The sequence below is a fragment of the Bradyrhizobium sp. CIR18 genome (assembly GCF_014198295.1).
Lineage (GTDB): Bacteria > Pseudomonadota > Alphaproteobacteria > Rhizobiales > Xanthobacteraceae > Bradyrhizobium.
Genome location: NZ_JACIHF010000005.1, coordinates 1 through 461,373 on the forward strand (window position 1 = coordinate 1; position 461,373 = coordinate 461,373).

Sequence of the window (461,373 nt, forward strand, 5' to 3'; positions counted from 1 at the left end):
ATCCGACCCCCTCCGTCTTCCGGGAGTCGTCTTCAGAATCCGTCTTGCCTTCCAATGCAATAGCTAGACAAAACCCATATGCGATTCCCCTGCGCGAGCGGGGGAGGGTTGGGGAGAGGGTATCTCCGCAACGGGACAATCCCCCAGAGGAGAAAGCCCTCACCCCAACCCTCTCCCGCAGGCGGGAGAGGGAGTTCACCGGTGAGCTTGGCAAGCAAGCGGGCACCCCCTTCGTCGGGCTGGCGATTCGTCAGTATCGTTGTTACATTGCGCGGGCGAGGCTGCGACGCGCGTCAGGAGCCATATATCCCCGGGGCCTTATCGATCCTTTAGGGAACTGTCCCTGGCCGGGCCCGTGGGCCCGGACATATGGTGCCCACCTACTTTCGTAGGGAACTCCGGGATCGAGTGCTTCAACGGCGTACGCGGCTTCGCACTTTTGTTTGCTTGGTTTGTGCTTGTTGAAACGACTGCGGCCCAGTTCAACAGGTGTCATGCCCTTCCCAGTGCGCAATTGTGCATGGGGACCGGGACATCCAGTACGCCGCGGCCTTTGTGTGAATCACCACCGCCTCTGAATACTGGATCACCCGCATTCGCGGTGATGACGTGGGGGACCAAAGCGCATGCCCAATTCGAAAGCCGAACTCCGTGCCAAGGCCCTGGCGGCACGCGACGCGCTCAGCGAGAAGAAGCGCAGCGCCGCCGCCGCAAAGCTCGCCAAACGCGGACTGCCATTCCAGCTTCTGCCCGGCAGCATCGTCTCCGGCTATTCGCCGATCCGCAGCGAGATCGATCCGATGCCGCTGCTGAAGAAGCTCGCCGAAGAGGGCGCAAAGCTGGCGCTGCCTTGCGTCACCGCGCGCGGCCAGTCGCTGATCTTCCGCATCTTCCACCCGAACGATCGCCTGATGCTCGGTCCGCTCGGCATTCCCGAGCCGTCGCCGGCAGCAAGCGAAGTCATCCCGGATATCATGCTGACGCCGCTGGCGGCGTTTGATCGTCTTGGCCATCGCATTGGCTATGGCGCGGGGCATTACGACTTCACCTTCGCGCATTTGCGCAAGGCCAAGAATATCGTCGGCATCGGGCTCGCTTTTGCAGCGCAGGAGATCAAGGCGGTTCCAGCACTATCCCACGACGTCGCGCTGGATTATGTGCTAACGGAATCGGACGTGTTCGATTTCCGGAGTTCTGAAGTTGCGCATTCTCTTCGTGGGTGACGTCGTCGGCCGTGCAGGACGCACGGCCATCGCCGACTATCTGCCCGGCATGGTCAAGGACTGGTCGCTCGATTTCGTCGTCGTCAACGGCGAGAATTCCGCCGGCGGCTTCGGCATCACGGAAGCGATCTATCAGGAGTTTCTCGATGCCGGTGCCGACGCGGTCACGCTCGGCAACCATTCCTGGGACCAGCGTGAAGCGCTTGTGTTCATCGAGCGTGCCGAGCGCCTGGTGCGTCCGGCGAACTATCCGCGCGGCACGCCGGGCCGCGGCGCCGCCCTGGTCGAGACCAAGAACGGCAAGCATGCGCTCGTCGTCAACGCTTTGGGCCGCGTCTTCATGACCCCGTTCGATGATCCCTTCGCAGCGCTGGAGCGCGAGTTAGGGGCCTGTCCGCTCGGCGTTGCCGCCGATGCCGTCGTCGTCGACTTCCATTGCGAGGCGAGCAGCGAGAAGCAGGGCATCGGCTTCTTCTGCGACGGCCGCGCCAGCCTCGTCGTCGGCACGCACACCCATGTGCCGACCGCCGACCACCAGATCCTCTCGGGCGGTACCGCCTACATGACCGATGCCGGCATGACCGGCGACTACGATTCCATCATCGGCATGCAGAAGGAAGAGCCGCTGCGCAGGTTCACCTCGGGGATTCCGTCGGGGAGATTCGAGCCGGCCGCGGGCGCTGCAACGCTGAGCGGTGTCGCCGTGGAGACGGATGATGCAACGGGCCTCGCGCTCAAGATCGCACCGGTGCGCGTCGGCGGAAGGCTGGAGCCGACGACGCCGAAGTTCTGGTTGAGTTAGCAGAGCCGCGTCAACCTCGGTGTCGTCCCCGCGAACGCGGGGACCCATAACCCCAGGGAGTAATATGGGGCAAAGCTCCCACTCCGAGTCATCGTCAAACTACTCCCTGTGGGTATGGGCCCCAGATCTGCGCTTCGCTTGTCCGGGACGACGGCCGAGATTGACGCGCGCGATTGCGCATCAATCTCGCCGCAAGTAACGCCGGTTGCCTACTCCGCCGTCTGCCCCCGCAGCTCCGCGACATCCTTTGCCGTCAGCTTCGAGCCCTTCGTCCCGAACCGCGCCGTGACGTAGTTCGCCACCGCCGCGATCTCGTCGTCGGTATACGCATTGCCGAACGCCGGCATCGAAAGTGCGCCATCCGGCGTATGCCGCTTCGTACCTGACAGCACGATTTGCGCGACGTTGGTGGCGGCGGGGTCGTTGACGGCCCAGGTGCCGGTGAGCGTTGCCATCGGGGACACCGGGCTCTCGCCGCTCCAGCCGTGACAGCTGGCGCAGGCGCTGGCGAACACCTTCTTGCCGCGTGCGTCCGCCGTGACGCCGTCCTTGTGCGAGCCGGGCGCGACCGGCGCCGTGGTCGCGGGCAGGTCAGGCGAGGGCTGCGGCGGCACGCTGCGCAGATAAGCAACGATGGAGCGGATGTCCTCCGGTGCGAACTGGCTGAAGCTGTGGTCGACGGCTTCACCCATCGGGCCCGAGGCCGAGCCGTGGCCAGGGGCGTGGCCGAGCGACAGATACGAGATCAGATCCGCATCGCTCCAGTTGCCGAGGCCTGTCGCCTTGTCGGAGGAGATGTTGAAGGCGCGCCAGCCCGCCGTGATCGCGCCGGCGAACTTCTTGCGGTTGTCCAGCGCAAAACCGAGATTGCGCGGGGTGTGGCATTCGCCGCAATGCGCCAGCGCTTCGACAAGATACGCGCCCCTGTTCCATTCCGGGCTCTTCGAAATATCGGGGGCAAAGCGCGTGTCCGGATTGAACACGGCCGACCAGGCAATCATCGCCCAGCGCTGGTTGAACGGGAACGACAGCGTATTGTCCGGCGCCTTCGCGCGCACCGGCGGCAGGCTGAACAGATAGGCCTTCACCGCCAGCACGTCCTCATCCGTCATGAACGTGTAGGACGTGTACGGCATCGCCGGATAGAGCCGGGCGCCGTCGCGACGCTGGCCGTGCTGGACCGCGTTCAGAAAATCCTGGTCGTTGTAATCGCCGATGCCGGTGTCCTTGTCCGGCGTGATGTTGGTGGAATAGAGCGTGCCGAACGGCAGCTTGAACGCGAGCCCGCCCGCATAGTCCTTCTCGCCCGGCTTGGTGTGGCAGACCATGCAGTCGGCCGCCTTGGCGAGATATTCGCCGCGCTCGACCAGGCTTGCCTTCTCCAGCTTGGCGGGCACGCCGGTCGGCTTGCCGGCGCGGTAATTCGCCAGCGCCACCTTCGTGCCGCCGGCGAAATCGAGCGGGCCGGGCCCGCGGATGATCCAGACGCCGAGCCCTGCTGCGACGATGGCGATCGCCGCGACGCTTGTGAGGATACGCATCTTGCCGCTCATGCCTTCTTCCCCGCAGCCAGCAGTTTCCGGTCAATGGGCAGGCGCCGCAGCGCCACGCCGGTTGCGGCAAGAATCGCGTTGCGCAGCGCCGGCGGTCCGGCGTTGACGCCGGCCTCGCCGATGCCGCCGGGCGCTTCGCCGCTCTTGACGACGATCACCTCGATCTTCGGCGTCTCGTTGATGCGCATCATGCGGTAGTCGTGGAAGTTCGATTGCTGCACGCGGCCCTTGTCGATGGTGATCTCGCCATAGAGCGCGGCGGTGAGGCCGAAGATCAGCCCGCCCTCGATCTGCGCCTTCACCGTGTCGGGGTTGACTGCAATGCCGGTGTCGACCACCGAGGTGATGCGGCGGAGCACGATCTCGCCGATATCGTCGATCTCGGCCTCCACCACGGTTGCGATGAAGCTCGCGAATGACGGCTGCACGCAGACGCCGCGGCCGACACGGGCGGGCAACGGCTGGCCCCAATCAGATTTCTCCGCGACCTGGTTGAGCACCGCGAGTATGCGCGGGTTCTTGGTCAGCATGGACTTTCGGAACTCGATCGGGTCCTTGCCCGCCTTGCGCGCGAGCTCGTCCATCGCGCATTCGACCGCGAACACGTTGTTGTTGGGGCCGACGCCGCGCCAGAAGCCTGTCGGCACCGACAGCGGTTCGGCGCGGACATATTCGACGTGGAAGTTGGCGAAGTCGTAGGGCGCGTCGACCGCGGCATCGATCGCGTCGATGTCGATGCCCTTCTGGAACGCCGGCGGCAACCAGCGCGCCAGCACCGCGGAGCCGGCGACCTTATACTTCCACCCCGCGACCTTGCCGTCGACTAGCGATGCCGTGATCTGGTCGCGAAAGACCGGACGGTAGACATCGTGCTGGATGTCCTCCTCGCGGGTCCACACCACCTTCACGGGGTAGTCGACCTGCTTTGCGATCTTCACCGCCGCGACTACCATGTCGGGCTCGAGCTTGCGGCCGAAACCGCCGCCGAGCAGATGATTGTTGACGATCACCTTGTCGACCGGAAGCCCGGCGGCCTTCGCCGCCTCCGACTGCACGCGTGTCATGATCTGCGTGCCGGTCCAGATCTCGCAGGAGTCGGGCTTGACGTGCACGGTGGCGTTGATCGGCTCCATCGAGGCATGCGCCAGGAACGGCAGCTCGTAAGTCGCCTCGAACTTGTCGCCGCTCGCCAGCGCCTTGGCGATGTCGCCGTCGGATTTGGCGACTGCGCCGTCCTTCTGGCTTGCCTTGCGCAGATCGTCCCAGACATCCTTCGTGGTGATCGCAGCGTTGGGTCCCTCGTTCCACTCGATCTTGAGCGCTTCGAGGCCCTTCTTGGCCGCCCACATGTGATCGCCGATCACGGCGACCATGTCGTCGAGCACCACGACCTTGCGCACGCCGGGGAGCTTCACCGCGGCGCTGTCGTCGACTTTGCCGACTTTGCCGCCGAACACGGGGCAGGCGGCGACGGTCGCGAACTTCATGCCGGGCAGGATCGCGTCGATGCCGTAGACGGCCTTGCCGTTGACCTTGTCGGGCGTGTCGAGCCGCTTCAGCGGCTGGCCGATGATGACGAAGTCCTTGGGGTCCTTCAGCGCGACATCCTTCGGCGGGGTCTGTCCCTGGGCAGCGAGCGCCAGCGCGCCGTAAGCGAGCTTGCGGCCGCTCGCTTCATGCGCGACCTCGCCCTTCGATGCCGTGCAGCTCGCGGGCTCGACGCCCCATTGGGCGGCCGCGACCTGCACCAGCATCGCGCGGGCGGTGGCACCGGCCTTGCGCAGCGGCAGCCACCAGGCCCGGATCGAGTTGGAGTTGCCGGTGACCTGCAGGCCGAAGGTCGGATTGCCGTAGAGCTTGTCGTTCGGCGGGGCGTGCTGGACCTCGACCCTGCTCCAATCGGCATCCAGCTCCTCGGCGAGCACGGCGGAGATCGAGGTGTAGGTGCCCTGGCCCATCTCGACCTGCGGCATCATCAGCACGGTGCGGCCGGTCTCGTCGATGCGGATGAAGGCATTGGGCGCGAACTTGCCCTCGGTCGCATCGCGCGGCTGCGCCGGTTCGTTGGCGGCGGCGCGCAGCGGCAGATGGAAGGCGAGCAGGAAACCGGTGGCGAGACCGCCGGTCAGCAGCGCGCGGCGGGAGACGCTGTCATGTGCATTCATGGCGGACCTCAGGACTGACGGCCGTTGGCGGCCTGCTTGACGGCCTCGCGGATGCGGACATAGGTGCCGCAGCGGCAGATGTTGCCGGCCATCGCGGCGTCGATGTCGGAATCGTCAGGGTTGGGCGTAGCGGCCAGCAATGCGGCGGCCGACATGATCTGGCCGGACTGGCAATAGCCGCACTGGATCACTTCGAGGTCGAGCCAGGCCTTCTGCACCTTCGCGCCCGCAGGCGTGCTGCCGACATGTTCGATCGTGGTGATGGCGCGGTTCTCGACCGCGCTGACCGGCAGGACGCAGGAGCGCACCGCCTTGCCGTCGACATGCACCGTGCAGGCGCCGCATTGCGCGATGCCGCAGCCGAACTTGGTGCCGGTCATTCCGAGGATGTCGCGCAGCACCCACAGCAGCGGCATTTCAGGCGGCGCATCGAACGATTTCGTTTCGCCGTTGATGGTGAGAACAGTTGCCATATGCATCCCCTTGCTCGCTCGATCGCTTGCGGCGATCTAGTCAGCGAATTCGCGCGCGACAATAATCATACCGATACGAAACGATGAAGCGTCGCAATCTCCGGCAATGCATATTTGCGCTGCAGACGCGTCAGCCCATGACGTTCACGAATTTGTGCGGCGCTCGCTGCGAGCATTTTGGGCTAATTGATATGATAATCGTCATGTTTTGACGCATTTTCGGCGCGCGCGTCGTCGATCGCCGCAGATTGTCGTGCGGATGTGCAAAATCATGCGATGACGAAAGTCGTGCGATTGGGAAAGTCGGGTGATTAGGAGAGCCGTGCGGCGGCGCGCACGGGATCAATCGCAACGGCTGGCGGCCGGAGAGTTGCGCGATGATTCTCCTGTTTTGCCCGACGGAGCGTCGGCGTCATCAGGCGTGTGGAGCAGAATGACTGTTTGTTGAATCGGTCGAGCCGCGGGCTCGCTTAACCTCTCCCGCTTGCGGGAGAGGTCGGCGCGAAGCGCCGGGTGAGGGCTTTCTCCACATTGGGGCTTTCTCCACATTGGGAGTGTTCGTTGCGAAGACACCCCCACCCCAGCCCTCCCCCGCAAGCGGGAGAGGGAGCGCACTTTTTCCATGGCAACCAGCCAGCTCAATTTCAGCCGACTGTAAGCCATTGATTTCGCACGCCCCGGCTACTGTGCATGGGGTTGTTTTCGAGTTTTTTGTTTTGGGAGCCCCGGAACGCCGTCGCGACGCGCGTCAGCTCTGCCGGAAACCCATCCGGAAGGCGCCCCAGTGCTTGCCGCGGATCACGATCGGCGAGGACAGGTCCTTCATCAGCACGAACTGTCCGCCGCCCATATCGCGGCGGTAGGTCTGGAGCAGGAACGGCTTGGTGTTCGCCGCGACCTTCTTCACTGCGCGATCGGTGAAGAGGCGGCGGTTGCGGCAATTGGCGTTGTTCCAGACCGAGTCCTTGCCCTGCGGCAGGCGGTAGTTGGGGTTGTGGGTCGGCAGATAGCCGCCCTTGGCCCAGGCGACGCAGAACACGATGCGGGGATCGGATTTCTGGATCGGATCCTGGATCGCCGGCAGCACGCGGTCGGTGAAGTCGACGTAGTTGGTGAGGTACTGCTTTGGATCGGTGCCGGGAATTTCGCGATACGTCTCGTCCATGAGCTGGTCGAGCGTGATGTCGCCGCGATCGATCGCGGCCTCGAACTCGGTCGAGATCCGTTTCGCGGTCTCGACGACGACCCGGATCAGCGGTGCGTCGGATGTCTCCACGCCGCTGTCGGCGATCAGCGCGATCAGGCCTTCGGAGGTGTCGAGCAGCTTGGTCACGCGCTGGTCGGCGCTCTTGAGATCGCGCGAGGAGAGGTCGACGCCCTTGGCGAGTTCGTTCAGCTCGCTGATGACGGTGTCGCAATGTCCGAGATTGGAGGTCGCCGCGCGCGTGACGCTGCCGATCTCCGCCTCCACGGAGGCGAAGCCCTGCTGGACCCGCGAGATGATGCCGGAGATCTGCTGGGCGCCTTCGCCTGCGGTCTTCGCGCGCTGCGAAGCGTCGCTGCTCTCGCCGATCAGGCCTTCGATCTGGCCGTCGAGATCGCGCACGGTGTCGGAGATCTGGTGCGTGGCCTGGCGGGTGGCTTCCGCGAGGTTCTTCACCTCGCTTGCGACCACCGCAAAGCCGCGGCCGGCGTTGCCGGCGCGGGCGGCTTCGATGGTTGCGTTCAGCGCCAGCAGATTGGTCTGCTTCGCGATCGCCTCGATCGAGCCGGAGACTTTCGCGACCTGCGCCAGCGCCGAGCCGACGGCACTGAGGCGCGCCTCGATGCGCTCCACCGCTGCGACGAGCTCTGAGATGTGGCTGACCGCGGTGTCGACGGCGCTGCGCGACTGCGCGATCTCGCCGACCGCCGCGGACGTGGTGGTTTGCACGGCCTGCGAGGCGTTGGCGATATCGTGGTTGGCCGAGACCATCGTCTCGGCGGTCTTCTGAAGATGGTGGAACCGTTCCGACTGGTTGGCGACGCGGTTTGCGACTTCCTGGACGTTGCCGGCGATATCGGCGAGTTCCACGCCGAGGCCGCCGATGCGATCGGCAAGCTGATCAATCAGCCGCTCGGCCAGCGTGCGATTGGAGCCGGTGTCCATGACTGCAAGTTGTACGACGGACATATTCGATGAGTCCTCCAGTCAGAGCCGCAACCCGGCTCACGGCGGCATTCCCATTTCAATTCAGTTTAAAAGGATGATTCGCGGCCGGCGTCTTGCCTGAGCGTGCACTCAGGCGCAATTCGCGCCCTGTTTCTCGATTCCGCTCGAAAAACTGCGGGACATTTTTTCGGGCCAGGCTCTAGAGCTTGTAAGCCGTGCGGAATCCACCCCAGTGCCGGCCCTGCACGCGGATCGGAACGTCGATCTCGCGCATCATCACCGTATTCCCGTTGCCCATGTCGCGCGCATAGCTCTGCACCAGGTACGAGCGCAGGTTGCGTGCGGCCGCCAACCCCGCCGGATCGTTGAATATCCTGCGGTTGCGACTATTGGCTGTGTTCCAGGCGACGTCGCCCGGTCGCTGCGGGTGCGAATAGATCTTGTTGTGCACCGGCAGGAAGCCGTTGCGGTCGACCATGGCGCAGAATGCCATGCGCTGGTCCTTGGCCAGAAAGACCTCCTGGAACGGCGGCAGCGCGCGGTCGGCCCAGTCGAGATATTTCGTGCGGTATTGCTGCGGATTGGTTCCGGCAATTTCGGCGTAGTCAGTGTCGAACAGGTCGTCGATCCCAACTTCGCCGCGGGCAAGGGCCTGCTCGAAGATCTTGGTCAGCGCGTTGCCCGCTTCCATGGCGCGGGTGACGAACTCCGTGTTCTCTTCGTGGATCGCCCAGAGCCTGTCCTCGATCTTTTCGCTGAGCTCGGCATTGGGACCGACGAATTGCGCGCGGGCCCCGGCCTTGGATTGCTCGATCACGCGCAGGCGGCAGGCGCCGACGGCTTCGAGGGTGCCTTCGATCATCGCTTGCGGTGCAAGCCGGCCCGCATCCGCGCCGCCGATCAGCACGCCGTCCATCGAGATTTCATAGACCGGCATCACGCCGCGCGCGGTTTCGAGCTTCAGATGGCAGGGCAGCCGTTCGGTCTTGCGGCGGTCGTCGTGCTCGCTCTGGCGGAGCAGCACGGCGCAGCGCGATTTCAGCTTCTGTGCGAAGGTGGTGACGGCTTTGCCGGCACTGGCGACGTTCTCGCCATGGCTCTCGGCCGCCTTGGTCGCGGCATCGATCTCGGCTGCGCTCTCGCCGACCGAGACGATGAACTCCGAGGCGCTGGCGGCGTTGCCGGAGACTTCGCTGGTCGTGGCGTTCTGTTCGGCGACCGCGCCGTTGACGGTCTCGAAGACCGGGCGGATCGCCTCGATCGCCTGCGAAATGCGGTGCACGGCGTCCGCGGAGCCGGCGGCGTCGCGCTGCAGCGCGTCGATCTTCTTCGTAATCTCTTCCGTCGCCCCTTGCGTCTGCACCGCGAGGGCCTTGACCTCGGTTGCGACGACCGCAAAGCCTTTTCCCGCAGCGCCCGCGCGTGCGGCCTCGATCGTCGAGTTGAGCGCGAGCAGCGTCGTCTGCCGCGCGATCTGTGCGATCAGATTGACGACATTGCCGATGGCCGCGGAGGATTCGCGCAAGCGATCGACATTGGCGCGGGCTTCCTGCGCCGCGGCGCTGGCCTCGTCGGCGAGCTTGCCGGCCTCGCGAACCTGCGCTCCGATCCCCAGCGCGGACTGGGTGAACTTGTCGGCGGCATGGGCGAAGGTGGAGGCGGTCGATTGCGCGGCATTGGTGCGGCCGGTCAGGGCGTCGGTGCGGTCGCGGATGGCCGCAAGCGTCGATGCGGTCGCTTCGGCGCCGCCCGCCACCGAATTGGCGGCGCGCTCGAGCTGGCGGATCATCGCGCCAAGCTCGAGTTCCAGCAATTCCAGGATCTCCCGGGCCGAATCACCTTCGGCCGGGGCGGGCTCGGATGGGGCCGCCGGCGGCGCGGCCTCTGCGGCTGCCACGGGCGCGGCCATATCCGGCAGACGCTTCCGAAATAGTCCGAATGCCATCAGGTCTCTCTTGTCGGGGGACGCTCGGAGGTTATTTTCGCAGGCTGGAATGAAGTCAGGGTTAACGATGCCTCACCTCTGGGCAGGGGCCCGTACGGTGTTACCTTAAAGTATCCGAGACCCTTTCATTCCGGTGGGTTGGCGGCCTATAAGGCCGCGTTTCCCACCCTCATTGGCGTACGATTCCAAGAGATCCCCGAGAGACCACGCATGGCCGGACATTCCCAATTCAAGAACATCATGCACCGCAAGGGGCGGCAGGATGCCCAGAAGTCGAAGCTGTTCGGCAAGCTGGCGCGGGAAATCACCGTCGCGGCCAAGCTGGGCACGCCCGACCCCAACATGAACCCCCGCCTCCGCGCCGCCGTAATCGCCGCGCGGCAGGAGAACATGCCGAAGGACAATATCGAGCGCGCCATCAAGAAGGCACTCGGCAGCGACGGCGAGAACTATGACGAGATCCGCTACGAGGGTTATGGCCCCGGCGGCGTTGCCGTCATCGTCGAGGCGCTGACCGACAACCGTAACCGCGCCGCCTCCGACATCCGCTCCTTCTTCACCAAATCGGGCGGCAATCTCGGCGAAACCGGTTCGGTGTCCTTCATGTTCGATCGCACCGGAATCATCGAATACGACCGCAGCGTCGCTTCCGACGACGCCGTGCTCGATGCCGCGATTGAGGCCGGCGCCGACGATGTCGTCTCCGGCGAAGCCGGTCACGAGATCTACGCCTCGACCGAAGGCTATCGCGACGTCGCCAAGGCGCTGGAAGCCAAGTTCGGCGAGCCGCGCAAGGCCGCGCTGATCTGGAAGCCGCAAAACACGGTCGCGGTCGACGACGAGACCGGCGAGAAGCTGCTCAAGCTGATGGACCTGCTCAACGAGCACGACGACGTCCAGCACGTCTACGCCAATTTCGAGGTGTCGGACGCGCTGGTGGCGAAGATGGGCGGGTGATCACCAGCTCCGCATTCCGCTGTCATCGCCCGGCTTGACCGGGCAACCCAGTATCCCAGAGACAGCAATGGGAATACGGAGAAGCCGCGGCGTACTGGATAGCCCGCCTTCGCGGGGTATGACGCCGGAGTCTGTGGTGGGCGGTGCGGCTCACTAACGCCCCCACTTCCCCTGTTACTTCCGTTCTGTTTCTGTTTCCCCCACGGCAGCCAGCCGCTATCACTGGCCCCATGACTTCGCTCCCGATTCGTGGCCCCGTTCGCATCATCGGCATCGACCCTGGCCTCCGCCGCACCGGCTGGGGCGTGATCGAGGCTGAGGGCAATCGCCTGATCTACGTCGCCTGCGGTTCGGTGGAACCGCCGGACGATTTGCCGCTGGCGCGCCGGCTGCTCGCGATCCATGAAGGGCTCGCGGCCGTGCTCTCGAACCATCAGCCGATGGAAGCCGCGGTCGAGCAGACCTTCGTCAATAAGGACGGCGTTGCGACGCTGAAGCTCGGCCAGGCCCGCGGCGTCGCCATGCTGGCGCCCGCAATGTTCGGCATCTCGGTCGCCGAATACGCGCCGAACCAGGTCAAGAAGACCGTGGTCGGCGCCGGCCATGCCGACAAGCAACAGATCGCGATGATGCTGAAGATATTGCTGCCCAAGGCCGAGCCGCCGTCCGCCGACGCCGCCGACGCGCTCGCCATTGCCATCACCCACGCCCATCACCGCCAGAGCACCGCGCTGCGGCTGAAGGTGGCGGGGCTATGATCGGCAAGCTCAAGGGCCTGATCGATTCCTACGGCGAGGATTTCGTCATCCTCGACGTCGGCGGCGTCGGCTATCAGGTGCACTGCTCGACGCGCACGTTGCAGCATCTGCCCTCGCCGGGAGAGGCTGCCGTGCTGTCGATCGAGACCTATGTCCGCGAGGACCAGATCAAACTGTTCGGCTTCCGCACCGACCAGGAGCGCGAATGGTTTCGCCTGCTCCAGACCGTGCAGGGCGTCGGCGCCAAGGTCGCGCTCGCCGTGCTCGGCACGCTGGCGCCGGCCGATCTCGCCAATGCTATTGCGCTGCGCGACAAGGCCGCGGTGGCGCGCACGCCCGGCGTTGGTCCCAAGGTCGCCGAACGCATCGTCACCGAATTGAAGGACAAGGCGCCGGCTTTCGCCAATGTCGATCCGGCTGTGGTGCATCTTGCCGGCGCTGTCGACGACCAGCGGGCGCCGCGGCCCGTCGCCGACGCGATCTCCGCGCTGGTCAATCTAGGCTACGGCCAGCCGCAGGCGGCCGCCGCGATTGCGTCGGCCTCGCGCAGTGCGGGTGAAGGCGCCGAGACGGCGCAGCTCATTCGCCTCGGCCTGAAGGAATTGGCGAAGTGAGCGCGGCAATGGTCAGTCTCGTAGGGTGGGCAAAGCGCAGCGTGCCCACCACTCTTAGGGCGATCGGAGAGATCTCGTGGGCACGGCGCGAAGAGCGCCTTTGCCCACTCTACGGGGAGTTCGCCAGGTGAGCGATCCCAAGGCCAACCGCATGGTCTCGCCCGAGCGCCGCAGCGACGATGTCGGCGACACCGCGCTGCGTCCGCAATCGCTGTCCGATTTCGTCGGCCAGCAGCAGGCGCGCAAGAACCTTTCGATCTTCATCGAAGCGGCGCGCAAGCGCGGCGAGGCGCTGGATCACGTGCTGTTCGTCGGCCCGCCCGGCCTCGGCAAGACCACGCTGGCGCAGATCGTGGCCAAGGAGCTGGGCGTCGGCTTTCGCGCGACGTCAGGGCCTGTGATCGCAAAGGCCGGTGATCTCGCAGCCCTCCTCACCAATCTCGAAGAGCGCGACGTGCTCTTCATCGACGAGATCCATCGTCTGAGCCCGGCGGTGGAAGAGGTGCTCTATCCCGCGATGGAGGACTTTCAGCTCGACCTCATCATCGGCGAAGGCCCGGCGGCGCGCTCGGTGAAGATCGAGCTGTCGAAATTCACCCTCGTCGGCGCCACCACGCGTGCCGGCCTGCTCACCAATCCATTGCGCGATCGTTTCGGCATTCCGGTGCGGCTCAATTTCTACACGATCGAGGAGCTCGAAAGCATCGTCAGCCGCGGCGCGCGCGTGCTCAATGTCGGCATGAGCGCGGATGGCGCCAACGAAATCGCCCGCCGCGCCCGCGGCACGCCGCGTATCGCCGGCCGCCTGCTCCGCCGCGTGCGCGATTTCGCCTCGGCGGCCGATGCCGACAAGATCGACCGCAAGATCGCCGACCACGCCCTGAGCGCGCTCGAGGTCGATGCCGCGGGCCTCGACGCGATGGACCGTCGCTACCTCACGACCATCGCGATGAACTATGGCGGCGGCCCGGTTGGCGTCGAGACCATGGCCGCCGCGTTGTCCGAGCCGCGCGATGCGATCGAGGACATCATCGAGCCCTATCTGATCCAGTGCGGCTATCTCCAGCGCACCCCGCGCGGCCGTCTGCTCACCTCGCACGCCTTCCGTCATCTCGGCATCGCCGAGCCCTCGCGCGATGCGGCGACACAATTCGGCCTGTTCGGCACGGACGAGAGCGACGACTGAGCTGCGCCAATGCAGTGCGCTCCTTCTATCATGAATTTCTGGTAATCTCGTGCAGACGGTCTGCACGAACGCACCCCAATTCCGCTCCAATCAGACCGCATCAACAAGGCGCATCTCGATCGGGCTTCCATGATCACGCGCCGTCATTTCATCCGTTCCATCGGCGGTCTGTCCGCCCTCGGCATCTCGACCGCCGCGTACGGCGTCGGCGTCGAGCCGGTGCTGCGGCTTCGCGTCACCCGCTATCATCCGAAGCCGCGGCAATGGCCGGCGGATTTTCCGTTGAAGATCGCGGCCATCGCCGACATCCACGCCTGCGATCCCTGGATGTCGCTGGAGCGGATCGAGGGCATCGTCGACCGTACCAATGCGCTGAAGCCTGATATCATCGTGCTGCTCGGCGACTATGTCGCCGGCCTTCACCACGTCACGCGCCTCATCCCGTCGCGCGAATGGGCGAGGGTGCTGGCCGGACTCAAGGCACCGCTCGGCGTCCATGCCGTCATGGGCAATCACGATTATTGGGACGACTTGACCGTGCAGCGGGCGGGGCATGGGCCGACCATCGCGCATCGGGCGCTGGAGGCGGCCGGCATTCCCGTCTACGAGAACGACGTCGTGCGTCTTTCCAAAGACGGTCGCCCGTTCTGGCTTGCCGGGCTCGGCGATCAGCTGGCCTATTATCCTTCGAAGCGCTTCGGCCGCGCGCACCGGCTTGGCGTCGATGATCTTGCGGGCACGCTGGCGAAGGTCACCGACGATGCGCCGGTCATCCTGCTCGCGCACGAGCCCAACATCGCGCCGCTCGTACCCGGGCGCGTCGCGCTGCAACTGTCCGGCCATACCCATGGCGGCCAGGTTCGTCTGCTCGGCTGGTCGCCGGCGGTTTCGCCCAAGGACGGCCTGCGCCTCGCTTATGGCCACTTCCGGCTGAAATGCGACCTCATTGTCTCCGGCGGCCTCGGTTGCAGCATCATGCCGGTCCGTGTCGGTGTGCCGCCCGAGATCGTCGAGGTGACGCTGGGAAGGACAGGGCTCGCTGTGTCCTAGCTACGCTTGCGCGTCCGGCCGTTTTTGCGCAAAACGGACCTATAGCGACAAGCGAAGAGGCTCGCGACGTGACAGCTCATCTCGACGGCGAGATCCGCGACGGCCGCCACCACATGCAGGTCCGCGTCTATTACGAGGACACGGATTTCTCCGGCATCGTCTATCACGCCAATTATCTGCGCTACATGGAGCGTGGCCGCACCAATCACCTCCGGCTGATGGGCGCCGAGCAGCAGGCGCTGTTCGATCAGGTGGAGACGGAAGGCGCGGGCTTCGCCTTCGTCGTGCGCTCGATGCATCTGGATTTCCTGAAACCCGCGCGGATGGACGACGTGCTCGATGTCGTGACCTGGCCGGTCGCGGTGAAGGGCGCCTCGATCATGCTGGCGCAGGAAGTGCGGCGCGGCGGGGAAGTTCTGGTGAAGGCCGAGGTCCGCGTCGCCTTCATCAGCGGCGGCCGCGCGCAGCCGATCCCGAAATCGATCCGCGCGTTGATGAAGGCCGATCTGATTTCGTGATCGCCCGATAAGTGATCGCCCGATAAGTGATGGTCTATCGACTCCAGCAGTTGGGGCGATAGATTGCGGCCCCGACCAACCGATGAGGCCATCATGTCGCGCCCGCCGCTTCCGCCCTTCACCCGTGAGACCGCCGCGCAGAAGGCCCGCATGGCCGAGGACGCCTGGAATTCACGCGACCCGGTGCGCGTCTCGCTCGCCTATACCGTGGATAGCCGCTGGCGCAATCGCTCTGAGGTCTTTCAGGGCCGCGAGGCCATCGTCGCCTTCCTCACCCGCAAATGGGAGAAGGAGCAGGACTACCGCCTGATCAAGGACCTCTGGGCCTTCGACGAGAACCGCATTGCCGTGCGCTTCCAGTACGAATGGCACGACGCGGGCGGACAGTGGTATCGCTCCTACGGCAACGAGCAGTGGGAGTTCGACGAGCACGGCTTGATGAAGCGGCGCGAGGCGTCGATCAACGATATCGCGATTGCGGAGAAGGATCGCCGGTTTCACTGGACCGCGCCCGGGCCGCGGCCCGCGGATGTGCCGGGATTGGGAACGGATCCGTTTTGATGTTAGCGAGATAGCGCGGCGGGCGCGCTGCACCCTCTCCCCTGTGGGAGAGGGTGGCTCGCCGCATGGCGGCGATACGGTGAGGGATCTCTCTCAGCGAGTCCGGAATCGTAGGGTGGGCAAAGGCGCACTTGCGCCGTGCCCACGTCGTCTCGCCAAACAGGCAGGACGTGGGCGCGCTTCGCTGTGCCCGCCCTACCGCACTGAGTTTATCGAAGCCGGTGCTGCTTCACCCTCTCCCACAAGGGGAGAAGGGAAGAATCTACGTGGCGACGATTGCGAACTACGTGCGCCTTGCCAAAAACCGCGTGATCGCCCCACCGAGCTTCGCATTGTCCATCGGCTCGGCTAGCGATGCGCGTGCCGTCGCCACCACGTCGTCCGGCGCCTTGCCGTCGCGGAGATCGCAGCACACTTGCGCGAACGCCACGTCGAACTCCGGATGCGGCTGCACGGTCAGCGTGGTGCCGTTGGCGTAGAGCAGGCCGGCATGCGGGGTGAAATCGGACGACAGGATCGTCAGCGCATCGTTCGGCGGCTCGATCACCTGGTCCTGATGCGAGGCGGCGATGGCAACCTCCTCGCCCTCGACGACGCCGTTCTCCGGCAGCACCTGATAGACGTGCCGGCCGATGCCCCAGCCCTTCTCGGATTTGCGCACGGTGCCGCCGAGCGCCTGCGCGATCAGCTGATGGCCGAAGCAGATGCCGACCATCGGCGTCTTGTTGGCGTAAGCGGTACGGACGAAATCCTCCAGCGGCGCGATCCAGTCGAGCCCGTCATAGACGCCGGCCGCCGCGCCGGTGATCAGCACGGCCTCGAGCTTGCCCGGATCAGGAAGCGCGTCGCCATTCGGGATGCTGACGACGTCCACCGTAGCCGTCGGGTCCTCGGTGCGGACCATGCGTTCGAACATGTCCGGGAACGAGCCGTGCTGCTCCCGATATTTTTGCGGGACCTGCCCGGTCTCGATGATCGTGATGCGTGCCATGTGCCCCCGGAAGGTTGCGAAGCTCAGTCGCTTTCTGCCCGATATTGCTGGTGTGACGCTGTACGCTCCAGCAGTGCGCTTTCCTTGCGGACCTCGTTGAGAAAGGCCTTGGCGAGGCGCGACAGCGGCTCGGCCTCCGACCATAGCATATAGGCGACCGCGTGCGTCGTCGGCGTGAACGGGCGGACGACGAGGCCGCTGCCGCCGTTCTGTCGCGGCGAGTAGGGATCGACCACGGCGGCGCCGACGCCGGCGGCAGCCAGCACGCAGGCCGTGTTGCAGTAGCGCACCTCGACGGTCGGCCGAAACGGCGCGCCGGCGCGGGCAAAACTGTCGCGCACGGCTTCACCCAGCCGCGTGCCGCGTTCGAGCCCAATGAAAGGCAGGCCGGACAGATCCGAAGCCGAGATCACGGGCCTTTCTGCGAGCGGGTGCTGCGGCGGCAATACGCATACCATCTCGCCGGTATGCACCACCTCGTGCGCGATGCCGGGATGATGCGTCAGGCCGAGCGCGAAGCCGAGCTCGGCGACGCGGCTGAGCACACCTTCGATGATCCCCTCGTAGCGCCGCACGTCGAAGAACACGCGCGTCTCCGGGCGGCGCCGCAGGAATCCTGAGAGCGCGGAGGGAATGATGCTGTAGGCGAGCGGCGGCGTCGCCACGATGGCAAGATGCCCGGAGCGGTTCTCGCGCAGATCGCGCACGCGGTTCTCGAGTTTCGCGTGCAGCGCGAAGATCGCCTCGCTCTCCTTGTACAGCGCCATCGCTTCCGCGGTCGGAAACAACCGGTTGTTGACGCGCTCGAACAGCGCGAAGCCCGCCTGCGCCTCCATCGTCTTCAGCGCATTGCTGACCGCGGGTTGCGAGAGGGCCAGCTCGTCCGCGGCGGCGACCGTGGTGCGATGGCGGATGACGGCGCGCAGGATTTCGAGCTGACGCAGGTTCATATCACTGCCGATTATACTCAGGGCCAAAACATCATAGCAGAACGAATTGATTTTGCAGCCCCGCTCGCCCGTAATGGCAGCGGATTTGCACGTCGCATCAAAGGGTTCATTCGCCCATTGAGGCAGCACTGCGCACAGATTGGAGGCAAACTTGGTTCGTGTCCTTCGCGCCGCCGCAGCTCAAATGGGGCCGACGCAAAAAGCCGATACGCGCGAGCATACGCTGTCGCGGATGCTCGCATTGCTGGAGGAGGCGGCCGGCCGCGGCGCCAGCCTCGTGGTGTTCCCCGAGCTTGCCTTCACCACCTTCTTCCCGCGCTGGCTGCTCGAAGGCGAGGCGCTCGACCGCTATTTCGAGCGCGGAATGCCGAACCCTGCGGTGGCAAAATTGTTCGATCGTGCGAGGGCGCTGCGCGTCGGCTTCTATGTCGGTTATGCCGAGCAGACCGCGGACGGCCGCCGCTACAATTGCGCGATCCTGGTCGATCGCGACGGCGAGATCTTGGGCCGCTATCGCAAGGTTCACCTGCCGGGTTCGGTGGAGCCGCGGCCGGGCGCACGCTACCAGCAGCTCGAGAAACGTTATTTCGAATATGGCGATCTCGGCTTTCCCGCCTTCCGCGCCGGCTCGGCCTGGGCCCACGCCATCATGGGCATGATGATCTGCAACGATCGGCGCTGGCCGGAATCCTGGCGCGTGCTCGGTCTGCAGGGCGTCGAGCTCGTCTGCATCGGCTACAATTCGGCGGCCTACGATCCCAATGGCGGCACCACCGAAGACGGCGCCCTGCGCACCTTCCACTCGACGCTGGTGACGCAGGCCAACGCCTACATGAACGCGACCTGGGCAATCTCGGTGGCGAAGGCGGGCGAGGAGGACGGCTCCGGGCTGATCGGCGGCTCCTGCATCGTCGATCCCAATGGGCGTATCGTCGCGCAGGCGCAGACGCTCGCCGATGAAGTGATTGTCGCCGACATCGATCTCGATCTCTGCCGCCAGGGCAAGGACAAGATGTTCAACTTCGCCGCCCACCGGCGGCCGGAGCAATACAGGGTGATCACTGAACGTGCCGGGGTCATCGAGCCGGCCGTTCTCGACGCGGATTGATTTCAAACGGCCGGTCGCGGCGCCAGCCAAAGGAGCTGACATGACACGCCTTTCGCATTTCCTCGCCCTTGCAACCCTGGCTGCCGCGACATCGGCACAGGCGGCCGAGCTTCCGGCGGAGATCAAGCAGGCGGGCACGCTGAAGCTCACGGTCAACTCCACCTACGCGCCGATGGAATATCGCGATCCCGCGACCAATGAGCTCGTCGGGCTCGACATCGATCTGGCCAACGAGCTCGCCAAGCGGCTCGGCGGCCTCAAGATCGTCTGGAGCGAGACGCCGTTCGCCGAGCTGATCCCCTCGCTTCAGACCAAGCGAGCAGATTTCATCATCTCCGGCATCTCGGACCGCGCCTCGCGGCGCGAGACCGCCGATTTCGTCGATTACCTCGCCACCGGCCCGCAGTTCTTCGTGATGGCGGACAATGCGGCCAAGGACGCGACCGATCTCTGCGGCAAGAAGGTCGGCACCACCCGGAGCACCAGCTTCCCGGTCGAGATCGAGAAGTGGAGCAAGCAGAATTGCGAGCCGGCCGGCAAACCTGCCATCCAGTATGTCCCCGGCGAGAACTCGATCGACGTCCGCAACCAGCTCAAGCAAGGCCGCATCGACGCCGCCGTGCAGGGCAGCGAGACGCTGCCTTACGCGCAAACGCAGGAGCCCGGAAAATACCGCGTCGTCGGCGAGCCCTTCGCCAAAGGTTACCAAGGCATCATGTTCCGCAAGGACGATGCTGCCTTGCGCGAAGTCGTGACGGAGAAGCTCGCCGCCATGATCGCCGACGGTGCCTACAAGGCGGTTCTCGACAAATGGGGCTTAGGTGCGAACGCTGTGGCCCAGCCCATGCTCAACGCGGCGCCGCAATGAAGCCGGCGCCGGCACTCGCGGAAGGTTTCCCCGATCTGTCGGGGCTGAGCATCGCGCGCGAGCCGCATTGGTTTCGCTGGCTCAGCGCCGCGCTGATCATTCTCGTGCTTGCGGCCATTGCGCGCGCGTTTGCGAACGGGCAGATCGAATGGTCCTATGTCAGCCGCTTCCTGACCGCAAAAGTCATCCTCGAAGGCATCGTCAACACCATGGTGATGGCGGTGCTGGCGATGGCGCTCGGCATCGTGCTCGGAATCGTCGTGGCGATCATGCGGCTGTCGCCCAATCCGGTGCTGAAGACGGTCGCCGCCGGCTACACCTGGCTGTTCCGCGGCACGCCGCTGATCCTGCAACTCTTGCTGTGGTTCAACCTCGCGCTGGTGTTTCCAACCATCGGCATTCCCGGCCTGTGGAGCGCGCGCGCCGTCGACGTCATGACGCCCTTCCTTGCCGCGCTGCTCGGGCTCGGCATCAACCAGGGCGCCTACACCTCCGAGGTGATGCGCGCGGGGATGTTGTCGGTCGACATCGGGCAGTATGAGGCGGCGCAGGCGATCGGCATGGGACGGCTGCGCGCGCTGCGCCGCATCGTGCTGCCGCAGGCGATGCGGGTGGTGATCCCGCCGCTCGGCAACGAGTTCATCGGCATGGTAAAGGCGACGTCGCTGGCGAGCGTGATCCAGTATCCGGAACTGCTGCATAACGCCGAAAACATCTATTACGCCAATTCCCGCGTGATCGAGCTCTTGATTGTCGCCGGGCTCTGGTACCTGCTCGTGGTCTCGATCCTGACCCCGCTCCAGATGCTGCTCGAACGCCGTTTTGCGCGCGGCACATTGCGGCTCGCGCGATGACAAAGCCTCTCGTCGCGATCCGCTCCGTCGCCAAGAATTTTGGCGAATTCCAGGCTCTCAAAAGCGTCTCGCTCGACGTCTGGCCCGGCGAGGTGATGTGCCTGATCGGCGCCTCCGGCTCGGGCAAGACCACGCTGCTCCGCTGCATCAACCAGCTGGCCACGATCGATGCCGGCGGCATCTGGCTCGACGACGAATTGCTCGGGGTGCGCGAGCAAAGCGGACGGCTGCATCGCCTCAGCGAGCGCGAGATCGGGCGGCAGAGGCTGAAGACCGGCATGGTGTTCCAGCGCTTCAATTTGTTTCCGCACAAGACCGCGCTGGAGAACATCACCGAAGGTCCGCTCCAGGTGCAGGGCCGCAAGCCCGATGAGGTACGCACTGAAGCGCTCGAGCTGCTGCGCCGCGTCGGATTGTCCGCGAAGGCGGACTGGTATCCCGCCCAGCTCTCCGGCGGCCAGCAGCAGCGTGTCGCGATCGCGCGGGCGCTGGCGATGAAGCCGATGCTGATGCTCTTTGATGAACCGACCAGCGCGCTCGATCCCGAGCTTGTCGGCGAGGTGCTTGCCGTCATGAAGGAGCTGGCGCGGAGCGGCATGACCATGATGGTGGTGACGCACGAGCTCGGCTTCGCGCGCGAGGTCGCCGACCGCGTCGTCTACATGGACCAGGGCGCGATCGTCGAACAGGGCCGCGCATCGGACGTGTTGGGCGCCCCGCGCGAGGAGCGTACCAGGGCATTTCTTTCGGCTGTGATCTGAACGGGAGCGTGTTGATGAAAAGATTTTTGGTTGCGGCGGTGTTCCTCGGCGCCATCAGTGTGCCCGCGATGGCGATCGATCTGCCCGCGGAGATCGCCAAGCGGGGCAGCATCAAGGTGGCGTTGGTGCCGAACTATCCGCCGATGGAGTTCCGCGATCCCGCGACCAACGCGCTGTCCGGCTTCGACATCGATCTCGGCGAAGCCATCGGCCGCAAGCTCGGCGTCAAGATCGAATGGCAGGAGACGAGCTTTGCCGAGTTCATGCCGTCGATCTCGACCGGGCGCGTGGACGCCATCCTGTCCGGCTTCACCGATTATGCCAGCCGGCACGAGATCGCGTCCTTCGTCGATTATCTGCGCAGCGGTCCGCAGTTCTTCGTGCAGCAGTCGCGCAAGGCGGAGTTCAAGGACGCCGCATCACTCTGCGGCAAGAAGGTTGGCGCCAGTCGCCGCACCATGTTCCCGGCGCAGATTGCGGTGTGGAGCGAAAAGAATTGCGGCAGCAGTCCGATTCAGTTCGTCGGCACCGACGGCTCGGCCGACGCCCGCACCCAGCTGAGGCAAGGCCGCATCGATGCCGCCGCCCAGGGCAACGAGACGCTGCCCTACATCATGGACCTCGAGCCCGGCACTTATGCAACGGTGGGCGAGCCCATCGCACAGCAATTCACCGGCATCGCCCTGCCGGTCAAGGAAAAGGCCTTGCAGCAGGCCATGCTGGAGGCGGTCGACGCGCTGATCGCCGACGGCACCTACAAGACCCTGCTTGCCAAGTGGAAACTCACCGACAACGGATTAGAGAAGGCGACCATCAATGCTGGACAGTAAAGCACTCCAGAGCATCCCGCTCGTCCCGGCCAACACCGCAGATCCCGCGCCGGACTATCCGTGGCCGAAGCCGTACACCTCGGCGATGTTCCTGTCGTTCGACGTGGACGCCGAGAGCGCGTGGACCAGCAAGGACGCAGTGCACGCCCAGCGGCTCATCACCATGAGCTATGGCGGCTATGAGGCCCGCGTCGGCACGCCAAAACTGCTGGAGCTGCTCGACCAGCTCGATCTGAAAGCGACCTTCTTTGTCACGGGATGGTCGGTCGATGCGCATCCCGCGATGGCCGAGTCCATCCTCAAGGCCGGTCACGAGATCGGACATCACGGCTATCATCATCTGCTGCCCGATCCCGGCGATCCCTGGATCGAGGAGGAGCTTGAGCGCGGTTTCGAGGCGCTGAAGCGCCGGCTTGGCGTCAAGCCGACCGGCTATCGCGCGCCGTACGGCGAGTTCACCGAGGAGCTGCGCGTCGCGCTGGTGCGCCACGGCATCGTCTACACCTCCTCGTTCCGCGACGACGTCAGGCCCTATCGCCATCGTCTCGCCGACGGCAAGCCCGGCACGATCGAGCTGCCGGTCACCGCGAGCTATGACGATTGGATGCACGGTCTCTCCGCGCGCTTCAGCCCGCGCTCGATCTTCCCCAAGGAACATGTGCTCTCGATCTGGAAGGACGAGCTCGACGAGGTCCGCGACTGGGGCGCGATGGTGACGACGGTGCTGCATCCGCAGTGCAGCGGCCGCCCGATGCGGCTGCGGCTGCTGCGCGAATTCCTGACTTACGCAAAGTCGTGCCCGGATGTCTGGATCACCACCGGCGAGAAGATCGCGGAGAATTTTTTGCGCCACGAGGCCGGTAACCGCTAGGGAGCGCCATGACCCGTATCCTCGTCATCAACCCGAACTCCTCGGCCTCGGTAACGGCGGCGATCGACGAGGCGGTCGCGCCGCTGCGGATCGCCGGCGGGCCTGAGATCGAAGTGGTCGGCCTCGCCGAGGGGCCGCCGGGCATCAGCTCGCAGCGCGATGCCGACAGCGTCGTCATGCCGCTGGTGAATCGCGTCGCGCGCGAGGATGCCGATGCCTTCGTGCTCGCCTGCTTCAGCGATCCCGGCCTGCATGCGGTGCGCGAGGCGGCCGGCGGTCGTCCCGTGATGGGCATCGCCGAATGCGGCATCTTTCGCGCGCTGATGCTGGGTGAACGTTTTGGCATCATCGCGCTGTCGCCCTCGAGCATCCGGCGCCAGCAACGGATGGTGCGGCTGATGGGCGTCGACGGCCGCTATGCCGGAAGCTGGTCGGTCGGCGCGAGCGCAGCCGAGACCGCAGCTGCAGATATCCGGGGACGGTTGATCGACGCCGGCCGCGCGCTGGTCACGCAATGCCGCGCCGATGTCGTGGTGATGGGCTGCGCCGGCATGGCCTCGCACCGCGCGGCAATTGCGGAGGCGATTGGCGTGCCCGTGGTCGAGCCGGCGCAGCAGGCGATCGCCGCTGCGATCGGTGCGGTCTTGTTGAACATATGAAGCACAAATGATGAAGCCCCGTTTTTCTGACACAGCTCAGGCTACGCGCTCGCTGCAACCTCTCCCGCTTGCGGGGGAGGTCGACGCGCGAAGCGCGGCGGGTGGGGGCTCTTTCCTCTCGGGGTCATCGCCTGCGGAGACACCCCCACCCCAGCCCTTCCCCGCAAGCGGGAGAGGGAGCACACCGCGGCCGCGGCTGCATGTCACCGCACTCAGGAGCCTCTCGTAATGTCTATCTCCCGCCGTTCGCTCCTTAGGGCTGCCGCAGCCATGCCGGCGCTTTCGCTGCCGGGCATCGTGCGTGCCGAATCCCAATCCACGCTGCGCTTCATCCCCGTGATCGACCTCGCTTTCGTCGATCCCATCTACTCGACCGCGCAGGTGTCGCGGAACCACGGCTTCATGGTCTACGACACGCTCTATGGCATGAGCGCCTCGCTCCAGGTCTCGCCGCAGATGCTGTCGGGTCATGTCATTTCCGGTGACGGGCTGCAGTGGGACCTCAGCTTGCGCGACGGCCTGTTCTGGCACGATGGCGAGCGCGTGCTCGCGCGCGACTGCGTGGCGAGCATCCGCCGCTGGGCCGCACGCGACGGTTTTGGCGGTGAGCTGATGGAGGCGACCGACGAGCTGTCCGCCGCCGACGACCGCATCATCCGCTTTCGTCTCAAGCGTCCGTTCCCGCTGTTGCCGCAGGCACTCGGCAAGGCCGCAATCAATGCCTGCTTCATGATGCCGGAGCGGCTGGCGAGCCAGGATCCGTTCAAGCCGCTGACCGAGGTGATCGGCAGCGGCCCGTTCCACTACCTCGCCGACGAGCGCGTGCAGGGTGCGCGCAACGCCTATGCGAAGTTCGAGCGCTATCAGCCGCGCACGGACGGCAAGCCGGATTGGACCGCGGGTCCGAAGATCGTGCACTATGATCGCGTGGTCTGGACCACCACGCCCGATGCCGGCACCGGCGTTGCCGCGCTGCAGACAGGCGAGCAGGACTGGCAGGAGACCACGCCGCATGATTTGTTGCCGGTGATCAAGGCCGCCGGTGACATCGAGACGCGCATCCTCGATCCCAGAGGTTACGCCTGCATGCTGCGCCTCAATCACCTGCAGCCGCCGTTCGACAATCCCGCCATCCGCCGCGCACTGCTCGGCGCGATCGACCAGTCCGCGTTCATGACGGCCGTGGCCGGCGTCGATCCCGCCTTCCAGGTCTCGCCGATCGGCTACTTCGCGCCCGGCACGCCGATGGCGAGCGAGGTCGGGCTCGACGTGTTCCGCGGGCCCCGCGACTACGCCAAGGTCAAGGCCGATCTGAAGGCGGCCGGTTATAATGGCGAGAAGATCGTGGTGCTTGTGCCCACCAATTCGCTGGCGCAGAAGCCGCTCGGCGAGATCGCGGTCGATAGCTTGCGCAAGGCCGGCATGAACGTCGAATATGCCGGGCTCGACTTCGCCGTCGTGTTGCAGCGCCAGCTCAAGAAGGACCCGATCGGGCAGGGCGGCTGGAGTGCGGCGGTCGGCAATTGGCAGGGCATCGACTGGCTCAACCCGGCCGGCAACACCAACATCCGCGGCGAAGGCAAGGTCGCCGGCTGGTATGCGAGCGAGAAGATGGGGCCCTTGCGCAGCCAGTGGCTGGCGGCGTCCGAGCTCGCCGAGCAGCAGCGCATCTGCCGTCAGGTCCAGGCAGTGGCGTTCGAGGAGATTCCCTACATCCCGATCGGCCTGTACAAGCAGCCGACCGCCTATCGCAAAGCCATCACCGGCATTCTCGACGGCACCGCCGTCTTCTGGAACGTACGCCCAGCATGAGCACCACAGCAATCTTCGGCAGCTATGTGCTGTCACGGAAAGACGGCGCGCAGGATGTGCTGCGCGACCATTGGGTCCTGATCGAAGGCAAGAAGATCGCCGCGGTCACGGGCGACAAGCCGCGCGCGGATGAGGTCTACGACCGCCCGGGCCGCTTCGTGCTGCCGGGCCTCCTCAACCTGCACAATCACTGTTTCAGCGAGGCGGTAGCGCGCAGCCACACCGAGGACGGCAACGGCCGCAAGAACAACCAGAGCATCGTCTACACGGTGCTGTTGCCGCTGACCAAGCGTGGCGCCGATCTGCTGTCGGCGGAAGAACGTATGGCGGTGGCGCGGCTCGGCATCCTCCAGCTGCTCAAGGGCGGCGCCACCACGGTGATGGAGCCGTTCCGGAATTCGATTCCGGAGATGTTCGACGCCGCCGAGGAGATGGGCATCCGGTTCTATGGTGCGCCCTATCTGTTCTCGACGTCCGACGCCAAGGCGGGCCTTGACGGCGTGGTGCGCTATTCCGGCGATGACGGCGCCGCTGACATGGCGACCTGGGATGCGCTCTACCAGCGCTGGAACAAGCGCGGCCATGGCCGCATCGGCCTCGCCATGAGCCCGCACGCCACCGACACCTGCGGCCCCGATCTGCTCAAAGCCTGCGCCGCGCGAGCGCGCGAGCTCGGCGTGCCCATCACGACGCATATGGCGCAGAGCCGCGCCGAGGTCGAGACCATCGGCAAGCGTTATGGCGGCCGCACGCCGGCGGAGTATCTGGACTGGCTCGGCCTGCTCGCGCCCGACCTGATGGCCGCGCATTGCATGTTCAGCACCGACGACGATCTCAAGCTGATGGCCGCGCGCGGCATGACCGTGCTGAACTGCCCGCGCGTGTTCGCGCGCGCCGGCGTCACCGCGGCCTTCAGCCGGTTCGCCGAGCATGGCGTGCGCACCGTGGTCGGCACCGACGGCTACAACATGGATCTGCTCGGCGAGCTCAATGCGGCGTCGATGATCTCCAAGATCACCTCGGCGCGTCCCGACGTCGCCAATTCGCCGCAGCTGATCGAGGCGAACACGGCGGTCGCCGCCAACGTCATCAAGCGGCCGGACCTCGGTCGGATCGAGCCGGGTGCAACCGCCGATCTGACCGTGGTCGATCTCACCCACCCGCATCTCCAGCCGCTGTTCGATCCCCGCCGCGCGCTGATCGCGCTCGCCAACCGTGCCAATATCGATCAGGTCGTGGTCGATGGCCGCGTGCTGATCGATGCCGGCCGCTATCTCGGCGCCGACGAAGCGGCGATCACCGCAGCAGGCAGCGCCGCGATCGGCAAGATCTGGGATTTGCCGGAGGCGCAGGCGGCGTTCAACGGCTGAGACCAGCGCCGCCCTCGAACTCCATCAGCGCCTTGCGCATGGTCTCCACCAGATCCAGCGCCACCGGCGACGGACTGCGCTGTGCCGGAAATACCGCCGAGAATTCGAAGTCGATGCGCGGCAGGAAGCGCCGCACGACGACGCCGCGGGTGGCAAATTCCTGCGCGGTGAAGGGATCGCAGATCGAGACCCCGAGCCCGGATGACACCATCCCGCACATGATCTCCGACAGCGTGGTCTCCACCCGCAACACGCGGCGGACGTCGCTGCGGTGAAAGACCTGGTCGACGAGGTGGCGGCTCGACGATCCCGCCGACAGCGAGATGAACGTCTCACCCTCGAAATCGCGTGGCTCCAGCACTTCTTTCTCCGCGAGGCGATGTCCGGTCGGCAGCACCGCGACGCGCGCCAGCGCCGGCAGCCGCAGGCTCGGCAGGCCGGAATGGGCAATCGGCACCTCGGCGAAGCCGATGTCGCATTGATTGTTCAAAACCCAGTCGACCACAATCGGCGAGATCACTCCGAAGAAGGCCAGGTTGAGGTTGGGCCGTTCCATCAGGAAGTGCCCGGCAAGCCGCGGCAGATAGCCGTTCGCCAGCGCCGGCAGCGCGGCGATGCGCAGCGAGCCGGTCCGGCGTCCCCGGATTTCTTCGGCCGCAGCCGTGATGCGTTCGAGACCGACGAAGGACCGTTCGACCTCGGTGTAGAGCGCCATTGCCGCGGCGGTCGGCACGAGGCCGGTGCCGCGCCGCTCGAACAGCTCCATCTTCAACAGCGCCTGGAAGTCGCGCAGCAACCGGCTGACAGCCGGCTGCGTCACCACCATCAGCTTCGCGGCCTCGGTGACGCTGCCGGTCAGCATGGTCGCGCGGAAGGCCTCCACCTGCCGCGAATTGATCCGCGCCATTCCAAACATCCATAACATTTAGGCATACAGAGGTTGCCATTATTCATTGGACGATGGAAGTATAGGTTGCGATCTTTTTCATCAGGACTGGAGACAGCCCGCTTTTTCGGCAGATTGGAGGGGTTCAAGCCTCCAGATCGCGCCAAAACCCGCCGAATGGGCGCCGGAGCCCTGTTTGGAGACGGGATTGCGCGGAAGGAAATGCGGAAGAGGCTTCAGCCAGCGAGACTCGTCGGCACGTCACCTCATTCCGGTATGGAGATCGGTCCACATGAAGACTCTTCGCCTTCTGACCGCGGTCAGCATCGCAGCGCTCATTGCCGCCCCCTCAGTCGCTTCGGCCCAGCAAAAGACGCTCTACGTCGCCGGCTATGGCGGCTCGTTCGAGAAGACGATCCGCGATGAGGTGATCCCTGCCTTCGAGAAGGAGAACGGCGTCAAGGTCGAATACGTTGCCGGCAACTCCACCGACACGCTGGCAAAACTCCAGGCGCAGAAGGGCAACCAGCAGATCGACGTTGCCATCGTCGATGACGGCCCGATGTACCAGGCGATTCAGCTCGGCTTCTGCGGCAAGCTCGATAGCCTGCCCGCCGATCTCTACGACACCGCGCGCTTCAAGGACGATCGTGCCGTCGCGATCGGCATCGTCGCGACCGGGCTGATGTACAACACCAAGGTGTTCAAGGAGAAAGGCTGGGCGCCGCCGACCTCCTGGAACGACCTGAAGGACACGAAATACGCCAAGCAACTCGTGATCCCGCCGATCAACAACACCTACGGTCTCGAAGCGCTGGTGATGCTGTCGAAGATGAACGGCGGCGGCGAGACCAATGTCGATTCCGGTTTCAAGATATTCAAGGAACAGATCAATCCGAACGTGCTCGCTTACGAGCCGTCGCCGGGCAAGATGACCGAGCTGTTCCAGTCCGGCCAGGCCGTGATCGCGGTGTGGGGCACCGGCCGCGTGCAGAGCTTTGCCAACACCGGCTTCCCTGTCGACTTCGTCTACCCGAAGGAAGGCGCCGCGACGCTGCTGACGACGGCCTGTCCGATCACCAAGCCCAACGCCTCGCCGCTGGCAGCAAGCTTCGTCAAGATGCTGCTCGACCCAAAAATCCAGCTCGTGATGCTGAAGGATTACGGCTACGGCCCGGTGCTGAAATCGCTGGTGATCCCGCCCGAGCTCGGCAAGATGGCGCCGATCGGCGAGCGTGCGGCCAAGCTCTATAATCCGGACTGGACCGTCATCAACGAGAAGCGCGAGGAGTGGACCAAGCGCTGGAATCGCGAGGTCGAGCGTTGACCTGATCGTCGCAGCGGAGACAGCGTATGGCCTATCTCGAGCTCGATCGGGTCGCCAAGCAGTTCGGGGCGCAGACTGTAGTCGACGACTTCAGTCTCGCCGTGAGGAAGGGGGAGTTCATCTCCTTCCTCGGCCCTTCCGGCTGCGGGAAGACCACGACGTTGCAGATGATCGCGGGTTTCCTCGATCCCACGCGCGGCGCCATCCGCCTCGAGGGCAAGGACTTGACCGCGATCCATCCGGCCAAGCGCGGGCTCGGCATCGTGTTCCAAAGCTACGCGCTGTTTCCGCACATGACGGCGGCAGAGAATGTCGCCTTCGGTCTCGAGATGCGCAATGTGCCGCGCACTGAACGAGCCGAGCGCGTCCGTGCCGCGCTCGCGATGGTCGGCCTCGCCGGCTTTGAGGACCGTCATCCCCGCCGCATGTCCGGCGGCCAGCAGCAGCGCGTGGCACTCGCCCGCGCGCTGGTGATCAAGCCGAGCGTGCTCTTGCTCGACGAGCCGCTGTCCAATCTCGACGCAAAACTGCGCGAGGAGATGCAGATCGAGCTGCGCCAGATCCAGCGCACCATCGGCACCACCACGATCCTCGTGACCCATGACCAGAACGAGGCGATGTCGTTGTCCGACCGCATCGTGGTGATGAGCCAGGGCAAGATCGAGCAGATCGGCACGCCGCAGGAGACCTATGAGAAGCCGGCCTCGGCCTTCGTCTCGCAGTTCCTGGGCAAGACCAACGATTTTGCCGCGGCGGTCGATCGGACCGCCACGCCAGCGCGGGTGACAGCGGGCTCCTGGAGTGCGCCGGCCCCGGCGGGCCTCAGCGGCCCCGTCACTGTCAGCATCCGCCCTGAAAGAATCGGCTTCGGCGATGCCGGCCTCAGCGCAAAGATCGTCACGCGCATCTTCCAGGGCAATCACTGGCTGTTCCAGTGCGACAGCGAATGCGGCCCCGCGATCGTGATCCGCCAGAATGACGGCAAGGCGCAGCCGGCCGAGGGCGAGGCGGTTCACCTCGCCTGGCGACCCGAAGACATGAGCGTCCGCGCGAGGGCCGGCGCATGAGCGCGGTCGCCGAGGAGCGCAGCCCGCGTGCGCCATGGGCGCTGACGGCGCCCGCCCTGATGCTGTTCGTCGGTGTGCTGCTGATTCCGCTGGCAATGACCGTGATGCTGTCGTTCCACGATTGGGGCCAATACAAGGGCATCGAGCCGGTCTTCATCCTCAAGAACTGGCACGAGATCGCGACCGATCCCTATTACGCCGAAATGTTCTGGCGGACCTTTCGGATCGCGATCCTGACCACGCTGCTCACCGCGCTGCTCGGGGCACCCGAAGCCTACATCCTCAACCGCATGAGCGGGCGCTGGAAGAGTTTTTTCCTGCTGGTCATTCTCGGGCCGCTCTTGATCTCCGTGGTGGCGCGCACGCTGGGCTGGGCGCTGCTGTTTGGCGGCAACAACGGCCTCGTCAACAAGCTCCTGATGTCGCTCGGGGTGATGCGTTCCCCCATTCCCTTCATGTTTACCGAGACGGGCATGATCATCGCGCTCGCACATGTGATGATGCCGTTCATGGTGCTCTCGGTGTGGGCGGCGCTGCAGCGGCTTGATCCGCAGATCGAGAATGCCGCGATGTCGCTCGGTGCGGGTCCCGCCACCATCATCCGGCGCATCATCATGCCGCAGATCATGCCGGGTGTGCTGTCGGGTGCGATCATCGTGTTTTCGCTCTCGGCCAGCGCGTTTGCGACGCCCGCGATCATCGGCGGCCGCCGGCTCAAGGTCGCGGCGACGCTGGCCTATGACGAATTTCTCAACACGCTGAACTGGCCGCTGGGTGCGGCGGTCGCCACGCTCCTGCTGGTCGCGCTGGTGCTGATCGTCGTCGGCAGCAACACGCTGATTGAGCGGCGATACGCCGAGGTGTTCCGATGAGACGGAACGGCCCGCTGGCGCTGATCTTTCATACCTTCTTCGTTATCGTCATGGTGGCGCCGATCCTGGTGGTCTGTCTCGTCGCCTTCACGCCCGAAGGCTTCCTGTCGCTGCCGACCAACGGCTTCTCGCTGCGCTGGTTCAAGACGATCGCGAACTATCCCGAATTCATCCACGCCTTCTGGGTCAGCCTTGGCCTCGGTGCGCTATCATCATTCGTCGCGCTGCTGTTCGCGGTGCCGGCGGCAATGGCGATCGCGCGCTATCGATTCCGCGGCCGTGATGCGCTGGCCGCGCTGTTCCTCTCGCCGCTGATGATCCCGCATGTCGTGCTCGGCATCGCTTTCCTGCGCTTCTTCACCTCGGCTGGCCTCGGCGGCAGTTTTGCCGCGCTGATCATCGCGCATGTCATCATCGTGTTTCCGTTCGCGCTGCGGCTGACGCTTGCGGCCGCGACGGGCATGGACCGCACGGTCGAGATAGCCGCGGTCTCGCTCGGCGCCGGCGGCTGGACGCTGTTTCGCCGCGTGACCCTGCCGCTGATCCTGCCCGGCGTCATCAGCGGCTGGGCGCTCGCCTTCATCCAGTCCTTCGACGATCTGACCATGACCGTCTTCCTCGCGGCACCCGGCACCGAGACGTTGCCGGTGCGCATGTTCCTTTATATCCAGGACAACATCGATCCGCTGGTGACGTCGGTCTCGGCCTGCGTGATCGCTGTTACCATGACCGCTCTCATTCTGCTCGACCGCTTCTACGGGCTCGACCGTGTGCTCGCCGGCAAGGGCGGCGATACGGGGCGATAGGAGAACTTATGCGAACGGATTACGACGTCGCCGTGGTCGGCGGCGGATTGCTCGGCTCCGCCATTGCCTGGGGCCTCGGCCGGCTCGGCAAGTCCGTTGCCGTGCTCGACGAGGGCGACATCACCAAGCGCGCCTCGCGCGCGAATTTCGCGCTGGTGTGGGTGCAGAGCAAGGGGCTCGGCATGCCAGCCTATACGGTGTGGACCGTGCAGGCGTCGCAGGCGTGGGCTCGGCTTGCTTCCGAGCTGAAACAGCAGACTGGCCTTGATGTCTCGCTTCAGCAGAATGGCGGCTTTCACCTCACCCTCGGCGAGGACGAGTTCGGCCAGCGAACCGAGCTGGTCAAGCGGATGCACAACCAGGCCGGTGCCGCCGACTACAAGATGGAGATGCTCTCCGCATCCGAGGTGAAGAAGTCGCTGCCGCTGATCGGACCGGAGGTTTCCGGTGGCAGCTATTGCCCGCTCGACGGCCACGTCAATTCGCTGCGCACGTTCCGCGCCTTTCACACCGGCTTCAGGGCATTCGGCATCGACTATTTCCCGGAGCGTCCGGTCTCGGCGATCAGCAAGAGCGGCGGCGAATTCCACCTGACCACGCCGAAGGGCGAGCTGCGCGCGGCCAAGATCGTGCTCGCTGCCGGCAATGCCAACCAGACGCTGGCGCCGATGGTCGGCCTCTACGCGCCGATGGGCCCGACCCGCGGCCAGATCGTGGTGACCGAGCGCACCATGCCGTTCCTGCCGCATCCCCTGACCACGATCCGCCAGACCGACGAGGGCACCGTGATGATCGGCGACAGCAAGGAGGACGAGCTCGACGATCGCGCGCTGAAGCATTCGATCAGCGCCGTGATGACCGATCGCGCGCAGCGCATGTTCCCGCATCTCTCGCGGCTCAACGTGGTCAGGAGCTGGGCCGGCATCCGCGTCATGCCGCAGGACGGGTTTCCGATCTACGACCAGTCGGAGACGCATCCCGGCGCATTCGTCGCCTGCTGCCATTCCGGCGTGACGCTGGCCTCCAACCATGCCTTCGAGATCGCGCGCATGGTCGCACAAGGCGCGCTCGAGCCGGAGCTGGTCGGTGCGTTCTCCGCCAGCCGCTTCGGCGACGCGGGTGCTGCGAACAACAGCGGCTATTAGAGAATTTTAAGGAGCCACGAGGCATCCCATGTTTAAGAGATCCGAACAGGACAAACGTCCGCAGGTGCAGATCCTCGTCGACGGCGTTGCCGTCGCCGCGCGCCAGGGCGACACCGTCTCTGCCGCGCTGCTTGCCTCCGGCTTGGACGCGCGGCGTTCGACTGCGGTGAGCGGCGCGCCGCGTCTGCCCTATTGCATGATGGGCGTCTGCTTCGACTGCCTCGTCACCATCGACGGTGTCGGCAACCGCCAGGGCTGCCTCGTGCCTGTCGCCGAGGGTATGCAGATCGAGATTCAGAAGGGCAAGCGGGAGATCGGAAAATGACTGTGGCTCCCAAACGCGAAGCCTATGATGTCGTGGTGATCGGCGCCGGGCCAGCGGGCCTTGCTGCCGCTGCGACCTCCGCCGAAGCCGGCCTCTCGACGTTGCTGCTCGACGAGAACATCGGCCCGGGCGGCCAGGTGTTCCGCGCAATTTCGTCCACACCGGTGACCGATCGCAATCAACTCGGCGCCGATTATTGGGTCGGTGCCGATCTCGTGCAGGCGCTGCGTACGACCAGCGCCGAGGTCATCCACCGTGCCACGGTCTGGAGCCTGGACCGCAACCTCGAGATCGCCGTCTCGGTCGGCGGCGCGTCCGCCTTCGTCAAGGCGCAGCGTGTGATCCTCGCGACCGGCGCACTGGAGCGGCCGTTTCCGATTCCCGGCTGGACGCTGCCGGGCGTGATGACCGGGGGTGCGGCGCAGACCATGCTGAAATCATCGGCGCTGGTGCCTGATGGCCGCACGGTGATCGCAGGGCAGGGGCCGCTGCTGTGGCTGCTCGCCGCGCAGATCCTGCGCCTCGGCGGCCGCATCGACCGCATCCTCGACACCACCGAGCGCGGCAATTACTTCGCGGCGCTTCCGCACGCCTTCGCATTCCTGACCTCACCCTATTTCACCAAGGGCCTCGCGATGATGCGCGAGGTGAAGGCGAAGGTGCAGGTCGTCTCCGGCGTCACGGAGCTCTCGGCGGCTGGCGAGGGCCAGCTCGCCAGCGTGAGCTATGTCGCCGGCGGCAAGCGCGACACCATTCCCGCGGATTTGCTGCTGCTGCATCAGGGCGTCGTGCCCAACGTCAACCTCGCGATGGCAGCCGGTGTCGAGCATCGCTGGGACGATCTGCAACTGTGCTGGTCGCCGGTGCTGGATGCCAGCGGCAGTTCATCGGTCGCCGGCATTGCGATCGCGGGCGACGGCGCCGGCATCGGTGGTGCCAATGCGGCTGTGGTGCGCGGCCGTATCGCGGCGCGCGCGGCCGTGGAGGCTCTGGCTCCTGCGGCTGCCGCAAAACTCGCAGCGATGGCGACGCTCCGTTCCGATCTCGCCAGGGCCGAGCGCGGCCGCGTCTTCCTCGACACGCTGTTCCGCCCGGCGCCGCAGTTCCGGATTCCCTCGGGCGACACCATCGTCTGTCGCTGCGAAGAGGTGACCGCAAAGGACGTCCTCGATTCCGTCGCGATCGGCGCGACCGGGCCGAACCAGCTCAAGGCCTATCGCCGCACCGGCATGGGCCCGTGCCAGGGCCGGCTCTGCGGCCTCACCGTCACCGAGCTGATGGCGCAGGCGCGCGGCAAGACTCCGCAGGAGATCGGCTATTACCGGCTGCGCGCGCCGGTGAAGCCGATCACGCTCGCCGAGCTCGCGGCCGTTCCGAAGAGCGAGGCTGACGTCAAGGCGGTGGTGCGCGGATGACAAGATGCGTGGATGCGATCGTCGTCGGCGGCGGCATCCACGGATGCTCCACCGCGCTGCATTTGTGCCTTGCCGGCCTCAAGCCGGTGCTGATCGAGAAGGATTATGCCGGACGCCACGCCTCCGGCGTCAATGCTGGCGGCGTCCGCCAGCTCGCGCGACACATCCCGGAGATTCCGCTTTCGATCCGCTCGATGGGAATCTGGGAGAAGATCAGGGATCTGCTCGACGACGATTGCAGCTTCGAGAGCCACGGCCAGGTGCTGGTCGCCGAGAACGAGGAGGAGCTCAGCGTTTGCCGCGCGCGCGTGGCCGAACTCAATGCGCTCGGCTTCACCCACGAAGAGCTGATCGACGCGACTGAATTGCGCCGGCTGGTGCCGGCGGTGGCTGAAAGCTGTCCCGGCGGCGTGGTCTCACGCCGCGACGGTGCCGCCAATCCGGCGCAGACGACGACGGCGTTCCGCCGCAGGGCCGGACAGCTGGGTGCGACCGTGCGCGAGGGCGTCGCCGCCAGCAACATCCGCTACAGCGATGGGCTCTGGCATGTCGATGTCGGCACTGAAACCTTTGCTGCGCCGGTGCTGGTGAACGCCGCCGGCGCCTGGGCCGGCAAGATCGCGGCTGCGCTCGGCGAGCCCGTGCCGGTCGAGACCGTGGCGCCGATGCTGATGATCACCTCGCGCGTGCCGCACTTCATCGACCCCGTCGTGATCCTGCGTGGGCGAAAGTTGTCCTTCAAGCAGTTCTCCAACGGCACGGTGCTGATCGGCGGCGGCCATCTGGCAACGCCTGATCAGGATCGCAACGAGACGGTGCTGGACTGGAAGAGCCTCGCCATCAGCGCCCGCACCGTGTTCGAGCTGTTCCCGGTGATGCGCAGCGCCACGATCGTCCGCGCCTGGGCCGGGATCGAAGCGAAGATGAAGGACGATATTCCCGTGTTCGGGCCGAGCAGCCGCCACAGGGGGCTCTATCACCAGTTCGGCTTCTCGCTGCACGGCTTTCAGCTCGGCCCCGGCGCCGGTGCCGTGATGGCCGAGCTGATCGTCAACGGCGGCACCCAGACCCGCATCGGTGATCTCGGCATCGACCGCTTCCATCCCACTACGCTCGGAGCATGAGGCCAATTTGTCGGATCAATCCCACAACGGGCTCGTTCTAACCTCTCCCGCTTGCGGGGGAGGTCGGCGCGTAGCGCCGGGTGGGGGCTCTCTCCACACTGGGAGTGTTCATTGTGGAGACACCCCCACCCCAGCCCTCCCCCGCAAGCGGGAGAGGGAGCGCACCGTCTTCGCGATCTCGACCTAATCTCGTCACGCTCTAACAACAAGAGGACATCATGAGCATCACCCGCAGCATCCGCACGCCCATCATGCACCGCGCCGTCGAGGCCAACGGCTTCGTCTTCCTCGGCGGCACCATCGCCGACGACACCTCGGTCTCGATGGGTGACCAGACCCGCAACATCCTCGGCAAGATCGCCGGCTATCTGAAGGAAGCCGGCACCGACAAGAGCCGCGTCGTCAGCGCCTCGATCTTCGTCACGGATCTCTCCAAGAAGAAGGAGATGGACGCGGCCTGGACCGAGTTCTTCGGCGACAATCTGCCGACCCGCGCCACGGTCGGCGTTGCCGATCTTGGCGGCAGCGCGCTGATCGAGGTGGTGGTCACCGCACTGAAGGGCTGAACGCGACAGGGACGTCGGCGCTCTCCGCGCCGTCGTCCCTCGCGCGGTGCCTTGATCTCGCCTTTGGAAGGTAATACTTAGAGGCTCCCTCAATCAGGACATTCGAGAGCCATGGATTTTACCCCGACCGCAAAGCCCATCCGCCTTGCTCACGGGGAATTCCATGCCTGCTTCAATCATCCTGTCGAATCTGTCGCTGTGCACGCCTGACGGCCGTTCTCTCTTTTCCAACCTCAATCTGACGTTCGGCGCCGAGCGGACCGGCCTCGTCGGCCGCAATGGCGTCGGGAAGACCACGCTGCTTGCATCGATCTCCGGGGAGCACCGTCCCCCCGCGGGACATGTCGCCGTCACCGGATCCGTTGGCTTGCTGCGCCAGGATGTCCAGCTCTCAGCGGGCGCGACGGTGGCCGATCTGTTCGGAGCGCGGGATCAACTCGCGTTGCTTCGCCAGGCTGAGCGCGGCGAAGCTTCGGCCGACGACCTCGCCGAGGTCGATTGGACTCTCGAAGCGCGCTTGCAAGTCGCCCTTGCACGTCTCGGGTTCGATCTCGCTCCCGAGACCGAACTGGAGCGGTTGTCCGGCGGCCAGATCACGCGGGTCCGTCTCGCCGCATTGGTCTTTGCCGAGCCTGACTTCCTGCTGCTGGACGAGCCCACCAACAACCTCGACCGGGACGGCCGCAAGGCCGTGATCGATCTGCTCGCGGCCTGGCGCGGTGGCGCGATCATCGTCAGCCACGACCGCAACCTACTCGAAGCGATGGATGCGATCGTCGAGCTGACGTCGCTCGGAGCCACGCGATACGGCGGCAATTGGAGCCGTTACCGCGAACAGAAAGCCGTCGAGCTCGCTGCCGTCAGGCACGACCTCGCGCATGCCGAGAGGCGGCTATGCGAGATCGACGGCAAGGCGCAGGAGGCCGCGGAGAAGAAAGCGCGCAAGGACAGCGGCGGCAGGAAGAAGCGCGCCAAGGGCGACATGCCGCGCATCCTGGCCGGGGCGCGCAAGGATCGCAGCGAGGATACCGGCGGCAAGACCGCACAAATCGCCGAGCGGCAGCGCGCGGAGGCGCTTCAAGCCGTCGACGAGGCGCGCCGGCGCGTCGAAATTCTTCAGCCGCTCTCCGTCAAGCTGCCCGTGACCGGCCTGCCGGCCGGCAGGGAGGTGCTTTGGCTCGACGGCGTCAGCGCCGGCTACCGGCCGGAGCAACCGGTCCTGCGCGATCTCTCATTCGCCGTCGTCGGTCCGGAGCGCGTCGCGCTGGTCGGGCCCAACGGCTCCGGCAAGACGACACTGCTGAAGCTGATCGCGGGCGAGCTGCGTCCGCTCTCGGGCACCCTGCGGGTCAGGCCGGATTTCGCGCTGTTCGATCAGAAGGTCAGCCTGCTCGATCCCGCGTTCTCCATCCTGGACAATTTTCGGCGCCTCAATCCGAAGGCGGGCGCGAACGAATGCCATGCCGCGCTGGCGCGGTTCATGTTTCGCGCCGACGCCGCCTTACAGGCAGCCGGAAGCCTCAGTGGCGGGCAAATGTTTCGCGCGGGCCTCGCTTGCGTGCTGGGCGGGTCATCGCCTCCGTCGCTGCTGATCCTGGATGAGCCGACCAATCATCTCGACATCGAGTCCATCGAAGCGGTCGAAGCAGGCTTGAGCGCCTATGACGGCGCGCTGCTCGTCGTCAGTCATGATGAAGCGTTCTTGCAGGCGATCGGGGTCACGCGACGGCTCGATCTCGCCGCCAAGGTCCTGCGCACTCATGGCGGGATCGTCTGATCCCGCCCGGCGGTCCTGATATGGCAGTGATTTTCAAAAACCCGACGCCCTGCCCCCAGCGCGTCGGGTGGAAAAAATGAGTATCAATCCGTGATCCCAACGCAACTGTTGTGACGCTTCCCGCAGCAATTGACCACTCCGGGAAACTACCGCGTCGGAATCGCGCTGAGCCGGCCGGTTTGCAACCTACGATGCTGCACTCCCGCCCGGCTCGAGCGCTTCGCCGATCTCGAGCGGATGGGCCATGGTCTCATGCAGCGCCTCGCGATCGAGCTCGCCTTCGGAGATGCTGATGACGATGCAGGCGACGCCGTTGCCGATCAGATTGGTCAGCGCGCGGCATTCGCTCATGAACTTGTCGATGCCGACCAGGATCGCGATCGACTGGATCGGGATGTCAGGCACGATTGACAGCGTCGCGGCGAGCGTGATGAAGCCTGCTCCGGTCACGCCCGAGGCGCCCTTCGAGGTGATCATGGCGATGCCGAGGATGCCGAGCTCCTGCCAGATGGTCAGATGCGTGTTGGTCGCCTGCGCCAGAAACAGCGTCGCCAGCGTCATGTAGATGTTGGTGCCGTCGAGGTTGAAGCTGTAGCCGGTCGGAATCACGAGGCCGACCACGGAGCGCGAGGCGCCGAGATGCTCCATCTTCTGGATCATCTGCGGCAGCACCGTCTCGGAGGACGAGGTGCCGAGCACGATCAGCAGCTCGTCCTTGATGTAGGCGATGAAGCGGAGGATCGAGAAGCCGGCGAGCCGCGCGATCGCCCCTAACACCACGAGCACGAACAGCATGCTGGTGAGATAGAACGTGCCGATCAGGGCGGCGAGGTTGATCAGCGAGCCGAGGCCGTAGGCGCCGACCGTGAAGGCCATCGCGCCGAACGCGCCGATCGGGGCGACGCGCACGATGATGCGGATGATGCCGAAGAACATCTTTGCGGCCTTGTCGATCGCGTCCGCAATGGGCTCGCCGGCTTTGCCGAGGAAGGCGATGGCGAAGCCGGACAGAATCGAGATCAGCAGCACCTGCAAAAGGTCGCCGCGCGCGATCGCGCCCAAATAGCTGTCGGGGATGATCGCCATCAGATGGGCGACGATGCCCTCTTCCTTGGCTTTGGTGACGTAGGTGGCCACCGAGTTCGGATCGATCGTGGCGGGATCGATGTTGAAGCCGTGCCCGGGCTGGAGAATCTCGCCGACCAGGAGGCCGACCGCGAGCGCGACGGTCGAGACCGTCTCGAAATAGATCAGCGACTTCAGCCCGACCCGGCCGACGCGCTTGAGGTCGCCCATCGAGGAGATGCCGTGCACGACAGTGCAGAAGATCACCGGCGCGATCATCATCTTGATCAGCGCGATGAAGCCGTCGCCGAGCGGCTTCAAGGCCTTGCCGAGATCGGGGTAGAAATAGCCGATCAGCACGCCGAGCACGATTGCGATCAGCACCTGGACGTAGAGGATCTTGTACCAGGGCTGATGCCGGCGATGGATGGCTGGCTGGATCGCGACTTGTGTCATAGAGTGGCCCCGGAACGCATTGATTTTGCGTGATTTCGATCTTGCATGGCTTGCATCATGTGATGGTCGCCGCAGAAGCGACAATCACATTTTTGTCTGTTCGCACGAAGATCGGTCGCTGCACCGCAACTGGGGGGAACATGTCGACTTCATCAGGCTCCGGCCGGCAACAGCAAGGCTATTTCCCGCGTTGGACGTTGAAGACCTCGGGCGTGATCATGCCGGAGGAGCGGCTGTCATGGGGCCAGACCATCGTCTCCGGTCTCCAGCACTGCGTCGCGATGTCGGGCTCGACGATCATCGCGCCGCTGCTGATGGGCTTCGATCCCAATGTCGCCGTCCTCTTCTCCGGCATCGGCACGCTGATCTTCTTCGTCATCGTCGCCGGTCGCGTTCCGAGCTATCTCGGCTCGAGCTTCGCCTTCATCGCCGTCGTCATCGCGGCCACAGGCTATGCCGGACAGGGGGCGAATCCCAATATTTCGGTCGCGCTCGGCGGCATCGTCGGAGCCGGAGTGCTCTATGGTGTGATCGCGCTGATCGTGATGTGGTCGGGGGTCGGCTGGATCGAGCGGCTGCTCCCGCCGGCCGTCACCGGTGCCGTGGTCGCCGCGATCGGCCTCAACCTCGCGCCCGTGGCGGTCAAGGCGGTGAGCGCGAATGCGTTCGACACCGGAATCGGTCTCGCGACCGTCCTGATCATCGGCGTGGTTGCCGTTGCAGCTCCAGGCTTGTGGCGCCGCCTGCCGATCATCCTCGGTGCGATCGGCGGATATCTTCTGTACCTGCTGTTCGCCAACGGCCTCGGCTTCGGCAAGCCGATCGACTTCGCGCAACTCTCGGCCGCGGCATGGCTCGGCATGCCGAGCTTCACCACGCCGACATTCCAGGCCGATGCGATCTTCCTGATCGCGCCGGTTGCGATCATTCTCGTCGCCGAGAATCTCGGTCACATCAAGGCCGTCGGCGCCATGACGGGCCGGAGTCTCGACGCCTATCTCGGCCGCGCGCTGTTCGCCGACAGCTTGGCTACCATCGTGGCGGCCTGCGGCGGCGGCACCGGCGTCACCACCTATGCCGAAAACATCGGCGTGATGGCGGCGACGAAGGTCTATTCGACATTGCTGTTTGCCTTCGCCGCCATCGTGTCGATCCTGCTCGGCTTCTCGCCGAAATTCGGCGCGCTGATCCTGTCGATCCCGGGGCCCGTCATTGGCGGCCTCTCGATCGTGCTGTTCGGGCTGATTGCGGCGATGGCCGGCCGGATCTGGGTCGAGAACAAGGTCGACTTCGCCAATCCTGCAAACCTGATCACTGTCGCCGTGGCGCTGACCGCCGGGGCGGGCGACCTCACGCTCAAATTCGGCGCGTTCACGATCGGCGGGATCGGCACCGCAACTTTTGGCGCCATCATCCTCTATCAGGTTCTGACGTCGCCACTCGCGCGCCGCGCGGAATGAATCCCAGCGATGCACGAAAGGGGATGGAACAAAACGCGCCGTCCGTCGATGATGAGCATCCCCGGAGAAAACCCATGCCGCAAACCGATCGCTCGACCTCCTTTCCCTCGCGCCTCGTCGGCCAATACGCCCTGGTGACCGGCGCCTCGCAAGGCATCGGTCGCGCCGTCGCCATCCGGCTCGCCCAGGAAGGCGCAACCGTCGCCATCAATTATTTCGAGCACGATGAGCGGGCGGAGGAGACGCTCGCGCTCGCGCGGGCCGCTTCGAGTGATCGCGGCCACGGCGCGCCCGATCACTGCATCGTCAAGGCCAATGTCGCCGACGGGCAAGAGATTGCTGCGATGTTCGAGGCAATCCTTTCGCGCTGGAAACGTCTCGATTGTCTCGTCAATAACGCCGGCTTCCAGAAGGAATCGCCGAGCGAGGCGCTCGACGTCGAGACCTATCGCCGGATCATCGACGTCAATCTCAACGGTGCCGTGCTCTGCGCGCAGAAGGCGCTCGCGCATTTCGTGGCGCGCGGGGGAGGGGGCTCCATCATCAACTGCTCGAGCGTCCACCAGATCATCCCGAAGCCCGGCTATCTCGCTTATTCGATCAGCAAGGGCGGCATGGCCAATCTGACACGCACGCTGGCGCTGGAATTCGCCGGCCGCGGCATTCGCGTCAACGCGGTCGGGCCTGGCGCGATCGACACGCCGATCAACGCGGCCTGGACCGGCGATCCCGAAAAGCGCGGCGTCGTCACCAGCCACATTCCCATGGGACGCGTTGGCACGCCGGAGGAGATCGCCGCCGTGTTCGCCTTCCTCGCGTCCGATGATGCGAGCTACATCACCGGGCAGACCCTGTACGCTTGCGGAGGCCTGACGCTATTCCCCGAGTTTCGCGAGAACTGGGCGAGTTGATCTCGGTTTGGGACTGCGAGGATGGCGGTTGGTCCGGGTAGGGGTCTGCGGCGCCGTGTGCTATCGACCGTGGACGACGCTGCCGCTATTGGCAAGCGTCGACACATGAAGGGCTCGTGACCACAAGCATCAACATCAATGCCTACAGCGACGCGCTGGTGGTCCTCGGCACGGCCGGTGTCGTGGTGCCGATCGTCCGCCATTGGGGCATCAATCCCGTGCTGGGCTATCTCGGCGCCGGCGCCATTCTCGGCCCGCTCGGGCTCGGCTCGCTCGTCAAGGACCTTCCGTTCCTGTACTGGTTCACCGTCGCGGACGCGCAGAACGTCGAGGGGATCGCCAATCTCGGCATCGTATTCCTGCTGTTCCTGATCGGGCTCGAGCTGTCTTTCAGGCGGCTCGTCACGATGCGACGCCTGGTGTTCGGGCTTGGCGGCCTGCAGGTGCTGGCGACGTCCGCCATGATCTTTGGCGCGGCGCTTCTCACCGGGCAGAGCTCGGATACGGCCGTCATCCTGGGCGCGAGCCTTGCGCTGTCCTCGACGGCGATCGTGCTCGAGCTTTTGTCCACTGAGAAACGACTTGCGACCACTGCCGGCCGCGCGACCTTCTCGGTGCTGCTGGCCCAGGACCTCGCAGTCGTTCCCATTCTGGTTTTCGTCTCGGTGCTCGGCGCCGGCAGCGGCGACTCGGTGTTGACGCACATCTCCAGCGCAATGCTGAAGGCCGCGCTGGCCGTCGCTGTCCTCACTCTGCTCGGGCGGCTGCTGATGCGGCCGCTGTTCCAGATGGTTGCTGGCACCCATTCGACGGAGCTGTTTGTCGCCGCGACCTTGTTCGTCATCGTCGGCGCAGGGATTGCCGCGCACCAGGCAGGCCTGTCGATGGCGCTCGGAGCATTCGTTGCGGGACTGATGCTGGCGGAGACCGAATATGGCAAGGCCATCGAGGCCACCGTCGAGCCGTTCAAGGGTCTGCTGCTGGGCATCTTCTTCTTCACGGTCGGCATGGCCATCGACTTCCGCGTGTTCATGCGCGAGCCTGGTTGGCTGCTGGCCGCGGTCATCGGCATTCTCGTCGGCAAGGCGATCGTGCTCATCCTCCTCGGCCGGCTCTTCAAGCTGTCCTGGGCGACGGCGATCGAGATCGGCTTCCTGCTGGGCCCCGTCGGTGAATTCGCGTTCGTCAGCATCGGGATGGCGGTGGCCGGCGGTCTGATCGAGCCTCGCGTGTCGAGCTTTGCCGTCGCCGTCACCGCGGTGACGATGGCCTTGACGCCGCTCTTGAGCATGCTCGGACGCCGACTGGCCGCGAAGCTGGGTCCTGAGCGCTCGCCCGATCCCGAACTGGCGGTTCGGCCGCCCGGCGATCGGGCGCAGGCCATCGTGGTCGGCTACGGCCGCGTTGGGAAAGTCGTCTGTTCGCTGCTCACCAGCCACGGCCTGAACTACATCGCGGTCGATCACGAGGCAGTCGCCGTGGCGCGCGACCGCCGCGACGGCCACAAGGTCTATTTTGGTGACGCGACGGAACCGGGTTTCCTCGAAGCTTGCGGCCTGATGCAGACGACCGGTGTGATCATTACCATCCAGTCGCGGCCGGCGATCGATGCTGTCGTCGAGCGGATCCGGGCGGTGCGGCCGGATGTGCTGATCGTTTCACGTGCGCGGGACGCCGACCATGCCCGCCACCTCTATGCGATCGGCGCAACCGATGCGGTGCCGGAAACCATCGAGGCAAGCCTGCAGCTTTCCGAAGCCGCACTGGTCGGCCTCGGAGTTGCGGTCGGGCATGCGATAGCCTCGGTGCACGAGAAGCGGGATGAATTCCGGCTGACGCTGCAGCAAGCCGCCCGCGTTGCCGGACAAGAGAAAGCGCGTCCGCTCGATCTCACCGGCCGCCAATCCCCGCGATAGCCGCCCATCCGGGGTCGCTATGCGCCGCGGACTGCGATGATCTGGCAAAACCGGCCCGCGCAGACTACATCTGCGCCATGGCAAACGCTCCACGGGCAAGCTCCCCGCTCCAGGATTTCGTCGGCCGGCACGAAAAGCTGTTCGTGCTGACCGGCGCCGGCTGCAGCACCAATTCGGGCATTCCCGATTATCGCGACAGCAACGGCGACTGGAAGCGGACCCAGCCGGTCAACTTCCAGTCCTTCATGTCGGACGAGCATACGCGGCGGCGCTATTGGGCGCGCAGTCTGATCGGCTGGCGGCGGTTCGGCCAGGCTCGCCCGAACGATGCGCATCACGCGCTGGCCCGGCTCGAGGCCAACGGCCGGTGCGGGATGCTGCTGACCCAGAATGTCGACCGGCTGCATCAGTCCGCCGGCCATAGGCAGGTGATCGACCTGCATGGCCGGCTCGACCTGGTCCGCTGCATGGGCTGCGGCCGCAAGACGCCGCGCGATGAGTTTCAGCACGCGCTTGGTCGCGCGAACGCGGCATGGCTGACGCTCGATGCGGCCGATGCACCCGATGGCGACGCTGATCTGGAGCACGAGGATTTTTCGTCCTTCCAGGTGCCTCCTTGCGAAGCCTGCGGCGGCATCCTCAAGCCCGACGTCGTGTTCTTCGGCGAGAACGTGCCCCGCGACATCGTCGCCACCGCGAAGGATCATCTGGCGCAGGCTGATGCCATGCTCGTCGTCGGATCCTCACTGATGGTCTATTCCGGATTCCGCTTCGTGCAGGCTGCCGCGCAGCGCAATATTCCGATCGCGGCGGTCAATCTCGGACGCACCCGCGCCGACGATCTCCTGACGCTGAAGGTCGAGGAGCGCTGCGAGGCGGCGCTTGCATTCCTGCTCTGATCGCGCCAGCGCCGAACACGTCTTGCCTATTGCATAGGTGCCAAGCAGAATGGCCGGGCGCGGCGTTGTCCTCGTCGTCCATGGCATGGAAATTGCTGCGCTTTCGACCCCAGTCTTGACGATCAGCGCGGAGAATTTGGAATGCTTGAGGGAGCCGAGGTGCGGCTTGCCGTTGATATCGGTGGCACGTTCACCGACATCGTGCTGGACGTGGGTCAGGATCGCAAGACGCGCAAGGTGCTGACGACGCCGCAGCGTCCCGAACAGGCCGTGCTGGACGGGATGCGTCTCATTCTCGCCGATGCGCGCGCGCATATCAGCGACATCGACGTCTTCATTCACGGCACCACGCTGGCGACCAACGCCATCATCGAGCGCCGCGGTGCCAAGACGGCCCTGATCGCTACCGAAGGCTTTCGCGACGTGCTCGATATCGGCACCGAAAGCCGCTACGACCAATATGATCTCGGAATCGACAAGCCGAGGCCGCTGGCGCCGCGCAGTTTGCGTTTCACCGTGCCCGAGCGCGTCGACGCCCACGGCGCGGTCCGTCTCCCGCTCGACGAAGCGTCGGTGCGTGCACTCGCGCCGAAATTGCGTGAGCTGGGCGTCGCGAGCGTTGCGATCGCTTTCCTGCACTCCTATGCCAATCCCGAGCACGAGCGACGTGCGGCCGCGATCCTGGCCGAGGAGATGCCAGGCATCTCCGTGACGGTGTCCTCGGCCGTTTGCCCGGAGATCCGCGAGTATGAGCGCACATCGACAGCGGTCGCGAACGCCTATGTGCAACCCCTGATCGACGGATATCTCGCCCGCATGGCCGACGCCTTGCAGGTCGAGCAGTTCCGCGGCGCCATCTATCTCGTCACGTCAGGTGGCGGCGTCACCTCGATCGAGACGGCACGGCGCTTTCCGGTGCGCCTCGTCGAGTCCGGGCCTGCCGGCGGCGCAATCTTCGCGGCGCAGATCGCGGCGCGTCTTGGCGAGAGCAAGGTCCTGTCCTTCGATATGGGCGGCACCACGGCAAAGATCTGCCTGATCGAAAAGTACCAGCCCGAGACCTCGCGCGTATTCGAGGTCGATCGCGCTGCGCGTTTCCTCAAAGGCTCCGGCTTGCCGGTGCGTATTCCCGTGATCGAGATGGTCGAGATCGGCGCCGGCGGCGGCTCGATCGCGCATGTCGATGCGATGAAGCGCGTCACCGTCGGGCCCGAGAGTGCCTCGTCCGAGCCGGGCCCGGCCTGCTATGGCCGCGGCGGCCAGCGTCCGGCCGTGACCGATGCGGACGTTGCGCTGGGCATGATCGATCCCGATGCGTTCGCGGCCGGGACGATCAAGCTCGACCCGGAACTTTCGAAGCAGGCGTTGCTGCGCGATGTCGGCGAGCCGCTCGGCCTGTCGGCGGAAACCGCGGCCTATGCCGTGCACGAGGTCGTCTGCGAGAACATGGCGAGCGCGGCGCGCGTCCATGCGGTCGAGCGCGGCGAGATCGTCGGCCAGCACACGCTGATCGCCTTTGGCGGTGCCGCGCCGTTGCACGCGGCGCGCGTTGCCGAGAAGATCGGCGCCTCCCGGGTGATCGTGCCGTCGAATGCCGGTGTCGGCTCGGCCGTCGGTTTCCTTGCGGCACCGATCGCTTATGAGCTGGTGCGCAGCCGACATGTCCGGCTCGATGATTTCGACACCGAAGCGGTGTCGGATCTCCTGCAGGAGATGGTGACGGAAGCGCGCGCGCTGGTCGAGCCTGGCGCCGCCGGTGCGCCGGTGCGCGAGCGCCGTGCCGCCTTCATGCGCTATGTCGGCCAAGGCCATGAGATCTCGGTCGAGCTGCCGAACCGGCGGCTGACGACGGCTGATCTCGCCGGCCTTCGCCAGAAGTTCGAGGCGGACTATTCCGCGATGTTCGAGCGGCCGATTCCGGGCGCCGCCATCGAAGTGCTGAGCTGGTCGGTGCTAGCGACCACCGAGGCGCGCAATCCGTCCACCGTTGCCGCCGTCACGCGCAAGCCTGCCGGCAAGGCTATCGGCAGCCGCAAATTCTTCGACGGCCGCGCCGGCGAGGTGATCGAGATCCCGCTCTATCGCCGCGAGGACATGGCGCCTGGGGCGACCATCGCAGGCCCGGCCGTGATCGCGGAGGACGAGACTTCCACCTTCGTCTCCAACAGTTTTGACGCGCATATCGACGGTGCCGGCAGCATCGTCATGGAACGGAAGGCAGCCTGATCATGAGCAAGACGAATGGCGCGAGCCTGATCGACCTGCAGATCATGTGGCACCGGCTGATCGCCGTGGTCGAGGAGCAGGCGCAGGTGCTGCTCCGCACCGCCTTCAGCCCGATCGTGCGCGAATGCGGCGACCTCTCGGCCGGCGTGTTCGACCTCAAGGGGCGGATGCTGGCGCAGGCGGTGACCGGCACGCCCGGTCACGTCAATTCGATGGCGGAGTCGGTCAAGCACTTCATCAACCATTTCCCGATCGAGACGATGAAGGAGGGCGATGCCTACATCACCAACGATCCCTGGATGGGCACCGGTCATCTCAACGACTTCGTCGTCACGACGCCGTGTTTCAAGGACGGCAAGCCGGTCGCGCTGTTCTCCTGCACCAGCCACCTGATGGACATCGGCGGCATCGGCTTCGGCCCCGACGCCACCGACGTGTTCATGGAGGGGCTCTACATCCCCATGCTGAAGTTGATCGACCAGGGCGTCGTCAACGAGACGCTGATGGCGATGATCCGTACCAACACGCGGCTGCCGATTGATACCGAGGGCGACACCTATTCGCTGGCCGGCTGCAACGACGTCGGCTGCGAGCGCCTGGTCGAGATGATGACCGAGTTCGGTATCGACACGCTCGACGAGCTCGGCGACTACATCTGCGACCGTTCGCGCGAGGCCGTGCTGGCCGAGATCGCAAAGCTGCCGAAGGGCAGCTGGCGCAACACCATGGTGGTCGACGGCTATGATGCCCCGGTGACGCTGGCGGCGACGCTGACGATCTCGGATGCGGGCATCCATGTCGATTTCGACGGCACCTCCGCAGCCTCGAAGTTCGGCATCAACGTGCCCTTGTCCTACACCACCGCCTACACCGTGTTCGGGCTCGGCTGCGTGGTGGCGTCGCAGATTCCCAACAATGCCGGCTCGCTGTCGCCGTTGACGGTGTCGGCACCCGCAGGCGCGATCCTCAATGCGCCCAAGCCCGCGCCGGTCGCCTCGCGCCACATCATCGGCCAGATGTTGCCCGACGTCGTGTTCGGCTGCCTGCGTCAGATCATTCCCGAGCGCGTTCCGGCAGAAGGCACCTCCTGCCTGTGGAATCTCAACGTGCGCGGCCAGACCCGCTCCGGCGTCGGCGGCAATTACGGGTTCTCGATGGCGGTGACCTCCAATGGCGGCACCGGTGCGCGCTTCGGCAAGGACGGGCTGTCGGCCACCGCCTATCCCAGCGGTGTGCGCGGCACACCGGTCGAGATCGCCGAGACGCAGACGCCGCTGATCTTCTGGCGCAAGGAGCTGCGTCCGGATTCCGGCGGGGCAGGGCGCACCCGCGGCGGCCTTGGGCAGATCATCGAGGTCGGCAGCGGCGTCGATGCGCCGTTCGACATCCTGGCGGCGTTTGACCGCATCGATCATCCGCCGCGCGGACGCGATGGCGGCCAGAACGGCGAGGCCGGCTATGTCGGCCTCAAGTCCGGAAAAAAGCTGCGTGGTAAAGGCTTTCAGCAGGTGCCGCCGGACGACCGGTTGGTGGTGCTGACGCCCGGCGGCGCCGGCATCGGTGCTCCCACGACGCGCGATCGTGCGGCGGTCAAGGACGATATCGAAAGCGGGCTCGTGTCCGCCGACAATGCGGCTGCAGTTTATGGGTACGCGCGCTGACATGTCAGTGCGCTTGGGTCAACGGAGGGTGCAATGATCACGCGACGGAACTTCAGCGCGGGCGCAGCGACGCTGCTCGCCGCCGGCCACATCTCGACCCGCGCCCGCGCGGCGACGACGAGCTGGGACATGTCGACGGTCTGGCCCGACGGCAATTTCCACACTCAGAACGCGATGGCCTTCGCCGAGGAGGTGAAGAAGCAGACGGGCGGCTCGGTCGCGATCACCGTGAAGGCCGGTGGCCAGCTCGGCTTCAAGGGACCCGAGCATTTGCGCGCCGTGCGCGACGGCCTGGTGCCGCTCGCCGACGTCCTCAATATCCAGCAGGTCGGCGACGAGCCCTTCATGGGCGTCGAGAGCATCCCGTTCCTCTGCGGCTCCGTGGACGAGCTGAAGGTGCTGCACAAATATGTGCGGCCCGAATACGAGAAGATCGCGGCGCGCAACAACCAGAAGATCCTCTACATCGTGCCGTGGCCGACGCAGTATCTGCACCTCAAGGCGAAGGTCGCCGACGTCGAGGGCCTGAAGAACATCAAGATCCGCGTGCCCGACAAGAATGCGGTCGACATGCTGAATGCGATCGGCATGGCCGCCGTGATGATCCCCTGGGGCGAAACGATTCCCGCGCTCGCCTCGGGCGCCGTGTCGGGCGTTTCCACCTCGTCGGTATCAGGTGTTGACGGCAAGTTCTGGGAATTCCTGAAATATGTCTACCCGACCAACCACGTCTGGTCGTCGCAGATGCTCACCGTCAATCTGGATTCCTGGAAGGCGCTTCCCGCCGATCAGCAGAAGCTCGTGGGCGATATCGCTGCAAAGATGGAGCCGGGCTTCTGGGCGAACTCGCTCAAGGCCGACGTCGACAGCCTCAACCGCCTCAAGGAGGGCGGCATGGAGGTGGTGCCGGTCTCGGACGCGATGATGACGGATATCCGCGCCAAGACCGCACCGCAGCTGGATGCCTTCCTCAAGCGCGTGCCGGCGGCCGACAAGCCGGTGCGGTCCTATCTCGCCGAAATGAAGCGCGGCTGAGGGCGGGATCGTGGTGAGCGTTTCGCCCGAAGCACCGCAAAGCCTCAATGCAGCGGCACCAGTGCCGCTGCGCATCCTGCTCGACGGCATCGACCGTCTCGGCCGGCTCGACGGCTGGATCGGCGGCGGTTGCCTGTTGATGCTGACGTTGCTGATGCTGTGCGAGGTCGCAACGCGCTTCCTCTCGAACTTCCTGCCGTTCTTCCCGCCGACGATCTCGATTGCCTGGGAGTACTCGTCTTATCTGATGGCGGCGTCCTTCACCTTCGGCGCCGCCATGACCTTGCGCGTCGGCGGCCACATCCGCGTCGTGCTGCTGCTCAAGAATGCACCAGTGCCGGTGCAGCGCGGGCTCGAGATCCTCTCGGCGGCGGCCGGCTTCGCCTTCATGGCGTTCCTGACGTCAGCGATGGCGAAGTTTGCCTTTGCCGCGTATACGCGCGGCCAGGTCTCGACCTCCAGCGATACGCCGCTGTGGTTTCCGGAAGCCGTCGTCACTTTCGGTATGCTGCTGCTCACGCTCCAGTTCCTGGCGCGCGCGATCCAGGCCGTGCTCGGCCTGCCGCTGGAGGATCACCGCATGAAGGCCTCGCCCGTCGAATGACCACCGCGCCCGCACCCGGATTCAAGATCGCATGACCATCGAAGTCGTCGCCCTGTTTGCGATTCTGTTTGCGCTGCTTGCTTGCGGCGTGTGGATCGGCCTGACGCTTGCGCTCACCGCGACGCTGCTACTCGCGATGTTCCGCTCGATCCCGCTCGACAAGCTGTTGCCGCAATACGCCTGGAACATCCTGACCACGCAGGAGCTGCTGGCGCTGCCGCTGTTCATCCTGATGGGCGAATTGCTGTTCCGCACCCGCCTGTCGCGCTCGCTGTTTCAGGGGCTGGCGCCCTGGGCGGGGTTGCTGCCGGGCCGCCTTCTGCATGTGAACGTGATCGGCTGCACCATCTTCGCGGCGATCTCCGGCTCATCGGCCGCGACCACGCAGGTGATCGGCCGCATGTCGCTCAACGAGCTGCTGCGCCGGGGCTATTCCCGCGACATCGCGATCGGCTCGCTCGCCGGCGCCGGCACGCTCGGCTTCCTGATTCCGCCGTCCAACATCATGATCATCTACGGCGTGCTCGGCGACGTCTCGATCCTGAAGCTGTTCACCGCCGGCGTGCTGCCCGGACTTCTGCTCGCCGCAACCTTCATGGGCTGGGTGATGCTGCATACGAGCCTCAAGCCCGCAATGGTGCCGGAGACCGAAGCAAAACTCTCGCAGGTGCCGTGGAGCGAGCGCTTCGCCGCGCTGAAGGATCTCGCGCCGGCATTGTTCCTGATCGCCTGCGTGCTCGGCTCGATGTATGGCGGGCTCGCGACGCCGTCTGAAGCCGCCGCCGTCGGCGTGCTCGGCGCGGCGCTGGTGGCCTGGGCGCAGGGCGCGATGTCGCAGCAGGTGATGCGCGACGTGCTGATCGGCTCGGTCGTGACCTGCTCGATGATCGCGCTGATCGTGTTAGGGGCCTCGATCCTCGGTAATGCCGCGGCCTTCCTCGGCATCCCGCAGGCCGTCGCCGCCTTCGTCAAGGGGCTCGGCCTGTCGCCCTTCATGCTGATCGTGGTGTTGATCGTCTTCTACCTGATCCTCGGCTGCTTCCTCGACGGCTTCTCGATGATCGTGATGACCTTGCCGATCGTGCTGCCCATCGTGAAGGGAGCAGGATTCGACGAGATCTGGTTCGGCATCTTCCTCGTGCTTGCGGTCGAGATGGCGCAGATCACCCCGCCCGTCGGCTTCAACCTGTTCGTGATCCAGGGCCTGACGGAAGATGGCCTCGGCTACATCGCGCGCGTTACGATGCCTTATCTCATGATCATGATCGGCTTCGTGCTGCTGCTGACGCTCTGGCCCGGCATCGTCACGATTTTACCGCGGGTGCTGTACGGGTAATCGACGTCTCGTCGCCGACTTTCGATAGCTCCCCGGCCAGGCCGCCCGGCTCGTCCCACCTACCATCCGTTGTGTTGCCCGACGGGCAAAACACGCCAGCACTGGGTCGATAGCTGCTTGCAAAATATTCGAATTTACAGAAGTTCGGTTTTGCCGTACAACCGCGCCATCCCGCCTGCCACAAGGGGCGTTTCGCGATCGTCACGAAGCGCGGGCCGGGATGCGGTGGCCGCGACGGCGTCGGCGCGAATGGTGGCTGCAGGGCGGGCAACCGTGAGCAGCGACAGGCGCGATACGACACGGCGCTGACAGCGTCTTCGAATGGCCTCGACGGCGAGCGCACGCCAGCCGTGGAGAGCCCAGCGAAGATGTGCGCGGACGGAGAAGTCGTGTGGTCCTGACGCCCGGGGTCTGTGCGTCAAGTCCTGCGGAGATGTCGCGCCAACCGGCGCGCATCGATCATCCGCAAGGCGACGGGGGCAATAGTGCATCGCTCCCCGGGGAGAGCACGAAGGACACCGTGAAAACCATCCGCGCAGGGAAGGCCGGGATGTCCCGGCGTCACCTGTCGTCCACCCCGTGCGCGCTTCTTTAGCACACGCGGGACTTCGGGTGCCAGCCGGCGCCCGGCCTTCCCTGCGCCCTTGCTTTCAAAGGGCGGAAGAGATCAGCAAAGCTCGGGCGAACAAGCCGCGAGAACGCGAAGGTGTGTGCAGATGGAACGATGCTGTGGGATGGGTAGAGCCCTTGCTAAACCCATCATGTTTCAACGTGGAAAAGGCGTTGATGGTTTTCGCTTCGCTCTACCCATCCTGCGAACCATCGCCAACAACGGTCTCGTGCCCCGGATGCAGCGCAGCAGCGTAAGAACGCTGCCGCGTGTCCGGGACACGAGAGAGGCGCGCCAAATGTCGTCCCGGCTTGTCGACCGGGACGACTTGCGCGAGCAAGAGCGAAGGGGTGCTCAGCTCGGCTTACGCCGCCGCCTTCTTGCGCGCGAGCTCGGCCTTGTACAGCTCGAACTCTTCCGCGACCGCCTTCGCGACTGACGGCCGCTGGCGCAGGCGCTCGTAATAGGCCTTCACGTTCGGCCATTTCGCGAGCTCGATCGGCGGCGTCGCCATGGTCCAGTTGATGACCGTGACCAGATAGGCGTCGGCGACGCTGAAATGGTCGAGCAGGAAGTCGCGCCCCTTCAGGTAGTTGTCGAGATAGTCGAGTCGCGACAGGTTCTTCTCGAGGGCATAGGCCTTGGCCTCCTGCGGCGCCTTGCGGTCGAGCAGCGGGATGAAGAGGCCCTTATGAAGCTCGGTGCCGACGAAGCAGAGCCATTGATGCAGGCGGGTGCGATCGATGCCTACCGCGGCGCCGAGCCCGGATTGCGGGAAGCGGTCGGCGACGTATTGCAGGATTGCCGCGTTCTCGGTCAGAACCACGCCCTCGTCGGTGCGCAGCGTCGGCACCAGGCCGATCGGATTGACGGCGCGGAAATCGGAGCCGTCGCTCAGCACCGTCTTGGTCGGCGGGTCGACCTCGAGATAGTTCGCCTCGGCACCGGCTTCATACAGCGCGACGCGGGTTGCCATCGAACAGGCGAGCGGCGAGAAATAGAGATCCATCTGTAGCCTCCTTGGGCAATTCCTGGGATTTCGCTCAACCTGGCCAGATTGATTTTTGTACCATCTTGCATAATATGAGGTCGGTCAAGGATTAATTTGCGAAATGGTACAAAAATCGAAGCCGCCAACTGCTGCCAGTGAGCCCGAGGGCCGCGGCCAACCCGAGCGCCGCGGCCAACCTAAGCGCCGCGGCCGTCCGCGCGCCTACGAGCCTGACGTTGCACTCGGCAAGGCGCTCGACCTGTTCCGCAAGCAGGGTTTTGCCGCGACCTCGCTCGATGATTTGAGCGAAGCGACCGGGATGAACCGACCGAGTCTCTACGGCGCCTTCGGCGACAAGCGCGAGCTCTACATCAAGAGCTATCAACGCTACCGCGAGGACGCGCGGGCTTCCATGGCCGCGATCTTCCGCGAGGAGATGCCGGTGCGTCAGCGGCTGGAGCGCATCTTCGCCTCCGCGCTGAGCATCTATCTCTCGGGCGAGACCGGCCCGCGCGGCTGCTTCACGGTGGTGACCGCGGCGTCAGAAGCCGTTGGCGATCCCGAGATTCGCGCCATGGTGCTCGACGGTCTCACCGAGCTCGACAAGGCCTTTGCGAGCTGCTTCCGCCGCGCCAAGGAGAAGGGCGAGCTGCCGGAGAGCGCCGACCCGGTCGTGCTGGCACAGATCGCATCAGCCACCGTCCACACCATCGCCATCCGCTCGCGCGCGCGCGTGTCGCGCAAGGAGCTGGAGGCGATCGTGAAGGGCGCAATCGACGTGATGGTGGGAGGCAAGGAGTAGGCTGTCGTCCCGGACAAGCGCAGCGAAGCGGAGCGCAGATCCGGGATCCATAACCACGGGGAGGAGTTTGGCGAAGACTCGGAGTTACCAGCTCGCCTAACAACTTCTCCCTGGGGTTATGGGTCCCCGCCTTCGCGGGGACGACAGTGAGTATGCTGCGCGATCCTGCGTCCCAACTACGCCGCGCGAATCTGCGCGAGGAAGCGATCCACCTCGTCCCGCAGTCGCTGCGACTGCTTCGACAGCTCGATCGCCGAACCCAGCACTTCCTCGGCCGCCGTGCCCGTCGCGGCGATGCCCGCGGTGACACCGGAGATGTTCTGCGAGACCTCGCCGGTGCGGGCAGCCGCCTGCTGGACGTTCTGTGCGATCTCCTGCGTCGCCGTGCCCTGCTGGCCGACGGCTGCGGCGATCGCGGCGGAGATTTCGTCGACTTGCTGGATCGTCGCGCAGATCGACTGGATGCCGTCCACAGCGCCTGATGTCTCGCCCTGCACCGCGTGGACCTGGGCGCCGATTTCCTCGGTCGCCTTCGCCGTCTGCGTCGCCAGGGCCTTGACCTCGGAAGCGACCACGGCAAAGCCGCGGCCGGCTTCGCCCGCGCGCGCCGCTTCGATCGTCGCGTTCAGCGCCAGCAGGTTGGTCTGGCCCGCGATGCCGTTGATGAAGGAGACCACGTCGCCGATCTTCTGCGCCGCGTCCGCCAGGCTCTGCACGCGCTCGTTCGAGCGCCGTCCGTCGCTCGCGGCCTTGCCCACCACTTCGGTGGCGTGGGCGAGGCGCCGGCTGATCTCGGTCATCGACGAGGACAGCTCTTCCGCCGCCGCCGCGACGGTCTGCACATTCTCCGAGGCCAGTGTCGAGGCCGACGACACCGCGCGGGTCTGCTGTCGGGACTGTTCGACGATGGCCGACATCGACCGCGCCGTATGCTCCATCTCGACCGCAGCTGAGGACACCGTGGTGACGACGTCGCGGATGCTGGCCTCGAAATTGTCGGCAAGCGCGGCGAAGGCGCGCCGCTTCTCCGCTTCGGACTGCGCCTTGGCTTCCAGCTGCTCGGCCTGAAGCTTGCCAAAGTTGACGGCGTTGTCGCGGAACACCGCGACCGCCTTCACCATCGCCCCGACTTCGTCGTTCGCCTTGCTGGCGGGGATGGTGACGTCGGTCCGGCCGTCTGCGAGCTCGCGCATGACGGACGTGATGGAGAGGATCGGACGCGAGATGCTGCGGGCGATGAGATAGCCGACGATGGCGGCAAGCACGAGCCCGATCGCGGCGATCGCGATCGCGAGCATCCAGGCGCGGTCGGCCGAGGCCTCGTAATCGGCATTGTCCATCACCAGCTCGACGGCGCCGAGCGGCTTTCCGGAAAAATCCTTGATCGGGCCGAGCAGCGCTGCCACCGGCGTGTCGTCGAGCTTGGCCCGCTTCACCGTGAAGCTGCCTGTGGTAGCGCGGCCGTAATCGGCCGCGTCGAAGAAGCTCTTGCCCTTCAGCGTGCCGCCGAACAGCTTGAAGCCCGAGCCGTCGGCGAGGTGGAAGGCGACGTCGACATGGCGGTTGGTCTTGAAGTCGTCGAGGAAGGACTGGCCGAAGGTCAGGCCGAATTCGACCGAGCCGAGATGCTTAGCCCCTTGCGCGATCGGCACCACGCCGCGAATGCCGAGCCCGGCAACGCCGCCCTCGAGGCCGACCACGACCTTGCGATCCTGGTTGGCGACGACGACGGTCTTGCGGAAGCCGGAGAGATCGTCGCCGAATTTCGCGGGCTGGTGCACACGCAGGAACGAGGTCGCCGGCGCCACATGAAACTGGAACTGCTCGACACCGTATTCCGATTTGGTCGCGGCAAAGACCGGCCCGAACAGGGCTATCAGGGCGTTGCGGTCCTGCCTGGCCATCGCATCCTGCGTTGCCGGCATCGCGGCCACGACCGTGCTCATGGCGGCGGCCCGGTGCGATTCCTCGGCGATGCGCGACTGAAGGGCATCATAATGGCTGTGCAGCTCGCGCTGGTCGGCGCGGTCGATGATCCCCGCGATGATCCACATCGCCCCGAGCACCGCAAACAGGGCGGTTGCCGCCGCCGTCACCGCGAGGGCAACCGTGATCCGCATCCTGAGGCCGAGGCTCGCGCGCATGTCCGACTCGTTGTTTGAGCGTTGGTTAACACCGCTTATCAACTTCTCGCTAAGAGAGAGTGAACGGGATACCTGCGGAACGCGGTGGTTGTGGGGGGAGGCTGTCTGCCCGACAAGCGGTGTCGTCCCCGCGCCCGTGCGCAATTGCGCACTAGGCGGGGACGACACTGAATATGAGGTGACGGTGCTCGCGAAAATCCCGGCGCCTAATACCCTCTGGCCCGGTCCACCACGTTCTCCAACGCGCCGCCGGCCTCGAACCGTGCGATCTGCTCGGCGACATAGGCCGAGATCGCATCCGCATCGGTGTCGGCTGCGTTGTGCGGCGTCAGCACCACCTTGGGATGGGTCCAGAACCGGCTGTCCGCCGGCTGCGGCTCCTGCACGAAGACGTCAAGCGAGGCGGCGCCCAGCGTGCCGTCGTCGAGGCAGGCGAGGATGTCGGCCTCGTTCTGCAAGCCCCCGCGGCCGGCATTGATCAGCACCGGCGCGCCGAGCGGGCTGTTGCGGTTGAGCTTGGTGAAGACGTCGCGGTTGAGGATGCCGTGCGTCTCCGGCGTCAGCGGCAGCAGGCAGACCAGGATATCGGTCGCGCGCAGGAACGCATCGATCTGGGCCGAGCCATGGAAGCATTCGACACCGTCGATCGCGCGCGGGCTGCGGCTCCAGCCGGCGACGCGGAAGCCGAGCCGGCGCAGCACGTCGGCCGCATCCGCTCCTAACGTGCCAAGCCCCATGACGCCAACCGTGACCGCGCTGGCAGGCCATTGATATTTCGGCTCCCAGCGTTTTGCGCGCTGCGAGTCCCGCAAGTAGAGCTCCTGGCGGTGGTGCATCAGTACGTGCAGCACGACATATTCGGTCATGCGGCCGGTCAGGTCGGGTACGGCGACCCGGACCAGCGGCACATCGGGCAGGCTCTTGTCCGCCATCAGCGCATCGACGCCGGCGCCGAGATTGAAGATCGCCCGCAGATTAGGGAAGGCGCCGAGATCGCCGGGTACCGGCTTCCACACCGTGGCATAGTGCACCTCGGCCGGATCGAGCGTGGAATCCGGCAGCAGCACCACACGGCGGCCGCCGCAGACAGCATCAAACCGGGCCTTCCAGCGCTCCGGCAACCAGTTCTGCTGCGTGCTGTTGATCAGGACGGCCAGTGTGCCCTTGGTCATTCGAATTGCCTCGTCGGGTTCCGCTTACGAAGGCCCTCCTTGGCACGATCTGCCGGATTTTTCTCGCAAATTTTTTCCGCAGTCCTGTCGGGGCGGGGCATATTGGCGCGTCTTTAGAACAGACGAGGAAAGTGTCGCCTATGCTTTATGCCATCCTTTGCTATCACGATGAGGACTTCGTCGGCTCCTGGAGCAAGGAGCAGGACGAGGCCGTGATGAAGAAGCTCGCCGTGGTGCAGGAGAAGCTCATGAGCCAAGGCCGGCTCGGGCCGGTGGCGCGGCTGCTGCCGACTACGGCCGCTGCTACCTTGCGCAAGGAGGACCCGCCGCTGGTGCTCGACGGCCCCTATGCCGAGACCAAGGAGCAGCTGCTCGGCTTCTACATCGTCGACTGCAAGAATCTCGATGAGGCGCTCGACGTCGCCCGCGACCTTGGCGCTGCCAATCCCGGCGGCGCCTATGAGGTGCGTCCCGTCGGCGTGTTCCGGCCCGGAGGAAACCTGACGTGAGCGAGACCGACACCGGCTGGATCGAGACCGCGCTGACCTCGGCGCGACCCCAGGCGGTCGGCGCGCTGCTGCGTTATTTCCGCGATCTCGACACCGCCGAGGAGGCGTTCCAGAACGCCTCGCTGCGCGCGCTCAAGTCCTGGCCGCAGAACGGGCCGCCGCGCGATCCTGCGGCCTGGCTGATCATGGTCGGCCGCAACGCCGCCATCGACGAGGTGCGCCGGACCCGCAAGCAGCAGCCGCTGCCTGAGGACGACCAGGCGATCTCCGATCTCGACGACGCCGAAGGCGCGCTGGCCGAACGGCTCGACGGTTCGCACTACCGCGACGACATCCTGCGGTTGATGTTCATCTGCTGCCATCCGCAATTGCCGGCGACGCAGCAGATCGCGCTGGCGCTGCGCATCGTCTCGGGGCTTACCGTGAAGCAGATCGCGCGCGCCTTCCTGGTGTCGGACGCGGCGATGGAGCAGCGCATCACCCGCGCCAAGGCGAAGGTCGCCGAAGCCGGGACGCCGTTCGAAGCGCCCGGCGCAATCGAGCGCTCCGAGCGGCTCGCCGGCGTCGCGGCGATGATCTACCTGATCTTCAACGAGGGCTATTCGGCGAGCGGTGACACCGCGGAGATTCGCAAGCCGCTTTGCGAGGAGGCGATTCGGCTGGGGCGCCTGCTGCTCAGGCTGTTTCCGAGTGAGCCGGAGATCATGGGGCTCACGGCGCTCATCTTGCTGCAGCATGCTCGCAGTGCCGCGCGCTTTGCCGCCGACGGCTCGCTGATCCTGCTGGACGACCAGGACCGTTCGCTGTGGAATGGCACCATGATCGCGGAGGGGCTGGCGCTGATCGACAAGGCGATGCGCCACCGCCGCAGTGGGCCCTATCAGATCCAGGCCGCGATTGCTGCATTGCATGCCCGCGCGGCGACGCCGGAGGAGACCGACTGGGCGCAGATCGACCTGCTCTACGGCGCGCTCGAGGTCGTGCAGCCGTCTCCCGTGGTGACGCTCAACCGCGCGGTCGCGGTCTCCAAGGTGCGGGGGCCGCAAGCCGCGCTCGATCTGATCGAGCCGCTTGCGCCGAAGCTCGCCAACTACTTCCATTTCTACGGCGTGCGCGGCGCCTTCCTGATGCAGCTCGGCCGCAACGACGAGGCACGTGTCGCCTTCGACCGCGCCATCGCGCTTGCCAACACGTCCGCAGAAGCGGCCCACATTCGCATGCACATCGATCGCCTGATCCGGGATAGCCAGCCGAAGGCGGGCGCGCGGCAGGGCGCGAAAGTGAAGTAGACCCGTCTGTCTCCACATCATCATGTCGGGACAAGCCCGGCCATGACGTGGGGTGGGTAGCGTGCAAAATTTCATTCCGGCAATTGTCGGCTCCTGCCGTTCCCGTTCGTCCTAAGCCCGTACCCATGGAGCCCCTTCATGCTGAAAGCCATTGCCGTCATCGCCGTCGTGCTCGCCATTGGAATCGCGGGCGTCCTCGCCTTTGCCCTGACAAAATCTGACACCTTCCGCGTCGAGCGGAGCCTCGCGGTGAAGGCGCCAGCCGGAGCGATCTATCCACAGGTCGCCGATTTCCGCCGTTGGACCAACTGGTCCCCCTATGAGACCCGCGATCCCGCCATGAAGCGCACCTTCGGTGGATCTGAGGGAGGCAAGGGCGCGACCTATGCTTGGGATGGCAACAACAATGTCGGCGCCGGCCGCATGGAGATCCTCGAGGCGACCGGGCCGTCCAAGCTTCGCATCAAGCTCGATTTCGAGCGGCCGTTCGAAGGTCACAACACCGCCGAGTTCACCTTTGTGCCGCAAGGCGATGCTACTCTGGTCACATGGGCGATGTACGGTCCGGCTCCGTTCATGTCCAAGATCATGCAGGTGTTCATCAACATGGACAACATGATCGGCAAGGATTTCGATGCCGGCCTCGCCAGCCTGAAGAAGCTGGCCGAGAAGCAATAATAAGCCTCACTGCAAACGAAGAGGAGAGAAACGATGCTCAACGCTTATCTGTTCTATCAGGACACCTGCGAAGCTGCGTTCAACTTCTACGCCAAGGTCCTGGGCGGCAAGATCGACGCCATGATGCGGTCATCGGACGCGCCGCCGGAGATGCCCGCCGCGCCCGGCCGCGAAAAGATGATCATGCATGCGCGGATGTCGCTGCCCGACGGCAGCGTGCTGATGGCTTCCGACGCGCCGCCGGAGCATTTCGCCAAGCCGCAAGGCTTTTCGATCTCGCTCACCGTCAAGGACCCTGCGGACGGCGAGCGTAAGTTCAATGCACTCGCCGATGGCGGCACCGTCACCATGCCGTTCAGCAAGACGTTCTGGGCCAAGGGCTTTGGCATGTGCGTCGACAAGTTCGGCATTCCCTGGATGGTGAACTGCCCGGCCGAAGGAATGTGACAGGCGCGAGCCTGCACGATCTGTGGAATTGCGATCCCCTCTCTCCACTGTCGCGGGAGAGGGGATGCCTGGATTTATCGCGTCATACCCGGATCGGTCGTGAGCTCGCTCAACGGATCGATCCGGTCACGTCCTCGCTTTGCTGCGGCGACTGAACGCAGCGAGGGCAGATCACGAGCTTGGTGCCGAGCTGCTTGTCGTTCTCGGCTTCGATCTCGTCATGGATCGCCCACCACGCCTCCGAATATGGCCGCAAGGTGCCGAGCACTCGTTCCCGTTCCTGATTGGGATCAGCTGCCGCGGGCGCGGGGTTCGTCGCGCGCCGCTTCGCGACATGCGGGCGATGCGAGGCTTTGTTGGGGTCCTGGCCGAGGCCATCCCATGCGATCGGACGACGCTCCTGCGCCGATGCGACTGCACATCCAAGCAGCGCTGTGCAGAAAGTAAGCAAGATGAAGCCGCGTCGTATCATGCCGGACCCAAAGTTCGATGCGCAATGCGCAAACTTCCACACGGGAAACTTGCATGGCATCGGTCAAATGGAACTTAAGGCAAACGATTGGCGGGCGTGGCCGAGGAATGAACTCACGATTCGCATCACTTTGCGGGAGCAGTGAGGCCGCTTCGTGAAACCATGCGGACTGCATCGCACAACAATTGACGCAATATTGGGCTGTAATCTGCACGTCAGAATCGCTATTGGTGAATCACAAAATCTAAAAAGCTGGGGTGGACGTCACTTGGAAGGGGAGCGACCGATGGCGGCGGCGCTACAGATCAATTTTGCCCTGTGGGGGATGCTTATCTGCGTCAGCATGAAGCTGGGGCCGGTGATCCAGACTCTTTATTGACGGCAGCCAAAGTGTGATGGCGTGGAGACCCCGGTGCGCACATTGGGTGCGACACAGGGAACCTGCCGTGTGGCCTCGGGCCGGCCAAGCCAATGCCTTTGATGTGACGCGGTTCACAGAACTCATTCACGTCACATCCGTGGCGGCTGCCACATTCGTCAGCGGCAGCGGGGATAGATCGCGGCGAGATCGCGCCCCTTGAGCAAGAGCAGCCGCGAGGTGAGGCCGCCACGGCGGCTGATCCAGTCGCGCACTGGGCCGGGATAGGCGGCAAGCACTGCGACCGATGCTTCCGGCTCGGCATAAAAGCGCCCGCGCCGGTCGACCGAACGTGCCGCATGGAAGCCGAGCACGGCGCGCTTGGTGACGCAGATGCGCTCGCCCGGCACGATGCTCAGCACCAGGGTACAAGCCGATAGGCAGGGACCATCGATCACCACGCGCTCGCCGCTCTCGCGCACCTTCTCGAACAAATCGAGGAACGGCCCCACCTGTCCGCCCGGAGACTGGATGATGCGGATTTCGGCGGACGCGGGCGCGGTGGCGAGCAGCGCGAATGCAAGCATCAGGGCGTTGAGCAAAGAGATGCGTCGCATGAAGTCTCCACCTAAATCGGTTCCGTAGGGTGGGTTACGCCCAGCGGCCCGCGCAGCGGCAGTGCTAACCCACCCTACAATTTCCGGACCTATCCGTTGCGGCGCTGGCCGCGCAGCGTGGGCAGGCCGATACCTGCCGCATCGAAGCCGCCATCAACGGCCAAAATTTGGCCGGTGATGTAGCTCGCATTTGCCGAGCACAGGAAGTAGATCGCTTCCGCAAGCTCCTCCTCCAGGCCGTAGCGATTGAGCGGAATGGCGTCGTGATAGTCGGCGCGGATCTCCTTGGTATGCACCTGCTTCGCCATCGCCGTGTCGACCGGCCCCGGCGCGACCGCGTTGACGCGGATGTTGAGCGAGGCGAGCTCGACCGCGAGCTGCTTGGTCAGGTGCGCGAGCCCGGCCTTGCTGGTGCCGTAGGCCGAGCGCAGCGTCGAGGCGCGCACCGCCGAGATCGAGGTGATGTTGACGATGGCGCCGCCATGGCCCTCGCGCATCAAGGGAACCGCGGCCTTGGTGCAGAGGAACGGGCCGGTGAGATTGACCTCGAGCACGCGGCGCCAATCGGTCTCGGACGTCTCCATCAGCGGTGCGAACACCGCGATGCCGGCATTGTTGACCAGTGCATCCAGTCGGCCGAACCGGCGCTCGACCGCCTCCATTGCATCGCTCACCGCGGCGGCATCCGAGACGTCGCAGGTCAGCGCCAGCGTCGCCTCGCCTTGGTCGATTTCGGCGACCGCCCGGCCGAGCAACTCGCCCTCGATGTCGAGCAGCGCCACGCGCCAACCCTCGGCCAGGAACTTCTTCGCGGTCGCAAGCCCGATGCCGCGGGCGGCTCCGGTGACGAGAGCGATTTTTTGCGGGGCTTGCGGCATGGGAGATTTGTCCTCGAGTAGCATATGGGCGCAGGAGTGCAGGCTCCTTTTACTGCGCTTTTGTGCTGACGAGGAAGGGGCAGGCGAGGGCTGGAGGGGAAGTCGTCCTTACGCCAGCTCCGCCGAGGCACGCTGCATGTTGGCCGACATGTCCGCGGTCACGATGCTCTGCTCCTCGACCGCGGCTGCGGTGGAGGCGATGAACTCGTTGACGCCTGCGATCGCGGCCTTGATCGCGGTGAGGGAGCTCGCGACGTCGCCGGAGATGGTGTTCAGCGCGTCGATTTCGGACGTGATCGTGTCGGTCGCCTGCTTGGCCTGGCTCGCGAGATTCTTCACCTCGGAGGCGACCACCGCAAAGCCGCGTCCCGCTTCGCCGGCGCGGGCCGATTCAATCGTGGCGTTGAGCGCGAGCAGATTGATCTGGCTGGTGATGCCCGAGATCATCTCGACGATGCCGCTCATGGCCTGTGCGGCGGCCGTCAGCTTCTGGGCCTGGAGGTCGGCGGACTCGACCCTTGTGGTCGCGACCTTGGACGTCTCGCGCGACTTCGTCATGGTCTCGGAGATCTCGCGGATCGAGGCGCTCATCTCTTCGCTGCCGGCCGCGACCGCATCGATCAGCCCGCGCGCGTTGTCGGCCTTCTTGCGGCCGATCGCCTGCGCGGTGATGTCGGTGGCGTATTTCACCACCTTGTACGGCTTGCCGTTGAGATCGAAGATCGGGTTGTAGGACGCCTGGATCCAGATCTCGCGGCCGCCCTTGGCGATGCGCTTGTATTCGGCGGCCTGGTATTCGCCGCGATTGAGTGCTTCCCAGAACTGGCGGTAGGCGGCCGAATTCTTCTCGTTCGGCTCGACGAACATGGAATGGTGCTGGCCCTTGATCTCGGCCAGCGCATAGCCCATCGCCTTCAGGAAGTTCTCGTTGGCAGTGCGGATCGTGCCGTCCATGTTGAACTCGATCACCGCTTGCGACTTCTGGATCGCGGCGAGCTGACCGTCATTGTCGGCCGCCTTCATCTTCTGCGCGGTGACGTCGGTGGCGAACTTCACCACCTTGAACGGCTTGCCGTTCTCATCGAGAATCGGATTGTAGGTGGCCAGAATCCAGATTTCCTTAGCCCCCTTGCCGAGCCGCTTGTATTCGGCAGCCTCGAACTCGCCACGGTTCAGCTTGGCCCAGAACGCGGCATAGGCCGGGCTCGCACGGTCCTCTGGTGTCACGAACATGGAGTGGTGCTTGCCCTTGATCTCATCGAGCGAATAGCCCATCGCGCCAAGGAAATTCTCGTTGGCGGTGACGATGGTACCGTCCATGTTGAACTCGATCACGGCCTGCGCGCGGTTGATCGCGGCGATCTTGCCGGACTCTTCCATGGCCTTGATCTTATAGGCCGTGATGTCGGTGGCGAACTTGATGAAGCTGACCACCTTGCCGTTTTCGTCGCGTAGCGGGGCGTAGGACGCGTGGACCCAGACTTCCCTGCCGCCCTTGCCGAAACGCTTGTATTGCGTGGTCTGGAATTCCCCGCGGTTCAGGCTGGCCCAAAAATCGCGGTAGCGAGTGCTCTCGCGCTCGGCCGGGTTGACGAAGATGCTGTGATGCTTTCCCTTGATCTCGGCAAGCGTATAGCCGCTCATTTTGAGAAGGTTTTCGTTGGCGTCGAGGATGGTGCCGTCGAGACCGAATTCGATCACGGCTTGCGACCGGTCGAGCGCCTCGACCTCCGCGATGGCGTGCCTGACCTTCTTGCTCAGGAAATTGAACACGTAAGCTCCGCAATGCTCGGAAGCGATCCGACAGGATCGCCATACCGTTTCCCCTGAGCTGAAAGTTGCATGCTATCCTTGAGCATCGGTAAATTCCGGAACAAGCCGCGACGAGCTCCGCGACTCCACGTGCGACGGCCAACTACTTCAACTAACAGCTGCTCTTGGTTTATATGCACGGTGGAGTTCACAATGCAGAGCCGTACTTGTACGGGGGCGCAGCCGAGATATTTTTTCGCGTCGCCTTCGCATGGCGGTGTCGGCGCGGTCGAGGGCGAACCGTCTTCAACAAGATGCTCGCTGCGGAGACCATTGATGCCCGACGACCGCGAACGCCTGATCCGCGACCTCTTCGCCGCCTATCTCGCCAACGACCGGCAGCGGGTCGCCGCCGCACTGGCCGACGATTTCCGCTTCACCAGCCCGTTCGACGACGACCTCGACAAGGCGACCTATTTCGAACGCTGCTGGAGCGACAGCGGCTGGATCGCACGGCATGACATCGAGCGTATCTTCGTCCGGGGCGAGGAAGCCTTCGTCACTTATCTCTGCCTTGCGACAGATGGCAGGAGTTTTCGCAACACGGAGTTCTTCACCTTCGCAGGCGGCAAGGTCCGGCGCATCGATGTCTATTTCGGCGCTGCCCGGCGGGATGGTCGTTTCCTGCCGCAGCCGCGCTAGGGCCGGGGCCCTCCAGATTATTTCCGCCGGCGTGTCGGTTCCGTGAGAGTTCGTTCGTCTTGAAGGCGAGCGGGCCTGCGCCTCACGGCGCATCCCGGAACCACCGCAGAAGCCAGGATACGACCCATGCGATTCATGATGTTGATGATCCCGCTCGGCTACGAGGCCGCGCCGCCGGACGTCCAGCTCGATCCCGAACGCGTCGCGGCGATGATGCGCTATAACGAGGCGCTGAAGGACGCGGGCGTGCTGATCACGCTCGATGGCCTGCATCCGCCGTCGGTGGGCGCGCGAGTTTCATTTGCGACCGGCGAGCCTGTCGTGACCGACGGCCCATTCGCTGAAGCCAAGGAAGTCCTTGGCGGCTATTGGATGATCGAGGTCGCCTCGCGCGCAGAGGCGATCGCCTGGGCGAAGAAATGTCCGGCTTCGGCCAACGAGATCATCGAGATCCGGCAAGTCCAGGAGATGAGCGACTTTCCGCCCGACGTGCAGGAGGCCGCGGCCGGTTTCGGCGACCTGAAGAGGTAGCCACAGCGATCGCGATGAAATCGCGTCTGTCGTCAGTCAATCAACAAGGAGAGAACCGATGAGCACCGAACATAAATTCCTCGCCGTCTATCTCGGCAGCATGAGCGGCGAAAAGATGAAGGCCTGGCATGCGATGCCCGAGGCGGAACGGAAGGCAAAAGAGCGCGAGGGCATGGCCGCTTGGCACGGCTGGGTCGAGAAGCATAAGGACGTCATCGTCGAGATGGGCGGCCCGCTCGGCAAGACCCGCCGGATCGACGGACGCGGCATTACCGAGATCAGCAATGCGCTGACCGGCTTTACGGTGGTGCGGGCTGCCTCGCAGGAGGAAGCTGCAAAATTGTTCGAGAACCATCCGCATTTTGCGATCTTCCCGGGCGAGGCGATCGAGGTCATGCCCGTGCTGCCGATTCCGCAGATGTAGCTGCGGACGAGGCCAATTCCGGGTGCGATGCCGTCGCTCAGGCCCGGCATCGCCCGTGAAAGTACGGGGTTAATCACGCCCGATTCCTGCTAGTGACCTTCACCGCCGGCTCATGTAAAGATCGTTCACATGAGCTGGCGCAAGGAGCAGCGCCGCGCCGAGCGCGGCTATCACCACGGCAATCTGAAGGAAGCCCTGTTGCAGGCCGCCCTGGGGCTGATCGCCGAGAAGGGCGCGGCCGGCTTCACCTTCGCCGATGCCGCACGCATGGCCGGCGTCAGCGCAGCGGCGCCCTATCGGCATTTCCGCGACCGTGACGAGCTGTTGTCCTCGATCGCCCAGCGCGGCTTCGAGCAGTTCGAGCAGCGCCTGGCCGCGGCCTGGGACGACGGACGCCCCGACACGGTCACCGCGTTCGAGCGCGTCGGCAAAGCCTATCTTGCCTTCGCCCGTGAGGAGCCCGCGTTCTACAACGCGATGTTCGAATCGGGCGTGCCGGTCGATGCCAATCCCGAACTTCAGGCCGCCAGCGAACGCGCCTTCAACATCATTCGCGCGGCAGCCGAGCGGCTCGCGGCGCTGACGCCGCCGGGTACGCCACGGCCGCCGGCGATGATGATGGCGCTGCACATCTGGTCGATGGCGCACGGCGTGGCTTCGCTGTTCTCCCGTGGCGACGCCGCGCGACGAAAACTGCCGATGTCGCCGGACGAGCTGCTCGAGGCCGAGGTGCTGATCTATCTGCGCGGCCTCGGCTTCCCGACCGACCGTCGTCCTGCGGGCAAGGGCGCCGAGCCGCCGCCGGTGCCCCCGGAGGTGCCCTCCGGTTCAGGCGTGCCGCCCGGCGGCACTCCAGGTGGTCCTTGGGGCAAGCCGAAATAAAATTACCCAAATGATCACGCGGGCGTGTCTGGCGGCCAGCTTGACAAAATCGCGGGATGGTCTAGCTATGTAAATGTTATTTACATTCACAACGGCGCTGTGCCGTGATGGAGATGGGAAATGGCCTACACCGCTGACGTTAATCGCTGGCGCGGCCCTTCGGACCAATACCAACAGTACGAACGTCCCCGCATGCTCGATACGCCCTGGCATCCCGGCTGGATCGCCGTGACCATCCTCGGCTTCATCATCTGGTGGCCGATCGGACTTGCCCTTCTCTTTTTCACACTCGGGAGCAGAAGAATGTCGTGCTGGAGCCACCAAGATCGCTGGCAGAACAAGATGGAAAAGATGCAGTACAAGATGGACCGCATGCGCGGCCGCATGGAGCGCCGCGGCTTCGGCTTCGGCTTCGGCCCCCCGTCCTCCGGCAACCGCGCCTTCGACGAGTACCGCACCGAGACGCTGCAGCGGCTCGAGGAGGAGCAGGTCGAGTTCAAGAACTTCCTCGACCGTCTGCGTCACGCCAAGGACAAGGAAGAGTTCGACCAGTTCATGGCGCAGCACAAGACGCGTCCGACCCCGCCGCCGACCGACCAGCAGCAGGGCTGACATTCAAGGCTGACTGACACCTCTCAAAGCCTTCAGGCGCATGCCCCCAAAGTCCTGATGGCCCCGAGCCGCCCGTCTGCGCAACCCGCAGGCGGGCGGTTTGGTTTTTGGGTTCAATCTCTCTCGCGCGCGCGAGAGAGAGCAGGCGTTGGCCGGTTTCGGCCGCCATCATTGTTCGCATTGCTCGTCGTGCCGGGCCTAGCCCTGTCGCGAGATGCGGGTTGCAATTGATGGCAGCGGCAACTGGCAGTCACTAAACCGGACGTTGCTGCAAAATGCCGCCCGACTGGGGCAATGCGGCCTGTCCCGAAATCGAATCTCCTCTTGCAACCAAAGGGTGCTGTGCATAGTCTAAGTACGTTTTCACTCGATGATATTTGGCTGAATATTTATTAGGGAGTATTTTCGTGCGGATCGTAACGATCGTTCGGAAGGTAGCCCCTCGCTGCTATCCCAATTACCTCAAGGCTTTTGAAGACGGCGACGAAATCTTCGACCGCTTCAAGATCAACACGCCGCTTCGCATCGCGCACTTCCTCGCTCAGGCGCTATATGAAACCGGCCGCGGTACCGTTCTGTTCGAGAGCCTCAAGTACAAAACCACGGCGCGCCTTCTCGAGATTTTCGGCATCGGCCATCATAGCGCGGCCATCCGGCCCGACGAGGTCGATCAATATCTCAACAATGATCGTGCCTTGGCCGAGCGCGTCTATGGATTGGGTAATCCGAAGAAGGCGAAGGAGCTCGGCAATACCAAGCAAGGAGACGGATACAAATATCGCGGCGGCGGCCTGTTGCAGACGACGGGCGGCGCCAACTACCTGCGCATGGGCAAGCTCGCAGGCGTGGACTTCTACAATAATCCGGATCTGATTGTCTCACCCGAAGCGGCTCTGCTTCCCGCCCTGCACGAATGGAATGAGGGAGGCCTGAACGCGTATGCGGATCGGAACGACATCCGTACGATCACGCGGCTCATCAACGGTGGCTACAACGGCCTGAGCGGACGCACGGAGCTCTTCGATATCGTGTGGAGCGCAGTAGGCAAGAGCGGCGCGAACCAGGTGGCCTGGAAAGCCGCAACCACGTCGGATGAAACGCGCGAGCTTCAGGAGGCCCTGAACGATCTCGGGGCTGAGCCGGCGCTTGTCGTGGATGGACGATATGGTCCCGCCACGGCGCAGGCGGTCGAGTGGTTTCAAAACCACGCCAAGATCCCGGTCGATGGAAATGCAGGCGTGGTGACGCAGGCGGCGTTGAATCTCCGCCTGAATTCCCGGACGGCTTCAGAGCGCCCCTAAGAGCGTGCCGCCTTTTGCCGCGCGAAGTTCGCCGGAGCTTCGCGAATAGATGTCTCGATTATTGAGGGCCGAATTTTAGCAAGTTCATTGCGCAGAAGGAATTGAGCATGACCGACGGCGAAAAGATGCTGAAGCTGGCCGAGTCCCGCATCGGCGAGAAATACGTCAATGTCTGCGTTCCCAAGAACAACAAGAACTGGCACGGTCCATGGGACTGCGCGGAGTTCATGTCCTGGCTAGTGTATCAGGTCGGTGGAATCCTGTACGGATGCGTCGACGACAACGGCAATCCTGCGACGGTCGAAGCCTATACGGGCGCCTGGAAGAGCGATTCACAAAAACTCGGAAAGCGCGTGCCGTGGCGGCAGGCAGCTTCAACGGTGGGCGGCATTCTTCTCCGCTATCCGCCCGGACCGGGCATGATGGGGCACATCGTCGTTTGTGACGGCGAGGGCGGCACCGTGGAGGCGATGGGCACCGCTTATGGCGTTCGTCGCGGCAAGGTGTCGGGCCGGAATTGGGATACCGGCGTCTTGCTGCCGAACTTTACGTATGGGGCGGCGGGTGGAGCACTCGACCTGGCTGAGCCGAGCCAGCTGTATGCGCTTGGGCAGCCGAACATGAAGGCGTCCGTCATTCGAGACATTCAACGCGCTTTGAAAGAGCTGGGATTCAATCCGGGGCCGATCGACGGTGAATACAATGACCTGACGGTGGCGGCGGTCGCAGCGTTTCAGGCGACCAAAGGACTCATTGTCGACGGACAGGTAGGACCGCAGACGGCAAAACGGTTGAAGATCGAACTCTAGGGATCGGCGGGATTCTCTCACCTGCCGCGCGCGCGACGGAAGCGTCCCGGCGCCATGACGCGCGCCGGGCTGCATCGCATGACCGCCGGCTTCAGCGCGCGGTGGCGAGCTGCGCGTGAACCGAAGCCAGGAAGTGTTCGTAGGCGTGATCCACGATCTCGTTGAGCGATCGCGTTCGTGCGAACATCGCCTTGGCCTCGGCGAGAAACTCCTCGCGGGTCGGTATCTTCGGTAGATGCAGGTGTGTCAGCGCATCGACGCCGTCATGCGCACGATTGAGGATGTCGTGCAGCGTCGGCAGCTGCAGCTGGGTCGGGTCGGCGCGGTGCAGCGCCGAAGAGATCGCATGGGCAAGCTTCGGCGCGTCGAACCGCCCGGCAAGCTCGCGGGCGGCCCGATTGATGACGCGGGCGCCGAGCGGCTGCTCGTTGCGCAGCACCTGTTCGGGCGGCGCCTTCATGTTCCAGACGATTCCGAACCAGGACAACACCTTCAGCACGTAATAGGTGACGTCGATCTCCCACCAGCGAAAACCCTGCCGCACGCTGCTCTGATAGGCGTGGTGATTGTTGTGCCAGCCCTCGCCCATAGTGAGCAGCGCCAGCAGCCAGTTGTTGCGGGAATCATCGCCCGTCACGTAGCGCTTGCGTCCGTGCACATGGGCCAGCGAGTTGATGCAGAAGGTCGCGTGATAGACCAGCACCGTGCTCCACAGGAAACCGACGATCAGACCCGACCACCCCGCCGCCATGAAGCAGAGCGCTGCAAGCACGAAGGCCGGCAGCAGCTCCAGCCGATGCAGCCACATCAGCTCGGGAAAGACCGTGAGATCGCCGACTTTCACGAGATCAGTCCCATCGTGCTCCCGGTAAAAGATCCAGCCGAGATGGCTGTACAGGAAACCGCGCTGCCGCGGCGAATGCACATCCAGTTCGGTGTCGGAATGCAGATGATGATGCCGGTGCTTGGCCGCCCACCACAACACGCTCTTCTGCGCGGTGCTTTGCGCAAGGCAGGCCAGGATGAACTGAAACACGCGGCCGGTGGCGAAAGCCCGATGCGAGAAATAGCGGTGATACCCCGCCCCGATCGCAAACATCCGCACGACATACAGCGCCCCACAGATCGCGACGGCCTGCCACGTGACGCCTGACCAGATCGCCGCAAAGCAACCGAGATGGACCAGCACGAACGGTATGGCGGAGGGGTACATGACGTCGTCGTGGTGGTCGTCGGCGGGCGCGTTGGGCAACATGTTTCAGCGTGACCTCAGGTAACGGGGATCCGGGATTTTGCATCGGCAGCATTGAGGGCTGCCGGGTACGAAAAACCCGCGGGTGGCGGACCACCGCGGGGCTTGAGCGAGCTGCTTTGCGTGATCATCCCGGCCAAAGCAGCGTCGGCCGAAAATTCGACTGACTATATGGTCGCGGATGGCTGGCATGCAAGCTCGTAGCCCCACGGGGAGCTGCGGCATGGTGCTCAGGTAGTCATTGCGGCCGCCGCGTGGCGCGCGGGTTGCCCGCAGCCTATATTCGACACGTGAAGGAAGCACCAAAGCACCGGAGGCGGCCTTGATGGCAGCTGCGACCGCAACGAATGATCGCCTCTGGCAGAATATACGCGCGGAGGCGCAGCGTGCGTGCGCATCCGATCCCGTCTTCGGCAAGTCGCTTGCCGATGCGGTGCTGGCGCATGATAGTCTTGGCTCTGGCCGATCTGATCGGGCGCAGGCTTGGCGGCAACGCCGCCGAACAGGCACGCTTCACGGCCTTTTCTATCGACGCCTTTCGTGGCGCGCCGGAATTGATCGAAGCGGCCGGCCGCGACTTGCAGGCGATCGTGCTCCGCGATCCCGCCGTCGCCGGCCTGTTGCCGCCGCTGCTGCATTTCAAGGGCTATTTGGCGCTCCAAGCCTGGCGCGTCTCGCACCGGCTCTGGCGTCATGACCAGCGCGACGCGGCGCTGCTGTTGCAGAACGAGGCCTCGAACGTCCTGCAGGTCAGCATTCATCCCGCCGCGACCCTTGGATCGTCGGTGTATCTCGACCACGCCACCGGGATCGTGATCGGCGCCAATGTGGTGATCGGCGACGAGGTCACCATCCTTCAGAACGTCAGCATCGGGCGCCATGGCGACTTGCCGATGCGCTCGCCGCGTATCGGCCGCGGCGTCTTCATCGGCTCCGGCGCGACCATCCTCGGCGACATCGAGGTCGGCGATTTCGCCAAGATCGGCGCCGGGACGGTCGTGATCAGTGACGTGCCCGCCGGCTGCACGGCAATCGGCAATCCCGCGCGTCTGACCAACTGCCCCGAACCCGCTTCCGCGGCCTGACTCACCGAGAGCGCGACGTTCCAATCCATGCGCCCGCGCAAAAAGACAGGCGCCTTAGAACCGAATCGCGATGAGGCCCGACCAAGCCCCGACGGCGCCTTTTCGCCTGCGCCGACGGGTACGACCATGACCACTATTGTATGCAAGGAGACCAGGCAGCGCATCGCGCTGCTTGCGCGTGCCTCGGACCTGTTCGAACGGTTCGGATGCTTGCTGCCGGTCGCGATCGCGTTCCTCAATGGTTGGCCGACCGAGGTCAAGACCTATCAGGAGTTCGTGGAAAGCGGTGCGTGGCACGTCTTTCTCAGCGGCGCCCTCTATCAGCTTGCCGCCTTCGCGCTTGGGCGCGCTGTTTCGTTTGCGGAAGCGGGGCTGGACCCATGATCCTGCTCCGCGACTTTGCGCTCTTTGTTCTGCCCGTGCTGATCGCGGCAGGCGGCTGGCTCTATGTGCTCAGCCTGCGCCGGCGAGCTCGCCCGTAACGCGATCGCTGGTTTCAGGCGGCGCGACGATGGCTCTCGCCGCCATGCTGGGGCGTGATCGGCTCCGAGCTGGTCTGGCCCGGCGCATCCAGCACCGCGACGTGATGACGGTAGACCATCTCCCAGCCCTTCCATCCCGTGAACAGCAGGATGCCGACCACGATCAGGGAGAGCACCACGCCCCACGGCTTGATCGCAGCCTCGGCGCCTTGGGCGTAGCGCAGGTAGAAATTGATCAGGGCCAGCACGACCGCCCCGAGATTGCCGACCATGTGGTACCAGGCATCGTTGAGGCGGCGGATGCGGGGCTCGCTGAAGAAGTCCGTAAAGCCGGCCACGGCCGCGACGAGCGCCATGACGATGCCAGCCCCGATCAGCCACATCGCGGCTCTGGCCCAGAAATTGTCGCCGGTTCCGATGAAGGCGAGATCGGCGATGGGCGCGCCGACCAGACATGCGACCGGGAACGGGATGAGCATGGGGTGGAGCGGGTGATCGCCGATCGCGGCGGTCGTCTTGGGGTTGATGGTCATGGCAGGACCTCGCGGAAAGTGATTTTTGGGACAATTTTTCGGGCGAGGGCTGGTTCCTCCGGACCAGGTGTCCGGACCCAAGCCGATCCAACTGCCTGCGCGGCCTACCTTTCCGGCAGCCAAATTTGCCTGCGGTAACCTCGCATTAACCAACGCCGGGCTCTGGTAAGGGCGGACAGTCGCGCCCAAAGCCCGAAGCCGAGACCCGTCAAGGCCCGGGGCCAAAGGCCCATAGTTTTGACATCTTGGCAGGGAATGCAGACGGCCGGCTTTGGACGAGCCCCTGCACCCAGAAAGACAAGGCTTTGAGCGGGCTTGCCGGCCGCGCCGGTTCTAGCGCGGCCATTGGGGAACCGGCAGCCATTTGCTGGCCGGCACATCGGGTAACGATCGCCTTGAGAGGATACTGCTTATGAATCCGGCCGACGTGGCTCAGTCAGCCCTTCCGGTTGCCGCTTCCGCGGACGTGTCGCTGATCGCGCTGTTCTGGCAGGCTCACTGGATCGTGAAAGCGGTGATGCTGGGACTTCTGTCCTGCTCGGTCTGGGTCTGGGCGATCGCCATCGACAAGATCTTCCTGTTTGCCCGTACCCGCCGCTCGATGGACCGTTTCGAGCAGGCCTTCTGGTCCGGCGAATCGATCGAGGAGCTCTATCGCACCCTCTCGGCCAAGCCGACGCATTCCATGGCGGCCTGTTTCGTCGCCGCGATGCGCGAGTGGAAGCGCTCGTTCGAGAACCAGGCCCGCTCGGTCGCGGGATTGCAGATGCGCATCGACAAGGTGATGAACGTCTCGATCGCGCGCGAGGTCGAACGGCTGGAACGCCGGCTGCTGGTGCTCGCGACCGTCGGCTCCGCCGGCCCCTTCGTCGGCCTGTTCGGCACCGTCTGGGGCATCATGTCGAGCTTCCAGTCGATCGCGGCGTCGAAAAATACCTCTCTGGCGGTCGTCGCCCCCGGTATTGCGGAAGCGCTGTTTGCGACCGCGGTCGGCCTTATCGCCGCCATTCCTGCCACTATTTTCTACAATAAGTTCACCTCCGAGGTGAACCGGCAGGCCCAGCGGCTCGAGGGCTTCGCTGATGAATTTTCCGCCATCCTGTCGCGTCAGATCGACGAGCGGGGCTGACGGACGGCATGTATAGTGTGAAGGGCAATTTGGGCACGCGATCATGGCGATGAACGTTGCGAGTTCGTCCGGAGGCGGCGGGCGCCGTGGCCGACGCAAGCCCGTCGTGGCCGAGATCAACGTCACGCCGATGGTCGACGTGATGCTGGTGCTGCTCATCATTTTCATGGTGTCGGCGCCGATGCTGACGGTCGGCGTGCCGCTCGACCTGCCGCAGACCCAGGCCAAGAGCCTCGAAAACAACGACCAGAAGCCGATCCAGATGTCGATCGACATCAAGGGCAAGGTGTTCATCAACGACGCCGAGATCGCGATCAACGAGCTGGTGCCCAAGCTGAAGGCGATCACCGACGCGCGCGGCGGGCTCGAGGAGCGCATCTATCTGCGTGCCGACAAGAAGGCGGATTACGGCACGGTGGCCAGGGTGATGGGCCAGTTGTCCGGCGCCGGATTCAAGAAGCTCGCCCTCGTCACGGAAGCGGATCAGGGATAGGCCGGTGAAGGTGAACGTCGACAAGACACTTGTTGCGTCGATTGCCCTGCATGTCCTCGTGCTGGGATGGGGCCTCGTCACCTTTAGCAGCAAGGCCTACGTCGCGCCGGAAGAGTCGCTCCCGATCGACATCATCTCCACCGATCAGCTCGCGAAGATGATGGCCGGGCAGAAGACCGGCAAGAAGGAAGAGCCCAAGCCCAAGGTCGAGAAGATCGCCGAGCCCAAGCCGGAGGAAGACGCCGTCGGCAAGGTCACCGAGAAGAAAGAGCTGATCAAGACCAATTCGCAGCCAGAGCCGCCGCCGAAGCCGGTCGAGAAGCCGGTGGAAAAGAAGCCCGAGCCGCCGAAGCCCGTCGCCGAGGCGAAGCCGAAGGAAGAGCCGAAGCCGCAGGAAAAGAAGCCTGATCCGGCCAAGGAAGATCCGATCGCCGAGCTGCAGAAGAAGCTGGAGACCAAGAAGCCGCCGCCCAAGCCCGTGGAGCAGAAGGTCGCGGCGGTGCAGCCGCAGCAGCAGCCGAAGCCCAAGGAGCGCAGCTTCGATCCCGCGCAGATCCAGCGCGACCTCGACAAGCGCGCCGCGACCCGGCACGAGCTCACGGGAACGGCGCTGAACGCGTCGGCCTCGCTGGGATCGGCGACCGGGACTGCTGCCAACAACGTTGCGACATGGCGCGGTGCGTTCCAGGGCGCGGTCAAGCGCTGCTTCACGCCGACCTATAACGGGCAGGATGCCGACCAGTACGAAGCCGACATCGACATTCCCATGAAGATCGACGGATCGCTGGCGTCCGAGCCCATCGTGGTCGCGGTGAGGGGACCGTCGCGGTCGATCGCCCAGGCGGTGGCGGAGAGCGCCAAGCGCGCCATCGTGCAGTGCCAGGTCTACTCGTTCATGCCGAAGCAGCAGTACGAGAGCTGGAAGCTCATTCCGATGACTTTCGGCCTGAAAGATATGTTGTGACATCCGAACAAAAGAATTTTGCAATGAATGACGTCCGATCGATGAACCGCCGCCGCTTCATGACCCTGACCGGATCGACGCTCGCGATGCTCGGGGGCGGACGTGCCTTCGCTCAAGGCCAGGACGGCCGCATCCGCATCGACCCCAATGCATTTCAGCCGATTCCGATCGCGATCACCGGCTTCGTGCCGGGCTCGCCGTCCGACGGCGACGTCGGCAACGGCGTCACGCAGGTCATCACCAACAATCTCAAGCGTTCGGGCCTGTTCGCGCCGATCGACCAGGCCGCCTTCATCGAGCGCATCAGCAACATCGACGTCGCGCCGCAATTCCAGAACTGGAAGACCCTCAACGCGCAGGCCCTCGTCACCGGCCGCATGACGCGGCAGTCAGACGGACGGCTGAAGGCCGAATTCCGTTTGTGGGACGTGGTCTCCGGCCAGCAGCTTGCCGGGCAGCAATATTTCACCTCGCCGGAATATTGGCGCCGCATCGCCCACATCATCTCCGACCAGATCTACGAGCGGATGACCGGCGAGAAAGGCTATTTCGACAGCCGCGTAGTGTTCGTGGACGAAAGCGGTCCGAAGGAGCGCCGCGTCAAGCGGCTCGCGATGATGGACCAGGACGGTGCCAATGTGCGCTACCTGACCCGCGGCTCCGACCTCGTGCTGACGCCGCGCTTCTCGCCGAACTCGCAAGAGATCACCTATATGGAGTTCGGCCAGGGCGATCCGAAGGTCTATCTGTTCAACATCGAGACCGGCCAGCGCGAGATCGTCGGCAACTTCCCGGGCATGACCTTTGCGCCGCGCTTCTCGCCGGACGGCCAGCGCGTCATCATGAGCTTGCAGCAGGGCGGCAATTCCAATTTGTTCGTGATGGATCTGCGCTCGCGCTCGACCACGCGCCTCACCGACACGCCGGCGATCGACACGTCTCCGTCTTACTCGCCGGATGGCACCCGCATCTGCTTCGAGTCCGATCGCGGCGGCAGGTCGCAGATCTACGTGATGGCGGCGGGCGGAGGACAGGCGCAGCGCATCTCCTTCTCCAAGGACGATACCAACGCCAGCTACTCGACCCCGGTGTGGTCGCCGAAGGGCGATTACATCGCCTTCACCAGGCAGGGCGGCGGACAGTTCTCGATCGGCGTCATGAAGCCGGACGGCTCCGGCGAGCGGCTGCTCACCTCGGGCTTCCACAACGAAGGGCCGACCTTCTCGCCGAACGGCCGGGTGCTGATGTTCTTCCGCGATCCCGGCGGTAGTGGCGGGCCGTCGCTGTACAGCGTCGACATCTCTGGCCGCAACGAGCTCAAGGTGCCGACGCCGGGCTTCGCCTCCGACCCCGCATGGTCGCCGCTGCTGTCCTCGACGGCGGGCTGACAAGAGAACGCTAAAACATCGCGCGTTCAGACGCGCGATGTTGTCGAAAAACGCGCCGATTTTTTCGACTTCTCGGCGCCAAGCAAACTTTCCTTCACCTTGTGCCCGGCAAGGCTTGCCTAGTTGCTTGATATTTAAGCGGAAATCGGTTCGCTGATACCGAAAAACAACTCGACTTTAACGATGTTCCCTCAGAAAGACTTCATCTGGGCTGGGTAAGACTACGCGCCAAACAGGACGCGTAACAAGCCAATGCAACTGGCCGACCAGAAGCAGAGTGATCGAGACGAGCTGGAGCCGATACTCTACGCCGCTCTCATCAACTCCATGGTGCAGAATTTCTGGGCGATCTTCTTCGGCTCGGCCTCCGCGGCCGTGGCCGCGGTGATGACTGCGTTGAAGACGGGCGATGTCTGGCTGTGGCCGCTCGCGTTTCTGCTGATCGCTATCGGCACCGCGCGCGCGTTCCAGATGCGCGGATATGAAAACCGCACCCAGGTGCTGTCATTCGAAGAGGCCAAGCACCTGGAGCCGCGTTACTGGATCGGCGCGCTGAGTTATGCAGCGGTGCTCGGTGTGTGGGCCTTCGTCGTCATCTACAACAACAACGATCCGGTCGCCGACATGCTCTGTGTCGCCATCGGCATCGGCTACACCGCGGGCGGCGCCGCCCGCAATTACGGGCAGCCCCGGGTGATCCAGTGGCACGTCGCACTGGCCTGCGGTCCGATGTCGCTCGCCCTGCTGCTGCACGGCGGCTTCTACCACATCGGTCTTGCCATCCTGCTGGTGTTCTTCTTCATCGGGCTGAAGAACATCAACCTCAGCCTGCATGCGATCTTCGTCAAGGCGCTGACCTCGAGCTTCCGCGAATCCGCGCTGGCGAGCCAGTTCGACACCGCGCTCAACAACATGCCGCACGGCCTGTGCATGTTCCGCGCCGACGGCCGCCTTGCGGTGATGAACCATCGTTTCGGCGAGCTGATGGCCTTGCCCGAGGACCTCGTCAAGCGCGGCGCCACCGCCGCCGATATCGCGGCGGCCTGCGTTTCCGCCGGGTCGATCTCGGCGGAGAGCGGCGATCAGATCCTGGCCGAGATCGAGCATGCGCGGATCTGCGAGATCGTCACCGCGGATCCGGATTCCTCGCGCGGCCGCACCCTGGCCTGGACGTTCCAGCCGATGACCGGCGGCGGCACGGTGCTGCTGCTGGAAGACATCACCGAACGCACCAATGCGGAAGCCCGCATCAGCCATCTCGCCCGTTATGACGAGCTCACCGCGCTGCCCAACCGTGTCAGCTTCCACGACGAGATCGAGCGGCTGCTGAAGAATTCGCATCATGCCGAGCGGCTGTCCGCGCTGCTCTTCGTCGACCTCGACCAGTTCAAGCAGGTCAACGACACGCTCGGTCATCCCTGCGGCGACCAGCTGCTGTGCGCCGTCGCCAACCGTCTGCGCGAGATGCTGCGCCCCGAAGATTTCGTCGCCCGTTTCGGCGGCGACGAATTCGTCGTGTTCCAGCAGAACATCTCCTCGCCCGAGGACGCCGCCGCGCTGGCCCGCCGCATCGTCGAGCGGCTGAGCGAGCGCTACCGCATCGACAATCATTTGGTCGAGATCGGCGCCAGCGTCGGCATCGCGCTGACCTCGCCGGGCGATGCCAGTGCCGATACGCTGCTCAAGAATGCCGACATGGCGCTGTACCGCGCCAAGGCCGACGGCCGCGGCACCTTCTGCTTCTTCCGCGACGAGATGGCGGCGACCGTCGAGGCCCGCCGCATCCTCGAGCTCGACCTGCGCAAGGCGCTCGCCAACGAGGAATTCGAGCTGTTCTACCAGCCGCTGGTCAATCTGAAGTCCGGCAAGATCACCACCTGCGAGGCGCTGCTGCGCTGGAATCATCCGGTGCGCGGCACGGTCTCGCCGATCGACATCATCCCGGTCGCCGAGGACATGGGCCTGATCGTCGATCTCGGCCGCTGGATCCTGCGCCGCGCCTGCATGGAATGCATGAAGTGGCCGGAGGGCGTCAGCGTCGCCGTCAACTTCTCGCCGCAGCAATTCCACCAGCGCGACGTGCTGAGCGAAATCCGTTACGCACTGGAGGTGTCGGGCCTGCCGGCGCATCGGCTGGAGATCGAGATCACCGAGTCCTCCCTGCTGCGCAACACCCAGCTGACCCACGACATCCTGTCGCAATTGCATGCGCTCGGCGTGCGCATTTCGCTCGACGATTTCGGCACCGGCTATTCCAGCCTCAGCTATCTGCACAATTTCCCGATGCAGAAGGTGAAGATCGACCGATCCTTCCTCGAAGGCATCGACACCGACCGCCCGCTGACGCTGCTGCGCGGCGTGGCGCGGCTGTCCGCCGATCTCGGCATGGCCGTCGTGGTCGAAGGCATCGAGACCAATGAGCAGCTCGATCTGATCAGCGCCGACGGCACCGTCTCCGAGGCGCAAGGCTATTTGTTCAGCCGTCCGGTGCCCGCCGTGCGGATGCGCCAGCTGCTCAACGCCTCGCATGGACGGCGCGGCGAAGGCCAGCTCCACGTCGCCAGCTCGCGCTCCTTCGCTTAAGTCCGTTTCTCAAAACGTCCCAACATTTCAGGCTGTTGCAGGGTACCGTAGTGCTACGGTGGTTAACCCTAACCGTTCGATTGCTTTGCATACTTGTTAAGAAGGTGTTAATAAATCATGGCGCGCGCGCAAGTTGTCTTGCGGGAATTGCCTTTGAATGTCGCGACGTGAGTGTGGGTAAGGAGTTGGAATGCAGTCCTCAGCCAGATCTGTCATTTCGGCTGTTGGACGGGGAGCGGAGCTTCTGACCGACGTCGATTATCATCTTGCGGAAACCGTCGCTGAGAAGGAGGAGATCTACAATCTCCGCTACCGCGCCTATCTGCGGGAGGGCGCGGTCAAGCCCTCCGCCGATGCGCGGGTGACCGACCGCTACGACGAGCTGCCGAACGCGTGGACCTTCGGCGTCTATCTCCATGGCGAGCTCTGCAGCTCGGTGCGCATCAGCGTGCTGACATCGGAATGGCGCGAGTCCACCTCGGCCGATGTCTTCCCCGACATCCTGCTGCCGCGGCTCGACCGCGGCGAGGTCATGATCGACCCGACCCGCTTCGTCGCCGATCCCGACCAGGTCAAGCGGGTTCCGGAATTGCCCTATCTGACGACGCGTCTCGCGTACATGGCCTGCGAGCATTTCAATGCCGATCTCGGTCTCGCCATCGTGCGTCCCGAGCATCAGGCTTTCTACCGGCGGGTGTTCCTGCACGAGACCATCGCCGAGCCCCGCCTGGTTCCCGGCCTCACCAAGCCGTTCGGACTGATGGCCGCGGACTTCCCGACCTTCCGCAAGAAGGTGTTCGAGCGTTATCCGATCATGCGGTCGACCGCGTTCGAGCGGCGGATGCTGTTCGGGCGCGGCGGCCAGCGCCAGGTGCCGCAGCGACCGGTGCTCGTGGCGGACGCCGCGCACGCCTGAAGTCGGCGGTGGCGCGGATGCGGCGCCAGGTTTGAGCCTGGGCTCGGCCTTTTGCCCGTCGCCCTTTACCCGTCGCGCGTCGCCACCATCACGTCCTGGGCCCAAAATTCAGGCGAAAGCCGGCGTTTTTGCCGGCCGGTGCGACTTGCCTTCACCCTCGCGCCACATTTACAACCCATTAACCATGACGGGTGCTTTTCGCTGGTTGGGGGCATTTGATCGGCTGAGGCAAGGTTCCGTCAAGGTTGACGGAACGTTCGCTTAACCAACCCCCTGTAGACCGGACAGCAGTGGACTAACGTGAGCGTGGAGGCTCCGGAATGAAACATCCTATGCGTATCCTCCAGGGATTGAAGCTGGTCGCGGTGCTCGCCGTCGCGCTGTCGATGGGCGCCTGCGCCAACAAGAATGCTGCGACGGATGCGATGGCCAATGCGGCAACGCCTGGCAGTCAGCAGGATTTCGTCGTCAACGTGGGTGACCGCGTGTTCTTCGAAAGCGACCAGACCGATCTGACCCCGCAGGCGATCGTGACCCTGGAGAAGCAGGCGCAGTGGCTGCAGACCTATCCGCGCTACAGCTTCACCGTCGAAGGCCACGCCGACGAGCGCGGCACCCGCGAATACAACATCGCGCTCGGCGCCCGCCGTGCCCAGTCGGTGCGTTCGTTCCTGGCCTCGCGCGGCATCGATCCGAACCGCATGCGCACGATCTCCTACGGCAAGGAGCGGCCGGTCGCCGTCTGTAACGACATTTCCTGCTGGTCGCAGAACCGTCGTGCCGTCACCGTGCTGAACGCGAGCTCCTGACGCCGAGATACTGGCTCTCAGTCAGGCGCCGTTCATCTTCAAAGCCGATTATGCCGGCGCCCTCTCGGGCGCCGGTTTCGTTTCAGCAATCCGTGACAGAATCCCCGTGGTGCCAGACACATTTTTGGCGTACTCCCCTTCAATGTGTGGCGCGTCGCATGTTCCGTCGCAGGCCATTTCGCTTTCGTCGTCAGGGCAAGATGTCATCCAGATTTAAGGTCTTTACAGGCGCCGTGGCCATCGCCGCGCTGCTCCCCTTGTGCACGCCCGTCTTCGCCCAGACCGATGATGATCCCGAGATGCGGATCGAGCGGCTGGAGAACCAGCTGCGCCAGCTCACCGGCCAGAACGAAGAGCTGCAATACCGCAACCGCCAGCTCGAAGAGCGGTTGCGGGCGCTCGAGGGCGGCGCCCAGGGCGCGCCCGGACAGGCGCCCAACGTCACGGCGATGCCGCCCGCCCAGGTCGGACCAGGTCAGGTCGCGCCCGGCTATCGCCAGCAGCCGCAGCAGCAGGCCGTGCAGCCGAATTACGAGCAGCCGCAGAGCGCCGCTCCGGCGCCGATCATTCAGGAGCAGCCGGCGCCCGGCGCTCCCGGCACGCGTCGCCGCGGCGATGCCTTCGATCCGAGCCAGAACCCGAACGCGCCCGGTGCGCCGCGCGCGCTCGGCGGCGGCCCGCAGCCGATGCCGTCGGGAGCACCAGGCGGCCGCGGCGCCGGCGAGCCGCTCGATCTCGCCAACACCGGCCCCCGTTATCAGCAGCAGGCCGCTCCCCCGGCCGCGCAGCCCGGCTATCCGCCGGCCCAATCCGGCTATCCGCCGCCGGCTGGCGGCGCCGGCCTGACCACCCTGCCGCCCTCGGCGACGCCGCGCGACGAGTTCGACCTCGGCATCGGCTACATGCAGCGCAAGGACTACGCGCTCGCCGAGCAGACCATGAAGAACTTCACGCAGAAATATCCGAGCGACCCGCTGCTCGGGGACGCGCAATACTGGCTCGGCGAGAGCTACTTCCAGCGCCAGCAATATCGGGACTCCGCGGAAGCCTTCCTCGCCGTCACCACCAAATACGAAAAATCGGCCAAGGCTCCGGATGCGCTGCTGCGGCTCGGCCAGTCGCTCGCCGCGCTGAAGGAGAAGGAGGCCGCCTGCGCCGCCTTCGGCGAGGTCGGCCGCAAATATCCGCGCGCCTCCGCCGGCGTCAAAGCCGCCGTCGACCGCGAGCAGAAACGGGTGAAGTGCTGACGTCGGGGTCCTGACAATGCGGATGGTGCTGCGCTAGACATCGTAACCATCCGCCTGCGGCAGTCAGGGCCCGCGTCATGTCAGACGATGACAATTCTCCGATCTCGGCACGCGAGGCGAGGCGGCTCTTCGCCGGCCTGAAGCGCGCGCCGGCGCTGGTGCTCGCCGTGTCGGGCGGGCCGGACTCGGTCGCGCTGATGTGGCTCGCGGCGCGCTGGCAGCGCAGTCTTGCGCGCGGCCCGCGTCTCACCGTCGTCACGATCGATCACGGCCTGCGGCGAGAGGCGGCGCGTGAGGCGCGCGAGGTCAAGCGGCTCGCCACTGAGCTCGGATTGCCGCACCGGACCCTGCGCTGGCGCGGCGCAAAGCCGAAGACCGGACTGCCGGCGGCGGCGCGCGAGGCGCGCTACCGCCTGCTCGCGCAGGCCGCGCGTGCCGTCGGCGCGAGCCATGTGCTGACCGCTCACACCCGCGACGACCAGGCCGAGACCCTCTTGATGCGCCTGTTGCGCGGCAGCGGACTTGCCGGGCTGTCGGCAATGGCCTCCCTCAGCGAGCGCGACGGAATCGTGCTGGCGCGTCCGCTGCTCGAGGTCCCGAAGTCGCAGCTGATCGCGACCTTGAGGCGGGCCAGGATCGGCTTTGCCGACGATCCCACCAACCGCGACACCGCCTTCACCCGGCCGCGGCTGCGCGCGCTGCTGCCGCTGCTTGCGGCCGAGGGTGGCGATGCCCGCACGCTGGTGCGGCTCGCGGCCCGGTTGGCGCGGGCCAATGCGGCGGTCGAGGTGCTGGCCGACGGCGCCGAGCGCTTCCTCCGTTTGCGGGATCGCGGCGATGCGCCGCAGGCTGGCGTTCGAAGCTTCGAGGCCGCGACCTTTGCCGGCCTGCCGGAGGAGGTCCGGCTGCGGCTGCTGCTGCGGGCCATCAACGCGCTCGGGCATGAAGGGCCGGCGGAACTCGGCAAGATTGAATCTCTCCTGGCCATGCTCGACCAGGCCATCGCCGCAAGCCCTCGCGCAGGCGCAAATGGCCGTCCGGCCATGAGGCAGACCCTTGCGGGAGCCTTGATCAGCCTTGCCGGCGGGCGTATCCACATCGCACCGGCGCCGGCCCGGCGTCGCAAGGGCGGATAGGCGCGGGCGTGGGCGGATCATGACACCGGCCAATTCGGCCCCGTGCCGTCAGGACACCTTAACCAGGCAGGAAAAACCCCGGTCAGGTCGCCATTATTTCAGCGGGAATCGCTCTAAGATGGGATAAATAGTCCCATCTCGTTCCCTTGGCAGCGACCGGGGCGGCACCTAAATTGTATGCGTCTAACGATGAGGATTCCTTGGGGATTTCCTCGTAGAGCCCAAGGATGAGGCCGCGATCCGCGCGACCACGAAGGAAGATCGATGAACGCCAATCTGCGCAATTTCGCCCTCTGGGTCATTATTGTCTTGCTGCTTTTGGCGTTGTTCACGCTCTTCCAGAATCCAGGTCAGCGGGCCTCCTCGCAGGACATCGCCTTCTCGCAGCTCCTGAGCGAGGTCGACCGCGGCAATGTGCGCGACGTCGTGATCCAGGGGCCGGACATTCACGGCACCTTCACCAACGGCTCCAGCTTCCAGACCTATGCGCCCAGCGACCCGACGCTGGTGAAGCGTCTCTATGACAGCAAGGTCCAGATCACCGCGAAGCCGCCGGGCGACAACGTGCCGTGGTTCGTCTCGCTGCTGGTCTCCTGGCTGCCGTTCATCGCCCTGATCGGCGTGTGGATCTTCCTGTCGCGGCAGATGCAGGGCGGCGCCGGCAAGGCGATGGGCTTTGGCAAGTCGCGCGCCAAGATGCTGACCGAAGCGCATGGCCGCGTCACCTTCGAGGACGTCGCCGGCGTCGACGAGGCCAAGCAGGACCTTCAGGAAATCGTCGAATTCCTCCGCGACCCCGGCAAATTCCAGCGCCTCGGCGGCCGCATTCCGCGCGGCGTGCTGCTGGTCGGCCCTCCCGGCACCGGTAAGACGCTGATCGCGCGTGCGGTCGCGGGCGAAGCCAACGTGCCGTTCTTCACCATCTCCGGTTCTGACTTCGTCGAGATGTTCGTCGGCGTCGGCGCGAGCCGCGTCCGCGACATGTTCGAGCAGGCCAAGAAGAACGCGCCCTGCATCATCTTCATCGACGAAATCGATGCCGTCGGTCGTCACCGTGGCGCCGGCCTCGGCGGCGGCAATGACGAGCGCGAGCAGACGCTGAACCAGCTGCTGGTCGAGATGGACGGCTTCGAGGCCAACGAGGGCGTGATCCTGATCGCCGCGACCAACCGTCCCGACGTGCTCGATCCTGCGCTGCTGCGTCCCGGCCGCTTCGACCGCCAGGTCGTGGTGCCCAATCCGGATGTCGTCGGCCGCGAGCAGATCCTCAAGGTTCACGTTCGCAAGGTGCCGCTGGCCCCCGATATCAACCTCAAGACCATCGCGCGCGGCACCCCGGGCTTCTCCGGCGCCGACCTGATGAACCTCGTCAACGAGGCTGCGCTGACCGCCGCCCGCCGCAACAAGCGGATGGTGACGCAGGCCGAGTTCGAAGAGGCCAAGGACAAGGTGATGATGGGCGCCGAGCGCAAGTCGCTCGTCATGACCGAGGAAGAGAAGTTGCTGACGGCCTATCACGAGGGCGGCCACGCCATCGTCGGCCTCAACGTCGTCGCGACCGACCCGATCCACAAGGCGACCATCATTCCGCGCGGTCGTGCGCTCGGCATGGTCATGCAGCTCCCCGAGCGCGACAAGCTGTCGATGTCTCTGGAGCAGATGACCTCGCGGCTCGCGATCATGATGGGCGGCCGTGTCGCCGAAGAGCTGATCTTCGGCCGCGAGAAGGTGACCTCGGGTGCGTCCTCCGACATCGAGCAGGCGACACGCCTGGCCCGGATGATGGTGACGCGCTGGGGCCTGTCCGAGGCGCTCGGCACCGTGTCCTATGGCGAAAACCAGGACGAGGTTTTCCTGGGCATGTCGGTGTCGCGCACCCAGAACGCATCGGAGGCGACGGTCCAGAAGATCGACACCGAGATCCGGCGTTTCGTGGAAGAGGGCTACAACGAAGCGACGCGTATTCTCACCGAGAAGCGCGCCGATCTCGAAGCTCTCGCCAAGGGCCTGCTCGAGTTCGAGACGCTGAGCGGCGACGAGATCGTCGATCTGCTCAAGGGCAAGAAGCCGAACCGCGAGTCCGTGCTCGAGCCGAGCACGCCGCGCGCCTCGGCGGTGCCCCCGGCCGGCAAGTCGCCGCGCCCGCGGCCCGATGCGGATCCCGGCCTGGAGCCGCAGCCGCAGGCGTAATCGCGAGCGGCAGATGAGATTGCAAAACGCGGCGGAAACGCCGCGTTTTTTGTTGGCCGGCGGTTCGTGGATGCAGGGCGTCCCCGGCGCGAGCGAGGCGCGCGGCTTCCGGGGCAAACGCGGGAATCACTAAAGAAGAACTTAACGCTTGCGGCCTATTTTGGCCCGCCATGACTGACCAGGTCGTCCACAGCGCGGTTCAACCGTTTTCGGCACGTGCAGCGCTCCCTTGGGCCGTGGGCCTCGGCGTCTATGCCCTGCTGCTGATCGTTGGGCCGTGGCTGCTCGGTGATCCCGACAGCTATTCTCATATCGAGGTCGGGCGTTGGATCATCGCCCATGGCACCCTGCCGGAGAGCGATCCCTTTTCGTTTTCGAAGCATGGCGCGCCCTGGATCACGTTCGAATGGCTCTCGGAAATCGTCTACGCCGGAGCCTACGCATTGTCCGGCTGGCCCGGCGTCGTCGTCGTCGCAGCAGCGGCGATAGCGCTCGCCTTTGGCCTGTTCACCTTCTTCCTGCTGCGCGAGCTCTCGCCGGCCCTGACGCTGCTGATGGTGATCGCGGCCGTCATCCTGCTGGCGCCGCATATGCTGGCGCGGCCACATGTCCTCGTGCTGCCGGTGATGGTGATCTGGGCGGCCGCCCTGGTGCGCTGCATGGATCGCGGCGGGCCTCCGCCATACTGGGCGCTGCCGCTGCTGGTGCTGTGGACCAATCTGCATGGCAGCGTCGTGCTCGCGCTCGGGCTGATCGGTCCGGCGGTGCTCGAGGCGCTGCTGCGTGAGGAGCGAAGCGAATGGCCGCGCGTGCTGCTGCGATGGCTGCCCTTCTCGGCCCTTGCCCTCGCAGCGTCCTGTCTGACGCCGCACGGGCCGGAACCGCTGCTGATGCCGCTGACGACGCTCGGCCTCGGCTCTGCGCTCGCCTGGATCGGGGAATGGCGGCCGCAGGATTTCAGCCATGTCGGTGGCTTCGAGTTGCTGCTGCTGGCCGGCATCTTTGCGCTTGCGCGCGGCGTGACGCTGCCGGCCGTGCGGGCCCTGGTGGTGATCGGCCTGCTCCATTTCGCACTGGCGCAGGTCCGCAACGCGGATCTGCTGGCCATGCTGGCGCCGCTCTATCTGGCGGCTCCCTTGGCCAGGAAGTTCGGCGGGCGGGTCACGGACGATGCGGAGGGGGCGTCGCGTGGCCTGAATCTGGCCGCGTTCGGTGTTCTGATCGCGATGAGCGGGGCGGCGCTGGCGCGCGACATACGGCCGGCTCCCGTCATCACCCCTCAGGCTGCCATCGCTCAAGCCGACCTCGCCAAGGCGGGGCGTGTGCTCAACGATTATTCCTTCGGCGGCTATTTGATCTTTGCCGGCATTCCCACCTTTATCGATGGTCGCGGCGAACTGTATGGCGGGCCGTTCATCGACCGCTACAATCGTGCCCTGGCGCTGGTCGACCTCGCAGATTTTCTCAAGCTGCTCGACGAATACGACATCGGCGCGACGCTGCTCGCGCCGCGGACACCGGCGGTCGCGATGCTCGATCGGCTGCCGCAGTGGCAACGCGTCTACAGCGACGACGTGGCGGTCGTGCACAAGCGGCGGGATACGCCGCAAAGATAAAGTCAGACGGTCCCGAAGGCCGCGTATTGGCCGCCGAGCGACACGCCGCTCAGGGCATCTTCGAGGCGACGCGCCGGTTTGGTATCCCAGGGGAGCAGCAGGAAATGGCGGGCGCCGATCTCGCGCAAGCCGCCCGCAGCCATCAGCTTTCGGACTTTGCCGGCACTGAGCAGGACGGCGTCCCGGTCGAACTCACAGCGGGCAACGGCAAGACGTGTCAGCGGGTTGTAGGGATTGTGCTCGATCACGCAGACGAGCCCCCCGGGGCGCACCACCCGCCGCATCTCGGTGATGAAATGCGTCCATTCGGCCGGCACGATATGGTGCATCACGCAGATGGCCGTCACGAGATCGAAGCTGGCGTCCTCGAAGGGAAAACTGCGGCCGTCGAACTCGCGGTAGTCGACCCCGCTATTGGCCGCGCGGGCCTGCGCCAGGCTGGCCGACGAAACGTCGATACCGCTCAAGCAGCCGACCATGCCGTGCAGCAGCGGATGAAGGCTGCCCACGCCGCAGCCGACGTCCAGCATGTCGGGCCTCTCGGTGTTCAGCCGCTGCGCGATCAGACTGCGCAGCAGATCGGCCTTCGCGCGCATGAAGAAATCATGCGGCAAGCCGGAGAAGTCGATCGAGGACTGGACAACGTCACGGTAGTTGGCGTGATAGCCGTCGAAGAGCTCGCTCATGCGCCGGGTCACTCGTTGACGGCGTGGATGGCAGGTGCTGCCGCCGCCTCGTTGCGATCGAAGCCGGCGCGCGTCTGCACCACATAGAGCGGGCGGCGTTTCACCTCGGCATGGATGCGGCCGACATAGAGCCCCACGATGCCGGTCATTAGCATGTTGATTCCGCACAGCAGGGAGACGACGACGATCGTCGACGACCAGCCGGTGACGAGATGGCTGTCCTTGCTGAGCCACAGCAGGATCACCCAGCCGCCGTAGAGCAGGGCCAGTCCCGAAACCGTCAAGCCGCACCAGATCGCAAGCCGCAGGGGCAGATCGGAAAAGCCGAGCGCGGCGTTCACCGCGAGCCGCACCATCTTGAACAGCGGGTATTTGGTTTCGCCCGCGGCGCGCTCGAGGCGGTGGAAGGCGACCTCGGCCTGCCGGAAACCGAGCCAGGCGATCATGCCGCGCACGAATCGATCCTGCTCCGGCATCTGCCTGAGTGCGTCGAGCACCTTGCGATCGATCAGGCGGAAGTCGCCGACATCGGCGGGGATGCCGACCGAGGACATCCTGCCGAGGAGCCGGTAGAACAGATGCGCCGTCGCACGCTTGAACCGGCTTTCGCCTTCGCGTGACAGGCGGCGGGCGTGGACGACGTCGTTGCCTTCCTGCCATTTTGTGATCAATTGCTCGATCACTTCGGGCGGATCCTGCAAATCGGCATCCATCACGATGATCGCGTCACCTTCCGCGGCGTCCATTCCGGCGGTGATGGCGACCTGATGGCCGAAATTTCGCGACAGACCGATATAGCGAAAGCGCGGATCGCGCTTAGCGAGCGCCTGGAGCACGATCGAGCTGGAATCGCTGCTGCCGTCATCGACGAAGATCGCTTCGGCCGGGCCGTCGAGCCGGGACAAGACCAGGTCGAGCCGCCGCAGCAGGACCGGCAGCACGGCTTCCTCGTTGAACACGGGGATGACGAGGCTGTAGCGGATCGATCTGGAATTGGCCGCCATGCGAGAGATTCCGGCTGGGTTGCAGGGGCGGGAGTCTAGTTCGGCGGTGGTTAAGGTCGCCTTGCCGCAACTGTTAAGGATCTAGGGCCCTCGGGCGATTGAGGGCGGAGGCGGAACGGAATGGCGATGCCCGATTAACCATGCTTGTGCAGCTGCGGCGTCGGTCTAGGACCTGCGGCGGATCTTGTAGAGAACAAATCGCTGCGAGCTATCCAGCACGTCCAGCAGATCCGGCAGCGGGTTCGCGGCCGGCGGTCCGAGCACATAGAGATAGTCGTAGTCCCGGTACCAGGTGCGGATGAACGGCGGAACGTCCGCCGGCGGCTGTCTCGTTGCGATCACCGCAAGCAGCTCCGACGGCACCGGTCCTCCGTAGGGAATGGCAAGGCGGCGCACGGCCTCGCGTGGCCGCACCGGCTGCTTGCCCGCTTCCGTGAAGAGGTTGGGCACGAACGCGTTGGCATAATGCACGGCCAGCGTCGGCGCATAGTACATCGGATACGAGGTGAGGTCGGCGAAGGGCGGATCACCATTGTCGCCCGTGCTGCCAACGAGAACGCGTGAGCCGCGCTCGATCTTCTGGAACGAGGCGATGATCGCCGCATAATCGGCGCGGTAAGGCAGCCACACCGCGAAAACGACCGCGAGATTGATCAGTATGATGCCGCTGATCGCGGCGAGCGCAGCCGTTCTCCAGGCCCGGCTGGGCAGCGACAGCGAGCAGAAGGCCGGCAGGATCAGAGCTGCAGCGGGAATCACGCGAAGGTCGACGAACGAGGTTCCGAACAGCTTCGAGGGAATGACGAGGTAAAGCAGCGCAAAGCCGATCGCGAGCCAGAGGCCGGCCGGCTCGAGCTCGAGGACGCCGCGCCTTGCGGCGAACAGCAACGAGATCATCAGCGCCAGCCCGGTCACTGCCGATGCCGTCAGGCTGTAGCCGTTCAGGATGCGCAGCGGCCAGATCGGCTTGAATCCGAAGAACCAGCTCGTCCCTTCGCTTCCGATCGAGCCCGCGGTCAATTGCATGATCCCGAACAACACAAGCGCCGGCAGGGCCAGCGCGCCGAGCCGCGCGGCCGCCACCCGGTACGATATTCGCTGCTGACGAATGCGCGAGAGCTCGTAGAGGCCAAGCGTCGCACCGTAGATGCCGAGCGAGAAGAAATGCGCTGCGTAGAGCGCAGCGACGAACAGCACGTTGGCGACGAAGCGCAGCGGCCATGGGCCTTCGGCCAGCATCAGATAGATTGCGATGCCCCAGAGAGCGAGGCCGAGGCCAAACTCGAAATTCACGAAGCCCCAGCTGAACGGCAGACAGTAGAGGAAAGCGAGTGCAGCGAAGCCGGCAAGATGGACCCGTCCCTTCCGGGTCCATTCCAGCAGCAGCGCGCCCCCGATGATCAGCAATTGGCTCAGCAGCAGAAACAGCCGCGTGGCGTTCTCGACGCTCATCAGCCGCGCCAGCTGCGGCACCAGCAGATCCATTCCAAGGTTGGGATAGAAGGCCCAGGCCACCTCGTAATACGGATTGGCGTCGGGGGTGCCGTTCCGGCTCAGAATGTACATGCGGGCGAGGTGATTGGGATAATCCACCATCGCAGGAATGGGGGTCAGCAGCACCGGAAGAAAGGAGACCGCCGCCAGCACCGCAAGAACGGCGATCGCCAGGGACCGCTCCGAGCCGAGCCGAGCCGGGATTGTCAAAATCGGCCTGTCAAAAGAAGACATGTCGCGGGATCGCCGGGGGTTGAGCGCAGTGGTCGCGTCCACGCCGCCTTTGGAAGGACGTCTCACGATTACGCGTACGCGCCCTTAAGTAGGTTCTCACTTCGAAGGCGCCGCGGTCGCGCCGTCCGCATGGTCTCGCACATGGATCACGGCGATGTCGTCCGTATAGATCCGCTTCCAGCCCTTGATCTGGTCGAGGATCTGCGGGCCCGGCGCATCGGCAACCAGCAGCGTCGCGTCGATCTTGTACTCGTCGAGCAGGCGCGGCAGCAATTCGGGCTTCTTGCCCTCCGTCGCCTTGAAGAAGTCCATGACGAATTTCTCGCCATAGAGCTCGGCACGACCGTCAACGAAGACCGGAATATCGCGCGAGATCAGATAGCCGCCGAACTGGTAGGCATTGAAGATGCGCTGCACCTTGCGTTGCTCGAGCACGTCGACGGCCGCAACCGGCGTGTGCGTCGTCGTGAAGGTGAAGCGGTGGTGCGCCATGTAGAGCGACGTCGAAGTCCAGCTCGCCGCCACGATCATCAGCGCGCCAAGCGCGGTGACATAGCGGGCGGGCCAGCGCCCGGCCCCGGCGGCGTCAGGCGCCGCGCGCGGGAACATCTTGCCGAGCGGCTTTGCCAGCACCAGCGGCACCAGGAAGGCAAATGCCTCGATGCTCCTGACATGAGTCAGCGCGCTCCAGGTCAGGAACAGGATCAGGAGGATCCGGGGCGCCGACAGCACCAGGCCGCGATAATAGCCGAATGCGATCAAGCCGAGCAGGGCGCCTTCGAATGGGGTGAACGTGGAGAAGTTCGCGGGCATCCATTCGAAGATCAGCGACAGCAGTTCGCCGAGGCCGAGAATATTGGTCGCGCCCAGCAGCGTCCGCCAGCCATACGGCGTGCAGCAGCTCGCGATCAGAGCGCCGATTCCGAACAACACCCAGCGCATGAACAGCTGGAGCCGTCGTCCCTTCTCGGCGTGCTCGACAGCCTCGAGCGCGATCGGGCCGATCAGCACGAGGCCCAGCACGAAGCCGCCATGCAAATTCGCCCAGAGCGCCATCAGCGGCAGCCAATACCAGGACGGCGCGCTCTTGCGGTCGGCAGCTGCCATCAGCAGGCCGACCCACGCCACCATGACGGGCAGCGCCAGGATATGCGGCCGCGCCAGCACGTGATGGGCCGACAGCAGCAGCGCCAGCATCGCGAACAGCACTGCGCGTGGTGCCTCGATCTGAGCATCGAGCAGATAGACGAAGATCGCGACCGTGACCGCGACCGCGACCGCGGTGAGGATGACGGGGCCTGCCCAGTCCCATTGCGCATGGGAATAGGCGAACAGCACCTGCGACAGCCACGACGTCGAGATCCATGGCGCGCCCGTTCGCGTGAACGAATAGAAGTCGGTGGTGGGCATGGCGCGGTGATCGAGGATCCACTGCCCGATCTTCACCTGCCAGAACGAGTCGGAGTCCTGCAGCCGGGTGTCGCCGAGGTAGAGGAAGAACAGATAGACGCCGGCACCGACACACAGCGGCACCAGGGCCCTCGCGCGGCTCTGCGCCGCGATGCTGTTGGCAAAGGAAAGTGACATGCCGCCTCGTCGTCCTGTTGTTCTTGTCGGTCGGGCATGATCCGGACCCGGCGGGCCGCGTTGGCGCAAAGTGAGGTGCGGTTTCCGAGAAGATCATGCTCGAGCAATCACCTGAAGCGCGATGAACGATTTATCTCATCGCGCGCCAGTCCGAGCGGGCGGCATTGGACCACGGGCGGTCATAACTTCGGGTAAACCGGCAGGCCACGCCGGTTTCAGGTCCCGACAAATTTAACAGATTGTTTTAGATTTCAATTTACCATCGGCGAATACACGCGAAGCGCTCGGTGTTTACGCAGTCGAATTAACTGCGGCGCAATTCTTTGCCTCTACGTTCGGTTCCATGGTCGGGCGGCGCTGGGAAGCCGAAAAGACCAGATCAGTTGTAGCCTCGTGTACTCATTTGGAGCACTCTATGAAGAACCTCGTTGCGCGTTTCCTCAAGGATGAATCCGGCGCCACCGCCATTGAATACGGCCTGATCGCTGCCGGCATCGCGCTGGCGATCATCACCGTCGTCAACAATCTCGGCACCACGCTGAACACCAAGTTCACCGCGATCTCGACCGGCCTCAAGTAAGACCGGACGAACTGCGAATTTCTGAGAGCCTCGTCGCTGACGGGGCTCTTTTCTTTTGGGCGAGGCCGGCAAGGCCCCTAACGAAGCCGGCGCTGCGGACCCACACGCCGTAACTCCGGTCGAGATAGAATTTCGCGGCCCAGATCGAGGCTGCGGCGAGCGCGGCGCCGGCAGCGACGTCGATCATAAAATGCGCGCCGATCACCGGCGTCGCCGCGATCATCAACAGACTGAGCACGGCCACGATGCCGCCGATGCCACGCACCGGCCACAGCGCCCACATATAGAGCACGGCCGACGCCGCGTGAAAGCTCGGAAACGAGACGATGCCGGACAGAGAAAACAGCCGGCAAGCTCGCCTTTGACGAGCCGGTGGCCATAGGCGGCCGCGAGTAGCGCGGCGGCGATCGCCAGGGTCACACCTTAGGCGACCGGCTCGAGACTCAGTCCGGTCGAGGGGAGGCCGAGCGCCGGCAGGGCGGCCATCCCGAGAATCGGAAACCAGTTGAGGTGGAAGAGCTGCCAGGCGGTCCGGGAGTCCGTGTCGAGCATGGTGCGCCGAGGTGCAATTGCATTACCACCGTACAGTCACGGACCGTCTTTAAGATCGTGGTAAGAACTGTGGTTATCGGTCTTACAACCAGCGCGCAGTACTTTTAGCGTTTGCGGCGCGGCCTCTCCGGTGGCGCTCCCACGCATTTGCATCTTGTCATCCCGCCTGAATAGTTGTTCAGTCCTTGCGGGGCGATTTGCATCTTTTGCGTGACGAAGCGTTTAGCCGCAGGGCGTGCGGCAGGCGTGTGGGACAGGAAGCGCGCCATGGTTTATCGGCGGACGCATCAAGTGGTGAAGCGCCTTGCGGCGCGGCGCAGTGCGATCTTGACGGCGGCGCGGGAGACTGCGGCGGAAGGCGGGATGGCGGCGGTGCAGATCGCGCCCGTCGCGGTCCGGGCCAATGTCGCGGCCGGCACGGTCTACCGCTACTTCCCCTCCAAGGCCGAGCTGATCTCCGAGCTGATTGCCGAGGTCTCCCGCGATGAGCTCGCGGCGATCCGCCGGGCGGCCGATGCCGCGCCGGGGCCGTCCTCGGCGCTGGCGGCCGCCGTTACCACCGTGGCGGTCCATACCCTGTCGCAGCGGCGGCTGGCCTGGGGCATTCTGGCCGAGCCTGTCGACGTCGATGTCAGCGCCTCCCGCCTTGCCAGCCGGCGGGAGATTGCCGGCGAGATTGCCGCCCGGATCGACGCCGCCGTGCGTGCCGGTCACCTGCCGGCGCAGGACACCGCACTCGCCGCGACCGCCTTGCTCGGCGCGCTGCATGAGGCCCTGGTCGGGCCGCTCGCGCCTGACAATCTCGAGGATCCCGTCAAGATGCGCGATGCGGTGCAGACCGTGACGCTGCTGGCGCTGCGTGCGGTCGGCGTCATGGACGCCCGCGCCCGGGGTCTGGTGGTGCAGCAGACGCTGCTGCCGACCGCGAAGGCGCTCGTTGGGGCGTAAAATCGCCCTGTGCACGAAGCGGCCGGCCTGCCGGCGCTCAGGTGGTTGACTGAGCGAGCCTTTTCGCAATACCGCAGCAGGCTCGCCGGCCCCTCCCGCTACTGTGCATGGGGTTGTTTTTCGACTTTTTGTTTGGCGTGCCCTGGCGGGCCTACATGATCGCGTCGCCCTCGGGGCCGACCGAGGCGATGCGCACCATGTTGGTGGTGCCGGGGATGCCGAGCGGCACGCCGGCGACGATGATCACGCGCTGGCCGGCGCGGACGAAACCGTCCCGGAACGCGATCTGGCCGGCGCGGCCGACCATGTCGTCCTGGTCGCGCGCGTCTTCCGCCACGACGCAATGCACGCCCCAGACCACCGCGAGCCGTCGGCCGGCGGTGATGTTCGGCGTGATCGCCACGATCGGCGGCTTCGGCCGCTCGCGCGCCACCCGCACCGCGGTCGAGCCCGATGAGGTCCAGCAGATCAGGGCGGGCAGGTCGAGCGTCTCGGCGATCTGCCGCGCGGCGTCGGCGATGGCATCGCCCGCGGTGGATTCCGGCGCGGGGCGCTGCGCGGTGAGCACGGAACGATAAATCGGGTCGCGCTCGACCTCCTCGCCGATGCGGTTCATGGTCGAGACCGCCTCGACCGGGAATTTGCCGGCCGCCGATTCCGCCGACAGCATGATGGCGTCGGCGCCCTCATAGACGGCAGTGGCGACGTCGGAGACTTCGGCGCGGGTCGGCACCGGCGACTGGATCATCGATTCCAGCATCTGGGTTGCGATCACCACCGGCTTGCCGGCGCGGCGCGCCATCCGCGTCATCTGCTTCTGCAGACTCGGCACGCGCTCGAGCGGCAATTCGACGCCGAGGTCGCCGCGCGCCACCATCAGCGCGTCGGAGGCCTCGATGATGTCGGCGAGACGGTCGATCGCCTGCGGCTTCTCGATCTTGGCCATGACCGCGGCGCGGCCACGGATCATCTTCTTGGCCTCGATCACGTCGTCGGCGCGCTGCACGAAGGACAGCGCGATCCAGTCGATGCCGGTGACGAGCGCCGCCTCGAGGTCGGCGCGGTCCTTCGAGGTCATGGCGGAGACCGGCAGGTCGGTGTCGGGCAGGCTGACGCCCTTGCGGTCGCTCATCTTGCCGCCGACCACGACCCGCGTCACCGCGTGCTCTTTCGAGGTCTCCTCCGCGATCAGGCGCACCTTGCCGTCGTCGAGCAGCAGCGCGTGGCCGGGCCGCAGCGCCGCCAGGATCTCCGGATGCGGCAGGTGGACGCGCGTGGTGTCGCCGGGGGCCTTGTCGGAATCCAGCGTGAAGGTCTGGCCGTTCTGCAGCTGCACCGAGCCTTCGGCGAAGGAGCCGAGCCTGAGCTTCGGGCCCTGCAGGTCGACCAGGATGCCGATCGGCCGGCCATAGCTGCTCTCGACGTTGCGGATCGTCGCCACCAGCTCCCGCATCTTGTCATGCGGGGTGTGGCTCATGTTGATGCGAAACAGGTCGGCGCCGGCCTCGAACAGGCGGCGGATCATCGCGAGGTCTGAAGAGGCTGGGCCCAGGGTCGCGAGAATCTTGATACGGCGAAGACGCCTCATGGCTTATTTCCAGACGGGGGCGAGGGAGCTGGCGGGAGGCCAGGCGGGGCGGGGGGCGTACCACCGGGCGGGCTATTGGGCAAACCCGGAACCCCGCCCGGGCCAACCGGCCCGGGGAGGCCGGGTACGCGTTGCTGCGCCGGCTGTTCGTTGGCATCGGTAAGCTGCACCGTCCACGCCCGCTGCTCACCGGTGTCGACCTCGAAATAGCCGGTCCGGTCATAGCCGCGCGCGAGGCAATCCTCGGTGCCGCGGATGGTGAACTCCTTGTCGCGCGAGCACATGAAGGCCTGCCCCGACCACTCGCCGCCGCGGTCATAGTCGATGGCGTAGATGTAATAGTAACGGGCGACCAACGTTCCCCGCAGCAGGGTCTCGCAGGAGCGGGACGAGATGTTCCACCAGCCCTCGGTGGTCCAGCCCTCGGCGTCCTTGTAGCCGAGCGCAATGCCGACCCGGCTCGACGTGTTGTTGCAGAGACGGAAATCGGCGGAGGCCGGGCTGCTCCACAAGCACAGCAGGCCAATCGCCAGCACCGGGACCAACCGGACGAGCATGCAAAGGGGGGAGCGGGGAGATTCGGCGATCATTGTCGCGGAAGCTATATCAGATCATTGACGATTTGGCGTAGGGGCCGGGGAACTGCCTCAAGGCCGGGTTCGGGTCGGTTTGCGCCGGGATATGGCAAAATCTGTGACAGGACCCACCTGATCCCGTAAGGGTGACCTCCATCGGGTCAGGCCCAAGGGGATACCAGGGATACAGCCATGGCAATCGACGACAAAACCAGAACGGAGCTCGAGGCGGCCGCTTTCCGCCGTCTGGTCGATCATCTGAAGTCGCGGACGGATGTCCAGAACATCGACATGATGAATCTGGCTGGCTTCTGCCGCAACTGCCTGTCCAACTGGCTCAAGGAAGCCGCCGACGCCCAAGGCGTCGCCTTAAGCAAGGACGAGAGCCGGGAAGCCGTCTACGGCATGCCCTACGAGACCTGGAAGTCGAAATACCAGGGCACGGCCACGCCAGAACAGCTCGAGACGATGAAGAAGGTCCATCCCCACGGGCACTGAACGGCCCAAGCGCGCGCCTCGCCTGAGTCGCACCACACAACAGCTTTCTTGGCCTCGCCGCAGGAAGGTGTGGGCGCGCTGTGGACGAGCGCGATGCTGCCTTGAACGCAGTCGGTACCAACCCTAAGGGTCTACCAGCACGCGCGGTGAGGGATGCCGGCGTCACCTCGTTTTGCCAGTTCCATTGGGAGTACCTAGATGGCCACCTCCGCCGCCGTCCGCGACGACGAGCCCGCGACGAAATTTGCCAAGGACCAGCTCAAATCCATCATCGAGCGCATCGAGCGGCTGGAGGAAGAGAAGAAGGCGATCTCCGACGATATCCGCGACGTCTATGCCGAAAGCAAAGGCAATGGCTACGACGTCAAGGCGCTGCGCACCATCGTGCGCATGCGCAAGCAGGACCCCAACGAGCGCGCCGAGGCCGAGACCATCCTCGAGACCTACATGCAGGCGCTGGGCATGCTCTGAGGCGTTGACGCCTCAAGCACGACTGCCGTAGCCCGGATGGAGCGACAGCGAAATCCGGGCTCTCGCAGTGTGAAAGCAATCCCCGGATTGCGCCGCGCTCCATCCGGGCTACAAATTGCGCGTGTTTCGTTTGCGAACGGAGTCGCGAATGACTGCGCCATCGCCGCCGCGCGAGGTGAGCCGTGCCTTCGGCGCTCTTCCGGCGCCGATCGGCAAGCGGCTGCTTCAGGTGCGTGCGCTGATCTTCGCGACCGCCGCGGCGCATGAAGAGGTCGGCCGGCTCACCGAGACGCTGAAATGGGGCGAGCCGGCTTATCTAACCGATCAGACCGGCAGCGGCTCGACGATCCGGCTTGGCCGCGTCAAAGACTCCGCGCATGCCGCCATCCTGTTCAATTGCAAGACGACGCTGATCGATAGCTTCCGCGAACGCTTTCCCGATCAATTCGAGTACCGGCAGACACGGGCGTTGCTGTTGCCGGTGGTGGGCAGGCTGCCGAAACGGGAATTATCCGTCTGCCTGTCGCTGGCGTTGACGTATCATCTGGACCGGCGGGCGAGGAAAGCGCGGTAGGGCGCCCTTGTAGCCTGGATGGAGCGAAGCGTAATCCGGGGCCGTCGTTGCTCGTGGCGCGATTCCCGGATTGCGCTGCGCTCCGTCCGGGCGACGAGACTGAATTCGTGGAGGTGGCTCGGCGCCTCAGCGCAGCGCGGCGGTGCGCATGACGAACGACGTCGTCTGGAGCTTCGCGGTCGCGCTGCCCGAAAAACTGTCGCAGGACAGGCCGTGCATCGGGTCGTCGACAAAGCCCATCGCGATCACGGCCTGCGGCTTGACGAAATAGCCGCGCAGCGCCGCCGTATCGAGCTCGCCCATCAGCGTGACCGACATCGCGCGGCTGGCGCTCGGCGACAGCATCACGATCTTGAGCCAGATGCTCTCGCTCTTGGCGGCGGAGAGGCGGGTCGCGGTCGCGACCGCGCCGTCGACGCTCTTGCCGACCACCGTGTTGATTTCGGTCGCCTGAGCGATGTTGCGCGACGCGGGACGGGCCGAGCGCGGAATCGGCGCGGAGGCGGCGACGACATTGGCGCGATCGACCGGGGAGGCGGCCGGCGCAAAAGCCAGCGCCTGAAGGGCGGCGTTGGACACGCTCGCGGTCGGTTGCGGATCGGCGGCGGCGGCAAGGGCCTGGCGGGCCTTCAGCGCAGCGATTTGCGCCGGCGTCGCCTGCTGCGGCGCGGCCGGGACATCATCCCAGAAGCCGCGGGCATTGATGATGTCGGCCGGGGTCTCCGGCTTGCCGGCAGCGGGCTTGTCGGCCACCGGCGCGGGCTTCGGCTTGGGCGGTGCAACGAGCTGCGCATCGGCCGAGGCGAGCTGGATCGCGGTGGGGATCTGCGGCTTGGCACGCGGCGTCGGCACCGGTTCGGCGGGCTTGGCGGCGGCTGCGACCACGGTCGGTGTCGCCGGCTTGGCGGCCGGGGCGGGCGCGCCCTCGTCGTCCTCGTCGCTGCTGGCGGCCGGAGCGGCGGACTTGCTCTTGAACAAGGCGGCGAAGAAGTTCGGCTTGCTGCTGCTGGAGTCGTCGCCATTGCCGCGGCGCTCGATCTCGGCCTTGGCGAGCTCATAGTTCTTCAGCGGCACGCCGTCGGTCGGCAGATGCACCGTCTTTCCGTCCGGGAAGACGCGGGCGAGCTGGTCATGCGTCATCCGCGGCCAGTGCCGGACGCTGCCGGTATCCAGATGCACGAAGGGGGAGCCGGAGGTCGGATAGAAGCCGACTCCGCCGCGCTGGAGGCGCAGGCCGGCGAAGCGGATCTGCTCCAGCGCCACGCCCGGAATGTAGAAGTCCATCGCATGGCCCAGCATGTGCTGGCTGGCGCGCGCCACACCCGAGGAGCGGCGGCGGAGCATGGCGTTGGTGGCGGGGGAGCGGTAGGAGGAGATGATCTGGATCGGCTGCTTGCCGTCGACGTCGCGGTAGACTTCCCAGAGGATATCGAAGAGGCGGCGGTCCATGACCGTCTCGTCCTGGGTGCGCCAGTCGCGCAGGAAGTGGTTGAGCTGCTTCAGCGCCGCTTCGTCATAGCGGCCATCGCGCTTGAAGGTGACGGTCAGGTCTTCGCCGGAATGGGTGTGGTGGAAGGAGAGCGTCTTGGTCTCGTTCAGCGCGGCGGCGTTGTGAACCGAGCCTGCGCCCGCAAGCAGCAATACGGCAGCGAGGCCGATCCGCGAACCGGTCTTCACTCCCGCATGGGACAACGACAGCACAGTTAATTGGCGTGCGAGACCAGTCAGCACGTATGAGCCCACCCAGTCGACGAGCGTTCAAATGGACTCTCCCGCCAACCCCGTAGCAGCGCGAAAGAGGATGAACGCTTTCTTAAAGCGAGAAGGTTAATTCGAGGTTGACCTTCCCGCCCCCAAACCAAGTCAGACTACAATCCTAACCCGTTGAGTGTGGCAAAAAAACGCCCGGTGCCGGGAGCCAGGTGGACAATGGTTAACGTTAAACGGCCCCATCCATGGGATGGGGCCGTTGATATCGTTGTGAAATTCGAAAAGCTGGGGTCCCGCAGCCTTACCGGGTGAACACCCGCTGCTGCTGGGGCCGGCGGCCGACCGGAGCCGGCGGGGGCGTCGGCGCCCCGCCTCCGAACAGCCGCTCGAAGAAGTTCGGGCCGGAGGACCCGAAGCCGCCGCCATTGTTGGCCACCGCCACGCCCGAGGGCAGGGTCGTCGCCGGGCGCGAATAGCTCGGCTGCGAGTGCGCAACGACGGCCTCGAGATCCTTGCCGCGGTTGTTCTTCAGGATGTTGATCATGGTCGCGTCGCGGCCATAGACGTCCTTGCGGAACTGCAGTTTGCCGGCATCGTCCACAAAGGCGGTCTGATAGGTGATGTTGACCGGGACCGGGGTCGGGAATTTCAGGTCGATCTCGCTCTTGCCGTACATGCTGCGTACGCGCTCGGGCGTGTACTTCTCGTTCGGCATGGTGATGTTGAGCAGCACGGACGCGTACTGATCCGGGTTCTGCACGCGCATGCAGCCATGGCTGAAGGCGCGATCTTCCCTGGCGAACAGGTTCTTGTCCGGCGTGTCGTGCTGATAGACCAGGAACTTGTTCGGGAAGTTGAAGCGGATGCGGCCGAGCGCGTTGGCTTCACCTGGCGGCTGCGAGATGTGCACCGAGCCGTCGCGGTTCTGTTCGAGCTTGAGGCCCATGCGCTGGAGCACGGTCGGGTCCTGCTGCAACGCCGGCAGGTACTCGTTGTAGACGATCGACGGCGGCACGTTCCAGGTCGGATTGACCGTGATGTACTTCATCGTCTCCGTGAGCAGCGGGGTCGCGTGCGTGCCTGGCTTGCCGGTGACGACGCGGGTGGTCCAGACCTGCTGGCCGCGCTGCATCACCTTCAGCGTGTAGTCGGGAATGTTGAGGATCACATAGGCATCGCCCAGCGCGGGCGCGCCGAGATCGCGCGGCAGCCAGCGCCAGCGCTCCATGTTCACCAGCACCACGTCGATCTGCTTGTCGCGCTTCGGGGTGTTGAGCGCCTTCACCGTCTTGTCGTCGAGGATGCCGGTCGCCTTCATCTCGGCGCCGCTCTGGAATTTTCGCACGGCGTCGGCGACCGCTGCGTCATAGCGGGTGTCGCTGGCGTTCTCGGCAAGGCCGAGCTTGGCGCGCAGCTGCGGCACGCGCGGATCTTCCACGACGATCTCAACCTGCTTCTTGCTGGCCGGGGTGTATTTCAGCGCCGGACCATCGGCGATCTCGATCACCGGGCCGCTGCCCTGACCGCGAAGCTCCGCGAGCTTGGCCTTCAGCTCCTTGTAGAGCTTGTGGGGCGGATTGTAGCTGTCGAGCGCAGCGGAGGCGTCCGTCGCGGTCGTGACCTTGGCGAGCACCTCGTTCGGGTCGACCGGATGCTCGGGATAGAGGATGTCGCCGCTGACCTGCGACCAATGCATGCGGCCGCTCTGGGCCTGGCGCGCATAGTCGAACATGCTGGCGGTGAGCTTGAGCTCGGCATCGGCCAGCGCATCGGGCGTGCTGGCGCTGGCGAAGTCCGGCACCGGATAGTCGGCGGGATTGAGGCCGTCGGACGCCGCGTCCTTCAGCCGCGCGATGACGCCCTTGGCCGCGGTGGTCAGGCTGCCGCTTTGCGTCCAGACCGGCGCGAAGTCCCGTGCGCCATAAAACTTCTCGATCGCCGCGCGCTCGTTCTTGCGATCGAAATGGCGCGAGGTCTTGGCGCCGATGATGTCCCTGAGCTTGTCGGCGACCGGCTGGTCGGCGGCGGCAACGTTGCTCGCGGCCTTCACGGGCTCAGCGACAGGGGCCGCAGCCGTGGCGGGTGCCGCAGGCGCGGCGGTTGCGGGCTCGGACTTCGCGGTGTCGCTCTTCGGCGCCTCGGGCGCGGGCGTGGTGGCGACGTCCGACGGCTTGGTTTCCACCTTCTCGGGGGCCGGGGCCGGTGCGACATCAGCCTTCACGGGCGCCTGTGCCGGCTCCTTGGCGGAGTCCTGAACCGTGGCGGTGGTGTCGAGCTTGATATCGGAGGCGGTCGGGGGAGGGACGTTGGCCGGCTCGGGGCGCGGGATCGCGGCTTCGATCGCGAGCTCGGCGGCGCTGCTGCGCGCCTGATCCTGCGCCAGGGCCGAGCTGGCCGACACCGTGAGGAAGGTTGCCGCGACCGTCATCAAGACACGGTCGAAGCCCGCACGGTGGTTCAAACAGTCACGCATTGTGTCGCACCCCTCGGGTGAACTGTCCCTCGTGGAACAGCTTTGTTATCGCCTATTGAGCTTCGGCTAAATCGCGCCGGCCTCTCGAAAGTTGCACGCCTGCACGCAACGATTCATACGCAGACGATATACAGGCCCCAGTTTTGCAGCCAGCGCTAACCGGGACAACTCACGCCAAACTGACTTCAAGGGAGCCTCTTGGCAACGGATTGTGCGCCTGCCCAGCGCGCTTTTCCCTGTGTCTGTCACTTCCAAGTCACGGTTCAAGAAGCAGTCGAATTCTGTCGTCATGCGAACGGCTTACAGCCGGTCTCGCATCGCCGCACGAACCCTCGTTCGCATGAGGCTCAGTGCGTCTCCTCGCCGCTTTTCCCGCCATGTCCGGGAACCCCGGCCTCGTCGAGTTTGCGGTAGAGGGTGGACCGGCCGATTTTGAGGCGGCGGGCCACCTCGGACATCTGGCCGCGGTAGTGCGAGATCGCGAAGCGGATGATCTCGTTCTCCATGTCCTCGAGCGCGCGGACGTCGCCGGTGGGGGTCAGCATGGCCAGATTTCCCACAGCCGGGAGCGGCGCGATTGGTATTTCATTGCCCGATACCACCGAAGGGGTCGCCGCCGGCTCGAGCATCAGCGGAGCGGTCGGAATCTCGGTTACGGGATGCGGCTGCGAAGCGAGCAGAGGGAAGTCGCCGAGGCCGAGCTGGTCGCCGTCGCTCATCACCACAGCACGGTAGACCGCGTTCTCGAGCTGGCGGATGTTGCCGGGCCAGTCGAGCTGGGCAAGATGGGCCATGGCCTCGCCGCTGATGCCGGTGATCGCGCGGTTCTCCTCGGCGGCAAACCGCGCCAGGAAATGCCGGAGCAGATGCGGGATGTCCTCGCGCCGGGCCCGGAGCGAGGGGATCGTCAGCGGCAGCACGTGCAGGCGATAGAACAGGTCTTCCCGGAAGTGTCCCTGTTTCACCCGCTCCAGCAGCCGACGATTGGTGGCCGAGACGATGCGGACGTCGACCTTGACGGGCTTGCGGCCGCCGACCGCCTCGACCGCGCCTTCCTGAAGCGCGCGCAGCAGCTTGACCTGCGCGGTCAGCGGCAGCTCGCTGACCTCGTCCAGAAACAGCGTGCCGCCATGGGCCTCGACAAACTTGCCCATGTGCCGCTCGGTCGCGCCGGTGAAAGCGCCCTTCTCGTGGCCGAACAGAATGGACTCGACGAGGTTGTCGGGGATCGCGCCGCAATTGACGGCGACGAAGGGCTTGGCCTTGCGCTCGCCACTGCCATGGATGGCGCGCGCGAACATCTCCTTGCCGACGCCGGACTCGCCTTCGATCAGAACGGGAATCGCGGAGTTCGCCGCCTTCTGCGCGGCGCGCATCACGCCTGCCATCGCCTCGGCGCGGGTGATGATGTCGGAGAAGGTCAGCCGGCCCTCGCGGCTGTGCCGGATGCGCTGCAATTCGCCCTTGAGCGCGGAGGCGTTGAGCGCGTTGCGCAGCGAGACCTGGAGCCGCTCCACACCAACCGGCTTGACCACGAAATCGGCCGCGCCGGCGCGCATCGCCGAGATCACGTTGTCGATGCCGCCATGGGCGGTCTGCACGATGACGGGGACGCTGAGACCTGCTTCGCGGATTTTCGCCAGTACGCCCATGCCGTCGAGGCCGGGCATCACGAGATCGAGGATGACGGCGTCGATGGCCGGAGCATCGGGCGCGGTGAGGGCTGCGATCGCGGCGTCACCGGAGTCCACGACGACCGTCTCATAGCCGCATTTCTGCACCATGTTCTCGACCAGCCGGCGGGCTACGGCGTCGTCGTCGGCGATCAAAATACTGGCAGCCATGGTGTTCCCCGCACGCTACTACTATCTGTCTCGAATCGGGGCACTCTGGCCGAAGCCGATTAACGCACTCTTAAACCTTGATGCCCCCGCCCGCCGTCGCGCTTGTTGAACACAGGTTTCCCACACAATGAATTCGCGCTCCAAGCCTGCTCTTAAAAAGTCCGCCCTCCACAAGCCAGCTGCCAAGACATCCGCCGCCAAGAAATCTACCGTCAAGACGAAGTCCTCCGGGTCTTCACGCGCAAAGCCTGCGAGCAAGACCGGCAAGCTTCCGGAGTGGAACCTTGCCGATCTCTATTCCGGAATCGATGCGCCGGAAGTGGCGCGCGATCTCGAAAAGATGGATGCCGACTGCGTCGCGTTCGAGACGGACTACAAGGGCAAGCTGGCGACAGGGACAGCAAACGAAGATGGCGGAAAATGGCTCGCGGAAGCCGTGCGACGCTATGAGGCGATCGACGATCTTGCCGGCCGGCTCGGTTCCTATGCCGGGCTCATTCACGCCGGCGACAGCGTCGACCCTGCGATTTCAAAGTTTTACGGCGATGTGTCGGAGCGGCTGACGGCGGCGTCCACGCATTTGCTGTTCTTCGCGCTCGAGCTCAACCGTGTCGATGACGATATTTTGAACCGGGCCATGCATGCGCCCGGGCTCGCGCACTACCGTCCCTGGATCGAGGATCTGCGCAAGGAGAAGCCGTATCAGCTCGACGACAAGCTCGAGCAGCTTTTCCTGGAGAAGGCGCAGACCGGCTATTCCGCCTTCAACCGGCTGTTCGACCAGACCATCTCCGGACTGCGCTTCAAGGTCGGGGCCAAGGAGCTGGCGATCGAGCCGACGCTCAATCTGCTGCAGGACCGCGACGGCGCCAAGCGCAAGAGCGCGGCCGAGGCACTGGCAAAAACCTTCAAGGCCAATGAGCGCACCTTTGCGCTGATCACCAACACACTCGCCAAGGACAAGGACATCTCCGACCGCTGGCGCGGCTTCCAGGACGTCGCGGATTCCCGCCATCTCAACAACCGCGTCGAGCGCGAAGTGGTGGATGCGCTGGTCGCCTCGGTGCAGGCTGCCTATCCAAAGTTGTCGCATCGCTATTACGCGTTGAAGGCGAAGTGGTTCGGCAAGAAGCGGCTGGCTTATTGGGATCGCAACGCGCCGCTGCCGTTTGCCGCGACGGACGTCATCGGCTGGCCCGATGCGCGCAACATGGTGCTGACGGCCTATCGCGGCTTCTCGCCCAAAATGGCTGATATCGCCGAGCGCTTCTTCACCGATCGCTGGATCGACGCGCCGGTGCGTCCGGGCAAGGCGCCCGGCGCATTCTCGCATCCGACCACGCCCTCGGCGCACCCTTATGTGCTGATGAACTACCAGGGCAAGCCGCGCGACGTGATGACGCTCGCGCACGAGCTCGGCCATGGCGTGCATCAGGTGCTGGCGGCGAAGAACGGCGCGCTGATGGCGCCGACGCCGCTGACGCTGGCGGAGACCGCAAGCGTGTTCGGCGAGATGCTGACCTTCCGGCGGCTGCTGGCGCAGACCAAGAGCGCCAAGCAGCGCCAGGCGCTGCTGGCCGGCAAGGTCGAGGACATGATCAACACCGTGGTGCGGCAGATCGCGTTCTACTCGTTCGAGCGCGCGGTCCACACCGAGCGCAAGAACGGCGAGCTCACCGCGACGCGGCTCGGCGAGATCTGGCTGTCGGTGCAGGGCGACAGCCTCGGGCCGGCGATCGAGATCAAGGCGGGTTACGAGAACTACTGGATGTACATCCCGCACTTCATCCATTCACCGTTCTATGTCTACGCCTACGCGTTCGGCGATTGCCTCGTGAACTCGCTGTATGCTGTCTACGAGAACGCGACCGAGGGCTTTGCCGAGCGCTATCTCGACATGCTCGCCGCCGGCGGCACCAAGCACTATTCCGAGTTGCTACGGCCGTTCGGACTGGATGCCAAGGACCCGAAATTCTGGGACGGCGGTCTGTCGGTCATCGCCGGGATGATCGACGAGCTGGAGGCGATGGGCTGAGGCGGGTAGCTGCTCCAGACGCCAAACAGGGCGTAAAACATCTGTTGAACGGCCTGACTAGAAGTGTTATACATATGTATAACGTCCTCGAGGCAACCCATGAAGATCGAGATCAAGAAAATCGGCAATTCCGACGGTCTGCTGCTGCCGCGCGAGCTGATGCGGCGGCTCGATCTCAAGCGCGGACAGCAATTGCACATCGTGGAATTACCCGGCGGTGGCTTTCAGTTGTTGCCCTACGACCCCGATTTCGAGCGGACGATGGAAATCGCCGACGAGGTGATGGACAAGTATCGCGACACGCTCGCTGCGCTCGCAAAATAGCTTGCTACGCAGATGGGCGATCTCCAGGAGCCGCTCTGGATCACCTACGAGCAGGTCGTCGCAATTCACAGTAGACAACTCCGCCGCTTCGGCGGTGCGCCGGGATTGCGCGACGAGGGCATGTTGCGCTCGGCGCTGGACCGTCCGATCAATAAATGGCGGTACGAGCAGGTGCCGATCGATGAACTCGCCGCAGCATATGCATTTGGCCTCGCGAAAAACCATGCATTTGTCGATGGAAACAAGCGCATCGCCTTCATGGCGATGATGGTCTTCCTCCACAAGAACGGCGTGGCCTTCACTCCCGATCCTGCGGAAGCGACAACCATCATCCTCTCGCTCGCCGCCGGTGAAGTCAGCGAACAGAGCCTCGTCCGCTGGATCCGCGACAATTGGGATTCCAAATGACCTGATTTGCAGGAAAACCGCGTCCCGGTGCCGTTGCCCTGCCCGAAACTTTGCGGTATCCCAGCCCAAGAATTCGACTTTCGACTGGGGACAATCCATGGCTGATCATAGCGAAGTGGCGTACAGCACCGCCGACGGCAACGACTACGTTGCCCACGAGCAGACCTACGAGGGCTTCATCAAGCTGGTGAAGTACGGCACGGCCTCGGTCGCGCTCATCGTGATCCTGATGGCGATCTTCCTGACCTGATCTGTCGGCGGCTGCACACGCCAGCGGCAGCAGCTGCCCAGAATATTTGCATCCAAGCCGGTGCCAAAACCGGTATCGAACGCCGCGGGAGTAACGCTTAGTTTGCGCGCGCGCTGTCCCGCGCCGCCGGAGGACCTATGAAGATCGCCGTTGCCAAGGAAATCGATCCGCTCGAGCCGCGAGTCGCCGCTTCGCCCGATACGGTGAAGAAGTTCAAGGCGCTGGGCGCCGAGATCGCCGTCGAGCCGGGCGCCGGCATCAAATCGGGCCTGCCTGATTCCGAATTCACCGCCGTGGGTGCCACCGTCAGCGCAGATGCGCTGAAGGATGCCGACATCATCATCAAGGTGAAGCGCCCTGAAGCCTCCGAGCTCGCGCAGTACAAGCGCGGTGCGCTCGTCATCGCCATCATGGACCCCTACGGGAACGAGGCTGCGCTGAAGACGATCGCCGATGCCGGCGTCTCCGCCTTCGCGATGGAATTGATGCCGCGCATCACGCGCGCGCAGGTGATGGACGTGCTGTCCTCGCAGGCGAACCTTGCCGGCTACCGCGCCGTGATCGAGGGCGCCGAGGCGTTCGGCCGCGCCTTCCCGATGATGATGACCGCCGCCGGCACCGTGCCCGCGGCCAAGGTGTTCGTGATGGGCGTCGGCGTCGCCGGCCTTCAGGCGATCGCGACCGCGCGCCGTCTTGGCGCCGTTGTCACCGCGACCGACGTGCGGCCCGCGACCAAAGAGCAGGTCGAATCGCTCGGCGCGAAATTCCTCGCCGTCGAGGACGAGGAGTTCAAGAACGCGCAGACCGCCGGCGGCTACGCCAAGGAAATGTCCAAAGAATACCAGGCCAAGCAGGCCGCGCTCACCGCCGAGCACATCAAGAAGCAGGACATCGTGATCACCACGGCGCTGATTCCGGGTCGGCCCGCGCCGAAGCTCGTCTCCGGCGAGATGGTCAAGTCGATGAAGCCGGGCTCGGTGCTGGTCGATCTCGCCGTCGAGCGCGGCGGCAATGTCGAGGGCGCCAAGGCCGGCGAGGTCGTCGACCTCGATGGCATCAAGATCGTCGGCTACACCAACGTCGCCGGCCGCGTTGCCGCCTCGGCCTCCAGCCTCTACGCGCGCAATCTGTTCTCCTTCATCGAGACCATGGTCGACAAGAAAGAGAAGAAGCTCGCCGTGAACTGGGATGACGAACTGGTCAAGGCGACCGCGCTCACGAAAGACGGCGCCGTCATCCACCCGAACTTCCAGCCGAAGGTTTAAGGAGACCCGCCATGGAGCATGCTGCACAGGTCGTCGACCCCTTCATCTTCCGGCTGTCGATCTTCGTCCTCGCCGTTTTCGTCGGCTATTTCGTGGTGTGGTCGGTGACACCGGCCCTGCACACGCCGCTGATGAGCGTGACCAACGCGATCTCCTCGGTGATCGTGGTCGGCGCGTTGCTTGCCGGCGGCGTCGCGAACGTCTCGAGTGGCTCGGGCTGGGCTCGCGCCTTCGGCTTTGTCGCGCTCATTTTCGCCTGCGTGAACATTTTTGGCGGCTTCCTTGTCACCCAGCGCATGCTGGCGATGTACAAGAAGAAGTCGAAGTAAGCGGCCACCTCGGGCTGAAGGATTAATGGGGACCTGAGATGAGCGCCAACCTCTCTGCATTTTTGTATCTCGTGGCGGGAGTGCTGTTCATCCTGTCGCTGCGCGGGCTGTCCAGCCCGGCTTCGTCGCGCCAGGGCAATCTGTTCGGCATGATCGGCATGGCGATTGCGGTCGCCACCACGCTGGCCAACCATCCGCCGGCAGACGGCCTCGCCTGGGTGCTCGTCATCGTCGGCATCGCCATCGGCGGCGCGATCGGCGCGGTGATCGCCCGCCGCGTGCCGATGACCTCGATGCCGGAACTGGTCGCCGCCTTCCACTCGCTGGTCGGCATGGCCGCGGTGCTGGTCGCCGCCGGCGCGTTCTACGCGCCCGAAGCCTTCGACATCGGCACCCCCGGCAACATCCATCCGCAGAGCCTGGTCGAGATGTCGCTCGGCGTCGCCATCGGCGCGCTGACCTTCACCGGCTCGGTGATCGCGTTCCTGAAGCTGTCCGCGCGCATGAGCGGCGCGCCGATCATCCTGCCCGCCCGTCACATCATCAACATCGCGATTGCGGTGGCGCTGGTGTTCTTCATCGTCCGCCTCGTCCTCACCGGCGGCGCGCTCGACTTCTGGCTGATCGTCATCCTGGCGCTGGCGCTCGGCGTGCTCATGATCATCCCGATCGGCGGCGCCGACATGCCGGTCGTGATCTCGATGCTGAACTCGTACTCGGGTTGGGCTGCGGCCGGCATCGGCTTCACGCTCGGCAATTCCGCGCTGATCATCACCGGCGCGCTGGTCGGCTCCTCGGGCGCGATCCTGTCCTACATCATGTGCCACGCGATGAACCGGTCCTTCATCTCGGTCATCCTCGGCGGCTTCGGCGGCGAGACCGCGGCCGCCGGCGGTGGCGGCGGTGAGCAGAAGCCCGCCAAGCTCGGCTCGGCCGACGACGCGGCCTTCATCATGAAGAATGCCCAGAAGGTCATCATCGTGCCCGGCTATGGCATGGCGGTGGCGCAGGCGCAGCACGCGCTGCGCGAGATGGGCGACATCCTGAAGAAGGAAGGCGTCGAGGTGAAGTACGCCATTCACCCGGTCGCCGGCCGCATGCCCGGCCACATGAACGTGCTGCTCGCCGAAGCCAACGTCCCCTACGACGAGGTGTTCGAGCTCGAGGACATCAACTCCGAGTTCGCGCAGGCCGACATCGCCTTCGTGATCGGCGCCAACGACGTCACCAACCCGGCGGCCGAGGAGGACAAGACCTCGCCGATCTACGGCATGCCCGTGCTGCAGGTCTGGAAGGCCGGCACCGTGATGTTCATCAAGCGCTCGCTCGCCTCCGGCTATGCCGGCATCGACAATCCGCTGTTCTATCGCGACAACACCATGATGCTGCTCGGCGACGCCAAGAAGGTCACCGAGAACATCGTCAAGGCGATGTAGCACGCGAAAGAAACGGACCGTGGCCATCAACAAGGAATGGCACCGGTCTCATCGCATGCCTCTCAAGGCGACGCGCGAGCAGCGCGTCGCATGGCATGCCGCCCACAAGGCGGCATGCGGCTGCCGGGACGTGCCGGCGAGCCTCCGGCCCGACGTCATGAAATTGCTGCGGAGCCGTCGCAAGCCCTGAGCTGAACCTGGGGCCGGCCGCGCAATGATCACCATCGCCAAATGGACCGTCATCCTGCTTGCGACCGTCTATCTCGCCGGGCTCCTCGTGCTCTATGCCCGGCAGCGCGAGATGCTGTTTCCGATACCGACCGCCAAGCGGACCCCGCCTGAGGCGGCAGATTGTCCCGAGGCGGAGGAGCATGTCCTGACGACCTCGGATGGCGAGAAGATCATCGTCTGGCACGTGCCGGCGAGGCCCGGTCGTCCCGTGATCCTGTATTTTCCGGGCAATGGCGACTTTCTTGCCGGCCGTGTCAGCCGCTTCAAGGCCATGACGGCAGATGGCACCGGCCTCGTCGCGCTGTCCTACCGCGGCTATGCCGGCTCGAGCGGCGCGCCGAGCGAGGAGGGTCTGCTGCGCGATGCCGCCGCCGCCTACGCCTTCACCACGGCGCGCTACACGGCGGAACGAATCGTCGCCTGGGGCTTCTCGCTCGGGACCGGCGTGGCGGTCGCGCTCGCCGCAGAACAGCGTGTTGGAAAGCTGGTCCTGGAGGCGCCCTATACGTCGACGGCCGACATTGCATCTTCGTCATTCTGGTTCGTGCCGGTGCGCCTCTTGATGCGCGATCCGTTCCCTTCCGACCAGCGGATCGCGCGCGTCACGGTGCCGCTCCTGGTGATGCATGGCACCAATGACCTTGTCATTTCGATCGTGTTCGGAGAACGTCTGTTCGCGCTCGCGCATGAACCGAAGCAGTTCGTTCGCTTTGCGGGCGGCGGACATGACAATCTCGATGCATTCGGTGCGATCGAAACGGCAAGGCGCTTCATTGGAGAATAAACGACTCGTCACGCGAATCCCGGCCGTATCGCTCGTTGCCATCCTCACCTTGTTGCCGCAGCCGGCCTGGGCCGCAGCCGGGCTCGATGGTGCGGCGATGCGCTGGCCCTATGCGCTGCCCTTTGCCGGCCTGTTGCTGTCGATCGCGCTCGGACCGCTGTTGTTTCCGAAAGTCTGGCACCATCATTACGGCAAGATCGCCGCTGCTTGGTCGCTGGCGGCGCTCGTCTCACTCGTGATTTTTGCCGGAAGCGCGGTCACGCTGGCTGTGCTCGTGCACGCTCTGCTCGCCGAATATCTTGGCTTCATCGTGCTGCTGTTCGCGCTCTATGTCGTGGCCGGCGGCATTCTCATTACCGGCGACATCAAGGCCACGCCAGCGATCAATGCTGGCATCCTCGCGCTCGGCACGCTGGGTGCAAGCATTGTCGGCACCACGGGTGCCGCGATGATCCTGATCCGTCCGCTGATCCGCGCCAACCGGCCGCGGCGCTACAATGCCCATGTCATCATCTTCTTCATCATCCTGGTCGCCAATGTCGGCGGCGCGCTGAGCCCGCTCGGCGATCCCCCGCTGTTCGTCGGTTTCCTGCACGGCGTCGACTTCTTCTGGACCACGCGGAGCATCTGGCTGCAGACCGCGATCGTCGCCGGATTGCTGCTCGCGATCTTCACCGCCATCGATTTCTGGCGCTTCCGCAGCGAGCCTCGGCTCAGCGACGCCGGTCCCGCGGATCCGGTCCGCATTCGCGGTCTCGTCAACCTCGTGCTGATCGCAGCCATCGTCGCGAGCCTGCTGGCCTCGGCGATGTGGAAGCCCGCTGTTGCTTTCGACATTCTCGGAACGAAGCTGGGGCTGGAAGACATCGCGCGCAATGTGGCGCTGCTTTCCATTGCGGCGCTGTCGGTGTGGTTGACACCGGACGAGCACAGGGAGGCCAACGGCTTCACCTGGGAGCCGATCCGCGAGGTCGCGAAACTGTTCGCGGGCATCTTCGTCGCCATCATTCCGGTCATTGCCATGCTCAATGCCGGCCACCACGGCGCCTTCGCCTGGCTGTTGTCGGCCGTGACAGCACCGGACGGTGCGCCGCGCGAGGTCGCCTATTTCTGGTTCACCGGCCTGATGTCAGCGTTTCTCGACAATGCGCCGACCTATCTGTTGTTCTTCCAGCTTGCCGGCGGCGATCCGCAAACGCTGATGCACGAGCTGTCGGGCACGCTCGCGTCGATCTCGATGGGCGCCGTCTACATGGGAGCGCTCACCTATATCGGCAATGCGCCGAACTTCATGGTCAGCAGCATCGCGAGCGAGAACGGCATCGAGATGCCGAGCTTCTTCGGCTATCTCTTGCGCGCCGGCGCCGTGCTGATCCCGCTGTTCATGCTGCTGACGCTGCTGCCGGTCGCCCCGATCCTGCGCTGGCATTGAATCTGCCGGCCGATTTGCTACTGCTCGTCTTCAGTGATTGGAGCCGGTAGATGAGCGCGCATAATCCGATGCCCCGGTCGGCCTGGATCTTTCCGGCGCTGGCCGTGCTGTTGTTCGCAGCCGTCAGCGCGACGGGCTACGTCTTCACGCTGTCGTTGGGCGGGCTCGTCTTCGCCATCGTCCTTCTGGTTATCCTGTTCGGCACCGTGTTCGCCGCGGTTCATCATGCCGAAGTGATCGCCGAGCGGGTCGGCGAGCCCTATGGCACGCTGGTGCTGACGCTCTCCGTGACCGTCATCGAGGTGGCGCTGATCACCACGATCATGCTGGGCGACAAGCCCGCCCCGGAACTGGCGCGCGACACCGTGTTCGCCGTGGTCATGATCGTCTGCAACGGCCTCGTCGGGCTCTGCATCTTCATCGGCGGCCTGCGCTATCGCGAGCAGGGCTTTCAGCTCTCGGGGGCCAACGTCTATCTCAGCGTCCTGTTCGCGCTCGCGACCATCACGCTGATCATGCCGAACTACACGACCACCGCGCCGGGGCCGGTCTATTCGGCGGTTCAGCTCGGTTTCGTCGACGTGGTCACGCTCGCGCTGTACGGAGTGTTCCTCTACACCCAGACCGTCCTGCACAAGGATTACTTCGTCCATGAACGGGCTGACGGCGGCAGCGGCGAGGCGCATCTGCCGGGCCGGATGTTGGTGGTCAGCGTCGTGCTGCTGCTGATTGCGCTGCTGGCCGTGGTGCTGCTCGCCAAGAAGTTCTCGCTGGTGGTGGACGCCGTCGCGGCCAAGATCGGCGCGCCGCCGGCCTTTGCCGGCCTTCTGGTCGCGCTCCTGATCCTGATGCCGGAAGGCGTCGCGGCCGTATCGGCGGCCCGCAAGAACGACCTCCAGAAGAGCATCAACCTCGCGCTCGGCTCGTCCCTCGCCACCATCGGGCTGACCATCCCGGCGGTGGGGGTCGCCACCTACGCGCTCGACAAGGAGCTCACGCTCGGCCTCAGCGCCCAGGGCAGTGTGCTTTTGCTCCTGACCTTCTTCCTGAGCATGCTGACCTTCGGCACCGGCAGGACCAATGTCCTGTTCGGGCTGGTCCATATGGTGGTATTTGCCGTCTACGCCTTCATGGTTTTCGTGCCCTGAAGCGCTGCGTCCCAAGAGAGGTTCCAATGCTTGCCGCCAAGTCCGAGGTTCAGGTCGACAACGAGGAGGTCCGGGTGACCGAATGGCGGCTTCCGCCCGGTAGCGCCACCGGGCATCACACCCACGGCATGGACTATGTGATTGTTCCCGTCGTCGCGGGGGAGATGACCATCGTGGCGCCGGGCGGCGAGCGGTCCAAGGCGCAACTGGCAGCCGGGAAATCCTATTTCCGCAAGGCGGGCGTCCAACATGACGTACTTAACGAAACCTCAACCGAGATCGTGTTCCTTGAGATCGAGCTAAAGCCGTAGATCCGGCCTTAACACTTGCCATCGATCCGTCGCAGTTGATCCCTTACAATGCCCTAAAGTTCCCGCATCAGATCGCGCGGGGAGTGGCCGGAATGCTGAAATACCTCGCTAAAATCTCGATGGATATTTTCCCCTCGGTGCTCGCGACGATCATCGGGGCGTACATCGTTAACCACTACATCAACGCCAAGCCGGCGGCTGATGCCCCTGCGGCCGTCGTGGCCCCTGCCGAGGCCGGCAAGAACGGCAAACCCGCCGATGTCGCCAATCTCCCTGCGCCCGGCGTCAAGGCCAAAGGCATCCCCGAGAAGAGCGTGACGGACAAGCCGGCGGTCGAAAAGGCTGCCGATCAGCCGTCCGCCGAGCACAAGGCTGCCGATGTGGCCCCGGCCGAGGCCAGCCCGCGTGGCAAGCCGTCGGCGCGCGAGAAGGCGGTCGCCAAGTCGACCCCGGCCACCAGCACACCCGCCCCCGCCGCTCCGGTGGTCGAGGCCAATTCGGCGCCGGCTGCTGCGGCTCCGGCCCCCGACGCCAACGACCTCGTGCGTGCCGCGATCGAGCGCCTGCGCAAGACTCCTGAGGGCAAATCTTCCGAGGGCAAGTCTTCCGAAGGAAAGTCGTCTGCCGAAACCAAACCTGCCGAGGTCAGGCCGTCCGAGACCAGGTCAGCCGAGAGGCCGACTGAGCCTGCCGTGCGGGAAGCAGCCCGCACGCCCGAGGCCCCGCGGGTCGTCAGCATGGAGCCGGCTGCGGTCCGTCCGCTGCCGCCGCCGATCACGGTATCGACGCCCTCACCGGAGGCCTATGGCAAGGATGGCTTCTCGCCGGCCAGTCCGCCCTACACGGCCTCGGTCGGCAACGATGATCCGAATCGGATGACGCCGCCGGCTGACATTCCCGTGCCGATGATCGCGCCACCGCTCGATCTGCGCGCCGACGCCGGTGGTTCCATGCCGCGGCCGAAGAAGACCAATGTCGCCGACGAGATGCTGTCGGGCATGAAGTCGATGTTCCACTCGGTTCTGCCGAAGAGCGCCACCCCCGATTAAGACGGCGCCTGCGCCGTCAAAACCGTCAGCCGCCGACGCGGGTAAGACCGCTGCGCGCGGCGTCGTCGCGTGGGCGAAGCGAGACAGCCCTGGTGTAGGACGCCGCCGCCTTGGCCCTGTCGCCCAGCCGCTCATAGGCCTGTCCGCGCGTGGTCCAGACCTGGGCGTTGTGCGGATCGGCCTCGGAGGCCTCATCCAGATCGGCCGTGGCCTCCTTGACCTTGCCGAGCGCGAGATAGCTGGTGGCGCGGCCGAGCAGCGGCTCGACCTTCTGGGGATTGAGTCCGCTCGCAGCGCTGAAATCTGCGATGGCGAAGGCGTGCTGATTGTTGCCCTGGTAGATCAGGGCACGGCCATACAGCGCCTGCGCATTGTAGGGATCGAGTCCGACCGCGCGATTGAACTCGTCGAGCGCTGCCGCGACCTCGCCTGACTTGGCCAGGGATTGGGCTTTTGCAGTGTGGGCCTGAGCTTCGGTGACGTTGCCGGAACTCACCGCGCTTTCGGCGGGCGCAGCCGCCTGGGGGGCCTCCTGCGGCTTGTCCTTCTCCGGCATCAACGATCCCAGATCGAAGGAGCAGCCGCACAGCGCAATCCCCATCAAGGCCAGCGCGCACGGCTGCCGCCAGATCCGGCGTCGCCGCGCCAAGCCGCGCTGGAGGAAGGGGGAGGCCATCTGCGGTTCGCTCGCGCTAGAGCATGATCCGGACCCGAAGGGCCGCGTTGACGAAAAGTATGAAGCGGTTTTCCCTCGCGACAAAGGCGGAACGCGCTTGCGTAGAGATCAAGGTCAAACAACAAACTAAAGCGCGACGACGTTCAATCCAAATCTCATCGCGTTTGCGTGCCGCATCCGTGGTGCCTAGCCCAAAGAGCAGCGCGCACAAACAATGACGCGGGCCAGAGGCCCGCGTCATCGAAACTGAAATCTTGCAAAATTCGGTAAATCAGCGCGGTCCGCGCGGACCTGCACCCGGGCCGCCGCGACCGCCGCGATCACCGCCGGGACCTGCGCCGAACACCGGCTTCGGCTTCATCGGCAGCAGGCCTTCGCGCTGCAGCTTCTTGCGGGCCAGCTTGCGCGCGCGGCGCACGGCTTCGGCCTTTTCGCGGGCCTTCTTCTCGGAGGGCTTCTCGTAATGACCGCGGAGCTTCATCTCGCGGAAAATTCCCTCGCGCTGCATCTTCTTCTTCAGCGCCTTGAGGGCTTGGTCGACATTGTTATCGCGAACGAGAACCTGCACGCGGCATCCTCTTCAGTGGATCGGATTTGAATTCTGGTAAGACGAAGGGGATGGCGAAAACGCGCAAGCCCTTAACCTTGAGGGCGCGGATGTATCAGACAAATCCCGGGATGTCCACCGGACAAGCGGGTTTTCGGGCCAAGTTCAGCCATTAAATGAGGCAAAAATACCTCTGTGCGGCCCTGATTTGGGCGATTCGACGCCAGGGATGGGGCCGTTTCCGGAGCTTTGTTCCGGAATCTTGAAAGCAGGGGACTACACATGGATATCAAGAAATACGCTGTTGAAGCCATCGGCACCTTCTGGCTCACATTCGCAGGCTGCGGAAGCGCGGTGATCGCTGCCGGCTTTCCGCAGGTCGGAATCGGTCTGGTCGGTGTCTCCCTCGCATTCGGACTGAGCGTGGTCACCATGGCCTATGCGATCGGCCATATCTCCGGCTGCCATCTCAACCCGGCCGTCACGGTCGGTCTTGCCGCCGGCGGGCGTTTTCCGGCCGGGCAGATCCTGCCCTATGTGATCGCGCAGGTGGCCGGCGCGATCGTGGCCGCCTGGCTCCTCTACGTCATCGCGAGCGGAGCTCCCGGATTCGATGTCAGCAAGGGCTTCGCATCCAACGGCTATGATGCGCATTCGCCCGGCCAGTACAGCATGATCGTGTGCTTCCTCACCGAGGTGGTGATGACCATGATGTTCCTGTTCATCATCATGGGCGCGACCCATGGCCGCGCGCCCGCAGGCTTCGCGCCGCTCGCGATCGGGCTCGCGCTGGTGATGATCCATCTCGTCAGCATCCCCGTCACCAACACCTCGGTGAACCCGGCGCGCAGCACGGGCCCCGCGCTGTTCGTCGGCGGCTGGGCGACGGCGCAGCTCTGGCTGTTCTGGGTCGCACCGCTGATCGGCGGCGCGCTGGGCGGGGTGATCTATCGCTGGCTCAGCGAGGAGCCCACGGGCGTCGTCGCAGGCGCGAAGACGGCCTAATCGCGGAGCGGGATCGCAGCTCGAAGCTGCGGTCCCGCTACTTGCCTTTCGTCGGCCTGACTTCGGTGACGTGGCCCATCTTTCGGCCGGGACGCGGCGCACCCTTGCCGTAGATGTGCACGGTCGCGCCCGGCACGCTCAGCCACTTTTCGTAATCATTGATCTCGTCGCCGATCAGATTGGTCATGGTGACGATTTCGCCGTGGCGCACGGGCTTGCCGAGCGGCCAGCCGGCGATGGCGCGGATGTGCTGCTCGAACTGCGAGACCGAGGCGCCGTCGAGCGTCCAGTGCCCTGAATTGTGCACGCGCGGGGCGATCTCATTGACCAGCACCTTCGGGCCGGTGCCGTTGGCGAGCACGAACATCTCGACAGCGAGCACGCCGACATAGTCGAGCGCGCTTGCGATCTTGCCGGCGATGCTGCGTGCTTCCTCGGCAAGCGCAGGCGGGATCGGCGCGGGCGCGCGCGATATCTTCAGGATGTGGTCGCGGTGCTCGTTCTCGGTGACGTCGAAACACTCGACCTGGCCTGTGACCGAGCGTGCGGCGATCACGGAGATCTCGCGCTCGTAGGGCACGAAGGCTTCCAGGATCGCCGATTTGGTGGCGAGGCTGGTCCACACCTTGGCGATGTCGTCGCCCTCGCGGATGATGGCCTGGCCCTTGCCGTCATAACCGAAGCGGCGGGTCTTGAGCACGGCCGGAAGGCCGATCCTGGCGATCGCCTCGCGCAGCGAGGACACGGAGGTGACGTCGGCATAGGCTGCGGTGCCGATGCCGAGCCGCGTCACGAAATCCTTCTCGGCGAGCCGGTCCTGGGTGGTCTCGAGAATCTTGCGGTTGGGCAGCACGGGTCGGCGCGCGTCCAGCACTATCGCGGCGGCCGATGGCACGTTCTCGAATTCGTAGGTGATGACGTCGACGTCGTTGGCGAACAGTTCGAGCGCCTCGACGTCGGCATATTCGGCGCAGGTCGCGTTCAATACGACGTCGAAGGCCGGCGAGTCCGGATCGGGCGAGAAAACCTGGCAGCGCAGGCCGAGCCGCGCCGCAGCCATGGCCAGCATCCGGCCCAATTGTCCGCCGCCGAGAATTCCGATGGTGTCACCGGGCTTCAGCTTCACCTGCCTGGTGTCGGTCACGCCTTGTCCTCCGGGCGCTCGGCGACCGCCTCGGTCTGCGCCTTGCGCCAGGCCGCGAGGCGATCGGACAAGGCCGGGTCGGACAACGCCAGGACGGCCGCCGCCAGCAGCGCGGCGTTGGTCGCGCCAGCCTTGCCGATGGCGAGGGTGCCGACCGGGATGCCGGCGGGCATCTGGACGATCGAATAGAGCGAATCGAGGCCCTTGAGCGTCTTGGATTCGACGGGAACGCCGAACACCGGGAGTTCGGTCAGCGCCGCCGCCATGCCGGGCAGGTGTGCAGCGCCACCTGCGCCGGCGATGATGACCTTGTAACCCGCGGCCTTGGCGCCCTTGGCGAAAGCAAAGAGACGGTCGGGGGTGCGGTGGGCCGAGACGATGCGGGTGTCGGCGGCGACGCCGAGCGCGGCAAGCGTGTCGGCGGCATGCCGCATCGTGTCCCAGTCCGACTGGCTTCCCATGATGATGGCGATCGGCGCGGTCATGACGTTAATTGTGCCCGAAAAACAGAAAGATAGGCCAGATTAACGGTTCCGGCCGGCGGCTCGCAAGGCGGTGGCAAGGAGAAGGGAATCCACTATCCTGTCTTGGTGAATCCCCGCAAGCCTTCATTGAGCAGGATGCCCATGAAGAAACCAAAAAGGGCAGGCGCTGCGAAGGCCAAAAAGGGCCGGAAGTCCAGTGCCGGCCGATCCAAAACCGCCCCAAAACGGCTGACCAGGCGGCCGGCGAAGCCGCCGGGGCGTGACGCGTCGGGCGATGATGGGGCCAAGGATACCGTCAGGGCGACGATCCGCGGCTTGCGGACCAAGCTCAAGGAGGCGCAGCGCCGGGTCGCGGAACTGGAAGCTGCGGCCGACACCGATTTCCTGCTCGAGATTCCTAACCGGCGCGGCTTCGAGCGCGAGCTGGCGCGCGCCATCGCCTACATGAAGCGCTACCGCGCCAGCGGGGCACTGATCGTGCTCGACGTTGACAGGTTGAAGCCGATCAACGATTCGTTCGGTCATGGCGCCGGTGACGAGGTGCTCAAGGCGATTGCCGCCACGCTGACGCGGCAGGTCCGCGCCTCCGACGTGGTCGGGCGGCTGGGGGGCGACGAGTTCGCGCTGCTGCTGTGGAATCTCAGCGAGACCGACGCCAAGGCGAAGGCGGCCATCTTCGAGCAGGCGGTCGACGAATTGTCCTTTGTCTTTCGCGGCGAGCACGTGACTGCGGGCGCCTCCGCCGGTGTCGCGCTGCTGGGAGCGCAGTCCGACGCGGGTCGTGCCCTGGAGGAGGCCGATGCCGCCATGTATGTGCGCAAGGCGCACCGGCGGCACGAGCCGCGGATCGGGCTGGTCGGCAGCTAAAGCGCGCTGAGATCCGGCGGTACGTTACCGAATGTCCGCAGCAATTTGGCGTCGCCAAACTCGCCGGTCAGGGGATCGCCGCTGCGGCTGAAGGCGACGGCGCCGATATGGCCGGCGCCGTGCGCCAGCATTTCCGCACGACGCAGGGCGGCAGCCGATGTCTGGCATTCCTCGGCCGCACCTGCCACCGGCGATCCGTCCTCGTCGATCAGGAAGGGCAATGCAACGTAGTAGGTGACGTCGGGCATGGTCGGCTCCGATAGCTGACGGTTCAGGCGGCGCTGCTCTTGCTCCGCATCTTGCTGCGCGAGGTCTCCGGAATGCAGCCGGCGGAAATCGCCGCCTGCAATTCCTCAAGCTCGGCCTCCAGATATTCGTTGGCCATGATCAGCGCCTTGATGGTGCTGCGCAGATTGCCGTCGCACATCGCGATCGCCTGATCGCAGGCCTGTTCATAATGGCTGTTGTCGAGAAGGGCGGCGGTCGACATCTGCATTGTCCTTGTCAGTTGTGCTGGACGTTTCCTGGGGGCGCTGGGGTGCTCAAATGTTCCTATTTTGTTCTATTCGAGTCAAGCGGATTCATCCGCACGAGGGAAGCCGGCTCGCAGGTCAGGCGATGATGTCGGGGGTGATCTGGTCTTCGATGAACGCGATGCGGTCTCGTAACAACAGCTTGCGCTTCTTCAAGCGCTGTAACCGCAATAGGTCGGGGGCGGGCGATTGATGCAGTGCATCGATCGCCGCATCGAGATCTCGGTGTTCCTGCTGCAACCGGGTGAGCTCGGCTTCGAGCTCACGCTCGTCTTCATTGGTCATGTCTGCGGTGGCCGAAAACCGATAGGCGTGGGATTAAGGCTGTGGATGCCCTGTGGAAATTATCGTCCTTGCGCGGCGTGATCGCAAGCGATCTGCGACCACCGTTCGCCGATCTCCAGCGACATATTTCCGCTGATCGCCGCGGCGCTGCGCAAGCGCATTGATATCATGGATTTTTCCCGCGCGGTTCCTTTACTCACGCTTCGTTACATATGAATTTTCAAAAATGAAGCTGCGGCGACGGTTACCCATCGACAGAACGAATCGCTGATGTACACTTCCTTGTCCGGATCGAATCCTGAGGTTCAACCCTACCGAGGAGGTTTCGAATGACAATTCAGGCACATCTCGTTGAATTGGAGCGGAAGCACAAACTTCTCGAAAACGAATTGCACGAAGCTCTCGTGCACCTTTCAACAGACGACCTGCAAATTGTTGAGTTGAAGCGCCGGAAGTTGATGGTCAAGGACCAGATCGAGCGTCTGAGGCACGGCGACACGCTCCACTAGTGACCCCCGTAACAGCGTAGAGTTGATCGTACCCTTATCCCGCAGGGGTGAGAGCTTTTGCGCTCATCCCTGCAGCAAAGTGCGCACCGTGCAAAGAAGTTTGCGCGGTGTTTCGTTTTTGTCTGAACGCGTTGTCTTGCCGCGAACCGGTACCCGCTTCGCTCGAAAACGCTTTCAGATGTCTGCGAGCTCGGCGACGTGATCTGCGATCGCGAGCGATGACGTCAGTCCCGGCGATTCGATGCCGAACAGATTGATCAGGCCAGCGACGCCGTGATCGCGCGGGCCCTGCATCAGGAAGTCCTGCGTGGCCACCGCGGGCGGTACGATCTTCGGCCGGATACCCGAATAGCTCGGCATCAACGCGCCGTCAGGCAGCGTCGGCCAGTATTTGCGGATCGCCGGGTAGAACCGCTCGGCGCGTGACGGGTCGACCTCGTAATCGATCGTCTCGATCCACTCGACGTCAGGGCCGAAGCGCGCCTGGCCTGCCATGTCCAGCGTCAGATGCACTCCCAACCCGCCGGGCTCGGGCACCGGGTAGATCAGGCGCGAGAATGGCGCCTTGGCATTGCAGCTGAAGTAATTTCCCTTGGCGAGATAGGCCCGTGGAATTCGGTCCAGCGGCATGCCGTCGATGTTGCGCGCCACATTCGTCGCCGAGAGCCCCGCGGCGTTGACGAGGAGGCTGCATTGCAGCGTCATTGGCGCCTCGCCGCCGGCGTCGATCTCGATCAGGCCGTTCGCCGCCTTGGCGCGGATCAGCGGGGTGTGAAACGCGAAGGCCGCGCCGGCTTCCTCGGCTTCGCCGCGCAGCGAGAGCATGTAGGCGTGGCTGTCGATGATGCCCGTCGAGGGCGACAGCAGTGCGGCGTCGCAGGCCAGCGCCGGCTCCAGCGCGCGTGCCGCCTCGCCTGTGAGCAGCTGCATGTCGAGCACGCCATTGGCCTCGGCATGCGCCTTGATCGATTGCAGCTTCGCGGTCTCCTGCGGGCTGGTCGCAACGATCAGCTTGCCGCAATTCCTGTGCGGGATGCCGCGCTCGGCGCAGTAGCGGTAGAGCGCGTGCTTGCCGTCGACGCACATGCGCGCCATCCAGCTCCCGGCGCGGTAGTAGATGCCGGCATGGATCACCTCGCTGTTGCGCGAGGAGGTGATGGTGCCGATCGCCTCGGCCTCCTCGAGCACGATGACCTCGCGCCCGGCCTGCGCAAGCTTTCGAGCCACCGCGAGCCCGATCACGCCGGCTCCGATGACGACGCAATCGACCCTATCCATGGTTGTGCAGGATGTCCGCTGGAAGCGCCGGTGGCGTCAGGACTGGAGAGAATGCCGCGGGGCCATTCTCCGTTAAGGAAGAATTTATCATGTCAGGGCAATTGCCGTATTTCACGTCACATTTTTCTGTTGCGCGTACAGGCGTTTACCCGATCCAAACGCGTGAAGCCAGACAATCCGACGTTGAAATCGCGGGTGGCTGATGGCTGAGAAGAACTGGCACGAGGGCAGCACGCTTCCGATTGCTGTGCAGGCCGTTGTGTGCCTGGCCGGCACGGTTGCGCCTGCGCGCGCCTTTGCGCTGTCGGACAGCTTCGCCGCGCCGAGCTATCTCGGCCAGCTCGATCCCAACGTGGTCTGGGAGGTCCTGATCGCGGGCATCGTCGTCTGCGCGTTCCTCGCCGCGATCGTGCTGTGGATCCATTCCTCGCTGCGCCGGACCAGGCGCTTGCAGTTGCGGCGCAACGCCTTCGTCTCCTCCGCCATGAACAATCTCAATCAGGGCGTGGTGATGACGGATGCGCAGCGCCGCATCATCTTCTGCAACGACCGCTATCTCGAGATCTACGGCCTGACGCGGTCGGAACTCTGGGCCAATATGGACGGCCATGAGCTTCTCGAGCTCAGGCGCAAGCGCGGGGTGCTTGGCGGCATCTCCGACGAGGAGTTCTACGAGAAGGCGGCAAGCCACAACGGCCTGATCACCGAGCTGCCCGACGGCCGGGCCATCCTGGTGAAGTTTTTCGTGCTGCCGAACGGCGGCTCGGTGGCGACGCATCTGGACGTCAGCGAGCAGCGCAAGCTGTCGCGACAGCTCGCTTCCACCAAGCAATTCCTGGAATCGGTGCTGGACCATGTGCCGGCCTGCGTGGCCGCGAAGAACATCGAGGATGGTTGCTACATCTTCGCCAACAGCGCCTATGAGCGATTCTGGGGGTTCTCGCGGGATCACGCCGTCGGCAAGAACGCAGGTGAGCTGTTTGCGCCGGTCTCGGCAGCCATTATCGAGGCGACCGACCGGGCGGCGCTCAACTCCCCGGACGGCCAGTTCCGCAACGAATTCGAGGTCGACCGCGGCGGCGAGCGGCGCATGGTCGCCTCGATCCGGATCGTGGTCCGCAACGAGAGCAACAAGCCCGAGTTTCTGCTGCTGGTGTTCGAGGACATCACCGACCGCCGGTCGCTGTCGCAGGAATTGGAGAGCACCAAGAAGTTCCTCGAGCTCGTGGTCGACAACATCCCGGTGGCGCTGATCGTCGAGCAGGTGAAGGACGGCCGCTATCTGCTCGCCAATCGCAGCGCGGAGACGATCCTCAACCGCCGGCGCGAGGAGGCCACGGGCCTGACCGCGTCCGACATCTTCAACCCCAAGGAAGCCAAGCTGATCATCGCGCGCGACGAGGCCGCGATCAAGAAACGCGGGATGATCACCGAGGAGCATCCGATCTCCACCAAGGACGGCCTGCGGCTGTTCCTGACCCGGCGTGCCACGGTGCTCGGCGATACCGGCGAGCCGCAATATCTGATCAAGACCCACGAGGACGTCACCGACCGCCGGCAGACCGAGTCGCGCATGGCGCACATGGCCTATCACGACGGCCTCACCGATCTGCCGAACCGCGCCGCCTTCCTCCAGGCGCTGACCCAGATGATCGAGGCCTGCGAAGGCACCGGCGAGGAGTTCGCGGTCCTCTGCGTCGACCTCGACGGCCTCAAGGAGGTCAACGACGTCTTCGGTCATGCGCTCGGCGACAAGCTCCTGATCGAGGTGGCCCAGCGGCTCCAGGACTCCGCCCGTGGCGGCGTGGTGGCGCGCCTGTCCGGCGACGAATTCGGCCTGATCATCGACGGCAAGCAGCCGGACGCGGGTCTTGCACTGGCGCAGCAGATTGGCGACGCCGTCGCGAAGGACTTCCAGATCGACGGCCGTGCAGTCCGCGCCGGCGTTACCACCGGCATGTCGATCTTCCCGCACAACGGCGCCGATGGCGCCTCGCTGCTCGCCAATGCCGGTGCGGCGCTGTTCCGCGCCAAGCAGAAGTCGCGCGGCACGATCAGCCTCTACCAGCCCGAGATGGACCATCAGATCCGCGACCGCCGCGTGCTGCACCAGGACCTGTCGGTGGCGATCAAGAACGGCGAGCTTTCGCTTGCCTTCCAGCCGCAGGGCGTCGCCGGCCACAGCGTTGCCGAGAGCGAGATCATCGGTTTCGAGGCGCTGGCGCGCTGGCAGCATCCGGTGCGCGGCCAGGTCTCGCCGGCTGAATTCATCCCGATCGCCGAGGAGAGCGGTCTGATCGTCGAGATGGGCGAGTGGATCCTGCGCCAGGCCTGCCGCGAGGCGGCGTCCTGGCCGAAGCCGCTTCAGGTCGCGGTCAATCTGTCGCCGGCGCAGTTCATGCACGGCGACGTGGTCGGCCTCGTCCATTCGATCCTGATCGAGACCGGCCTTGCACCCGGCCGGCTCGAGCTGGAGATCACCGAGGGTGTGCTGATCGAGGATTTCGACCGGGGCCTTGCGCTGCTGCGCCGCCTGAAGGCGCTCGGCGTGCGCATCTCCATGGACGATTTCGGCAGCGGTTACTCCTCGCTGAGCTACCTCCAGGCGTTCCCGTTCGACAAGATCAAGATCGACCGGGCCTTCATCATCAATCTCGGCCGCAACCCGCAATCGGCTGCGATCGTTCGCGCGGTGATCGATCTCGGCCACGGCCTCGAAATGTCGATCATTGCCGAGGGCGTCGAGACGGTCGAGCAACTCGCCTTCCTCGCCAAGGAGGGCTGTGACGGCGTGCAGGGCTATCTGCTCGGCAAGCCCCTGCCGATCGGGAAATATGCCGGGCTGGTCGGCCGCGCTGAACTCATGGAGCTTGCGCTCAAGACCGGTTAGAGCATTTTCGAGCGAAGTGGACACCGGTTCGCGTCAAGAAAAAGCGTCAGAATAAGAATCTAGAGCCCCGTTCCGATTTCATCGGAACGGAAATGGCTCTAGTGATGATGGGGCGCTTTGCTCCCATTCGACGGCTTCATGGCGGATTACGATCTCGCGATCATCGGCGGCGGGCTGAACGGTGTCAGCCTCGCGCGCGATGCGGCCGGCCGCGGCTTGCGGGTCATCCTGTTCGAGCAGGGCGATCTCGGCGGCGCGGCCTCCTCGGCAACACCGCGGCTGATCCACGGCGATCTGTCGGTGCTGGAGCGGCGCCGGTTCCGGCGGGTGCGCCGGGCCCTGGCCGAGCGCCGGACCTGGCTCCGGATCGCGCCGCATCTGGTCCGGCCGATGCGCTTCGTGATCCCCGCGCATGCCGACGAGCGTCCACCATGGCTGCTGCGGGTCGGCCTTTATGTCTATGACGGTCTCACGAACCGGGGCGGTCTGCCACCCTCGGCGACCATCGACATCACGCATCATCCGGTCGGCAACGCGCTGAAACGCCCGTTCGGTACAGCGTTCGAATATTCGGACTGCGTTGTCGACGACTCCCGCCTGGTGGCGCTGACGGCACTGGATGCCGCTGAACATGGCGCGGCGATCCGGACCGGCGCGCGTTGCGTCCGTGCCGACAGAACCGACATTTGGCGGCTCGCGGTGGTCGATCGTGGCCACCGCCGCACGGTCACGGCGCGAGCGCTGGCCAACGCCACCGGCGGCTGGACGCCAATGGTCGCTGAGACCGTGCTGCGGCAGCCGCAGCCCGCGATGGCGGCCACGCAGATGAGCCAGATTATCGTGCCCAAGCTGTTCGACTCCGAGAACGTCTACGTCTTTCAGAACAATGATGGGCGGCTGATCTTTGCCCGGCCCTTCGAGCGCGACTTCACGCTGATCGGCACGGTCACGCACGCCTTCACCGGCGATCCCGCAATTGTGGCGATGCCGGGGGCCGACGTCGGCTATCTCTGCGAAGCGGCGAGCCGCTATTTTCGTGAGCGCGTCGCCCCGACCGACGTGGTCCGGACGGTCTCCGGCGTCAACCTGACGCTGGCGTCCGTGCGCGGACGCGACGGCACGATGCTGTTCCATGCACGCCGGCGCAAGGCGCCGCTGCTCACGATGTTCGGCGGCGACGTCACCACCTCGCGCCTGCGCGCGGAGTGGGCGGTGACGAAGCTGACGCCGTTCTATCCGATGTCGCCGCCCTGGACTGCTGGAGCTGCGCTGCCCGGCGGAGATTTCGCCTGGGACCGTTTCGACATCGAAGTCGACCTCGCGCGCGACCGCTGGCGCTTTCTGTCGGAGCCAGAAGCCCACCGTCTGGTCGGAGCCTATGGCTCGCGGTTGTCCGCGGTGCTAGGCGAGGCAAAGACCCGCGACGAACTTGGCCCGGCGTTCGGCCCCGAGCTGACCGGTGCCGAGGTGCGTTATCTGATGGCCAGCGAATGGGCGCGCTTTCCGGACGATATCCTCTGGCGCCGCTCCAAGCTCGGCTTGACCATGCCCGCGGCGGATCGTGACGCTCTGGCGGCGTTCATGGCGGGTGTGAAAGATGCACCGCTAATTGGTTGAGCAAAAGCCGATCGGCCGCTAGCGTGCGGCGGAATCGGGGTTGGCAGGGAACATGACGGACGAATTGCCCAAAACGCACGCCGCGACAGGTGCGGCCGATGGAGACGCATCCGCGGCGGGCCGGCCGCTGCTGCGCATCGAGGGCGTCGTCAAAACCTTTGGCACTTTCCGCGCGGTGGATGGCGTCTCGCTCGACATCAAGGCCGGCGAATTCTTCGCGCTGCTCGGGCCCAGCGGCTGCGGCAAGACCACGCTGCTGCGCATGCTCGCCGGCTTTGAGGCGCCGGACGAGGGGCGCATCCTGCTTGGTGATAAGGACATCGCGCAGGCGCTGCCGCATGAGCGCCCGATCAATATGATGTTCCAGAATTATGCGTTGTTTCCGCATCTGTCGGTGCGCGACAACATTGCCTTCGGCCTGAAGCGCGCCGGCATGGCACGCGCCGACATCGCCACCCGTGTGGCCGAGATGGTCGCCCTGGTGAAGCTCGAAGGGCTCGAGAAGCGCAAGCCGGATCAGCTCTCCGGCGGCCAGCGCCAGCGCGTGGCGCTTGCCCGCGCACTGGCGCGCCGGCCGCAACTGCTGCTGCTCGACGAGCCGCTCGCAGCGCTCGACAAGAAGCTGCGCGAGAATACGCAAGGCGAGCTGATGGAGCTGCAGCGCCGGCTCGGCATGACCTTCATCGTCGTCACGCACGACCAGGAGGAAGCCATGACGATGGCGAGCCGGATCGGCGTGATGAAATCAGGCAAGCTCGCTCAGGTCGCGAGGCCCCGCGAGCTCTACGAAGCGCCGCGCTCGCGCTGGATCGCGGAGTTTGTCGGCGACGTCAACCTGTTCGACGGCGAGACGAAATTGCGCGACGGTCATCGTCTGGTCATTGGCACGCGTGATGCGGGTACGTTGGTGGTGGCGGAGCCGCGCGAACCGGTCGGTGCGGGAAGATTCTCGATCGCGATTCGTCCCGAGAAGATCAAGTTGTCGCGCCGCGCCCCGGTGAGCGAAGCCGGTCGTGAAACCACGATCAACAGCCTGGACGGCGTGGTCGCGGACATCTGCTATCTCGGCGGCACCACGACCTATAAAGTGAAGCTCGATACCGGCGGAATCGTACGGGCCTCGGTCGCCAACAGCGCCCGCCTGGATGTCGACGCCTATAGCGTGGGCCAGCAAATCGTCGCCTGGTTCACGCCGGATGATTGCGTGGTGCTGCCGTCATGAGCTCCCGCCGCATCTTTGCGCGCCCGGCGCGCTTTGCCGCGATCGCGCCCTATGTCTGGATGGCGCTGTTCTTCCTGGTGCCATTCGCCTTCGTGCTCAAGATCAGCCTGTCGCAGACGGCGATCGCGCAGCCGCCTTACGAGCCGGTATTTGACCCGACGGCGGGGTGGGACGCGCTCAAGGCGGCCTTTGCCGCACTGTCGATCGACAATTTCAGGCTGCTCGTCTCCGACGACATCTATGTGTTCGCCTATGTGCGCAGCCTCACCGTCGCTCTGACCGCGACTGCGCTGCTGCTGCTGATCGGCTATCCCATCGCCTACGGCATGGCGCGGCTGCCGAAGAGTTGGCAGGCGGTGGCGATGGTGCTGGTGATCGTGCCGTTCTGGACCTCGTTCCTGATCCGCATCTATGCCTGGATCAACATCCTCCAGCACGACGGTCTGCTGAACCAGATCCTGCTGGCGCTACATCTGGTCAGCCAGCCCGTGGTCTGGCTCTCCACCGACAGCGCGATGTATATCGGCATCGTCTATTCTTATTTGCCATTCATGATCCTGCCGCTCTACGCCACGCTCGCCAAGATGGAGCCGGTGCTGGAGGAGGCGGCCTCCGATCTCGGCGCGCCGCCGTGGCAGGTGTTCTGGCTCGTCACCTTCCCGCTGTCGCTGCCCGGCGTCGGTGCCGGCGTGCTGCTGTGCTTCATTCCCATCGTCGGCGAATTCGTCATCCCGGACCTTCTGGCCGGCTCCAATTCGCTGATGATCGGCCAGACCCTGTGGCTCGAATTCTTCACCAACAAGGACTGGCCGGTCGCCTCTGCAGCGGCCATCGTGCTGCTGGTGGTGCTGCTTGTACCGCTGCTGCTGTATGAGCGGCTCCAGAAGCGGCAGCTGGAACAGGGCCGCTGACGCGATGCGCAAGGTCTCGCGCCTGTCCCGTTTCAACGTCGCCTCGCTCGCGCTGGGGCTGGCGTTCCTTTACTTGCCGATCCTCATCCTCGTCATCTATTCCTTCAATGCCTCGCGGCTGGTGACGGTGTGGGGCGGCTGGTCGCTGCGCTGGTATCACGAGTTCTTCAACGACCGCGCCATGATCGAGGCGGCCTGGATGAGTTTTCGCGTGGCGGTCTCCTCCGCGACCATCGCCACGCTGCTCGGCACGCTCGCCGCGGTCGCCTTGTCGCGCGGCGAGCGCTTCCGAGGCCGTACGCTGTTCTCCGGCATGCTCTACGCGCCGCTGGTGATGCCCGAGGTGATCACGGGGCTGTCGCTGCTATTGCTGTTCGTGGCGCTGAACGCCGAGCGCGGCTTCTGGACCGTGACGATCGCCCATACCACGCTGACGATGTGTTTCGTCGCCGTGGTCGTGCAGTCCCGCCTCGGCTCGCTCGATCGTTCGCTGGAGGAGGCGGCGATGGACCTTGGCTGCGACCCGGTGCGCGCCTTTCTTTCGGTGACGCTGCCGCTGATCGCCCCCGCGATCGTCGCAGGCTGGATGCTGGCCTTCACGCTGTCGCTGGACGATCTCGTGATCGCGAGCTTCACCACCGGCCCCGGCTCGGCGACATTGCCGATCCGGATCTATTCCGAGGTGAGGCTGGGCGTGAAACCCGAGATCAACGCGATCTGCACGCTGGTGATCGCCCTGATCGCGGTGGTGATCGTGATCGCTTCGCTTGCCTCAAAACTGTCGAGCTCGCAGGGCGAGAGCGCCGCGCCGCTGTAAGCGGGGCCCGCTTCTCAAAAAGCAGCCAACACCCACTTGGCTCCGTCCGCGCGTAAGATGTATAGCTTGCCGCGCGCCAACACGGTCTGGAAGTCGGTATTTCCCGTTCCGATGATGGCCTTGAGCTCGCTGCCGGCTGCATCGGCTTGTACGGTCAAGATCTGCCGTGGCGCCAGCTCGATCTTTTGTGAAACTCCCCCGACAACGAACTGGAAGCCGAGTGGCTGACCGGCGTCGTTGTAAAAGCCGACGCTGTTTGCTGCGACCACCGGCTCGGCGAGCGAGCGGACGGGAACGGTGAGACCTTGATTGCCATTCGGAGCCAGCCCTGTGGCTGTTGGAACGTGGCCCGGCGCAAGTCCGGGGACTTGGAGCGGCATCTGGGTCACATAGGGAGTCATCGGGGCCAGATCAGGCCTTATCGCGTTTCTCTCGATCGCGGTCTGCGGATTTGGGGCTCGCAAACCAAGATTTCCAGGCGAGGCTGATTGAGCCGATGCCAACTGGGGCGCCGAAATCAGAATAAGGCCGGCGGTCGCTACTGCGGTGCGTAAGCAGTCCATGACGATGCCCTCTTGTCTAACGTTAACCTCTAGGTGCGGTCGCGGTGCCCGGCGGTGCCGCTTGATTGGGAGGAGCCGCGTTGGCAGCATTGAGGGCTGGCGGTTGGCCCTGAGGTTCTTCGGCCGCCCCGGCCGCCGACTTGCCGAAAATATACCCGACGATCGTGCCGAGGAGACTGAATACGGGTGCGGTCTGCGTGTCGGTGTAGCCGGCTACGATCAAGAACAACGCGGCAAAAACCACGACGAGAAGTAGGAAGGCCTTATAGAACTCCTGTGTGAGTTTGCCGATCGCCGCCATTACACACAGCAGGATTGCCATTGTGACCACCAATGCGATGGCGAGGCCGGTCAACCAGAATTCATAAGGCGTCTTGTAGGTGATGTAACCCTGTTGCTGCGTCGGCTTGCCGGTCCCCACGCTTGCGGGCGATTGTCCCGTCGGCGGCGGATTGGTAATCCGTTGATCTTGACTGACGTCTGAGGGCGTCGCGGTGGCGCTGGGGCTCGGATTGTCGGGAAGCTGTTGCGCACAAGCCAGGCCGCCGCAGAGAAGCATCAGCACGATGAGGGCAAATCTCGTCAGTCGGTGTAGCAGCATTTTGCTATCCGTCGGGCAATTGAATTGAAAAATACGCGGCACAGGCAATAAGTAGAGAATATCCTGCGCGCACACTTAGGTTGTCAATCCGATTCTTGCCTTTCTCGGCCCGGTCGGCAGGACTGGAGGTCTCATGAAGAGCTGGCTCGCTATCGCCGCCCATACCCCGCCATGGGTCTGGATCTTGTTCGCCTATCTGGTCTGGCAAGGTATCCAGTCGATGCAGCCACGCACGACGCCGATCTGGCGCGCGCTGATCCTGCCGGTCGTGTTCATCGTCTGGGGGATGTCTCGGATCGGCTTCGGGCCTCAGGGCAACGCGTGGCCGCTGATCGCGTGGATCGCGGCCGCGCTGGCACTGCTGCCGCTGGGCGTGCTGACGCCGCGTCCTTTCGAGGTCGATCACACGACAGGTGAGATCATCCGCCAGGGCAGCGCGTTTGCCCTGATCCGCAACCTTGTCGTGTTCTCACTGCAATATGCGGTCGGCGTGATCTCGGTGATCGATGCGAGCGACCGCGCACTGGCAATCATCATCGGCCGCGCCATCTCGGGCGCGACCGCCGGCTACTTCATCGGCTCGACGATCGCGCTGGTGATGACCTATCGACGAAAACGCACCCTCGGATGCTCAGCGCGACCGGGGCGGACGTTTCGAGCCTCTGGTGCCTGTGGGACGCGGCCGCGTTGCGGTGGCTGCGACGGGGGCGGCATACCGCGCGCGCAATGCGCCCTGCGCCGCCGCCCCGAGCTGCCGCAGCGCCAGGGCGTCGAGCGGAAATTCCAGCAGGATATGGATCAGGCTCAGCGCCAGCAGGAAGGTGAAACCGAACGCGTAGTCGTAGAAATAGAGCGCGGTGGAAGCTGCGCTGGCGGCGGCCATCGCCGCCAGCCGCGCCTTCGGGACCGCGGTCCAGCGGATCACGTCGGCTTTGATGAACCAGTTGAGGTAATGATAGGTATAGACGAAGGCGAGCAGGCTCGTCAGCCTGGTGTCGAGGACGAGGCCGGGCACGCCGAACAGCCGGCTGAGGGCCGGGCCGACATTGCCGAAATAGTCCTGTCCGACCCGGGCAAAGCTCGCGATCCGGATTTCAGCAGTTGGCGGCAGCAGCAGAATCGTAGCGATCGCGACGAGGTAGACAGCCACCAGCGCAGCCTGGACGCGGCTGCCGGATCGGTGCGCGCCGAGCACCATGAAGATCAGCGTGAACAGCGAGACGTGGATCAAGGTCGGAATCAGGATGCCGATCACGGCGAGCGAGGATCCGCTCGAATACATGAGCGCGGACAGTGCGATCGCCGTCATGAACAGCAACATGCTCTCGATCGCCGAGGTGGTGGCCGCAAGCATGGCGCAGACGATCAGCGCGCCCCACATCGCAAAGCCGAACCAGGAGGCGTTGTCGATCAGGGCCGCGACCACGGCGATGATTGCGAGGGCTGCCGCAATCCCGCGATGGGGCAGGTAGTAGCTGCGGTCGTGCAGCCATGAAATCTCGGTGAAGTAGTGCGCCGGGCCGAGCACGACATAAGCCAGCAGCAACAGCTCGAACGGCATCAGATAGGCCGCCGCGAGCGCCAGCAGCATCAGGCCGAGATGGATCGCGTCGTTGCTGCGCATGATGCCGTGCCCTGCATTGGGGCACGGAGGTTAGAGCAGGCGTGGACAACCCGCAATTGTCCACCTTGTCGCTCGAACGTCCTGCTTGCGGCGACCCGATGCGTCCTGTCGCGTCAGGACTTCACCGCACCTGCCGTGAGCCCGCCCACCATGTAGCGGCGGAAGGCATAGTAGATCGCGGCCGGCGGCAGTGCGTAGATGAAGCCGGTCGTCATCAACAGCTCCCACGGCGAGTCGTCGGCGGCGAGGAAGTTGCCGAGCGCGACGGGCAGGGTGATCTCGCGGTCGTTCGAGAGCAGCAGGAACGCGTAGAGATATTCGTTCCAGGCCAGCAGCACCGCATAGGTGCCGATCGCGACCAGCGAGGGCATCATCAGCGGCAGGTAGACCAGGCGGAAGATCTGAAGCGTCGTCGCACCGTCCATCACGGCGGCTTCGTCCAATTCGACCGGCAGCTTGTCGGAGGCCTGCTTGAGCACCCAGATCGCGTAGGGGCTGGCGATGGTCACCATCGCCAGGATCAGCGACCAGTGATTGTTGAGCAGGCCGTAATTGCCCATGGTGCGGTACATTGGCACAGCAAGGAATGCCGCCGGGATGAAATAGGTGAACAGCGCGAGATTCATCACGACCCGCCCGCCGGGCACCTTCAGCCGCGAGATCGAGAACGCCGCGGCGGTGGCGATGAACAGCGTCAGCACGCCGACGGATGCCGCGATCACCAGCGAGTTCCAGAACTGTATGTAGAAGTCGCGCAGGAAGTAGTGCTGCTGCTTGAACACGATTTCGAAGTTGTGCAGCGTGGGATGGTCCGGCCACAGCTTGCCGGAGAATGCGTCCTCCTTCGGCGAGATCGCGAACAGGAACATGTGGTAGATCGGAATCATCGTCCAGAGGAAGACGGGAATGCCGATCAGCAGCAACCGCGCTTCGGTTGCGACTTCGCGCAGGGTAGGGAGCTTCATCGCGACAACCGTTTCATCATGAAGTACACGAGCGGCAGGACGAACGGCATTGCGCAGACGATCGATGCCATGGCCAGCGAGAGCTGGTCGAGCCGGAGATAGCGGATGCCGAGGGTCGACAGCACATGCGTGAGGTCGGCCGGGCCACCGCCGGTGAGCAGATAGACGCTGTTGAAGTCGCCGAGCGTCCAGATCATCGAGAGCAGCGTGCAGGTGACGTAGAGCGTCTGCATCGACGGCCAGGTGATGTAGCGGAATTTCTGCCACCAACTCGCACCGTCGACCTCGGCGGCCTCGAACAGATCATGCGAGATCGCAAGGCGGCCGGTGATCAGGATCAGCGTCCAGAACGGCAGCGACTTCCAGATATGCACCGCGATCGCCATGGTCAGTGCCACGGTCGGATCGTTCAGCCAGTTCGGGCCGTCATCGCCGGTCAGGGAGAAGATGAAATGGTTGACCATGCCCCATTCGGGATTGAGCATGAACCGGACCGACAGGATGGTCGGGATCGACGGCACCGCCCAGGGCAGGATGAAGATCACCGAGAGCCATTTGATCCAGGGGCGCTGCACGGCGAAGAAGCCGGAGAGGAACAGCGCGATCAGCATCTTGATGTTGATGCCGATGACCAGGAAGATCAGCGTATTGACCGCGGCACGCGCGAAGATCGGATCGTTGTAAAGCGCGACATAATTCGACGGGGCTCGCGCCAGCCACAGCCCGTAGCCGACGGGATAGACGACGAAGGCAAGGAAAACGAGCAGATAGGGCGCAAGCAGCACGATGCCCCAGACCTGCGCCGGGGTCAGCCGCGACGACAGGGGCGGGGCGGGGATTGCCTGGTCGCCAGAGAGCGTGATCGCCATTCTTTTCGGACTCTTCAAAGAGATGCCGGCCGCGAAACGCGGCCGGTGTTGTTCTTATACCTCTCCCCGCACAGCGGGGAGAGGGAACGGATGATTCAGCCCGCGACCTGCTTGATGCGGGCGATCAGTTCGTCGACGGCCTTGTCGACCGGAACCTTCTCACTGACGACGCGATTCATCGCCTTCGCCCACACGTTCTCGTTGTTGAGGATCGTGAACTTCCAGTTCTTGGTGAAGTCGAACGCCGCGGTGCCGCCCTTGAACTGGGTGTAGACGGCCTTGCGGTGCTTGTCAGCCTGCCAGAACGGGCTTTCCTGGCTTTCCTTCGTCACCGGGAACCAGCGGCCGAGCGCACCCTCGATGTAGGGACGGACGTTCTCTTCCTGGAGCAGGAAGCTGATGAACTGCTTGGCCTCGGCCTTGTTCTTGGCCGCGGTGAAGATCAGTCCGGTCTTGACGTCGGAGCGGTAGCGGATGGTCGAACCATCCGGCGCCTTCGGGAAGGACGCCGTCACGATGTCCTGCTCATAGGCCTTCTTGCCGGCTTCGCGCTGTTCCGGCGTGAGCGCCTGGTTCTGGGAATCCTCGAACCACTTCGCGGCGATCGAGATCGTGAAATTGTGGGTCATCACGATGGTTTTGTTGTGGAAGGCGACGTTGTTGTCGGGATCCTTCCAGGTCGTGGAGGACGGCGGCGTGCAACCCTTGATGTAGGTGTCGGTGTAATCCTTCATCGCCTTGATCAGGTTCTCGCGAACCTTGGGATCGTCGACCGTGAGCTTGCCGTCGTCGTCGACCAGCTTGACGTGGTAGGCGTCCATGAAGGTGTAGAACGACTGGAAGGCGTCGGTGGATTCCACGCCCATCGGCTGGCCGACGGCATAGATGCGCTGGCCGGTAGCTTTGCGGATCGCCGGCTGCACCTTGTCGCACCAGAACGTCCAGTAGCCGGTCCAGTCGTTCGGGATATCGGTGAGCTTGAAACCAGACTTCTCCAGCATGTCGTTCCAGATCTGGACGTGCATGCTCTGCTGCTTCAGCGGGAAACCGTAATAGGCCTTCTTCTTGGTGACGTCGTTATAGAGGATCGACGCATCCAGCGTGTTCTGCACGAACCGGCCCTTGATCGGCTCCATCACGTCGGAGAGATCCTCGAGCTTGCCTTCATAGGCCCACTTGCCCTGCGCCTGCACGTCATAAGAGTCGGAATAGGCGACATCGGGCACGGTGCCGGCATCGAGCGCGGCGACCGTCTTCGGAATCATGTCCTGGATCGCGTATTGCGACAATTCGACCTTGATGCCGGTCTTGGCTTCGAACTTCTTGATCGTCTCGATCAGCGCGTCGTCTTCGGAGCGATAGAAGCCCTTGCCCCACCACACCGTGATCGTCTTCTGCTGCGCAAATGCGGGTGCAGCGGCTGCAAACAGCCCGGCCGCAGCGACCGCCAGTGATACTGCGCCAATAACCTTGGATTTCACGTTTTTCTCCCTCAAACGGCCGGTGTTTTTAACCGGTCGTATAAAACACTAGCGCATGGCGTTAACCCGATCTAGCGGCATGTTGTCAGACATAGGTCGTGGGGACGGGCCTTGCGGAGATGCTTAACGCGTGCATCGATCCAATCGCCGCATCAATTCGCGGCAATCAATTCGCCTTGTGCGTTCTGGCTTCGCCGGGCCATCCGCGACGTCAAACGCCGGATCGCCGAAAGACCGGCTGTTGTAAGCGGTGCGAGCACCGGGTGCAACGTGGCAGGCACCCGCGCCACCGCCGCGGCGGTGGATCCAACATGCCTTTGAAGACATTACAGGGGCGATCCGAGGGGTTCCGGTTTGGCTCGGGAACAGTGTGGCGCCGTTCTGCGGGTGAATTGTCAGCGTCTGCGCTTTGGCCCCGTCGAAGTGGCATTCGAACTTGCCTCGGTTGATCGGGGCCGCGACCTGCCTTGCCCGCTCGTCCGCAATGGAGAGCGCCATGCTTCGAGCAGCATCTTGAGAAACTGGCTGGCATGCGGCGATAGCGTCGCCCCGCGCCTGCGCACGATTCCGATCGTCCGCGACACTTCCGGCTCGACCAGCCGAACGGTGTGAATGATCGGATGACCGGCGGCCGGCGTCGCGAGCCTCGGCAGCACGGCGATGCCCAATCCCTCCTCGACCAGACCAAGCGAGCCGGAGAGGTGGGCGACTTCATAGGACCAGTTCAGCTGCAGGCCCTGCCGCGCCAGCGCATTGTCGATCAGCGCGCGGTTGCCGCTGTTGCGACCGACAGTGATGACCCGGTGCGACACGATCTCCGACCAGCTCACCTGCTTGCGCGATGCTAGCGGATGGTCATGGCGGCAGGCCAGCACGAACGGGTCCTCAACCAATTTCTCGAATTCGATTTCGGCATGCGAAGCGCCGATGAAATTGATGCCGAAGTCGACTTCTCCGCGCGCCACCGCTTCCAACCCCTCATTGGCGCCGATGTCCAGAATGCGGATGCGAATTCGCGGATAGGCTTCGGCGAACCGACCGATCGCTCGCGGAAGAAAATAGAACACCGCCGTCGGCACCGCAGCCACGGAGACCAAACCCGAACTTCGCGCGCCGATATCATGGATGGCGAGCACCGAGGTCTCGAACTCGTCGATGAGGCGGCGGACCTTCGGCAGGAAGTCGCGTCCCGTCATGGTGAGATTGACGTGGCGCGTGGACCGTTCGAGCAACGGCGCACCAAGGCTTTCCTCCAGCTTCTGAATGCGTCGGCTGAGCGCCGGCTGGGACAAGTTCAGCGCCTTCGCGGTCCGGACGAAGCTGCCCATCTCCGCGACGGTGATGAACGCCTTGAGGTCGAGCAGTTCTGCGTTCATGCCAGGGCTCCATTATGTCGAACAGCGAAATAATACCTCAGATATTTGCATTTCACAAAATAGTTCGGACGGAGGATGCTCTGGTTCAGACGAGCATGTCGCCGAACGGAAGAACATCATGAACGATCAGATTGCCATTCCCTGTGTGGTCATGCGCGGTGGGACCTCGCGCGGACCGTTTTTCCTGGCCCGCGACCTTCCGGCCGACCCCAGCTCGCGCGACGCGGTGCTGTTGTCGGTAATGGGAGGTGGGCACGATCTCGGAATCGATGGAATCGGCGGCGACAATGCCGTGATCAACAAGGTCGCGATCATCGGACCGGCAACGGTGCCCGGTGCCGATGTCGACTACCTGTTTGCCCAGGTGAGGGTCCGTGAAGGGATCGTCGATACCTCGCCGAACTGCGGAAACATGCTTGCGGCGGTCGGGCCATTCGCAATCGAAGCCGGCCTGGTCGCCGCTACCGCAGATCGCACCCATGTGCGTATTCATAATGTCAACACCGGCAAGCTGATCGACGCGACGGTCGCCACTCCGGGAGGACGGGTGACCTATGAGGGAGAAGCGCGGATCGACGGCGTGCCGGGAACGGCCGCGCCCATCGAACTGTCGTTCCCCAACGCCGCCGGCGCACGCACCGGCCGTCTGTTGCCGACAGGACGTCCGGTCGATCGCATCGGAGGGATCGACGTGACCTGCATCGACGCAGCCATGCCCGTCATGCTGGTCCGCGCGGCAGATCTCGGATGGACCGGCCGCGAGGCCCCTCCGGCCTTCGCCGACGGCGCCTTCCGCGGGCGGCTCGAACATTTGCGCATCGAGGCTGGACGCCGGATGGGCTTTCCGGATTCCGCGTCAATGGTGATTCCGAAGCCGGTTCTGATCGCGCCCGCAAGCGGGGCGACGTTGAACGTCAGGTACTTCATGCCGCACGACTGCCATAGCGCGCTGGCGGTGACCGGTGCCGTCGCGATCGCGACCGCCTGTGTGACGCCCGGGACGATCGCCGCAGAGATGGTTGGATCGCTGGCGCCGCCGGTACCGATCACCCTCGCTCATCCCTCCGGCCGGCTCGTGGTTCGGCTCGAGCCCGGCCCGGTTGCCCGGGTGCAGCGGACAGCCCGGCGAATTCTCGAGGGCCATGTCTTCGCCCGTCGATCGCACGTCCCTCATTCGGTCCTGGCGGCCTGAAGCCGGACCGCTGTCAAAGCCTTCAAAAATCAGAGCCATGAAAAATCGAGCCATGGGAGAAACGAGAATGCAGAAGCAAACGCTGGTCGGGCCCGCGAACGGTGAGACGCGAAAACCATTCTACCGGATCCTTTACGTCCAGGTGCTGATCGGTCTCATGTTGGGCGTCCTCACCGGCCATCTCTGGCCTGAGTTCGGTGCCGCGCTGAAGCCCTTCGGCGACGGCTTCGTCAAGCTGGTCAAGATGATGATCGCACCGATCGTGTTCTGCACCATCGTCAGCGGTATCAACAGCATCAGCGATTCGCGCGAGGTCGGCCGCACGCTGGTGAAATCCATGGCGCTGTTCTACCTGCTGACCGTGTTTGCATTGCTGGCCGGATTGGTCGCCGTGTCGCTGATCCAGCCGGGCGTCGGCATGCATGTGTCCGTCAGCACGCTGGATCCGTCGGTGGCCGCGAAGTTCACCAAGCAGGCGAGTGCGACCGGATTTGCGGACTTCATGCTGCACATCATTCCGCATTCCTTCTTTGGCGCGTTTGCCGACGGCGAAGTGCTGCCGGTCCTGCTGGTTTCCATCCTGGTCGCCTTTGGCCTGAGCCGTGCCGGCGATGGGGGTGCGGTGGTGACGAAGGCCGTCGATTCCTTCTCTCAGGTCCTGTTTGTGTCCTTTGGCTTCGTCATGAAGCTCGCGCCGCTCGGCGCCTTTGGCGCCATGGCGTTCACGGTGGGCCGCTACGGCATTCGATCGATTGGCTCGCTCGGACTGCTGATCCTGACATTCTATATCGCCTGCTCATTCTTCGTGGTCGTCGTGCTCGGCACGCTGGCGCGGCTGAATGGCTTCAGCCTGTGGAAGACCATCCGCTACTTCAAGGAAGAGCTGCTGATCGTGCTCGGCACGTCATCGTCGGAACCGGCGCTACCCGGGGCGCTGCGCAAGCTGGAGCAGCTCGGATGCCGCAAAGGCGTGTCGGGACTCGTGTTGCCGATGGGCTATTCCTTCAATCTGGACGGCAGCGCCATCTATCTCACCCTGGCCTCCATCTTCATCGCGCAGGCCTGCGACATCCACCTGTCGTGGGGGCAGATCGCGGCGATGCTCGGACTGATGCTGCTGACGTCCAAAGGCGCGGCCGGCGTCACCGGCAGCGGCTTCGTCGCGCTTGTCGCGACCCTCTCCGTCATGCCGGATCTGCCCGTGACCGGCGTTGCGCTGCTCGTCGGCATCGACCGTTTCATGTCGGAAGCGCGGGCGCTGACCAGTATGATCAGCAACTGCGTCGCAGCCATCACCGTTTCGCTGTGGGAGGACGCTTGTGACCGAGAGGTGTTGGCTCGCGAACTGGGAGGGAGTGGCTCTCTCAAGGTCGCGGCCGGATCGAAGATCGGCGGAGGAGCCGTGCTGCAGGGGGACAAGGCCTGGATTTCGACGACGCAATCGGCCGCTTGACGCCACCTCCGGGATGAAATCGGCCGCACTGCTCGATTCGGGTTTGCCAAGTCGCCGGCATGTCGAGCTTGTTGAGCTCGGGGAAATCCGCGAAGGCTGCGTTGATCAGCCTAGTTGGATTTGGCGTTCTCCTTCACGTTCTCTTTGGCGTTCTCCGCCGTCGGCGCTTCCGCCGGTGGAGGACGCTTTCCGCTGCCGGTGATGCGCTCGATCGCAGAGCGCACGGCGTCGCCCCCCTTGCGATCCTTCAGCATGTCGAGCAGCGGCGCGGAGGCCGGCGAGCGGCGGATCAGGCTTTCCGGATCGGGGAAGATCAGGGGATCGTCCCAGGGACCCTGCACCACGAATGGCAACTCGAATCCCGACGTGCTGTTGAGGCTCGCCACGCCCTTCATGTCGTATTCGCGCGTCGGCACCGAGGCGGTGCCGGTGAGCGTAATCTTGGCCGCCGGCCCTTCGACACGGATGTCCTCGGCGGTGGCGACCCCATCGGAGAATTTCACGGCGATGGTGAGATTGTTGTAAGGCGTCGAACCGTTGCGGAAATTGCCGCCGCCCGACAGCGGTCGCCGCTCCAGGCGTTTCAGCAGCTGCTCGGCATTGAAGCCCGAGATCGCGCCGTCATGACCGGTGACGGTGGCGCTGCCGTCGAGCGACTGCACGAGGCCGAACGGGCTCGAGCCCGAGGCGAAGAGCGACACGTTGATGTTGCCGCGACCGGATAGCTTGCTGAGGCCGAACAGTTCGGTGGCGCAGGCCTGGAGGTCGACGTCGGTGAACTGGAATTGCGCCTTGATGTCGGCGACGGTGTCGGAGCGCGCGATGCCGAACGAGCCCTTGGCGATGCCGCCATAGACCTGGGCTTCGCCGACCGAGAGTGCGAGCGTGCCGTTGCGCAGATTGGCGCCGATCGCGGTGCGGCCGAGCCTGGTCGGCCCGACCGTCAGCTTTGCTGCCGACAGCCGCATGTCGAGATCGGTCGTCGACAATCCGTTGAGATCGAACAGCTGCCTGTTCCAGTCCCGCGCGCCGCTCGCGAGCAGTCGGAAGGTGGAAATATAAGGCGTGAAGTCGAGCGCGTCGGCGGCGAGCGTCGCCTGCAGCGTCTGCCGGCCGTTATTGGCGTAGGTCATGACGCCCTCGGCGGCATTGCCGTCGAGCTCGACATTGACGTTGGTGAGCGCGATCGAGGCGCCGACGACGTTGGCGCGCGCCTTCAGCACGAAGCGGCCGAAGCCGCCGCTGGCGGGTTGCGGCTGCCCGGTCCAGCGCAGCGCGTTGCGCAAGGAGGGGCTGTCGATCGTCAGCGTGCCTTCCATCATCGGGCTGGTGCGGTTGGCGACGCTGCCGTCGAAAGCGAGCTTGAGCGGTGCGCTGGCGATCCGCGCCTTCAAGCCCGAGCGCTCGCCGGAGAGGGCGGCGACGAAGTCGGAAAAGCTGATCGAGCCGTCGACACGCTCGCCGCGCCAGTCGAACTGTCCGGTCGCGGCGAAGGAGCGCGAGATCGAAGGCCAGGCCAGCGACAGGTCGATGTCCTCGAACTTCTCGGTGCCGTGCGTGGCGGCGTCCTGGTAGTCGAGCACGCCGTCCTGGATCCGGATTTCGGAGAACGAGAGCTGGTTTTCAGCCCCGGGCTTCATGGTGCGCGCGATGGTTTGGATGAAGGGCGTCCAGTTGCTCTGGCCGTCCGGCTTCAGGCTGACATGGATGCGCGGCCGCAGCAGCGTCAGGTCGGCGATCTCGAACCGTTGCAGCAATAGCGGCAGCAGCCGCAGATTGGCGGTGAGCACGTCGACCTGGAGCGCGGGATCGCTGGTGCCGCCGCCCTTGAGGCCGACATCACGGAAGGAGATGTAGCTCGCCGGCAGCACCGAGATGTCGATTGCGCCTGCGACAGTGAGCTCGAGCCCGGTGACGTCGCGGATCTGCGCTTCGACCGCCTTGCGCAGCGCGTCGCGGTTGATGAGCCATGAGGTCGCGATCAGGGCGATCAGCGCGACGCCGAGCAGCGCCGCGATCGGCGTCCCGAGGCGCTTCATTCCTTGGGCCATGGTCAATGGCATGTCCTGATCGGGTTGGTCGTTGGAGCCAGGAGGGCGGGTCGGGAAACCTGCGTGCCCACGCCCAACCCCCGCAACTTGATGGGTTTTCTTGTCGCTTTCAAGGCCGCGGACGGTTCTGCCCACGGTGTGGGCAGCTTCTATCACCCGGCCGCCGTGCGGAGAACCCCGTATCATTGACGGCTTTGGAGGATTTCGCCTAATAATCGCCGCCAATAGGGCGCGCCGCCTCCAAGCCGAAGGTTCAGTCGAAGGTTATTTGCATGAACAAGGTCTATCCCGACGCCAAGTCGGCTCTGTCAGGCATTTTGAAAGACAACATGATGATCATGTCGGGAGGCTTCGGCCTCTGCGGCATCGCCGAGGAGCTCTCGGATGCGATCCGCGAGTCCGGCGTCAAGGGCCTGACGGTGGTCTCCAACAATGCCGGCGTCGACGGCATCGGGCTCAGCCGCCTCTTGGAAACCCGGCAGATCAAGAAGATGATCTCGTCCTATGTCGGCGAGAACAAGCTGTTCGCCCAGCAATTCCTCGCCGGCGAGCTGGAACTCGAATTCAATCCGCAGGGCACGCTCGCCGAGCGCATCCGCGCCGGCGGCGCCGGCATTCCAGCCTTCTACACCAAGACCGGCGTCGGCACGCTGATCGCCGAAGGCAAGGAAGTGAAGGAGTTCGACGGCGAGAAATATCTGATGGAACGCGGCCTGTTCGCCGACCTCGCCATTGTCCACGCCTGGAAGGGCGACACCGCCGGCAACCTCATCTACCGCAAGACCGCGCGCAATTTTAATCCGATGATGGCGACCGCCGCCAAGATCACCGTTGCCGAGGTCGAGCATCTGGTTCCGGCGGGTGAACTCAATCCCGACCACATCCACACGCCCGGCATTTTCGTGAAGCGCATCGTCGAGGTCGGCACGGCCAAGAAGCGCATCGAATTCCGCAACACCCGCCCGCGTACCGCCGCTTAAGCGTATCAGGAGACACACATGGCCTGGACCCGTGAACAGATGGCCGCGCGCGCCGCGAAGGAACTGCGTGACGGCTACTACGTCAATCTCGGCATCGGCATCCCGACGCTGGTTTCGAACTTCATCCCCGACGGGGTTGATGTCAGCCTGCAGAGCGAGAACGGCATGCTCGGCATGGGCCCGTTCCCCTATGAAGACGAGGTGGACGCGGACCTGATCAACGCCGGCAAGCAGACGGTGAGCGAGCTGCCCTCGACCTCGTATTTCTCGAGCGCGGATTCCTTCGGGATGATCCGCGGCGGCCATATGGACCTGTCGATCCTCGGCGCCATGCAGGTGGCCCAGAACGGCGATCTCGCCAATTGGATGATCCCCGGCAAGATGGTCAAGGGCATGGGCGGCGCGATGGACCTCGTCGCCGGCGTCAAGCGCGTCGTCGTGGTGATGGAGCATTCGGCCAAGGACGGCTCCAAGCTCCTGAAGAAGTGCAATCTGCCGCTGACCGGCGAGCGCGTGGTCGACATGGTCGTCACGGATCTGGCGGTCTTCACCATCGACAAGCACGGTGACGGCGGCATGGCCCTGATCGAGCTCGCCGACGGCGTCTCGCTCGACGAGGTCAAGGCGAAGACCGAAGCCGAGTTTCGCGTGGCGCTGAAGAACACGTAAGGTCTTCGAGAATGGGGCGCGTATGACGATAAGGTCAGCGCGTCCCGAGGACGCTGCTTTCATCGCACGAACCATCCTGCACTCGATGCGCGGCTACCGGCCGCGGGGCTGGTTCGACGTGTCGCTCGGCTGGCCGGAAGCAGAGTGCCTCGATTTCATCGCACGCGTCGCCGTCGCACGCGCGGTGTCGATGTGGCATGTGTCGCAGTTCCTGGTCACCGAAATCGATGGCAGGCCTGCTGCTGCACTTTGCGCCGTGCCCGCGGCCGGCACCGGACCTGCGGCCTGGCGCGCGCTCGAAGAGGTCGGTCTCTCAACTGGGCTCACGGCGTCAGAGCTGGACGCCATCCGCCGGCGCGGCGCCTATTCGCGGACTTGCTGGGTCCAGGGCGGCGAGGGCGACTGGATGATCGAGCATGTCGCGACCGACCCTGCCTATCGTGGCCGCGGCCTGATGCAGGCGCTGATCGCGCACGCGCTGGACAAGGGGCGGGCGGCCGGGTTTGCCCGGACGACGATATCGTTCCTGATCGGCAACGAGCCCGCCGAGCGCGCCTACGCCAAGGCCGGATTTGTCTTTGCGGAGGAGAAACGCGATCCCGCGTTCGAGATGATCATCGGAGCTCCAGGCTTTCGCATGTTCGCGCGCGCGATTTGACGTGTCCGTAGCCCGCATGAGCGAAGCGATATGCGGGACCTTCCCGGGTGTCGCTTCGCTCACCCGGGCTACGCGGCGATAATCTTGGCTATGACCTCACCGCCCACACCTTGCTCCACCGCGCCGACACGCTCGCGACCCAGGAGGTCTCCTCGCGCACCAGGCGGAAGCCGAGATTGGCGGGCGGCACGCCCTGGGCGCAACCGCCGGCGCGGGCGTCGCGGATGAAATCGGTGACGTAGGCGCGGTGGGCGCCCTCGGCGACACGCACGCCGCAGTTCACCGTGGGTCGGCCGGCATTGCCGGCGGCGTCGACGCGCGACCGCACGAAGCAGGTCGAGGTCCATTCCCAGACGTTGCCGGCGAGATCCTCGACGCCGTGCTCGTTCGGGCCGAACTTGCCGAACGGATAGGCCGTGGTGTCGGAAAGGTCGCGTTCGGACTCGCGCTCATAGCGGCTGATCCAGCGCTTTGAAGGATCGTCGGCATCGACAGCGACGCCGTCGTCCTTGAATCTGGAGCCTGCTGCAAAGGCCCATTCCGCATCGCTCGGCAGGCGGTAATGGTGGCCTGTCTTGCGCGACAGCCAGCCTGCATAAGCCTCGGCATCGTGCCAGTTCACCTGCACCGCGGGACGATCGGCAGCGACCGTGACGTCGCGATCGAGCGCGCGGCAGGCGCCCTCCTGCACACAGAGCTGATAGTCGGATGAGGAGACCTGATTTCGCATGATGTGCAGCGGTCGGTCGACGCGCATCGCGCGCAGCGGCGCCTCCGCCTGCTGCCCGCCGCGCGTGAAATCGCCGGCCTCGCGATAGGACAGACTGCCCGGCGCGACCCTGACGATCGCAGGCTCCGTCGCGGTGCCGCGGACCGTCATGTTCGAAACCAGCGGCGCCATCGCGATCGGTCCGGCGAGCCCGGCGGCGCAGGCGAGGGCCAGTTTGAGCTTGAATGCGATCAGCATGGTCATTCCCCGAAGAAAGAAGGGGCCGGTGATGACCGGCCCCTTGTCGCGTTTAGTTGGTGTTGGCAGCCGGTATTTCGGCGGGCGCCTTCACCTGCATCATCAGATCATCGTTCCACTTGCCTTCGACCTTGAAGTGCGCGGTGGCGCCGAGGTCGGCGGCTTCGATCAGGTTATGCGTGACGTAGGCGTAGATGCCGGGCTGCTGGAATTTGTACAGCGCGGCTCCCGCCGATCCGCCGCGGATGAACCAGGTCTCGAGCCCGACTTCCGGCGCATTGCCGAACTTGCCGGTCTCCCAGACGTAGTCGCCATGGCCGCCGATCAGGTGCGGACGGCTGTCGCGGTTGGCTTGCGAATGCACGATCAGCACGTTCTCGCCGACATTGGCCGTCAGCGCGTTCTTGCCGGTCAGCGCACCGGCCTTGCCGTTGAACACGACATGGGTCGGGATCAGCTTCTTCATCACCTCTTCGGTCTCGGTGAAGGCCTCGCCAGGCGATTCGTAGGACTTGAAGTTGCCTTTCTCGTCGCGGGGCACATACATGTCCTGCTCGCCGATGTAGTAGACCTTGTCGTATTTCAGCGCGCGGCCCTTGCCGTCGTTGAGGCCGTCACGCGGCAGTACCATCACGGCGCCGTTCATGCCGGAGACGACGTGCCAGGGGATCATCGGGCCGCCCGGGGCGCAATGGTAGACGAACACGCCGGTCTTGGTTGCCTTCCAGCGCAGCACGACCTGCTCGCCGGGATTGACCAGAGTGAGCGCGCCGCCACCGAGCGCGCCGGTCGCGGAATGGAAGTCGATGTTGTGCGGCATGGAGTTGGTCGCAGGATTGACCAGCGTCGTTTCGACGTAGTCGCCCTCGTGCACGACCATCAGCGGACCCGGCATAGAACCGTTGAAGGTCATGGCCTGGAAGGTAGTGCCCTTCTCGTCGATGACGACCTTCTTCTCCTCGATCGTGAGTTTGAACTCGATGATCTTGGGGCCTTGCTTGGTCGCCTGCTCGTGCGCATGCACGAACGGCGGAGCGACCAGCTCTACCTTTTGACGCGGCAGTTTGAGATCGTCGCCAGCCAAAGCGGGGGTCGCCAGCATCAGAGCTGTCGCGGCGGCGCCGATCAATGCGACTCTGCGGGTGAACATCGGAAGCATCCTTCATCTGGAAAGGTTTTGATGACGGATGCAGTGTGCGCCTATCTCGGCAAGAGTGTTTGCGCTGCGACAAGGTTTTGCCGGATTCGGCTCCGCTACAGTACTTAGGTGCCTTAGCGGAGCAGAATCGGCGACACGACGTTGACGGCATCCTTTGGCGTGATGCGGATGTCGAGGCCGAGCGACCAGCGGCCTGACAGCGGTGCCGACATTCTGACGCGCCACTGATCGTTACCGACGCGTTCGGCGTTTGCGGTGATCGGCGCCACGCCATGCTCGGGATTGCCGAGCGTGACCGCGACTGCATCGGCACTCAGTGGCAACTCGTTCGCATCTTCGAGCTGGATCGCGATCTCGACCGGACCGGCGCGCCCGGGCGAGACCGTGACGTTGGCCATGGCTTTTTCTGCATGGAGATGCGTGAAGAAGCTCTCGTCCGCGTCGGATGTCGCGGCGGCAGGGACCGCCGCCTGCTCCGCGCGATGCGCAGGCTCTGCGGCCGCCGTGGTCGCCATGCTTTCGGGAGCCTGTGCGCCGATGGCCTGCACGTCCAGCGTCACTTTCACCGCGCCGGCGTGCTCGAACGACAGCGTCACGGGCATCTGGTCGCCGGCATGAAGCGGCACATCGAGACCGATGAACATCAGATGTCCGCCGCCGGGCGCAAGCGTCACGATCTGTCCGGGAGCGATGACAAGTCCCCTGTCGAGCGCGCGCATGGTCATGACACCGTCGTTGACGGTCATCTCGTGGATCTCTGTTCGAAGCGCATGCGCGGCCGATGCGGCCTGCAGTCGCTCCGGCGCGCGGCCCCGGTTCTCGATCGTCAGATAGCCGCCGGCGACCTTGGCTCCGCCGGGCGTCGCCCGGCTCCAGGCCCTGGTGATGACGAGGTCGCCGCTGGTCGTGTCGGCCGCGAAGGCCGGCACCCCGGCAAGGCATGTCAGGACGACCGCGCCGGCGAATGCACGCTTGGATGAGATCATGGTCGAGGCCTTCGCGAAGACGCCACTAGAAGAGAGATGTGGCAAGCCAGACCGTTGCCCAGATCGCCAGTGACAGCACGACGAAGATGGCGATGGCTGCGGCCAGAGCGCGCACGGTGCCGGCCGGGGCCGCTGCGAGCGGGGCCGGCCGGAAGTCGTCGAAACGCGGGATATGGCCGCGGACGTCGAGCAAGGAAAGAAGCAGTTCGAGTGCGAGAAGCCTCATGGGCAAACGCTCCGGATGGTGTGCGAATTGGCATGATCATGGCCCCGAAATGGCCGCTGCGCTTTGCGCGAGCGCAAGGTCTGCGGCACCCCCGGCCGACTTTGCGCAAGCGCAAGGTCACCCCCTCGGATCCGAGGTAGTGGGGTGTATTCCGTGATTTGCCGTGGTCTGCACACGGCGGAAATTTACGAATGGGTAAGACATGAGAGCTGATCTTGCGGCGAGCTACGGCGAAGAACGATTACCACGCTACACGAGCTATCCGACCGCGCCGCATTTTTCCACGGCGGTCGGATCGGACGCCTACGCCAGTTGGTTGGCGGAGCTGCCGGCGGGCGCCAGCGCCTCACTCTATCTCCACGTGCCGTTCTGCCGCGAGATGTGCTGGTATTGCGGCTGCCATACCCAGATCGTGCGCCGCGACGAGCTCATCGCCGGCTATCAGCGCACGCTGCGCAACGAGATCGAGCAGGTCGCCGAAACCATCGGTCGCCGCATCAAGGTGGAGCACATCCATTTCGGCGGCGGCACGCCGACGATCATGCAGCCGGAAGCTTTCGCCGAGTTGATGGCGACGATGCGCCAGAAGTTCTTCGTGCTGCCCTCGGCCGAGATCGCGGTCGAGATCGATCCCCGCACATTGACCGCCGACATGGTCGATGCCATGCGGCTCTCCGGCGTCAACCGCGCGAGCCTTGGCGTGCAGAGCTTCGATCCCGTGGTGCAGCGGGCGATCAACCGCGTGCAGAGCTTCGAGCAGACGGCTTCCGTGGTCGACATGCTCCGGCGCGCCGGCATCGAGGGACTCAATTTCGACCTGATCTACGGGTTGCCGCACCAGACCGTCGCGTCGTGTCTGGATACCGTCCGGCGCAGCCTCACGCTCGCGCCCGACCGCTTCTCCGTGTTCGGCTATGCTCATGTGCCAAGCTTCAAGAAGCACCAGCAGATGATCAACGAGGCTGTGTTGCCGGACGGCCTCGCGCGCCACGACCAGGCCTGCGCGATCGCGAATGCACTGAAGGAGGCCGGTTACGTGCAGATCGGGCTCGATCATTTCGCGCGGCCCGGTGACTCCATGGCCGTGGCCTTCGAGGAACGGACGCTGCGGCGCAATTTTCAGGGCTACACCACTGACAAGAGCGAAGTCCTGCTCGGTTTCGGCGCCAGTGCGATTGGGCATTTGCCGCAGGGTTACGTCCAGAACGAGGTGCAGATCGGCGCCTATGCGCAGAGCATTGCCGCCGGCCGTCTCGCCACCGCCAAGGGCTATGGGCTCACCGACGACGACCGGCTGCGCGCCGACATCATCGAACGCATCATGTGCGAGTTCAGCGCCGATCTCGGCGACATCTGCGCGCGCCATGGCGCGGAGGCGGCGGCGATGCTGAACTCGGCGGCACGTCTGAAGCCACTGATCTCCGACGGCATCGTGAGGTTGGACGGCAACCGCCTCGCGGTTGCAAAGGATTCCCGCTTCCTGGTCCGCAGCGTCGCGGCCGCGTTCGACGCGCATCTCAATCCGGCGAAGCAGCTGCACAGCCGGGCTGTGTAGCTGGTCATTCCGGGCCGCGCGAAGCGCGAGCCCGGAATCCATTCCTCCATGTCATCCGCTGCACGATGGATTCCGGGCTCGCGCCAAAAGGCGCGCCCCGGAATGACGGCGGAGGAACGGGCAACAGCTTGCGCTCCAACAAAGAAACTCAGGTCACCTCCGTTATCGTCGTGTCGGAACGGAGTTGCCCATGTCTTTCGGATCCGACGATCTGGTCGATGACATCATGCGTACCGCGCCGCACACGATCCGCGTGTTTCTGGCCTTCAGGATGGCTTGTGTCGGTTGCCCTATCGCAACCTTCCACACGGTGGATGATGCCTGCCGCGAGCATGGCATCGACCGCGACAAATTCCTCGCCGCGTTGTGCGATTGCGTGCCGGCGTGAAGCAGTCTCGAATTCGCGCGGGCGCGCGCGGATTCCCGGGTGAGGGACGGCTTTCGCCGTAAGCGGAAGCGCCCCTCACCCCTATCTCGATCCCTATCCTGGTCCCTATCTTGGGCGGAGACGCCCCGGTGCGGCTGTGTCACGCCGCGCCGCTGTCGGCGCTCCGCTCTGCCAACACGACGATCCTGTGCGGATCGCGCAGGATGATGCGCTGACGGCCGCTCTCGACGAGCCCTTGGCTCTCCCAGCCGCTCAGGATGCGGCTGACGGTGTGCAGCGTGGTGCCGGTCATCTGCGCGATGTCCTGGCGGCTGATCGGGAAGTCGATCTCGATGCCGTGGTCGAGCTTCTTGCCGGACTGTTTGGCGAGACGCAGCAGCGCATGGGCGACGCGCTGCTCGACCTGCTGGGTCGACATTTCCAGGATGCGGGTGTGGCTCTCCTGGAGGCGCGCGCCGACGGTCTGGAGCGTGTTCGCGGCCAGCGAGGGAAATCGCTCGACCAGCCGCGGCCAGGCCGAGGTTGGCCATATCAGCACCACGCTGTCATCGACCGCGATCGCGGTCGCGGGATATTGCACGGCTCCGATCGCCATGGCGAGCCCGAACGTTTCGCCGGGCGCGACGTAGCGGACCACGATCTGCTCGCCGGTCGGCGTGGTCTTGGCCGCGCGGACATGGCCGTGCAGCAGCAGGAAGAAGGACTGCGCATCCGCCCCCTGCTCGAAAATGGCGCTGTTCTTGGGATAGCGCGCCGAACGGGCCTCACGCAGGATCTCATCCAGAGCTTCCGGCGTGACCCCGGCAAACAGCGGCAAATGCGCAACCAGCGATGTGTCGACCTTGGCCATTCTGCCTCCTTGGCATCAGGGAGTGTGATGGCACCTGCAATCGTCCGATAGTTTGCGATAGCGCAAAACGGGACGGCTGAGTGGCAGTATTTTTCCAGACAACGGACTGAATTTTATTGGAGTTGACCCCATGGCTGGCGCCCGATCCCGCAACTTTGAGGGCTGGCCGCTGTTTGCGAACAGTTTTCGGCCCTTTTTCCTGCTCGCCGCGATCCAGGCGGGGCTGTCGATCTTGGCCTGGCTGCCGATGTTCTACGGTGAATTGTCGGTGAGTTCCGCATTCGCGCCGCGCGACTGGCACGTCCACGAGATGCTCTATGGCTTCCTGCCGGCTGTCATCACCGGGTTCCTGTTCACGGCCATCCCGAACTGGACCGGGCGGCTGCCGATCCAGGGCACCTCGCTGGGGGCGTTAGTGATGGTCTGGCTTGCCGGGCGTATCGCGGTGACGTTGTCGGCCGATACCGGCTGGGCGTTTGCGCTTCTCGTCGATGCCGCCTTCCTGGCGCTGGTCGTCGCCGCCGCGGCGCGCGAGATCATCGCAGGCGGCAACTGGCGCAACCTGCCCGTGGTGGCGCTGGTGTCCGTTCTGCTTGCCGGCAACGTCGCTTTTCATCTCGAGGCGCACTACCAGGGCGCGGCCGATGTCAGCATCCGCGTCGGCGTCGGTGTGGTCATGCTGCTGATCTCGCTGATCGGAGGCCGCATCATTCCGAGTTTTACCCGCAACTGGCTGGTCAAGTTCAATCCCGGCCGCCTGCCGGTGCCGTTCGGACGCTTCGACGGCGCAGTGATCGGATGCAGCGCGCTCGCGCTCGTCTTCTGGATTGTGGCGCCGCTGAATGTCGTCACTGGTGTCCTGATGGCGCTGGTCGGCGGGCTGCATCTGGTGCGGCTTGCGCGCTGGGCCGGTGATCGCACGTTTGGCGAGCGACTGCTGGTGATCCTGCATATTGGCTACGTCTTCGTGCCTCTCGGCTTCATCCTACACGCCGTCGCTGTTTTCGGAGCGCTGCCGCCAAGCGCCGGCATCCACGCCTGGATGGCGGGCGCGGCGGGAACCATGACACTGGCGGTGATGACCCGTGCGAGCCTCGGCCATACGGGACAGGCGTTGACCGCTTCGCCGGCGACGCAGGCAATCTATGCTGCGATCATCATCGCGGCCCTGGCCCGGGTCGCCGCCGTGGTGTTGCCCGCACATAGCGATGTGTTGTTGCACATCGCCGCCTGCGGTTGGCTCGTCGCGTTCCTCGGATTTGCCGTCGCGTTCGGCCCGCTGCTCGCCGGCAGCCGGCGGCGTGCCCTCGCCACGATGGGCGTGCCTGCTCCGGCGCGCTGAACTCAAGCTGCGGTTGCCGATGGCGCATCGGGCGGCGGCGTCGGAGGCCGAACGCCCTTGCGCCAGTCGGTTATGGTGCAGCCGAACCGGCCGCGGAACCAGCGCGCCATGGCGCTCTGCGCGGAGAAGCCGAGCTGCATCGCGATGTCAGCCAACGGCCGGCCGGGGTCCTCAATCAGCTGGATCACGAGATCGGCACGTTGCGCATCCAGGATGGCCGAGAAGCTGGTGCCAGAGGCAGCGAGGTGGCGGTGGATGGTGCGGCGGGTGCAGGCAAGATGCTCGGCCACGCGCTCGACCGTGCAGTCGCCGCTGGCGAGCAGGGTCCGCACGACCTCGTCGACCTTCCCCTCCCAGCTTGCGGGCCGGGTTTCGATCGCCTCGATCCGCTTGCGCAGATAGCTTGCGATCAGCGGATGCGCGCTCGGGATCCGGCGCTCCATGTCGCGCGCCGAGAGCAGGATCGCATCGTGCTCGGCGTTGAAGGTCACGCGGCAGCCGTAAAATTCGCGGTAGCGCTTGCGATCGCGCGGCGGCGGGTAATGCAGCTGGACCTCCTGCGGCCGCCAGTTTTGGCCATGCAGCGATTGGATGATGCGGTGGATGCTGCCGAGCGCCATGTCGATCGCCTGGCGCGGCGCGCTCGGCCGCCTGCCGCGCAGGTGCAGCGTGACCGTCACGATCTGCCGGTCGCGCGCAACATCCAGCCGCATGCCGTCATGATGGATGTGGATGAAGCGCGAAAATGCGTCGATCGCCTCGCCGACAGTCGCCTGTTCGCGCACGATCAGGCCGACCGCACCGAAATTGGTCAGGCCGCCACGCTCGGCGAGACGCAAGCCGAAATCTTCGGCGCCGGAGGCCTCCGCCGACAATTCGAGCAGACGGCGCAGGCCGGCGACGGCAATGGGCGTATCGGGCTTGTCGAGGCAGGCCAGCGGCAGCCTGGCCTTGCGCATCATCTGTTTGGGATCGAGCCCGACCGACCGGGCGATCTCCGGGTAATAGCTCAAGCCTGCGCTGCGAACGAGGTCGGTCATGCGAACCGTTCCTGCCAGCCATTCCCGCAGATGTCCCGAAATGTAAAATTTCTGTCTCGATCCGTCAAATCCAGGAACCGGCCGGAACATACATAGGGGAAACCGAAGCACTGGCGTGAATGCTGTGCTCACGACGACGCGGCAGGGCGATGCGGCCCGCTTTCCGTCTCGGACCCATTTGACCAAGACATTGCTGGATCGGGATTATGCCGGGGAACATGCTTTCCAAGGGCGAGGTATTCGTCATCGACACCGACGCTGCCTCCCGCGAACAACTTTCGACCGCGCTCCAACAGAGCGCCTATGACGTGATCTGCTTCGCTGACGGTGCCTCACTCCTGTCCGAAGCAAAGGCACGCATGCCGGCCTGCGTGCTGATGGAGCTGCCACCCGATCGCTCCGGCTTCGACATGCTCAGGCGCCTGCGCGAGGAAAATTGCATGGCGCCTGTGCTGGTGACCTCGGCGAATGGCAGCATCGCCATGGCGGTCGACGCCATCAAGAGCGGCGCGACCGACTTCATCGAAAAGCCTTTCCGCACCCACGATATCATCGGCCGGATCGATGCCGCCATCGACGAGTTCGCGCAGCCCGGCACGAGCCGGCAGCGCTGGCTGCCCGGCTGCGAGCCCTTGACCGAGCGTGAGGGCGACGTGCTCGAGCACCTCGCCGCCGGCCTGACCAACAAGGAGATCGCCCGGCGCATGCATCTGAGCGCACGGACCGTCGAGGGCTATCGCGCCGGCGTCCTGAAGAAGGCCGGGGCCAAGAACGTGACCGATCTGCTCCGCCGCATCTTCGGCCAGGGGTAGCCCACCCAGGCCTGAGGCCTGCCGCGGGCGATACGTTCCGCAGCCTTGGTGCCGCCGCCGCGGCGCCCCACGGAAACCCCAATCGAACCAGTTCCTTCCCTGCCGCGTCCAACCATGTTGGCGAGGCATTTGATCGCGCGCGTCCGGCTGGCGGCGCGGCGATACGGCAGGAGGGACTTCATGCGCATCACCGCAAGATATTTGGCAACGACAAGCCTGGTTCTGGTCACCATGGCGGCGGCCTCGCCATCATGGGCCGCCGATTTGGACGCTACATCGGCGATCGATACGGTCACGGTTTACCCCGATGGCGCCACCGTCACCCGCGTCATCACGGTCGATTTGCCGTCCGGGGATTCGACGCTGGTCGCCAAGGATTTCCCGCTTGGTCTCGATGCCTCCTCCATCCGGGTCGAGGGTGAGGGCGGCGCAAAGCTCACCATCGGCACGATCGATGCGCGGTCGCCTCGCGCCGCGCCGGTCAATCTGCCCGAGCTGGAAAAGCGCATCGAGGCCTTGAACGATCAGCGCGCCGATTTGCAGGGCGCGATCGACTCGGCGAATGCGCGGCGCAAGTTTGCGGAGCACTTTGCGGAAACCTCTCCCGCGGGGATCGGCGACAAGGGTGAGGCGCGGCCGATCGCCGAATGGCGCGCGGCCTTTGCTGCGGTCGGCGAAGAAATTGCGAGCGCCGACACCGTCATCCGCGATGCCACGCGCAAGACGCGGGAAATCGACCGGCAGATCGCCCAACTCGAGGTCGAGCGCAAGGCCAAGCCGCCGAGCAAGCTCGAGGTTCGCATGGACGTTGCCGCGACTGCTGCGACGAAGGCGACGCTGCGCGTGACTTACGCCGTGCGCAATGCGCGCTGGATGCCGCTCTATGACGCTCGGCTCGACACCGGCGCCAAGGATCGCAAGCCGCAGCTCGAGCTGATCCGCCGCGCCGAGATCACGCAATCGACCGGCGAGGATTGGTCCAACGTGACGCTCGGCGTCTCCACGACCCGCATCAGCCGCGGCGGAAGTGCGCCGGAGCTGCATTCGCTGGTCGCGCAATATCCACAGGTGCCGAAGCCGCTGGCAGCAGGTTCGGTCTCCGATCTGGCGCGGCCCGCGCCGGTTCTGCGACAGATGCAATCGCCAGCGATGGCCAAGATTGCGGAAGCGGCCGAGCCGCGCGAACGTGCCGACGAGCCGCAGGCAATTGCCGAGATCGGGGATTTCCAGGCGACGTTCAAAATTCCCGGCCGCGTCAGCCTCGGCGCCGCCGAGGGCGCCAAGAGCCTGCGGATTGCAGCGATGACGGTGCCCGCCGACCTCGCGGTCCGCGCCGCACCGGTGCTGGACCCGACCGCCTTCCTCGAAGCCAGCTTCAAGCAGACCGATGACACGACGCTGCTGTCGGGCAAGGTCGCGATCTACCGCGACGGCGTCTTTGTCGGTCGCGGCAAGCTCTCCGCTTCCGCCAAGGACGACATCGTGCGGCTGGGCTTCGGCGCCGACGACAAGGTGAGAATCGAGCGCGCGGTGCTCAAGCGCAATGAGGGCTCGGCCGGTCTCCTGGTCACGACGTCCAAGACCGACGAGCGTACGTTCAAGACCACCATCCGCAACGGTCATGATTTCCCGATCAAGGTTGCGATCGAGGATCAGTTGCCGGTCAGCGAGAGCGAGGACATCGTCGTCGAAATGCTGCCCGCGACCACGCCGCCGACCGCCAGCAACATCCGTGACCGCCGCGGCGTGCTGGAATGGTCGTTCGACGCCAAGCCGGGCGAAGTCAAGGATATCAACTTCGCCTGGCGCATCCGCTGGCCGAAGGACAAGAGCATGGTGATCGTCCCGGCGGGGTAGGCTGTTCGCCCCAAACGAGGTGCGCTCACTCCCCCGCTTGCGGGGGAGGGAGCTCATCTTCATCGTGGCGGCGCCGCCGCCCGCATCGACTGCGGAAGCACGTAAGGCATGCCGTCGTCGCCTTGATGGACAACGGCATCGATCTCGAAGATCTCGCGGATGGTTTCGCAAGTGACGACATCGGCGCGCGAGCCATCTGCGGCGAGCTTGCCGCCGGCCAGCACGACCAGCCGGTCGGCGAAGCGGATCGCGAGATTGAGGTCGTGCAGGATCGCGATCACGGCCGTGCCGCCGGCCGCACGGCGGCGGGCGGCTTCGACGAGGTCGATCTGGTGGCGCAGATCCAGGCTCGAGGTCGGCTCGTCCAGCAGCAGAAGTCCCGGGCCGTGCTCGGCTTCGCCGCAGGCGAGCTGCACCAGCACGCGGGCGAAATGGGCGCGCTGCTGTTCGCCGCCTGATAGAGTCGGCAGTTGCCGTTCGCGGAAATGGGCGAGCCCAACCTCGTCGAGGGCCGCGTCGACGAGCGCGCCTGCTTCACGCGCGCTGCGCTCGCCCGCGCCCATCAGCACGATCTCCTCGACGGTGAAGGGGAAGGTGACGTTGATGTGCTGGGACAGCATTGCGCGCCGTGCGGCGAGCTCGCACGGCGGATAGCTGCTGATATCGCGCTGTTTCAGGCGCACCGCACCCTCGTTCGGGCGGAGATCGCCGGAGAGCAACCGCAGCAGCGTCGACTTGCCGGCGCCGTTCGGGCCGATGATCGCGACCATCTCGCCGGCCGCAACCGTCAGGTCGACGCCATCGAGCAGCGTCGCGCGGCCGGCGCGCTTGCTCAAGCCGCGCGCCTCGATCACGGCGCTCATAGCGAGGCCAGCCCGCGCTGCCGCAGCAGGATGAAGAGGAAGACCGGCGCGCCGACCGCTGCGGTCAGGATGCCGATCGGCATCTCCGCCGGCGCCACGATGGTGCGCGCCAGCGTGTCGGCGCCGACCATCAGGATCGCGCCTGATAGCACCGAGGCCGGCAGCAGCAGTCGATGCGCAGGTCCAATGACGAGTCGGAGCAGATGCGGCACGACGATGCCGACGAAGCCGATGACGCCGCTGATCGACACCGCGACGCCGGTCATGGCGGAGACCATGACGATCGAGATTCGCTTGAGACGCTCGACGTCGACGCCGCCGTGAAAGGCGTCGGCCTCGCCGAGCACCAGAAGATCGAGGCCGCGCGCGATGAAGGCACAGGCGCCAAGCCCGATGATGAGGATGGGCGCCAGCATGGCGGCCTTGGTCCAGGTCGCCCCGCTCATCGAGCCCAGCAGCCAGAACGTGATGTCGCGGAGCTGGCGGTCGTCGGCGACGAACACCAGCAGCCCGATGCCGGCATTGGCGATGGCGGTGATGGCGACGCCGGCGAGCAGGAAGACCGCGATCGAGGTGCGCCCCGAGCGGCTCGATATGCCGTAGAGGATCGCAGTCGTGGCCAGCGATCCCGCGAATGCCGCGAGCGGCAGGAGCTCGGTCTGGAGGAAGCGCAGCGTCTCGCCGAAGCGCGAATCGGTGAAGACGATCGCGCTTGCGGCTGCGAGCGCGCCGCCGCTGGAGACACCGACCAGCGCGGGATCAGCGAGCGGATTGCGAAACAGTCCTTGCATGATCGCGCCGGCGGCCGCGAGCAGGCCGCCGACCATCGCCGCCGCCGCGAGCCGGGGGACGCGGATCGACCACAGCACGAGCTGGTCGCGGGCCGTCATGGCCGTGCTTTCGCCTGATAGCCCCAGTGCAGCAGGCAGGCGGGAGAGGGGAATGCCGGCGGCGCCGAAGCTCAGCGCCACGATCGCGGCGACCGCGAGCACCGCGATCAGGAGAGGGATTGCGAGCGATGCGGACCGCCGCCGCGCGTTGGCGCGTCGTTCCGTGCCGCGCGCTTCCATGCCGATCGCCACGCTCATTGCCGGCAATTCGCCGCCGACAGCGCCGAGGTGAAGGCAGCGCCCGGTTCGGCCAATCCCGGATAGAGTTTCACCGAAAGGTCGCGCGCCGCCGCCGCCGTCCGTGGCCCGAAGCCGAGCAAATAGAGCCCGTCCATGGTGATGAGGCCCTTGTTGGCCACGACCGGCGTCAGGGCGAAGCCGGGATGGGCATAGATCGCGTCGGCCTGCAGCGAGTCCTTGCCGCGCTCGATCGACAGCACCACGTCGGGTCCTGCCGCCGCGATCGCCTCGTCACCGATGATCTTGTAGCCCTCGAAATCGTCGACGGCATTCGCGGCGCCGGCGAGCTGGATGATCTCGTTGGCCGCGGTCTTGTGGCCGGCGACCATGGCGCGCCCGTTCTGGAGCGACATCACGAATATCACACGCACCGGCTTGGTCACCTTGGCGCGCAGGGCGCGCAGCTGGGCAAAATCGGCGCCGACCGCGGCGCTCAGGCACGCGGCGCGTGCGTCGACACCCATGGCGTGGCCGACCAGTCTTATCTTCTCGATCAGTCCGTCCTCGGAGAAGGTGTCGGGCACCAGCACCAACGGCACTTTCGCCGTTTCCAGGATCTCCATGGTCGCGTGCGGGCCCGAGCCCTGAATCGCCAGGATCAGCGTCGGGTTGAGGCCGAGCACGCCTTCGGCGGAGATCTGGCGCATGTAGCCGACATTGGGTTTGTCTTGCAGCGCCGCCGCTGGATAAAGGCTGGTGGTGTCGACGCCGACCAGCCGGTTCTCGAGCCCGAGCGCATAGATGATCTCGGTGATGGCGCCGCCGATCGAGACCGTGCGCGCGAAGTCGGTCACGGCGACGTCGCGATTGCGCGCGTCATGCACGGTGATGCCGGCGGCGTGCGCGGCAGAGGCGAGCGCGATCGTGCTGGAGAGCAGGAGGCTTGCGAGGGTGCGACAAAATGTCATTACAGGTTACTTCGTCAGGATCAGCTTGTTCTGCGAGGTCAGGCGAAGCCGATAGCTGTCCTCGCCGTGCGCGATGATGATCTCGCGCTCGAACGCAAACAGCTCGCGACTGTCGATCCGGCTCCCATGCATGGTGAGGGTTCGCGTTGTCGCAGAAGGGCTTCCTGCCGACCCCGCCGCGTCGCCGCTGCTGTCTCCTGATGTTGCCGACATGTTGGGTGTGATGCGCTTTCGAAACTCTGGAGTGCTGCTTGTTTGTATAAGCGGCACGAAGCGCATTCCAACGGCCGCAATTTACAATCGATATAAACTGCAAGCTGATGTCATTGACCGTCAGAGTGTTGCCACGTAACCAATTATGGCGGCCGGGTGACTTGCCCGCGTCTCGAGAAAATCAGCCAGCCAGTCGTTCGCGTTGCGAACGCACGCCAGCCAAACGACCTGAAAAAATAGAGTGAAGTGCAGGCTGGGGCTGATATGGCTGACGGGGCTAGGTATTCGCGCGCCTTGATTTTGGGCGCGTCGGTGGTTTCATTTGCGGCAATGACGACGGAGAGCGGTCTTGCGCAGACCGCCGCGCCGCAGGCCGAAAGTGCGTCGACGGAACGGCCGAGGCAGGCCAGGCGCAAGCCGACCAAGCCGCTGGTCGCGCAGCAGGCAGCGCCCGAGGTCCTCAACGCCCGAGCCCAGGCCGGCGGCACCGCGCCGGTTCAGACGCTCGACACCATCACGGTCGCTGCAACGAAAACCAAGGAGCGCGCGATCGATGCGCTCGCGCCGGTCAGCTCCATTTCGCTCGACCAGATCCAGGGTCTTCAGCCGAACCGGCTGTCGGGCATCTTCTATGCTGTACCCGGCGTGTCGTTCCAGGAACGCGGCGACGATCCCGCGACCGTCATCAACATCCGCGGCCTGCAGGATTTCGGCCGCGTCGCCGTGGTCGTCGACGGCGCGCGGCAGAATTACCAGCGCACCGGCCACAACGCCAACGGCTCCTTCTTCCTCGATCCCGAATTGATCGGCGGTGTCGACGTCGTGCGCGGTCCGACCGCCAACATCTACGGCTCCGGCGCAATCGGCGGCCTGGTCTCGTTCCGCACCAAGGACATCGACGACGTGCTACGTCCTGGCGAGCGCTGGGGCGTCGATCTCTCCGGCTCCTACGGCTCCAACAACAATCGCGGCCTCGGCTCGGTCTTCGGCGGCGTGCGCGCCACGCCCGACGTCGATATCTTCGGCGGCGCGGTCTATCGCACCCAAGGCAATTACAAGGACGGCAACGGCACCGAGATCGGCAACACCGGCAACCAGGTCGAGGCCGGGCTGATGAAGCTCACGGTGCGGCCCGCGATCGGCCACGAGGTCAAGTTCGGCGCCGTCTTTCAGGACTACCAGTACGATGTCGGCCAGTTCAACCGCGGCCCGGTCGCGACGGCGGCGCAGCGCGCGCTGTATCAGGGCTCGTCGGTCTATGCGTCCGACACCAAGAACTACACCGGAACGGTGACCTGGAACTATTCGCTGCCGAGCGACAATCTGTTCGACTCGCACATTTCGGTCTACGGCAATCGCACCGACAACGACCAGACCAAGACCTATCACTACTCGACATCCGGCGCGGCCTATTGCGGCGCCGGCAATGTCGGCAACAACATCTCCGGCTGTGTCGGCGACAAGCGCGGCTACGTCCTCGATACGTTTGGCTTCGACGCCAACAACACCACGCGCTTCAACGTCGGCGACTGGCGTAATGCCGTGACCTACGGCGTCGACGCATTCCAGGATGACGTCATCACGACCGACAGCCGCGGCAATTCCAACATCACCACGCCGGGCGGTATCCGCACCGTGTCGGGCGGCTTCATTCAACTGAAACAGAACTACAACACCTGGTTCGAGGCGGTGAGCGCGATCCGCTATGACCGTTACAATCTGCAGTCCGGTGGTACCAATGCGAGTGGTGACCGCTTCTCGCCCAAGATCACCCTCGGCGTGACGCCGGTGCCGGGCTTCCAGCCTTATGTCAGCTACGCCGAAGGGTATCGTGCCCCATCGATCACCGAGACGGTGATCTCCGGCGCGCATGCAACCGGTGGCGGACCGGCCTTCTTCCCCTGTCCTGACGGCACTGTTGGCCTGTTCTGCTTCCTGCCCAACCCGAACCTCCGTCCTGAGGTCGGCAAGAACAAGGAGGTCGGCTTCAATCTGAAGTATGACAACATCTTCAGCGCCAATGACTCGTTCCGCGGCAAGATCAATCTGTTCCGCAACGATGTCAGCGATTACATCGACCTCGTCGCCTCGGCGCGGGTCGCGGTGCCACCGTTCGGCTCTTTCAGCCAGTACTACCAGTACCAGAACATCGCCAATGCCCGCATCCAGGGTTTCGAGGCGGAGACGATGTACGATGCCGGCAGCTGGTTCATCGGTGTCGCCGGTCATTACATCCAGGGCAAGAACGCTGTCACCAATGTCGGGCTCGCGACCATCACCCCGCGCAAGGTCGTCACGACCGGTGGCGTCCGCCTGCTCGATCGCACCCTGATCCTGTCGGCGCAATGGGCCTCGTTTGGTGCCAACAACGATGTACCCGTCGGCTATCTGCCTGCGACCGGCTACGAGCTGGTCAATTTGTACATGACCTACAATGCGACCAGGGACATCGTGTTCACGGCTTCGATCGACAATCTCTTGAACCAGTACTACCGGCCTTACGCCATTCCCGGCAGCTCGACCGACGGCACGTCGCAGAACGACGTGCTTTGGTCAGCCCCGGGACCGGGCAGGGTCTACAAGGCCGGCATGAAGATTCACTTTGGAGGTGCGTAGCCGCCAGCTTCGCAGCACCACATCTCCGCCGGGCCGCGCTGATGCTCCAGCGCGGCTTCGGCGTGTTTCGTTTTGATCAGAAGGAGAGACTTTGATGTTCATCGCCATGAATCGTTTCCAGGTGAAGAAGGGCGCGGAGACCGCGTTCGAAACCGTCTGGGCCACCCGTGAATCCTATCTTGGCAGCATGCCGGGCTTCGTCGAGTTTCACCTGCTGAAGGGCCCTGAGGCCGAGGACCACACCCTCTATTCGTCGCACACCACCTGGGTCGACAAGGCGGCGTTCGAGACCTGGACGCGCTCGGACCAGTTTCGTCGTGCCCATGCCCGCGCCGACAACTCGACCGGCGAGAGCCTGTATCTCGGCCATCCCAAGTTCGAAGGCTTTGAGGTGATCCAGAGCGAGCGCAAGGCCGCGGCCGCCTAGATCGCAATAGCAGAGGAGCCGGACATGTTGAGCACCGATCTTGCCGATCTCAGGGCCCATATGGCCGACAATCCGGGCGCGGTGATCGAGGACGTTGCGCGCCAGCGCAAGGTCACCCCGCGCAGCGTGGTCGAGGCGTTGCCATCTTCCATGGTGCATATTGGCGGCGGCGAGCATTTTGCCGCCGCCATGCAGGACATCGCGGAGTGGGGCGAGGTCACGCTGATCGTGCACACCGATGACGCGATATTCGAGTTCACGGGCGCCATTCCCGCGGGCGAGGTCGGCCGCGGCTACTTCAACCTGATGCAGCCGAAGGGTCTGCACGGCCATCTTCGCCACGAGCGCTGCGCGGGCGTCGCCTTCGTCGAGCGCCCGTTCATGGGCAAGTCGTCGGCCTTCGTCGCGTTCGTGAACGCCGACGGCGGCATCATGTTCAAGGTCTTCGTCGGTCGCGACGAGACAAGGGCGCTGCGGGCTGATCAGCTGGCGCGGTTCCGGCAGCTCGCGGCCCGGATCGCGGCGCAGCCGGCTGCGTAGCTTTCTTTTGTTGTCGGGAGATCAGGATGCAAGGCAAGTCCAGGCTTCGGCAAATGGTCGTTGCAATCGCGCTGGCGCTGGCGCCGACACCGGCCTTCGCGATCGACGAAGCCCTGTTACCGCGCAATCTGTCGCCCTGGGGCATGTTCGTCAGCGCCGACATCATCGTGAAGACGGTGATGATCGGGCTCGCCGTCGCCTCGCTGGTGACATGGACGGTGTGGCTCGCCAAGACCATCGAGCTGCGTCGCAAGGGTGCACTCGCCTTGCGGCAGACGCGCGCACTCGAAGGCAACATGACGCTGGCCGAGGCATCGTCACGGGCCGGTGACGCGCGCGACGCCGTCGCCCAGCTGATCCAGTCCTGCGCCAGGGAAGCCGAGCTCTCCGGCGGCATCCTCGACGACGGCCTCCAGGAGCGGGTGGCGCTGCGGCTCGAGCGGGTGGAGGCGGCAATGTCCAGACAGATCGCGCGCGGCACCGGCGTGCTCGCGACCATCGGCGCCACCGCGCCCTTCGTCGGCCTGTTCGGTACCGTCTGGGGTATCATGAACGCCTTCATCGGCATCTCCGAGAGCCACACCACCAGCCTCGCGGTGGTCGCGCCGGGCATCGCGGAGGCGCTGCTCGCCACCGCGCTCGGCCTCGTCGCGGCGATCCCGGCGGTGGTGATCTACAATCATCTGGTCCGCGGTATCGCCAATTACCGCGCGCTGCTCGGCGATGCCTCGGCGCAGCTGATGCTGCTGGTCAGCCGTCAGCGCGACCACAGGGAGTTCCGCCTGGCGCGGGCGGCGGAGTAAGCTCATGGCTGCGAAGCTCGGCGCGCGCGGGGGATCTCCGCTCAAGCGCGGTGACCCGGATGATCTCGACGTCGTCAACGAGATCAACGTCACGCCGTTCATCGACGTGATGCTGGTGCTGCTGATCATCTTCATGGTGGCAGCCCCACTCGCCACCGTCGATATCGGTGTCGAGCTGCCCGCGACCGCAGCCGAGCCGGCGCCGCGGCCGGACAAGCCGACCTTCGTGACGGTGAAGCCGGATCTCACAATTGCCGTTGGCGAGGACACGATGGCCCGCGACGGTCTCGCCGCCGCCCTCGATGCCGTCATTAAAGGCCGTAAGGACGAGCGCATTTACCTGCGCGCCGACAAGGCCGTCTCCTACGGCGACCTGATGGAGGTGATGAACACCCTGCGTAACGCCGGCTACCTCAAGGTCGCCCTCGTCGGCCTCGACGGACGCAACTGATGGCCGCGAACGCCTTTGCCCTGCATGAGCCGCTTCGAGAGCGCGAGACCGCGCGCTGGGGCGCATCGGCGGCGGTGATCGTGGCGTTGCACATCGCCGCCGCACTGCTGGCGATGAATTGGATCAGGTCGCAGCCCGAGCAAGGTGTCAACATGCCGGCGATCCTCATCGACATGACGCCGGAGACATCGGCGCCGCCGTCGACACCGCTCGATATCGCGCCGGGCCCCGTGATGGAGCAGGCGGATGCGTCGCCGCCGGAGCCGATGCAGCAGCAGGCCGTCGAAGAGACGATCGCGCCGACGCCGCCGCAGGAAAAGCCGAACGTGGTTGCGCCGCCGGAGCAGAAGCTGGAGCCGGCTCCGCCGAAGCCCGAGCCAGTGCAAGTCGCGCCCGTGGAGAAGCCGGCACCGGCAAAGCCTCGGGTGGTACGTCCCGACGCTCGGAAGCCGTCGGATGCGCCGCCCGCGCCGCGCACCAGCGCGCCGCCACGTGCCGAGCGTCAGGCTCCGCTGGCATCCGCCGTGAGTGCCGGCTCAGTTGCTTCGGCGATGGCAACCTATTATCAGCGCGTGCGCGCGCACCTCATGCGCTTCCACCAGTATCCGACGAGTGCGAATGGTCAGAGGGGCGTGGTCAAGCTGAGCTTCACGCTCGGCCGTGGCGGTCAGGTGCTGTCCAGCCGCCTCGGGGGCTCTTCGGGTGTGGCGGTGCTCGATGCCCAGGCCATGGCCATGGTGCGTCAGGCCCAGCCATTCCCACCGGTGCCGTCCGAAATCACTTATGCGACGATTCCCATCAACGTGGGCGTCGCGTTTGGTAATTGATTTGCGACGAACTCCTCCCCCGCGCGAAGCGGGAGAGGAGCATAGCGTCAGCCTATTTCGCCTTCAGGAAGTCCGCGACTTCGAGCAGCATGAACTCGTCGTCGTCGGCCTTGTTGGGATCGCGGCTGGAGGAGAACGGCAGATTGTTGTCGTTGCCGACGATGATGTGGGTGTCGTCGACGCGATCGACGTTCTCGATGGTGAAGAACGGGAAGGTGTAGACGCCGTCGTTGAGCGGCTTCCTCGCCTTCTTGTCGGGATCCCTGATCTTCATGAGGTCGATATAGCCGATCTTGCGCACGGGCTTGCCGACATTGGCTTCGGTGAGCTCGATCTTGTAGATGCGCTTGAACTTGGCAAGATCCGGAAAACAGGTCTCGCCGCGGGTGCCTTGCGGGCAGGCCTTGTCGGCGGTGCCTTCGCCGTTGTCACGCTCGATGATGAGGCCGGAGGCCTGATCGATCATGTTGAAATCGCCGATGGCGTTGCCGTTCTGCTCGAACACATACTGCCAGTAGCGGCCGGTGAATTTTTCCGCGGCGACGTCGAATTCGAGGATGCGGGAGGCTTCCTTGCCGTCGACCTTCTCCCAGTCCTTTTTCTCGGCATCCCACAGCGGTCCCTCGAGCAGGCCGTAGAGGAATTTGCCGTCCTTGGAGGACGCAAAGCCCTCATAGCCCTTGGAGCGGCGGAGGTTGACGTTGGTGTAGGTTGCGCCCGGCGCGCCCGGCGTCGCCACGGCCCAATTGTCCGGCGACCGCACCGGCTTGCCGTCGGCAACCGTGTCGAACACGGCCAGGATCTTGCCTGACTTGTCGGCCTTCAGGATGTAGGGGCCGAACTCGTCGCCGATCCAGAAGGTGTCGCCGATGATCTGGAAGCCTTCGGTGTCGAAGTCGGAGCCGGTGAGATAGCGCCTCTCGGTGTCCTCGTGCACGATGCGGAACGGGACCTTTTTGTCGGGGTCGTGCAGGAAGATCGTCTCCTGACGATCGATCTTGCCGCTCGCCCAATCCATCTTGTAGCGGTTCAAATACAGCATCGAATCCGGCGAGTTGGCGCGCGCGCCCATGCCGTTGTCGGTGATGACCCAGAAGCTGCCATCGGGCATGGTCTTGATGCCGGAATGGCCCTGCAGCGGCTGGCCCTTGAACGGCAGCGACACGCCGGTCGCGCGCTCATAGGACTTGCCCATCACGGTGCCGAGCGCGTCGACCCGCTTGCCGGTGGTGTATTTGCCCGAAGTCTTGAGATCGGCGGGGGCGTCGGCGGGGGCGTCGATGAAGGTGGTGGCCGGCATCACCACGTGGCCGGCGAGCTTGGCGGGGAATTCACCTTCGCTCTGCGCGAGCGCTGGGCTCGCGGCGAGAATGATCGTTGCGACGGTGCTGAGAAAAGTCGCGCGCATGTGCGTCTCCTGTTGGCGGACGCTCGCCTTATGCTGTCAGCGTGTTGCAGTTTTGTGAAACCGGGCCAAACGCCGCAGCCGCGGTCTACTCCTTTACCGCGCCGGTCAGCGAGGACACGTAGTAGTCCACGAACAGCGAGTAGAAGATCGCGACCGGCAGCGATCCCAGCAGCGAGCCAGCCATCAGCGCACCCCACTGATAGACGTCGCCGGTGACGAGTTCGGTCAGGATCGCAACCGGCACGGTCTTGTTGGCGCCGCTCTGGATGAAGGCGAGCGCGTAGATGAACTCGTTCCAGGACAGCGTGAAGGAGAAGATGCCGGCCGAGATCAGCCCGGGCACCGCCAGCGGCAGCGTGATCCGCCGCAGGATCTGGAGGCGTGTTGCGCCGTCCACCAGCGCGCATTCCTCGAGCTCATAGGGGATCGACTTGAAGTAGCCGATCAGCAGCCAGGTGCAGAACGGCACCAGGAAGGTCGGATAGACCAGGATCAGCGCCAGCGGTGAGTCGAATAGGCCGAACTGCACCACGACGGTGGCGAGCGGAATGAACAGGATCGACGGCGGCACGAGATAGGCGAGATAAATGCCAAGGCCCACATAAGGACTGCCGCGGAAGCGCAAGCGCTCGATTGCATAGGCGGCAAGCGTGCTCGCGATCAGGGACAGCGTGGTCGAGCCGATCGCCACCAGCATCGTCGTCTTGAGCCAGCGCGGATAGGCAGTGTCGAACAGCAGATGCTTGATGTGGGCAAGCGTCGGCGAGGAGATCCAGAACGGATTGTGATCCTTGTAGTTCATCAGCTCCGCGTTCGGCTTGAACGAGGTGATCGCCATCCAGTAAAATGGGAACAGCAGGATCAGCACGAAGCAGCCGAGCGGCAGATAGATCATCATCAGCCGCCGCAGCCCGGAATCCCAGGCCATGGTGTCGGGTGCCGCTTTCGCGTCGGCGACGGCGGAGCTTTGCGCGACGGTGTCAGTCATTGGCCTCTCCCTGCTGCCATTTGCGGCGCGCCAGGCCGAAATAGGAGAACAGCGTCGCGAATATCAGGAACGGGATCATCGACACCGCGATCGCCGCACCTTCGCCGAGCTCGCCGCCGGCGATGCCGCGCTGAAACGCCAGCGTCGCCAGCAGATGGGTCGAGTTGACGGGTCCGCCGCGGGTGATGGCGTAGACCAGCTGGAAGTCGGTGAAGGTGAAGATGATCGAGAACGTCATGACGATGGCGAGGATCGGCATCATCATCGGGAAGGTGATGTAGCGGAAACGCTGCCAGGCGCTGGCGCCGTCGAGCATCGCGGCCTCATAGAGCGAGGGTGAGATGGTCTGCAGACCGGCCAGCAACGAGATCGCGACGAAGGGAATGCCGCGCCAGATGTTGGCGGCGATCAGCGAGAAGCGCGCTGGCCAGGGCGAGCCGAGGAAGTCGACATTGCCCGACCGCCAGTGCAGCACGTCGACCAGCAAATAGGAGATGATCGAGAATTGCGGATCGTAGATCCACCAGAACGCCAGCGCCGAGAGCACGGTCGGCACGATCCAGGGCAAGAGGATGATCGCACGCAGGATGCTCTTGAATGGAAAATGGTTGTTGAGCAGCAGCGCGAGCCAGAAGCCGAGCGCGAACTTCCCGAAGGTGGCGATGCCCGTATAGACCACGCTGTAGAACACTGCGTTCCACCACAAGGGATCGGTGAGCAGATACTGGAAATTCTCCAGGCCCACGAAGACGCCGCGACGTCCGATCGTGGTGTCGGTGAAGGCGAGCCAGATGCCGAGGCCGAGCGGGTAGGTCAGGAACACCGAGAGCAGCCCGATCGCGGGCGCCAGGCACATCACGATCAGGAACGGCTTGTAGTCGAACAGCCGCACCAGCCAGTTCGGTTGCCGCTGGGCAAGTACGGGAGAGGAGAGTGTCGTCACGGACATTAATGTGTTGTCCTATCGTTGAACGTCACCACACCGTCATTGCGAGCGAAGCGAAGCAATCCAGTCTGTCGCCGTGGCTGCAGTCTGGATTGCTTCGTCGCAAATGCTCCTCGCAATGACGACGGTTCTATCGTCGCGCGTTACCGCTGCCGCCGGAAGTACCGCTTGCAGCGCTGCTCGGCTTCCGCGGCGGCGGCCTCTGGCGTGGCCGCACCGGTCGCAACGGACGCGCACATCTGAATGAGCACGTAGTCGGCGCTGACGGCTCCGGTCGCCGTCGAGATCGGGCCCTTGTAGCCGTCATAGTAAGTGCTGTTCATCGTGTCCTTGAACAGCTTCACCTTGGGATCCTGCGACCACACCGCGGCCTCGGCATAGGCGGCGAGCGGCTGCGACCAGTAGCCGGAATTGGCGTTGAGCCAGGGCTCGTACTGGTCCTTTTCCAGCATGTATTGCAGGAAGGCCTTTGCGGCGTTGGGGTACGGGCTGTGCTTGAACACCATGGCATTGAGGGTCAGGCCCGCCATCGGAGAGACCTTGGCCAGGCCCTTGGGCAGCAGCTGATGCTCGCTGTCCTCGGCGATCGCCTTGGTCGCCGGGTCGTTCTTGAGCGAGAAGTACAGCGAGACGCCGTTGGCGGTCAGGGAGATCTCCTGCGAGGAATAGGCGCGGTTGTTGCTGACGTCGTTCCACGACGGCGTGCCGGCGATGAAGGTCGGGTAGACCTGCTTGACCCAGTTCAGCGCCGCGATGGTCTCCTTGCTGTTGATGACGACATTACCTTCCTCGTCGAGCAGGGAAGCATTGTGCGACCACAGCGCCCAATTGGCGAAGCCGTTGCCGTCGCCCTTGGCGTTGCCGAGCGCGAAACCGGCCGGCTTGCCGGCCTTGTGCAGCTTCTGGCACAGGTCGAGGATTCCGGCATGGTCTTCCGGCACCTTGTCGAAGCCGACCGATTGCAGGATCGACTTGCGGTAGATCAGGGGCCCCGCGGTGGCACCGAACGGCAGGCCGATCCAGGTGTCGCTCTTGTTCTTCTTGCCGTAGCGCTGCGCAAGCGGCAGCCAGCCGCCATAGCGCTTGCCGACATAATCGGCGACGTCGGTCAGCTCGATCAGCTTGTCGACGTAGATGTGGGGGGCGTCGGAGAAGCCGATGATAATGTCGGGGCCGGCGCCGGAGTTCGAGGTCACCGCGGTCTGCTGGTTGATGTCCTCCCAGCCGACGAAGTCGACCTTGACCTCGACGCCGGTCTCCTTGGTGAACTTTGCTGCATTGGCACGGAACACGTCCTCGTCGGCCTGGACGAAGCGCACCGGGCGCAGCATGCGCAGCGATGCGCCCTTCTCGATCTCGAGCTTGGGTGCCGCCACGTCGGCGGCCTTGATTGTCGATGATGTTGTTTGCGCTGCAGCACCGGTGGCCGCGAGCGTTGCAGCGGATAGGCCCAGCGCCAAGGCATCACGACGTGTGATGTCGTTCCTCATCAGTACCTCCCTATGATGTTCCCTTCCCGGCGTTGATCGCCGGTGAAGGGCCGTTCGGTCGTTGGCGCCTCGGGCGCCGGCCGCCTAGCTGTTCGGCCCGCGATCCATGCTGACGGGTTGCCAGCGGCGGAGCGTGGTGTCTTGCAGCACCGACGGATTGACGCAGCTTACCGGCCACATGCCCTGAAGCACCAGTGACAATTCGTAGCCCACGCGGCGCTTGCGTGCCTCGTCAAACCGTGCCGAGGCCGACGCCACGTGGGCGGTCAGCGTCACGTTCTCCATGCCGAGCAGGGGATTGTTGTGCGAGGGCGGTTCCTTCTCCAGCACGTCGAGCGCGGCGTGCGCGATCCAGCCCTCCTGCAGCGCCTTGATCAGGCTCTCCTCGTCCACGGTGGCGCCGCGCCCGGTGTTGATGAAGATCGAACCCTTCTTCATCTGCCGAAAGTGCTTCTCGGTCAGCATGTGATGCACCTCGGGCCTTGCCGGAGCATGCATCGAGACGAAGTCGGATTGCGACAGCACCTCGTTCAGCGTCGCCGGGATCACGCCGTGGTCGTACATCAGCGTTTCCTGGATGAAGGGATCGTAGGCCATCATGCGCAGGCCGAACGGCGCCGCGCGTTTCGCAACTGCACGCGCGACGCGGCCGAACGAGACGAAGCCGAGCGTCTGGCCCATCAGCCTCGGGACCTTGAGCAGCGCTGGCCGGCCCTCCGCCCAGCGGCCGTCACGCACCATGCGGTCCTGCTCGACCAGGCGGCGGAAGCCGGCGAGCAGCAGCATCATGGCGTGATCGGCGACCTCTTCGATGAAGGTGTCCGGAATGTTGGTGACGGGAATGCCGCGCGCGGTGGCCGCCTTGACGTCGACGCTGTCGACGCCGACCGAGCCGAGCGTGATGACCATGCAGGTCTGCAAGCTGTCGATGATGGTCTTGGTGATCGGGATGCCCTTGGCATAGATGGCGTCCGCGGTTTTTGCTGCGGCGATGAACCCGGCCTCGTCGGCGGGGGCCTCGATGATCTCGGCGTCGATCGGATCGAGCGCCTCGCGCTCAAAGGAATAGTCGCTGCCCGCGACCGTGAAGCTCGCGCCCTTCGGCGTCACCACCCTGTATTTCGGCATTTTCTCGCTCCCGATTTGGTTTGTCGGTTCTTGTTGTGACCCGCCTCCGCGGGCGGGCCTTTGCGTCTTTTACGCGAAATCGGGGCGACCGCGTACAATCGTCGGTTGCCGGTGTGGGGATAAATTGCCGCTTTTTGCGGCTGCGTCCGGGCTTCTACGGAGGCACGTAAGTAACTTGCTAAGGCTCTCTCCCTAAAAGTTGTTTCGATTTCGATCGATCTGTCGCGCGCCCATATCCCATTATTGCCGGAGCTAATCGTGAAGTTGAGCAATCTGAAGATCGCCCCGAAGCTCGGCATCCTTGTCGGCGTCACCTTGTTCGGCCTGTGCATCTCCGGCGTCCTCGCCGGCTATCTGATGAAGCGCGAGATGGTGAATGCGCGCATCGATCAGGCCAAAGCGATCGTCGAGCTGGCACGCAACTATGCGGGCGCTCTGAAGAAGCGCGTCGACGCCGGCGAGCTGACGAAGGACGCGGCCATGGCCGAGCTTCGACGCTACGGCAATTCGATGACCTACGACAACGGCGCGGGCTATCTGTTCGGTACGTCGTACGAAGGCATCACGCAGCTCGCGCCGGATCCCAAGCAGATCGGCACCAATCGCATGGATGTCGTGACCAACGGCCGCAAGCTGTCCGTCGAGCTGATGGACGGCGTCAAGGCCAACGGTTCGATCCTGCTGCATTATGAATATATGAAGCCCGGTCAGCCGACGCCAATCCGCAAGATCGGCTACGCGGTGGCGGTGCCCGGCTTCGACATGTATCTCGGCACCGGCGCTTATCTCGACGACATCGACGCCAAGATGGGCCCGGTCTATTGGCTGCTCTGCTTTGCCATGCTCGGCATTTTCGTTGTCGCCGGCAGCGTCGCCTGGCTGATCGGCCGCAGCATCAGCCGCCCGCTGGCGCTGCTCGGCGCCCGCATGAAGGATCTCGCCGACGGCAAGCTCGAGGGCGACATACCCGGCGTTGGCCGCGGCGACGAGGTCGGCGCGATGGCTTCCACCGTCCAGATCTTCAAGGACAACGCGGTCCGCATCCGCGACCTCGAAAGGACCGAAGCAGATGCCAAGGAGCGCGTCGCGGCCGAACGTCGCAGCGCGATGGAGGGCATCGCCAGCGACTTCGAACGCAGCGTCAACGGCATCGTCCGCTCGGTCTCCTCGGCCGCGGCCGGCATGCAGACGACGGCGCAGTCGATGACCGCGACCGCCAGCGACGCCTCCTCGCGCGCGGCGACGGTCGGCGCGGCCTCGCAAAAGGCCTCCGGCAATGTCGGCACGGTCGCGGCGGCCGCCGAAGAGCTGTCGAGCTCGGTTGCGGAAATCTCCCGCCAGGTGACCCGCTCGACCGAAGTCGCCAGCCGCGCCGTCAGCGACGCCGAGCGTACCAACGCCACCGTGCAGGTGCTTTCGACCGGCGCCGAGAAGATCGGCGAAGTCGTCAAGCTGATCCATTCGATCGCCGCGCAGACCAATCTGCTCGCGCTCAACGCCACCATCGAGGCGGCACGCGCCGGTGAATCCGGCCGCGGTTTCGCGGTCGTCGCCTCCGAGGTCAAGGCGCTCGCCAACCAGACCGCCAAGGCGACCGAGGAGATCTCCGCGCAGGTCGCGGCGATGCAGACCTCGACCAGCGACGCGGTCACGGCCATCTCCGGCATCACCCAGACCATCGCCGAGATGAGCGAGATCACCGCCGGCATTTCCGCCTCGATCGAGCAGCAGGGCGAGGCGACCCGCGAGATCGCCCGCAACATCCAATCCGTCGCGGCCGGCTCCAGCGAGATCAACGCCCATATCGGCAGCGTCACCTCCGCTGCGGAAGCGACCGGCACCGCGGCCACCGACGTGCTCTCCAACGCCCGCGAGCTGGACAACCAGTCCGGCGCGCTGCGCAGCGCCGTCGACGGCTTCCTCGCCAAGGTGCGCGCGGCGTAGATTCTTGCACTGAATTCGTAGGGTGGGCAAAGCGAAGCGTGCCCACGACTTGTCGCTATTTCGGACCGATGGTGGGCACGGCGCAAGTGCGCCTTTGCCCACCCTACAAGAGCAGTGCCCCGGGCACAGCGTCACGACGTTCCGCCGCGTCCGGGACACGAGACCGTCCTACTGCTTCTCGATCTTCGCGTTCGTGATCAGCTTCTCCCACAGCACGAGCTGTTCGTTCACGAACGTGCCGAGCTGCTCCGGCGTGCCCGAGAACGCGTCCATGCCGAGCGTGGCGAGCTGGGCCTTGATCTCCGGCTTCTCGACGATCTTCCGGATCTCGGCGTTGAGTCGGGTCACGATCTCCTTCGGCATGCCGGCGGGGCCGAAATAGCCCTGCCAGGACGAGATGTCGAAATCAGGCACGCCGGCCTCCTGCATCGAGGGCAGGTTCGGCACCAGCGGCGAGCGGTCCTTGGTGGTGACGGCGAGCGCGCGCAGCGCGTTGCCGTTGACGTGGGGCAGGCCGGTCAGGATGTCGACGAACATCATCGAGACACGGCCGCCCATGACGTCGTTGAGCGCCGGCGGCGAGCTCTTGTAGGGCACGTGCAGCAAGTCGAGCCCGGCATTGTGCGCAAAGGTCGCACCCGAGACGATCGCGGAGGACGATCCCGAGGCGTAGCTCAGCTTGCCCGGATTGGCCTTGCCGTAGGCGACCAGCTCGCCGACGGTCTTGGCCGGCACTTCCGGATTGACGACCAGCATGAAGGGCAGGTCGCCGGTGCGCGCGATCGGCGTGAAGTCCTTGACCGGATCGTAAGTGAGGTTCTTGAGCAAATAGGGATTGGCGGAATGCGTGGTGTTGGTCGTCACCAGCAGCGTGTAGCCGTCGGGGGCGGCCTTCGCGACATAGCTCGCGGCGAGCATGCCGTTGGCGCCCGCCTTGTTCTCGATCACGATGCCGACGCCGAGCGCCTGCGACAGATGCTGCGAGATCAGCCGTGTCGTCGTGTCAGTGCCGCTGCCGGCCGCGAACGGCAAAACCAGCGTGATGTTGCGGCTCGGATAATTGTCGGCCTGGGCCGTGGATGCGGCGGCGAGGCACAATGCGGCCGCTCCGGCGGCACGCAGGTTTCGAATCAGCCCTGAAAGCATGTTTGAACGTTCCCTCTTTTTGGTTGGCGGGGAACCTAGCGCCTCCTCATCGAAATCGGAAGGCGCGAGTTTGTCGCCTTGTCTCCGCGTCGCGGAATTACTTCACCGCGGAGCCCTGGCGTGAGGCGATCACGACGCCGGCGAGCACCAGCGCGTAGCCGATCAGGTGGAACGGCTGCAGCTTTTCGCCGAGCAGCAGGATCGCCATCGCCGAGCCGAACACCGGCACCAGGTGGAAGAACGGCGCGGCCCGATTCGGGCCGATCAGCGCGACGCCGCGGTTGAAGAAGAGATAGGCCAGCGTCGAGGGAAAGATCAGGATGTAGCCCAGCGTCGCCAGCGTCGTTCCGTCGAATTGCAGCACGCGGCCGCTTGCCGCCTCCCAGATCGCGGTCGGAAGCAGCATCGTCGCGCCGCAGCAGGTGGTGAAGGACAGGAAGGACAGCTGGTGGATCTTGGGCCGGCGCGGGATGAAGGCCGAGTAGATCCCGAACGCCACCAGCGAGGAGGCGAACATGATGTCGCCCCTGTTGAAGCTGATGCTCGCGAGCGCGGCGAGATCGCCGCGCAGGATGATGATCAGCACGCCGAGAAGCGAGATCGCGATGCCGGCGAACTGCCCGCCCGTCAGCCGCACGCCGAACAGCACCAGCGACCACAGCGCCACGAACAGGGGACCTGCCGACTGGATCAGCAGCGCGTTCAGCGCCTCCGTGTATTGCATCGCCCAGTACGAGATCGCGTTGTTGAAGGCGAAGCCCACCAGCGACAGGAACAGCATCAGCGGCAGACTGTTGCGCAAGGCGGGCCAGTCGCGCTTCAGATGCGGCCAGGCGAACGGCAACAGGATCAGGAAAACGCCGAACCAGCGGATCGTGGTCACCGTCAACGGCGGCACATGCGCGCCGACATGACGCGCCAGCACGATATTGCCGGCCCAGAACAGCGAGCTCAGGCTGAGCAACAGATAAGGCTGGTTGTTGAGCCAACTGGCCGGATTGGCGGTCTTTGGCGCGGGCGGAGCAATCGTCATTGGCGTTGGACGAAAGCTTGCGCCGGATTGCCGTCGCCGCACAAGCCACGTGGCCGCAATGCTACAATGCAGGCAAACCCTGAGGAGCGCCTTTGGCGGTTAATATGTTGAACATCGCTGGCGCGCGTCTCCCCCTCTCCCCCTGTGGGGGAGGGTGGCTCGCCGCGAAGCGGCGAGACGGGTGAGGGGTCTCTTTCCGCGAGTCCAATTCTCATTTGAGTGCGCGGATGCAACCCCTCATCCGGCGCTTCGCGCCACCTTCTCCCGCAAGCAAGGGGAGAAGGAAGAAATTACGTCGCCTGCTTCCGCGACGCCACGAACACGCCCGACAGCACCAGCGCGAAGCCGATGAAGTGGAATGCCTGCGGGTGTTCGCCCAGGAACGCCATCGCCATGATCGAGCCGAACACCGGCACGACGTGGAAGAACGGCGCGGCACGGTTGGCGCCGATCAGGCGGACGCCGCGATTGAAGCAGAGATAGGCCAGCGTCGAGGGAAACACCGCGACGTAGAACAGCGTCAAGAGGTTCGGCCCGTCGAGCTTCATGACTGGGCGCGCGGACAATTCCCAGATCTCCAGCGGAATGAGGCAGGCCGCGCCGGCCCCGAAGGTGAAGGCGAGGAACGACAGGCCGTGCATCGGCGGCCGTTTCAAGGTCAGCACCGAATACAGCGCGAAGATGACGAGCGCGACGATGAAGATGAGGTCGCCTTTGTTGAACTCGATGTTCGACAGCGTGGTGAAATCGCCGTGCAGCAGAATGGTCAGCACGCCGCACATCGACAGGAGCACGCCGAACGCCTGCGCGGCGGTGAGGCGGATGCCGAGGATGGCCAGCGACCACAGCGCCACGATCAGCGGCGCGGCCGACTGCAGCAGCAGCGTATTGAGTGCCTGGGTATGCTCCAGCGCCCAGTATTGCAGCGTGTTGAAGGCGCCGATGCCGGTGACCGAGAGCGTGATCATCAGGCCAAGTCTGCCGCGGATCGCGGGCCAGTCCTGGGCAAGATGTTTCCAGGCGAACGGCAGCACCAGCAGGAAGGCGAAGAACCAGCGCAGGAACGATAGCGTGACCGGCGGGATGTGGCCGGCGGCGAGCCGCCCGACGATGGCGTTGCCGGCCCAGCACAGCGCGGTGATGCTGAGCAGCAGGTAGGGCTGGTTGGCGATCCAGCTGTGGCCGGATGTCTCCGCGCTGGTGGTCTGGCCGGTGGCGGACATTGGGATTGGCGTGCCCCGCATGCGCCGAGGCTTCCAGCCCGGCGGGATCCGGGCCGGCTGATCGCCCGGCGCTGTCCAAAGACACGGAAATCGGGGCTGCATCAACGGGGGGCGGACGCATCGCGACCATGCAGCGGCGGATTGCGCCTCTCACGCTTTGGTCGAAGCCCCGCGCGCCGCCGCGAAGGTTTCTGGATTTTCCGGGGATATCAAAGGCTTGGAGTAGCCTCGAAGCCCTGAAAATGCCCCGTTCTTGCTTGCCTAGAGAGGCTGCTTCCTTTATCCGGTTGGGCTGCCTCGCGTGCGAACGGCCTCTGGCCGGGAATTGGGCTGGGCGCAGGCATGATTCCGGAAAAGTGGGTACCAATTTTCCGTTCGGATCATGCCACCTACAGAGAAATCTTCGAAGGATTACCCGCGAATGGCCAATGTTGTCGTCGTCGGCGCCCAGTGGGGCGACGAAGGAAAGGGCAAGATCGTCGACTGGTTGTCGGAGCAGGCGGACATCGTCGTCCGCTTCCAGGGCGGTCATAACGCCGGCCACACGCTGGTGATCAATGGCAAGACCTACAAGCTCGCGCTGCTGCCCTCGGGCGTGCTGCGCGAGCAGAAGCTGTCGGTGATCGGCAACGGCGTGGTGTTCGATCCCGCCGCCTTCCTCGACGAGGTCTCCAAGCTGCGGGCGCAGGGCGTTGCGGTCTCGCCGGAGAACCTGCGTATCGCCGAGAACGTCACGCTGATCCTGCCGCTGCACCGCGAGCTCGATGCGCACCGCGAATCGGCCAGCGCCGCGACCGCGATCGGCACCACCCGCCGCGGCATCGGGCCGGCCTATGAGGACAAGGTCGGCCGCCGCGCCATCCGCCTGATGGACCTCGCCGACCTCGACACGCTCCCGCACAAGATCGACCGGCTGCTTGCCCACCACAACGCGCTGCGCCGCGGCCTCGGCCTTCCCGAATTCGACGGCAAGGTGATCCTGAAGGAGTTGAGCGCGCTGGCGCCGGAGCTGCTGCCCTACGCCGAGACGGTGTGGCGGCTGCTCGATATCAAGCGGCGTGAAGGCAAGCGCATGCTGTTCGAAGGCGCGCAAGGCGCACTGCTCGACGTCGACCACGGCACCTATCCCTACGTCACCTCGTCCAACACGGTGGCGGCACAGGCCGCGACCGGCGCCGGCCTCGGACCGGGCGCGGTCGGCTATGTGCTCGGCCTGTGCAAGGCCTACACCACCCGCGTCGGCCAGGGCCCGTTCCCGACCGAGCAGGACAACGAGACCGGCCGCCGGATCGGCGAGCGCGGCCGCGAGTTCGGCACCAACACCGGCCGTCCGCGCCGCTGCGGCTGGTTCGACGCCGTGCTGGTCCGCCAGGCGGTCCGGACCTGCGGCATCAACGGCCTGGCGCTGACCAAGCTCGACATCCTCGACGGCTTCGACACGATCGAGGTCTGCACCGGCTACAAGCTCGACGGCAAGGAGATCGACCACTTCCCGGCCGGCGAGGGTGCCCAGGCCCGGGTCGAGCCGATCTACGAGACCATCGAGGGCTGGAAGGAGCCGACCGCCAATGCGCGGTCCTGGGCCGACCTGCCGGCCCAGGCCATCAAATATGTCCGGCGGATCGAGGAATTGGTGGGGTGCCCGGTTGCGCTGCTTTCCACCAGCCCCGAACGCGAAGATACTATCCTGGTGCAAAATCCGTTTGAGGCTTAACGATATCTTACCGGGACGCGCGTATAGTTGAGTTGAAATGGCTGATTACTATCCGCTGATCGCCCGCGCTATTGCCGCCCTGGACCCGAACGCTCCCGGCGAAAGCCGTCGCGCGCTCTATGAGCGGGCGCGCACGGCATTGATCGCGCAGCTGCGCAGCGTGCAGCCGCCGCTCTCCGAATCCGAGATCACCCGCGAAAGGTTGTCGCTGGAGGAGGCGGTCCGCAAGGTCGAATCGGAGGCTGCCCAGCGCGCCCGCGAGGCCTCCCGCCCCGGTGGCGGCGCCCGCGGCGGCAGCAGCGGCGATGCCTTTCGCCGCGCCAGCACCCGAGCGGCCGAAGGCGGCCCGGCTGCGCCGGCCCCGCCGCGGACGCGTCCGGCGCCGCCGCCGCCGCGCGCCGACCGTCCATCCATCAATGTCGATGACCAAGGCGAGGCCCCGCGTCCGCCGCGCGCGCCCCGTTTCGACGCCCCGCGCCAACCGGGACCGTCCGCCCCGCCACCGATGCCGGAGCCGGCGGCCGGACGCGATCGCGCCGGTGCGCGCCGTCCTCCCGATGTCGGACCTCCGCCGCCGCTGCCGCCGGCACCCGGCGTGCGCGGCTTCCGCGACATCACCGCCGACGCCAACGATCTCGGCGGCGCTGCCGCGCAGGCCAGCCGCGCCGCGCGCCGCACCTATGCCAATGTGCCCTCGCCCTCGCCGGAATTCGACCGGCTCGAGCCGAGCCTGGAAAACCGCGCCGGCGAGCAGGACGCGCCTTATTCCTACGACGAGTCGGTCGAGGAGGCCGAGCGCTACGCGCCGCAGCCGCAGCCGCCGTCGCCGCGTCCGCGCATCGCGCCCGAGCGCGACGCCAAGAAACGCGCCCGCACGCGCTCCACCTTCCCGTTCAAGAGTGCGATCGCCGTCGGCATCGTGCTGATCCTGGTCGGTGCCGGCATCCTCTGGGGCAAGCAGCTGGTCCAGATCGCGACCAATTTGCTGAAGTCCTCGCCGACCCAGGTGGTGGAGGCGCCGAAGGATCCGTCCCAGCCGCAGAGCAAGCCCAAGATTCCGGATCGCGTCGGCCAGCCCTCGGCCAGCGACCAGCCGGTCGCGCCGGTGGCGCAGAAGGTCGTGCTCTATGACGAGGATCCGTCCGATCCGAAGGGCAAGCAATATGTCGGCTCGGTGGTGTGGCGGCTCGAGCCGATCAAGGCGTCCGGCAACCAGAAGGCCGACGTCGCCGTGCGCGCGGACATTGAGATCCCCGACCGCAAGTTCAAGATGACGATGTCGTTCCGCCGCAACACCGATTCCTCGCTGCCGGCGAGCCACACCGCGGAGCTGACCTTCATCCTGCCGCCGGATTTTCCGGGCGGCAGCGTCTCCAACGTGCCGGGCATCCTGATGAAGTCGAACGAGCAGGCGCGCGGCACGCCGCTCGCCGGCCTCGCGGTCAAGGTCACCGACGGCTTCTTCCTGGTGGGCCTGTCCAATGTCGACGCCGACCGCTCCCGCAACGTCCAGCTCCTGAAGGAGCGCTCGTGGTTCGACGTGCCGCTGGTCTATGCCAACCAGCGCCGCGCCATCATTGCCATCGAGAAGGGCGCCCCCGGTGAGCGCGCCTTCAACGACGCCTTCGCCCAGTGGGGCGATTAGGGGCTCAAGCTGCGACTGAGTCGATGCGAGCCGAGGGGATACCTCCCCCGCTTGCGGAAGGGCTATCGCGTTTGAGAGCTTTTCCCTGCAGCCATCCTTCGAGACGCCCGCTTAGGCGGGCTCCTCAGGATGAGGGCGGAGTGTGAGGCAGCAGTTTCAAGGGCACTGACGCCAATTAGCCTCATCCTGAGGAGGCGCGTAGGCGCCGTCTCGAAGGAGAGGCGCGCGCGCCGGCCGCCGCCAAGAGTCACATGCGAGAACCTTGTCCGGCGGGAAGAGGCGAACCGGGCCTCAACGATCCAGCCGAACTCGACCCGACTACTGCGCCGCCGCTTCCCGCTTGCGCGATGCTGATGCCGCGGCTTCGCGGTCCATCACGGCGCGGCAGCCGGGGCTGACCTGGGCCTTGTTCCGCACCATGCAGGCCCTGACCCTGGGAATGTCGGGGATCTCACTGGAGCACAGACGCATCGCGTCACCCGTGCACATCTGCTGCGCTTCGGATGAGAAGGCGAGGCCGGGTGAAGTCTGGAGTGCGATGGCCGTGGTTGCGACGGCGAAGAGCGAAGCGGTGGTCTTAAGCAGCGAAGCGATGGTTTGATAGCGTGTCATGCAGAATGCGTCCCCGAGTTCCGTGGGCTTGAGCCACTTGGTTTTTGGGGCGCCGCACGTGGCTTGATCTGCCGCATGTCACAGCCTTCACGTCGGGAACTTTGGTCCCGCATGTGGTCGCTCGATTTCTTGAAGTTCGAATCGAAAGGTGCTGCGCCGCCCGAGCGAAGTATGCGCCATTGTCACGCGGCTGCAATGGCAGGCGCAAAGGAATTTGCAATTGTTGCGTGGACGTCACGCACAAAGCTTGCGCGCGCGATCAGATCATCCGATCAAAGGATGCGCTCGCTTGTTCCACGTCGCTCGCGCCGAGCGCGGCGGCGTGTTCCTCGACGGCGGTGACGCCCTTGGCGGTCAGCTCGAACAGATCGCCGTCCTTCATCACGTAGCCGTCGGCGATGAGCTCGTCGATCTTGCCGTGGCGGTCGTCGGCGAAGGCAACGGACTGGCTGATGTCCCGCAGGATCGAGAGCTGTTCGTCGCGCAACATGGCTTCACTCTCCGTTCGCTGGGGATGGTCGCGGTCCTCACATGCCGTGGCTCTGAAACACCTTGCTGCAAGAGCGCGACAGCTTGGCCCGGTTGGCCTGCAAGCAACCCTGCACGGCGCCGTCATTGCCGAGGTCCTTGCGACAGAAGCGCGAGGCGTCGCGTGAGCACGCCTGCTGTTCCTGCGGCGAGCCCATGTGGCCCTGCGCAAGAGCGGGTGCGTTCGACAGGCCACTCAGGGCTGCCAGCGTGATCGTCGCCAGGAGAAATTTGCGGGCCATCGGCGGCTCCAATCTGACAGGGATAATTCAGGTCCTGTCTGAACTCGTCGCCTTGCCACTTGTTCCCCCAATGGCCGAGCCCGCCCCGCTATTCAAGGTTCCCGCGGCGCTGCTATAAACATCGGCGAAGTGAAAGGGTGTTTGATGAAACGCTATCTGGTGTTTGCCCTGGTTGGCCCGTTCGTCGGCGGGTTCCTGCTGCTGCTGACGACGACCTATCAGTCCGGCTATTGGGCCCAGACCAGTCTCGGCGAGGTCGGCAAGCTGTTCGCTGTGTTCTTCAAGACCCTGCAGTATAGCTACCTGTTCGGCTTCCTGCCCTCGCTGATGATCGGCGCGGTCGATGACATCCTGACCCATGTCAGGCGGATCGGCCCGGGCTTGCGGATGCTCCTGGTCGGCCTGTTCGCCTTCGTGCTGGCCTCGCTCACCTACAGCTCGCGCGGGCCGGATTCGGGTGCGGTGCAGTTCATCCTGTATGGCCTCGTCGGGTTCGTGCCGGCGGTGATTTCGTCCTGGCTCGTGCATAAATACATCAAGGAGCCGCAAGCAGTGGCGGCGCCGACCTGAGCGCGCGACGTTCGGGCGCGGCGCAGCAACCTCTGCCGCCCCAGCGCGTTCCCTGAAGGCCATGACCATGTCCGACGACGATATCCTTGCTCCACGCAGATCCCGTACGGGGAGCTCGCGCGCGACCGCTTCCGGACCGGAGGCACGCGGGCCGATCATCGATCAGGATGGTCGGGAAATCCGCCCTGAAACGCTGGAGCAGGGCTTTCGCGAGTTCGGTTTCGAACTGGGCAAGGATCATCCGTTCGCCGGGAGCCCGTTCGGCAATCTGACGCGCGAGCAGCGGATCGCGCGGATCGAGGCGATCGCAAAGCTGCTCGACGTCGCCTTCATCCTGCCCGGCACCAACATACGCTACGGCATCGACGGGTTGATCGGCCTGATCCCCGTCGTCGGCGACATCATCACCACGGCGATCTCGCTGTGGCTGGTGCGCGAGGCCAGGGCGCTGGGGGCGCCCTGGTACATCACCACCCGCATGCTCGGCAATGTCGCGCTCGACGGCGTGGTCGGCCTGGTCCCGTTCGCGGGCGACGCTTTCGATGTCATGTTCCGCGCCAACATGCGCAACGTGCGCCTCTTGCGCCGCTGGCTCGACAAGCAGCCACGGATCTGAAGCCTCCCTTCTTCGCCTCTCCCCGTAAGAACGGGGAGAGGGAGTAGAAACGCAAAAAGCGCGACGGCCTTTTGGCCATCGCGCTTTACGCGCACATCGTAAGGCTCAGCGAAAACTTATGCCGCGTCGGCGGCGTCGGTCTCGGCCGGCGCCGGCTTGGGACGGCGGGGCAACGGGAAGGCTTCGCTCTCATAGAGCGAGCGGATGCCGTTCTGGTCGAAACGCGCTTCCTCGACCTGGAGATAGGCGCCGTTCAGCGAATCCGTCGGCAATTGCTCCATCGCGAACTGCACGGCTTCGGCCGCGGTGCCGAACCGGCGATAGGTGAAGCCTGCGCGCTTCTTCTTGCGGATCGCGGCGGGGAAGAGTTCGGCAGACGTGTTGAAGTTGAACGGACGCAGTGGACGCATGGTCAAAGACCTCGTGATCTCTCTGGGGCTTTAAGCGCGTGGGGTTTGGGAGGGCAGGGGCCGCAATCGAGCGGGCCCGCCGCACATGCCATTTTCGTCCACTAATATAGGCCGTTTTGACAAAAATGCGACCCCTGCGATGGGAGATGATGAATCCGCGCATGGCAGCTCCGCGGATGAAATTAACTGAATTACTTCAATGGCTTATATGGTTTACAATTTGCCAAGAAGCAGCAGGACGACGAGCACGACCAAGACGACGCCTCCGATGCCCATGCCGGAATGGCCCATGCCATAGCCGTAGCCGCCGACGCGGCCGGACAGGCCGCCGAGCAGATAGATGATCACCAGGATGATCAGGACGGTCCCGACTGACATGGCATCCTCCCCTGGCGGCCGCCAAATGCGATGATCGGCCGCACCGCCAGACAAGAAAAGCACATCGCGCGATCGGGTTCCATGAAGGAACCCGACCGCGGGAACGTTATTTGGGCTCCAGCTTCAGCGCGGCCGAGTTGATGCAGTAGCGTAGGCCGGTCGGCCCGGGGCCATCGGGGAAGACGTGGCCGAGATGGCCGCTGCATTTGGAGCAGAGCACCTCGGTGCGGATCATGCCGTGGCTGACGTCGCGCTCCTCGTCGACATGGCTCTCGACGGCCGGCTGGGTGAAGCTCGGCCAGCCGCAGCCCGAATCGAACTTCGCGTCGGATTCGAACAGCACATTGCCGCAGCCGGCGCAGACATAGGTGCCGGCGCGGTGGTCGTGCTCATACTCGCCCGAGAAGGGACGCTCGGTCGCCTTCTCGCGCAGCACCGCGTACTGCATCGGCGACAATTCGCGCCGCCACTGCTCTTCGCTCTTGATGACCTTGTCGTCCGTGGTTTTCATTTTGGTGTCGGGCATGGGTCTCCCGTTCTTGAGATGATCTCGCGATCAGTTGGTGGCCTTGCTGGTGCTCACCAGCGTCGGCTTTTCAATGTAGTTATCCGCGAACAGCTTTTTCAGGTTCTCGACCTTGGGCAGGTCGTTATAGGCGATGTAGGGCTGGTTCGGGTGCAGCGTCAGATAGTCCTGGTGGTAGGCCTCCGCCGGGTAGAACGCCTCCAGCGCGCCGACCTTGGTCACGATCGGCTTGCTGAAGACCTTGGCGCCGTTGAGCTGGGCGATATAGGCCTCCACCACCTTCTTCTGCTCGTCGGAGGTGGTGAAGACGGCCGAGCGATATTGCGTGCCGACGTCGGGGCCCTGGCGGTTGAGCTGGGTCGGGTCGTGCGCCACCGAGAAGTAGATCTGGAGGATCTTTCCGTAGGAGATCTTCTTCGGGTCGTACTTGATCTCGACCGCCTCGGCATGGCCGGTCCGGCCGCTCGAGACCGTCTGGTAGTCGGCGGTCGCCTTGGTGCCGCCGGCATAGCCGGAGACCGCGTTGACGACGCCCGCGGTGTGCTGGAAGACGCCTTGGACCCCCCAGAAGCAGCCGCCGGCGATCACGGCGGTCTGGATCCCGCTTGCAGGTGCTGCATCCATGGCAGGGGCGGGGATCACGACCGCGTCCTCCGCGGCCTGAGACGGCGCGGCAAAGGCCAGCGCGAAGGTTAGCGAAAGGGCGGTGGTTGCGGCGAGCAGGGAGGCGAGGGCAGGTCGGCGCATGGCGGATCCTCTTTCGAAAGGTCTGACAGTCTAGGGCGGTCGGGGCCGGACGAACAGTTGCCCGGCTGCGTTTTCGCACCATCCGAGGTACGGACGCGGCCGCCGGTTGTTACGGCGGGACGGACACGAGTCTGTGAAATGAGCCGCGCGGGATAGAAGGGCGCCGGCGGCTTGGCGAGACCGGGAACTCCGCGCTAGATGAACCGGTGCGATCGATGATCGACTTAAGAAGAATCCGGCTGGAGCAGGCCTGACCCATGCTGCGCGTCGTTTCCCTGAGCCTTGTCATCCTGACCGCCGGCCTGTTCAGCGCGGCGGCCGACCCGCAGGCCGACGATCTCACCCTCTGCCGCGACCGCCAGGCGGAGGTCCAGGCCCGCGCGAGCGCCTGCGACAATCTGCTGAAGGCCGACAAGCTCACCGGCAAGGACAAGGCCATCGCGCTCTCCGTGCGCGGCAACACGCTGATCAGCAAGCGCGACTACGACCGCGCGATCGAGACCCTGTCCATCGCGATCGATCTCGATCCTGATTACGTCATCGCCCTCAACCTGCGCGGCCTCGCCTATGAGCGCAAGGGCCAGGACGACCTCGCCATGGCGGACTACAACCTCGCCCTCCGGAAGCGCCCCACCTACGGTGTCCCCTACAACAATCGGGGCGTCATCCACGCGCGCCGCGGCGCGTTGCAGAGCGCGCTCGACGATTTCAGCCTGTCGATCAAATACACGCCCAAATTCCTGCTCGGCTGGACCAATCGCGCCCGCGCGCGGACGCTGATGAAGGATTTCGACGGCGCGATCGCCGATTTCGCGGAGGCCGAGAAGATCGACCCGACCGCGCCGCAGATCGCCAGCAACCGCTGCATCACTTACGGCATGATGGGCAAGTACGCGCAGGCCCTTGCCGACTGCAACGGCCTGATCGAGCGGCAGCCGAAAAACGTGTTCGCGATCAACAACCGCGCTGATGTCAGCATGATGAAGGGCGACCTCGACGCCGCGCTGAAGGATTACAACACCGCCATCCAGATCAATCCGAACAACATCCGCGCGCATTCCGGCCGCGGCCAGATCTACGAGCGGAAGAAAGATCTCGCGCAGGCGCGCGCCGATTACCGCGCGGCCGCCTATTCGCTGACGAAGTTCGACGAGCCCGACGTCGCCCGCGCCCGTGCCGTCGCGCAGGAGCGGCTCGCCGCGCTGACGCTGCAGGCGCCGGCCGGAGCAACCGGGCGCCGCGTGGCGCTGGTGATCGGCAACGGCTCCTACAAGAACGTCCATGCGTTGCCCAATCCGCCGCGCGATTCCAAACTGATCGCGAGCGTGCTGCGCGACGTCGGCTTCCAGAGCGTGATTTCCGTCAATGACCTCACCCGCGACAAGTTCTTTGACGCGCTGAAGGCCTTTGCGGAGGAAGCGGAGAAGGCCGACTGGGCCGTGGTCTATTACGCCGGCCACGGCTTCGAGATCGGCGGGGTGAACTATCTCGTTCCCGTCGACGCCAAGCTCGCCGCCGACAAGGACGCCGAGACCCAGGCGGTCGCCCTCGAGCAGGTGATCGCCGCGGTCGGTGCCGCGCGGAAAATGCGCCTCGTGGTCCTGGATGCCTGCCGCGACAATCCGTTCGCGCCGAGCATGCAGCGCACGCTGTCGCTGAAGCTGGTCGACAAGGGCTTTTCCAACATCGAGCCCGGCGCCGGCTTCATGGTGGTCTACGCCGCCAAGCACGGCGAGACCGCGATGGACGGCGACGGCAGCGCCAACAGCCCGTTCGCCACCGCGCTGGCCCGCGAGATCAGGCAGCCGCGCATCGAGATCCGAAAACTGTTCGACATCATCCGCGACGACGTCTGGGCTGCGACGAAGCACGAGCAGCAGCCCTTCACGTATGGGTCACCGCCGGGACGGGAGGATTTTTACTTTGTGGCGGGGAAGTAAGGGGCGCGATTCCGGCGCCCCATTCTCCGTGCCGTAGGGTGGGCAAAGCGACTTTGTCCGCCGTAGCTCGAAGAGCGAAGGCGGAAGCGTGCCCACGCCTTGTTGCTTATGGAGGGAGATCGTGGGCACGGCGCTACGCGCCTTTGCCCACCCTACGGGACCGGAGTTTCAGACGACGATGCTGAGCCGCTTCGCCGCGCGCGTAATCCCCGTATACAGCCACCGCGCCCTTGAGTCCTGGAACGCAAAGCTCTCGTCGAACAGCACGACGTCGTCCCATTGCGAGCCCTGCGACTTGTGCACGGTGAGCACGTAGCCGTAATCGAACTCGTCATAGGGCTTGCGCTGCTCCCAGGCGATCTGCTCGACGCCGCCCTCGAAGCAATCGGCGCGCACCGAGACCTTGGTCACCTTGTGGCCGAAATCCTCGTCCGGTGACAGCCGCATCGAAAGGATGCGCGATTTCGAGCGCGAGGTGTTGCGCGACTTCACGCGCCACAGCCCGCCGTTGAACAGGCCCTTCTTGCGGTTGTTGCGCAGGCACACCAGCTTGTCGCCCGCGACCGGGAAGACGTCCTCGATGTTCTGGCGCTGGCGCACCCGCATATTGTAGGCGCGCCGCGTGTTGTTGCGGCCGACCAGGACCTGGTCGGCGCCCATCACGCGGTCGGGATCGAGCTCCTTGCGCGAGACCACCTCGCTCTCGCCGTAGCGGCCGATGTCGAGCTCGCGTCCCTCGCGCACGTCCATCGACATCCGCACGATCGGATCGTCCTGCGCCTGGCGGTGCACCTCGGTCAGCATCGCGTCGGGCTCGGTGTTGGTGAAGAAGCCGCCGCCCTGGATCGGCGGCAGCTGCGCGGGATCCCCGAGCACGAGCAGTGGGCAGTCGAACGACATCAGGTCGCGGCCCAATTCGGCGTCGACCATCGAGCACTCGTCGATCACGATCAGCTTCGCCTTCGAGGCCGGCGCGTCGTCCCACAATTCGAAGCTCGGCTGCTCCTCGCCGGATTCGCGGGCGCGGTAGATCAGGGAGTGGATGGTGGAGGCGTCGTCGCAACCCTTGTTGCGCATGACGAGGGCGGCCTTGCCGGTGAAGGCCGCGAATTTCACCTCGCCGTCGACGCCTTCGGCGATGTGCCGGGCCAGGGTGGTCTTGCCGGTCCCGGCAAAGCCGAACAGGCGGAAGATCGGCGGCGTGCCGTTGCGGCCCGGCCTGGCCTTCAGCCAGTCGCCGACGGCCTTGAGAGCGGCATCCTGATGCGGTGTGAAACTGGCCATATCTGTCTTGAGGAAGGGCGAAACGAGGCGATTCGCCATCCCCCAAAACTAACCATTCGCCCCGCCGGTTCAAGCGGGGCGAAGCCGGTTGCCTTTTGGTCCTACTGCCAGCCGGGAACGCCGCGCATGTCGGGCAGCTGGTGGGCGATGCCCTTGTGGCAGTCGATGCAGGTCTTTTCCTTGGTGAACAGGAAGCGCTGGTGCGCCACCGAGGCCCGCGGCGACTGCTTGGTGATGTCCATGGAATCGGCACTGTGGCAGTTGCGGCATTCCAGGGAATCGTTGGCCTTGAAACGCGCCCATTCGTGCGCGGCGAGCTCGAGGCGATGATCCTGGAATTTCTCGCGGGTGCCGATCGTGCCGAAGATCTTGCCCCAGACCTCCTTGGAGGCCTGCATCTTGCGGGCGATCTTGTCGGTCCAGTTGTGCGGGACGTGGCAATCCGGGCAGGTCGCGCGCACGCCGGAGCGGTTGCTGAAGTGGATGGTGGATTTCAGCTCGGCGTAGACGTTGTCCTTCATCTCGTGGCAGCCGGTGCAGAATTTTTCGGTGTTGGTCAATTCCAGCGCGGTGTTGAAGCCGCCCCAGAAGATAACGCCGGCGACGAAGCCCGCGAGCACCAGCGTGCCGAGCGCGAACACCGAGCTCGGCCGGGTCAGCACACGCCAGAGCTCCAGCGCAAAGTCCCAGCTTCGCGCGACGAAGCCGCGCTTGGTTTTCAGCTCTGCATTGGGCTCGTCAGCAGTCGTCGTCATCGGCGGCCACCCGGGCTTGCACGCGAGAGCAGCGTGTCGATGTCGACGAAGTCGTTGCTCACGGGCGGATTGGCGGTGTTCTGCGGCACGTGGCATTCCGTGCAGAAGAAGCGCCGCGGCGAGATCGAGGCCAGGAACTGGCCGTCGCGGTCCATGAAATGCGTGATCGAGACCATCGGCGCCTGCGATTCCGCCGTGCGTGCCCGCGCATGGCAGGACAGGCATTTGTTGCCGTTGAGGTCGATCTGATAGCCGTCGATCGTGTGCGGGATGACCGGCGGCTGCTCCGGATAATTGCGCACCTCCTTCTCGGACGTGTTGCGGTTCGGCAGCATCGGCGGCGCCGGGCCCTCGTCATTGAGCGGGGCCGGACCGCGCAGGCCCGAGGTGACGGTCTGTGCGGTCAGCGAGCTCGAGGCCGCGGCGATCGCGAAGGCGAGCAAGGCGATTGCAGATCGTTTCATCATGACAGGCTCACCCGCTCGATGCGCACGGCGCATTTCTTGAAGTCGGTCTGCAGCGAAATCGGATCGGTCGCGTCCAGAGTCACCTTGTTGATCAGCTTGGACTCGTCGAACCACGGCACGAAGACGAGGCCCTTCGGCGGCCGGTCGCGACCGCGCGTTTCGATCCGGGCGCGGATGAAGCCGCGGCGGGAGACCACCTTCACCTCGTCCCCGCGACGGAGCTTGGCATCCGCCGCGTCGTCCGGATGCATGAAGCACACGGCTTCGGGGAAGGCCTTGTACAGCTCGGGCACGCGGCGCGTCATGGTGCCGGAATGCCAGTGCTCCAGCACGCGGCCGGTCGAGAGCCAGTAGGGATATTCGTTGTCGGGCGATTCCGCCGGCGGCTCGTAGGGTAGCGCGAAGATGCGCGCCTTGCCGTCGGGATAGCCGTAGAACTGCACGTCGGTGCCCTGCTTGACGTAGGGATCACTGCCCTCGCGGAAACGCCACTTCGTCTCCTGGCCGTTAACGACGGGCCAGCGCAGGCCGCGCTCGCGGTGATAGGTGTCGAACGGCGCGAGGTCATGGCCATGTCCGCGGCCGAACTGGGCGTATTCCTCGAACAGGCCCTTGTGCACATAGAAGCCGAAGGCCTTGGACTCGTCGTTGAGATAGCCCGGCTCGATGTCGGTCACGGGGAATTTGTCGACCTGGCCGTTCTTGTAGAGCACGTCGAACAGCGTCTTGCCGCGAACCTCGGGCTTCTTGGCGATCAGCTCCTCGGGCCACACCTCCTCGATCTTGAAGCGCTTGGAGAACTCCATGAGCTGCCAGAGATCGGATTTCGACTCGCCGGGCGCGGGGACGAGCTGGTGCCAGAACTGGGTGCGCCGCTCGGCATTGCCGTAGGCGCCTTCCTTCTCCACCCACATCGCGGTCGGCAGGATCAGATCGGCGGCCAGTGCCGTCACCGACGGATAGGCATCCGAGACCACGATGAAATTGTCGGGGTTGCGGAAGCCGGGATAGGTCTCCTCGTTGGCATTGGGGCCGGCCTGGAGGTTGTTGTTGACCTGCACCCAATAGGCGTTGATCAGGCCGTCCTTCAGCATCCGGCTTTGCAGCACGGCGTGCGCGCCGTTCTTGTCGGGAATGGTGCCTTCGGGCAGCTGCCAGATGTGCTCGGCGTGGTCGCGATGCGCCTTGTTGGTCACGACCATGTCGGCCGGCAGCCGGTGCGAGAAGGTGCCGACCTCGCGCGCGGTGCCGCAGGCCGAGGGCTGGCCGGTCAGCGAGAACGGGCTGTTGCCGGGCGAGGAGATCTTTCCGGTCAGAAGATGGATGTTGTAGACGAGGTTGTTGCACCAGACGCCGCGGGTGTGCTGGTTGAAGCCCATGGTCCAGAACGAGACCACTTTGGTCTTGGGATCGGCGTAGAGCTCGGCGAGCGCCTCCAGCCGGTTCAGCGGCACGCCGGACATCTCGGCTGCCTTTTCCAGCGTGTATTCCGACACGAACTTGACGTACTCGTCATAGCTCATGTCGGTGGAGTCGTTGGCCTTCGCTGCACCCGTTGCCTTTTTCTGAAGCGGATGCTCCGGCCTCAAACCGTAGCCGATATCGGTCTGCCCTCGCCTGAAAATCGTATGCGCGGCGACGAAGTCCTTGTTGACCCGGCCGGTCTTGATGATGTGGTTGGCGATGGCGTTAAGGATGTAGAGGTCGGTCTGCGGCTTGAACACCATGCCGATGTCGGCGAGGTCGAACGAGCGGTGCTCGAAGGTCGAGAGCACGGCGACGCGAACATGCGGCGCGGACAGCCGGCGGTCGGCGAGGCGCGTCCACAGGATCGGGTGCATCTCCGCCATGTTGGAGCCCCACAGCACGAAGGCGTCGGTCGCCTCGATGTCGTCGTAGCAGCCGGGCGGCTCGTCGATGCCGAAAGTGCGCATCATGCCGGCGACGGCGGAAGCCATGCAGTGCCGCGCATTGGGATCGATGTTGTTGGTGCGGAAGCCGGCCTTGAACAGCTTCGAGGCTGCATAACCTTCCCAGATCGTCCACTGGCCGGAGCCGAACATGGCGACGCCGTTGGGGCCGCGCTTCTTGAACGCCTCCTTCCACTTCACCTCCATGATGTCGAAGGCTTCGGTCCAGGATACGGGCGTGAACTCGCCGTTCTTGTCGTATTTGCCGCCCGTCTTGCGCAGCATCGGCTGGGTCAGGCGGTCATGGCCGTACATGATCTTGGAGAGGAAGTAGCCCTTGACGCAGTTGAGGCCGCGGTTGACCTCGGCCTTGATGTCGCCGTGGGTGGCGACGACGCGATTGTCCTTGGTCGCGACCATCACCGAGCAGCCGGTGCCGCAGAAGCGGCAGGCGGCCTTGTCCCATTTCATTTCGCTGTTGTCGCGCTCGGTGATGAGATTGGCGGCGAGCGCCGGAGCCGGCATGCCTGCTGCGGCGGCCGCAATCGCGGCGGCCTCGAGCTTCAGCATCTGGCGGCGGTCGAGCTTTGGCGATGTCATGATGGCTCTTCCTGACTCAGGCGGTTTCGATGGCGTGGAAGACCAGCGCCGCGGAATAGACGTGTTGCAGCGACTGGATGGTGTTGAGCAGGGTGCCGAGGCTGCCGGCATCGGGCGCTTCGGTCACGACGACGAGTTTGCCGCGTGGGTCGCGGCCATGGATCTCGCAGCCGGGCAGGGCGGTGATCTCAGCTTCGAGTTCGGCGAGGCGCTCGGGGCGCGCCTGCACGATGATGCTGGCGATTTCGGCGCCCGGTGGCGGCACGATGCGGTCGGTGCTGAGCACGCGGCCGGTGATCAATGCGCGGCGGTTGAGTGAAGCTTGGGCCATGATGCCGGTCTTTCGCTTGGAGGAGATCAATGCGGGGAGGGCGGCGGGCCGGGAGGGCCAGCAAACATCTGGTAGATCCAGACGCCGAGCCCATAGGAGCCGACTGTTCCGACCGCGAGGACGGGCATCACGATCGCGGTCAGGAATAGGAAAGCGAAAATCTCCATGCGCTTGCGGCGCACGCGCGAAGTCGTGTCGTCAGGGGCCGACATATTCGGTCTCTTCGGGATGGTATGGGAAGCGGGACGGCATCCGGGCCGTTGCCTTGCAGCCCTTTTGCTGCAATCGGGCCGTGGTGGCGTTGATCTGGATCAACCTGTCGACTTGCGCGGATGTCGCAGCGGCGGCCCCGAGGCGGGTATGGGGCGCCATGCCAGGCTCGGGATCAGTCTCCCGCGCGGCGGAATTGCTGCTCCGTAGACAGCTCCGCCTCACACCTTAAGATGAGCTTAACAACAATAGAGCGGGAGAGCGACGCCATGAAGTTCGGCATCTTCTACGAGCTGCAACTGCCGCGGCCCTGGGTGGCCGGCGACGAGCTCCGGCTCTACCAGAATGCCCTCTCGCAGATGGAACTCGCCGACAAGCTCGGTTACGACCATGCCTGGGTGGTCGAGCATCACTTCCTCGAGGAATATTCGCACTCGCCCTCGCCGGAATCCTTTCTCGCCGCGGCCAGCCAGCGCACGAAAAACATCCGGCTTGGCCACGGCATCCTGCAGCTCACCACCAATCACCCGGCGCGCGTGGCCGAGCGTGTCGCGGTGCTCGATCTGCTCTCGAACGGGCGCTGCGAGTTCGGTATGGGCGAGAGCGCGTCCATCACCGAGCTCACGCCGTTCGGCCGCGACATGGAGACCAAGAAGGAGGTCTTTGAAGAAGCCGTGCAGGCGATCTTCCCGATGTTCAAGGACGCGGGCAGCGAACATCACGGCAAGTATTTCGACATTCCCCTGCGCAATGTCGTGCCAAAACCGGTGCAGAAGCCGCATCCGCCGCTGTGGATGGCGTGCTCGCAGCTGCCGACCATCGAGCGTGCCGGCCGTCACGGTTTTGGTGCGCTCGGTTTTCAGTTCGTCAGTGCGGATGCCGCGCATGCCTGGGTGCACGCCTATTACAACGCGATGACCAAGCGTCTCGCAAAGCTGGCGGACTACCAGATCAACCCGAACATGGCGCTGGTCTCGTTCTTCATGTGCGCCAAAACGGATGAGGAGGCGCGCGCCCGCGCCGACGGCGCCACCTTCTTCCAGTTCGCGCTGCGCTTCTACGGTGCCTCGCAGAACCGCCAGCGGCCCGCGCCCTACACCGTCAACATGTGGGACGAGTACAACAAGTGGAAGCGCGACAATCCGGAGGCGCAGGAGGCGGCGTTGCGCGGCGGCCTGATCGGCTCGCCGGAGACGATCCGCAGGAAGCTGAAGCGATTCCAGTCCTCGCATATCGACCAGGTCATCCTGCTCAACCAGGCCGGCAAGAACAGCCACGAGCACATCTGCGAATCGCTGGAGCTGTTCGGCCGCGAGGTGATGCCGGAGTTCCAGAACGATCCGGCGCAGGCGGCCTGGAAGCAGGGCGTCATGAGCGGCGAGATCAAGCTGGAGGAGATCGACACCGAGGCGTTCACGGACCGCTACGGCAAGCTCGCGGTCAACGTGGCGCCAGCGAAGGCGGCGGGGTAGGGGATCTGCATCCGGCATGGGCCCCGGCTCTGCAGCGCATCACACGCGTTGCCGGCTTTCGGCGCCCGATCGTTGCTGCTATCCTTCCGCAAAACAGCGTCAGACGGAGGAAGCCAATGCGGCCCGACGGAACGGCCACAACTCCAGCGGCTGGCGACATCACGCCCGCGGTGCTCGCCATCGGCCGCTCCGATTTCCCCAAAGTCCTCATCGACACGCTGCGCCGCCAGGCCGATGTCGGTCATTGCATGGTGTTTGCGCTGAGCCGTGCAGGTGCCGCGACCTGCCTGCTCGATGCCGGCAATATCCCGATCGGCGGCGATCTCGGCGCCGCCTATGCCGGCCAGTTCCACGAATCCGATCCCAACCGCGATGCGCTGTTCGAAGGCGAGGGCACTGCGCCGATCATGCTGCCGAGCTTCGCGCCCCGCATGTACGGCGCGCGCTACCGCAAGATCTTCTTCCACGATTCCGGCATCGTCGACAAATGCGCGACCGCGATCTGGACCGGCGACACCTGCTTCTACGTCAACTTCTACCGCATCACGTCCCAGGGCCGCTTCAGCGCCGCGCAACGCGAACGGCTGCAGACGATCGCGCCCGCGATCGGCGCCAGCGTCGCGCGTCATTTTCAGCAGGCCGCGACCGCGACGCCTGATCAGAACCTCGCCACATTGTTCGCGACGCGCGCGCCACTCTCGAACCTGACACCGCGCGAGCAGGAGGTCTGCCGCCGCATCCTGCTTGGCTTCAGCTCCGAAGCGATCTCGCAAGGACTCGGCATCAGCCTGCATTCGACCCTGACCTACCGCAAGCGCGCCTATCAGCGGCTCGGCATCTCCTCGCAGAACGAATTGTTCGGAATCGTGCTGGGCCTGCTGGCAGGGCCACACGGCCTGAACTGAGGGGACCGGGAGTCCGCGATACCTGCTTCCGAAAGCAAAGCGGACACGCGGTCCACCTACGGGGATCGTCGCCTTTTGACCCGAAGCCGACGCCACTCCTCGCCTCCAATGTGCTAGACTGAGACCCGGTCAAATGCTCCCGGGATCCACATGAAGCGGCGCGAGTTCGTCACGCTGATTGCTGGCGCTGCGGCATTGCCGCTCAAAGCCCGCGCACAGCGGGCTGGCCAGCGGTACCGCGTTGCGGCATTGGGGCCGGTACCGCTCAGCTTCTTCGATGAACTGGGCAGAGCCGGCTTTGTCAGAGGCAAAAACCTTGAGATCGACAGCCGTGGCGAAAGGGTGGCTGCCGCGTCTTATGCCAGTGTGGCCATTGAACTGGTCGAGGCAAGTCCACATGTGCTGATGGCAGTCGGGGCCGAAGCAGGGCACGCAGCACAGAAAGCAACGCAGCGTATTCCAATCGTGGTGATCGCGGACGACTTGCTTGGCAGCAAGCTTGTCGCCTCGATGCCGCATCCCGAAGGTAACACCACTGGTGTTGCCATCTTTGCGTTTCAGCTCGACGCCAAGCGATTGGAGTTGCTGCATGAAGCACTGCCAGCTATCCGGCGAATAGCAGCTCTGGCAGACCGCCTGCCGATACCAAACATGAGTACTCTCGAAAGCGCCGCCAAGAGGCTCGGCGTCGAGATCGTTCCGTTTGCCGCACGATCCGAGGAAGATCTCATCCGTGTGATTGACGCTTTGAAGGTCGAAGAGATCGGGGCCGTCAACCTGCTGGCCTCGCCGATCTTGGCATCGAAATTCCAGTACCTGATCCGCGATCGGCTGGCCCTCCGCCGCCTGCCCGCCATTCTGCAGTGGCCCGAGCAGGCGGAAGAAGGCGGACTGATGGGATACGGTCCCCGCCTCAGCGCGGTTTTCCACCAATGCGCGCGTCAGGTCGCAAGACTATTGCGAGGCGCAAAGGTAGCCGAGGTGCCTGTTGAGCAGCCGACAAAGTTCGAACTGGTCATCAATCTCAAGACAGCCAAAATGCTAGGTGTCGAAATGCCGCCGATGCTACTCTCTCGTGCCGACAGGACGGTCGAGTGAGTTCTCGGCTTCCGTTTCTGGCGCCTTAGCTGCCTTCTGTTTCTGGCCTCAGAATGTCGGCTGTCGGGCTGGGAGCAGTCAAGGTCGCAGCGTGTCCGCTCCGCCGGGCTATTCAGAGAAGCGCGTTGTCCGCATCGCCAGCTCACTATCAAGCGGTGCTCCCAATTTTGATATCGTCGAACAAGAGCCCGTCGTTAACCATCCCCGACGGTTCCCGCCTGAGCGGCATCGCTTCGAAGTTTCTTAAATTTTGCTGGGTACCTCTTCAGGGCACAGTGACCTGGGGAAAGAGTATGGGTAAGCGGGCGAAACGTGGAAAGGCGGAGACGCTCGCAATACCCATGGCCGCGAGAGTTGCAATTGGCGCCGTGGCCGTCGCCGCGTTGGGGTACGGTTTGCTGTCCGGCCCGGCGAGCGTGCAGGCGATCCGGAAGCCGTCCGCACAGGAAGCCAAGGCATCGTCAAGTCCGGTTTACGTGGCGCCCCCGGTTCATGCATCCGCGCCGGCGGTAGCTCCGGCTCCGATTCCGACCCCGGCACCTTTGGTCGAACCACCAAAAGCCGACGCTGATGGTCCCGGAGCATTGGTCCGGCAGGTGGTTGACTACGCCAGCCGCCAGACGCCGGGCACCGTGATCATCGATACCAAGAACACATTCCTCTATTTGGTTCTGAACGACACCCAGGCGTTGCGCTACGGCATCGGTGTCGGCCGCGAAGGTTTCACCTGGTCGGGCGAGCAGACTGTGGCCCGCAAGGCGGAATGGCCGGATTGGCATCCGCCTGCGGAGATGGTCTCGCGTCAGCCTTATCTGCCGCGGTTCATGGCAGGCGGTCCCGGCAATCCGCTCGGCGCCCGGGCGATGTATCTCGGCGAGACCGAATATCGCATTCACGGCACCAACAAGCCCGATACGATCGGCAAGCGCGTGTCGTCCGGCTGCATCCGGCTGACCAATGACGACGTCACGGATCTCTATGAGCGGGTGAAGGTCGGCGCGAAAGTGATCGTGCTTCCGGCAACCGTTCGTCGTCCATCCCAGGGCGCGCCGGCCGACGCCGCGTTCCGGTTGCCGGACCCTGCATCGCCATCGAAGCGGCCCTTGGCAGCCAACGCGCAGATGCTGCCATTTGGAGCGAAGATCGCCGAGGCGCGGTAGCTCCAAGGATCTAGCTCCAAAGGTCTGGGCTCCAACGGTGAGCAGAGCGCCGCGCAGCATCGTCCGGCACGCGCTGCTGTGCAGAGCCGGGACCCGCGGTGTCAGCTGCCGCCCTCTGCCAGTTGCCCCGCTCCAATGACGTGCTTTCCTGGTTCGCCGGCAACAGCCGCCTCGATGAGCTGCCGGGCCACGTTGGTCACCGGGCTTACACGCGCAACCCGCGGCAACAGGGGGGACGCGAAGTTTAGGACGTTCCGCACTGCTCGCTGTACCGGCCTGCTTTCGGCACGCTCGCCATCCAGGAAGCCTGGCCGCAGGATCGTCAGGGACGGGAAAGCGAGCGCCCCGATCGCCTCTTCCACCTCGCCCTTCGTCCGCGTGTAGAGAAACAGGGATCGCGGGTCGGCGCCCAAGGACGATACCAACGCGAAACGGCCGACTCGAGCGTCGCGCAGCCGCCGCGCGATCAGCAGCACAAGTTCGTAATCGACCGCACGAAATGCTGCTGCCGACCCTGCCGCCGCTCGCGTCGTTCCGAGCGCGCAGATTGCGCCGTCGGCTCGCCATTCCTCACCGCCGGCACCAGCAATCAGATCATCGAGCCGAGGATTGGTTACCCGCTCCTCGGCTGGCAGCGCACGCCGCGTCGGCGCGATGATGCGCGTGATGCGAGGGTCCGCACGAGCAAGCGTCATCGCGCGGCCGCCAACCAGCCCCGTCGCGCCTACGATGAGCAATGTGGTCATGACCATCCCGTCTTGGCTTTGCAGGCCAAGTGTACAGGAACCGGCTGCCACGGCAAATTCGATGCCTGCGTCGCGACAATCTCCAAGTCCGGCACATATCGAAGTTGTGAGCCACGGGGAATTCCTTGCCGTTTTGTCCCGTCAACCGGACTTACACGTAAATGCTCTCCTGCCGTGTGTCCCCATCGCTAGGGACAGACGCCGGCCGCGGAGTTCGCTAGTCTGTCCTCTAGGATACGACATCCGGAGAGGCCGCATTGAGCACCGCGCCGCGCATCGACATCGACCCGGCCGCATTCTGGGCCGATCCCTATCCGATGCTCGCGAAGATGCGGAAAGAAGCTCCCATCGCATTCGTGCCGCAGCTCGGCTCGACGCTGCTGACCAGCCGCGACGACATCTCGATCTCCGAGAAGCAGATCGACGTGTTTTCCTCGCACCAGCCTGCGGGCCTGATGAACCGGCTAATGGGCCACAACATGATGCGCAAGGACGGCGAGGCGCACCAGGTCGAGCGCCGCGCGATGTTTCCGACGGTGTCGCCAAAGACGGTGAAGGCGCACTGGACCGCGCTGTTCCAGGCCCATGCCGACCGCATCCTCGACGCGATCGCGCCGGGACGGATCGACTTCATGCGCGATTTCGCGCTGCCGTTCTCCGGCGAATGCCTGAAGTCGATCACTGGCCTCACCAATATCGGCTTTGGCGACATGGACGCGTGGTCGCAGGGCATGATCGAGGGCATCGCCAACTATGCCGGCGACCCTGAGGTCGAGGCGCGCTGCCACGCCGCGACCTCGGGCATCGATGCTGCGATCGACGACATCCTGCCGGCGATGCGCAAGCATCCCGACCAGAGCATTTTGGGCGTGCTGCTCGCCTCCGGCATGCCGATGGAGAGCGTGCGCGCGAACGTCAAGCTCGCGATCTCGGGCGGCCAGAACGAGCCGCGCAAGGCCATCGCCGGCACGGTGTGGGCGCTGCTGACCCATCCCGAGCAGCTCGATCTGGTGCGCAAGGGCGAGGTGACCTGGCTCGAGGCGTTCGAGGAATATGCCCGCTGGATCTCGCCGATCGGCATGTCGCCGCGCCGCATCGCCAAGCCCTGGAGCATCCGCGACGTCGCCTTCGAGACGGACGAGCGCGTGTTCCTGATGTTCGGCTCGGCCAACCGCGACGAGAGGCATTTCGAGCGCGCCGATCAGTTCGACGTGCGGCGCGATACGACCAAGAGCGTCGCCTTCGGCGCCGGCCCGCATTTCTGCGCCGGCGCGTGGGCCTCCCGCGCCATGATCGCCGACGTCGCGCTGCCGACCGTGTTCGCGCGGGCGAAGCAGCTCGAGATCGCCGACGACGAGAAGGTGCGGATCGGCGGCTGGGCGTTTCGCGGGCTGCAGAATTTGCCGGTGCGGTGGCATTAGCTTGCAAGCGTCCTGCGCGAGGCACGCGCCCACCACGGTTTCAGTGTCCTCGCCCGGCTTGACCGGGCGATCCAGTACGCCGCGGCCGTCGTGTGAAGCACTGACGCCTCTGGAATACTGGATTCCCCGCCTTCGCGGGGAATGACAGCGGAAGTGGTGGAGGCGGCTTCGCGCCTCAGCAGCCCCACTGCCTGCGCTTCTCACATTCGCGTGCAGAAAAAATCCCTCTGCATCATCGCGGCCGCTTGAAAGATTAATCATGCGCGCTGCCGCGCGCGCAGTGCGCGCATCGCTATTTTTCCGGCCGTCTCGACACCTCCGACAACCCGCACCATCATTCCCGAACTGGAATGAATGACGGCCGCGCTCGGCCGGGAGTGTGGAATGCAGCGTCGTGACTTTCTCAAGCTCTCCATCGGAACTGCGGCGGCCGCTGCGTTCGCCTCGCCTGTAATCGCGCAAGGCGCGGTGAAGGAAATTCGTATCGGCTATCAGAAGAACGGCGTGCTGGTCATCGCGCGCCAGCAGGCGGCGCTGGAAAAACATTTCGTTCCCTCGGGCATCGAGGTGAAATGGGTCGAGTTCTCCTCGGGCCCGCCGATGATGGAGGCGATGAATGTCGGCAGTGTCGATTACGGCGCGGTCGGCGATTCCCCGCCGGTGTTCGCGCAGGCAGCTGGTGCCGCGATCGTCTATGCCGCGGGCCAGCCGATCACCAACGGCCAGGGCATTCTGGTGCCGAAGGATTCGCCGATCCGCGCCATCGCCGAGCTGAAAGGCAAGCGCATCGGTTTCACCAAGGGCTCGAGCGCGCACAACATCGTGGTGCAGACGCTGGAGAAGGCGGGCCTGACCTATGCCGACATCACGCCGGTCTATCTGGCGCCGCCGGACGCCGGCCCCGCCTTTGCCAATGGCAGCATCGAGGCCTGGGCGATCTGGGATCCGTATTTCGCGATCGGCGAGACCAGGCAGAACGGCCGCATCCTGATCAACGCGCGCGAGGTCACCAAGACCAATTCCTTCTACATCGCCAACCGCGACTTCGCGAAGAACCACGGCGCGATCCTGCAGCAGATCGTCGACGTCACCACCGCGACCGCCGGATGGGCCGAGCAGCACCGCGACGAGGTCGCGAAGTCTCTCGCCGCGGTGACCGGCATTCCGCTGGAGATCCAGACCATCGCGGCGAACCGCTCGTCCTTCGTCGTCGGCCCTGTCACCGACGATATCGTCACGACCCAGCAGGGCGTCGCCGATCGCTTCTACAAGCTCGGCCTGATCCCGAAGCCGATCGCGATCCGCGACATCGTCTGGCGCAATCCGGCAGCCTGATCGTGCCGACCAGCCTTCCCACACACAGGGGTTTGAACATGAGGCGTATCATCCAGCGTCTGATCGCGGCCGTGGTGCTGTCGATCGGCATCGTCGCCGCCGCCGTCGGAACGTCTTACGGCCAGGACAAGGTGGTTCGCATCGGCTACCAGAAATACGGCAAGCTGGTGCTGCTCAAGAGCAAGGGCACGCTGGAGCCGAAGCTGGCTGCCGACGGCTACAAGGTGGTGTGGACCGAATTCCCCTCCGGACCGCCGCTGCTCGAAGCACTCAATGTCGGCGCGATCGATTTCGGCAACACCGGTGAGGCCCCGCCGATCTTCGCGCAGGCCGCTGGCGCGCCGATCCAGTATGTCGCCTATGAGCCGCCGGCGCCGAAGGGCGAGGCGATTCTGGTGCCGAAGGACAGCCCGCTGAAGTCCGTCGCTGACCTCAAGGGCAAGAAGGTCGCGCTCAACAAGGGCTCCAACGTCCACTATCTCCTGGTCAAGGCGCTGGAGAAGGCCGGCGTGAAATATTCTGAAGTTGAGCCCGTGTTCCTGGCGCCGGCCGATGCGCGCGCCGCCTTCGAGCGCGGCGCGGTCGATGCCTGGGTGATCTGGGATCCGTTCCAGGCCGCCGCGGAAGCGGCCACAGGCGCGCGCACGCTCGCAGACGGCTCCGGCATCGTCGCCAACTACCAGTTCTACTTTGCCTCGAAGAAATTCCTCGACGCCAATCCTGAGATCGTCGACGCCGTGCTCGCCGAGCTCAGCACGGTCGACGATTGGGCCAGGGGCGACATCCATGCGGTGGCTGAGCAGCTTGCTCCGGCAATCGGTCTGTCCGTCCCGGTCGTCGAGGTGGCATTGAAGCGGCAGTCCTACGGCATCAAACCGATCACGGATGCCGTCATCGCCGACCAGCAGCAGGTGGCCGACGCGTTCTTCGCGCTGGGCCTGATCCCCAAATCCATCAAGATTTCTGACGTCGCGCGGAAATCCGGTTCGTGAGCGCAAGTCATGACAAAGCAACCCAACGCCAACATCCTCTGGTTCCTGCCGACCCACGGTGACGGCCGCTATCTCGGCACCGGCATCGGCGGCCGCGAGGTCAATTTCAACTATCTGCGCCAGATCGCGCAGGCCGCCGACCAGCTCGGCTATTTCGGCGTGCTGCTGCCGACCGGGCGATCTTGTGAGGATTCCTGGATCGTCGCCTCGTCAGTTGCGCCGTTCACCGAACGGCTGCGCTATCTCGTCGCCGTCCGGCCCGGCCTGCAATCGCCTGGTGTCGCCGCGCGCATGACGGCGACGCTCGATCGCGTCACGGGCGGCCGGCTGCTCGTCAACGTCGTCACCGGCGGCGATCCCGTCGAGAACAAGGGCGACGGCATCTTCCTCGGCCATGACGAGCGCTACGAGGTCACCCGCGAGTTCCTCAACGTCTATAGCGACCTGCTCGCCGGCAAGACCGTGAATGTCGAGGGCAAGCACATCCACATCGAGGGCGGCAAACTCTTGTTTCCGCCGGCGCAGTCGCCGCGTCCGCCGATCTATTTCGGCGGCTCGTCCGATGCCGGCATCGATGTCGCCGTCGATGCCGTCGACAAATATCTCACCTGGGGCGAGCCGCCGGCGCCGGTGGCCGAAAAGATCGCGAAGGTGCGGGAGGTCGCTAGCGCGCGCGGCCGCAAGCTGTCCTTCGGCATCCGCCTTCATGTCATTGTTCGCGAGACCAACGAGGAAGCCTGGCGTGCCGCGAACGAGCTGATCCAGCATGTCAGCGACGACACCATCGCGCTGGCGCAGAAGAATTTTGCCCGCATGGACTCCGTCGGCCAGCAGCGCATGGCGCAGCTTCACGGCGGCAAGCGCGACAAGCTCGAGATCGCACCGAACCTCTGGGCCGGCGTAGGCCTCGTGCGCGGCGGTGCCGGGACGGCGCTGGTCGGCGATGCCGAGACCGTCGCGGCCCGCATCAGGGAGTATCAGGACATCGGCATCGATACCTTCATCATGTCGGGCTACCCGCATCTGGAGGAGGCCTATCGCTTTGCCGAGCTGGTATTCCCGCTGCTCTCGCTCGAGCAGCCCTCCAACGTGACCAGGCTGCATTTCAACGGCGGTCCGTTCGGCGAGACGGTCGGCAGCGATTTCCGTCCGCAGCACAGGGTGTCGCAGTCGTGAGCGTGATCGACAGCGTTTCACTCCCGCGCAGCCTTCGTTTGCCGCGGATCGACGGCCTGATCCAGTGGATCGTGCCGCTCGCCATCATCGCGCTCTGGCAGGTCGCCAGCGTCACCGGCTTCGTGCCGACCCGGGTGCTGCCGGCCCCGAGCGACGTCCTGCTCGCCGGCTGGAAGCTGCTGCTCTCCGGCGAGCTCGTTCGCAACATCTGGGTTTCGTTCTGGCGCGCTTCGATCGGCTTTTTGATCGGCGGCAGCATCGGCTTCGCGTTCGGGCTCGCCAACGGCCTGTCGCAGCTCTCGGCAAAGCTCACCGACACCACGTTGCAGATGGTGCGCAACGTGCCGCACCTGGCGCTGATCCCGCTCGTCATCCTCTGGTTCGGCATCGACGAGAGCGCAAAACTGTTCCTGGTGGCGCTCGGCGTATTCTTCCCGATCTACCTCAACACGCTGCACGGCATCCGCACCGTCGATCCGCAGCTGATCGAGATGGGCCGCATCTACGGCATGACCGACGGCGAACTGTTCCGCCGCGTGATCTTCCCGGGTGCGCTGCCGTCGATCTTCGTCGGCATCCGCTTCGCGCTCGGCATCATGTGGCTGACGCTGATCGTCGCCGAGACCATCGCGGCCTCGTCGGGCCTCGGCTACATGGCGATGCAGGCGCGCGAGTTCATGCTGATCGACGTCGTCGTGCTCTCGATCCTGATCTACGCCCTGCTCGGCAAGCTCGCCGACAGCGCATCCCGCGTGCTGGAGCGTTTGACGCTCTCCTGGCACCCCGCCTTCCAGAAACGTTGAGACATACTGGGAATCACATGCAGACAGCCGTTCGTACGTCCCTTCCCGAAACCGAGCTCGCCAGCCGCGCCAATTTTGCGCCTCACGCCCGCATAGTGCGCGAGGTGCAGAGCAGCGGCCTGCCGCTCAGCATCCGGGGCTTGCGCAAATCCTTCGGCAGCAACGAGGTGCTGCGCGGTATCGATTTGCACATCCCCGCCGGCCAGTTCGTCGCCATCGTGGGAAAAAGCGGTTGCGGCAAGAGCACGCTGCTGCGCTTGATCGCGGGCCTCGACAAGATCGATGCCGGCAGCATCAGCTTCGGCCAGGACATTCAGCCAAAAGGCATCCAGCCTGAGGACGTCCGCGTGATGTTCCAGGAGCCGCGGCTGTTACCCTGGGCCCGCGTGCTGGCCAATGTCGAGGTCGGCCTCGGCCGCGATCGCGCTTCAGGCGATGCGCATGCGCGCGCCGAGAAGGCCTTGACCGAGGTTGGTCTCGCCGACAAGCGCGACCAGTGGCCCTCGGTGCTGTCGGGCGGACAGAAGCAGCGCGTCGCGCTCGGCCGCGCGCTGGTCTCTCGTCCCCGCGTGCTGGCCTTCGACGAGCCGCTCGGCGCGCTGGATGCTCTGACCCGGATCTCGATGCAGCGCCTTTTGGAGCGCGTCTGGCGCGATCAGGGCTTTACCGCGATTTTGGTGACCCATGACGTCGCCGAAGCCGTGGCGCTGGCGGACCGGGTGCTGGTGATCGAAGAGGGCCGCATCGCTCATGATGAAGTGGTTCACGCGGGCCGGCCGCGCCAGCGCGGCTCGGCCGAGCTTGCGGGTCTGGAAGGCTCGATCCTGAGCCACCTGTTGTCGGCGGACGATCGTACCTAAATACAAGGGAACCCCACCTCGGGGACCATGCCATGAATGTAGTGCCCCGCGATCTCATGACTGAAATCCCCGTCTCGTCCGCCGATTTCCGCGGCGCCATGCGCCATCTCACCGGCGGCGTGAGCGTCATCACGGCTGGGCGAGGCAAGGACGTCACCGGCATGACGGTGACCTCGGTCACCTCGCTGTCGGTCGAGCCGCCGACGCTGCTGGTCAGCATCAACCGCGATGCCTCCTCGTTCCCGCTGATCCGGCGGCACAGCGCCTTCGGGGTGAATATCCTCAATGCCGACCAGCTCGATGTCGCCGAACGCTTTGCCGGCAAGGGCGGGCTGAAGGGCGCCGATCGTTTCAAAGGTGCCAAATGGATGACGGCGGTCTCGGGTGTTCCGCTGCTCGTCGGCGCGCTGTCGGCCTTCGATTGCGAGGTTGAGGAGATCGTGGAGCGGCATTCGCACGGCATCGTCATCGGCCGTGTCAGGGACATCAGGAGCTCGGCGCGGACTGCGGCGCTGGCCTATTGGCACGGCCAGTACGTGGCGGTCGACCAGGAGGAGGACGCCGCGAGGCTTGCCGAAGTGAGCGTTCCCGCGCACGGTCGGCGCGGCCTTTGATCGCGCGGGCCGGGGGGCCGGAAGGCTGGCCTTTTCCCCGTCATCGCTCTAGAAGCGCCCGAGCCTCCCGCCGGGACGGCAATGGAGCGGATCGATGAAGCGCGTCGCGACCTGGGCGTTCTATGCCATCGGCGCGCTGGCGATTGCCTATCTCGCGCTCTACGCCTACGCGATGTTCTCGGGCCAGCCCGTGATCATCCCCGGCGATCCCATCCACATCTTCCGCAAGCCGGACGCGCCGAGTTATTCGTAGGCGAACGCGCGCGGTCCCGTAGGGTGGGCAAAGCGAAGCGTGCCCACGACTTCCATCCAGCGCAGGCAAATCGCGGGCACGGCGCAAGTGCGCCTTTGCCCACCCTAAGGCACCTGCCTTCACCCCCGCAAAATCGCCAGCGCCAGCGCCTGCGCGCGCGGCACGATGCTGTCGATATCGAGATATTCCTCCGGCGTGTGCGCGAGCCCGCCGACCGGGCCCAGGCCGCAGATCGTCGGCGTACCGACCGCGGCGGTGAAGCCGGAATCGGCGCAGCCGCCGGAGAACTCCCCCTGCAGCGTGGTGAGGCCGACCTCTCTTGCAGCGGCCTGATAGTTTTCGAACAGCGCCCTTGAATCCGCGCTCTGCACCACCGGCACGAACTCGCCCTTGATGGTCAGCGTCGCACTCGTGCCCGGCACGTAAGATTTCGCGACGATGGTCTGGATCGCGTCCATCACCCGGGCACGATCGGCCGGATCGACGTAGCGCAGGTCGATCTGGCCCTCGGCGTAAGGCGCCGTGGTGTTGACGGACTGCCCGCCCGAGACCAGGCCGACATTGAGCGTGATGCCCTTGTCGAGATCGGTCAGCGCGTGAATCTGCACGATCTTGTGCGCGAGCTCGCCGATCGCGCTGACGCCGGCGGCGAAATTGGCGCCGGAATGCGCGGCTTTGCCGGTGATGCCGAGATGCATGAAGATGCCGCCCTTGCGCCCCGTCACGACGTTGCCGGTGGGGCGGCCCGGCTCGGAATTGAACACGGCGCGGGCGGAGCGGCCTTCGCGCTCGATCACGGGCCGGGAGGAGGGCGAGCCGATCTCCTCGTCCGAGGTGATCAGCAGCTTGATCGGATGCGGATTGCCGCCGAATTTGTGGAAGGCGGTCGCGACGAAGATGTTCATCACGACGCCGGACTTCATGTCGGCGACGCCAGGGCCATAGGCGCGGCCGTCCCTGATCGTGAAGGGGCGCCGCTCGGCCTCACCCTTGCCGAACACGGTGTCGCGATGGCCCATCAACAGCACCGGCTTCTCGTTGCTGCCGGGTTTTGCGACGTCGGCATGGATGGCGTCGCCGAAGGTGTCGTGGCTCTCGCGCCGGAACGGAATGCCGTGCTCGGCAAAATGCCGCTCGAACCGCGCACCGACCGCATCGACGCCTTCCTTGTCATAGGACCCGGAATCGATGTTCACGACATCGCGCAGCAGATCGATCATCGCCTGCTTCTGCGATGCCAGCCAATCCGTGATTTGAGCTTGAGACATGGAGTTCTCCGCGTTGGTTTTCATGCGGGTTATAGGGCGTTGCGCCGGCGCGACCTAGTCGGAGAATGCGATGCCGCCATGTCCACCGCCGTCGTCCCTGCGAACGCAGGGACGATAGCGGGAGCGCGGTGGGTTCGGTGCACAAACAAGAATGCCCGTGACCAGCCCGGGCATTCGCGATTATCTCAACCAGAGTGAGCGCCGCCCTACGCCCCTATCATCGGCATCCGCGGATACTCGCCCGGCGTTCCCGCAGGGGTGATCGGGATGCCGCCGTCGGAATATTCGTTGAGTTTGTTGCGCAGCGTGCGGATCGAGATGCCCAGGATGTTGGCGGCATGGGTCCGGTTGCCGAGGCAATGCTTCAGCGTCTCCAGGATCAGGTCGCGCTCGACATCCGCAACCGTGCGGCCGACCAGCGCGCGTGTCACCTGCTCGGCGGCCATCGTGGCGTGCGCCACCGCCGGCGCGGTTTTGGCGAGGTCGAGGCGGTCGCCGTCCGGGGTGATGATGGCGTCGGGGCCGATCTCGTCGCCCTGCGCCATCAGCACCGCGCGGTGCATGGTGTTCTCGAGCTCGCGGACGTTGCCCTGCCAGCGGTTGGCCGAGAGCACGCGGCGCGCCTCCGCCGAGATCGGGCGCATCGGCACGCCGTTGGCCTCGGCATATTTCTTCACGAAATGCTGGGCGAGCTCCAGAATGTCGGCGGGGCGCTCGCGCAGCGGCGGGATCTTCAGGTTCACGACGTTGAGGCGGAACAGGAGGTCCTCGCGGAACGTGCCTTCACGCACCGCTTCCGCGAGGTTGCGGTTCGAGGTCGCGATGATGCGGATGTCGACCGGCACGGGCTTGGTGCCGCCGACGCGGTCGATCACGCGCTCCTGGATGGCGCGCAAGAGCTTGGATTGCAGGCGGACGTCCATCTCCGAGATTTCGTCGAGCAGCAGCGTGCCGCCGGTTGCCTCCTCGAACTTGCCGATGCGGCGCGCGACCGCGCCGGTGAAGGCGCCCTTCTCGTGGCCGAACAGCTCGGATTCCAGCAGATGCTCGGGGATCGCGGCGCAGTTGATCGAGATGAAGGGGCGCTTGGCGCGGGCTGAGCGGGTATGGACGTAGCGGGCCAGCACTTCCTTGCCCGTTCCGGACTCGCCGGTGACCATTACCGAAGCGTCCGAGCCGGCGATCTGCTGTGCCAGCTTGATCACCTTCGCCATCGCCTCGTCGCGATAGACCAGCTCGCGGGAATCGTTGGCGACCGCGGCCAGCACCGCGGCGATCAGCTCCGGCTCCGGCGGCAGCGGGATGTATTCCTTGGCGCCGGCGTGGATCGCGGCGACCGCGGCGCGGGCGTCGTTGGTGATGCCGCAGGCGACGATCGGGGCGTGGATGTGCTCGGCCTCGAGCCGCATCACGAGGTCGCGGATGTCGAGGGCGACGTCGACCAGCAGGAGGTCGGCGCCCTTGCCGCCGCGCAGCACGCGCATGGCCTGCTCGTGGTCCTCGGCATGGGTCACGGTGGCGCCGTTGTCCATCGCGATCTTGGTGGCGGTGGTGAGCTGGCCCTTCAATGTGCCAACGATGAGAAGCCGCATGTCAGTCTCCTGTCCGTCTGGTCGCGCGCGCTATCAGCTGCGTTCGGTCTTGATGATTTCGGTCATGGTCACGCCGAGCTTGTCCTCGACCAGGACGACCTCGCCACGGGCGACCAGCTTGTTGTTGACGTAGATGTCGATGGCCTCGCCGACGCGGCGGTCGAGCTCGAGCACGGTGCCGGGTCCGAGCTTCAACAGCTCACTGACGTCCATCTTCGAGCGGCCGAGCACAGCCGAGACCTGCACGGGAACGTCGAACACCGCCTCGAGGTCGGCGGCGGCGCGCGCCGCATATTCGTCCTCGTTGTAGCCGACGTCCGTGCCGGTGGGCGGCATCGGGCCGTTGAGATCGGGCAGCGGGACCTGTCCGTCGGTGTCGCTCATGGCTTAGCTCCCCCTGCGGGACGCGACATAGCGTCCAACCATTTCGTCGATCTTGGCCGCGATGGCGCCGCGCTCCAGCACGACGCCGCCATCGGCCCATTCGATCCGGCAGTCGCCGGTCGCAATCTCCGGCTCGGCCAGGATCACCAGCCGTCCTTCGAAGCCGCTCTGCTTGGCGAGCCGCTCGATCTTCTCGCGTGCGCTGTCGTAGAGCGCGTCGTTGATGCGGACCACCAGATGCGGCGTCGCGACCAGATGCGAGAAGCAGTCCTTGACCAGTGCGACGATCTCGCCGAGCGGCTCGGCAGCGACCAGGTCGGCGCACAGCTTGCGCGCGACTGCCACCGCGACGTCGACCGCCTCGGTTTCCATCTTGGATTCGATGTTGCCGATGCCGGATGCGATGCCGCGGATGCCGATATTGATCTCTTCCATGGCAAGCGCGACACGGCGGTCGCTCTCGGCCTTGGCCTCCTGCTGGCCGGCGGCAAAGCCGTCCTGATAGGCGCGCGCCTCGGCTTCCGCGACCTTCTGGGCGATCTCCGCGGCGGTCGCGGCCTTCTCGCGCGTCGTCCGCTCGGGCGCCGCGAAGTCGGTATCGAACAGGAATTTTGCCGGAGCGGCCATCAGTACACCAGCTCGTCGTCGGCGCGGTTCTTGGTCAGCATGATCTCGCCCTTGGCGGCGAGATCCTTGGCGAGGTTGACCAGCAGCGCCTGCGCCTCGTCGACGTCGCGCAGCCGCACCGGGCCCATCGCCGCCATGTCGTCCTGGAGCATCTTGGCCGCGCGCGAGGACATGTTGCCGAAGAAGAAGTTGCGGACGTCCTCGTTGGCGCTCTTGAGCGCGACACCGAGCTTGTCCTTGTCGACGTTGCGCATCAACGTCTGGGCCGAGCCGGAATCCAGCTTCACGAGGTCGTCGAAGGTGAACATCAGCGCCTTGATGCGCTCGGCCGATTCGCGGTTGTCCTCTTCCAGCGAGGTGATGAAGCGGGTCTCGGTCTGCCGGTCGAAATTGTTGAAGATTTCCGCCATCACCTCGTGGGCGTCGCGGCGGCGGGTCTGCGACAGGTTGGACATGAATTCGGTGCGCAGGGTCTTCTCCACGCTCTCGATCACCTCCTTCTGCACCGCTTCCATCTTCAGCATGCGATTGACGACGTCGAGCGCAAGCTCCTCGGGGAAGATGCCGAGCACACGCGCGGCATGCTCCGGCTTCAGCTTCGACAGCACCACTGCGATGGTCTGCGGATATTCGTTCTTGAGATAGTTGGCGAGCACCTCTTCCTGCACGTTGGAGAGCTTCTCCCACATGTTGCGCCCCGCGGGGCCGCGGATCTCGTCCATGATGCCGTTGACGCGCTCCGGCGGCAGGTATTGCTGCAGCAGCCGTTCGGTGGCGTCGAAATTGCCCATCAGCGCGCCCGAGGCTGACATGCGCGAGACGAATTCGAGCAGCATGTCCTCGACCGTGTCGACCTCGACGGTGCCGAGCGTCGACATCTCCAGCGAAAGCTGGCGCACCTCGTCGTCGTCGAGCATCGACCAGATCTTGCCGCCATACTGCTCGCCCAGCGCGAGCATCAGGATCGCGGCGCGCTTGGGTCCCGTCACCGCCTCGGTCTGGGCGCCCGCGCGGTTGCCGGCACGCTGGCCGAGCGTGGAGATCACGCTGGTGATGTCGTTCGAGTTGGCGTTTTGTAGACTGGCGGCCATGTCAGATCACTTCTTGATTCACTTGGCTAGGATTACTTGGCTGGGATTACTTGACTGGGATTACTTGGCTGGTTCGGTCAGCCACTGGCGGATGATGGCGACGGTTTCGTTGGGGTTGCGCTCGGCGAGCTCGCCGACGCGATGAACGGACTGGGCGTGGACCTGGCCCTGGATGGTGGCGACGTCGATCGCGCTGGCGGTACCGCTCGGCAGCAGTGCCTGGCCGGCCGGCGCGCTCTCTTCCGAGGCCGCCGGGCCGGCAAGAACGCCGGAGATGGCGGCGGCGACTTCGTCGGAGGCCAGGATGCGCTTGACCAGCGGGCGGATCACCAGAAACAGCACGATCAGGCCGAGCAGCATCATCACGCCGAGCTCGACGAAGTACATGACGTCGTCCTTGGTGAACTGGAGCATGCCGAGGAGGCCGCCGGGCTCGCCGATCGGGGCAGTGGAGGGCGCATCCGCAAAGCGCAGATTGACGACCTCGACCTGGTCGCCGCGCTTCTGGTCGAAGCCGATCGCCGAGCGCACCAGCGTGGCGATGCGGTCGAGCTGCTCCTTGGTGCGGTCCTGGTAAGCCAGCTCGCCCTTGTCGTTCTTGGAATAGATGCCGTCGACCAGCACCGCGACCGAGATGCGGTTGACCCGGCCGGCCTCGGTCACTTCGGTCTTGGTGGTGCGGGAAATCTCGTAATTGTTGGTCTCTTCGGACTTCTTGCTCTGGTCCTTGGCCGCGACGCCGTTGTTCTGCTGGTTGCCGGGCAGCTCGTTGTTGACGGTGACCTGGCCGTTGTTGTCGGCGGTCATGCTCTGCTCTTCGCGGGTCTGGCTCGAGCGCAGCACGCGGCCCTCGGGGTCGAACTTGTCCGAGGTCTGGGTGATCTTGTTGAAGTCGAAATCGGCGGAGAGCTGGACGCGGGCGCGGCCCGAGCCGACCACGGAGGAGACGATGTCCTCGACCTGCTTGCGCATCCGCTTCTCGAAGGAGATGCGGCGCTCGTCGCCGACCGCCTGCTCCGGATCGGTGGCGGCGCCGTCGGCGAGCAGCTGGCCGGCCTCGTCGACGATCGAGACGCGCTGCGGCTTCAGCCCGTTGACGGCGGAGGCGACGAGGTGGCGGATGGCGCGGATCTGCTGGGCTTCCAGCGAGCCGCGGACGCGGACCACGATCGAGGCCGACGGCTCCGGCGCCTCGCGCGCAAACAGCGGGCGCTCGGGCAGCACCAGATGGACGCGGGCGGCCTGGATGCGGTCGATGGCGCGGATGGTGCGGGCGAGCTCGCCTTCCAGCGCGCGGAGGTGATTGATGTTCTGGACGAAGGAGGTGGTGCCGAGCGCGTCCGACTTGTCGAACACCTCGTAGCCGACGCCGCCGCCCTTGGGCAGGCCGCCCTCGGCGAGCTTCATCCGCAGGCGGGTGACCTTGTCCTTGGGCACCATGATGATGCTGCCCTCGTTGCGGATCTCGAACTGGATGCCCTGGCGCTCCAGGTCCTTGATAATGCCGGAGGAATCCTCGACGCTGAGGTCGGTGAACAGGGTCGTCATCTGCGGCGTGGTGACGCGCATGATGACGAACGCGAAAAAGCCGATGAGCGCGGCGGTGACCGCGATCATCGCCCCGAACCGGGCGGCGCCGATACTCTTCAAAAAGTCCGCAAGACCTTGCAAGCAACCGCCCCAACAGATTCGGCCGCTTTCACCGGAAAGGCCGACTGGGCAATTATTGCCTAGGTGATGGTTTCGATATGGTTAACGAAGGTTAAGAGGTCGGACAAAAGTCGCGCAAAGGGCGGATATGAAAAAAATCGGCCTCGCAGGGCGAGGCCGATTTTCGTCAAAAGCCGCAGATTTCCGGATCGCCTACTGGCGATATTGCTGGATGCGGGTGGTGCGAAGACCCGCCAGACCATGCTGGTCGATGGAAAACTGCCAGGAGAGGAATTCGTCGACCGTCAGGGTATAACGGCTACAGGCCTCCTCGAGCGAGAGAAGTCCACCACGGACGGCGGCGACGACTTCGGCCTTGCGGCGGATGACCCAGCGTTTGGTGCCGGGTGCAGGCAGATCCGCGATCGTCAACGGACTGCCGTCCGGCCCGATGACGTATTTTACCCTCGGGCGATGGGGTTCTGTCATGGCGTACTCACAAACTCTCAACCACTGAACTCACGCCCGTAACCCTACGCCCGGCGGCTTAAAAATCCGCTAAGCCTAAGGCTTCAATACAATTCTCGTTGAAAATGGCTGGAACGGCGCCGTGTCGGCCGGCGGAACGGCGGAATCCGGGCCGGTCGAGGGGGTCTTCGTAAATACTTTACTAACGAATGGAGCCGCAGCGCGGTGTTGCGGAGGCCCTCAATGTCGTCCCTGCGAAAGCAGGGACCCATACCGCGTGATCTATCGATGAGACGCGGGCAGCAGTACCAAGAATGACTTCCTAACCCCTGGTCTTCGCCAAACTTCTCCCTGGGGCCATGGATCCCCGCGTTCGCGGGGATGACGTTTGGCGCGCGGCGCGTACCTTAATTGCTGCTGGTGGCGATGATGCTCTTCACCTGGCTCAGGGTGTAGCTGGCGCCGTCGATGGTGAGCAGGGGCGGCGACTGGGTCAGGTCGACAGACGATACGACGCCCTGCACCTGGGCGGCGATGCCGACAGTGTTGTTGGCGACGTCCTTACCCGTCGCCGTGATCGTGTACTTGCCGTCGGGCCATTGCGTGCCGTCATTGCCCATGCCGTTCCAGGTGAAGGGAATGTCGGTGCCGGCGGCGGCGGTATATTTGCCGGTGAACACGGTCTGGCCGCTGGCATTGGCGACGGTGATGTCGACGGTGGAGTCGGTCGGCACGTTGAGATGCCAGGTGGCGGTCGACTTGGTCATGCTCGCGGTCGAGCCGTCGACCAGGGCGGTCTTGCCGACGAAGCCCAGCGCCTGGGTCGCCTGCGTGGTCTGCTGCAGGGTGACGAGCTGCGACAGCGCATCGTTGGTCTTGAGCTGCTGCTCGACGCCGGCGAACTGCACCAGCTGCTGGGTGAACTGGTTGGTGTCGAGCGGATCCAGCGGGTTCTGGTTCTGCAGCTGCGTCGTCAGCAGCGTCAGGAAGGTCTGGAAATTGCCGGCGAGCGTCGATCCCGTGGTCGAGCTCAGCGAGTTCGACGAGGAGGATTTCGGCAGGTCGGTCGTCCCGGAGACGACAGCAGGAGCGGTAGCGCCAGTCGTGGTGGTCATGTCGATACTCCTTTACACTCTGATGTCGACGCCGCTGCTCGGCCCGTACATGCGGCCATAGCCGCGTCCGACGGGTGCGGCGGCAACAGTGTCGTCCTCGCTGATGATCAGCCGGCGGGCATTGCCGCCATTGTCGTTGTTCTGGCCGGAGTTCTGGCCCGATGAGTTCTGGTCGCGCAGGCTGAAGGACAGCCCGTTGCTGCCGGACTTGAGGCCGGCATCGTCGAGCGCGCGCTGCAATTGCGGCGCGTCCTGGCGCAGCATCTGCAGGGTCTCCGGCTTCTCCACGGTGAGATGCGAGGTGACGTTGCCGTTGCGGTCGACATTGATGCGGACGTCGATGCGGCCGAGCTCGGCCGGGTCGAGGCTGATGTCGAAGCGGGACTTGCCGGAGCGGATGGCGGCCGCGATCTCGATCGGCACGCCGTTGATCGGCACCGCCGTCGCACTGGCCGCGGTCGCGGTCAGCGTCGCCGTCGAAGCGGACGCGGTCGAGGTCGTGTTGGTCAGCGGCGCCTGCATCGCGGAGGCGGCCTGCGCGCTGGTGTCGGCGGTGTTGAAGGCGGCGTGCGCATTGGCATGGGCCTGGGCGGCCGGTGCGGCCGGGATCGCGTCGGGCGTAAGGTCCGCTGCGCCGGGCTTCGCCTCGGTCGCTGCGCCATCTGCCTGCGGCTTGGCGCTTTGCGCATGCGCGGCGGCGTCGGCGGTCGCAGTGCCCGGCGCTTGCGTCACCGCGGGGTTCGCCGTGCCGGCGTCCTGGCCGATATTGGAGACGTCGGACTGTCCTTGCGCGGTGGCGACGGCGGCCTGGAACGAGGTCTTCGGCGTGCCCTGGTTGACGGGGATCAGCCCGCCGGTCGCCTTGGCGTCGGTCGTGGCCGCGTCGGTTGCTCCGGTCGCGGCATCGGCCAGCGTCGCGGTGGTGTCGGCATCGACCTTGGCGCCGGCGGTCTTGGCGCTCTTGTCGGCGGGCGTGGCGGTGTCGGTCTTGGTGCCCGCGATCTGCGCCGCGGTCGAAGCGCTGGCGGCGATGCCGGCGGCGGCGATTGTCAGCGGCGAGGCGGTGGCGGCCTGGTTCGCCGCCGCGTTGGGATCGGCCGGGACGACCGGCGCGGCAACCACGATCGCGTTCGGATCGGGCACGGCCTGCGCCGCGTCGGCCGGTGCCGTTGTCGCGGCATCGATTGCGGCGGTGAGCGTGTCGGTGCCCTCGGTCTGGTCGTCCTTGGTTTTCTCGGATGCATCAGCCGATTTGGCGTCTGACGCCTCGGACTTGTCCTTGACCTTGTCCTTGGCCGTGCCGGCGTCCTTGGCCGCATCGGTGGTCGTGTCGTTCGCCTTGTCGTTCGTCTTGTCGTTCCTGGCGGGCGCGGAGGTGTCGGTGTCGTCGCTCGCCCTGCTCTGCGAGGATTGATCGGTGGAGGAGGTGTCGCGCGGGCCCTTGTCCGCGGAGGACGAATCGTTCCGCCGCGGCGCGCTATCCTGGGCCTGCGAGGCTGCATTGGTGTTGATCGCCTGGGTGTTGCTGTCGACCAGCGACCTGAAGGAGTCGTTCGCGGACGGCTCCCTGGTGCTCTGCGACCGCGCAGGCTTTTGCTGCGCGCTCGACACTTGCACGCTGGCCACGACATCTGACGTACGACTGACCACAGGCGACCCCTTGGAAACATCTTCGGCCTCAGGGGAGCAAGGAGCGGGCCACTGCCCTTCCAAGTATATTTGTATAGCAAAATCAATATCTTAATTATTAAAGCCCGTCGCCGCAGGGCCCGTCGCCACCCCGCCATTTCTGCCTCCCCGGCAAGAATTGCCCTAAGCTGGCCGCCCCCGTGATTGCTTCACCGGAATGCCGCCTATATTAAAGAGGTTACTCTCGGCCGCTTTCGACCGGGCAGTCGTGCCTTGCGGGAACTATAGTTCCCGGGGATCGCCGACGTCCCGCGAGAAGCATGAAATCGCGGATCGCCGCACGCCGTCACAACCCTTAAGGCCCATGCTCAACAGTCTGGATCTCGAAGGCCGTCCTGAGGACACCAGGGTCGTTGTCGCCATGTCGGGCGGCGTCGATTCCTCGACGACGGCTGCGCTTCTGAAGGCGGAAGGCTACGACGTCGTCGGCATCACGCTGCAGCTCTACGACCACGGCGCGGCGACCCACCGCAAGGGCGCCTGCTGCGCCGGCCAGGATATCCACGACGCCCGCGACGTCGCGGCAAAACTCGGCATTCCCCATTACGTGCTCGACTACGAGGATCGCTTCCGCGAGTCCGTCATCGACAATTTCGCCGACAGCTACGCGCTCGGCGAGACGCCGGTGCCGTGCATCGAGTGCAACCGCAGCGTCAAATTCCGCGACCTCCTGAAGACCGCGCGCGAGCTCGGCGCGCAGGCGCTCGCCACCGGCCATTACGTCGCCTCGCGCCGCCGCGAAGACGGCTCGCGCGCGCTGGTCTGCGCGGCCGACGCCGACCGCGACCAGAGCTATTTCCTGTTTGCGACCACGCAAGAACAGCTCGACTTCCTGCGCTTCCCGCTCGGCGACATGACCAAGCCCGAGACGCGCGAGCTCGCGCGCCGCTTTGGCCTGTCCGTCGCCGACAAGCACGACAGCCAGGACATCTGCTTCGTGCCGACGGGACGCTACACCGACATCATCACGCGCCTGCGCCCCAATGCGATGGACCCCGGCGACATCGTCGATCTCGATGGACGCGTGCTCGGCCGGCACAACGGCATCGCCAATTTCACCGTCGGCCAGCGCCGCGGCCTCGGCATCGCCGCCCACGCGCCGCTGTTCGTGGTGCGGCTGGAGGCCGCCACCCGCCGCGTCGTCGTCGGCCCGCGCGATGCCTTGAAGATGCACCGCATCGCACTTCGCGACGTCAACTGGATCGGCGGCGGCGACATCGACCGCGCCATCGGCGCCGGCCTCGAATTGTTCGTGCGCGTGCGCTCGACCCGCAGCCCCCAGCCGGCATGGCTGCGCGGCAGCGATGGTCATTACGAGGTCGAGCTCGTCGCCGGCGAGGAGGGTGTCTCGCCCGGCCAGGCCTGCGTGTTCTACGACGCGCCCTCAGGGCAGGCGCGCGTGCTCGGCGGCGGCTTTATTCAGAGCGCCGCCGCGAAGGTCGCAAGCAACGCAGCGAGGCCGCTCGCTGAAGCGGTGCGCGGCTAAGGATAATGAATCGCATCCTCGCGGCACCAGCGGTGCGCCCCCTCTCCCGCTTGCGGGGGAGGGTTGGGGAGGGGGCTCTCTCCACACGCGATATCTCGCGAGAGGAAAAAACCCTCACCCGCCACGCTCTTGCGAGCGTGTCGACCTCTCCCGCAAGCGGGAGAGGCGCTAGACCGCGCGCGGGGCTGGATTTGATCTCACCAACAGCTATTACTCTCCAGAGTTTTTGTTAGGGCAGGGGCATGGCAGCAGACATCTCGCGGGCCGGGGTCGAGAAGGCCTATGGCCGCTGGGCGCCGGTCTATGATCTCGTGTTCGGCAAGGTGTTCGACGCCGGACGGCAGTCGACCATCGCAGAGGCGGACCGCATCGGCGGCCGCATCCTCGATGTCGGCGTCGGCACCGGGCTTTCGCTCTCCGACTATTCGCGCACCACGAAGATCTGCGGCGTCGACATCTCCGAGCCGATGCTGCGCAAGGCGCAGGCGCGCGTGCGTGCGCTTCGGCTCTCCAATGTCGAAGTGCTCTCGGTGATGGATGCGAAGAACCTCGCCTTCCCCGAAAACTTCTTCGACGCGGTGGTGGCGCAATATGTCATCACCGCCGTGCCCGATCCCGAAGGCACGCTCGACGAGTTCGTGCGCGTGCTCAAGCCCGGCGGCGAGCTGATCCTGGTCAACCACATCGGCGCCGAGACCGGCCCGCGCAAGCTGTTCGAGCTCGCCTTCGCCCCCGTCGCCCGCCGCCTCGGCTGGCGCCCGGAATTCCCGTGGGCCCGCCTCGAGGGCTGGGCCGCCAGGCACGGCGGCGTCACGCTGGCCGAGCGGAGGCCGATGCCGCCGATGGGGCACTTTTCGCTGATCCGCTACCACAAAGCCTGATCGCGGTTTGTCTCGATAACAGCCAAGCCGGCAGTGCGCTTCCTTCCCCGCAAGCGGGAGAGGTGCATCGAGAACGCGGCGAATAGCCCGATCACATCGCATTCCCGCCGGGAACAGGCCGCACGCCCTGCGCGTTTCCCTCCCATGCGCACGACATCAAACATCATCCTGGCCAGCCTGCTGATCGCCGCCTCCGGCAGCGCGATCGCGCAGGCGCCGCCCGCCCCGGCGACGCCGCCGCAAGCGACCGCGCCGCCATCCCCGCAACATGCGGCCAATTGCACCCCGCAGGACCGCCCGAACCGCCAGGCCGACGGCACCACCACCGGCCAGTCCCGGGAACCGCTCGGCGACAGATTGGCAAAGTCCGACGGCGTGCTGTGCCCGCCCGCGGGTGTCGACCCCGAGATGCACGCCCCGGCCCCCGAAACCGGCGGCAATACCCCGGTGATCCCGCCCCCGGGCAGCCCCGGCGGCGACCCGAACGTGCGGCCGAAATAAGCGATTTCGCGCTTCTCGCGCCCTTCGCCTCTCCCCGCCTGCGGGGAGAGGCCGGAGCGCGTCGCAGATGCGATCCGGGTAAAGGGGATTCTCCACGAGTCCGGTCTTCAAACGGGCAAATCCGGCGCCCAAATCGGCCTTTTCTCGCCGACTTGTCCCGCCGAAGCCTTGGCCAAGAAAGCCTTGGCGAAGAAAGCCTTGGCGAAGGTGGAAGCTTTTAGCGAAGGCGGATTGACTTACGCCCGCCCCCTTCTTTATATGCCGCGCGTTCGCGAGATCGGCCATAGCAGCCGTTCGCGAGCCCTGTGGCGGGGTAGCTCAGCTGGTTAGAGCACGGGAATCATAATCCTGGGGTCGGGGGTTCGAGTCCCTCTCCCGCTACCACCTTTCCCCACACTCCTTTAACGTGGTTGGGATAGGCCTTTTCCCCGAGCAGGGCATTTAGCCGGCCTGCTATCTCCACGGCTATACCACCTGGGCGAGCTGGATCGCGGAACACAGTCACCGTCTCGACCAGGTCTCTGATGGCTTCTGCGGCCTCTCCGTCGCCCCCACTGGCACCTTCTGCTAGTGCTTCTTCAAGCCGACCGAGTTGATCCTCGTATCGTTTGAGGATGGCCGGATGCAGCGCGACTTCCTTCGGGGCGAGCGGTTCACTCTGCAACTCCTCGGATATCCGCTTTCGTTTGGCATCCAGTGCGGTTGATCGCGGTCCGAGAACAGACGGATCGCCATGCCCTTTTGCGATCGCATCCACCAGTCGTTCGATTTCCCGGTTCAATTGCCCAAGCTGCTGCTCAAGGCGCTGCCGTTTTGCGTTTGATGTAGCTGCGAGGCGCTTCCGCTCCTCTAGATATGTGCGCACGTACTCCGAAAGAACGTTCGGCGCACGCAATTCGGCCTTTAGCCCGCTGAGGACTGCGCTCTCGACCGTGTCTAAATAGAACGTCTTGGCGTCAGGACACGTGCCACTTTCGGTGGCCGCCGAGCAGCGAATCCGAACGCGCCCCGATTTGTCCCGTCCATTCGTTGCCATACCCGAGCCGCATGAACCGCAATGGAGTAAGCCAGATAGCATCCGACGGGGCCGACGTTGATGGCTGGGGTGGCCGTGGCTGCGCTCCCCTTTGCGTTGCTGGGCAGCTGTGAACAACTCTGGACCGACAATTGCAAGATGCGGCACTTCAGCAATCTGCCAATCACTCCTCGGATTCGGTCGTGACAGGCGCTTTCCCGAGTCGGGATCTTTCACCATCCTGACCTTGTTCCAAACGAGGCGCCCTACATAAAGCTCGTTCTGCAGAATTCCGGCGCCACGCTGAACGTTGCCATTAATAGTTGAAGCATTCCATGCGCGCCCCCGCGGAGGTGATACCCTTTCCTTGTTGAGATCGTGTGCGATCTCGCGAGGCGTTCGACCGTCCACGTATTCCTGAAAGATGCGCCGGATCACTTGTGCCTCGGTCTCGAGGACGACCCGCTCGCCGCTTTTTCCGGCAACCGCGGCGTATCCGTATGTCAGGCCACCTCCAGCCAAACCTTGCTTGACCCGCCCTGCCTGGCCACGACGCACCTTGTGAGCGTTGTCTTCACGATAGAGTTGTCCGACCAAGCCGCGAAGGCCGACCAGCACGGTGTTGACAACACCTTCGTGAACTGCCCGGATCTCGATTCCGAGAAAAGACAGCCGCTTATGGATGCCTGCGAGATCTTCCATATCGCGAGAAAGACGATCGAGCGCTTCGACGATTACCACGTCAAAGGATTTCTCCCGCGCTTGGTCCAACATCCGAAGAAGGCCTTCGCGTCCCATGACTGAGCCACCCGAACGGGCCCGATCCTCATAGGTGCTGACCACAGTTAAGCATTCGCGCTCGGCATAGCTCTGACAAAGTGAAAGCTGATCATCAATCGATCTCTCGTTCTGTAGATCGGTTGAGAATCGAGCATAGATCGTCGCTCTTTTCCTTATCGTTTCGCTCGATGAGCTGTCTTTCATGATCTTCCCTCGCGGCCACACGGGCTAGTACTCGCGCGAGACGTAAGATCGCCTTGTCTGGATTTGTCTGCAAGGGAAAGTTGCGATCGGCTTCCCGCACGACCGAACCTTTAGGCCATCGCGCAGCTCAACGAGGTGCACGCACCTGCGCTGGGGCCAGTCGACAAGACGTGGGGGGAACTGATCATTTCGAGCATCCTGCTCGGATGAAAACTAGGTGCAACGGCCGCTATGAGCTCGTCGTGCAATCGGATGCCCAGGCGAAGAAAAAGAGAGGAGCCAATGGCTTTGCTTAGGCGGAATTGATGCCGCTGGGAAGCGCACGCCCTCTCCAGCCAGGACCAAAGTCTTGCGTGATGACGAAATTTCCAGTTCCCTGAAAACGAGTTCGCGAGTTTGGGCGCGAATCATTGTCTTCCGCGAAGACCGAACAATCGGAGCCGCCACACGCGGCGCTTGGCGAGGGTTACGACCGTGAGCTAACCGCCTACTTTCACGAGCGCGATCTCGTCGGCTGCAACGCGACCAGATAGACGCGCCGCATACGCGGGTCAGCTTTGACTGTGGCAGACAAGGTATGGGTCGAAACCCGCGCGCGAAATGTCCGGCTTCCGCCAAATGCCTGAAACGCTCGATGGCGTCGTCAAGATCAAGACGAACGATCGCGGCTACTATGGCTTCCTGCACGCCGATGGCAAGACGCGCGATTATTATTTCACCGCTGATCGCAAGCGCGCCGAATGGCTATTGTCCGAGGCGTAAACGTCGATATTGCTGCCGATGGCAAGCGGGCCACAGGGCCTTTCATTTTGTAAACTGCTGCGCAGCTCTGTCAGCTTTCGGTAAGCCAGCCCTGATAAGAAATCGTTGGTTAACGGGGGCGTGGCAGGGACAGCGCATGAGCTGAAGGACCACCATGTGCCGAGTCACGCTTCCGTTAAGCTCATTGCACTGCGGATGCGGCAGGATAGTGCCTCATGATGCCCCCAGACCGTCAGGCGCCGGGCCGCGTCCGCACTGCTTCCAACTCACGGATTAGTTCTCGTTCCGTCGATTTTGCTCGTTTTGCGAGCGATAAGCTCCCGATCAGCTTCTTGCCGTCACTTCAAGCTGAGTTTGGAGCAGTTAGCTGGGTGACAGGTACAGCGCTGCCCCTGTGTATGCGTGGGGGACAAGCGCTGAGTCAAGTTCTGCTAAGTTCAGCTGGCAGTGCGGGCGGGGTAGGGACAGCGTCTGCTCCAGCGCAACCAAATGACGCCGAGTCGCGTCCGCACTGCTTCCGATAATCATCAGCAACGCTCAGGAGGGAAAGGAGATTGCCTGAATTCCGTCCGCTGTTGTCTTGATGCAATTGTCTCCGCCATGTGTGGCCGATGACGGCACCGACAGCCTCTCCGATTCTTCAAGGCGGTTCTCCCTGTCGCGGCTTTCGAGGTCTCGGATATCTTTCCAACGGACTGCTCCTATCGCGCTTCGTCTGGATTTACTCCGCCAACATTCTTGGGTCTCTCATGTGCGTTTGGCCTATCATTCTTGTTTATGCAACGCGCACGTGTCTGGAAATGCTGGTGTCTCCAGTTTCTTCGAGGCAAAGACCGAGCTTAGAGAGTCGCCGATGAGGACGGGACCGACCGGTTTTGGTAGGTGCCCTTCGTTACTTCTCGAAGATACAGCTTGGTAGCCCTTGAGAATTTGAGCCTCTTGGGAGCAAAGGTGGCCGACCCCAGTCTGTGCGACCGGGTTGCCAACAGCGCTTGCGACAACATGCCCAGGGCAGCTACAGGCCAATAAATGCATACATTCGAGCGGCATATCGCGTCCCTGCGGTCGCAAGCGCTTGCGGTACTTGTAGCCAATCAGGTCCGTGCTGCCGATCAGTCGCTGGGACTATCAGATCGCAAGGTCGCGACATTAAACATCGACGAAGTTCGGGCGATGCTAGCCATACTCGATTGTATGAAGCCTAACCTGCGGCCCAAGGAAGCACGGCAGATCGCTGCGCGCATACGCGCGCTTTTAGAGGAGCCGCCTGGGTGTCAGCCGGTTCGGGTAGGATGTCTGTGAGACCACTAGTATGAGCTTTCGGTAGGTTGTCCAACCGGTCCTGAACGAGGGAGCAAAGTTGTCAAAGCTTTAGCCCACTCCCGGAGGATCGATGGGCACCTATAAGGATGCGCCTCTGACGCCGAAAGGCTGAGAGGCTATGGCGGGGAGCGTCATCGTAGATGGCCTGACAAAGGCTGCAGCCGCGCTGCACTTTGTTATTTCGGCGAAGACCGTCGCCAAGTGGGTCAAGCGTTCCGCGAGGCAGGCGTCGATGGACCGTGATCGCTCCACAAGACCTCTTTCATGCCAAGCCAAACCCTGCCTACCACATGCGCCGAAGGTGTGAGACGACAGCGCCACACAAGCAAATAGATCGCAACCGAGGTCGGCTTGTCGCCGGCGACCGCCAGCCCTGTCCCGCGGCCGCTAGGATTGAGCCGATTGCGCACCTTGACACGGCCGTGCCGGTGCGGCGCTATGAACGTGAATATCCCGGCGAGCTGATCCAACGAAATCAAAACAAGCTCTGCAAGTTCAACCGTGTAGGCCGTCGATCTACATGTGGCGGGACTCGACAGAGCAGCCTGCGGCTCGCCGCGAAGAGCCTGGCGGAGATTATATCAAGTGTGTCTCGACGATGCGTCCCGAAATTATTTCAGAAAGGTGATGAAGAGCGAGCGACAGGGCTGCGCCGTGGTCCTCCTCAAGGCTGCGTTAGCCACAAGCCTCCGCGTCAAGGTCCTGGAAAAGCTCGAGTCGGCTCGGATTCTTCCGTTTCCTGATGGGGGATACGGATGGGACGCTTCGTTGAAGGCGCGGACAGATCCCAGCTGACGCTCTTGCCGGAATGTCTGGAGGATTAGGTAAGCGCGGACAACGCGGTCAATGTAATCGATGTTTGTCGAGGCGCTCGATCAGGGCGGCGGCAAGAGAATCGAGATGGTACGTGGCCTCGTGGATTGCGAGATTCCTGTGATGGGTCATCTCGGTCTAATGCCCCAGAGCGTCAATGTCATGGGGGGTCAAAGTGCAGGGTCGAAAAGCGGATGAGGCGCTGCGTTTGCTCGTGATGCTCACCGCCTGCAGGAGGCCGGCTGTTTCGCTTTGGTATTTGGAGGGCATTCCGGCCGATCTTGCTGCTCGAGTAATCAATTCCTTGACAATACCGACGATCGAAATCGGCGCGGGCCCGTACTGTTCAGGCCAGGTGCTCGTGTTTCACGACGTGCTGGGCCTAACTGAAGGTCATCGCCCCAAATTCGTTCGCGCCTATGCAGAAGGCTTTCAGCAGTTGCCTGATGCGCTTTCGCGCTGGGCCGCGGACGCCCGCGGTGGTGCATTCCCGGGGCCGCAAGAGTCCTATAGGCTTCCCGAAGGCGTCGGCGAGGCAATTACCAACTGGGCGCCGTCCAACCCAGTTTGATGTAGAGCTCGTCATGCAAACGATCACAAGGGTCGCTGGCCGTACTCTCGCAAAATCCCGCGGTGCCGATCAACGGGTCGGATTGGTGCCGACAATGGGTTATCTCCACGATGGCCACATGGTGCTGATCGCGGCGAGCCGGGCGCAGTGCGGCGTCACGGTCGTCAGCATCTCCGTCAACCCCATTCAGTTCGGACCAACGAGGATCACAACACCTATCCGCGCGACTTCTTACGTGATGAGGGACTGTGCCGCGATGGCGGTGTTGCGATCCTCTTCTCGCCGGATGCACAGGAAGTCAATCGGGGCCATTTCGAAACCTTCGTTGAACTGGGCGACTCGCGAATCCTCTGTGCGAAGCCTTCAGGCCTGGATATTTTCGCGGTGTCGCGACTGATGTATGCAAGTTGTTCAACACGGTACAGCCTGACGTCGCGTTTTTGGGCAGCAGGACTTTCAGCAATGCGCGCTCGTGCGTCGGATGGTAATTGATCTCAATCTCCCGATCGAGATCGTCACTACCAACCGTTCGCGAACAGGATGCGCTCGCAATGAGCAGTCGCAACCGCTATCTCAGCTAAGAAGAGCGTCAGCGGGCCCTTGCGATCAATCGTGGACTATCCGCAGCGCTCGACGAATTTCGCTCGGGAGAGTGCAGCGTAGAAAAAGCTGATTGCGGTCGCCAAGGGCATTTAGAGGCAGTTGACTGCCTGCAGTATCTTGAACTTGTCGACGGTCACACGCTCAAACCCACCGACAGTCCACTGCGGCGCCCGCGGCGCTTTATGCGGCAGCCTACGTCGGCTCAACGCGGCTGGTCGACAACGTAATATTGGGGTTGCGAACTCGGTAGCGCTATGCGGGGCTAAACCGCGCGCAGCATATTGAGCGGCAAGAAATGCTCAAGGCACTGCTCGGAAAAGGGACGTCGAGCTCGTAGCCAAGGGCCAACTCCGAGGCGACTTTGTTTAGCGGCTTAGCGAAGCGATAACGCGTGCGTACGGAATATTGTGGGACCGAGAACTTTGCGGCTGGTAACGTTAGAAGTTTCGCGCGGCTGCGACCAGCGCCCATTTCGACAAACCTTGGTATAGGGTTTTGCAGCCCATGCTATATTACCGACTTACCTTTGTAGAGTTGAGCACCAGTTTGGTCGTTTGTACTTTCGATGTCGAACCTGGATCCTTCGATCGACGGGACGGCGCGAAACCTGAAACTGTTACCTTGATAGAAATCGTTGCGTTCGAATCGGGTGCGAAGACGAGAGGCAGGGGGGCTTTATCTTTAGAAGGTGCCGACTATTCGAGATCGTGATCGACATCAGAACAGCGGAGTCAACGTTCATTCGAGCGACGAAGATGGAGAAGCGGACGATTGGGCGCGTTATGCTCAGGAACGCGCGAGCCATTAGAGTAGCCGATAACGCTTCCCTCATATCACGGGCTTAGCGCAGTCGCCGCATTGATGATCGTTGCCGTGCGCGAGTTGCTGGCGAATTTGCATCCCCCTTGAAATGCGAGTCGAGATGGCATTTACTGAGCTTTTCATCAGACGTCCGGTATTGTCTATTGTTATCAGTTCCTTGATTTTGCTGATCGGCTTGCGCGCGGCCACCGTACTGCCGATCCGGCAATATCCCAAGCTATCCAATACGGTCGTCACTATCACGACTTCCTATCCTGGCGCCTCCGCCGACCTGATCCAGGGGTTCATCACCACTCCCCTGGAGCAGGCAGTCGCCTCCGCCGAGGGCGTCGACTACATCAGTTCCTCATCGGTGCTCGGTACCTCCACGATCCAAGTCTACATCAAGCTCAATTTCGATCCCAACGACGCACTCACCGAGGTGCTCTCCAAAGTTAATTCGGTCAAATACTTAATCCCGAAGGAATCAAACGATCCGGTCGTCACTAAGTCGACCGGTCAGACCACCGCTGTCATGTATATCGCCTTCTCCAGCGAGGAACTGGCGGCCAGTGCGATCTCCGACTACCTCACGCGCGTCGTGCAACCCGTTATGTCAACCGTCGACGGCGTCGCAGCGGCAGACATCCTGGGGGGCCAGAGTTTTGCGATGCGGCTATGGCTCGATCCTGGGAAAATGGCAGGGTACGGCGTGTCGCCAGCCGAAGTTTCGGCTGCAATCGCGGCTAACAACTTCCAGGCCGCGGCCGGTCAGACTAAGAGCTATTTCACAATCTCTGATGTCACGGCAAACACGGATCTGCGGAGTGTCGATGATTTCAAGCGCATGATCGTCAAAGCCAATGACGGTGGCTTTGTGCGCATGGAGGACATTGCGGTAATCGAGCTTGCCGCACAGACCGCAGACACTAGCGTCGCAATGAACGGCGAGCACGCGGTCTTTATCGGCGTTCAGGCGAGCCCGCAAGGCAATCCGCTAAACATAGTGCGAGGCGTTCGGGCGCTGTTTCCAGAAATAGAGCGTAACCTGCCGCCGTCACTGAAGATGAAAGTGGCATACGACTCCACCAAATTCATTCAATCGTCGATCGATGAAGTGGAGAAGACGCTCATCGAAGCCGTCGTACTCGTGGTGGTGGTAATCTTCCTATTCCTGGCCTCGCTGCGGTCGGTCATTATTCCTGTGGTCACTATTCCGTTGTCGCTCGTTGGTGTCTGCAGCATGATGCTGGCGCTGGGGTTCTCATTCAATCTCCTGACTCTCCTTGCGATGGTTCTCGCGATCGGTCTCGTGGTCGATGACGCGATCGTGGTGGTGGAGAACATTCATCGCCATTTAGACGAAGGTGCGCCGCCCCTACAGGCCGCTATAAGGGGCGCGCGCGAGATCGTCGGCCCCGTTGTATCCATGACGATTACCTTGGCTGCGGTGTATGCCCCAATCGGATTTCTCGGCGGCCTCACTGGTGCGCTGTTCCGCGAGTTCTCGTTTACGCTAGCGGGAGCGGTGATTGTGTCGGGCGTGATCGCTTTGACGCTGTCGCCGATGATGTGCTCCCTCTTCCTGAGGCGCGCTGACGGGGGGCGGTTTGCAAGATTTGTGAACCGCGGGCTCAGTGCCATGACACGATGGTACGGCCACAAGCTCGACCGCTCGCTCGACTATCGTCCGATTACCGCCCTGTTTGCGCTGACTATGCTGGGCCTCGTCGGCTTTCTCTATATGCATACTTCCAAGGAACTCGCACCCGAGGAGGATCAAGGTATCGTATTCGCTCTAACCAAGGCGCCGAAATACGCCAATATCGACTACCTCGACTATTACGGGGCCAAGCTCGAACACGCGTTCCAGAAATTTCCAGAGACTGACTTGAGCTTTGTGATCAATGGCGTTAGCGGCCAGCAGACTGGCATGGCCGGCATGCTGCTCAAGCCCTGGGACGAGGGCAAGCGATCATCGATTGCGCTAAAGTCCCTTGTCCAGGCTGAGCTGTCCAAAATCGAAGGCATTAACGCGTTTGCCTTTAGCTTGCCGCCGCTTCCTGGCGGTTCGGGTGGCCTACCAGTGCAGATGGTGATCAATTCGACGCTTGGCTTCCAATCCGTCTACGAGGAGATGTCGAAGCTGAAGGCTGCCGCGCGGAACAGCGGTCTGTTCATGGTGAGCGACTCCGACCTCGAGTTCAACCAGCCGGTGGTACGAATCAAGGTTGATCGATCTAAGGCCAACGAGCTTGGCATCACCATGCAGACAGTCGGTAACGCGCTCGCCACCTTACTTGGCGGAAACTACGTCAACCGCTTCAATTTACAGGGCCGCTCCTACCAGGTGATCCCGCAGGTGCCACGCGAGGTACGCCTGGCGCCGCAAGCAATCGGGAGCTATTATGTGAAGGCTGCGACGGGCTCGATGGTCCCGTTGTCTACCGTAGTCTCCATTGAGGCTGCGACCGATCCGAACGCGCTCACCCACTACAACCAGCTCAACTGCGCGACCTTTCAGGCCGTCCCGATGCCCGGCGTCACGATCGGGCAGGCCGTGGACTTCCTGGAAGCCGAGGCGAAGAAACTGCCCGTAGGCTTCAGCCACGACTTCCTCGCCGACGCCCGCCAATATGTGCACGAGGGTAACCAACTGGCCATTACCTTTGCATTTGCACTCATAATCATATTCTTGGTGCTTGCGGCACAGTTCGAAAGTCTGCGGGATCCCCTCATCATCCTGATCAGCGTGCCGATGGCAATCGCCGGCGCGTTGATCCCGCTATTCTTTGGCTGGGCGACGATGAACATCTACACCCAGGTGGGACTGTTGACCCTGGTCGGGTTGATTTCCAAGCACGGCATCCTGATGGTTGCGTTCGCCAATGAGCTGCAGCTCAAGGAGAGACTTGACCGTCGCTCGGCTATAGAGATGGCGGCGCGCGTCCGACTGCGTCCAATCTTGATGACAACTGCGGCAATGGTCACGGGCTTCATACCCTTGATGACCGTAACGGGAGCTGGCGCTGCGAGCCGCTTCTCGATCGGGCTCGTGCTCGTCGCGGGCATGTCCGTAGGCACGCTGTTCACGCTCTTCGTGCTGCCGGCGGTGTATGTCGCGATCGCGTCCGATCATCGTGCCGATGCGAGCTCCGGCCGCGCGAAGATCGCCGCCGAGCTCGACCTCACCGGCGCTGCTGATGCCCAGATGGTCAAGCGATAAAATCAATCAAGGACGCTCAGTGTAGTGAGCGAAGCAGCCTGTGACCGCTTCACGCTCCCTTACGCATCGAGATCTTCACGCCCGTGGTGCCGAGCTTGGCGACCATCAGGTGCTCGGTGAAGAACACTTGGGTGATCCGCGCCTGCTCCGCTAAGGTGAATTGCACCGGACTTAACGGCAGCGGGATGCTAAAACTCGACCTCGCCGGGGAGAAGAGAATTCATGCTCTCCTGTAAAAGATGGCGTTGCCACTTATGCCAAGGGCTCTTGAACGACAACTACTTGCTTCCGTCTGATCGCGTTGCGTTGCTGGCTGAAAAAGATGACGCTGGTTTGAACGTCCTTTAGGACTAATTGACACGAGTTCAATTCCCTGGACGAACGGGTCAAGAACGGTCGTCGTCAGGAGCCCCGTATACATGACCGACGCAGGTCATCATTGAGGTCTTCGTCAACGTCTACGTCCTTCTCGTCGATCTGAAGGGCGTGCCGGCGTTTGAGACGAGTGTTTCCCATCTTGCTTCTCTTGCCGGGCGTTGCGCTCGGCGGCCATGCCTTGACCTCGCTCCAGCCGGGCTGGATGAAATTCGCCTACACGATCATTTTTTCCCTGATCGTGCTGCAAGCTGCGGGTTGACGCCGCCCCATCGAGCCAAGCTGCCGGATCGGCCTGCCATTCGGGTCGATGCTGGGTATCCTCTCGTTCGGTGACGACTATCTCCTGCCCTCCCTTAGCGATGTTGTTTAACAATCAGGGCTGGCTAAACACGAATTTCGCGGCGGCCTAGCCCTGGGTTCGCGTGGTGGAATCGAGCGTGTCCCCCTTCGTCTACTATCACCTCGGCTCGTTCCCGAGAGCGGCAGCTTGCGCTATGTTTTTATACCCAGTGTCATGCTTGACATCCTGCTGGGCTCCTACCTCATGCGCCGGCTTGATCCGGAGATATTTCGACGCATCTGCATGAGCTTTGATGCGGGCGTCGGTTTGTCACTGGTGATGATCGAGCTCGATCTAGTGCAGAGCGCCTGGGCTTATAACGTGAGGGGCGGCGATACTGATGGATCTGTGCCTGCTACACTTGCTCCTTACTACCCACAGTCCAATTTGGTCGGAGCGAGGCGAACTGCGGATATCAGCGCTTGAACGATGCCGGCTGGCACCTCGGTATCGAATGCGCGCGCGTCGTGGACCTGAGCGACGCCTCTTCCGCGGCGCGAATGATGTCATGGAAATTACCTGGCCGCCTGAAACCAGGAGTAATCGAATTTCAAAAGTACGGGGCCGACATTGACGGCTTCCGCGTGATAGCGGTCTTGTATTGGTCCCCCGAGTCAGCGCCGTTACTCGTGATGAGAGCTCCCGATTTGCAAGAGCTGTCGGAAAACCTACGGCGGTGTTCGCGCCAAGTACACAGTGGCGTCCGGCACCGTTGGCTTTGCGGGGTTTGTAGCATTTGCGACAAAGCTCAGTGAGCGTTGCGCCTCCGGCCGTTGTCGCAGATCAGCAAAAACTGTCACCCTCTTATGGCCAGCTTAACCGGAAGGGATAGCCGAAACACCGTATCCACGGGCTCGACGATCACCGCCCGCTCGCCTAGTGACGTAGTCCCAGTTGTTTTTGTGACGGCATTGCATTTGCAGGGATAAAGAATGCCGGCTTGAGGCCATCATTGTCGATAGCGTCGCATTAGGCGATGCGCGCAGGGTGAGGGGCGTCGCGCTCGCGAGCCCGTTCTCTCAGGAGCGCCCGTGATACTTCCTGGTAATTGGTCAGCCGGCCTGCTTGGGACACGGCTCGCATTTTTTGTGGCCGGAGTCGGCCTCGCGGCTTGGGCGCCTTTGGTGCCACTCGCCAAGGAGCGGCTCGCGGTCGATGACCGCATGCTTGGTCTTCTGCTGCTCTGTCTCGGAACAGGATCCGTCATCGCGATGCTTTCGACCAGCGTATTGAATGCGCGGTACGGCAGCAAGCCCATTATCCTCGCGGGTGGACTTGGACTCGCGATCATGTTGCCGTGCCTTGCAATTGCCGACACACCTGTCAGGCTCGGTGCTACGCTGTTTGCTTTCGGCGTTTCACTCGGCTCGATCGATGTAGCAATGAACATTCATGCGATTGAACTGGAGCGCGACACGGGCCGTCCATTGATGTCTGGCTTCCACGCTCAGTATAGCATTGGGGAATTCACCGGCTCTGCCGCCGTGACCTCGTTAATGTCGCTGCAGCTTGGCCCGCTTTTCTCGACGTTGGTCTGTTCGGCGTTAATGACGACCGCGATTGTATCGGCCTGGCCGGGGTTGCTCGCGGTGGGGTCGGGGCAGCAGGGGCCATCGTTTGTTTTGCCCCATCGCAGTGTGTTGCTAATAGCTGTGCTCGCGGCTATCACCTTTCTTGTCGAAGGTGCAATGCTCGATTGGAGCGCTTTGCTTCTCGTCGAACGAGAACTTCTCGCGGAAGCGCACGGGGGCATTGGTTGTATGCTCTTCTCAATCGCAATGGCCGGAGGGCGTCTCAGCGGAGATGCCGTGGTGGCGCGAATCGGAGACCGTGCCACATTGATGCTCGGGACTCTGCCGATCGTAACAGGCTTCTTGGCTGTGGTGGCGGCGCCCGTTGCGTTGATTGCTATGGCGGGGTTCCTGTTTATTGGATTGGGTATTTCAAATGTTGTACCTGTGCTTTGTCGACGCGCCGGCAAACAGAAAATGATGCCAGCGGGCGTTGCGATCGCGGTCATCACGACAGTCGGCTATGCGGGTATACTCGTTGGGCCCGCCGGCGTTGGGCTCGTCGCACACATGTTTGGCTTGCGCTTGGCGTTTGGGGTGTTAGGCGCGCTCATGTCCATCGTTACGCTGTCGGCGAGGATGATGATGACAGACCATCGCTAAGGCGTTGGCCGAGAGGAAAGGGACACCAGTACGCTTCCGGCTAATGACCGTCCAGCGGTCGGCGCTTAGCGGCTTAGAGACGATGAGCTCTCAACCTCATGGCAGCAGGTCTCGGTCATGGCCATTCTCCTTTTCCTGCAAGTCGTCGGCTGCGTCGTAGGTAGGATACACCGCGTCACTTGGGTTTTGGCGTCCGACCGAGGCCGGTCGTTGACAATGAACACTTGTCAACTGCGAAGCAAAGTTCGTCGTTACGTGGGCGGCAAGTCCGCTAGGTTAGACATTGACCGCCGATTGCTACCTAGGATTGTCCCGTTATTCCGGAACAGGCAGATCACTCTGGTGCCGTCCATCGCTGTCGGCGCGATATGCCCGGTATGCCAGCTGAATGCCGTCCTCAAGCGAGGTCGTGGCGCGCCAGCCGAGTCCGGACAGCCGCCCGACGTCGAGCAGTTTGCGCGGCGTGCCGTCAGGGCGCGACATATCAAAGCTGATCTCACCGCGAAAACCGATAGCGGCCGCGACCATGAGTGCTAACGCGGCGATGCTGATGTCCTCGCCGGTACCGATATTGACAAGTTCCGGTGAGGAATAGGTCTTCATCAGGTGAATGCAGGCGTCGGCGAGATCGTCAACGTAGAGCAATTCGCGGCGCGGCGTGCCAGTGCCCCAGACCACCACGCTTCTCGAGCCTGCGAGCTTCGCCTCGTGGAAGCGGCGGACCAGGGCGGCAACTACGTGGCTGTACTCGGGATGATAATTGTCGCCGGGACCGTAGAGATTGGTCGGCATCACGCTAATGAAGTCGCTGCCATACTGCCTGCGATAAGCCTCCGCCATCTTGATGCCGGCGATCTTGGCGATCGCGTAGGGCTCGTTGGTCGGCTCCAGCGGGCCTGTCAGCACCGAGTCCTCGCGCAAGGGCTGCGGCGCGAGCTTCGGATAGATGCAGGACGAGCCGAGGAACATCAGCTTCTCGGCGCCAGCTTGCTGCGCGGCCTGAATCACGTTCGCCGCGATCGCGATGTTGTCGTAGATAAACTCGGCGCGCAGCGTGTCGTTGGCGACGATGCCACCCACCTTCGCGGCGGCGAGGAATACGACCTGCGGCCGAACCCGCGCGAACCAGTCGAACACGGCGGCCTGGTTGCAGAGGTCGACCTCACGCCGGTCCACCGTGACGATCTTGACGTCCTCGCGCGCCAGCCGGCGCACTAGCGCGCTGCCAACCATGCCACGATGGCCGGCGACATAGACGCTCTTGCCGGTCAGCTCAAACGCTGCGCTTGCCATGGACCGCGTCCCGTTTCGCCTCGGCAAGGTCGCTCGCCATCATCTCCTCGACGAGCTGGGCAAAGGTCCGCTTCGGCTTCCAGCCGAGCTTCTCGCGCGCCTTGCTGGCATCGCCGACCAGGAGATCGACCTCGGTCGGCCGGAAATAGGTCGGATCGATCTTCACCACGGTCTTGCCGCTCCTGGCGTCGACCCCGGTCTCATCGACGCCCGTGCCGCGCCATTCAACGCGGCGGCCGACCTGCGCGAAGGCAAGCTCGGCCATCTCGCGCACCGATCGGGTCTCGCCGGTGGCGAGCACGAAATCGTCCGGCTTGTCAGCCTGGAGGATCATATGCATGCCCTCGACATAGTCCTTCGCGTGGCCCCAGTCGCGCTTGGCCTCAAGATTGCCGAGATAGAGCGTCTGTTCGAGACCCGCCTCGATGCGGGCGACACCACGGGTGATCTTGCGGGTCACGAAGGTCTCGCCGCGAATCGGACTCTCGTGATTGAACAGGATGCCGTTGGACGCGAACATGCCATAGGCTTCGCGGTAGTTCACCGTGATCCAATAACCGTAGAGCTTGGCGACGGCGTAAGGCGAGCGCGGATAGAACGGCGTCGTCTCCTTCTGCGGGATCTCCTGCACGAGGCCGTAGAGCTCTGAGGTCGAGGCCTGGTAGAACAGCGTCTCCTTCTCCAGGCCCAGGATGCGGATCGCTTCCAGGAGGCGCAGCACGCCTATCGCGTCGGCATTGGCGGTGTATTCGGGGCTCTCGAAGCTGACGGCGACGTGGCTTTGAGCTGCGAGATTGTAGATCTCGGTGGGGCGGATCTGCTGCATCAGGCGGATCAAATTGGTCGAATCCGTCATGTCGCCGTAGTGCATCAGGAACCGCACGTTGCCGGCATGCGGATCCTGGTAAAGATGATCGACGCGCGCGGTGTTGAACGAGGACGACCGGCGCTTGATCCCATGCACGGTGTAGCCGAGACCGAGCAAATATTCGGCGAGATATGCGCCGTCCTGCCCGGTGACGCCCGTAATTAGCGCAACGCGCCGCTTTGAGTCCTGAGCCGCCATGGTCTCTCTTAGTTGCGCCGCAAAGAGCCTCGCTGTGAAACACCATTGCGAAGCCGTTTCTCGAAAAATCTAGATGTGCACGCGCGCTCCACCCGCAATTAAAGGAAAGCGATCGTTAGCTCCAGTCATACACGGCATGCAGGAATGCACACCATATACATTGATTTATATTTGGCCTGAAGGATGCCAATACATTGAGCGTCAAAAATGAAGCCCAGTAACCCTAGCAGCGCGATAGTCCTAAGGCGAGATGGATGGCAAAACGCCCTTAAGCGCGCCCGGGGCGCGCTTGCCCCTGGGCGATATTTCAATGAGATTGAAGCGTTGGTCTGTGCTCCTTATCATCCTCAGGCGCATGTGTGCATTCGCGTGGGCTCATCATGGCGTGGGAAAGCGACGAGCTGAGGTCGTAGTCGTCAATGCATTTGTCGGAATGACGGCATGCAAGCCAGCACGCAGCCAGCCTACTCATAGAGCCGCAGTCTACAAAGTGCTATTAGCGTCGGAACAGAACACGCAGTCTTGTAGGTCGACTCATCAACCACGATCAGCGCCGTTGCCAATATTCAACTCGCGGCAGGCAGTGGACGGTTGACGCGAGACAAAGTGAGAAAGAGTAGCAAACGTTGGTATAGATCGTCGAACGTTTCGATATCGAGAGCTTACTTTCGTACAATGGAGCTTCGACGGCAATCCTTTAACCTTGACCGAGCGTAAGTTGCCTCGGTTCGTGTATGATAAGTCTCTTTAACCCGCGCCGGAAAATGTCTCCAGTAAGACAGGACAATTCAAGCTAGAGCTGCTGTGCCGTTTGTACTCGATCGGCAGCCAAAAGCGGACTGTAGCCGACGAAGCGATGATGGCTGAAAGAGATCTAACTCACGCTTGTGAATGCGGCGGCGATACAGGCGGCCGCGAAAACCGAACTAGACACCCGTTACCATCAGGCAAGCGGACTTCATGACCGGGTTCCTGTAGGGGGACGTCGGACTCCTTAAACTTGGGCTGCATTGATCGATATGTGTGGAATTGTAGGCATTTTGGGGCGTGGTCCGGTCGTTGGGCAGTTGGTCGCGTCGCTCAAGAGATTGGAATATCGTGGCTACGACTCCGCAGGCCTCGCGACTCTCGAAGGTCTCCGTATCGAGCGCCGCCGCGCTGAAGGTAAGCTGAGAAACCTTGAGGAGCAGCTGCGCTGCTATCCGCCGTCGGGTCATACCGGCATCGGTCATACCCGCTGGGCGACTCATGGAAAGCCGACCGAGAGCAATGCTCACCCGCACGCGACGGAAAATGTCGCGGTCGTTCATAACGGGATCATTGAGAATTTCCGCGAGCTGCGAGCTGAACTGGAGCGGAATGGAGCCCATTTTAGCTCGGAGACAGACACGGAGGTGGTGGCGCATCTCGTCGAATCTTATCTCAAGAAGGGTTACTCGCCGCAGGATGCGGTACAAGCGTCGCTGCCGCGGCTGCGCGGTGCCTTCGCGCTGGCATTCCTTTTCAAGGCCCACGATGATCTTTTGATCGGTGCGCGTAAGGGGTCGCCCCTTGCGATCGGACATGGCAAGGGCGAAGTGTATCTAGGATCGGACGCGATCGCGCTCGCGCCGTTGACCGACACCATCACCTATCTTGAAGACGGCGACTGGGCCGTGCTTACGCGCACGACGTGCGTGATTTATAGCGCAGACGGATCTGTCGTCGAGCGGGAAACATCAAAGTCTGGCGTATCGTCACTCCTTGTGGACAAAGCGAATTATCGCCACTTCATGGCCAAGGAAATCCACGAACAGCCGACAGTGGCCGGCAAGACATTGGCGCATTATCTCGACATGGCGGCCAAGCGCGTCGTCCTGCCCCTCACATTGCCGTTCGACTTTAAATCCATTCAGCGCATCTCAATTACCGCGTGCGGCACTGCAAGCTATGCCGGGCACATCGCCAAATACTGGTTCGAGCGGCTGGCGCGCTTGCCTGTCGAGATCGATGTAGCCTCCGAGTTCCGCTACAGAGAGGCGCCTTTGCGCCGGGGCGATCTCGCGATCGTCATCTCGCAGTCGGGCGAAACCGCTGACACGCTAGCTGCGTTGCGATACGCCAAGGACCAAGGCATGCACACGATATCTGTAGTCAATGTCCCGACGTCGACGATTGCGCGGGAGAGCGAATCCGTTCTGCCGACGCTGGCGGGGCCAGAAATCGGCGTCGCCTCGACCAAGGCATTCATCTGCCAGCTGATGGTATTGGCGGCGCTTGCCGTCGCAGCAGGCAAAGAGCGCGATAAACTGTCTGAAATCGATGAATCGAAGCTTGTGCGTGAGCTTATCGAAGTGCCGCGGTTGATTGCTGCGGCACTGTTGATTGAGCCGCAGATCGAGAAGCTCGCGCGTTATATCGCCGACACAAGGGACGTGCTCTATCTCGGTCGTGGCACATCGGCTCCCCTGGCGCTGGAGGGCGCACTCAAGCTGAAGGAAATTGCCTATATCCACTCAGAAGGTTATGCGGCCGGCGAGCTCAAGCACGGACCGATCGCATTGATAGATGAGGCTGTGCCTGTGGTGGTGATCGCCCCTTATGACAGGGTCTTCGAGAAGACCGTCTCGAATATGCAAGAAGTTGCGGCTCGGGGCGGCAAGATCATCCTGATCACCGATTCGAAGGGTGCTTTAGAAGCGACGATGGACACACTCATGACCATTGTGCTGCCGGAGATGGTCGCAACCTTTACGCCGATGGTCTATGCCATTCCGGTTCAGCTCTTGGCTTACCATACCGCGCTCGTAAGGGGCGCGGACGTGGATCAGCCGCGTAATCTAGCAAAATCGGTGACTGTGGAATGAGGCGGCAGTGTTATATTGAAGCATTGAGGCCACTAATGGAGTGGGCGAGCTCAAGGAGAGCGATCCCAGTAACGATAGGTCAATCATAGACCGGTCCAGCTCGATGAGCAGAGTCCTGCTTGCGTCATCAGCGTCAACCGACTAACGCCAATGGAGGCGAGCGTTACCTTCCTGTCGCTCGAGAGGAACGGTCGATAACAAGTGGGAATTACTGACCATTGGGAGATCCAAGTCGGCTCTCGTTTACCCAGCCTGCCATCTGCTTTGCAGGGCCAAATCACCTGAAGCTCGGTACACAAAAGATACCCTCTAACTTATCCTCCCACCTTGGCGAAGCCGACGACAAGTCGGTGCACACACCATCTTCGGGCCGTTCCGTCGCGGCTTATTCACTGGCAGCGCATACGCGCGACAACTTACGTTCATCTGCCCTATGTCGGGCACGTTGAGCATGCACTTCCATCGCGTTGACGATTCCTTAGGATGCAGTGCAGTTTGTCGCTTAGATCGCGCTTAGCAGCGGCTCACGCAATCCGGTTGGACCATACGCGCCGCGGCGGCCCTCGCAGCTGCTACGTGTCATCAAATGGATTGTTAGAAACCGGACATTCCCGCGCAAGGTTGAGGGCCTAAAACCAAGTGCAGGGGCGCCGCACCGGAAGGACGCGGCACCCCGGCTGTAGCGGCGGGAGAGTACTACTAGCCATTATATAATCCAGCGACGGCCGACCCGCTCGTATAGCAAGAGCCACCCTGCCTTGCAGCGACGCGGGATTTAGCACGACTAGATGCGGAAATGTATGTCCGACGGGAGCACCAATCGCGATATATAATCGGATCAATGGCTCGTCCTACTTCCAATCCTCTCACTTTGCAGAAACTGATGAGCAAATGGACGCAGCCAACGTTGCGGATGCGTTCGCCAATATGCACTTAGCCGAATCCGGCTCGAGTGGCAGTTCATCTTCGGCAACAAGACCGTATTCGCTCGTTTCAACCCCTCCCATCATAGAGTTCAAGGATCGTCACTCATTCCGAGAAGCCGCGAAGGCCTATCACGGCGACGAAATCCAGTACATCGCCGACAACCCCCATGAGTACTCCGACTTCGTCTCCGCCAAGGCGAGGCGAACTGCAGAAGTTGCCAAAGACTACGGGACGACCCGAGATTCCGAGAATGCGCGGTACTTCAACTACCAATTGGGCAACAAGAGCGTCCGACTTCTAAGAATGGAAGGCGGCGACAGCATGACCGAGTTCGACGTCAAAAGGTAGAAGAAGCTATTTCCTGGACGCCACGGGACTACCTCTACTGTGGATCTTCAAGTCGCTCATCCACTTGTCGAGAACGCTGGCGATATCCTGCTCGAGCACCAGCTTCGACTAGACGGCGAACAGCCCTGCTCAATTCGCGACTGGCTAATCCGGAAGCAAGAGCCCGTGCGGCAAAGATGGGCTTCATCGAGGTTGACGCCGACAACATGGTTCTCGACCCAGAGAAGTCAGACAAGTGGGTAAGAAATAGCGACGGCGAATGGCAGCGAAAAGCCACTGCTACGCGGTATCTTTCCAAAGCGGACGACAGTGAAGGTAGTGATACCGAGATCCCAGCGAGCCCAACATACGATTATGAGGATGATTTTATGTGACCATGAGATCACCGGTGATTGGGCCCGATGGAGTAGGCTAATCTAGCCTGCTCCGGCTCCTCTCTGTTTATAGCGTTTGCGGCTGAGAGTTCCTCTGAGTTGGCTCAGAAGACTGCCCCCAGAGTGCTCCTTGGCCTAGCGGTTGCTGAGTTGTGTGAGCGTTGGAAGTAGGAGCTCACTGCGCAAGGCAATTGCGGCAATGCTCGCCGCGGCGAGGACCTGCATGGGGTGCCGCCAGAGTGCGTCCGGCCGCCGAGGGGCCGGGCGTGTTGCGCCGAGCACGTTGGACGGCTTGGAGGCAGAAGTCTTCTACAGATCGCGGCCTACGAAGTAGTAACGGCGTGGGCGCCTGCCGTGTGTTGGTGGGCAAAGAAATGTACAGCGAAGCGGCGCTCGATGGACAAGACGGCCGGCATTCGTCAACCGATATAACGACGCCGTGAGCACGAGGATCGTGCAGAGCTCTTTCACCAGAAAAGCCTCAACACACACGCGAGGCGGTTGTCCTGGGCGAAGCTCCGTTATCATCGTCACTGCAGTCGGGCTGCGAACAGCCAATCCCTTGCTTTGTCGAGCGCTCTCGCGCCAGCTCCGCTCTGCAATGGAGTATATAACCTCGATCTAGACGAGTTAAGAAGTGCTTAGGGTCGTCGATTGCTTTGGGTCAGTTCTGCACCAATGTAGCCGCCCGGCGATAGTCGGTGAAGCATGGACAAGGCAACAATTGGCCTCTCGCTCGCGTTTTAAAGCAAGTAGCATGTTTGACTGCGAAGGGGTTGATCGGTGGCGAGATCGACCTGTGGACCGTTTAGATCGGACATCATTTCAAGCCGCAGGTTGATTGCATCAGATGCCGCCTCGGCCGTCATACGCGTTCAGTGCGTTGTCGAGGCACTCGATTAACGATTGTCCGGTAAAGGGTTTGGCGAGGAAGCCAATCGCTCCGGCGCCCAGCGCTGACGCGCGCACGCGGTCGTCGGGGAAAGCCGTAATGAAAATGAATGGTGCGTCGTAACCGCGTGTCCGCATCTCTGCCAATAGCTCCAGGCCGCTCATAGCCGACATCTGTACATCGGTAATCACACAGGATGTCTCGTCCAATTGCGGGGACCTCAGGAGTTCCTCGGCCGACGCAAATATTTGGGCGATGTAGCCACGCGATTTCAAAAGATTCTCTGTCGCCGCACGGACTGAGGCGTCGTCGTCAACGACGGAAATCAAAGGCGTGGACAAGACGAGCACTCCTGAACGGGGAATAGCGGCTGCAAGCATCAGCCACCTTCGGCGAAAAGTGGGCTCGACTGATAAAATTGTAAAATCATACTTGGGTTTGTTCAGGACGATTGGCGCGAATTCCCAACGTCTCAGTCATTCTAATCAAGTCGGCCAGCGACCGTGCACGCATCTTCTTCATTACGTGTCCCCGGTAGATCTTGACCGTAATCTCGGCCAGCCCAAGCTCGGCGGCTACCTGCTTGTTCATCAGGCCGGCAGCGACCAGTTTCATCACCCCCTGCTCGCGCGGACTTAAGGTCTCAAATCGAGACTGCAGGTTCGCGACGATCTGCTGAGCGTCCCGTCTTTTGCGATCGCGTTCGGTCGCCGCAACCACGGCATCAAGCAGTTCCTGATCGCGAAACGGTTTGCTGAGAAAATCGACCGCTCCTTCCTTCATGGCCCTGACGGTCATGGGAATGTCGCCATGGCCGGTAATGAAAATGATCGGAATATGTATGTTCAACCTTGCTAGCTCGGTCTGGTAGTCAAGGCCGCTCAAGCCTGGCAGCCGGACATCAAGAACTAGACAGCTAATAGCGTCCGGAATTGTGCTCTGCAGCATTTCGCGAGCCGATCCGAATGCAATGACATCCATCCCTACCGATAGAAAAAGGTTCGTAAGCGAGCGACGCATGGAGATGTCATCCTCGACGAGGAAGACGATCGCCTTTGTCGAGGCCTTGGCGTTGCTGACTTCACGTGGCGAGTCAAATCGTCCTGTCACGAGACGGCCTCCTTATGCAGCGGCAGAGCAAACTGGAACGTCGCGCCCGGTCCATTTTTGTGGGCCATTGACAGTCGTCCTCCATGAGCTTCCACGATCGACCGGCAGATCGAAAGACCCATTCCAAGGCCAGTCGATTTGGTGGTGAAGAAGGGATCCAAGACGCGGTCGGCGTCGTTCTCGGCGATGCCGACGCCGCAATCGGTCACGGCAAGTCGGACGTGCCCCACATCGTCCTTCGATGATTGAATCAGCAGTTCGCGCGTCCGGTCTGTAACTGCGTCCATGGCTTCGATTCCGTTCATCACCAGATTGATGATCACTTGTTGCAGCTGAATCCGATCGCCGAGGATCGTAGGCAGCCCTGCCGTCAACTCGGTTCGTAACATCACTCGGTGGCTCACCAGCTCTCGTGTTACCAGTGCAATGACGTCCTTGACGACCTCATTGATATCGAGCGGCACCATCTCAATCTCGCCTTTCTTCGCGAGCGCGCGAACACGACGGATCACCTCGCTTGCCCGGATTGCGTCTTCGATAATCCACTCCACCGAAGAGCGCGCGGCGGGAAGATTAGGAGCTTCTCGCCCCATCCAACCCAGGCACGCATCGGCGTTGCTGATAATAGCGGCGAGGGGCTGGTTTATTTCGTGGGCGATGGAAGTTGTCAGCTCTCCTAACGTCGTTACACGCGTCACGTGCGCAAGCTCCGCCTGTGCCTTTCGTAGTTCTTGTTCGGCTTGATCGGCGCGAATGGTAGCGGTGATGTCAGTGCTGACGCCACGGTAGCCGAGAAAATTGCCCTTTCCATCGAAAAAAGGCTTGCCACTCGTGCGGACGTAGATCGGAGAACCTGTCCGATTCACGGTGCGGTAGACGAGATCCCGAAATGGAAGATGGGCCTCCAACGTCGCCCGATGCCGCGCCCACTTCTCGGGTTCGTCTTCGACGTCGCACGCAATCTCCCAGCGAGGCAGGCCCATCAATCCTGTCGCCAAAATTCCCGCAGCGCTGGTGTGCTCGGATAAGTGAGTGACCTGATGATCCGGCCCGGTCTCCCAGAGCCAGTCGGAAGCTGTTTCGGCGTAGTCGCGAAAGCGCTGTTCGCTTTCGCGCAGCGCGGCAAGTGTGTTTTCCAGGCGTTCCCTAGCTGCGTGTTGCTCGGTCACATCCATATGTGTTCCGATCAGCTCGCTGACATTACCATCGCTGCCGACCACCACGTGCGCAACGGAGTGTATGCGTCTTATCCCGCCATCTGGTAGAAGGATACGAAAATCATATTCGAACCGCCCCTCCTCGTGTTCAATCGCCTGACGCTGCACCTCCTGTAGCCCCGGCAAGTCGTCCGGATGGATGCGCGATCGAATGGTCTCGATCGATACCGGCTCTTGGGGGCTAAAGCCAAACAGACGATCGACCTCGGCGGAGCGATACACGAAATCTAGACCGTAGACGTCCCAGGACCAGCTGCCCGTGTGACTGAGATGCTGGGCTTCGGCCAGATAGGCCTCGCTGCGGCGCAGCTGCTGTTCTGCTCGCCTCGCCGCCGTAATATCCGTAGCTGCCCCAACAAACTCGATGTCACCAGAGGCTGTCCTCGTCGCTCGTGCCTGCGCATGAATGTGCTTTACCGAGCCGTCCGGTAGCAGAAGCCGGTATTCGTGCTCGAAATCGCTCGGGTCTCGCATCGCGCGATCGATAATTTCTCTAACCGAAGCCCTATCATCTGGATGCGTGCGCTGAACGACGAGCTTCGGCCCCGGTGGCACTGTCTGAGGGTCTAATTGGAAGATTCGAAATGTTTCCTTTGACCAGAAGGCCTCGCCCGTAGTGACGTTCCAGCTGAAGCTGCCTGTGTGACTCAACTCCTGCGCCTGGGCCAGATGTGCTTCGCTCCGCTGCAGGGCAAGTTCGGTCCGCCTCCGCTCCGTGATATCTTCGCAGGCGATAAGGACAATGGGCTGCTCATCGGCCCAGAGCATGGCTTTGGCGTTTTCACGTACCCACAACACCGAGCCGTCCTTCTTGACTTTTTGGACGTCCCACGTGCGCGTTTGTCCGACATCTTCAAGGCATGTCCGAACGCATTCGCAAACGAACGCGCGATCCTCCTCAAGAAATACGTCCAGCACGGATTGACCGATCAGTTCAGCACGAGCATAGCCAAGTTGTGTCGCGCCCAATGTATTCACGTTGAGCACAGTGCCGGCTTCATCGACCATGAAGTACATGGCCGGATTGTGCTCGAAGATGGCGCCCCACCGTTTTTCGCGATCCTCCAAATCGGCCGCGCTCCGCTGAAGCTTGGCCGCAACCACACGCGCAGCCTCTCTTTCCTGGCGGAGCTTTGCGATCAGGTGCGCTCCGACAATCGAGGCAATAAAGAATGCAACAACCACCGGCAGGTCTTGGGGGTCATCGATTCGCAGGCTGAATGCCGGCGGCGCAAAGTAGTAAGCGAGAGCAGCGATGGCTACGATGCAAAGCGCGGACGACGCGATGAAGCTGCCTAGCAGGGAAAACAGCAATACCACTAACAAATATGCGAAGGCCGTCGCGGCGAAATGCGCGTGAAGGTACAAGCAAGCCAGTGTTACCACGGCCAGCATTATGCTGCCGAAGGTAAACTGAAGGGCTGAACGTTCTAAACAGTTGATCGGCCTACGCATTTTGACACCGTCCGGCCTGTTCTCCGGCGGGAGAGTTATAACATTTTAGGCAAAAATAGGGCAATACTCGGCACCAGCACCCGCTGGCGAGCGCTTCCGAGATCAATTGCTTGTTTCTGAACTGAGCACGCGCCGGGAAAAATTGCATCACAGACGTACGTATAGTTGCCCTAAACCTTTCAATATGGCCGCTGACACGCCTGCAATCGACGCTCAGATGTCTGCTTTCCTCCGCTGCCGATATCCCCGGGCAGGCGCTCGAGGCTGCAGCCGAGGACAACTCCACGCCAGCCGCACGAGGACAGCGGCTGCAGTTCAGTCAAGACGTTGTGCCGGAACAATCAGGCGCGCCTCGCCCAACCGGGAAGAACAAAGACAAGCTGCCGGACCACTCATCTCGCCGGTGCGATCGGTCATGCGGAAGAAAGCGCGATGGTCATATGCCGAGATACGAAGGCGAAGTTACGCGACTGCTTTGTATGCCCTAGGCCATCACGCCTAGGTGCGGAGGACTTGTCTCCGAGTGGTTGGCCGGAATCGAGCGCGCGCAGCGACGCCGAGCCGACACTAGCCGTGTGCGAGCCGCCACGGCTCTGTCGAGGTGCCATCTAATCCGTGCTGACCACACCCATCATGATCTAATGCGCCAGCGCGGACCGTAACAAGGGATGATGAGTTGCGTCAGCAAGTTCGCTACTCGTTGGTCGGACGAGGCAAGCGCAGCGACCGCGCACACGGGCAATTGTAGGCGGAGCAACACCTAGGTCCGTCAACCGGACACGTTCTGTCGCAGTCCTGTTATCTGGCACGGCAAGATGTCGCAGAAGCGTTCAGATGGCCGGGAGCTTGACGGCGAAAGACGCGCTCGAAAATGACTGTTAGAATAGCCCCGACTCTTTTGCTCGGCTGGCATCTTTTCAGAGCGGCTGCCGGGGGGCGGCGCGGTGCAAGGGCTGCGCACTGAGATGGCGCGTGAAAGGGTTCGGCTCGCGTTAAGTCGGCTGTGTCGATTCGAACTACGAGAAAGGTGGCTGCGCTTGCATTCGACGCGTCTTCGAATGGCGGCGGTTAAGATCCGGAACCTATCTCATCGTGGGTCGATAGTGGTGGAAACGTTGGGCTGGTTGAGCCGAGCTTGCAGCGTCGCGTGCTCGAGCTCGTCCTCCCACCAGGATACGAACACGGCGGCGACGCCATTGCCGGTGATGTTAGTAAGGGCGCGCACCTCGCTCATGAATTTGTCGATCGAGAATACGATTGCCATGCCCGGCACCAGCGCTGGGTTGACTACTGACAACGTCGCAGCGAGCGTGATGAAGCCCGCGCCGGTGACCCCGCTTGCTCCCTTCGACGTTAGCATCGCCACGAGCAGGATCGTGAGCTGCTGGCCAAAGGTGAGATCGACCCCAAGTGCCTGGGCAATGAACAATGTCGCAAGTGTCATATAGATATTGGTGCCGTCGAGGTTGAAGGAGTAGCCAGTTGGCACCACCAGGCCGACCACAGGCTTGGAGCAGCCCAGCCGTTCGAGCTTCTCCATTAATTGCGGCAGCGCGCTTTCAGAGGACGATGTGCCGAGCACAATCAGAATCTCGTCCTTGATATAGACAATGAACTTGAAGATTGAAAAGCCCACGAGGCGCGCGATCAAACCGAGCACCACCACGACAAATAACGCCGCCGTCGCGTAAAACAGCGCGATCAGACCGATCAAATTGCCGAGTGCTGCCGGCCCGAACTTGCCGATAGTGAAGGCCATCGCGCCGAAGGCGCCGATCGGGGCCGCTTTCATAATGATAGCGATCACGCCGAACACCGCGTGCGCGACGTCGTCAATCATGCCTCGCAGCCGCTCCCCACGGCTTCCCAACGCCATCAGCGAAAAGCCGAATAGGATCGCGAACAGGAGAACCTGCAGAACATCGCCGCGGGCGAAGGCGCCGACCACGGTATCGGGAATGATGTTGAGAAAGAAATCGACGGTCTTCGAGGCTTCCGCCTGCTTGACGTAATTGGCGACCGCCGCAGCATCCGGCTTGACCGCAAGACCATGACCGATTTGGACCAGATTGCCCATAAGAAGGCCCAACACCAAGGCAAAGCTGGAGACGATCTCGAAATAGACCAGCGCCTTGACGCCGACTCGCCCGACTTTCTTCGCATCCTGAATATGCGCAATACCAGATGTGACGGTGCAGAAAATAATCGGCGCGATCACCATCTTGATGAGCTTGATAAACCCGTCACCGAGCGCCTTGACCCAGTCATTGGTCGCGACAGACGGCCATAGGCAACCGACCACGGCGCCAAGCAAGATCGCGATCAGCACCTGCACGTAGAGAATCTTATACCAAGCTTGCGACGCGCGTGCGGGCGCCGCTGTTGCCATGGTGGTCATGACGCTTCCTTCCCGAATATACTCGAATGTGAGCCGCCGCGTCGTTGAGAGACGACGGCGTCATACGAGACTCATCATTTTAGCCGTGTCCGATTGAAGGACGGTTCCGAGAGCGGGCGCGTCGTTCCAAAGGCAGGCGTTTAGTTGCGTTATCCCTTCTCGTTAAGCAAGATATGCACCAGATGCCCAAAGTGCGCCCGATTGGGCAGTCTCGGACAAACCGTCTGTCTCCTGGCGGCATCGGCTTGAGTGCTCGGCCCGCGTTCGCAAGGTCGAACAAAAAGTTGCAACGAGACGCGTATCTTGATCGGCTGGGCGCATTAGCGGAGTCCCGTCTCGGGATGGAAGCCCGAGCGTGATCGATATGCGCCGACTGCTGAGATGGATGCAAGAGTAGATGACATTGGTAAAATTGATAGTTTGGATAGCACTCATCCACGCGATGGAAGCCTGTTTAGGAGCTCGATTGCGCGCCAATAATCTTGAATCGATGCACTGCGTTGTCGCGAGCGGCAAGGCTCGTTCGTGCACGGGGCATTTATCTCCAGGCCTGTGCTAGCGATTCGCATTAGGCAGGATACCTTCGCTCTCGGCCCCTCGCGCCTTTTGCCGCGTCGCAGAAGCAGCGTTAAGATGATTACTCAGCTAGATCGTTCGCGAGCTGCCAAAGGGCAGGCTTCCTGCGATTCGTTCCATTACCGGCGCGGCGAGTGCGGCGTTTGAGCTACCGACAGAACCAAATAGGCATCTCTGGCGGCATCAAATTCTGCCGTTTCGTTGCGCGGCTGTCGCTGTCTGCTCGGCAACAAAGCTGCCAGAAATCTGACATAGCGTTAGGTCCACGCCACAGCGACGTCGACGTCTATGCGAATTGCTCCCACGTTGCGCATAGAGCGCTCCACAGTTCGCCCGCGGCACAGGAATTGCTGATTTCGAACGAGGAGGTGCCGCCGTCAGATGGATGGAAGCGGCCCTGTCACAGGAGTTGCCGATGAAACTTGCGATGCTGCTCTTGCTCGTAGAAACGACGCGCGTGAATGTGGCGGCCGCCACGAAGTGCTGCGCGACTAGAGGGCGATCCGCGCCACATACCTGCGCGAGCCGGACGTGCAGGCGGTTACTGGGCCCATAAGACGATCCGCTTTCACTTTTGGGCTGACGCACATGGATGTCTTTTCGGCAGAGATTGCGCAATCCGTTGCGCTCACGATCGAGCTCGCCAGCGTAACGACCGTGATCCTCCTCGTGATTGGTGTGCCCCTCGCTTGGTGGCAAGCGCGCTCAAAGACCCTTTTGAGCGAGGCGGTGGCGACGCTGATCGCCCTGCCGCTAGTGCTACCGCCGACGGCTCTCGGTTTTTGCGTACTCGTGTTGCTCGGCCCCAACGGACCGGGTGGCGTTCTCGCCTCTTTGTGGGGCGAGCGCACGCTCGCTTTTACATTCGCAGGAATCGTGATCGGATCGGTCCTCTCGGCACTGCCGTTGGTGGTGCAGCCGATCCGTAACGCCTTTGTCGGGATAGGGGATCGCTCGTTGGAAACTACGGGGCGCGTTTCGTCGCTGTATGCCTTCATTACCATCAGAGGGCCACTGGCGCGATTGGAGTTTGTTAAGGCCGCCATCGTTGGCTTTTGTCATACGATCGGCACATTCGGCGTCGTGATGATGATCGGCGGTAACATTCCTGGGCGCACCAAGGTGTTGTCAGCCTACGTCGTAGACTACGTCCAAGCATCGCGCTGGCGCGAGGCGAGTGTGCTTGCCGGCGGTATGGTGATGTTCGCCTTTGCGGCCATCTTCACCTTATCCCTCATCGACAGACACCGTGCCAGGAGAGGCACCGAACCGTCTTAGGCTTGCCGGCCGGACATATCCGATCTCGACCGAGCAGCAGTATTGCAAGCCGGATCCATCAATCCTTGCGAGGCTACAATGAACAAGCTTGTTATGACCGCGGCGGCTGCTGTAATTGGCTTCAATTCAGTGCACTCAGTGCACTCCGCGCCTCTGCCCGAAGCGACGGCCGATGACGTCGGCGTTTCTCAGCGTCGCCTCGCTAGGCTAGACGAGTTCTTCGCTCGCGAAATCGCAAGTCAACGCGTGCCGGGTGCAGTGATTGCAATCGCCAGAGACGGCAAGCTGATTCACTACAAGGCGTACGGGCAACTCGATCCTGCAAAAGGAAGGTCGATGCGGCTCGACGCGATGTTCGCGCTTGCGTCTATGACCAAGCCGATGGTGGCCGTTGCCGGGCTTATCCTCATGGAGCAGGGTCGGCTGCCTCTACAGGCCAGGCTCACGGATTACTACCCGGGATTCGCAAACATGAAGGTGGGAGTGCCACAGCATGACGGTTCATTAGAATTTCAAGCGCAGAGTTCTCCGATCTACATCCACGATCTATATCGCCACACATCCGGGCTCACCTATGGTGTGCCCCTCGACAGCTCAGACCAAGTTTCGCGTCTCTATCCCCATTTCGCCGCTCCGCCACTGAGGGGCGATAAGCAGGAGTTCATCGAAGCCATCACCAAGCTGCCGCTAGCGCACCAACCGGGGACGGAATTCGAATACGGCTTCTCGACCGATGTGCTGGGAGCTGTCCTGGAACAGGTCAGCCAACAGCGATTGGGCGACTATCTTGCCAGCAATCTGTGGAAGCCCATCGAAATGCAGGATGCCACTTTCCATTTGTCGGAATCGCAACGCGAGCGCCTCGCGCATCCATTTCCAGGCGACCCGCTGACGGGAAAGCCACAGGATATCGAGCTCCTCGAAAGTCCGACGAAGTTTGACTGTGGGGGAGCCTGCGCATTTGCGACAGTCGGTGACTACGTGCGCTTCGGACAAATGCTGCTCAACGGTGGGGAGCTCGATGGGCAGCGCATTCTCGGTCCTAAGACGGTGCGCCACATGATTTCCGACCACCTCGGGGCAGAGATCAAAAATAAGGTCGCCAACGTGGAGGCGCACCGTGCCGGCTTCGGCTTCGGGCTCGGAGTAGCTGTACGCATAAACGAGGGTCTCTCGGCGGTTCCGGGCAATCCAGGTGAGTTTAGCTGGACTGGCGCCTACGGCACACAATTTTTCTGCGACCCAAAGGAGCGTCTCGTCGTGGTGGTCGGAACGGCAGCGCCCGGAGAAATCCGGAAGTATTACCGCGAACAAGTCCAATATATCGTCTATGCTGCAATAATTCGATAGTCCGCTTTCCGCCGAAAGGCTCGGCCAACCGTTTTGGGTAGTCGACAGACAGTGCTGCTACTACGGATCGATGTCGACTGAAAGTCGGGGCCGCTACCTGCTAGCCGCGTTGGCGCGGATCGCGCTAGTGCTTCAACAACGAGATCGCCTCCGCTATCGCGAAGAAACTCTTGGAAGCGGGTTTGGTGTCGCGATGCGCCAAGACGATCGCACATGGCTATCGGTCGGCTTGCGCGATGAACGCTCCTGTGATGGCTGTGAACGTCCAGGCTCTCGCCCACGATCTTGCAGCGATGCCGTAGAGAGAGGCGCTTTGAATCAAAGGTAGATCGGATTGACCAGACCTGAAAAGCGAAGGCAGTGTGCGCATCCCGGCTCACATTGCGGCTTCTCTTCGTCGCTCGACAGCCGCTTTCGTGCGGGCTGCTTGCGCAGTTGCGACTATGACCGGCTTTAACGCCCCATTGGACAGCAATCGGCAATTCTGATTAAGACTGGAGGGCAGTCCGGTGCCCGTCAACTGCACCAATTCTATTCAACAACCGGCATGACACGTGAGTGTCGCGGTCGTGCAAGAGCGAGCATGACGTAGCCGCCATGCAGTGGTGAACCATCGTGCTGCTCTGTCGAAGTGCTCACATGAACGTCCAAAACCGGACACCATTAGCATGACAGATCAATGGCGCAGCTTGTGGCTCGTTGGCTCGTTTCGCCAGTCCGCAACTCCGAAGCGCTTGCTTGGTATCTGTTAAGTGTTTCGCTTCGGTGGCTTGTTTCTTGCTGAACGTCAGTAATTCGTTACGGCCGACGACAACTCACGTGGAAGGCGTCATGGGTGGTGCAACGGAAACGTTCTACAGCGTGATCAGACGTCAGGGTATGACGCGTCGTAGTTTCCACAAATTCTGTAGTTTGACTGCCGCGAGCTTGGGGCTTGGTCCACTCGCCGCAAGCAGTATTGCCAACGCCCTGGAGACCAAACCGCGTGTGCCTGTCATCTGGCTGCACGGGCTCGAGTGTACCTGCTGCTCGGAAAGCTTTATCCGCTCGGCCCATCCCTTGATCAAGGACGCGCTGCTGTCGATGATTTCGCTCGACTATGACGATACGATCATGGCGGCGGCAGGACATCAGGCCGAAGCCATCCTGGAGGAAACTCGCGCCAAGTACAAAGGTATGTATGTGCTCGCCGTCGAAGGCAATCCACCGCTGAACGAGGGTGGCATGTTCTGCATTGACGGCGGCAAGCCGTTCGTCGAAAAGCTAAGGTCCATGGCGGAAGAGTCCATGGCGATCATCGCGTGGGGCACGTGTGCGTCATGGGGATGCGTGCAATCGGCCAAGCCCAATCCGACTGGCGCGGTACCGATCGATAAGGTGATCACCAACAAGCTGATCATCAAGGTGCCCGGGTGCCCGCCTATCGCAGAGGTCATGAGCGGCCTTGTGACTTTCATCACCACGTTCGGAAAGCTTCCGGAGCTCGATAGCCAAGGGCGTCCAAGTATGTTCTATTCCGAGCGCATTCACGACAAGTGCTATCGGCGTTCCCATTTCGACGCTGGTCAATTCGTCGAAGAGTGGGACGATAAGTACGCACGCAAGGGCTATTGCCTGTACAAGATGGGCTGCAAGGGGCCAACCACCTACAATGCCTGTTCGGCCCTGCGGTGGAACGGCGGCGTTTCATTTCCGATTCAATCCGGCCACGGCTGCTTCGGTTGCTCGGAAGACGGCTTCTGGGATAAGGGGTCATTTTACGACCGACTCACAACCATCAGGCAATTCGGCATCGAGGAGAACGCCGACCAGATCGGCATGGCCGCTGCCGGCGTAGTTGGGCTAACCGTCGCTGCCCATGCGGCGGTCACCGCCGTGAAGCGGTTGACCCACAAGCCGGATCGCCCAGCCCAAGAAAGCAAGCCGAGTTGAGGAGGGGCGACGGTGGCCGTCCAGACACCGAACGGGTTCAATCTCGATCGTTCAGGCAGGCGAATCGTCATCGATCCGCTGACGCGGGTCGAAGGCCACCTGCGTGTCGAAGCCAATCTCGATTCCGGCAATGTGATCCGCAATGCGGTCTCAAGCGGGACGATGTGGCGTGGCATCGAAGTCATCTTGCGCGGGCGCGATCCGCGCGACGCCTGGGCGTTCACCGAGCGGATTTGCGGGGTCTGCACCGGCACGCATGCGCTCACCTCCGTGCGCGCGGTTGAAAATGCACTAGGAATTGCCATTCCGGAGAATGCCAATTCGATCCGCAACATCATGCAGCTGTGCCTGCTCGTGCATGATCACCTCGTACATTTCTATCACCTGCACGCGCTGGATTGGGTCGACGTGGTCTCCGCGCTCAAGGCCGATCCCAAGTCGACCTCTGCGCTCGCGCAGTCTATCTCGCCCTGGCCGCTGTCGTCCCCTGGCTATTTTAAGGATTTGCAGATCCGGCTCACCAAATTCTTCGGATCAGGACAACTCGGTCCGTTCAAGAATGGCTATTGGGGGCATCCGGCCTACAAGCTGCCACCGGAAGCGAACCTGATGGCTGTAGCGCATTATCTGGAAGCGCTGGACTTCCAGAAGGAGATCGTCAAGATCCAAGCTATCTATGGTGGTAAGAACCCGCATCCGAACTGGCTGGTCGGCGGCGTGCCCTGTGCGATCAACATCGAGGGAACTGGTGCGGTGGGTGCGATCAATATGGAGCGTCTGAACATCGTGTCCTCGATCATCGACCGTTCGATCGAATTTGTCGAGCAGGTCTACCTGCCCGACATTGCCGCGATCTGCTCGTTCTATAAGGACTGGCTTCATGGCGGCGGACTTTCGAGCAAGAGCGTGATGTCCTATGGCGACATCCCCGAAATCGCAAATGACTGTTCCGCCAAAAGTTTGAAGCTGCCGCGTGGGGTCATTCTCGGTGGCAATCTCAAGGAGATACTGCCGATCGACCATGGTGATCCCGAGCAGATCCAGGAATTCGTCACGCATTCATGGTATAAATACCCAAGCGATTGCTGTGGACTGCATCCCTGGGACGGTATCACCGAGCCGCGTTTTGAACTTGGGCCAAAACTCAAAGGCAACAAGACAGATATCAAGGAACTCGACGAAGGCGGCAAGTATTCCTGGATCAAAGCGCCGCGCTGGCGCGGCCACGCCGTGGAGGTCGGGCCATTGGCGCGATACATCATCGGTTATGCACAAGGCAAAGCCGAGTTCAAGGAGCCGGCCGAGAGACTGCTCAACGGGCTCAATCTTCCCCTGACTGCGCTGTTCTCGACGCTTGGCCGTACTGCAGCTCGGGCGCTCGAATGCCAGTGGGCGGCGCATCAGATGCGTTATTTCCAAGATAAGCTGGTAATCCACATCAAGGCAGGCAATACGGCAACTGCCGATGTCAGTAGGTGGAAGCCGGAAAGCTGGCACAAGGAGGCCAAGGGCTTCGGGTTCAGTGAGGCCCCGCGCGGTGCACTTGGGCACTGGATCAAGATCAAGGGCGCCAAGATCGACAATTATCAATGTGTCGTGCCGACGACGTGGAACGGATCTCCTCGCGATCACAAGGGCAATATTGGCGCTTTTGAAGCCTCCCTGATCGGTACCCCGATGGCCGATCCGCAGCGGCCCCTGGAGATCTTGCGCACGATCCATTCCTTTGATCCGTGCTTGGCTTGCTCGACCCACGTGATGAGTCCTGACGGCCAGGAAATGGCCTCAATCAGGGTTCGTTAACGACATGCTGGACAGAGCTCGAAAGCTCCTTGCCGCCGTCGATGCGGAACCCACTGAACGGAGCATCGGCGCTGGTATCGCTTACGCGCCGGTGCGACTGTGGCATTGGGTTAATGCGGCGGCCATTCTGATGCTGAGTTTAACCGGCTATGTCATTGGATCCGGGACACCGGCGATGTCGGGAGAGGAAAGCGGCAATTTCCTGTTCGGCTATATCCGCTTTGCTCATTTCTCGGCGGGATATGTGCTCAGTATCGGCTTTCTTCTGCGGATCTACTGGGCGTTAATCGGAAACGCGCATGCCATGCAGATCTTTTGGGTGCCGCTCTGGCGCAGGTGCTTTTGGCGCGAGGTGTACCACGAGATTCGCTTGTATGCGTTCCTTACAGTTGAGCCCGAGAGGCGCGTCGGGCACAACCGTCTTGCTCAGCTCGCGATGTTCTTCATGTTTACGCAGACGATCACGTTCATGGTCGTCACAGGCTTTGCACTTTATGGGCAAGGTACTGGTACTGACAGCTGGCAGCACAAGCTGTTCGGCTGGGTGTTTTCAATTTGGCCGAACAGTCAGGACGTCCATACTTGGCATCATCTCGGCCTCTGGGTGATCGTGACCTTCGCGCTGGTCCACATCTACGCGGTGGTCCGGGAAGACTCATGTCGCGCCGGAGCATCTCTTCTGTGATATCGGGTCAGCGCGGGCTCCGCGATTGGCTGGCAAGCGAATGCTGAATCATAAGAAAAGGATCCTGGTGCTCGGCATCGGCAATATCCTGTGGGCCGATGAGGGATTCGGCGTGCGGGTGGTCGAGGAGTTTCATCGCCGCTACGCCATCGATGACAACGTAACCGTCCTCGATGGCGGCACACAGGGTCTCTACCTCGTCAGTTTTCTTGAGCAGGCCGATTGCCTGATCGTGTTCGATGCCATCGACTATGGATTGCTGCCCGGGCAGTTGAAGCTTGTGCGAGATGAGGAAGTGCCAAAGTTTACCGCCGCCAAGAAGGTGAGCCTGCATCAGACCGGCTTTCAGGAGGTCTTGAGTGCGGCCGACCTGCTTGGCCGCCGCCCGCGAGAGCTCGCTCTCATCGGTTGTCAGCCGCTGGACCTGGAGCATTGGGGCGGTCCGCTGACCGCCCCGGTACGCCTTCAGATTGCGCCTGCGATTGAGCTGGCTTGCAAACTCCTGGCGCAATGGGACTCGCCGGCAAAGCCGCGGACCGCGCCGCTGCCTGCTTCAGAACGGCTGTTGGCGAACAATATCGACCATGCAAACTATGAGATGGGGGCGCAGCCGATCTAGCGGCCTGCGATTGACCATGTGCCTTGGCTTGCCAATGACGATTGTCGAGACCGACGGCATCACGGCGCTGTGCGAGTATGGCAATGAACAGCGCCGCGTCTCGGTCATGCTGCTCTCCGACGCCTCGGCTGGCGCCAAGGTGCTCGTTCATATCGACAGCGCGGTGCGGCTTTTGGACGAAAATGAAGCAAGGCTGATCTCGGAAGCACTTGCCGGGCTTGAGGCAAGCCTCAACGGCCAGGACTGCGATCGCTTCTTTGCGGATTTGATCGGTCATGAGCCGCAATTGCCGGAGCACCTACGCTAGCAGTTCCGCTCGCCGGTTGCGCCGACCAGGCTTGCTCACAAATCGTATCGCAGTCGGACGTAACCTTGCATCGAAGTGTCATGCTTTTCGAGCCCGTTGGTTCGAGCGCGAGTCGCGGCCAGGCGGTGATTGGCATGCGCCTTGCTAATGCCCTGCTAGCAGCACCGAACATGATCAGGAAGGCGTGTGATGAAGTTGCAGCCGACGCGGCATGGTCTGACGCGGCCCGCTCCGTCCGACGTGGAGGGCGTCAGCGTCGATGCGCGCCTGGTCGCGCACGCTCCCTTGAGGGCGGCCGTGATGCCGCTGCCGGCGGTCGATCCCCTATATTCGCTCCGGATCATCCACGTCGCATTCTTACTTCGTGAGATCGTCAAGGCGTTTCGGCGGCGCATGAAAGGTACAGTGCCTGAGCACGGCGTAGGTGGCGTACTGGTTGAGTGGCTCGGCCTGCGAGGCCCGTCGACGCCGATCCTGTGCCATCGGCACGATACACTCAGCCTGATCGGCAGGAGACCGGTCCGTTTGGTCACGATCGATCGCATCTCGGTACCGATTGTTTGGCCACACGCCGGCAGCGCTTGTGTCGGCACGTGCACTGCCTCTCGATATAGCCAACGGAACATCGCATCATGAAAACAGCGATCCGCCTTGTATCCGACGGCGCCGACGGGGCGCCGAGTAACCTTGCCACGGGCTCTGGACGTCTCGATGTATTCTATAGCGGGTTGACGAGTGCGACTGCGCTCGCCAAGCGCGCTTGGCGCGAAGGCGACGAGCTTGCAAGGAATTATCCGAATGCCATGGCGCTATTATCGAATACCGCTGCTGCCGTTGGCAGTCAGAGAAGCAGCGCTCGAACACAACTGTACGGACTCGCGAATCTCACCGATCCCGAGCGCAAGCTGATAGGCGAATTGCTCGGAGAAGGTGAGGTCGCTGGCGTGGTTGCGCTGCCAGACGGCTCCTTGGCGCAAATCCGGGAGTCGGTGCTTGCGGGAATCTGGCGCGTGCGCATCGGGAGCGAGCCGGCGGACGACTATATTGAGGTCGGAGCGATCCCGCAGATTGTCCGGCGCGCTGCAACTGACCTGACGTCCGCCGATCTTGCGATCGGCGCGGCGCCGGACGGCGCAATGAACGTGCAACCGGTGCTCGCCGAGATACGCGAGCGGGCGCGCGTCTGGCGCTTTGGCATGCGCGCGCATGTCATCAATCTCACCTTGCTGCCGATGAGCGTTATCGACCTAACATTCCTGCAGCAAAGCGTGGGCAATGGCCCGGTCCAACTCATCTTCCGTGGCTACAGCACGTGCCGAGTGCAGGCGACCGGGATCAGGAACGTCTGGTCGGTGCAGTTCTTCAGTTCTACGGACAATATCATCCTTGATACGCTGGAGGTCGGCGGCGTACCGATTGTTGCGTTGGCTGCCGACGAGGATTTCCAGGACTCTGCTGAGCGCATGCAGGAAATTATCAAGGCGTACTTCACATGAAGAGCTTGGAGAACGTTCGGCGTCGGGTGGGATCCCGCAGACGGCGGGGGCGCAGCGACCGCCGGCATAACTCGCGCAGGATGTTGGCGGAGCGGTGCGCATGAGCCTCGCTGCCCAGAACAAAATCGATGTAACCGTATCGGTAGCTGCCGACGTAGTCGCCGCGATCGAGATCCTGCCGCGAGTCCGGCCGCCGCTGGCGCGGTTGTTCGCTGGCAAACAAACCTCGTTGCTGCTCAAGGTGCTGCCGCGGCTCTTCGCGTTGTGTGCCGCTGCGCAGCAAACTGCACTGCTGTCCGCGGTCGAGACGGCGCGCGACGAAGTGATCACCCGCACGACAAAACAGCATCGTATTGCGCTTATCGTTATCGAGCGCATCGCGGAGTTGCTACGGGGCGTGTTTGTCGGACATCTTGCGCAAGACATTGCCAGTGCGGCGGCAATCCGCTCTCTTATGCGGGGAATGTCAGCGCTTGTCGGCAGCGCACAGCCGGCCTGGGGCTCAGCTCAATGCGAAGCAACAGCGCGGATCGTGGCTGCGCTGAACGCGCTCGGCATGTCGAATGAGGGGGGCGCAGTGAGGTCCGGTAGCCCATTGGCGCTTCGCATTGCAAGGCTTGATGAGATCGGCCTGAAGTCAATTCCGGCGGAGCACTCGTTCCTGTCCGTTGCTGACGACCTCAACATCATTAAACGGCTGCTCGTGGATGGCACGACATTTTGCTATTGTCCAGATCTTGACGGACAGGTGCCCGAGACGGGCCCATGGGCGCGCCAAATGACGAGTGATCGGCTCTCGCCGAGCCCCTCCGGTGCGGCCGAGCGGCTGAGGGCCAGAATTGCCGAAGCCCTCCGGTTATGTGCCTGGCTAAGGGCCGGTGCTCAGATTGACTCGGCGGAGCATGGGATTATCGAAAGATATAAGTTAGGGCCCGGCCGTGCGGCGGCCGCGGTCGAATGCGCCAGGGGGCGTCTCTACCACGCGGTTGAGCTTGATCCTCAGGGCCGGATATCCCTCTTCGAATTCCTTGCGCCGACGGAGTGGAATTTCCACCCGCGCGGACCGCTTGTCCGCAGCCTGCAGGGCGCGGTGCTGACGGATAGGCGACGTCGGGATGCAGTCGATGCGGTGATTGCATCGCTCGATCCGTGCGTCGGGTTCACACTCAATTTTCGCGAAGTTGGCGATGCATGAAATGGCGATTTGTCTTGGCATCATTCAAATCGTCGAGGAGGAGGTACGTCACCGATCGCTTTCGCGGGTGCGGAGCGTCTGTCTAGAGATGGGAGCGCTGAGCCATGCCGCGCCTGAAGCGATCAGGTTCTGCTTTGCGGTCGTTGCGACGCGGACCGTTGCCGAGGGTGCAGTCCTTAATATCGTCGAACTGCCAGGCGTTGCCTGGTGCATGAGCTGTTCAAAGAGCGTCGAGATTGCGCGACGAGGTGAATGCTGTCCTTTCTGCGGCAGCTATCAGTTGCAGGTAACCGCGGGCGAACAGATGCGCGTGAAAGAGCTGGAGATCGATTGATGTGTACCGTTTGCGGCTGCACCGAAGAGACGCCCTCGAGCAAACGCGCCAAAGCGCATGATGCGAAGAGCCATGAGCGACCCGATGCCCATGTGCAGAACGATTGCGATCGCTATTGTGCCCATCCGCATGAGGACCAAGGTCCGCAGCGTTCAAACCATGCTGGCGATAGTCATAGTCGCCATCGTCGCTCTGCCCATCACCAGGCTCACGGTGGGCACGCGTTTCTGAGCGGCGGCGCCGGGCCGGCTGGCTTGGAGGTCGCGGTCATAGGCAGAAAGCGGGTCATCCAAATTGGGCGCGATATTCTTGGCAAGAATAATGGGATTGCGGCGGACAACCGCGCGCTCTTCGTCGCCGATGATCTGCTTGTATTTAATCTTTTGTCCAGTCCCGGCGCAGGTAAAACGACGCTGCTCGTCCGCGGGGTGTCTGAGCTCAAGCGTAGCCGGCCGGTCGGGGTCATCGAAGGCGACCAGCAGACCTCGAACGATGCCGAACGCATTCGGGCCGCCGGCGTGCCAGCCATTCAAGTCAACACCGGCAAGGGTTGCCATCTCGACGCTGCGATGATTGGCGAGGCTTATCGCCGCTTGCCGCTGCTCACGGGCGGTATTCTCTTCATCGAGAACGTCGGTAATCTGATCTGTCCCGCAGCCTTCGATCTTGGCGAGGCCTGCAAGATCGTAGTGCTGTCGATTACCGAAGGTGAAGACAAGCCGCTCAAATATCCTGACATATTTACCGCTTCTTCGCTCATGGTGATCAACAAGATTGATCTGGCCCCGCTGCTTGAGTTCGATTTGGGCAAGACGATCGAATACGCTAGACGAGTCAATCCAAAGATCGACGTGCTTGTAGTGTCGGCTCGTACGGGTGAGGGTTTTGACGCGCTCTACGCCTGGATCGATAGACAGGCGGGGCATCAGAGTCGCGCCCTAGAGGACATAAGGCGATGAGCGCGCCAACCACCTGCGACCGAACGCGGCTGCGCGTGCGCGTGAGTGGGGCCGTGCAAGGGGTCGGCTTTCGTCCTTACGTCTATGGACTCGCCATGCGCTACGGATTGGCGGGATTTGTCATCAATGGCCCCGAAGGCGTTACGATCGAGGTCGAGGGCCAACGTGCGTTGGAGTTTGTCGCCACGTTGCCGCTCGAGGCGCCTCCATTGGCACGCATCGACGATATCTGCGTTCGGGAGACCGCGGCGCTCGCGGCGAAAGACTTTTCGATCGGCACGAGCGAAGGCGGCAAATTGTCAACGCAGATCGTCGCTGATGCTGCTGCCTGCCAGCAATGCCTCAGCGAGCTGTTCGATCCAGAAAATCGGCATTACCTTTACCCCTTCATCAGTTGCTGCCATTGCGGCCCACGCTACACCATCGCCAAACGGCTGCCGTACGACCGGCGCAACACCGTGATGAGGGCTTTTAGGCTGTGCGCCGCCTGCGCGGCCGAATACGCCGATCCGGCGAGCCGCAGGTTTCATGCGGAGGCGATCGCGTGTCCGACATGCGGGCCTCGGCTCAGCCATGGGATCAGCACCATCGTCGCGGCAATCGCGGGGGGACAAATCGTGGCGATCAAGGGGCTCGGGGGATACCAGCTTCTTTGCGATGCGCGTAACCAGGACGCGGTGCAGCGTTTGCGCAGGAGAAAGCAGCGCCTTCAGAAGCCGTTCGCGGTTATGGTAGATTCCATAGAGCGCGTCAGCGACATCGCGGAGGCGAACGCGCCCGAGCTTGCGCTGCTCGAATCCGTAGCACGCCCCATCGTCCTTCTGCCTTCGCGCAACAATTTGGCGCCCGCCATAGCTCCTGGCTTATCGCGCGTGGGTGTTATGCTGCCCGCAGCGCCGCTGCATCACCTCATCCTTCATGCGCTTCGCTCAGCAGGAGCATGTGAGCGGACCGGCCCGGTCATCGTCGCCACCAGCGCCAATTGTTGCGGCGAACCGCTCCTGATCGACAACGCGCAGGCGCTGGGGCGGCTCAAGGGGATCTCCGACCTTATCGTGACCCATGATCGCGATATAGTGACGCGTGCTGATGACTCCGTGGTGTCGGTCGTGGCTGGCCGGCCGCAATTCATTCGTCGTGCCCGTGGCTATGTTCCCGAACCGATCAGGCTCGTGATGTCTGTGCCGCCCGTACTCGCCGTCGGCGGCGCACTGAAATCGACCGTCACCATCACGCGGGACAACCAAGCGTTCGTCTCTCAGCATATTGGCGATCTGGATACGGCCGAAGGCATCCGTGCGTTCGAGGAGACGGTCCGACACCTCACATCGAGCCTCGATGTGGAGCCTGTCGCCATCGCCCACGATCTGCATCCCGATATGGCTTCTACCCGGTTTGCGGAAGCAAATGGCCGCGCGCTGGTCGCTGTCCAGCATCACCACGCACACGCTGCCGCAGTGATCGCGGAGCATGGCCATACGGGACCTGCGCTTGCCCTCGTGCTCGATGGCCATGGCCTTGGCTCCGAGGGCGGTAATTGGGGTGGCGAGCTATTGTTGTGCGAAGGGACGAGGTGCCGACGCATCGGGCACTTAGCGCCCCTGCAAATGCCTGGTGGAGATCGTGCAGCCCGCGAGCCGTGGCGCATGGCCAGCGCAGTATTACATGAGCTCGGCCGGGGTAACGAAATCGGGCCGCGCTTTGCGGCGCAACGGCAGGCTGGATGTGTGTCGGCCTTGCTCGAACAGCCGGGCGGGGCCACCACGACCAGTGCGGGCCGGTTGTTCGACGCGGCAGCGGCGCTGCTGGGGATTGCGAGTTTGCAGAGCTATGAGGGCGAAGCGGCGATGAAGCTCGAGGCGCTGGCGCGGCGGACCGCGATTCTCGAAGCCGGCTGGACGATCGATGGCGGCGAGCTGTCGCTTCGTCCGCTGTTTGCGCGCTTGATTGCAGATGACATTGACGCGGTGGGAGGAGCCGGGCTGTTTCAGGGCACCTTCGCCGCCGCCTGCGTCGACTGGGTCACGCGGTCCGCGCGGACAACGGGCGTTAATACCGTCGTTCTGAGCGGCGGCTGCTTCCTGAACGCGGTGCTGGCGGATGAAATCCCGCGCGGTTGCAGCGCTGCCGGCCTTACCCCGCTCGTGCCACGGCGGGTGCCGCCCAATGATGGCGGTTTGAGCCTTGGCCAGGCCTGGATTGCCGCCCTGCAGATAGCTCAACACTCGTCCGCCAGGGTAGGAACAGCCTGATATGTGTCTTTCGGTTCCGGCAAAGATTGCGAAAATTCTTCCCAACGACGTGGCCATAGTGTCCATCGATGGCATCAGCCTGGAGATATCGATCGCTCTCGTCGACGAGCTCGAGGTCGGCGATTTCGTCCTTGTCCATGTCGGCTATGCGCTGGCCAAGATCGATCCGATGGAAGCCAAGCGCACGCTGGAGCTGCTGCAGGAGCTAGGCGGCGCAGGGGAACGCCGATCATGAAATATGCCGACGAGTTTCGCGACAAGGCCATCGCGCAGGGAATTGCGCGTGCGATTGGCGCCGAGGTTAATTCGCAAAGAGCTTATCGGTTCATGGAATTCTGCGGCGGGCACACTCATGCGATCTCCCGTTATGGCCTGGAGGATCTGCTGCCCGCGAACGTCCGCATGATCCACGGGCCCGGTTGTCCCGTCTGCGTTCTGCCCGCCAGTCGAATCGACATGGCGGTCCGGCTTGTCGATCGACCAGAGGTCACTCTGTGCGTCTACGGTGACCTGATGCGCGCGCCTGGGTCGCAAGGACAGTCCCTGTTACGAGCTAAAGCGCTCGGCGCCGACATTCGGATGGTCTACTCGACGCTCGACGCTATCCGGCTCGCAGAACAGGCGCCGAGCCGCGAGGTGGTCTTCTTTGCCATCGGATTTGAGACCACGACGCCCCCGACCGCGGTGATGATCCGAATTGCCGAGAAGAAGCGGCTGAAGGGCCTCAGTGTGTTCTGCAACCACGTGCTTACACCCTCTGCGATGCACAGCATTCTCGAGAACCCCAAAATTCGCGACACCGGCGGGGTTCCAATTGACGGCTTCATCGGGCCTGCACATGTTAGCACCATTATCGGTACGCAGCCTTACGAGCCCCTGGCAGAACAATTTGGCAAGCCGATCGTGATCGCGGGATTTGAACCGCTCGATGTGATGCAGGCGATTCTGATGCTGGTGCGGCAGGTGAACGAAGACCGCTACGAGGTGGAGAACCAATACAGTCGGGCGGTGACGCGTGACGGCAATCGCCGCGCCAAGGACGAGGTATCGCAGATATTCGAACTGCGCGAGCAGTTTGAATGGCGCGGGCTCGGACTCGTACCCAACAGCGGACTGAAGCTGAAACGGGCTTACGCGCAATTCGACGCTGAGACGCGTTTTGCGATCCACGACCTGCGTGTCGCAGACAATCCGGCGTGCGAGTGCTGCGCGATCCTGCGTGGCGCCAAGCGGCCGGTCGATTGTAAGCTGTTTGGAACCGTCTGCACCCCAGAAACTCCCATAGGGTCCTGCATGGTATCATCGGAAGGCGCTTGTGCGGCGTATTGGACCTATGGCCGAGTTCGCGATGAACCGTTGAGGCGGACGTCATGAGCGTAAAGGGTTATCAACGCAAGCTCGACGTCGAGAACGGACGCGTTGATCTTTCCCACGGATCAGGGGGCCGTGCCATGGCACAGCTGATCTCCGGCCTTTTTCACCAAGCCTTTGGTAATGAATGGCTCGCCCGCTGCAATGATCAGTCGGCGTTTGACGTTGCGGCAGGCAGGATGGTGATGACGACCGACGGCTATGTGGTCTCGCCGCTGTTCTTTCCCGGCGGCAATATCGGGTCACTGGCTGTGCACGGCACGATCAATGATGTCGCCATGTCCGGCGCGCGTCCCCTCTATCTGTCGGCCAGTTTTATCATCGAGGAGGGCTTCCCGTTTTCTGATCTGAAGGTGATCGCGGATTCCATGGGCGCGGCAGCGCGCAGTGCCGGCGTTTACATCATTGCCGGAGACACCAAGGTCGTCGAGCGCGGCAAGGCGGATGGTCTGTTCATCTCTACGACAGGGATCGGGATTGTGGCCGATGGGCTCGATCTCTCGGCCGACAAGGCTAGGGTCGGTGACCGTGTGCTGGTCTCCGGTAGCGTCGGCGATCATGGGGTGGCGATCATGTCAAAACGCCAGAACGTCGTTTTTCAAACCGAGGTCGTCTCGGATTCCGCAGCGTTGCATAACCTCGTAGAGGTCATGGTTGCCGCCGGCGGTAGCTGCATCCGGGTGATGCGCGACCCCACGCGCGGTGGGCTTGCCGCGACGCTGAACGAGATTGCGCATCAATCCGAGCTCGGGTTCCGTCTGCAGGAAGCATCCATTCCGGTGAAGCCGGCGGTTGCGGCTACCTGCGAACTCCTTGGACTCGATCCGATCCATGTCGCCAACGAAGGCAAGCTCGTTGCGATCGTCGCGCCTGATTTGGCCGATGCCGTGCTTGCAGCCATGAAGGCGCACCCGCTCGGGTCCGACGCAGCTGATATCGGCGAAGCAGTGGCTGACAATCGGAAATTTGTGCAGATGGCGACCAGTTTCGGCGGTCGACGAGTCGTCGACTGGTTGTGGGGCGAACAATTGCCTCGCATCTGTTAACACGCTGCGTATCATCCAGTTTTTGCAAACCAAGTTTATGATCAATCGTCATGAGCCATCACCCATCACCCATTAGCTCTGAAAGCGATCCCTTCTATGGACAATCTGCCCAACCGGCAGACTGCGGTTTCGCTCTTTAGGCGTGCTCAATTTCGGTTGATAGCTTTTCCACGAGCCGAGAACGCAATTCGAGACAATTCATCGCCATCGCGCAGTTCCGACGGTTAAGCTCAGCGAGCATGGTCACACGATCGCTCGGCACCCCCTTGGGTTTGAAATCCTGCGAAGCTTGTCAAATATCGTTGAATTTCTGCGCCATTTCGACGGCTGCGTCGCAATATCGCTGCTCGCTTCCGATTAGAAAGGCGCTCCAGGCAGGGAGTTTTCAAATGAAGGTCGGAGTCCCCAAGGAAATCAAGGCGCACGAATATCGCGTGGGCCTTACCCCGGGAGCTGTCCGCGAGTACGTGGCAGCGGGCCACCGCGTGATGATCGAGACAAATGCGGGCGCTGGTATTGGTGCAACCGATGACGATTATCGCAATGTTGGCGGAACGATTCTAACCTCCGCAGCCGAGGTATTCGCATCGAGCGAGATGATCGTAAAGGTTAAGGAACCTCAGCCATCCGAATGGTGTCAGCTGCGGGAAGATCAGATCCTGTTCACTTATCTGCATCTGGCCCCCGACCCGGATCAGGCCAAGGGCCTCCTGAAATCTGGATGCACTGCGATCGCCTACGAGACCGTAACTGATCCGCATGGTGGTCTTCCGCTGCTGGCGCCGATGAGCGAGGTCGCGGGTAGGCTTGCGATCGAAGCGGCGGGCAGCGCCCTGAAGCGGAGTGCAGGCGGACGAGGGCTGTTGATCGGTGGGGTGCCCGGTGTTCAGCCTGCCAGAATCGTGGTGATCGGAGGTGGCGTCGTTGGTACGCACGCGGCACGCATGGCGGTTGGTCTGGGCGCAGAGGTGACCATCATCGACCGTTCGATACTCCGGCTCCGCGAGCTGGACGAGCTATTCGAAGGACGCGCTCGCACCAGGTTTTCGACTATCGGCTCTGTCGAGGAAGAGGTATTTGCGGCGGATGTGGTGATTGGTGCGGTGCTCGTTCCAGGTGCGAGCGCGCCGAAGCTGGTCCGCCGGAGCATGCTGAGCTCGATGCGCAAGAGGGCGGTGCTCGTGGACGTCGCTATCGATCAGGGCGGCTGCTTTGAGACATCGCACCCAACCACTCACGCTGATCCTACTTACGAAGTGGATGGCATCATTCATTATTGCGTGGCCAATATGCCCGGTGCCGTGCCGCTGACCTCGAGCCAGGCACTGAACAACGCGACGCTGCCGTTTGGTTTGGCTCTGGCCGACAAGGGCTTTTCTGCCGTGCTCGAAAATCCGCATTTGCGCGCAGGCCTCAACGTCCATCGGGGCCGGCTAACTTACGAAGCGGTGGCCGAAAGCCTTGGGCTGCCCTTCTCACCGATCGAACAGGCTGCGGCCTGATCCCAGAGGCCCTTATGGGCGTTTCCTCCCTGACTTAGGCCACCCTTCGGGGTGGCTTTTTTTCGACTCCATCGATCTGCTGACCGGCGCCGGTATGCATTTCGAACTTGGAGCGAAGCGGAGGATCACCAGACGAACGCCCGGCTTTAGTCCCCGCACGATGCGAGACAATGTACTTTCGGTCCATACAGCGCATATGAATGCCGGTTTTGCCGGGTAATCCAGGGCAATTGAGAATGCGTCCTGCGGGTCCGGTGGGGGCCCGCGATCACCGGAACGACTTTGTCTGGCCCGATCGCCGCGATTCTGACTGTCTTGGCGACGCCAACCAGGCCGGTGATGACTGGGCGGGTTACCGTGGTGCTGTCGCTGAAGGCGCCTCTGCCCGGTGAGTGGAACCATCAAGATGCGGCTCGGGTCGACCTGATACACCGGCGGAGAACTTTTTGAAGTCGCGCGGCGCATCCATCGCCGCGGCACGGCGGCCTTAGCAAGGATCGGAGATCGTTCCCTGAGGCTGGCGAACGCGGTTCACCTGATCACTGACTGCCGTGAGATCAACCATGCGCAAACCACGGCATCGAGCTCAAGCTACTGTCATGCGCGGTGTAGGATTTGCGACACCGTGTCGAGACGGCGACTTGCGTTCTCGAAAATGGCCCAGACAAAATCAAGTTAAACTGTCTGGCACAAGACTTGAAAGCAAGAAGCTGTCCCGCAACTTTCGCTCATGGAATCGCAGTGATGGCCTACAAGATAATCGCATCCCAGTGCACCGTCTGCGGTGCATGCGAGTTCGAATGTCCCAATGCCGCGATCAACCTGAAGAACGACATATATGTGATCAATCCGACCCAGTGTACCCAATGTGAGGGGCACTTTGACGCGCCGCAATGCGCCGTCGTTTGTCCGGTGCCCGATACCTGCGTGCCGGCGTAGGTTGAGTAGCCGATGAGAGGAGCTCCGGCACGAAACATGATGAAAACGCGATCGACCGCCGCCGCCTTTTGGATCCGTCTTCTATTTCTCTCACTCGCTGACCCCGAGTCGGCGGCAACTTGCGCGATCCGCTCAGATAGATTGTGGCGGAATCCTCTCCAACGGGACTTGTCGTTGCGCGAGTGGAGCGGGCAATGGTAGCCGTACAAGAGACGGTCGAGCGCGTGAAGCGCATCGACGTCGACCAGTATCGTTATGGGTTTGAGACCCTGATCGACTCCGAGAAGGCGCCCAAGGGGCTCTCGGAAGAGATCGTAAAATTCATCTCGCAGAAAAAGAATGAACCGGACTGGATGCTCCAGTGGCGGCTCGAGGCCTATCGGCGCTGGCTGACCATGACCGAGCCGACCTGGGCGCGCGTCGATTATCCCAAGATCGACTTCCAGGACCTCTACTACTACGCGGCGCCGAAGCCGAAGAAGACGGTCACCTCGCTGGACGAGATCGATCCGGAGATCCTGAAGACCTACGAGAAACTCGGCATTCCCCTGCGGGAAGTCGCCATGCTCGAAGGCGTCGAGCCCAAGCCCGGCGAAGAAGATCCCGCCAGGCGCAAGATCGCGGTCGACGCGGTCTTCGATTCGGTCTCGGTTGCGACCACGTTCAAGGCGGAGCTGAAGAAGGCCGGCGTGATATTCATGCCGATCTCGGAAGCGATCCGCGAGCACCCTGAATTGGTGCAGAAATATCTCGGCTCCGTGGTTCCGACCTCGGACAATTTCTACGCGACACTGAACTCGGCGGTGTTCTCCGACGGCTCGTTCGTCTACGTGCCGCCGGGCGTGCGCTGCCCGATGGAGCTGTCGACCTATTTCCGCATCAACGAGCGCAACACCGGCCAGTTCGAGCGCACGCTGATCATCGCCGACAAGGGCTCCTACGTTTCCTATCTCGAAGGCTGCACCGCGCCGCAGCGCGACGAGAACCAGCTGCATGCCGCCGTGGTCGAGCTGGTCGCGCATGACGACGCCGAGATCAAATATTCGACGGTGCAGAACTGGTATCCGGGCAATTCAGAAGGCAAGGGCGGCATCTACAATTTCGTCACCAAGCGTGGCGACTGCCGCGGCAACCGTTCGAAGATCTCCTGGACCCAGGTCGAAACGGGTTCGGCGATCACCTGGAAATATCCGAGCTGCATTCTCCGCGGTGACAATTCGAGCGGCGAGTTCTACTCGATCGCGATCTCGAACGGCTTCCAGCAGGTCGATTCGGGCACCAAGATGATTCATCTCGGCAAGAACACGTCGAGCCGCATCATCTCCAAGGGCATCGCGGCCGGCAAGTCGCAGAACACCTATCGCGGCCTTGTCACCGCGCACCGGAAAGCGACCGGCGCGCGCAACTTCACCGCCTGCGACTCGCTGCTGATTGGCGATAAATGCGGCGCGCACACCGTGCCGTACATCGAGGCGAAGAATTCTTCGGCGACCTTCGAGCACGAAGCGACGACCTCAAAAATTTCCGAGGACGTGCTGTTCTACTGCATCCAGCGCGGTCTTTCGCAGGAGGAGGCGGTCGGCCTCGTCGTCAACGGCTTCGTCAAGCAAGTTCTGCAAAAACTGCCGATGGAGTTCACAGTGGAGGCGCAGAAGCTAATCTCGATCTCGCTCGACGGATCTGTCGGATAACCAAACCTCCCGCGAGCCCCCTCGAATGCGGCTCGCCAGATGACATTTCAGGGATCGATCAGAATGGCGCTACTCGAAATCCGAGATTTGCATGTTGGTGTCGAAGACCGAGAAGTTATTCGCGGCCTCGATCTTAATGTCGATGCGGGCGAGGTCCACGCGATCATGGGGCCGAACGGCTCCGGCAAATCGACGCTCTCGCATGTTATCGCCGGCAAGTCCGGTTATGAGATCACCGGCGGACAAATCCTGTTCAGGGGCGAGAACCTATTGCGGATGGAGCCAAATGAACGCGCCGCCAAGGGCGTGTTCCTGGCATTCCAGTATCCGGTCGAGATCCCCGGCGTGACCACCATGAACTTCCTGCGGGCGGCACTGAACGCCCAGCGCAAGGCGCGCGGCCAACAGGAATTCTCCACCCCCGCATTTCTGAAAAGAGTCCGCGAGGTGGCCGGTTCGCTCAACATTCCACAGGACATGCTCAAGCGCGGCGTCAATGTCGGCTTCTCCGGCGGCGAGAAGAAGCGCAACGAAATTTTGCAGATGGCGTTGGTCGAGCCGAGTCTGTGTATCCTTGACGAGATCGATTCCGGCCTCGACATCGACGCGCTGCGTATCGTCGCCAGCGGCATCAACGCCTTGCGTTCGCCGGAACGAGCGATGATCGTAATCACGCACTATCGGCGGCTGCTCGACCATATCGTGCCGGACGTTGTGCACGTGATGTGGAAAGGGCGGATCACGAAGAGCGGCGGCAAGGAACTCGCGCTGGAGCTCGAGGCTTCTGGCTACGCACAATTCGAAGACGCGGCCTGACGGCTCTAGGGATTCCCCGATGAAGCAGGTTTTGCCCAAAGCCGACGCCGAACGAGCAATTGGCAATGTTTTCGCTGCGGCCCGTGGACGGCTGCCTGGTGCAGGCCTTGTCCCCCAAATCCGGGCGATCGCATTCGAGGTCTACGAGCGTACCGGCCTTCCGCATCGCGGCATGGAGGACTGGAAATACACAGATCTGCGCGCCCTAATCGGCGAGGTGTTGCCACTCGCTCCGCGACCGGATGCCGAGGCGCTGGTGCGCGCAAAGGTGTCGGCCGAGCAAGTGTCTGCCGATCAGGCGGTCAAGCTGGTCTTGGTGGATGGCATATTCGCGCCGGAGCTATCCGATCTCGGCAGGTTGGAGAATGAAGTTGTTGTGCGGTCGCTGCGAGAGGTTCTGGAGAATTCGACGCCTGGCGACATGGCAGGTCTGGTGCTGTCCACGACGAGCGACTCCGCTATCTCACTCAACGCCGCAATGGCGACAGATGGCCTGGTGATTACGGTCGCCGACGGCAAGGCGGTGAAGCGTCCAATTCAAATCGTTCACGTCGCAACCGGAGTGTCGGTGTCCACCTTTACACGCTCGTATCTACAGCTTGGTAAAGGAGCGCATGCGGCCATCGTGGAAAGTTTCGTCCCGGCTGAAGGCGCGAGCGGCTATCAAGCCAATGATGCGATAATCATCCTGGTTGGTGAGGAGGCGAGCCTTTCGCATATCCGCGTGGCAGCCGACGCCTCTGACGCCGTAAACATCTCGTCGGCGATCATCGCAGTGGGCGCCAGGGCTAAGCTCGACCTCTTCAGCATGACCTGCAGCGGCTCCATCAGCCGCTATCAGGGATTCATCACGCTGGCCGGCGAAGGAACCAAGGTCTCGGCGAATGGGGTTAATCTCATCAGGGACAAGCTGCACGCCGACACAAGGATCGTGGTCGACCACGCCGTGCCACATTGCACCAGTCGGAAGAAGTTCCGCGCGGTCGTCGACGATTGCGGCCGCTCGGTGTTTCAGGGCCGGATCGTCGTTCGTCGCGCCGCCCGGAAGACGAACGCCACCCTGACGACGCGAGCGTTGCTTCTATCCGACCAGGCCGAGGCCGACAATAAGCCCGAACTTGAAATCTTGGCTGACGACGTGACCTGCGGCCACGGAGCGACATCGGGCGCGCTGGACGACACTCTGGTATTCTATCTGCGCGCTCGGGGGCTATCCGAGAAGGACGCGCAGATGTTGCTGATTAAAGCGTTTTTTGGCGAATCGATTGAGGAGATCACTTCCGAGAAACTGCGCGATTTTGTGACAGGGCAAGCTGAACACTGGCTGCAGGCGGGGCGATGAGCGCACATCCCGCCGTGAGCAACGGTAGTTACGAGGTCAACCGTCTGCGTACGGACTTTCCTGCGCTCGCCATGACGGTGTACGGCAAGCCGCTTGTTTACCTCGATAACGCTGCATCCGCGCAAAAGCCCAACGCGGTGCTTGACCGTATGATGCAGGTGTACTCAAGCGAATACGCCAACGTTCATCGCGGCTTGCACTACCTCGCTAACGCGGCGACCGAGGCGTATGAAGGCGCCCGTACCAAAGTGGCGCGGTTCGTGAACGCGCGTTTAAACGAAGAGATCATCTTCACTCGGAGCGCCACGGAGGCAATCAATCTGGTCGCCCAGACTTTTGGCCGGGAACGCATTACCCCGGGTGATGAGATCGTTCTCTCGATTATGGAACACCACTCCAACATTGTGCCATGGCACCTTCTCAGGGAACGATTCGGTGCAGTGATCAAATGGGCGCCAGTGGATGATGACGGAAACTTCTTACTCGATGATTTTGAGCGACTGCTGACCCCGCGCACCAAGATGGTTGCAATTACACAAATGTCGAACGTGCTCGGCACGGTGTTGCCGGCGAAAGACGTGGTGAGGATCGCGCATGCTCGTGGTATCCCGGTGCTGGTCGACGGCTCGCAAGCTTGCGTCCATCTGAGCGCGGACGTCTGCGATATTGATTGCGATTTCTACGTCATGACGGGCCACAAACTCTATGGTCCGACTGGCATCGGTGTGCTTTACGGCAAGTCTGAGCATCTGGGATCGATGCCGCCCTTCAATGGCGGCGGGGAGATGATCCGCGAGGTCTCGCGTTCCGGCGTCATTTATGGTGATCCGCCACATCGGTTCGAAGCGGGTACGCCGCCGATCGTCGAAGCCATCGGTTTAGGGGCGGCTATCGATTACATCAATTCGATAGGCAAGGTGCAGATCCGCAGGCACGAGAGCGTACTGCTCGCTTACGCGCAGGAGAAGCTGGCAGACATCAACTTCGTGCGCTTGATCGGGACCCCGGCCGAGAAGGGTCCGATCATTTCCTTTGATATGGAGGGTGCACATGCGCATGATATTGCCACCGTCCTCGACCGCGCCGGTGTAGCGATGCGGGCGGGGGCCCACTGTGCGATGCCGCTGCTCAAGCGATTTGGCATGCTGACGACGTGCCGTGCGTCCCTTGGACTTTACAATACGCATGAAGAAATTGATGTGCTCGTGCGGGCGCTTATCAAGGCGCGGCAGCTGTTCTCGTAATTCGGCGGGCCTACGACGTCCAGGTGGCGAGATAGCTCGAATTGAGGTCTGGAGGATGAGGTCATGCACCTCATCGACATCACAGCAGGTAAGCACCTGTAGATCCAGCAAGCATAAATAGCATTGGCAAGCCTGTGTCGGCGAGCCGGCCTTCCTGTACGGCCGCCTTCGGCGAGCGCAGAGTACTGCGATCGGACGCCCTCGAGAACTGGGCGGTGGATTTTACAGGTAGCCAGCCCTTGTTCCATTTCGAACAGGGCCAAACCAAGCGTTCTCTGCTCAAAGCCTGATGTCGGGTTCGCAACAACACCTCCTGTCACCGCACCAGGCGCGCTAAGCGATTTTGATTGCTGTGTTTTTTTGTGCTCGCCAGGCGCTGGCATGCCGGTTGCAAAAGTCTTGCTCAAGACGCCGCCCTCGCAACAGCTAACCTTTGAAGGACATCAGATGAGTCTCGCCACGACCCAGAGCATCGCAGAAATCAGGGCTCGCAACAAAGAGCTGATCGAGGAGGTGCTGAAGGTCTATCCGGAGAAAACCGCGAAACGGCGTGCCAAGCACCTCAACGTTCACCAAGCCGGCAAGTCAGATTGCGGGGTGAAGTCCAACATCAAATCCATACCTGGCGTGATGACGATCAGAGGCTGCGCTTATGCAGGGTCAAAGGGGGTGGTCTGGGGACCGATCAAGGACATGGTCCATATCAGCCATGGCCCGGTAGGCTGCGGTCAGTATTCGTGGGGCTCGCGACGCAATTATTACGTTGGCACGACGGGCATCGATAGCTTCGTGACCCTGCAGTTCACTTCCGACTTCCAGGAAAAGGATATCGTATTCGGTGGCGACAAAAAGCTGGTCAAAATTCTTGACGAAATCCAAGAGCTGTTTCCGCTCAACAACGGCATCACGATCCAATCGGAATGCCCGATCGGATTGATCGGCGACGACATCGAGGCCGTGTCGAGAGCGAAATCCAAGGAATATGGCGGCAAGACCATCGTGCCGGTCCGTTGTGAGGGGTTTCGGGGCGTGTCGCAGTCACTAGGCCATCACATTGCCAACGACGCGGTGCGCGATTGGATTTTCGATCAGCTCGAGCCCGATGGTAAACCAAAGTTTGAGCCGACGCCGTACGATGTGGCGATCATCGGAGACTACAATATCGGCGGCGACGCCTGGTCATCACGAATTCTACTGGAGGAGATGGGCCTGCGGGTGATCGCGCAGTGGTCCGGCGACGGTTCCCTGGCTGAACTCGAGGCAACGCCGAAAGCAAAGCTCAACATTCTGCATTGCTACCGTTCCATGAACTACATCTCACGCCACATGGAAGAGAAGTTCGGTATCCCCTGGTGCGAGTACAACTTCTTCGGACCTTCAAAGATCGCAGAGTCGCTGCGCAAGATTGCGGGCTATTTCGACGACAAGATCAAGGAAGGCGCCGAGCGGGTGATTGAAAAGTACCAACCGCTGGTGAACGCCGTGATCGCGAAATATCGCCCGCGCCTGGAGGGCAAGACGGTGATGCTGTACGTCGGCGGGCTCCGTCCGCGTCATGTGATTGGCGCATACGAGGACCTCGGGATGGAAGTCATTGGCACTGGATACGAGTTCGGTCACAACGACGACTATCAGCGCACAGCTCAGCACTACGTAAAGGACAGCACGCTCATCTACGATGACGTCAATGGCTATGAGTTCGAGCGCTTCGTCGAGCAGCTCCAGCCTGACCTTGTCGGCTCGGGAATCAAGGAAAAATACGTTTTCCAAAAGATGGGTGTGCCGTTCCGGCAGATGCACTCCTGGGACTATTCGGGTCCATATCACGGCTATGACGGCTTTGCGATCTTTGCGCGCGACATGGACATGGCCGTCAACTCGCCGATCTGGAAGAAAACGAAGGCCCCCTGGAAGGAAGCTTCAAGGGCCAAACTTCTGGCTGCAGAATAAAGCAACTCATCTCGCTCTCTGGGAAAGCCGGGGCGATACCAATCTCGATAGTGAAGGATTTCAACAATGGCGCAGAGTGCCGAACACGTGCTCGATCATCTCGAACTTTTCCGCGGTCCAGAATACCAGCAGATGCTGGCCAAGAAGAAGATATTCGAGAATCCTCGCGATCCCGCCGAGGTCGAACGTATCAAGGAATGGACGAAAACGGCCGAATATCGGGAAAAGAACTTTGCGCGGGAGGCGCTAGCGGTAAATCCGGCGAAGGCCTGCCAGCCGCTTGGCGCCGTGTTCGCCTCTGTTGGCTTTGAGGGTACGCTGCCCTTCGTCCACGGCTCGCAAGGCTGCGTGGCTTATTACCGCAGCCATCTGTCGCGGCACTTCAAGGAACCTTCTTCCTGCGTCTCTTCGTCGATGACGGAAGACGCTGCCGTATTCGGCGGGCTGAACAACATGATCGACGGGCTCGCGAACAGCTATAACATGTACAAGCCCAAGATGATTGCGGTCTCTACGACCTGCATGGCCGAGGTGATCGGCGATGACCTCAACGCCTTCATCAAGACGTCGAAAGAAAAAGGCTCGGTTCCGGCGAACTTCGATGTGCCATTCGCCCATACCCCGGCGTTCGTCGGCAGCCACGTCACCGGTTATGACAATGCGCTCAAGGGCATTCTGGAGCATTTTTGGGACGGTAAAGCCGGAACAGCGCCGAAGCTGAAGCGCAAGCAGAACGGGGCGATCAACATCATCGGTGGGTTCGATGGCTATACCGTCGGAAACCTTCGCGAGATCAAGCGCATCTTGGCGTTGATGGGCATCCAGCACACGATTCTCGCGGATAATTCTGAAGTCTTCGATACTCCGACCGACGGCGAATTCCGGATGTATGACGGCGGCACGACGCTGGAAGATGCGGCCAACGCGGTTCACGCCAAGGCGACAATCTCCATGCAGCAGTGGTGCACCGAAAAAACGCTGCCATTCGTGGCTGGGCATGGGCAGGAGGTCGTCTCCTTCAACTACCCGGTGGGCTTATCCGCAACGGATGACTTTATCGTGGCGCTGTCACGCGTCAGCGGCAAGGAGATTCCCGAGCAACTCGCGCGAGAACGTGGCCGCCTAGTCGACGCCATCGCTGACTCCAGTGCGCATATCCATGGCAAGAAGTTCGCGATCTATGGCGATCCGGATCTTTGCTATGGGTTGGCTGCGTTTCTGCTCGAACTCGGCGCCGAACCGACACATGTGCTGTCCACCAACGGCAACAAGGCCTGGCACGAAAAAATGCAGATGCTGCTTGCAAGCTCGCCATTTGGGCAAGGGTGCCAAGCCTATCCCGGCCGAGACCTCTGGCACATGCGCTCACTCCTGTTCACCGAGCCAGTCGATTTTCTGATTGGCAACACCTATGGCAAGTATCTGGAGCGCGATACAGGAACGCCACTGATCCGCATCGGCTTTCCGGTTTTTGATCGGCATCACCATCACCGCTCCCCTCTATGGGGCTATCAGGGTGGCCTGAATGTGCTGGTGAAGATCCTGGACAAGATCTTCGATGAGATCGACAAGAAGACAAACGTTCTTGGCAAAACTGATTACAGCTTCGACATCATTCGTTGATGAGCGACCGTGCGCGTGCCATCGCCCGAACACCCGAGGATGGCACAAGCACACGACGGTTGACCATGCAATTAATTTACGCTGAGAGGAAAAAGGGATGAGTTCACTAGCGGCCACGGTCCAGAATGTTTTCGACGAGCCGGGCTGCGCCAAGAACGGCAGTAAGCCGGAGGCTGAACGCAAGAGGGGCTGCACAAAACAACTGCAGCCGGGTAGCGCTGCCGGGGGCTGTGCTTTCGATGGCGCGAAGGTTGCGCTGCAGCCGTTCACCGATGTCGCTCACTTGGTGCATGGTCCGATCGCGTGCGAAGGTAATTCCTGGGACAATCGCGGCGCGGCGTCGTCAGGCTCGAATCTGTGGCGCACCGCGTTCACAACCGATTTGAGCGAAACCGATATTGTATTCGGAGGCGAGAAGCGGCTCTGCAAAGCGATCAAGGAGATCATCGACAAGTGCGACCCGCCCGCCATCTTCGTCTATCAAACCTGCATCCCGGCGATGATCGGCGACGACATCCACGCAGTCTGTAAGGCAGCATCTCAAAGGTTCGCAAAGCCGGTGATCCCGATCAATTCCCCGGGCTTCGTCGGCTCGAAGAACCTCGGTAACAAGCTCGCCGGCGAGGCGTTGCTCGATTATGTGATCGGGACGCAAGAGCCGGACCACACCACCCCGTACGATATCAACCTGATCGGCGAATACAACCTTTCGGGAGAGCTCTGGCAAGTGAAGCCATTGCTGGACGAGCTTGGAGTACGGATTCTTTCCTGTATCTCCGGCGATGGCAAGTATTGCGAAGTGGCTTCATCTCATCGCGCGCGGGCGGCGATGTTGGTGTGCTCAAAGTCCATGATGAACGTCGCACGCAAGATGGAGCAGCGCTACGGGATCCCGTTCTTCGAGGGGTCGTTCTACGGTATTCAAGATTCGAGCGAATCACTGCGTCAGCTTGCCCGCTTATTGGTTGAACGCGGCGCGCCGACAGATCTGCTCGGACGCACCGAAGCGGTGATCGCGCGCGAGGAAGCGTGGGCCTGGGCTGCTATCAAGCCGTACAAGCCCCGATTTGAAGGCAAGAAGGCCTTGTTGATTACCGGCGGCGTCAAGTCATGGTCGGTCGTTGCGGCACTCCAGGAAGCCGGGCTTGAGTTAGTCGGAACCAGCATCAAGAAATCAACCAGGAAAGACAAGGAGCGCATCAAGGAGCTGATGGGGCAGGATGCCCACATGATTGAGGACATGACGCCGCGCGAAATGTATAAGATGTTGAAGGACGCAAAAGCGGACATCATGCTATCGGGCGGCAAGTCGCAGTTCGTCGCGCTGAAAGCGGCGATGCCCTGGCTCGATATCAACCAGGAGCGTTGCCACGCCTATATGGGCTATGTCGGAATGGTCAAGCTGGTGGAGGAAATCGATAAGTCGCTCTCCAGTCCGATGTGGGAGCAGCTACGTCGACCGGCACCCTGGCAGGCATTGGCCAAGGCGCTGGAGCAGATGCAATCGCCGGTGGCGGCGATCGCCTGCGATCCGGCGCTTGCCGAAACCGCGCGCCGCGCGAGGAAGATCTGCGTGTGTAACACGGTCGATCTGGGCACGATTGAGGATGCAATATACGCGCACGGCCTGAGGAGCGTCGCAGCGGTGAGAGAGCATACCAATGCGGTCGGTGGCTGCTGCCAGAGTCGCATCGAAGGTATCTTGGTGTCCGAGCCGTCTGCCATGCGACAGGCCGCAGAGTAGGGAGGCGTCATGGCCATCGTCACGGCGCCGACGAAAGCCTGCGCTGTCAACCCGCTGAAGATGAGTCAGCCGATCGGCGGCGCATTCGCCTTCATGGGGCTGCGTGGGGCGATGCCGCTTCTGCACGGCTCCCAGGGATGCACGTCCTTCGGGCTCACGCTTTTCGTCCGGCATTTCAAAGAGGCAGTTCCGCTGCAGACCACCGCGATGAGCGAGGTCGCGACCGTACTTGGCGGTTATGAGAATCTCGAGCAGGCGATACTGAACATCTCCAACCGGACCAAGCCAAAGATCATCGGGATCTGCTCAACTGGTGTCACCGAGACCAACGGTGACGATGTGGATGCCTACCTCAAGCTAATCCGGAGCAAGCATCCGCAACTCGCAAAGTTGCCACTGGTGTATGTCTCGACGCCTGATTTCAAGGGCGCCTTCCAGGACGGCTGGGAGAAGGCTGTGGCGCGCATTGTGGAGGTGCTGGTGGAAGGGCCCAGCGCCAATGGCCTGCGGGACCCGTCGAAAGTGAATGTTCTGCCGGGATGTCACCTCACGCCCGGCGACCTTGATGAAATCCGTGTCATAGTGGAGGATTTCGGCTTGTGCCCGTCCTTCCTCCCTGACCTGGCGGGATCGCTCGATGGGCATATCCCCGATGAGTTTACGCCCACGACCATCGGCGGCATCGGCGTCGACGAAATCGCGAGCATGGGCCGCGCCGGATGGACGATTGCAATCGGGGCGCAGATGCAGCGTGCGGCAGAGGTCATGCAAGGCAAGACCGGCGTGCCTTTTCGTGTCTTCGAGCGGATGTGTGGTCTCTGTCCGAACGACGAATTCATGACGTTCTTGAGCGAGATCAGCGGCCGCCCCATACCCTTGAAATATCGGCGCCAGCGCGGTCAGCTCGCCGATGCAATGCTGGACGCGCACTTCCATATTGGCGGTCGCAAAGTTGCTATCGGCGCTGAGCCAGACCTTCTGTTCGATCTGTCCGGCATGCTGCACGACATGGGCGCGCAGGTGACAGCGGCCGTGACGACCACCCAGTCGGAGGTGATCGAGCGGATCAAGACCAAGGAGGTACTCATTGGCGATCTCGAGGATCTGGAAGGGCTTGCCAAAACACTCCATTGCGACCTGCTGATCACGCATTCGCATGGCAGGCAAGCGGCGGCTCGGCTGAAATTGCCGTTCTATCGTACGGGTTTTCCGATGTTCGATCGACTTGGTGCGGGACACCAACTATCCGTGGGCTATCGTGGTACCCGCAATCTGATCTTCGAAATCGCCAACCTTGTGATCGCGCACCGCGAGGAAAACGATCAGCCTACGCCCGATAGATGGCGGACTGCGTCCGGACCGCCAGGTTGCTCAGGCTATCGCAGCTCCACCGGCGCGGCTGGGGGGGCGATTGGATGAAAGTCGCGTTTGCCACTCAGGACTTGAGACGAGTCGATGCCCATTTTGGTTGGGCAAAGAATATCGCAATCTACGATGTCACGCCTGGAGGGCACGTATTTCTCAAAGCGATTGAGTTTGAGGGCGATCTTAAGGAAGACGGCAACGACGACAAGTTGGTGCCGAAGATCGAGGCGATCAAGGATTGCGCAATCCTTTACGTCGCCGCCATTGGTGGTGCCGGGGCTGCGCGAGTGGTGGCCAACAGGATCCATCCTATCAAGGTGGACAAGCCAGAAAGCATTCTGGTTTTGCTCGAAAAACTCGAGCGCGTACTGAAGGGCACGCCACCTCCCTGGCTACGCAAGGCCATGGCAAAGGGCCGAGGGCGTACGTTCGAGTTCGACGAATGAGGTGATATGACCGCAAATATAGAGCAACAGGGCGGCGCAGTCGACGCGCCGTTCCTCAAGGAGTTGATCAAGATTTGGCGTGCTCAGGATACCAACGGAGCTTGGGAGGCGAAGAGCGATCTTGAACTGCTCGGACCCTATATCCTGGACAAGCAGAAAAGGCGCGCATTGCCGATTATCGGTGATCCCGCTCCCGATACACTGTGGCGGCTTAAGCTGTTCTTCGATGCCGTCGCGCTCTCGATCGAGAGGGAGACCGGCGGGATGATCCAGCCGATTCTGGATCTGCATCATGAAGGCTTCGGCCGCATGGTGCTCATCTCAGGCCGGCTGATCGCCGTGAACAAGCAGCTGCGCGACGTGCATCGCTTCGGATTCGATAATTTCGTAAAGCTTGCGCAGGAGGGCGACAAATATGTCAGCGACGGAATCGACCTTATTCGGAAATTTCCGGACGTGGCTAACTATTGGGGATACTCATGAGCGATCGTGAAACACTGAAGGCCGAACTAAAGAAAGTATCCGCCAAGGCGATACAGGCCAAGATGGATCTGCACGACCTTTCGGAAGAATTACCGATCAATTGGACCTCGATCATGGTGGTGGCGCAGAAGGCGCACGATGCCTATGCCGAATTCGAGCGCAAGAGTCATGACTTGAAGACGCTCGAAAATAGTTGAAGGAGCCATGCATTGTCATTTGCAACGCGCGACGGCCGCGACTGGACGCCACAATACCTGATCTCGATCGATGCCAAGAAGTGCATCGGCTGTGGTCGCTGTTTCAAGGTGTGCGGTCGAGATGTCATGACGTTGAAAGGAATCAGCGATCAGGGCGAACTTGTCGAGCTCGACGACGACGAGGACGATGAGATCGAAAAGAAGATTATGGTTCTGAATGATCAAGGCGCCTGCATCGGGTGCGGTGCATGCGCCAGGGTTTGTCCGGCCAACTGCCAGACTCACACTTCAGCCGTTTCTGAAGCGGCGTGAGCGAGCACACCTCGTCCTGTCGCGGCCTCATGGTGAGGACGGCGCGCCAGAAGGATCTCAATCAAACATTGAATGGCTAGATCGAGCGAGCTAAGGCGCAAGCATTGCCCGGTGGTGGTTGGGCGACGGCTAGGTTATGCCGATGCAATCGCCGTTGCTCACAAACTACTCGTCTCCAAGGTCCGCCTATTCGTCAAAGGCGAGCCGTGCCTCCCGCGGCGCTAAGTAGATCGATGTGCCCGTCATGATGAAGTCCGAAGAGCACAGTTCAAGGCAGGTAGCCAATTTTGTTTGGAGGGGGTGCTGTGCATGTCTGCTTACAATCAGGAGAAGCTTACTTGTCCGCCGCGCTGCCGATCGTGGATAATGATGTCTGCCTAGTGGTCGATTCTAGAACCTGATGTACTGGGAACACCTTAGTTGGTCTTTTTGCGCACGACCGGTTGCGGAGGACATTTCGCTGCCCAGCACACGGTGGTTGCAATTGAGCAGGTGGACATCGATAGCACATCGCAAACCAGGACACGAAGCACTTGGCACGCAGGTCTCTAACTGTCGTTGGCGGGTACCTGGTCGGGCCGCGTACCCATCTGCTGATAGGAACCTGCGAGTCATTATCATTAGACGTCGGTCTTTTTGACGGATCGGCAGCAGGCGATCTTACGTCCGATTCTACCCACAGGATCGCGGCTTGTCGCAGCGACTATCTGTAACTCACGCGCAGAGTGCGTCGGGTAGTCGCGCCGAAGCGCGCCGAGTTGCTTTGGTCAGGTTGTGGTCAGCTAGGAATTATATCCTAGCCGGCAGAGCTTGCACGGCACGAGCTCAATTGCGTGCAACTTTGCCGATAGGAGAGCGCTCTCATGTATGGCAGAAGCGTTGGCTCATCCAGCCAGTTCACAACCGGTAACCAAACTGACGATTCATCAGAAGCGGGAGATAGTCCCCGGTTTGCGGAAACAGTTGCAAGAATGGAGCGAGGTGGCTCGTCATCCGAACCAGCGGCGTCATACTCTCTCGTTTCCAAAGCGCCCATTAGAGAGATCGACCGAGATTCCTTCTTGCGCGGAGCTGAGAGATTCTTGCGCAGTGATATCAGGCACATCGCCGAGAACCCAGAAGAGTACTCGGACTTCGTCTCCCAGAAGGCTGAGCGCGCAGCGACGGTTGCTGGAAGTTACGTTAACACCTACGACGATCCAAATAAGCCGGCACGATTTTACAGCTACCGGTTGGGCGACGAAGTTGTCGGGCTTCTAAGAGCAGGAGGCCCGGCTCGGATTAAAGGAGACCATTTTCAGCAGCAGTTTGGGCGCAACGATATCACATCCGTCGTAGATCTTAGGGTGACTCATCCGCTTGTCGAGAACGCTGGCGATATCTTGCTAGAACATCAGCTGCGAGAGGACGGGGACCATCCGCTGATCTTGTCGCGGCCGGCCCTAGCGGGCATGGAACCTCGTCTAGCGGACATGGGTTTTGTTCAGGTGGGTCGTAACCACTGGGTGCTTGATCCTCACCAGCGCCCCGATGTGTGGGCGAAGAACGAGAACGACGAGTGGCAGCGGGTAGGCAAGCCTACGAAGTATCTTTCCAAAGATGGGGGCAGTGATGTCGGTCCTCAGAGAAGCTACGAAACGGATTCGTCGGACGATGACCCTTCATTTTACTTGGAGCGCGCTCTTAGTGGGATGCACATGGAGTAAATTGGCTGCGATAGCAGCAGTGGGCCTGAAATGACGGACATTTGACCGTTCTATCCCGGGCTCAACGGTCTTGCTTTAAAGGGGGCGCACGCTCGCTGCGTCGCCCCCGGCTGAAACGTCCGTTCAACCTTTCTCCGAAGGTGCTTACGAAGCTGCGGTGGGATGCGGATCCCGAGGGGGCGTAACGGGGGCTCCCTACGGAGTAGCCATCAACGAGCAGCAACGACTAGCCACCGCAGGCAGCTATCCGGCAAATGGTGCAGAGGGCTTGGACCCGAAAGCTGCACCTGCACGGCCTTCATGGAAACGGCAGCAAGGCCCAAATTGTCGAACTGATTGCTCTGAATTATGCGTCGGGTAATTGGGTGAGCCAGCAATGGCTGGCTTGCGCGTTGGATGACCACAGACACTATCAGCCCGACACTTGTATGGTTCTTGCAGGTTGATTGCAAAGCGACAATGAAAAGCGTCTTGCAATAAATGGGCGATAAATGAAACCAAATCCCATCTACGCGATCTGCAGCTTTAACGACATTCCGAGCCGCCAGGCCGTGGGATTCCACCTTATGGTCGTCGATGAGCACGGCAATCACCGGCCATGGTCCATCATTGTGGTGCGCTGGGGCAAAAAGGTGCTTGGCTACGCCAATAAATGCCCGCACAACGGCGTCAACTTGGACTGGGAGCGGAACGAATTCCTCGACCCATACGGTATCCGGCTGATGTGCGGCAAGCACGGTTCGACCTTCGAACTCGGCACCGGCCGGTGCGTCGAAGGTCCATGTCAAGGTGGAGCGCTCACGCCGATCGCGTTGGCAGTTCTGGATGATGATATCTGCGTCGTTGGTGTGCATCTTGTCGAAGAAGTTGCATCGGCCCACACCTGAAGACCGCGCTCAGACGGGCCGGTTCTCGTTGCGGTTTTTCACGGGCTCCATCCTCTTTAGCCCGTCGTCGTACGAGATCTCCTCATAGGACAGGTCGAGATCCTTTGCGGCATCGAGGAGGTAATCAAGCTTGCCGCCCGGATCGAGCTTCTTGATTTCGTCCTTGTTGAGCCCCACCAGGTCCATCATCTCCTTCCAAACCGTGGATTCATCGCACGGTAGGATGTGGAACCTAATATCGCTTAACTTCACTCGGTACTTCGCCAGCAAGTCAATGTTGTTGCAGAACATGAAGTAGCTGCCGGTTGGGCTTAAGGCGCCGTCAAGCACGGTCGCGACGTCAGCAAGATAGGCGAAGGAATGCAGGTAGCCGGCCAGCACCGGAATAGTGCGTTCGCCGTCCTGCGCGATCGTCAACACCTGCTCAATCGAATATTCTGGCGGCCGTTTCTCGTCCGCGACCTGAGTCTGGAATTTTAGTGCGACGTCGCCGCGAAAGCCGAACCGGCCCGGCTTGGTAGTCCCGCCTTTGAGTACGGCATTGAGCAAGCGGCCCTCCTTCTCAAGTCCGCCGAGTGCGGTGTTCTCGATTGCAGTCATTAAATTCGTCCTCGATCTTAGCTCTTCACCGACGCCTTTGCCGGTCCCAGATGCGATGCAAATTGCTTGCCGTCGCATGAGTAGGGGCCTTCGCCGTAGCTTAGAAAGAAAATGCCTCAGTGGCTGCGATCGCATCAAGGAGCCTTGTCGGGAACGCGACACCGGTTCCAAAGCAAACAGGCGCGATCCGAAAAAGTGAGCATCATGAAGCGCCTGCGCGCTGGCACGTGGCTTGCCCTTAGCAGCTATATCCAAGCTGATGAGGGAAAGCCGTGATCAACCTGACGGATAGCGCAGTGAATGCAATCAAGAGCGCGGTTTCATCCTCGACGCACCCGACTGGCGGTCTGCGCGTCATGATCGAAGCAGGCGGCTGCAATGGATTCAGATACAAGATGGGTCTGGTCGAAGAGCCGAAGCCTGACGACACCGTGATCGAATGCGACGGGCTGAAGGTGTTCGTCGATAATAAGAGCTGTGAGCATCTGATGGGCACGACCATCGATTTCGTAATGGCGCTGGACAGTTCTGGCTTTACCTTTCACAACCCGAACGCCACCGCGAACTGCTCTTGCGGAAAATCGTTCAGCTGATGAGACAAATCGTTCAGCTGCTGAGAAGGTCATCGGAGCATGCCGGCGAAACCGGGACAACTGAGGCAGTCGTCGTCCACTGCGACAGACCGAGAGCGTTGCATTCGCGGCGCAATCGAAGAGATCCGACCCAATCTGCAACGCGACGATAGCGACCGTCACCTGTTGGGGATCGATGGCAGCAGGGTCATGGTCAGGCTCACCGGTGCCTGCACGTTGTGTAAGCTTTCGATCGTGACGCTGAAAGGCATTCAGGCGCGGCTGGTCGGTAAACTCGGCGAATTGGTTCGCCTGATCCCCGTCGCTGCTGCAGGCGAGGCAGTGGATTGAGCGAAAATCGAGTGCCGATTTACCTCGATAACAATGCAACGACGCGGACGGATCCATCCGTTGTGCAAGCCATGTTGCCGTTCTTCACGGAGCAATTCGGCAATGCTTCGTCCACGCATGCCTTTGGCAGCGAGGTCGCAGTCGCTGTGAGGCAGGCCCGGCGTAGCTTGCGCATTCTGCTAGGGAGCGCATACGACCATGAAATTGTCTTCACCTCGGGAGGGACCGAGGCCAATAATGCCGCGGTCCTCTCTGCGCTTGCGATGCAGGAAGGCCGCGACGAGATCGTCACCACCTCAGTTGAGCACTCCGCCGTTCTTGCGCTAACCGAGCAATTGGCGGCAAGAGGAATCAAGACGCGCATCGTACCCGTAGATGCCCACGGCCGGCTCGACATCGAGGCGTTTCGCAGCGCACTCGGGCCACGTACAGCGATTGCCTCGGTTATGTGGGCCAACAACGAGACCGGAACGATGTTTCCCGTGGAGCTTCTGGCCGGGTTGACCCGTGAGGCGGGCGCGCTGTTTCACACCGATGCGGTCCAGGCCGTCGGCAAGGTGCGCGTGAACCTAAAGGACAGTGCGATCGACATGCTGTCGCTATCTGGGCACAAACTGCACGGGCCCAAGGGCATCGGCGCGCTATATTTGCGCACAGGCACAAAATTCCGGCCGCTGATCTGCGGCGGATCACAGGAACGAGGACGCCGCGGCGGAACTGAGAATATTCCTGGCATTGTCGGCCTGGGAAGGGCCGCCGAGCTTGCGGCGGAGCGGCTCGAATCGGAGCGCGTTCGCATTGGCGCGTTGCGCGATCGCCTTGAGCAGGGAATTTTGCACAATGGCGAGTGCGTCGTGCTCGGCGATATCAGCAATCGATTAGCGAACACGGCCAATATTGCTTTCGATCATCTCGAAGGCGAAGCCATCGCGCACCATCTCAATAGGGAGGGCATTGCCGTGTCGCTCGGATCAGCCTGCAACGCCGGCTCAATGCAGCCATCCCATGTTCTGCGTGCCATGCAGGTGCCGGCGTGGCGGATGCGTGGGGCGGTGCGCTTTTCTCTGTCGCATGAAACCTCTTTCGCGGAGGTCGACGAGGTCGTGTGCGCAGTGTCCGACATCGCGGATCGCCTGCGCGCCACCTCGCCCGTCGCAGTCAGGGAGTAGAGCTCGTGAAAATCATGATCCGCCGGTCTCCGGACGCGGGCCTGTCGATCTACGTGCCAAAAAAGGATCTAGAAGAGCCAATAGTGGAATCCGAGTACGAGACGCTATGGGGCGGCTGGATCAAAGTAGCTAATGGCTGGGTGCTTGATTTGCCGGAGATGGCGAGCGACACACGGTTACCGATCACAATCAACGCAAAAAAACGGAGCGAGAACGGGGACGATCCGTGAAGGCGCCCCCGCAGAGCGACTTTGTCGATGCCGCCGATGCAAGGGCGATGCTCGTGGACATCGCTGCCGGCCTGAGGGCCGCGAGCATCATTCCCTATCTCGGTCCTGGCCTCGCCGAATTGTGCAGATCCGGTATGCCGACCACGCCAGAGGCGTTGGCCAGCTTATTCGCTAGCAAAGTTGCGCTGCCACGGCGGGCTTGGGGTAATGCGTGGGCGTCGGCGCAGCATACCGAGATCAGCAAACACCGGTCCGCCGTGACGGCATTGATGATGCAGGCCTTCGCTCGGCCAGTCGAGCCGACGCGGTTGCACCATCATCTTGCGTCCCTGTCGCTGCCCGTCATAGTCGACGCGTGGTATGATGCCGCCATGCGCGCGGCGCTGGGTAGGCCCGATGGATGGGGCGAAGTGCAGGGTATCCCCCGCATCGGCATTGGCGAGAATCGCTGGTATCGCTTTACGATTCACTTGGCCAAGCGGCCGACTGTGCCTTGGCCGGCAGCTGGGCGACGGTGTTGTACAAGCCGCATGGAAGCGTGGAGCCGGCCAACAACTTCCTTATCTCCGACTCTGACTATGTCGAGGCGTTGACCGAAATCGACATTCAGACGCCGATTCCGGACATCATCAAGGAACGGCGAATCGGACAGACCTTTCTCTTCATCGGCTGTCGCTTCAACGACCAGCTGTTGCGTAGCTATGCCCGGCAGATCATCAAGCGCTCGGCCGACACCCACTATGCGATCGTTGATCCGGACGCGCTCTCTCGCAACGAGCTCCGCATTTTACTCGAGCAAGGCCTTACACCGCTTGCCATTGGGCTCCCTGCCGCGGTTGAGATACTGATCACCCATTAGCGTCCTTGTGAAGCTGAATCCCCAGCTCCTATCGACATATTTGCGAGAGCCGCAACGCGAGAAGACCCGTTCAGATGGAGCCGGGTTCCGGCACTCAGCGCCAGAATGAATACGCAAGCCATGGAGCGCTGCGTGAGAATGACGACGTGGCTGTTGCATTGTCAACAAGCGCATCATTGCATGCTCTTACATGCCCCAGCGCCGATCGTTTCGGCCAACTCGTTGACGTATGGCTCCAATTTCATCGTCTCCGCCATGGCATGCAAGTTGCTACCCAGCTTCTTGAGGCTCGCTCACGGATGGTCGTGGGGGGGCCGATGATGCCTGCAGGGAAAAATGAAAATGAACGCGGTCGTCGGACGCGGAAAATGTGTCAAAGCTGTAGTGGATAGCGGCAAGATGAAGCCGGCCGCCGAGCATAAGGGCTGCCGCGCTTCGGCCAAGACCGGGCAGGCGAGCTGCGGCTCGCAGGCAGGTCAAGGCGATCTGCCGATCGAAATCTGGGAAAAGGTCAAGAACCATCCTTGCTACAGCGAAGAAGCGCATCATCATTACGCCCGCATGCATGTCGCGGTCGCGCCTGCCTGCAACATCCAGTGCAATTACTGCAACCGAAAATACGACTGCGCCAATGAATCGCGTCCGGGTGTGGTGAGCGAGAAGCTCACGCCTGAGCAGGCGGTAAGAAAAGTGCTCGCGGTCGCGACCACTATTCCGCAGATGACGGTCCTTGGCATCGCTGGCCCCGGCGACCCCCTGGCCAATCCAGCAAAGACGTTCAAGACGTTCGAGTTGGTCGCCAAGGCGGCTCCGGACATCAAGCTGTGCCTGTCAACCAATGGACTGGCTCTGCCGGACCATATTGATGCCATCGCCAGGTCGAAAATAGACCACGTCACCATCACTATCAATATGGTCGATCCCGAAATCGGCGCCAAGATCTACCCGTGGATCTTCTTCAACCACAAGCGCTACACCGGCATCGACGCGGCAAGGATACTCACCGACCGCCAGCTGCAAGGCCTCGAGATGCTTAGCGAACGCGGTATCCTATGCAAGGTCAACTCGGTGATGATCCCAAACATCAACGACGACCACCTGATCGAGGTCAACAAGGCGGTGAGGTCGCGCGGTGCCTTCCTTCACAATATCATGCCGCTGATCTCCGCGCCCGAGCACGGCACAGCATTTGGCCTCAACGGTCAGCGCGGACCGACGGCGCAGGAGTTGAAGGCGCTGCAAGATGCTTGCGAAGGAGAGATAAAAATGATGCGGCATTGCCGCCAGTGCCGCGCCGATGCGGTCGGTCTACTCGGGGAGAATCGCAGCGCAGAGTTCACCACCGATCAGGTCATGAGGATGGACGTCCAATATGACTTAGAGATGCGCAAGGCATATCAGGGCAGGGTAGAGGATGAGCGTGCCGCCAAAGTCGCGGCCGCCCAAAAGGAGCTTGCGGAATTTGCCGGAGAGACGAGCGCGATCACTCTTCTAGTGGCCGTCGCAACCAAGGGCTCGGGGTTGATCAACGAGCACTTTGGGCATGCAAAGGAATTCCAGGTGTACGAACTTTCCACATCCGGCGCCAAATTCGTCGGCCACCGCCGCGTGGACGTTTACTGCCAGGGCGGTTATGGCGAGGAGGACAGCCTTTCTGCCATCATGCGTGGCATCCATGACTGCCATGCGGTCTTCGTGTCCAAGATCGGCGGCTGCCCGAAAAGCAATCTGATCAAGGCGGGGATCGAGCCGGTCGATCAATACGCCCATGAGTTCATTGAGAAGTCGGCGATCGCCTGGTTCAAATCCTATCTGGACAAGGTGAAACGCGGGCAGATCCAGCACGTGCAGCGCGGCGACGCTGTGATCCGGCAAGGATCTCTGATCTCTGCAGCGTAAGGGGGAATATGTGCCATTCAAGATCATCGCCTCGCAGTGTACGAGCTGCTCAGCCTGCGAACCGTTATGTCCGAACGGTGCCATCTCGGAGAAGGGGGCGAGCTTTGTCATTGAAGCGGCGAAATGCACTGAATGTGTTGGCCATTTCGACGAGCCGCAATGTGTCGCCGCCTGTCCGGTCGACAACACCTGCGTGGTTGCCACATCCTTGCCTCGCTACCAGGCGCCAGCCTAAAGCGTGAGGCGCATGAGTGGTATGCCAAGAGCTGGTTCTGAAAGCGTCATAAGCGTCGGGCTGCGCGTTGGCGGCGGCCCAGGCGCCGGCGTTCGGTCCTCCATCACGCTTGCCCTGCGATCGAGGTCGGTGGCACGGGCCTGGCGGTATTTCATTCCGCGCGGTGGTCCAAAGGCGCTTCGCGATGCTGAGAGCGGCCTTCTCGGCAGCGCTGCCATCGTCGATGTGACTGACGATGCCGCGCGAGGATGAAGTGATGCAGGATCTCGCCTGCGGTGGGCGAGGCTGCTCCCCGCATCTCTAAAGAAGCGATCCATGAGGAGCGATACATGAACAGCATCGTTCGCGACAGCGACGTCGTCGAGCTCAGCGAGCCGCCTGTCTTCAGCTTTGGCCAAAAGGTGCGAGCCAAACGCACCATCCGCAATGATGGCACTTATCGCGGCAAGGAGATTGGCGACGTTTTAGCCAAGAAGGGAGAGGTGGGTTACGTCGTATCGATCGGCACGTTCCTGCAGCAGTTCTACATCTACGGCGTCGAATATCTGGAAAGCGGCTACCGAGTTGGCATGAGGCGCAAGGAACTGGATCCGGTGGACGCCTGCGAGGAGGTCGATGATCTGCCGTTGCCGGAGGAGTCATGACCCAGCCCGGCTTTCCGAAATATCGACGTGGCCAGCGGGTCAAGACCGCAATCGACCTCATCAACGACAACTCATTTCGCGATACGGAGCCCGAAGGAGTGTTGCTCTCCGCCGGAGCGACCGGTGAGATCATCAACGTCGGGATCCATAACGAAGCAGTGCCGATCTACACTTTGGCGAGCAGCTGCTCATCGGCTGTCTTGAAGAAGAAATCACAGTGTTTTGAATGGAGGCTTTCGCATGAATGCTGCGCTGATGAGAAAGGTAAAGGCCGGGCTGGTGCCCCACCCCAACGAGCTCGATCGCAAGCGGATACAGCGCGGCTTGAGCTCGCGCAAGCGCTATCTCTACGTCTCTCCGAACGTGACGCCGGTGAGGGGCGGCTACCTCGTCGAGAGCCCCTGTTGCTCGCGCAACATCGACAAGGATGGCGCACTCATCGATGTCGCGCTGATTCTTTATGATGCCGTGAGCGGGATCTGGAAGCTATTTCGCAAGAATCACGCGCGAGAAATCTGGGAATTTTACAGCCTTTACCATCGGTTGACTGCGGCAATCGACGAATTGAATGCGGATCCGGAGCGTCTGTTTTGGCAATGACGTCCCGCCTTTCACCAGTCATAAAGGAGCCACGATGGCGCTCACCGCGGAGGAAGTGATCGAAATCGAGCGGCTGCTTGCAGCCGATGGCGCTGAGATGGGCCCGTTTGTCGAGCTGCGGCGCCGCTTTCCGCAGCTTGCTTGGGTGCGTTGTGATGCGTCGGATGTGGCGGATCATCCGTTCCGGCAGTTTCCGCGTTTCGACCTTCATCTGATCGATGGATCGGATCACTGCGTGCAGATTACGGCCGATCCGACGCGGGCGACCGGCATCGTATTGGCCAAAAGGAATGTTGGGCTGTGAGCACTGAACTAGCAGAGCATCGGCTTGATGGCGTGCACACTGTGGACGAGAATACATCATTCATTCCACTGTCCGATCCCGATATCACCTTCGCCGAGCTCTCTGCCGTGGAAACGCTGCTATGTTCGCCGCAGATCTCCAACGGGCGGATCACCGAGGCGTTTGAGCGCGCTTTCGCCGCCTATCTTGGGCGCAAATATGCTGTTGCGGTCTCGAGTGGTACCATCGGGCTCCTCCTTGCGCTGAGGGCGCTCGGCATTGGCCCGGGGCAGGAGGTTATCGCCTCGCCCTACTCCTTTCGTGAGACCGCGCATGCCATCAGTCTCGCAGGCGCACGAGCGGTATTTGCAGATGTCGACTATTGGTCGGGAGCATTAGTCCCAGCGAAGGCCGAAGAGCGCATCACGGCCAACACGCGGGCGATTGTCGCCGGCAATCCCAACGGTCATCCAGCACCATGGTCGGAGCTGCGCGCGGTCGCACAGCGCCATCAGCTACTGCTTTTGGAGGATTCCACCGAGGCGATCGGATCGAGCTACGAGGGTGAGCTCGTCGGCCGGTTTGGCGACCTCGCGGTGTTCGACTTTGCTCAGCCGGTGGCCCTAACCTGTGGCGAAGGCGCAATGGTGGTGACCGACGATATCGACATCGCGCTCGGATTGCGTCGCCATCGCGCCCATCGTCTGGACGAGCGCTCTTCCGTTGTTGTCGGTAGCACGGCGCCTTATCAGGCCGGCATGAGCGATCTCACGGCTGCCTTGGGCCTAGCGCAGCTCAAGCGTCTCGATGAAATCCTGGAGCGGCGTCGGTTCGTCGAGCAGCTTTATCGCGCGCATATGCAATCATTTGAGGGCATCAAGCCGCCTTATGTTAGCCCCGATGTGACCGAGGTGAACTGGTTGCTTTATCTCGTTCATCTGGGGACACGCTTCACGCGATCGGGGCGCGACGCCATTATCGATGATCTGGGCGTCGCGCAGGTTGGATCCGCCGCCTATAGCCAACCGCTGCACTTGCAACGCCACTACTTAGACTTAGGCTATCGGCGTGGCGATTTCCTGGTTGCGGAAAGAATAGCAGATCGCGCTCTTGCGCTTCCGTTTCACACCCATCTCACGAACAAGCAGATCGAGTTCATCGTCGAGACCATGAAAGATGCGTCGATCAACGTGGGAGCGGGTGCCGCGATTTACTGAGATGCCCGTCGTCCACGACACAGAAGAACGAGGATTGAATTGCGATAAGCGTGGTTGTTTCTCATCGCGAGAGATGAGCAAACGAACCGGGATACGTTGTCGCAGCGTTGTCGGACACATCGTGATCCACATGGCGGGAGCGCGCCGGATGCCGCTGGAGGGCATGCACTCGTCGTAAGGCCGCAAGAGAAATGCTTCCCAGCGAGCGCGAAGAAGATCTACTCGATAGCGGAGAAGGCGGCGCGTCCGAGGCGCGGCTTGAGAGCTGCGCGTCAAGGTGCCCCAAACCAAGCACATCACAGTCGAGAGTCTCGGTGTCCGCTCAGGATCTTTAGAGTTACCAAAACAGGGGATCGGTATGAACTCGCAACAAGTCATCATCCACGTCCGCTTCGCACCGAACGGAAGAGTGATCCAAATCACCGAACGTCCGGCGAAACTCACGCCGAACCAGTGGTTTGACGTCCTCAACACCCGTGCCAGCTCAGCTTATCGGCCGCTCGCTCGTGGCCGTGGGATTTTTCAGCTGAGCCGGACTGCGATCCAAGCCTTCAAGCAGGAAACTGCGAGGCCGGGATGAGTGAACTTATAATCGGCAGCCTGATGAGCGGTCACATCGAGGTTTTTGCCATCTGTCCGGCCGATGCCATCGAGCGGGGTGAGGCCGTGGGCTTTAGCCTCTCGCGGATTGATGATAAGGGCGAGAGCCGGCCGTTTCCAATTATTGTGGCGCGCACCTTCGGCAATGACTACCTCGGTTACGTCAATCGTTGTCCGCATGAGAGCGCGTGGCTCAACATCGGCTCCGGTGCGTTTTTCTCGGCGGACCGCGCCTTTCTCAGATGCGGCCGGCACGGTGCAAGATTCGAGATCGACACTGGAATGTGCATCGACGGCCCCTGCGATGGACAATCGCTTGAGCCGGTAGCGCTCGCCGTGATCGAAGGTGACGTCTGCCTGTGCGGCGTCAAGCTGCTCGAGGACGATCGGTTTGCCGACTCCTTCGGGGACAGCGACGAAACCATGGATATCACGATCCATCCGGACTGACGGGTCTATAGCTTTGTTGTGCTCAAGCTGCCTGAGGCGATTTGCCTCTCGGATGAGGCCATTGTACTCATGAGCGTTGGCAGATGCGTGTCACAGCTTTTGATTTGTGAGACAAAACGGACGCCTCGTCGGATTCGGGCCTTGCACTCCGCGACCTCCGCTGCACCAACAAGCTGCTCTTGCGCTGGCTCGTCAAATCGAGCCGGCAGGCGGGATATGCTTCCTGTTGCCGGCGATATGTTTGAGCGGGAAATGCCCCCGGCGGCTGGAAGTTCGCCGAGGGCATCGTCTGGGCTTGGAGAACGGCGGGACCCAGACTGACAGGACCGTTTGGCCAGGAGGAATGACGATCCTGTGTCAGACGGCCAGCCGGCGCAGGCCAGCATTATTCCCTGCGCTGCAACTGCCATGCCAAACCTCGGTTCGTGCGACGCTCTCAGCGAATGGCGCCACCATCGTCAGTTAGGGCCGGTTAGGAGCAAATGCATTCATGGGCACGTGTTCGTTGTTCCGCATTTGCAGCTGCAAGCGTGTCTTGATGCGTATCGTGCGAAGCGTGGTCCCAATTTGGGACAGCTGTGTTGCGGCTTAACGTTGCTGCCGACGGGGATTGCGATCGGCTTGGTCTGCAGCCTCAAAGGTGGCTCGGCGATCAGTCCTGCCTCGTTGGGCTCTCGCGACAGGCGCTATCTGTTGAGCAAACGATAGATGGGCAGCGGCGGAACGCAGCGTCCAGCTTCAGGGCGAAAAAGATGCTGTGGGCTCGTGCTGGTCAATGCGGCCAGCCGATCGCCCATGGAAGAACAACGGCGTGCGATTCACCGCACGATCTTTGAGCTCCTCGCTAGGCGGCTCGAGGGTCATGAAGATCACTGCTCATTCCAAGATATGATAGCGCAAGAGCTCGGTAAAATAACCGAGAGTCGTGGTTGTTCTGCGTACGAACTGCAGAAGGTTGAAGGGTCAAACACTATGCGAGATTTGTCGTGTCCGAAACAGAAGCGAACGACATTGTCGCAACCGTCGCAATAATTGTTAGTCGCGCAAAGCAAGGGATCGATGCAGAAACGAACGTTACGCATGTGGTGTGTAATTTGCTTTGGAGAAGTTGGATGGTGAGCAAGGATCGCGATGAGGGCAGAAGAGGTTAGGAATTGATCAAGGAGGCTGCTCTGGACGCGAAGACGTCTATCGCTGATCTTCAGCGACGACAATCACTATGGCGCCCGCTCATTTTGCCTGCTTTGGCAAGCGCGAGTGGGAATCATTAGCATCAATTGGTGGATGCGGCGTTTATTCGTAAGAGATTGTGGGGGGATGTGCTCGCATCTTGTCTCTTCTCAGATGAACCCCATTGATCACAGGATAGGCGCATGAACTCAGAAACCGAATTCGAGCTTCCTCAACTTTATAGGCATCATGTCTTTGCCTGCAACACGCAGCGTCCGCCAACTCATCCGCACGGCAGCTGTGGCGCCTCCGGCGCGCAAGCCCTCTGGGATCGAATGGTCAAGACGATCGAAGCGGAAGGCCTCAACGATATTGGATTCACGATGGCAGGCTGCCTTGGCTTTTGTAACTCTGGTCCCTTGATGGTCGTCTATCCCGATGGAGTGTGGTATCGCGCGACCACGCCTGAGGATGTCGACGAAATCGTAAACTCCCACCTCAAGCGGGGCAAACGTGTCGACCGTCTTGTGATGGTGTTAAAGCGAAGCTAGAGGCCGATTAGCGGCCACTGGCCCGGGCTAGCAAGCATCGACGGCTTGTCCGCGATGAGCTGGCCGCTCGGAGGTCAGAGCGTCTGAGATTGAGCGTAGCATCACGCCCCGGATTTGAGAACACCAAGTCATTGACGTTTCCGCGGCGTGCCGCCTTTCTTCTCCGGCCTAATCGGCAAATGGCGCCTTTCCCGCGCATGCTGGGCGATCTGTTTGTGTGCTGTCACTCCATGCCGCGCGATAATGGCTCTCCGCGTCTCGCGAGATGAGGCGTCCTTGACGCGTCATCTCGCTCTGCTTGCACTGAGGGTGAGATTAGGGGACGCGCTCGATGAACTCGCCGCGTCCGGGTTGATCAAACGGACTCCCTTTCTGATCCTGTTCCAGCCTCAGAACTTGTAAGTGACGCCGCCGCTGACGAGCCACGGGTCGATGTTGGCGCGCCCGGTGACGGCAATCGTATTGTTTACGGTCGCGGAGTACTCCGGCCGCAGCCATAGCTTCTTCACGTCAAAGTTGAGGCCCCAGTTACGATCAAGCATGTAATCGAAGCCGAATTGGACCGCCGCGCCGAATTGGTTGCTGATGCGCAAATCCGTAACGGCAAGACCGACGAGCGACGTATTGGCTGCCGATTGGTTGAAGAATGCGGTGTAATTGACGCCCGCGCCGATATAGGGCTTGAGCGCGCCGAAATCGGTGAAGTGATATTGCAGGGTCAGTGTTGGCGGCAACAGCCAGGCTTTGCCGATATCGAGGCCAGTGAGCGCGCCATTGCCGCTGATGTGATGGCTGGTCATGCCGAGAATGAGTTCAGCGGCAACGTTTTTTGTGAAGAAATAGGTGATGTCGAGCTCGGGTATGGCTTGATCGCTGATCGAAAGCCCAGACCTTGGTGAGGACAGCGAGGGCGCCCCGGCGACGCTGACTGAGCTGCCTGCGGTATCCGGCAAAACGCCAAGCACGCGGAGGCGGATCATCCATGGATTGAAGGGTTCGATGGGGGGCGCTTTATAGTAGATCGACGCCCGGCCCAGATCTGCAGCCTGTACCGGAATGTTGGCCAACGAGGCCGTTAGCGCGAGGAGTGATGCCCTCGTCAGAACTGTCCTTGTTCTCATCGAATTCTCCATTCCAAAATTCGCGCGAAGAGCCGCGCGAGATCTCTGTCACACACGGGGAATGGCGGAGGATTTGATGCCGATCAAAATGGGAGCGGGCAGAGCGCAATTATGCCGCTAAGTTGCATAAGGATCACGGCCGCGAAGCCTGGAGATCTGTTCTGATTGTTATTCAATTCAAGAGAGCCGAGTCTCTTCAAGAAACCACCTTTCGGCTTGGTGCTCTGATCCAATCCACGCCGCGGACGTCATGCGCGATAAGCGGCAACTGTCGCGGCCTCTCACAAGGTCGGGCGGCATTCTAGTTAGGCGATGCCCCTTACGGAACAGCCACTCGCGCGGGCCGTCTCAGCGAAGGTCCCGTGGCCTCTTGCCCGTGAAGGAAGCCGGAAGTGGGAAACGTCACCTTTAGCTTGTTGATGGGCTGGGGGACGCTCCGTTTTCCTCAGGTCTGCGGACAACGCGTGGGGTTTGCTTCGTGCAAGCATCCCTCGAGATCGTCTTGCGTCTTGCGGCCAAGCAGCGACAGCACGGGCTCATGATCAAGTCCGGCACATCGTGCCCCGTCAACGTCGATCAGCGGTCGTCGTATAAGGAGCGGATCGCCGACCATCAATGCGAGTGCGCTTGCCGCGTCGGTAGTATCGGGATTGACTTCGCCTGACTTGGTACGTGCCGCAGCTCGGTTGAACCAGGAGGCGACGGGCATATTGCCGAAGAAGCCGCGTAATTCCTCCGCATCCCATGGCTCCTTCAAGATGTCTTGGGCGATCACGTCGTGGCCGGCGGACTTCAGCGCTTGGATCTGACGCGCGTTAGTGGCGCAGCCGGGCTTATGATAAAAGATGATTGTCGCCACGATATACCTATGCAGGCGCGCTGAGCTGAACGATTGGCACGGCGCCGCTGCTTCGGGAGCCTGTTCAGTTTCTTGCCGATCATCTCCAAAGTCAGCGCACCAAGCGCCGTACCATTGTATGCAACCTCGCGGCTGATGCGCCAGGCTTCGGGCCCGACCGGCATATTCACTGTCGTCAAATCGGAGCAAGTTCCGTTCCACACCTGATGGCATCGGAACAGGTCGCCTCAAATCGGCTTTTCGCGTTGATGGTTGTGGTCGTTGTTAGTTTTCTGACAGCCGCGCAGGTCCTGTTAGATCCGAAACAGCCAGGACCTTGCTCACCGGCTAGTTGGTTTTCAGAAACGTAATCAGAAGCTTAAGGAGCGCGGTCAAGCGTTGGCACGGCGGTTGCTAATAAGCGGCAGCAACACTGAGTGAGGGCTGAGTGCACGCCGACGCGTAACACGAGCGATGCGCTCCTTCCCTTGAACCCGTGTGCCCCCGTTTCTGCGAGAGAAACAAGCTCGCGCGCAAGAAGCGCGCAACTTTTGGCAAATCGGTTGATGGAGAGCAACATGTCTTCACTGAGACAAATCGCGTTTTACGGGAAGGGCGGCATCGGCAAGTCGACCACTTCGCAGAACACGCTGGCGGCGCTGGCTGAGATGGGTCAGAAAATCCTGATTGTAGGGTGCGACCCGAAAGCGGACTCGACCCGCCTGATTCTGCACGCCAAGGCGCAAGACACGATTTTGAGCCTTGCAGCGAGCGCCGGCAGCGTGGAGGACCTCGAGCTCGAGGACGTAATGAAGGTCGGCTACAAGGACATTCGCTGCGTGGAGTCCGGTGGTCCTGAGCCGGGTGTCGGCTGCGCCGGCCGCGGCGTCATTACCTCGATCAATTTCCTGGAGGAGAACGGCGCCTACGAAAACATTGACTATGTCTCATACGACGTGCTCGGCGACGTCGTTTGCGGTGGCTTTGCGATGCCGATCCGGGAGAACAAGGCGCAGGAAATCTATATCGTGATGTCCGGTGAAATGATGGCGATGTATGCCGCAAACAACATTTCCAAGGGAATCTTGAAATACGCAAACTCTGGCGGCGTGCGGCTGGGCGGTCTGATCTGCAATGAGCGGCAGACCGACAAGGAGCTGGAACTGGCGGAAGCGTTGGCCAAGAAGCTAGGCACTCAACTGATCTACTTCGTGCCGCGCGACAACGTGGTGCAGCATGCCGAGTTACGTCGCATGACGGTGCTCGAATATGCACCCGATTCCAAGCAGGCCGATCACTATCGCAATCTTGCGACCAAGGTTCACAAAAATGGCGGCAAGGGCATCATCCCGACTCCAATCTCCATGGACGAGCTCGAGGACATGCTGATGGAGCATGGCATTATGAAGCCCGTGGACGAATCCGTCGTCGGCAAGACCGCCGCCGAACTCGCGGCCTCGTAAAGGTCGCGAGTCGCGGTCTTGCGAAGGCGCGCGACGAATGCCGGTCTCCCTCACCGCCCATCCCGGGAGGCCGGCATTCTGACGATCGACCCTGATCAAAACCAGGATGCGGCAGCGCAAGACTGACCACTGTGGAAACCCGCAAAATTATGTCCGAAGCGCACCTCCTTCCGTTGATGGCTGCTTGTGCCGTTGATGCCAACAGCCAGATGCAGAGGGGAATTGCAACCTACAGCCTGCTCATCGGTGTGCCTCCTGCAGATGCCGATATTGCCGTTGACAGCAATTTCGATCACCATGTCCTGGCGTCCATCCTGGCGGCTGCCACAATGGATGGTGGTTCCCTTCCCGAGAAGGCCGGCCTGTCCGGCCTTGAACTGGTGGCCTTGCTGGAGCAGTACTTTCCCTCCCTTGAGATCCAGCTCGCGGAGCAGTTCTCGGCTTTCGAGTGCGAAGAGGACGACGAGATCGCAATGCTGCGCGATTTCTTGCTCAAGCAACGCTCGACTGAAGGGGATATCGGCCGATGGCTGGCTGCGATGATCGCGCGCCGCGCCATTGAGCCAGACCATCTGTGGGAAGCTCTCGGCTTGCGCAATCGTGGCGAACTCTCTCGGCTGCTGAGCCGCCATTTCGCGCCGCTCGCCTTGCGTAATGTCAACAATATGCGCTGGAAGCGCTTCTTCTACCGCATGCTTTGCGAGGATGAAGGCCTCGTGATGTGCACGACACCCGTGTGCACGCAATGTGTCGACTCCAACCTCTGCTTCGGCGAAGAAAGCGGTGAGAGCCGGGTGGCCGAGCGCCGGCGCGATTTTCTGTTGCAGGCGGCTCGGCCGGTCGTTGCCGGCGACTGGCCATCTGAACTGCCACAAGGGTCCGCGATCGCACCATCGTCGGAGAAAGCCTCGCAAGATTTGGTAAGCCGCCGGAAGGTTGAGGGCGCGTCTGACGCCGTTTCGAGCGAGTGACCATGTGTCCAAGGCGGCGGCGGGCTCAAGTGCTCCGCAACAATTCTCACATCCTGGCGCGCCGCAACTGCATTAAAGTTCGAACTCGGCGGGGCAATAGGCAAGGCGTCCGCTTCATGAGCCTGTCGCATTTACGACAATCCATTTGCTGGAGCTTAGGTAGGTCAAACAATGAGGGGCTCTCGCGTGATTGCCGCTAGCACCGCCGCAAAATCGTCTTGGTCCGACCAGGTGCGCGCCAAGCCCACCGTGCTCAACGACACGACATTACGCGACGGCGAGCAGGCACCTGGCGTTGCATTCACCACAGAGGAAAAGCTGGCGATCGCGCGGGCGCTGGCGCGGGCCGGAGTCACGGAGATCGAGGCGGGAACGCCAGCGATGGGCAACGAGGAGATCGCCGCCATCCGCGCCATTGTCGAAGCAGATCTTCCGCTGACCACCATAGGCTGGTGTCGGATGCGGGAATCGGATGTCGACGCGGCGATCGAAGCAAAGGTATCCATGATAAATATGTCGATCCCGACCTCCGATGTCCAGATCGGGGCCAAGCTAGGTGGTCATCGCGACCTGGCACTGGAACGGGTGAAGCGAGTGGTAGGCTATGCCTGTGCGCGCGGACTTGAGGTCGCCGTCGGTGGTGAGGACTCCTCCCGCGCCGACATCGATTTTCTCATCAGACTGATGGCAACTGCAAAAGCCGCGGGCGCGCGTCGCTTTCGTATTGCAGATACGCTCAGTGTGCTCGATCCCGACGCAACCTACGCGCTGGTCATGAATTTGCGTGCGACCACCGATCTCGAACTCGAGTTTCACGGTCACGATGATCTCGGACTCGCAACCGCCAACACGCTCTCCGCTATCAAGGCTGGCGTGAGCCACGCCTCGGTGACGGTCATCGGGCTGGGCGAGCGGGCCGGAAATGCCCCGCTCGAGGAAATCGCGGTCGCACTCAAGCAGCTCTACGGGCGCGAGACCGGCATCATACTCCCGGAGCTCGAGAACGTCGCCGCGGTGGTAGCAGCTGCGGCCGCACGTGCCATTCCTAAGAACAAGGCCATCGTCGGGGAGCATGTATTTACGCACGAGTCCGGCATCCATGTCGATGGCCTTTTGAAGGATCAACGCACCTATCAATCGCTTGATCCCGTTTTGCTTGGCCGCTGCAACCGCTTTGTGATCGGCAAGCATTCCGGACTTGGGGCGATCACCGCGTTACTCGATGAACTGCAGCTCGTCGCCAGCCCCGATCAAGCCAGACAGATTCTGTCGCAAGTCCGCAAATATGCCATCGAGCACAAGCGGCCGGTCGAGCGCGAAACCGTGGCGGCGATCTGGCGCGACGTGTGCGGATTCTTGGCAAGCCACCCCGCGTGAAAAGCCGTGTCGAACAGCATTTGCGTCGACCATTCGCAAACCGACGCGCCGCAAGGACGGTGTTCGATATCGCTGATGGGCGTGAACGTCGTCCAGCTTTCGCGCGTCAGACCCCCTGGCGCGATCTCACCTCCAGATCTTACTTGCCGTTCCGCCATACATGCTGTGATCTCTTACCCAAGGGCGAGCCGTCCCCGGACCGCCAATCGGCGTCTTCTCACGGGGCTGATTTCCGGTCCGGCGACCGGCCTGACGAGCGTCAACCTCGATCGTGGTCTGGCCATTGATCCCAAATCTTTATCGGGACCGACGTCGTCACCGGCGTACCTGCTGATCTGGGCAGCGAAGTTGAGGGCTCGTTTTGCGGAGTCAGGCTTTGGCGATGTGCACCAGTTGTGCGAAGCAGGACAGCAGCAGTCAACAGGGACAACCCCATCTCATTTACCGTCGAGAGCTAATCCGAAGGAGAATTTTCCATGATCAACTCGTCCCCGGCAGCCCGTATCCTGGATCGGCTCAGCAAGGCCTCGTCGGCGGAGGATTTTTTTTTGCTACTTGGCGTCGATTACGACCCTAAAATCGTGAATGTCGCGCGCCTTCACATCTTAAAGCGCATGGGACAATATTTTGCAAAAGAGCAATTTGCTGGTGTCGCAGAGCTGGAGATCAGAGCTCGGTGCAAGGCGATGCTGGAGCAGGCCTATGCCGATTTTGTGGCATCGTCACCGATCGACCAGCGAGTGTTCAAGGTTTTGAAGGATGCCGTCGCAGACCCTAAGAAGGCCACGGCCTTTGTCCCGCTGAGCGAGCTGAAGTGATCTCGCGCTCCACTGCAAGCAAGGTGTGCCCGACGGGGCGCCGTGGCAACCCGATGTCCGGCCTTCGTCTTTATCCGGGTCAACTCTCTGCAGCCGTCACCCGAGCGGCGGCTGTCGTATTCCCGACCCATGTCTGGACTGGTCCTGTCCACGGTATCAGCGGCTGTTTCAAGTGTCTGCCAAACCATTACTTTCGACTGACTTTCAATTGTTTTTGTAACTGGTACGACAATTGCTGTTGTCCTGCCGATCCGATCATCGATGCCGACAGATGGTAGTCGTCCGAGATGAGGTTGAAGGGAGACCCGTGATGCTGCGTTTAGTGCCTGCCGAGCCCTGCGCCATCATCTCGTGGCCTACGATCGCGCAAGGTCCGTTCGAAACGGTCTTAGGCGATCAAGGCTCCGTATGAACCTTGAGATGGTGGTCAATGGATAAGTCGCCCGTTCGCGCTACACCTGGAGAGGGTATGCACAGCGTCGTCCGCATCAAATCGGTCCCCGATTCCGCTCAGATTTGTATCCATCTCATGGCGGATAGCAACATGCGTCAGGAAGAGGGCCAACGTCGCCCCATACGGGCTGTCCGCACTGGAGGCTCGGCATGGATGGCGTGACAGGTGCGTTGCCAGGATCGCCGTCGTCGTCACAGTCGATGTGGAGCCGCTGGGCCGAAAGTGAGGCGCAGGTATTGCGGAGCGAACGGACTCGTCAACTCAGGCATGGAAGCGAGCGGTCAGAATCACCGCGACGCCCTGGTCGCCGCGGTGGCGCTCGTCAAACGCGGCGCGCAAGCGTTCAGTGTGGAAGACCTCGCCAAATCCGGCCGGACCGGTACGTCTATCGCGACGGCGCGTCTTGTTGTGAGGCCGGTCGGACCAAGCAGACGGGGCAGAGCAGCCGGCCACTTGCTGACCAAAAGTGATCTTCAGTTAAGGAAGCTAAAAAGCAACCTGTGGCGCGGGCGCGCCTATCTTTGAGGGGAATTTAGAGTATGAGCAATGTCACCAGAACGGCCATGCCGGCGCCGGCCGGGCGCGCAGCAGCCAAAAAAGAACTGCCGGAGCACTTCAAGGCGTACAAGCACGTCTGGGTCTTCGTCGAGCTGGAGCGTGGCCAGGTGAATCCGGTTTCATGGGAGCTCATGGGTGCGGGACGCAGGCTTGCCGACAGGCTAAAGGTAAATCTTGCCGCTGTCGTTATCGGTCCGGAGGGGCAGCACACACGTAACGCCGCGCTTGACGCCTTTTGCTACGGCGCCGATCTGGCCTATCTCGTGAGCGACAATGTTTTGTCGGATTACCGCAACGAATCCTACACCAAAGCGCTAACCGAACTCGTTAACACCTACAAACCCGAAATCCTACTGTTGGGGGCGACGACCCTCGGTCGCGATCTCGCAGGTTCCGTGGCGACGGCCCTGTCGACGGGGCTCACTGCCGACTGCACCGCGCTGGAGGTCGACGCCGATGGTTCTCTTGCGGCGACGCGTCCGACCTTTGGTGGCTCGCTGCTCTGCACGATCTATACCTTGAATTATCGTCCGCAGATGGCAACCGTACGCCCGCGGGTCATGCCGATGCCTGAGCGCGTCGTACGCGATGCCGCTCGTATCATCGTCCATCCGCTCGGCCTTGTCGAAGATGATATTGTCACAAAAGTATTGTCGTTCCTTCCCGACCGCGATGCAGAAACGTCCAATCTGGCCTATGCCGATGTCGTGGTTGCGGGCGGCCTGGGATTGGGATCGCCTGAGAACTTTCGGTTGGTGCGCGAGCTCGCAACTCTGCTTGGCGCTGAATATGGCTGCTCGCGTCCTCTCGTGCAAAAAGGGTGGGTTACGTCTGACCGGCAAATCGGCCAGACGGGCAAAACCATCCGGCCGAAGCTCTATATTGCCGCCGGCATTTCCGGCGCGATCCAGCACCGGGTTGGCGTGGAGGGCGCGGATCTGATCGTCGCCGTCAATACTGACAAGAACGCTCCGATCTTCGACTTCGCCCATCTCGCGATCGTCAGTGACGCCATGCAATTGCTGCCGGCGCTGACGGCCGCATTTCGTGCCCGGCTTTTGCCGAATTCGCGCGCCCGTATCGCAGTCTAGAGGAGATGATGATGATTGAAGAGAGATTCGATGCGATCGTGGTGGGAGCCGGTATGGCCGGCAACGCGGCGGCATTGACCATGGCTAAACGCGGCATGAAGGTGCTGCAGCTCGAGCGGGGCGAATATCCCGGATCAAAGAATGTGCAGGGCGCTATCCTCTACGCCGACATGATGGAAAAGCTGGTCCCCGAGTTTCGAGAAGAGGCGCCGCTCGAACGTCACCTGATCGAGCAGCGGTTCTGGATGATGGACGATCGCTCCCATGTCGGCATGCATTACCGCTCGGAGGACTTCAACGAGGAACGGCCGAACCGCTACACGATTATACGCGCCCAATTTGACAAATGGTTCTCTTCCAAGGTGCGGGAGGCTGGCGCGACCGTGCTGTGCGAGACGACCGTCACCGAGCTCGCACGGGACGAGCGTGAAAGGATCGTCGGTGTTCGTACAGATCGCCGAGACGGCGAAATACACGCCGATGTCGTCGTGCTGGCCGAAGGGGTCAATGGCCTGCTCGGGACGCGCGCGGGCCTGCGCGCGCGCCCGACACCCGATAATGTTGCGCTTGCGGTGAAGGAAATGCACTTCTTACCTCGCGAGACCATCGAGGCACGCTTCAATCTCAAGGGCGATGAAGGCGTCGTGATTGAGGCGGCCGGTACCATTTCCCGCGGCATGACCGGAATGGGTTTCATCTATGCCAACAAAGAGTGCATTTCGCTCGGCATAGGTTGTCTCGTCGCCGACTTCCAGCGCACGGGCCAGACGCCCTACGGCCTGCTCGATCAATTCAAGAGGCATCCCTCTGTGGCGCCCCTGATAGCAGGGTCCGAAGTCAAGGAATATTCGGCCCATCTCATTCCTGAAGGCGGTTATAAGTCGATCCCGCAGCTTTATGGGGAAGGGTGGTTGGTCGTGGGCGACGCGGCCCAACTCAACAATGCCGTCCATCGTGAGGGCTCCAATCTCGCGATGACTTCCGGCCGCATCGCCGCCGAAGCGATAGGTCTGGTGAAATCGCGCGGCGAGCCAATGAGTGCAACAAATCTGTCGATCTACAAGAAGATGCTGGACGATTCCTTCGTCGTCAAAGATCTAAAGAAGTACAAGGATTTGCCGCCCCTGATGCATACTCACTCACAAAACTTCTTTCTCACCTATCCGCAGCTCATCTCCAAGGCGATGCAAAACTTTGTGCGCGTCGATGGTACGCCGAAGGCTGAGAAGGAGAAGGCGACCCTGAAATCCTTTGTCAAGGCGCGGTCATGGACAGGTCTGTTCGGCGATGCTTGTCGTTTTGCCCGGGCCTGGCGCTGACCGCAACAGTGTGTGAAGTCCAACAATGGAAGGTCAAAGCATGAATGTCGAACCCTCAGTGCGCGTCGAAGACAAGCTGTATTACAACCGCTATCTTGTTGACGTCGGTTACCCTCACGTCAAGGTCCGGGCGCACACGACGCCATCGCCGCAGCTACTTGCACTTTTGAAAGCCTGCCCCGCGCGGTGCTACGAGCTCAACGATGACGGCCAGGTCGAGATAACAGTTGACGGCTGCATCGAGTGCGGTACCTGCCGCGTGATCGCCGAGCCCACCGGCGACATCCAATGGAGCCATCCGCGCGGCGGATATGGAGTGCTGTTCAAGTTTGGGTGATGGTGGAACGAAGGGCCATGGTGCGACCGAGTTGGGCGACCGGATCTCACCGTATCTTTGGCGCATTCCGCGTCACATGCACGGCGCCTGGGATTCGAGCAAGACACTCTTCGTGGGGACGCCAGGCAAGACATGACTTGCCGATGTCCGGCTCTTTCGGGAGCCACGAAGGACTGGTTGTGGCGTCACCGAGTGGCGCCACAACGCGGTCGATCTGATGGGAGAGGAAGGATCAGTCTCCCGCTTGAGAGGGGGTGGGCCCAGCGGCCTCGATTGCGATCGCCACTGACTGCATGATCGCGGCAAAGCGCACGGCGGTCTGGATCGCTTCGAAATTGACGCCCGCAGCTCTCAGTGTTTTCTCATGTGCGTCGATGCAGGCACCGCAGCCGTTTATGGCGGAGACCGCAAGCGACCACAGCTCGAAATCGGACTTGTCGACGCCGGGATTGCCGATCACGTTCATACGAAGCCGTGGAGGCATCACCTTGTATTCCGGGTTGGAAACGAGGTGAGCAAAGCGGTAGTAGACGTTGTTCATCGCCATCACGGAGGCTGCGGCTTTCGCTGAAGCGATCGCCACAGATGTCATCACGGCGGACGCAGCCGATTCCATCGTGGCAATCAGGGCTGCATTGCGGGTGGCAATCGCGCTCGCCAGCAGCAGCCCGTATTTTCGTTGCGGTGAAAGCGTCTCATCGGCCACCAAGGAGGTCAAGTTAAGCCTGACGTCCTTCGCGAAATCGGGAATCCTGTCGCTTATTTGTTCGATCGACAACATGCCTCAAGCAACCTTCAATGTTTCGCCGCCGATTTCGCGGTTGCAGGGACAGAGCTCGTCGGTTTGCAGCGCGTCCAGAACGCGGAGCGTGTCCTTAGGGCTGCGCCCGACACTGAGGTTGGTCGCATAGACGTGCTGGATCGTGTTTTGGGGGTCAACAATAAAGGTGTAACGATAGGCAACCCCTTCGGGTGAACGCACCCCAAGACCATCGACGAGCGTTCCCTTTGTGTCGGCAAACTGCCATATGGGTAGATTGTGCAGATCGACATGTGAGCGCCGCCAAGCGAGCTTGCAGAACTCGTTGTCAGTCGAACCACCCAGTACAACTGCATCGCGGTCGGCGAAATCCTTGGAAAGCCGGGCAAACTCAGCGATCTCTGTCGGGCAGACGAAGGTAAAATCCTTCGGGTAGAAGAAGATGATCTTCCATTTTTCTGGAAAGCTCGCTTCGGTCAGCGTCTCGAATGCACTCTGTCCTCGTTCCTCCTGCGCTTGAAAACCGGGCTTCACTCCTGTGATTTCGAACGGCGGCAACTGACTTCCAATTCCGAGCATGCTGTCCTCACAAATTTGCTTATCTGTAGAAGGTGACTTCACTGTTGAAGCAAGCTATATGCCATCCGTTCTCAGGAGTGGATTCCAGCGGCTTTGATACAGGCAAGCCCGCGCGCTTAGAGCGCCGATCAGCGAAAAATCTGTAGCCAAGCGATTCCTTGGCAGAACTCATGAAAACAGTCTTGCTTTGGGCGACCGCCTGAGATGTTCGCTTGCAAGCGTCTGGTCAGAGCCCGTTCTGCGTCCCTCAGAGCAAACTGCCTCATCTCGCCATCAACGTGCCAAATGACTGTGGGCCTGCCGAGATCTAATGGAAATACTGAACCTGACGAAGCGCGACGTGCGTAGCATCTGGCGTAAACAAGATTGGCTGTATCGCCGCGACAACAGATTGCGCTAGTAAGGCCAGACGCTCGCCGTTGCCAAATAAGGTGCGAGTAATCATAGGCTACGGCGCCTCCCGCATTGAGGCGCTTGAAGCGGCGGTAGATCACCAGGCTCGCCGTTGGCGGCGATTGGGGCTTGGACTCTACATAGCGTCAGGTTGTACAGTCCGGATCATACCTGCGGCGATCACTCTGAAAGCTTCATGGTCAAATGAGAGACCTCAATGTCTCAAGATCTTAGGTGCATTGGGTATGTGGCTGTGCAGGCTTGACGCGGTTTGTCGCGGATGTGAGGGCATTGGCGTGAAGAATCGAATGCGAAGCAGAACGTTCCGTTGCAAGTATCAAATCCCGGTAGCTCTTCCAACGGCGATGGATCAGCCCAATTTCGATCCCAATGTGCCTCGTGCGACCTTGCCCGGAAACAGTACGCGAACGCCGTTGCTCTTCGGGTGAGGCAAGTTGGCTTTCGTTTCTCTTGGACTGTTTCAGTTTTAGCGATGCCGCTCAGGGGCGGGCGCTCTGCTGCAGCAGGCAAGGTTGGGCAAGTGTGTGTAATGCGCGAGCTCGGTGCGATGGGGGTCTCTTTTGCTCAGGCATCCATCTCGTCGGCCGGCGTTTTTGCGCTGGAGGCTCTGTGGACGGTGCACCGGCGTGTGGCTCTGGGCGGCTATGAAGAGTTATGTCATCAAGGGGGAATGGTATTGAACGGGCCGAGGCGGATGCGCTCCGCGCATTCCATCGCATTGACGATGATCGGAATGGGAATGATACAGCCGACTTCCTCTTCATGCCCTTGAACGATGCCAGCGCTACGGACTTCAATCACCACGGCTCCCGTTGGTCGCTGCTGCTGGTGGACCGCCGCGATCGCAACAATCCCGTAGCCCACCACTACGACTCCGCCAGGGGGCACAATGATAGCCCTGGAGCCATGCTCGCACAACGTGTGGGGGCCAACCTGCAAAACGCCTCCATACGCCAGCAGAGGAACGGCTACGATTTCGGTGTCTTTGTGCTCGACGGTGTGCGGGCGCTGGCCAGGCGGTTGGCGGGGAGACGACAGCCAGACCTAGACCTTAGCAATCTCGTAGTCGACCGGCAGGCACTGCAGAACCGACTGAGGGGTTGATGTCGGCTTGAACTGGTTAGCGCGTGCGGCTGGTTGAACTGCGACGTCTGGCCATTGAAAGTCCGCAATCGGCCGTTCGCGGGGCAACACGTGGCACAGAGCGTGGGAGCGGACGCCAGAGCTAAGGCTGTTTTCGGAGGTGGTGGAAGAGTTTGATTGGCGATGTCGGAGACGACGTGCTCGGCAGTCTCATTGTCGTCATCAAGCGGTCCGGTATCGTCGTGCCCATTATCCGCGGCTGGGGCTGAAGGCCCCGCTGCGCGCGACGCGCGTTGAAATATCGCACCACCACTGCTCCAAGGATTGACGATCGCAAGGCAGCAGCGTGCCAACGCCCGCGGTGAAGGTTCGCCACTCGGCAAGGCATTTTTTCGGAACGGCTGTCAGGACTGGTACGCCTCGGGTGATCGCGTCAACGAATTCGGCGCGCAGGCCGCGGCCAGCGGCTTCTTGTTTGGCGAATTTGTTGATCACGAGAAGATCGATCTCGTCGCGAAGTGCCTGGGAAACGACAGCTGCGGCCTCGGCAAGCCCATTTGTATCGAGATTACAGGACATAGCTCCGCTGCCGAGTGGCTGAGAAATCGAGATCTCTTGTCCCGTCGCAACGTCAATTGCGAGCATGACATGCGTGCCATTTGCGCACCTCGAGTGTCGCTGCACGATGCCGCCGATGCGTACGCCTTGCTGCGCGATATCCTGAGCGAAATCGGCCAGTAGCCTATCGACATCGTCTTTTGGACGGTAGAGAACAGCCCCCACACTATTCGGATCTATCTCATCCAGATTATCGATCACGGCGGGGTTCCTGTTGATGTGTTTCTCGTATCGGGGCATAGCTGTCGAACGCTCTCATGCGGATCGTGGCACGCGTTGCAAGCCCCGCTCGGCAGCCCCGAGCGGAACGGCGCGCGCGACCTCCGCAAAAACGTCCGCTCCATTGCTGAGCCGTAGCGCATCAAAGGAGCGGCGCGTGATGCGCGCCAAAAGCGGCACGCCAGAACGGCCAGTTTCAAGAGCCAGAACCAAGGTGACCTCCGCGTCGTCGAACGGCAGAGAGGCTTTGATGCGTGCCGGAAATACATTGAGGATAGAGCTTGCCCGTGGGGGCTCGCACGCGATGCTGACATCGCTGGCTGCGATGCGCAGCCGCAGCTGCGCGCCCGGTCTAAGCGGCACTCCAGGTATCAGAAGGCGCGCCCCGTTGAGGCGGAGCGTGATCAGCCCATAGCGTCCGTCATAGCCGCCGACCAAGGTATCAAGACAGACTGCCGCTTCGCTGCGCCTGGCAAGCGCCGGATCGCTCTGAACGACATTGAGCGGCCCGGCCGCAATCACGAAGCCATCTTTCATCATGACAAGATGATCGGCAAAACGCTCGATATCAGCGATATCATGACTGATGTAGATCATCGGCAATGGGAGCTTTTCCCGCATGCGCTCGAGAAATGGCAGGATCTCGCATTTGGCGGAGCGGTCGAGCACAATGAGTGGATCGTCCAGCAGAAGTAGCCGAGGCTGGCCTAACAGCGCGCTGCCAAGGGCAAGTCGCTGTCGCTCGGCCACGGAAAGATGTGATGGGGAGCGCTCGAGCAGTGGCGCCAAGGCGAGCAATTCGACCACACCATCAAAATCGATCAGTGTCGGTGTCGATTTCGACGCCTTATATAGGAGGGCGCGCCGTACAGACCAATGAGAAGGAAGAATTGATAGCTGGAATACATATGCGACGGGACGCAGATGAGGCGGTCGAAACGTCGTCTCATCCTGCCAAATCTCTCCATCGACCGCACAAAATCCACTGGGCAGACGCTGCACGCCAGCGATGCAGCGCGCGAGTGTGGTCTTGCCGCACCCGGGCGGACCAAAAATCGCTGTGACGCCTTTGGCTGGTAGGCTGAATTGCGCATCAAGCGGGATATTTGCGAGAGGGTCGTTGAAGGCAACCTCAATATAGCCCGTTTTTGCTTCTCTCATGAACCTGGGCCTGTGCTGTATCGTCCTATCCAAGTTACGAACACAATCGCTGCAATGCAGATGATGGCCATGCCTCCGACAATCCAGTCTGTGCCGCTCCAGAACGGCGTCTCTGCTCGCGTGAGGGCATAAGGTGCGGCGGCGGACTGCAGATCGGTGTTAAGACCAGAGGCTTGTTGAGTATCCCCGCGCCGCGAGGATCTTGACAATCGGACGCTGCCCAGTGCGCTTGCCAATGAGGGGCAAAGCGCCTGTCCAGCAGCGCGAGGTTCTGAGCCTGCTCCTCCGGGCGGAGGGCTTGTGCTGAATGTCCAAATGGCGCGGCTTGAGAGGTTTGGCGGTAAACATGTCGGCTCACGCCAGAGCTGAATACTGGCTCGGAGCCGGAAATTCGCATCAAGGATCCCACAGCTTTGGTAGCCGATTTGAAGTTTGCGCCGGTTGCCATGGTCATGGCCTCTGCATTCTCGGGTGCGAGCAGCATCAAAGCCAGATCGATCAGGATGAATCGGATAAGCCTCATTGGAACTCCGGCTCCGCCGCGGCCGCTTCCTTCGCGGCATGGGACATCGTTACCCAGCAATCCGCGTGCCGTTTCAAGGAATATCTGTGCGTCTAGCGGCAAGGGGGCTTTGTATCGGTTTCCACCGGACGTCTTAAATCGACGCATCTTATTGTAAGGGTTTGAACGCTCGCGACACCAACCGCACATGCAGGAACTAGGAGATGGAAACTGAGGATGATTCATCGCCTCTTGCATTTGAGATGGCGCTTTGGCGAACACGCGGCCGTAAAACTCGTTAATGATGCATTGCAATGCGAGGTGACCCAGGATTGATCTGCCCGAGATGGATAATTTGACAGGCGCCTAAGGAATTCTTGCGTCCGCGACGAACGGGTTGGGGCTCGAGGCTCGCAATGTGGGTCTGCTGAATGCTCCAGCTTGGACCGCGGCATCGCCTGATTTCGCTGTGGCAGCGCTATCTTCATCGCTAATCACAACAAGCGTGTCCGCTATCGTGAAGGCCTTTTTGTCTAAGGAGCGCTTTGGGGCTGCACCCGGTCCGGGTGGGCAGTATTGGGGTAATCGATCTTTGGCAGCTGGCCGGTGAGCGAACTCAGAAAGACGACAATCTCGTCAGCTTCTTCATCGCTGAGCTTTGCGCCAGGCTGAACCTCACTCATCACGTCAACCGCTTGCTTAAGACTCCAAACCTGACCAGAATGGAAGTAGGGGAGACGCAATGCGACGTTGCGCAACGGCGCCGAGCGGAAAACATACTCGTCGCCAAGATCCTTGGTTACGGTAAAACTACCCTTGTCTTCCCTCGGAAGCAAAGCTTTCGGCTGGCCTTTCGCTCATGCCGAACGGGAAGTAGTCCTGTCGACCGACGTGGATCCCGTTGTGGCAAGAGGAGCATCCCTTTTCGTAGCTTCAGTCCGGCTTTTTGCTGATCAGTGAGAGCATATCCGTCGCCATCGCCGATAGCCTCGGATCGAAAAACAAGGACTTGCGAAGTGTGAACTTTTCATGGGTTATAGGATTGTCCTTCACCGCTGGAACGATTGAGGGAATCGACTTGAAAATCCGCTTGGCGGCGCTCATCAAATCCTCATCGGCGCCTGCTGCTGGCGAAACCAGAATGGCTGCTGCCACAACACTTGAGCTGCGGACCAAGGAAAGCTCGCGTACCGACAATTTCCTCATGTGAAGTCTCGCTTTTGTCCTAGTGGAATCGCGAACATAGGCGCGGTTCGCGTCCGTCCGCAGAAAGACCTGCAGCAGTCAACGACGCATGGTGTCTTCCGAGTTCCGGCTAGGCTGCGCGCTGCCGGCGTTAGTAGCAACCGGCGTGCCAGCGCGGCTCAAGGCCGAAGCCGCTGAGCTGGTTTGAAGCAATTGCGTACCGTGAACAGCAGCAAGCGGTTTGAGGCTGTCGAATCGACGGTACGTGACGGTTGCCACAATCACCATCCAGCCACAAAGCGAGCTGCGTCGACGCAGCTTGTCGCCGATCGTCTCGATGCGTGCCCTTTTCGCCTTCAAACCCTACACTAGGCCAAGCGTCATCCACCAACACCGGTGACCTTCCTACCCGGGGCAGCCGGTCAGGCCTGCAGTTGTCGGCAGTTCGTCTTACTGCCGTACTGGGTATGCCCGTCTCAGAACGTATTCACACATGCGGGACGCTCAAAGTGCTTGAATCGACCGTAGCGTCAGGTTGTAGGCATTGCGTAGCAGAACACCATATTGGGAGCCAGTCGCCACACAAGCGCTAAACGGCCGATCTTCGTTGTATCTCGCTCTTCGCAATGAGCGTGTTGCGCTTGGCGGGACGATGATTCGAGAGGCCGTCATCATTGCGGCTACCCCGCAACAGCGACAGTGGCTGCCGAGGCGCCCATCCGGTAAACAGATTACGCTCGCGGGGCGAAGAATAATAGTGAAGGATATGCGGCTTAAGACAGGTTTGGTGAATCAAGAGCGGGGAATGAGCTGGATTTGCAATGCGCATCGCTGTGCAGCCGCCCTAGCTGCGATCGTGATCGCAGCCACGTGGTGCACAGGACACGCTCGTGCGCGGGATCGGCGGGCCGAGGAAGTCTTCACGTCGTGCAGACCAGACGTGAAGCGCTTCTGTGACCACTTTACAGGGCGTAGCGATGTGGACGTAGCCATATTTTGTCTTAGGGACAACTTCAAGAACTTGCGCGGCGAATGCCGCCGCATGATGCCAACCGCGGCGGAGAGAAACGACGGACCGAGACGACGTCTCAACAGACTTCCGATCGTCCTCCATCGAGAGTGAAGCGTCCGAGCAGCAGTTGCAGAAATCGAGCGACAGTGAGGCGTTCAGACTGACGGGCGCCGGAATTTGGCCGGCTTGGTGGCCGAAGGTCGATCGCGCTGGAAGCTGCCGAGCGCAGTTCATCTATCAGGGGGACTGAGCTCCGTGAATCGACTGGCCTCGATCACCGATCAATAGTGCGCCGACGCGTGTTACGAGGTTGTAATGCGCTCTGAACTTCTATTTCGTACTGCAGCAGTTGCGCTTTATTCAGCGCTGCAGTCATTCGCCGACTTTGAGGCCGTCGTGAGATTGCCATCGGCTCACCGTAACTGGTCGGAAGGACGATCTGCGCAAACTGTGGTGGTTACGGCCGGACATCTGCAGGAATCCGTGCTGCCCATCAATCTAGGGCGTTATGGTCGGCAACCAGGTATCTTCCGTCAGGCGGCTAAATCGCTATAACTGGCAAAAGATCGCCGGAATGTTAGCGTTGGAGGTTTGTTCCGTCGCGGTCTTCCTCAGATTTCTCAGCTGGGGATTAGCTTGGTCTCGAGTGCCGGCCTCAAGGTACAGATTGAGCTAGGAAACCTCTTTTTTTTAGCTGCCCATCGGCTTCTCGAAGGAACCGCTTGATGCCATTGCGGCGTTCTCGATGGGCGCTTCAGGGGAGTCGCTTCGCCCGATCGTGGTGCTCTTGGCCGAATACACTTTAGGGCTCAAGGTCAAAGGAAACGCCGTCGACAAGAGCCGTTCAAAGGCAGAAAGCTGTTCAAGCAGACGCTTCTCGACGGCCTTGGGCTCCGAGCCAGGTAGGTCCCTTTTAAGGAATCGACGGCAGCGCCAGATTTCGTTCCGCAGCCATCTGATCTCACTCAATGTATCATCAATTGATGTCATCACAGATATAGTTCACTTCGTCCCTGGAGTATCAATTATGGCGATCGTCATCGAGCGGCCATTCCTTGGCTCCGCATTCCTGCCGAACAACCGCATCCGAGGACTTGCGACTTCACGTCCGTCTTTCGGCGAGCAGTTCGATGTATGCCACTCTTATCATCGATATCACCCTACACCGCGCGCGCGACGAGAAATCGAGGCAGATCCTCGCGTTTTCACGGCCCTGCGATCGTGTGCCTTTGCACAATTCCTGCGCTCCACAGGATTGATTGGTGCGCGAAGAAAAACCGAGAACCGGAGCAGTTAAATTCATGTCCGACACGCACGCGGCTCAAGCAGGAACTATTAACGCATAACGCATGTCCCCATGGTCGATGGCGGCGGAGCTTGCAAGAGCTCGACGGCTTTGTTGCCTGTTGAGTCGCTGGGCGCGACCTGACTTGGGCCACAGCTCGCGAGTCGCACCGTAGCGATGTCGAGCTCTAGCGGCCCAAGCGGCGTAAAGCGGCGGCGGCTTCTTGCGAACGCCTCCTCTCTGATGCTGGTCAGTCCCGTGGTGGTACCCGGCATTCGCAATCGCTTACCCGATAAATAATTTATGGGCGAGGTGGACCACATCAATAACATGAGAAAGCAATGGGGACGATTGTTCTAGGAAGGCGAGCCAGCCTGACTGCGATCCCCGGCACGCGCCATCCAATGAAAGAGACGCATGCGCCGGGATTGGGATCTTGGCAATCTGACGCAAATGTCGGCTAGACGCAGTGTCGAGCCAAATGAGCATTCCATGGACAATCTTGCTATCGACATCCGCTGTGCACAGTCCGCCTCAGAAGACCAATTTGATAGCTTGAATCTCACGCTGCGACAGGTTGTAGGCTTGCTGATGCGTAAAAGATAAAGGCCCGCTTGGCAGGCGTTGATGGCGCATCGCAAGTGGAGACGATGGGGACGGCGTGCCGATTGCCAGTTTTCGCGCTTGCGGGCGATGGCCAGGGAGCCATTTGCATCGTCTGCACGGGGCGTCGGGCTAAGGTACACCGACCAGTTGGAGTCGCGAGATGGCCTGGATGGTGGAACGATACAGGCAGCAGAATATGGCTGACCCCAGCCGTAATCGCGTTTTTAGCGGTCCAGCGAAAGCACGCCGGGTGAACAGCCCGCGCTCGCAAGCAAATACTCCAACGGAATAGACTGTTCATCCGGCCAGAGGCGATGACCGGCAGGACTGATGGCCGCACAGAGCGCTGCGGTGAAAGCTCGGAAGGTCGTTATGTCCATTCAAACCAGCCTCACGGGGGCACTAGGCAAAATCGATCGCGCCAGCGACATCGTTGCATTCTCAATAGTGGTGGTCACGCGCGACAAGAAACTGCGCAACGTCGACCCTTCGAACAAAAAATCAGAAGGACAAGATCTTGAGCCAGGCGGAGAATGACGTCGTCGAGCACATGCTCTCGTCATTGACGACCAGCTTGTTGCAGAACCGTATCGCGCCCTCTGACGAGCAGGTGATGCATCATTTTGGGCTAGCCTGCGAGAGAGCGGGACTGATCGCGACGGAGGAGATGGCAATACGGATTTCACGCGAGATCAATGAGGCGCAGTCGATGCTCGAGTTCATTGATCGCGGCGCGGATCGACTAAATTGAGCTCGGCATACAGAAAGTCTTCGCACCAGTGCAGATGCAGCTGTTCGATCATTCAGTCGAACGCGTACGGGTCAAGTGCCGTCTCATCAGCGCTTGCCCGTCGAGATCTGCGACGGTGAGCCGAGGGGGGGAGGTCCGGTCTTTCTGGCCGATGTCAATGGCTGGGAACTCGTCATCGGAGAAACTGAGCGAGCCCGTGTTGTTAACATCGGATGCGCGCCGCGTCTCGTGGAAGGCCGAGCGGCATGAGGCGCGATGGGCTGCAAGCTTTTTAGCTCAGCTATTTAGCATAAGCGTTGAACGCAGGGGGAAGTGGGGCCGCCTCCGCAAGCGACAGCAAAGTTGCGAGCCTAAGCGTCCCGCTGCCAGGGTGCCGGCGCCCGGCACCAGTCGGCCCAGCTCGAAGTAATTCACTGCGTCGCGCTGAGCCTAAGGTTGTGTAATTGATGGGAGCCGTCCAGTTTCGTCGCTCCGCGGTCTGTCAGCTTATCGACAGCTGGCTCTCGTATCATGAACATCGCTACTCGCTGGCAGAGCCGGCTAAGGGCTAGATCTGGCAGGGGGCACCGGGATAGACTCCAATATCAACTGATCCACGAGCGAGACTTCGCCTGGGTTCGCTGCCCCGTCTGAAGTTACTCGGTAGCACTCGCCAGCGTATTCGCGCCAGCGGTGCGTGACGGCCCCGCTGTGTGATCGCACTTCATTGCAGTTAGCCGGTGGAGCGTTCTCCATGGCCGGTAACCAGTTCTAAGATGCGCCCCGGCGCGTTTGCTTCATTTTGCTACCGAAGAGACGACATCGATGAATGCAGAACAGCTCGGCGCTGGTACTCCTTCCGCAACGTCCGATTCGGAAAGCTCCGAACCGGGCTCTCCGGCCGCATCGCAGTGGGGAGAGGCCTTAACGGACGTTCAGGCGTCCGCTGCCGAGGCGGCTGCCTCGCAGGACGAGATGTTGACGGACTGGGCTGCCGAAAACGGGCAGGGGCAACATGAGGATCGGCAACAGGCGGTAACGAGGGCTTGGCGGGGCGCGGGCGATCTCAATGAGCCGTTAGATCTGTCGTCTCTGTCCCTGACCGCCTTGTCGGCGTCCATTCCGGCCGGGTTGCGCCGCCTGAATGTCGACGATAATCAGCTTAACAGCTTGCCCGAGACCCTTCCGGCGAGCCTCCAACGGCTCTACGCCAGCAATAATCGGCTGACCAGCCTACCCGAGCTTCCACCTGGGCTGCGGCGGCTCTATGCCATCAGCAATGGGCTGACGCGCCTGCCCGCAGAGCTGCCGCCGGGATTGCGGCGGCTGAATGTCGACAACAATCAGCTGACCAGCTTGCCCGAACGCCTTCCAGCAACGCTTCAGGAGTTGGACGTCAGCGGCAACCGCCTGACCCACCTGCCCGGGCTTCCAGCCGGGCTCCAGCGTCTGAACGTCGACTACAATCAGCTGACGGACCTGCCCGAGCCTCTTCCGGCCGAGCTCGAATGGCTCAGCGCCAGCCACAACTGGCTGACCAGCCTGCCTGAGACGGTCCCGCCCGAGCTGCTGTGGCTCGGCGCCAGCAACAACCAGCTGACCAGTGTGCCCGAGACCCTGCTGACGCAGCTAAGTCGTGACTCGAGCATTGATCTGGAGAATAATCCGCTCGCCGATTGGGTGCAGGCCGGCCTTGCAACAGCGATGCATGCCGGACACTATGCCGGCCCGCAGGTTTTCTTCTCGACGGCGGACGGAGCGGTGGAAATTCAGCCGCGGTCCCTGCAAGAGGTTGCCGCGGACTGGCTCGAGGACGAGCCCATGGCAATGGCCACTTGGCAGCACTTCGGCCATGAAGCGGGGGCCGCGGACTATGCACGCTTCCTCGACAGGCTCCGTGGCACCGTGAACTATGGCAACGAGGCGTTCCGCCAGGCGGTCGCCGAAGATTTGCGGCAGGCAGCCGTTAGGCCGCGTTTGCGCGAGCAATATTTCGAGTTGGCTTCGGAAGCGAGCGCGAGCTGCGAGGATCGCGTTACTTTGGCCTGGAACGGAATGCAGACCGCACGCCTGAACGCTGATGTCGAGGACGGCGTCTATGACGGGCGACTGGGCGAACTGCTCCAGCACGGCCGCGTCATGTTTCGCTTGGAAGCGCTAGACGAAATCGCGCGCGAAAGGGTCAACTCGCTTCGTCGTGCCGATCCGGACGCGGACGTCGATGAAATCGAGGTCTACCTTGCCTACCAGACCCAGCTGCGCGACCCGCTCGAGCTGCGGCACATCGCTCCCGACATGCGCTTCATGAACGTCTCTCACGTGACCGAGGACGATGTGGCCAGCGCTGGGGCATCGGTGCGGAATCAGGAAGCGGCGGAATTTGCCGATTATCTGGCAACGCGCTGGCAACCGTGGGAAAGCGTGACGAGGCGCATCGCGCCCGAAGATTATGCTGCCATGCAGGAGCGGCTCGTCGACGCTATGGGCGAAGAGTTTCAAACCCGTCTGAGTCTCCAACTGGCCGAGGAAGGTTTGACAGGCAATGCCGATGCCGAGCGGGTGCTCGGCGCCCAGATCCGAAACGAGATCGCCCGCGAGATCAAAAGCGCGGTCATGCACCAGGTGCTCGGGAAACTCGGCCTTGATCTATGAGCGTCCTCTGATGGAAGGGCCTGTCGATCCGCCTAGCCGCTCACAAGGTGAAGACAGTTATCGATCCTTTCGCGGACGTGTCTGCATGAGCTATTCGGCGAATGAGCTGCCGTCACTGCCGGTCGCGTGATCGGTGCGGACGTCACGGTAAAGATTGGGCAATCCACTGCAGATTCGTACACCGCAATTCATGCGTTCGCGTCCCGTTGAGAACGCTATTGAAGACTGCTCATAGCCGCACGAATAGCTGGCAAGCAGATCGGAATCTCAGGTGGCCCTTGTGGAACGTAGGCTGTCGATATCCGTGCCCCGAGATCGATAGGCCTTTCGCAGCATCACACTCGAATCCAGATCGCGAAACATGCTGTAGTTCCGTCGGATCCATTGATGCAGCTCGGTGGACCAGTCCTTCTCGTTGCGCAGATATCCAGTGAAGGAAAAGCTAAGCCGGTCTATATATCTTTTGAGGAACAGAGGAAGCGCGGGAATCCGAAGCACCCGCTCGCCATCCATCGCTTCAGGTAATTCGCCACGCAGCACGAATTCATTGTGGACGGTGACCAGCGACGCCGGTGGAATTCGCCGCTGCAGCATTTCATAACCGCGAAACGAGATGCGGTCAGCGCCCGCGACGAAGAGGATGATAGGGGCGACATAGCAGCGCGCCGTCTCCTTCATGAAGCCGATCTCATCGCACATTTTAAAGAATTCGTCGAAGGCGTGAAAGCCGAGATCGATTACCTTGGGTACCCGATCGTGGATGACAAGGGGGTCCATCAGCTGCATCTTGCCGTAAGTGTCGATCACATCCGCGGTCTCCGTGATATTGGGGAGGTAGTCGAGCAATGACGGCTCTTTCAAGTTGACATCAAACGACAGCGCTGTGCCGTTTTTCAGCAACAAGAACTCGCTCATGGCCCGAGCGATGAGAGTTTTACCGACCTGCGGGCTAGGAGAGCAGATGATGTAGATGGGGGTCGCTAACATAGCCAGCAGATCAATTGTGTTTCGTACGTGGGCCCGACCTGAGCTCGCCGAATATGCGACTACTTCTCGCCGGCCCGGGTTGCGGACTTGGCGCCGGCCAATTCCGTCAAGTTGATGCGATCAAACTCGCTCCAGACGTTTGCCAGCCAGTGCCGGACATAGCCGCGCAGCACGAAGGAGTTGTTCGCGGGTTCATCGTTCCGCCCCTTGTTTGCGACGAAGTCTATGAACGGGACGGATGCGACTTCCACCTGCTCATAAGCCATCTCGTTAAGTTTCGGTATGACCAACTCAGTCGCATGTTTGATGCGGTGAAAATAGGAATTATAGGTCGCTTGATCCCACTGGAAGAATTGAGTGTCGTTGATGAAGTTCTTGACCAGATAGTACTTTGCGCCGCTCATGAAGGTCGCGGTTTCCGCGATCTCGTCTAGCGAAGCGATGGATGATCCCAGGATATGGAACACCGCAAACGTGATCTGGCCAGACCGCGCCGAGTCCAGAAATCCGATGTCGCGCAAGGAAGCCAACGCAGAGGACAGTAATCCTGCGCGAGCATCGATGACAGTAACGGACAGCCCTGAGTTCAGAGTATCGAAGATCTTCATCTGGTCAGCCGTCGTCGTCATGTCGACGATCTCGGTGATCTCGGGATAAAATCGCTTCAGCGTTCCCCGCGGCGACTCCGTGTCGAATGCGCGTATTTGCACGTTGTTGACGCTGAAGTAGTCCAGTAGCGTTCGTGATACGGTCGTCTTGCCGACTCCTCCCTTGTCCGCGCCGACCACAATTACAACTGGCTTCACCATGGAAATCTCCTGAGATACTCGCTATTGCCGCGCGCAAAGTGCGCAACCGGCGCGTCTCTGCTTTGGGTGCGAACATGGCAGAAAGAAGGGGCAATGAACCTTCGATGCGAGAGCTCTGCACCCGATGTACTTTTTCAACATCAAGCAAGTGACGTCGTTGGATCGCAACGACGATGCAGGCTGAGAATCGGGAGTAAATCACTTGTGCTGGTGATCTACGTGAGGTTTGTGGGCAGCTGGAAATGCACCACCAAGAATCAACTGCCTGCCTGTGGTGGTCGTTGCGATTACCATAGGTTATCTGTCGCTGCCGCCATCTAGATTGGCATGAAGCGACCGAATCTTGCGTAGCGTCAGACTGCGAGCTCGGTGGAAGCGCAATCGAGGCGGTGCTTCGCGGTTCAGCTATGGCTTGGCAGATCATCAAAGGTCTGCTGGATCAGATCGTCTTTTCGGCAGATAGCGAAGTGGCTCGTCATTACCGAGAGATGCCCCGAACGACGAGCTCTCACTCTGCTGAAGAATATCGAGATATACGGGCGCTGAAGCGGGCTGGTGACGCAAATAGCAAGCATGCATCTGCTCGCGCCGAGGCGAAATTAATGTGTCATGGAGAACAAGATCGAAGGGTGAGCGGGGGGTCGGCTGACGGCTCAACATCGGTGGCGAAGCGATATCGAGGACGCTCCGTCAAAAGAAGCCGGCGTCGAGCGACCGGAACCGGTGATCTTCGTCTTGGCGCAGATTTCGCTGATGACGCTGCGTGGTGCGGCTTCAGAAGAACCTTTAGGGAATGAACGATTGGCTGGCGCATGTGCGCTCTCGCTCAGCGGATGAGTGACGCTGAGATCTATCGTCGAGGTGCTTTCATCTCATCCAGCAAACTTAAGACTTTGAGATATCAACCACTGGCGGCTTGGAAATGAGCGAGTACGGCGGGGTTGCCATCGAAGATCGACCCGGAGGAAGAATTCGATGGCGCCGAATTCTTAGTAGAGACTAAGTCCTGGAAACGTTTGACTATCAGTTCAGTAAGATCCATTGTTCGCGGGGCGTCTCATTCATCCGTCGCGGATACACTTGGCGTGTGGTTGGGTTACTGATCCTGGTTATACATGTCGGTTTCGTTGTACGAACGATGTCGCTTCGCACGGAATTTAAGTCTTGAGCCTCCACGGCGGCTAATGATCGGCTAGCTGTCGGTAAGCTGACAGACAGGCACCGAGCAACTGCGATCCGCTCTTATTCGTTGACTACCTCTAACGGTACGGTGCGTGCCGGCCATCCGCTTGCAGTTGTGGGTCGGGATTGCCGTTCTGCCTCTTCCCTTCAAGGGCGAGCGACAGCTTGAGATTGTTGCTCAACATCGGATTTTCTGGGTCAGTTGCCAGGGCTTGGCGGTATAGCGTTTGCGCCTCGTGATGGCGGCCCTCGTGATCGAGCACAACACCTTTGGCGTTCAGTGCGCGCACGTCGCCGGGTGCTGCAAGCAAGATGTTGTCGAGCACCTCAAGCGCCTCATCAGGGCTTTCACGCATCAGCAGGCCCCGCGCAAGAGGAATCGCCGCATCGACATTGTCCGGTCGTTGCTTCAGCGCATCGCGCAAAGCCTTCTCGTCAGCATCGCGACCGAGGGCGTGAGAAATGCGCTCGCGCATAGCTGGATCGACCTCCTTGGCCCTAACCAGCTCTGCCGTAGACGTCGGTTGCTGTGAAAGACCCGACGTGTGCGAGTTAGCGCAACCCGCGAGCAGCACAATGGCAAGCATGGGGAGAAAGGCCGAGCACGAATGGCGACGAAAGTTACGCCAGCGCCGCAGAACAGTAATCTTACATGAATTCATAAGCGACCTCACGACCCCACACCTGCTCGTCAGTCGACCGCAGGGAGGAGGTCACGATGCCTGCCTGTAGGTGTCTTGTCCTTGCCAAGCGCAAGTTTGACGGAGCCTATCGGCTGGACGGTGAAATCCGAGGCGAGATCCTGATACGAGAGAACAGGTAGGTCTATTCCATTGCGGGTGAGAAAGCCGCGGACGAAGCGCCGGATATCCATCGAGCCCAGGATAACTGGCTGATTCTGACTGCGCGCGATGCTCGAATGGATCTGGCGAAATTGTGCAAGTAGCATCTCGCTTTGCCGATCCTCCAAAACGAGGTAGGGACCGACAGCGGTCTCGCGCACCGCACCTCGCACGATATCCTCGGTCTCACGCTCGACGATAAAGGCCGCCACAACACGATGGGCGTTGGCATAGCGGTGACATATCTGCCGCTTCAGAACGGAGCGCACATATTCGGTGAGCAGTACGGCACTTTGCTCCCGTTCGCTCCATTCTGCAAGCGCCTCCAGAACCAAACGGGTGTTCCGGACCGGGATGCCCTCGTCCAGCAAGCGACGTAGCACATCCGCGATGCGAGGGATCGGTGTCGTGCGCAGCACCTCCTTCACCAGATCGGCATATTCCTGCTCCATCCGGCTAAGCAGCTGACGCGTTTCCTGAATGCCCACCAGGCGCTGTGCATAGCGTGTCAACGTCGACTGGACGCGCAAGGCGATGATTTCGCTCGGACGGTGGTGCCCTATTCCGGCAGCCTTGAGAGCGGGCGCATGGCCTTGTTCGATCCAGATCCGATTCGTGTCTGGGTCTTGCCAAAAGGGAATCCCGCTCAGTTCAATGTTCGCCACGTCGTCGTTAAGTAAGAGTTGTGTCGGGTCAATGGCGCCCTCTTCCACCGGCACTCCTTCGACATCCACCCTGAATTGCGATTGGGCCAGGTGCTGTGCGCTTTGGGCGGGAATGCGTGGAATTGTGATGCCAAGATCAGCTGAAACCAGTGCCGAAACCCGTGCGACGCACTGCTCGAGTTCCCCTACGTCGATTGCTTGCATCAGGCTCGACGCCAGCGACAGCGTAATCGGAAGTGCCTCCGCGGGCACGGTCTGCTTCTGACCTTGTGCGGAAGCGGGAGCCGAGCCGGTGGCACCGGCGCCGGCCTTGAGAGCGGTCTTGCCCTCTTGCACGCCAACCTTGAGAAAGCTGGCGGCGGAGAACAGCGCGGCCAGTATGACAAAGGGCGGCAAAGGGAAGCCAGGAACGAACCCCATCACAAGCAAGACACAGGAGGCCAAGCGTAGCGCTTGTGTGCTGGCCGTAAGTTGGTTGACGATATCGGCGCCGAGATTGAGTCTGGAAGGACCGTTGACACGAGTGACAATGGTTGCAGCTGTAATTGACAGCAGCAGGGCCGGAATCTGCGAAATGAGCGCATCACCGATCGTCAGGATGGTATAATGATGCATCGCCTCCTCGAGGGACATGCCCTTGGAGAGCGATCCGATCGTGATGCCACCCAGCATGTTTATGCAGATGACTATTAGTCCGGCTATGGCATCGCCCTTCACGAATTTCATAGCGCCGTCCATAGCGCCGTGCAGTTGGCTTTCTCGCTCCAGCGCGCCGCGCCGGCTACGGGCTTCGTGCTGATCGATATGGCCGTTGCGCAGCTCCGCGTCGATCGCCATCTGCTTGCCCGGCAGCGCATCGAGCGTGAAGCGCGCCGATACCTCCGCCACCCGTTCGGCGCCCTTGGCGAGAACCATGAACTGCACCATGGTCACGATCAGGAATATGACAATGCCGACGGCGATGTTGCCGGATATGACGAAATCGCCGAACGTATGAATGATGCTGCCGGCATCGCCCTCGGCTAGGATCAGTCGCGTCGTTGCAACGGTAAGAGCGAGACGAAAGACGGTGGAGATCAGGATGACGCCCGGCAGGGACGAAAAGTCGAGCGGCGTGTTGAGATACAGGGCTACCATCAACAGCAATATGGCAAACCCCAGATTGAAGCCGATCAGCATATCGATCACGACGATCGGGATCGGCATGATCATCATTCCGATCGCCAGAAGAAGCATCAACGCGACCATCAAATCCGGGTGAGCCGGCGCGCGCGTGAGGAGATTTCGTAGAAGGTTGGCCATGAGAAGCCTTATTGTTGTTCGATTGCAGCTGTGCTGCCCCGCAACAAAACATAGCGTTTGAAGACGGCTTGCGCTTCGGTCATGCGGCCGGCGTGGCGCAGGGCGTGGCTGCGCATCAGCATCAAGGGCGGACACGAAGACGGCTCGTCATCCAGTTTGTCAAGCCTGTCCAATACCGACAGTGCTTCGTCACCGCGACGCTCCGAGATGAGAGCGTAGGCCAGGATGCGGAGCAGGCCGATGTCTTGAGACTGTTCGTGAGCGACCAGCCGCAACAGAGCCAGGCTCTTGGCGCTCTGTCCGCACGCGAGGTAGACATAAGAAAGCACGCAGAGCAAATCTCGCTCCGGCCCGGAGATCAGCTCGATAGCGCCGGCTTCGGCAACGATCGGCGGCTGTGTAGATGTGAAGTGTTGCACTTTGTCTGGCCCGACCATTGCTAGCCTTTGATCAGGCCGTTGTGACTCTGCCGGAGCAGGATTAAACGTTGCAGCTCCAGTTGCAGAAGGGCGGCCCCTTCACGCGGCACCAAATCCTCTGGCGCGGCTGATAGCGTATCAGCTAAACGCTCCAGAAGAAGGCCGTGTTGCTCTGGACGCAGAACATGCGAATGACGTAAGCGCGGCGTCACGAAGGAGAGCAGACTGTGCGCGAGATTGGGCTCATTAAGCCAAGCGAGTTCCGAGCTTGGATCGATCTGACCTGGCGGGGCGCGCGCCTCGTCTAGATTGATGCGCGAAACTGCATCGATCGAACTGAGCTCGAGCGCGCTCTCGATCGTGGCGTCCACCAGCCGATCCGGCACGTCACTATGACGAGAAAGTGAGGTGTGGCTCTTGGGATCATTGCCGCGCGTCCGGTCAATCCCGATGGATTTGGCTCGAGAATTGACCGGCGTGATGGCAGATGCATGATGATCAACGTTTGGCTCCTGAAAAGAGGTGCCGGGCTCGACGGGATTGGGGGGCAGCCTAGTCATGGCACTTTGCTTCCTTACCTGCGGCCTAAAACGCTAATAGGGTAGAGTGGCAAGCCGGCCATCCCGGCTCAGCAGAACACGCCCTTCCTCAATCCCGTAGACGGTCCATCCATTGCTTAAGAGCGCGCCGACGAAATACTTTTGACCAGCAATGACAATATAGGGGTCGCTCCCGCGCCAAACAGCTTGGACCCCAATTGCGGGAGGCGTCTTCTCATCCTTGATAGCCACCGCATTGACGAGCGTATAAGCGCCATTGCTATTGTGATCAAACCGCTGCTGGACGTCTCGCCATGTGGCGAGCGAGGCGGGCGTAACGGTGCCATCGGCGGTGACAACGCCCGCCCCAGAGCCGACCTTGATGCCGACAAGGCCCGCTCTGTCAACTTCCTCTTGCAACCGTTCGGCAGCTGCATCGGTGGCCAGAGCATCAGGAGCGCTGAGCGCCAGCTTGGGCGCAATGTCCGGAGCAGGGGACGACGGACTTGACGCCACGGCGGTGACGGTCTGGACAAAACTGGGTGAGACTGCGCCAACCGCGGCAGAGCTGATCAGGACCAAAGCAAGAAAGGCGAGCGATATATGCCGGCGGTCGATGGAGCCAGCTTGTTTGTAGTCCTCGGTCGTCCAGCGAATGGACATCGCCCCGGCATGCAAAACGACAGGAAGAGGGACAACAATGGATTCGTTCGGTAAAACAGTCTCTTGCCCCTCGATCCTAACGTCCCTGGCAAGGGCCTCGATCTCAATTGAATTGGAACGGGGGGTGACACGAAGATGGTGCGGTTCGAGGCCTTGTTCGACGAAGATCAAGTCAGCATCGAGGCTGCTGCCAATCAGACACGATCCGACCCCCACTTTACTTGTCAGCCCGGAGTAACACCCCGACAACACTTCGAAATGCGGGCAATTTGGATCATTCACGGTCGGTTTCCTGAACAGCGAACGGAACCGTACGGCAAAACCGTACGGCCCGTGCGACTTCACAGACTAAGCAGCCGGGGAAGGTGGGGCGGCGACGTCGCCCCATCTCATCCCTTACTGCACCCGCTCATCGGCCGCTTTCTTGACGGTCGAGAGCTCGGTCGAGACGACGCGAAGTTCCACATCCCTCTCAGCAGCCTTTGTGCTGGTCAAAGTCAGAGCGGCGATTTGCCGTTGGAATGCCGCCTCTCCAGCAGCTTCAGCAGCCGTGGAAGCGGCTGCAGCAGTAGCGGTACCGGCTGCCCCACCTGCAGTCGAGGTATGAGACGCACCAACATTCTTAGTCATACTATTCTCCTGTGTGCTCGAATTTCGCCGCGACGTGCGGCTCCTATTTCCTAACGTCGCAACATGCGACGTCAGGAATCCTCCTCTGTCTCGGCCATGACATCGTCGAAATGGCTCATTGCACTATTCGCAACTTGGAGAGCAGCGGCTCCCAAAGCGGCGCTGAACGCTTGCTGCATAGCGGCTTCGTGCGAGTTGCCGCCCGGAGTGGACGCGCCGCCGTTTACGGGAATGTTTGCATCAGGCGATCGGGCATGATCGTCGCCCTCGCCAGGCTTGTGAGATCCTTTTTTGCCGCCGCTTTTGCCGCCAGCCGCATGGAGGTCAGCATCAACGTGCCCAGCGGCGCTAGAGCTCGTAACGCGCATCGGGTTCTCCTATGTCAATTCGATCGTGCCAATGGAGGCAGTTTCCATCCTCCACTATGCAAGTATTAGCTTTCGACAAGCTGACGAGTCGTAGAAAATGCAACGAGCCGATGGTCGATCATCATTATACATCTTCACCAGCCGACCGTATTTGAACAAGTTGCCCGCGAAAGCTGGAGATCAGTGTTAAGACAAACAATCGTTTGTGGAGCTTGGTCGGGTGAGCACGTTGCTCATCGTTTCCAAAGCTTCAATAGCGAAATATCAAAGCCACCACTAACAAAAGCGTTTTGAGGCCGACGTGCTGCAATCTCGGGCTCACGTCCCTTGCGATGCCTCCGAGCTCTTTCGACAATTTGCTTGCAGGTGGAGCTTGACCTGGTCGGAGCGAGGCGGAAAGCCAGAGTGACGGCCGATTCAGCGGCCAAGAGCGGTCCCTCGGTCCTGGCGGGCCCATAGCAGATCCGTCAATCGCGACCTACTTTCAGGGAGACCGAGCAGAAGCCCGCCACTCGAGAAAGAGCCCTTCGGACTTCTACCGCTCTGGACCAATGTGCTCTCGATCCTTGCGCAACCGGAAGGCTCCGCGGCTGCGGCCGGTCTGTCGCGCAGTATTAATGCATCGCGGTCTTGACAGGCGGACGTATACAATCGATGTGAACTTCACAGCGGCAGACTGGGTTTGAGGTCGGATTCGAACGATCGAGTGCGGCCAACATAGTTTGTACGCAGTGAAGAGCCGAAATAAGTTCTTCGGATTCGGGGGCGGTCTCAAATATGCTGGTAGAGCTTGCGCGACCTACTGCTCGGCAGAGAGGCCCAACCGCGCGCAGGCCGCGCAAGCTCGATTAGCGTTCCAGCGTGATCCTGAGAAGATAGTGTCGCTCCGCCTAGGCGTTAGCGCCTGCAGCTTGCAAGCGCTCAGATTCGATGCGAGCCTTTAGGTTATTCAGATAATCCTCCGCATAGGACTGGGCCACCGAAACCGGCAGGTTGATGCCGGCCGTCGCGGCTTCTTGAATTGCCTGCTTCACCAAGCCTTCTCGCATTGCTAATTTGACCTCAGGTCCGGCGATGCAGCCCACCGCCTGTGCCGCAAGGCTAAGCCCGGCTTCTTCCAGCGCTTGCTTCATGTTGCCGCCACTGATGGCAGTGTGAAGAAGATTTGCAGCTTGCGCCTCGGCTTCGAGCACCATTGACGCCAGATCGGCCAATTCACCCAAGCCTGGAATGAAGCCAAGAACGCCGACTGCTGTCGCGGCCCAGTCGAATATTTTAGAGCCAACTTTGAGCACGTCATTAAGTGCGTGCATGAAGGCGCCACCGTTCTTTTTGGGAGACTTGATGTCGGGCTGGTCTGCCGCGCCCATCGTCATGTCCGCGACCGCGTCCTGCTCGGCAGGCGTTCGGACGGCATGCGTCTTCACTTGGTGAGCGGTGCGGTTCGCACCCGACATGTTGTTGAAGAACTGATTGAAATCGGTCTTGCTGATGTTGCCGGAATCGACCGTATGACCTCCGCCGAAGTCGAAGAACTTATGGTGGGTTTTGTAGCCCGTAATCGCGTTGTTCATCAACCCGAACAACACAGGATCGGAGAGCAGCTGGGAGGCCGCCTTTCGCACCTCGGGCGCGAGGCTCTTATCATCGACCATGCTCGCCAGTTTTTCTCGGGTCAGATCACCCTTTCCGAAGAATGCGTTTTGGTTCTTGCTGATCGTATTGAGCGTATCGAGCTCGGCTTGCGAGAGATTCATCGATGATGAAGCAACCTGCAGGAAGTCCTCTTTGTGGACCTTGTCTATCGAGCCACCGTACAAGTGCTTCCATTCATCCGGGTGGTCGAGGAAGTATTGAGCGGCCGCGAGGACCTGTGGCGGGCATTTGCCGGTTTTAGCTTCGCCGTCGACGATCCGCTTGAAATCCGCTAGACTCAGGTTCTTAGGCAGGTTGTCAGAATAGCGATAGAGCTCGCGCAATGCATCGGTCTGGGTCATAACCGATGGCTCGCCATTCCGGGTGCCGTCGGAAGGGATGTAGTTTTGCGTATAGCTCTTTGCCCGCTGCTCCTGGAAAGCAGCAACCTGAGGGTGGTGATCGGAGAAGCCGGAGAGATCGCCTGCTTTGATCTTCCCGCCACAGCGGCCGTCACCTTGCGAGCCTATCGCATAGAAGAGCTCTGGGTCCAGTTGCAGAGCCTCGATCGCCGCCTTTAGATCCGGCGGTGTGGAGGGATCGTTGGCCAAATCTCCAAGAGATTTCCAATCCAGCGGGCATTTGTCTTTGTGTCGGTTCAGCACCGACACAATCTGCAGCTCGGCATCAGTCAGCGTGCCGCTGTTCCACGTGATCCTGGAGCTTTGTACGGGTGCCTCTGCAATCTTCGGGGCGCTCGCAGCGGAGGAGGACTCCGCGGAGGATGGCTCTGGGGCCTGCTGACATGCGTCCAGTGCGGCCTTGATCTCCGGCGGGAGGATGTTCCGCACCTCCTGCGTCAGTTCCTCCGTCAGCTGCTTGGCCGAGTCTGCAGCCGGCGGATCCTGTGGAGTGGAGCGGTCATCGGCATTGTCTTTCAATGAGAAACTAGCCAGCATCGCCTCGAAATTTGAAAGATCCCGCGCCGATGAGGGCCCGGGGGCCAGCCCGGACAAACTCGAGCTGGCGGTTAGCGATAGGTTGTTGACTGACATTATACGTCCTCTGATTTGAGATCGCACCACAAGCCGGTGATGTGGCGCAGCCCGAGAATCGCGACGAACAACGAGCAAGAAATGTCGATAGGCTTCGATGGCTCCTACCACTCGCTTCCGATTGCTCAGTGCGCCCCCCGCGCTCAGTTCCGCTACAATCTATAGGCACATCGCCGTCTAGATATTCACGCCACATGGTAGGTTCGATTAGCTTTCCAAAAGCTGACGGCGCTCAGAGGTTTCACAACGAGACGCGCAATGATGGTGTGAGAGGCGGTGATGGGTTCTCGATATCGGAATCGGCTTGCTTGTTATGCTCGATCGCTCGCCTCCCGGCCAACTAGGTCGAATTAGCGAGGCCGAGTCTGCCGCTCTGCGGATGGTCACGTGCGCCGATTCGTGAAACAACGTCGCAGGTCTCCGCAGCATCTTTATGGTGAAATCACCCACGCGTAGCGACCTCGCGCCTGCGCCCGAGGAGAGTGTTGGCGCTTGCGTAGATGCTTGAAAAAGCCGACGGTATTGTGCGGGGCCTATTGCCCCGAGCGGATCGAAGCTCAGCTGCACTCGGCATTCTTCATGTCATCATGCTTAGCCGCTTGGCGAGTGTTCGCTCGAACCTGCAGGCCAAAGGGAAGGGTCCAGCGACGGCTTGAGACGAATAAGACCTTCTTCTCGCCATTCCGCCGTGTGAGGCACACCCAGGATGGTGAACGTTGTTGTCCGGACATCCCTGGTAGGTTTGAGATCGCGGCTTGTTAGCATTTCGATCTGAGCGGGCGTAGCGGTTTGGCCAGTGAAACCCAGTCGTCCTTGGCGCGACGACCGTTCGCCATGGCGAAATCTCCAATTTCCGGCGGAGCAATCCGTGCGTGCAACGAGGGCCCAGCTTGAGACGGTCCAGCGTGAGGTGACCCGGCCCGCATGAGCCAAGGCTCAAGATCTTGCCAAGCTCCGAAATCGGAGGCGTCCGCGCGATGTTGAGCGATCGGCTGTTGGGAATTGGACCGCTCGCCGCCGCTCAACGATGGCTCGACACGCGATGATCTGCCTCCGAGTTCCTGCCAAATTAGGTCCTGGCTGTATTCGGGTATTTCATGCAATGCCATTAGTTCACGCTCAAACTCCCTTGGACCGGCGGGCGATGAGGACGAGTGGGACGCTGGGCTGTTGTCCGCCCGGCTTAGCGCGTTCAAGTCCATCCTGTTCGTCCTTTTGGACACGGAGTGGCTTTCATTCTTATGCGACGAAGCTCATTTGCATGACGGACTTCGTGGAGTTGTTCAAAAGATCGCATGAGGCGCTAAAGTGCCAAAGCACGCTCACCGATGCTGCTGGCTAGAATTCTGGTTCGCATCCGTGGCTCCGGTTTGGACGTTTATTACGCCACCCTGCGGCAATCGGCCATCTACACATCCGCGCTCTGACAGTGGCAGCAGTAGCTTTCGAAAAGCTGACAGAGGGCATAAGCAGGCGCATTGCATCTCTTCCAGGCCATCTGTTGTCATCAAGTCATTTCTTACCTGCATCGGGTGTTTGGACCACGCCGTCTTGATGTGGTGCCTCCGGCGAAGGAGCGTCATTCGGTCGTCCTTCGCGAATGACCACGCTGGAGGATCCCCGAAACAGCATCAAAACCGACTCGTGCGGCGGCTTTTCGGCGCCGCTCGGGTTTCGCCGTGCCTGTGCCTCCGCCGCAAGTCCTTTCACTGTTTGCTCCACAAGCGCGACAAAGCGCGGTGGACCAGAGGTGAAGACGAGGCCATCTCCCGGTACGGGTTTCACGATGTAACGCTCGTCGGAGATGTTGAGCGCATCGAGTGCCGCCTTGAACGCATCAAAGCTGATTGGACTCAAGACCAAAAGGCGGCTTTGCGCCTCATGCGCATCGGATACGTAGAGCACCAGCCCATCGTAGTACCATTGAAGATTGTAGAGATTAATCAACCGTTCGAGGAACTCTCGCGGTGGGAGATCCGGCATCCGCCCGCGAATCCGCCCCTTTACCCCGGTGCTGACATTGACCCTGATATTTAGGTTGTTGCCGAATTCCTGCAGTGCGGCCGCGAGGTCCTGATCCAGAACTGTGTAACTGTAAGGCGTCGCTGGCAGCGCCAGGGGAGCGCCGAGCGCCTCGACGACGCCAAAGCAAATGAAAACACCAGCATAGAGAGCTTTCTTCAAGATGTGCAGCCTTGTGGGTGGGATGAGCATTCCTGATATTTTTACACTTGAGAACAAGCACAGGAATTTGTCCCAAAATTTGGAAGCCGATGCTTCGTCCCAAATTGGAAGCTAACCGTGATCATTAGATGACAGATGCTCGTCAGTTTTTGGTCAGCTTGCTTTTCTAAGGTGCGGCCCATTCGTGTGAACGAACGGCTCATCTCACCACGTGACAGAAATGATTTCCTCCATGTTGTTTGGCGTTACGTCGATCTCTGCCAACTCCGTCGAGTGTGCCTCCAACGGCTGTTCGCTGGCACACGCTCAGTTTGGCGAGAGTCTTGCGCAGGCGGCCTCGAACCAAGGGGTCGCCTCTTCTGTGACCGAGCACGCGCCAGCTCCATCGCTGCCGGAAGTGCAGCGCGCAGTAGCGCCGGCGAGCCCGCTAGGCGATCGCGTCCTTCAGAGCATTTCTGCTATCCACCAGGGCAAACCATTTCCGTCGGGTGCAGCTTCGCCGACGCTCGTCGGCGAGCCTGATCCTACTAAGAGTCTGCAGCTTGGGCCGGCCGCGCAACCGGTGTTGCGTGTGCAGCAAGTGGAGGTACATCCAGTGGCCAAACCGGAGGGTGTGGATCATTTCGACTCGGCGCTGGCGAATCTGCGGGATGTTTACAACGGCGTCATCCAGGTTTCGCTCATCTCCAAGGGGACAGGTGCTGTCAGTTCATCTCTGAATAAGCTTCTATCGGCGGGCTGAGTGGGCCGTTGGCTGTCTTGACGAAGGACAAGATCGGTAAGGGACGGCCCGCAAGAAAGCGGCTTGATGCTCTCGTCCTGTTGCTGCTTTTGCTGACCCTCGCCGGTTGCAAAGCTGATCTGTATACCAAAGTTCAGGAGCGTGAAGCCAACGAGATGCTTGGGCTGCTCCTGAGCAAGGGCGTCGATGCCATCCGTGTCGTCGGTAAGGATGGGACCAGCACAATTCAGGTGGAAGAAAGGCAGCTCGCCTACTCAATCGAGCTGCTGAATGACCATGGCTTGCCGCGCCAATCCTTCAAAAGCCTTGGTGAGGTGTTCAAGGGGGCGGGCCTCGTTGCTTCTCCGGTTGAGGAGCGAGCCCGCTACGTCTATGCACTCAGTGAAGAATTGTCGCGCACGATCAACGATATCGATGGGGTTCTCTCCGCCCGTGTTCATGTCGTTCTGCCGAAGAATGATCTTTTGCGACAGGATGCAACCCCGTCCTCGGCGTCGGTTTTCATTCGACACGCCTCCAACGCGAAGCTCTCAGCCTTGCTGCCGCAGATTAAGATGCTCGTCGCCAACAGCATCGAAGGTCTATCGTACGACAAGGTGGCGGTCGTGTTCGTGCCGGTTGAGCGAGCTCAGCATGAGGTCTCCGTTGTCCCAGCGGCAGCTTCCGCCGAACCAACCAAATTCATCGCAACTCACATCGCGATCAGTGCAGGAGGTGCGCTCGCCGCGTTGGCCATTCTATCTTACGTGCTGCTGAGCACACGTGGGCGACAGCTTCGTCAATCCTGGCGCAAAGTGACAAATTTCGGCAGAGGTGCCAGCAAGCCAGCGGTCCAGTCCGCCGGCAAAAAACTGTCCTCCGATCCGAAATAGGCGGCAAGCAGGTCCGTATCGATGGCATCCACTGACACAAATCATTCACTCAACGCGCATTCCGATCGCCTGCGCGAGCTTGCCGCTTTGATTCATCCCGGCAGGTTTGCCGGCCATCTTGATGGGCTCCTGTCGGCCGCCACAGTGCTGCAGCTGCAGAAGACTCCGAGACTGCAGCAAAGACTGGTCGAATTGCTAATGGGCAGTGAGCTGGTCTCGAACGGAACCGACTGGGGTAGAGACGTTCTGCTCGGGCATGATCCGCGTCGGGCGGCCCTGCTCGCCGGCAGTATCTGGCATGCCCGTTCGGTGCTCAAGCTTGTGTCAAAGCACGATGTAGCGATTCTGATCGAAAATATTGGTGCGGAAGCTCATGCTTTCGCAATCCGACACTTATCCAGCGCCGTCGCAACCACATCGATTGACGATCCGCAGAAGCTCGCGAGCCAGATTGAACATGACGGATGTGCCTGCCTTGGTGCTTGGCTCAAGGACGTACCAGAGCTTGACCGTGTGCGCGTTCTTTTTCGCTTACCTGTGGGGACCACCGCCGAATCCCCAGCAGCCGAACACCACAATTCAGCGGGTCAGTTACTGTCTTTGGTGGTGGCCCACTTGGCCACGGAGAAGCCAGCGGCATGACGGCCAACGAAACAGTCTTGCCAGATAGCCCGCGGATACGGCCGCTTGGTCCGCTCATACCAGCCGCGGAACTTGGTATCTGGTACGATGCGGTGCAGACGCGCGCGCTAGCCGAGCGATATCTGCGGCAGGTTCGCAGTTGGGCAAGGAAAGCCTATCAGCAGGAGCGGGAGCGCGGCCATTGCGAAGGTCTTAGGTCAGGCTCGGACGAAATGGCACAGCTGATCGCCCGAGCTGCTTCCGATGTGGCCCGGCGAAAAGCCGTTCTGCAACGGGAGTTGCCACAGCTCGTGATTGAGATATTGAGCGATTTGTTGGGCTCCTTTGATCCGGGTGAGATGTTGGTAAGGACCGTTCGTCACGCCATCGAGCAAAGATATGGCAGCGCAGAAGTATGCCTTCACGTGTCTCCTGTGAATGCTGATGCACTAAGGCATGAATTCGTGGCGTTCGATGGAACGGATAGTCGGCCGAAAGTCAGAATTGATCCGGACCCGGCCGTGGGGCCTGACCAGTGCGTTCTGTGGAGTGAGTTCGGCAGTGTCGATTTAGGACTTGCCGCGCAGCTCCGCACATTGCGTCTCAGCCTTAATCCATCTTCTCAGGAAAGCGCTCCGTGACGACGCAACGATCAGACCATGATCAATCCGCCGGAGAAGGAGATGTGCATGCGGCGATAGCATCTCTAAGATTCGCGGCAAAGGATGTCGATACGCGTGCCGTGCGGGGACGGATCACGCGTGCGATCGGCACCTTGCTCCATGCCGTATTGCCGGGAGCCCGTGTTGGAGAACTTTGCCTCTTGCAGGATCATGCTTCCGGATGGTCACTTGAAGCGGAAGTCATCGGTTTGCTGCCGGACGGGGTGTTGCTGACGCCCATTGGCGATCTGGTGGGCTTGTCCCACCGGGCGGAAGTGCTCCCGACCGGGCGCATGCAGGAGGTGTCAGTCGGGCCCGACCTTCTCGGCCGCGTGATCGATAGCTTCGGCCGTCCACTCGATGGCAAGGGGCCGATAAAGACGGTCCACACCTGTCCGCTCCGCGGCAAGGCGCCCAACCCGATGAGGCGGCGTGGCATCGAGCAGCCGTTTCCGCTCGGCGTTCGCGTGCTGGATGGACTTCTGACGTGTGGCGAAGGTCAGCGGATCGGAATCTATGGAGATGCCGGTTGCGGTAAGTCGACGCTGATGTCGCAAATTGTAAAGGGCGCGGCCGCAGATGTCACCGTGGTTGCGCTCATAGGAGAGCGTGGACGCGAGGTGCGTGAATTCATCGAACGTCATATTGGAGATGCCCTCGCTCGCACGATCGTTGTCGTTGAGACATCCGATCGATCGGCAATGGAGCGGGCGCAATGCGCTCATGTGGCGACCGCACTCGCCGAGTATTTTCGTGATCAAGGGTTGCAGGTCGTTCTGATGATGGATTCGCTGACGCGCTTTAGCCGTGCGATGCGCGAAATCGGCCTTGCCGCAGGAGAACCTCCTACCCGGCGCGGCTTTCCTCCTTCCGTCTTTGCGCTGCTGCCTGGTCTGTTGGAGCGTGCCGGTATGGGCGAGCGGGGCTCGATCACGGCATTCTATACCGTGCTTGTCGAAGGTGACGGCACGGGCGATCCGATCGCCGAGGAGTCGCGCGGCATTCTCGATGGTCATATCATTCTTTCGCGCGCGCTGGCCTCGCGGGAGCATTTTCCCGCCATCGACGTGCTGTCGAGCCGAAGTCGTGTCATGGATGCGGTCGCCTCTGGTCCACATCGCAAAGCGGCATCCGTCTTCCGCGATCTGCTCTCGCGCCACAATGAGGCTGAGTTCCTGATCAAGGTCGGTGAATACAAGCCGGGCAGCGATCCACTGACTGATCGGGCAATCGATTCAATCGAGGAACTGCGCGCATTCTTGCGCCAGGGACAGGACGAGCCGTCTAGCTTTGAGGAGACCCTTTCATGGATGTCGCGTCTGACGGCCTGAATCTCGTGCAAGCGTCGAAATTGCGGCTGGTGAAAGACATGAGAGAGCGAAGCGCGCTTCGTGAATTGTCGAACATGGAAGCCAGGCGCCGAATTGCGGTCGAAGCGCTGCAGCGAGCGTCTGAGAATCTTGAAGGCGCGGAGAATCGTCGCGCCAAGGTCGAAGCTGAACTTTATCAGGAGCTGGCGTCGCTCAAGACGATGTCCGTGACCGAGCTCGATCGTCGCTTTCAACTCATCCTTGGGGGGCTGGCAGCACAAATCGAATCGGCACGCCAGGCGCGTGAGCAGGCGCGCGTCGCGCATGAGCAGGCTCAGCGGTCAGTGAATGAGGTGCGGACCATATGGGCCAAGCGCTCGGCGGCGAGCCAGAAATGGGAGGAGATTGAGGGCGATGTCCAGCGCACGACCGCTGTCCGTTCGGAGTGTGCAGCCGAAATCGATGCCGACGACGAGGTTTTGCTCCGATATCAGGGTGGTTCGCGCAGCCAAGCGGTCGGCGGCTCGAACTGATGGCTCGTTTATGACGTCGCGAGCTGCGCCCGTGGAACCTGTCGGTAAATGCCGTGGGTGAACCCGCACTATTTCAGCCAGCGGTAAAGTTGTCGCATGGCGTGGTCTCGTGGCTCAACGAGGTCGCAGCACCACGCACGGTTCTGCAGACCCGCCTTGGCGATAAGCCGCTATCGATCCGTATAAGCCGGCTTGTTTGGCAGGCCGAGCCATATGCCATGTCGATGCTCGACTGCGTATTTTGCGCCGGAGGCGAGACCGCTGTCTTGTCCTTGCCCCGCCCTCTCGTCGAGGCGCTGATTTCAATGGTCCAGTATGGCCTTTCTTTACCTTCCGACCCAACCCGCTCGCTGCTTCTCGAACTTGCTCTGGAACCTTGGCTCGCTCGTTTAGAGATCATGCTCGAGCGGAATTTGCAGCTGATCCGCATCGAAGACGCGACGGCCAAAGACCCCTATTTGGAGCTCGACATTACTTTCGGACCGCTGGCGGCCGAGGCCCGCCTGTTCTTGTTCGCGCCACTTGACGGTCTGGTTCCGTCTGCGTTTCGTGTGTTAGGCGAGTTGATCGGCCAACTACCGCGAAACTTAGGCATGATTTCTTCGGAATTGCCGGTCGTGATTGCGAGAGAGATCGGCTCGCTGCGGGCGCCCGTCAGGCTTCTTCGTCAAGCACAGCCCGGCGACGCACTGCTGCCCGACGTCATTCCATTTGCCCATGGCCAGCTCATCCTCGCTGCGGACAAGTTGTGGGCGCCGGCGCAGGTCGCGGGCGACAGACTTATCCTTCGGGGACCATTCCGCCTGCAGTCCCATCCTCTAAGGTATGCAAATATGACGATACGATCCCAAGCGGAGCAAGCAATCCCGCCCTCGGAAGCCGACATCGACAGTGTTGAGATCACGCTTGTGTTCGAATGCGGCCGCTGGCCCATCCCGCTGGGTACGTTGAGAAGCATCAACGAGGGGCACGTGTTCGAGCTTGGCCGGCACCTGGACGGTCCGGTCGACATTGTCGCCAACGGTCGATTGATCGGCCGCGGCGACATCGTACATGTCGGTGAAGCGTTGGGCATCCGGTTACGTAGCAGGTTGGCGGTCAATGGCTGACATTCAACCGAGCATCCTTGCGCTTGTTGCGGCGACCGTCGGCCTTGGCCTGTTGACGTTCGCAGTCGTCACAACGACGGCGTTCATCAAGGTTTCCGTCGTTCTCTTCCTGATCCGCAACGCGCTCGGCACTCAGTCGATACCACCGAACATCGTTCTGTATGGCGCTGCATTGATCCTTACCGTGTTCATAGACGCCCCGGTATTCGAGCAAACATACAACCGCGTGACCGATATGCAACTTCGTTACCAAACCACCGACGACTGGTTGACCGCCGCCAAGGAGGGCAGCGAGCCGCTACGCGCCCACCTCAAGAAGTTCACCACTGAGGAGCAGCGCACGTTCTTCCTGTCGTCGACAGAACATATCTGGTCGGAGGAGATGCGCGGCAACGCAACAGCCGATGATTTTGCGATCCTGGTGCCGTCCTTTTTGATCTCCGAGCTTAAGCGTGCGTTTGAAATCGGTTTCCTTCTCTACCTTCCGTTCGTCACAATTGACCTGATTGTGACGACAATTCTGATGGCCATGGGCATGTCAATGGTGTCACCAACAATGATATCCGTTCCTTTCAAGCTTTTTCTGTTCGTCACAATCGACGGCTGGTCACGGCTCATGCACGGACTGGTCTTAAGCTACGCATCTCCGGGGAGTTGAGATGGACGAGGCCAGCATCCTCACCCACGTGAGCCGATCACTGGTCCTGTTCATGATCTGGGTTCTACCGCCGCTCCTGGCAGCCCTCGTGGCCGGATTGGGTATCGGCATCGTGCAGGCAGCAACCCAGCTCCAGGATCAAACCTTGCCGCTTACCGTGAAGCTCCTCGTCGTCGTCGCCGTGCTCGTTCTGTTTGCTCCGGTGCTGAGCGCGCCGCTGATCGAGCAAGCCCAGCATATATTCACTGAGTTCCCCGCGCTCACAGCGAGGTATTAGTGCGCGGAACGCACGGCTGTCTAAGTTTTAGCTATAGCGCGCGTTTGGCGGCCTTGATTGTGAACCACAAAAGGGCGAGTTCGTCAGCTTATCGAAAGGTCGCCCCACTAGCATGCGACGGATAAATATCCGAACTGTCCTGTTCGGCTCCGTGAGCCTGCCGTATTCGGAGGGAGAATGACCCCATTTGGAAGTTCTATCCATTCGATTTAGGTTTTGCTTCGACGTGAGGGAATTACCTGCTGAGACCTGGTCCTCGATGCATTGCCTGGCGAGTTGTCGACGCAGTGAACGGGCGAAGCGCCTTGATTGCAAGCGGCCCCACGATTCTGGCGTTCTGGTGAATGAGCCTGCGAATGAAGGTGCCGCTCGAGACCGATGTCCATTGACTGCGAAATTGATGGAAGCTTTGAGGCCCTCAGATCTCCAAACCGCGCTGCGGCCGGTGAGAGCGGAAGAAGCGTGGCTTGTAGGCCGCGCAGCGGCGCGATTTCGCCCGTGCTTTCATCGAATGGTCATACCTCTGCGCCGGATGGCTGTAGTCATATGGATGGTTGAAGCCGAAGTCATCTGCCTTGTGGGAGGCCTGTCGCTCTGCAACCGCTGGGACACGAGATCTGCAGAGTTCTTGACGTCTCACATCACGGCGACGTGAGTGCGACGGTTGCATTGGCTGAAGGAACGACGAGCTGAGCTCAAATGGATGCCTTGTCACCCACCGAAACGCAAACTCTGATTCAGACTGCTGTCGAGTTCGTCGTTGCGGCCGGACTTGGCGCGGCCCGGGCCCTCGGCATTATGCTGGTTCTCCCGGTATTCACGCGACCGCACATTGGCGGGATTATCCGCGCAAGCGCGACGGTTGTGATTGGATTGCCTTGCTTGATGCAGATCAGGAACGGCTTGCAGACACTAGATCCGGGCACCCGTATGGTTGCGGTCTCGCTCCTCGGTTTGAAGGAGATATTTATCGGCCTGCTGTTCGGTTTTCTGCTTAGTATACCACTTTGGAGCATCCAGGCCGTTGGTGACATCATTGATACCCAGCGCGGCATCTCCAGCCAGGTGGACGATCCTGCCACACGCAGTCAAACCGCCCCGATGGGGCTCTTTCTCGGGACTGCCGCGGTTACGATCTTCGTTGTATCAGGAGGTCTGCAGACCATGGTCAGATGCCTCTATGGAAGTTATCTGATCTGGCCCGTGTATCGGCTGCTACCGCCCCTGACCCACCAAGGGGCAATGGAGTTTATCGGGCTTCTCGACCATGTCATGCATACGACCCTCGTGGTCGCCGGGCCCGTGCTGGCTCTGCTGCTTCTGATCGACGTGTCCGTCATGCTGCTCGGGCGCTTTGCGCCGCAAATCAAGCTGAGCGATCTCTCTCCGACCATCAAGAATGCCGCCTTTGGCATCATTATGGTCAGCTACGCCGTCTTCCTGATCGAATATATGCAAGCAGAGATCATTCGGTTCAACGGCGTGCTGGAGTGGCTCGAGAAGTTCTTGAAATGAACGACACGAGCGAAGAGAAAAACCTTCCACCAAGTCACAAGAAGCTGAGGGACGCGCGTAAGAAAGGGCAGAGCCCGCGCAGCGCCGACTTTGTGACCGCGGCAAGCCTTTGCGCTGGTTTCGGCTGCCTGTGCTTCAGGGCGGGCCCGATCGAAGACGGATGGCGCGAAGCCGTGCGGCTCACCGACAAGCTGCAGGAACAGCCCTTCAACAGTGCGGCCCGGCAGGCGTTGGTCGGATTGATGGACCTTTCTATAACAGCCGCGGCTCCCATCCTAGGTGCGGCGGTTGTTGCGGCGATTCTGGCCGGTGTCTTGGCCGGCGGCGGGCTGACTATTTCGGTTGAGCCGCTTAAACCCAGCTTTGAAAAATTGGACCCCGTCAAAGGGCTGAAGCGGATTTTCTCCCAGCGGTCGGTTGTCGAGCTTGGAAAGTCTATCGTCAAAGTGTTGGTTCTTGGCGCTACGTTCGTTTTCACTGTGCTCGCAAGTTGGAGGGCACTGGTATACTTGCCCGTGTGCGATTTGAGCTGCTTTGGTTTTGTCTTTAAAGAGCTCAAAGTGCTGATCGCGATTGCTGCCGGCGCTCTTCTGATTGGCGGCTTGGCCGATCTGCTCATTCAGCGTTGGTTGTTCTTGCGCGACATGCGCATGACGCAGAGCGAAGCCAAGCGCGAGTCCAAGGAACAGGATGGTAATCCGCAGATCAAGGGTGAACACCGCAGGCTCCGCCGGGAGTCGGCGAACGAGTCTCCGCTCGGCATCCATCGGGCGACAGTGATACTGACGGGGCGAGCGACATTGATTGGGCTGCGCTACGTTCGGGGCGAGACCGGCGTCCCGGTACTGGTGTGCCGCGGCGAGGGCGAAACGGCTTCACAGTTACTGGCGGAGGCGCGCGCCCAACGTCTGAGCATTGTCGAGGATCATGTGTTGGCGCGTCAGCTGATCCGAAAAGGTGCGATGGGCAAGGCCGTTCCGATGGAGTGTTTCGAGAGGGTTGCGAAGGCAGTCTTTGCCGCCGGCCTAGTTTAGCGTCGCGCAAAACAGCGATGCGCTCAAATCTCTAGTCAACGACCTAACTGTCCCAGAACCTGATCTGCAAGCTGCACGATCCCAAGAAAAGGACGAGCAAAGATTGGATTCCAGGAGGCTCGTCGCCGATTCCAAGACTGATATGGACAAGAATGGCCAACCGACGTTCATGCTGCTCGGGTCTTACGAGCCGCCTATTGGGTTTCTGGCGCAACCCTGTTATGCGTTTCATCCGCCAAATTGCTCCTGTTGCCCGCCGACGTGGCCCCACGTGCGATGATGGGAAGCACTGCACGATCACCACTGGTCGGCATGACAGCGCCATTGCCTAACAAGTCGCCAGGTTCATTGACCATGACCGCAAGATTATGCCGGACTGAGCAGCCAAGGGTTGGATTGAACGAATTGTCGTTCACTGTAGGACCGACGATGGAGAGCGAGGGGCAGAGCGGAGGATGGGCTTCGAAAGTGATCGCTTCGATCCTCACCCCGGAACGAGCCGGAAAATCCACACGAGAAGCGGACAGGCGGATGTTGTAGGTGGCAACGCCCATTGCGCGAGCCTCGTGGGCCACCTGTGCAATGAGTCTAGGTGGGCCGATGACGCCCACATGGAGGGCATCCAGCCGGCCGCGACTGGTCGCTGCAATGAAGCTTCGCAGCCGATGCCGTTCGGGGCCACGAAGGCCCTGCAGGAACAGCACGCTACTCTTCTGCTCGACCTGGATCTCTTGGTCAGCCGGCGCGGGCTGGATCGAAGCAGTAATTGCGCAGCCCCCCAATGTTGCTCCAATAACGATCGGGTAGCACAGATGTCGCAAAGTCATTTGGCGAACCTCATTCGATAATAAAGCCGGCGCTGCCGGTCAATCCTGGTGCGCTGGCGCGAGGCGCATCGCGCTCTCGCGGCGGCCGGGCCACCGTGTTCGTCAAAATCCGCCCCGCGTCTGAGGGCGGTGAGATGCGGTCGCTCGGCGCACTCATCCGGTTCGGATTCGGTCCGGGCCGCACGATGTAGGGCGTGACAATAATGACCAGCTCGGTTTCACGTTTTTGAAACGATGAGGAGCGAAAAAGCGCGCCCAGGATCGGCACATCGCCGAGCCAGGGAAACTCGCCGATATCAGTGTTGAAGTTGCGCCTGATGAGGCCGCCGATCGCAAAGCTCTGACCGCTGGCGAGCTCGACCACGGTGCTCGCCCGCCGAGTCGAGAGGGCAGGGACCGCCATGCCATTTATTTTGACTTCGCCTTCGCTCGACAATTCGCTGACTTCGGGCTTCACACGGACATTGATCTGATTATTGTTGAGAACCGTCGGAACGAACTCGAGGCTCACGCCGAACTGGCGAAATTGGACGGAAACCTGCCGGTTGTCCTGCATCACCGGAATGGGGAATTCGCCGCCGGCGAGGAAGCTTGCGGCTTCGCCGGACATGGCCGTTAGATTCGGCTCAGCCAGGATTGAGGCGAGGTGCTCGCTCGCGAGAGCGTCGAGAACAGCGCTTAGGTTGGTATTGCCGGCGCTAAACCCAATCCCGATCGTGCCGCCGCCGCCGGCCGCGCCGGACCCGCCCCCTTTGCCGGTCACAAGGAAAGCGCCGTTTGGGCTCGAGGCCGTGAAGTTGATGTTGAGATCCTTGACGGCGCTGCGGGAGACTTCTGCCACCCGTACGCTGAGATTTACCTGCAATGAGCCGGCGACCTGGATCTTGTTGACCACCAGCGCGCCCGCGCCAAGAAACTGCTCAGTGACCTTCCTGGCGGTCTCGACCACATCGGCATTAGGCGCAGTACCGCTAAGGATCGCGCCGCGCGGGGTATAGCTGACCTGAATTGGATAGTCCCCGACCTCGGCCTTGAGCGCGGCCCGCAGATCCTCGATCGGTTGAGTGACGACAACACGCAGCTCGGCGAGAGCCTCTCCGTTGTCGTTCAGGGCAAACAGGCTCGTCCGTCCGGCCTTTTTGCCAAACACGAAAATCGTGGTGTTCGATGGCGCCTGATAATCCGCAATCGCCGGGTCGGCTATAAAAATGCTCGCAGCCGGCCCGGTCAGATGAACTGTCTTGCCCTGTGAGGAGGTAAGGTTGATCGTGCCCGTGGTGCTGCCAGGCGCCGCACGTGGCGGTTCCCCTTTGCCATCCCGCTTTGTCTGAGCTGTGACAGCAAGCGGAAATAGCACAGCGAGTGCGCACAGGACGTAGCAGAGGCGGGAAAAAGCGGCATAGTGCGAGCCGCTGGCGACCATCGGCGGCTCGCCGGCGTCATTGTTAACCACGTTCAAGGGAGTGCTGCTTTCGAGTTCGATCGGCTAGGCAGCCGATGCTACGCCGATGAGTTCGAGGGTGTAACCGACACCGCGCGCGGTCTTGATCCTCAGCGTTGCACCCGCTTGGCTCAAGTGCGTGCGTAAGCGATAAATCCCGACTTCCAGCGCATTGGTCGAGACCTCATCGTCAAATGCATACAAGCTATCTTCGAGGGATGCGCGCGGCACGGTACGGCCCGCGCGGTTGAGCAGATGTTCAAGAATGCACACTTCGCGGCGCGCAATTCTCAGCATTCGACCACCGATCGAGACTTGTCTCGCGATCGGATCGAAATGCAGATTCCCGAATGTCACAACAGGCGCCATCATTTGCGTTGACCGTCGCAAAATAGCTCGCATGCGGGCAATGAGTTCGTCGATAGACACGGGCTTGGGCAGAAAATCATCCGCGCCCGCATTGAAGATCGCAATCCGCCGGCTAAGATCATTGAGACTGCTCATCATCATAGCCGGCATTGATCGTCCCTCGCGCCGCAACTGCTTCAGCCAGTCCAATCCGTCTCCATCGGGCAAAGCTGATTCGAGTAGGACCATGTGGTAGTTCGCGCAATCGAGCGCGACCGCCGCCTCATCCAGCGTGCGTGTCACGTCGAGGGCGAAGCCACATTTTAAGAGCGCTTCCTTCACGTCGCGGGCAAAGTCCGCATGATGATCAACCAGGAGAATTCGCATTCATTGCCTCTCGTCCATCCTCGGCAGGACTTGAGCGTGCCACGCTGACCATGAGATTCGGCGGAACCCAGAGGCTGCCGCTTTGGCGTGAATTCGAAAAGGCCTAAACGACACGCAAGACGTGGTTGGCAGGCGACCCATGTCTGCGCATCCATCGTCATCGGATAGGTGGCGGCCTGCGGCGGATCGCCTGCGCGGGGGGACGCGGCTCAAAATCTCCCTTACGCAGGCAAGAGCTCTGCAATCTCTCACGAAGCTGAGAGTCCTGGCCGCGCGCTTATGCATCTGTAGGCCGAGCATAGCCGTGCCTGCATGCACTACACGAGCGCCTGCAGTAGCGATCGTGCCAAACCGCCCGAACGAAACGAAAGCGCAGGCGAGAGCGGCTGTATTTGCCTCCGAACAGACTTGCGAAACCGACATTGGAAACTCCCCAAGTTCGCCTTGACCGCGGTCAGTCCTGCAAGGCTGTTGAGCCCGTAGTGTCGTCAAGTCACGACAACGCAAGTTTTCCGCGTTTGAAGACACTTCACGCGTTATGCATCGACCTATGGCTGGAAAAGGCCGAGATGCGCGACGAAACGCGACATCGGCGGGGATAGACATCCTCTCGATAGCCGGTGATAGCCGAGCAAGATGTCAACTGTCCCGAAGTTCGGTCGCTCCGGAGACGTTCTCCGCCGCAGTCGAGCGAATGCTGCCAACGAACGACAAATTGAGTCCGGTGTTGCTGTCGCGCATTGTCTAAGGTGGTTACGCCGCCTCCCTTTCGTCAGACAGGGGGAACGGCGCAAGAATGATCTAATCTCGAGCTTGGACTCGGCCTGTGGTCGGCACAGGCGAAATAGCGATTGCCCGCGTTGTTCTCGTGCGCTGGATCCTGGTCTGGCTGCGAGGAGGGCGCTGCGTCCTGCGCTTACAGAGCAGATAAACGACGCAAACTCTGAAGGGGAGCAGTCGAATAGTGCGACGAGGCCGATCGGCTGAGCATTGAGGTTTTGAGACGTTCGCAATTGTTGCTACCTGTCAGGAAGAGTTCACGCGAGCGGATTCTGTCGCGACACTGTCGGAAATCCTACAATCTGACGCTGGGTGCGATACAAGTGCCTTTAAAGGCTCCTTGTAGCAGTGCCCTCAAACTCGGAATCGTTGTGAGGCAACGACGACACAGTTCGGCCACGCCGTCGACCTGCGCGTGGCGGTCGGTCTCGCTCTGTCCAACGTCGTGAGCATTTGTCCGTCCAATTGAACGTGGCGCCAGAAACCCTTTGAAATGTCCGAAAAGGCAGTCGTTCTTACCAAGCTTTGGGTAAGCCATGACTCCACGATCGGGCGATCCGATCCGCCTCATACGTGGCAATTTAGCGGGAAGACCGTGGCAAGGCGCGGGATGCGTCCAAGTGACGACAGGAGCTAAGGTCCGAGATGCAGACGGCCGATCGCGCGAGCCAAGTTGTTCAGCAAGGGACCGAGGAGCGAATCGATTGCCAGACGTCATCTTGAATGCGGCCTCCATACATTGCGATCGACTATGGGGCTTTTAGGCGTGCTCGGCAAAATCGATTGTTTTGATGGAACGCATCCAGGTGGCGGATCGGCCGTACTGCAACAACGCCGCTTGCTGCGGACGAGTGAATACCTGATACGATTGCGGCCAAAAGACCCGTTGGTTGACCGCGCGGTTAATGTCAGGCCGAGCTAGCTAAGGCGGGGAGCGTTCAGCGGCTTACCTCACCAAAGCCGCCGGCCAACCGTGGGGGCGGCTAACAAATTGATGCCGGGCGATGTCACAACGCATCCAAGATGCCAGAATGCTTTAACGAGCGGGCAGGGGAGAGAGGATGGTCCGGCGTCCTCCCAACCGTCGGGGGTGTATCTTCCGTCGCTGCCCTCAACCGCTGTAACGCTCGATCGGCGAATTGATCGGGCCATCGATCACGCGGCTAAATATGCTCAAGCTGTTGTGCGTGAGGCGGAGCTGGTGCGCCGTTTTGCAATTCTTCGTTGGGGGGTGTTTTGGTGCTTGAACGCCAACGAACCTGTCAAATGGTGCAGTCGACAGACCATCTACTCATTACTCTCGCGCTTGTAGGGAGTTGCTTCGCTAGCGGTCCGGTAGCTTTCCAAATTGCCGCTCAGGAACAGGCGCTCGGTTTCTCCGGTTGGCGTTCTGCCCAGTGAGCACATCGAATCGACGTCCCCATCGATGTTGTCCTGATCGGCATTCATTCCAAGCCCAATGCTACTCAGCACGTCGTCGGGGGTCCAGACAGTTGGCTTCGGTAGGGGTGTGCAGCGCGTCCGCATTGTTGGCGATCGCTCTCGCCCAAGATCGCGAGAAACGGCGAGTGTTGCCGGATCCCCGACCAACGATACGAAGGGTGATGCTGTTGTCTTGCCGCGCATATGCCGGCCAGCTTGGCGCGCTCGGTTCATAGGATACTGCTCCAGAGGATCTCCAAGGGAAGATGATCCCGAGCCGTGTTGCGGACATGCGATATCGCGTTCGTGTTTTCTTCCATGCGCGGCTTGCAATCATTGTCCTGATTCTGAAAACGCCGCAGTGTGACATATGACGACCTCACCACCTCGTCGAATAGGCGGTCCCGATCGACGGGAGCTGCGGTCGCTGATGACCAATGTGCTGCTTGCTGCTCGGCAAGGTCGATCTCGTTCCGAAGCGCTTCTAGAGTGGCACCTGTCAGTGTTGTGGCAAGCTGACCTCGCGCGCTGACAAATGATGAGGCTGGATAGCGACTGGTTTCCGGGCCACCTCGTTTGGCGCAGACGAGGACGTGGCAGTCGCGGAATTTTCCGCTAAGGAGACTGAATCCGACGTCGGGGAAGACCGAATGTAAGTCGTCTAGATCCAAGTCATTCAGCTGCTGCTCAAAGCTTTCTTACTGGTGCGCCGGTCTGGGCGCTAAGCTCGTCCGGTTGCCAGTCGACGCCGTGCGCGTGCTGCAGCGCGCCGTGAACCTGAAAGGGAGTGTCTGCCGCATTCCGTGGATCAACATTCATATCTCTCTCCCTTCGAGTGCCGGCTGCCGGCGTAGATTGTTGCAGGTGCAGCTTTCGAGAAGCTGACGGACCAGGAAGGAAGCCATTTAGCTTTAGCCTTTCAGGGATGCCGAATGGATTCAGTCATGTGGCGAGCGGTCAGCTGGACGGAAGCCGCGCAAAGCGACGGATCAACAGTCGGTGCCGCGTTGTGCCTTTTGGTATTGCTGTTTCGACTAGGCCGGGATCGGGTGCCTTGACTGAGCTTGATCCGACCACCGCGTCAGGTTCGCTCCACCACCTCATTGCGGACACGTCGTCTATGGCAGACAGTCCTTGCACAGCTATCAAGATGGACAAGCTGGCGCATGCGGCCGATCGAAGTGTTCTTTCGTAGATCGTCTACTTTATGCAGATGTGAGAATTGCATGCTTTCGGTCGTTGGGACTGCAATGGAGGAGCGACCGGTTGCCGTTTTGTGTTTTCCAAGCGGCCCACGCTCGATCAGATAGTTCTAGTCGACGTCGCGCGAGGCTAAGCCACTTCCGCAAACCTGACATACGAGGTTGTGATGTCGGAATAGCCATCACAACTACTTGCGCTTGGTTGCGACAGGATGTTTTTGTCGCGGGCGAGAGCGCGCTTGATGTGTGGAATCAGCCAAGCGGTTTGCAAGCACGACGTCTTGAAAAACGAGATCTGTGGTACTTAATCGAGGGAGAAGAGCATATGAAGTTTACTGGCATAGGACTGACGATCCTGTTGTCCTTGCTTTCGGCCGCGAGCGCGAGCGCGCTGGCGAGAGCCGACGAGGCCTCGCCGAAATACATCGAGGTGCTCAATGCCCTGCAGGCCGGCAAGAATGTGAAGCTCATACTGGACATGAGCCGCTGTAACACCGCGGAGGCTGGCAAGCCTGCGTCGGCGACGCAGGCCGGTTTGGTCATCAATGCCTTCAGGGTGACCGCCCAGAACGGCATCAGCTTCGCCAATGCGCACCAAACGGTCGACAGCTCCGGACATGCCGTGACCGAGTACATCCGCCATAGCCTCAGCCGCGAAGGTAGGCTGACGGTGCGAGCCTCGAAGCTCGTCGTCGGGACCACCGACCTCGTGAACCAGGGCGAATTCATCTGCGAACTGCCGGATGGCGCAAAGTTCATCTGGTAACGAAGAGCACAGGGCAGGGGGATGCCCTTCGAAGACTTGATCCTTTAATCGTGTGGACATCTTCCCAAGCCATGACACGGATCGTTTCGATCGTCAGGAACGGCCAGAGTGTTTCTGGCCGTCTTTTCGTCGGGGAGGCATCGAGTGGTACGAACTTGCCGCAGTTCGATCAAGGTAACTTATGAGGGCCGTCGATCTCGGTTCGATCTCAGTGATTGGAAGATCGGCGGTTCAGGCTATCGTGTATGGGTTGGAGCCAAGGCCTCTCAGTTGAGCGCTCCAGATTGGCTCGCCAAGGTACGTCCGCACGCTGTCCGCGGTCCTTGTGAGGGCATTGTTTCCAATCCGATCAAGCGGCGCCCGCGATGATGACGCGCGACCCTTGCCCACCCCACGATGCGCTCGTATCTTGCATCCCGCGTCTTTTGGGGCCCTTTCACCGGAACTTCCGTGCTGCCGAATGCGGCCACAACGTGATTGAACCATCCCGCTTTAGATGATGCTGGGCCTCGCCGCTGTGGGGTTTGCTCGCCGCTTAAACTGTCTTTCGGACGCAATTCTAATTTCTCTGAAAGCAAACGATCCGACGTGGTTTCGGGAGCTTGATCAGCTGCCCGAGGTGCCGACGAGCACCTCGTTCAGCCAAATTGCGGCCGATGGAAGAGAAGAACGCGGCCACCGGGTAGGCTTTCGGCCGTGTAGGGCTGACTGTGGATCAGAAAACGGGTCATTGGGACCTCCTGGCTTGGCAGAAGGCCCAGGTTTTGGAGCATGTCGATCACGACAGGCGAAGCCTCTTGGGGGCCGTGCCTCCAGTCGTCGCCGAACAACTCTCCGAGTTCCGGCACTTGCGGGGACTTCTGATGGCCCGATCCCGGTGCGGCAGACGGCAGTGGAATGTTTGGCGCCAGCGCCAATGAAGCGTCCTTTCGCAATTCGAACGAGGAGAGCGGACTAAACCCAGGTGCAAGGCCGCCGTAGGCATGCGGGGGAGCCGTCGGCGTTACCAGCGCAGATTCACCCGGCAAAGCGAGCCTTGGGTGATGAATGAGTTGAACGTCGTTGGATCCTCTCGGTCCCAACACGGCCGTGTAGCGATCGCCGCCAATCTCATAGTTCATGACCGGACTTTCTCCATTAGGCAAGAAGTCCCACTTGCCCAACGTGGAAAGCAACATTTCGGGGGCCAACTGGGTGCCATGCGAAAAATCCTTGGGCACGGCGAACGAAACATCAAACGTATCGCCGATAGCAGGAGACCGCAGATGGATGAGCTGGACATCATTGCGCCCACGCGGTCCTAGCACGGCCGCATAGCGTTCACCGTGAATATCGTAGGTCTTTACCCGCTGTGCTGCATCCGGCAACAGACCCCAGCGGCTGAGCCTGGAGCGCATCATATCCGGCGCGGCCTGGGTGCCATGGGAGAAATCTTCGGGAACGGCCAAAGAGGCATCAAAGCTCTCGCCGGCTGCGGCGGACATCGTATCATTTGTTGCCGGGGTCGCCCCATCTTGATGCATCATCCTCCCAAAGTCTTCTTCAGAGGCGGGATTCTGCGACCGTGAGCCGGGCTGCCAGATCACGGCATCGAAAGGATCCGCTCGGCCGACGCTTTGGAGGGGCGACCCCATTGCCTTCCATAACTTGGATGCATCCAGATCGACAGCAGGCGCAGACCCGTCTCGATCCGCGGCATCGAAAAGCTCTTCCTGAACGACACTTTGCACGGGCGAGTGGGTCACTGAACTCGTTGTTGGCCAAAGCACCGGTGCATTAAAGGGCACAGCTGGCAGTAGGCGCTCGCGATCCGCGGCATCGAAAAGCTCTTCCTGGGCGACACTTTGCACGGGCGAGTGGGTGACTGAACGCGTGGTTGGCCAAAGCACTGGTGCATCGAAGGATGTCGCTGGCAGCAGGCCCTCCCGATCCGCGGCATCGAAAAGCGCTTCCTGAGCAAAACTCTGCACGGGCGAGGGGGCGGCACTCATTCCCCGCCAAAGTATCGGCGCATCGAAGCTGGCACGTGGAGGCACTTCGCTTCGGTGCACAGCGTCGAAAAGCACATCCTGGGCGACACGTTGCACGGGAGAATGAAGGGTTAAACCTGTTCCCTCCCAAACCTGCGTAGCATTGAAACCGTGGGCCGGCATTGAGCCACCTTGGCCCGCAGCGTTCCCCAAAGGCTGCTCATGATCGAAAAGCCGCACGGGCAAATCGGCGTCCGGCTGTATTGGCTGGCGCGAGTTGCCTCCGTCAGCCCCCGAATTGTCCTGCCCGGCGATCCGGCGGTAGTCACTCAGCCTGTTCAACGAGTAGATGAGTTTCTTGTCCTTCGGAAACAAAGCGTCAGCATGGCCGAGCAGCGCTTTGTGACTGAGCTTAGCAATTGACAAAGGTCGCAGTGCTGCCGCTAGCTTCCGAAGACAGCTAGCATAATTTGCGGCGGTTTTTGCATCGAGTGCTCGACCAAAGCCCGCCTCGGTGGCCTTTCTGATGAGGCTCGCGTCTTCCTTGGACGGACGATAATGTGTTGTGGGGGCCGGAGCGGTATCGCTGGGCTCGCGGTACCTACTAACCATTGACAATGCAGGGGCGATGACCTTGTCTTTTGGCAGTAGCTTCTTGGAGCGGTCGAGCAACGTATCGTCATCGAGCTCAGCAATCGACTGACCAGACTGCTTCAGCGCCTCAGCCAATTTGCGAAGCCGACGGTCGTAAATTTCGATGGTGGTCGCATTCGGCGGTGGCCCTCGGTCAAGGGCAGCACCAGACGCTGCTTGGATGAGGCGATCGTCTTCTTCAGTGATGTCATAAAGATCGCTATGGGAATATATCGGGCCGAGCTGACGCACCTCTCCCAAGTGTTTCTCAAACACCGCTTGCGGTTGTTGCGGCTGCTCCACGGTGGTATCTGACGCAGCGGAATCTTTATCGGCCGGGTTGATCGCGTTGTATCGGTCCATGGTGCAGTCCACTGTCATCGCTTCCTCGTTCTTTCGCTACTCACGTTAGCTTTCCAAAACCTGACGTGGCCGGGCGGAAAGATAGAATGATGATGGCCGGCAAGTGCCTTTCCAACCCGACAACAAGTGCGGCGAATTTAAAGACGGTACAGCTTTCGGCTGAAACTCTGATTGTCCAAGTGCAGTACGCGGCCAGCCCCCGCTGGCCAGTCGGGCCGGAGTGTTATAGATGGCGCGAACGCTGCTTTCGAGCTTCCGAGCATCGGAAAAGACAAATGCGGAGCCTCTACCCTCAGCCTTTTGTCCCTGACTTTCTGTATGGATTCGATGCGCTAGCGGTCCGATAGTCAGCTAGATTCCCGCCCAGAAACAGTACCTCGCGCTCCTCAGTTGGGGTATCGCTCACCCATGCCAGATTGGATTCATCATTCTCAGTCCCGTCCTCAAATGGGCCATCGCGCTTTGACGGTCCAACCCATGTGTTGCAATGGCTGGCGTGGTCTTGAAAGCGCTGCAGCTCCGCGTGCGAAGATGCCGTCGTCGTAGAGGCGGCCACTATCTACGCGTCGGCTACGGCCCAGTCGCTCTTGACCATTATGCTGATCTTTGCGCAGCGAGTTCGATTTCTCTTCTGAGTTACGCAATATTTCGCGCAGGTCAGCGTCGCGGCAAGCTGAGCGCGCGTTCTCACAAAGGATGCAGCTGCGCACCGTTCGTTCTCCTGGATAGCCTGCGCTCTCTTATTGCCATCCGTTGCAGTCCGGGTCGATCCAGCCCCGGTGAAGCTGATGTTGGGAGGATTGGCTTTGGTTCTCTAAGCCGCTGCTCAAAGTCTGCTTGCGCTGTCTCTTCCTGTCGCGGCTCGACGTAATTCATCTGAGCTTTTCATGGGTTGACGTTGTCAAATGGGTCCATTCGTGTCCCCTTTGGTAGCCTCCGACGATATCATTCGGACAAAGTTGATCCGATAAGGATCAGCAACTGAGGCGCGCAAATGTGTATAAACTGGATTGGATCTGGTTCTCGAACGGGTCGGTATGATGAGGGCATACGTGGGACTGACCCGGATGCAGCTCCTTCTTCTCTTCCAGATTTTGAGCCAGAGCTGCGTGAGGAAGTCTGCCGAGGCCAGCTTGCATCGGCTGGGAGTCGATGTCCTTGAAACGTTACTCGAGACGCTAGCTCTGGTCCGAACAGCCGATATGGTAGCGGCCATCGGGCTCGTGACCGCGCCGGCGTGCTCATTGTGCTCTGTTGGGATTGCTGATGGGCGCGAGGATTCGCGTGGGCCCGCCGGGCGCTGGTCGCCAAACGGCGCACGGGCGCCTCAGCTCGGATAGACAAAATGGGGAGTTGACGCTTGCAGCCGATGCTCCACACGTGCACCACAAGGTTGGTCGCGCCTAACAACCATATCGCGGCGAAAGCCTTGTGGTGTGGCCTGCAGGCGCAGCCGAGCAAAAGGACCTAGAGCGATCTGCGCAGTCGGTCGTATCGCCTCCTCCTTCCCCTCCTCCGGGCCCGACGCGATTCCAGTCAAAGCAGCGATAGATCCCACACCAGTGATGGACGGGGTTCCCGCAACGCGTACAGCTAAAAAGGCCTGAGCTATTCAAAGCGGCGGAGGCCTGCTCCTAAACCACTGAGTAAGTGGTGCCGCACCCAATTCCTGGGTTGATCCAAAGCGGCCAGTTGGCCGCTGCGATGCCCGAAGGAAGCGGCTCTTGGCGCTCGCGGGTTGCACCCCGGTTGCTAGTGGCAGGACGGCAGCAGGACGGTGATGGCTTAGGTCAGAACGCCGGGGGGGCGGTCGGCCACCAAGCTGGCGCGGAGCGTGTCATCCGTGATCTCCCTCGCCGATGATGGCCGCAGACCTCGACGCTAGGCAGGCGATTCGATCTGGCATTGTTGAAGCTGATAGCCCGCGATTCATCGCGAGAGGCGCCCCACCTCATGTGCCGGTAAGTGACGCGCTTCAATATCCAACTGCGTGATTTCGTGAACGTTGATGCGGGCGATTTTTGACGCTCTGAGGTGGCCTATGTCCAAAGGTAACTGAATCCGTGCACGTATCGGTGCGCTCACGAGAAGGAGCTGTGACGACGGGCATTCTTGCAAAGTCGCGCTCGGTCGTCATACCGATAAACGCGAGGACGATGCGGCGCCTGCAAGATAATCAACCGAAGGTCCGTAGCATCCTCGAATGCAGTAGAAGGCACGGGTGGTGCAGAAGAGAATTCAGCTTCCAAGCGTTGCTTTAACGAGGCATCGAGAATCTGGAATGTTTCACCGCATTATTAGATGGTTGGCTTGGCGCGGCCTTATTGATCGGATGTCGCTTTCAAACGGGGCAGCAAGCGGTTGATCAACAATGTCGCGCCAAATCTGTCGTGTGTTCTCGAACGCATCAATTGATGTCGTTCGCTTCAAGCCGGCGCTGCCAATTGAAGCCGCTGCAATCAGGCAGCGCGTTTTCGGTGAGCCTGATCAGAGACCATTTGGGTTAAGCGACGAAAAGATAGGCATCGAAATAGAAGAGGATGCCAACAGACGATAGTAGATTGAAATACTCAACTATTGCGTTTGCGGGGTCTGGACCTCTAAAGATCCTCTAGCTTGATCATTGCTAGCCCGGTCGGGAGTCCAAACGTTTCGATCGCGAATGCCATCCAAAACATCTTCCTGAAAAGGAGTTGGCTTCTTGATGAATTCTGGAGAGCCGATGTGAGTGTACTCGTGTGGAAACAACCAGCCGCTGGAAACAAGCTGTCACGTCGGCGCCAATCGGCAACCAGCGCGATTGAAGCTCTTCTCGGCCGCGCCCGCTCGGAGAAGATCGCTAGACCTAACAAAAGCTTCTTTAGTGACATTCTTCTCACATCAACCGACCGTTTGTTGTCCATCACTCAAGTTGAATGCCTGGAGCACATGCAGGGTGAGCTTGCGAGAAAGCGCAGGCTGGCTGCCGAGATCGACTTGTCCACAAGGCCCACCAAGCAGCTCAGAGGCCGCCACGAGGGGCTGCGATGTCTTCGGGTAACTCCATGCTTCATCTTGGCTTAAATCTTCATGGTGCCGGTGGTCATTTCGCGGCGTGGCGCTGGCCGGGCACAAATCCAAGCGCCTTTTTCGACATCGAGCACTACGTCCGCGCTGCGAAGATTGCGGAGCGTGGTCTGCTGGATGCTGTATTTCTGGCCGATACCCCTGCGATAAGTTCCGACATTACGCACCAGCCGCCGCTTAATGGGCTCGAACCGACGCTGGTTCTCGCTGTGATTGCACGTGAAACGGAGCGAATTGGCCTGATTGCGACAGCGTCGACAACCTACAATGAACCATACAATCTCGCTCGGCGCTTCCAATCGCTTGATGTCATCAGCGGTGGCCGCGTTGCGTGGAACGCGGTCACGACGTCGAGCCCGGCGACGGTAGCAAACTTTGGCGGTCGAGAGCTCGGACGAGCGGATCGATACAGACGCGCCGAGGACTTCGTTGAAACCGTCCGTGCTCTCTGGCTGAGCTGGAGCGGCGAGATGGTCATCGCCGATCAGGCTGCGGGAGTTTACGCAGATGCGAGTCAATTCCGCCTGCTCGACCCCAGTACGAATAGTTTCGGCATCCGAGGCCCACTCACGCATCCCGCTTCGCCCCAAGGCCAGCCAGTCATCGTTCAGGCGGGTGGTTCGGATCCCGGACTACGGCTTGGTGCCCGCAGTGCAGATGTCGTGTTTGCGGCAGCTGGAGACTTGACAACGGCTTTGCAGGAGGCAGGGCGCCTTCGCGCGCTCTCTCGGCAATTCGGCCGCCCTGCGGCTCCGCTCATCCTGCCAGGCCTTGTCACCTGTATCGGGGGCACCGAGGAAGAAGCGGCTCGTCGCAAAGAAAAACTGGACGGACTGCTCGATCTGGAGCGCGCCGTTGCCGCTCTTGCACGAAGCATGGGCGTGGCGATCGAGAAGCTTAGTCTCGAAAGGCCGATCCCGGAGGAGATTTTGCCTACTGCAGATGATGTTCCGTTTTCTGTCGGTCACCATCGCACGATTGAAACTCTGGCGCGTCAAGGTCGGACGGTTCGCGAGATCATCAGCAGCGTTCAAGCTTTTGGCCATCGCTTGCTCGTGGGTGCACCCGAGCAGATCGCGGATTCGATTGAGGCATGGTTCCGCGCTGGCGCGGTCGATGGTTTCAACATCATTCCCGACGTGCTGACAGATGGCACTCAAGCGTTTGTCGACAATGTGGTGCCCATCCTGCAGAAGCGCGGGCTGTTTCGCAAAGAATATCGGGGACAGACTCTGCGAGAGCATTTCGGGATTTCCATTCCTTTCGAGCTGGCAAGAGCCACACCTAGCTCACCGCTCTGACGCTTCCTCAACACCAAATGCTCTGGAGCCTGAATATGCCTTTATCGAATTCGCGGTCAACGAGGCGCTTCACTGGCAAGTCGAACTATCCAGCAAGAAAAGTGGCGGCTACCCTTGTCGTGCTCTTGGGCCTGTCGCAATTGGTGCCCAGCATTCACGCTCAAGAATGGTTAGCCGGCAGTGTAAAGCCAGGAGGCGTTATTCGTTACGGGCATTTTCAAGAGCCTGCTTGCCTGTTCGGGGGCTGGGTGCAGCAATGGTATCTGCAACGTCAGTACAGCGATAATCTGGTTGCGCGCACCGAGGGCGGCAACATTGTGCCATGGCTGGCCGAGTCTTGGAGCATCTCCGATGACAAAAAGGTGTACACATTCGAGATAAAGCCGAAAGTAAAGTTCACCGACGGGACTGCGCTCGATGCGCAGGCTATCGCTGACAATATCAACGGATGGCTTAGCAACGACCCCGACCTTCGCAATCCGACTGCCGCTCCCTATCTTGGCGATAGCTTCGAATCGGCAATTGCAATTGCTCCTCTGAGGTTGCAGGTAAAATTAAAGGTGCCGTTCCAGCCCTTGCTGAACGTGTTCGCCCAATCCTCACAAGGCATTCTCTCGCCATCGGCGCTCAAACGTGGACTTGCGGTCAATTGCGAGAACCCTGTCGGTTCCGGCCCATTCATTGTCGACAAGTGGCGCCATGGGCGAGAAGTCACCTTCCGCCGCAATCCCGACTACAATTCGGCCCCGGCCACCGCAAAACATCAAGGGCCGGCTTACGTTGACGGGATCACCTGGAAGTTTCTGCCAGATCAGACTGTCCGATACGGCTCGCTGATCACGGGCGAGACCGATGCCATATACGATATCCCGGCGGTCGCATGGAAGGACGCCAACTCCCGCTTTTCAGTATTGCGGCACCTTACCGGCGGCACCCCCCTGCGCTTGGCGTTGTATACGGCCCGGCCCCCATTTGACGACGTGCTCGTCCGCAAGGCCTTTGCCTATTCTACTGACCGAAGGGCCGCGGTCGACACATCCTTCCTTGGCTCTTTGCCGTTTGAGGGCAACGGGGCGCTAAGTCGGAGCTCGCCGGAATACCTGCCTGAGCTCGGCCATTCCTATGGATACGATGTTCGGAAGGCCAATCAGCTGCTTGATCAGGCGGGTTGGACTGAGCGCAATCGTAACGGCGTTCGTGTCAAGAACGGCAATCCGCTCACCGTGCGCATTTCCTATTCGAACGCTTTTCTGAAGCCGGATGGCGAGCAAGCCTTGCAAGTTATCCAGCAGCAGGCAAGGGAGGCCGGTTTTGACGTACGTCTTCAACCCACCAATCCGGCTGATTTCTTCGCCGGAAAAAACCTCGGACCCGATGATTATGAGGTCGTTCTCCTCTATTGGGTTGCCCCCGGCGCTGAGATATTCCGGATCTCGTGGAAGCCCGATCGGAACGGCGAGACCAATCGCTTCAATCCCTCACGCTATCAAGATCTGACGCTTTGGGACGTCATTCAAAAGGCGGAGCAGGAACTCAATGGGGCGCAACGTACCGCCCTCTATCAGCAGGCGGAACGGAAGATCGTGGATGAGGCTCCTGTGATTGGCCTCACGGTGCTGGACGTAACGTTGGCGACCAAGCCGAACCTCAAAGACGTTTGGCTGGATCGCGGCTCGGTTGGCGAACCCGTTTTCTATGACGCTCATTTCGATGACGGGAAGTGACGCCGTGATAATAGTAGTCCATCGTCCCATCGTTTGGTTCGCGCGCCGGATATTCTCCGGCGTGGTCGTGGTGTGGGCTGCCGCAACCTTTGCGTTCTTGATTCAATGTGTGCTTCCTGGCGACCGCGCCCAGATCATCATCAATGTGACGAGTGGCAACGTCGGGCCGGCGTCGTCGGCGGAGCTTGCAGCGATCAATGCGAAATATGGTTTTGATCAACCGCTCGCGGTTCAATACGGCAAATACATATTGCAGATCCTGCATGGAGATCTTGGCGAGTCGTACCAGCAACATCGGCCTGTCGCAGCGATTATTGCGGAACAGATTGGCCCCACGATTGTTCTGGCCATCGCTGCGCTGCTGACCGCATGGCTTATCGCAATTCTGACAACCTTGTTCATCGCTGGCAGAGACAACATATGGTCGAAGCTGCTCAATGACACACAAGTCTTTTTGGCAACGGTGCCGCCTTACTGGCTAGCCACAATTCTGCTTGTGCTCTTTGCGGTAAAGCTAGGCATTTTTCCGGTGATCGGGGGAAATTCGCCGATTGGGCTCGTTCTGCCGACACTTGCGTTGGCTCTTGAACTATCGGGCTTTTTCGGACAAGTCGTTCAGAACGAATTCACGCGCGTGCTCGAGCAGCCGTTCGTTACGTCCGCAAGGGCGCGGGGTATGAGTGATTTCGGCGTCAGGCTTCGCCATGTCCTCCGCCATGCCGCATTGCCCGGCATTACTTTATCAGGTTGGGCGCTCGGCAAACTTTTTTCGGGCGCGATTTTGATCGAGGTGGTTTTCGCCCGTCAAGGCCTAGGTGGCGTCCTTGTCGCTGCGACGTCCTCGCGAGACGTTCCGATTGTCTCTGGAGCTGTTTTGATCTCCGCGGCCCTATTCGTCCTTGCCAGTATCATTGTCGATCTGACTTACCGGGTAGTCGATCCGAGGATCAAGTTGACATGAGCATGTTCGCCGAAGTCACCTTGTCTCGGCCGCTCAGAGAAGTCCTAGCGATCGTGCGTCATGTCCCCTTTCGAATTGCGGTCTGTCTTATCATCTTTGGCGTCTTTGTCCTCGCAGCCATGGCGCCAAAGGTGCTGCAGACGCACGATCCGCTTGCTATTGATTTGAGATCGGCATTGCAGTCTCCGTCGATCGCTCACTGGTTTGGAACTGATCAACTGGGTCGAGATCTTTACTCTCGCGTGGTCGAGGGCGCAGGCCAATCCTTGGCTATCGGACTTGGCGCGACGGCGCTGAGCATGTCCGTTGCAATGGCCATCGGCGGCGCCGCTGCACTTTCTGGCGGTTTATTAGACAGCATTCTCAGCAGAATTATTGACGTGCTCTTCGCAATTCCAACGCTCTTGCTCGCCCTTGTGTTCGTGACAGTTTTTGGGCCGTCAGTATTGACTGAAGTCGTAGCTGTCGGAATCGGAACAGCGCCAGGCTATGCGCGCATGATCAGGGGCCAGATGCTTTCCATCAAAGAGGCAGGCTATGTGGAGGCCGCTAAGGTGCTGGGCCATCCATTTCCCCGTATTGTCTGGAGGCATATTCTTCCCAACGCCATGAACCCGCTGACGGCAATGATGACGATCGGCGTAGGACAGGCGATTATATGGGCCTCCGGTCTTGCTTTTCTAGGACTCGGCGTCGCTCCCCCGGCGCCTGAATGGGGCGCGCTGCTCAATGCCGGGCGCAATTATGTAATCTACGCCTGGTGGCTGGAGATCATACCCGGTTTGGCAGTTACGGCGTTTGCCCTCAGCCTCACCATCATCGGGCGCCATCTACAGGACCGTCTGGAAGGACAAAGATGAATGTCGCAGGATCGCCGCCAGCCTGTCCCGCAGCAGCCAGACCTCCTCAGGGTCGAATCGCTGCGTGTTTCCTTCGGGCCCGGCATCGCCCAGAACACGGTCGTGCGCAGCATATCCTTCTCCCTCCGACCGGGACAGTGTCTTGCGATTGTCGGTGAATCGGGCTCGGGCAAGAGCGTGACTGCGCGGTCTCTCATAGGCCTTGCTGGTCGCTACGCCAATGTTCATGCACGAAAGCTAAGCTTCGACGGGATGGACCTAATCGGCCTTAGCGATCGTGCCTGGCGGCGCATCCGCGGCACCGAGATTGGTTTTGTATTACAGGATGCACTCGTCTCGCTTGACCCGCTTCGCCGGATCGGCAAAGAGGTTGGTGAAGGCTTGCTCCTCCACGGTGCGGTATCATCACGCGAGGAGCTCGCGCAGCGCGTCATTGCTCTCCTTAAGCTCGTCGGTGTCCCTGAGCCCGAGACCAAGGCCGAGCAGCTGCCGCATCAGTTATCCGGCGGCCAGCGTCAACGGGCTCTCATCGCTTCGGCACTTGCACTCGATCCGCGCATCCTGATCGCAGACGAACCGACGACCGCGCTCGATGTGATGGCGCAAGCTCATGTGCTGGCACTGCTCAAGGAGACCAAAACGAGGGGCAAGGCTCTGATCCTGATCAGTCACGATCTGGCAGTGGTCTCCCGCGTGGCGGATGAGATCCTCGTCATGCGAGGAGGCGAGGTCATCGAACGCGGCACCGCTGCCCAGATATTCAGAGATCCGCGACACCCCTATACTCGTCAACTGCTGGACGCCGTGCCATCAGGCCGGCCGCGCGGCTCACGCCTCTCACCATCAACTATTGTGCGTTCGCCTCTGCAGCAAATGCAGCTACCCCTACAATCGCTGCCGAAATCTCGTCCCATCCTGCTCGAAGCGACAAGTCTAGTGAAGCGCTTCAAGGGCCCGGATGGCACTTTACGGGCGGCTGTGGACGGCGTCTCCTTCGAACTGCGATCCGGCGAGACTTTGGGCATCGTGGGTGAGTCCGGATCAGGAAAGTCAACGATGGCGCGCATGGTCCTGGCGCTCGACGAGCCTGACGAGGGAGCCGTTCAGTTTGCAGGCCGGCCTTGGACCACGCTCGCCGAACGCGAACGGCGGGCTCGGCGGCGGTCTATATCGATCATTTACCAGGATCCCCTTGGCTCGTTTGATCCGCGTTGGACGGTCGGACGCATCATATCCGACAGCCTTTCGAGCGATGTTGAGACACCGCGCAAGCGGCAGGAGCGCGTTATCGAGCTGCTCGATATGGTCGGACTATCCCAGGCGTTGCTGGACCGACGACCGCTCGAGCTCTCGGGCGGTCAGCGCCAGCGCGTTGCGATCGCCCGCGCGATCGCACCAAATCCTGCCGTAATCGTCTGCGATGAGCCGGTTTCGGCGCTCGACGTCTCGATCCAGGCCCAGGTCTTGGACCTGCTCGGCTATCTGAAGGACCACCTCGGCGTAAGTTATCTCTTCATCTCGCATGATCTCAGTGTTGTTCGTCATATCAGCGATCGCGTCATAGTTATGCGTCGGGGGAGAATTGTCGATAGTGGCGTCACTGACGAGATATTTCGTAATCCACAGTCTGAATATACCAAGAGCCTTATCGCCGCCATGCCGCGTCTTGTGCGGCACCAACAGATAGGTCATTCAGCTACGATCCTCGAAGAAGGCATCGCGTGAATGCCTTCGAATTCGATCCCTTATCATAAAATTGTCTATCTCCGATCGCGGGAGCATTCGCCTTTGCACCCGCCGATTTGGTCACGATCGCGCGCTCGTTCATCGCTCGACCAGGACAGTCTGTGGCACGGGTTCCCACTAGATGACGGACCGGCGCGCCGAGCAGGGCTAGCCGAGCTCGAACACTCGCCAACCGTGAGGTCGGCGTTCCGCAAATGTCGAGTTGCAAGTCATCGATTGAGTGCCCGCAAGGAGACTGGCGGCTTGCTTCCTGCTAACGAGCTCGGAATTTGCGCTTTCGCGATAGCCTTGCGATCATGGTGCAGTCCGCGACAACGAGACCGTGTTTGTCAGGTTCAAAACATTCGGAGTCAATATCGATTTCATGACGCCTATTCGGCCCCTTGCTTGCGACTGATGCGCGGCTGGCACGGTCGTTGCTATCGGATAATGAGGTAACGCCGCGTAAGGGCTGAGTGCGGCCCTAGACGAACGATCACTTTTCCGCCCGGAAGCCATGGGTCCATTGAGAAAGAAGCAAGACCTTGAATTTTTCGCATTCTGTTTGATGGAGGGCGATTTGGATGTGCCTATAAGAGCTGACGAGCCAAACCGCGACTTCTGGACATATCGGCACTGTCAAACGACCGTTGCGTTGTCAGCGTTGCCTGGCCCGGTGAACAATTTCAGCGAGCGAGCGGCAGTTGGGGGGGCGCATGACTAGAATTCGGCTGACGTGCTCAAGCGTCCCGGCTGCGGAGGTCACCGACACAATAGGCGCCTCATCGACGCATCGCGTCGCCATTTCGCCGACGAGTTCGCCACAGATCGCATAGCGTACCTCCAAGGCAGAGCAAAAAGAGGTCAATACCAGGCCCCCCGTAATCCGGGCAATACGGAATCGTCGTCATGTCGCAAACGATCGGCACAGATAGCGAGTGCACCGCGAATGAAGGGGCAGAGCACTGGTCGGATCCGAAACACAAGCTTTCATCAGATGGCGACTTTGTTCGGTACTGGAGCCGAGCTGCCGATCGGTTGCGCGCAGTGGCCGCCGTCGGGAGGCGAACCGAAGAGGCGATCAGACGGACCGGGACTGGCTTGCAGCTATCCTCCGAGAACTTTAACGGTCACGACCTGTCAGATTTCCCGTTGCGACGTTGTACCCTCAATCGTGCGCAGCTCTACGGAGCAAAGTTGGATCGGGCAGACCTTTCTGGGGCGAATCTTATCTGTCCGGGGCTAGAAAGGGCAAGTTTCCTCGGGGCCAAGCTCGATTTTGCGTATATGCATGCGATTGCAGCGCAGGTCTGTAACTTCGATGATGCCAGTCTGCGCAATGTAATTGATGCAACAGGCAGCCTGTTTCACGGTTGCAGCATGAAAAGAACACGCTTTGACAACGCCATGCTCAGCGGGCTTCTCGCTTACCAATGCGATGCGAGTGATGCTGTATTTGATGGCGCGGAATTACAGGGTTCGACCATCAACGAATGCTTCCTGCCTTCCGCTTCCTTCCGCTTTGCCAAGCTGAGCCAAGTCACGATCACGAAGGCGTATCTGGCGGATTGCTCGTTCTTCCAGTCAAAGGGGGACTGTTTATCGATCGTGCGTCCCACCTCGGTCGACGGTCTTGTCCTGGAAGGCGCTCATCTTCCGTATCTGAGACTCTCAAAGGTGAGCGGCCGCATTGCGGCGAGAGCCCTGAACGCTCCATTCGCTGATCTTCACCTGTCAAATCTTTCAAGTGCGGAGCTTGAGCAGGCAGACTTGAGCCAGGCGCGGCTTCTGTCCGTAAGCTTGTCCAACGCGAACCTCGTCGGGGCTGTGTTGAACGGTGCCTCTATTCACTCCTGTCAGTTCGATGGAGCGGACCTGTCTCGGGTATCAGGCGAAAGCATTTCGATAACAGAGAGTACAATGCGAGCCGCCAAATTGACGGGCTTTCGTGGCCGCTGCGCCTTTGTGCGCGACTGCGATCTTGAACATGCAGACTTGTCCCAGGCTTACCTCTACCGGTCGATGATTACCGGTGATCCTCCTCAATCGATGGCATTGGATCACGCAAATCTCGAAGGGTCCAATCTCGTTCAGGCATATCTCGCCGCGGGAATGACCCACAGCAACCTAGAGGCAGCGCGCGTCGCATACGTTCGCATGAACCAATCGTCCTTGCGTGACGCGAACCTGAGTGGGATATCGCCGTTCCAGGCCAGCTTCGTAAAGGTCGACTTTTCGGGCGCGAAGATAACCACATTCGAGCCACCGTTTTTTGCAGACCGATGTCGGGGACTGCAGGCCGCTTTGAAGGCGGATCAGCCGCCTGAGCCATCAAGCTATCTGGCTGAATTCTCATCGCTGATCAGACGTGGTCGAGAAGGGTCAACCTGACTGCTTTGGAAACCGCAAAAGGGAAGGGACTACAGTGTCCGTGAGCTTAGAACGTGTTGGTGCGGTGGCCGAGCTGTGAGCGAGCGCTATAGCTCTTTGGCGCTCGTTGGCATTCGCGACCGATACGAGACGCAGGGCAGACCTTCTGTAAGCCGACTGATCAGATCGCTCTTTTGGCGTTCAAAGAGACTGGAGTAGGAAAATGCATTTGACATGTCTTTCCGCAGGTAAAGCGTTCATCCGGGAGGTGGCGAGAACAGGGCAGACTATCGGCACGGTACATACTCTCGGCGCCCTGCATCTCGGGCATGCAGAACTGATCAGAAGGGCGGCATCGGAGAATGACGTCGCGATCGTCACAGTCTATCCGAACAAGATCCAGCTTAGACCAGGTGGGAGCTACGATTTCAATTTGGACGAGGATATTGGACTTGCATTGCGTTCGGGAGCAACTGCCGTGATTTCCTCGAACGACACCGAAATGTTCCCACCTGGCTATCGAACGTTTGTATCGCAAGGCGAATGTCATTTGCGTTTAGGGGGGCCTGAGGCGTATCTGAAGGAAGCCGTAACCGGGGCAGTCCGCTGGATCTGCTATGCAAGGCCAACTCGCAGCTACTTCGGCCTGAAAGATATCGGTCAGGCGATCCTGGTGAAGCGCGCCGTCGCAGACCTCCTTCTGGATTGCGAGATTAGGTTTGTGCCGACCGTGAGATACAAGAACGGAGTGCCCATTTCGTCGCGTTTGAGGCGATTTAGCCGTTCCCAGCTTGATGAGCTGTCTTGTCTTTTCACGGCACTCAACCATTCGAGGAAAGCGATCGCCCAAGGGGTATCTAGGGTGAAGGATCTGGTCGCGTCGGCCACATCTCAGATCAAGTTCCGACACTTTAAACTCGATTTTGTTCGAATCGTCGGCGCTGACAACTTCGAAGACCTAGAGCAAGTCAAGCTCCCTTTCATAATTGTTGGAGCGGCAACGGCTCATGGTCTCAGGATCTTCGATAATATCTACGTTCCAGATCAGGATACTCTCATGAAGGGTCCTTCGGATATCTGGGTCGATCTGCCTGAACAGTCCTAGCCAGACGATTATTCATCCATGACCTTGGAAAGCTATCCGCTCCGGCCGTATCCCAAGGCGAGGGGCAACTTATGAAGGCGTACTCGGCTTGATGTTGCCTCCAGCGCATAGCCATCTCTAACCAGCGCTGAGAGCTCTCGCTGATCCATTGAGTAGATCGAGTTGGAAAGTCAATGCGATCGTTACTGCCCGACATGGTAGGGCGAGGCTAGCTGCACTGTGAGGTAGCCTGGTCGAGCGGCCCGTCGCAGCCAAGCGCTGCGGCAGCTCGAAGCGATGAATCGCGCCACACCGTAAACTCTCGAGAGCAGAATCTGCAGAGATGATCATGCCAAGGCGATCGGAAGATTATAGGGCTGAGGATTCGTGTGTTATCCCGCTGAGCAAGCTGGATGTAAGCGAGGGCAAGCGCTTTCAAGACGACAGCATGTGGGCTTGCTTTGAGCGGTTGCGAAAGGAAGATCCCGTTCACTACTGTCAAGACAGCGCTCATGGTCCATATTGGTCCGTAACGAAATACCGGGATATCGTAGCCGTAGACACAAACCACAAAGCGTTCTCGTCAAAAGAAGGTGTCACTATTGCCGACGTGCCTGGCGAGCACTGGACCCCGAGTTTCATCAAGATGGGGCCTCCCAAGCACGCCGAGCAGCGCAATACCGTGAGCCCGATCGTCGGACCGGAAAGCTTGACGAAGCTCGAAAGCTTGATCCGGTCTCGGGTGAGGGCGATTCTCGCGGGCCTGCCGCGCAATGAGGCCTTCAACTGGGTGGACATGGTCTCCATAGAGTTGACGACGCAAATGCTCGCCACGCTGTTCGACTTTCCATTTGAGGATCGGCGACTGCTGACCTATTGGTCAGACGTCGCGGTTACAGCTCCGAAAGCAGACCATGCAATCGACAGCTGGGACAAGCGAAGCAACATCTTGTCCGAGTGCCTGGACTATTTCACCCGGCTTTGGAACGAGCGCATTAATGCCGAGCCGCGCCTCGACCTGATTTCCCTGATGGCGCATTCGCCCGCCACACGGCAGATGGAGCCGAGCGAGTTTCTCGGAAATCTGATTCTGCTGATCGTTGGGGGAAACGACACCACGCGCAACTCAATTACCGGCGGCCTCCTGTTCATGAGTCAGTACCCCTCCGAGCTGCGAAAGCTAATTGACAATCCCAAGCTGATCTCAAGCGCCGTGTCCGAGATTATTCGCTACCAGACGCCAATCGCACATATGCGCCGTACCGCGGCGATCGACAGCATCGTAGGCGTAAAACAGATCAGGAAAGGCGACAAGGTCGTCATGTGGTACATCTCCGGTAACAGGGACGAAGAGATCATTGAGAACGCCGACAATTTCATGATCGACCGCAAAAATGTGAGGCAGCATCTCTCGTTTGGATTCGGCATCCATCGCTGTCTTGGTCGACATCTTGCGGAGCTGCAGCTGAGGGTCCTCTGGGAGGAGATTTTGGATGCGGAAATGTGGTTCGAGGTTGTCGGCGAACCCGAGCGGATCGCGTCCAACTTCGTGCACGGCTATTCCGCTCTCCCCGTGCGGATTGCAGCCTAGCCCTGATTACTCCGCTCGCGCAGAGGGCAGGCGGCGGGGCGGGCTTGTACTGAACCATCTTTGGTTTCTGCTAGCAGCGCAGCTGGGGTAATCGATGGGAAACAATGCTGCATGTCGGAAGCTAATTACCGACGTGGCAGACGCTGTAAGGACGTGCGAGGAGCGATAGGTGAGGCGCGCGTTTCGACTCGCAAGCGCTTGGCATGCCGAAAATTGAACCTCAATTGCTATTCCGATGCAGGTCTCTGGGCTGCCTTGAATAGCCGGAACCATAGAGGCCGATGACCTTGATATTGAAAATTGCAGCTATGGCAGCCATTTTCCCTGCAGAAGCGGCTTTTCGATATGCGCCGAGTTGATTGCTCAAGGCAATTCGCAAAAGACCGGTGGCGATCTGGCGATGCTTTGGCCGATGTTTCTCCTGGTGAGCTTGGGTGGCATCCTCCTCGTTTTCGGATACGCGCTGGGCTACATGTATCTGAAGAATATCTGGATCATTGTCGCGATATCGGTGGGAGCGATCCTAGTCGTGGAACCGATACTCGCCGTTCTGCTCTTTAGAGACGTGCCGACAGCCGGTTCGCTGATTGGGCTGATTCTCGGTGGGTTTGGTGCGCTCGCTGCCATATTTCTATGAAGGTGATCTCACCAGGCCCGGATGGGCGCCGCACATTTGCGAAATGCAGGCTGAGGATCTGCGGAAGGTCGGTTCAGCCGGTTCGGACGAGGAAAAATATCGATGCTGATCGACCTTCAGCATCTCGTCATCGGTGTACGGCCCTTAGATTGTCAAGCTCTTATGACAAAGTCCCCTTACCGTTAGCAGGGACGCGTGTGGCGAGCGTAGGTCTGCCAATCATAAGCTGGCCATTGCTGCTTGACCATAAGTCGCCGATTAGGCCGCGAGTGTTCTCTCGGCTACCTACTAACGTTTGGGGACGACTTGACTCGGTCGGCGTGGACGGAGCCATCGGCAGACGGGCAAGACTCGTACCGGATCGCGTCGAGGCCAGGGCACCTCAGCCGCGGTCACGTCTCGGCTGCTTACACCGACGCAGTTACCCGCATCGCTCTCTTCAGCAACATTGGAGCTCCGACCGAAATGAAACTTGGTGACATCGGCTTTCTTGTGCATCCGCAAGAACGCTTTTAGTCAGCTAGTCGTCAGGCACGCGGTCTATCCAGACGGGCTGCACATTCGCGACTTTTATCGGAGACGAAGCATGACGGGGATTGGCCGAGCTGGCACATCGGACGGGTGGGCCGCAGGAGGCGACAGCACCGGGGACGTAAGCCGTTCGAGCCTGGAGCCCAGGCCTTTACCGGGAGGACGCAATCAATCCTTCGATGCCGTGATGGAGCGGATGCGCTCTGGGCCTCAAGACAGAACCGCGGCGCTTGGCAACCCAACGTCGGATGGGGCGCCGCCAACGCGGGACGAGATCAAGGCAGCAAGGCAAAAAATGACCAGCCTGCTTGAGGAGCTTGAAACCAGCCGCCGAGCGGCCACGCGCGCCCAGAACTTGGAAGAGGCGCAAGAGCTGATCGATCAAGTCGTTAAAGCAGGCTCAACTGTTCTGGAGTACTACGCGGATCTGCCTGCCAATTTGGCGCGTCGCATTCTGCCCGACGATCGGGCTCGCCGGCTCCGCGATGACACGGTGGACGCGGCCGATGAATGTAACATAGTGGCCACCAAGATTGTCTACGAGCTGGAGAAGAAAAGAAAGGAAGCATTAGGCTGGCTCGAGAGGATCAAAAGCACCGGTACGCCCGCCCAGGTGAGCGGCGCGTTTAAAAGCGTGGCGAACCACTATGCAGCCTGCATGGAATGGTGGGGAAAGAAGGTGTTGCGCTTCGAGCGGATACAGTCTGTCTGTGCGGCTACTGCCAGCTTGCCAAGCAGCACGCCCGAGATGCGCAAGGCCGAAGAGGCCGCACTAAGACTGCATACCGGCTGGGCTCTCAATACGAAGTGCATGTATCTGCAAGCGCGGCTTGCTCTCGCGGAGCTCTTGATTGACTCGCGAGCAAGCACGCTCGACCCAGACGTGCGCGATGCCCTGATGGACGAGACCGGGCGGGTGCGTCTGCTCGGGACTTTCATCGGGGATGTTTTTCCGGCATTCGTCTCCACGTCCGACGCCGTTCTGAACCGCAATGGAGCAGTGCTCGACGCGGAGCATCGCTCCGTTCTGGAAGGAGTCATGGAGCGGCTTTCGGAATTTGCATCCGGGCTGAGCGGCATCGTTACCAGCCTGAGGCAGGTCGGAACGGGAGCTGAAGTTCCCCTGCAGTTGCTGGACGAGATCGTGGAAGGGGCGTGGCTGACCGCAAACGAGGTCATGCGGCTGCTGGCATTGCAGCCAACTACGCCAGCCACGATTGAACCGCCGGCTTGGGCTGAGCTGCCGGAAAATACTGCCGGGGTGAGCCACGGCAATTCAGGTCGCAGAAAAGGAAAAGGAAAAGGAAAAGCAAAAGGAAGGCGCGCAGCGGCTGCAGGCGAGGGGAGTTCAACGGCCAGCTCATCCGAGCCGCAAGTCGCGAGGCCCGATACCGCTACGGCTCCGACGCGCAAGGTTATCGTGCGCTCAGATCTCGGTACCAAGAAGCTCGCCACCACGGAGGAAGCACGTTCCTCATCCGCTGCAACCGAGCACCTCCAGATGTGGCAGGCGCCGCCGTCCAAGGAAGCCCTGGCGGGATTACTTGAGCGATTGGATAAGCTGCTGCAGTTCGATCTGCCGGCTCAGCAGAGGGCGGTCTCGCAGGCGCGCCAGATGAAGCCCGAGGACGCCGAACACGTCTTGGATCGGGTTATTACGCGCTTGCAGACGCAGGCCGACGAAATTGATGCCTGTGTAATCGCGCTGCAGGAGCCTCGCCGACGTGGCCTGCTCACGCCTTCGCAAGTTCCCGAAGTGCACGACAAAATAGTCCGGCTCAACGGGATATTGTCCGAGCTGCAGGGACAGGCAAAATCATTGAAAGCGCAGAAGGCAGCGATCACGAGCGATTGCATGAAGACCTACCCGTTTCCATCGCAAAAGTACCTTGAACAGTTGCGCGCGGCGCGGGAGCTGGACTCAGTGGGTCCGCCGCAAGCGTTGAAGGGAGAGCCAGGTAAGCTATTCGAGATCAAGCTGCAGCCCAAGGCGCTGCGCACCGGCGCGATGCCAAGGCCGATGTGGGTGCACATCCATACCGAGCAGCCGGTTCATGCCCGGCAATTGGCAACGCTGGGCGATCGCGAATTCGCCGCCTGCCACGTGAAGTCCGACGAGCAGCGCGGATACAATCAGCATTGGCAGAACGCTCGAGCCGCCAAGGGTCACGAGAATGTCGTGATCCACCGCGGCAAGCTCACTCCTGGGTTCTGTAGGTCCTTGTTGAGCACCGCCGCTGGCCGGCCGTGGCAGCCGCTTCCCGATCCGGAGCACGTTTCAGCGCAGATGGCTCGACTGGGGATCTAGTGAGCTGGTTGCCTTGCGGCGGTGAGCCGTTCGGTGGCAGCGTTCATGCCTCCAGACCGGCGCGGCGGATTGCCTGAGCAGCGCCGAGCCCATCTTACAAAAGGCACGTGGCGAACATCGGCACCCATGCGAGAAGTTAGGCCGCTGAGTATTGCAGATGGAAAACATGTACCTGATGCTGGCGGCAATCCGCCCGGATGTAACAGTGCTTTCGCCTGTTTGCCCGCGGCAAACTGGGCGCGCAAACCCTCGGCGGAGCTTCAACGGATTACGGATGGTTCGGTGGCACGGGAGCTGAGCATCATGGCCGCTTTGACGAATCAAGCCGGGCGGTGCACAACAACGCCGCCTGTTTGCTACTTTTGCATAAGGCTACCACGGTCCCAGCATCAAGCCTCCTTGCCCCCAAAGATGCTGGGGCTCGTCGTTCTTCCTTGAGCGTCTCTGCAGCCCAGGCGATCAAGACAATGGGTAAGCGATCTTCGCAGTCTTCTCACTCGCTGATGAACATCGCGCGCAAGTGTGACGCAGGCGCGTTCGGGAGGCGCATGTGCGGGACCATGCAAACCGATTGTCGCGTTGCTCGGACGATACAAGCCGGATTCAAGAAAACGCTGTACTCGAGTGCTCCCAGACATGCATCGACCACTCCGCGGCTCGTGCAGCGTTCGATCATGAAGCAGATTGCAGTCCGAGCGGGCTAACATTGAGCCGTACGGTGATGTCCGGACTTATCCATTCCCTAGATAGATCTGATCAAGAAAATCAATTTTACCGCTTACAGCATCGTCATATAGACCCGAGGACGGTTGGGGCCAACCTAGGGAAGCGATTTCTCGGATGAAAAAGTCTGTGTTAGTGACGGCGAGCGCCCTCGCGCTTGCAACTGCGGCGGTGCCTCCTTTTGCCGCAAAAGTTGCCGCGCAACCGGTTGCCGGCAGGGTGGAGGTAGCCGATACATCATATCCTCAGTGCGCGGACGACCCGTTGGATGGTATCTGCGACCTGTTCTTTTGTTTGACCGATCCCTCGTGCGTGCGACACTGAGGACCGAAAACAAGTCAAGCAGAGAACGAGGATTGAGCCTCGTGCGGCCGCTTGCTTCGACGGCGGCCGCGTCCTCATGGCGTACGGTTAAACTGGCAGATGGTGCAAGCGGCGCCATCTCAATTCTCTTAAGATGATCAAAGCGATTGCTCACTTTCAGCCAGTCTGTGACTACCGCCGCGCGCAGCCGCCGCATCGGCGTAGGTTGGGTAAACGGGAAAAGTCGTTTTAGATCGCGACGCTGTGTTCCGATGCGAGCCACAGCTCGATCTAAAACTGGTCGAATTTCTATTGCTTTTCCCTGCCACGCCCATAGCGCCCCTTCGGTTCGATGGTTCGCATTGATTTCGGACGTCATGGATGTCCATTGTTCCAGCTACACCTAGGGTAGCCGTCGTGGCGTTACGAAGGTTCGTTTATGGTTAGGTGTAAAATTGAGTGGCGCCGTCTCCGGCATCATGAGCATGGCAAAGAGCCCGGCCGTGCTAGCGAAAAGCATGTACCAGGCGGGCACGAGTGCGCTCCCGGTAAGGTGGATCAGCCAGGTGACGATCGGTTGAGCTGTGCCTCCGAAAATCGCTATCGCAAAAGCGTAAATCGTCGCGAAGGCGCCACCACGAATGTTCCTGGGCAAACCTTCGGCCATGCTCACGTAGAAGGCGCTATAAGGAATCGTTCCGATCAGGGTGAGGGCGCCGAGACCTCCTAGAAGTGCGAAGGCACTGCGGCTCTCTGCGATCCACAAGAATACCGGATAGGTCATCAGCAATGCAGTGACCTGCGGCCATATCATGATGCGACGACGACCTACGCGGTCGGCGAGTAGGCCGCCCAGCAGTGCTGCAGCAATTCCGACCACATTGCTGATGAGCGTGGTACCAAAGGCGAGCGGCGCGGAAACGTGGAGGGTGTTCATCGCGTAGGTGGTCATATATCCCGTCACATAAGTAGTGATCGTACAGCTGGCCAAGATGACAAATCCCAAGCTCATGATGCGGCGATCTGCACGCGATTGGCCTGCAGGCTGAGTGACCAGAACGTGCGCCTCGGACCGGTGCAACGTTTCGGGTAAGCCGCTCCGCAACCAAAGTCCAAACGGCAACGTAGCGGCGCCGAGCAACAGCGCGATCCGCCATCCATACGCATTCAGCGCTTCGCTTGTCATGGTGAGCGAGAGTATTTCTCCAACCAGCGCTCCGGCCGTCGCAGCTATCTGTTGGCTCGCGGGCTGAAAGGAGACAGTAAGACCGCGCGCGTCAGCGGGGGCCGCTTCCACCAAGTAGGCGGTCGTCGGACCCACTTCACCTCCGAGAGCAAAGCCTTGCAGCAAGCGTGCGAAGACGACCAGTAACGGAGCGGCAAGTCCTATTATCTCATACGATGGCGTGATAGCCAACAATAGGACCGCGGCACTCATCATGGTAAAGCTGGCAGTCATCGCGGGCCGTCGGCCGGCCCGATCCGAATACGAGCCGAGTACGATGGCCCCGATCGGTCTGGTCACAAAACCTGCGCCGAAGGTTGCGAGTGACAGCATGAGGCTAGCGAACGAGTCGGTTGCCGGGAAGAACGCTTGGCCGATCTGTATCGCGAAAAAGCTGTAGGTCCCGAAGTCGTAGAATTCGAGGATATTGCCGATGGTTGCGCCCAACACGGCGCGGCTCGTCAAGCGTTCGTCTGCGGGATCGAGGACCGGCTCCAGCCTCTCTCGAGTAGATTGCCTCGACATCCTCGGCCCAATCTGAAGCGCGATCCCTGACCCAAACATTTTGGCCAGCTAGGTCGCACTGTTGCATTCCATTTGCCCGAACTCGTCCCTCACGGCCATTGCGCCAGTCAACAGTAGGCTGAAGCGTGTCACGACGAGGCTCACCGTAACGTCTGCAATAAAGATGCCTGTCTCTGAGTCACCGTTTAGCCCTTGATCTGATCGCTGCCTTAGCCGGTAAAGACAAATATGAGAACCTGCTGAGTTCGTCGGATGGCTGCAGAATTTTGCGCTGCTGTGGCGAGTGTGTGACAAAATTGACGGGCGCCGCACACGACTGACGACGACTCGAGCCATTCCGCCTCGGCCAGGTCGCGTCCGCCCCCTAAGGAGCCAATGGGCTAGGCTCTTTATCGCCAAGGCGCTTGCCGCCGCTCAGCGCGCCTGCGGCGGTTTCTCGCGCGCGTGCAAGATCACCATGTATAGGTGCTCCGCCTACGGCCGCGGCCGGGTCGCCAGGGAGCGGGCGGCCCGTCTGCTCAGGGGCCTCCCGCATGTGGCGACAATCAAGACCCAGACCGTCCGTCATCCGTGCGTTCGGCGCCCCTCGCCATGCATCTCGGCTATCTCCGGCGCGAGGGCGTCCCCGGGACGGGGACAAGGCGAGGCGTATTCGGCCCCGAGGCCGACGATGCCGATCTCAAGTTGTTCGGTGAACGCCGCCAAAGTTTCGGGGGCGTACATCTTGGTCAACCACTTGGGGAGCCGTTAACGCAAATCAGTGACGCCACACGTAGGAGCTACCGTTCGATGCCCGGACGGGCGAGCACGAATGCGGGTTACGTTTCTTCTCGCCAACTGACCGTTGGAAGAGAATTCACTCGTGTCCTGAATAAAGGAAAATCGTCGTAATTTATGCGCGCGGTGTCGAAGTCGCCGCTGAAATGTCCGCTTTCTCTAAGCGCACCCTGACACGAGCGCCATCTGCATGACGCTGAGCGTCAATAGCAGCCGGGACAAAGTTAGCCGTTCGTTTCTACTTGACCGGCGTAGCTCCGGCTGTCAGTCCGCGGTTGCATCATGGCGCGCAGGATCGGAGGCACTGGGGAGGTCGCGGAGTGCCCGTTACACGCAGTGGCAGCCGTAGTCCCGGGATTACCGGCACCGTCGCACCTCGTACGCGGAATAATCGGCTCGGCTGCTTTGCGTCTGAGCGATTGCGTTCTTCATCTAATTAGGTGAACAGTTTGCTCCGCGGTTGCCGGACTCACGTAGGTCGCGCTCTCGTCTGTTCTCGCGCTGGCGCGGCTACGGCTTGCGGCCCCAGCATAGGCTCGAAGTGTAAGCCAGAACGACTGGTCGCGAGCAGAGATCGAACACGCTCGATGCAAGGCTGGATCTGGCCACGATCCGCATCGCCTGGACCTCCTAACCAGCTTTACTGCCGGGTGAATGCGATGCACGACGCAGACCTGCACGCCGACTGGGAGGTCAGGCGGAAAGATATTTGGCTCGGAGATGATCGCATCAGACGTGGCAGATGCGGCCGCGGGTTTGTCTCCCTTCTTCGACCTTTGTCAGCTTCTCGAAAGCCAGCCTCTTTAACTCTCAAACTTGGCCTCTCGATGACGAAGCCGCCCATGTCTGAATTCGTCACTCCCTAGGGAGATCTTCAAGAGGCCTTTGTTCTCATAGAAAGGAGAGCTTTTTGGATCCGAACCCGATCGACAATGCCCGTTCACCAGAATCACCAACGGCGCACGTCTGGACACAAGAGGATCATGATTTGTTCAGTCAAATCATGAATGAAGCGGGACCATCATCATCTGCCGCACCTGACGAAGCGGTAGATGTTTCATTCGCCGCTCCCCAGAGATTCTCACACGGTTCGCAGATCGCGCCTGACTTCATGGTCGAGAGGCTGTTCCACCAGGGTCTCTTGCCTGACTCGGACCAGCCGGCGATGACCTATGAAATTCGAGGTCACCGCTACACGGCCGGTTTGGATGGGTCCAATCGCGTTCTTCTTGTTCATAACCCTGCGGAGGACCAAGTGGTTGGCGTCGGCCGGGCAGGGGTACCGGACTTCGGAGCATTCTTCACGGAGCACCGGCGCTTCGGAACGCCGCTACCACAGCAATGGGCCACACCTGCCCTGATGGACAAGCTGCGCGAAGAAGGTTTCATGCCGACCGCAAATAGCTCCAGAACAATCCAGCTTAACGGACGGGCCTACAAAGCCGAATTAGCCGAAGGAGGGTTCGTCAAGCTTACGCGGGTATGAGACGCAACCCGACGGTGAAGCGATCGCGCGGGACTGGAGCCCTGCGGTCACTTCGGGTCTCCTTACCTGGATAGACGACTCCAGTGGATTGCTCGCGCCGCCAGTGGGTACGCATCATCGGACCCGCTGGCGGCCCACGAGATGCACGGTCATCCTGGCCATTTCGTCTGGGTGGTGCCGGACCCGGCATCCGGGCTGCAATATCACCCCGTATTGCCTCATCTGAGGATGTTACTTTCGCTTGACCGATGTAGCTCCGGCTCTCGGCTAGTCGGAGGTTGCACCATAGCACGCAGGATCGGAGGACTGGAGTACGTCGCGGAATGCCCATTGCAGGCGGCCAGCGTCGCACCTTTAGCCGTGCGCGGGATGACCGTCTCGGCTGCTTTGCGTCTGATCGATCGCAACAAGCGCTGCACGATGGTGTGCTGCGGCGGGCCGACTGTCCGAGGTGTTGTTCAGCGAGGCGGAGACTTGCCAGCGCGCTCAGACGGGGTTTGGCCGCCAAACCAGCAGTGGGATTGCGCGAGCGTATTTATCGGATGGGAGTCCTGTCAATTGGCCCTACCAGATCTGGGCGTTTTGCAAGCAGCACCTCCACCGTAGGGTCACGGTAGATCGCACGCACATAGGCGTGTGCAGCCAGCTTCGAAACGCGGAAAAGAGCGCATGACGAACATCAAGCTTAGCTACCAGTCCATTGCGGATGCACGCGCACAGCGAACCATCGCCTATCAAAACACGAGAGGGAGAACGCTAGCCCCGAGTCGTCGAGGTTTCCAGATGATACGAGGAATGAAGCCGATGCCGCGGATGGTCGTAGCAATAAGGCGCGCGCTCGCCATGTACGATCTCGACCGGTGCTGCGCAATCTGGTGGCTCTATCGTCTCCATTTCGGATTCACCCGCGACGTGATGTTGGGGCTCGCCGCGGTCACGGTTGCTCAGGAGAGATCCCGCTGCGGAATTTACGAATCGTGGCGTCGAGCGCCTTCCATACGGTCGGCTCGGACGTTGACCGACTAACGGTGACATCGCCGCCACCTGCTATCAATCGAAAGACCGTCAGCTCAAAGCAGTTGTGAGCGACGATCATGAAGGCGTCCTTTGTCATTCGAAACAACAGCACTGCTGATGTTAAGGACGTCGTCGTAACGTGTAAACATTCCGGCAACAGCGGAACGTATATCGATAGCAACACGCACATCATCTACGAAGTCGTGCCTCACAGCTCCTATCACGCGGTGATCGATCTAAACATGGGCTTCATTCACAGTGCAGCTACTCAGTCGGCATGCACGGTGCAAGGCTATTCTTCGACCTAGGAGCGGGCTGGTGGTCGCGCGCGATTATATAGATCTTCCGCCGTGCCGCCCGCACAGTCTGCTCATCTCCGGCGTCCTGCGTCCGCCGCTGCTTGTCGAGCAATCTCGCCAACTCACGCGCAGGTTGGGCGTTGGCCAGCTTCTTACTTACTCGAAGCTGGGCTCGACGCCCGTCGCGGGGGCTAGGAGTATATTCGCATTGGTAAGCGGACCGTCGCCACTACGTTTTGGGCGAGCGCTGGCGGCTCGCCGGTTTGATTGGGCGTGCGACAGGTATACCAGCGACCAGCTAACCCCAGCCCAGTACGTCTCCGGTTAACCACTGAGACTGATGGCAGGCGACCGTCCTGAGCGCCTATTTTTCTGCCAGAGTCCCTTGCTCCCGCAAAAATCCTATCCTATGTCAGCTCAGCCCGTGACTAGCACTCACGGGCATCGATTGCTAACATTCCAAAATCTCTAACTCGTGCAAATGCTTAGGAGGGCTGCATGAAATTCCGTCCGCTTCACGACCGCGTCGTGGTCAAGCGCATCGACGCAGAAGAGAAGACCGCTGGCGGCATCATCATTCCGGATAGTGCCAAGGAAAAGCCCTCGCAGGGCGAAGTCATCGCCGTTGGCCCCGGTGGCCGCGACGAGAGCGGCAAACTGACCCCGATCGACGTCCAGGTCGGCGACCGTGTCCTGTTCGGCAAGTGGTCGGGCACTGAGGTCAAGATCGACAACGTCGACCTGCTGATCATGAAGGAAAGCGACATCATGGGCGTGCTCGAAGCTCCCGCTTCGAAGAAGAAGGCCGCCTAACCAACCGCTCGCACCGCTCACCCCTGAGGAGCGCCTGCCGGGCGCCTCGTCAAGGGGGAGATGAGACCAAGACAACTCAGGGAAACCAATATGTCAGCCAAAGAAGTGAAATTCGGCGTCGACGCCCGCGACCGCATGCTGCGCGGCGTCGATATCCTCGCCAACGCCGTGAAGGTCACGCTCGGCCCGAAGGGCCGCAACGTGGTGCTCGAGAAGTCGTTCGGCGCGCCGCGCATCACCAAGGACGGCGTCACCGTCGCCAAGGAGATCGAGCTCGACGACAAGTTCGAGAACATGGGCGCGCAGATGGTGCGCGAAGTGGCCTCCAAGTCCGCTGACGCGGCCGGCGACGGCACCACCACCGCGACCGTGCTCGCCGCTGCCATCGTGCGCGAAGGCGCCAAGTCGGTCGCCGCCGGCATGAACCCGATGGACCTGAAGCGCGGTATCGACCTCGCGGTCGAAGCCGTCGTTGCGGATCTCCAGAAGAACTCCAAGAAGGTCACCTCGAACGAGGAGATCGCCCAAGTCGGCACCATTTCCGCCAACGGCGATGCCGAGATCGGCAAGTTCCTCTCCGACGCCATGAAGAAGGTCGGCAACGAGGGCGTGATCACGGTCGAGGAAGCCAAGTCGCTCGAGACCGAGCTCGACGTCGTCGAGGGCATGCAGTTCGACCGCGGCTACATCTCGCCCTACTTCGTCACCAACGCCGACAAGATGCGCGTTGAGATGGACGACGCCTACATCCTCATCAACGAGAAGAAGCTCTCCTCGCTGAACGAGCTGCTGCCGCTGCTCGAGGCCGTGGTGCAGAGTGGCAAGCCGCTGGTGATCGTCGCCGAGGACGTCGAAGGCGAAGCCCTCGCGACCCTGGTCGTGAACCGCTTGCGCGGCGGCCTGAAGGTCGCGGCCGTCAAGGCTCCGGGCTTCGGTGATCGCCGCAAGGCCATGCTGCAGGACATCGCGATCCTGACCGGCGGCCAGGCGATCTCGGAAGATCTCGGCATCAAGCTCGAGAACGTCACGCTCAACATGCTCGGTCGCGCCAAGAAGGTAATGATCGACAAGGAGAACACCACGATCGTCAACGGCGCCGGCAAGAAGGCCGACATCGAGGCGCGCGTGGCCCAGATCAAGGCGCAGATCGAGGAGACCACCTCGGACTACGACCGTGAGAAGCTCCAGGAGCGTCTTGCCAAGCTCGCGGGCGGCGTCGCGGTGATCCGCGTCGGCGGCGCGACCGAGGTTGAGGTGAAGGAGCGCAAGGATCGCGTTGATGACGCGATGCATGCGACCCGCGCGGCTGTGGAAGAAGGCATCGTCCCCGGCGGCGGCGTCGCCCTGCTCCGTGCCTCCGAGCAGCTCAAGGGCCTGCGCACCAAGAACGACGACCAGAAGACCGGCGTCGAGATCGTGCGCAAGGCACTGTCCTGGCCGGCCCGCCAGATCGCGATCAACGCCGGCGAAGACGGTTCGGTCATCGTCGGCAAGATCCTCGAGAAGGATCAGTACGCCTACGGCTTCGACTCGCAGACCGGCGAGTACGGCAACCTCGTCTCCAAGGGCATCATTGACCCGACCAAGGTCGTGCGCACCGCTATCCAGAATGCCTCCTCCGTGGCGGCGCTGCTGATCACGACGGAAGCGATGGTCGCCGAGCTGCCGAAGAAGGCCGCAGCCGGCCCGGCCATGCCTCCTGGCGGCGGCATGGGAGGCATGGACTTCTGATCCAGCCGCGAAGAAACGAGAATTACAGAACCCCGGCACCAATGCCGGGGTTTTTCTTTCACGCCCTATTATGTCCCCTTGTTTTCCGGTGCGCTTAGCCCAAGCCCCAACTTCATACGGAAGTTGAAAAGCCGGTGTAGATATGCCGATCACGGCAACAGCAGCAAATATCGCGAATGGCCAGAAGCGTACGTTCAGAAGGTCTCAGCAAAATTCGGTCCTTGACGTTCTTCCTACAGAAGTGCGAAAGCGGCCTTCTCCGCATCGGAAATATCCAGGCGGCGGCCGACATCCATTCCCGCATCCTCTCCTCCAGTTCCAGAGGATCCCCGGCCGCGGATCGGGTAGAACTTGCCGGCCAGGCGCGAGGCGGCTTACACGCGGCTGGTCCGCTCTAATCTCAGCTCCTGATAAGCCTTCAGACGCGCTGGGATCTTGTCGCGCTTGGCGTGCTCCAGCAGAACGGCGAGCGCGAAGCCATCCTCGATGGCTTGCCCGGCGCCTTGCCCGAAATGCGGTACCATTGGGTGGGCGGCGTCACCGAGCAGCGTCACATGCCCGCGCTACCAATACCGCAATGGCGGCCGATCGTAGATGCCCTACGCTGGCGCTGCTGGGAGACCCGAAGGAGGCACGCGCCGCTGCCGCGGCTGGCCTTGACCGTCCTTCTTGCCGAGGATCCCGAGCGGTTGCTGCGGAAGGTGGCGCATGAAGCCCGTGAGCGGTTCATCTGCTGCACCAACAAGGTCGGCGCCACCATGGTGCCTGGCCTCCTCAACTCCCCGCCGAAATCGCGGGTCGCCGGTCTGGAAGATGTAGTTAATGGATCGCCTGCCCGATTTTCGCATCCGCCAGGTCCAGGAGGACGCAAAGGAGGATCGTTATGGTCGTAAGGCGCTGCTGGCCGTCGACCACGTCGGTTTGTGAGCGCTCCATTACCCCGATACATAGGTCGCCACGACACTGTCGGAGCTATCCCGAAGCTCACTCAAAGCGAGCCGTGGAGCTCGATATTGGTCCAAAAGCGAACATTGCATGCGAAGATCGGGTCTGGTGTGCAGCAAGTTGTGCGGCACTGATCAGTCCTCGAGCTGATCCTCGAATTTTTCCAAAAGGCATGTGGCGAGACTGAGCCCTTCCAGATGCAGTCCAAGCTCGTCGAGAGGATCATCGGACGAGCCGGTTTGAGAACCCCAGTTCATGCTGCTCACGACCGCGTCATCGGTATCCCATAGAAGGCATTTGCGTGGACTTGCGGACCCTGGACTCCAATTGGATCAACAACGCCGTCGAGCCTTTCGCGATGGGCCGCGACATGCCGTCGTTTAACTGGTCCGGACCGGCGCGAGTAGTAAACGCGGAATTCTCCGAGCCGGCGATCCGATCATGGAAACCGCCGACGTCTTTCGCTTAACACCCAGGGAGCGCGATGCTGAGTTCTTCCGCTCGACGATCCAGATCGCATCGCAAAACGCGGAGCCTGCCCGATCCCCGGCTGCTTGTGAGGGGCACATCCTGGCTGAACCATTATCGATGCGTCGGCTTTACGTGCTTCGAACGAAAGCTGATGTCGTGGAAAGTCATACCCCGCGCACAGTCGGTCTGGATCAAGCGCGTGGTTTGACAGCGGACGGCATGGATTGTCGCCGCAGCAATGGCGACGTCAGTTGAGAGAAGCCGCAGGCGGTCATTCCGAAACAGAACTGCAATTTGTGCCGGCCGTCATGGATAGCGGGGGGCCGGCGCCCCCGCTTTCGATGCCGGCACACTCGCCAGCCGACACGCAGCCGCCTATCCGCCGCAGTTTGGCCCCCGACGCCGCGACAGCCGGCCGACGCATCCGCGCCTTCACAGAAGGCGTCAATCGCCACCAGCCTGAAGGCCCAACTCACTGCATCCTTTGCGTCGTGATTGTCGATAAATGCTGCCCGTTGGGATTCCTGTAACGATTGGCGAGGCTTTGTAACAATGAAGCCATCTGGTCCGGATCTGATCGAACAGTAAACTCTCCATAGTTAGGGTCGAAGACCGTGGTCCTTCCATTCGAGGCCGACGTCGCCACTGTGTGTGCGCCGCCTTCGGCGAAATACAAGCTGAGCAAATGGTTCGATCCATCTTCGTTGATTTCGTTCACCATGCGCTTGACGTTCGAAGACTTGCCGAATGCGAATCTCTTCTCTTCTCCAGCCGGTTCCAAGCCTGCGTCCTCCAAAATGGTATTTTGTGCCTGAAGGTCGGCCTGAGAAGATCCCGCTCCCCTGCTCCGCAACTGATCCTTGAGATTTTGATATTGCTGCTGCCGTTCAGCCGCTGAGGCGTGCGTTTGCGATCCGGGTGTGAGCGCACTCATTCGGGTTGATGGGCTGTTGTTAAGATTGCGGAACCACTCCGCAGTCAGCCCAACGCAGATGCCGTCCACATTCGCATCACGCAGGTCTGCCGTTCTGTATTCAAACAAGGAGGTGGCCGGACTCTCTGGAGAGGATGTACTGGGGTCGGAGGCGCTAGAAGTTTGAACGTTTGCATCCGAGGTATGTGGCTTGCTGCAGCAGGCCCCCATCTTGTCAGGCAACTCCCCCGGTTGTGAGCTCCACTGAGGCGCGAGACCTGCAAGTGTTTCCGTAAAGCTGCCGCTATCCACCGACTGACTCGGTTCGTCAGCTTGCCTAGTGCATGTGGATGAGCCACTGATTCGATCATACATGACGATTCACCTTTCTGTGCTGCGCTAGTCTCTACGCATCGATCCGGGCTGCTTAGGCCCTGCTGCGAGGATACCCAGACAAGCTGATGGCGAGCTGACGGGCAGCTGTTGTCCAGCTTAGAAAGCGTTCCTTTGTCGGACTTCTGACAATGTCTGATGCGGCGCGGCGTAGCGCTGTGTCAGATCCTCCCGCGCGTCGGCTGCCGGATTCCGGAACGACATTGACAGGCTATCGCTGCGATGCCCTCGCGGCACGCCGCCGAGCGCCCACAGGGCGTTCTGCAAGCCCTCGGCCAGAGCGACGAAGCTTTCGCCGCCGAGCACGACATGGGCATGCTCGAAGCTGGAGAACGCCAGCCGGAAGTGACAGAGCCGGTGATCGAGCGCCTCATACGCGCATGCTGCACCGGGTGATGGCGGAAGAACACTTTCCCGCGCCGTGGGGGCCGTTGATCGAGGCGATGGCGGCCACCCGCGCGCAGTACTACCAGACCTCGACCAGGCGCTACCGCAGCGACGCTGGGGGGGAGGCCAGCGTGCGCCGGCCTGAACGCGCGGGAGGCAGCGGCGTGCGCGCGCTGCCGTCGGTCCGATCCGATGCAACGCCGCAGCCCGATGCGACGGGTGAAGCGAGCATGAGCGACGCCGCCCTGAGCCGGCGCAAGGACGACCATCTGGACATCGTGTCGGTCGGCGACGGAACCATCGCCGATGGCGGCATAATCGCTTAATGGGCTTGGATAATCGTTGGCGGCTTCGGCGCGAATGGGTTGATGTCGTGGCTGGCGTCATCTTCCATCCGAGGTCGCGAGCGCCTCATGATGATTTCCAGATCGGCGCCGCAGTGAGTGCGGACAAACCGCCACCGGCGGATTGGCTGTCAATCGGCGTCGGACGGGGTCTCGGCGTCGACGTGAAGTTCGCTGGTCGACAGGGCGACGACGGCCGTGATCTTCCTGGCGTCGAACAAGACGGGCGCCCCTTGGTCGGCGTCAATTTGACGAGAGCACCCCTGCGAAGGCGGGAAGGGTTAGCAGCGATGTTGCGCGAATAATCTTTTCATTGCGTGAACTTCCAAATCAATATCCTGCCGGTTGCCGGCGAAAAAGGCCTACTTCAAAGCGGTCTCGATCAAATTGGCCAGCCTGTTTCCCGCAGGGCGGCCCGCGCTCGGGCCACGTTCTTGGCGTCGGTCTCGTACTCGCGCGTCAGGAGGGCGGGTTCTCTTTCCCATACTGACCGGCGGCGCGTACGCGAACTGCTTTGCGAGATCGGCGCTCTCTTGAGCCCAGACGGCGGGATCGACGATCTGCGCCTGCGCTGGGCTGACGCCGGCGCCCGACAATCCGTCCTTGTCGTCCGCGTCGAAGATCGCGCGATATGGCGAGGCGTAACCGCCAAGGATGGCATCCCAGTCCCACGGCCAGCGCCTTCGATGGCGTCGGACGCAAGGCTCCGCTAACCGATGCGGCCTTGCTCCATTTACTCGTTGGCGCTAACGCTAGCCCTTCTGTCGGCGTAGGGGGCACGGTGAGCAACGCTCGCGAGTTTATCGATTTCTGGATCGAGAACAGCGTTCACGCTGTCGAGCAGTATCGGATGGTTGGCGCGTCGCAGGACGTGGCCGAACTCAACCGGCGCCTTGTCGAGGCTGCCGAAGGGCAGGGTATTTCGGAAGCCGAGTTGCGGGCTGAGATCGGCGACATTTCCGACTACATCGAAGGCCGGCTCAAGGCTGCGAATAGGGCTGAGAACGAGCGGCGTAAGCCTGCCTAGGCAACCTACAACTCGGCGAGGAAAGCCTTTGCTATCCAGAGTGGCCCTCCGGAAACAGGCCGCGCTCGCTAACTCAGCCACTTTGTAAACGTCGCAGGGTTCGAGCTTAAGTTCTTCGAGCGTTCGCTGTGCTCAACGGGCAGCACGACGTCCAACACTTCCGCAGTCCATCCTTCCGAGACTGCGGCGAGGACCAATGTCAGCGCCTGGCTTGGCTTGGCCGGCGCAATCCAAACTTGAGCTTTTGAGTCGTCCGCCGTCACATCAACGATGGTGAACGAGTTCCCGAACGATTCCGCCATGATAGGCAATCGGACAGCGAACTAATGGTTTCTATTCGTGATAACTGGCCGGCGCATCCCAGTGAGCCACTTTGATTGTGGGTTGGCCCTAGCTCATAAAACCTACTCCTTCCCGCGCATTATCTCGTCATGAGGGCAGATGAGCATCTAGGAAAGGCCGAACACTACCGACCGCCAAGGGAGCTACTGAGGATGGATCCAACCGCTACCATCTAAGCGGATGGAACATACTCTGGTGTGCTCTGGTACTGCCTGACTTGGTAGCTGCCCAAGCCACGTAGCCGGTGTTAAGTAGGTTTGAGCGAGGGGGCCGATCGAGCTCCGTGGAGCCGTACAGAGCCTCCAGTTCGGTCCGAGGTCGTCCGCTTGTTTTTCACGCTCTCTAAAACGGTCGGGGTGTAGCTTGGCAGATGGATTGGATATGCAACAGCGGAGCCCGCTCCCGAATGGTGATCGACCGGCCGGCCATTTTCGGAACACCGCTTACGTGCTCAAGAAGAGCAGTCCCTATTTCGATGCAGCTCACGCGGCCGGCCTCACGGTCGAGCGACGTTCCAAGACAGGCGGGCCTTTGTTTTGGGCGCCGGTCCACTGTTCGACTTCGAAGGCAACTCCGAATCGTTAAGGCGAGCATCCTCGGCGCGTCCGCACGGTAGGATGAATATTCCTGGAGAGCGCACTGATGCCGACTGGGATATGCACTCATTGTCGGCCAGCGTATCCAGAAAAATGCTTCAACGTCGGTGCATTGGTGCGACGGCTTGGCAGCTTCGTCCACCAAAATGGTGTTGCCGCCCGAGCGCGCGGCTTCATCAGGCGCGGGCCCGGATCGCCGCAAAGCATCGAAGTGCTGGTCTCTCCTGAGCAACTGCCCGTCTTAGAATCCAAAACCAATCAAACAAAATCTCAGTATCGAGGTACTAGGACAAAACTGAGGGGGAATAATGTCTGACGCTGCGTTAGATCGCACACCGAATGTCACGGGCACCAAGACCTTTAGCATAAACTACGGATTGTTCGCGTTCGCGATCGTTGCGCTGACGATCCTCTACATCTGCGCGCGGCTGTATCAGCAGGCTTTTGGTTTCTCCATGGGGCTCGATGCGAGTTCACCAGAATTTGGCGAATACTGGATGACGCTCTTCAAGATCGAATTGCCGGTCTTGTATGGCGCGGGCGCGCTCTGCTGGACCTATCTCTTCCTGACGCGTGACAATAACATTGAGGCCATCACGCCCGAGGTCGAATTGCGCAGTTACTTTTATCTGACCATGTGGCTCGTCGTGTACAGCTTCTGCATTTTCTGGACAGGCAGCTTCTTCGCCGATGGAGATGGAGTCTGGCATCAGACGACCCTCAGAGACACGCCGTTTACTCCCAGTCACATAATTCTGTTCTATGCGACCATTCCAATCTATCTCTTCTTTGGCGTAGGCAGCTTTGTTTACGCAATGACCCGCATCCCGGCCTTCTGCAGGGGGATCTCGCTCATGCATGTCTTCGCCGTAGTGGGGCCTTTCCTCATTTTGCCGAATCTCGGTTTCAACGAATGGGGGCACGCTTACTGGCTCACCGAGGAAATCTTCTCCCACCCGCTGCATTGGGGTTTCGTGGTTCTCGGATGGTGCGCACTCGCGCTGGCGGGTGTCCTGATGCAGATCGTCGGACGATTTAGAGAACTCTTTCCGATTGTATTCGAGCAGGACGCAGCGAGCGCGTGACGGACCCACGTTGGCTACACGCCGGAAAAGCGCGGTCCGGGAAGCCGTGTGACAACAATACAAGCCAACAGCCTTCCCGGACAGCGATCCCAGTCCGGGAAGAGCAGGTAAACCCTAGGGAGAGGAGTCACCTCAAATTACCGACATAAATGCAGTGGCGATTCCGAAATTGAAAGCTGGCCCCAAGGGTAAGACGGTCATTTCTGTCTCCGGCCTAACCCCCAACGCAGCAAGATACTCGCGCATATTCGACTTCTTGGTCGTGGCGGCGGTGGTGCCCCTCTTTGCGGGAGCATTTCATTTGCACGTGATGCTCACGGTCGGTGATTGGGACATGTATGTCGACTGGAAAGACCGGCAGTATTGGCCCCTTGTCACGCCCGTCTCCATGATCATGTTTCCTGCTGCTCTGCAGGCGATCTTCTGGGGCAACTTCCGTTTGCCCATCGGCGCGACGGTGGGCGCAACAGTGTTGCTGATCACCACGTGGATCGGACGCTACGCGAATTGGTGGATATGGACAGGCTTCCCGTTCACGGAAGGCGTGCCGTCACAGGTGATCGCGGGCGCATTGTTGATGGATATGGCCTTAATCGTCCTTCGCAATAGCCTGTTCACATCCATCTTCGCGGGCTTTGCGTTCGGATTCGTATTCTGGCCATCGAATTATTCCGCTTTGGCTCCGTTCTATCTCCCAGTCGAGCACCAAGGAATGGTCGCATCGTTGGCCGACATGATCGGTTACACATTTCCGCGTTCGAACATGCCTGAGTATCTGCGTATCATCGAGCGCGGTACGCTCCGGACTTTCGGTAGCTCGGTTAGTTGGGTGTCGGCGGCGTTCGCGGGCTTCATCTGCATATTCATGCACCAACTTTGGTGGCAGCTTGGGCGTTTTGCGTCCCAGACGACGTTCCTCAAGAACGGCGATGTCGTCAAATCCTTCATGGGTATGAAAAGCAGGCCGGCATCCTAAGCGAATAAGCACAGGGAACACGGGTATGTTGGCGAAACTTATAAAACTCGCTGCCGGTTGGGTTGTTGCCTTCACTGCCGGAGTGTCTAGCGCAGCCGCTCATGGCGAACGTGCTCAGGAGCCATACTTGAGGACCCGGACGGTACAATTCTACGATGTCCACTTTTCCAAAACTGACGTGAAGGTGAACGAGCGGTTCGAGCTAACGGGAAAATTCAGGCTGATGGAGGACTGGCCGGACGCAGTTACTCCACCGGATATTGTTTTCGTATCGAGCGTATCGCCCGGACCAACAATTGCCAGGGTGGAAACATACCTCAACGGTGAGCCAGCGAGGCAGTCTTTCGCTAAGCTGGAACTTGGCCGCGACTACGATTTTCGAATGGTTCTTGAGGGGCGTACACCGGGCAGCAGCCACATCCATCCCTCGATCTCGATCAAGGGATCTGGCCCTCTGGTGGGACCGGGGCAGTGGATAAACATCTCGGGTGATGCGCATTCGTTCGCGTTTCCGATCAAGACTATGACTGGACTGCAGATCGACGACTTGCAGACGTTCGGGCTGACTAACGCCATCGGATGGCATGTGGCTTGGCTGGCCGTGGCTGCGGCTTGGTTGTTGTTCTGGTTGGTTCGTCCACTGTTTTTGCCTCGATGGCTTGTTCTGCAGAAGGGCAGGGAGGATTTGTTGGTTTCGTTGAGGGACACCGGGGTCGGGATTATAGTGGCGGCGATCGTTCTCGTCATGGTCTTCGGCGGCTATGTCCGAGCCAATCAGGAATATCCATATAATGTGCCCCTCCAGAGCGGGTTGAATAAGGTCTCGCCGCGCCCGGCAAGCCCTGCTGACGCAGAGGTCAAGGTCATATCGGCCACCTATGAGGTGCCGGGCCGTTCGATGAGGTTAGCGGTCAGGATAACGAACAAAGGGTCGGAACCTCTTTCAATCGGCGAGCTTACGACCGCAAACATCCGCTTCCTCAATCAGGGGCTCCCAGCGGCAGTAGCCAATGTAGATCCGACCTACCCAAGGGATCTCGTCGCACGCACAGGGCTTGAGCTCAGTAGTGATATGCCGATAAATCCCGGTGAGACGAGAGAGGTGCTCGTCGAGGCAACGGACGCCGTGTGGGAATTGGAGCGCCTTGTCAGCTTCCTCACCGACGTCGACTCCAAGTTCGGCGGGTTGTTGCTCCTCTACACTCCGAATGGGAAACGCGTCATAGCGGAGATGGGCGGACCAATCGTGCCCGTATTCACGGAACTCAAGTAAACTTGGGTGCGCGAATGTCGCGACGAGGTCAGTGGCGGACGACCGCGAGCGGAAGAGGGGCGTTCCCGGCCATCCTTGTGATGGCGCTCGGCGCTTTCGTTGTTCTTGCCGCCGTCCGCGAAGGTCATGCGCACGGAGCGGTGTCCATGGAGGCTGACCAATGCAAGCTGAAAGTGGACAGTTACTTCATGCATTTTACTGGCTATCAGCCGCAGAGCTCGAGAGCCGAATTTTGTGAGGACATACCGGAGGTCGGGCGAACGATCATTGTTCTCGATTTCGTCGACGAGTCCCTTCGAGACATCCCGGTAAGCGTGAAACTGGCTAGAGATGACGGCGTACAAAGGATGGAAATGACAGACACATCATCCAGCATCCTCTACATTCCACCAAGGAAGTATCCGAAAGGAACGATAAAGATCGAGGTCAATTTCGAGAAAGCCGGCAGATACGTCGGCATGGTGGCGATCGAAGGTCGTGGGCAAAGCGTGGCAAACTTTCCATTCGATGTGGGGCGAGGCTGGAGCTTGATACGTCTTCTGGCGTGGTGCCTGGTCATAGTGTCAGGCGCCCTGGGAACGTTTCTGTGGGCACGGCGGCGATACTCGATCGGGCGGGAGCTATCCTCGGCGAACCACAGGCAAAGGCGAGTTGCTTCGATGAAAAGGTTCGTGCTCGTCCTGATGACCGTGCTGATCGGAACGCCAAGCGCGGTACTCGCTCATGCGCATCTCATTCGATCGATGCCGCAAGATGGCAGCGAAATTTCAGTTCCGATCGACCCGATGGTCCTGTACTTCACCGAAGCGCTCGAACAGCGGCTCATCAATGTCGCCCTTTCTCGCGATAATAAATCCGTATCAGGGCTTTCGCAGCCCGTGCTAAGCGGCAACGGGCGAATCGTGAATGTTTCGTTACCTCATCTATCTGCTGGGCTCTATACCGTCAGTTGGAGCGTTGTCTCGATTGATGGGCATCGCACAGAAGGCAAGTTTAGATTTCTCTACCGAGAACCTTGATGGAAGCGGTCCTCTCACTTGCGCGAGGGACTGCTTTCGCCTCCACGGCAGCTTTCGGCGGATTCTGCTGGGGTTTGGCACTGTGGCGCGAGGGACTTGAAAGCGGCACTCGGTCGCGCTTCACGACGATAGCTTCCACCGCTGCGTCCGTAGGACTCGTCCTCGGTCTCTTGTATTTGACGGTTCGGATCGGCGCCGTCCTAGGCAAGCCGGTCTTAGCTGTCAGCTCCAGCGACGTGCTCTTCATCATTTTGGACACGCGGTTCGGGAGAGCTCAGGTCGCGGCGCTTGGGTTTGTGCTAGTCGGAGTTGCGAGCTTGCGACTTCTTCACAAGCCAGGTCTTGCCGCGAGTTTCAGCGGACTATCGCTGCTGGTGGGATTGTTCTCGAGCCACTCGGCGGCTGGCGGCACTATAGCAGACCTCGCGATCAATATGATCCATGTTGCTATGGCGGCGCTCTGGTTCGGAGGACTGTCGACCCTCGTTGTCGCGATGGCTCGCCACGCAGCGGAGGGGCCCGAAAGTAAATCTAGGCTCCTAAGCGGCTTTTCGACGGTCGCGCTGCCGCTCATGTTGCTCCTGGTCGCAACCGGAGTAGCTCTAGCGATCGAAAACGTGGGGACTTGGCCGGGTTTGGTGGCGACCGAATATGGCTGGCTCCTAACGGGCAAGTTCGCCTGCATCGGCACGGTCCTGATCTGCGCGGCGTTTATCAGACAGAGGCTATTGCCGTTGCTAAAGACCGAAGGGGCAACTCAGCCACTCGCGATGGTCTTGAAGATCGAGCTAGCCTTCGCATTTCTGGTCACGCTACTTGCGGGCTGCCTGTCTCAGGCCATTCCATCGAGGCACGTCGAGATAGTCTGGCCGCTTTCGTTCCGTCTGGATCCAGCCGTCGCTTGGGGGACCGTACCGGGAAGTAACGTTCTGGCCATTGGCGGCTGCATTGCTCTGTTAGTTGGGAGTATTGCCGCATTTGAGCTCGGCCGTATGGGAAGATGGCGGTGGGCGACGCTCGCGGCTGTTGCTGGACTTGGCGTCGCAGGGGCTGTCGCACTGCCCGGGTTGTCAGTCCCCGCGTATCCTTCGACCTACTCAAAGGTTCCAGTGCCGTATGACGCGCAAGCGATTGTCCAGGGGCAAGACATATTTGCTGCTAATTGCGCAGCTTGCCACGGCTTGAGGGGTAGAGGAGACGGCCCGTTGGCAAAAGAGTTGAAGCCGCCGCCCGCCGATCTCACTGCTCCGCACACGAGAGACCATACGATGGGAGACATGTACTGGTGGGTGAGCTATGGCTTCCCATCCTCGGCGATGCCGGGCTTTGCCGAAAGTCTGTCGGAGTTGGACAGGTGGCGAGTGGTCGAGTACGTGATGGCTCTATCGCTTGGCTATGAAGCAAGAGTTCTTGGTCCCGAAATATCGGCGGGGCAGCCGTGGCTTCACGCGATCGACATTCCGACGTGCCGCGGCCTTGACCCGAGAGAGAAGTTGAAAGATAGGAGCGATGGGCGCTCAAAACTTGTGTTGATCTTCCGAGATGACATCCAAACGCAGCGCCTAGATCAGTTGACGCAACACGCGCACGCCATCGAGCAAGCAGGCGGAATGATCGTCGCGGTGATGCCGTCTCCCTCCGAGGAGTTCCCATCTCCAAGTGAGGCAGGAAATCCCTGCATCGTGTTCGACATAGACCATCGCATTGCCGCTGCGTGGAATCTCTATCGGCGCACAATGGCGAACCCGGGCTTCGATGACAACGATTCACCTCCAGCGATAATCGAGTTTCTTATCGACAGATTCGGATTCGTGCGCGCACGCTGGCGTTCGGACGAGACGGAGAAATTAGCATCGCATTCGCAACTGGTCGACGCAATTACGCAGCTCCAAGCTGAACCGGAGATCAACAAGAGAGGCGTTCATGACCATTAGCGTCCGGGCCGCGCTTGCCCTCACTGCTGTCTGGCTCCCGTTGATCGCACTCGCGATCAATGCTCTCGCCGAGCGCAATCCCCCCGCAAGTTTCAATCGATCATTTGTCGCGGCGACGGGTCTAGTGCCAGCAAGATCGCAGGCCGGGACGAGCCATGATCATGGTAGCGAGCAGATTCTGCGTCGACAAGCAGGCGGTAGCTCTTTTGGGGCACGCTGGTGGGGGATCGGTGAGCAGAAGAGCATCTCATCTCGCCGTCCCGCATCAGCCCCCGAGTGATCGTGGCTAGCGCTGCCGGCATTCAGCGGAATGATCTTGAGCCAGACCAGTTGACCCCACCTCCAAAAGCGGCAATTGCGGGAAACCTTCGCTGACCACCTTTCCCGCGAACATAAAGTGGTAAGCGCTAAAACGCGGATTACAGAGGAGGCCATGATGCCTTGGAAACCCACGATGTTGAAGGCGAGTGCGAGGGCATTGCTGTCGCCGATTGCCGGTGTTGCCGTCCTGGCTTTTTTCAACAGTACCGCCTTCAGCCATGAGTTGGAGGTCGGAACACTACTGATCCAGCATCCCTGGGTGGCTGCAAAGGATACGACCAGTACCGCGACGACGGCTTATGTGATCGAAATTCAGAACAGGGGCACAGGGCCAGATCGGTTGCTCGGGGCGTCGCTTTCGGGCGAGAAGGGGATCTTGCAGGAAGCCGATGCAGGCGCACGGCCAGCTAAGTTCGCCACCCATGAGCATGGCTTTCAAATAGAACCTGGTGGTTTCGTTCGTCTTCAACCCGGTGGCGCGCGGATTCTGTTTGAAGGACTTCACGGCGCACTAAAGGAAGGAGAGATGGTCAAAGGAACGTTGGAATTCGAAAAGGCGGGCACCATAGAAATCGAATTCACGATCGAGCCGGCAGGCTTGGCTGAAGAGGATGATACGCCAATCCATCATCACACTCACCACTAAAAGTGCCAGGAGAAGGGCGAAGCATGGACGCCGTCTGAGGCAGGTTGTGGGAGATCGAACCATGAGGGCGATGGGCATTTGGGAACGCCCCAGAGATGGAAACATTCACGATCAAGTAGCCATGCTCTAATTGGCAGGACTGAAGGTCATGATGGGGCATTGGCAAGTCGAACAGGCTGCGTTGTTCTATGAGTTCTCGCTCGAAAGACACACCCCGGCCGACCACCTACTCCGCTCGATCGATAGGTTCGTAGAGCTTGAGGACCTGCGCCGGGAGTTGGCGCCGTTCTACAGCAACATCGGACGGCCTTCGATCGATCCCGAGCTAATGATCAGGATGCTCCTGGTGGGCTATTGCTTCGGCATACGATCGGAGCGACGCCTCTGCGATGAAGTCCACCTCAATTTGGCGTGCCGCTGGTTTTGCCGGCTGGGTCTGGAGCGGGCTGTCCCCGATCACTCGACGTTCTAGAAGAACAGGCACGGCCGCTTCCGTCAGAGCGATCTCTTTCGTCGCGTGTTCGAGACCGTCTTGCGCCACTGCATCCGGGCGCGGCTGGTCGGTGGCGAAGGTTCGCGGTCGACGCGAGCCTGATCAAAGCGGATGCTAATCGGCAGAAGGGTATCGAAGGCAAAAAGGGGCTTCTACCGGAGGCCGCGGGTCGAGCAATCGATGAGTACCCTACCGTTCTTGACGATGCCGCGTTCGGTGCTGCGACAGAGGTCACTCCGAAGTTCGTGTCGCCCTCTGATCCGGCGGCGCGCTGGACGGATACGGCCATTGATGCCGAGCAGCTGTCCCGGGTGATCCGCGTGCTGCGAGCATCACGATGATTGCGGCTGGTGCTGATCTGAAGAGTTACGTTGCAACGCGGCCAATCGACTTCCGCTGTGGCCCGATGGGCTTGCGGCGAAGGTGCGGGAGATGCTTCGTCTCGACCCGTTCAGCGGCGCAGCCTTCGTGTTCCGATTAAAACGAGCGGATCGGATCAAGATTTTGGTCTGGGATCGAACGGGCTTGGTGTTGGTGCACAAACGCCCTCGAAGGTTGCAAGTTCGTTTGGCCAACGATCACGCCTCCTATATCCCCTCTTGGATCAAAGTGCTGAAGAACGACAAACGCGCGATCTTCAAGGCCAGCGGGCGGCGGACTTCCTGTATCGGTTTCAGGCCAAAAATTCCGCCGCGGGCTGAGCCGCGGCGCGCCTTGTTCTCCCTGAGAACCGGCATCGCGAGTATGGGCCAACTTTGAATATCGGAGGAGTTGTGCGCGTTATCCACGGGCCAGGGTTGTGGGCTCTACTTGGCCGGTAGAGGTGAATCACCGAAGCATGGGTTGCAGCCACGCATCGAGCAGGGAGGGGCAGCATGGCTCGCAACGTCATCATCTTCTCAGACCCGCAAAAGCGGCGAAGAAGCTCCGCAGGGGTATCGAGCGGCCAGAAGGAAATGGTCATGCCGATTGATCCGAACGCACATGAGCGTGCGCGGCTCATGACCGGCGAGGAGCCGCCATTCGGTGTCACATCCGAGCAAGGAGACACTGAACAGGCTAGGAACCTGCCCCAGCCGAAACGGGCATCCTCTTTATGTCATTGAAGAGGTTAATACTTCCGGATCGGTGATGTCGGCGATCGATGACATTGCGGGATGTTAACGAACGGCGACATTTCGATTGTCACTGAACGGCGACATATGCTAGTTGTAAGCGAACGCTGACATTTGGATTGCCATGCTTATCCGTACACCTGCCGACGTCGGCGCCGTCATTCGCGACAGACGCAAACGCCTCAAGCTCGACCAATCGAAGCTGGCCAAGCAGATTGGCGTTAGCCGTCAATGGCTGATCGAGGTCGAGCACGGTCATCCCCGCGCAGAGCTGGCCCTTGTCCTTCGTGCTCTCGACGTTCTCGGCATCCCGGTGGATGCCAACAGTGGAGCGCCCACCAGCCGCGGGTCTACCTCCGCAGTTGATATCAACGCCATCGTCACCAAAGCCAAGAAAGGCAAGACATAATGGCCGAGCTTATTGCACTCTTGGATGGCACCGAAGCCGGTCGCGTCCGCAGTGACGCACGCGGCCGGCTGACCTTCGTCTACGACAATGCATGGCGCAACGCGGACGGGGCCTACCCCCTTTCGCTATCGATGCCGCTTGCCGCCGAGGAGCACGGTCCAGCCACCGTTCAGGCCTTCTTGTGGGGGCTGCTTCCTGACAACGAGCAGGTGCTCGAGCGCTGGGCCAAGAAATTTCAGGTATCGGCGCGCAACGTGTTTGCCCTCATCTCTAACGTCGGCGAGGATTGCGCCGGGGCCGTCCAGTTCGTCACGCCTGATCGATTGGAGGCTCTGAACACAGGCAAAGACGACAAGATCGAATGGCTGGATAAGCCGGAAATAGCAAACCGGCTTGGAGTCTTGCGCGAAGATCACGCTGCCTGGCGTCTGCCCCGCGACACGGGTCAATTCAGTCTTGCGGGCGCCCAGCCGAAAACCGCGCTTGTCCTCAAAGACAACAAATGGGGCATTCCGTCCGGGCGCATACCGACCACCCACATTTTGAAACCACCGACGGGCCATTTCGATGGTCACGCCGAGAATGAGCATATCTGCCTGCAGCTCGCACGCGAGCTCGGACTGCCAGCCGCTGAAACCAAGGTGATGCGCTTCGAACAGGAAATCGCCATCGTGGTTGAACGCTACGATCGGCAGGTCAGCGGGAACGATATCATCCGCGTTCATCAGGAAGATATCTGCCAGGCCATGGGCATCCTGCCGACCAAGAAATACCAGAACGAGGGCGGACCAACGCCTTCCGATATTGTCGAGCTCTTGCGTACCTACTCGGCAGACCGCGAGGCTGACCTTGAGACGTTCGTCAGCGCTTTGGTCTTCAACTGGCTCATTGGAGGCTCTGATGCTCACGCCAAGAACTATTCATTGCTTCTGGCCAGCGGTCCTCTCGTGCGTCTCGCCCCCCTTTACGACATCGCCAGCATTCTTCCTTACGACCATGTCGATCAGCGCAAGATCAAACTCGCCATGAAAGTCGGGGGTGAATACAAGCTCGATCAAATTGGCTTGCGCCAGTGGCAAAAATTTGCGCGCGAGACGCGTGTTAACGCGGACGTGCTCATCGCTACCCTGATCTCCATGTCCGGGCAGATCCCCGACCTGGTGGCGGACATTCGCGCGCGCGCGCAAAAGGAGGGATTGGAGAACGCTGTCATCGAGCGATTCGCAACGGCTTTGGGTACGCGAGCCAAGTATTGCGAACACGTTCTGAAAGGGGATCTAGGATACGGATCATCCATCAGTTGAAGGGAGTCGAGCGCAACCACGAGCTCATTCATTCCGATATCGGCGCGCTCGCCGCACGGCTGCCTCAGGCGCCAATTCCGAGCAGAATGCGGCGCCTGAGCCGTTGCAATCGCCGCTATCCTGCTTGTTGTGATGCTACATCGCCAAATATCCCTAAGGGAGATCGGCCATTCGTTAGATCGCTGAATTTCGCTAATCGCGGCGGTGCTCTTTTGGGACGCCCTCGGGTGGCTTTTCTACTCTCTTTGAAAGTTGCCCTTCTAATCGTCGCGCTGGCTGGTCTCACGAAATTTCATTCTGAATTGGCACTCTTCCAATATTTCCGGTATTTTCAGTCTTGCGTCGGCCCGAAGTCGGTCGCCAGAAATTGCTCGTGGGTCCATTGCTTCAGCGCATCGTCGTTCAGTACCGAGTTGACCAAGGCATTCCAATTCTCACCAGCCTCTCTCCATTTTGTTTTTCGGTCGGGAATGTTCCGCAGCAATTGAAATGCCGTCGTTGCGATCTTGCTTGCCTCTTTCTCTTCAGCAGCCTCGCGGATCACGTCTTTGAACAATTGTTCGGGAAAGGTCCAGCCGGCGCTCGTGAAGCGGTCGGCAAACATGTATTCGAACGAGGCGCGAAACACGACCGCCGCTAACGCGTTCTCATATTCCGAACCCGCGCTGCGCAGGTCGAACCATTGCAGCAGTCTTCGAACGGCTGCAGCAGGCGAAAACTGGCAGTCCCCCAGCGTGAAAGATACGAACATATATGCGATGTCTGTTTGAAGTTCGTCGTCCAGGGACACGTACCAACGTTTGATTGCTTCAATAGGGGTCATGTGAAATTGCTATGAAAACGCAAGAACAGGATGCGCCCGATCAGGCGCGCTTGTTAACGTAGTGCCATGGCTCTCAATACGTCCGACTGTCCGCAGAGGTCCAGTTGTCTAGGAATCCCTGCTTCTCTCTGCTGTAAGACATCGACGATGGTACTGCCCCAATCTGATCGCACGTCGCGGTCGACTGCAAAACAATGCGTTCTTAACAGAAGAGAAGTATCAAGCAACGGTGTACGGTGCTGCCACCTCCAAAATGAAGGCATCTCGGTCAGTTGTCCTCACATTCGACGCGAAATCATACTTGCGATTAGTGCAAGCTGCGCGACCGAGAACGACGCGACGAGCTGTTGAAAACAGCCGATAGCGCTCTGGGGGGGCGCTCGTAGAACACCGCGCCTCCAAGCAAAGCAGTGGCCAAATGCAGCAGAGTTATCGCTTATCATCCGCCCACGGAGCAAGATGCAGAAACGATTGCTAGAGTCGAGGCAAATCGCTGCGTTGGAGCCTCTGAGGGCGCATATAGCTCCTTCAGCATGCGCACGTCATAGCTTGGAGGAATTTCATCATTCGGCTCCGGCTCGAGCTGTTGCAGAGCAGCAGAGTAAATCCAAGCTCCGATCCAGGATTTGGGTGCGCTCGCTGTAAGCGTCGCGGCGAGTAGGCTCGTGGTCTCAAGTTGTTGACCCGCTAGGCATCCCGCAGCTGCTGTTCTCTTGAAGGTTCTTGCATCTTTAACGCGGCGTGCAGGCGCGCCTTTTCCAGTCGTTTCCTGACTCCGCTAAGGCAACTAGCCAGCTTTGCAAAGTCCGCAATATCGAGATAACCAGAAACAAACTCATCGAGTTCTTCCTGCTGAGCCGCGATGCTCGCAAGTCCTCTGCGAGCGCTGTCTGTTAGCGACAGGTGGACGATTCGCGCGTCGTTCGCGCAGCGCTCGCGGCGCACAAATCGCTTATCCTCAAGCTGTTTCGAATGCTTCGTAATGAAGGCCGACTCAACCTTCATCAACTTTGCAACCACGTTGACCGGAACACCGTCGCCCTGTTCCAAGTCGATCAATGCCATCAAGATCATCATTTGTGGTGCAGCAATGCCCAGCGCATGCGCCTGGAAATAGCGAAGGTCGTCCAAACACACATTAATGGCTCTGATCTCCCACGTGAATCGCCTGAGCACATCCTGACTTGCGGCAAGGCTCTTCCCGAGCCGTCTTTTCGATCCTGGCAGCTTGGACGGCATCAGATTTCAGGGAGCTCCATCCTCAAACCATTGCGGGCGAGCAGAGCTCAGTTGGCGGGGATTACATATGCGCTTACCTCGAAACGTGGAATCTCGGGTCAACAAATAATCCCCACCAAACTCCGTTCCGTGGCAATCTTCTTTGCATGTGGCCCGGCGGCGAAACTGCCGAGGTGCAAAGCACCTTCACACACTCGCCCCGGTGAAATTACTCAAAAACTAAGTTTTACATGCAGAATTCCGGCGTCATGAACTGCTTTTGACGCAGTTACGGCGTGTAAGCCCTGAAAGTCGCGAGTCCACTCCAAAAGCGACACGGCTCCGCCGCGCGCTTGGACGGCGAGAATTTTTAGGTTGTCGAGAGTCTGAATCACTAGAACAACGCGTACGCCGCAGGATCAACCTGTCGGAGCCGGCTCCAGGCTTCGAAAGTAGGAGCCGGAGAACAAGGCTGGTGCACGGACGTTGTCGATGTCCGACGCGAACTCGAAAGGTTCGTCGGATATTGCGAGAAGCCTGATATTCCTGACTGTTCGATTAGAATGTTGGGCCGTTAAGGATCGTGACTGACCGGCCCGGAACGCCCAGCGCTCTACGAAGCGGAGCCTGCACGTCTCAGACGCAGAAAAGAACTGCGAGAGCGAGTGCACGATCTAAGGTCCCAGGTGGCGAGACGAGTTCAGCAACTGCTTAGGCAAGCGGGCTTCTTTAAACCGGCTGGCCAGCTCCTGGATGTTTTCAAAGAGGGCGGCGGACGGCGTTTTCGAACGGTCCTCTGTCGCAAATGGCTCCGACTGCGGCGGTTGTGATGCTGCCGGTCGAGAGCCCTTCATCTGGCTGCGTGCCTCATAGGTTGTGTCAGGGGGCGGCCCAATCTCCTTCTCTGGCGCAACGGCACGCAGCAGCTCGCGTTTGGGTTCGCTTGCTTTCGCGCGTACGGCTTCCGCCGCACCGGGCTCTCGTGTTGGGGTGGATGGCCCCCTTCCGCCACACTGCGTGGAAAGATGAGGTCGTTGCTGACCTCCGCGGCGCATAGGAATTTGATGGGGCCCTTGGGTCCGCACCAAGATGGTAGTTCAGGCGAATTTGTCCGATGTGATATGTTGGACAGGCTAGTTATGCTCGCCGGCAGAATTTCAAACCGAGATAGCTGCAATGTCGAAGCTGTCGCGACACTCGGCGCCTCCAAAATGCAGATAGTCATACTCGACGTTCGCCGATCATGCAGGCGTAAGAGCTTGTTCGATGACGCCACCAACTCGGTCAAAGTTGAAATGCCTGTTCTCCCCTGCTAGGTCGCCACCTTCGAAGTTGTTGACGACGTCGCCCCGATTTTTTTGCCAGGCTATGCATGCCTTGAGATAGGCAAGCGTTTGCCCGAGCGCGCCAAAGGCGTGACCGATGCGACCGGTCCGGGTCGCAAAGGGGTTGCACCTGCGTTGCAGTTTGCGCTTGCAATTAAGTGGGAGGCGGCCAGGCAGGTGTTTGAGCCGTTGGCGACAGCTGTGCTGGCATCCAGTTCGAGGCCGAGCAGCTAGCTGTTGTTCTGCTAATCGTAGCCGATCTGGCCACCTGCGACGAACGATGGAATATCGACGACGTCGCCGTAGATCGACGGGCCGAAGAAATTGCTGAAGGAGGTCGGCCGTACCCCGGCGCCGACGTGCCCGCCAATGTAGCCTCGGGACCCGTTCCACACCGCCGGTGGCAGTGCCTGTCACTCGCGGTTCGTGATGGCTCTACCCGTTGTGACGAGCACCATCGTGGTAGGCCCCAAAAGGAGAACTCTTGATCGCATAAAGATTGCGTTTGATAAGCCCCAAGGGCAAGCCCGAATGGGCCTTGGCTGAAGAATTCGAGCACTCGATAGTCGCAGATCTTTAAGGTCTCTGTAGCCAAGCTCGCGTCTGGATTGAAAGGGTCTCTTCTGCTTGCGAGAACAATTCGAGGACCAAATATCGAGCCGCAAGCAGTTGCGATCAAGTGCGTTAGTGAGCCGCACATCTTTCGTCTCTGATATGGAGCAGCACTATCAGCGCATGCTAAAATGATATCGGGATCAGCTACCGGGCCAACTCTGCAGCGATTGTGAGTTGATCGAGCGTGATTACGATCCTACCTAGTGAAAAAGCTGAGATCGCGAGCAGCCGCGGAGATCTTGACCAGGGTAGGTTCTACAGATCTCGTGAACTCCACGTCGGAGGTTACCAACGTCATCGGAAGCACGTTCCCGACGGTGCCACCGCGCACCGCGTGACAAGCGAAGTCTGCCGAACAAGGCTGCGTTCGCCACAACTCAAGCTCGACCAGGCAGCCTGGAAAGCTGGCGCCTTCCGTTGCCGAAACTCTCCAGGGTGTTAATTCGCCGACGAAATCGAAGTCGCCAGACTGCGTCTCCAATCTATTGCCGCCTAGGCGGCTGCGGCACCAACGTTCGGCAGTAGCTCCCTATTCCACGCCAAGTCACACCCTGGATCGAAAGACAAGTAATCGCAAGTCAGTTCTTCACCGGGGTGTACGTCACGGGCTGTGAAAATTCTGCAATGATCGTCTTGATACGTGTTTGGATGACTGCTGTGATTCATGAAGCGAGCGTTGTCAGCATTATACTCTACGACACCGTCATTAATCTTGTGGTCTCTCGGATAGGCATGCTTATCAAGTAGAGCTTGAAATGTTGGAGCTAGAGTTTCGTATTGTTCGCGCGTCACCGCAATGTCAACGATCGGGTTGTGAATCCAAACTAACGCGCCTTTAGGCAAACGAGTCGCGGAGAAAAGTCCAATACCGCCGAACTTGTCTGGCTTCAAAATAGTTTCAATAATCAACATCGAAGAAATCTCCCAAAGACACTAACAGCCACCAAGCTAACTGACGTGTGCTGCGAAATCTCCTGCACGAATTGGTAGGGGGCGTGTGTCCGCGCCTTCATCACAATTTGGAGTTTCTTGGCATTCGTTTCGGCTGCATGCTCAGGATCGCCTTCCGCGGCACGCCATCCTGGTGTTGCTGAAAAGGGGCTGCAGGTCGGTGGGATTCCGGGGCAAAGATCCGCGCCCATCAAGAAGGCGGGTGATCGTGACCTATGGACTCTCATCGCGGCGGCACGCTGGACTTTCTCGTGGCCCTGCAAGCCGCCGACCAGGCCTTCATTAAGGCCTTAAAGAGCAGGGGCCGGATGCGTCAATGCCCATTCGTTCATGTGCCTTGCCGGAAAGAAAGTGGAGACATGGGCAGACACTATAGCGACGAGCGGGCCCGTGAGGGGTCGGCAGTCACCTCCGATTTTTCTGCATATCCCTTCGCCGCAACCAGCCCGCCACGTGATCAAGCTTTTTACAAACAAAAAGGCGCCATGGCTGTTCGGCTCAATAAGGAACCGCTAAGCCATGGCGCCCGCAAGTTCGTTGGGGCCGGCAGCGCTTATCCGCACCGCCCTGAACCCCACTAAGCTCGCAAGAGTCGCTGAAGGAAGCTATCGTCCATCAACAAGTCCGCTACCTCAGCTATCTGGACCGGCCCCTCACGTAGCGACTGTCCCTGGTGTCTATATCTGTGGATGGTGGATGAGCCGAACGTCATTGGGTCCTCCCGACCCCAAGAGGGCCGTGTAACGCTCGCCGCGAATGTCGTATTGCTTCATCGGCTGCGCTGCGTCCGGCAAGAGGCCCCAGTGGCCGAGCTTCGAGATCATCGTGATTGGGGCAGGTTGTGTGCCGTGCGAAAAGCCCTCAGGAACGGCGAATGATGCAGCGTAAATCTCGCGGGTCGCGGGCGGCGTCGTCTCAGCTCTGGTGGACACCGGAGCGGCTTGCTCCATCATCTGTGCCAGCAGTGCTGGTGAGGGCCGATTCGCCGGCTGTGCGCTCGGCTGCGAAACGCTTTCCGGTCGAGATCCGAAATGAATGGTTGCGCCTGACAGATTGAGTGGAGAGCTGCCCCTCATCGCCGCCGCGGGCACGAACAGCGCCGTGAAGCGGTCGTTATGAACTATGAAAGGTGCGGGTGCGCTGTCCTGGCTCGGCGGGACGCTGCTACCCTCATGCGCAGCTGACGTGCGCTGGTCGTCCTGCCGCGAGTTGACGGAACGAACGGCCGCTCCTGAATCCACGGCGTGGTCATGAGGGACGGTTGGCTCGAGAGATGACGATGAACCGGCGTTTCCCAGCATCGCCCACAGCAGATCCTGATCGTAGCCTTCCGCAGGAAGGATCACCGGACCGCTGGCCCGAAACGGTGTGCCGGCGTCTTCAGTCAGCGCGCGCGCGGCTGAATTGCTAGGCTCGCTGGGCTGGCGCTCGATGGCATCGCCTGCCGTCTGGCTTAGTGTCCTCTGCCTCTTCGCAGGCCTCAACTGGCCGGTGTAGTCCCCACCCATCAGGGCAGCGGCGTCCTCGTGTCCGGTGACTGCGTGTTGGGGATGAGACCCCTCGGCCCTCTGGTGCTCAAGTCCCAAGGCCTCGGCGAGCCTGAGGCCTTCTTCAGACAGATGTGGATAGTAGGGATCAGGAGAAACCGGATGCTCTGCGACGGCAGAGGTACCAAGCTGCGGCACTTCATCCAAGTACGGCTCAAACTCCGCTTGCTGCTGTTGCGCTTGCGGCACCGCGGCGTTGTAAGCAGAGAACTCCGGGTTGAACGGGTTGATGCTGTTAAATGGGTCCATGTCCCCCTCTGGTTCGACTGTGTCGCTCTCTGGTCCTCACTCAATCAGGACCAGCTGTCGACAAGCTGACGCACTCAGAGAAATTCGGTGAGCCAAATGAGCTTGCCCGATCGCCACACTTCGCTCGAGAAGCGCGACGGGAGCAAGGCAGGCTCAGTTGGGTTGGCGCGGGTGCCTCCGTGCCGGCCTCGATCGACATCCTCGGCACTGACCGCGTCTTCGATGATGCCTGGGCGCTGGGTACCGGCGCTGTTCGCGCCAGCCTATGTTGGGGGCCGCACCGCAGGCCAGCATTGGGATCTCACCGAACAAATTTTCAAGCGCGTGGTGGTGATTACCGGTCGGGGCCTTAGCCAGAAGGCATCTGACGCCACAAGGATTGAATTCACGCTCAAGCATCTTGGCGCTGAAAAGATTTTCCGGAAGGAATCGAATTAGAGGCTTTCGCCCGTTCTGTCGACGTAAGATAATCTGGACTTCGGCATCGCGCTTGTCCAACTGCAAGCGCGTCGAGATCAGATATGTTCACTCGACCTCATGGTATTCGGCCCGGTGGAAGTCCGAGCCGAATAGCGCTGCTGCGGCGTCGTAGAGCGCGACAGTATTGACGGTTGACTGCATGGCGTACCAGGCGCGCAATGCCTCGATCGCCGATGCATGGGCTCGCAACGGTCGCGATGGGGTTTGGCAATCGAGCACCTCCACCTTGGGCGCCTGCCGCTTCGTGCCGCTCTCGAGGATATTCCGATCCACTGTCATTTCTCCGCCTTCGCCGTCCAAGTTCTCTACCGCTCGCTACCAACCTGCCAGTCTGTGCCGTGTTGACGGATCATTTCGCGATGGGACCGTTTGATGAAGGCGCGCTCGACGCAAAAGCCGGCGGTGGCTGAAGCGGCTAGCGCTAGGCCGCACGCGACGTAGTCATCCAGCAAACTCCAAATTATGTTACTGCCGGCGACGACGACAAAAGTGAGTGCCATGACGGTACTGCGAAATGCCTTAGCCATGCTTGTTCCCCCGACCCGATCGGCGAGGGATGTTAACATTGCAACCAAGACGTTTCGCGGCGTTTGAAGGCAGTATCCGTCGTATTTCTGCTAGATCAGCTTGTGGTCGCGCGCGATGTCGCGCGCGGCTAGACGGCACTCAGCGGTGTGCCAGTTCGCGCGAGGGGATCTAGAAGGCTTCCGCGCTCATCGAATCGCTCGCCGGCTTGAACTGCCCTGCGAGGATGCCATGTAGCCGCAGGCCAGACGAACGATTCGAAAGAAGTGGCGGCGGACGAAGTCGAAAAGCCGGTGACTGACACGGGATGTGATCACCCCGCACGATGTTTGTCACGCCGAAGCAGCATCAGCAGCTCACAGAAATCCACTACAGTTCGTGGAGTGGCCTTCAGCGGCTGGACGCTGGCCGTTCCAGCAAAGCGGAATTCCCGGGGCCGTAAAATTTAGCCTCTGGCAGGGTTTTTCCCGATCGGTAAATCCCGCTAATTGGAATACTAGGAAAGCCCCAGTTCTACCGATCGGTAAAACGAGGTTTTGGGAGCGATTCACTCTCTATTCCCGCTCGGGAAAGTCAGCATCGCCAGCATTCCGGATACCACCGCTCTCAGAACCCCGGAACGCATTGTGTTACCGCAGCAGGCCCTTGCATTGGCCACCGACGTAAGCGTGCGTTTTCATAGTCGAAATCGAGAGCGGAAAGGAAACCAGCCAAATCGGCTTGGTCCTCAGGCTACTCAAGGCGCTTGGAATATCGCTCCAACCCAATATGGCGCCAGCCCCCGTCGCCTACCAACCGGCGGATGACGGCAGCGGCATCTTCGACCCGATAATGGCTCCATCTCGGTGAGAATCCAGGAAAATGCTCCGGCCGTAGCCGGCGACAGTCTCGACGTTCGGTACGAGGAAAAGCTGATCAGTCGCATCCGCTGACGTGTCCGTCCAAAATATCGAATTTGTCTAGGACGATAGTGTGGATGTCGGACCCCAATGGTATTCCGGTTTCCACACGCATGCCGCTCGCTCGTCGCCTGCACGACCCGCACGTGGTCTATACTTGGTTACTCAATCTGCTTCCGGAGGTCCGCACGCTCCAGACGATCGGTGCGATCCTTCGCATCGCCGAAACGGACGTTTTCGCTCTGCTGAGATGGGCGAAGAACTTCCGGGGGCACTCGAGATAACCTGTCCTGTGGACGAGAGCCCGAAGCGCTCCGAGTATCGGAAGCTGACCGAAGCCGAGCTTGCAGAAACCGTTCAAAGGCTCCCGGAGGCCGTTCCTCGTTGGAGAAGAGGGCATCCACATGTCGTTGACCGGCGCTCAGCACAAGTTGCCCGTGGTCCAATATCCGGATGGTGCAATAGGGCTGGCGCTGGGCGGTATGCCGACAACCCACATCCTCAAGCCTCCTGTCTTCGCCTAGCTGCTGCGGTCAAGCTGCCTGTCGCCGAATGTTCGGTAGGGAAGGCCGAGGACGTTGAATAAACTAACCAATCGTCGCCTCGTTAGCGAGCTTACGGGCAAAAGCGCTCGGGTTCAGTTTCTCAAGGAGATATGTTCCTGGGCCGGTCCATAGAACTCTGGTGGAAATCGCTGCTCACTAAGCGTAACCCGCGGCAAGAGTAGCGCCCACGACAGGATTGAAGCAATTCAGCCAAGATTGCATCAAACACACGTTGCATGTCCTTACAATTGTCCACGAGACCGCAGCCGACATCCGCGCCGGCTCGGAGGTTCTGGCAACCTACCTGCCACTTGAAACCGCGTGCTGTGGCGCAACTGTGCAAGGTCGCGTGTGCTTGTATGCTCTCGCACTCGCGTCCGAAGCAGGTTCATATTTCTCGAGAGCCACGGCTTCGGGAGATGACCGCTGCCTAACCTTGTTCGCTCGACTTGCCGCTACTACCGAAGTCGATTCTGTGTTTGATTTTACACATTCGTGTTCGCGTTACTCTTCTTGTGCTCTAGCCGACACGGGGATCAGATAACAACGCAATAACGCTTGCAGCTTCGATGGCATCATTTCTGCAGAGAGGACTTGGAACGGAGCTCAGCGGGGATTGAACCGAAAGGGCACTGGTAATCTTTCGGCCCACGACTTAGCCGCACCCTATCAGCGAGCCTTATTGCTCCTTTCGTATACGGCGCCATCTTAACGATCGCTCCGTTAGCTCAGAGGAGGAGGAAGCCGTGAACCGCCGGAAAGACACACTGGGACACGAGATCCTGCAGGTAGCGGATTACGAACGAGCGCTCTCGATCAACGGCTACTATGCTCAGCTCTCGGTCAATGTCGCGGGCGTGCCGTTCTGGATGTCAGATGGTGAGGCCTTTGCTTATTGCCGAATGGTAAGGGGCCGGCGCCAATTCATCCTCGTGAACGCTGTCACGCGCGCAAAACAGCTGGCCTTTGATCATGATAAATTGGCTGCCGCCCTGACCCGAGCAACGCAGCGGCATTGCGACGGTGACAATCTGCCATTCCGTCGTTTTGACCTGGCTAGCGATGGTCGCGAGATCAGCTTCCAGATCGATAGCACCAGGTGGAGCTGCGATCTTGTGAGCTACACTTGTCTAGCCCAGAACCCTTCCTCCAAAGTCCATGAGGAGAACCCCTATGGCAGCCCTCCGGTAGAAAATGATCCGAAGGAAAAAGCCTCATCTCCTGATGGTAAATGGCTGGCCTATATCAATAGGCACAATCTATTCCTCTGCAGCAAGGATGGCTCGCAGGACATGCCCTTGACCTGGGACGGCTCCGAGAGCAACTACTACTGGTTGTCCACACTGAGTTGGTCTCCGAACTCGCGCTATCTTGCGGGATACCGGTTCCGCCCCGGATACGAGCGTAAGATTCATTTCGTCGAATCGTCGCCGACCGACCAGCTTCATCCGAGGCGCCGGACCATGACGTATCCTAAACCTGGGGACGTTTTGACAGTATCACATCCGGTGCTCTTTGAGATCGGCAGCCGACGCGAGATCCAACTCGACAACAATCTATTCCGAAATCCTTACGAGCTTTCGCCGATCGAGTGGTGGGAGGACAGTCGAGGTTTCACTTTTGAGTATAATCAGCGAGGTCATCAGCTCTATCGCCTTCTAGAAGTGGTAGCAGCCACCGGAGAAGTCCGCTCGCTGATCGATGAGTGCAGCAAGACCTTCGTCGACTATCAGCCGCTGAACATGGACCAGGAGTGTACTGGCAAAATCTTTCAGTATAACGTCGCAGACGGGAAGGAGATCATCTGGGCGTCCGAGCGCGACGGACACGAACACCTCTACCTTTTCGATGGCCGAACCGGCGAGCTTAAAAATCAGATCACCAAAGGCAAGTGGGTGGTCCGCACGGTCTATTTTGTCGATCCGGTGACGCGCCAGATCTGGTTTGGCGCGAGCGGAATGAACGCAAGCGAAGATCCTTACTTCATCCATGGCTACCGAATCGACTTTGACGGAACAGGCCTGACCGCGCTCACGCCTCGAGCGGCAAATCATCACATCGAATTCTCGCCAGATGGCCGCTACTATGTAGACGTGTGTTCGCGAATCGACCTTCCGCCGAGCTTGGTCTTATATCGAACCACTGACAATTCGGAGCTCATGCAGGTCGAAAGCGCCGACATTTCGGAGCTCGTGGCCGCTGGCTGGACGCCGCCGCTCAGCTTTCATGCGAAGGGGAGAGATGGCGAGGCTGATATTTGGGGTGTCATTCATCTTCCCATTAATTTCGATCAAACCAAGCGATATCCGGTCGTTGAGAGAATATATGCTGGCCCTCACGGTTCTTTCGTTCCGAAGTCATTCTCAGCCTCGGCCGAGCCGCTCGCACAACTTGGATTCGTCGTTGTACAGATCGATGGAATGGGGACGAACAACCGCTCGCGAGCGTTCCACGACGTCGCCTGGAAAAATCTGAAGGACGGTGGGCTTCCGGACCGAATCCTGTGGCACAAGGCGGCGAGCGCAAACTATCCGTGGTACGATATTTCAAACCTTGGCATTTTCGGTGCGTCCGCCGGTGGTCAGAATGCGGTGAGCGCACTTCTCTTCCATTCTGAGTTCTACAAGGTTGGGGTCGCTAATTGCGGTTGCTATGACAACCGGATGGACAAGATCTGGTGGAATGAGCAGTGGATGGGCTGGCCGGTGGGCATCGAATATTCACAATCCTCCTCCGTCGACAACGCGCACCGATTACAAGGTAAGCTGTTGCTGATTGTCGGCGAACTGGATGAAAACGTCGATCCGTCATCCACCTTCCAGCTTGCCGACCGTCTCATCGACGCAGGAAAATTCTTCGACATGCTTGTGGTGCCGAACGCCAACCACGGAGTGCCAGGCAATTACTGCGAACTAAAGCTCGTGGACTTCTTCGTTCGCAACATTTTTTGGCAGACACCGCCTAACTGGAACGCGGATTCGATCGAGCCGCTGAGCCGGTGCTGGATGCGAGGACGTGATGGGCAAAAACTAATTAGCTCGATCGAATCTCACAAGTGATGTCCGCGTTCTACGGCCGGACGACTTGGCCGATTCAGCGTTCGTGTGAAAGCGCGGATGACGGTGGGTCATGGGCGCCTTCAGTTCGCGGGCAGATCGGAAGACGCCGCGCAGCAGCTCAACAGCAGAAAGCGGAGTGTTTTACCTGTTGAATGTAACGGAACATGAGTGGGGGATGTACCAAGTACAACGCACGAACTCATAGCTAAGCATCTTGAGGGCGTTGCACTTCAACAGGATCCCATGGCTGGGAACCTAACAGCAGATGACGCATTCGCGCTTCTCGGATTGCGGTGTGCGGCGGTGGAGGACTTGGCGCCGCGGAGCGTCGCGTTCTTTCCACTTAATGTGATCCGAGAGTATGCATCCCGAAGGTCCGTTCCTTCGTTGACGTGCCGCGGCACGCCCACTGCATTGACTGGGATCGATCCGAGGCGACGCGGCGCGTCGTAATCGCGCTTGGCGACCGCGAGAGCGAGGAATCTAGGGCGTTGTTCGGAATCCATCAGCGAAATTCAAAGCAGTTGATCCTGACTCGCTTAATATGGCGAGAGGCAGACGTTGATCGCTCGACACATCAAGAAGGAAGCCTTAATGCGAGAGGAGGTGTGAATTGAACAGCAGATCGAGATCCGGAACGGGATCATCGCGACAAGCCGCTTACTGCAGAGCCGGTCAGAGGCGTTACATAGCACAATTAGTGCAACGCGAATGGAAGCTCGGCAGCTCCGGCGCCGTCGCCGTGGCATCGAATCCCGACAGTGCTCAGATCGCGTGCTGACGACGCCGTCCCGTAACGCCGCACTCGTCCAAAATCCGTTCCTTCTCGAGATGCCCGCTCGCTCGTTCCGCCTGCGCTGATGTGATCTCGCGCTTTGCGTGCGTGTTGATTTTTACTGCACAGCCGCCATCGAACTGGTTCGGCAGCTCCGCCCAGACACGACAGGAAGGTTGTCCGGTGACATCTTGGCGCAATCCCGCCTTAAATCCGGATGTCGCTTGACGACTCTCGTCCCCCCCCCCCCGCGCATGCACTCTCGCATTGCCGCGCAAACGCCTCGAGGGTGGCGTGCCTCTCAGCGCACTCCCGAATGCTGGCGATGTTCAGCACAAAGTACCAAAATGCCGCAGCTGTCGGTGCATTATTCGGCACCGCGTCTGCCGATACTGCTAGCTCTTCTTGATTGCCGAGGCCCCATGCCCCCTACTATCCGCCACATCAGCAGTGATGAGGCGCAGCCCAAGTATTGCTAGCGCTTATCGAAAGGGGGGGCGGTTGCGAGCAGTCCGGCCGGAGAGGTGGCTAGTAGTGCCGTTGGCCGGACCGAGATGCGTGTGAATTTCCGCTCGCTAATTTGGCAACTGGCGAGCTTCAAGAAGCGAAGTGCATGCTTCTGGGCAGGTACCGAGCCTCCTGCAAAGAACAGTTTGAGAGTCGTTTTCGCGGCCGGCATGCAATTTGCTGAAAGATCCGGAAACGAGAGAGGCTGGATGACAAGCAGTGACATCATTCGCCCTTTACACCAACACGGGCGCGTAAGGACTGTAGGAGAGAGCACAACTGTGAGGATACTGACAAAGCCGAAACGTGCCGTCGCCCAGGTCCACGACGCGATTATGCGTTTGGTCCGCTGGGGCCTGCGTGTCCTTACTCGGCTATCGCAGTCGATTGCGCCATTCGGCCCAATCGACGCCGGCCTTGATGGGGCGCACCGTGAGCCGCCAATGAGTTCCCCGGCAGTCCATGCGGCTGAATTGCGCCTGGACGGCAAAGCGCAAATTCCTCTAGCAACCGTGCGACGAATGGAGCGCATCAGGCGAAGTAAGGCCAACGGCAAACCGTTTCACTCATACTAGAAACTTCAAATGGATCATCAAGTACAGCTGGTTTTTCAAGATGGCGGTAAGACGCCGCGCGGTTTCGTGGTGGATCTATTCCGAAAGATTTTCGGTAGACACCAGCGCGATGCCTACGCCCTTTCCATGTTGATCGAACGGCAGGACAAGGCCGCGTGCGGTCCCTTCCCACCGTCAGTTGCAAAGGCGCTCTTCGATGCGGCGCAGGAACAAATTCGAGCTGAAGGACATACGTTGCAAATCACCTCCGAACCTGCTGGCGAAACCGAGGCGCCAGATCCGTCCGAGATCCAGTTCCAATGGGCCCGTGACGCGATTGCCTGGCATTTCGCTGATATCCCGCCGAACGGCCTCGTGACTATGCAGCGGCAATTTCCCGGCCACATGCGCGCGGACATCCAGATCGCAATCGACAAGCTGTTCGCTTCGCCGGTCCGCTTCTTTGGCCTGCACGAGCGATGGGTTTTGGAGAAGCTGTCATTCGCGGAGCTCCGGCGCGCCGGAGACGATGCCGTCTTGCTGGCGTCGCCACAATACCACGAGATCGACATCGGCGAGGCTACGCCAGTCAAATGCCTGCACAATGGGCTGTGGCTATCCGAGGCGAACGAGTTTCGTTACGCTGTCGTGCTGTTCTATTACCGCGAGCAAGCGCAACAATGCGGGACAGACCCAGAGGAGATGATGCACATTGAGGTCGCGGTGCCCGCCGGCGCGGCCGGCGAGTCTTTCGCGCAGCACTGCTTCGTTGAACTGGAGAGAGCGGTACAATCCGCCGGATCGTACCGTGGCAAGATCCTGTCCCTCGAGAGCGATCCGAATTACAGCGGCCGTTCGAGCGGCGTTACGGTGCATCGTTGGTCCCGGGTAGACCGCGCGGACGTGATCCTGCCCGAAAAGGTGCTCAAACTGCTCGATGGAAATGTATTGAGCTTTGTCGGAATGCGCGATGCGCTGCGCCGGCTCGGCCAATCGACACGCAAGGGCATCTTGCTTTATGGCCCGCCCGGCACCGGCAAGACCCACACGATCCGATACCTCGCAACTAACCTGGCTGATCAGACCACTCTAATAATGGCAGCCGAGGAGGTCGGTGCGCTCGGTATATATATGAACCTCGCCCGGCTGTTGCAGCCGGCATTAGTGGTGATCGAGGACGTCGATCTGATCGCGCGCGACCGCAAAGAGATGCGGGATTTGCGCGAAGAACTGCTGCTCAACAAGCTGCTCAATGAGATGGATGGGCTGAAGGAGGACGCCGACATCCTGTTCTTACTTACCACCAACCGACTGGAAGAGCTCGAGGGCGCGCTCGCGGCGCGGCCTGGTCGGATCGACCAGGTCATCGAGGTGCCTTTACCTGATGCGCATGGCCGCGACAAGCTGGTGCGGCTCTATGGCAAACGCCTGCCACTCACTGAGGCTGTTGTCAATGAAGCCGTGCGACAGAGCGAGGGCCTTAGCGCCGCCTTCATCAAGGAGTTCATGCGGCGCATCGCGCAATCGTCGATCGCGCGCGATGGCGGCAAAACGGTCATCTGCAATGATATTGATCAGGCGCTGGACGATATGCTGCCGATGAGGGGGCGCGAGTCGCGGGTCGCGCAAGCTGGACCGTGAGCCGCGACAAGGGGCAGGAGCGGCCACAAAGTGTGCGCGCAGCTGTCCGAAATGAGTCAGTTGGCCGACGTTCAGATCGGCGGCGAGATGACCGGCGAGTTGGGATCCCGCAGGCGGCTCGTGCGCCAGCGCATTCAGGCGGACCATGAGCCGGCATGCTTTCCGATAAACCCATACGGGTCTTGCTCCGCCGCGCGGAAATCAGGATGAAAGCTGACATCGCTGCTATGTCGATCGTCGCGGTGCTCGGAACGTTCGACGCCTCTGATCTTACTAGCCGGTCAAAACTGAATCAAAGCACCTAGCCCTCACAGATCGTTGGCTGGTTTCACGTACTCCAGACGATCAATGAAGTAGTCATTTCGACATGCTTGTCGATCGCCTTCGACAGTTCCTTGCAGTAGATTTGATTCACGAGAAAGCGCGGCAACGTGTCGCTGTTGAGCTCGACATGCCGACGCTTTCTGGTCCTGCCGGCACATATACCTCCGGTGCGATAATTGCGTTCGCGATATGCCGAACTTCAAAGCCGGCTCCGGATCGAGTCTGCGGTCTGCTGAGCTTCGTCCGATGCCGGGGCGGGAACGTTATGTAGGCGAGCACATCAGGCTCCGTTTCGTCGGGGAAGTCGGCAACCTTGGGCACTTGGGACGGAGTTGGAGGGCGACCTTTCGCCACTGCGCTCGTGCGGTCTGGGCATCATCCAGGTCAAACGCGGTGGCGAAGGCAGAGACGATGCGCCGGCCGCTCTTGCCGGCATGCGCCAGCGCGTTGCGCGTGGAGTGGACGCGGCAGCGCTGCCAGCTGGCGTTGAGCACCTTGGCGACGATGGCCTTGATGCCCTTTAGGCGTCGGAGACGACCAGCTTGACGCCGCGCGGCCGCGGCGGGCGAGCTTGCGTAGGAATGCCGTCCAGAACGTCTCGGCCTCGGCTGGACCAATATCCATGCCGAGCACTTCGCGCCGGCCGTCACTGCTGACGCCCACCGCGACAATCACCGCGACCGAGACGATGCGGTCCTGCTGGCGCACCTTCACGTAGGTGGCGTCGATCCACAGATACGGCCAGTCGCCCTCGATCGGGCCGCCGAGGAAGGCCTTCACCTTGTTGTCAATCTCCGCGCACAAGCGCGAGACCTGGCTCTTGGAGATGCCGGTCATACCCATCGCCTGCACCACATCGTCCACTGAGTGGGTCGAAAAGCCGTGCACGTAAGGCCTCCTGTACCACGTCGGTGAGCGCCTTCGCGGCCATGCGGCGCGGCTCCAGAAAGTAGGAGCCCTTGCGCAGCCTGAGGATGCGAAGCTCGACTGCGCCGTACCATTGAACTCAGTCACTGATCGTTGCTGTACGAAACGTACAGTTCTGCGTCTATTAGGATACATCGTGCGGGACGTGAACGCCTTCGTCTGATCCGGACGGTATTTGTGCGCCGAAAAACAATCTTGACCTGTCAGAACGCATGACACGCAACTCAGGGAAGCGCTATGGTCCGCACGCGAAACTTCTATGGTCAATCTATCAGGTGGCCATGCGGAGCAGGCCTTTTCAGGCCAGTGGCGTCGGCAACAAACGCCATCGGTGTCTTGCATGATTGTGCGCTGCTTGGAGTTGAGAAAGAAAAAAATGGTCGAAAGCGCGCTGAGCAGCCTTTTGCTGGACTCGCTGAAAGGTTGGGTCGTACGCCCAACGTAGACTGCCGATCTTCCCAAGCGCGAGGCGGGCCTTACGACTGGCACACGTTTGTGAACTGACCCTGACAATCGTGGAGGATGAGGTGCGTACACGGTGGTGGGAGACAAGAGGCCAAGCTCAATGAGCCAGCAGCGAATTGTGGTGACCGGTACAGGCGCCGGCATCGGAAAGACGGTGTTCTGCGCTGGACTCGTCAATCTCCTCGGTGCGAAGTTTTGGAAACCGATACAAGCCGGCCTCGAAGGAGAAACGGACACAGAGCGCGTCGCTCGGCTTGGCAATCTTCCGTCGCATCGCATCGTGCCTGAGCGCTACCGACTGCAAACGGCAGCTTGGCTCCACTCCGCGGAGATTGACGAGGTTCGCATCAACACAGATGCGCTGGACGTGCCGGACACCGGAGGGCAGCCGCTCGTGATCGAGGGTACCGGCGCACTAATGGAGCCGCTGAATTGCGGCTCGCTTTACATTGACCTCTTGGAGAGATGGCAACTTCCTGTCGTGCTCTGCGCGAGCACAACGCTGGGCGCGGTCAATTGTTCACTGCTGTCCATAGAGGCGCTGCGAAGGCGTCACATCGACATTCTTGGAGTCGCTTTCGTTGGAGAAAAGAATTCGGATGCTGTGAGAGCAATTTGCGAGATTGGACGGGTGCGTTGGTTAGGTCGACTGCCCTGGATTGCGCCTTTGTCGGCAGACACTCTGCAAGCTGCGTTCAAGGCCTCCTTCTGGCGCGATGATTTCAACCCACGACGCTAAGATGAAGTCGTTGATTGCTATCCGCATGCAACGCGCGCTTCAAGGCAGGATAACAGCCGCCCGGGCTCTGTAGCCATAACCATTACGGCGGTCGATCTGAAGACGATCCCTAGGCTAGACTTTCATTTCCCGAATCGAAGGCTCACGTCAAGGGATCATGTTCATCAGTCAATCGAACCATCAACAAGTGCCTGCTTTATTTGTTCGGCCTGTTCCTTGGACAGCTTCTCGGCCAAGCTGTGATCCTTTAACAGTGCCGGCCCCTTGCGTTCTCGATCATAAACCATCCAGCCGGTGGTCCCCATTCGAACGAAGAACCTGGACTGTTGCGGAGCTAATTCGTGGCTCAATAGTTCCTCCTACCTTGACCTGTTGCGAAATCGCCCCCGATGTCCCGAGCAAAGACGACATTCGTCAGGAAAACACGTCCACGCTTTGTTCCTGAACCGGGACACTGAAAGTCCCAGGCAACAAACGCACTGCACAGCACGTGCCACTGGCCGAGGCATCTTTCGATGCCGTGTTCGTCGTATCAGGGGCATGCAACGCCTCGTGACATTGATCACCTCGCCCGAGTCCAGCCAGGCCCATGACCCCTGCCGGCGTCGCTGTGTCTTGTCGTCGAGAGAAGCGGCCCGGTGCCGACCGCATCGTCCTGTTAAGGCTTGCACCATCAGCTAACGGTGGAAGATTGTCGCTGCGATCGTCAGTTTAGGCCTCAGTTCGCGCGGACGAGCCTATACTGATGGCTCCGCGACAGCTTCATCACTGATCCCCGTCAGCGTTTCGCCGTTTGTGGCTAGTGTGACACGCGATGGCAATTTAGTTTGTTTGACGACCAGCCCGGTCGGCGGTCTCCTCCTGGGCCCACCTGAACAAGACGTTAGGGATTGCGGCGCTCGCGCTTTTCCGGCTATCGCAAAGGATTGGACCCGTACTGGCCATCATTTCGGTCCTCATCTAACCTGCATCACTGAGCAGCGATGAAATTTTTGTCCGATCCGGTGCCGCTTCACCGTCGCTAGGGCGCAGGCCGAGCATCACGCCGGTTGGGCGCGGAACGTTTCCTTCGTCAGGTTGTGCACAGCTCCCTGCTTCAGATCCATCCCCGTTTTCGACGGAAAGTGAGAATGTGGACACGCCGATGATGCGGTGGATTTGAGAAGCTTGTCATTCCATGCGATTGCGAAGCGTTCCAAGAAAGAACCTAGGTCATCTTGGGGCGACGGCCATTACGTTCGAGCTCAGGCCCTGCCTTAGTTCGCCCGGATTACGTCCCCCGCTTATTAAGGCTCGCTCCCAAAAGTAATTCTCGCAATTGGGGCCATTTTGAGCAGAGGAATCGCTCTGCGGCTCTCATGGATTCGCTGCGACATGCTCTGCTGCAGCCTCATCCTGGGCCATCTTGCGCAGAGCGCCACGAATGATTTTGCCCGTGGTTGTTAAGGGCATCTCATCAATAAATCGTACCACACGCGGATATTCGTGCGCTGCCAAGCGTGACTTGACGAAACTTGCAATGTCGTCGGCCAATGCATCTGATCCAACATATCCGTCCTTAAGCACGACATATGCCGCAACGACCGCACCCCGAAGCGGATCCGGCTTGGCGACAACCCCGGCAATACGGACAGCTTGGTGCGCAAGCAGGCAATCCTCCACTTCTGCAGGGCCAATCCTGTAGCCGGCGGAGCCAATGACATCATCATTGCGTCCGACAAAGCGAAGCCGTCCCTCAGCATCGCGTACCCCCTGGTCACCCGTGAGAAGCCAATTCCCATCCGGCCCTTCTACGAACTTTTCGCGGGTCGCTTCGAAATTTTGCCAATAGCCTAGGAACATCACGGGATCGGGGCCTAATACCGCTAGGGCGCCTTCCGTCTCCTCAGGTTGGCGAATCCCGGTCGCGGCATCGATTACATCAACAACATGGCCGGGCACGGGCCGGCCCATTGTCTCCGGCAAGGGAGGCTCTAGCGCTGCACAGGAAGAAACCACCATGTTGCACTCGGTCTGGCCATAAAATTCATTGATCGTAACCCCTAGCCTCGTGCGCCCCCATTCGATCAATTCTGCACCTAGCGGTTCGCCGCCGCTTACCACCGAGCGAAGGCGCACCTCAGGCGTTTCGGTCTGGGGCAAGAGCTTCATCATCTTCAAAGCCGTGGGAGGCAGAAAGGCGTTGCGTATTCGGCAGGTTTTGATCAGGTCGAAAGCCGCCTCTGCGGTGAATTTAGCAAACCGGCAGGCGACAACCGGGATGCCATGATGAAGCGCCGGCATGAGCACATCGAGTAGACCGCCAATCCATGCCCAGTCTGCAGGAGTCCAGAAACGATCTCCGGCCTGAGGGAGAAATTCGTGGCTCAATTCGACCCCCGGAAGATGTCCCAACAGAACCCTGTGGGCGTGAAGGGCGCCTTTAGGGTTCCCCGTGGTGCCTGACGTGTAGATTAGAATTGCTGGATCATCCGCGAGCGTCGATGCAGGTTCGAAGGCAGGTGATTCTGCCGCGCAAAGTGCAGCGAAACTTCTGGCCGGTCCAATCGCGCCGTCGACGCAGATGATCAGCTCCAATGCGGTGAGCTGTTGAAGAAGAGGCTTTATTCGCTCGACGCCTGAGGCGTCCGTTACGATTGCTCTTGCGCCGGAGTCTGCCAGGCGATGTAGAAGGGCATCGGGTCCAAACAGTGTAAATAGCGGGATCGAGATGCATGCGAGTTTTGCGAGCGCAACATGCGCCACTGCAGTCTCGAAGCGCTGAGGCAGCATAACACCAACCCGGTCGCCCATCTCTCCGGCACGCCGGCCAATGCCGCGCGCGCTCAAGGCGTTGGCCAGCCGGTTGGACATTGCCTTCAAGTCGGCGAAGCTGTATTCGCGAGTGGATTTTCCAGGCTCTACGTCGATGATCGCCAATCGACCAGGCTCTTTATCGGCCCACCTGTCGCATATGTCGGCACCGATATTGTAGTAATCGGGGATATTCCACCGATACCCATTTCGAACCTCGTCGAAAGTTTTTGCCTTTTTCAGCATTACTTGTCCTCCGTCCCGATCTGAGAAAGCCTGCTGACCTGAGCTTCGGGCGATACGCGTCCTTCTGCTGTGCTCCTCGTCGTGTTTCCAAGGACGGCTCCACGGTGCATCGGTCATGTTCTTCAGTCCTACCCGTGGACCAGCCGGTACGTTGAGGCGTACCGGTGCGCCTTTCGCCCGTCCGGTCATGTCTTGAAGCGAGTGCGCTGGCCAATTCCCGGAAGCTGGCAGTGTCGGCGATGGGCGCAAAATAGAAGCGCAAATACTGACTGCTCGCGCCTCGCGCGTGCTCCGTGTGGGCAGGCCGGGGCAGATGCTCTCGCGCAGTCGGTAAGTGGGATGAGCAGTTGCGAGCGAGCCTCCGGCTTTCGGCGAAGTGTTCCTGACGGTGCCGTCGAACCAGCCAGCCTGTGCTGAGGCGCTGCTCGCCATCTTCTCCATTGATTGAAAGTTCAGACGCGGCCGAACGCCGGTCCGACCGGCTCTGCGCCCGGTTGCGGGGTTTGCTGGCGCAGCGCGCCCTGTTGTCTCTTGCCGTGTCACGCAACCTAACCTGAGCAATCCGGCTCGGAAAAAGCCGCGTTCCGGCAATAGGCCTATGAAAAAAATATGTCAAACCGAAGAAAATAATTGACTTTGATGTACGAATTTCGTTCTGTTGGGGAACTCGGTATGGCGATGTGTGCCATGCACCAGCTTCGGGTGACGTGTTGCAGGACCCAGAAACCGTGCCAAGTGTGCTTTCGCCGTTAGACCCGCGCCCGGTTGAACTGGTAAATGCCAGCGGGCGTGCCGACTTTGTGCTGGTTTGCGAGCACGCCGGGACCGCTGTTCCAGGGCGGCTCGACAACCTTGGTCTGCGCGCGGCCGAAACGCTTCGGCACATTGCCTACGATATCGGCGCCGAAGGTGTGGCCCGTCGACTTGCGGATCTACTCGATGCTCCGCTTTTCCTGCAGCGCTATAGTCGGCTGGTGGTCGACTGCAATCGTCCGTTTAACGCGCCCGATTGCATTCCGGAGGTGAGCGATGGGACAGTTGTCCCGGGCAATCTGAAACTTGCGGAACATGAGCGCCGGCAGCGTTATGCGGAGATTCACGAGCCATTCCATCGGGAAGTGGCGCTTTTTCTAGATGGGCGCGCGATGGCCGGCTCGCGGGCGGTCCTGGTCGCGGTGCACAGTTTTACGCGACGGCTGGCAGGAGGGCCCGGACGCCCCTGGCAACTCGGTGTGCTCTCCAACCGTGACCGTCGCTTTGCCGGGCGTTTCCTCGGCTCCTTTCAGGAGCGCAACCCGGGGACGATCTGTGCGCACAACGAGCCGTATGTCGTCGACGATCAGGGCGACTACACGATCCCGGTGCATGGGGAGGGGCGCGGCCTGCTGCACCTCCTGCTTGAAATTCGTAACGATTTGATTGGCGATCCCGAGGGACAGCACCGATGGGCGAGCTTGATCGCCCAAGGGCTGATCGATGCGCGAGAGAAAGATCATGTCAACGATTGATTTCCCCACGACACGCGAGGTGCCGCTCAATCCGAACGTGTCGGCGCTGTTGTTCATCGACGTGCAGAACTTTTGTGCGCGACGCGATGGCGGCGAGTTCAAGGATGTGTCAGACGCCGAGTTTGCCGACAAGTACGGCTACTATTTCGATCGCTTGAAGAACCTTGCAATCCCCAACATGCAGCGGCTGCAGGGGGCGTTTCGTAGCGCAGGCATAGAAGTTCTTTACACCACGATCGAGAGTCTTACCAAGAATGGTCGCGATCGCAGCCTCGATTACAAGATCAGCGGCTTCAATGTCCCAAAGGGCTCGTGGGACGGGAAGGTTATCGACGAGATTGCGCCCAGCGACGATGAAATCGTGCTGCCGAAATCGTCCTCGAGTGTCTTTGTGTCCACCCACGTCGATTACCTGCTGCGCAATCTCGGCGTAAAGCAGCTGGTGTTGGCTGGACTTGTCACGGACCAATGCGTGGAATCTGCGGTGCGTGACGCCTGCGATCTCGGCTACCTCGTGACGCTCGTGCCAGATGCCTGCGCCACATATAGCCAGGACCGTCACGACAACACTCTGCGAGCGCTCAAGGGGTATTGCCGCCAAGTCGGCACAGGCGCGCTGCTCGACGAGATCGGAAGGTGCTCGGGATAAGTGAACAAGAGCGAGTGAACCGCCAGTCTTTGCGGCTCAGGTGCGGCCGCCTGAACCAAAACGCGGCGGCCGCGATCATCGATTGCTCCCGCTCAAAGAGGTTCAGCAGATACCATCAAGGAGAGGGAAATACGACTGTGGTCATTCAATTTTCTGGTCTTTGGGTGAGTCTGGGGTTTGCCGCTCTGATTGCCACCAACCCTGCCCATGCTGCCGAGAAGATCGGCGTGATTGCGCCGCGCGCTGGCGCCAGCGCCGGCGACGGCCTCGGAATGGTGGATGGCGCCAGGCTCGCCGTCGACGAAAGCAATGCAGCCGGGGGCGTTGCCGGCTACCAGCCTCAGGTCGTCATGGGCGACAGGCAGAACATGTCACGGGAGCCCGTAACCTGCGCCGTCCAGCGCCTGACGAACGACCCTGACCTCAATGCCGTCATAAACGGATATGCGGACTATAGCATTTTTCAGATCAAGTTGATGGCCGAGCGGGATATGCCGTACCTGCTCTACACCAGCATGGATTCGACGCGCACGGTCATTGCGCCCCATCCGGACAAGTTCCCGACCATCTGGTCGTCCAACACTTCCTATGACGCCTACAAGACGGCGATGATTCCAGTGCTGCACAGTCTGGAAAAGAGCGGCAAGTCGAAGCTGCAAAACAAGCAGGTCGCTCTGATCTCCACCGACAATCCTTACTCGAAGTCGATCATCAATGGATTGAAAAAGAGCTTCGAGGAAGACGGCCGGACAGTCACATCTGCCGACCTTCTGCCGACCGGCGAAATCAGCGACTGGCGAACGTTCCTCATCAAGGTCCGCCTGGATAACCAGGCAGTGGTCATAAATACTGCCCCAAGGGCCGGCCACGCGGCGAAGTCTCTGACCCGGTTTATCGAGCAGCCGACCAATAGCTCCCGCACATTCGGTTCTAGCAGGTCGGTGACGGCAAGCGGGTCCTGTTTTCTCCGAAGTAGCATTCTGATGGCGAATTCCGCATGCCGCTCTGGATGAAGCAATAGCGTTGCGGCCAAGCGGCATTTCCGCGTGGCCCGCCAGACACGCACACCAACGAGACCGGCTGCCATTGCTAAGCGATAGTCTATGCAAGAGTTAGGGAGAATTTCAAATGGGCAAACTAGACGCTGCAGTGAAGGCCGCCTGGAGCGCGATCGACCGCGAGCGGAGTTATACGACTGAGCTCACTCAAAGGCTTGTCCGGATTCCTTCAGTCAATCCGAAGTTCATCAATGATCCAGACCAGAACCGCGAGAGCGCCGTCCAGGACCTGGTTGAATCGGAACTGACGTCACTTGGTATGTCGATTGACCGGTGGGACGTCTTTCCCGACCGGCCAAACGTCATCGGTCAGCTCGCTGGCTCGGAAGAGCGTAGCCTGCTCTTGTGCGGCCATATCGATGTGGTGCCTGTCGGCGAGGCCGGCACCTGGACGGTTGATCCCTTCGGGGGTGAGATCAAGCATGGCAGGCTTTACGGGCGTGGTGCCATCGACATGAAGAGCGGCGTCGCAGCTGCCATTGCTGCCATCCGCGGCATCAGGGCGGCAGGTATCGAACTTGAGGGACGTGTCGCTCTCCATTCGGTGGTCGATGAAGAAGCTGGCGGCTTTGGTGCGATAGACGCTGTCAAGCGCGGCTATCTTGCCAAGGCGGCGATCATCACCGAACTGACGATGGGCGATATCCAGATCTGCGAAGGCGGTCTGGAATGGATACGCATCACCATCACGGGCCGCCAAGGCCATTCGGCGTGGCGCTACAACGAGATCTGGCCGCAGCGCGACGCACCCGAGCGGCTGCGGCCAGCTGTGAATGCGATCGATATCGCAGGTCGTTTTCTGGAAGCCCTCAGGAACTTCGAATATTCGAGGTGCCGCGCTCGTCAGCATCCATTGCTGCCGCCCGGCATGAATACGATCAATGTCGGAGCAATGCGTGCTGGCGCCGGGCTTGGGCCGGACGGATTGCCGCTCATCATGACGAATCCCGCCATCATTCCGGATGTGGCGGTCATCGACCTCGACTACAAATTCTTGCCCAACCAGACGAAGGAAGAGATCCGGTCCGAGTTCGAAGCCTTCGTGCATCACTTCTGTCAGCAGGATCTCTGGTTGCAGAAGAATCCGATCAAGGTCCAATGGGAGCTCGGTGGCCTGCATTTCCCGCCTATGGATACCGCGCCAGATCACCCGCTCGTGCAATCGCTCTTGCAGCGTCGAACCCAACTTGGCGGCAAGCCGAAGATCTCGGGAATGATTGCCGTCGTCGATGCCGCGCACTACGCCGGCGCGGGAGTTGATGCTGTCATCTGCGGAGCAACGGGCGACGGTTTCCACGGCGCCGACGAGTACGTAGACATTGTTTCGCTGGAGGAGACAACCAAAACGCTAGCCGCCGGAATCATCGATTGGTGTGGAATCAAGTGATTGATCGCAAATGCAGTGAACCAGTGCAGTGAAAGAGGAGTGCTACCATGAACTTTGCTAGTCTTTGGACCAGTCTGGTCCTCGCTGCGCTCGCCGCGGCAACGCCTGCCCATTCAGCTGATAGAATCGCCAAGATCGGTGTCCTCGCGCCGCTGACCGGTAACTCAGCTGCGGATGGAAACGAAATGATCGACGGCGCCAGGCTCGCCGTTGACGAACTCAATGCAGCTGGCGGGGTAGCTGGCTACAGGCTGCAGGTGGTCGTAGGCGACACCCAGAACCAGTCCGCCGATGCCGTGACCAGTGCGATCGAACGCCTGGCGGGTGATCGTGACCTGAACGCCATCCTCACCGGCTACGCCAGCGGCAGCAATTTCGAAATCGAGACCATGGCCGAGCAGGAGATGCCCTACCTGATCTGGGCGAATTCGGCTCAGACGCGGGACATCATCGCGCCCCATCCGGACAAGTTCCCGACTGTCTGGTCAATGGCCCCGTCCCTGGATGAATACAATACGGCCATGGTGCCGGTGGTTAAGGGCCTTCTTGCAGATGGCAAGCTCAAGCTGCGGAATACGAAGGTCGCCCTGATCTCTTCGGACAATCCCTATTCGAAGACCATCATGAACGGGCTGAAGAAGAGTTTCGAAGATGCTGGCTGGACCGTAACGTCGGCAGACCTTCTGCCGTTCGGTGAGATCGACAACTGGCGAACGTTCCTTGCTAAAGTTCGTCAGGATAATCCAGCGGTCATCATCAACACGGACTATCAGCCGGGCAATGCCGGGAAGTTCTTGACCCAGTTCCTGGAGCAGCCGACGGACAGCCTCGTCTTCATCCAGTATGCACCTTCGGTCCCCGAATTTTTAAAGTTGACGGGCAAGCAGGCCACGGGCGTCGTCTATAACCTGCTGGGCGGCACGCTGAATACGCCCGCGAACCCGCGGGCTGCCGAAGTGATCAAGAAATATCAGGACAAATATGGCCACGAACCAGGTACCTATGGGCCGGCGCTCTACGAGGAGGTCATGGTCTATGCCGACGCCCTCGCCAGGGTGGGAGATCCGGCCAAACGGCTCGCTATCGGCAAGGCCATTGGCGATACCCGCAAACAGATCGTAAGTGGCAAGCTCTCCTTTGATCCGAACACGCATCTTGCGGACCAGGGCGACAATTCAATTCCAATTCAGTTCTTCCAGATTTGGGATGGCAAACGGGTTCTGTTTTACCCGAGGCAGTATGCGGACGGAGAGTTCCGTATGCCTCCATGGATGCGACAATAGCGCGACCGGCACCTTTGCGGCCGCGCGGCATCGCCGCGTGGTCGATTGATCCATCCGCGATGAGCGAAGAGCACACGATGCCAGACCTCAGTTATGACAAGCCGCTGCTCGAGATACGTCAGGTGAGCAGACGCTTCGGTGCCTTGGTTGCTATCGACAATGTCTCGTTCTCGATTCGCAAGGGCGAGATCTTTGGCATTGCCGGCCCGAACGGCAGCGGCAAGAGCACTCTCTTTAACGTTATCACCGGGATTCCATTTCCCCCAAGCGAAGGCGAGGTGCTCCTTTCCGGCAAGCAGATCCATCGGCTGAGCCCGCATCAGATCAGCCGCGCCGGCATCCTTCGCACCTTTCAGAAAGATGCAGAGTTTGCAACGCTGAGCGCGCGAGAGAACGTTTATGCAAGTGCCGCTTATTGCGCCCAAATGACCTCGATGGAAGCGAGGGAGGCCGCCGAACAGGCGCTGGATGACGTATCGCTGGCGGTTGACCGACGGTCGAAAGCCGCCTCCGACCTCTCGGTCTTCGAGCGCAAGCAGTTGATGATTGCCTCTGCAATCGCGGGGCGACCTAAGGTGCTTCTCCTCGATGAGCCTGCCGCCGGTCTCACCAGGCCCGAAATATCTGGCCTCTCCGACCTGATATTTAGCGTGCACCGACGCGGCATCACGGTCGTGCTCATCGAACACGTCTTGCCGCTTCTCCTGAACGTGTCCGAACGCCTGATGATCCTCAATCACGGCGCCATCATCGCCTCGGGAAGTCCGGCAGAGGTGGTACGCAGCCCGGAGGTCGTCGAAGCCTATCTCGGCAAACGGGAGGCGAGACTTTGAGCAATACTACAAACGCGCTTGAAATCGCCGGCTTGCGCGCAGGTTACGATGCCTGCGATGTGCTGCTCGGCATGAGCCTCCACGTCGGGCCGCAGGAGCGCGTCGGGCTCTTTGGACCCAACGGCCACGGCAAGACAACGCTTCTCAACACGATTTCTCGGGTGATCCGTCCGCGGGCAGGAGAGGTCCGCTTCATGGGCGAGCCGATCGACCAGCTCGAGCCCCAGAAGATCGTTGCCCGCGGCTTGATTCACGTGCCCCAGGCCAACCGCCTCTTTCCCGACATGCAGATCATGGAGACGCTTCAGCTTGCGGCCTTCACGCCGCGCGCGCGGGAGGAGCTGAAGACAAACCTCGATTATGTGCTCAACCTGTTTCCCCGGCTTGCCGAGCGCCGCCGGCAACAATGCAAGACGTTGTCAGGTGGCGAGCGCCAGATGCTATCGATCGGCGCAGGGCTCATGTGCGCGCCTCGCATGCTGATGCTGGACGAGCCGACGCTCGGGTTGTCTCCGAAGCTCAAGGACGAGCTTGCCGGGGCAATCTCGGAAATATCGTCGCGGGGCATTCCGCTTCTTCTCGTCGAACAGGATATCGCATTCATCCTGTCCCTGGTCGAACGCATGTACCTTGTCGACCACGGCGAAATCAGCCGGGAAATCAACCGGAGCGGAGAGGTCGACCATCAGGAAATCATGGACATGTATTTCGGATCGGAGGGCGCATGATCACGAGCGACATCCTCAGCGCAATTCTCGTCAGCGGTATCGTGCTCGGCTCGGGCTATGCCTTGATGGCGAGCGGACTTTCCCTGGTATGGACCACGCTTGGCATCTTCAATTTCGCTCATGGTGTGCTGATGACACTCGGCGCCTACATCGCCTGGACCGTATCGGACGCGGCCGGGCTCAATTTCGGATTGGGTGTAGCAATCGCCATTTCAGCAGCGATCATGATCGCAGTAGGCATTCTGATTGAGCGGGTCATTGTTCGGCCGTTCTACGACCATCGCGATGTCCTGCTCATCACTGTCATGACGACCCTGGCCGCAATGATATTCATGCAGAAGGGGATCCAGCTGATCTGGGGAGCAAGGCTCAAGCAGCTATCTCCGGTCGCAACCGGCAACGTTCAAATCTGGCAAACGACGATTTCCGCGCAGGAGGCGCTCATCGTTGTCGTGGCGCCATTATTGCTTGGTGCGCTTTGGCTTTTCCTCGATCGTTCGCGAACAGGACGCGGAATACGAGCAGTGGGCCAGAACCCGGACGCCGCCAGGCTGATCGGCATCGACGTCTCTCGTCTTTTTATCATTACGTTCGCCCTCTCGGCAGTCCTTGCCGGGCTCACAGGCGTGCTTCTCGGCTCGATCCGCCTGCTCACGCCGGAGTTCGGCTCCGAGCCGCTCGTCAGGGCATTGATCATCGTGATCTTTGGCGGGCTTGGCTCGCTGGGCGGGACCATTCTCGCAGCCTATCTGATGGGTATCCTCGAGGCGGCTCTTGTGTTTTTCGTAGGCATCTACTGGGCACCCTCAATGATCTTTCTCCTGCTCATCCTGGTGCTGCTCGTTCGGCCCCAGGGGCTCCTCGGAAAGGTGGTGCGCTGATGATAGGCCTCCACAATGCCAGGATCCGCAACAGCAAGACGTGGCTGATTGGCGTCCTGCTGGTCGCAGGGCTCCTTGTGCCGATTTTCATCCAGGACAGCTATCTGCGGCATGTTTTCATCATCTCCTTCGTCTACGGGATTGTCGCAGCGAGCTGGGATCTCAGCCTTGGCTATGCCGGCATCTTCAATTTTGCCCATGTCGCGTTTTTCGGCGTCGGTGTTTACGCAACGGGACTGACCGCAAAGCTTCTGGGGATTGATCCGTGGGTTGCGATGCTCTTCGGCGGGTTTGCCGCGTCCGCTGCTGCTGCCATCGTCGCTCTCCCCGTCGTACGACTGCGGGACGTCTATGTGGTGCTGGTCACGTTCGCTTTCAGCCAGCTTGTAATGCAACTTGTGATCAATCAGTCAAATCTGACCGGAGGAACGCAAGGCATGGTGCGCGTGCCGACAATATCGCTGCCGGGCTACAATTTCCTGCGCGACCACAAGCTCGGCTACTACTATGTCGCCTTTGCTCTGCTTGTCACCACGACCGTTTGTCTGCGCTGGCTGGTCCGCTCCGATTTCGGCCTCTCGATCAGGGCCCTGCGCGACAACGACGACTACGCAGTCTCCCGCGGTATTCCGATTGCGTGGCAGCGCCTGAAAACCCTCGTGGCAAGTGCATTCTTCACCGGGCTGGCGGGTGGATTCTACGTCATCTATCTGCGCGTTGCCTCGCCGGAGGTCTTCGACTTCTCGACCGTGTCGCTCATCTTGAGCATGGTACTTCTCGGGGGCACCTCCAGTATCTACGGACCGCTATTTGCTGCGCTCTTCCTGACCTTCATCTCGGAAGGGCTCGCCAGCATCAACAACTTCGCCGAAGGCCGCTTCATGCTGGTTGCTCTGGCCATGATCGTCGTGCTCCTGTTCTTTCCGAAGGGGCTTGCCTCCGCAGTGCCTGCAAGTATTGCAAGCAATGCAAATCAAAAGCGATCGCGACAACCCCTGACGTCTTCGAAAGACCAGGCTCTAATGACTTCGACCGACAAAGAGAACGAGGCCGGAACTGCCAGTCCCACCGGGGTCCATTGAACGTCCCTCCTGGTCCGTTTAACGGCCGAAGTTATATTCGGAGCGGAGCGAGGCAGGATTGGAGCCCCGGACCGGAGAGGCGATCTGAATTGCGTGGTTGTCCGGGGATTGATCGAGGCCGGGTTGACGGGAATTTCGCCGGGGATGGCCTTGTGGGGCATCACGATCCGGAGGCGCCGCCGTGCAGACCTTTGCAAACGCTGCCAACGCGCCCGGTGCTTACACAGGTCGTGAGGGCCAAATTAGCTGCGCGCGTGTCCAGTATTGAACTCAGGAACGAGACATGAGCGTTGTATGAACGCGAACCCCGATCCATCCCGAAACTGGCTCATTTGCGCTTTCATCCGCTGGCCGTGAGCCTTGCACGGACGAGGGGCACACGGCGACTCAGTGAGGCCCTCCGCGCGGCTCGCTCTGGCCGCGGTGATTGATCGCATGAACGACGCTCGGGTCTGGGCGGCGGCGGTGGATGGTGCTCAGGACCTCCGATTGATGTTGGGCACTGAGCAGACTGGCCACCCCAATGAGATGCCCGAGATGGCTCTGGCGCATACCGTGTCCGACACGGTCGAGAGCGCCTATCGGTCCTCTCCTGAGGACGCTCGCAGTACTCATGCTTGTCGCCAGTAGGCGTCTCAGGGCCCGTATGGTAGGCTGAGCCGTACTGTCGTTCGTTCCGCGTCCATTTGTTTTGGTTTGGAGGGTAAAATGTCGCGAATAGACCTTACGCGGCTATGCCTATTCGTTGCTTGCAGCTTCCTCCTAATCCGACCGGCGTCGGCTCAAGTAAGCTATGCGCTCCATGCCAGCAGTCTAGGTCAGAATGTTGCGGGTCGCAGCCTTCGGCTACGGCTTGCGTGCAATGCAGCGTCGGATATGGGTATGAAAAAAACCGGCGCAGAAAAATGGTCTCGCAAAAACCAACCGGTGTGTGATCGTCGATAGTATCTTTGTAAATGGGCAAACTGTACCGGCTAGCCAAACGGTAAGCTACGCTCAGAGTTCAGTAGATTGGTATTGTCGTGGACGAGCAGTTCTTGAGAGACGGGCCAGGATTGGATTGGCCGGCGTTCTCAGGTGACGAAGAAGCTCCTGTCCAGCCTCCCCGCAGAATAGAGGGGAGACGTTATCATCACTTGTACTCTGCGCCCTGACATTCTTTATGATGTCGTCGTTATATTTTCGCGATTTCCCGCGTGACTAACAGGTCCGCCTGAGTATTAGTGTAGGCCGTGTACTCATTATGCGACTGACCGCTCACCCCCAACAGCGGCGGAAAAGCGGACATCTCCCGAGGTCGCTGAAGGGCCAACTGTCACCTCGGGTGACTGTGTCCGCTACCCGGCAAACCGACTCTGATGCAGAAAATCATCTTGCAGAGGAGGGCCGCCAAGCCCAGAATCTCGCACATAATGTTTGAAGTGGAGGCGGATGATGCAGCAGCTCCGTGTTAGCTCGGAAGACCTCGCGCGTTACCTGCGGGATAAGGAGAAGTTGAAGCTTGAGTTCAAGTTCAAATACGAGCTCGAAGGTCAGGCGAAACAGAAACAGTTCGACGAAGTTGCCAAAGACATCATCTCGCTTTTCAACACTGCTGGCAGACACGCACACGACTACGCGCATCTGATAATTGGCGCCGGAGATGAGTTGCTAAGCGACGGAACGAGGAAATATGAAGTCGTCCAACTTGGGCAATTCCACGAGAGGCAATTTCTGAACATTGTGAATAGCCGATGTGCGCCCCAGGTCCCTTCGATCGACTATCAAGAGGTCATATTTGAAGGCCGCCTTTATGGCGTCATAGCCCTTCCGCCCTCGCCGCACGTCCATGAGCTCACTTGTGATCTCGTTACTCCTAAGGGCCTTTGGCGAAAAGGCAGCGTGTTGCTGCGCAGTGGCGAGGGTGTAATTGTCGCAAATCCTCAGCAGATTACTCAGATGCAGCGGCAAAAGGGTTGGATGCCTATGCCGGGGCCGGTGGCCCAATCACATGGGGCTCCCTTAAAGCAAACTGCTCGTGCAGCGCTGCGGGATGGGCTCGTTGCTGAGTTTTGCTTCAAACGAAATCAGATGATTGCCCACGTGTATGACGAGTATTCTCTCCACCTCGACGCTGTCGTGCGGACGGCGTTTGACCGTCTCAACGCGCAACGAACGAGCCGCGGCCTGAAATCTCATTTCTCGTCCATGCGCTTTCGATTGATTCGCGGGCCAAGATTTGCGGACAACGGGATTGAACTGGACCTTGCACCGATAGACTTCGTCTATCGCGTGATGTTGGAGGACAAGAGTGTAGACGAAGGCGTCAAAGAACACATCCGAATTCGGATCGAGGAAAACGCGCAACGCATTCCGAAATGGCTACAAGGTACGCACCCAAGTTTGAGTGCATTAAATTACCATCCACTGGGTGTAGAAATAGCAATAGTGACTAAAGATGGGAGAACCCTTCTGCGAAAGAGAGGTGCAAGTGTGCTGCTGGCAACGTTGGAATGGGATGTGTCCTACAGCGGGTATTGCGGTGAAAAGGATATGCCTCGACCCAGAGAGCTTGACGTTGCGCTGACGGCTCAGCATGAGCTGCACAGGGAGATCGGCAGCTTAGCGGTTGATCGCAGGGACATTGTATTTACTGGAATTCATCGGAATGCAGACAGCGGCGCTGTCGACGTGCTTGGGTTCTGGCCAACAGAAGCACGATCGGACGAGCTTGTTGATTTGCTTACCGACAAATACCCGGACATTCGCGGCGCATTCGAAACTAAAAGACGGGCAGAGGAAGATTTTGTCTGGGACACAACCAATTTGGTTGTGGATTTTGATGGCCTTGCTATTTCGCGGGCCATCAAGAAGCTTAGCGAAGAACAAGGGAAACCAGCCTCTCTAATCCCTGAAGCGTTTGTTTGCCTACTGCGCGCGCTGGAGGTCACTGGAAACTCAACTGCTGAACTGGCGGCGTTGGCACCGAGTTGACAAGGTGCGGGCGTGAAGAAATCTCTGTCTTGAGGCGGATTCGGGCGCGACGTAGGAGCGCCTACCGGAATGACCGCAATGGGTCAAAGGCCGCCTTCTAGCTGGCGTGGCCCTGTTCGGGTCACCTCCAGGAAGCAGACCTCGCGACGCTCTGAGCTTGGGTCAGCCTGGCCAAAATCGGACGACGTGCCACCAATGCGGTACCTCCTCAGAGAAGTATGCGGGCGCGGCAAAAGAGCAGTTCTTCAGGTAGTATTTCGGAACCTTGTCATTTATCCGTACGCGGGGCGCGGGATGGGCTCAGACGAGGCTTTTTGATCACGTTGGGTCATCCACTAGGGTTGCTGGTCGATCCGAAGGGTTACGAAACGAAAAAAACTTCCCAACAGTTCGTCTTAAAATTGGTCCTTAATCGGTTGTCCTTCGCGCAAGAAATGTCGGCGAGCGCCAACGCAAAGTTCGGCTTCTCCGGGGGGAGCTAACCTACGCGCGTCGATGTCGCAATCATTTCGTAAATCGGAGCGGTCTCTTGCGGTGATCTTGACCAAGTCCGTGCAAACTGAATCTCAATTTCTCAGAGATCCCCTTTGGAGGAAGGAAGCTATTCAGGCATTTCCCATGATGCGGAAGCATTTATCCAAAGATTCGGAGGTTGGTTGCTCCGAAAGATACAACTGGTGGCCTATTTTCTCTTATCTACACGCTAAGTTTTTCCAAGGTGGAAGGCGCTTCGGAGTTTCAAGCATCGTTCAATGGTAACCATCCGGTGAGGCTTTCAATTACCCATAACTTTGACCACTCGGGCTGATCCGCTGATCGGGGAAATCTTGAATCGAAAGAATCACTTGTGATTCCTTTCTGAGCCCCTGATTCGCGAGGGGTGCTCTATGCGGCTGACATTAAGGGATCGATCGGCAAGAGGCTGTTTGCGGTCCTTGGAAGGTGAATGTTGGATTGATCGAGAGAGTAGTGGATGTGAGTTTTGGGACGCGCGGCTCGGCGACAGATTCCGCAAACTGCTCACGCAGATTGGAGGCGCCATGGGACATAGCATTCCGCTCGTCTGCCAGGATTGGGCGAATACCAAGGCAGCTTACCGCTTCTTCTCTAACGACCGGGTCAGCGAAGCGGACATTCTGGCCAGCCATTTCCAATCGACACGTGATCGTGCCTCCGCCACTGAAGGTCTCGTTCTTGTACCGCACGATACAACCGAGTTCAGCTATCAACGCGAGAAGTCAGAAGCGATCGGCATCACCAAGAGCATAAACAGTGGACGGGATAAGGCAGGTCGCCTCAGATCGCACACGGTTTGCGGCATCCTGATGCATTCGAGCCTCGCGATTACAGTCGAGGGGGTGCCGCTGGGGTTGGCGGCCGTTAAGTTCTGGACCCGGAAGAAATTCAAGGGGACGGCAGCGCTCAAAAAGAAGATCAATCCGACCCCGATTCCCATCGAGAAAAAGGAAAGCGTCCGGTGGTTGGAAAATCTCAAGCAGTCTACGCAACTCTTGGATCATCCGGGACAATGCATCCATATTGGTGATCGCGAGAGTGACATCTACGAGCTTTTCTGCGCAGCGTGGGAGATCGGAACTCATTTCCTGATCAGGACTTGCGTCGATCGCTTGGCTGGAGACGGCGATCACACGATCGCCGACGAAATGGACGAGGTCGCCGTCAAAGGGCTCCATCGCATCGAAGTCAGAAGACAGCATTGGCGATCCCGACCAGGCCGTTCTTAAGATCAGGTATCGCAAGATTCGCGTCCTGCCGCCGATCGGAAAGCAGAGGCGCTATCCCGCTCTGATCCTGACGGTGATCCATGCCGAAGAGCGCGGGACGCCGAAGAACAGAAAGAAGATCGATTGGAAGCTGATCGCCGACCTGCCTGTTATGCGGCATCTCGGATCTTCATACGCGCCTTCTTGTGGCCGTCACTGAAGACGGTTTTGTGCGATGAAATTGCGACCATCAAAGTGGGCGAAGTTGCCGACTTCGGCAACTTTATGGGCGCCGTTATCGATGAAAGGGCATGGCGCAAGCACATGCGGATTTTCGAGGAAGTAAAATCCTCCAACGCGAAAATCCTCACCGGAGGACGTGGTGACGACAAGACCGGCTACTTTGTTGCACCGACCCTGATCGAAACGGACGATCTGGATCGCGAGTGCTTCGTGAGGAGTTTTTCGGACCAATCGTGGCGGCCTACGTCTATCGCGACAGCGAGTTTGAATCTGTTCTGGAGAAGATAGATCAATCGGGTACTTACGGCCTCACAGGTGCGATATTTTCGAGCGATCGTCGCATCATCGGTCGCGCATTGCATGGTCTGCGCTCTTCCGCCGGAAACGTCTATATCAATGACAAGCCAACCGGTGCGATCGTTGGCCAACAGCCATTCGGCGGAGCAAGAATGTCAGGCACCAACGACAAAGCTGGGTCGATCTGGAATCTGATCCGGTGGGCGTCGCGACGAACGATCAAGGAAGCGTTCGTCCCGCAGAAAGACTATCGCTACCCTTACCTCTCCAGCGGCGCGGCGGACGATTGAGGGTTTGAACTGTCGCTTTATGTATCTCTCATAGAGACGCGTCAGCTCGTATAGAGCTGCTTGGATTCAAGTCGTTTCTTATAGCCGTTTGGCGTTGTTCGTCGTATTTTTCCTCCCGCGACGGACATCACTGGCCGCCCCGTCAGGGGCGGCTTTTTTCTCTTCTGGTCGCACCACACCGATCTGCTCGCAATTGGCTTGAACTAACCGCGAATGTTCGTCCGCGGCACGCCATGGTCTTGCCGGAAGCCGCACGGTACATGCTGGGGTCTCAAGTTCAAGCTTAGTGTGGTTCATAGCCTTTCGCCGGACAGTGGCTTGCGATCAGCTTGCCTGATTGAAGCCCCGATTGGGGCCGCTTGAAAGCAGGACGAGTCACTCCGCCAGGACTTGGTAATGCTTCATTCCCGTTGGCTCTGACGTTAACAGGGCCGGCGTGCATCGTTTCCGATCTGGTGTCGATGTGTCCGAAATTGGTATTGGCTTCCCAGTTCACCCACAATTACCACGACCGATTACAAGCCTTCAGTTGGAGATCGTGTAACCGAGCGAGAGGTTCGAAGGTTTCGCTGGCTAGTCGGACCCTGAGCGCGTGTCTCGCCATCGCTGTGGGCCGCGTAAGCAGCATCATCCACCCTGATTCGTTTCCTCGAGCAATCTCAAGGACTCGGGTGCAACGATCGACAAGATGTGTGTGTCCAAAGCCGAAAGACTGATCCGCTGCAAAGTGAATACTGCCAGGTGCGCTTCGATATCTTGATCGAGGCACTCAGGAGATGACGTGAGCGCCAGAATTTCCGCCGGATGCTTCGCACGACCATTCAAAAGACTTTCCGCCTTCGATCCTCATCAGGTGGAGAGATCGGATACGACCAGGGACAAATTGGAAGTCTCGCCGAAGATTAATGAGCCGCTCGTCGAAGCTTGGGAGTCCCTTAACCGAGTGGGCGTACGGGGGGCAGCCAGTGTATTATAGACCCTATACTGTGCGTGCTAATACGCGGTTCTTTGTCAAGAATACGATATTGGGGAGTCTTTCTCTGCAAGACCTCGCGGCAATAGAGGAGTTCCTAGAACCTATCGTCCTGAGAGAGCGAATGGTTCTGCAGGAGCCAAAGAGGCATCTTGATCACGTCTATTTTGTAGGAGCGGGTCTTGTTTCGCTGAGAATAGTTGCGGCGGGAAGCATCCTCGAAACGGCAGTCATAGGATATCCGGGTGCAATCGGCGCGTCGTTCCTGTTAGGAGGACATCTGCCGACTCATCAGCCCGTTGTGCTCATTCCTGGAAACGCGCACAGGATCCTTGTCGAGGATCTGCGTCGGATTATGAACGAGAACCCCGATATCAGAGAACGTCTGTGTCGATACGTTCAAGCTCTGAGCGTGCATTGTGCTCAGTCCGGCCTATGCGGCGTTCGGCACGCTAGTGAAAAGCGCCTCGCATCCTGGCTCTGTTTGGCCAGTGATGCTGTTGGCTCCAATGTCCTTCCCGTTACTCATGACTATCTTTCATCAGTTCTGGGGTTGCGCCGTGCTGGGATAACGGAGACGTTGAACCGGTTCGAAGAACAGCAATTGATTCGCAAGACGCGTGGCGTTGTGCAGATCGAGGCGCGCAACTGCCTCGCGCAAAAGGCATGTAGCTGTTACCGACTCATTTCAGGCACTTACGCCGCGCCGAGTCTGTGACACCAGCGAGCTAGCAAAGCCGCCTGATCGTCTGATTCGTCTCCGAAGTCATTTTCAAAAACTCAACGGCGCATCGTAAGTCGGGATTGACCTGCGCAGTTCGCTGTGTGCGCATGAACATTCCCACTCGGTCGGCCTTGGTCAGTTCGCGATCAACGTACGAAACGTACTCCCATGGGAACAGATAGTGCAAAGCGTACTATTGTGAAACGACTAGAACACGCTTGCAAAGGGCTCGCGCGTGTTGGTTCGATACGTACAGACTTTGCGCGCCGATTGTGAACGCAATCGGCCTACATCAATGTGCGAGTGGCGGAATGATCCGCACCGCGACGTCCGCTGGTTCACTCTATCAGTCGGCGTTCGAGGAGGGCCCTGCAGGTCAACAATGATTGGGGGCAAAGGCGGTTGGTCCCTTCCGTATCAGTTGGGAGGCTGCCTTTGGGCTAAAAACAATTCGGAGAACTCTTATGAAGATGGTGAAGAGCCTATTGCTCGGTGCGGCGGCGGGTTTGATCGCTGTAGGCGGAGCGCAGGCTGCGGATCTGCCTGTAAAGGCCAAGGCGGTGGAGTACGTGAAGATCTGCTCGCTGTATGGAGCAGGCTTCTACTACATTCCCGGTACTGACACTTGCATCAAGCTTGGTGGTTACCTGCGTGCCGAGGTCGCCTTGGGTACCAATAGCAACTATGACACTGCGAACGGCAGTGTGGCAGGCGCGAAGAATCGCCTGAGCAACTACTACACGGCCCGTTCCCGTGAGGATCTGACCATCGATACACGCACTGCGACCGAGTATGGCGTGGTCCGCACATTCTTCGATGCAACCTTCACCTGGACATCGGGTGGCTATACGGGTGCCGGCACAACTGCCGTCAACGGCTCGACGGCCTATACCGGGGCGACCGGTTCTGGCGCGATCGCCGGTGGTTCGCTCGGTGTCTATTACGCATTCATCCAGTTCGCTGGTTTTACGCTGGGTAAAGCGGTCTCGCAGTTCTCTGCTCCCTGGACCAATTATCCAGGTAACAACTTCGATGGTCTGCCCGGCGGCGGTGGCACGGTCACCGGTGTGAACCAGTTCTCCTATACTGCTGACTTCGGCCAGGGCATCACCGCAGCCTTCTCGGCGCAGGATCAGGTGGCCTACTATACCAGCAACATTTGGAATGTGAGCGGCGCGACGGTCGCGGGACTCGCGACCGGAGCTTATGGCGCCAACGACATCGGCGGATCACGTTCTCCGGACCTCGTGGCCATGGTTCGCGTCGATCAGGCCTGGGGTCTCCTTCAGGCGTCCGTTGCCGCGCACGACAACCACGCTGGTTACTACGGTGCGGATGAGACCACGGGCCATCCGGGCGACAAGTGGGGCTGGGCCGCTCAGTTGGCTTTGTCGATCAAGAACATCCCCACGGGCGCGGGTGACACGATCAACGTGTCAGGTGTGTACACGAACGGTGCAAGCCGTTACAATTTTCAGGACCTGATGGCGAGCACTTACGCGATCTACGGCGGTACCGGTCTGGCGGGTGCTTACCAAAGCGTTGGCCTCGGTGGTCTGTCCGACTCTGTGTTCGTGACTGGCGCCGGTCAGGAATTGACCACGACCTATGGGTTCCGTGGTGCTTACACCCACAACTGGGATCCATACTGGAACACGGCGATCTACGGTGCATGGGCTGCTGTGCGGTATAACAACACGGCGAAGGGCTACCTCTGCGGCGCGTTCGTTACCGGCCTCGCCCTTTCGAGCGGTGTTGCCGGCTGCAACCCCGACTTCAACTATTCGGTTGTCGGTGTGATCACACGCTGGACGCCCGTCAAGAACCTGACCTTCTCGGCCGACCTCGCCTACACGATGCTTGACCAGAAGTATGCAAGCGGAAGCACGGTCACGCTGCCGCTGCAGTCGACGATTGCCAAGCCCGGCACTGCGTATGAGCTGAAGGACCAGGGCAGCCTGACGCTGCTGCTCCGGGCCCAGCGCAACTGGTGAATCACTGTCAAGCCAGCGGAAGGAGACAAATAGCGACTTCATAGATCTAAGTTAACCTCCAAGAAGGCCTCCGGCATGCCCGCCGGAGGCCTTTTAGAGTCCAACTCTGATTTCCGATCGAGGGTGATAGCAGTTCGTGGGTACGGGATTTGTGGACGAGAGTCGTGAGCTGCCGTCGACATTGTTTCTCGACCAGGCCCAGCTCCAGTGGGAGACTGAATGTGCGATTCACACCGCAAGGAATCGGCTATTCGTGAAAGATATCAAACCGTTCTGACGTGTGTGGAGAAGGCCGACTGCCGCGTGCGCGAGATGGGCTTTCGATCCTGGCTACTCAGGAAGTCTGGGCCCAGCGCAGAAGCTACAAGCAGTAAGTGTCCCTCGGCGAGAATTGTATGCCACACTTCGCAGAGCGGGAGTGCGGTACGAGTCAGCAAGCCGTCGCCTCAGCAGGGCAGCACATTCAAGTGAATTCCAATCTGACAGATCCCTCCAAAATTTGTAGTGGTTCTCCCGAAGTCGGTTCGGGCCGCTGCACCGGCATATAATCTATGGCCACGACCAGCTCGGCACCAAATCTGTCAGGTTCAACGTCAACGGCAGTGCGATGTCGGGCAGCGATCGCGACGGCAGATCGCGCGCCTCGCTGGCCATACGCGCTGCAACTAAACCGTCGGGACCATGCATGTCGGCGGCGGCGTGAGTGACGGAGCTTATTCGGGATCTGTTAAAAGGGTCAATGATGGATCTGAGTTTCACTGAGAGCGAACTCGCCTTCCGGGCGGAAGTGAGGACATTCTTCTGCACCGCGGTCCCGGCCGATATGCGTGAAAAGCTTCTCGCCGGAGAGCAGGCGACCAAGCCTGACGTGGTGCGCTGGACAGGGTTCCTTGCAGAGAAGGGGTGGGGCGCGCCGCACTGGCCGGTCGAATATGGCGGCACCCAGTACGGCTTTACCGAGGAGATGAGCTTGACGCCGGCACCCGCGCCGCCCTTCGGCGTAAACATGGTGGCACCAGCTCGATGCCGGCCTGGCATGAGCGTCGCAGGCGGTGGCGATATGTCAATATTCGGCGTCGTCGATGCGGCCGGGCATGCTGTATCCTGCGTTCATCGTTGTTGAAATCGTTCGGCTCGGCGTTGTCTGCCCGAGTCACGGACTCGTATCGCACAATTGTGCCATCCTCGAGCGCCTCGATGATGATCCCGTCCGCGGTCAACGCGGCGGGTTTCGTCACCTCTATACACTCTGCCCGGCGCTGGAGACGGGGGAGGCGTGCCGATTGCCATAGCTAGGCCAGCAGATGATGACTAGCCGCAGGTCATTGTTCCGCGATCGAGCATGCGCAGTCATGTTCGATTAGCCTTGTGACGTATCCTTTGATTTCAGTTTCTCGCCAATTGAGAGCGATCGCCCCAATGTTTCGGCCACAGTTCGTAGTGCTGCCAAACGCTGCGGTAGTTGCTCGTTCATGATCCGCTGCAGAGGCCCGGTCATTCCGAGGGCGTAAAACACACGCCGATCGGACAGGAAAACGGGCACCGCGATAGCGGCCAATCCTTCGTCGATCTCTCCGATGCACGTAGCATAGCCTCGGGTCCTGACTGCCGCGAGCTCCTGTTCGATCCATGCACGGTCATTGCGTGTGTTCGCCGTGAGCAGAGGAAGGTCGGTGGACATCGCTTCGGCCAGTACCTCTTCACTTTGATAGGCCATGATCGCCTTGGCCGTTGCTGCTGCATGCACCGGCATCTCGATCCCGGGCTGCACGTAGCTCCGCCAGCGCACATCAGGTGAAATCGAAATCGCCACGACGACGCGCGCGCCAATGAGGCGTGTGAGGTAGCAGGTCTCTGACGTCGTGTCGGTCAGCTGCTGCAGATGCCCGCGAGCAAGGGCGGCAATCCATCCATCGTCTGCCGTCGCGTGCAGGAGTCGCAACAAGCGGTCGCCGAGCTGATAAGCGCGCCCGCCGACGTTGTCCTTTGCAAGTCCAGCGCGCACCAGGCCTTTCAACAGCCGGTGTGCAGATGTCTTCGGAAGATCAAGCAACGAGGACACGTCTGCCAGCGTCAGCGCGCCTGGAAACGTCGCGACGAGTTCGAGCACCTGCATATAGCGATCGAGAGGACCCGCCGTTTCATCTGAGATTGTCATTAGGGTAAGTATGCCTTCCAGACGGAAAGTTTGTGCAAGCGTGCCTCGAGCCGCTTGACTCCGCGAGTAGATTCACATTTGCTTCGCGCAATATCGGAATATTATTCCGGAAAACGGAACGAGAGTCAATGGCGATTTGCGGGTAGCACACTTCATGCCTCCGCAACGGGGAAGCGTCACGAGGCACATCATGAAGATGACGAGGCAGGAGTTTTTGAATGCTTTGTTTGCGGCGACCGTAATGCCGTGGATGGCAGTCGCACGCGCCGAGCAGGGCAGCCCGATCATCGTCGGCGCCACAGTGCCCATGACCGGACCGTTGTCGCTCACGTGCAGGCAATATCACAGCTCCCTGATGATGGCCGAACAGGACATCAACAAAGCCGGCGGCATCAACGGCCGCAGCCTCAAGATCGTTTTCGAGGATACTCAGGCCTCCAACAGCACGGCGGTAAATGCATTCGTCAAGCTCGCACAGGAAACCAGGCCGTCGCTGTTCTTCCTGTCGAGTTACTCGACACACAATCTGGCGGTGTCGTCGGAGCTGAAGAAGGTGCAGGTGCCCGCCTTCTATGCTGGCGGGGCAGATGTCGTGGCCGAAGGCGGCAACGAATGGATGTTTCGCGTGCGGCCGGCCGACAGCGTGTCAGCCGAAGGCATGGTGCAGTGCGCGCTCAATGTGTTGAAGGCCAAAAAGCCCGGCATTCTCTACATCCAGAACGATTTCGGACAAGGCGGGGCCCAGACGGCAGCCGAGCGTTTCGAGGCCGCCGGCGTGTCCGTAGTCGGCACGGGGGCCTATGGTCAGAACGACAAGGATTTTTCGGCGCAACTTCTCGGTCTGCGTAGCAAGGGCATCGATGTCCTTCTGATCTTTAATTACCCGCAGGACGGTGCGCTGGTGCTGCGTCAAGCGAAGATGCTCGGTCTCAAGTTGCCGTTGGTGACATCTTCGGCGGCATTGGTTCCGGCAGCACTACAACTGCTGTCAGCGGACGATCTCGGCGGAGTATGGGGGGTTGTCGACACCTTCATCGATTCATCGGCCGGTGGCCGCATGCAGGATTTCGTCGAACGCTTCAAGGCGAAGTTCGGTACGGATCCGGACCCCTACGGGCTCGCCTATTATGATGGTGCGATGCTGGCCGCAGAGGGTCTACGCAAGGTAGGTACCGATCCCAAGGCGCTGCGGGACTGGATTGCCGCCGTGAATGGGTGGCAGGGCATTGGCCATCTCTATTCATATGACGCCAAGGGCAACGGCGTGTTCGATCTGGCCGTCGTGAAATCCAAGGCCGGGACCAAATCGCTGGAACTGGTTCAGACCATCAAGCTGAACTGACCATTGGTTGCGGCGCCCGCGCGGATGCGTTCCGCGCGCGCGGCGCTGCAATCAACCAGGCGGCGGGCAGAATCTTCTACCGATGACGGCCGGGCGCTGACAGACCGGTTTGCATAAGAACAGGACGATATGACGGATCTCATCCAGCTGCTCATCAATGGACTAGCAATCGGTAGCGTCTATGCGCTCGCCGCGATCGGATTTGTCATCGTCTACTCCGCAACCGGTGTCGTGAATTTCGCAGCCGGACAATTCGTGATGTTCGGGACCTTCGCGGGCGTCGCTATGCTGCTCAATGCACAATTGCCCTTGCCTGTGGGCTACGGCGCAGCGCTATTGGCGATGGCGCTGTTCGGAGCCTCGTTCTTTGTGGTGCTCTACTTGCCGCTGCGCGCAAGTCCGATCGTGACAATCATCATTGGCACGGTCGCGATCGGCATTACCATGCAGAACGCGGCGCTGCTAGCTTTCGGCTCCTGGCCCCTCCGACTGCCGTCGCCGCTCGATGGCGTGAATCTCACGATCGCCGGCGCAACGATTTCTGCCCACGCGGTCGCTGTGGTGGTTATCACGGCTTTCATGGTTGCGCTGCTGTGGCTCCTGTTCTTCCGCACCTCACTCGGCATCGGCATGCGCGCCGTGGCGCAGGATATGAAGGCTGCTCGGCTGATGGGCCTTAAGGTCAATCGTCTGCTTGCGCTATCTTGGATCCTCGCCGCAACGCTCGCAGGCGTCGCCGGCTTGATGCTCGGACCGATGTGGTTCGCCGACACCAGCATGGGCGATCCCATTGCGCTCAAGGCGTTTGCTGCCACAATCATTGGGGGCTTCGGCAGTCTACCGGGGGCCATCGTCGGCGGCCTGTTCCTTGGTCTTAGTGAAGTGCTCGGGGCATCTTACGTTTCCTCAGCCTACAAGGACCTGATTTCCTTCGTCATGATGATCCTGTTCCTGCTGGTGCGCCCGCAGGGTGTGTTCGGCGAACGTATTCAGGAGCGGGGCTGATCAATGTCTATGCGCTTTCCGCTCGTGCTCGGCGCCATCATTATCAGTGTGGGGCTCGGCCTGTCGATGCTGCTGGCCGACTATCAGCTCCGGCTGCTCAAACTTGCCGTGATCTCGGCCATTGCTGTCATGGGCCTTAACTTCGCCTTCGGTTATGCGGGGCTGATCTCGCTCGGTCATGCGGCTTTCGTTGGGACGGGCGCCTATGGCGTTGCGCTATTAACCACGCTGCTGGCTTGGTCGTGGCTGGCGCTGCCCGTCGCGGTTGCCGGCACGGCGATTTTTGCCTTGTCGATCGGTTTTCCACTCTTGCGGCTGAAGGGGCACTATCTCGCGCTGGCGACGCTTGGGCTCAACGTCTCCTTCTCCATCGTCGCCGCCAATTGGATCGAGCTCACCGGCGGCACCAACGGCGTCTCCCGCATTCCCGAGCTGCCGATCGCGGGCCATGCCCTCGCCTACGAGCGCAGCTACCTGGGGTTCGCTCTGGTGGTGCTGGCGCTTTCTGCCGCCATCGCTGCGCTCCTTCATGTCTCACGCCTTGGGCGGGCGATGATCGCGGTACGCGATGACGAGACGGCCTCGTCGATGACGGGCATCGACGTCTCCCGGGTCAAGCTCGCGGCTTTTGTCCTCTCGTCAGTCTATGCCGCCCTCGCCGGAAGCCTGTTCGCCTTCCATATGCGCTTCATATCCCCGGACGACTTTGGCTATGCGCACTCCATCACTTACCTCGCGATGCTGGTGATCGGCGGCGAAGGCTCGGTCGTGGGCGCTATTCTGGGAGCGTTGCTTGTGACTTTTCTGCCCGAATGGTTGCGCTTCCTCGGCTCCGCCTATCTCGCGTTCTTTGGTGTTTTTGTACTTGCCATTCTCGTCTTCCTGCCTTCAGGCCTTGCCGGGATCAGCCGACCGGGTGGCATTCGCCGCGACGGTGGTATCAAAAAGCTGGCATTGGTCGCTGTTGCAAAGGAGGCGCGCCCATGAGCCTGCTCCAGGCCACAGGGATCGCCAAGCGCTACGGCGGGCTCTCGGCACTCTCGGACATCGACTTGTCAGTCGGGCAGGGCGAATTTGTCGCTGTCATCGGTCCAAACGGCGCCGGCAAATCGACCCTGCTCAACGTCCTTACCGGACTTGTCCTTCCCGACGAGGGCAGGGTTTTGCTCGACGGATGGGACATGACGCGCGCAGCTACGCACAAGCGGGTCCGCGGCGGGCTTGGCCGGACCTTTCAGTACGGCCGTCCCTTCGAAAGGTTGAGCGTGCTCGAGAACGTCATGACCGGCGCGGCCATCCAAAGCGGCCGAAGCGAGTTGGAGCTGCGCGAGCGGGCCATGGCCGTGCTCGACCAGATGGGGCTTGTGGTGGACGCGCAAGCGCCTATCGGATCGCTATCCTATGGTCACCGGCGCATGCTCGAGATGTGCCGGGCACTCGCCTGCGAGCCCCGCGTGCTGCTGCTCGACGAACCGGCCGCTGGGCTGAATTCCGCCGAGGTTGACCAGCTGATCGACCGTCTGACGGATTTGAGGGCAAAACATCGAATCGCGATTGTTCTGATCGAGCACAACATGGGCATGGTGATGCGCTTGGCGGAGCGGATCATCGTGCTGAACTTCGGCTGCAAAATTGCCGAGGGCTCGCCATCCAAAATCCAGGGTGATCCCGCAGTGCTGTCGGCCTATCTCGGCGAAGGCTATCGTCATGCTGGCGTGTAACGATCTGACGGTCGCCTATGGCGACATCGTCGCGCTGCAGGGCGTGACACTGGAGGTTGGCCCGGGCGAGACGGTCGCCCTCATCGGCGCCAACGGCGCCGGCAAGACCACACTCTTGCACGCAATCTCCGGTCTTAATCCGGTCAAGTCCGGGGATATCGAATTCGAAGGCGCATCACTTGCCCGGCTCGGCAGCGACCGCCGCGTCGCGCTCGGCATCTCTCAGGCACCCGAAGGGCGGCGGATTTTCCCCGGCCTGACGGTCGAGGAGAACCTCACACTCGCCACCGTGAACTGGAGGCGCTGGCGCCAGCCGATCAATGACGATCTCGCACGAGTGTTCGACCTGTTTCCGCGCCTGAAGGAGCGTCGCAAGCAGCTCGGCTGGTCTCTGTCCGGAGATGAGCAGCAGATGCTGGCCATCGGACGGGCCTTGATGGCCCGGCCGCGTTTGCTGCTGCTCGACGAGCCTTCGCTTGGGCTTGCACCGCGCCTGGCAGAAGAGGTCTATGAGCGCGTCAGGCAGATCGCCGACAGCGGGCTTACCATCCTGGTCGTCGAGCAGAATACGGTCCTGGCATTATCGGTGGCGGACCGGGCCTATGTGCTGGAAACGGGCCGCATCGTTCTTCAAGGCACGCACGATGACCTCAAGCAGAACACGCGCGTCCGCGAAGCTTATTTGGGACGTTGATCTCTCAAGGAAACAACGACATGTATCCTGACACAAATTCAAACTCGAAAGCGCTCTACGATCGTGCGCTGACGAGCCTGCCAGGCGGCAACACCCGAACGACGGTGTTCATGAAGCCCTATCCGATCTATGCCGCACGCGGGGAGGGCTGCCGGGTCTGGGATGTCGATGGCAATGAGCTGATCGATTGCATCAACAATTTCACCTCGTTAATTCACGGCCATGCCCATCCGGCGCTTATCGAGGCGGCGACGCGGCAGCTCGCGCTCGGTTCTGCTTTCGGAATGCCGACCGAATCGGAAATCGATCTAGCTGAACTGCTTGCGGCGCGGCTGCCATCTGTCGACCAGGTCCGGTTTGCCAACTCCGGCACGGAAGCCGTGATGATGGCGCTGAAGGCGGCGCGAGCGTTTACCGGGCGGCCAAAAATTGCCAAGTGCGAGGGCGCCTACCATGGTTCCTACGATTATGCCGAGGTAAGCCTCGATCCGACGCCGGCAGACTGGGGCGGCAATGCACCAATCTCCGTTGCCTATGCCAAAGGCACACCGGACAAGGTGCTCGCCGACGTCGTAACAATTCCCTTCAACGATATCGAGGCTGCCGTCAGCCCTGATTCGGGAGCATGGCCGCGATCTCGCCTGCGTACTGGTCGATCCGATGCCGAACCGCGCGGGTCTCGTACCCGCCGACAAGGCCTACCTTGAAGCGCTGCGCCAGGCGACGAGCAAAGTCGGCGCGCTACTCATCTTCGATGAGGTTATATCCTTTCGTCTCGGTTATCACGGCGCCCAGGGGCTGTGGGGCATCGATCCTGATCTCACCACGCTTGGCAAGATCATCGGCGGTGGATTTCCAGTCGGTGCAATCGCCGGCAAGAAGGAGATCATGGCCGTTTTCGATCCGCGCCACGGCAAGCCGGCATTGCCTCATGGCGGCACGTTCTCGGCCAACCCGGTCACGATGCGCACCGGGCTGGCGGCGATGGAGCTCCTGGACCGCAACGCGTTCGCGCGGCTGGACGCGACCGGCGAGGCAGTGCGAAAGGGCATCAATGACGCATTTCGTCGCCATGGCGTGCCGGGCACAGCGGTCGGCCTTGGATCGCTCTTGAAATTGCACTTCTCCGAACGCCCGGTCCGCGACTATCGCTCGGCCTACATGAGCGAAGGCGAGACCAAACGGCAAAGTGTGTTCAACTTGGAGTTCCTCAACCGCGGCATTCTCGCCGCCAGCTATGGCTTGATGGCGCTGTCGCTGCCGATGACGGATACGGATATAGAGAGCATCGTCCGCGCGGCCTCGGATGCACTTGCCCAGGTCGCGTCCAAAACCTGACGCGCCCTTGAGTCCTTGGAACTTGGTAAGTCTCGCGTGAGGCCATTGGGGCATCACGCCGCGAATTTATAGTCTGAAACAGGTGCAAGAATGGCCCACAAGGTTGATCCCATCACGCGGTCAGTCGTTCAGCATCGATTGAGCTCGATCGTTGCGGAAATGGGCGAAGCAATGCTTCGCACATCCTATTCGCAGATCCTCAACTCGAGCCGGGACTTCTCTTTGGCCATCTGCGACGTCAATTCCCGGCTGATCGCCCAGGCCGACCACATTCCGGTCCATGTCGGCGCGTTGCCCTGGGCGACACGCGCGGTGGAGGAGCGCTTTAAGGATGTCGGGCCCGGTGACGTCATTCTGATGAATGATCCCTATCACGGCGGCAGCCATTTGCCCGACCTGACCGCATTCGTACCGATTTTTGACGGCGGCCGCAGGCTGTTCTGGAGCATCGTGCGCGCGCACCAGAGTGATATCGGCGGCGCAACATATGGCGCCTATAATCCCAGCGCGACCGAAATCTGGCAGGAGGGGCTGCGCATTCCACCGATCAAGCTCTACGAGGCCGGCCGACTGCGTGAGGACATTCTCGATATGCTGGCACTGAATGTGCGCAACGCTCACGATTTCCGCGGTGATCTTGCTGCAATGATTGGAGCCGCGCACATGGGTGAGCGGCGGATGGGGCGGCTGTTTGCCGAGTTTGGCGCGCCGGTGGTCGAAGCCGCGATCGAATCCATCCTCGATGCCGCCGAACAACAGACGCGCACGGTGGTCTCAACCTGGAAGGATGGCGTGTTCCACGGTGAGGCCTTCCTCGACGACGACGGCCACGGACGCAACGATATCCGGATTGCAGCCAAGGTCACGAAGACAGGCAGCCAGATCGAGGTCAACCTGTCGGAATCCGACCCGCAGAGTACGAGCTTTGTCAATTCGTCGCACGCCAATATGCAAGCGGCGGTCGTGATGGCCTTTGCCTATCTGATCGACGCCGACATTCCCAAAAACGATGGGGCGCTGCGGCCGCTTAACGTCGTTGCCAAGCAGGGCACCATCGTGTGGGCGGATCCTGGCCGGCCCGTCACGCTCTGCACCAGCCATCCTTCCAACGAAATCGTGGAGGCGGTGATCAAGGCATTGTCAGGATCTTGTCCGGATCGAACCATGGCTGGCTGGAGCCGGCGGTTCCGCATCGCTGTGCAGGGCGAGGATCCTCGCAGCGGGCGCAGCTTCATCTGGCATATGTTCCAGGCGCGCCCGGGCGGTGGCGCTTCTTCGCGCGGTGACGGCTGGTCCTCCATCGGCGAATGGCACACCGTCGGCGGTCTCAAGTTCGGCAGCATCGAGGTCGCAGAAGCTCGCTTCCCCCTTCACTTCCGTCATCATGAGTTTCGGCCCGACTCAGGCGGCGACGGTCAATTCCGCGGCGGTCTCGGCGTCGACCTCGATCTCGTCTTCGAAACCAGCAAGCCCGCACTTGGCAACACCGCAGGTGATGGCACACGTCATGGCGCGTGCGGCTTGCTCGGCGGCAAGGATGGGGCGCCGCATCACTACCGCCTGGTCTCGGCGGGCCGGCCGCCACGTGTGCTGCGAACCAAAGAGGTCGGCATCGAGATCCAGCCGGGAGATTGCCTTGAAGTGCGCTCGTCCGGCGGCGGAGGGTGGGGGCCCCCGGAGCGACGCACACAACAGGCGCGCCAGCGAGATGTAGTACAGGGCCTCGTTAACACAGGCACAACGACAGAAGTGGTTCAGTAACGATGTTGACGATTGGCATTGATGTTGGCGGCACGTTCACCGATCTGGTCGCGATCGACGCTGGCGGGCGTACCGTGTTCGCGAAATCTCCTTCCACGCCGCAGGACCAGTCGATTGGTGTGATGACGGGGCTCAACGAGCTCGCGCGGCGGCTCGACATGTCGCGCGCTGATATGTTGGCGAGGACGCAGCGGCTGGTGCATGGCACCACAGTCGCGACGAACGCGCTGCTCGAACGCAAAGGCGCCAAAGTCGCACTGCTGACCACGGAGGGTCACCGCGACGTCATTGAGATGCGGGAGGGATTGAAGGACAATCGCTATGATCTGCGGATCCCACCCCCGATGCCGCTGGTGCCGCGCGAACTCCGCTTCGGCGTTCGCGAGCGGCTGCGGCCGAATGGCGACGTGCTGCTGAAACTGGACGAGGGATCACTCAGTGAGGCCATCGCTGCCATCCGCGCCTCTGGCGTCACTTCGGTCGCGATCTGCTTCCTGCATGCCTATCGTAATCCCTCCCATGAGATCACGGCAGCAGAGCGGATTGCACGTGAATTGCCCGGAATGAGCGTGTCGCGCTCAAGTGACGTGTTGCCACAGATCAAAGAGTACGAGCGGGTCTCCACCACGATCGTGAATGCCTATGTCGGTCCTGCCGCGCGGCTCTACCTGACCCGGCTCGAGCTCCGTCTGGCCGAAGCGGGATTCAACGGGAGCTTGTTCATCATTCTCTCCCATGGCGGCATGGCACCGGTCGAGGAGGCGGGGCGTCTTGCTGCGGCCACCGTGCTATCCGGTCCAGCCGGCGGCATCTCAGCTTCCCGGCGCTGTGCGGAGTTGCTTGAAATGCCGGATCTGGTACCCTTCGATATGGGGGGCACGAGCACCGATATCTCCTTGATCGCGGACGGACGCGCGACGCTGTCGGCTGATGGCGGGCTGGCGGACCAGCGCATCGCGCTGCGCAGTCTGGATATAGCCAGCATTGCGGCGGGCGGGGGCTCGATCGCCAGCGTCGACGCCGGCGGCCATTTCCATGTCGGCCCCGAAAGTGCCGGCGCGGTCCCAGGCCCAGCCTGTTATGGCAACGGTGGTACGCAGCCGACCGTGACCGATGCGAATATCGTGCTGGGTTATCTCGATGCGGCCGCCTTCATGGGCGGACGGCGTCCGCTCGATCGTGCGGCGGCGGAAGCAGCAATTGATCGCCTCGCAGCTTCGCTTGGCGTGACACGCATCGAGGCGGCTGCCGGCATCTATCGGCTCGTCAATCTGAAAATGGCAGACGGCATCCGACTGATGACCCTGCGTCGCGGCGTTGATCCGCGCAAGTTCGCCCTCTTGAGCTTCGGCGGCGCCGCCGGCCTTCACGCTGCTGAGGTCGCGCGCGAGCTCGAGATCACGCGCATCATAGTGCCTACGGCAGCCTCCGTACTCTCGGCGTGGGGGATGCTCACCAGCGACTTGCGGTATGAGGTCAGCCGCACTCACTTCGAGACAGGCGCCCAGACGACCGCCACTGAAATTCGAAACATCTTTGCAGATCTGGACGTGCAGGCAACCGAACGGCTCCGAAGCTGGTTCGACGGGCCCATTCTGACTGAGCGGTCCGCCGAGATGCGCTATGGCGAGCAGGTGTTCGAGGTCGATGTACCACTCAGCGACGTCGACCTTAACGCGCCATCCTTGATCGCCGAGCTCGAAGAGCGATTTCATCGTCGTCATGAGGAACTTTATACTTACGCCTCGCGCGATCAGGAGGTCGTATTCGTCAACGCACGGCTTGCCGCTGTTGGCGCCGTTCCTCGAATTGAACGATCCGATAAGCCAATGCCTACGTCTGAACCAATCTTATCGCCTGCAGGCAAACGTCAGGCCTTCTTCGGTGCTTGGCGCGAAGTGCCGGTCTATGCACTGGAGAAATTGCGTTCCGGGCACGTGCTGGAAGGCCCCGCGATCATCGAAGCGGAGACAACGACCATTGTCATTAATAGTGCCGATCGTGCGACGGTTAATGCGCTGGGATGGCTCGACGTTGAACTTAGGTGTGCGAAAGTGTAGGCGTCAACTGCGGATCTGACAGTGTTGGTAGCTGCTGTTTCTAGATCCGGTGGTCCGCCCCGCACGTCATCCTGCTGGGGATTCTCGGATTTTACGGACCTGAAGCTGAGCGCATCGCACGGGACGATGGATTTAGGGTTGGGCCGGTTGGTGGGCAGGATGTTCACGGGCTGCGCAAAACGCGCCACGGCCGAAGACGGGTATTCATTCTTTCGCCGTGGCGCTATGACGTCGCAGCCTATCGCACGTCAGAACCAGAGAACCAGAGAACCAGAGAACCAGAGAAACAGAGAAACAGAGAAACAGAGAAACAGAGAAACAGAGAATATCCGGACGTCTGCAATTGTACGCTACGTCCATCGGGACAGTTTCTGATAGGGTCATCTTTGTGTGCTCTACCCCGCGGGCCGGCGCAAATGTCCGCAATTGGAGGTGAACCGGAAGCGGTTGGGCGAAGTGGGCGATCGGCCCTGATCGACCGTTTCACTCTTCGTTCTGTGAGCGCCGGTTTGCGATAGAGAGAGGCATCGTGTCAATCAGCGACGGTTTTCGGTGCCGCGTGCGAGGGCGGCCGTCCCGGACAGCGTCTTCATTCGAGCGCAGCGCGTCTGCGATAGCTCTCGACGTTCATTGGTGGCGTGGTAAACGAGACGATCGATGGCGGCGAGCGTCATGACGGGGTCCGGCAGGCCCTTGTTTCATTCGCCGAACGGCTGATTGGTGGTGATCAGCATCGAGCGCCGCTGGTCCTTTGTGACGTAGGCAAGATCATCGAGGATCAGGAGATCGAAGCTATCAAGGCGTTGATGCCGCCTCGAGGTTGAGTTCGCGGCGAGCCAGGTGGAGCTTCTGCACGAGACCGCCAGTTGCTTCCAGTCCCGATCAACTTCATCGGTTTGGCCTCGGATCGCCGGAAGGCGCGAAGACTGTTCGGCGAGCCCCTAGCAACGTTGGACAAGTCCAGGCTTCCGTGGCCTGGGGATTTGGAACCCATTCGCCGGCGCCGCGAGGTGGCGACGGTAGGTGCAACCCGCGACGGGGCGCGCAGCAGTAAGGCGGCGACTTGATGACGGCAGCTATTCGACCTCAGTGCGAAACCACAGTTGGTAGGCTCAAACCCTGGTAGCCTCTCAAAACGTGACCCTTAGCTTCAGGTACGGATAGGCTGCAAAGCCGTTCCATTCTAGGGCCTTCACAGTGGAAAACTGTTGTGTGACCTGCAGCACACCGCTGAGTTGGACGTGGCTGTTTGGCGTCCAGTCTGCCCGAGCTGACGCCTGAAAGATAAGATCGTCACGACCCCCGGGAAAATCTGTGAAATGCCGACCTTGAACGTAGCCGCCGGCTGACGTGGTCAGGCCGGTTACTGGCGTTTGCCAGGTCACGCCGCCAGACAGCCTGGAGGAGAAATTTTGTTGGCTGGCGATATCCGAGAACGTGAATTCGCCCTCTGCGACGAAAGTACCCGCGACGCAAAAAGCTTCCTGACCTTTCGGCCCGCAGATTGTCCCGGCCAGATCCTGATTGTTGCGAGCCCAGGCGATCGAAGGCGTGAAAAGCTCCACTTGGTAGGGCCTAAATCCAGACCCGTAGACGGTGCTAGAGGCAACCGAATAGCTCATTACGTCGGATGTCGTCGTGCCGCTCGTCTTGCCCGCGACGACCAGATTGAGAACTTGGTTGTAAGTGGCGTTGTTCACCAGGATGTCGACGTTCTTTGTGAACAAGCGGGCATAACGCTGGTCACTCACGCCGCTCTGCAGGATGAAGCTATCGGCAAGACCGACAGGGATATTGACGGTAAGTAGACCCGTGGTGCCAAAAACTGTGTCGCCCACGTGGATAGGGGTCTTGCTGGCATTGTTGTCGAACACTGACTGTGTCGAAACAGATGCCGTGACGGTGGTTTCTCGTGGCTTGGTCGTTACGACGCGCTCAGTGATCACCTTCTTCTTCTGAACTTTGCGGGTTTCGTGGTCCTTGATACCGTACGTTTCGTACGCTCTTTGAACTGCCTCAGCGTCCGCGGGTAGCATCAGCTGCTTCTCGGCGAGGATCTTTTGAAGGCGACGGCGTCGCTCCGCAGGAGGCACGGCAACGGTCTCGGTTGTCGTGTAGGTCTGAACCCTCGTTTTTGTTACGACTTCGGTCTGCGGGAGGTCTGGCTTCCGATCCTTGGGAGGCGTCAAATTCTCGATGCGGACCTGTAGATTCGGGTCGACCTGGGCAGTCGCGGCGGTAGAGTAACTGGCCAGCGCGGCAATTGAACCCAGTAATATGAACGTGCAGCGCATGATCGACTCCTGGAAAAATTTGAAACAACGTTCGCGAAACTATCAAGGACGCGCACAGATAATCTTCGCGCTCGTCGCCTGGATTTGGACGGCAGACAGCGGCAGGGCCGATCCGTTTGTCGGCGGAGCCGAACCCAACATTCAAAGCCGAATTGAGCAAACGGTGCCAAGTGCAACGGACCGTCTGCTCAACGATTTGCGCGAAAGACCCCCGACATATTCTGGTCCCGCAAAAAAACTGCGTACCCACCCCTCTCAACGTCGAAACAACAACACGAATACCCGGAGGCGCTAGACTGACGACGACAGCTTTTGCTGACATCAAGATTGTGCCATGCTCCGCCTCAAGTTATGAAACCACGGTACTAGTTCAAGTAGAATTATTGTCCGATACGTGCTTTTCCTCATCGTCCGTTTCTTTACGCGAATTTTGAGTGTTCATCATGCTCAACTCCCTCTCGACCTGCCTGCAGGTACTTTGGCCTGTCACTGCCTTGGACTGTTCTGCGCCCAATTTCCTCGTTAGCTTGAGGATACAAGGATCATCGCGTGGTCGGATAATCGTGATCAGCTGTTGACTGACAACGCCAGGCAGCATGTCGCGGAGATCCTCGGGTTCGACTTGAAAACGGCAGGCCCATGGCTTGACTGCGTAAAGAGCGTCATGCGCAAAGCCGACGGTACTTTTTTATCGATCCCAATCATCCGGAATACGAAGTGCCGTGCACGTCCTTCAGGACGCCGGATGAGCACCAGCGGATGGAAGACTACGTCGCGGCGCAACATGCAGCTATATGACGTCTGGCGTGAGCGCGGATGCCACAATACCTATCATTTCGATGATGCGCCGTGCAGCGTGATCGATTCGACCGAAGCTATCGGGGTACGAAATACCCCGATCTGGTTGCAGCCGTGAATGCTGCGATAGCCGTGCTGCTTGACCACGACCATTTGCCATCAAAGACAAGAAAGAGGCATTGTTTGTATTGTCACATTTGGTCGGTGACCTGCATCAGCCACTGCATGTTGGAGCCGTTTATCTGGATAGTGCCGGTCACGTTTCGACGCGGACGTGACGCACACCGTGGATCCGGCAACGGAAACGGCGGGTGGTAACCTGATCATTGATGATCGTAAGAACCTCCGCGGAGAGTGGGACGACGTCCCCTGAGATCTTGGTGAGGCAGGACCCCAGAGCTTCTTGCCGCGGCAAGGGGGGCCGGCAGATTATGGCCGACTTGAACTGGTCGGGGAACTGGGCAACAGACCCGATTCTCATTGCGCAAAAAATGTTTTCAAGCACGAGCTACGCGCCTAGGGGCAGCAAATGGACCATTACCTTCCCGGACGGAGACGCGTATTTTTGCCAAGCTGGCGACGTGAAGCGACGCGCGCGCAATTGGCCAAAGCGAAGGCAAGGCTGGCTGAGGTGCTGAACCCGATCTGGCCGTAGATCCGGTATTTCGAAGTGATCGGGAGGATCAATTGGCATGGTGAAAGAGCCGCTTGAGAGTTCGCCCTTCTCTCCTTGTCGTGCACGCTAGAGATAGATAGTTCATCGCGTGGCACGAGAAGCCTAAGTCGCCGCAGTGGCTCGAAGTCGCCGCGTTGAGAGGATGCGCGAGTCAGTCATGCGACCCGAGCTACCCGCAGACGGCGATGGCAGCATGCGATACGCGTGATGTAGGCTGAAACAATTGCGCAGGCTTTTTGATCGATGATCGCGATCGCGGCTTTCTGGTCGAGGAAATGCAATTCGATTCCTGAGCAGGTTGAAACAGGGTGGCTCGTCGGCCTAAACGAATGATTGTGTTTCGGACGTAACAGGGGAAACACGCTCAGCCCACGAAATGAATGGACGCCGTTTCGCAGTATGAAGCAGGAGGTAAAGCGCGACGACCGCGGAAATAAGCCGAGGCGCGAGAAGCGGAAGGAACTTTCCCTCGGTCCGCTACCCGTCGCCAAGATCAATACGGCGTTTGAAATGGAACTGCCGGCGGGGGACGTGGTCTTCAGCGCCGGTGCTCAGGTTCACGCCGAGCGTCGTCATCCCAAGGAGTTTCTACTCTGCTTACCATATCTATCGGGAATCGTGACCGACCCGCTCTATATCGGCGATGATCACAAGAACCCTGGAATCGAGCTGATCAGCCGGGTTGTTGCGGCCGATAGCATGGTTCTCGTGGCAATCAACCTCGACCGGGACGAGCAGGGTCGCTAGCACGTCTTGAGCTTCTATCCGGTGAAGGCCGAGAAGATCGAAAGCCGGCGGCAGAAGGGCTTTCTAAAGATTGCCCCAAACGTCTAGGGCCCCGCCATTCGGCGGAGCCCCAGATCGTTAGAAGTTCGGGAAATGAAGTTTGCCAGATGCCAACCTGGATCTCTTCACCTTTCGGCTACTTTGCCTCGCACCGAGGCGCGTGAGGAGGCCGTTCTCACCTCAAAATCACTTCCCACACGCATAACCCTACAAGGTCATCCTAGTTCTTCCAAGGGAATTTTTTGATGGCCCTGTAAGGTAGGTTTCCTTCGAGTTTGGGCTTTTTCGCCTAGTTATCAAGAGCTTAACGGCCTGTCCAAAGGCTCGGCCGGTTCCCGTCTCCTGGTGGGTTCTCAATTGGTTGTTTGGAACTGCTTCGCACTGCCCTTTGGGGCAGGAACCAAGGGCGGGCTTGGGCCCTGGATCGCGCGGACCGTTCCCATCGCGCGGTTCGGGCATTCGGTGACCGTCGCCGCGGATTACCGAACCGAGTGCGGCCACCCCTGAGCCCGAGGAGAATTGACCTGCCGGTTCGGTTCGAATGACCCGGTCGATCCCTCCTTTTTGCCCGGATTGCGCAGTCACAGTACTGCAGGCCGCCAGAGCACATCCGAATCTCGGCAGGAAGCCGAATTCGCGGCCCGAGAGGGACGCCCGATCTTTCCCATTCGGTCCTAAGTTTTGGCCGGCCAGCCCGATTACTGGTCTGCTTCAGCCGCTCACATCGCGGCGGAGCCTAGTCTAGTCACGCGCGATGAATGCAACCTCGCCCCCACTTTCGTCCTGAGGCACTCGAGCGTTTTGTAAATGTCAAACCAGAATGTCGACTGATGTTGTGAAGTGTCTGACGCGGACACCTCCGGCGAAGAAGGTTAGACATCCCCACAAGATAGTCGCTGTCGAACGGGCTTGTCGCGCCACTCTGATCGATACGCTCGCAGAGCGATGGATCAGATTGTGGCAGAGCCAGAGGCTGATCTTCACGAAATCGATGATATCTCGATAGTACTTCACAGTCCGATTGTCATATCGGGCGATGGCGGCGCTGAACGGCGAATGCCACTTCATCGAAGTTCGCGCCGTTCTTCCTACCAGAATTGATAGTGTCTCGATCCTCGTCAATGCTGTAGCAGCCTAAGGCGCTCGGTGCACTACAATGGAGAAGTGCAGAATGATGAACGTAGCGGACCTGCTGGACGTCTCGCACTTCATTCGCAGCTATGACGCCGCTGCCGCCCAAAAAGGTATCAGGCTTTCGTTGGGGGCCGACTTTCACGAGTATATCTCGATTACGCAGGCGACTCCGACGAAGGGGCCCACATATCCCAATTTCCGACCGGACCGCTCGCCAATCAGATCAGGCGAGGGCTTCTGGATGGCAGGCATTGACAAGAATAACCAAGTAGCGGTGTTGCAGGCTGTTCGACTTTATGATCTTTCGCGCAGTAACTTTGCAGAGCATCTCGAATCCCTAAAAGCGTTCTACGCAGACCCGGCCAAATATGCCCATCGTCAGGACGAGTGCAGTTGTATTGCACCGAGTGCGAGGACGATGTCCGGTAAAGTGGCCTATCACGGCGACGGCTGGGTCCGACAAGACTATAGAGGAGAGGGGGTCTCCAGGATCATGGCAGCAATAGCATTCGGAGTGTCCTTTGGCATGTGGGCGCCTGACTTCATATGTGGACTGGTCGCGCGCTGGATAATCGATAAGGGCGTCATTTCACAATACGGATATCTGCACCATGAGAGAGGCGGGTCGATATTGCGGCTGGTGGAAGAGGAAATCGTCGACGACGATTGGCTGATCTGGCTGACCGGCGACGAGTTAAGGAGCCGTGTTGTTTGCCAGGAAAAGGCCGGGCTCTTGCTGGCGTCGTGATCGTCGTCGGCGCATCGGCATCCATAACGCCTTGCGAAGTCAAATCTGACCAGTCCTCGCGCCCAACCAAAAGAAAGGGGCAGGACCATTCGCATTGCAGGTCTCGGATGAGAGAACTCGTAGCCTTCGTTAGTCTTGCCAACGCTGCTGAGCATGCAAGTTGCCGCACCTGCTGTTCTAAACGGCTAACTTCTTGATCAGTGATCTGGGAGGACAGCGCAGATGCGATCTTGATCGCGAACCCGGCTGATTAGACGTGCGAGGAAAAAGGATGTCAACGGCTGAACGGCCGACAACACGCGATGTGCCACTCAAGCCGACGGAATCGGCGTTGTTGTTCATTGACGTACAAAACTTTTGCGTTCGACGTAATGGCGGCGAGTTCAAGGATGTGCCGGGCGCCGAGATTGCGGGCAAGTACGGCCATTATTTTGATCGCTTGAAGAGCGTTGCCATTCCCAACATGCAGCGCTTGCAGACGGCGTTCCGTGCGGCGGGCATAGAAGTACTTTACACAACGATCGAGAATCTCACAAAGGATGGTCGTGATCGTGGTCTGAACTACAAGATCGTGGGCTTCAACGTCCCAAGAGGTTCATGGGATGCCAAGGTCATTGACGAGATTGCGCCTGGCGATGACGAAATCGTGCTCCCGAAATCGTCTTCGAGCGTCTTCGTATCCACCAACATCGATTACCTGCTGCGCAATCTGGGCGTCAAACAGCTGGTTTTGGCGGGCCTCGTTACGGACGAGTGCGTCGAATCGGCCGTGCGTGACGCTTGCGACCTTGGCTATCTCGTGACGCTCGTGCCAGATGCCTGCGCCACCTATAGCCAGGAGCGGCATGACAACAGTTTGCGGGTGACCGAGGGCTATTGCCGTCAGGTCTACACGAACGCGCTGATTGAAGAAGTCGGTGCGGCTTGCTGACCTGCGGCGCCCGGCAACAGGCGCTCACGATCAGGGATAAGGTGTTCCAGGCGGCGCTTACGAGTGCGATGCTCTCGATGGTGACGACTGCTGCGGCAGCGCTCGAGCAGGATCGACGCTACCATCAAGACGGTCCGTCGGTTTGCAAACAGCTGCGCACGGCGGACGTTATGGCGCGGGGTCAGTGATTCTTTCCAAAATACGTATTTTTCTGGAGGTCAGCCCGCACGGACAGCGTCCCTCCGGATCAGCCCATTCAGCGTAATCGCCGGTCCGGAGCCGGACGACGGGCATGCGGGAGCGGTGCAGGTTCGAAATAACGAGCTCTGTCGCTCTCCCATCATTCCGCGGACTGAGCTCCGCGTAGACAAGGCCTTCATGAAGGTGGTACTCGCCAGGGCCGCACGAGGAGCATTGGAAGCCCAGCGCACCGTGGTCCGGCGTCCCAAATACCGAGTGGAAGGACAGATCTTCCCCGAATCGCTGCACGAGTCTCGATCGAAGCTGGCGGGACAAGGGCTCTCGGCCTCGAACAATGTGCCCGATCCCAGCGTAAGTCAGACCGCCAAGTTCCATGTACGACAGCAATGGAAGGAGAGCGCTCACAGACCCGAGGATTGCGGTTGCCTGCACCGCTCTCATGATTTCAGCATTCTCTCGTCCTCTCTTGCAATCCTGGACGGGTATGATCGTGCACGCCGTTCGTGACAAGGCGTAAAGGTTGCAATAATCCGCGTGAGAGGTCGTGCTCCGCGATAGTACGAGCACCCTGTCGTCACTGGTGATGCCTGAAAGATGGTACGCCTTTCCATTGAAGCATGCATTGTACAGCATCTCTTCATCCGTTCCGATGAGGGGCCTCCGTTTCCTCGCCGTCCCTTCTGTGAAAAGGACAATGTCAGAGCCAGGGCATGATCGGGCGGCTTCCGGCGGAACGGACGAATGCAGATGCTGGAGGTGATCGTAAGCGTCGCTCACGCCCACCGCTCCCCAGGACAGATCGATGTTAGCCAACGTCGGTTGCGCGGCCGGGAATTGATGGCGCGTGCCAGGATGTCGGATTGCCCTGTGCCATAGGCTGAGTAATGACCGCCGATGGTAGTCAGCGCGGCTTTGAGCAGGAATGAAGTCCACGTCAATCGGGTTGACTTTCGGGTCCATGGGCAGCCTCAGGAGGGTCATGGTGTGAGTATCGTTTTCCGATGTGCCTTGCAGAAGCCGGCATGACTGCACGACGCTGGAACGCTCTGTATTAAGGGGAACGGATGCGATCTGCGGTCTTCGCTCAGTGAGGAAGCGACCTCCATTCTGAGAGATGTCGCTGATCTGCTTTTGGAGGGAAGCCTGGCGGTCCTGTCAAACACGAGGCGAGGTTGGCCTGCAAACCGGGACCTGCCACACGCGGTACACGCGGTGACTTCGTCGATCCATTTTCCGGCGTCGACATCGACCACCAATTGGCCGTAGCAGAAACCATTCAGCTGCATGCATTCGTGCAGCTGCACTGCAATGATCAAGCCAAAAGCGCCGGCGAAAGCGGTCCGTCCTTACATGCTACAAAGTGGTGCGCGCTCTAGTTTTTCTGCATTTTCCCTCAAAACCGTACCGGCAAAGAAACGTCGAGGATTGTCCTCCAGGATTGAGACGATATCCGTTTCGCGGACGCCGCGGGCACGTAGCATCGGGATGAAGTCGGTGAACATGTAGGTGTGCTCTTTCCAAAGCCTTCGTGACTTCAATTCTTCGATTCTGGCGATCTCCTCCGAAGTCAGCCGGTGCGCCGAAGGCTTGCCAAGGTGACCGCAGAGGCGATCCATGCTCATCATCACCTGCGAGCGAAAACCGTCCCGCACGAGCTTCGCCACATTGCTGGCGCGAACCTCGTCAGGCTGGAAGTGATCTGCCCCGATTTGATCGAACCCGATGTAAGAACCGCCATCGACGATCCGTCGATGGTAAAGGTGATCGGCGTTTCCGCAGCAATGACCGATGAGACATCGATGAGCGGCAACGCCGCCGATCGCGAACAGCTCCTGCTGCTCGGGCCCAGCACACCCATCCGTGGTATGGGTAATGATCGGCACTCCCGTTGCCTTCTGTGCGATACAGGCCGCGGCGAGGAATTTCTTCTCCTGATCGGTGACATTTGGCGCGCTCGTTGAGACCTTGAGGGCGCCCGCCTTCACGCCAGTTTCGCCAATCCCATGGGTGATCTCGCGGATATAGAGCTCCGCGATCTCATCTTCGGTGCGGGCGCGCCAGTAGAACGGCAGCCCCCTTTCCTCGTAGTAAAATCCGCTGGTGCAAATGATCTGCATGCCGGCTTTTTCAGAAACTTCTTTCATCAGGGTGACGTCGCGGCCGAGCTCGATTGGACAGGGGTCGACGAAGGTACGTACGTCATGGTCAGTACGCAGTTGCACCAGCCGCCGGACGGCCTCCGCAATCAAGTCCGCACGGTTGAATCTGGTGAGCGGATCGAACCAGGCGCCTGGAAAGGCGATGAACAGGTGCTCATGCATCAGGGTGCGTCCGAGGCTGTCGACCGGGATCGCCCCTGTAACCGTTTCAATCATCATGGGAACCAGTTCTCCTTACGTACCTTTTTCCGCGTGCATATCGGTTTGCTTCCCGGAAGCAGGCACTGATCGTTTTGGACTGCTGTTCTGCCCGATGGCGCGATGCCCCCTATGTCTCTCTTTGCCTCGACATTCGGATGCCGAGAAAAAATGGAGGATTGGCGCAGATACCGAAATGAAGAGCAGCCCTCATGGGCGACCGGCAATTGAGCCGGCGGTCTTGCTGAAAAACGTTACCTCGCCAGCTGATCCAAGGACGACATCCATCGCCCAGGTCTCGTTGAGGCGCGTTCGCGAGCTCGCTATAGTGACGCAGCTCGGCCCTGACGCGATCCCTGCGTGTCCTTTCGCTGCAATTGCGGACAGAACTCGCTGCAGAGTGCGCCTGTTTTGGTCTGCACGTGGCGCCATCTCTCGTAACGCAACATGACGGGGATCCGGTGATCGCCGTTGCGAAGCGAAGCGGGAGCGTTCGTTCCACGGCTCCGCTCGCATCACGAGCGCAGATGCGGAAAGGGACCGTATAGACAAGGCGCCCGAATGTAGATCCGGTTTTAGCGAGAAGGCTCAAGGGCTGCGGCGCTCCGATGACGGATTGACCTGAGTTACCCAGTGCATGAGTTGGGCCAGGTATGTCGACGAAAACTGCTGCAAGACGTCCAGATAATTGTCGCGCTTGCAACAAATTGTCAGATTACTGACGGTCGCCGGTCTGTTTCCGAACAGAAGGCACCTGGTGTGCCGCGCGAACTCCAGATAACTCGCAGTATCGAGAATGCGGTCGGTCGGCTCCGCATCGTTGCGGCAGTCCTGCTCGCCTTTGGCACGGCACCTCACTTTCAGCTGCGGCAGCGCGACTTGTGATCATGCCCGTGCATGGCTTTGATCAGGCTATGTCCGCTCGGACTGGAAAGACGGCCCTACCAGCCCCTCCGATGGCCTGCGGATCAAATGAACGATGGAGCGCGATGGCAAGGTGCAGAAAGTTCCTGAAGAGTTCTCGGCCGTCATGCGCCGTGTACTGGCCGAGCAGTACCAGACGTGCACGGGCTGCCCCGGGGGGGAGACCATGTGCTGCTTCCCCCTGGCGTCCTCCCGGTCATCTCTTGATGGGCTCAATCGTGACAGCGAACGCGTCGCCAACGAGCCCAACACTGGCTGCAACGTTCAGGTGGACTCCCCTGTCCAGTTGCGCTCATACAGCGTTGCCAGCTATCATTCCCTTGACAAAATGGCTGATGCGGGAATCGCCGATCGGACTGATGATGCAGCTTTTGGTCCGTCAGTAGACTTGCTCGTACAAGCTGCAGATCTCCTGTTGAGTTTTTCCCTCCACGAACGCCATCTCTCCCTTCTTGTGCTTTGCGTATGTCTCGGCGAACCCGCCCGGAAACCACGCGGTTACCGTGGGATTCGCCAGCAAGCGATCAAGCGCTTCGGGCAACGATGTGGGCAGGCGGCAGTATCCACGTGTCGCCAAAGCCGATGGATCGAGAAGAGAGAGGTCCTCGGTGGTTGCGTCCGGTGTCGGCAGTTCGTCTTCAATGCCCTGGACACCGGCGTGTACGATGGCCGCGAGCTGCAGGTGCGGGCTCGCGGTGGCGTCGGCAGCGCGAAATTCAAAATTGAATTGGGCCGCTTTGGAAACATCACTCAGATCAGAAACGGGGCAGATCCGGACTGAAGCCTCACGGTCGCGGAAGCCGAGGTTATTGAAGGCCGCGCTCCAGCGATGTGGTGTGAGCCGCAGGTAGGATACGACGCTCGGCGCTGTGATCGCGACGATCGCAGGAAGATACTTGAGGATGCCAGCAACAAATTGGCCTGCGGTCCTGGAAAGCTCATGTTTGCCGTTTGGATCCCACGTTGCCGGCCTGTCGTCATTGAGGAAGCTGAGATGGATGTGAACGCCGTTGCCCACGCCGGCCGGGTCCCTGATCGGGGTGAATGTGACGTCCTTCCCGAATGCGTTGGCAACCATGCGGACGAGCTCGCGCAGGATCGTAGACTGATCCGCTATGGCGATCCCCCGCGACGGTCCCATCGTGACTTCATACTGCCCCGCGCCAAATTCTTTCATGAATGTGTCCGGCTCCAGCCCTGCGGCGCGCATCGCCGCCACAAGTGCTTCGGCCAGGCGTCGCTCGATGCGGAAGCCGTTAACGCTGTAGGCCTCTCCAATGCGGCCTGCATCGTTCCGGAATTGGAATTCGTGTTCGAAAGCCCCGAATAGCGTCAGGCCTGTCACCCGATCGAGGCGATCGAGAGCACCCCTCAGGATCGAACGGGTGCAGAATTCCCACGGCCTGCCATCAGTGTGACGAATGTCACCGAGCGCGAAATGCTCGGCCGGCAAATCCCCGCTCAGTTGTACGCGCACCCTTGTAGCTTCATCGGGAATGAGGACGAGATCACCAAGCGAGCCAAACGGGCTTTCCGCAATGGTGTCGAAACAGGTGATCTGGGCGTTCGTCGGCGTCCAGCCAATGCCCCGCTTTGCCCGCTTGTCGAGCTGCGAAGCGGGAAACGCCTTGCCGCGAACCTTGCCGGCAAGATCCGTGCAGCATGCGATCAGCATTTCCTCAGCGATCATCTTTTTCCTCCGAAGGCTGAGCCGGCGGCACCAGACGAAGTCTGTCCCAGGCCTCGAGCCGTTTTTTCGTCGTCGACCAGTTCGATTCCGACACCTTGACGATCAAGGCCTCGACGAGGGTGAGTGCGCAGACGAGCGTGTCCCACGCTGTTTCAATTTCGATCGGCAGGGCAACAACATGGTCGCTATGGCGGGCGATTGGCGACATCCACTTGTCAGTGATCAGCACAATCGACGGCCGGCATTCCCTTGCGACAATGTCGGCAAGCGTCTGCAGGTCGGGCTGATATCGGCGAAAGTCGAACAGGACGAGGACATCCTGCCTGCGGATCGCCAGCAGCTGGTCAGGCCAGTGCTCGGGATTGGGTGGAAGATGATAGACCTTCGATCGAATCTGCTTGAGGTGCGCCGACAGGAAGCGGGCGATGCTGTCACTGACGCGCCCGCCAAGCACGAAAACTGCCCTGGCGGGATCGGCAATGAGCCCAAGGATCCGATCGAACTGCTCCTGCGGAACGCTGGCGCTCATCTCATTTAGCCGGTCGGAAGCCCGCCGGGCGTAGTCGGCCAGAAAGGCACGACGGCTGCCCGGCTTTTCAGTAGCCTTGAGCTCCAGCGGCGAGCGTCGGCTTTCGCGCAATTCTGCTATCAACTGGCGCTGAAACTCCTGATAGCCGGCAAAGCCAATCTTGGTGACGAAGCGCGTGATCGACGGCGCACTAACCCCCGTACGCTCGGCCAGCTCCTGGATGGTCTGGAGGGCGCCGAATGGATAGTCCGCGAGCACGGCATTGGAAATCTTGCGCTCGCTGGCGGTCAGATTGGCGCTTTCACGCCTTATTGTTTCACGCACGGTCATGATGGCTGCAGAAGCTGATTGGCGGAGAATGGGATGCCCATCTTCGGACACTATCGAACATGAAAATAAATAGTCAAACGAAAAAAATCACTTTACTTTGATTGAGAATTTTTGTTCATGCCTGCAGCCCTTATGGAAGGACATTCGCCGGCTTCGGTGTTGTTGCCGCAGGTGTGTCCAGGTCCTTGCATGAGCGCGGTCGTTTCGCCGGCGAGGCAATTTGTCACGAAGACCAACAGGTATCGTCGTTTTGCCGATCGTGCGTCCAAGTCGCCATTCGACTTCCGTGATGCGGCACAGTTACTTCATCAGCGGATGGCATGCGGCACAAACCGATCACTGCCTGACTTTGCTCGGAAGGCAGCTGACGGGCGTTTGCCTGGTCGAGAGCAGGACCAGCCAAGCAAAGTAACTGGCGGACATGCTCCCGAGACAGCTTGTCTTCAATGGCAGGACCATCACAGGCGAGCGTGACGTGCACGACAACCGGATTCGCAAATTGCCGCTTTTGGCTGCGCCCAGGCAAGTTGACGGCGCCTGCTTCAAGCCAGAGACAGAAAAGGGTCGGCTTGTCGAAATCCATCGAAAAGGACGCCCAAAAAGCGGGATTCGAGTGTCGACGGGAGGCTCTTTGCATTTATCAAGATTCAAACATTGCCACACTTGGCGAGCTTAGCTCGCAAGGATCGAGATGCCAGGAGACGGACGTACCATGGCTGACCGCGTGCCCGCCGGCCTGGACGTGCGTGATCGCTCCGCAGACGCAGCTCTCAAGCCGGGGCGCAGCACTCACCGGTTGCTTCAGCGGCCTGGTCCCGGGACGTACCCCTGTGCCAGAAATTCGGTGCTGGCGAGAGTCTCCCTTCAGGATCTCGCGCCAATGGCGAAGTTCCTCGAGCCAGTCGTCCTGAACGAGCGCATGGTTCTGCAAGAGCGGAAAAAGCCTCCTGAGTATGTTTACTTCGTCGAGTCAGGGCTCGTCTCGCTGAGAATTGTCGCAGCGGGAAGCATCCTTGAAACTGCAGTGATCGGATATCAGGGTGCGGTCGGTGCCTCGATCTTCACGGGAGGACATCTTTCGACGCTTGAAGCTGTTGTTATCTTTCCTGGAAGCGGGCACAGAATTCGTGTCGAGGACTTGCGTCGAATGATGAGCGAGCGTCCGGAAATCCAGGGAAGTCTTTTTCAGTATGCTCAGGCGCTGGCCTTGCATTGCGCCCAGACAGGATTATGCGCCGTTAGGCACCGTCGCGAAGAGCGGCTTGCGAGCTGGCTATGTCTGGCGAGTGACGCTGCTGGCACTCAAGTACTTCCAGTTACCCATGAGTACCTTTCGTCTGTCCTGGGATTGCGCCGCGCCACCGTAACGGAAACCCTGATCCGGTTCGAAGAACAGGGATTGATTCGCAAGATGCGGGGCGTCTTGCACATCGATGAACGCGGCGATCTCGAACGGACGGCGTGTGGCTGTTACAAGCTTGTTTCGGAGGCTTATTCTGTCCGGTCCGTGATCTCAGGGGAGGGGGCAGCCGACTGAAAAAGTCACTGCAGACGTTCTGCTCCAGCCTTTCGACTCTGGACGAAACTGCCTTGCGGCGGCGTCACCTGCGCGCAGCCGATTGGTGCGTGACATTACCTGCCTTCCCTGACAGCTCCGGACATCCGAACACTTCCGGATGGTCGGGCAGCATCATTTTCGATGGCGCTAATCCGTACGCAACGTACGAAAGTGCGTACTGCATGACGACCAGCTGAGCACTCCTCACGTGTACACGCTTTCTCTCTCGTCAGGCTGGAGGCGCAGCCCGGTTTGTCACTGAGCTCCGCGGGGTCAAACCGACAAGTCAAGGCAAGCTGAGTTGTCGCGTCCAAATGATCTGCGGCTTGTCCCGGGATCAGCATACTACTAGATGAAGAGCACTCGATGCACCGATCCGCGAGAGAGGGCAGCCACATCAATCCTCGGGCGGAGCCGCAATTGGAACAGCAAAGCCTACCTTGACGCGGTCCATGATGACCATCGTCTTGAAGCCCTTGATGTCCGGGTTCTCATAGAAGAACCGCCGGGTGAATTGCTCATACTCTTCCATGGTAGGGGCGGTGACATACAAGACAAAGTCGGCTTCGCCGGTGACGTAGAAGCCATTGACGACGTCAACAGACGACTTGATCGCCTTCTTGAACCTGTCGATGATATCCGAACGCTCCCGCTCCAGGTTGACCAGCACGAGCATCTGAATGGGCCTTCCCGCCGCCTTCGCAGAAACGATGGAGACATCGGCCTCGATGATACCTTCCGAACGGAGCCTCTTCAGTCGTCGCTGACACGCGGTCGCGGAAAGGCCTGCCATTTCGCCGATCACCTCGGATGTCAAACGATTGTTCTTCTGCACGATCTCGAGGATTCGAGCGTCTATCCGATCGTACTGCATGTCGTCTCCAGCCTTGAGGTGAGTTTCATCGCAAAATGCCTGCGCGATGCAGGAAATCATCCTAGCGTCAGGAAATGCGACGCAAATGTCTCATGCGGCACCAGTATCCTGAATGCACAGGAAACTTCAACAAACTGTACGCTTCGGACCTTCGAATGGCCCTTGAAACCAGCCGGCACAAAAGCCCTAATTTGCCCGGTCTTGCAGCCAGCTGCCTGCAGGACCTGCGTCGTCGCGATTTTCTGGCGGGAGACGCGCTGATCGATGGCCGCTGGGTTGCGAGCGACCAGAGGGACGTGGTGGTCGATCCGGCGACCGGGGAAGAGATCGCGGATGTGGCTCGTTGCTCAGCTTCGGATATGAGTCTTGCGATCGCGGCAGCTGATCGATCGTTTGCTGCGTGGCGAAGGTTGTTGCCAGCAAGGCGTGGAGCGCTCCTCAGGTCCTGGGCATCATTGATGCTCGACCATTCGGAAGAGCTCGCCGTCCTGGTGACGAGCGAGCAGGGCAAGCCACTTCAGGAGGCTCGCCAGGAAATTGCATACGGCGCTGGATTTCTCGACTGGTTCGCCGCAGAGGGCGAGCGTGCATACGGCGAGACAATTCCGAGCCACAAGGCAGGAAGCCTGCTTCAGGTGCGAATGCAGCCAATCGGCGTGGCGGCGGCGATTACTCCGTGGAATTTTCCAGTCGCGATGATTACCCGAAAGGCCGGGGCCGCTCTTGCGGCCGGTTGTCCGGCCATAGTGAAGCCCGCGCCGGAGACGCCGCTTTCTGCGCTTGCCGTGGCCCGGCTGGCGGAAGAGGCCGGTATTCCGCGCGGCGTGTTTCAGGTGGTGGTTGGTCATCCCGTCGAACTGTCGACGCCGCTGTTGCGCGATAAAAGGATACGCGCCCTTTCATTCACCGGTTCTACCGAGGTCGGCCGTCTTCTTCTCGAGGGGGCGGCCGACACGATCAAGAAGGTCTCGCTGGAGCTGGGCGGACATGCCCCTTTCCTCATCTTTGATGACGTTGACCTCGAGAAGGCCGTGAACGGGGCGATGGTCGCGAAGTTCGCTACGTCAGGCCAGGACTGCCTGGCCGCCAACCGCATCTATGTTCAACAAGGCATCTACACCGCCTTCGTCGAGGCTTTTGCTGCCGCGATGGCTCAACTGAAAGTCGGTCACGGTCTCGAAGCTGCAACAGACATTGGACCAATGACCAAATTGTCAGTCGCCAACAAGTGCAGGATCCAGATCGATGATGCCGTGAAAAAGGGCGCCCGCATTCTTTGCACTCATCAAGGTGCCAGTCTGGGTGCGAACTTCGTTCCGCCGACGCTGCTGGGCGATGTCACTGAAGACATGCTCATTGCGCGTGAGGAGACGTTTGGACCGGTAGCTGCCGTACTTCCGTTCGAGTCGGAAGAAGAGGTCGTCGCCCGGGCAAATGCCAACGAAATGGGGCTGGCCGGGTACATTTACACGAACGATCTGCGTCGGGCGCTTCGTCTTTCCGAGCAGATCGAGTGCGGCATGCTCGGTATCAATACGGCCTCGTTCACTGGCCCGCCGATTCCGTTTGGCGGGTGGAAGCAGTCTGGCCTCGGCCGCGAGGGCTCGCGGCACGGTTTGGCGGAATACATGGAACTCAAATACGTCTGCTTCGGAGATCTGGTAGCTTAGGAGAACTGGAATGATCGACATGAAAACCATCGCCGAACGGGATCGCTCAAGTGTCCTGCATCCATTCACCCAGCTCAAGGAATTCGCCGCAGGCAAGATCGGTGATCCGACGATCGTCACGACCGGTCAAGGCATCCGCATCGAAGATGCCGGTGGACGCAGCTACATCGATGCCTTTGCCGGCCTCTACTGTGTAAACATTGGCTACGGTCGGACCGAAGTGGCTGACGCCATCGCGCGGCAGGCTCATAAGCTGGCCTACTACCACACATATGCCGCCCACACGACTGAGGAGCTGGCAAGGCTGGCGGATCGTCTCGTGCGAATGGCGCCGGGCAAGCCAGCCAAGGTGTTCTTCGGCTTGTCAGGATCGGATGCCAATGAAACGCAGGCCAAGCTCGTCTGGTACTACAACAACCTGCGCGGCAAGCCGAAGAAGAAAAAGATCATCTCTCGCGACCGCGGCTACCATGGCTGTTCAGTGGTTTCCGGCTCGATGACCGGAATGTCGTTCTACCATGATCATATGGACCTTCCGTTTCCGGGCATTCTGCATACCGGTGCACCCCACCATTATTGGGGCGCCGAGCAAGGCGAGAGCGAGGAGGCCTTCTCTCGCCGGCGTGCTGCCGAGCTCGAGCAGCTGATCCTGCGCGAGGGGCCCGAAACGGTTGGCGCCTTCATCGGCGAGCCGGTGCTGGGGACGGGCGGCATCACCCCGCCGCCGGCGGCCTACTGGCGTGAAATCCAAGCCGTGCTTCGTCGTTACGACGTGCTGCTGATTGCCGATGAGGTGATTTGTGGGTTCGGGCGAACCGGGGCGGACTTCGGCAGCACGCTTTACGAAATCGAGCCTGACCTCGTGACCGTCGCCAAAGGCCTGACCTCCGGTTACGTGCCGCTCTCGGCAGCCATCGTTGGTCAAAAGGTTTACGCCGTCATGGAGGAAGCCGCGGACAGAGTGGGGGCATTTTCCCATGGATACACCTATTCAGGCCACCCGATTGCCGCCGCGGCCGCCAATGCGGTTCTTGATATCGTCGAACGAGAGCAACTAAGCGATCGTGCCAGAATCGTAGGCGAGCATTTCCAGAACAGACTCAGGGAGCGGTTCGCGCAGCTCGAGAATGTCGGGGAAGTGAGAGGCGTCGGCTTGCTCGGAGCAATCGAATTCGTTGCAGATCGTCACACCAAGCGCCCGTTTGATCCGCAGCTCAAGGTCGGTGCCCGCATCTCGAAAGCTGCCCGCGATCGGGGGCTCATTGCGCGCGCGATGCCGCATGGCGACATTCTTGGTTTTGCTCCGCCTCTCGTTGTCTCCGAAGCCGAAATAGACGAGATTGTCGAACTGGCGCACGGGGCGACGCGGCAGGTGCTCGATGAGCTCTCGAGGGAATCGGCCATTGGCTGAAAGTTGTTTCAGCATCGACTGATCGCTGCGAGCTCTCGCGAGGCGTTTCGCCTTCGATTGGCTCGCGCTGAAGGTTCCTTCGCGCCAGCGCGCAGCCAATTCAGACGTGCTTTCAAAGATGACGCCGGTGCTTCTCGAGAGCAACAGGCAACCCGCTGGTGAGAGCGGGCCAACTCCTGATGCGAAAACGTGTTAGAGGGCCAATGAGGTTGCCTCTGCCAGCTTTTGCCCACCACCTGTCCGCATCGCGCCATTAATCACCCATTTAGGACAGCCGCTTTTCTGAAGCAAGCAACGACCAAGCCGCGCGAATCATGCCGCCAGCGGGGTCCACAGTCGACTAGTCACTGTAGAGCTCAGTTGTCGGCCTGATCGCAAAAAAGCTGCGAATTCTCCGGCTCACGCGCAGAATTTGGCAGTTGCGTGAGACCAGATTGATAAACTTCGACTTCAATACCTGGGTGGCGTTTTCGTCAGAGGAGGGGGCCTCGGAGTCGTTCCGTCAAGCACCGCCCGTTGCAATGAGAGCGCACGGCGGATCGTTGGGGACGGGACACATGTTTTCGTAACCTAGAGGTTCATCAAGGAAATTGAGGAGGAGTCTTGTTCTATGGCAACGTTCGCTGGCAGAGTCTTGTTCTGAGGCAATGTTCGCCGGC

The 461,373-nt window shown here is 61.4% G+C and carries 401 protein-coding genes, 1 tRNA gene, 1 other RNA gene and 13 pseudogenes; 274 read left to right on the forward strand and 142 right to left on the reverse strand.

Annotated elements, in window-relative coordinates; translation table 11 throughout:
• Positions 1–275 precede the first annotated feature (275 nt).
• From ssrS to GGD65_RS18085, 3 genes are all read left to right on the forward strand, one after another.
• Positions 276–436: non-coding RNA, 6S RNA (ssrS, locus tag GGD65_RS18075), on the forward strand.
• Between the two features lie 190 nt (positions 437–626).
• Positions 627–1,223: a 5-formyltetrahydrofolate cyclo-ligase gene (locus GGD65_RS18080; protein ID WP_018318701.1), complete on the forward strand. Its 597-nt coding sequence runs from the start codon at positions 627–629 to the stop codon at positions 1,221–1,223.
• Positions 1,201–2,025: a TIGR00282 family metallophosphoesterase gene (locus tag GGD65_RS18085; protein ID WP_018318700.1), complete on the forward strand. Its 825-nt coding sequence runs from the start codon at positions 1,201–1,203 to the stop codon at positions 2,023–2,025. The genes GGD65_RS18080 and GGD65_RS18085 overlap by 23 nt, the downstream gene beginning before the upstream one ends.
• Positions 2,026–2,234: 209 nt before the next feature.
• Here GGD65_RS18085 and GGD65_RS18090 read toward each other — a convergent pair whose 3' ends face one another.
• From GGD65_RS18090 to GGD65_RS18110, 5 genes are all read right to left on the reverse strand, one after another.
• Positions 2,235–3,578 carry a cytochrome c gene (locus GGD65_RS18090; protein ID WP_183236144.1) on the reverse strand — a complete coding sequence of 448 codons (1,344 nt, stop codon included), beginning with the start codon at positions 3,576–3,578 and terminating at the stop codon, positions 2,235–2,237.
• Complete coding sequence (locus tag GGD65_RS18095) at positions 3,575–5,743, reverse strand: xanthine dehydrogenase family protein molybdopterin-binding subunit (protein ID WP_183236145.1); 2,169 nt, start codon at positions 5,741–5,743, stop codon at positions 3,575–3,577. The genes GGD65_RS18090 and GGD65_RS18095 overlap by 4 nt, the downstream gene beginning before the upstream one ends.
• Before the next feature lie 8 nt (positions 5,744–5,751).
• Positions 5,752–6,216 (reverse strand): (2Fe-2S)-binding protein, encoded by a 465-nt coding sequence (locus GGD65_RS18100; protein ID WP_028142020.1) that lies wholly within the window; start codon positions 6,214–6,216, stop codon positions 5,752–5,754.
• A gap of 748 nt (positions 6,217–6,964) precedes the next feature.
• Positions 6,965–8,389: a methyl-accepting chemotaxis protein gene (locus GGD65_RS18105; RefSeq protein WP_183236146.1), complete on the reverse strand. Its 1,425-nt coding sequence runs from the start codon at positions 8,387–8,389 to the stop codon at positions 6,965–6,967.
• Positions 8,390–8,567: 178 nt separating this feature from the next.
• On the reverse strand, positions 8,568–10,313 hold the full coding sequence (locus GGD65_RS18110) for a methyl-accepting chemotaxis protein (RefSeq protein ID WP_183236147.1): 1,746 nt from the start codon (positions 10,311–10,313) through the stop codon (positions 8,568–8,570).
• Positions 10,314–10,523: 210 nt separating this feature from the next.
• On the opposite strand from GGD65_RS18110, the gene GGD65_RS18115 reads away from it, so the two are divergent.
• From GGD65_RS18115 to GGD65_RS18145, 7 genes are all read left to right on the forward strand, one after another.
• Positions 10,524–11,270 (forward strand): YebC/PmpR family DNA-binding transcriptional regulator, encoded by a 747-nt coding sequence (locus GGD65_RS18115; RefSeq protein ID WP_018318694.1) that lies wholly within the window; start codon positions 10,524–10,526, stop codon positions 11,268–11,270.
• Positions 11,271–11,500: 230 nt separating this feature from the next.
• Positions 11,501–12,028: a crossover junction endodeoxyribonuclease RuvC gene (ruvC, locus tag GGD65_RS18120; protein ID WP_183236148.1), complete on the forward strand. Its 528-nt coding sequence runs from the start codon at positions 11,501–11,503 to the stop codon at positions 12,026–12,028.
• Positions 12,025–12,642, forward strand: coding sequence for a Holliday junction branch migration protein RuvA (gene ruvA, locus GGD65_RS18125; RefSeq protein WP_183236149.1), 618 nt, complete (start codon positions 12,025–12,027; stop codon positions 12,640–12,642). Before ruvC ends, ruvA begins: the two co-directional genes overlap by 4 nt.
• Before the next feature lie 151 nt (positions 12,643–12,793).
• The gene (ruvB, locus tag GGD65_RS18130; protein WP_183236390.1) at positions 12,794–13,828 is read left to right on the forward strand and encodes a Holliday junction branch migration DNA helicase RuvB; all 1,035 of its coding nucleotides are present in this window, start codon (positions 12,794–12,796) and stop codon (positions 13,826–13,828) included.
• Positions 13,829–13,957: 129 nt separating this feature from the next.
• Complete coding sequence (locus tag GGD65_RS18135; RefSeq protein ID WP_183236150.1) at positions 13,958–14,878, forward strand: metallophosphoesterase; 921 nt, start codon at positions 13,958–13,960, stop codon at positions 14,876–14,878.
• A 68-nt stretch (positions 14,879–14,946) separates the two neighbouring features.
• On the forward strand, positions 14,947–15,396 hold the full coding sequence (ybgC, locus tag GGD65_RS18140) for a tol-pal system-associated acyl-CoA thioesterase (protein ID WP_092254538.1): 450 nt from the start codon (positions 14,947–14,949) through the stop codon (positions 15,394–15,396).
• A 93-nt stretch (positions 15,397–15,489) separates the two neighbouring features.
• Positions 15,490–15,957: a nuclear transport factor 2 family protein gene (locus GGD65_RS18145; RefSeq protein ID WP_183236151.1), complete on the forward strand. Its 468-nt coding sequence runs from the start codon at positions 15,490–15,492 to the stop codon at positions 15,955–15,957.
• Between the two features lie 283 nt (positions 15,958–16,240).
• Here GGD65_RS18145 and GGD65_RS18150 read toward each other — a convergent pair whose 3' ends face one another.
• Entirely contained in the window at positions 16,241–16,948 is a 708-nt protein-coding gene (locus GGD65_RS18150; protein WP_183236152.1) for a type 1 glutamine amidotransferase, read from the reverse strand.
• Positions 16,949–16,971: 23 nt separating this feature from the next.
• Complete coding sequence (locus tag GGD65_RS18155; RefSeq protein WP_018317715.1) at positions 16,972–17,898, reverse strand: LysR family transcriptional regulator; 927 nt, start codon at positions 17,896–17,898, stop codon at positions 16,972–16,974.
• A gap of 151 nt (positions 17,899–18,049) precedes the next feature.
• On the opposite strand from GGD65_RS18155, the gene GGD65_RS18160 reads away from it, so the two are divergent.
• The 9 genes from GGD65_RS18160 to GGD65_RS18200 all read left to right on the forward strand — a co-directional run bounded on the left by GGD65_RS18160 (position 18,050) and on the right by GGD65_RS18200 (position 27,031).
• Positions 18,050–19,006, forward strand: coding sequence for an N-carbamoyl-D-amino-acid hydrolase (locus GGD65_RS18160; protein WP_080670082.1), 957 nt, complete (start codon positions 18,050–18,052; stop codon positions 19,004–19,006).
• A 40-nt stretch (positions 19,007–19,046) separates the two neighbouring features.
• Entirely contained in the window at positions 19,047–19,874 is an 828-nt protein-coding gene (locus GGD65_RS18165) for an ABC transporter substrate-binding protein (RefSeq protein WP_183236153.1), read from the forward strand.
• Entirely contained in the window at positions 19,871–20,728 is an 858-nt protein-coding gene (locus GGD65_RS18170; protein WP_026201902.1) for an amino acid ABC transporter permease, read from the forward strand. Before GGD65_RS18165 ends, GGD65_RS18170 begins: the two co-directional genes overlap by 4 nt.
• Positions 20,725–21,489, forward strand: coding sequence for an amino acid ABC transporter ATP-binding protein (locus GGD65_RS18175; protein WP_183236154.1), 765 nt, complete (start codon positions 20,725–20,727; stop codon positions 21,487–21,489). Before GGD65_RS18170 ends, GGD65_RS18175 begins: the two co-directional genes overlap by 4 nt.
• A 14-nt stretch (positions 21,490–21,503) precedes the next feature.
• The gene (locus GGD65_RS18180; protein ID WP_183236155.1) at positions 21,504–22,319 is read left to right on the forward strand and encodes an ABC transporter substrate-binding protein; all 816 of its coding nucleotides are present in this window, start codon (positions 21,504–21,506) and stop codon (positions 22,317–22,319) included.
• Positions 22,306–23,190: a polysaccharide deacetylase gene (locus tag GGD65_RS18185; protein ID WP_092254564.1), complete on the forward strand. Its 885-nt coding sequence runs from the start codon at positions 22,306–22,308 to the stop codon at positions 23,188–23,190. The genes GGD65_RS18180 and GGD65_RS18185 overlap by 14 nt, the downstream gene beginning before the upstream one ends.
• Before the next feature lie 8 nt (positions 23,191–23,198).
• Positions 23,199–23,849, forward strand: coding sequence for an aspartate/glutamate racemase family protein (locus GGD65_RS18190; RefSeq protein ID WP_183236156.1), 651 nt, complete (start codon positions 23,199–23,201; stop codon positions 23,847–23,849).
• A 228-nt stretch (positions 23,850–24,077) separates the two neighbouring features.
• The gene (locus tag GGD65_RS18195; protein ID WP_183236157.1) at positions 24,078–25,661 is read left to right on the forward strand and encodes an ABC transporter substrate-binding protein; all 1,584 of its coding nucleotides are present in this window, start codon (positions 24,078–24,080) and stop codon (positions 25,659–25,661) included.
• Positions 25,658–27,031: an amidohydrolase family protein gene (locus GGD65_RS18200; protein WP_183236158.1), complete on the forward strand. Its 1,374-nt coding sequence runs from the start codon at positions 25,658–25,660 to the stop codon at positions 27,029–27,031. Before GGD65_RS18195 ends, GGD65_RS18200 begins: the two co-directional genes overlap by 4 nt.
• Here GGD65_RS18200 and GGD65_RS18205 read toward each other — a convergent pair.
• Positions 27,021–27,938 carry a LysR substrate-binding domain-containing protein gene (locus GGD65_RS18205; protein WP_018317725.1) on the reverse strand — a complete coding sequence of 306 codons (918 nt, stop codon included), beginning with the start codon at positions 27,936–27,938 and terminating at the stop codon, positions 27,021–27,023. The two genes, GGD65_RS18200 and GGD65_RS18205, sit on opposite strands and share 11 nt — an antisense overlap.
• A 271-nt stretch (positions 27,939–28,209) precedes the next feature.
• On the opposite strand from GGD65_RS18205, the gene GGD65_RS18210 reads away from it, so the two are divergent.
• The 10 genes from GGD65_RS18210 (at position 28,210) to GGD65_RS18255 (ending at position 38,341) form a co-directional block, all read left to right on the forward strand.
• A complete protein-coding gene (locus GGD65_RS18210; RefSeq protein ID WP_183236159.1) occupies positions 28,210–29,244 on the forward strand; it encodes an ABC transporter substrate-binding protein in 1,035 nt (344 codons plus the stop codon).
• Positions 29,245–29,270: 26 nt separating this feature from the next.
• Positions 29,271–30,311, forward strand: coding sequence for an ABC transporter ATP-binding protein (locus GGD65_RS18215; protein ID WP_183236160.1), 1,041 nt, complete (start codon positions 29,271–29,273; stop codon positions 30,309–30,311).
• Positions 30,308–31,183, forward strand: coding sequence for an ABC transporter permease (locus GGD65_RS18220; protein ID WP_183236161.1), 876 nt, complete (start codon positions 30,308–30,310; stop codon positions 31,181–31,183). Before GGD65_RS18215 ends, GGD65_RS18220 begins: the two co-directional genes overlap by 4 nt.
• Positions 31,180–31,989, forward strand: a complete 810-nt coding sequence (locus GGD65_RS18225; protein WP_183236162.1) for an ABC transporter permease — start codon at positions 31,180–31,182, stop codon at positions 31,987–31,989. The genes GGD65_RS18220 and GGD65_RS18225 overlap by 4 nt, the downstream gene beginning before the upstream one ends.
• 8 nt (positions 31,990–31,997) lie before the next feature.
• On the forward strand, positions 31,998–33,134 hold the full coding sequence (locus GGD65_RS18230) for an FAD-binding oxidoreductase (RefSeq protein ID WP_183236163.1): 1,137 nt from the start codon (positions 31,998–32,000) through the stop codon (positions 33,132–33,134).
• Positions 33,135–33,162: 28 nt separating this feature from the next.
• Positions 33,163–33,459: a (2Fe-2S)-binding protein gene (locus GGD65_RS18235; RefSeq protein WP_018317731.1), complete on the forward strand. Its 297-nt coding sequence runs from the start codon at positions 33,163–33,165 to the stop codon at positions 33,457–33,459.
• Positions 33,456–34,874, forward strand: coding sequence for an NAD(P)/FAD-dependent oxidoreductase (locus GGD65_RS18240; RefSeq protein WP_183236164.1), 1,419 nt, complete (start codon positions 33,456–33,458; stop codon positions 34,872–34,874). Before GGD65_RS18235 ends, GGD65_RS18240 begins: the two co-directional genes overlap by 4 nt.
• Positions 34,871–35,998: an FAD-binding oxidoreductase gene (locus GGD65_RS18245; RefSeq protein ID WP_183236165.1), complete on the forward strand. Its 1,128-nt coding sequence runs from the start codon at positions 34,871–34,873 to the stop codon at positions 35,996–35,998. Before GGD65_RS18240 ends, GGD65_RS18245 begins: the two co-directional genes overlap by 4 nt.
• 218 nt (positions 35,999–36,216) lie before the next feature.
• Complete coding sequence (locus tag GGD65_RS18250; RefSeq protein WP_027545617.1) at positions 36,217–36,564, forward strand: RidA family protein; 348 nt, start codon at positions 36,217–36,219, stop codon at positions 36,562–36,564.
• 163 nt (positions 36,565–36,727) lie between these two features.
• On the forward strand, positions 36,728–38,341 hold the full coding sequence (locus tag GGD65_RS18255; protein WP_183236166.1) for an ABC-F family ATP-binding cassette domain-containing protein: 1,614 nt from the start codon (positions 36,728–36,730) through the stop codon (positions 38,339–38,341).
• Positions 38,342–38,527: 186 nt separating this feature from the next.
• Here GGD65_RS18255 and GGD65_RS18260 read toward each other — a convergent pair whose 3' ends face one another.
• Complete coding sequence (locus GGD65_RS18260; protein WP_179738953.1) at positions 38,528–39,862, reverse strand: dicarboxylate/amino acid:cation symporter; 1,335 nt, start codon at positions 39,860–39,862, stop codon at positions 38,528–38,530.
• 140 nt (positions 39,863–40,002) lie between these two features.
• Here GGD65_RS18260 and GGD65_RS18265 point away from each other — a divergent pair, with 140 nt between their 5' ends.
• The 9 genes from GGD65_RS18265 (at position 40,003) to GGD65_RS18305 (ending at position 51,910) form a co-directional block, all read left to right on the forward strand.
• Positions 40,003–41,322: a solute carrier family 23 protein gene (locus GGD65_RS18265; RefSeq protein WP_183236167.1), complete on the forward strand. Its 1,320-nt coding sequence runs from the start codon at positions 40,003–40,005 to the stop codon at positions 41,320–41,322.
• Positions 41,323–41,396: 74 nt separating this feature from the next.
• Positions 41,397–42,233, forward strand: a complete 837-nt coding sequence (locus GGD65_RS18270) for an SDR family oxidoreductase (protein ID WP_183236168.1) — start codon at positions 41,397–41,399, stop codon at positions 42,231–42,233.
• A gap of 116 nt (positions 42,234–42,349) precedes the next feature.
• Positions 42,350–44,149 carry a cation:proton antiporter gene (locus tag GGD65_RS18275; protein ID WP_183236169.1) on the forward strand — a complete coding sequence of 600 codons (1,800 nt, stop codon included), beginning with the start codon at positions 42,350–42,352 and terminating at the stop codon, positions 44,147–44,149.
• A gap of 77 nt (positions 44,150–44,226) precedes the next feature.
• A complete protein-coding gene (locus GGD65_RS18280; RefSeq protein ID WP_179738961.1) occupies positions 44,227–45,048 on the forward strand; it encodes an NAD-dependent protein deacetylase in 822 nt (273 codons plus the stop codon).
• 141 nt (positions 45,049–45,189) lie between these two features.
• Positions 45,190–47,274: a hydantoinase/oxoprolinase family protein gene (locus GGD65_RS18285; protein WP_183236170.1), complete on the forward strand. Its 2,085-nt coding sequence runs from the start codon at positions 45,190–45,192 to the stop codon at positions 47,272–47,274.
• A 2-nt stretch (positions 47,275–47,276) separates the two neighbouring features.
• On the forward strand, positions 47,277–48,935 hold the full coding sequence (locus GGD65_RS18290; RefSeq protein ID WP_183236171.1) for a hydantoinase B/oxoprolinase family protein: 1,659 nt from the start codon (positions 47,277–47,279) through the stop codon (positions 48,933–48,935).
• A gap of 33 nt (positions 48,936–48,968) precedes the next feature.
• Positions 48,969–49,970 carry a TRAP transporter substrate-binding protein gene (locus GGD65_RS18295; protein ID WP_183236172.1) on the forward strand — a complete coding sequence of 334 codons (1,002 nt, stop codon included), beginning with the start codon at positions 48,969–48,971 and terminating at the stop codon, positions 49,968–49,970.
• Positions 49,971–49,980: 10 nt separating this feature from the next.
• The gene (locus GGD65_RS18300; RefSeq protein ID WP_179738969.1) at positions 49,981–50,574 is read left to right on the forward strand and encodes a TRAP transporter small permease subunit; all 594 of its coding nucleotides are present in this window, start codon (positions 49,981–49,983) and stop codon (positions 50,572–50,574) included.
• A 31-nt stretch (positions 50,575–50,605) separates the two neighbouring features.
• A complete protein-coding gene (locus GGD65_RS18305) occupies positions 50,606–51,910 on the forward strand; it encodes a TRAP transporter large permease (protein ID WP_183236173.1) in 1,305 nt (434 codons plus the stop codon).
• A 974-nt stretch (positions 51,911–52,884) separates the two neighbouring features.
• Here GGD65_RS18305 and GGD65_RS18310 read toward each other — a convergent pair.
• On the reverse strand, positions 52,885–53,529 hold the full coding sequence (locus tag GGD65_RS18310) for a glutathione binding-like protein (RefSeq protein WP_183236174.1): 645 nt from the start codon (positions 53,527–53,529) through the stop codon (positions 52,885–52,887).
• Between the two features lie 103 nt (positions 53,530–53,632).
• Between GGD65_RS18310 and GGD65_RS18315 the strand changes: the two genes are divergently transcribed.
• A complete protein-coding gene (locus GGD65_RS18315; protein WP_183236175.1) occupies positions 53,633–54,313 on the forward strand; it encodes a TetR/AcrR family transcriptional regulator in 681 nt (226 codons plus the stop codon).
• A gap of 176 nt (positions 54,314–54,489) precedes the next feature.
• Here GGD65_RS18315 and GGD65_RS18320 read toward each other — a convergent pair whose 3' ends face one another.
• Positions 54,490–56,457, reverse strand: coding sequence for a methyl-accepting chemotaxis protein (locus GGD65_RS18320; RefSeq protein ID WP_183236176.1), 1,968 nt, complete (start codon positions 56,455–56,457; stop codon positions 54,490–54,492).
• A 206-nt stretch (positions 56,458–56,663) separates the two neighbouring features.
• Positions 56,664–57,629, reverse strand: a complete 966-nt coding sequence (locus GGD65_RS18325) for a glyoxylate/hydroxypyruvate reductase A (protein ID WP_018317749.1) — start codon at positions 57,627–57,629, stop codon at positions 56,664–56,666.
• Between the two features lie 140 nt (positions 57,630–57,769).
• Between GGD65_RS18325 and GGD65_RS18330 the strand changes: the two genes are divergently transcribed.
• The 4 genes from GGD65_RS18330 to GGD65_RS18345 all read left to right on the forward strand — a co-directional run bounded on the left by GGD65_RS18330 (position 57,770) and on the right by GGD65_RS18345 (position 60,552).
• On the forward strand, positions 57,770–58,138 hold the full coding sequence (locus tag GGD65_RS18330; protein WP_018317750.1) for a YciI family protein: 369 nt from the start codon (positions 57,770–57,772) through the stop codon (positions 58,136–58,138).
• Positions 58,135–59,427 carry an RNA polymerase sigma factor gene (locus GGD65_RS18335; RefSeq protein WP_179738979.1) on the forward strand — a complete coding sequence of 431 codons (1,293 nt, stop codon included), beginning with the start codon at positions 58,135–58,137 and terminating at the stop codon, positions 59,425–59,427. Before GGD65_RS18330 ends, GGD65_RS18335 begins: the two co-directional genes overlap by 4 nt.
• Positions 59,428–59,565: 138 nt before the next feature.
• Positions 59,566–60,105 (forward strand): SRPBCC family protein, encoded by a 540-nt coding sequence (locus GGD65_RS18340; RefSeq protein WP_183236177.1) that lies wholly within the window; start codon positions 59,566–59,568, stop codon positions 60,103–60,105.
• 33 nt (positions 60,106–60,138) lie between these two features.
• Complete coding sequence (locus GGD65_RS18345; RefSeq protein ID WP_018317753.1) at positions 60,139–60,552, forward strand: VOC family protein; 414 nt, start codon at positions 60,139–60,141, stop codon at positions 60,550–60,552.
• 109 nt (positions 60,553–60,661) lie between these two features.
• Here GGD65_RS18345 and GGD65_RS18350 read toward each other — a convergent pair whose 3' ends face one another.
• From GGD65_RS18350 to GGD65_RS18365, 4 genes are all read right to left on the reverse strand, one after another.
• Positions 60,662–61,024: a hypothetical protein gene (locus GGD65_RS18350; protein ID WP_183236178.1), complete on the reverse strand. Its 363-nt coding sequence runs from the start codon at positions 61,022–61,024 to the stop codon at positions 60,662–60,664.
• A gap of 537 nt (positions 61,025–61,561) precedes the next feature.
• On the reverse strand, positions 61,562–61,999 hold the full coding sequence (locus tag GGD65_RS18355) for a hypothetical protein (protein WP_018317756.1): 438 nt from the start codon (positions 61,997–61,999) through the stop codon (positions 61,562–61,564).
• Between the two features lie 89 nt (positions 62,000–62,088).
• Positions 62,089–62,877, reverse strand: coding sequence for an SDR family NAD(P)-dependent oxidoreductase (locus tag GGD65_RS18360; protein ID WP_183236179.1), 789 nt, complete (start codon positions 62,875–62,877; stop codon positions 62,089–62,091).
• 108 nt (positions 62,878–62,985) lie between these two features.
• On the reverse strand, positions 62,986–64,650 hold the full coding sequence (locus tag GGD65_RS18365; RefSeq protein WP_018317758.1) for a PAS domain-containing methyl-accepting chemotaxis protein: 1,665 nt from the start codon (positions 64,648–64,650) through the stop codon (positions 62,986–62,988).
• Between the two features lie 315 nt (positions 64,651–64,965).
• Between GGD65_RS18365 and GGD65_RS18370 the strand changes: the two genes are divergently transcribed.
• From GGD65_RS18370 to GGD65_RS18400, 7 genes are all read left to right on the forward strand, one after another.
• Positions 64,966–65,331: a nuclear transport factor 2 family protein gene (locus GGD65_RS18370; RefSeq protein ID WP_183236180.1), complete on the forward strand. Its 366-nt coding sequence runs from the start codon at positions 64,966–64,968 to the stop codon at positions 65,329–65,331.
• 126 nt (positions 65,332–65,457) lie between these two features.
• Positions 65,458–65,862 carry a YciI family protein gene (locus GGD65_RS18375; RefSeq protein ID WP_183236181.1) on the forward strand — a complete coding sequence of 135 codons (405 nt, stop codon included), beginning with the start codon at positions 65,458–65,460 and terminating at the stop codon, positions 65,860–65,862.
• Positions 65,863–65,920: 58 nt separating this feature from the next.
• Positions 65,921–66,286, forward strand: coding sequence for a YciI family protein (locus GGD65_RS18380; RefSeq protein ID WP_018317761.1), 366 nt, complete (start codon positions 65,921–65,923; stop codon positions 66,284–66,286).
• A gap of 129 nt (positions 66,287–66,415) precedes the next feature.
• Positions 66,416–67,168: a TetR/AcrR family transcriptional regulator gene (locus tag GGD65_RS18385; protein WP_183236182.1), complete on the forward strand. Its 753-nt coding sequence runs from the start codon at positions 66,416–66,418 to the stop codon at positions 67,166–67,168.
• 120 nt (positions 67,169–67,288) lie between these two features.
• Positions 67,289–67,780, forward strand: a complete 492-nt coding sequence (locus GGD65_RS18390) for a DUF2852 domain-containing protein (protein WP_018317763.1) — start codon at positions 67,289–67,291, stop codon at positions 67,778–67,780.
• Between the two features lie 407 nt (positions 67,781–68,187).
• Entirely contained in the window at positions 68,188–69,081 is an 894-nt protein-coding gene (locus tag GGD65_RS40970) for a peptidoglycan-binding protein (RefSeq protein WP_183236183.1), read from the forward strand.
• A 107-nt stretch (positions 69,082–69,188) separates the two neighbouring features.
• Complete coding sequence (locus GGD65_RS18400; RefSeq protein WP_018317765.1) at positions 69,189–69,890, forward strand: peptidoglycan-binding protein; 702 nt, start codon at positions 69,189–69,191, stop codon at positions 69,888–69,890.
• A gap of 91 nt (positions 69,891–69,981) precedes the next feature.
• Here the strand turns inward: GGD65_RS18400 and GGD65_RS18405 are convergent, their stop codons facing one another.
• On the reverse strand, positions 69,982–71,145 hold the full coding sequence (locus tag GGD65_RS18405) for an acyl-CoA desaturase (RefSeq protein WP_018317766.1): 1,164 nt from the start codon (positions 71,143–71,145) through the stop codon (positions 69,982–69,984).
• Between the two features lie 322 nt (positions 71,146–71,467).
• Here GGD65_RS18405 and GGD65_RS18410 point away from each other — a divergent pair.
• A pseudogene (locus GGD65_RS18410) lies at positions 71,468–72,227 on the forward strand (serine acetyltransferase).
• Between the two features lie 126 nt (positions 72,228–72,353).
• The gene (locus GGD65_RS18415; RefSeq protein WP_018317768.1) at positions 72,354–72,611 is read left to right on the forward strand and encodes a hypothetical protein; all 258 of its coding nucleotides are present in this window, start codon (positions 72,354–72,356) and stop codon (positions 72,609–72,611) included.
• A 112-nt stretch (positions 72,612–72,723) separates the two neighbouring features.
• Here the strand turns inward: GGD65_RS18415 and GGD65_RS18420 are convergent, their stop codons facing one another.
• The gene (locus GGD65_RS18420) at positions 72,724–73,242 is read right to left on the reverse strand and encodes a DUF2231 domain-containing protein (protein WP_183231684.1); all 519 of its coding nucleotides are present in this window, start codon (positions 73,240–73,242) and stop codon (positions 72,724–72,726) included.
• 412 nt (positions 73,243–73,654) lie between these two features.
• On the opposite strand from GGD65_RS18420, the gene tolQ reads away from it, so the two are divergent.
• From tolQ to GGD65_RS18475, 11 genes are all read left to right on the forward strand, one after another.
• On the forward strand, positions 73,655–74,371 hold the full coding sequence (gene tolQ, locus GGD65_RS18425) for a protein TolQ (RefSeq protein WP_018317771.1): 717 nt from the start codon (positions 73,655–73,657) through the stop codon (positions 74,369–74,371).
• A gap of 43 nt (positions 74,372–74,414) precedes the next feature.
• The gene (tolR, locus tag GGD65_RS18430) at positions 74,415–74,864 is read left to right on the forward strand and encodes a protein TolR (RefSeq protein ID WP_018317772.1); all 450 of its coding nucleotides are present in this window, start codon (positions 74,415–74,417) and stop codon (positions 74,862–74,864) included.
• Positions 74,865–74,868: 4 nt separating this feature from the next.
• Entirely contained in the window at positions 74,869–75,828 is a 960-nt protein-coding gene (locus GGD65_RS18435) for a protein TolA (protein WP_179739004.1), read from the forward strand.
• Between the two features lie 41 nt (positions 75,829–75,869).
• The gene (tolB, locus tag GGD65_RS18440; protein WP_177237051.1) at positions 75,870–77,216 is read left to right on the forward strand and encodes a Tol-Pal system beta propeller repeat protein TolB; all 1,347 of its coding nucleotides are present in this window, start codon (positions 75,870–75,872) and stop codon (positions 77,214–77,216) included.
• Between the two features lie 252 nt (positions 77,217–77,468).
• Entirely contained in the window at positions 77,469–79,799 is a 2,331-nt protein-coding gene (locus GGD65_RS18445) for a bifunctional diguanylate cyclase/phosphodiesterase (RefSeq protein ID WP_018317775.1), read from the forward strand.
• Positions 79,800–79,989: 190 nt separating this feature from the next.
• Positions 79,990–80,715: an N-acyl amino acid synthase FeeM domain-containing protein gene (locus GGD65_RS18450; RefSeq protein ID WP_018317776.1), complete on the forward strand. Its 726-nt coding sequence runs from the start codon at positions 79,990–79,992 to the stop codon at positions 80,713–80,715.
• Between the two features lie 320 nt (positions 80,716–81,035).
• Positions 81,036–81,524: a peptidoglycan-associated lipoprotein Pal gene (pal, locus tag GGD65_RS18455; protein ID WP_018317777.1), complete on the forward strand. Its 489-nt coding sequence runs from the start codon at positions 81,036–81,038 to the stop codon at positions 81,522–81,524.
• A gap of 200 nt (positions 81,525–81,724) precedes the next feature.
• A complete protein-coding gene (ybgF, locus tag GGD65_RS18460) occupies positions 81,725–82,771 on the forward strand; it encodes a tol-pal system protein YbgF (protein WP_183236184.1) in 1,047 nt (348 codons plus the stop codon).
• Positions 82,772–82,848: 77 nt separating this feature from the next.
• Entirely contained in the window at positions 82,849–83,907 is a 1,059-nt protein-coding gene (gene tilS / locus GGD65_RS18465; RefSeq protein ID WP_183236185.1) for a tRNA lysidine(34) synthetase TilS, read from the forward strand.
• A gap of 264 nt (positions 83,908–84,171) precedes the next feature.
• Positions 84,172–86,097 (forward strand): ATP-dependent zinc metalloprotease FtsH, encoded by a 1,926-nt coding sequence (gene ftsH, locus GGD65_RS18470; protein ID WP_018317780.1) that lies wholly within the window; start codon positions 84,172–84,174, stop codon positions 86,095–86,097.
• Between the two features lie 170 nt (positions 86,098–86,267).
• Positions 86,268–87,713 carry a hypothetical protein gene (locus GGD65_RS18475; protein ID WP_183236186.1) on the forward strand — a complete coding sequence of 482 codons (1,446 nt, stop codon included), beginning with the start codon at positions 86,268–86,270 and terminating at the stop codon, positions 87,711–87,713.
• A 2-nt stretch (positions 87,714–87,715) separates the two neighbouring features.
• Here the strand turns inward: GGD65_RS18475 and GGD65_RS18480 are convergent, their stop codons facing one another.
• From GGD65_RS18480 to GGD65_RS18495, 4 genes are all read right to left on the reverse strand, one after another.
• Entirely contained in the window at positions 87,716–88,399 is a 684-nt protein-coding gene (locus tag GGD65_RS18480; protein ID WP_210286741.1) for a class I SAM-dependent methyltransferase, read from the reverse strand.
• 8 nt (positions 88,400–88,407) lie between these two features.
• Positions 88,408–89,403, reverse strand: coding sequence for a glycosyltransferase family 2 protein (locus GGD65_RS18485; protein WP_183236187.1), 996 nt, complete (start codon positions 89,401–89,403; stop codon positions 88,408–88,410).
• 165 nt (positions 89,404–89,568) lie between these two features.
• Positions 89,569–91,131, reverse strand: coding sequence for a hypothetical protein (locus tag GGD65_RS18490; protein ID WP_183236188.1), 1,563 nt, complete (start codon positions 91,129–91,131; stop codon positions 89,569–89,571).
• Between the two features lie 96 nt (positions 91,132–91,227).
• Complete coding sequence (locus tag GGD65_RS18495; RefSeq protein ID WP_183236189.1) at positions 91,228–92,718, reverse strand: hypothetical protein; 1,491 nt, start codon at positions 92,716–92,718, stop codon at positions 91,228–91,230.
• 415 nt (positions 92,719–93,133) lie between these two features.
• Here GGD65_RS18495 and GGD65_RS18500 point away from each other — a divergent pair, with 415 nt between their 5' ends.
• A complete protein-coding gene (locus GGD65_RS18500) occupies positions 93,134–93,298 on the forward strand; it encodes a Flp family type IVb pilin (protein ID WP_018317786.1) in 165 nt (54 codons plus the stop codon).
• On the opposite strand, the gene GGD65_RS40190 is transcribed toward GGD65_RS18500, so the two are convergent.
• Positions 93,291–93,581: a phosphatase PAP2 family protein gene (locus GGD65_RS40190; protein ID WP_246783361.1), complete on the reverse strand. Its 291-nt coding sequence runs from the start codon at positions 93,579–93,581 to the stop codon at positions 93,291–93,293. The genes GGD65_RS18500 and GGD65_RS40190 overlap by 8 nt on opposite strands.
• A gap of 536 nt (positions 93,582–94,117) precedes the next feature.
• Between GGD65_RS40190 and GGD65_RS18510 the strand changes: the two genes are divergently transcribed.
• Positions 94,118–94,798, forward strand: coding sequence for a TetR/AcrR family transcriptional regulator (locus GGD65_RS18510; RefSeq protein WP_183236190.1), 681 nt, complete (start codon positions 94,118–94,120; stop codon positions 94,796–94,798).
• 151 nt (positions 94,799–94,949) lie between these two features.
• On the opposite strand, the gene pyk is transcribed toward GGD65_RS18510, so the two are convergent.
• Positions 94,950–96,386, reverse strand: a complete 1,437-nt coding sequence (pyk, locus tag GGD65_RS18515; protein ID WP_018317789.1) for a pyruvate kinase — start codon at positions 96,384–96,386, stop codon at positions 94,950–94,952.
• Complete coding sequence (locus GGD65_RS18520; RefSeq protein WP_183236191.1) at positions 96,383–96,976, reverse strand: DUF1036 domain-containing protein; 594 nt, start codon at positions 96,974–96,976, stop codon at positions 96,383–96,385. Before GGD65_RS18520 ends, pyk begins: the two co-directional genes overlap by 4 nt.
• A 177-nt stretch (positions 96,977–97,153) precedes the next feature.
• On the opposite strand from GGD65_RS18520, the gene GGD65_RS18525 reads away from it, so the two are divergent.
• The 3 genes from GGD65_RS18525 to GGD65_RS18535 all read left to right on the forward strand — a co-directional run bounded on the left by GGD65_RS18525 (position 97,154) and on the right by GGD65_RS18535 (position 98,504).
• Entirely contained in the window at positions 97,154–97,459 is a 306-nt protein-coding gene (locus GGD65_RS18525) for a DUF1244 domain-containing protein (protein ID WP_018317791.1), read from the forward strand.
• A gap of 198 nt (positions 97,460–97,657) precedes the next feature.
• Entirely contained in the window at positions 97,658–97,930 is a 273-nt protein-coding gene (locus tag GGD65_RS18530) for a DUF2312 domain-containing protein (RefSeq protein WP_014492426.1), read from the forward strand.
• A gap of 148 nt (positions 97,931–98,078) precedes the next feature.
• Positions 98,079–98,504, forward strand: coding sequence for a DUF1801 domain-containing protein (locus GGD65_RS18535; RefSeq protein WP_183236192.1), 426 nt, complete (start codon positions 98,079–98,081; stop codon positions 98,502–98,504).
• A 126-nt stretch (positions 98,505–98,630) separates the two neighbouring features.
• Here GGD65_RS18535 and GGD65_RS18540 read toward each other — a convergent pair whose 3' ends face one another.
• The 3 genes from GGD65_RS18540 to GGD65_RS18550 form a co-directional block, all read right to left on the reverse strand.
• Positions 98,631–100,247: a DUF882 domain-containing protein gene (locus GGD65_RS18540; RefSeq protein WP_183236193.1), complete on the reverse strand. Its 1,617-nt coding sequence runs from the start codon at positions 100,245–100,247 to the stop codon at positions 98,631–98,633.
• A 268-nt stretch (positions 100,248–100,515) separates the two neighbouring features.
• Positions 100,516–102,687 carry a murein L,D-transpeptidase gene (locus GGD65_RS18545; RefSeq protein WP_183236194.1) on the reverse strand — a complete coding sequence of 724 codons (2,172 nt, stop codon included), beginning with the start codon at positions 102,685–102,687 and terminating at the stop codon, positions 100,516–100,518.
• A 347-nt stretch (positions 102,688–103,034) separates the two neighbouring features.
• Complete coding sequence (locus GGD65_RS18550; RefSeq protein WP_018317795.1) at positions 103,035–104,531, reverse strand: sigma-54 dependent transcriptional regulator; 1,497 nt, start codon at positions 104,529–104,531, stop codon at positions 103,035–103,037.
• A 127-nt stretch (positions 104,532–104,658) separates the two neighbouring features.
• Here GGD65_RS18550 and GGD65_RS18555 point away from each other — a divergent pair, with 127 nt between their 5' ends.
• The 13 genes from GGD65_RS18555 (at position 104,659) to GGD65_RS18615 (ending at position 115,533) form a co-directional block, all read left to right on the forward strand.
• Positions 104,659–106,566 carry a M3 family oligoendopeptidase gene (locus tag GGD65_RS18555; protein ID WP_183236195.1) on the forward strand — a complete coding sequence of 636 codons (1,908 nt, stop codon included), beginning with the start codon at positions 104,659–104,661 and terminating at the stop codon, positions 106,564–106,566.
• Between the two features lie 99 nt (positions 106,567–106,665).
• The gene (locus tag GGD65_RS18560) at positions 106,666–106,890 is read left to right on the forward strand and encodes an AbrB family transcriptional regulator (protein ID WP_179739031.1); all 225 of its coding nucleotides are present in this window, start codon (positions 106,666–106,668) and stop codon (positions 106,888–106,890) included.
• A gap of 12 nt (positions 106,891–106,902) precedes the next feature.
• Positions 106,903–107,298 carry a type II toxin-antitoxin system death-on-curing family toxin gene (locus tag GGD65_RS18565; protein ID WP_179739033.1) on the forward strand — a complete coding sequence of 132 codons (396 nt, stop codon included), beginning with the start codon at positions 106,903–106,905 and terminating at the stop codon, positions 107,296–107,298.
• Positions 107,299–107,395: 97 nt separating this feature from the next.
• A complete protein-coding gene (locus GGD65_RS18570) occupies positions 107,396–107,548 on the forward strand; it encodes an aa3-type cytochrome c oxidase subunit IV (protein WP_018317799.1) in 153 nt (50 codons plus the stop codon).
• A 137-nt stretch (positions 107,549–107,685) separates the two neighbouring features.
• Entirely contained in the window at positions 107,686–108,813 is a 1,128-nt protein-coding gene (locus tag GGD65_RS18575; RefSeq protein WP_183236196.1) for a Re/Si-specific NAD(P)(+) transhydrogenase subunit alpha, read from the forward strand.
• Between the two features lie 11 nt (positions 108,814–108,824).
• On the forward strand, positions 108,825–109,142 hold the full coding sequence (locus GGD65_RS18580) for a proton-translocating transhydrogenase family protein (protein ID WP_018317801.1): 318 nt from the start codon (positions 108,825–108,827) through the stop codon (positions 109,140–109,142).
• 38 nt (positions 109,143–109,180) lie between these two features.
• A complete protein-coding gene (locus GGD65_RS18585; protein WP_018317802.1) occupies positions 109,181–110,578 on the forward strand; it encodes an NAD(P)(+) transhydrogenase (Re/Si-specific) subunit beta in 1,398 nt (465 codons plus the stop codon).
• Between the two features lie 19 nt (positions 110,579–110,597).
• On the forward strand, positions 110,598–110,768 hold the full coding sequence (locus GGD65_RS18590; protein WP_183236197.1) for a hypothetical protein: 171 nt from the start codon (positions 110,598–110,600) through the stop codon (positions 110,766–110,768).
• A gap of 27 nt (positions 110,769–110,795) precedes the next feature.
• A complete protein-coding gene (locus tag GGD65_RS18595; RefSeq protein ID WP_183236391.1) occupies positions 110,796–111,593 on the forward strand; it encodes an alpha/beta hydrolase in 798 nt (265 codons plus the stop codon).
• Positions 111,547–113,025 carry a sodium:proton antiporter gene (locus GGD65_RS18600; protein WP_183236392.1) on the forward strand — a complete coding sequence of 493 codons (1,479 nt, stop codon included), beginning with the start codon at positions 111,547–111,549 and terminating at the stop codon, positions 113,023–113,025. Before GGD65_RS18595 ends, GGD65_RS18600 begins: the two co-directional genes overlap by 47 nt.
• Before the next feature lie 50 nt (positions 113,026–113,075).
• Entirely contained in the window at positions 113,076–114,173 is a 1,098-nt protein-coding gene (locus GGD65_RS18605) for a calcium:proton antiporter (protein ID WP_183236198.1), read from the forward strand.
• Between the two features lie 26 nt (positions 114,174–114,199).
• Positions 114,200–114,484, forward strand: a complete 285-nt coding sequence (locus tag GGD65_RS18610) for a cupin domain-containing protein (RefSeq protein ID WP_092254748.1) — start codon at positions 114,200–114,202, stop codon at positions 114,482–114,484.
• Positions 114,485–114,576: 92 nt separating this feature from the next.
• The gene (locus GGD65_RS18615; RefSeq protein WP_183236199.1) at positions 114,577–115,533 is read left to right on the forward strand and encodes a hypothetical protein; all 957 of its coding nucleotides are present in this window, start codon (positions 114,577–114,579) and stop codon (positions 115,531–115,533) included.
• A 25-nt stretch (positions 115,534–115,558) separates the two neighbouring features.
• Here the strand turns inward: GGD65_RS18615 and GGD65_RS18620 are convergent, their stop codons facing one another.
• Positions 115,559–116,209 carry a tetratricopeptide repeat protein gene (locus tag GGD65_RS18620; protein ID WP_183236200.1) on the reverse strand — a complete coding sequence of 217 codons (651 nt, stop codon included), beginning with the start codon at positions 116,207–116,209 and terminating at the stop codon, positions 115,559–115,561.
• A gap of 271 nt (positions 116,210–116,480) precedes the next feature.
• Positions 116,481–116,777, reverse strand: coding sequence for a 30S ribosomal protein S21 (gene rpsU / locus GGD65_RS18625; RefSeq protein ID WP_008546194.1), 297 nt, complete (start codon positions 116,775–116,777; stop codon positions 116,481–116,483).
• A 261-nt stretch (positions 116,778–117,038) separates the two neighbouring features.
• Between rpsU and aqpZ the strand changes: the two genes are divergently transcribed.
• Positions 117,039–117,761: an aquaporin Z gene (gene aqpZ, locus GGD65_RS18630; RefSeq protein WP_183236201.1), complete on the forward strand. Its 723-nt coding sequence runs from the start codon at positions 117,039–117,041 to the stop codon at positions 117,759–117,761.
• Positions 117,762–117,798: 37 nt separating this feature from the next.
• Here the strand turns inward: aqpZ and GGD65_RS18635 are convergent, their stop codons facing one another.
• The gene (locus GGD65_RS18635; RefSeq protein ID WP_183236202.1) at positions 117,799–118,905 is read right to left on the reverse strand and encodes a 5-(carboxyamino)imidazole ribonucleotide synthase; all 1,107 of its coding nucleotides are present in this window, start codon (positions 118,903–118,905) and stop codon (positions 117,799–117,801) included.
• Positions 118,902–119,390, reverse strand: a complete 489-nt coding sequence (purE, locus tag GGD65_RS18640; protein WP_018317812.1) for a 5-(carboxyamino)imidazole ribonucleotide mutase — start codon at positions 119,388–119,390, stop codon at positions 118,902–118,904. The genes GGD65_RS18635 and purE overlap by 4 nt, the downstream gene beginning before the upstream one ends.
• Before the next feature lie 141 nt (positions 119,391–119,531).
• Here purE and GGD65_RS18645 point away from each other — a divergent pair, with 141 nt between their 5' ends.
• A complete protein-coding gene (locus GGD65_RS18645) occupies positions 119,532–120,257 on the forward strand; it encodes a GGDEF domain-containing protein (RefSeq protein WP_183236203.1) in 726 nt (241 codons plus the stop codon).
• Here the strand turns inward: GGD65_RS18645 and GGD65_RS18650 are convergent.
• The 3 genes from GGD65_RS18650 to GGD65_RS18660 form a co-directional block, all read right to left on the reverse strand.
• Positions 120,254–120,505 carry a hypothetical protein gene (locus GGD65_RS18650; protein WP_018317814.1) on the reverse strand — a complete coding sequence of 84 codons (252 nt, stop codon included), beginning with the start codon at positions 120,503–120,505 and terminating at the stop codon, positions 120,254–120,256. The genes GGD65_RS18645 and GGD65_RS18650 overlap by 4 nt on opposite strands.
• 23 nt (positions 120,506–120,528) lie before the next feature.
• Positions 120,529–120,747: a hypothetical protein gene (locus GGD65_RS18655; protein ID WP_026201909.1), complete on the reverse strand. Its 219-nt coding sequence runs from the start codon at positions 120,745–120,747 to the stop codon at positions 120,529–120,531.
• Positions 120,748–120,868: 121 nt separating this feature from the next.
• On the reverse strand, positions 120,869–121,075 hold the full coding sequence (locus tag GGD65_RS18660) for a YdcH family protein (protein WP_008546179.1): 207 nt from the start codon (positions 121,073–121,075) through the stop codon (positions 120,869–120,871).
• A 329-nt stretch (positions 121,076–121,404) separates the two neighbouring features.
• On the opposite strand from GGD65_RS18660, the gene GGD65_RS18665 reads away from it, so the two are divergent.
• Entirely contained in the window at positions 121,405–121,584 is a 180-nt protein-coding gene (locus GGD65_RS18665) for a YdcH family protein (protein WP_026201910.1), read from the forward strand.
• 174 nt (positions 121,585–121,758) lie between these two features.
• On the opposite strand, the gene GGD65_RS18670 is transcribed toward GGD65_RS18665, so the two are convergent.
• On the reverse strand, positions 121,759–122,862 hold the full coding sequence (locus GGD65_RS18670) for an NAD(P)/FAD-dependent oxidoreductase (RefSeq protein WP_179739049.1): 1,104 nt from the start codon (positions 122,860–122,862) through the stop codon (positions 121,759–121,761).
• 202 nt (positions 122,863–123,064) lie between these two features.
• Between GGD65_RS18670 and GGD65_RS18675 the strand changes: the two genes are divergently transcribed.
• From GGD65_RS18675 to GGD65_RS18695, 5 genes are all read left to right on the forward strand, one after another.
• A complete protein-coding gene (locus GGD65_RS18675) occupies positions 123,065–125,752 on the forward strand; it encodes an EAL domain-containing protein (RefSeq protein WP_183236204.1) in 2,688 nt (895 codons plus the stop codon).
• A 138-nt stretch (positions 125,753–125,890) separates the two neighbouring features.
• Positions 125,891–127,369 (forward strand): glycerol-3-phosphate dehydrogenase, encoded by a 1,479-nt coding sequence (locus GGD65_RS18680; RefSeq protein WP_183236393.1) that lies wholly within the window; start codon positions 125,891–125,893, stop codon positions 127,367–127,369.
• Positions 127,370–127,421: 52 nt separating this feature from the next.
• Positions 127,422–128,591: an ABC transporter ATP-binding protein gene (locus GGD65_RS18685; protein ID WP_183236205.1), complete on the forward strand. Its 1,170-nt coding sequence runs from the start codon at positions 127,422–127,424 to the stop codon at positions 128,589–128,591.
• The gene (locus tag GGD65_RS18690) at positions 128,588–129,502 is read left to right on the forward strand and encodes an ABC transporter permease (RefSeq protein WP_183236206.1); all 915 of its coding nucleotides are present in this window, start codon (positions 128,588–128,590) and stop codon (positions 129,500–129,502) included. Before GGD65_RS18685 ends, GGD65_RS18690 begins: the two co-directional genes overlap by 4 nt.
• Positions 129,503–129,506: 4 nt before the next feature.
• Positions 129,507–130,319: an ABC transporter permease gene (locus GGD65_RS18695; RefSeq protein WP_091956459.1), complete on the forward strand. Its 813-nt coding sequence runs from the start codon at positions 129,507–129,509 to the stop codon at positions 130,317–130,319.
• 14 nt (positions 130,320–130,333) lie between these two features.
• Here the strand turns inward: GGD65_RS18695 and GGD65_RS18700 are convergent, their stop codons facing one another.
• Positions 130,334–130,720 carry a hypothetical protein gene (locus GGD65_RS18700; protein ID WP_018317823.1) on the reverse strand — a complete coding sequence of 129 codons (387 nt, stop codon included), beginning with the start codon at positions 130,718–130,720 and terminating at the stop codon, positions 130,334–130,336.
• Positions 130,721–130,904: 184 nt separating this feature from the next.
• Complete coding sequence (locus GGD65_RS18705) at positions 130,905–131,483, reverse strand: hypothetical protein (protein WP_183236207.1); 579 nt, start codon at positions 131,481–131,483, stop codon at positions 130,905–130,907.
• Positions 131,484–131,616: 133 nt separating this feature from the next.
• Here GGD65_RS18705 and GGD65_RS40975 point away from each other — a divergent pair.
• Positions 131,617–132,009 (forward strand): annotated as a pseudogene (locus GGD65_RS40975) (DUF6622 family protein); the annotation flags it as partial.
• Positions 132,010–132,114: 105 nt separating this feature from the next.
• Here GGD65_RS40975 and GGD65_RS18710 read toward each other — a convergent pair.
• The 5 genes from GGD65_RS18710 to GGD65_RS18730 form a co-directional block, all read right to left on the reverse strand.
• Positions 132,115–133,107, reverse strand: coding sequence for a hypothetical protein (locus GGD65_RS18710; RefSeq protein WP_183236208.1), 993 nt, complete (start codon positions 133,105–133,107; stop codon positions 132,115–132,117).
• Positions 133,108–133,220: 113 nt separating this feature from the next.
• Positions 133,221–134,072, reverse strand: coding sequence for a carbohydrate ABC transporter permease (locus GGD65_RS18715; protein WP_018317827.1), 852 nt, complete (start codon positions 134,070–134,072; stop codon positions 133,221–133,223).
• Positions 134,069–134,941, reverse strand: a complete 873-nt coding sequence (locus tag GGD65_RS18720; protein WP_018317828.1) for a carbohydrate ABC transporter permease — start codon at positions 134,939–134,941, stop codon at positions 134,069–134,071. The genes GGD65_RS18715 and GGD65_RS18720 overlap by 4 nt, the downstream gene beginning before the upstream one ends.
• A 95-nt stretch (positions 134,942–135,036) precedes the next feature.
• Positions 135,037–136,422 carry an ABC transporter substrate-binding protein gene (locus tag GGD65_RS18725; protein ID WP_092254779.1) on the reverse strand — a complete coding sequence of 462 codons (1,386 nt, stop codon included), beginning with the start codon at positions 136,420–136,422 and terminating at the stop codon, positions 135,037–135,039.
• A 395-nt stretch (positions 136,423–136,817) separates the two neighbouring features.
• Complete coding sequence (locus tag GGD65_RS18730; protein WP_183236209.1) at positions 136,818–137,798, reverse strand: LysR family transcriptional regulator; 981 nt, start codon at positions 137,796–137,798, stop codon at positions 136,818–136,820.
• Positions 137,799–137,916: 118 nt separating this feature from the next.
• Here GGD65_RS18730 and GGD65_RS18735 point away from each other — a divergent pair, with 118 nt between their 5' ends.
• Both GGD65_RS18735 and dctA (GGD65_RS18740) read left to right on the forward strand, forming a co-directional pair.
• Entirely contained in the window at positions 137,917–138,990 is a 1,074-nt protein-coding gene (locus GGD65_RS18735) for a 4-oxalomesaconate tautomerase (RefSeq protein ID WP_183236210.1), read from the forward strand.
• A gap of 67 nt (positions 138,991–139,057) precedes the next feature.
• Positions 139,058–140,443: a C4-dicarboxylate transporter DctA gene (dctA, locus tag GGD65_RS18740; protein ID WP_183236211.1), complete on the forward strand. Its 1,386-nt coding sequence runs from the start codon at positions 139,058–139,060 to the stop codon at positions 140,441–140,443.
• A gap of 110 nt (positions 140,444–140,553) precedes the next feature.
• On the opposite strand, the gene GGD65_RS18745 is transcribed toward dctA (GGD65_RS18740), so the two are convergent.
• A complete protein-coding gene (locus GGD65_RS18745; protein WP_018317832.1) occupies positions 140,554–142,494 on the reverse strand; it encodes an AsmA family protein in 1,941 nt (646 codons plus the stop codon).
• A gap of 272 nt (positions 142,495–142,766) precedes the next feature.
• Here GGD65_RS18745 and GGD65_RS18750 point away from each other — a divergent pair, with 272 nt between their 5' ends.
• From GGD65_RS18750 to GGD65_RS18760, 3 genes are read left to right on the forward strand one after another with little or no spacing between them, the layout of a single operon-like run.
• Positions 142,767–143,474: a CoA transferase subunit A gene (locus GGD65_RS18750; protein ID WP_018317833.1), complete on the forward strand. Its 708-nt coding sequence runs from the start codon at positions 142,767–142,769 to the stop codon at positions 143,472–143,474.
• Positions 143,475–143,492: 18 nt separating this feature from the next.
• Positions 143,493–144,143, forward strand: coding sequence for a 3-oxoacid CoA-transferase subunit B (locus GGD65_RS18755; RefSeq protein WP_011089829.1), 651 nt, complete (start codon positions 143,493–143,495; stop codon positions 144,141–144,143).
• A 22-nt stretch (positions 144,144–144,165) separates the two neighbouring features.
• Entirely contained in the window at positions 144,166–144,801 is a 636-nt protein-coding gene (locus GGD65_RS18760; RefSeq protein WP_018317834.1) for a GNAT family N-acetyltransferase, read from the forward strand.
• Positions 144,802–144,889: 88 nt separating this feature from the next.
• Here the strand turns inward: GGD65_RS18760 and GGD65_RS18765 are convergent, their stop codons facing one another.
• From GGD65_RS18765 to GGD65_RS18780, 4 genes are all read right to left on the reverse strand, one after another.
• Complete coding sequence (locus GGD65_RS18765; RefSeq protein WP_092254928.1) at positions 144,890–145,768, reverse strand: SUMF1/EgtB/PvdO family nonheme iron enzyme; 879 nt, start codon at positions 145,766–145,768, stop codon at positions 144,890–144,892.
• A 52-nt stretch (positions 145,769–145,820) separates the two neighbouring features.
• Positions 145,821–146,918: a copper-containing nitrite reductase gene (nirK, locus tag GGD65_RS18770; RefSeq protein ID WP_026201913.1), complete on the reverse strand. Its 1,098-nt coding sequence runs from the start codon at positions 146,916–146,918 to the stop codon at positions 145,821–145,823.
• A 122-nt stretch (positions 146,919–147,040) separates the two neighbouring features.
• Positions 147,041–147,913 (reverse strand): copper chaperone PCu(A)C, encoded by an 873-nt coding sequence (locus tag GGD65_RS41115; protein WP_183236212.1) that lies wholly within the window; start codon positions 147,911–147,913, stop codon positions 147,041–147,043.
• 25 nt (positions 147,914–147,938) lie between these two features.
• Entirely contained in the window at positions 147,939–148,139 is a 201-nt protein-coding gene (locus GGD65_RS18780) for a hypothetical protein (protein ID WP_018317837.1), read from the reverse strand.
• A gap of 202 nt (positions 148,140–148,341) precedes the next feature.
• On the opposite strand from GGD65_RS18780, the gene hemN reads away from it, so the two are divergent.
• Both hemN and GGD65_RS18790 read left to right on the forward strand, forming a co-directional pair.
• Complete coding sequence (gene hemN / locus GGD65_RS18785; RefSeq protein WP_183236213.1) at positions 148,342–149,694, forward strand: oxygen-independent coproporphyrinogen III oxidase; 1,353 nt, start codon at positions 148,342–148,344, stop codon at positions 149,692–149,694.
• A gap of 190 nt (positions 149,695–149,884) precedes the next feature.
• Positions 149,885–150,082 (forward strand): DUF1858 domain-containing protein, encoded by a 198-nt coding sequence (locus GGD65_RS18790; RefSeq protein WP_018317839.1) that lies wholly within the window; start codon positions 149,885–149,887, stop codon positions 150,080–150,082.
• 139 nt (positions 150,083–150,221) lie between these two features.
• Here the strand turns inward: GGD65_RS18790 and GGD65_RS18795 are convergent, their stop codons facing one another.
• Complete coding sequence (locus tag GGD65_RS18795; RefSeq protein ID WP_018317840.1) at positions 150,222–150,932, reverse strand: Crp/Fnr family transcriptional regulator; 711 nt, start codon at positions 150,930–150,932, stop codon at positions 150,222–150,224.
• 130 nt (positions 150,933–151,062) lie between these two features.
• Between GGD65_RS18795 and GGD65_RS18800 the strand changes: the two genes are divergently transcribed.
• Complete coding sequence (locus tag GGD65_RS18800) at positions 151,063–152,274, forward strand: NnrS family protein (RefSeq protein ID WP_183236214.1); 1,212 nt, start codon at positions 151,063–151,065, stop codon at positions 152,272–152,274.
• 2 nt (positions 152,275–152,276) lie between these two features.
• Here the strand turns inward: GGD65_RS18800 and GGD65_RS18805 are convergent, their stop codons facing one another.
• Entirely contained in the window at positions 152,277–153,314 is a 1,038-nt protein-coding gene (locus GGD65_RS18805) for an AraC family transcriptional regulator (RefSeq protein ID WP_183236215.1), read from the reverse strand.
• Between the two features lie 206 nt (positions 153,315–153,520).
• On the opposite strand from GGD65_RS18805, the gene GGD65_RS18810 reads away from it, so the two are divergent.
• Positions 153,521–154,126, forward strand: coding sequence for a response regulator transcription factor (locus tag GGD65_RS18810; RefSeq protein WP_183236216.1), 606 nt, complete (start codon positions 153,521–153,523; stop codon positions 154,124–154,126).
• Positions 154,127–154,306: 180 nt separating this feature from the next.
• A complete protein-coding gene (locus GGD65_RS18815; protein WP_183236217.1) occupies positions 154,307–155,983 on the forward strand; it encodes a mucoidy inhibitor MuiA family protein in 1,677 nt (558 codons plus the stop codon).
• Positions 155,984–156,042: 59 nt separating this feature from the next.
• On the opposite strand, the gene GGD65_RS18820 is transcribed toward GGD65_RS18815, so the two are convergent.
• The 4 genes from GGD65_RS18820 to GGD65_RS40200 are packed head-to-tail and all read right to left on the reverse strand — an operon-like array spanning position 156,043 to position 159,097.
• Positions 156,043–156,846, reverse strand: a complete 804-nt coding sequence (locus GGD65_RS18820; protein ID WP_183236218.1) for a heme ABC transporter ATP-binding protein — start codon at positions 156,844–156,846, stop codon at positions 156,043–156,045.
• On the reverse strand, positions 156,843–157,934 hold the full coding sequence (locus GGD65_RS18825; protein WP_183236219.1) for an iron ABC transporter permease: 1,092 nt from the start codon (positions 157,932–157,934) through the stop codon (positions 156,843–156,845). Before GGD65_RS18825 ends, GGD65_RS18820 begins: the two co-directional genes overlap by 4 nt.
• Positions 157,931–158,884, reverse strand: coding sequence for a hemin ABC transporter substrate-binding protein (locus GGD65_RS18830; RefSeq protein WP_183236220.1), 954 nt, complete (start codon positions 158,882–158,884; stop codon positions 157,931–157,933). The genes GGD65_RS18825 and GGD65_RS18830 overlap by 4 nt, the downstream gene beginning before the upstream one ends.
• A gap of 6 nt (positions 158,885–158,890) precedes the next feature.
• Positions 158,891–159,097 carry a hemin uptake protein HemP gene (locus GGD65_RS40200; RefSeq protein WP_246783363.1) on the reverse strand — a complete coding sequence of 69 codons (207 nt, stop codon included), beginning with the start codon at positions 159,095–159,097 and terminating at the stop codon, positions 158,891–158,893.
• Between the two features lie 264 nt (positions 159,098–159,361).
• On the opposite strand from GGD65_RS40200, the gene GGD65_RS18840 reads away from it, so the two are divergent.
• The 6 genes from GGD65_RS18840 (at position 159,362) to GGD65_RS18865 (ending at position 164,761) form a co-directional block, all read left to right on the forward strand.
• Positions 159,362–161,713 carry a TonB-dependent hemoglobin/transferrin/lactoferrin family receptor gene (locus tag GGD65_RS18840; protein WP_183236222.1) on the forward strand — a complete coding sequence of 784 codons (2,352 nt, stop codon included), beginning with the start codon at positions 159,362–159,364 and terminating at the stop codon, positions 161,711–161,713.
• Positions 161,714–161,807: 94 nt separating this feature from the next.
• Positions 161,808–162,140 carry an antibiotic biosynthesis monooxygenase gene (locus GGD65_RS18845; RefSeq protein ID WP_183236223.1) on the forward strand — a complete coding sequence of 111 codons (333 nt, stop codon included), beginning with the start codon at positions 161,808–161,810 and terminating at the stop codon, positions 162,138–162,140.
• A gap of 24 nt (positions 162,141–162,164) precedes the next feature.
• The gene (gene hutX, locus GGD65_RS18850; RefSeq protein ID WP_183236224.1) at positions 162,165–162,680 is read left to right on the forward strand and encodes a heme utilization cystosolic carrier protein HutX; all 516 of its coding nucleotides are present in this window, start codon (positions 162,165–162,167) and stop codon (positions 162,678–162,680) included.
• Positions 162,681–162,706: 26 nt separating this feature from the next.
• Positions 162,707–163,483: a tonB-system energizer ExbB gene (exbB, locus tag GGD65_RS18855; protein WP_183236225.1), complete on the forward strand. Its 777-nt coding sequence runs from the start codon at positions 162,707–162,709 to the stop codon at positions 163,481–163,483.
• A gap of 4 nt (positions 163,484–163,487) precedes the next feature.
• On the forward strand, positions 163,488–163,934 hold the full coding sequence (gene exbD, locus GGD65_RS18860; protein ID WP_018317853.1) for a TonB system transport protein ExbD: 447 nt from the start codon (positions 163,488–163,490) through the stop codon (positions 163,932–163,934).
• On the forward strand, positions 163,934–164,761 hold the full coding sequence (locus GGD65_RS18865; protein ID WP_183236226.1) for an energy transducer TonB: 828 nt from the start codon (positions 163,934–163,936) through the stop codon (positions 164,759–164,761). Before exbD ends, GGD65_RS18865 begins: the two co-directional genes overlap by 1 nt.
• A gap of 52 nt (positions 164,762–164,813) precedes the next feature.
• On the opposite strand, the gene GGD65_RS18870 is transcribed toward GGD65_RS18865, so the two are convergent.
• From GGD65_RS18870 to GGD65_RS18890, 5 genes are all read right to left on the reverse strand, one after another.
• Entirely contained in the window at positions 164,814–166,169 is a 1,356-nt protein-coding gene (locus tag GGD65_RS18870) for an esterase-like activity of phytase family protein (protein ID WP_183236227.1), read from the reverse strand.
• Positions 166,170–166,254: 85 nt separating this feature from the next.
• Positions 166,255–167,157 (reverse strand): carbohydrate ABC transporter permease, encoded by a 903-nt coding sequence (locus tag GGD65_RS18875; RefSeq protein WP_018317856.1) that lies wholly within the window; start codon positions 167,155–167,157, stop codon positions 166,255–166,257.
• The gene (locus GGD65_RS18880; protein ID WP_018317857.1) at positions 167,150–168,106 is read right to left on the reverse strand and encodes a carbohydrate ABC transporter permease; all 957 of its coding nucleotides are present in this window, start codon (positions 168,104–168,106) and stop codon (positions 167,150–167,152) included. Before GGD65_RS18880 ends, GGD65_RS18875 begins: the two co-directional genes overlap by 8 nt.
• A 140-nt stretch (positions 168,107–168,246) precedes the next feature.
• On the reverse strand, positions 168,247–169,593 hold the full coding sequence (locus GGD65_RS18885; RefSeq protein ID WP_183236228.1) for an ABC transporter substrate-binding protein: 1,347 nt from the start codon (positions 169,591–169,593) through the stop codon (positions 168,247–168,249).
• A gap of 84 nt (positions 169,594–169,677) precedes the next feature.
• Entirely contained in the window at positions 169,678–170,721 is a 1,044-nt protein-coding gene (locus GGD65_RS18890) for a C-terminal binding protein (RefSeq protein ID WP_183236229.1), read from the reverse strand.
• A gap of 258 nt (positions 170,722–170,979) precedes the next feature.
• Between GGD65_RS18890 and GGD65_RS18895 the strand changes: the two genes are divergently transcribed.
• Entirely contained in the window at positions 170,980–172,665 is a 1,686-nt protein-coding gene (locus GGD65_RS18895) for a methyl-accepting chemotaxis protein (protein ID WP_183236230.1), read from the forward strand.
• Between the two features lie 168 nt (positions 172,666–172,833).
• Here the strand turns inward: GGD65_RS18895 and GGD65_RS18900 are convergent, their stop codons facing one another.
• The 3 genes from GGD65_RS18900 to GGD65_RS18910 form a co-directional block, all read right to left on the reverse strand.
• Positions 172,834–173,811: a tripartite tricarboxylate transporter substrate binding protein gene (locus GGD65_RS18900; RefSeq protein ID WP_092254855.1), complete on the reverse strand. Its 978-nt coding sequence runs from the start codon at positions 173,809–173,811 to the stop codon at positions 172,834–172,836.
• 97 nt (positions 173,812–173,908) lie between these two features.
• Positions 173,909–174,844, reverse strand: coding sequence for a DMT family transporter (locus GGD65_RS18905; protein WP_018317862.1), 936 nt, complete (start codon positions 174,842–174,844; stop codon positions 173,909–173,911).
• A 290-nt stretch (positions 174,845–175,134) separates the two neighbouring features.
• Positions 175,135–176,067, reverse strand: a complete 933-nt coding sequence (locus tag GGD65_RS18910; protein WP_092260417.1) for a DMT family transporter — start codon at positions 176,065–176,067, stop codon at positions 175,135–175,137.
• 421 nt (positions 176,068–176,488) lie between these two features.
• On the opposite strand from GGD65_RS18910, the gene GGD65_RS18915 reads away from it, so the two are divergent.
• Complete coding sequence (locus GGD65_RS18915) at positions 176,489–177,781, forward strand: adenylosuccinate synthase (RefSeq protein WP_018318369.1); 1,293 nt, start codon at positions 176,489–176,491, stop codon at positions 177,779–177,781.
• A gap of 37 nt (positions 177,782–177,818) precedes the next feature.
• Positions 177,819–179,426 carry a hypothetical protein gene (locus GGD65_RS18920; protein ID WP_183236231.1) on the forward strand — a complete coding sequence of 536 codons (1,608 nt, stop codon included), beginning with the start codon at positions 177,819–177,821 and terminating at the stop codon, positions 179,424–179,426.
• A 318-nt stretch (positions 179,427–179,744) separates the two neighbouring features.
• On the opposite strand, the gene GGD65_RS18925 is transcribed toward GGD65_RS18920, so the two are convergent.
• From GGD65_RS18925 to GGD65_RS18935, 3 genes are all read right to left on the reverse strand, one after another.
• Positions 179,745–180,038 (reverse strand): hypothetical protein, encoded by a 294-nt coding sequence (locus GGD65_RS18925; protein WP_026202007.1) that lies wholly within the window; start codon positions 180,036–180,038, stop codon positions 179,745–179,747.
• Between the two features lie 259 nt (positions 180,039–180,297).
• On the reverse strand, positions 180,298–180,528 hold the full coding sequence (locus GGD65_RS18930) for a hypothetical protein (RefSeq protein WP_183236232.1): 231 nt from the start codon (positions 180,526–180,528) through the stop codon (positions 180,298–180,300).
• A 37-nt stretch (positions 180,529–180,565) separates the two neighbouring features.
• Complete coding sequence (locus GGD65_RS18935) at positions 180,566–180,808, reverse strand: hypothetical protein (RefSeq protein WP_018318371.1); 243 nt, start codon at positions 180,806–180,808, stop codon at positions 180,566–180,568.
• A gap of 144 nt (positions 180,809–180,952) precedes the next feature.
• On the opposite strand from GGD65_RS18935, the gene GGD65_RS18940 reads away from it, so the two are divergent.
• Positions 180,953–181,378: a DUF5413 family protein gene (locus GGD65_RS18940; protein ID WP_092260424.1), complete on the forward strand. Its 426-nt coding sequence runs from the start codon at positions 180,953–180,955 to the stop codon at positions 181,376–181,378.
• 61 nt (positions 181,379–181,439) lie between these two features.
• Positions 181,440–181,994 carry a DUF4112 domain-containing protein gene (locus tag GGD65_RS18945; RefSeq protein ID WP_092260426.1) on the forward strand — a complete coding sequence of 185 codons (555 nt, stop codon included), beginning with the start codon at positions 181,440–181,442 and terminating at the stop codon, positions 181,992–181,994.
• A 116-nt stretch (positions 181,995–182,110) separates the two neighbouring features.
• On the opposite strand, the gene GGD65_RS18950 is transcribed toward GGD65_RS18945, so the two are convergent.
• The 4 genes from GGD65_RS18950 to msrA form a co-directional block, all read right to left on the reverse strand.
• Positions 182,111–182,404 (reverse strand): hypothetical protein, encoded by a 294-nt coding sequence (locus GGD65_RS18950; RefSeq protein WP_018318374.1) that lies wholly within the window; start codon positions 182,402–182,404, stop codon positions 182,111–182,113.
• A gap of 213 nt (positions 182,405–182,617) precedes the next feature.
• Complete coding sequence (locus tag GGD65_RS18955) at positions 182,618–182,782, reverse strand: DUF3309 family protein (RefSeq protein WP_084674830.1); 165 nt, start codon at positions 182,780–182,782, stop codon at positions 182,618–182,620.
• A 106-nt stretch (positions 182,783–182,888) separates the two neighbouring features.
• On the reverse strand, positions 182,889–183,308 hold the full coding sequence (gene msrB, locus GGD65_RS18960; RefSeq protein WP_092260430.1) for a peptide-methionine (R)-S-oxide reductase MsrB: 420 nt from the start codon (positions 183,306–183,308) through the stop codon (positions 182,889–182,891).
• Positions 183,309–183,338: 30 nt separating this feature from the next.
• Positions 183,339–184,055, reverse strand: coding sequence for a peptide-methionine (S)-S-oxide reductase MsrA (gene msrA, locus GGD65_RS18965; protein ID WP_183236233.1), 717 nt, complete (start codon positions 184,053–184,055; stop codon positions 183,339–183,341).
• 257 nt (positions 184,056–184,312) lie between these two features.
• Here msrA and GGD65_RS18970 point away from each other — a divergent pair, with 257 nt between their 5' ends.
• Positions 184,313–185,995, forward strand: a complete 1,683-nt coding sequence (locus GGD65_RS18970) for a tetratricopeptide repeat protein (RefSeq protein ID WP_183236234.1) — start codon at positions 184,313–184,315, stop codon at positions 185,993–185,995.
• Between the two features lie 168 nt (positions 185,996–186,163).
• Here GGD65_RS18970 and GGD65_RS18975 read toward each other — a convergent pair whose 3' ends face one another.
• The 7 genes from GGD65_RS18975 to GGD65_RS19005 form a co-directional block, all read right to left on the reverse strand.
• Positions 186,164–187,279: an ATP-dependent RecD-like DNA helicase gene (locus GGD65_RS18975; protein ID WP_026202009.1), complete on the reverse strand. Its 1,116-nt coding sequence runs from the start codon at positions 187,277–187,279 to the stop codon at positions 186,164–186,166.
• 101 nt (positions 187,280–187,380) lie between these two features.
• A complete protein-coding gene (locus GGD65_RS18980; protein WP_246783334.1) occupies positions 187,381–188,034 on the reverse strand; it encodes a NapC/NirT family cytochrome c in 654 nt (217 codons plus the stop codon).
• Entirely contained in the window at positions 188,031–188,501 is a 471-nt protein-coding gene (locus GGD65_RS18985) for a nitrate reductase cytochrome c-type subunit (protein ID WP_026202010.1), read from the reverse strand. Before GGD65_RS18985 ends, GGD65_RS18980 begins: the two co-directional genes overlap by 4 nt.
• Positions 188,498–191,011: a nitrate reductase catalytic subunit NapA gene (gene napA / locus GGD65_RS18990; protein ID WP_183236235.1), complete on the reverse strand. Its 2,514-nt coding sequence runs from the start codon at positions 191,009–191,011 to the stop codon at positions 188,498–188,500. Before napA ends, GGD65_RS18985 begins: the two co-directional genes overlap by 4 nt.
• A gap of 16 nt (positions 191,012–191,027) precedes the next feature.
• Positions 191,028–191,342: a chaperone NapD gene (locus tag GGD65_RS18995; protein ID WP_026202011.1), complete on the reverse strand. Its 315-nt coding sequence runs from the start codon at positions 191,340–191,342 to the stop codon at positions 191,028–191,030.
• A 26-nt stretch (positions 191,343–191,368) separates the two neighbouring features.
• Positions 191,369–191,554, reverse strand: coding sequence for a periplasmic nitrate reductase, NapE protein (gene napE, locus GGD65_RS19000; RefSeq protein WP_018318384.1), 186 nt, complete (start codon positions 191,552–191,554; stop codon positions 191,369–191,371).
• Positions 191,541–191,714, reverse strand: a complete 174-nt coding sequence (locus tag GGD65_RS19005) for a hypothetical protein (protein ID WP_183236236.1) — start codon at positions 191,712–191,714, stop codon at positions 191,541–191,543. Before GGD65_RS19005 ends, napE begins: the two co-directional genes overlap by 14 nt.
• Before the next feature lie 107 nt (positions 191,715–191,821).
• Between GGD65_RS19005 and GGD65_RS19010 the strand changes: the two genes are divergently transcribed.
• The 4 genes from GGD65_RS19010 (at position 191,822) to GGD65_RS19025 (ending at position 196,187) form a co-directional block, all read left to right on the forward strand.
• Positions 191,822–193,024 carry an LLM class flavin-dependent oxidoreductase gene (locus GGD65_RS19010; RefSeq protein ID WP_183236237.1) on the forward strand — a complete coding sequence of 401 codons (1,203 nt, stop codon included), beginning with the start codon at positions 191,822–191,824 and terminating at the stop codon, positions 193,022–193,024.
• 116 nt (positions 193,025–193,140) lie between these two features.
• Positions 193,141–193,929, forward strand: a complete 789-nt coding sequence (locus GGD65_RS19015) for a helix-turn-helix transcriptional regulator (RefSeq protein WP_183236238.1) — start codon at positions 193,141–193,143, stop codon at positions 193,927–193,929.
• A 150-nt stretch (positions 193,930–194,079) separates the two neighbouring features.
• Positions 194,080–195,027 carry an ABC transporter substrate-binding protein gene (locus tag GGD65_RS19020; RefSeq protein ID WP_179733088.1) on the forward strand — a complete coding sequence of 316 codons (948 nt, stop codon included), beginning with the start codon at positions 194,080–194,082 and terminating at the stop codon, positions 195,025–195,027.
• Between the two features lie 293 nt (positions 195,028–195,320).
• Entirely contained in the window at positions 195,321–196,187 is an 867-nt protein-coding gene (locus GGD65_RS19025; RefSeq protein ID WP_183236395.1) for a L,D-transpeptidase, read from the forward strand.
• A gap of 101 nt (positions 196,188–196,288) precedes the next feature.
• Here GGD65_RS19025 and GGD65_RS19030 read toward each other — a convergent pair whose 3' ends face one another.
• Positions 196,289–196,933 (reverse strand): NAD-dependent dehydratase, encoded by a 645-nt coding sequence (locus GGD65_RS19030; RefSeq protein WP_246783335.1) that lies wholly within the window; start codon positions 196,931–196,933, stop codon positions 196,289–196,291.
• A 257-nt stretch (positions 196,934–197,190) separates the two neighbouring features.
• On the opposite strand from GGD65_RS19030, the gene GGD65_RS19035 reads away from it, so the two are divergent.
• From GGD65_RS19035 to GGD65_RS19070, 8 genes are all read left to right on the forward strand, one after another.
• Entirely contained in the window at positions 197,191–198,354 is a 1,164-nt protein-coding gene (locus tag GGD65_RS19035; protein ID WP_183236239.1) for a cytochrome P450, read from the forward strand.
• A gap of 384 nt (positions 198,355–198,738) precedes the next feature.
• Positions 198,739–199,689 carry a sulfonate ABC transporter substrate-binding protein gene (locus GGD65_RS19040; protein ID WP_183236240.1) on the forward strand — a complete coding sequence of 317 codons (951 nt, stop codon included), beginning with the start codon at positions 198,739–198,741 and terminating at the stop codon, positions 199,687–199,689.
• Between the two features lie 38 nt (positions 199,690–199,727).
• Complete coding sequence (locus tag GGD65_RS19045) at positions 199,728–200,681, forward strand: sulfonate ABC transporter substrate-binding protein (protein WP_018318393.1); 954 nt, start codon at positions 199,728–199,730, stop codon at positions 200,679–200,681.
• 9 nt (positions 200,682–200,690) lie between these two features.
• Entirely contained in the window at positions 200,691–201,857 is a 1,167-nt protein-coding gene (gene ssuD, locus GGD65_RS19050) for an FMNH2-dependent alkanesulfonate monooxygenase (RefSeq protein ID WP_183236241.1), read from the forward strand.
• Positions 201,854–202,660, forward strand: coding sequence for an aliphatic sulfonate ABC transporter permease SsuC (gene ssuC, locus GGD65_RS19055; protein ID WP_183236242.1), 807 nt, complete (start codon positions 201,854–201,856; stop codon positions 202,658–202,660). The genes ssuD and ssuC overlap by 4 nt, the downstream gene beginning before the upstream one ends.
• Positions 202,661–202,677: 17 nt before the next feature.
• Positions 202,678–203,520 carry an ATP-binding cassette domain-containing protein gene (locus GGD65_RS19060; protein ID WP_183236243.1) on the forward strand — a complete coding sequence of 281 codons (843 nt, stop codon included), beginning with the start codon at positions 202,678–202,680 and terminating at the stop codon, positions 203,518–203,520.
• Between the two features lie 32 nt (positions 203,521–203,552).
• Positions 203,553–204,134: a flavin reductase family protein gene (locus GGD65_RS19065; RefSeq protein ID WP_183236244.1), complete on the forward strand. Its 582-nt coding sequence runs from the start codon at positions 203,553–203,555 to the stop codon at positions 204,132–204,134.
• Positions 204,135–204,228: 94 nt separating this feature from the next.
• Positions 204,229–204,387, forward strand: a complete 159-nt coding sequence (locus GGD65_RS19070) for a hypothetical protein (protein WP_018318398.1) — start codon at positions 204,229–204,231, stop codon at positions 204,385–204,387.
• A gap of 119 nt (positions 204,388–204,506) precedes the next feature.
• On the opposite strand, the gene GGD65_RS19075 is transcribed toward GGD65_RS19070, so the two are convergent.
• The 9 genes from GGD65_RS19075 to GGD65_RS19115 all read right to left on the reverse strand — a co-directional run bounded on the left by GGD65_RS19075 (position 204,507) and on the right by GGD65_RS19115 (position 214,232).
• Complete coding sequence (locus tag GGD65_RS19075; RefSeq protein WP_183236245.1) at positions 204,507–205,655, reverse strand: M20 family metallopeptidase; 1,149 nt, start codon at positions 205,653–205,655, stop codon at positions 204,507–204,509.
• A 206-nt stretch (positions 205,656–205,861) separates the two neighbouring features.
• Positions 205,862–207,247: a sigma-54-dependent Fis family transcriptional regulator gene (locus GGD65_RS19080; RefSeq protein WP_018318400.1), complete on the reverse strand. Its 1,386-nt coding sequence runs from the start codon at positions 207,245–207,247 to the stop codon at positions 205,862–205,864.
• A gap of 33 nt (positions 207,248–207,280) precedes the next feature.
• Entirely contained in the window at positions 207,281–207,631 is a 351-nt protein-coding gene (gene fliN / locus GGD65_RS19085; protein ID WP_018318401.1) for a flagellar motor switch protein FliN, read from the reverse strand.
• 3 nt (positions 207,632–207,634) lie between these two features.
• A complete protein-coding gene (locus GGD65_RS19090; RefSeq protein WP_018318402.1) occupies positions 207,635–208,258 on the reverse strand; it encodes a FliH/SctL family protein in 624 nt (207 codons plus the stop codon).
• The gene (gene fliG, locus GGD65_RS19095; protein WP_018318403.1) at positions 208,258–209,349 is read right to left on the reverse strand and encodes a flagellar motor switch protein FliG; all 1,092 of its coding nucleotides are present in this window, start codon (positions 209,347–209,349) and stop codon (positions 208,258–208,260) included. The genes GGD65_RS19090 and fliG overlap by 1 nt, the downstream gene beginning before the upstream one ends.
• 60 nt (positions 209,350–209,409) lie before the next feature.
• Positions 209,410–211,020 carry a flagellar basal-body MS-ring/collar protein FliF gene (gene fliF, locus GGD65_RS19100; RefSeq protein WP_183236246.1) on the reverse strand — a complete coding sequence of 537 codons (1,611 nt, stop codon included), beginning with the start codon at positions 211,018–211,020 and terminating at the stop codon, positions 209,410–209,412.
• Between the two features lie 192 nt (positions 211,021–211,212).
• A complete protein-coding gene (locus tag GGD65_RS19105; RefSeq protein ID WP_002714638.1) occupies positions 211,213–211,488 on the reverse strand; it encodes a DUF1153 domain-containing protein in 276 nt (91 codons plus the stop codon).
• A gap of 386 nt (positions 211,489–211,874) precedes the next feature.
• A complete protein-coding gene (locus GGD65_RS19110) occupies positions 211,875–212,582 on the reverse strand; it encodes a flagellar hook assembly protein FlgD (protein WP_092260466.1) in 708 nt (235 codons plus the stop codon).
• Between the two features lie 12 nt (positions 212,583–212,594).
• A complete protein-coding gene (locus GGD65_RS19115) occupies positions 212,595–214,232 on the reverse strand; it encodes a flagellar hook-length control protein FliK (RefSeq protein WP_183236247.1) in 1,638 nt (545 codons plus the stop codon).
• A gap of 343 nt (positions 214,233–214,575) precedes the next feature.
• Here GGD65_RS19115 and mnmA point away from each other — a divergent pair, with 343 nt between their 5' ends.
• The 4 genes from mnmA to GGD65_RS19135 all read left to right on the forward strand — a co-directional run bounded on the left by mnmA (position 214,576) and on the right by GGD65_RS19135 (position 217,523).
• Complete coding sequence (gene mnmA / locus GGD65_RS19120; protein ID WP_092260470.1) at positions 214,576–215,757, forward strand: tRNA 2-thiouridine(34) synthase MnmA; 1,182 nt, start codon at positions 214,576–214,578, stop codon at positions 215,755–215,757.
• 242 nt (positions 215,758–215,999) lie between these two features.
• A complete protein-coding gene (locus GGD65_RS19125) occupies positions 216,000–216,638 on the forward strand; it encodes a class I SAM-dependent methyltransferase (protein ID WP_018318408.1) in 639 nt (212 codons plus the stop codon).
• A gap of 144 nt (positions 216,639–216,782) precedes the next feature.
• Positions 216,783–217,139 (forward strand): hypothetical protein, encoded by a 357-nt coding sequence (locus GGD65_RS19130; protein ID WP_018318409.1) that lies wholly within the window; start codon positions 216,783–216,785, stop codon positions 217,137–217,139.
• A 307-nt stretch (positions 217,140–217,446) separates the two neighbouring features.
• A tRNA-Met gene (locus GGD65_RS19135) sits at positions 217,447–217,523 on the forward strand.
• Here the strand turns inward: GGD65_RS19135 and GGD65_RS19140 are convergent.
• The gene (locus GGD65_RS19140) at positions 217,480–219,138 is read right to left on the reverse strand and encodes a recombinase family protein (RefSeq protein WP_183236396.1); all 1,659 of its coding nucleotides are present in this window, start codon (positions 219,136–219,138) and stop codon (positions 217,480–217,482) included. The two genes, GGD65_RS19135 and GGD65_RS19140, sit on opposite strands and share 44 nt — an antisense overlap.
• Positions 219,139–219,756: 618 nt before the next feature.
• On the opposite strand from GGD65_RS19140, the gene GGD65_RS19145 reads away from it, so the two are divergent.
• The 7 genes and pseudogenes from GGD65_RS19145 (at position 219,757) to GGD65_RS19170 (ending at position 230,129) form a co-directional block, all read left to right on the forward strand.
• Positions 219,757–219,900 (forward strand): hypothetical protein, encoded by a 144-nt coding sequence (locus GGD65_RS19145; protein ID WP_183236248.1) that lies wholly within the window; start codon positions 219,757–219,759, stop codon positions 219,898–219,900.
• 2,259 nt (positions 219,901–222,159) lie between these two features.
• Positions 222,160–222,607 (forward strand): annotated as a pseudogene (locus GGD65_RS19150) (3-methyl-2-oxobutanoate hydroxymethyltransferase).
• Between the two features lie 13 nt (positions 222,608–222,620).
• Positions 222,621–222,877, forward strand: a pseudogene (locus tag GGD65_RS41120) (pantoate--beta-alanine ligase); the annotation flags it as partial.
• 80 nt (positions 222,878–222,957) lie between these two features.
• Positions 222,958–223,145, forward strand: a pseudogene (locus tag GGD65_RS41125) (pantoate--beta-alanine ligase); the annotation flags it as partial.
• Between the two features lie 987 nt (positions 223,146–224,132).
• Entirely contained in the window at positions 224,133–227,237 is a 3,105-nt protein-coding gene (locus tag GGD65_RS19160; RefSeq protein WP_183236249.1) for an efflux RND transporter permease subunit, read from the forward strand.
• Positions 227,238–228,102: 865 nt separating this feature from the next.
• A complete protein-coding gene (locus GGD65_RS40205) occupies positions 228,103–228,381 on the forward strand; it encodes a hypothetical protein (RefSeq protein WP_246783336.1) in 279 nt (92 codons plus the stop codon).
• 605 nt (positions 228,382–228,986) lie between these two features.
• Complete coding sequence (locus GGD65_RS19170) at positions 228,987–230,129, forward strand: MFS transporter (protein WP_183236250.1); 1,143 nt, start codon at positions 228,987–228,989, stop codon at positions 230,127–230,129.
• 315 nt (positions 230,130–230,444) lie between these two features.
• Here the strand turns inward: GGD65_RS19170 and GGD65_RS19175 are convergent, their stop codons facing one another.
• Together GGD65_RS19175 and gmd are read right to left on the reverse strand one after the other, a co-directional pair.
• Positions 230,445–231,422, reverse strand: a complete 978-nt coding sequence (locus tag GGD65_RS19175; RefSeq protein WP_283813679.1) for a GDP-L-fucose synthase — start codon at positions 231,420–231,422, stop codon at positions 230,445–230,447.
• A complete protein-coding gene (gene gmd / locus GGD65_RS19180; RefSeq protein ID WP_183236251.1) occupies positions 231,403–232,488 on the reverse strand; it encodes a GDP-mannose 4,6-dehydratase in 1,086 nt (361 codons plus the stop codon). Before gmd ends, GGD65_RS19175 begins: the two co-directional genes overlap by 20 nt.
• A gap of 1,019 nt (positions 232,489–233,507) precedes the next feature.
• Between gmd and glmS the strand changes: the two genes are divergently transcribed.
• From glmS to GGD65_RS40765, 3 genes are all read left to right on the forward strand, one after another.
• Positions 233,508–235,334, forward strand: coding sequence for a glutamine--fructose-6-phosphate transaminase (isomerizing) (gene glmS / locus GGD65_RS19185; protein ID WP_183236398.1), 1,827 nt, complete (start codon positions 233,508–233,510; stop codon positions 235,332–235,334).
• A gap of 891 nt (positions 235,335–236,225) precedes the next feature.
• The gene (locus GGD65_RS40760) at positions 236,226–236,609 is read left to right on the forward strand and encodes a hypothetical protein (protein ID WP_283813680.1); all 384 of its coding nucleotides are present in this window, start codon (positions 236,226–236,228) and stop codon (positions 236,607–236,609) included.
• A gap of 176 nt (positions 236,610–236,785) precedes the next feature.
• The gene (locus tag GGD65_RS40765; RefSeq protein WP_283813681.1) at positions 236,786–236,983 is read left to right on the forward strand and encodes a hypothetical protein; all 198 of its coding nucleotides are present in this window, start codon (positions 236,786–236,788) and stop codon (positions 236,981–236,983) included.
• 846 nt (positions 236,984–237,829) lie between these two features.
• On the opposite strand, the gene GGD65_RS19195 is transcribed toward GGD65_RS40765, so the two are convergent.
• The 4 genes from GGD65_RS19195 to dctA (GGD65_RS19210) form a co-directional block, all read right to left on the reverse strand.
• Positions 237,830–238,255: a response regulator transcription factor gene (locus GGD65_RS19195; RefSeq protein WP_409362747.1), complete on the reverse strand. Its 426-nt coding sequence runs from the start codon at positions 238,253–238,255 to the stop codon at positions 237,830–237,832.
• Positions 238,256–238,301: 46 nt separating this feature from the next.
• Positions 238,302–238,985 (reverse strand): response regulator transcription factor, encoded by a 684-nt coding sequence (locus tag GGD65_RS19200; RefSeq protein ID WP_183236253.1) that lies wholly within the window; start codon positions 238,983–238,985, stop codon positions 238,302–238,304.
• On the reverse strand, positions 238,982–241,657 hold the full coding sequence (locus GGD65_RS19205; protein WP_183236254.1) for a PAS domain S-box protein: 2,676 nt from the start codon (positions 241,655–241,657) through the stop codon (positions 238,982–238,984). The genes GGD65_RS19200 and GGD65_RS19205 overlap by 4 nt, the downstream gene beginning before the upstream one ends.
• Before the next feature lie 1,087 nt (positions 241,658–242,744).
• Positions 242,745–244,055: a C4-dicarboxylate transporter DctA gene (dctA, locus tag GGD65_RS19210; RefSeq protein WP_183236255.1), complete on the reverse strand. Its 1,311-nt coding sequence runs from the start codon at positions 244,053–244,055 to the stop codon at positions 242,745–242,747.
• 1,164 nt (positions 244,056–245,219) lie between these two features.
• Here dctA (GGD65_RS19210) and GGD65_RS19215 point away from each other — a divergent pair.
• The 32 genes and pseudogenes from GGD65_RS19215 to GGD65_RS19370 all read left to right on the forward strand — a co-directional run bounded on the left by GGD65_RS19215 (position 245,220) and on the right by GGD65_RS19370 (position 279,505).
• Entirely contained in the window at positions 245,220–245,909 is a 690-nt protein-coding gene (locus GGD65_RS19215) for a molybdenum ABC transporter permease (RefSeq protein WP_179733130.1), read from the forward strand.
• A gap of 78 nt (positions 245,910–245,987) precedes the next feature.
• Positions 245,988–247,259, forward strand: a complete 1,272-nt coding sequence (locus GGD65_RS19220; RefSeq protein WP_183236256.1) for a serine hydrolase — start codon at positions 245,988–245,990, stop codon at positions 247,257–247,259.
• An 831-nt stretch (positions 247,260–248,090) separates the two neighbouring features.
• Positions 248,091–249,191 (forward strand): hydrogenase small subunit, encoded by a 1,101-nt coding sequence (locus GGD65_RS19225; RefSeq protein WP_179733133.1) that lies wholly within the window; start codon positions 248,091–248,093, stop codon positions 249,189–249,191.
• A 12-nt stretch (positions 249,192–249,203) separates the two neighbouring features.
• Positions 249,204–250,994: a nickel-dependent hydrogenase large subunit gene (locus GGD65_RS19230; protein ID WP_183236257.1), complete on the forward strand. Its 1,791-nt coding sequence runs from the start codon at positions 249,204–249,206 to the stop codon at positions 250,992–250,994.
• 4 nt (positions 250,995–250,998) lie between these two features.
• Positions 250,999–251,726 (forward strand): annotated as a pseudogene (gene cybH / locus GGD65_RS19235) (Ni/Fe-hydrogenase, b-type cytochrome subunit).
• Positions 251,720–252,298 carry a HyaD/HybD family hydrogenase maturation endopeptidase gene (locus tag GGD65_RS19240; protein ID WP_183236259.1) on the forward strand — a complete coding sequence of 193 codons (579 nt, stop codon included), beginning with the start codon at positions 251,720–251,722 and terminating at the stop codon, positions 252,296–252,298. The pseudogene cybH and the gene GGD65_RS19240 overlap by 7 nt, the downstream one beginning before the upstream one ends.
• Before the next feature lie 16 nt (positions 252,299–252,314).
• Positions 252,315–252,605 carry a HypC/HybG/HupF family hydrogenase formation chaperone gene (locus GGD65_RS19245; protein WP_104461859.1) on the forward strand — a complete coding sequence of 97 codons (291 nt, stop codon included), beginning with the start codon at positions 252,315–252,317 and terminating at the stop codon, positions 252,603–252,605.
• 189 nt (positions 252,606–252,794) lie between these two features.
• Positions 252,795–253,241: a hypothetical protein gene (locus tag GGD65_RS19250; RefSeq protein ID WP_183236260.1), complete on the forward strand. Its 447-nt coding sequence runs from the start codon at positions 252,795–252,797 to the stop codon at positions 253,239–253,241.
• Complete coding sequence (locus GGD65_RS19255; protein ID WP_183236261.1) at positions 253,238–254,101, forward strand: hydrogenase expression/formation protein; 864 nt, start codon at positions 253,238–253,240, stop codon at positions 254,099–254,101. Before GGD65_RS19250 ends, GGD65_RS19255 begins: the two co-directional genes overlap by 4 nt.
• A 100-nt stretch (positions 254,102–254,201) precedes the next feature.
• A complete protein-coding gene (locus GGD65_RS19260) occupies positions 254,202–255,296 on the forward strand; it encodes a hypothetical protein (RefSeq protein ID WP_183236262.1) in 1,095 nt (364 codons plus the stop codon).
• Positions 255,289–255,630: a hydrogenase maturation nickel metallochaperone HypA gene (hypA, locus tag GGD65_RS19265; RefSeq protein ID WP_183236263.1), complete on the forward strand. Its 342-nt coding sequence runs from the start codon at positions 255,289–255,291 to the stop codon at positions 255,628–255,630. Before GGD65_RS19260 ends, hypA begins: the two co-directional genes overlap by 8 nt.
• Complete coding sequence (hypB, locus tag GGD65_RS19270; protein ID WP_183236264.1) at positions 255,630–256,589, forward strand: hydrogenase nickel incorporation protein HypB; 960 nt, start codon at positions 255,630–255,632, stop codon at positions 256,587–256,589. The genes hypA and hypB overlap by 1 nt, the downstream gene beginning before the upstream one ends.
• Positions 256,586–258,841: a carbamoyltransferase HypF gene (gene hypF, locus GGD65_RS19275; RefSeq protein ID WP_183236265.1), complete on the forward strand. Its 2,256-nt coding sequence runs from the start codon at positions 256,586–256,588 to the stop codon at positions 258,839–258,841. Before hypB ends, hypF begins: the two co-directional genes overlap by 4 nt.
• A gap of 58 nt (positions 258,842–258,899) precedes the next feature.
• Positions 258,900–259,076, forward strand: a complete 177-nt coding sequence (locus GGD65_RS19280) for a HypC/HybG/HupF family hydrogenase formation chaperone (RefSeq protein WP_312013677.1) — start codon at positions 258,900–258,902, stop codon at positions 259,074–259,076.
• Positions 259,073–260,215 (forward strand): hydrogenase formation protein HypD, encoded by a 1,143-nt coding sequence (hypD, locus tag GGD65_RS19285; protein ID WP_179733153.1) that lies wholly within the window; start codon positions 259,073–259,075, stop codon positions 260,213–260,215. The genes GGD65_RS19280 and hypD overlap by 4 nt, the downstream gene beginning before the upstream one ends.
• On the forward strand, positions 260,212–261,258 hold the full coding sequence (gene hypE / locus GGD65_RS19290) for a hydrogenase expression/formation protein HypE (RefSeq protein ID WP_183236266.1): 1,047 nt from the start codon (positions 260,212–260,214) through the stop codon (positions 261,256–261,258). Before hypD ends, hypE begins: the two co-directional genes overlap by 4 nt.
• Before the next feature lie 389 nt (positions 261,259–261,647).
• Complete coding sequence (gene ald / locus GGD65_RS19295; protein ID WP_179733157.1) at positions 261,648–262,760, forward strand: alanine dehydrogenase; 1,113 nt, start codon at positions 261,648–261,650, stop codon at positions 262,758–262,760.
• 744 nt (positions 262,761–263,504) lie between these two features.
• Positions 263,505–263,699 carry a 4Fe-4S binding protein gene (locus tag GGD65_RS19300; protein ID WP_091956552.1) on the forward strand — a complete coding sequence of 65 codons (195 nt, stop codon included), beginning with the start codon at positions 263,505–263,507 and terminating at the stop codon, positions 263,697–263,699.
• Between the two features lie 194 nt (positions 263,700–263,893).
• Positions 263,894–265,390 carry a Fe-S cluster assembly protein SufB gene (sufB, locus tag GGD65_RS19305; RefSeq protein WP_179733159.1) on the forward strand — a complete coding sequence of 499 codons (1,497 nt, stop codon included), beginning with the start codon at positions 263,894–263,896 and terminating at the stop codon, positions 265,388–265,390.
• A gap of 63 nt (positions 265,391–265,453) precedes the next feature.
• The gene (sufC, locus tag GGD65_RS19310; RefSeq protein ID WP_183236267.1) at positions 265,454–266,206 is read left to right on the forward strand and encodes a Fe-S cluster assembly ATPase SufC; all 753 of its coding nucleotides are present in this window, start codon (positions 265,454–265,456) and stop codon (positions 266,204–266,206) included.
• Positions 266,207–266,225: 19 nt separating this feature from the next.
• A complete protein-coding gene (gene sufD, locus GGD65_RS19315; RefSeq protein ID WP_183236268.1) occupies positions 266,226–267,548 on the forward strand; it encodes a Fe-S cluster assembly protein SufD in 1,323 nt (440 codons plus the stop codon).
• Positions 267,545–268,792, forward strand: coding sequence for a cysteine desulfurase (locus tag GGD65_RS19320; RefSeq protein ID WP_183236269.1), 1,248 nt, complete (start codon positions 267,545–267,547; stop codon positions 268,790–268,792). The genes sufD and GGD65_RS19320 overlap by 4 nt, the downstream gene beginning before the upstream one ends.
• 447 nt (positions 268,793–269,239) lie before the next feature.
• Positions 269,240–270,742, forward strand: a complete 1,503-nt coding sequence (nifD, locus tag GGD65_RS19325) for a nitrogenase molybdenum-iron protein alpha chain (RefSeq protein WP_179733809.1) — start codon at positions 269,240–269,242, stop codon at positions 270,740–270,742.
• Positions 270,743–270,808: 66 nt separating this feature from the next.
• Positions 270,809–272,365 (forward strand): nitrogenase molybdenum-iron protein subunit beta, encoded by a 1,557-nt coding sequence (gene nifK / locus GGD65_RS19330; RefSeq protein ID WP_183236270.1) that lies wholly within the window; start codon positions 270,809–270,811, stop codon positions 272,363–272,365.
• Positions 272,366–272,462: 97 nt separating this feature from the next.
• A complete protein-coding gene (nifE, locus tag GGD65_RS19335; RefSeq protein ID WP_183236271.1) occupies positions 272,463–274,109 on the forward strand; it encodes a nitrogenase iron-molybdenum cofactor biosynthesis protein NifE in 1,647 nt (548 codons plus the stop codon).
• A 9-nt stretch (positions 274,110–274,118) separates the two neighbouring features.
• Positions 274,119–275,528, forward strand: coding sequence for a nitrogenase iron-molybdenum cofactor biosynthesis protein NifN (gene nifN, locus GGD65_RS19340; RefSeq protein WP_183236272.1), 1,410 nt, complete (start codon positions 274,119–274,121; stop codon positions 275,526–275,528).
• On the forward strand, positions 275,525–275,920 hold the full coding sequence (gene nifX / locus GGD65_RS19345; RefSeq protein WP_183236273.1) for a nitrogen fixation protein NifX: 396 nt from the start codon (positions 275,525–275,527) through the stop codon (positions 275,918–275,920). Before nifN ends, nifX begins: the two co-directional genes overlap by 4 nt.
• A gap of 6 nt (positions 275,921–275,926) precedes the next feature.
• The gene (locus tag GGD65_RS19350) at positions 275,927–276,403 is read left to right on the forward strand and encodes a NifX-associated nitrogen fixation protein (RefSeq protein WP_183236274.1); all 477 of its coding nucleotides are present in this window, start codon (positions 275,927–275,929) and stop codon (positions 276,401–276,403) included.
• Complete coding sequence (locus GGD65_RS19355) at positions 276,400–276,600, forward strand: CCE_0567 family metalloprotein (protein ID WP_183236275.1); 201 nt, start codon at positions 276,400–276,402, stop codon at positions 276,598–276,600. The genes GGD65_RS19350 and GGD65_RS19355 overlap by 4 nt, the downstream gene beginning before the upstream one ends.
• A 12-nt stretch (positions 276,601–276,612) precedes the next feature.
• Positions 276,613–276,912: a ferredoxin III, nif-specific gene (gene fdxB, locus GGD65_RS19360; RefSeq protein WP_183236276.1), complete on the forward strand. Its 300-nt coding sequence runs from the start codon at positions 276,613–276,615 to the stop codon at positions 276,910–276,912.
• Positions 276,913–277,994: 1,082 nt separating this feature from the next.
• Positions 277,995–278,618, forward strand: a complete 624-nt coding sequence (locus tag GGD65_RS19365) for a host specificity protein (RefSeq protein WP_246783337.1) — start codon at positions 277,995–277,997, stop codon at positions 278,616–278,618.
• 491 nt (positions 278,619–279,109) lie between these two features.
• Entirely contained in the window at positions 279,110–279,505 is a 396-nt protein-coding gene (locus GGD65_RS19370) for a Rieske 2Fe-2S domain-containing protein (RefSeq protein ID WP_183236277.1), read from the forward strand.
• 9 nt (positions 279,506–279,514) lie between these two features.
• Here GGD65_RS19370 and GGD65_RS19375 read toward each other — a convergent pair whose 3' ends face one another.
• Positions 279,515–280,105, reverse strand: coding sequence for a hypothetical protein (locus GGD65_RS19375; protein WP_183236278.1), 591 nt, complete (start codon positions 280,103–280,105; stop codon positions 279,515–279,517).
• A 272-nt stretch (positions 280,106–280,377) separates the two neighbouring features.
• Between GGD65_RS19375 and GGD65_RS19380 the strand changes: the two genes are divergently transcribed.
• The 15 genes and pseudogenes from GGD65_RS19380 (at position 280,378) to GGD65_RS19450 (ending at position 290,935) form a co-directional block, all read left to right on the forward strand.
• Positions 280,378–280,698 (forward strand): iron-sulfur cluster assembly accessory protein, encoded by a 321-nt coding sequence (locus tag GGD65_RS19380; RefSeq protein ID WP_183236279.1) that lies wholly within the window; start codon positions 280,378–280,380, stop codon positions 280,696–280,698.
• 39 nt (positions 280,699–280,737) lie between these two features.
• Positions 280,738–281,028, forward strand: coding sequence for a NifU family protein (locus GGD65_RS19385; protein WP_183236280.1), 291 nt, complete (start codon positions 280,738–280,740; stop codon positions 281,026–281,028).
• Positions 281,025–282,197, forward strand: a complete 1,173-nt coding sequence (gene nifS, locus GGD65_RS19390; RefSeq protein WP_183236281.1) for a cysteine desulfurase NifS — start codon at positions 281,025–281,027, stop codon at positions 282,195–282,197. The genes GGD65_RS19385 and nifS overlap by 4 nt, the downstream gene beginning before the upstream one ends.
• Positions 282,198–282,202: 5 nt before the next feature.
• Positions 282,203–282,427: a putative nitrogen fixation protein NifT gene (gene nifT, locus GGD65_RS19395; protein ID WP_183236282.1), complete on the forward strand. Its 225-nt coding sequence runs from the start codon at positions 282,203–282,205 to the stop codon at positions 282,425–282,427.
• Positions 282,424–283,286 (forward strand): annotated as a pseudogene (locus tag GGD65_RS19400) (SIR2 family NAD-dependent protein deacylase). The gene nifT and the pseudogene GGD65_RS19400 overlap by 4 nt, the downstream one beginning before the upstream one ends.
• A gap of 399 nt (positions 283,287–283,685) precedes the next feature.
• The gene (gene nifB, locus GGD65_RS19405) at positions 283,686–285,185 is read left to right on the forward strand and encodes a nitrogenase cofactor biosynthesis protein NifB (RefSeq protein ID WP_409362751.1); all 1,500 of its coding nucleotides are present in this window, start codon (positions 283,686–283,688) and stop codon (positions 285,183–285,185) included.
• A gap of 10 nt (positions 285,186–285,195) precedes the next feature.
• Positions 285,196–285,420 carry a 4Fe-4S binding protein gene (locus tag GGD65_RS19410; protein ID WP_183236284.1) on the forward strand — a complete coding sequence of 75 codons (225 nt, stop codon included), beginning with the start codon at positions 285,196–285,198 and terminating at the stop codon, positions 285,418–285,420.
• Between the two features lie 329 nt (positions 285,421–285,749).
• The gene (locus GGD65_RS19415; RefSeq protein WP_183236285.1) at positions 285,750–286,064 is read left to right on the forward strand and encodes a nitrogen fixation protein NifZ; all 315 of its coding nucleotides are present in this window, start codon (positions 285,750–285,752) and stop codon (positions 286,062–286,064) included.
• A pseudogene (locus GGD65_RS19420) lies at positions 286,061–286,290 on the forward strand (nitrogen fixation protein NifZ). Before GGD65_RS19415 ends, GGD65_RS19420 begins: the two are co-directional and overlap by 4 nt.
• 14 nt (positions 286,291–286,304) lie before the next feature.
• Positions 286,305–286,664 carry a DUF3024 domain-containing protein gene (locus GGD65_RS19425; RefSeq protein ID WP_183236286.1) on the forward strand — a complete coding sequence of 120 codons (360 nt, stop codon included), beginning with the start codon at positions 286,305–286,307 and terminating at the stop codon, positions 286,662–286,664.
• A 34-nt stretch (positions 286,665–286,698) separates the two neighbouring features.
• Entirely contained in the window at positions 286,699–286,968 is a 270-nt protein-coding gene (locus tag GGD65_RS19430) for a DUF6129 family protein (protein ID WP_183236287.1), read from the forward strand.
• A gap of 41 nt (positions 286,969–287,009) precedes the next feature.
• Complete coding sequence (locus tag GGD65_RS19435; protein WP_183236400.1) at positions 287,010–288,164, forward strand: DegT/DnrJ/EryC1/StrS aminotransferase family protein; 1,155 nt, start codon at positions 287,010–287,012, stop codon at positions 288,162–288,164.
• A 358-nt stretch (positions 288,165–288,522) separates the two neighbouring features.
• Positions 288,523–288,744, forward strand: a complete 222-nt coding sequence (locus GGD65_RS19440) for a hypothetical protein (protein ID WP_183236288.1) — start codon at positions 288,523–288,525, stop codon at positions 288,742–288,744.
• A 23-nt stretch (positions 288,745–288,767) separates the two neighbouring features.
• On the forward strand, positions 288,768–289,214 hold the full coding sequence (locus GGD65_RS19445) for a Rieske 2Fe-2S domain-containing protein (RefSeq protein WP_246783338.1): 447 nt from the start codon (positions 288,768–288,770) through the stop codon (positions 289,212–289,214).
• Between the two features lie 1,373 nt (positions 289,215–290,587).
• A complete protein-coding gene (locus tag GGD65_RS19450) occupies positions 290,588–290,935 on the forward strand; it encodes a ferredoxin (RefSeq protein WP_179733207.1) in 348 nt (115 codons plus the stop codon).
• A gap of 389 nt (positions 290,936–291,324) precedes the next feature.
• Here GGD65_RS19450 and GGD65_RS19455 read toward each other — a convergent pair whose 3' ends face one another.
• Entirely contained in the window at positions 291,325–292,068 is a 744-nt protein-coding gene (locus tag GGD65_RS19455; RefSeq protein WP_183236290.1) for an OmpW family protein, read from the reverse strand.
• A gap of 433 nt (positions 292,069–292,501) precedes the next feature.
• Positions 292,502–292,915: an ArsC/Spx/MgsR family protein gene (locus tag GGD65_RS19460; protein ID WP_183236291.1), complete on the reverse strand. Its 414-nt coding sequence runs from the start codon at positions 292,913–292,915 to the stop codon at positions 292,502–292,504.
• 557 nt (positions 292,916–293,472) lie between these two features.
• Between GGD65_RS19460 and nifH the strand changes: the two genes are divergently transcribed.
• The 7 genes from nifH to GGD65_RS19495 all read left to right on the forward strand — a co-directional run bounded on the left by nifH (position 293,473) and on the right by GGD65_RS19495 (position 301,282).
• Positions 293,473–294,357: a nitrogenase iron protein gene (gene nifH / locus GGD65_RS19465; RefSeq protein ID WP_179733819.1), complete on the forward strand. Its 885-nt coding sequence runs from the start codon at positions 293,473–293,475 to the stop codon at positions 294,355–294,357.
• A 149-nt stretch (positions 294,358–294,506) separates the two neighbouring features.
• Positions 294,507–295,328, forward strand: a complete 822-nt coding sequence (locus GGD65_RS19470; protein ID WP_183236292.1) for a nitrogen fixation protein NifQ — start codon at positions 294,507–294,509, stop codon at positions 295,326–295,328.
• 186 nt (positions 295,329–295,514) lie between these two features.
• Complete coding sequence (nifV, locus tag GGD65_RS19475) at positions 295,515–296,705, forward strand: homocitrate synthase (RefSeq protein ID WP_409362748.1); 1,191 nt, start codon at positions 295,515–295,517, stop codon at positions 296,703–296,705.
• 476 nt (positions 296,706–297,181) lie between these two features.
• The gene (nifW, locus tag GGD65_RS19480; protein WP_183236293.1) at positions 297,182–297,523 is read left to right on the forward strand and encodes a nitrogenase stabilizing/protective protein NifW; all 342 of its coding nucleotides are present in this window, start codon (positions 297,182–297,184) and stop codon (positions 297,521–297,523) included.
• A gap of 993 nt (positions 297,524–298,516) precedes the next feature.
• Complete coding sequence (locus GGD65_RS19485) at positions 298,517–299,626, forward strand: electron transfer flavoprotein subunit alpha/FixB family protein (protein WP_183236294.1); 1,110 nt, start codon at positions 298,517–298,519, stop codon at positions 299,624–299,626.
• An 11-nt stretch (positions 299,627–299,637) separates the two neighbouring features.
• The gene (locus tag GGD65_RS19490) at positions 299,638–300,945 is read left to right on the forward strand and encodes an FAD-dependent oxidoreductase (protein WP_183236295.1); all 1,308 of its coding nucleotides are present in this window, start codon (positions 299,638–299,640) and stop codon (positions 300,943–300,945) included.
• Positions 300,946–300,985: 40 nt separating this feature from the next.
• A complete protein-coding gene (locus tag GGD65_RS19495) occupies positions 300,986–301,282 on the forward strand; it encodes a ferredoxin family protein (RefSeq protein WP_179733220.1) in 297 nt (98 codons plus the stop codon).
• A gap of 232 nt (positions 301,283–301,514) precedes the next feature.
• On the opposite strand, the gene GGD65_RS19500 is transcribed toward GGD65_RS19495, so the two are convergent.
• From GGD65_RS19500 to modC, 5 genes are all read right to left on the reverse strand, one after another.
• A complete protein-coding gene (locus tag GGD65_RS19500; RefSeq protein ID WP_183236296.1) occupies positions 301,515–302,063 on the reverse strand; it encodes a carboxymuconolactone decarboxylase family protein in 549 nt (182 codons plus the stop codon).
• A 3-nt stretch (positions 302,064–302,066) separates the two neighbouring features.
• On the reverse strand, positions 302,067–302,621 hold the full coding sequence (locus GGD65_RS19505) for a peroxiredoxin (protein WP_104461824.1): 555 nt from the start codon (positions 302,619–302,621) through the stop codon (positions 302,067–302,069).
• Between the two features lie 1,074 nt (positions 302,622–303,695).
• The gene (locus GGD65_RS40980) at positions 303,696–303,899 is read right to left on the reverse strand and encodes a hypothetical protein (RefSeq protein WP_183236297.1); all 204 of its coding nucleotides are present in this window, start codon (positions 303,897–303,899) and stop codon (positions 303,696–303,698) included.
• Positions 303,900–304,367: 468 nt separating this feature from the next.
• Positions 304,368–304,937: a DUF2478 domain-containing protein gene (locus GGD65_RS19515; protein WP_312017718.1), complete on the reverse strand. Its 570-nt coding sequence runs from the start codon at positions 304,935–304,937 to the stop codon at positions 304,368–304,370.
• A 54-nt stretch (positions 304,938–304,991) separates the two neighbouring features.
• Positions 304,992–306,116 carry a molybdenum ABC transporter ATP-binding protein gene (gene modC / locus GGD65_RS19520; RefSeq protein ID WP_183236299.1) on the reverse strand — a complete coding sequence of 375 codons (1,125 nt, stop codon included), beginning with the start codon at positions 306,114–306,116 and terminating at the stop codon, positions 304,992–304,994.
• A gap of 307 nt (positions 306,117–306,423) precedes the next feature.
• Here modC and GGD65_RS19525 point away from each other — a divergent pair, with 307 nt between their 5' ends.
• A complete protein-coding gene (locus GGD65_RS19525; protein ID WP_183236300.1) occupies positions 306,424–306,735 on the forward strand; it encodes a hypothetical protein in 312 nt (103 codons plus the stop codon).
• Between the two features lie 816 nt (positions 306,736–307,551).
• Here the strand turns inward: GGD65_RS19525 and GGD65_RS40215 are convergent.
• Positions 307,552–307,824 (reverse strand): hypothetical protein, encoded by a 273-nt coding sequence (locus GGD65_RS40215; protein WP_246783339.1) that lies wholly within the window; start codon positions 307,822–307,824, stop codon positions 307,552–307,554.
• Positions 307,825–309,842: 2,018 nt separating this feature from the next.
• Here GGD65_RS40215 and GGD65_RS19535 point away from each other — a divergent pair.
• From GGD65_RS19535 to GGD65_RS19550, 4 genes are all read left to right on the forward strand, one after another.
• Positions 309,843–310,112 (forward strand): hypothetical protein, encoded by a 270-nt coding sequence (locus GGD65_RS19535; protein WP_183236301.1) that lies wholly within the window; start codon positions 309,843–309,845, stop codon positions 310,110–310,112.
• Positions 310,113–311,078: 966 nt separating this feature from the next.
• Entirely contained in the window at positions 311,079–311,243 is a 165-nt protein-coding gene (locus GGD65_RS19540; protein WP_183236302.1) for a hypothetical protein, read from the forward strand.
• On the forward strand, positions 311,224–311,457 hold the full coding sequence (locus tag GGD65_RS19545) for a hypothetical protein (RefSeq protein ID WP_246783340.1): 234 nt from the start codon (positions 311,224–311,226) through the stop codon (positions 311,455–311,457). Before GGD65_RS19540 ends, GGD65_RS19545 begins: the two co-directional genes overlap by 20 nt.
• A gap of 804 nt (positions 311,458–312,261) precedes the next feature.
• Positions 312,262–314,088 (forward strand): NEL-type E3 ubiquitin ligase domain-containing protein, encoded by a 1,827-nt coding sequence (locus GGD65_RS19550; protein ID WP_183236303.1) that lies wholly within the window; start codon positions 312,262–312,264, stop codon positions 314,086–314,088.
• Between the two features lie 267 nt (positions 314,089–314,355).
• Here the strand turns inward: GGD65_RS19550 and GGD65_RS19555 are convergent, their stop codons facing one another.
• The 11 genes from GGD65_RS19555 to GGD65_RS19605 form a co-directional block, all read right to left on the reverse strand.
• A complete protein-coding gene (locus tag GGD65_RS19555) occupies positions 314,356–315,075 on the reverse strand; it encodes a hypothetical protein (protein ID WP_183236304.1) in 720 nt (239 codons plus the stop codon).
• A 59-nt stretch (positions 315,076–315,134) separates the two neighbouring features.
• The gene (locus GGD65_RS19560; protein WP_091956594.1) at positions 315,135–315,884 is read right to left on the reverse strand and encodes a hypothetical protein; all 750 of its coding nucleotides are present in this window, start codon (positions 315,882–315,884) and stop codon (positions 315,135–315,137) included.
• 1,259 nt (positions 315,885–317,143) lie between these two features.
• Positions 317,144–317,542, reverse strand: a complete 399-nt coding sequence (locus GGD65_RS19565) for a tetratricopeptide repeat protein (RefSeq protein ID WP_246783341.1) — start codon at positions 317,540–317,542, stop codon at positions 317,144–317,146.
• A 215-nt stretch (positions 317,543–317,757) separates the two neighbouring features.
• The gene (gene sctV / locus GGD65_RS19570; protein WP_183236306.1) at positions 317,758–319,875 is read right to left on the reverse strand and encodes a type III secretion system export apparatus subunit SctV; all 2,118 of its coding nucleotides are present in this window, start codon (positions 319,873–319,875) and stop codon (positions 317,758–317,760) included.
• An 8-nt stretch (positions 319,876–319,883) separates the two neighbouring features.
• The gene (locus tag GGD65_RS19575; RefSeq protein ID WP_179733239.1) at positions 319,884–320,312 is read right to left on the reverse strand and encodes a M48 family metallopeptidase; all 429 of its coding nucleotides are present in this window, start codon (positions 320,310–320,312) and stop codon (positions 319,884–319,886) included.
• A 2-nt stretch (positions 320,313–320,314) separates the two neighbouring features.
• A complete protein-coding gene (locus GGD65_RS19580) occupies positions 320,315–320,854 on the reverse strand; it encodes a hypothetical protein (RefSeq protein ID WP_179733240.1) in 540 nt (179 codons plus the stop codon).
• Between the two features lie 33 nt (positions 320,855–320,887).
• Entirely contained in the window at positions 320,888–321,778 is an 891-nt protein-coding gene (locus GGD65_RS19585; protein ID WP_179733242.1) for a hypothetical protein, read from the reverse strand.
• 114 nt (positions 321,779–321,892) lie between these two features.
• Positions 321,893–322,126 carry a nodulation protein NopA gene (locus GGD65_RS19590; RefSeq protein ID WP_084674877.1) on the reverse strand — a complete coding sequence of 78 codons (234 nt, stop codon included), beginning with the start codon at positions 322,124–322,126 and terminating at the stop codon, positions 321,893–321,895.
• A gap of 71 nt (positions 322,127–322,197) precedes the next feature.
• Positions 322,198–322,494 (reverse strand): hypothetical protein, encoded by a 297-nt coding sequence (locus tag GGD65_RS19595; protein ID WP_179733244.1) that lies wholly within the window; start codon positions 322,492–322,494, stop codon positions 322,198–322,200.
• Positions 322,495–323,384: 890 nt separating this feature from the next.
• Positions 323,385–325,184, reverse strand: a complete 1,800-nt coding sequence (locus GGD65_RS19600; RefSeq protein ID WP_409362749.1) for an HrpF/NolX family T3SS translocon protein — start codon at positions 325,182–325,184, stop codon at positions 323,385–323,387.
• Between the two features lie 1,512 nt (positions 325,185–326,696).
• Positions 326,697–327,398 (reverse strand): secretin N-terminal domain-containing protein, encoded by a 702-nt coding sequence (locus GGD65_RS19605; RefSeq protein WP_246783342.1) that lies wholly within the window; start codon positions 327,396–327,398, stop codon positions 326,697–326,699.
• 190 nt (positions 327,399–327,588) lie between these two features.
• Between GGD65_RS19605 and GGD65_RS19610 the strand changes: the two genes are divergently transcribed.
• The 11 genes from GGD65_RS19610 (at position 327,589) to GGD65_RS19660 (ending at position 336,701) form a co-directional block, all read left to right on the forward strand.
• Positions 327,589–328,110 carry a nodulation protein NolB gene (locus GGD65_RS19610; RefSeq protein WP_246783343.1) on the forward strand — a complete coding sequence of 174 codons (522 nt, stop codon included), beginning with the start codon at positions 327,589–327,591 and terminating at the stop codon, positions 328,108–328,110.
• A gap of 32 nt (positions 328,111–328,142) precedes the next feature.
• Positions 328,143–328,982, forward strand: coding sequence for a type III secretion system inner membrane ring lipoprotein SctJ (gene sctJ / locus GGD65_RS19615; RefSeq protein ID WP_409362752.1), 840 nt, complete (start codon positions 328,143–328,145; stop codon positions 328,980–328,982).
• Positions 328,983–329,003: 21 nt separating this feature from the next.
• Positions 329,004–329,624 carry a nodulation protein NolU gene (locus GGD65_RS19620; protein ID WP_183236308.1) on the forward strand — a complete coding sequence of 207 codons (621 nt, stop codon included), beginning with the start codon at positions 329,004–329,006 and terminating at the stop codon, positions 329,622–329,624.
• On the forward strand, positions 329,621–330,244 hold the full coding sequence (gene sctL / locus GGD65_RS19625; RefSeq protein ID WP_179733250.1) for a type III secretion system stator protein SctL: 624 nt from the start codon (positions 329,621–329,623) through the stop codon (positions 330,242–330,244). The genes GGD65_RS19620 and sctL overlap by 4 nt, the downstream gene beginning before the upstream one ends.
• Positions 330,241–331,596: a type III secretion system ATPase SctN gene (gene sctN, locus GGD65_RS19630; RefSeq protein ID WP_312017719.1), complete on the forward strand. Its 1,356-nt coding sequence runs from the start codon at positions 330,241–330,243 to the stop codon at positions 331,594–331,596. Before sctL ends, sctN begins: the two co-directional genes overlap by 4 nt.
• Positions 331,572–332,108 carry a hypothetical protein gene (locus GGD65_RS19635; RefSeq protein WP_183236309.1) on the forward strand — a complete coding sequence of 179 codons (537 nt, stop codon included), beginning with the start codon at positions 331,572–331,574 and terminating at the stop codon, positions 332,106–332,108. Before sctN ends, GGD65_RS19635 begins: the two co-directional genes overlap by 25 nt.
• Before the next feature lie 218 nt (positions 332,109–332,326).
• Positions 332,327–333,217 carry a type III secretion system cytoplasmic ring protein SctQ gene (sctQ, locus tag GGD65_RS19640; RefSeq protein ID WP_246783345.1) on the forward strand — a complete coding sequence of 297 codons (891 nt, stop codon included), beginning with the start codon at positions 332,327–332,329 and terminating at the stop codon, positions 333,215–333,217.
• Positions 333,210–333,875: a type III secretion system export apparatus subunit SctR gene (sctR, locus tag GGD65_RS19645; RefSeq protein ID WP_183236311.1), complete on the forward strand. Its 666-nt coding sequence runs from the start codon at positions 333,210–333,212 to the stop codon at positions 333,873–333,875. The genes sctQ and sctR overlap by 8 nt, the downstream gene beginning before the upstream one ends.
• A gap of 1 nt (position 333,876) precedes the next feature.
• Positions 333,877–334,152, forward strand: a complete 276-nt coding sequence (locus tag GGD65_RS19650; RefSeq protein WP_050403016.1) for an EscS/YscS/HrcS family type III secretion system export apparatus protein — start codon at positions 333,877–333,879, stop codon at positions 334,150–334,152.
• Between the two features lie 699 nt (positions 334,153–334,851).
• The gene (gene sctT, locus GGD65_RS19655) at positions 334,852–335,667 is read left to right on the forward strand and encodes a type III secretion system export apparatus subunit SctT (protein WP_091956606.1); all 816 of its coding nucleotides are present in this window, start codon (positions 334,852–334,854) and stop codon (positions 335,665–335,667) included.
• A complete protein-coding gene (locus GGD65_RS19660; protein ID WP_179733259.1) occupies positions 335,664–336,701 on the forward strand; it encodes an EscU/YscU/HrcU family type III secretion system export apparatus switch protein in 1,038 nt (345 codons plus the stop codon). The genes sctT and GGD65_RS19660 overlap by 4 nt, the downstream gene beginning before the upstream one ends.
• A 194-nt stretch (positions 336,702–336,895) precedes the next feature.
• Here the strand turns inward: GGD65_RS19660 and GGD65_RS19665 are convergent, their stop codons facing one another.
• The 4 genes from GGD65_RS19665 to GGD65_RS40220 all read right to left on the reverse strand — a co-directional run bounded on the left by GGD65_RS19665 (position 336,896) and on the right by GGD65_RS40220 (position 341,933).
• On the reverse strand, positions 336,896–337,528 hold the full coding sequence (locus GGD65_RS19665) for a CpaD family pilus assembly lipoprotein (protein WP_183236312.1): 633 nt from the start codon (positions 337,526–337,528) through the stop codon (positions 336,896–336,898).
• 10 nt (positions 337,529–337,538) lie between these two features.
• Positions 337,539–338,987 carry a type II and III secretion system protein family protein gene (locus GGD65_RS19670; protein WP_183236313.1) on the reverse strand — a complete coding sequence of 483 codons (1,449 nt, stop codon included), beginning with the start codon at positions 338,985–338,987 and terminating at the stop codon, positions 337,539–337,541.
• Between the two features lie 27 nt (positions 338,988–339,014).
• Entirely contained in the window at positions 339,015–339,704 is a 690-nt protein-coding gene (locus GGD65_RS19675; RefSeq protein WP_183236314.1) for a response regulator transcription factor, read from the reverse strand.
• Between the two features lie 2,067 nt (positions 339,705–341,771).
• The gene (locus GGD65_RS40220; protein ID WP_246783346.1) at positions 341,772–341,933 is read right to left on the reverse strand and encodes a hypothetical protein; all 162 of its coding nucleotides are present in this window, start codon (positions 341,931–341,933) and stop codon (positions 341,772–341,774) included.
• Positions 341,934–343,433: 1,500 nt separating this feature from the next.
• On the opposite strand from GGD65_RS40220, the gene GGD65_RS19685 reads away from it, so the two are divergent.
• Entirely contained in the window at positions 343,434–343,874 is a 441-nt protein-coding gene (locus GGD65_RS19685) for a VirK family protein (protein WP_183236315.1), read from the forward strand.
• 638 nt (positions 343,875–344,512) lie between these two features.
• Here the strand turns inward: GGD65_RS19685 and GGD65_RS19690 are convergent.
• The gene (locus GGD65_RS19690; protein ID WP_183236316.1) at positions 344,513–346,840 is read right to left on the reverse strand and encodes a hypothetical protein; all 2,328 of its coding nucleotides are present in this window, start codon (positions 346,838–346,840) and stop codon (positions 344,513–344,515) included.
• Between the two features lie 3,026 nt (positions 346,841–349,866).
• Between GGD65_RS19690 and GGD65_RS19695 the strand changes: the two genes are divergently transcribed.
• The 10 genes from GGD65_RS19695 (at position 349,867) to GGD65_RS19740 (ending at position 364,998) form a co-directional block, all read left to right on the forward strand.
• Complete coding sequence (locus GGD65_RS19695; RefSeq protein ID WP_183236317.1) at positions 349,867–351,207, forward strand: NtaA/DmoA family FMN-dependent monooxygenase; 1,341 nt, start codon at positions 349,867–349,869, stop codon at positions 351,205–351,207.
• 35 nt (positions 351,208–351,242) lie between these two features.
• Complete coding sequence (locus GGD65_RS19700; protein WP_246783347.1) at positions 351,243–352,931, forward strand: ABC transporter substrate-binding protein; 1,689 nt, start codon at positions 351,243–351,245, stop codon at positions 352,929–352,931.
• Entirely contained in the window at positions 352,903–353,892 is a 990-nt protein-coding gene (locus GGD65_RS19705; protein ID WP_183236319.1) for an ABC transporter permease, read from the forward strand. The genes GGD65_RS19700 and GGD65_RS19705 overlap by 29 nt, the downstream gene beginning before the upstream one ends.
• Positions 353,889–354,752, forward strand: a complete 864-nt coding sequence (locus GGD65_RS19710) for an ABC transporter permease (protein ID WP_183236320.1) — start codon at positions 353,889–353,891, stop codon at positions 354,750–354,752. The genes GGD65_RS19705 and GGD65_RS19710 overlap by 4 nt, the downstream gene beginning before the upstream one ends.
• Positions 354,753–356,477: an ABC transporter ATP-binding protein gene (locus tag GGD65_RS19715; RefSeq protein ID WP_183236321.1), complete on the forward strand. Its 1,725-nt coding sequence runs from the start codon at positions 354,753–354,755 to the stop codon at positions 356,475–356,477. It begins immediately after the preceding gene.
• 909 nt (positions 356,478–357,386) lie between these two features.
• Positions 357,387–358,868: a pentapeptide repeat-containing protein gene (locus tag GGD65_RS19720; RefSeq protein WP_183236322.1), complete on the forward strand. Its 1,482-nt coding sequence runs from the start codon at positions 357,387–357,389 to the stop codon at positions 358,866–358,868.
• Positions 358,869–359,070: 202 nt separating this feature from the next.
• Positions 359,071–359,952, forward strand: a complete 882-nt coding sequence (locus GGD65_RS19725) for a pantoate--beta-alanine ligase (RefSeq protein WP_183236323.1) — start codon at positions 359,071–359,073, stop codon at positions 359,950–359,952.
• A gap of 328 nt (positions 359,953–360,280) precedes the next feature.
• Positions 360,281–361,522: a cytochrome P450 gene (locus GGD65_RS19730; protein WP_183236324.1), complete on the forward strand. Its 1,242-nt coding sequence runs from the start codon at positions 360,281–360,283 to the stop codon at positions 361,520–361,522.
• A 355-nt stretch (positions 361,523–361,877) separates the two neighbouring features.
• A complete protein-coding gene (locus GGD65_RS19735) occupies positions 361,878–362,159 on the forward strand; it encodes a hypothetical protein (RefSeq protein WP_246783348.1) in 282 nt (93 codons plus the stop codon).
• Between the two features lie 586 nt (positions 362,160–362,745).
• Positions 362,746–364,998, forward strand: coding sequence for a hypothetical protein (locus GGD65_RS19740; protein ID WP_183236325.1), 2,253 nt, complete (start codon positions 362,746–362,748; stop codon positions 364,996–364,998).
• 1,429 nt (positions 364,999–366,427) lie between these two features.
• Here GGD65_RS19740 and GGD65_RS19745 read toward each other — a convergent pair.
• Positions 366,428–367,774: an MFS transporter gene (locus tag GGD65_RS19745; RefSeq protein WP_183236326.1), complete on the reverse strand. Its 1,347-nt coding sequence runs from the start codon at positions 367,772–367,774 to the stop codon at positions 366,428–366,430.
• A gap of 1,687 nt (positions 367,775–369,461) precedes the next feature.
• Between GGD65_RS19745 and GGD65_RS19750 the strand changes: the two genes are divergently transcribed.
• Positions 369,462–370,037 carry a hypothetical protein gene (locus GGD65_RS19750; protein ID WP_183236327.1) on the forward strand — a complete coding sequence of 192 codons (576 nt, stop codon included), beginning with the start codon at positions 369,462–369,464 and terminating at the stop codon, positions 370,035–370,037.
• 934 nt (positions 370,038–370,971) lie between these two features.
• Here GGD65_RS19750 and GGD65_RS19755 read toward each other — a convergent pair.
• A complete protein-coding gene (locus tag GGD65_RS19755; protein WP_183236328.1) occupies positions 370,972–371,133 on the reverse strand; it encodes a hypothetical protein in 162 nt (53 codons plus the stop codon).
• 718 nt (positions 371,134–371,851) lie between these two features.
• Here GGD65_RS19755 and GGD65_RS19760 point away from each other — a divergent pair.
• Both GGD65_RS19760 and groL read left to right on the forward strand, forming a co-directional pair.
• Positions 371,852–372,166, forward strand: coding sequence for a co-chaperone GroES (locus GGD65_RS19760; protein ID WP_104465720.1), 315 nt, complete (start codon positions 371,852–371,854; stop codon positions 372,164–372,166).
• A 90-nt stretch (positions 372,167–372,256) separates the two neighbouring features.
• Positions 372,257–373,897 (forward strand): chaperonin GroEL, encoded by a 1,641-nt coding sequence (gene groL / locus GGD65_RS19765; protein WP_183236329.1) that lies wholly within the window; start codon positions 372,257–372,259, stop codon positions 373,895–373,897.
• A 374-nt stretch (positions 373,898–374,271) separates the two neighbouring features.
• Here groL and GGD65_RS19770 read toward each other — a convergent pair whose 3' ends face one another.
• Positions 374,272–374,451, reverse strand: a complete 180-nt coding sequence (locus GGD65_RS19770; protein WP_183236330.1) for an FAD-dependent monooxygenase — start codon at positions 374,449–374,451, stop codon at positions 374,272–374,274.
• A gap of 832 nt (positions 374,452–375,283) precedes the next feature.
• On the opposite strand from GGD65_RS19770, the gene GGD65_RS40225 reads away from it, so the two are divergent.
• A complete protein-coding gene (locus tag GGD65_RS40225; RefSeq protein WP_246783349.1) occupies positions 375,284–375,568 on the forward strand; it encodes a hypothetical protein in 285 nt (94 codons plus the stop codon).
• A 217-nt stretch (positions 375,569–375,785) separates the two neighbouring features.
• Here GGD65_RS40225 and GGD65_RS19780 read toward each other — a convergent pair whose 3' ends face one another.
• Both GGD65_RS19780 and GGD65_RS19785 read right to left on the reverse strand, forming a co-directional pair.
• On the reverse strand, positions 375,786–376,355 hold the full coding sequence (locus tag GGD65_RS19780; protein ID WP_246783350.1) for a YopT-type cysteine protease domain-containing protein: 570 nt from the start codon (positions 376,353–376,355) through the stop codon (positions 375,786–375,788).
• 414 nt (positions 376,356–376,769) lie between these two features.
• Positions 376,770–376,991, reverse strand: a pseudogene (locus tag GGD65_RS19785) (IS21 family transposase); the annotation flags it as partial.
• A gap of 8 nt (positions 376,992–376,999) precedes the next feature.
• Here GGD65_RS19785 and GGD65_RS41130 point away from each other — a divergent pair.
• The gene (locus GGD65_RS41130; protein WP_210317162.1) at positions 377,000–377,332 is read left to right on the forward strand and encodes a hypothetical protein; all 333 of its coding nucleotides are present in this window, start codon (positions 377,000–377,002) and stop codon (positions 377,330–377,332) included.
• Between the two features lie 799 nt (positions 377,333–378,131).
• Positions 378,132–378,377, forward strand: coding sequence for a hypothetical protein (locus tag GGD65_RS19795; protein ID WP_179733307.1), 246 nt, complete (start codon positions 378,132–378,134; stop codon positions 378,375–378,377).
• 68 nt (positions 378,378–378,445) lie between these two features.
• Here GGD65_RS19795 and GGD65_RS19800 read toward each other — a convergent pair whose 3' ends face one another.
• Complete coding sequence (locus GGD65_RS19800; RefSeq protein WP_179733309.1) at positions 378,446–378,679, reverse strand: hypothetical protein; 234 nt, start codon at positions 378,677–378,679, stop codon at positions 378,446–378,448.
• A 944-nt stretch (positions 378,680–379,623) separates the two neighbouring features.
• On the opposite strand from GGD65_RS19800, the gene amoC reads away from it, so the two are divergent.
• The 11 genes and pseudogenes from amoC to GGD65_RS19855 all read left to right on the forward strand — a co-directional run bounded on the left by amoC (position 379,624) and on the right by GGD65_RS19855 (position 389,890).
• On the forward strand, positions 379,624–380,400 hold the full coding sequence (gene amoC, locus GGD65_RS19805) for a bacterial ammonia monooxygenase, subunit AmoC (RefSeq protein WP_183236332.1): 777 nt from the start codon (positions 379,624–379,626) through the stop codon (positions 380,398–380,400).
• A gap of 154 nt (positions 380,401–380,554) precedes the next feature.
• Entirely contained in the window at positions 380,555–381,376 is an 822-nt protein-coding gene (locus GGD65_RS19810; RefSeq protein WP_312017720.1) for a methane monooxygenase/ammonia monooxygenase subunit A, read from the forward strand.
• Positions 381,377–381,401: 25 nt separating this feature from the next.
• On the forward strand, positions 381,402–382,649 hold the full coding sequence (gene amoB, locus GGD65_RS19815; RefSeq protein WP_183236333.1) for a bacterial ammonia monooxygenase, subunit AmoB: 1,248 nt from the start codon (positions 381,402–381,404) through the stop codon (positions 382,647–382,649).
• 80 nt (positions 382,650–382,729) lie between these two features.
• On the forward strand, positions 382,730–383,668 hold the full coding sequence (locus GGD65_RS19820) for a copper resistance protein CopC (protein WP_183236334.1): 939 nt from the start codon (positions 382,730–382,732) through the stop codon (positions 383,666–383,668).
• Positions 383,668–385,602 (forward strand): CopD family protein, encoded by a 1,935-nt coding sequence (locus GGD65_RS19825; RefSeq protein ID WP_183236335.1) that lies wholly within the window; start codon positions 383,668–383,670, stop codon positions 385,600–385,602. Before GGD65_RS19820 ends, GGD65_RS19825 begins: the two co-directional genes overlap by 1 nt.
• 454 nt (positions 385,603–386,056) lie before the next feature.
• The gene (locus tag GGD65_RS19830; protein ID WP_179733320.1) at positions 386,057–386,569 is read left to right on the forward strand and encodes a copper chaperone PCu(A)C; all 513 of its coding nucleotides are present in this window, start codon (positions 386,057–386,059) and stop codon (positions 386,567–386,569) included.
• A gap of 148 nt (positions 386,570–386,717) precedes the next feature.
• Positions 386,718–387,340 (forward strand): annotated as a pseudogene (locus GGD65_RS19835) (transposase); the annotation flags it as partial.
• 118 nt (positions 387,341–387,458) lie between these two features.
• Positions 387,459–387,821 (forward strand): IS66 family insertion sequence element accessory protein TnpB, encoded by a 363-nt coding sequence (gene tnpB, locus GGD65_RS19840; protein ID WP_283813687.1) that lies wholly within the window; start codon positions 387,459–387,461, stop codon positions 387,819–387,821.
• Positions 387,822–387,937: 116 nt separating this feature from the next.
• Positions 387,938–388,168 (forward strand): hypothetical protein, encoded by a 231-nt coding sequence (locus GGD65_RS19845; RefSeq protein WP_183236337.1) that lies wholly within the window; start codon positions 387,938–387,940, stop codon positions 388,166–388,168.
• 133 nt (positions 388,169–388,301) lie between these two features.
• Positions 388,302–388,586, forward strand: coding sequence for a helix-turn-helix domain-containing protein (locus GGD65_RS19850; protein WP_179733322.1), 285 nt, complete (start codon positions 388,302–388,304; stop codon positions 388,584–388,586).
• Positions 388,586–389,890 carry a type II toxin-antitoxin system HipA family toxin gene (locus GGD65_RS19855; RefSeq protein WP_210317123.1) on the forward strand — a complete coding sequence of 435 codons (1,305 nt, stop codon included), beginning with the start codon at positions 388,586–388,588 and terminating at the stop codon, positions 389,888–389,890. The genes GGD65_RS19850 and GGD65_RS19855 overlap by 1 nt, the downstream gene beginning before the upstream one ends.
• Positions 389,891–390,221: 331 nt before the next feature.
• Here GGD65_RS19855 and GGD65_RS19860 read toward each other — a convergent pair whose 3' ends face one another.
• The 5 genes from GGD65_RS19860 to GGD65_RS19880 form a co-directional block, all read right to left on the reverse strand.
• Positions 390,222–390,713, reverse strand: coding sequence for a hypothetical protein (locus tag GGD65_RS19860; RefSeq protein WP_183236338.1), 492 nt, complete (start codon positions 390,711–390,713; stop codon positions 390,222–390,224).
• Between the two features lie 687 nt (positions 390,714–391,400).
• Entirely contained in the window at positions 391,401–391,952 is a 552-nt protein-coding gene (locus GGD65_RS19865; protein ID WP_179733326.1) for a MarR family transcriptional regulator, read from the reverse strand.
• Positions 391,953–393,501: 1,549 nt separating this feature from the next.
• Positions 393,502–393,651 carry a hypothetical protein gene (locus GGD65_RS40230; RefSeq protein WP_246783351.1) on the reverse strand — a complete coding sequence of 50 codons (150 nt, stop codon included), beginning with the start codon at positions 393,649–393,651 and terminating at the stop codon, positions 393,502–393,504.
• Positions 393,652–394,363: 712 nt separating this feature from the next.
• Complete coding sequence (locus GGD65_RS19875; protein ID WP_183236339.1) at positions 394,364–394,783, reverse strand: SET domain-containing protein; 420 nt, start codon at positions 394,781–394,783, stop codon at positions 394,364–394,366.
• Between the two features lie 716 nt (positions 394,784–395,499).
• Positions 395,500–396,618 (reverse strand): hypothetical protein, encoded by a 1,119-nt coding sequence (locus GGD65_RS19880; RefSeq protein ID WP_183236340.1) that lies wholly within the window; start codon positions 396,616–396,618, stop codon positions 395,500–395,502.
• 96 nt (positions 396,619–396,714) lie between these two features.
• On the opposite strand from GGD65_RS19880, the gene GGD65_RS19885 reads away from it, so the two are divergent.
• On the forward strand, positions 396,715–397,056 hold the full coding sequence (locus tag GGD65_RS19885; protein WP_183236341.1) for a hypothetical protein: 342 nt from the start codon (positions 396,715–396,717) through the stop codon (positions 397,054–397,056).
• A gap of 87 nt (positions 397,057–397,143) precedes the next feature.
• Here GGD65_RS19885 and GGD65_RS19890 read toward each other — a convergent pair whose 3' ends face one another.
• On the reverse strand, positions 397,144–397,398 hold the full coding sequence (locus tag GGD65_RS19890) for a hypothetical protein (protein WP_210317125.1): 255 nt from the start codon (positions 397,396–397,398) through the stop codon (positions 397,144–397,146).
• 1,201 nt (positions 397,399–398,599) lie between these two features.
• On the opposite strand from GGD65_RS19890, the gene GGD65_RS41135 reads away from it, so the two are divergent.
• From GGD65_RS41135 to GGD65_RS19905, 3 genes are all read left to right on the forward strand, one after another.
• Positions 398,600–398,806, forward strand: a complete 207-nt coding sequence (locus tag GGD65_RS41135) for a HipA N-terminal domain-containing protein (protein ID WP_179733336.1) — start codon at positions 398,600–398,602, stop codon at positions 398,804–398,806.
• Positions 398,807–399,813: 1,007 nt separating this feature from the next.
• Positions 399,814–402,126 carry a DPP IV N-terminal domain-containing protein gene (locus tag GGD65_RS19900; RefSeq protein WP_312017721.1) on the forward strand — a complete coding sequence of 771 codons (2,313 nt, stop codon included), beginning with the start codon at positions 399,814–399,816 and terminating at the stop codon, positions 402,124–402,126.
• A gap of 1,866 nt (positions 402,127–403,992) precedes the next feature.
• The gene (locus GGD65_RS19905) at positions 403,993–405,603 is read left to right on the forward strand and encodes an ATP-dependent Clp protease adaptor ClpS (protein WP_183236343.1); all 1,611 of its coding nucleotides are present in this window, start codon (positions 403,993–403,995) and stop codon (positions 405,601–405,603) included.
• Positions 405,604–405,973: 370 nt separating this feature from the next.
• Here GGD65_RS19905 and GGD65_RS40235 read toward each other — a convergent pair.
• Together GGD65_RS40235 and GGD65_RS19910 are read right to left on the reverse strand one after the other, a co-directional pair.
• Positions 405,974–406,154, reverse strand: a pseudogene (locus GGD65_RS40235) (RNA polymerase sigma-54 factor); the annotation flags it as partial.
• 7 nt (positions 406,155–406,161) lie between these two features.
• Positions 406,162–406,921, reverse strand: a pseudogene (locus tag GGD65_RS19910) (IS256 family transposase); the annotation flags it as partial.
• Between the two features lie 498 nt (positions 406,922–407,419).
• On the opposite strand from GGD65_RS19910, the gene GGD65_RS19915 reads away from it, so the two are divergent.
• Entirely contained in the window at positions 407,420–408,058 is a 639-nt protein-coding gene (locus GGD65_RS19915) for a dethiobiotin synthase (protein WP_183236344.1), read from the forward strand.
• Positions 408,059–408,222: 164 nt separating this feature from the next.
• Here the strand turns inward: GGD65_RS19915 and GGD65_RS19920 are convergent, their stop codons facing one another.
• Positions 408,223–408,408: a hypothetical protein gene (locus tag GGD65_RS19920; RefSeq protein WP_179733065.1), complete on the reverse strand. Its 186-nt coding sequence runs from the start codon at positions 408,406–408,408 to the stop codon at positions 408,223–408,225.
• A 1,006-nt stretch (positions 408,409–409,414) separates the two neighbouring features.
• Positions 409,415–411,097, reverse strand: coding sequence for an AMP-binding protein (locus GGD65_RS19925; protein ID WP_183236345.1), 1,683 nt, complete (start codon positions 411,095–411,097; stop codon positions 409,415–409,417).
• 710 nt (positions 411,098–411,807) lie between these two features.
• On the opposite strand from GGD65_RS19925, the gene GGD65_RS19930 reads away from it, so the two are divergent.
• The 16 genes from GGD65_RS19930 to GGD65_RS20005 all read left to right on the forward strand — a co-directional run bounded on the left by GGD65_RS19930 (position 411,808) and on the right by GGD65_RS20005 (position 430,847).
• Positions 411,808–412,605 carry an N-formylglutamate amidohydrolase gene (locus tag GGD65_RS19930; RefSeq protein ID WP_210317127.1) on the forward strand — a complete coding sequence of 266 codons (798 nt, stop codon included), beginning with the start codon at positions 411,808–411,810 and terminating at the stop codon, positions 412,603–412,605.
• Positions 412,592–413,254: an isochorismatase family cysteine hydrolase gene (locus GGD65_RS19935; RefSeq protein WP_183236347.1), complete on the forward strand. Its 663-nt coding sequence runs from the start codon at positions 412,592–412,594 to the stop codon at positions 413,252–413,254. The genes GGD65_RS19930 and GGD65_RS19935 overlap by 14 nt, the downstream gene beginning before the upstream one ends.
• Positions 413,255–413,391: 137 nt before the next feature.
• Entirely contained in the window at positions 413,392–414,267 is an 876-nt protein-coding gene (locus tag GGD65_RS19940) for an ABC transporter substrate-binding protein (RefSeq protein WP_183236348.1), read from the forward strand.
• A gap of 115 nt (positions 414,268–414,382) precedes the next feature.
• Positions 414,383–415,699, forward strand: a complete 1,317-nt coding sequence (locus tag GGD65_RS19945; protein ID WP_183236349.1) for a M20 family metallopeptidase — start codon at positions 414,383–414,385, stop codon at positions 415,697–415,699.
• A gap of 47 nt (positions 415,700–415,746) precedes the next feature.
• Complete coding sequence (locus GGD65_RS19950) at positions 415,747–416,982, forward strand: ABC transporter substrate-binding protein (protein WP_183236350.1); 1,236 nt, start codon at positions 415,747–415,749, stop codon at positions 416,980–416,982.
• A 77-nt stretch (positions 416,983–417,059) separates the two neighbouring features.
• Entirely contained in the window at positions 417,060–417,815 is a 756-nt protein-coding gene (locus GGD65_RS19955) for an ABC transporter ATP-binding protein (RefSeq protein ID WP_183236351.1), read from the forward strand.
• A 59-nt stretch (positions 417,816–417,874) separates the two neighbouring features.
• On the forward strand, positions 417,875–418,543 hold the full coding sequence (locus tag GGD65_RS19960) for an ATP-binding cassette domain-containing protein (protein WP_183236352.1): 669 nt from the start codon (positions 417,875–417,877) through the stop codon (positions 418,541–418,543).
• On the forward strand, positions 418,540–419,424 hold the full coding sequence (locus tag GGD65_RS19965; protein ID WP_183236353.1) for a branched-chain amino acid ABC transporter permease: 885 nt from the start codon (positions 418,540–418,542) through the stop codon (positions 419,422–419,424). The genes GGD65_RS19960 and GGD65_RS19965 overlap by 4 nt, the downstream gene beginning before the upstream one ends.
• Positions 419,424–420,506 (forward strand): branched-chain amino acid ABC transporter permease, encoded by a 1,083-nt coding sequence (locus GGD65_RS19970; RefSeq protein WP_183236354.1) that lies wholly within the window; start codon positions 419,424–419,426, stop codon positions 420,504–420,506. The genes GGD65_RS19965 and GGD65_RS19970 overlap by 1 nt, the downstream gene beginning before the upstream one ends.
• A gap of 1,431 nt (positions 420,507–421,937) precedes the next feature.
• Positions 421,938–423,479 carry a helix-turn-helix domain-containing protein gene (locus tag GGD65_RS19975; RefSeq protein ID WP_183236355.1) on the forward strand — a complete coding sequence of 514 codons (1,542 nt, stop codon included), beginning with the start codon at positions 421,938–421,940 and terminating at the stop codon, positions 423,477–423,479.
• 887 nt (positions 423,480–424,366) lie between these two features.
• On the forward strand, positions 424,367–425,224 hold the full coding sequence (locus GGD65_RS19980) for a transposase DNA-binding-containing protein (protein ID WP_246783352.1): 858 nt from the start codon (positions 424,367–424,369) through the stop codon (positions 425,222–425,224).
• A gap of 123 nt (positions 425,225–425,347) precedes the next feature.
• Positions 425,348–425,734 (forward strand): aldehyde dehydrogenase family protein, encoded by a 387-nt coding sequence (locus GGD65_RS40770; protein ID WP_312017722.1) that lies wholly within the window; start codon positions 425,348–425,350, stop codon positions 425,732–425,734.
• Positions 425,680–426,033, forward strand: a complete 354-nt coding sequence (locus GGD65_RS40775) for an aldehyde dehydrogenase family protein (protein ID WP_312017723.1) — start codon at positions 425,680–425,682, stop codon at positions 426,031–426,033. Before GGD65_RS40770 ends, GGD65_RS40775 begins: the two co-directional genes overlap by 55 nt.
• Positions 426,034–427,130: 1,097 nt before the next feature.
• Positions 427,131–427,724 (forward strand): Crp/Fnr family transcriptional regulator, encoded by a 594-nt coding sequence (locus tag GGD65_RS19995; protein ID WP_246783353.1) that lies wholly within the window; start codon positions 427,131–427,133, stop codon positions 427,722–427,724.
• A gap of 470 nt (positions 427,725–428,194) precedes the next feature.
• Positions 428,195–429,724 (forward strand): porin, encoded by a 1,530-nt coding sequence (locus GGD65_RS20000; RefSeq protein ID WP_183236359.1) that lies wholly within the window; start codon positions 428,195–428,197, stop codon positions 429,722–429,724.
• Positions 429,725–430,427: 703 nt separating this feature from the next.
• The gene (locus tag GGD65_RS20005; protein ID WP_312017724.1) at positions 430,428–430,847 is read left to right on the forward strand and encodes an acyl-CoA dehydrogenase family protein; all 420 of its coding nucleotides are present in this window, start codon (positions 430,428–430,430) and stop codon (positions 430,845–430,847) included.
• A 237-nt stretch (positions 430,848–431,084) separates the two neighbouring features.
• On the opposite strand, the gene GGD65_RS20010 is transcribed toward GGD65_RS20005, so the two are convergent.
• Positions 431,085–431,840 carry an IclR family transcriptional regulator gene (locus tag GGD65_RS20010; RefSeq protein ID WP_183236360.1) on the reverse strand — a complete coding sequence of 252 codons (756 nt, stop codon included), beginning with the start codon at positions 431,838–431,840 and terminating at the stop codon, positions 431,085–431,087.
• Between the two features lie 232 nt (positions 431,841–432,072).
• Between GGD65_RS20010 and GGD65_RS20015 the strand changes: the two genes are divergently transcribed.
• The 9 genes from GGD65_RS20015 (at position 432,073) to GGD65_RS20050 (ending at position 441,803) form a co-directional block, all read left to right on the forward strand.
• Positions 432,073–433,224 (forward strand): ABC transporter substrate-binding protein, encoded by a 1,152-nt coding sequence (locus tag GGD65_RS20015; protein ID WP_183236361.1) that lies wholly within the window; start codon positions 432,073–432,075, stop codon positions 433,222–433,224.
• Between the two features lie 129 nt (positions 433,225–433,353).
• A complete protein-coding gene (locus tag GGD65_RS20020) occupies positions 433,354–434,229 on the forward strand; it encodes a branched-chain amino acid ABC transporter permease (RefSeq protein ID WP_183236362.1) in 876 nt (291 codons plus the stop codon).
• 3 nt (positions 434,230–434,232) lie between these two features.
• On the forward strand, positions 434,233–435,216 hold the full coding sequence (locus GGD65_RS20025; protein WP_183236363.1) for a branched-chain amino acid ABC transporter permease: 984 nt from the start codon (positions 434,233–434,235) through the stop codon (positions 435,214–435,216).
• Entirely contained in the window at positions 435,213–435,950 is a 738-nt protein-coding gene (locus tag GGD65_RS20030; RefSeq protein WP_183236364.1) for an ABC transporter ATP-binding protein, read from the forward strand. Before GGD65_RS20025 ends, GGD65_RS20030 begins: the two co-directional genes overlap by 4 nt.
• Positions 435,937–436,644 (forward strand): ABC transporter ATP-binding protein, encoded by a 708-nt coding sequence (locus tag GGD65_RS20035; protein ID WP_183236411.1) that lies wholly within the window; start codon positions 435,937–435,939, stop codon positions 436,642–436,644. Before GGD65_RS20030 ends, GGD65_RS20035 begins: the two co-directional genes overlap by 14 nt.
• A gap of 20 nt (positions 436,645–436,664) precedes the next feature.
• Complete coding sequence (locus GGD65_RS40780) at positions 436,665–437,351, forward strand: aminotransferase class III-fold pyridoxal phosphate-dependent enzyme (protein WP_283813684.1); 687 nt, start codon at positions 436,665–436,667, stop codon at positions 437,349–437,351.
• Positions 437,305–437,982, forward strand: a complete 678-nt coding sequence (locus GGD65_RS40785) for an aminotransferase class III-fold pyridoxal phosphate-dependent enzyme (RefSeq protein ID WP_283813685.1) — start codon at positions 437,305–437,307, stop codon at positions 437,980–437,982. Before GGD65_RS40780 ends, GGD65_RS40785 begins: the two co-directional genes overlap by 47 nt.
• A 90-nt stretch (positions 437,983–438,072) precedes the next feature.
• Positions 438,073–439,743, forward strand: coding sequence for a hydantoinase B/oxoprolinase family protein (locus tag GGD65_RS20045; protein WP_183236365.1), 1,671 nt, complete (start codon positions 438,073–438,075; stop codon positions 439,741–439,743).
• 2 nt (positions 439,744–439,745) lie between these two features.
• Entirely contained in the window at positions 439,746–441,803 is a 2,058-nt protein-coding gene (locus GGD65_RS20050) for a hydantoinase/oxoprolinase family protein (RefSeq protein ID WP_183236366.1), read from the forward strand.
• A gap of 589 nt (positions 441,804–442,392) precedes the next feature.
• Here GGD65_RS20050 and GGD65_RS20055 read toward each other — a convergent pair.
• A pseudogene (locus GGD65_RS20055) lies at positions 442,393–442,670 on the reverse strand (ATP-binding protein); the annotation flags it as partial.
• Positions 442,671–442,933: 263 nt separating this feature from the next.
• The gene (locus GGD65_RS20060; RefSeq protein WP_183236367.1) at positions 442,934–444,097 is read right to left on the reverse strand and encodes a hypothetical protein; all 1,164 of its coding nucleotides are present in this window, start codon (positions 444,095–444,097) and stop codon (positions 442,934–442,936) included.
• A 574-nt stretch (positions 444,098–444,671) separates the two neighbouring features.
• Here GGD65_RS20060 and GGD65_RS20065 point away from each other — a divergent pair.
• The 5 genes from GGD65_RS20065 to GGD65_RS20085 all read left to right on the forward strand — a co-directional run bounded on the left by GGD65_RS20065 (position 444,672) and on the right by GGD65_RS20085 (position 449,170).
• Positions 444,672–445,013 carry a hypothetical protein gene (locus GGD65_RS20065; RefSeq protein ID WP_183236368.1) on the forward strand — a complete coding sequence of 114 codons (342 nt, stop codon included), beginning with the start codon at positions 444,672–444,674 and terminating at the stop codon, positions 445,011–445,013.
• Between the two features lie 40 nt (positions 445,014–445,053).
• Positions 445,054–445,173 carry a S1/P1 nuclease gene (locus GGD65_RS41140; protein ID WP_409362753.1) on the forward strand — a complete coding sequence of 40 codons (120 nt, stop codon included), beginning with the start codon at positions 445,054–445,056 and terminating at the stop codon, positions 445,171–445,173.
• Between the two features lie 797 nt (positions 445,174–445,970).
• Positions 445,971–446,318: a hypothetical protein gene (locus tag GGD65_RS20075; protein WP_246783354.1), complete on the forward strand. Its 348-nt coding sequence runs from the start codon at positions 445,971–445,973 to the stop codon at positions 446,316–446,318.
• Positions 446,319–447,528: 1,210 nt separating this feature from the next.
• A complete protein-coding gene (locus GGD65_RS20080) occupies positions 447,529–448,239 on the forward strand; it encodes a hypothetical protein (protein WP_183236370.1) in 711 nt (236 codons plus the stop codon).
• 271 nt (positions 448,240–448,510) lie between these two features.
• A complete protein-coding gene (locus tag GGD65_RS20085) occupies positions 448,511–449,170 on the forward strand; it encodes an isochorismatase family cysteine hydrolase (protein ID WP_183236371.1) in 660 nt (219 codons plus the stop codon).
• Between the two features lie 1,547 nt (positions 449,171–450,717).
• Here the strand turns inward: GGD65_RS20085 and GGD65_RS20090 are convergent.
• The 4 genes from GGD65_RS20090 to GGD65_RS20105 all read right to left on the reverse strand — a co-directional run bounded on the left by GGD65_RS20090 (position 450,718) and on the right by GGD65_RS20105 (position 455,784).
• Positions 450,718–451,749: a phosphotriesterase gene (locus tag GGD65_RS20090; protein WP_183236372.1), complete on the reverse strand. Its 1,032-nt coding sequence runs from the start codon at positions 451,747–451,749 to the stop codon at positions 450,718–450,720.
• A 1,282-nt stretch (positions 451,750–453,031) separates the two neighbouring features.
• The gene (locus GGD65_RS20095) at positions 453,032–454,342 is read right to left on the reverse strand and encodes a glutamine synthetase family protein (RefSeq protein ID WP_183236373.1); all 1,311 of its coding nucleotides are present in this window, start codon (positions 454,340–454,342) and stop codon (positions 453,032–453,034) included.
• Positions 454,332–455,201 (reverse strand): MurR/RpiR family transcriptional regulator, encoded by an 870-nt coding sequence (locus tag GGD65_RS20100; RefSeq protein WP_183236374.1) that lies wholly within the window; start codon positions 455,199–455,201, stop codon positions 454,332–454,334. The genes GGD65_RS20095 and GGD65_RS20100 overlap by 11 nt, the downstream gene beginning before the upstream one ends.
• A gap of 223 nt (positions 455,202–455,424) precedes the next feature.
• The gene (locus tag GGD65_RS20105; RefSeq protein WP_183236375.1) at positions 455,425–455,784 is read right to left on the reverse strand and encodes a hypothetical protein; all 360 of its coding nucleotides are present in this window, start codon (positions 455,782–455,784) and stop codon (positions 455,425–455,427) included.
• A 297-nt stretch (positions 455,785–456,081) separates the two neighbouring features.
• Here GGD65_RS20105 and GGD65_RS20110 point away from each other — a divergent pair, with 297 nt between their 5' ends.
• Entirely contained in the window at positions 456,082–456,738 is a 657-nt protein-coding gene (locus GGD65_RS20110; protein ID WP_246783355.1) for a Crp/Fnr family transcriptional regulator, read from the forward strand.
• Positions 456,739–457,156: 418 nt separating this feature from the next.
• Here GGD65_RS20110 and GGD65_RS20115 read toward each other — a convergent pair whose 3' ends face one another.
• Positions 457,157–457,633, reverse strand: a complete 477-nt coding sequence (locus GGD65_RS20115; protein WP_183236377.1) for an Lrp/AsnC family transcriptional regulator — start codon at positions 457,631–457,633, stop codon at positions 457,157–457,159.
• A gap of 191 nt (positions 457,634–457,824) precedes the next feature.
• Here GGD65_RS20115 and GGD65_RS20120 point away from each other — a divergent pair, with 191 nt between their 5' ends.
• Together GGD65_RS20120 and GGD65_RS20125 are read left to right on the forward strand one after the other, a co-directional pair.
• Positions 457,825–459,303, forward strand: coding sequence for an NAD-dependent succinate-semialdehyde dehydrogenase (locus GGD65_RS20120; RefSeq protein ID WP_183236412.1), 1,479 nt, complete (start codon positions 457,825–457,827; stop codon positions 459,301–459,303).
• A 10-nt stretch (positions 459,304–459,313) separates the two neighbouring features.
• Positions 459,314–460,714: an aminotransferase gene (locus GGD65_RS20125; protein WP_183236378.1), complete on the forward strand. Its 1,401-nt coding sequence runs from the start codon at positions 459,314–459,316 to the stop codon at positions 460,712–460,714.
• Positions 460,715–461,373 lie beyond the last annotated feature (659 nt).

Excerpts from the sequence above, each read along its gene's own strand:
- tolQ (WP_018317771.1), top strand. The coding sequence starts at position 73,655 with ATGAATCCGGCCGACGTGGCTCAGTCAGCCCTTCCGGTTGCCGCTTCC.
- GGD65_RS18375 (WP_183236181.1), top strand. The coding sequence starts at position 65,458 with ATGCGATTCATGATGTTGATGATCCCGCTCGGCTACGAGGCCGCGCCG.
- GGD65_RS18825 (WP_183236219.1), bottom strand. The coding sequence starts at position 157,934 with ATGAGCGTGGCGATCGGCATGGAAGCGCGCGGCACGGAACGACGCGCC.
- GGD65_RS18480 (WP_210286741.1), bottom strand. The coding sequence starts at position 88,399 with ATGAGCGAGCTCTTCGACGGCTATCACGCCAACTACCGTGACGTTGTC.
- dctA (WP_183236255.1), bottom strand. The coding sequence starts at position 244,055 with ATGACCACCATGGCAACAGCGGCGCCCGCACGCGCGTCGCAAGCTTGG.
- GGD65_RS18500 (WP_018317786.1), top strand. The coding sequence starts at position 93,134 with ATGAAGAACCTCGTTGCGCGTTTCCTCAAGGATGAATCCGGCGCCACC.
- GGD65_RS20110 (WP_246783355.1), top strand. The coding sequence starts at position 456,082 with ATGGCGAAGTTCCTCGAGCCAGTCGTCCTGAACGAGCGCATGGTTCTG.
- GGD65_RS18525 (WP_018317791.1), top strand. The coding sequence starts at position 97,154 with ATGGCAATCGACGACAAAACCAGAACGGAGCTCGAGGCGGCCGCTTTC.
- GGD65_RS18755 (WP_011089829.1), top strand. The coding sequence starts at position 143,493 with ATGGCCTGGACCCGTGAACAGATGGCCGCGCGCGCCGCGAAGGAACTG.
- GGD65_RS19010 (WP_183236237.1), top strand. The coding sequence starts at position 191,822 with ATGAAGTTCGGCATCTTCTACGAGCTGCAACTGCCGCGGCCCTGGGTG.
- GGD65_RS19220 (WP_183236256.1), top strand. The coding sequence starts at position 245,988 with ATGAACAAGCTTGTTATGACCGCGGCGGCTGCTGTAATTGGCTTCAAT.
- GGD65_RS19215 (WP_179733130.1), top strand. The coding sequence starts at position 245,220 with ATGGATGTCTTTTCGGCAGAGATTGCGCAATCCGTTGCGCTCACGATC.
- GGD65_RS19755 (WP_183236328.1), bottom strand. The coding sequence starts at position 371,133 with ATGATCGTCGCTCACAACTGCTTTGAGCTGACGGTCTTTCGATTGATA.
- GGD65_RS19575 (WP_179733239.1), bottom strand. The coding sequence starts at position 320,312 with ATGGTCGGGCCAGACAAAGTGCAACACTTCACATCTACACAGCCGCCG.
- GGD65_RS41115 (WP_183236212.1), bottom strand. The coding sequence starts at position 147,913 with ATGATCTCATCCAAGCGTGCATTCGCCGGCGCGGTCGTCCTGACATGC.
- GGD65_RS18205 (WP_018317725.1), bottom strand. The coding sequence starts at position 27,938 with ATGGCGCGGATCAATTCGCGGCAGGTGGAGGCCTTCCGCGCGACCATG.
- GGD65_RS19860 (WP_183236338.1), bottom strand. The coding sequence starts at position 390,713 with ATGACCCCTATTGAAGCAATCAAACGTTGGTACGTGTCCCTGGACGAC.
- GGD65_RS18645 (WP_183236203.1), top strand. The coding sequence starts at position 119,532 with ATGAAGAAACCAAAAAGGGCAGGCGCTGCGAAGGCCAAAAAGGGCCGG.
- GGD65_RS18580 (WP_018317801.1), top strand. The coding sequence starts at position 108,825 with ATGGAGCATGCTGCACAGGTCGTCGACCCCTTCATCTTCCGGCTGTCG.
- GGD65_RS19025 (WP_183236395.1), top strand. The coding sequence starts at position 195,321 with ATGGGTAAGCGGGCGAAACGTGGAAAGGCGGAGACGCTCGCAATACCC.
- hypF (WP_183236265.1), top strand. The coding sequence starts at position 256,586 with ATGAGCGCGCCAACCACCTGCGACCGAACGCGGCTGCGCGTGCGCGTG.
- GGD65_RS19125 (WP_018318408.1), top strand. The coding sequence starts at position 216,000 with ATGGCAGCAGACATCTCGCGGGCCGGGGTCGAGAAGGCCTATGGCCGC.
- GGD65_RS40215 (WP_246783339.1), bottom strand. The coding sequence starts at position 307,824 with ATGAGGAAATTGTCGGTACGCGAGCTTTCCTTGGTCCGCAGCTCAAGT.
- GGD65_RS19935 (WP_183236347.1), top strand. The coding sequence starts at position 412,592 with ATGTCAACGATTGATTTCCCCACGACACGCGAGGTGCCGCTCAATCCG.
- GGD65_RS18705 (WP_183236207.1), bottom strand. The coding sequence starts at position 131,483 with ATGCTGCTACACCGACTGACGAGATTTGCCCTCATCGTGCTGATGCTT.
- GGD65_RS18390 (WP_018317763.1), top strand. The coding sequence starts at position 67,289 with ATGGCCTACACCGCTGACGTTAATCGCTGGCGCGGCCCTTCGGACCAA.
- GGD65_RS18620 (WP_183236200.1), bottom strand. The coding sequence starts at position 116,209 with ATGGCCTCCCCCTTCCTCCAGCGCGGCTTGGCGCGGCGACGCCGGATC.
- sctT (WP_091956606.1), top strand. The coding sequence starts at position 334,852 with ATGGATGCCTTGTCACCCACCGAAACGCAAACTCTGATTCAGACTGCT.
- GGD65_RS18345 (WP_018317753.1), top strand. The coding sequence starts at position 60,139 with ATGCTCAACGCTTATCTGTTCTATCAGGACACCTGCGAAGCTGCGTTC.
- GGD65_RS18235 (WP_018317731.1), top strand. The coding sequence starts at position 33,163 with ATGTTTAAGAGATCCGAACAGGACAAACGTCCGCAGGTGCAGATCCTC.
- GGD65_RS19130 (WP_018318409.1), top strand. The coding sequence starts at position 216,783 with ATGCGCACGACATCAAACATCATCCTGGCCAGCCTGCTGATCGCCGCC.
- ruvA (WP_183236149.1), top strand. The coding sequence starts at position 12,025 with ATGATCGGCAAGCTCAAGGGCCTGATCGATTCCTACGGCGAGGATTTC.
- GGD65_RS18240 (WP_183236164.1), top strand. The coding sequence starts at position 33,456 with ATGACTGTGGCTCCCAAACGCGAAGCCTATGATGTCGTGGTGATCGGC.
- GGD65_RS19470 (WP_183236292.1), top strand. The coding sequence starts at position 294,507 with ATGTCCGAAGCGCACCTCCTTCCGTTGATGGCTGCTTGTGCCGTTGAT.
- GGD65_RS19225 (WP_179733133.1), top strand. The coding sequence starts at position 248,091 with ATGGGTGGTGCAACGGAAACGTTCTACAGCGTGATCAGACGTCAGGGT.
- GGD65_RS19110 (WP_092260466.1), bottom strand. The coding sequence starts at position 212,582 with ATGACCACCACGACTGGCGCTACCGCTCCTGCTGTCGTCTCCGGGACG.
- GGD65_RS19740 (WP_183236325.1), top strand. The coding sequence starts at position 362,746 with ATGACGGGGATTGGCCGAGCTGGCACATCGGACGGGTGGGCCGCAGGA.
- GGD65_RS18995 (WP_026202011.1), bottom strand. The coding sequence starts at position 191,342 with ATGGCCCAAGCTTCACTCAACCGCCGCGCATTGATCACCGGCCGCGTG.
- GGD65_RS18930 (WP_183236232.1), bottom strand. The coding sequence starts at position 180,528 with ATGTTGCGCGACGAACAGCTCTCGATCCTGCGGGACATCAGCCAGTCC.
- GGD65_RS18145 (WP_183236151.1), top strand. The coding sequence starts at position 15,490 with ATGTCGCGCCCGCCGCTTCCGCCCTTCACCCGTGAGACCGCCGCGCAG.
- GGD65_RS20100 (WP_183236374.1), bottom strand. The coding sequence starts at position 455,201 with ATGACCGTGCGTGAAACAATAAGGCGTGAAAGCGCCAATCTGACCGCC.
- GGD65_RS18325 (WP_018317749.1), bottom strand. The coding sequence starts at position 57,629 with ATGACCAAGGGCACACTGGCCGTCCTGATCAACAGCACGCAGCAGAAC.
- exbB (WP_183236225.1), top strand. The coding sequence starts at position 162,707 with ATGCAAGGCAAGTCCAGGCTTCGGCAAATGGTCGTTGCAATCGCGCTG.
- GGD65_RS18730 (WP_183236209.1), bottom strand. The coding sequence starts at position 137,798 with ATGAACGCAGAACTGCTCGACCTCAAGGCGTTCATCACCGTCGCGGAG.
- glmS (WP_183236398.1), top strand. The coding sequence starts at position 233,508 with ATGTGTGGAATTGTAGGCATTTTGGGGCGTGGTCCGGTCGTTGGGCAG.
- GGD65_RS18830 (WP_183236220.1), bottom strand. The coding sequence starts at position 158,884 with ATGACATTTTGTCGCACCCTCGCAAGCCTCCTGCTCTCCAGCACGATC.
- nifH (WP_179733819.1), top strand. The coding sequence starts at position 293,473 with ATGTCTTCACTGAGACAAATCGCGTTTTACGGGAAGGGCGGCATCGGC.
- GGD65_RS19030 (WP_246783335.1), bottom strand. The coding sequence starts at position 196,933 with ATGACCACATTGCTCATCGTAGGCGCGACGGGGCTGGTTGGCGGCCGC.
- GGD65_RS18655 (WP_026201909.1), bottom strand. The coding sequence starts at position 120,747 with ATGTCGACCGCCGCCCTTCTCGACAACAGCCATTATGAACAGGCCTGC.
- GGD65_RS19855 (WP_210317123.1), top strand. The coding sequence starts at position 388,586 with ATGGCCGAGCTTATTGCACTCTTGGATGGCACCGAAGCCGGTCGCGTC.
- GGD65_RS18905 (WP_018317862.1), bottom strand. The coding sequence starts at position 174,844 with ATGACGATTGCTCCGCCCGCGCCAAAGACCGCCAATCCGGCCAGTTGG.
- GGD65_RS19140 (WP_183236396.1), bottom strand. The coding sequence starts at position 219,138 with ATGAAAGACAGCTCATCGAGCGAAACGATAAGGAAAAGAGCGACGATC.
- GGD65_RS19015 (WP_183236238.1), top strand. The coding sequence starts at position 193,141 with ATGCGGCCCGACGGAACGGCCACAACTCCAGCGGCTGGCGACATCACG.
- GGD65_RS18790 (WP_018317839.1), top strand. The coding sequence starts at position 149,885 with ATGTCTTTCGGATCCGACGATCTGGTCGATGACATCATGCGTACCGCG.
- GGD65_RS18660 (WP_008546179.1), bottom strand. The coding sequence starts at position 121,075 with ATGACCAATGAAGACGAGCGTGAGCTCGAAGCCGAGCTCACCCGGTTG.
- GGD65_RS18735 (WP_183236210.1), top strand. The coding sequence starts at position 137,917 with ATGAACGATCAGATTGCCATTCCCTGTGTGGTCATGCGCGGTGGGACC.
- GGD65_RS18520 (WP_183236191.1), bottom strand. The coding sequence starts at position 96,976 with ATGATCGCCGAATCTCCCCGCTCCCCCCTTTGCATGCTCGTCCGGTTG.
- GGD65_RS19495 (WP_179733220.1), top strand. The coding sequence starts at position 300,986 with ATGAATGTCGAACCCTCAGTGCGCGTCGAAGACAAGCTGTATTACAAC.
- GGD65_RS40780 (WP_283813684.1), top strand. The coding sequence starts at position 436,665 with ATGTATCCTGACACAAATTCAAACTCGAAAGCGCTCTACGATCGTGCG.
- GGD65_RS18115 (WP_018318694.1), top strand. The coding sequence starts at position 10,524 with ATGGCCGGACATTCCCAATTCAAGAACATCATGCACCGCAAGGGGCGG.
- GGD65_RS18420 (WP_183231684.1), bottom strand. The coding sequence starts at position 73,242 with ATGACCATCAACCCCAAGACGACCGCCGCGATCGGCGATCACCCGCTC.
- GGD65_RS18945 (WP_092260426.1), top strand. The coding sequence starts at position 181,440 with ATGACCATGTCCGACGACGATATCCTTGCTCCACGCAGATCCCGTACG.
- GGD65_RS18340 (WP_183236177.1), top strand. The coding sequence starts at position 59,566 with ATGCTGAAAGCCATTGCCGTCATCGCCGTCGTGCTCGCCATTGGAATC.
- tolB (WP_177237051.1), top strand. The coding sequence starts at position 75,870 with ATGAACCGCCGCCGCTTCATGACCCTGACCGGATCGACGCTCGCGATG.
- GGD65_RS18800 (WP_183236214.1), top strand. The coding sequence starts at position 151,063 with ATGGCTGGCGCCCGATCCCGCAACTTTGAGGGCTGGCCGCTGTTTGCG.
- nifX (WP_183236273.1), top strand. The coding sequence starts at position 275,525 with ATGAAAGTCGCGTTTGCCACTCAGGACTTGAGACGAGTCGATGCCCAT.
- tilS (WP_183236185.1), top strand. The coding sequence starts at position 82,849 with ATGTCAGACGATGACAATTCTCCGATCTCGGCACGCGAGGCGAGGCGG.
- GGD65_RS18230 (WP_183236163.1), top strand. The coding sequence starts at position 31,998 with ATGCGAACGGATTACGACGTCGCCGTGGTCGGCGGCGGATTGCTCGGC.
- GGD65_RS18970 (WP_183236234.1), top strand. The coding sequence starts at position 184,313 with ATGCTGCGCGTCGTTTCCCTGAGCCTTGTCATCCTGACCGCCGGCCTG.
- GGD65_RS18710 (WP_183236208.1), bottom strand. The coding sequence starts at position 133,107 with ATGCGCAGCAACGACGCGATCCATCTCGGCCTGATGCTGCTGGCGCTC.
- GGD65_RS18530 (WP_014492426.1), top strand. The coding sequence starts at position 97,658 with ATGGCCACCTCCGCCGCCGTCCGCGACGACGAGCCCGCGACGAAATTT.
- GGD65_RS19830 (WP_179733320.1), top strand. The coding sequence starts at position 386,057 with ATGTTGAAGGCGAGTGCGAGGGCATTGCTGTCGCCGATTGCCGGTGTT.
- GGD65_RS20085 (WP_183236371.1), top strand. The coding sequence starts at position 448,511 with ATGTCAACGGCTGAACGGCCGACAACACGCGATGTGCCACTCAAGCCG.
- sufC (WP_183236267.1), top strand. The coding sequence starts at position 265,454 with ATGGCGCTACTCGAAATCCGAGATTTGCATGTTGGTGTCGAAGACCGA.
- GGD65_RS20025 (WP_183236363.1), top strand. The coding sequence starts at position 434,233 with ATGTCTATGCGCTTTCCGCTCGTGCTCGGCGCCATCATTATCAGTGTG.
- GGD65_RS18290 (WP_183236171.1), top strand. The coding sequence starts at position 47,277 with ATGAGCAAGACGAATGGCGCGAGCCTGATCGACCTGCAGATCATGTGG.
- purE (WP_018317812.1), bottom strand. The coding sequence starts at position 119,390 with ATGACCGCGCCGATCGCCATCATCATGGGAAGCCAGTCGGACTGGGAC.
- GGD65_RS18780 (WP_018317837.1), bottom strand. The coding sequence starts at position 148,139 with ATGAGGCTTCTCGCACTCGAACTGCTTCTTTCCTTGCTCGACGTCCGC.
- GGD65_RS18875 (WP_018317856.1), bottom strand. The coding sequence starts at position 167,157 with ATGACTGACACCGTCGCGCAAAGCTCCGCCGTCGCCGACGCGAAAGCG.
- GGD65_RS18880 (WP_018317857.1), bottom strand. The coding sequence starts at position 168,106 with ATGTCCGTGACGACACTCTCCTCTCCCGTACTTGCCCAGCGGCAACCG.
- GGD65_RS19195 (WP_409362747.1), bottom strand. The coding sequence starts at position 238,255 with ATGCTTGCAGCCGCTATTCCCCGTTCAGGAGTGCTCGTCTTGTCCACG.
- GGD65_RS41135 (WP_179733336.1), top strand. The coding sequence starts at position 398,600 with ATGTCGGACCCCAATGGTATTCCGGTTTCCACACGCATGCCGCTCGCT.
- GGD65_RS19710 (WP_183236320.1), top strand. The coding sequence starts at position 353,889 with ATGAGCATGTTCGCCGAAGTCACCTTGTCTCGGCCGCTCAGAGAAGTC.
- pyk (WP_018317789.1), bottom strand. The coding sequence starts at position 96,386 with ATGAGGCGTCTTCGCCGTATCAAGATTCTCGCGACCCTGGGCCCAGCC.
- GGD65_RS18680 (WP_183236393.1), top strand. The coding sequence starts at position 125,891 with ATGGCGGATTACGATCTCGCGATCATCGGCGGCGGGCTGAACGGTGTC.
- GGD65_RS19320 (WP_183236269.1), top strand. The coding sequence starts at position 267,545 with ATGAGCGCACATCCCGCCGTGAGCAACGGTAGTTACGAGGTCAACCGT.
- GGD65_RS20075 (WP_246783354.1), top strand. The coding sequence starts at position 445,971 with ATGAAGCAGGAGGTAAAGCGCGACGACCGCGGAAATAAGCCGAGGCGC.
- GGD65_RS40225 (WP_246783349.1), top strand. The coding sequence starts at position 375,284 with ATGGAAACCGCCGACGTCTTTCGCTTAACACCCAGGGAGCGCGATGCT.
- GGD65_RS40200 (WP_246783363.1), bottom strand. The coding sequence starts at position 159,097 with ATGTCGGCAACATCAGGAGACAGCAGCGGCGACGCGGCGGGGTCGGCA.
- gmd (WP_183236251.1), bottom strand. The coding sequence starts at position 232,488 with ATGGCGGCTCAGGACTCAAAGCGGCGCGTTGCGCTAATTACGGGCGTC.
- GGD65_RS19535 (WP_183236301.1), top strand. The coding sequence starts at position 309,843 with ATGGCGATCGTCATCGAGCGGCCATTCCTTGGCTCCGCATTCCTGCCG.
- GGD65_RS18185 (WP_092254564.1), top strand. The coding sequence starts at position 22,306 with ATGCTGGACAGTAAAGCACTCCAGAGCATCCCGCTCGTCCCGGCCAAC.
- groL (WP_183236329.1), top strand. The coding sequence starts at position 372,257 with ATGTCAGCCAAAGAAGTGAAATTCGGCGTCGACGCCCGCGACCGCATG.
- GGD65_RS19385 (WP_183236280.1), top strand. The coding sequence starts at position 280,738 with ATGCCGGCGAAACCGGGACAACTGAGGCAGTCGTCGTCCACTGCGACA.
- GGD65_RS20035 (WP_183236411.1), top strand. The coding sequence starts at position 435,937 with ATGCTGGCGTGTAACGATCTGACGGTCGCCTATGGCGACATCGTCGCG.
- GGD65_RS19980 (WP_246783352.1), top strand. The coding sequence starts at position 424,367 with ATGCGGCTGACATTAAGGGATCGATCGGCAAGAGGCTGTTTGCGGTCC.
- GGD65_RS40220 (WP_246783346.1), bottom strand. The coding sequence starts at position 341,933 with ATGAATGCCGATCAGGACAACATCGATGGGGACGTCGATTCGATGTGC.
- GGD65_RS18210 (WP_183236159.1), top strand. The coding sequence starts at position 28,210 with ATGAAGACTCTTCGCCTTCTGACCGCGGTCAGCATCGCAGCGCTCATT.
- GGD65_RS18600 (WP_183236392.1), top strand. The coding sequence starts at position 111,547 with ATGCATTCGGTGCGATCGAAACGGCAAGGCGCTTCATTGGAGAATAAA.
- GGD65_RS19600 (WP_409362749.1), bottom strand. The coding sequence starts at position 325,184 with ATGTCAGTCAACAACCTATCGCTAACCGCCAGCTCGAGTTTGTCCGGG.
- GGD65_RS19500 (WP_183236296.1), bottom strand. The coding sequence starts at position 302,063 with ATGTTGTCGATCGAACAAATAAGCGACAGGATTCCCGATTTCGCGAAG.
- GGD65_RS19925 (WP_183236345.1), bottom strand. The coding sequence starts at position 411,097 with ATGCTGAAAAAGGCAAAAACTTTCGACGAGGTTCGAAATGGGTATCGG.
- GGD65_RS20115 (WP_183236377.1), bottom strand. The coding sequence starts at position 457,633 with ATGCAGTACGATCGGATAGACGCTCGAATCCTCGAGATCGTGCAGAAG.
- hypD (WP_179733153.1), top strand. The coding sequence starts at position 259,073 with ATGAAATATGCCGACGAGTTTCGCGACAAGGCCATCGCGCAGGGAATT.
- GGD65_RS19905 (WP_183236343.1), top strand. The coding sequence starts at position 403,993 with ATGGATCATCAAGTACAGCTGGTTTTTCAAGATGGCGGTAAGACGCCG.
- GGD65_RS19865 (WP_179733326.1), bottom strand. The coding sequence starts at position 391,952 with ATGCCGTCCAAGCTGCCAGGATCGAAAAGACGGCTCGGGAAGAGCCTT.
- sctV (WP_183236306.1), bottom strand. The coding sequence starts at position 319,875 with ATGGCCAACCTTCTACGAAATCTCCTCACGCGCGCGCCGGCTCACCCG.
- GGD65_RS18745 (WP_018317832.1), bottom strand. The coding sequence starts at position 142,494 with ATGGCCCAAGGAATGAAGCGCCTCGGGACGCCGATCGCGGCGCTGCTC.
- GGD65_RS40785 (WP_283813685.1), top strand. The coding sequence starts at position 437,305 with ATGCCGAACCGCGCGGGTCTCGTACCCGCCGACAAGGCCTACCTTGAA.
- GGD65_RS18650 (WP_018317814.1), bottom strand. The coding sequence starts at position 120,505 with ATGCCCGACGTCACCTACTACGTTGCATTGCCCTTCCTGATCGACGAG.
- GGD65_RS18695 (WP_091956459.1), top strand. The coding sequence starts at position 129,507 with ATGCGCAAGGTCTCGCGCCTGTCCCGTTTCAACGTCGCCTCGCTCGCG.
- GGD65_RS18885 (WP_183236228.1), bottom strand. The coding sequence starts at position 169,593 with ATGAGGAACGACATCACACGTCGTGATGCCTTGGCGCTGGGCCTATCC.
- GGD65_RS18890 (WP_183236229.1), bottom strand. The coding sequence starts at position 170,721 with ATGCCGAAATACAGGGTGGTGACGCCGAAGGGCGCGAGCTTCACGGTC.
- GGD65_RS18665 (WP_026201910.1), top strand. The coding sequence starts at position 121,405 with ATGACAATTCAGGCACATCTCGTTGAATTGGAGCGGAAGCACAAACTT.
- GGD65_RS20105 (WP_183236375.1), bottom strand. The coding sequence starts at position 455,784 with ATGGATTTCGACAAGCCGACCCTTTTCTGTCTCTGGCTTGAAGCAGGC.
- GGD65_RS18220 (WP_183236161.1), top strand. The coding sequence starts at position 30,308 with ATGAGCGCGGTCGCCGAGGAGCGCAGCCCGCGTGCGCCATGGGCGCTG.
- nirK (WP_026201913.1), bottom strand. The coding sequence starts at position 146,918 with ATGTTCACCCGCAGAGTCGCATTGATCGGCGCCGCCGCGACAGCTCTG.
- hypB (WP_183236264.1), top strand. The coding sequence starts at position 255,630 with ATGTGTACCGTTTGCGGCTGCACCGAAGAGACGCCCTCGAGCAAACGC.
- GGD65_RS19885 (WP_183236341.1), top strand. The coding sequence starts at position 396,715 with ATGAGCTTGCCCGATCGCCACACTTCGCTCGAGAAGCGCGACGGGAGC.
- GGD65_RS18950 (WP_018318374.1), bottom strand. The coding sequence starts at position 182,404 with ATGCGTCCACTGCGTCCGTTCAACTTCAACACGTCTGCCGAACTCTTC.
- GGD65_RS18485 (WP_183236187.1), bottom strand. The coding sequence starts at position 89,403 with ATGGCGGCCAATTCCAGATCGATCCGCTACAGCCTCGTCATCCCCGTG.
- GGD65_RS19445 (WP_246783338.1), top strand. The coding sequence starts at position 288,768 with ATGAGCGGTCACATCGAGGTTTTTGCCATCTGTCCGGCCGATGCCATC.
- GGD65_RS18355 (WP_018317756.1), bottom strand. The coding sequence starts at position 61,999 with ATGCGACGCATCTCTTTGCTCAACGCCCTGATGCTTGCATTCGCGCTG.
- GGD65_RS19355 (WP_183236275.1), top strand. The coding sequence starts at position 276,400 with ATGAGCGATCGTGAAACACTGAAGGCCGAACTAAAGAAAGTATCCGCC.
- GGD65_RS18490 (WP_183236188.1), bottom strand. The coding sequence starts at position 91,131 with ATGTCTTCTTTTGACAGGCCGATTTTGACAATCCCGGCTCGGCTCGGC.
- GGD65_RS18495 (WP_183236189.1), bottom strand. The coding sequence starts at position 92,718 with ATGTCACTTTCCTTTGCCAACAGCATCGCGGCGCAGAGCCGCGCGAGG.
- GGD65_RS40765 (WP_283813681.1), top strand. The coding sequence starts at position 236,786 with ATGGGCTTCATCGAGGTTGACGCCGACAACATGGTTCTCGACCCAGAG.
- aqpZ (WP_183236201.1), top strand. The coding sequence starts at position 117,039 with ATGGATATCAAGAAATACGCTGTTGAAGCCATCGGCACCTTCTGGCTC.
- GGD65_RS19300 (WP_091956552.1), top strand. The coding sequence starts at position 263,505 with ATGGCCTACAAGATAATCGCATCCCAGTGCACCGTCTGCGGTGCATGC.
- GGD65_RS18715 (WP_018317827.1), bottom strand. The coding sequence starts at position 134,072 with ATGAAGCTCCCTACCCTGCGCGAAGTCGCAACCGAAGCGCGGTTGCTG.
- GGD65_RS18915 (WP_018318369.1), top strand. The coding sequence starts at position 176,489 with ATGGCCAATGTTGTCGTCGTCGGCGCCCAGTGGGGCGACGAAGGAAAG.
- GGD65_RS18690 (WP_183236206.1), top strand. The coding sequence starts at position 128,588 with ATGAGCTCCCGCCGCATCTTTGCGCGCCCGGCGCGCTTTGCCGCGATC.
- GGD65_RS18565 (WP_179739033.1), top strand. The coding sequence starts at position 106,903 with ATGGGCGATCTCCAGGAGCCGCTCTGGATCACCTACGAGCAGGTCGTC.
- GGD65_RS19825 (WP_183236335.1), top strand. The coding sequence starts at position 383,668 with ATGGAAGCGGTCCTCTCACTTGCGCGAGGGACTGCTTTCGCCTCCACG.
- GGD65_RS18575 (WP_183236196.1), top strand. The coding sequence starts at position 107,686 with ATGAAGATCGCCGTTGCCAAGGAAATCGATCCGCTCGAGCCGCGAGTC.
- GGD65_RS20045 (WP_183236365.1), top strand. The coding sequence starts at position 438,073 with ATGGCCCACAAGGTTGATCCCATCACGCGGTCAGTCGTTCAGCATCGA.
- GGD65_RS18450 (WP_018317776.1), top strand. The coding sequence starts at position 79,990 with ATGCAGTCCTCAGCCAGATCTGTCATTTCGGCTGTTGGACGGGGAGCG.
- GGD65_RS19650 (WP_050403016.1), top strand. The coding sequence starts at position 333,877 with ATGGACGAGGCCAGCATCCTCACCCACGTGAGCCGATCACTGGTCCTG.
- GGD65_RS18200 (WP_183236158.1), top strand. The coding sequence starts at position 25,658 with ATGAGCACCACAGCAATCTTCGGCAGCTATGTGCTGTCACGGAAAGAC.
- GGD65_RS18370 (WP_183236180.1), top strand. The coding sequence starts at position 64,966 with ATGCCCGACGACCGCGAACGCCTGATCCGCGACCTCTTCGCCGCCTAT.
- ald (WP_179733157.1), top strand. The coding sequence starts at position 261,648 with ATGAAGGTCGGAGTCCCCAAGGAAATCAAGGCGCACGAATATCGCGTG.
- GGD65_RS18510 (WP_183236190.1), top strand. The coding sequence starts at position 94,118 with ATGGTTTATCGGCGGACGCATCAAGTGGTGAAGCGCCTTGCGGCGCGG.
- GGD65_RS18280 (WP_179738961.1), top strand. The coding sequence starts at position 44,227 with ATGGCAAACGCTCCACGGGCAAGCTCCCCGCTCCAGGATTTCGTCGGC.
- GGD65_RS18980 (WP_246783334.1), bottom strand. The coding sequence starts at position 188,034 with ATGACGACGACTGCTGACGAGCCCAATGCAGAGCTGAAAACCAAGCGC.
- GGD65_RS18815 (WP_183236217.1), top strand. The coding sequence starts at position 154,307 with ATGCGCATCACCGCAAGATATTTGGCAACGACAAGCCTGGTTCTGGTC.
- GGD65_RS19975 (WP_183236355.1), top strand. The coding sequence starts at position 421,938 with ATGATGCAGCAGCTCCGTGTTAGCTCGGAAGACCTCGCGCGTTACCTG.
- ssuD (WP_183236241.1), top strand. The coding sequence starts at position 200,691 with ATGACAAAGCAACCCAACGCCAACATCCTCTGGTTCCTGCCGACCCAC.
- GGD65_RS19525 (WP_183236300.1), top strand. The coding sequence starts at position 306,424 with ATGTCCAAATGGCGCGGCTTGAGAGGTTTGGCGGTAAACATGTCGGCT.
- GGD65_RS18385 (WP_183236182.1), top strand. The coding sequence starts at position 66,416 with ATGAGCTGGCGCAAGGAGCAGCGCCGCGCCGAGCGCGGCTATCACCAC.
- GGD65_RS19250 (WP_183236260.1), top strand. The coding sequence starts at position 252,795 with ATGAAGTTGCAGCCGACGCGGCATGGTCTGACGCGGCCCGCTCCGTCC.
- nifB (WP_409362751.1), top strand. The coding sequence starts at position 283,686 with ATGAAGCCGGCCGCCGAGCATAAGGGCTGCCGCGCTTCGGCCAAGACC.
- GGD65_RS19690 (WP_183236316.1), bottom strand. The coding sequence starts at position 346,840 with ATGGACCGATACAACGCGATCAACCCGGCCGATAAAGATTCCGCTGCG.
- GGD65_RS18810 (WP_183236216.1), top strand. The coding sequence starts at position 153,521 with ATGCCGGGGAACATGCTTTCCAAGGGCGAGGTATTCGTCATCGACACC.
- GGD65_RS19430 (WP_183236287.1), top strand. The coding sequence starts at position 286,699 with ATGGCGCTCACCGCGGAGGAAGTGATCGAAATCGAGCGGCTGCTTGCA.
- GGD65_RS18195 (WP_183236157.1), top strand. The coding sequence starts at position 24,078 with ATGTCTATCTCCCGCCGTTCGCTCCTTAGGGCTGCCGCAGCCATGCCG.
- GGD65_RS20125 (WP_183236378.1), top strand. The coding sequence starts at position 459,314 with ATGATCGACATGAAAACCATCGCCGAACGGGATCGCTCAAGTGTCCTG.
- GGD65_RS18260 (WP_179738953.1), bottom strand. The coding sequence starts at position 39,862 with ATGACACAAGTCGCGATCCAGCCAGCCATCCATCGCCGGCATCAGCCC.
- GGD65_RS19005 (WP_183236236.1), bottom strand. The coding sequence starts at position 191,714 with ATGGCGCCCCATACCCGCCTCGGGGCCGCCGCTGCGACATCCGCGCAA.
- amoC (WP_183236332.1), top strand. The coding sequence starts at position 379,624 with ATGTCTGACGCTGCGTTAGATCGCACACCGAATGTCACGGGCACCAAG.
- GGD65_RS19635 (WP_183236309.1), top strand. The coding sequence starts at position 331,572 with ATGGATGTCGCGTCTGACGGCCTGAATCTCGTGCAAGCGTCGAAATTG.
- GGD65_RS18560 (WP_179739031.1), top strand. The coding sequence starts at position 106,666 with ATGAAGATCGAGATCAAGAAAATCGGCAATTCCGACGGTCTGCTGCTG.
- GGD65_RS18985 (WP_026202010.1), bottom strand. The coding sequence starts at position 188,501 with ATGATGAAACGATCTGCAATCGCCTTGCTCGCCTTCGCGATCGCCGCG.
- fliN (WP_018318401.1), bottom strand. The coding sequence starts at position 207,631 with ATGAGCGACACCGACGGACAGGTCCCGCTGCCCGATCTCAACGGCCCG.
- GGD65_RS18175 (WP_183236154.1), top strand. The coding sequence starts at position 20,725 with ATGACAAAGCCTCTCGTCGCGATCCGCTCCGTCGCCAAGAATTTTGGC.
- GGD65_RS18550 (WP_018317795.1), bottom strand. The coding sequence starts at position 104,531 with ATGGCTGCCAGTATTTTGATCGCCGACGACGACGCCGTAGCCCGCCGG.
- GGD65_RS18545 (WP_183236194.1), bottom strand. The coding sequence starts at position 102,687 with ATGCGTGACTGTTTGAACCACCGTGCGGGCTTCGACCGTGTCTTGATG.
- GGD65_RS19945 (WP_183236349.1), top strand. The coding sequence starts at position 414,383 with ATGGGCAAACTAGACGCTGCAGTGAAGGCCGCCTGGAGCGCGATCGAC.
- amoB (WP_183236333.1), top strand. The coding sequence starts at position 381,402 with ATGTTGGCGAAACTTATAAAACTCGCTGCCGGTTGGGTTGTTGCCTTC.
- GGD65_RS19875 (WP_183236339.1), bottom strand. The coding sequence starts at position 394,783 with ATGTTGATTATTGAAACTATTTTGAAGCCAGACAAGTTCGGCGGTATT.
- GGD65_RS19675 (WP_183236314.1), bottom strand. The coding sequence starts at position 339,704 with ATGCGAATTCTCCTGGTTGATCATCATGCGGACTTTGCCCGCGACGTG.
- GGD65_RS19995 (WP_246783353.1), top strand. The coding sequence starts at position 427,131 with ATGGTTCTGCAGGAGCCAAAGAGGCATCTTGATCACGTCTATTTTGTA.
- hemN (WP_183236213.1), top strand. The coding sequence starts at position 148,342 with ATGAGAGCTGATCTTGCGGCGAGCTACGGCGAAGAACGATTACCACGC.
- GGD65_RS18700 (WP_018317823.1), bottom strand. The coding sequence starts at position 130,720 with ATGACTCCCTATGTGACCCAGATGCCGCTCCAAGTCCCCGGACTTGCG.
- GGD65_RS18955 (WP_084674830.1), bottom strand. The coding sequence starts at position 182,782 with ATGTCAGTCGGGACCGTCCTGATCATCCTGGTGATCATCTATCTGCTC.
- GGD65_RS18405 (WP_018317766.1), bottom strand. The coding sequence starts at position 71,145 with ATGTTGCCCAACGCGCCCGCCGACGACCACCACGACGACGTCATGTAC.
- GGD65_RS19080 (WP_018318400.1), bottom strand. The coding sequence starts at position 207,247 with ATGCGGCTTCTCATCGTTGGCACATTGAAGGGCCAGCTCACCACCGCC.
- GGD65_RS41130 (WP_210317162.1), top strand. The coding sequence starts at position 377,000 with ATGCTGCACCGGGTGATGGCGGAAGAACACTTTCCCGCGCCGTGGGGG.
- GGD65_RS19245 (WP_104461859.1), top strand. The coding sequence starts at position 252,315 with ATGTGCCTTGGCTTGCCAATGACGATTGTCGAGACCGACGGCATCACG.
- GGD65_RS19700 (WP_246783347.1), top strand. The coding sequence starts at position 351,243 with ATGCCTTTATCGAATTCGCGGTCAACGAGGCGCTTCACTGGCAAGTCG.
- mnmA (WP_092260470.1), top strand. The coding sequence starts at position 214,576 with ATGCTCAACAGTCTGGATCTCGAAGGCCGTCCTGAGGACACCAGGGTC.
- GGD65_RS19160 (WP_183236249.1), top strand. The coding sequence starts at position 224,133 with ATGGCATTTACTGAGCTTTTCATCAGACGTCCGGTATTGTCTATTGTT.
- GGD65_RS19685 (WP_183236315.1), top strand. The coding sequence starts at position 343,434 with ATGAAGTTTACTGGCATAGGACTGACGATCCTGTTGTCCTTGCTTTCG.
- GGD65_RS18165 (WP_183236153.1), top strand. The coding sequence starts at position 19,047 with ATGACACGCCTTTCGCATTTCCTCGCCCTTGCAACCCTGGCTGCCGCG.
- nifK (WP_183236270.1), top strand. The coding sequence starts at position 270,809 with ATGGCGCAGAGTGCCGAACACGTGCTCGATCATCTCGAACTTTTCCGC.
- tolR (WP_018317772.1), top strand. The coding sequence starts at position 74,415 with ATGGCGATGAACGTTGCGAGTTCGTCCGGAGGCGGCGGGCGCCGTGGC.
- GGD65_RS19555 (WP_183236304.1), bottom strand. The coding sequence starts at position 315,075 with ATGTTAGCGACCCCCATCTACATCATCTGCTCTCCTAGCCCGCAGGTC.
- GGD65_RS19955 (WP_183236351.1), top strand. The coding sequence starts at position 417,060 with ATGCCAGACCTCAGTTATGACAAGCCGCTGCTCGAGATACGTCAGGTG.
- GGD65_RS18845 (WP_183236223.1), top strand. The coding sequence starts at position 161,808 with ATGTTCATCGCCATGAATCGTTTCCAGGTGAAGAAGGGCGCGGAGACC.
- GGD65_RS19850 (WP_179733322.1), top strand. The coding sequence starts at position 388,302 with ATGCTTATCCGTACACCTGCCGACGTCGGCGCCGTCATTCGCGACAGA.
- ftsH (WP_018317780.1), top strand. The coding sequence starts at position 84,172 with ATGAACGCCAATCTGCGCAATTTCGCCCTCTGGGTCATTATTGTCTTG.
- GGD65_RS18100 (WP_028142020.1), bottom strand. The coding sequence starts at position 6,216 with ATGGCAACTGTTCTCACCATCAACGGCGAAACGAAATCGTTCGATGCG.
- GGD65_RS19040 (WP_183236240.1), top strand. The coding sequence starts at position 198,739 with ATGCAGCGTCGTGACTTTCTCAAGCTCTCCATCGGAACTGCGGCGGCC.
- GGD65_RS18840 (WP_183236222.1), top strand. The coding sequence starts at position 159,362 with ATGGCTGACGGGGCTAGGTATTCGCGCGCCTTGATTTTGGGCGCGTCG.
- GGD65_RS18225 (WP_183236162.1), top strand. The coding sequence starts at position 31,180 with ATGAGACGGAACGGCCCGCTGGCGCTGATCTTTCATACCTTCTTCGTT.
- GGD65_RS20060 (WP_183236367.1), bottom strand. The coding sequence starts at position 444,097 with ATGCGCTGCACGTTCATATTACTGGGTTCAATTGCCGCGCTGGCCAGT.
- pal (WP_018317777.1), top strand. The coding sequence starts at position 81,036 with ATGAAACATCCTATGCGTATCCTCCAGGGATTGAAGCTGGTCGCGGTG.
- GGD65_RS19415 (WP_183236285.1), top strand. The coding sequence starts at position 285,750 with ATGAACAGCATCGTTCGCGACAGCGACGTCGTCGAGCTCAGCGAGCCG.
- GGD65_RS20080 (WP_183236370.1), top strand. The coding sequence starts at position 447,529 with ATGATGAACGTAGCGGACCTGCTGGACGTCTCGCACTTCATTCGCAGC.
- GGD65_RS19370 (WP_183236277.1), top strand. The coding sequence starts at position 279,110 with ATGAAACCAAATCCCATCTACGCGATCTGCAGCTTTAACGACATTCCG.
- GGD65_RS19580 (WP_179733240.1), bottom strand. The coding sequence starts at position 320,854 with ATGACTAGGCTGCCCCCCAATCCCGTCGAGCCCGGCACCTCTTTTCAG.
- GGD65_RS18295 (WP_183236172.1), top strand. The coding sequence starts at position 48,969 with ATGATCACGCGACGGAACTTCAGCGCGGGCGCAGCGACGCTGCTCGCC.
- GGD65_RS18380 (WP_018317761.1), top strand. The coding sequence starts at position 65,921 with ATGAGCACCGAACATAAATTCCTCGCCGTCTATCTCGGCAGCATGAGC.
- GGD65_RS18080 (WP_018318701.1), top strand. The coding sequence starts at position 627 with ATGCCCAATTCGAAAGCCGAACTCCGTGCCAAGGCCCTGGCGGCACGC.
- GGD65_RS18400 (WP_018317765.1), top strand. The coding sequence starts at position 69,189 with ATGACCGACGGCGAAAAGATGCTGAAGCTGGCCGAGTCCCGCATCGGC.
- GGD65_RS19375 (WP_183236278.1), bottom strand. The coding sequence starts at position 280,105 with ATGACTGCAATCGAGAACACCGCACTCGGCGGACTTGAGAAGGAGGGC.
- GGD65_RS19070 (WP_018318398.1), top strand. The coding sequence starts at position 204,229 with ATGAAGCGCGTCGCGACCTGGGCGTTCTATGCCATCGGCGCGCTGGCG.
- GGD65_RS18285 (WP_183236170.1), top strand. The coding sequence starts at position 45,190 with ATGCTTGAGGGAGCCGAGGTGCGGCTTGCCGTTGATATCGGTGGCACG.
- GGD65_RS19490 (WP_183236295.1), top strand. The coding sequence starts at position 299,638 with ATGATTGAAGAGAGATTCGATGCGATCGTGGTGGGAGCCGGTATGGCC.
- GGD65_RS18215 (WP_183236160.1), top strand. The coding sequence starts at position 29,271 with ATGGCCTATCTCGAGCTCGATCGGGTCGCCAAGCAGTTCGGGGCGCAG.
- GGD65_RS19105 (WP_002714638.1), bottom strand. The coding sequence starts at position 211,488 with ATGACAGAACCCCATCGCCCGAGGGTAAAATACGTCATCGGGCCGGAC.
- GGD65_RS19970 (WP_183236354.1), top strand. The coding sequence starts at position 419,424 with ATGATAGGCCTCCACAATGCCAGGATCCGCAACAGCAAGACGTGGCTG.
- GGD65_RS19075 (WP_183236245.1), bottom strand. The coding sequence starts at position 205,655 with ATGTCTCAAGCTCAAATCACGGATTGGCTGGCATCGCAGAAGCAGGCG.
- hypE (WP_183236266.1), top strand. The coding sequence starts at position 260,212 with ATGAGCGTAAAGGGTTATCAACGCAAGCTCGACGTCGAGAACGGACGC.
- nifD (WP_179733809.1), top strand. The coding sequence starts at position 269,240 with ATGAGTCTCGCCACGACCCAGAGCATCGCAGAAATCAGGGCTCGCAAC.
- GGD65_RS19560 (WP_091956594.1), bottom strand. The coding sequence starts at position 315,884 with ATGGTGAAGCCAGTTGTAATTGTGGTCGGCGCGGACAAGGGAGGAGTC.
- sctQ (WP_246783345.1), top strand. The coding sequence starts at position 332,327 with ATGTCGATGCTCGACTGCGTATTTTGCGCCGGAGGCGAGACCGCTGTC.
- GGD65_RS40760 (WP_283813680.1), top strand. The coding sequence starts at position 236,226 with ATGGACGCAGCCAACGTTGCGGATGCGTTCGCCAATATGCACTTAGCC.
- GGD65_RS20020 (WP_183236362.1), top strand. The coding sequence starts at position 433,354 with ATGACGGATCTCATCCAGCTGCTCATCAATGGACTAGCAATCGGTAGC.
- msrB (WP_092260430.1), bottom strand. The coding sequence starts at position 183,308 with ATGCCCGACACCAAAATGAAAACCACGGACGACAAGGTCATCAAGAGC.
- GGD65_RS18315 (WP_183236175.1), top strand. The coding sequence starts at position 53,633 with ATGGTACAAAAATCGAAGCCGCCAACTGCTGCCAGTGAGCCCGAGGGC.
- GGD65_RS18155 (WP_018317715.1), bottom strand. The coding sequence starts at position 17,898 with ATGAACCTGCGTCAGCTCGAAATCCTGCGCGCCGTCATCCGCCATCGC.
- GGD65_RS19950 (WP_183236350.1), top strand. The coding sequence starts at position 415,747 with ATGAACTTTGCTAGTCTTTGGACCAGTCTGGTCCTCGCTGCGCTCGCC.
- GGD65_RS20015 (WP_183236361.1), top strand. The coding sequence starts at position 432,073 with ATGAAGATGACGAGGCAGGAGTTTTTGAATGCTTTGTTTGCGGCGACC.
- GGD65_RS20050 (WP_183236366.1), top strand. The coding sequence starts at position 439,746 with ATGTTGACGATTGGCATTGATGTTGGCGGCACGTTCACCGATCTGGTC.
- GGD65_RS19090 (WP_018318402.1), bottom strand. The coding sequence starts at position 208,258 with ATGGCCGCTCCGGCAAAATTCCTGTTCGATACCGACTTCGCGGCGCCC.
- GGD65_RS18615 (WP_183236199.1), top strand. The coding sequence starts at position 114,577 with ATGCTGAAATACCTCGCTAAAATCTCGATGGATATTTTCCCCTCGGTG.
- GGD65_RS19060 (WP_183236243.1), top strand. The coding sequence starts at position 202,678 with ATGCAGACAGCCGTTCGTACGTCCCTTCCCGAAACCGAGCTCGCCAGC.
- GGD65_RS20000 (WP_183236359.1), top strand. The coding sequence starts at position 428,195 with ATGAAGATGGTGAAGAGCCTATTGCTCGGTGCGGCGGCGGGTTTGATC.
- GGD65_RS19595 (WP_179733244.1), bottom strand. The coding sequence starts at position 322,494 with ATGCGCGTTACGAGCTCTAGCGCCGCTGGGCACGTTGATGCTGACCTC.
- GGD65_RS19720 (WP_183236322.1), top strand. The coding sequence starts at position 357,387 with ATGTCGCAAACGATCGGCACAGATAGCGAGTGCACCGCGAATGAAGGG.
- ruvB (WP_183236390.1), top strand. The coding sequence starts at position 12,794 with ATGGTCTCGCCCGAGCGCCGCAGCGACGATGTCGGCGACACCGCGCTG.
- GGD65_RS18555 (WP_183236195.1), top strand. The coding sequence starts at position 104,659 with ATGAATTCGCGCTCCAAGCCTGCTCTTAAAAAGTCCGCCCTCCACAAG.
- GGD65_RS18900 (WP_092254855.1), bottom strand. The coding sequence starts at position 173,811 with ATGCTTTCAGGGCTGATTCGAAACCTGCGTGCCGCCGGAGCGGCCGCA.
- hypA (WP_183236263.1), top strand. The coding sequence starts at position 255,289 with ATGCATGAAATGGCGATTTGTCTTGGCATCATTCAAATCGTCGAGGAG.
- msrA (WP_183236233.1), bottom strand. The coding sequence starts at position 184,055 with ATGCGCCGACCTGCCCTCGCCTCCCTGCTCGCCGCAACCACCGCCCTT.
- GGD65_RS18820 (WP_183236218.1), bottom strand. The coding sequence starts at position 156,846 with ATGAGCGCCGTGATCGAGGCGCGCGGCTTGAGCAAGCGCGCCGGCCGC.
- GGD65_RS19045 (WP_018318393.1), top strand. The coding sequence starts at position 199,728 with ATGAGGCGTATCATCCAGCGTCTGATCGCGGCCGTGGTGCTGTCGATC.
- sctL (WP_179733250.1), top strand. The coding sequence starts at position 329,621 with ATGACGGCCAACGAAACAGTCTTGCCAGATAGCCCGCGGATACGGCCG.
- nifN (WP_183236272.1), top strand. The coding sequence starts at position 274,119 with ATGGCCATCGTCACGGCGCCGACGAAAGCCTGCGCTGTCAACCCGCTG.
- GGD65_RS18570 (WP_018317799.1), top strand. The coding sequence starts at position 107,396 with ATGGCTGATCATAGCGAAGTGGCGTACAGCACCGCCGACGGCAACGAC.
- GGD65_RS19820 (WP_183236334.1), top strand. The coding sequence starts at position 382,730 with ATGGCGCTCGGCGCTTTCGTTGTTCTTGCCGCCGTCCGCGAAGGTCAT.
- GGD65_RS19540 (WP_183236302.1), top strand. The coding sequence starts at position 311,079 with ATGTCCATTCAAACCAGCCTCACGGGGGCACTAGGCAAAATCGATCGC.
- GGD65_RS18925 (WP_026202007.1), bottom strand. The coding sequence starts at position 180,038 with ATGACACGCTATCAAACCATCGCTTCGCTGCTTAAGACCACCGCTTCG.
- GGD65_RS18090 (WP_183236144.1), bottom strand. The coding sequence starts at position 3,578 with ATGAGCGGCAAGATGCGTATCCTCACAAGCGTCGCGGCGATCGCCATC.
- GGD65_RS18585 (WP_018317802.1), top strand. The coding sequence starts at position 109,181 with ATGAGCGCCAACCTCTCTGCATTTTTGTATCTCGTGGCGGGAGTGCTG.
- GGD65_RS19760 (WP_104465720.1), top strand. The coding sequence starts at position 371,852 with ATGAAATTCCGTCCGCTTCACGACCGCGTCGTGGTCAAGCGCATCGAC.
- sctR (WP_183236311.1), top strand. The coding sequence starts at position 333,210 with ATGGCTGACATTCAACCGAGCATCCTTGCGCTTGTTGCGGCGACCGTC.
- GGD65_RS18610 (WP_092254748.1), top strand. The coding sequence starts at position 114,200 with ATGCTTGCCGCCAAGTCCGAGGTTCAGGTCGACAACGAGGAGGTCCGG.
- GGD65_RS18935 (WP_018318371.1), bottom strand. The coding sequence starts at position 180,808 with ATGGCCCGCAAATTTCTCCTGGCGACGATCACGCTGGCAGCCCTGAGT.
- GGD65_RS19715 (WP_183236321.1), top strand. The coding sequence starts at position 354,753 with ATGTCGCAGGATCGCCGCCAGCCTGTCCCGCAGCAGCCAGACCTCCTC.
- GGD65_RS19485 (WP_183236294.1), top strand. The coding sequence starts at position 298,517 with ATGAGCAATGTCACCAGAACGGCCATGCCGGCGCCGGCCGGGCGCGCA.
- GGD65_RS19605 (WP_246783342.1), bottom strand. The coding sequence starts at position 327,398 with ATGCTCATCCCACCCACAAGGCTGCACATCTTGAAGAAAGCTCTCTAT.
- GGD65_RS19065 (WP_183236244.1), top strand. The coding sequence starts at position 203,553 with ATGAATGTAGTGCCCCGCGATCTCATGACTGAAATCCCCGTCTCGTCC.
- GGD65_RS20090 (WP_183236372.1), bottom strand. The coding sequence starts at position 451,749 with ATGATGATTGAAACGGTTACAGGGGCGATCCCGGTCGACAGCCTCGGA.
- GGD65_RS18765 (WP_092254928.1), bottom strand. The coding sequence starts at position 145,768 with ATGCTGATCGCATTCAAGCTCAAACTGGCCCTCGCCTGCGCCGCCGGG.
- GGD65_RS19665 (WP_183236312.1), bottom strand. The coding sequence starts at position 337,528 with ATGACTTTGCGACATCTGTGCTACCCGATCGTTATTGGAGCAACATTG.
- GGD65_RS18920 (WP_183236231.1), top strand. The coding sequence starts at position 177,819 with ATGGCTGATTACTATCCGCTGATCGCCCGCGCTATTGCCGCCCTGGAC.
- fliG (WP_018318403.1), bottom strand. The coding sequence starts at position 209,349 with ATGGCCGCCAGTCTACAAAACGCCAACTCGAACGACATCACCAGCGTG.
- hutX (WP_183236224.1), top strand. The coding sequence starts at position 162,165 with ATGTTGAGCACCGATCTTGCCGATCTCAGGGCCCATATGGCCGACAAT.
- GGD65_RS19205 (WP_183236254.1), bottom strand. The coding sequence starts at position 241,657 with ATGCGTAGGCCGATCAACTGTTTAGAACGTTCAGCCCTTCAGTTTACC.
- GGD65_RS19020 (WP_179733088.1), top strand. The coding sequence starts at position 194,080 with ATGAAGCGGCGCGAGTTCGTCACGCTGATTGCTGGCGCTGCGGCATTG.
- GGD65_RS19260 (WP_183236262.1), top strand. The coding sequence starts at position 254,202 with ATGAGCCTCGCTGCCCAGAACAAAATCGATGTAACCGTATCGGTAGCT.
- GGD65_RS18865 (WP_183236226.1), top strand. The coding sequence starts at position 163,934 with ATGGCCGCGAACGCCTTTGCCCTGCATGAGCCGCTTCGAGAGCGCGAG.
- dctA (WP_183236211.1), top strand. The coding sequence starts at position 139,058 with ATGCAGAAGCAAACGCTGGTCGGGCCCGCGAACGGTGAGACGCGAAAA.
- GGD65_RS18720 (WP_018317828.1), bottom strand. The coding sequence starts at position 134,941 with ATGGCGATCACGCTCTCTGGCGACCAGGCAATCCCCGCCCCGCCCCTG.
- GGD65_RS19550 (WP_183236303.1), top strand. The coding sequence starts at position 312,262 with ATGAATGCAGAACAGCTCGGCGCTGGTACTCCTTCCGCAACGTCCGAT.
- GGD65_RS19255 (WP_183236261.1), top strand. The coding sequence starts at position 253,238 with ATGAAAACAGCGATCCGCCTTGTATCCGACGGCGCCGACGGGGCGCCG.
- GGD65_RS18105 (WP_183236146.1), bottom strand. The coding sequence starts at position 8,389 with ATGTCCGTCGTACAACTTGCAGTCATGGACACCGGCTCCAATCGCACG.
- GGD65_RS18150 (WP_183236152.1), bottom strand. The coding sequence starts at position 16,948 with ATGGCACGCATCACGATCATCGAGACCGGGCAGGTCCCGCAAAAATAT.
- GGD65_RS18670 (WP_179739049.1), bottom strand. The coding sequence starts at position 122,862 with ATGGATAGGGTCGATTGCGTCGTCATCGGAGCCGGCGTGATCGGGCTC.
- nifE (WP_183236271.1), top strand. The coding sequence starts at position 272,463 with ATGAGTTCACTAGCGGCCACGGTCCAGAATGTTTTCGACGAGCCGGGC.
- GGD65_RS19725 (WP_183236323.1), top strand. The coding sequence starts at position 359,071 with ATGCATTTGACATGTCTTTCCGCAGGTAAAGCGTTCATCCGGGAGGTG.
- sufB (WP_179733159.1), top strand. The coding sequence starts at position 263,894 with ATGGTAGCCGTACAAGAGACGGTCGAGCGCGTGAAGCGCATCGACGTC.
- GGD65_RS18305 (WP_183236173.1), top strand. The coding sequence starts at position 50,606 with ATGACCATCGAAGTCGTCGCCCTGTTTGCGATTCTGTTTGCGCTGCTT.
- GGD65_RS18190 (WP_183236156.1), top strand. The coding sequence starts at position 23,199 with ATGACCCGTATCCTCGTCATCAACCCGAACTCCTCGGCCTCGGTAACG.
- GGD65_RS19440 (WP_183236288.1), top strand. The coding sequence starts at position 288,523 with ATGAACTCGCAACAAGTCATCATCCACGTCCGCTTCGCACCGAACGGA.
- GGD65_RS19145 (WP_183236248.1), top strand. The coding sequence starts at position 219,757 with ATGCCTGAAACGCTCGATGGCGTCGTCAAGATCAAGACGAACGATCGC.
- GGD65_RS18110 (WP_183236147.1), bottom strand. The coding sequence starts at position 10,313 with ATGGCATTCGGACTATTTCGGAAGCGTCTGCCGGATATGGCCGCGCCC.
- GGD65_RS19880 (WP_183236340.1), bottom strand. The coding sequence starts at position 396,618 with ATGGACCCATTTAACAGCATCAACCCGTTCAACCCGGAGTTCTCTGCT.
- GGD65_RS18350 (WP_183236178.1), bottom strand. The coding sequence starts at position 61,024 with ATGATACGACGCGGCTTCATCTTGCTTACTTTCTGCACAGCGCTGCTT.
- GGD65_RS18270 (WP_183236168.1), top strand. The coding sequence starts at position 41,397 with ATGCCGCAAACCGATCGCTCGACCTCCTTTCCCTCGCGCCTCGTCGGC.
- GGD65_RS19565 (WP_246783341.1), bottom strand. The coding sequence starts at position 317,542 with ATGCGCGAGCGCATTTCTCACGCCCTCGGTCGCGATGCTGACGAGAAG.
- GGD65_RS18870 (WP_183236227.1), bottom strand. The coding sequence starts at position 166,169 with ATGCGCGCGACTTTTCTCAGCACCGTCGCAACGATCATTCTCGCCGCG.
- GGD65_RS18095 (WP_183236145.1), bottom strand. The coding sequence starts at position 5,743 with ATGAATGCACATGACAGCGTCTCCCGCCGCGCGCTGCTGACCGGCGGT.
- GGD65_RS19800 (WP_179733309.1), bottom strand. The coding sequence starts at position 378,679 with ATGGCGGAATCGTTCGGGAACTCGTTCACCATCGTTGATGTGACGGCG.
- modC (WP_183236299.1), bottom strand. The coding sequence starts at position 306,116 with ATGAGAGAAGCAAAAACGGGCTATATTGAGGTTGCCTTCAACGACCCT.
- GGD65_RS18415 (WP_018317768.1), top strand. The coding sequence starts at position 72,354 with ATGACCACTATTGTATGCAAGGAGACCAGGCAGCGCATCGCGCTGCTT.
- GGD65_RS18170 (WP_026201902.1), top strand. The coding sequence starts at position 19,871 with ATGAAGCCGGCGCCGGCACTCGCGGAAGGTTTCCCCGATCTGTCGGGG.
- GGD65_RS19695 (WP_183236317.1), top strand. The coding sequence starts at position 349,867 with ATGTCTTCGGGTAACTCCATGCTTCATCTTGGCTTAAATCTTCATGGT.
- GGD65_RS19915 (WP_183236344.1), top strand. The coding sequence starts at position 407,420 with ATGAGCCAGCAGCGAATTGTGGTGACCGGTACAGGCGCCGGCATCGGA.
- GGD65_RS19240 (WP_183236259.1), top strand. The coding sequence starts at position 251,720 with ATGCTGAATCATAAGAAAAGGATCCTGGTGCTCGGCATCGGCAATATC.
- GGD65_RS18255 (WP_183236166.1), top strand. The coding sequence starts at position 36,728 with ATGCCTGCTTCAATCATCCTGTCGAATCTGTCGCTGTGCACGCCTGAC.
- ybgF (WP_183236184.1), top strand. The coding sequence starts at position 81,725 with ATGTCATCCAGATTTAAGGTCTTTACAGGCGCCGTGGCCATCGCCGCG.
- GGD65_RS18245 (WP_183236165.1), top strand. The coding sequence starts at position 34,871 with ATGACAAGATGCGTGGATGCGATCGTCGTCGGCGGCGGCATCCACGGA.
- GGD65_RS18750 (WP_018317833.1), top strand. The coding sequence starts at position 142,767 with ATGAACAAGGTCTATCCCGACGCCAAGTCGGCTCTGTCAGGCATTTTG.
- GGD65_RS18135 (WP_183236150.1), top strand. The coding sequence starts at position 13,958 with ATGATCACGCGCCGTCATTTCATCCGTTCCATCGGCGGTCTGTCCGCC.
- napE (WP_018318384.1), bottom strand. The coding sequence starts at position 191,554 with ATGTCGGCCCCTGACGACACGACTTCGCGCGTGCGCCGCAAGCGCATG.
- GGD65_RS19450 (WP_179733207.1), top strand. The coding sequence starts at position 290,588 with ATGAACTCAGAAACCGAATTCGAGCTTCCTCAACTTTATAGGCATCAT.
- GGD65_RS18265 (WP_183236167.1), top strand. The coding sequence starts at position 40,003 with ATGTCGACTTCATCAGGCTCCGGCCGGCAACAGCAAGGCTATTTCCCG.
- GGD65_RS18910 (WP_092260417.1), bottom strand. The coding sequence starts at position 176,067 with ATGTCCGCCACCGGCCAGACCACCAGCGCGGAGACATCCGGCCACAGC.
- GGD65_RS18795 (WP_018317840.1), bottom strand. The coding sequence starts at position 150,932 with ATGGCCAAGGTCGACACATCGCTGGTTGCGCATTTGCCGCTGTTTGCC.
- ruvC (WP_183236148.1), top strand. The coding sequence starts at position 11,501 with ATGACTTCGCTCCCGATTCGTGGCCCCGTTCGCATCATCGGCATCGAC.
- GGD65_RS19175 (WP_283813679.1), bottom strand. The coding sequence starts at position 231,422 with ATGGCAAGCGCAGCGTTTGAGCTGACCGGCAAGAGCGTCTATGTCGCC.
- GGD65_RS18535 (WP_183236192.1), top strand. The coding sequence starts at position 98,079 with ATGACTGCGCCATCGCCGCCGCGCGAGGTGAGCCGTGCCTTCGGCGCT.
- GGD65_RS19660 (WP_179733259.1), top strand. The coding sequence starts at position 335,664 with ATGAACGACACGAGCGAAGAGAAAAACCTTCCACCAAGTCACAAGAAG.
- GGD65_RS19845 (WP_183236337.1), top strand. The coding sequence starts at position 387,938 with ATGGCTCGCAACGTCATCATCTTCTCAGACCCGCAAAAGCGGCGAAGA.
- GGD65_RS18475 (WP_183236186.1), top strand. The coding sequence starts at position 86,268 with ATGACTGACCAGGTCGTCCACAGCGCGGTTCAACCGTTTTCGGCACGT.
- GGD65_RS19965 (WP_183236353.1), top strand. The coding sequence starts at position 418,540 with ATGATCACGAGCGACATCCTCAGCGCAATTCTCGTCAGCGGTATCGTG.
- GGD65_RS18605 (WP_183236198.1), top strand. The coding sequence starts at position 113,076 with ATGAGCGCGCATAATCCGATGCCCCGGTCGGCCTGGATCTTTCCGGCG.
- GGD65_RS18360 (WP_183236179.1), bottom strand. The coding sequence starts at position 62,877 with ATGCCGCAAGCCCCGCAAAAAATCGCTCTCGTCACCGGAGCCGCCCGC.
- GGD65_RS19505 (WP_104461824.1), bottom strand. The coding sequence starts at position 302,621 with ATGCTCGGAATTGGAAGTCAGTTGCCGCCGTTCGAAATCACAGGAGTG.
- GGD65_RS18685 (WP_183236205.1), top strand. The coding sequence starts at position 127,422 with ATGACGGACGAATTGCCCAAAACGCACGCCGCGACAGGTGCGGCCGAT.
- nifW (WP_183236293.1), top strand. The coding sequence starts at position 297,182 with ATGATCAACTCGTCCCCGGCAGCCCGTATCCTGGATCGGCTCAGCAAG.
- GGD65_RS19425 (WP_183236286.1), top strand. The coding sequence starts at position 286,305 with ATGAATGCTGCGCTGATGAGAAAGGTAAAGGCCGGGCTGGTGCCCCAC.
- exbD (WP_018317853.1), top strand. The coding sequence starts at position 163,488 with ATGGCTGCGAAGCTCGGCGCGCGCGGGGGATCTCCGCTCAAGCGCGGT.
- GGD65_RS18250 (WP_027545617.1), top strand. The coding sequence starts at position 36,217 with ATGAGCATCACCCGCAGCATCCGCACGCCCATCATGCACCGCGCCGTC.
- GGD65_RS20030 (WP_183236364.1), top strand. The coding sequence starts at position 435,213 with ATGAGCCTGCTCCAGGCCACAGGGATCGCCAAGCGCTACGGCGGGCTC.
- GGD65_RS18310 (WP_183236174.1), bottom strand. The coding sequence starts at position 53,529 with ATGGATCTCTATTTCTCGCCGCTCGCCTGTTCGATGGCAACCCGCGTC.
- GGD65_RS18675 (WP_183236204.1), top strand. The coding sequence starts at position 123,065 with ATGGCTGAGAAGAACTGGCACGAGGGCAGCACGCTTCCGATTGCTGTG.
- GGD65_RS18975 (WP_026202009.1), bottom strand. The coding sequence starts at position 187,279 with ATGGCCAGTTTCACACCGCATCAGGATGCCGCTCTCAAGGCCGTCGGC.
- GGD65_RS18180 (WP_183236155.1), top strand. The coding sequence starts at position 21,504 with ATGAAAAGATTTTTGGTTGCGGCGGTGTTCCTCGGCGCCATCAGTGTG.
- GGD65_RS18940 (WP_092260424.1), top strand. The coding sequence starts at position 180,953 with ATGAAACGCTATCTGGTGTTTGCCCTGGTTGGCCCGTTCGTCGGCGGG.
- GGD65_RS18445 (WP_018317775.1), top strand. The coding sequence starts at position 77,469 with ATGCAACTGGCCGACCAGAAGCAGAGTGATCGAGACGAGCTGGAGCCG.
- sufD (WP_183236268.1), top strand. The coding sequence starts at position 266,226 with ATGAAGCAGGTTTTGCCCAAAGCCGACGCCGAACGAGCAATTGGCAAT.
- GGD65_RS19350 (WP_183236274.1), top strand. The coding sequence starts at position 275,927 with ATGACCGCAAATATAGAGCAACAGGGCGGCGCAGTCGACGCGCCGTTC.
- GGD65_RS40190 (WP_246783361.1), bottom strand. The coding sequence starts at position 93,581 with ATGTGGGCGCTGTGGCCGGTGCGTGGCATCGGCGGCATCGTGGCCGTG.
- napA (WP_183236235.1), bottom strand. The coding sequence starts at position 191,011 with ATGACATCGCCAAAGCTCGACCGCCGCCAGATGCTGAAGCTCGAGGCC.
- GGD65_RS19610 (WP_246783343.1), top strand. The coding sequence starts at position 327,589 with ATGATTTCCTCCATGTTGTTTGGCGTTACGTCGATCTCTGCCAACTCC.
- GGD65_RS18330 (WP_018317750.1), top strand. The coding sequence starts at position 57,770 with ATGCTTTATGCCATCCTTTGCTATCACGATGAGGACTTCGTCGGCTCC.
- GGD65_RS18805 (WP_183236215.1), bottom strand. The coding sequence starts at position 153,314 with ATGACCGACCTCGTTCGCAGCGCAGGCTTGAGCTATTACCCGGAGATC.
- GGD65_RS18320 (WP_183236176.1), bottom strand. The coding sequence starts at position 56,457 with ATGCGCGCGAGCCTCGGCCTCAGGATGCGGATCACGGTTGCCCTCGCG.
- GGD65_RS19590 (WP_084674877.1), bottom strand. The coding sequence starts at position 322,126 with ATGACTAAGAATGTTGGTGCGTCTCATACCTCGACTGCAGGTGGGGCA.
- GGD65_RS20010 (WP_183236360.1), bottom strand. The coding sequence starts at position 431,840 with ATGCAGGTGCTCGAACTCGTCGCGACGTTTCCAGGCGCGCTGACGCTG.
- GGD65_RS19455 (WP_183236290.1), bottom strand. The coding sequence starts at position 292,068 with ATGGAGAATTCGATGAGAACAAGGACAGTTCTGACGAGGGCATCACTC.
- GGD65_RS19730 (WP_183236324.1), top strand. The coding sequence starts at position 360,281 with ATGCCAAGGCGATCGGAAGATTATAGGGCTGAGGATTCGTGTGTTATC.
- GGD65_RS19745 (WP_183236326.1), bottom strand. The coding sequence starts at position 367,774 with ATGTCGAGGCAATCTACTCGAGAGAGGCTGGAGCCGGTCCTCGATCCC.
- GGD65_RS19620 (WP_183236308.1), top strand. The coding sequence starts at position 329,004 with ATGGCATCCACTGACACAAATCATTCACTCAACGCGCATTCCGATCGC.
- GGD65_RS20095 (WP_183236373.1), bottom strand. The coding sequence starts at position 454,342 with ATGATCGCTGAGGAAATGCTGATCGCATGCTGCACGGATCTTGCCGGC.
- GGD65_RS19705 (WP_183236319.1), top strand. The coding sequence starts at position 352,903 with ATGACGCTCATTTCGATGACGGGAAGTGACGCCGTGATAATAGTAGTC.
- GGD65_RS18760 (WP_018317834.1), top strand. The coding sequence starts at position 144,166 with ATGACGATAAGGTCAGCGCGTCCCGAGGACGCTGCTTTCATCGCACGA.